This is a genomic window from Pseudomonas sp. S04 (assembly GCF_009834545.1).
Classification (GTDB): Bacteria; Pseudomonadota; Gammaproteobacteria; order Pseudomonadales; family Pseudomonadaceae; genus Aquipseudomonas.
Genome location: NZ_CP019427.1, coordinates 822,672 through 1,284,044 on the forward strand (window position 1 = coordinate 822,672; position 461,373 = coordinate 1,284,044).

Genomic DNA, 461,373 nt, shown 5'->3' on the forward strand with positions numbered 1-461,373 from the left:
GCCTTGGCATGGGCGCGGGCCAGCGCTCGACCACAGGTGCGCGCGTAGGCGGCGAAGGTTTCGTCATCGAAGGTTTCCAGCTCCGCCGAGACCTTCATGTCCCGTAGCTGGCGCACGTAAAAATGCCGGCCATGGGGGCCAGTGGTCCAACCCAGGAACAGGTCGCTGGCCGACTGCATCAGGCGTTGTCCCTCCACTACGCGCTGGCCGTTGTGGCGGGCGCGGGATCTGCTTTTGACGTAGTCGGCGAGCACTGAACGCCGGGCTTCCTTGATCTGCAGGAACAGCGGACGCTCCTGATTATCGGTCATCAGCGCGACCATGCAGCGGGTGCCGACGCTGCCCACGCCAACGACCTTGAAGGCCAGGTCCTGCACCTGGAAACGCGCCAGCAACTCCCGGCGGTCACCGGCCAGAGTGCTGCGATAATCGCGCATCAGGGTGTCATACAGCGGCCGCCAATCGGCCAGGCGCAACCAGGCGTCGTCGGCGTCGAGCAACGTGGTGGTGTTGTGCAAGTGGAAGATTTCCGGCAGGTCATCGCGAATCAGCAACCGGCCCTGGTTATCCCGCTCACAGATTTTCGGCAGCAACTCGGCATGGGTACGGCGCTCGGCTTTTTCCATGGCTCGCTGCACGTGTTCCAGGGTGTTGTCCGAGCGCGCCTGTCGCAGCAGATCGTCGTAGGTAATCGAGTCGTACCAGATTTCCAGGGCGCTCTGCTCGGCACACACCGCCATGCTCTGCTGGTAGGCGCCGATCAACTGACGACAGACATTCTCCTCCACCGTCGCCCCATGGCGCAGGTCCCGCGCAGCAATCAGAAAACTCGCCACCAAGCGCTTGAGATCCCACTCCCAAGGGCCCGGATGGACCTCGTCGAAGTCATTGACGCTGAACAACAGATTGCGCTCCGGGGTGGCAAAACCGCCGAAGTTCATCAAGTGACAATCGCCACAGATCGTTGAACGCAAGCCCATGTCCGGCGTGCGGGACAGGTCGTGGGCCTGCAGCAAGGCGTTGCCCCGGTAGAAAGTGAACGGCGACACCAGCATGCGCCCGTAACGCAAAGCCACCAACGACTGCACCCGGCCCTCACTGGAAGCCCTGATCAACGGAATCGGATCGCGCTCGCTCTGCTGGTGCTGCGCCTGGGAACTGCGCGGGCAGTGCTTGCGCGCATCCTTGCCTTGTTTGAGACGGTCTTTGACGGTGGTCATGGAGTCCCTTGCGAAATGGTTTGTGCCGGCGAGCGCTGGTTCAAACGCTAGCAGGAATCCAGGGCTTGGCCAGCCGCCAGGGTTGCTGCGCGGCGGCAAATCTTTTTGTCCTGCGCCGTCGATTTGCACAGCGGCCGTTCGACTACTTGTCAGGTCACCCAATCCAAAGGAGCAACCGCCATGCGATTCATGATCATCATCAAAGCCAGCCAGGATTCCGAAGCCGGCAAAATGCCCAGCGAAGCACTGTTGACCGAGATGGGCAATTACAACGAAGAACTGCTCAAAGCCGGCATCCTCCTCGCCGGCGAAGGCCTGCACCCCAGCAGCAAAGGCGCACGGGTGCGCTTTAGGGGGGACACGCACACAGTTATCGATGGGCCGTTTGCCGAGACCAAGGAGCTGATTGCCGGGTATTGGCTGTGGCAGGTGAAGTCGAAAGAGGAGGCGGTTGAGTGGGTTAAGCGTTGCCCGAATCCGATGCCGGGGACTGAGGCTGAGATAGAGATTCGGCAGGTGTTTGAGATGGAGGATTTTGGGGAGGAGTTGACGCAGGAGTTGCGGGAGCAGGAGGAGCGGGTGTTTGGGGATGGGCGGGAGGGGGGGAGGAAGTGTTGAGGTATTCACGCGGTAAACGCCGCGCTTAGGGGCTTGGCCGCAAGTTTGAGAAAAGTACTGATGCATCAGCCAAATGGCCACGATCGAGCATCAGCCCCCAAAGATAATGGTTGTTCGCCCTGTTACGTGTTGAAACCCTGGTGCACTTTGGCGACGATAGGAGTTTTCCTACAACCTACGGCGACAAAGGGCGTGACTCGTGGCGATAAAAGCGGTTTCGAAGGAACGAATAGGCAAAGCTTTGCTGGAATTTGACCGTGAATACCGAAGTAAGAGCGAGTGGCAGGGCTGGGAAAATAATCTGGCCCACCGTTATGCCGTTAACGTCGGCGGTGAGCTGTATCCTGCGAAGAAAATAGTCTCCCTGGCTACCGGCATTGCTGTAGGAGAGTTCTCCGGTGGTCGTCCGACCAACAGCTTCCTAGAGAAGCGAGGCTTCACGATTGTGGAGCTACCGCGAGGGGAGGGTGAGCCAGAGTTACAGTTCACGCCGGAAGCTGTATACGACCGCAAAACTGAGATCAACGGACTGTTCGGCGGAAGCCAGCAGAGCGGCATTGCGGCGTCCGCTACCCACCCCGCGATTTTTTTGTTTACAGGTGAAAGCGGCGAGCAATATGGGTATGCCGACCACTGGGAAGGGGGCGCTTACTTTTACACGGGGGAGGGGCAACGCGGGCCGATGACCTTGACCCGCGGCAATCGGGCCATTGCTGAGCATGCTGTGGACGGCCGCGCGCTGTACTTGTTCAAGTCTCTCGGTAAAGGGAATGGCTACGCCTACATGGGCGAGTTTTCATGCGCCGACATGTTTACGAGAACCCAGCCGGATGTGGACGGACAGGATCGTGCTGCGCTTGTTTTTCGGTTGGTGCCTTCGGGTATTTCTAGTGGGACCATGCAGGCCGAAGTGGAGGATGAGGCTGACCTTCCCGACTCTCTGGCCGCCGCTCGATTGGCTGCGCTGGCTGCATGTAAGCCCGGTAGTGATGAAGTAGGCCAGTCCGCGCCACGTAAGATTTACCAACGAAGCCGAAAGGTCGCCCACTATGTTCTGATGCGCGCCCAAGGGGAGTGCGAAAGCTGTGAGAAGCCGGCGCCATTCATAAAAAAGGACGGCACACCCTACTTAGAGCCACATCATGTAAACCGGCTCTCGGATGGCGGGTTAGATCACCCACGTTATGTGGGGGCTGTGTGCCCGAGTTGTCATCGTGAGATCCACTCTGGGGTGCACGGGGCATCTGTGAATGAGCGGCTGAAGCAGCGGTTGGAAGTAATTGAAGGCTGACTGACTCGTAGTGCCAAGCGAATTTGGCGACTGACGCCGCAACTGTCGTCGCCCTAGCCAAGACCCTCCGTGCTTATGGAATTCCAGGCACAAAAAAAGACGTCCGTGGACGTCTTTTTTCGTTGAGTTGGTGGGCCGGGGTAATCTGAATTCGCTCAGCAAGCTATTGATTTATAATATAAATATAAAATTTTATTTTTGGTTGGAATACCATCTGGAATACAGGTCTCCACTTGACCCCTGTTCTGCATTCGATGATCCGTATGTTTCGTAACTATTCTTGGCAGTGAACTTCCCATAGCTGGCGTCAGCGACAGGCCGAAATCGGCTGACTCTGTTGAAAAGTCAGCGTCGATTTCACGATAGAAACGTACGCGTCTGAGACTGAAAAGTGTATTTCGCGCAGCATGCTCGAGGCTCAAATTTGGCTTTTGTACCGCTCGTGGGATGGGTAGTCAGGCCAGTCTAGTGCTCTCTACAGAATTCCCCTAAAGCAGCCTGTCATATGTGTTTAGAATACTACGAAAACTTCAAGTAATGTCGAACAGCACTGTGCCTTACGCGAACTCTAATAGCATGCCCATTTCGGTTAATGCGCTCTATCAAAGTTGGCCATCCCCTGCTGACGTATTTGCTCAATCCAATTGTCTGCCATCTCCTTCGAGTGGCCATGGTCAATCGCTGCTTCATGTATCAGGTGATGCTCCATCCGCAGGGTGGTCGGAATTAGGCCCGGGTCGTCCGTATTGATCGTCACCGGCATCGAGCGCTTACGAAGGCTGAACTGATTGTACTGCCCACCTGGTTCCAAATCTGCTGGGTTTAGAGGATTCCAACGATAGATCGGGTGGTCACTATGAGTTTCCAACTGACCAATATAGACGTTAGAGCTGGGATTGGTCTCGATTGACAATCCTAAGCGTGAATAGCGCTCGAGGCAGATGTCTTGCATGGCAAGCATGAAACGCAGATCGTTGGGATCATCATGATCGTAAAGGTATATGACCGACCTGCGTTGACTCCCATGAGGCGACTCAAGCGGCTGTGACTCCATCAACGCCTGCCTGCGTGTGAGATGGCCGTGCGGAAGCACGGTCAGGCGCACTTGAGCTGCCTTCTTCCTCGGAGCTGTTGGCGAGTTTGCTTCGAGATGAGCTCGCAGGGCATAAAGTCCTTCCGATGTATGAATCGATGGTTTCTTGAGATACTCGCGAAGTTTCGATAGCTCAGGTGCAGCAACGATCAGCTCAGGTTCAGCAATCCCTGTGTTACTAATCTCCGACAGTGCCTTGTACGCACAATTCCTACGAAGTTTCCACGCCATATATAAGCGCATGATGTCTTCCTTCGTTGGCTCGGGCATTCCCTCTTTCCATGGATACCACGACACATACCGCAGCATCCGGGCGATTCGCTTTTCAAGCCTGGGCTGTGCGCATTGCGCCTCTTTCAGCGCTTTTAGCTTTCCCGCCTCTCGCCATGCCCAAACAAGGTTGTCAAAGTGCTCGTCAACTGACAGCAACACCTCACCATGTTTTTTCAGCCATTCGTCCGGTGCAATTCCCAAGGCTAGCGCGTGGCCTAGTCGGTCCCCCCTTCGCATATGGCAAAACCGAACAGTTTCGTCAACATGACGTAAACCAGACAACGGATGCGCATAGTCTTCTCCGGCATGAATACTGAGATGGAGTTTCGTTGTGGGCACTACGAAGTTGTCGATCCCACCTCGCAGTCTGGACGATTGCGTTCGCGCACGGAGCCAACGTAGCATCGGTGCGAATCGCTCAGTTGACCATTGAGTTTCATCTCCGACAACATCAAGGCCACGGATGATCTCTGTCGGATGTACAGTATGTTCGGGCTGACCTTTCAAAAAATCTTCGGGTGGTGCTAGGTTCCAGCGAGGCACCGAGTGCAGCACCGCGTTTAGCGCTTTGGCTTCACGCCAGAGCGTACTTCGAGAAGATTTTTTCGCCCGATTAAAGTTCGCACAGATATGCCAATGACTGCGCGGATCAGCATGGTTCATTCGAGCATCAACCACGGAGGCTTGAGACTTACTACGGGCGAGCATCTCCATGTGCGCACTCACGTTTTGTGCGAAGGCTGCCATGGTATCGCCTTTACTCAGCCTATCCATATGAAGCTTAATTTCAGCCTTGTCACCGTGTCGGGCGAAGAGCCTCCTAGCTGCCTCATGCTGCGCTGTTTTTTCCCACGGACCATGTGATGCAGCATCAATGCGCAACGCAGAAAAAAACTGGTCAGTGAATCGCCTTAAGCCACTTCCGTTCATGATCATTTGACGGCGAAGCACCATGATGTCAGCGACTACAAGCAGGACGGCAATACGTGTTGAGGGTTTGATCGACTTACGTTGATAAGTTCGCCACAGAAGGAAGAACAGCCAGATCCACGCTTGTTGAAGGTTATGTTTATCTGCTTCGGCGGCCAATTGTATGAGCAGCCATCTGTCGGTGGCCGACTCGCTAGCCTCATCAACCGAAGGTGATCTTGCGTGATCAACCTCACCATCTTTAGACAGTCCACGCAAAAGAAAGCCCCAGTCTATGGCCGGATTACGGGGTACCAGTTGAGCATCGTCGGAAACTGCACTCAATAGCACAATCTCTTGCTGGGTGGTTTCTCTGCGCTGACTTCCCCAGTTGTCGGTTAACGCCATAAGCATACGGCGGATACGCCGTAGGCGGCCAACGTGCAGTTCAGACACCTGAAACTTTGCTGGCCATTGATGGCCCAGAACGAGTTGCGCCAGGACAAGCTCCTCTCCAGCGATGCCGCCCAAGTGCACATGCCCTTCTGCAAAGGCCTCTGAAAAAAATTTCGGCCCAACGAACAATGTCTTTAATCGAATGACAATTTCCTGAAGATCTTGCTTCGACCAATTCGCCTGTGTCGCCCGATTTGCCAGATATCGCGTCACAAGGACCGTAGGGTCGAGTTCCGATAGTGTCTGCGCATAGCGCTGAACCTGCTCTTCCCGAAAATGCAGGGTTTTTGCATCTCTATCCCATACCAGTAACGCATCAATCGACTCATCAATGATTGGACTTTCCCCTCTATCGAGGAATAGCGATTCGCAAAGGTCCTGACTAACGCGTTGAACCTCGTTCAAACGGTGGCGGTTTCCGGTTCGCGCATTGATATCTGCCTCTATCGCGTCCTGCAGCGTTTTGCGCAGGGAATCCAGATTGATTGGCGTAGGGCCCACACAGACTTGTGTCTGCCACCAGTCAACCAGGTGTTTATAAAGTACGTTGGCAGTCCCTTCACTGCCGAGCAGCGCACCAAGTGCTCGCTCTTGCATGGAGCGAACAAGCATCAGGAGTCTCCTGCCTCCGACTTCTCCTCGCCCAGTTCGTCGATGGCTCGACGCAACGTCTTTAGAGGACTAATGTCTCGATAGAGATCGTATACTCGGCGCAAAATAGCCTCACCAAATTGCTTGGGAGTGACACCCGCAGGGACGTTGCGTGTCAGCGCCTTTTTGATAGATTGAACAGTCAATCGGCGCTGATTGGTCGGGAGGCCCAGCGCTTGCAATAGATAAACACGACTGTCTACAGCTTCGACCTCGTTCACCGTCGAATCTTCACGCTCTTTTGCGAAGCCGAAGAGTTCCTGCAGTCGCAAACGCAGTGGGTGCTTATCCAGTGCCCAGGTAACCGAGATTACATTTTCTCCAGATACCGAAGCATCCCCCATCTCGACCAGCGGCTTGATGTTCTGCGTGAACAAGTCATTGCGTGTGAAATCGCCCCGGCGATTCAGCAGGTTCACGTTTGAGACTTCAGAGCCAAGGTCAAATAACGGTCCTTTCTCAAAACTGGCCAGCGCGGCCCAGAATGAATTGAACGCAGAAAGTCCAGACGCAGCGACATCGCTTAGCAACTCTGCCCTTGGCTGTTCATTCACTGACAAGGGGCGAGTGAACATTGGCGACTGATTGAATGCTTTGTTCAACGCGCAATAAATCAGCCATGGCGAACTTGCCAGACGGTTAGCCTGAACGCTACTCCTCCAGTCATTTATAGCGCTCGCAATCTCCTGGATCGCGGCATTTCTGCTTCGTGTGCCAAGGTCACCTGCACCATGTCGTGTGGACAAGATGGACTCCTCATCAGTGTCGAAATCGGATGACTCAATCTCATACAGCGAGAACTGCACGGCTTTAGTCGCCGCAACACGTACAGCGCTGTGAAAGGGAGCGTCAGCTAGGATGCGATTGACATCAACGCTCGATACATCTCGGATAAGACTTGTCACAACCAACTCGAGCACACGTCCACTGCAGATCAAAATAGCGCGCTTGCTCGTACTATAGAAATTACGATGCGTGATTAGATCAATCAGAACCCGCCTGCTTGCAGCAGATTGAGAGTCAGTCGCCTCATTTTTGAATTCCCAGGATGCGGCTACCACTGCGCGGCCAGCTTCGGGGGTAGCGAACGGAAGAATAGCTTGGTCTTTCAGTGTGCTCACCCACGATTCGGGAAGCCGTCCATCCAAGTCCGCTTGCCAGTTGAGATTCGCTCTCGTCGCGATATACCTCAGTTCAGGGCGAGCGGTCTGTTGCAACGGTTGAAACAGCGGCGTATCGAATATCGATCCCTCCTTCTCTTCATGCCAGTGCTGCCTCGCCAGCAAGACGAGACAAACTGCACCAGCGGTAGGTTCGAACATGAAGTGATTAAGCAGCGCCGACTGCCATTGTTCCAACGACACTTGGTTTGACTCTGTTGGGGAAGCGGGGGGCGCGGAGGGCTCTAACTTATCGCTATAGCGGCGCGCAGGGATTCGACCACGCCTTGTAAATGAAATACGCCGCATAAGATCGGTCTCTGGCAGCGGAGTCGTCTCATTGAAAAACGCCTTTTCAAGAGCAGGAATGTTAGTTCGTACTCTGGACAGCAGCTGCGACAATGCCCTGACTGTCAAGATGGGAATGCGGAGTCGACTGTTTTCGTTGTTATTGACAGCCCCCTCCAATAGAGCCCTCAACCATGAATCCAATTCGGGCAATGCTAGGCGAGGTATGCCTTCAGAACGGTTCTCAGAGCCCAACAAAACGTTGTAGTTGCCGAGGAACTCTCCCACCTGTGGCATGCTCAATCGTCTATGCAGCGGGAGGATCTTACGCAGATATTCATGTGCCAAGTTCTCAGCAAGCGGCTTCGCCTGTTCATGATAGTGGACGACGTCCACAGTCAGTCGTCGGAACGTATCGCGCCACGTTACCTCCTGATAAAGGCTGAGATCTCCGCAAACGATGGGCAACAGCACTGGACTGACTAGGTAACGCCGTACCACTTCCAAATTCTCGAAAGCACGATGTAATGTCGTATCAACGTCATCGATTGGAAGCACTAGTAAGCGCTTGCCGAGTAATTGCGCAGCTTTGAGGAAGAAGTCGTGAACGGCGCCCACCAGATCTTGTGTGCCCATGAACGCTCGCAATCGGTCGAGGCCTACGCCGTCGCTCTGCGTCTCCTTCCCCTGCAGAGCGCTCCCAAGCTCCAGAAGGCTCTCGTGCAGAGCTTGCCAAAGATCGGGTTTTTCATCCCTCTGCGCCTTGATTTGTTCATCCCCAAGCACAGCTGCTACGACGACGTTAAGGAACAAGTCGTCGCCATCTTCAAGCTGTGAAGGATCGATAGGCTTTAGGACATGCACCGCCTCGGCTAAGCCTTCATAGCGCTCGCGCACGCCGGCGGCTTCTAGATACTGTGGCAGGTTGACGATGACGGTTGTCTTTCCTGTACCACGGTCGCCATCTAGAAAGATTGTCATATGGCCGCGGTCACGGACAAAGCGCTCTTTGTCGTCGTGATCCATTACGCTCCCCAGATCAGGCAACGATTCTTTCAGCATCTGCGCCAAGTTCTCGTACACAGTGCGAGGCAACAGTTGGCTCACCGTCATATGGCTCGCTCTTTCGCCTTGGTCGAGAGGAAAAAATATGAAGTTGTTACTCTTTTGCCTTGGCACTGACGACACGACACTTCCTTATGATCATAATGTTATTGGTATCGACGCTCCTGCAAAGAGCATAAAATCGATTTACATGATGTGAAATCAGCTGGTAAGGAAATCTGCATCACACACCATTTTCAAACTTCGCAGCTGTGATTGTGCGAGCTAAGTCTTAACATCTGCAGTCTATATTGTTGACGAAGCCGTAGCCTAGATTTTACAAGACGGGATCGATTCACGCGCTGATCACGTCATTCAATCTAAGTCGTGGTTCTTGAAAAAGTGTGAAAACGCCTTCTTCTGATGCTGCCACGTCAAATCTTCGGCCTTTAACCCTGCGTGAAAGACATATTTCAGTCTCAGACGCGTACGTTTCTATCGTGAAATCGACCCTGACTTTTTTCACTAAAGTCGACGTTTTTTTTGCCATTTCGGCAGTGTTCGTCGAACAGTTTCAGCAACGAGATGATGTCCACGCTGAGTCTGGAGTCCTACCTGCGACTGCTCAAGCGACCCATCAGCATTTCCCGGTCATCTTCCCAATCGTTTCCAGATCAACTGGGCGGTGAGTCGATAGTAATACCGGGTGGCGTCGGAGTGATCTTTCAGGTGCTGGTTCAGAAACCAGCGCAAATGCTTAGGCTGCCAGGACCAGGGATTGTCCCGCTGCCATCGCTGTTGAATGGCCGCTTGCATGGTTCGGGCTTGCCGTAGGTGGCGTTGCTGGGCGGCCTTCGAGCCGGTCAGTACACCACTCAGGAACAGGGCTATGTCGAAGGGCTTGTTCATGCTCGACCTCCAATGTAGGCCGACACCACATCGATCCGGTTATGCCCGAGTTCAACGCTGATCTGTTGGCGCGACTGTTGATCAAGGTCGCGGTCAAGGCGATAGCAGTGACCACCATTGACCGGTGCGGTGTGGCCAGTGAGCTGTTCGTAACGCTCGCAGGCGTAGGCCGCTCGCAGTTCATGAAAGCCCTTCAGCCCCTGTTCGTGCAGGATTTCGCGGACGGGGCGCACGGTCTGTTGCAAGAATGCGGCATAGCTTTCGTCTCGGGCAAGCAAGTTGCGGCTACCGGGCGGCGACGCATCTCTAGCCAATTGCAGCGCTGTTTTCACCTCTTGAGTGGCCACTATCCATCGCGGTGCTGAAGCCCCTGAGCGACCGCCTTTGGTGCCGTCCTGGATGTTGATGCGGCCTAAGTGTTCGGCTTCGTGTTGCAAGCGTCGCAGGTCAGCCAGGATTGCTTCGCGCAGGCGCATGCCGGTTGCTCGAGCTAACAGGACTATCGCTGCCACTCGGTCGTGTTGCTGTTCGCCCAGCCTCTCAAGCACTCGCTGCAGCTGCTGGCGGTCTTGGCCATCCGGCGCGCGGGTGCGTACGCTCGAGCGCTGCTGACCTAACGCCTGGCTCGGGCTGGCGATCCTCACGTCCTGATCACCGCGTAGCGCAGCGAGGGTACGGTTGACGCTGCTCAGGCGGTTCTGCGCGGTAGCGATGCAGAGTTCACCTTGCTGGATCTGCTGGCGCAGATACGCGGCGTAGTCTTGTAGCGTCCGTCGATCGATCTGGCGCGCATCGTTGTAACCGGGGCCATTCTCTGACCGACACCAACGCACGAACGCTTGCCAGCGATCGCTATGCGCTTTGACCGTGGCGAAGTGGCCACCGGCAAACAGATCCTTTAGCGCTTGTGGGCCGGCGTAGCTCAGCTGGCGGCCATAGCCAAAGTTGCGACCCTCACGCCGACCGACCAGTGCCATCGTCATCACCGTTTTCGTTTGTTTGCAGAAAGAGCAGCAGGGCTTTCCAGTGGAGGCTGAGCCGGTCCAGCTGCTGCCAGTGTGTCGGGCGGATCAAGAGGGCATTTTTGTAGTGCAGCAGCAGTGCCCCTTCCTCACGCAGTTGTTCCATCAGCAGGACGAGGTAGGCAGGATCAAGTGGTGGTGTGGCGACAGCGGCGACAGTGGCGACAACCCGCGTCGTTTCTGGCCTGGGGCGTGGCGACAGGGTGGCGACAGAAGCGGCGACACGTCGTGATTCTGGCGGCGGTTGATGTTGCGCTTGGTAGCGGCGCACCGCGTCATTGAGGCGGAACATGACGGACCTCGAAGGTTCTTCCATCGCGGCTGCTCAGCCAGCGATGAGTAATCAACTCGACGAATAAAGAGGCGGTATGGTCAGCACTTTTTCGGGCAAAACGAGGACCGTTACGATTGACGTCGCGGACGGTGAAGTGGGTCCAGCCTTTCTGCACCAGCCAGCGCAGCAGCCGATCCGATTCCTCGCGTCGGCTATTGACCGGCTCCTGTTCGGTCAGGCGCTGAATCTCGGCCAGGTAGTAATCCATCAGCGTGGAGGCACGCTGGATGTGTGCTTCCTCCAACATACTGGCCTCTTCAACCATGGCCAACACGCCCGCGATACGCAGTACATTCGCCGCGGCCTTGCTCGCGACAGGCTGGACGCCGGCAAGCTCGCCGAACTCGCCAGACTGGCACTCGATGGTGTCGTGAATATCAATCCAGGCACGACGGGCACGGGGAGTCAGCTCCAGCGTGGCGGGATTGAGTGATCCATCCTGGTGAAGCGACCAGGGCTTTTGCAGCATGGCGGTGATCCGCTGTTGGTAGCGCTGGACTTTGGCATCTCGGGTCAGGTCGATTGCCTTGTAGAGTCGCTGGCCGGCCAGGCGCTCGGGCCAACTGATCAGGCAGCGGCCGAGGATGCCTTGGCCATTGATCACCGGGTCTTTGAACAGCTGGTTGGCTAGGTAGGGTTGCAGCATCAGGTGCAGGCAGAGGCGACGGTCATAGGCTCGCAGGCTTTCTCAGGCCATGGAGCGCGCCCGGTCAATCGGGCTGCCATCCCACAGTGTCGACAAGGTGGTGATCGCCTTAAGCAGGTTCTCTTTGCTCATGGTGCTGCTGCCCAAGAACTGGCCACCTTCATCATTGAACAAGCCCATGCTGGGCAAACCATGGCACAGGCTTTTGACCAGAGCCTCAATGGTGGGTTCGGCAATGATCAGTCTTGGCGGTACCGGCTCGGATAGCTCACCGTCTTCCGCCTCCGCGTGTTTCTTTGAGGTTTTGGGTTTGGCCATGATGCTGGTAGCGGCGCGATAGGCTTTGAGCTTTTCCGCATACAGGGTCCACTGCTGTCGTTCCCAGTCACGCGCAGCCTTCAGTGCCAGATGGTCCACCGCGCTTTTGCGATCACCTGAGGACGCCACCGTCAGTAGGTAGAGGGACAGCGGATAGGTTCGGCCATCCAATTGGACATTGGCATGACCCTGACTCACCAGAGCAGCGCTGGCCAACACTGATTGTGCAGCCATGGCGCAGGGCACGCCGATCACCTCGGCCAGTCGTTCGACCGCAGGGCCCAACAGTTCCCCGAGTGCATCGACCGGGTAGGGCAGTGGCGCCTGTTGGTATTCCAGCAATGGTTGTGGTGGCTCGAACGCTTCGCACAGTTGCATCGCTATTCTCCTGAGATTATCGACGTCGTCCTCACTCATCCCGCCACGGTTGTTGAGTGTTATCAGGGATCAAGGCCCCTGCGACCTGTGAGGTTTGTCCACTCACGCGGGACTGACGGCTCCTTACGGCCGGGAGCTTGGGCATCTCATGATCAGGCCTCCTGAACACCGATAGCGGTGGGCGGGTGGAGGCTGCGCTGGCTGACGAGACCGGCGCCGCGAGATCCTGAGTCGGGAGAAGGCAGTGAGGCGATGACCAGGGCGTGCCTGACTGTCAGTCAGGTGCAGTCCATTCTTTGGGCTGCGGCACCATCATCGGCATCGCTGTGGCGAGTGAGCATTCGGTGTTTGTCACGCCAATTGTCACGAGGGGGAAAGCCGCAAAGGCCCATGCGAGCAGGGCTGCAGCAGTGGTAGGAGCGCCCGTCTCTTTAGGGGGCAAAGAGACGGGCAAAAGGTTGGCGCAAGAAATGGCCAAGCGGATAAGTTGCTGCAGAGCAGCCAGGAGGGGGCATGAGTTGCCGCAGTGGGCATTCTGGAAAAGTGGGCATCCATCACATCGCTGTGACCGTGCGAGCCGCCGGACGCTAATCGCACTTCGGGGAGAACCACCACGATGTGGCGTAGCCTCAAAGGTTCTGGCTACCTGGGTGCTGTCGAGGACAGCGTTTGTACGGTTCTGGTTTAGCGCTCGTTCTGCTAGCGGTCAACAGTATTTTGGGGGTGACTCTTGCGCCAATCGGTAGCGCTGGAAGACTTTGGTGGTCGGTGGTTTTCCATGGCCGGATGGTCGTTCGTCGGTCTTTAATGTGAGCCTGCGTAATTGCATGGACCTGACCATTTGCATTGTCACTGACCAGTCAATTGCATTCGTACTGATCAACCGTTTGCATTCGACTTGACCAGCACACGCTGTAGTGACGACCGGCGTAGAACGGCCACAAGCGGACATGTCACTGCCCTAGAGAGCAAGCGGCCCCCGGTGATCGAAGTAGCGCCTAATCAGACAGCAAATCACGGCGACTAAGGCATCGGTGCCGATCTGGTTCGTAAGTGGACGGTGGTTACTGCCTGCACAGATCCGTAAGTGCAGCAAGTTATCTAATGCGCCGAGGCATACACGCCCGAATCTCGCTCCGGGTAGCTCTCATACACATGCTCAAATACTGCTGAGCACTTCAGGTTGTAGAGTTCTGGCGTATAAGCGCGAGGTAGGCCGATGTCCAGTGCGTCTTCAATGGCTAGCTTTAGTTGCGAGCGAGCCGTGGACTTCTGTCGCCAGTTAATGACGAGCAACTCCTTGAGGCGGGCCAGCAGTTCTCGGGCGGCTTTCTTGACCGCAGTAAGCTCCTCTGGGCTGAGGTCTGGGGCAGGACGAGTGAGGATGTCGAAGATGACCAGCTCCTCTTCGGTTACGTTTTCGCGGACATGCCGTTCCTGCTCCTGATTCAAGTTGTTGGTTAGGTCTAACAGCTCCTGATAAAGCTCTTCAATGCTGCGGCTACCGGCGTTGTAGCTCTCAATCAGCGCTTCAAATTTCTCGGCAAAGTCGGCGCGAGTGCGGTTCAGCTGGATCATTTTTTCAAGCTTGGCGCGAATCGCTGACTTGAGTTGCTCAAGGTCGGTGTTCTTATGTTTGGCTTCCTTGAAACGCTTGGCCAATGCTTCGAAGTTGATCTTTGATAGATCCAGCGCCGGCGGCCCTTGCTCGCGGATGGCATGCCCGGTGATTGAGCGATCTAGCAAACCGGTGATGTTATTCATTACCTGCGAAATATCGGGCGGGTTCGGGTTCAGACTGGTGCGGATACACTCAGCCAGCGTCGATATACAGGCAACACGACTAACAAACTCCAGTGCAAACGGATCAGGTTTGACTGCCTGGTACAGCGTGCTAACCAGCCTTTCATGCGCAAAGAAGTCACGACGCAATGAATCAGGTGAGATCAGTTCGTTCATTGCGTCAGCGATGCACTGCAAGCGCTCTAGGCTACCGACGGGTGTTGCCTCGATCTCACCCAATATCACGCCATGAGCGGCGCAGAATGTGGTCGCTTCAGCCACAGTCTTACGCAAGTCTTCAACCAACTGCTGCTTGTCTTTGACCGGCTTCTTCCCATTTTTGCCCGCGCCATAGATGGCCAGCGCCTTTTCCAGGGAGGCAAACACGTTGGCGTAATCGACGATAACGCCGCTGTGTTTACCAGGGAAAACACGGTTGGCACGCGCAATGGTTTGCATCAACGAATGGTTACGCATCGGTTTGTCGAGGTAGATCGTCGAGCAGCTTGGTGCGTCGAAGCCGGTCAGCCACATGGCGCAAACGAAGGCGATGCGCAGCGGGTCTTCCGTATCCTTGAACTTCTCATCCAATCCCGGATTCGACTCGAACATCCTTTTGCGATGCGGTTCGATATCCAATCCTAGGCTCTGCATTTGCTGAATTTCGTTTTGCCCTGGTGAAACAATCAGCGCCATGTCGGTGCTGGTCAGCACCTCTAGGCGCTGTTTTAGTTCGACTGCGCGCACATCGCGTCTTGCCTGGTCTGGGGTCATTCCGCCCCTATGTCCTTGGTACGCGAGTTCACCCAGTTCTTTTCGAACCTGCTCGGTTTCAGTAGCCCAATGCTGTTTAACCTTGTCGTGCATGCGCAGCGCGGTGGCCTTGTCGATGCACACCACCATTGCTTTGCCGACGAAACCACGGCCCAAGAAGTGCAGCACGATGTCGGCTGCCACAGTGTCCAGTCGGTCATCACGGGTGATCAGATGATATTGCCGGCCCAGCTCGCGCTCCAGCTTGGCCTCTTGGTCTGGGTCGAGTTCGGCATCTTCGATCAGTTGATAGATGTCCTCGTTCAAGTCCGGGTTAATAAGCTGCAATTCTGGCGTGCGGTTCTCGTAGAACAGCGGCACGGTGGCGCCGTCTTCGATGGACTGCTGGAAGTCATAGATCGAAACGTAGTCGCCGAAGATTTCTTTGGTGCGTTCTTCGCCGGCAATGAGCGGCGTGCCGGTAAAGGCCAGGAACATCGCCTTGGGCAATGCCGCACGCATGTTCAGCGCCAACGTGTCGTATTGGCTGCGGTGCGCCTCGTCGGTCAGCACGATCACATCTGAGCGGTCACAGAGCAGCTCCGGCGTCTGGAATTTATGCACCAGGGTAAACACGTAGCGGTGGTTTCCACGCAGCAACTCGCGCAAATGTGCGCCGCTGGCGGCATGGCACTCATCGCCTTCTGCCTCACTGACTGCACCCGTAGTTTTGAAGGTCTTGGCGATTTGCTCGTCCAACTCCACCCGATCAGTCACGACCACGAAGGTCCAGTTGCCGACCAGTTTGCGCAGCACCTTCTGGGCGAAGAACACCATCGAGAAGCTCTTGCCGCTGCCTTGGGTCTGCCAAAACACCCCGCCGCGCCCATGGCCCAGCTTGCGCGCTTCCAGCATCGAGGCGATGGCATTGTTCACGCCGAGAAACTGGTGGTTCTGCCCGATGATTTTGACCAGCCCGGCCTTGTGTTCGGAAAACAGGGTGAAGTTCTCGACCAGATCCAGCAGGCGACGAGGGTCGCATGTCCCCCGCAGCATCACTTCCAGCGACACCCGGCGCGGCTCATCTTCGCGTTCGATACGCTTCCATCTGACCCAGCGCTCCCAGTCGGCGGTCAGCGAGCCAACCAGGCTGTCCGTGCCGTTGGACGCGATCATCAATGCGTTAAACCAGAACAGCCCAGGAATCTGCTGTTTGTAGTGCGTCAGGTTCTCGTCAAATGCCGCGCGTGCAGGTACGCCGGGCTTCTTCAGCTCGATCACCACCCAGGGTAATCCATTGACGAAGCCCACTAAGTCGGGTCGGCAGGTATAGAGCGCGCCGGTCACGCTGAATTGGCTGACCAGTAGGAAGTCGTTGTTCTGCGGCTGCTCCCAGTCCACTACACGCAGGCGCTCAATCTTCTGGCCGCCGTGTACATGGTCAGGCACGGACACCGTGATGCCTTCCTTGAGCAGTTGATAGGTCTCGCGATTGGCGGCTTCCGCAAGCATGGCGGAGCGGTCGCGAGCCAGTTCGTCGATGGCGGCGGAGATGGCTTCAGCGGGGAGCGTTGGGTTGAGCTTGCACAGTGCTGCGCGCAAGCGGGCGGCCAGAACAACCTCGCTCTTGGTTTCGCGTCCCAGAGTGCCGCTGGCACCGAAGGTTTCTTCCATCGCCGACAGCGTCTGCCAGCCGAGATCAGCAAACAATCCGATGGCAGGTTGCTCGACGAGTTGGTCTTCACTGTAGGCGTAAGCGCTCATTTCTCGGTCGTCCTTGAGGTCAATCTAGCCAGAGGGCTAGCGCGGTAGCAGTGGGTCGTGGGGGTGAGAAGGCCTTGTCACAGTAGGCTTTGACAATAGCGGCACGCGCTCCAGCTTACTCAGGCTCTTTTTCATGCTCATGCGGAGGGATCTACGTTGATCTGGCCGGAGAGCAGGCGCGGTAGTAGCAGGTCCCGAGTGCGGCGGAGGCTGATGGTTTGAAAGACCAGCGCTTGCATTTGTCGAATCGACGGCTCAATTACTGCCGAAAATTGACGGGCAATTTCCAGCGTAGGTATGACGACTGGGTACTCTTCAAGTACGTGCCAATTTGCGCGCGGCATCTTCGAGCCATTTGAGGTTGCTGTTGCATGAGCGACAAACTCGTCACTTGAAACGCAGCTAACGACGATTGCGTAATATTCGGGTTGCCGTGAACGGATGACGATGGTGTCTGCTGAGCACAGTCCGTCGAACGGAGCGATGCTTACTTTATGAAAGTACGGTCGGATTTTCCCGAAGAGAATCTCACCTTTCTTGAACTCAAGTTTGTTTGAGCCGAGTTCATTTGTTTTTTTCCATGCATCCAGTGCAAGCGATCGACGTGGTATGTGTTCAAGACCAACATACGGCTGCTCTTCTTTAAGCCCGCCTTTGCGTATGTTGCGTCGCATTTCCTCAGCAAGGCGGCCCAGCTTTTTTACCTCCCACCCCATCGGAATCTCACCTAGGGAGGACGCTATGTGTGGGACGTTCTCGTGGCCGGGGAAGCGGAAGTGGACGAACCATTCGCGGTAAAGACTGCGGGCCATCGACTCTAGTATCTTGATACGCCGCTGGCTGTTCTCGATCAGTTCATCGTAGGCCGACAGAATGTCTGCGATGCGTTGCTGGGTTGGAAGTCCGGGCAGAGCTATCTTTATTTGTTTGAGAGCTGAAATTGTGTACGCCTGCTGGGACGATCCGATTACGCATTTATTCAACTCAGCTTTCCCCATTGGGGACATAAAGAAAAAACGCAGGTAGCGGCTATCTAAGCCATTAAACCTCCTGAACCAGGTTAAATTTCCATCCGCAAAGTGAAAACGATCTGAGGACTTCACGACGTATGGGATCCCCAGGGTGCCTCTGGAAGTTAGAAGAACATCTCCAGCCTCTATCGACCCTGTTTGTTGGGCAATCTCCTGAAAACGCTGCTCCGAAATGTATAAAAGACTGGTGTTTTCTTGTCCGTTTACCTTCTCAATAATTTCCTTACTCTTGAGAAATGGAACACCAATAGCAACTAGTTCGGTCGCGTAAATCCGTTTGCTCGACGTGACCTCGCAAATGTCCTGCATTCGTTTGATTGTCCAGGTCGCCATCCTCAAGCCCCCAGAATCTCAGCCACATTTTCGGCGATGGTCTGCTCCAGTTCCCGTGACTGAGCGTTCAGCATTACCAACTCCTCGTTTAGCGTTTCCAACTGCTCCTTGAAGTCCTCGTCGCTGACATCCTCGCCTTGCGCAACGCCGACATAGCGGCCGGGATTGAGCGACCAGCCCTGTGCTTCGATTTCCTCAAGCGTGGCGGCTTTGCAAAGACCTAACACGTCGGCAAAGGTAGGTTGCTGGCCGAACACTTCTTTGAGCTTGGCCGCAGCTTCTTCGCCGCCATGGGTGAGGTCGAGTGCTTCGCCGCGATACAGGCGCACAAGGTTGGCGATAAAGCCGATCTGCGCAGCTGTCCAATCACGGTGGGCGCGGTCGATCTGGCGGTAGATATGGCGTGCGTCGATAAACAGTACCGTATCGGCACGCGAGGTATAGGCCTTGCCTTTGTCTAGGAACCACAGGGTCACCGGCAAGGTGACGGTGTAAAACATATTGGTGCCAACGGCGACTATTATATCTACGGCTCGCGCTTCAATCAGTTGCTGCCGCATTTCTTGCTCGGAGGAGCGTGCATCTGAGGCCGAGTTGGCCATTACGAAGCCGGCGCGGCCCTTTGCATTCAGAGACGAGTAGAACAGCTGAATCCAAAGATAGTTGCCGTTGTCAGTGCGCGGCAAGCCGAAGGGGAAGCGGCGACCAGGACCAACCATGTCACCTAGGCGTTCTTTGTCTACGGCATTAACGTTGAACGGCGGATTGGCCAGCACGAAGTCGAACTGGCCCACGGCATGGTGCGGGTCGTCGTAGTAACTGTTGACGTTACCGCCGTGGCTTATCTGGCCTTCCAACCCGTGTACCGCGAGGTTGAGGCGGCACAGGCGGCCAGTTTCATCGGTTTTTTCGACGCCGCAGATGGAGAGTTCGGCGGCGGGGTTTTTCTGATGCTCGGCCACAAAGCGCGCCGACTGAACGAACATGCCACCAGAGCCGCAAGCGGGGTCAAGAATGCGACCGTGGAAGGGTTCAATCACCTCGGTGAGCAGGCGCACGATGCTGCTGGGGGTATAGAACTCGCCACCACCCTGGCCCTCGCTCATTGCGAAGGCACCGAGGAAGTATTCGTAAATGCGGCCAAAGGCGTCGTAGTCGAGGGTGGCCGGTATCTCGGAGACCTTCTTCAACAGCTCCTTGAGCAGGGTGCTGGTGAATAGGTTATAGGTCTTGGGCAGCACGCCAGCGAGCTTGGGATTATGCTTCTCGATCTCACGCATAGCGGTGTTGACAGCACCGCCGATGTCCGATGCCTCGGGCAGTGTAAGCAGCTGATCAAAGCGCGCTTCTTGGCTTAAGTACAGCGTGCTTTCTGCATGGTAGGCCTCTGGTACATCTACCCGGCTACCCCTGCGCGTTGAAGCACCTTCCGCTTCAAGCTTGGTGCGCAACAAGGCAAAGCGCACCTCTGCAAAGCGCAGGAAGATCAAGCCGAGGATAGGGCCAGAGTACTCCTGTGATTTCAAACCCGAGTTGGCGCGGAACTGGTCAGCAGCATCCCACAGCCGTTTTTCAAGCGAGTTGGCGGTAGCGTCTCTTTCGGATGGGGCGATCCAATGCATGGTCGGTCATTCTCAATCTGGTACAGCGTGTTGAGTGGTGCTCGGGGTTTGCTGGGGCTGAAAGTGATTGTCCTAATTTAGGACGTTCAGTTCTTATCGCCCTGTGCGATTACTTGCCGAGTTTTCGAGGCTTAGACGCCATCGTGGTGTGTGGCGCATTGTCCGCTAAATTCAGGAGGTAGGTAAGTTCTTCGACACTTGTGCTTCCGTGTACCCATCAACTGCAAACGGCTGGTCAGCGCGAATGCAAATGACTGGTCAAGTCGGATGCAAACAACTCGTCAGTGGCAATGCAATTAGGTGGTCAAGTGAGATGCAATTACGCAGAGCCCATGCGAGTGGGAATGCGGAGCCTTCCCGCTCGCGTGGGCTTGGCCGAGAAAGCCCCAAGAGCGAGGCCTGCAGCATGGCGACAGTCGCCACTTCTGTCGCCATGCTGCAAACCAGGTATTACGCGGGTTGTCGCCGTTGTCGCCGCTGTCGCCAAATCAACCATCACTCTATCTGGAGAGTCATCCTCGGTTACCAGCGGCGTCCGGTGAGCGCTCACCGTATTGGCACGACGTTGTGGTCCCTGGTTTGATTTATCGCAGATGCCGACAGGTTGCCAGTGGCCGCTTTTTGGATGTGCTCACTCCACCAAGCCATCATCGGACGCCGGCGCTCGATGTAGTCAGCTCGGTTGTAGGCACTTCGGACTTCGTCCTTGTCGACATGCGCCAGCGCGACTTCGATCAGCTCCGGATCCCACCCGTGCTCGTTCAGGATGGTGCTGGCCATGGAGCGCATGCCGTGGCTGACCAAGCGGTCCTGGAAGCCCATGCGTTTCAACGCCATGTTGGCGGTCTGGCTGTTGGCGTGGGTGCGCGGATTTCTATCTGCCGGGAACACGTATTCCCGGTGGCCGCTGTGGGGCTTGAGCGCCTCCAGTAACGCGAGTGCCTGTTCGGTCAGCGGGATGGTGTGCGGGCGACGCTTTTTCATGCGCTCCGGCGGGATGGTCCAGATTCGTTTGTCGAAGTTGATGTCTGCCCATCGGGTGGTCGCCGCTTCGGCAGGACGGGTCATGGTGTGCAGTTGCCATTCGATCAGGCAGCGGGTAATCCGCTTGATGCTGGCGTTCGCGATTTCGATCATGAGCTCGGAAAGCTCATCGGGTCGTAGCGCGGCCATGTTCTCTTTCTTGGGCTTCTTGAAGACCGCCCGAATGCCACTGAGAGGGTTAGCGAAAATCAGCCCGGAGTTTACGCCGTAGGTCATGATCTCGTTGAGCCGTTGGCTCAGTCGCTTCACTGTCTCGAGGCTGCCTTTGGCCTCGATTGGGCGAAGCAGTTCGATGACCATCGGTGCGGTAATTTTCGAGAGCGGCGTTGTTTTCAAGTCAGGAAATACATGCAGTGTGAGCGACCGCCAAATGTCTTCGGCGTACGCCGGCGTGACGGAGTCCTTCTTCAGCTCGAACCAGGCGGTGGCTATGTTCTCGAACGTATGTTCCGTCTCCGCTCGTTTGGCTTCGTCCTGTGCATTGCGTTGCACTTTGGGATCAATGCCTTGTGCAAGCAGCTCGCGTGCTTCCACCACTTTCTTCCTGGCGTTCGCTAGCGAGAGCTCTGGGTACGTGCCCAGCCCCATATTGATACGGTTTTTTGTTACCGGCTCGCGGTAATTGAAGTTCCACAGCATCGAGCCATTGCTCCTGACCCGGAGCTGAAGGCCGTCACCATCGCTGAGGACGTAATCCTTGTCTTTTGCCTTGACTGCCTTGAGCTGGCGGTCAGAGAGGCGGAGGGCTGGAGCAGGCATGAGAGCTACCTCTGACACCGTTTTGGTATTCCAAAAAATAGCACCGGAGCGCTTGGAATACCATTTGGAATACCCAAACGGCTGGAACTCAAAAAACCTTCGAGGAGCCCAGTAGCGCTGAAACCCTTGATTTCACTGGATTTCAGGCACAAAAAAAGACGTCCGTGGACGTCTTTAGATGATGAAGTGGTGGAGCCGGGGGGATTTGAACCCCCGTCCGCCAGTACTCCGCTGTCGGTACTACATGCGTAGCCGTTTCTATTAAGTTAACCCTCAGCGACCCGAAGGGCAGGGTGCTTTGGGCGAGTTGTGTGAGTTTTAGCCGATTCGTCCACAACGTACTGCACGGCGATTCTGTTCTATATGACAATCACTTTGGGTTTACAGACATCCCCTGGTGATTGCTGGACCCGAAGGTACCAGAAGCTCAGGGCTAAGGCTGCTTACGCAGCGAGAGCGAATTCCTGGCCGTAGTTTTCGTCATTGGCAACTATAAGTAGTTGCAACAGTGGATTTACGAGTTCTGTTACCAACTCGGCATGCACCTAAAGTTTCGCAACCGGCGTCGAATCCTAAACGGCCCCGAGCCCACTGCTCTGTGGATCAATTTGAGCAGCAAGCCTGTGCAGTGTACGCCAACGCGTTCGATAAGGCCAACCCGAAGGTTGGCCTTGAGCGCGCATCAGCCCTTGTCGGGGGTACGGGTCTGGATTTTGGTCAGGGTCCCGGTGGTGATGTCGATGCAATCTTTGGTGTTACCGGCAGCCTTGGCTTCCTGTGCTTTCTTCAGCGCCGCCTTGGCGTTGTCCATGGCGTTTTCCGAGGTGGCGGGCGCGGTGGCGATGGCATCCTGGAGTTTCTGGATATTGCCATCGCACAGGTCTTCATCCGCTGCAAACACCGGCGAGGCCAACAGTGCAGCGGTGATGAACAATCCAGCAATTGCAGAGTGCTTCATGGGTATCTCCTTGTGCATGAGGGCTCGGTGCTGCCGGTCGATGGGGCTGCTGGCCGAGGGGGTTAAGCTCTTTTGCAGGGCTTAGCTAGATGACTATAGACGCACGCAGGAATTCGGTTTTTTTTTGCGGTTTTGCCGAGACGGTAGGGGCGGGCGCCCGCTGGCGGCTTGCTCGCGATGAACTCGGGGGCGGCGGGTTGAATCAGTCAGCACCGGTTTTTTGTTGAGTTCATCGCGAGCAAGCTCGCTCCTACATACACCCACCCCAGGTGCGCCCTATGCCGGGCGGGCCTGGGTCACGCGGTCTACCAGGTAGACCAGGCCGTGGTAGTCGATCCCGCCGTGCTGGCTGAGGCCGATTTCACAGGTGCGGCTGGTGGAGATGCCTTCGCTGCAATGCTGCACGGCGTCCTTGAGGGTGCGCAGTGAGTGGGCGTTCAGCTCGGGGGTGGTGAAGCCTTTGTCGCCGGCAAACCCGCAGCAGTGGATGCCTTCGGGGATCACCACGTTGTTGCTGCAGCGCCGGACCAGGTCGATCAGCGCCTGGCTTTCGCCCAGGTGTTGGGTGCTGCAGGTCACGTGCACGGCAATCGGGGCGTCTTGCGGGGTGAAGTCGAGGCGCTCCAGCAGGTGGCTGCGGATGAAACGCACCGGGTCGTAGAGGTCCAGGCGTGTGTCGCCCAGGTCCTGCATCAGGCGCAGGGTGCAGGGGCTAGTGTCGCAGTAGATTGGATCGAGCCCGCCGCGGCTGGCGTGGAGGAGGGCGCCGAGCAGTTCCTGGCGTTTGTGTTCGGCTTGTTCGGCGTAGCCTTTGGAGGCGAACGGCTGGCCGCAGCAGAGGTTGTCGAGGTTGTCCGGGAACACCACTTGGTAGCCGGCTTTTTCCAGCAGGCCGCGGGTTTTGTCGTACAGCGAGGTCTGCTCCTTATCGCCCGCTGCCGGGCCCATGGCGCGTGAGACGCAGGCCGCCAGGTAGACCACTCGCGGGCGCTCATCGCTGACCGTCGGGCTGAAGCGGATCGCCCGTTCCGGCTGGGGCATGGCGTTGCTCCACTGCGGAATCTGCCCTTTCGACAGTTGGCTGAGGCGGGCCGAGAGTTTGCTCAGGCGTGGCGCGCCGAGCAGCATCCGCGCGCCGTTGGCCACGTGCAGGGTGAAGCGCGCGCCTTGCAGGGCCGTGGCGAAATGTCCTTCCAGCCAACTAGCGGTTTTCACATGGGTGGCGCTGCGGCTGCGCAGTTTTTTCACCAGCTCGCCGGTGTTGATGCCCACTGGGCAGCGTTGCGCGCACAGGCCGGTTGCCGCGCAGGTGTCGAGGCCCTGGTATTGGTAGGCTTCTTCCAGTTCACGGGTGTCGATGCCGGCGCGTTTTTTCGCCTGGATGTCGCGCCAAATGACGATGCGCTGGCGCGGGCTCAGGGTCAGTCCTTTGGACGGGCAGACCGGCTCGCAGAAGCCGCACTCGATGCATTTGTCGACGATCTCGTCTGCAGCCGGCAAGGGCTTGAGGTGCTTGAGGTGGATCTGCGGGTCTTCGCTGAGGACCACGTCCGGGTTGAGGATGGCGTTGGGGTCGAGCAGGCGTTTGAGCTGCCACATCAACTGGTAGGCATCGCTGCCCCATTCCAGTTCGACGAAGGGTGCCATGTTGCGCCCGGTGCCGTGTTCGGCCTTGAGCGAGCCACCGAATTCCACGGCCACCAGTTGCGCCACGTCGTCCATGAACGCCTGGTAGCGAGCGACTTCTTGCGGGCTGTTGAAGCCCTGGGTGAAGACGAAGTGCAGGTTGCCTTCCAGCGCGTGGCCGAACAGGATCGCTTCGTCGTAGTGGTGTTTGTCGAACAGTTCGATCAGGCGGTTGACGCCGATTGCCAGTTGCTCCACCGGGAAGGTGACGTCTTCGATGATTACCGTGGTCCCGGTTTTGCGCACCGCGCCGACGGCGGGGAAGGTGTCTTTGCGGATCGCCCAGAGCTTGGCGTTTTCCGCGGGGTCCTGAGTGAAGTCGACCTGTTTTTCCACCGGGAAGGGCGCCAGCGAGCTCGTGATCTGCGCCAGCTGTTCCTCCAGCAGCGCCGACGTGGCGGCGCGGGACTCGATCAGCAAGGCGCAGGCCTGGCTCGACAGTTGCTGGACGAACGCCGGCATCCCGGGTTTGTCCTGCACCGAGCGCAGGCTGCGGCGGTCCAGCAGTTCCACCGCCGAGACCGGCTGGCTTTTCAGCACGGTGACGGCGGTGCAGCAGGTTTCCACGTCGGGGAAGACGATCAGCGCCGAGGCTTTGTGTGGATGGTCGATCACCGTGTCGTAGGTCACCGCGCTGATGAAGCCCAGGGTGCCTTCGGAGCCCACCAGCAGGTGGCTCAAGATATCCACAGGCTCGTCGTAGTCCACCAGGGCATTGAGTGACAGGCCGGTGGTGTTTTTCAGACGGTATTTATGGCGAATTTTTGCCGCCAGGCTGGCATTGGCCCGGGTCTCGCGACCCAGGGTCGCCAGGCGCTCCAGCAGGTCGGCGTGACTGACACGAAAGGCCGCGACGCTGGCGGGGTCCTCGCTGTCCAGGCGACTGCCGTCGGCCAGCACCAGGCGAATCCCGGCCAGGGTGTGGTAGGTGTTCTGGGCGGTGCCGCAGCACATGCCGCTGGCGTTGTTGGCGACGATGCCGCCGATCTTGCAGGCGTTGATCGAGGCCGGGTCCGGGCCGATCTTGCGCCCGAAAGGAGCCAGCCAGGCGTTGGCCTGAGCGCCGATGACGCCCGGCTGCAGGCGGATCTGGGTACCCTGGCCGCGAATCTCGCGGCCGTTCCAGTTGTCCCCCAGCACGATCAGTACCGAGTCGCTGATGGCCTGGCCGGACAGGCTGGTGCCGGCCGCGCGGAAGGTCACCGGGACGCGGTCGCGCTGGGCCAGTTGCAGCAGGCTGACCACTTCGTCTTCGGACTCGACGCGGATCACCAGTTGCGGGATCAGCCGGTAGAAGCTGGCGTCGGTGCCAAAGGCCAGGGTCGACAGCGGGTCGTCGAAACGCCGCTCGCGGGGAATCAGTTGCTGCACGTCGCGCAGGAAAGCCGTCGGTAGGGTCATTGGTCCTCCAGGATCAGTACCACCAGGTCTTTCGGACCGTGGGCGCCGTACGCCAGGACTTGCTCGATATCGGCGGTCTTCGATGGGCCGGACACCAGCAGCGCGTTGGTCGGCATGCCTTGGGCCCAGTTGAATTCGCGTTGTACCTGATAGAAGTTGTCGCGGATTTCGCTGGCCTTGAGCAGGGCGAAATGCACCGGCGGCACCAGGCTCATCAAGCGCGGTTCTTCGCGGGTCGGCCAGAGGATCAGGCTACCGGTGGCAGCGATGGCGCCGAGGGTGGCGGTCAGGCTGGCCGGGGTGTCGTTGAACAACTCGGATTTCCACTGTTCTACCGGCCGGTCGTAGGCTTTCAGCGTCGGCAGCCCGGGATGTTGCGCCCAGTGCTGGGTGACGCGTTGCCCGTGGGCGGTGGTCGGGGCGATCAACAGGCTGGGTAACTGGCGCTCGGCCAACAGCTGCGCGAGCAATGCCGGCCAGCCGTCAGCCGAGGTCAGGTGGATTTCGGTGTGCACCGCTTCCATCAGCTTGCGCAGTTGTGGGATGCGTTGTTCGGCGGTGTAGGTGTAGGGCTCGGTCACCAGCGCTTCATCGAAGTTGTCGGGCACGGGTGTGGTACCCGTCAGGCTGTGGCGCAGCTTGGCGAGAATGTTCTGTTTGGCACTCATCAGCGATCCCCCTGTTTGCCCAGATGCTCGCGGGCCATGTCGTGCAGTGAGCGGGCGGCCGGTTTTGGCGCGCTGTGGTTTTGCGTCCAGGGGCCGAGGTTGTTCGGCGTGAGCGCGCGCAGGCGAGTGGCGAAGAAGCCGAACAACCGATACAGGGTCGGCGAGCTGTTGAGCCTGGCCCAGGCGTTCCAGATGAAACGCTCTTTGCGCGAGTACTTGCTGCCCTGGCCGCGCATGACTTGGTGCGGGGTGTCGGGTGCCTTGACGTTCTCTTCGCGCAGGCGGCGCAGCAGGGCCGGGATCGGGATTTTCACCGGGCACACTTCACCGCAGGCACCGCACAGGGAGGACGCGCTCGGGTGGTCGGGGACTTTCGCCAGGCCGACCATGTGCGGGGTGATGATCTTGCCGATCGGCCCAGGGTAGACCTCGCCATAGGCGTGGCCGCCGATGCGGGTGTAGACCGGGCAGTGGTTCATGCAGGCACCGCAGCGGATGCAGTTGAGGGTCTGGCGCAGTTCGCTGTCGGCGAAGGCCTGGCTGCGGCCGTTGTCCAGCAGCACCAGGTGCACTTGCTGCGGGCCGTCGAGCTCGTGGGCCTGGCGCGGACCGGAGATCATGTTGACGTAGGTGGTGATCGGCTGGCCGAGGGCCGAGCGGGTCAGCAGCGACAGCAGCGGGACCACGTCGCGCAGGTTCTCGACGACTTTCTCGATCCCGGTGACGGCGATATGCACCGGCGGTACGGTGGTCGACATGCGGCCGTTGCCTTCGTTTTCCACCAGCAGCAGGGTGCCGGTTTCAGCCACGGCGAAATTGACGCCGGAGACGCCGATGTCGGCTTCGAAGAATTTCTGGCGCAAGACTTTGCGCCCGATCTGAATGAGTTGGTCAACGTCCTTGGTGTACTCCACGCCAAGTTTGTCGTGGAACAAGGACGCGACCTGACCGGCATTCTTGTGGATCGCCGGCATAATAATGTGTGAAGGCTTCTCGTGGTCGAGCTGGACGATGAACTCGCCCATGTCCGATTCCAGGCATTCAATGCCCTGTTCAGCGAGGACATGGTTCATCTCCATCTCTTCGCTGACCATCGATTTGCCCTTGATCACTTGCCGTGCCTCGTGAGCGCGGATGATCTTGAGGACGATGCCATTGGCCTCGTCCACCGTTTCCGCCCAGTGCACTGTCACACCGTTGCGGGTCAGGTTCTGTTCAAGTTGCTCGAGCAGGTCGGGCAGCTTGGATAACGCGCGGGCGCGGACAGCATTGCCCAGCGCGCGCAAATGTTCTCTTTCGTGGGCATCGCTGAAGGACGCTGCCCGTTTTGTCATCAGTGAATCCATCGCAGTGCGAAAGTTGTTTCGCAGTTGCTGGTCGTCCAAAGCCTTGTGAGCCCGGGCGCGAAAATCTTCGTCGACACTGACCGTCGGAATAATCGTGGAAGTGCTCATCGGGCACCTCCGGTTCGCTGCCAGAGGAAGCTGGCCAAGTGTTGGCCGCGCAACGCTGCCTGCTGTTTCTCGAGCGAGCCGTTGATGTTCATCAAGCAACCGCAGTCGGCACTGAGTACCTGGTGGGCGCCGGATTCCTTCAACGACCGGGTCTTGTCCGCCACCATCGCGCCGGAAATGTCTGGCATACGGACGCTGAACGTCCCGCCAAAGCCACAACATTCACTCTCGTGATCGTGGTTGACCCGTTCCACGTTGCTCAGTTGCGCCAACAACTCGCGACCGTGCAGGTGGGTATTCATCTCGCGGCGTGCCGAGCACGACGTGTGCAGGGCCACTTTGACCGGTGTGCCGCTGTCCTTGAGCTGCACCTTGCAGACAAACAGCAGGAACTCGGCCAATTCATACGTGCGGGCGGCGAGCGCCTGGACTTGCAGCAAAGTGTCCGGCTCGTCCTTGAACAAGTCGGCGTAGTGTTCGCGCAGCATGCCGGCGCAGGAACCCGACGGCACCACCACCGGATAATCCCCGGCAAACAACGCCAGTTGCGAGCGCGCCACGGTCCGTGCCTGCTCGGTGTAACCCGAGGTGTAGGCCGGTTGTCCGCAGCAGCTTTGGCCTTGCGGGTACTCCACGCGAATGCCTTCGCGCTCCAGCAGGTGAATCGCGTCCATCCCGGCTTCGGGATAGAACAGGTCGACCACGCACGTGCCGAACAGGTAGACCCGCGGCGGTTTTACGCTGGGGTACTGGCGCGGTTCAGGCAGTGGCGGGGCAACCCGCGTCGCGTTCGGCACGGCGTTGTAGAAAAGCTCGCTCATCAGGCGTGTCTCCGGGTGGTCCCGGTTATCCGTCCGCTGCGGTTGCTGACTGTAAAGCGACAAGCTTTCAGCAACCTTGCAGACCGGGTTGTGAGTTGCAGACGCCGCAGGCGGGCCACGGCGTCGGTTCTTTCGCTGTTGTTTAGTGCACCAGCATGCCAGTGAACCAATAGGCCTGGGCCAGTGTGATCAGGCCGACAATGGTTGCAAAGAATAGGCTGTGCTTGAGGGTGAAGCGGAACAGATCCGATTCCTTGCCCACCAGGCCGGTCGCGGCGCAGGCCACGGCGATCGATTGTGGCGAGATCATTTTGCCGGTTACGCCGCCGCTGGTGTTGGCGGCCACGAGCAAGGTGTCGCTGACGCCGATCTGGTGCGCGGTGGTCGCTTGCAGCGAACTGAACAGGGCATTGGAGGAGGTGTCCGAGCCGGTCAGGAACACGCCCAGCCAGCCGAGGAACGGCGAGAAGAACGGGAACGCCGCGCCGGTGCCTGCCAGGACCAGGGCCATGGTCGACGACATGCCCGAGTAGTTGGTGACGAAGGCAAACGCCAGCACCATGCCGATCGAAAGAATCGGCCAGCGCAGTTCGTAGAAGGTCTCTTTCAAAGTGGTCAGACCAGTTTTGAAATTGATCTTAAGCACCCACATCGAGATCAGTGCGGAGAAGAAAATCGCCGTGCCGGTCGCCGAAATCGGGTCCAGCTTGAACACCGCAGGAATGGCCGTCGGGTTGGTGACGATCGGGGCGACCTTGACCACCATCTGGTCCAGGTGCGGGATGGCGAAGTTGAACACCCAGCTGTACATCGAGCCGCCAGCGGCAAACATCGCCTTGAAGGGCTTGAGGGTCCAGATGGTCACCAGCACGGTGAGGATCAGGAACGGCGACCAGGCCTTGATGATTTCACCCAGGCTGTAGGGCGAAGCCACGCTGCTGCGTTTGAGCCCGAAACCACCGACGCTGGCGGTGACTACGGCGTCCGAAGTGACACCGGCGATCTGCGCGCCAGCGGTACGTTTAGGCTGCCAGACCTTGAGGAACAGGGTCAGGGAAATCAGGCTGGCCAGGGCCGAGGTGATGTCCGGCAGTTCCGGGCCGATGAAGTTGGAGGTGAAGTACTGGGTGATGGCGAAGCTCAGGCCGGCCACCAGGGCGGCTGGCCAGGTTTCCCGCACGCCGCGCATGCCGTCCATCATGAACACCAGCCAGAACGGCACGAACAGCGACAGCAGCGGCAGCTGGCGGCCGGTCATGGCGCCGATCTTGAAGGCGTCGATGCCCGTCACCTGGCCGGCGACGATGATCGGGATGCCCAGCGCGCCAAACGCGACGGGTGCGGTGTTGGCAATCAGGCACAGGCCGGCGGCGTACAGCGGGTTGAAGCCAAGGCCTACCAGCAGGGCGGCGGTAATGGCCACCGGTGCACCGAAGCCCGCCGCGCCTTCGAGGAAAGCGCCGAAGCAGAAGCCGATCAGCAGCACTTGCAGGCGCTGGTCATCGGTAATCGACAGCACGGAGCTGCGGATCACTTCGAACTGGCCACTCTTGACCGTCAGTTTGTAGAGGAACACGGCGGCCACGATGATCCAGGCAATCGGCCACAGTCCGTAGGCAAAGCCATAACCGGCGGCGGCGAAGGCCATGTCGACCGGCATCTGGAAGGCGAAGATTGCCACCAGGATCGACAACGCCAGAGTGATGCTGCCGGCGACGTGTCCTTTGAGGCGGAACACGGCCAGGGCCAGGAAGAAAAATACGATGGGGATAACGGCCGCGAGCGCGGACAAGCCGAGACTGCCGAGCGGGCTGTAGAGCTGTTGCCAGGTTTGCATATGGGGTGGCCCCTAATTGTTGTTGGTCAGGCACTGAACGCGTACTTGGATAATTGGTAAGACCAATTTACAATCGCTGTGGGCTAGGTTAAAAGCCTTGTGGGTGGTGTGTCAATTTGCCGCCCTAAAACTTTTGTCGAATGAGCGGTGCAGGGGCCATCTGATCCGCTCGATCAAATGTGCTCTGGTAGGTGCTGGCGCGGCGTCAATAGGCCAGAATAGAGAGCCCGGCGAGCCGTCGGGATGGTGGAGAATGAGTTATGGGGTTTGATCAGGTTCGTCAGCGCCGTTTGTCTGACGATATTGTCGAGCAGCTCGAAGGGATGATTCTCGAGGGCACGCTGAAGTCCGGGGAGCGGCTGCCGGCAGAGCGCGCTCTGGCTGAACAGTTTGGGGTGTCGCGGCCTTCGCTGCGCGAGGCGATCCAGAAATTGACAGCCAAGGGCTTGCTGGTCAGTCGCCAGGGTGGCGGCAATTATGTGGTCGAATCCCTGGGCTCGACCTTCAGCGATCCCCTGCTGCACCTGCTGGAGAGCAACCCCGAAGCCCAGCGTGACTTGCTGGAATTTCGTCACACCCTGGAAGCTTCATGCGCCTACTACGCGGCGTTGCGGGCGACTGAGGTCGACCGTCAGCGATTGACGGCGGCGTTCGATGAGTTGCAGGACTGCTACACCCGTCACGATGAAGTGAGCCGGGCGGAGGAGGGGGCTGCGGACGCCAGGTTTCACCTGGCGATTGCCGAGGCCAGCCACAACGCGGTGTTGCTGCACACCATTCGTGGGCTGTTCGATCTGCTCAAGCGCAACGTGGTGACCAACATCGGCGGTATGTACCAGCAACGCACGGAAACCCGCGACATGCTGATCACTCAGCACCGGGAGTTGTACCTGGCGATTATCGAAGGGCGCGCCGAACAGGCAAGAGAGGTCTCCAGTCGCCATATCCTGTATGTGCAGGAGGTGCTGGAAGAGGTGCGGCAGCAAGTGCAGCGCGAGGCCCGGGCGGAGCGGCGCAAGGGGATGTAGCCAGAAGGGTTGGTGCGGCCTGCATCATCGCGAGCAGGCTCGCTCCCACATTGACTTTGTGAACAACACAAGACAAATGTGGGAGCGAGCTTGAACTGGCCTAATGATTCTGGACACTTCAATCGGGCGCTATGATGGCGCCCAAATCTGAGGCGTCTATGGAAATGCGTAACTCCTACTCCAACGAGTTCAAACTCAAAGCTGTGCTTATGGTGCTTGATGAGGGGCTAGCTGTCCCAGATGTCTGCGCCAGCCTGAACATCGGACCTACCGCATTACGTCGTTGGGTCGATCAAGTCCGCAAGGAGCGTCTGGGTTCAACACCGGTGGGGGCGAAAGCTATTACGCCTGAGCAAAAAGAAATCCAGGCGCTTAAAGCTCTGCTCAAGCAAAAAGATCGGGATATCGAAATCCTAAAAAAGGCCAGTGCTCTCCTGCTTATGGACTCCAAAGATCATTTCCGCTGATCAGCGAGCTAGGCGAGCAGTACGGCATTAGTGATTGTTGTCGTGTATTTGAAGTTAATCGAAGCAGTTTTTACGTCTGGCGTCAGCGTCAGGGCCGATCGAATCCTGAACGCGAGAAGCTCATCGTTGTTTTGATCAAGCAACACAAGGAGTCGAGGGGCTCTGCCGGTGCTCGGACTCTTTCCAAAGAACTGCAAGCAAAGGGGCATCGCGTGGGGCGCTACATGGCTCGCAGCCTAATGAAAGAGGCCGGTATCGTCAGTCGTCAGCGGCGGCGCCACAAATACAAATCTTCGGGCGTAGAGGCCTTGGTGGCGCCTCACGAGCTCAAGCGCAAGTTTGATGTCTCGGCGATCAATCAAGTCTGGTGCGGGGACGTCACCTACATTCAGATCGGTAAGCGTTGGCTGTATTTCGCGGCGGTTCTGGATTTATTTGCACGCCGCCTCGTGGGGTGGTCATTTTCACTGATATCCGATGCCACGTTGACGTGCGAAGCGTTACGCATGGCGGTTGAGCTGCGAGGACGACCCAAAGAGGTGTTGTTTCATTCCGACCAGGGATGCCAGTACACCAGTCACAAGTTCAGGAATGAGTTGGTGGCACACAGGATCAACCAGAGCATGAGTCGCAAGGGGCAATGTTGGGACAACGCCCCAATGGAGCGCTTCTTTGGCAGCCTGAAATCAGAATGGATGCCTGAAGGCGGATACAGCTCGGAGCAGGAAGCCCGAGCTGATTTGCAGCAATACGTGATGCGCTACAACAACTCCAGGCTCCACAGCTACAACGACTATCGCTCGCCGGTAGCCATGGAAAAAATGGTCGCGTAGAAAACCTAAACATGTGTCCAGAATTACTTGACCAGTTCAGCCTGCTCGCGATAGGGGGCACAAGCGTAAAGAAAATTAGTCTTCCTTGCCCTTGTTGCGCACCGCACGCTGCAGCTCGCGGCCGGCATCACGTTCGCGCTCGGTATCGCGCTTGTCGTATTCCTTCTTGCCCTTGCCCAGAGCGATCTCGCACTTGACCATGTGCTTGCTCCAGTACCAGGACAGGCATACGCACGCATAGCCTTTTTGCTGCACGGCAGCTGCCAGCTTTTCCAGCTCGCGCCGGTTGAGCAGCAATTTGCGAGTGCGCACCGGGTCGGCAATGACATGGGTGCTGGCGGTCATCAGGGGCGTGATGTGGCTGCCGAGCAGCCAGGCCTCGCCATCCTTGAGCAGCACATAACTGTCGACCAGTTGCAGCTTGCTCGCCCGCAGACTTTTTACTTCCCAGCCGGCCAGGACCAGACCAGCCTCGAACCGATGTTCGATGAAGTAATCGTGTCGCGCCTTTTTATTCTGCGCGATGGTCCCTGTTGGGTGTTTCTTCTGTTTAGCCATAGGGGCGGCATTATAGGCAGTTGCGCGCGAGTCGGCTACGGGGATCCTGCGTGCTTGAGCGCATTGAGTGAATCCCGGACAATGCGCCCTCTTTTTTAGTGGTTGGGCGTAGTGTCGATGTCGTCAGACAAGGTTTCAGTCCACGGTAGTTGGGCGAGCCGTTGGGTATTCATACTCGCTGCAACCGGCTCGGCCGTGGGCCTGGGAAGCATCTGGAAATTCCCCTACATGGTCGGCGTCTATGGCGGCGGTGCGTTTGTCCTGGTGTTCCTGGCGTGTATCGCGTTGATCGGCCTGCCGGTGATGCTGGCGGAAACCCTGATTGGCCGCCGAGCCCGGCAAAGTCCGGCGAACGCCTTGAAGGTGCTGGCGTTGGAGGCGGGGCATTCGGCGAAATGGTCCTGGGGGGCATTTGCCGGGATGATCACGGCGTTGCTGATCCTGTCTTTTTATAGCGTGGTCGGTGGCTGGTCCCTGGATTACATCATCAGCATGGGCCGGGGGGATTTCCAGGGTGTGGCGGCCGATCAGGTCGGCGCCTACTTTGAGGGGGTGATCGCCAACCCGTGGCGCCTGACACTCTGGCATAGCCTGTTCATGCTGCTGTCGGCGGCGGTCATTGCCAAGGGGGTGGTGGCGGGGCTGGAGCGCAGCCTGCGGATCATGATGCCGCTGCTGTTCGTGATGCTCCTGGTGTTGCTGGGCTACAGCATGACCACCGGGCATTTCATGGAGGGCGTGCATTTCATGTTCGACTTCGATTCGGCGAAAGTCCTTGGCGGCCTGTTGCCCGCCATGGGACATGCGTTCTTTTCCCTGAGCGTGGGCGTGGGCTCGATCATGATCTACGGTGCGTATATGCCCAAGGATTCGTCGATCTCCGGCACCGTGGTCGGGGTTGCCCTGCTGGACACCTTTGTTTCGCTGCTGGCCGGCCTGGCGTTGTTTCCGATTGTGTTTGCCGGCGGTTTGAACCCGAGTGAGGGGCCTGGGCTGATGTTTGTCAGCCTGCCTTTTGCCTTTGGTAATGTGGCGTTCGGCCAGGTGATGGGGGTGGTGTTTTTTGTCCTGGTGGCCATTGCCGCCTGGAGTTCGGCGATCTCGCTGCTTGAACCGATGGTCGCGTACCTGGTTGAGCGGACGAAAATTCGCCGGGGCTGGGTGACGTTCTGGCTGGCCTTCAGTTGCTGGTTTGTTGGCCTGGGGACGGTGTTTTCCTTCAATATCTGGAAGCAGGCCAAGTTTTTTGTGAACGACGGCGCCGGGTTTCACCTCTACCAATGGGGTGCGCACAGCGGCCTGGACTTCTTTGGCGTGATCGATTTCTTCACCTCGCGGATCATGTTGCCGCTCGGTGGATTGTGTTTTGTGGTGTTTGCGGGTTGGGTCATGAATCGGGGAGCGGTGCGCGACGAATTGTCGATCCGCAATCCGGCGCTGTTTGCCCTGACCTTGTTTTTGATGCGCTATGTGGCGCCCATCGGCATTCTTGTAGTGTTTGCCGCCCAGCTGTGGAAGTGACGCTGACATGACGACCCATATTCAACGTTCGGCCCTGTTGCCGTATCCGGCGCAAGCGCTTTATGACCTGGTCAATGACGTGGCGCGTTATCCGGAGTTCCTGCCCTGGTGTTCCGAGGCCAAGGTGATGGAAAGCTCCGCCGAGCATATGCGTGCCAGCGTCGGGGTGGCCAAGGGTGGGCTCAGCCAGCATTTTGTTACGCGTAACACGCTGGTGCCTGGGCATTCGATCGAGATGAACCTTGAGGAAGGGCCTTTCACCCAGCTGCATGGTCTCTGGGTGTTCAAGCCCTTGGGCGAGAAGGCCTGCAAGATCAGCCTGGACCTGACGTTCGACTACGCCGGGCCGATTGTGCGGGCGACACTGGGGCCGCTGTTCAATCAGGCTGCCAATACCCTGGTGGATGCGTTCTGTCAGCGGGCCAAGCAACTGCATGGTTGAGTCGATGATGGACGTCGAGGTGGTGTATGCCGCCGTTGATCGTCAGGTGTTGCTGGCGGTTCAGGTGCCTGCGGGGTGTAGTGTGCGTTCGGCACTGCAGTTGTCGGGGATAGCCGGGGAGTTTGCGGAGCTGGATCTGGCGAGTTGTGTTGTGGGTATTTTTGGCAGGGTGGTGGTTGATCCTGAGCACTGCCTGGTTCGGGCGGGGGATCGGATTGAGATTTATCGGCCGTTGTTGGCTGATCCCAAGGAGGTTCGTCGGTTGCGGGCGGCTAAGGCGGCGCGGGCTAGGGGGGATTGAGGTTTTTTTGGGGGGTATATTCGTTGTTGCGGTAACGGCCACCTAGGGCTTCGCCCTTACGGCGAGGCACTTTTGACACGCAATAAAAAAGCCCGGCATGCCGGGCTTTTTCTTATGTCGCATAATGTTACTGCGTGGTGTCCAACGGCTCAGGTGTTGGTACCGGTACGGTTTCTACGCCGTCGACGTCTTTCTGGATCTGGTCCAGTAGCGAGCCTGGCTTGACCGGCTTTTCTGGTTTTGGCTGTTCGACGTTTTCCACTGGGGCGGACACGCTGGTGCCGCTGTCCTTGCCCATCAGGGCTTCATCACGGCTTACGCCAGGCATGAAGTCGCCCGACAAGCTGACGAGTTGGTCGTCTGGATTGAAGATAACGCTGATGCGTTCCTGTTGGCGTTCACCGCCGCCAGGCTGCAGGCTGTACAGGTAATCCCAGCGATTGGCATGGAACGTGTCGGTCAGCAGAGGGTTGCCCATGATAAACCGTACTTGCCGACGGGTCATTCCCGGGCGTAACTGGTCTATCATGTCCTGCGTGACGACATTGCCCTGCTGGATGTCGATTTTGTAAACCCCGGGGAATGAACAACCGGCGAGTGCGAGCAGTCCCACGAAGGTGAAACTGGTTAGCAAGAGCTTGGTGTTTTGCATCGGTGGGCGACTTCCACTATCTTGGCTGGGACAACGTAAACGCCGATCATACCCGCATTAAGAGAAGCTGCGAAGCAGCATCGCGAGAAAGCTGACCATGGTTGAAAATAGCGAACTACGCAAAGCCGGCCTTAAAGTGACCCTGCCACGGGTCAAAATTCTGCAAATGCTCGATTCCGCCGAGCAGCGTCACATGAGTGCCGAGGATGTCTACAAGGCACTGATGGAAGCTGGCGAGGATGTCGGTCTGGCCACGGTTTACCGTGTACTGACTCAATTCGAAGCCGCTGGTCTTGTGGTCCGTCATAACTTCGACGGCGGCCACGCGGTCTTCGAACTGGCTGACGGCGGTCACCACGACCATATGGTCAACGTGGATTCCGGTGAAGTGATCGAATTCTTCGACGAAGAAATCGAAAAGCTTCAGAAGGCGATCGTCGAGAAGCACGGTTTCGAGTTGGTGGATCACAACTTGGTGCTGTACGTACGTACTAAAAAGTAAGCATGTCGCGCGGACTCAGGTCCGTGAAACGAACGAAGGCGACCCAAGGGTCGCCTTCGTGCTGTCTGGCCGATTCAACTTTTGGCCGTTACCACCATTTTTTTCGCGTGAGCCAGGGATTCCTTGGTCAGGTCGATACCCCCCAGCATTCGTGCCACTTCTTCTATTCGCTCGTTCTTGCTCAGTTTGGATACCGCAGTGCGCGTGGCTTGGTCGCCGCGGACCTTGTGCACAAACAGGTGTTGATGCCCCTGGGAGGCCACCTGCGGCAGGTGCGTGACCGTCAGGACCTGGCCGCGCTCGCCAAGGCGGCGCAGCAGTTGGCCGACAATTTCCGCGGTCGGGCCGCCGATGCCCACGTCCACTTCGTCGAACACCAGGGTCGGTATGCGCGAGGTTTGCGCGGTGATCACCTGAATGGCCAGGCTGATGCGCGACAGCTCGCCACCGGAGGCGACTTTCGCCAGCGCCTTGAGCGGTTGCCCGGGGTTGGCGCTGACCAACAGTTCCACCTGCTCCAGGCCATTGGGCAGCAGCTCGGCGCTGGTGTTGGCGCGTAGTTCGATGCTGAAACGCCCGCCCGGCATGCCCAGGCGCTGGATTTCCTGTTCGACGGCGTGGGCCAGGCTGGAGGAAGCCTGGTGGCGCAAGTCACTCAGTTCCCGGGCTTTCTCTTGGTAGTGGCGGGCGAAAGCCCCCAGTTCTTCGCTGAGGCGCTCGATGGACTCATCGTTGGCATTCAGGGTTTCGAGCTCGTCCAGCAGGCGTTGCTGGAGGTCGGCTACCTCGGTCGGCTGGATCCGGTGTTTGCGTGCCAGGGTATAGATGGTGTCCAGGCGCTCTTCGAGTTGTTGCAGGCGTGCCGGATCGGCGTCGAAGTTGTCGAGGAATCGGTTCAGTTCGCCGACTGCTTCTTCGACCTGGATCTGCGCACTGGTGAGCAAGTTGGTGGCTTCACCCAGGGCGTTGACCGAGTTGTTGACGCTGGACAGGCGATTGAGGCTGGCAGTCAGGGCGTTCAGCACATTACCGGAATCACTTTCGCTGCACTGCTCGACCACCTGTCGGCAAATGCCCAGCAGGGTTTCTGCGTTGGTCAGGTTTTTATGCTCTTGCTCAAGCTGCTCCAGCTCGTTGTCGCCGAGGCCGAGGTTTTCCAGCTCTTCGAGTTGATAGCTGAGCAACTGGTGGCGAGCGCGCTGTTCGTCGCCGGAGTTGGACAGGCGTTCGAGTTCCTGGCGGGTCTGGCGCCAGCGCTGGGCGGCGAGCTGGACCTGGCGGGCCAGGTCGGTGGCGCCGGCATATTCGTCCAGCAGGCGGCGATGGGTATCGGTCTTGAGCAGTGACTGGTGCTCGTGCTGGCTGTGGATGTCGATCAGCAGTTCGCCGAGGGCCTTGAGGTCGCCAAGGGGGCAGGGCGTGCCGTTGATGTAGCCGCGCGAGCGACCCTCGGCGGTGATGACCCGGCGCAGGATGCACGGGCCGTCGTTGTCCAGGTCGCGCTCGGCGAGCCAGGTGCGGGCTTCGGGGATATCAACCAGGTCGAAGGTGGCGAGGATGTCGGCCTTTTCCGCGCCCGGGCGTACCACGCCGCTGTCGGCGCGATCGCCCAGGGTCAGACCCAGGGCGTCGAGCATGATCGACTTGCCGGCGCCGGTTTCCCCTGTGATCACGCTCATCCCGCGATCCAGTTCGAGATCGAGATGTTCAACGATGGCGTAGTTGTGTACGGACAGGTGCACCAGCATAAAGGCCGCTCCCAGGCTTAAGGTCTGGTTATTTATACAGTAGTTTATTTGCCTCTGACAATGCCCTCGTTTAGCTCGATTTGCTTGGTGTCGGTGTTTTTTTAAAACCTGGCGCCAGGCCAATTCAGCGGTTTTTGTGTGGGTAATGCGCTTCTGCACACGGCAGGCCCTTGAACCTGCAAATTGCGACCCCATATACCGGAACAGAAGCGCGAGTCGAGTTCGCGCACGATTTTGAAAGGAGAAATCTATGGCTGACGAACAGACGCTGGATACGCAAAATCTAGACGCCAATCAGGCTCCCCAAGCATCGGGTGAAGACCTGGTGGCTCGTGTACAAGTGCTCGAAGAGCAACTGGCTGGCGCTCAGGATCAGGCTTTGCGTGTTGCAGCTGATCTGCAGAACGTCCGCCGTCGCGCCGAGCAGGATGTAGAAAAGGCTCACAAGTTCGCGCTGGAAAAATTCGCTGGCGACCTGCTGCCGATCATCGACAGCCTGGAGCGCGGCCTGGAGTTGTCCAATCCGGACGACGAAAGCATTCGTCCGATGCGTGAAGGGATTGAACTGACCCTGAAAATGTTCCAGGACACCCTCAAGCGTTATCAGCTGGAAGCGATCGATCCGGAAGGTGAGCCGTTCAACGCCGAGCACCATCAGGCGATGGCGATGCAGGAAAGCGCCGACATGGAACCCAACAGCGTACTGAAGGTGTTCCAGAAGGGCTACGTGCTCAATGGTCGCCTGCTGCGCCCGGCCATGGTTGTGGTCAGCAAGGCCCCGGCGCCGGTTTCGCCCTCGATTGACGAGCAGGCTTGAAATCCGCCGCAAGGCCCCCATTTATAAGTCAAGCGTTTAAGTGCTACCGCAGTTAGCCACCACTGCTGCGGCAACCAAATCCAAAGTTTCGGGAGAGTTAACATGGGCAAAATTATCGGTATCGACCTGGGGACTACCAACTCCTGCGTCTCCATCCTTGAAAACGGCAACGTAAAAGTTATCGAGAACGCCGAAGGCGCGCGTACCACTCCGTCGATCGTGGCCTACGCCAACGATGGCGAAATCCTGGTTGGCCAGTCGGCCAAGCGTCAGGCAGTGACCAATCCGCATAACACCCTGTACGCGGTGAAGCGTTTGATCGGTCGTCGCTTCGAAGAAGAAGTGGTTCAGAAAGACATCCAGATGGTCCCTTACAAGATCGTCAAGGCAGACAATGCCGACGCTTGGGTTGAAGTGAACGGCCAGAAAATGTCGCCGCCACAGATCTCGGCTGAAATCCTCAAGAAAATGAAGAAAACCGCCGAAGATTACCTCGGCGAAGCAGTGACTGAAGCGGTGATCACCGTTCCAGCCTACTTCAACGACAGCCAGCGTCAGGCGACCAAAGACGCCGGTCGTATTGCTGGTCTGGACGTAAAACGCATCATCAACGAACCAACCGCAGCTGCACTGGCTTACGGTATGGACAAGGCCAAGGGCGATCACACCGTGATCGTTTATGACCTGGGCGGCGGTACTTTCGACGTTTCGGTGATCGAAATCGCTGAAGTCGATGGCGAGCACCAATTCGAAGTACTGGCCACCAACGGTGACACGTTCCTGGGCGGTGAAGACTTTGACATTCGTCTGATCGACTACCTCGTCGACGAATTCAAGAAAGAAAGCGGCATGAACCTCAAGGGTGACCCGCTGGCCATGCAGCGCCTGAAAGAAGCCGCTGAAAAAGCCAAGATCGAGCTGTCTTCGAGCCTGCAGACTGACGTCAACCTGCCGTACATCACTGCAGACGCGACCGGTCCTAAGCACTTGAACGTGAAAATCTCCCGCGCCAAGCTGGAAGCGCTGGTAGAAGACCTGGTTCAACGCACCATCGAGCCTTGCCGCATTGCGCTGAAAGACTCGGGTATCGACGTTGGCGCGATCAACGACGTGATCCTGGTCGGCGGTCAGACCCGTATGCCTCTGGTGCAGAAGGCTGTTACCGATTTCTTCGGTAAAGAAGCCCGTAAAGACGTGAACCCGGACGAAGCGGTTGCCATGGGTGCTGCTATCCAGGGCGCGGTACTGGCCGGTGACGTGAAAGACGTGCTGCTGCTCGACGTCAGCCCGCTGACCCTGGGTATCGAAACCATGGGTGGCGTGATGACCGCGCTGATCGAGAAAAACACCACGATTCCTACCAAGAAATCGCAAGTGTTCTCGACTGCCGACGACAACCAGGGCGCTGTGACCATTCACGTGCTGCAAGGCGAGCGTAAGCAAGCCGCCCAGAACAAGTCCCTGGGCAAGTTCGACCTGGCTGAGATTCCACCAGCACCACGTGGCGTGCCACAAATTGAAGTGACCTTCGACATCGACGCCAACGGCATCCTGCACGTAGGCGCCAAGGACAAGGCCACCGGCAAGACCCAGTCGATCGTGATCAAGGCCAACTCCGGTCTGTCCGAGGAAGAAATTCAGCAGATGATTCGTGATGCTGAAACCAACGCCGACGAAGACCGCAAGTTCGAAGAGCTGGCGTCCGCCCGCAACCAGGGTGATGCGCTGGTGCACTCGACTCGCAAGATGGTCGCAGATGCTGGCGACAAAGTGACTGCTGAAGAGAAGGCTGCCATCGAAGCTGCAGTGGTTGCCCTGGAAGCCGCCGTCAAAGGCGACGACAAGGCTGCCATCGACGCCAAGGTCGAGGAGCTGTCGAAAGTCTCCGCGCCAGTGGCGCAGAAGATGTACGCCGAACAGGCTCAGCCAGCTGAAGGCGCAGCACCACAAGGTGAATCGGCGCAAAAGGCTGACGACGTTGTCGATGCTGAGTTTGAAGAAGTTAAAGACCACAAGTAAGTTGTTGGTCGGCCGGTTGACTGCCTTTGTGCGGTGACTGGTAGGATGTCGCCGCGCGGGAGCTTGCTCCCGCGTTGGCGTGTCTGGAGTACACGAATTTTTACCGCGTGCGACAACGTTCGCCTGCGGATGGTATGGCCGGGAATGCTCCTGCTTTTCGAGCCGCAAGTACCGTATCGAATCAAAGACCAGGATCGTTGAATTGACGTGAGTTGGGTCCGGGCCTGTATTGGGGCTCAACGAGTTTGGCAAGGCTCAGGAGGGGTTTGCCGGACGTCCTTAAGAGTGCAAAGACTTATGGCAAAGCGTGACTATTACGAAGTGTTGGGTGTCGAGCGTGGCACGAGCGAAGCAGACCTGAAGAAGGCCTACCGTCGCTTGGCGATGAAGCATCACCCGGACCGTAATCCTGACGACAAAGCGTCGGAAGAAATGTTCAAGGAGGCCAACGAGGCCTACGAAGTACTGTCCGATTCCAGCAAGCGCGCGGCGTACGACCAGTATGGTCATGCCGGTGTCGACCCAAGCATGGGTGGCGGCGGTGCCGGTTTCGGCGGGCAGAACTTCTCTGACATCTTTGGTGATGTGTTCAGTGATTTCTTTGGTGGTGGTCGTGGCGGTTCCCGTGGCGGCGCGCAGCGCGGCAGCGACCTGCGCTACACCCTGGAGCTGAACCTGGAAGAAGCGGTGCGCGGCACGACCGTGAATATCCGGGTTCCGACGCTGGTCAACTGCCAGCCGTGCGACGGTTCGGGCGCCAAGAAGGGCTCCTCGCCCGTGACGTGCCCAACCTGCGGCGGTATCGGCCAGGTGCGCATGCAGCAAGGGTTCTTCTCGGTGCAGCAAACCTGCCCGCGCTGCCACGGCCAGGGCAAGATCATTTCCGACCCGTGCAACTCCTGCAACGGCGAAGGGCGTGTCGAAGAGTACAAGACCCTGTCGGTGAAAGTGCCGGCGGGCGTTGATACTGGTGATCGCATCCGCCTGTCGGGTGAGGGTGAGGCGGGGACCCAGGGTGGGCCGACCGGCGACCTGTACGTGGTGATCAACGTGCGCGAGCACTCGATCTTCCAGCGCGACGGCAAGCACTTGTTCTGTGAAGTGCCAATCAGCTTTGTCGATGCTGCCTTGGGCGGCGAGCTGGAGATTCCGACTCTCGATGGTCGGGTCAAGCTGAAGATCCCTGAGGGTACGCAAACCGGCAAGCAGTTCCGCGTGCGTGGCAAAGGCGTTGCGCCGGTGCGTGGCGGTGGTGCTGGCGACCTGATGTGCCGTGTGGCGGTCGAGACTCCGGTCAACCTGAGTCGTCGTCAGCGTGAATTGCTGGAAGAGTTCCGCAGCTCCCTGGCGGATGACAACAGCCACTCGCCGAAAACCACGGGTTGGTTCGAAGGCGTGAAGCGTTTCTTCGGCGACCTGTAAGGAATCTGGTATGCGACGTATAGCTGTGATGGGCGCTGCTGGGCGCATGGGCAAGATTCTGGTGGAGGCGGTGCAGCAGCGCGCACCGCTCACTGGCCTGACGGCGGCCATCGTGCGCCCTGGCAGCACGCTGATCGGCGTGGATGCCGGTGAGCTGGCGTCGCTGGGGCGGATCGGGGTGTCCCTGGTGGGCAACCTGGAGGTCGTGGCGCAGGAGTTCGATGTGTTGATCGACTTCACGCTGCCGGAAGTCATGCTCAAGAACCTGGCGTTCTGCCGCAAGGCAGGCAAGGCCATGGTCATCGGCACGACGGGCCTGGACGCCGCGCAGAAGCAGGTGCTGGCCGAGGCGGGCAAGGATATTCCGATCGTGTTTGCGGCCAACTTCAGCGTCGGGGTCAACCTGTCGCTCAAGCTGCTGGATATGGCAGCGCGGGTGTTGGGTGATGATGCCGATATCGAGATCATCGAGGCTCATCACCGGCACAAGATCGATGCGCCATCCGGCACGGCGCTGCGCATGGGCGAGGTGATTGCCGATGCGCTGGGGCGTGACCTGCAGAAAGTCGCGGTCTACGGTCGTGAAGGCCATACCGGCGCTCGTGAGCGCGAGACCATCGGCTTTGCCACCGTGCGCGGTGGTGATGTGGTAGGTGATCACACAGTGCTGTTCGCCTGCGAGGGTGAGCGCCTGGAGGTGACTCACAAGGCTTCCAGTCGCATGACCTTCGCCAAGGGCGCGGTGCGTGCTGCGCTATGGCTCGATGGTCGCGAGCCGGGCCTGTATGACATGCAAGACGTGCTCGATTTGCGTTAAGATGTGCCCGAAATCGGGTTCGAACCCTGCGTTCGAGCCCGTTTTTCCCCGCCAAGCGACGCCCTGTCGCATTCTCTAGCCTTTCAGGCTCATTGGCGGTAGACCAAAAATGCCTTTTTCTGTAAGCTACAGCTTTAGTGTGTCCACTAAAAGCGCGCAGAATAATTCAGTGAAGAAGCGGGGTGACGTGTCCATACGTCACTCCGCTTTTTTACAACCTGCGATCGCCCCTTCAGGCTTTATTTACGGGAGGTCTTCTTGACTAAGCCAGCCATACTCGCCCTTGCTGATGGCAGCATTTTTCGCGGCGAAGCCATTGGAGCCGACGGTCAAACCGTTGGAGAGGTGGTGTTTAACACCGCCATGACCGGCTATCAGGAAATCCTTACCGATCCTTCCTACGCCCAACAGATCGTTACCCTGACTTACCCGCATATTGGCAACACTGGCACCACGCCAGAAGATGCCGAGTCCGACCGCGTATGGTCTGCCGGCCTGGTCATCCGTGACCTGCCTCTGGTTGCGAGCAACTGGCGTAACACCATGTCCCTGTCCGACTACCTGAAAGCCAACAATGTGGTGGCTATTGCTGGTATCGACACCCGCCGCCTGACACGCATCCTGCGTGAGAAAGGCGCGCAGAACGGCTGCATCATGGCTGGTGACAATATCTCTGAAGAAGCCGCTCTGGCAGCAGCGCGCGGTTTCCCAGGCCTGAAGGGCATGGACCTGGCGAAAGTCGTCAGCACCAAAGAGCAATATGAATGGCGCTCGACTGTCTGGGACTTGAAAACCGACAGCCACGCGACCATCGAAGCCAGTGAGTTGCCCCATCACGTGGTGGCTTACGACTACGGCGTCAAGCTGAACATCTTGCGCATGCTGGTCGAGCGCGGCTGCCGCGTCACCGTGGTGCCGGCGCAAACCCCGGCGGCCGACGTCCTGGCCCTCAAGCCAGACGGCGTGTTCCTGTCCAACGGCCCGGGTGACCCGGAGCCTTGCGACTACGCGATCCAGGCGATCAAGGAAGTCCTTGAAACCGAGATCCCGGTGTTCGGTATCTGCCTCGGTCACCAACTGCTGGCCCTGGCCTCCGGTGCCAAGACCCTGAAAATGGGCCACGGCCACCACGGTGCCAACCACCCGGTCCAGGACCTGGACAGCGGTGTGGTGATGATCACCAGCCAGAACCACGGTTTTGCCGTGGACGAAGCGACCCTGCCAGCCAACGTGCGTGCGATCCACAAATCGCTGTTCGACGGCACCCTGCAAGGTATCGAGCGTACCGACAAGAGCGCCTTCAGCTTCCAGGGTCACCCTGAAGCCAGCCCTGGCCCGAACGACGTAGCGCCACTGTTCGATCGCTTCATCAACGAGATGGCCAAGCGTCGCTGAGCGCGGGCCTAGATGTAGCAAAGCCTGGGGGTGGCCACCGCTGCGGTGACCCCCTCAAGGCTTCACAGATTGAACAAGACGGCTTGCCGACTGACCTGCGGATTTGAGTGACAAACCCATGCCAAAACGTACAGACATTAAAAGCATCCTGATTCTCGGCGCTGGCCCGATCGTTATCGGCCAGGCCTGCGAATTCGACTACTCCGGCGCTCAGGCCTGCAAAGCCCTGCGCGAAGAGGGTTACCGCGTCATCCTGGTGAACTCCAACCCAGCCACCATCATGACCGACCCGGCCATGGCTGACGCCACCTACATCGAACCGATCAAGTGGCAGACCGTTGCCAAGATCATCGAGAAAGAGCGTCCAGATGCACTGCTGCCAACCATGGGCGGCCAGACCGCGCTGAACTGCGCCCTGGACCTGGAGCGCGAAGGCGTTCTGGAAAAATTCGGTGTGGAAATGATCGGCGCCAACGCCGACACCATCGATAAGGCTGAAGATCGTTCGCGTTTCGACAAGGCGATGAAATCCATCGGCCTGGACTGCCCGCGCTCCGGTATCGCCCACAGCATGGAAGAGGCCAATGCGGTCCTCGAGAAGCTGGGCTTCCCGTGCATCATCCGTCCGTCCTTCACCATGGGCGGCACCGGTGGCGGTATCGCTTACAACCGTGAAGAGTTCGAAGAAATCTGTGCCCGTGGCCTGGACCTGTCGCCGACCAAGGAACTGCTGATCGACGAATCCCTGATCGGCTGGAAAGAGTACGAAATGGAGGTTGTCCGCGATAAGAAGGACAACTGCATCATCGTCTGCTCGATCGAAAACTTCGACCCGATGGGCGTGCACACCGGTGACTCGATCACTGTTGCGCCAGCACAGACCCTGACGGACAAGGAATACCAGATCCTGCGTAACGCCTCCCTGGCGGTACTGCGCGAGATCGGCGTGGAAACCGGTGGTTCCAACGTACAGTTCGGTATCTGCCCGGACACAGGCCGCATGGTTGTCATCGAGATGAACCCGCGTGTGTCCCGTTCCTCGGCACTCGCTTCCAAGGCTACCGGCTTCCCGATCGCCAAGGTCGCGGCCAAGCTGGCGGTCGGCTACACCCTCGACGAGCTGTCGAACGACATCACCGGCGGCAAGACCCCGGCGTCCTTCGAGCCGTCCATCGACTACGTCGTGACCAAGCTGCCGCGTTTCGCCTTCGAGAAATTCGCCAAGGCTGACGCGCGCCTGACCACGCAGATGAAGTCGGTTGGTGAAGTCATGGCCATCGGCCGGACCTTCCAGGAATCCCTGCAGAAAGCCCTGCGCGGCCTGGAAGTCGGCGTCTGCGGCCTGGACGAGAAAGTTGACCTGAGCAACCCGGAAAGCATGAGCGTGCTCAAGCGCGAGCTGACCGTGCCGGGTGCCGAGCGTATCTGGTACGTGGCGGACGCAATGCGCTCCGGCATGAGTGTTGACGACATCTTCAGCATGACCATGATCGATCGTTGGTTCCTGGTGCAGATGGAAGATCTGATCAAGGACGAAGAGAAGGTCAAGACCCTGGGTCTGACCAGCATCGACCGCGACCTGATGTTCCGTCTCAAGCGCAAAGGCTTCTCCGACATGCGCCTGGCCAAGCTGCTGGGTGTGACCGAGAAGGCCCTGCGCCGTCACCGCCACAAGCTCGAGGTGTACCCGGTCTACAAGCGCGTTGATACCTGCGCGGCCGAGTTCGCCACCGACACCGCCTACCTGTACTCGACCTACGAGGAGGAGTGCGAGGCTGCGCCATCGGGTCGCGACAAGATCATGATCCTGGGCGGCGGTCCAAACCGTATCGGCCAGGGCATCGAGTTCGACTACTGCTGCGTTCACGCGGCACTGGCGCTGCGCGACGACGGGTACGAGACCATCATGGTCAACTGCAACCCGGAAACTGTTTCCACTGACTACGACACTTCCGATCGCCTGTACTTCGAACCGGTGACCCTGGAAGACGTGCTGGAAATCGTCCGCGTCGAGAAGCCTAAAGGTGTGATCGTCCAGTACGGCGGCCAGACCCCGCTGAAACTGGCGCGTGCCCTTGAAGAGGCTGGCGTACCGATCATCGGCACCAGCCCTGACGCCATCGACCGCGCTGAAGACCGTGAGCGCTTCCAGCAGATGGTCGAGCGCCTGAATCTGCGTCAGCCGCCTAACGCTACCGTGCGCAGCGAAGACGAAGCCATTCGCGCCGCCGGCAAGATCGGTTACCCGCTGGTGGTGCGTCCGTCCTACGTACTGGGCGGCCGTGCGATGGAAATCGTCTACGAAGAAGAAGAGCTCAAGCGCTACCTGCGTGACGCGGTGAAAGTGTCCAACGACAGCCCAGTGCTGCTCGACCACTTCCTCAACTGCGCCATCGAAATGGACGTGGATGCGGTCTGTGACGGCACCGACGTGGTGATCGGCGCGATCATGCAGCACATCGAGCAGGCCGGCGTTCACTCCGGTGACTCCGCGTGCTCGCTGCCGCCGTACTCGCTGCCGGCGCACATTCAGGACGAGATGCGCGAACAGGTCAAGAAAATGGCCCTGGAACTGGGCGTGGTCGGCTTGATGAACGTACAGTTGGCGCTGCAAGGCGACGACATCTACGTGATCGAAGTCAACCCGCGTGCTTCGCGTACCGTGCCGTTCGTGTCCAAGTGCATCGGTGTTTCCCTGGCCATGATCGCGGCTCGCGTGATGGCCGGTAAGACCCTGAAGGAAATCGGCTTCACCAAGGAAATCATTCCTAACTTCTACAGCGTGAAAGAGGCGGTGTTCCCATTCGCCAAATTCCCTGGCGTTGACCCGATCCTGGGCCCAGAGATGAAGTCCACCGGTGAAGTGATGGGCGTGGGTGACACCTTCGGTGAAGCGTTCGCCAAGGCCCAGATGGGCGCCAGCGAAGTGCTGCCGACCGGCGGTACCGCGTTCATCAGCGTGCGTGACGACGACAAGCCACTGGTTGCCGGCGTAGCGCGTGATCTGATCAGCCTGGGCTTTGAAGTGGTTGCCACTGCCGGGACAGCCAAGCTGATCGAAGCTGCTGGCCTGAAAGTGCGTCGTGTGAACAAGGTGACCGAAGGTCGTCCGCACGTGGTCGACATGATCAAGAATGACGAAGTCACGCTGATCATCAACACCACCGAAGGCCGTCAGTCGATCGCTGATTCCTATTCCATTCGTCGTAATGCCTTGCAGCACAAGATCTACTGCACCACTACCATTGCTGCTGGCGAAGCCATCTGCGAAGCGTTGAAGTTCGGTCCCGAGAAGACCGTGCGCCGCTTGCAGGATCTACACGCAGGATTGAAGGCATGATCAAATACCCAATGACCGTCCAGGGCGCGCGCGCCCTGGAAGAAGAGCACACTCACCTGACCAAGGTCGTACGTCCAAAGCTTAGCCAGGACATCGGTACGGCCCGCGAGCTGGGTGACTTGAAGGAAAACGCCGAGTACCACGCTGCCCGCGAGCAGCAGGGTATGGTCGAGGCGCGGATTCGTGACATTGAAGGCCGGATTCAGAACCAGGTCATCATCGATGTCACGAGCATCCCGCACACTGGCAAAGTGATTTTCGGCACTACCGTGGAAATCGCCAACGTCGAGACGGATGAGCGCGTTACTTACCACATCGTGGGTGAGGACGAGGCTGACTTCAAACTCGGCAAGATTTCCGTCGGTTCGCCCTTGGCCCGCGCCTTGATTGCCAAGGAGGAGGGTGATGTGGTGGCGGTCAAGACGCCTGGTGGCGTGATCGAGTATGAGATTGTCGAAGTCCGCCATATCTGAAGGCTGGCGCCCGCTGCGTGCGGGCGCCATGCTCTGGCAGCTGACCCAGATGTTGTGGGTTGGCGGCCTGTGGCTGCTGCATTTGGGTTTGCTGCCGGTGCTGGGCCAGATTGGCCTGGCGCCGCTGCTGATCAATGAAATTTCAAGCATGCTGAATACGCTGCTGGTGGGTTTTTCAGCGGCGTGCGTGGTTTCTCAGGTTTTGGTGCTGGTTCAGGCCAAGGGCCTTGTCAGTCTATGGCGCGATATTCGCGGGCAACTGCTGTTGATGGCGTTGTATGCAAGCACGATGTACCTGGTGGTACGCATGCAATGGCCGGAGGCGGAGCATTGGCTGTTGTTCAGTTACCTGGTGCTGGGGTTTTCCGGTTTGCTGCTGGTGCTGCAGCCGGTGCCAGGATGGGGTGGCAGGGTGCGCGAAGCACACCCTTGACCCGTTTCATCACTTGAAGCGGTGGACGTTCGACAGTTGCTTGTTTACGCTGAAGTTCTTGCGGTAAATCAGCGCCATCTTGCCGATGACCTGTACCAGGTCCGCCTTGCCGACCTTGCACAGTTCGGCAATGGCAGCCAGGCGCGATTCGCGATCGAGGATGTTGAGCTTGATCTTGATCAGTTCGTGATCGCCCAATGCGCGTTCCAGCTCGGCTAACACACCTTCAGTCAAACCGTTGTCAGCCACCGTCAAAACTGGTTTCAGATGGTGGCCAATGGATTTGTACTGTTTCTTCTGCTCTTGAGTGAGCGGCATAATCTGACCCTTTAGTCTGGATTCTGTAAAATGGCGGCCATTTTACCCGAGGGTGCGTGGATCCGCCCAATTAATCACGACCCTTATCATCGAGGTGCCCAATGGCGCGTTCCAAGACAAGCCTTGGTTGGCTGAAAAGACATGTCAATGATCCCTATGTGAAGCAGGCGCAGAAGGATGGCTACCGTTCGCGTGCCAGTTACAAGCTTCTGGAGGTCCAGGAGAAATACAAGCTGATCCGTCCGGGCATGAGCGTTGTCGACCTGGGTGCAGCGCCCGGTGGCTGGTCGCAGGTCACCAGTCGGCTGATTGGTGGTCAGGGGCGCTTGATCGCCTCGGACATCCTGGAAATGGACAGCATTCCGGACGTGACCTTCATCCAGGGTGACTTCACCCAGGACGCAGTGCTCGCGCAGATCCTTGAGGCCGTGGGTAATTCGCAGGTGGACCTTGTGATTTCCGATATGGCCCCCAATATGAGTGGTACGCCTGAGGTAGACATGCCAAAAGCCATGTTCCTTTGTGAGCTGGCGCTTGATTTGGCCGCCCGGATACTCAAGCCCGGTGGCAATTTTGTGATCAAGGTTTTTCAGGGTGAAGGGTTTGACGCTTACGTGAAGGACGCTCGTCAGAAGTTCGACAAGGTCCAGATGATCAAGCCGGACTCTTCCCGTGGCAGTTCCCGCGAGCAATATATGCTGGCTTGGGGCTACCGCGGCCGTAGTGAGTAAAACGAGGTTTTTTTGCGGGGCGATAGGTTTTTAGTATTTCGCCCCACAAGCAATAGCGAATATTGTGTAGTCAATGTTTCACAAAGGGTTACAGACGGCGCCTGCCAGAGCTGTAGGTAATGTAGTAAGTTAGGCCGGTGAATATCATGCGAAGCGCGCGCCAGTTGCGGAGCTTGCTTCAGAGGGTAGTTAATTGAACGATATGGCAAAGAATCTTATCCTGTGGTTGATCATCGCGGCTGTCCTGGTGACGGTGATGAACAACTTCTCCAGCCCTAACGAGCCACAGACCCTCAACTATTCCGACTTCATCCAGCAGGTCAAGGATGGCAAGGTCGAGCGCGTAGCCGTGGACGGTTATGTCATCACTGGCAAGCGCAATGATGGCGACAGCTTCAAGACCATTCGTCCGGCCATTCAGGACAACGGTCTGATCGGCGACCTCGTGGATAACCACGTGGTAGTCGAAGGCAAGCAGCCTGAGCAGCAAAGTATCTGGACCCAACTGTTGGTTGCCAGCTTCCCGATCCTGGTGATCATTGCCGTGTTCATGTTCTTCATGCGCCAGATGCAAGGCGGTGCAGGTGGCAAGGGCGGGCCGATGAGCTTCGGCAAGAGCAAGGCGCGCCTGCTCTCCGAAGATCAAGTGAAAACCACCTTGGCTGACGTTGCTGGTTGCGACGAAGCCAAGGAAGAAGTCGGCGAGTTGGTCGAGTTCCTGCGAGATCCGGGCAAGTTCCAGCGCCTGGGTGGCCGCATTCCCCGTGGTGTGCTGATGGTTGGCCCGCCAGGTACCGGTAAAACCCTGCTGGCCAAGGCCATTGCCGGCGAAGCCAAGGTGCCGTTCTTCACCATCTCTGGTTCCGACTTCGTCGAAATGTTCGTGGGTGTGGGTGCCAGCCGTGTTCGTGACATGTTTGAACAGGCGAAAAAGCACGCACCTTGCATCATCTTCATCGATGAGATCGACGCTGTCGGTCGCCATCGTGGTGCTGGCATGGGCGGTGGTCACGACGAGCGTGAGCAGACTCTCAACCAGTTGCTGGTGGAGATGGACGGCTTCGAAATGAATGACGGCATCATCGTCATTGCCGCGACCAACCGTCCGGACGTACTCGACCCGGCGCTGCTGCGTCCGGGCCGTTTCGACCGCCAGGTGGTGGTCGGCCTGCCAGATATCCGTGGTCGCGAGCAGATCCTCAAGGTTCACATGCGTAAAGTGCCAATGGGTGACGACGTCGCTCCAGCGGTGATCGCCCGTGGTACCCCGGGTTTCTCCGGTGCCGACCTGGCCAACCTGGTGAACGAGGCATCGCTGTTCGCTGCCCGTACTGGCAAGCGCATCGTCGAGATGAAGGAATTCGAACTGGCCAAGGACAAGATCATGATGGGCGCCGAGCGCAAATCCATGGTCATGTCCGAGAAAGAAAAGCGCAACACTGCTTATCACGAAGCGGGTCACGCAATTGTCGGTCGTGTCGTGCCTGAACACGATCCGGTCTACAAGGTTTCGATCATTCCCCGTGGTCGTGCGCTGGGCGTGACCATGTTCCTGCCGGAAGAAGATCGCTACAGCCTGTCCAAGCGTGCGCTGATCAGCCAGATCTGCTCGTTGTATGGTGGCCGTATCGCCGAGGAAATGACCCTGGGCTTCGACGGTGTTACCACTGGTGCCTCGAACGACATCATGCGTGCCAGCCAGATTGCACGGAACATGGTGACCAAGTGGGGTCTGTCGGAAAAACTCGGTCCTCTGATGTACGCCGAAGAAGAGGGTGAGGTATTCCTCGGTCGTGGTGGCGGTGGTCAGCACGCCAGTTTCTCGGGTGAGACGGCGAAGCTGATCGACTCGGAAGTGCGCAGCATCATTGACCAGTGCTATGGCACCGCCAAGCAGATCCTGACGGACAACCGCGACAAGCTCGACGCGATGGCCGACGCACTAATGAAGTACGAAACCATCGATGCCGATCAAATCGACGACATCATGGCGGGCCGCACGCCGCGTGAACCGCGTGACTGGTCTGGTGGCACGGGCACTTCCGGTACGCCTCCTGTAGTCCAGGATGAGCGTCCGCAAACCCCTATCGGCGGCCCGGCTGCTGACGTTTAAGGTTTGAAATGACTCTTGTACAGTCCTCAACCCGGTTGCCTTGCGGCAACCGGGTTCTTGATTTGGCCCATACGCATGTCATGGGCATTCTCAATGTCACTCCTGATTCTTTCTCCGACGGCGGTCGTTTCAGTCAGCTCGATGCTGCCCTGAAGCACGCCGAGGCGATGGTGTCCGCGGGCGCTACCTTGATCGACGTCGGCGGTGAGTCGACTCGACCAGGTGCGCGGGCGGTCTCGCCGCTGGAGGAACTGGAGCGTGTAGCGCCGATTGTCGAGCGCCTGCACCGTGAACTAGATGTGATTATCTCGGTCGATACCTCCACGCCTGCGGTCATGCGTGAAACTGCGCGCCTGGGTGCGGGGTTGATCAATGATGTTCGCTCGCTGCGGCGCGACGGTGCGCTGGACGCTGCAGCAGCTACCGGCCTGCCGGTATGCCTGATGCATATGCTCGGCGAGCCGGGAGATATGCAGGACAACCCCCACTATGCTGATGTAACGCGCGAAGTCGCAGGATTTCTCGCCGAGCGCATGGCGCAGTGTGTTGCAGTCGGTATCCCGGTCGAGCGGATTGTTCTGGATCCCGGCTTCGGATTCGCCAAGAACCTGCAGCACAACTTGAGTCTGTTCAAGCATATGGAGGCCCTGCATGCATTGGGGCGCCCGCTGCTGGTTGGGGTGTCTCGCAAAAGCATGATAGGGCAGGCGCTTAATCGCCCGGTGGGCGAGCGACTGCATGGCGGCCTCGCGCTCGCAGCGCTGGCGATGGTCAAGGGTGCGCGAATCCTGCGTGTGCATGACGTCGCCGAAACTGTGGACGTAGTGCGAATGATCGCAGCGGTAGAATCAGCCGAATAAGAATGTTGGAGTACTTATGACTAAAAAATATTTTGGCACCGACGGTATCCGTGGTCGGGTCGGTACCTACCCGATTACTCCTGACTTCATGCTCAAGCTCGGCTGGGCTGCTGGCATGGCGTTCCGGAAAATGGGCGCCTGCAAAGTCCTGGTGGGCAAGGACACGCGTATCTCGGGATACATGTTCGAGTCGGCGCTCGAGGCCGGACTGACGTCCGCCGGGGCGGATGTGATGCTGCTGGGGCCGATGCCTACGCCCGCCATCGCCTACCTGACGCGTACCTTTCATGCTGAAGCCGGCATCGTGATCAGTGCTTCGCACAATCCTCATGACGATAACGGCATCAAGTTTTTCTCCGGACAGGGCACCAAGCTGCCGGACGACATCGAGCTGATGATCGAAGAACTGCTCGACACCCCGATGGTGGTAGTCGAGTCCAGCAAGATCGGCAAAGTGTCGCGCATCAACGATGCGTCCGGCCGCTACATTGAGTTCTGCAAAAGCAGTGTGCCGACCGGTACCAGTTTTTCCGGGCTGAAGATTGTCATCGATTGCGCCCATGGCGCGGTGTACAAGGTCGCGCCGAGTGTCTTTCGCGAGCTGGGCGCCGAAGTGGTGGTGCTCTCTGCACAACCCAATGGCCTGAACATCAATGACAACTGCGGCTCGACCCATATGGGGCAGTTGCAGGCTGCGGTCCTGGCCGAGCAAGCCGACCTGGGTATCGCCTTCGACGGTGATGGCGATCGGGTGCTGATGGTTGATCACACGGGTGCGATCGTCGACGGCGATGAGCTGTTGTTCATCATTGCCCGTGATCTGCACGAGCGTGGAATCCTGCAGGGCGGGGTAGTGGGCACGCTGATGAGTAACCTGGGGCTGGAGCTGGCCCTGGAAGAGCTGAAGATCCCGTTTGTGCGGGCCAATGTCGGTGACCGCTACGTGATTGCCGACCTGTTGGAGCGCGGCTGGAAGGTCGGGGGTGAAAACTCCGGGCATATCGTTTGCTTCAATCACACCACCACCGGTGATGCGATCATTGCTGCGTTGCAGGTGTTGATGGCCTTGAAAGATCGCGACGAAGGTCTCGCCCAGGCGCGCCAGGCGCTGCGCAAATGCCCTCAAGTATTGATCAATGTGCGCTTTGCGGGCGGGGTAAATCCTGTCGAGCACGCGGCCGTCAAGGAGGCGAGCGCCCGTGTTACCAAGGCAATGGCAGGGCGTGGTCGGGTCTTGCTGCGCAAGTCCGGTACCGAGCCGCTGGTGCGTGTGATGGTCGAAGGCGAGGATGAAACTCTGGTTCGTGGATACGCTGAAGAGCTGGCAAAACTGGTTGGTGAAGTTTCTGCCTGAATTCGGCTTGCCAGCAATGATGTGGTTGGGTAACATCTGCGCCCACTTTGACCGACGAGGTAAAGCATGCGTCGCCCTATGGTAGCTGGTAACTGGAAGATGCACGGTACCCGCGCCAGCGTCGCTGAGCTGATCGAAGGTCTCGGTGGTCTGGCCTTGCCGAGCGGTGTTGATGTCGCGGTATTCCCACCTTGCTTGTTTATCAACCAAGTGGTTGATGGCCTGGAAGGCAAGTCGATTTCGGTCGGCGCGCAGAATTCTGCGGTGGAAGCCATGCAAGGTGCACTGACGGGTGAAGTTGCGCCGAGTCAGTTGGTGGATGCAGGGTGTTCCCTGGTGCTTGTAGGGCACTCCGAACGCCGCCAGATAATGGGCGAGCGCGACGAGATGCTGATTCGCAAGTTCGCAGCGGCACAGGCATGTGGCTTGACTCCGGTGTTGTGTGTAGGGGAAACCCTCGAGCAGCGTGAAGCCGGACAAACTCTTGAAGTTGTCGGGCGTCAGCTGGACAGCATCATCGAGGAGCTGGGTGTTGGTGTCTTTGCCAAGGCAGTCATTGCTTACGAGCCGGTCTGGGCCATTGGCACCGGGCTGACTGCTTCGCCGCAACAAGCGCAGGATGTGCATGCAGCCATTCGCGCGCAGTTGGCGGCAAAGAATTCTGAAGTCGCACAAGGTGTGCGGCTTCTATACGGCGGCAGCGTGAAGGCGGCCAATGCGGTCGAACTGTTCGGCATGCCGGATATCGATGGGGGGCTCATTGGTGGGGCTTCCCTGAATGCAGATGAGTTCGGTGCGATTATTCGTGCCGCGGGAAACTGAGAAAATGCTGGAAACAGTCGTAGTCGTTTTTCATCTGCTGGGTGCATTGGGCGTAGTTGCTCTGGTATTGCTGCAGCAGGGTAAGGGTGCGGACGCTGGCGCGTCTTTCGGAGCAGGTGCTTCAAATACTGTGTTCGGAAGCCAAGGTTCCTCTACCTTTCTTAGTAAGTTTACTGCTATACTTGCCGCAGGTTTCTTCATAACCAGCTTAGGGTTAGGTTACTTTGCTAAAGAGAAAGCTCAACAGCTGACTCAAGTAGGTTTGCCAAACCCAGCGGTTCTTGAAGTACCAGTGCAAAAACCGGCTTCTGATGATGTACCGGTGCTTGAAGAGCAAAAGTCGGCAACTAATGCGACTGACGTACCTCCAGCTCAAGAGCAAAAGTAAGAAGGGTTTCAAACGTAGTATTGCCGAGGTGGTGGAATTGGTAGACACGCAACCTTGAGGTGGTTGTGCCCATAGGGTGTAGGGGTTCGAGTCCCCTTCTCGGTACCAATTATCAGGAGAGCCCGCTGTTGCGGGCTTTCTTGTAGGTGGAAGGTTACATTGACCCTGTCAGGGATCGGTCGTATACTTCCGCCCCAGCTTTGTCGCGGGGTGGAGCAGTCTGGTAGCTCGTCGGGCTCATAACCCGAAGGTCGTCGGTTCAAATCCGGCCCCCGCAACCAGTTTCAGGAGCCCCTTTTAAGGGGCTTTTTGTTAGCTGGACACTTTCAACGCCGCTATTCGACGGCGTTTCAGGGATGGGCTTTTCGCCCATTTTTTTATTTTGCAAAGCATGCACATACATGCACGAGGGGGTTCAGGTGTCGAGCAAGCTAGAACAGTTGCAGGCCTTGCTGGCCCCGGTGGTCGTGGCCCTAGGCTATGAATGCTGGGGTATTGAGTTTTCGGCTCAAGGTCGTCACTCCATGTTGCGCGTTTATATCGATAAAGAGGGCGGCGTGCTGGTGGACGATTGCGCCATCGTCAGCCGGCAGATCAGCGGTGTGCTGGATGTTGAAGATCCAATCGCCGTTGAGTACACCCTTGAAGTTTCCTCGCCTGGCATGGAACGCCCGCTGTTCACTATTGAGCAGTTTGCAAAATTTGCCGGTGAACAAGTGAAGATCAAGCTGCGCTCGCCTTTTGAAGGTCGACGCAACTTTCAGGGCCTTCTGCGCGGCGTAGAAGAGCAGGACGTCGTGGTGCAGGTTGAAGACCATGAGTTCCTGTTGCCGATCGATATGATCGACAAGGCCAACATTATTCCCAGTTTTGACTGAGACGTGCCAGAAACTGCGGATCCCGCGGATCCAATGGCTTGCGAAAGGCGAGGCGTACGATGAGCAAAGAAGTACTGCTGGTTGTTGAGTCGGTATCCAATGAAAAGGGCGTACCGGCTAACGTAATTTTTGAAGCGCTGGAGCTGGCCCTGGCCACTGCTACCAAGAAGCGGTTCGAGGACGAAGTCGATCTGCGTGTGGAAATCAATCGCCACACCGGTGCTTACGAGACTTTCCGTCGCTGGACGGTCGTCGAAGAAGCAGACCTGGACGACCCGGCCATCGAAACCTGGCCGAGCAAGGTTGCGCAAACGCATCCGGGCGCCCAGGTAGGCGATGTCGTCGAAGAGAAGATCGAGTCGATCGAGTTCGGCCGTATCGCGGCACAGACTGCCAAGCAAGTCATTGTGCAGAAAGTTCGCGAAGCAGAACGTGCACAAGTGGTTGATGCCTATCGCGAGCGCCTGGGGGAAATCATCTCCGGGACCGTGAAGAAAGTCACCCGCGACAACGTGATCGTCGATCTGGGCAACAACGCCGAGGCGTTGCTGGCCCGTGAAGACATCATTTCTCGCGAAACCTTCCGGGTGGGCGTGCGTCTGCGTGCGCTGCTCAAGGAAATCCGCACTGAAAACCGCGGCCCGCAGTTGATCCTGTCGCGTACCGCGCCGGAAATGCTGATCGAGTTGTTCCGCATTGAAGTGCCGGAAATCGCTGAAGGCCTGATCGAAGTAATGGCAGCCTCCCGTGACCCGGGTTCGCGTGCCAAGATCGCGGTCCGCTCGAAAGACAAACGCATCGACCCGCAGGGCGCTTGCATTGGTATGCGCGGTTCGCGTGTCCAGGCAGTGTCCGGTGAGTTGGGCGGTGAGCGTGTGGATATCGTCCTGTGGGACGACAACCCAGCGCAGTTCGTGATCAACGCCATGTCCCCGGCTGAGGTTGCGGCAATTATCGTTGACGAAGATGCCCATGCAATGGACATCGCCGTTGGCGCAGACAATCTGGCTCAGGCCATCGGTCGTGGTGGTCAGAACGTGCGTCTGGCTAGCCAGCTGACTGGCTGGACCCTGAACGTGATGACCGAATCGGACATCCAGGCTAAGCAGCAAGCAGAAACCGGCGATATCCTGCGCAACTTCATCGACGAGCTGGAAGTCGACGAAGACCTGGCACAGGTGCTGGTAGATGAGGGCTTCACTAGCCTGGAAGAGATTGCCTACGTACCGTTGGAAGAAATGCTCAACATCGACGGCTTTGACGAAGACACCGTCAACGAGCTTCGCGCTCGGGCCAAGGATCGTTTGTTGACTAAAGCCATCGCTACTGAGGAAAAGCTGGCAGACGCCCATCCGGCCGAAGACCTGCTCTCGCTTGAGGGTATGGACAAGGATTTGGCGATGGAACTGGCGGTGCGCGGCGTAATTACCCGCGAAGACCTGGCCGAGCAGTCTATTGACGACCTGCTCGACATCGACGGCATTGACGATGATCGTGCCGGCAAGTTGATCATGGCCGCCCGAGCCCATTGGTTCGAGTAATAGGCGCGGCCTGAGGAGAGAAGTGCATGACGCAAGTCACGGTGAAACAACTGGCCGATGAGGTCAAAACACCGGTAGAGCGCCTGCTGCAGCAGATGCGTGAGGCAGGTCTGCCGCACACCGCCGCCGAGGAACATGTGACCGACAGTGAGAAGCAATCTTTGCTGACTCACTTGAAAAGCAGCCACAAGGCGAAAGTGGAAGAACCGCGCAAGATCACGTTGCAGCGTAAAACCACCAGCACCCTGCGTGTTGCTGGCAGCAAAAGCATCAGCGTTGAAGTACGCAAGAAGAAAGTCTTCGTACAGCGCAGCCCGGAAGAAATCGAAGCCGAGCGCAAACGCGAACTGGAAGAACGTCGCGCAGTAGAAAATGCTGCACGTCAGAAGGCTGAAGAAGAAGCCAAGCGTCGCGCCGAAGAAGAAGCGCGTCGCCAGCCTGCTGCTGCGCAAACCGCTACTTCCGGCGCTGTTGCAGCGCCTGCTGCGGCTGCCGAGCCAGTGCGTGAGAGCGCACCGGTGGCTGCTGCTCCAGCACCGTCTGCTGACGTTCGCAACAAGCAGAACGAACAGCGCCGTCCGGACAAACCACGTGCAGACGACAACAGTCGTCGTGGCAGTGGCGATGGTGAGCGCAAAAACGCTCCGCATCGTGCTTCGGTCAAGGAAAAAGCGCCTGCTCCACGTGTTGCGCCACGTACTACCGACGAAGAAAGCGACAGCTTCCGTCGTGGTGGTCGCGGCAAGGCCAAGCTGAAAAAACGCAACGCCCACGGTTTCCAGAGCCCAACCGGCCCTGTCGTGCGTGAAGTGAAGATCGGCGAGACCATCACTGTGGGCGATCTCGCCCAGCAGATGTCGGTCAAGGCTGCTGAAATCATCAAGTTCATGTTCAAACTGGGTACTCCAGCGACCATCAACCAAGTGCTTGATCAGGAAACTGCTCAACTGGTTGCTGAAGAGCTGGGCCACAAAGTGACCCTGGTCAGCGACACCGCCCTGGAAGATTCCCTGGCTGAGTCCCTGAAGTTTGAAGGCGAGACCTTCTCCCGTGCGCCAGTCGTGACCGTAATGGGCCACGTTGACCATGGTAAGACCTCGCTGCTCGACTACATCCGTCGTGCCAAGGTAGCTGCGGGCGAAGCCGGCGGTATCACCCAGCACATCGGTGCCTACCACGTTGAAACCGAACGCGGCATGGTCACCTTCCTTGACACCCCAGGTCACGCCGCGTTTACCGCCATGCGTGCCCGTGGTGCCAAGGCGACCGACATCGTGATCCTGGTAGTTGCAGCGGACGACGGCGTGATGCCGCAGACCATTGAAGCTGTCCAGCACGCCAAGGCCGCTGGTGTTCCTCTGGTCGTTGCAGTGAACAAAATCGACAAGCCGGGCGCCGATCTCGATCGCATCCGTAGCGAACTGTCGGTTCATGGCGTGACGTCGGAAGAGTGGGGCGGTGATACGCCATTCGTTTCGGTTTCGGCGAAAGTCGGTACCGGTGTAGACGAACTGCTCGAAGCCGTCCTGCTGCAAGCCGAAGTTCTCGAACTGAAAGCAACTCCATCGGCCCCTGGTCGCGGTGTTGTGGTTGAATCGCGTCTCGACAAAGGTCGTGGCCCGGTTGCAACCGTTCTGGTTCAAGACGGTACCCTGCGCCAAGGCGACATGGTCCTGGTCGGTTCGAACTATGGCCGTGTACGTGCCATGCTCGACGAGAACGGCAAGCCAATCAAGGAAGCCGGTCCTTCCATCCCTGTCGAGATCCTCGGCCTGGACGGTACCCCGGACGCTGGCGACGAGATGAGCGTGGTTGCCGACGAGAAGAAAGCCCGTGAAGTGGCTCTGTTCCGTCAAGGCAAGTTCCGTGAAGTCAAACTGGCTCGTGCTCACGCAGGCAAGCTGGAAAACATCTTCGAGAACATGGGCCAGGAAGAGAAGAAGACGCTTAACATCGTCCTCAAATCTGACGTTCGTGGTTCGTTGGAAGCGTTGAACGGCGCCTTGAACGGCCTGGGTAACGACGAAGTGCAAGTGCGTGTAGTGGGTGGCGGTGTCGGTGGTATCACCGAGTCCGACGCCAACCTGGCACTGGCCTCCAACGCTGTACTGTTCGGCTTCAACGTGCGTGCCGATGCTGGCGCGCGCAAGATCGTCGAGCAGGAAGGCCTGGATATGCGTTACTACAACGTGATCTACGACATCATCGAAGACGTCAAGAAGGCCCTGACCGGCATGCTTGGCAGCGACGTCCGGGAGAACATCCTGGGTATTGCTGAAGTCCGCGACGTGTTCCGTTCGCCGAAGTTTGGCGCGATCGCCGGTTGCATGGTTGTTGAAGGTATCGTGCACCGTAACCGTCCAATCCGTGTACTGCGTGAAGACATCGTTATCTTCGAAGGCGAGCTGGAATCCCTGCGCCGCTTCAAGGATGACGCTTCCGAAGTACGTGCTGGCATGGAATGCGGTATCGGCGTGAAGAGCTACAACGACGTCAAAGTCGGTGACAAGATCGAAGTCTTCGAGAAGGTTCAGGTTGCTCGCAGCCTCTAACTCGCGCACTTCAAGAGCCGTGATGGGCAGCCGCATGCAAATGCACGGCGCATCGCCCGGACTCTAAACGCAACGCCCGGTCTGGCTTCTGTCAGGCCGGGCGTTTGCCGCTTTCAGACCACACGGGTTTCACCGTGAGGCAGTAACAGGTAACAAGACATGGCAAAAGAATACAGCCGTACCCAACGTATCGGCGATCAGATGCAGCGTGAGCTGGCACAACTGATCCGTCGTGAAGTCAAAGACCCGCGTGTTGGTCTGGTCACCATTACCGCTGTTGAAGTCAGCCGTGACGTCGGTCACGCCAAGATCTTCATCACCGTGATGGGCCAGGACAGTGCCGAGGACATCGCACAAAGCATCAAGGTGCTGAACTCGGCTGCAGGCTTCCTGCGCATGCAGCTGGCTCGCGAGATGAAGCTGCGTAGCGTTCCGCAACTGCACTTCCACTATGACGAAAGTGTCGTACGTGGTGCTCATCTGTCGGCATTGATCGAGCGCGCCGTGGCTGAAGACAATCAGCACCCGGTCGCGGCAGAAACCGAAGACACCAAGGAGTAATCGGTGGCTCAGGTCAAACGTATCCGTCGTAACGTCAGCGGCATCATCCTGCTCGACAAGCCGTTGGGGTTCACCTCCAACGCTGCCTTGCAGAAGGTGCGCTGGTTGCTCAATGCCGAAAAGGCTGGCCACACCGGCAGTCTCGACCCGTTGGCCACCGGCGTGTTGCCGCTGTGCTTCGGTGAGGCGACCAAGTTCTCGCAATACCTGCTCGATTCCGACAAGGGTTATGAAACCCTGGCGCAATTGGGCAAGACCACCACCACGGCGGATGCCGAGGGTGACGTTTTGCAGGAACGCCCGGTGACCGTTGGTCGCACCGATATCGAAGCTGTATTGCCCAGTTTTCGCGGGAAAATCAGTCAGATACCGCCGATGTACTCGGCACTCAAACGCGATGGCCAGCCGTTGTACAAGCTGGCACGAGCAGGCGAAGTGGTGGAGCGCGAACCGCGATCTGTTACTATTGCGCGCTTGGAATTGCTGGCCTTTGAAGGTGACACTGCGCGCTTTGCCGTAGATTGCAGCAAAGGCACCTATATCCGTACCCTGGTGGAGGATATTGGTGAACAGCTCGGCTGTGGTGCTTACGTGGCAGAACTGCGACGTACCCAGGCCGGTCCATTCAGCCTGGCCCAGACGGTCACGCTGGAAGAGTTGGAAGCGGTACATGCCGAAGGCGGCAACGAAGCGGTTGACCGTTTCCTGATGCCATCGGACAGCGGCTTGCTGGATTGGCCGCTGCTGCAGTTCTCGGAGCACAGCTCGTTCTACTGGCTCAACGGCCAGCCGGTTCGCGCCCCGGATGCACCGAAGTTCGGCATGGTACGGGTACAGGATCACAATGGTCGCTTCATCGGTATCGGTGAAGTGAGCGAAGACGGGCGCATCGCGCCACGTCGACTGATTCGGTCAGAATGACCGGACGAGGGTGGCTGTTAACAGGCACGGTCACTACTCATTTTTAGATACAGGGATTTGTCCCTGGCCTGTTGAAACTGCCCTTTGGGTGGTTTCCTGATAAAAGGATTGCCTCATGGCTCTCGACGTTCAAGAAAAAGCACAAATCGTAGCTGACTACCAGCAAGCTGTTGGTGACACTGGTTCGCCAGAAGTGCAAGTTGCACTGCTGACCCACAACATCAACAAGCTGCAAGGTCACTTCAAGGCCAACGGTAAAGATCACCACTCCCGTCGTGGTCTGATCCGCATGGTAAACCAGCGTCGTAAGCTGCTGGACTACCTGAAAGGCAAGGATCTGGGTCGTTATCAGACTCTGATCGGTCGCCTGGGTCTGCGTCGCTAATAAGCGATTGCGCTAGAGGTTGGTTGTCTGTCGTACGTCAGTGGGATTCCCGCTGGCGCATGGCAGGCTCCCAGCCTCAAGTTTTATCTGGATACACGTTTTACCCTGGACAGGCGTTGGGCCGATTCCCGACATTGCCCAAGAATTTCGCAAGAAGACAAGTTCCCCAAGAGCCACAAAGAAGGTAGGACACCGTGAACCCGGTAATCAAAAAATTCCAGTTCGGTCAGTCGACCGTTACCCTCGAGACTGGCCGTATCGCCCGTCAGGCCTCCGGCGCAGTATTGGTCACCGTTGACGACGACGTCAGCGTGTTGGTGACTGTAGTCGGTGCCAAGCAAGCCGATCCAGGCAAAGGCTTCTTCCCTCTGTCCGTCCACTACCAGGAAAAGACTTACGCTGCCGGTAAGATCCCTGGCGGTTTCTTCAAGCGTGAAGGCCGTCCTTCCGAGAAAGAAACCCTGACTTCCCGACTGATCGACCGTCCGATCCGTCCGCTGTTCCCAGAAGGCTTCATGAACGAAGTGCAGGTTGTCTGCACCGTCGTTTCCACCAGCAAGAAGACCGATCCGGACATCGCTGCGATGATCGGTACCTCGGCTGCCCTGGCCATCTCCGGCATTCCTTTCGATGGCCCGATCGGCGCTGCCCGCGTTGCGTTCCACGAAAGCACCGGCTACCTGCTGAACCCGACTTACGAACAACAGAAAGCTTCGAGCCTGGACATGGTCGTTGCCGGTACTTCGGAAGCCGTGTTGATGGTTGAATCGGAAGCCAAAGAGCTGACCGAAGACCAGATGCTGGGCGCGGTACTGTTTGCTCACGACGAGTTCCAGGTGGTGATCAACGCTGTTAAAGAACTGGCTGCCGAAGCTGCCAAGCCAACCTGGACCTGGGCTCCTGCGCCTGAAGCCACTGCACTGCTGGGCGCTATCCGTGCCGAGTTCGGCGACGCTATCTCCCAGGCTTACGCCATCACCGTCAAGGCCGACCGTTACGCTCGCCTGGGCGAGTTGAAGGATCAGGTTGTAGCCAAGCTGTCCGGTGAAGAAGGCCAGCCTTCTTCCAGCGAAGTGAAAGCGGCCTTCGGCGAAATCGAATACCGCACCGTTCGCGAAAACATCGTCAACGGCAAGCCACGTATCGATGGTCGCGACACCAAGACCGTACGCCCGCTGAACATCGAAGTCGGTGTTCTGCCCAAGACCCACGGTTCGGCTCTGTTCACCCGTGGCGAAACCCAGGCCCTGGTAGTCGCGACTCTGGGCACTGCCCGTGACGCACAACTGCTGGACACCCTGGAAGGCGAGAAAAAAGACCCGTTCATGCTGCACTACAACTTCCCTCCGTTCTCGGTAGGTGAGTGTGGTCGCATGGGTGGCGCTGGTCGTCGCGAAATCGGTCACGGCCGTCTGGCTCGTCGTTCGATCGCTGCCATGCTGCCTGCTGCCGATGTGTTCCCGTACACCATCCGCGTGGTATCGGAAATCACCGAATCCAACGGTTCGAGCTCCATGGCTTCCGTTTGCGGCGCTTCCCTGGCCCTGATGGACGCTGGTGTACCGATGAAGGCACCGGTTGCCGGTATCGCCATGGGTCTGGTTAAAGAAGGCGAGAAGTTCGCCGTCCTGACCGACATCCTGGGCGACGAAGACCACCTCGGCGACATGGACTTCAAGGTAGCCGGTACCGCCAAAGGTGTTACCGCGCTGCAGATGGACATCAAGATCAAGGGCATCACCGAAGAAATCATGGAAATCGCTCTGGGCCAAGCCCTGGAAGCGCGCCTGAACATCCTCGGTCAGATGAACCAGATCATTGGTCAGTCCCGCACTGAGCTGTCGGAAAATGCTCCGACCATGATCGCGATGAAAATCGACACCGACAAAATCCGTGATGTCATCGGTAAAGGCGGCGCGACCATCCGTGCGATCTGTGAAGAAACCAAGGCTTCGATCGACATCGAAGACGACGGTTCGATCAAGATCTTCGGCGAAACCAAGGAAGCTGCTGAAGCTGCTCGTCAGCGCGTCCTGGGCATCACCGCAGAAGCCGAGATCGGCAAGATCTACGTCGGTAAGGTTGAGCGCATCGTCGACTTCGGCGCATTCGTCAACATCCTGCCGGGCAAGGACGGTCTGGTTCACATCTCGATGCTGAGCGACGCTCGCGTAGAGAAAGTGACCGACATCCTCAAAGAAGGCCAGGAAGTGGAAGTACTGGTACTGGACGTGGACAACCGCGGCCGTATCAAGCTGTCCATCAAAGACGTAGCAGCAGCCAAGGCTTCGGGCGTTTAATCACGCCCTGCGCCTGACCGCTTCAACGTTCCGAGAAATGCCCCGCAGTGAAAGCTGCGGGGCATTTTTTTGCCTGCAAGAAATTGACACCACCGGGGAAGTTGCCTGACCCCAAAGTCAGTGCTAGGTTTAGCCCACCGCCCGTGTAGCTCAGTCGGTAGAGCAGCGCACTCGTAACGCGAAGGTCGCAGGTTCGATTCCTGTCTCGGGCACCAGGCAGTACCTGTTTTCCAATGATCCCGAATGGTTCTGAAGGCCAGATACACCAGGCAACACGCGGTTTATTTGCGTCAGAGAGATCCTTGATGATCCAGATCCATCTTCCATTCCCCAGATCAAAGAGAACGCCATGACCGTTAACGCATTGACCCAAGAAGCCAGGCACGAACAAGCGCTGCAGTCCTATCTGCAGGAGTCGCCCCAGTTGGCTGAAGAGATCAAGGACTTGAGTGCCGACGATCAAAAAGACCAGATCCAGTGGGCTTTCGAAGACGAGGCAGAATCCCAGGGCTTGCAGCCGTGGGAATTGACGCTCAAGTACACCTCAACCCCTGAAGAGTTCGAGGCTGCACGCCTGGTGCTGCACAAGGAGGCTGCCGAAGTGCTGGGTGTCGAGTGGCAGGAGTACTGCGAGATGAACAATCTGGTGGTCTGACCCTCAATGTAGGAGCGAGCTTGCTCGCGATGGTCGTTAACGATTACGCGAGCTTATTGATTAAACGTGGCGCTCTCGGGTACATCGCGAGCAGGCCGCAAGTGGGCGCTCGCTCCTACAATTTGTACCTGTGTTCAGAGGCTCAAGCGCATCGACAGGTCGATCGCCTTCACATCCTTGGTCAGCGCACCAATCGAAATGTAGTCAACGCCGGTCGCGGCGATGGGCAGCAGCGTACTTTCGTTGATCCCGCCGCTGGCTTCCAGTTTCGCCTTGCCGCCGTTCAGGCGTACCGCTTCGCGCATATCATCCAGGCTCAGCTCATCAAGCATGATGATGTCGGCACCGGCCGCCAGCGCTTCCTTGAGCTCCGCCAGGCTTTCCACCTCCACCTCCACCGGTTTGCCCGGGGCGATCTTGTGTGCGGCGGCAATGGCCTGGGCGATGCCGCCACTGGCAGCGATATGGTTTTCCTTGATCAGGAAGGCGTCGTACAGGCCGATACGGTGGTTATGGCAACCACCACAGGTCACCGCATACTTTTGCGCCAGGCGTAGCCCAGGCAGCGTCTTGCGGGTGTCCAGCAGCTTGACCTGGGTCTGGGCGACAAAGTCGGCCAGGTACTGGGCGCGGGTGGCGACCCCCGACAGCAACTGCAGGAAGTTCAGCGCACTGCGTTCACCGGTCAGTAGCGAACGGGCCGGGCCTTCGAGATGAAACAACGGTTGATTGGGGTTCACCCGCTCACCGTCGCGCACCTGCCAGTGCACCGCGACGCGCGGGTCCAGTTGCCGAAACACGGCATCGACCCATGCGGTGCCACTGATGACGGCCGCGTCACGGGTAATGATGGTGGCTTTGGCCAGGCGCTCGGCCGGGATCAGTTGTGCAGTGATGTCGCCGCTACCGATGTCTTCCAGCAGCGCACGGCGCACATTGGCTTCGATTTCGGCAGTCAGGTCGGCGAGGCGTAGATTCGGCATAACGGGCTCCACAAACAAAGTGTCACGATTATAGGGCCATGCCGGGAGTGAACCCAAGATCACAAATGCCTGGCCGGGGCATTACGCCGCAGACAGCGCCTCAATCGCGGCAAGTGATCGCACCCGTGGGGTGATCGCGGCATACTGGAGCCTGTCAAAGCCGTTGTTGAAGGAACCTGTATGCAGCTGGACCCCGCGAGTGGTTGGTTTGAAGGTGTGCGTCATTGCCCGTCACCCAACTTCAATGCGCGCCCCTCGGGCGAAATTTCCCTGCTGGTGATCCACAACATCAGCCTGCCGCCGGCGCAGTTTGCCACGGGCAAGGTGCAGGAGTTTTTCCAGAACCGCCTGGATGTCACCGAACATCCCTATTTTGCAGGGATCGCCCACCTGCGCGTGTCTGCGCATTTCCTGATCGAACGTGACGGCAGCGTCACCCAGTTTGTCTCTTGTCTTGAGCGGGCCTGGCACGCGGGTGTTTCGCTGTTCGAGGGGCGCGAAGGTTGTAATGATTTTTCCCTGGGCATCGAGCTGGAGGGCACCGATGATCTGCCGTTCACCGACACCCAGTACCAGGCGCTGACAGCCTTGACCCTGCAGTTGCAGGGCGCGTTTGCGGCGATCTCCACTGAACGTATCCAGGGCCACAGCGATATCGCGCCTGGACGCAAGACTGATCCGGGGCCGGCGTTCGACTGGACGCGTTACCGCGACGCCCTGGCACAAGGGGAAGGACAATGAGTTTTGTGGTGTTACTGCTGGCCGTATGGATCGAGAAGTTTTCGGCACTGCGCCACCGGGTACAACGCGACAGCGGTTGGCTGCGCGAGTTGGCCAAGCTTGAAAGCCATCCCCGGCTGAGCCGCCAACCCTGGCTGGTGCTGGCCCTGCTGGTGTTGTTGCCGGTGGCCTTGCTTGGCTTGCTGTTGCTGGTGCTGGAGCCGGTCGCCTATGGCCTGTTGGCCTTGCCGGTGCATTTGCTGGTGGTGATCTACAGCCTGGGCCGGGGCGACATTCTGGGCGAGCTGGGGCCGTTTCGCGATGCCTGGCGCCGCGAAGACCTGCAAGCAGCCGCCCATGTCGCCCAGCGTGACCTGGGGATTTGTGCCGACAGCGGTGAGCAGTTGCTGCAACTGGTGCAAGCCCGCTTGTTGTGGCAGGCCTACCAGAGCTTTTTTGCGGTGATTTTCTGGTATTTCCTGCTCGGTCCGGTCGCGGCCTTGAGTTATCGCTTGCTGGCCCTGGCGGCCGAGCACAGCAAGCAGCCGGCACTGGCCGAGCGTGCGGCGCAGTTGCGCCATGCCTTCGACTGGTTGCCGGTGCGCCTGCTGGCAGCGAGTTTTGCCCTGGTGGGCAACTTTGTCGCGGTCAGCCGGGTGATGCTGCATGAATTGCTCAACTGGAACATCAGCGCCGCGCAGTTGATCGAGAAAACCGGCAAGGTCGCGGGTGAAATCCCGGCACCCGTAGCGGGCCCCGAAGGCATCAACAGCCTGGACCAATTGTGGGAATTGCTGCTGCGCGCAGCCGTGGTCTGGTACGCCGGGTTCGCCCTCTGGACCGTCCTGCTCTAATTCGATCCCGCAGGCTGCGTCCGATCGCAAAGCGGTCGCCAACCCAGTCTGCGGCTCGTTAACCTTAAGTTACAAAAACTCCTGCCGATTTAAGCTATACAGAAGCAGCGCGCCGTAGTGGCTATCTGCTTTCTTTGCGTGCCTGCCGATAAAAATAAGAAATGAAAAGGGGGACTTCTTGTGAAGAGTTTGCTCTATCCCGCCGTGGCACTGATGAATCGCCTGAGCTTCGGCATGAAGTTCAGCCTGATCAGTGTGCTGTTCCTGCTGCCGATGCTGGTGACCAACTTCTACCTGGTGCGCGACTCCTATCGCGAATTCCAGGGCACCCGCATTGAATTGCAGAGTCTCGACCTGCTGGGCAGTGGCCTGGCTCTGCGGCGCGACCTGGAGACCCTGAACAACCTGGTGCAGATCAACTCGACCCTGGGGCAGTCCGGCAAGGCTGGCGATATCGAAACGAAAATCAGCGCCCTGGAGCAACAGGTGCTGGCCCGCCTGCAGGGCCTGAGCGCCATGAGCGACAACCCGGAGCGCGTCAGCGTGTTCGAGGCCAAGCGCGATGAAATGCTTGCCGCGTTCAAGGCCCAGCAGACGGAAAAGTCCCTGCAGAGCAAAAGCGCGATGATCGCCAAGCTGCTGGGCAACGCGCAGATCTTTGGTCAGATCATCAGCAGCCAGGCGGGCCTTAGCCGCGACAACCAGAGCGATATCCGCCAACTGAGTGAACTGCTGACCACCGTCACCCCACGCATTACCCAGATCCTCGGCGACGGTCGGGCCATGGGCGCATTTTCCCTGGGGCAGGGGTTCCTCAATTCGGCATCCTCCACCCGCTTCGATGAGCTGCTGGCGCAGATGGAAAAGCTCCAGGCCGAGTACGCCCTCAAGCTGCAGGATGCGCTGGGCGCCAGCAATGCCGCGCGTGAGGTGCTGGAGCCGGCAGCTACTGCCAGCCAGGCCACGCTCAAGCAAGCCAGCGAGCTGTTCGAAGAGCAAGTGGTGATGGCCGATACCCTCGATGCGCCCTGGCAGGGATTCTACGACCAGGTCAGCGCCCTGATGCAACAGACCTATCAACTCAACGACGCGACCCTGAGCTTTCTCGGCGTGCAGTTGCAGCAACGCCTGGAACAGAACCGCACGCACATGATCCTGCAGGCCGTGGCCCTGTCGGTGGTGTTCGTGCTGATTTTCTACCTCTACGGCGGTTTCTACGTTTCCACGCGCACCACCCTCAAGCGCCTCGGGGCGGTGATGGACAAAGTCGCCGCAGGCGACATGACGGTCACCTTCACCGCGCACAGCCGCGACGAGTTGGGGGAGCTGGGCAAGGTGTTCAACGCCACCGTGGCAAAAATTCACGACCTGATCCAGCTGGTGGGGCAAACCGTCAACGAAGTCGAGCGTCAGGCCGGCCAAGTGGAGACGGTCTCGGCCCGCAGCAATCAGGCAGTGGCCGGGCAGCGCTCGCAGATCGAGCAGGTGGCCACGGCGATGAACCAGATGTCAGCCACCGCCCAGGAAGTCGCCCGCAGTGCCGCGACAGCGGTGAACAGCGCGCAAAGTGTCAACGACGAAACCATCAGTGGCCGTGGGCTGGTGGAGTCCCAGCAGGGCAGCATTGCGCAACTGGCCCATGAGATCGACGCGTCGGTGCTGGTGATCAACCAGTTGGCGAGTGACAGCCAATCCATCAGTCGGGTGCTGGAAGTGATCAAGAGCATCGCCGAGCAGACCAACCTGCTGGCCCTCAATGCGGCCATCGAGGCCGCTCGTGCCGGGGAGCAGGGGCGTGGGTTCGCGGTGGTGGCCGATGAGGTGCGCACCCTGGCCAAGCGTACCCAGCAATCGACCGAAGAAATCGAGCAGATGATCGCCAGGTTGCACAGTGGCGTGGGCGCGGCGGTCAAGGCCATGGGGATCAGTCACCAGATGGCCAGTGGCACGGTGGGGCAGTCGGACAAGGTGCAGAAGGCCCTGGCCAACATCCTCGGGGCGGTGGGCATGATTGTCGATCAGAACCAGCAGATTGCCGCGGCGGTCGAGCAGCAGACGGCGGTGGCCCACGATATCGACCGCAACATCGTCGAGATCAACCGCGCCGGCGAGCGCACCGCCGAAGGAGCGCACCAGACCGAGGACGCCAGCCGTGCGTTGTCGGCCCAGGTGGTGCAGTTGAAACATCTGATCAGTGCCTTTCGCGTGTGATGCTCAGCGTCAGGCCGACTGGGGCGGCCTGACTTCGAATGCTCTGTAGTACAAGTTCCTTCCGCCTGTGGCTTCGGTCCGAAACCAATGTGCGCCTGCGGTTTTCGTCTTCAATAAACAGAGGTTCGCGCGCCTACTGGCACCCGCGAATGTGCCACTGCCTCGAGGATCAAACTCATGACGGCCACCTCCCAGGGAATCACCGGGCAATGCGTTCATTGCCAGGTCACCCTGATGCTCAAGCCCTGGCAACTGAATGCCATGGCGATCAACGAGACGTTTACCTGTCATCACTGCCAGAAAAGCCTGCAGCTCAGCGGTCCTGCCGAGCTCAAGCGCCTCAAGGCCCTGGATTCCCTGACCATGCTGCGCGCGAGTCTACGGGTGATGATCGCCAGCGCCTTGTTGGTGGCCCTGGTGATGGAATGGCTGGGGCTGTTGACGGGAATCGAGCAACTGAATGTGTCGCTACTGGCGCTGTTCATCTACTTCGTGGCGATGCGTTATGCGCGGCAACGGCAACACCTGAAGTTGGTGCTGCAGGCCGCCAGGGCACACGCTTAGCCGGTTACCAGTTGAAAAGTTGGCAGACATTGGCGGTGCTGGCCGCGGCCAGTTGTTCGGGGCTGATGGCCATGATTGCGGCCAGCGCCGCGCAAATCGCAGGCAAGTGAGCCGGGCTATTGCGTTGGCCGGGGTACATGGCGGGCGCCATGTCCGGCGAATCGGTTTCCAGTACCACCGAATCCAGCGGCAACCCGGCGATCACCTTGTGCATGCGCAGGGCTTGTGGCCAGGTGGCGGCCCCGCCCAGGCCGAGCTTGAAGCCGAGCTTCAGGTATTCGCGGGCCTCTTCCCGGCTGCCGGCAAAGGCATGGATGATCCCGCCGCGGGGTAACTTGAAGCGCTTCAAGGTGGCGATGACCGCAGCGTGACTACGGCGCACGTGCAGCAGCGCCGGTAGCGCAAAATCCCTGGCCAGTTGCAGTTGTGCTTCAAACAGCACTTGCTGGCGCTGGCGATCCAGGCTTGGGAGAAAAAAATCCAGGCCAATCTCGCCCACTGCGCACAGTTGCCGATGACCGGCGAGGCGGGTCAGCCAGTCCGCCAGTTCGTTGAGGTCGGTGGGACGATGCTGATCGAGATAGACCGGGTGCAGGCCGAATGCGGCGTGCAGGTCCGGGTCACTTTGCACCAGGTCCCAGACGCGCTGCCAATTAGCCTGGTACACCCCCAGCACCACCATGCGCTTGACCCCCAGCGCACGGCTTTGCGTGAGCAGCGCCTGGCGGTCGGCGTCGAAGTCGGCAAAGTCCAGATGGGTGTGGCTGTCGATCAGCTCCACGGCTCAGTCCTGATGAATACGCTGCTTGAAAGTTCGCGCGATGGCCTGGACGCCGGGTTGGTAGTGGGCTTCCTCGATGGCCGCGAGGGCCAGTTGCAGGGCCTTTTCGGCAATCAGTTGATGCTGCTGCGCCATGGCGTTGACCGGCAGGGGCAGGAAGTCCAGCAACTGGGTGTCACCAAAGGTGCCCAGGCGCAGCGGGCGGCTTTTCAGCGGGAAGTCATGCAGGGCATCAAACACGCCTTGCAGCAGGACGTAGGAGGTGGTCACCAGTGCATCCGGCAAATGCCCGAGGCGTTGCAGCAACTCTTCCATCAACTGCCGGCCGCCATCACGGCTGAACGACTCGCTGTGCTCGATCAGCACCTGGCCCTGGAAGTCGACCAGCGCCTGTTTGAATCCGGCGGCACGCTCCTGGCTGATGCTCAGTTCGGGCCGTGCGCCGATCAGCACGATCTGCCGGGGCGCCGGTGTCAGCAGGCTGCGGGTGAGCTGCAGACTGGCTTCGCGATCATCGCTGATCACCGAGCAGAAATGCTCTGGCTCCATGACCCGGTCGATGGCAATGATCGGTAAACCCTTGGCCTGCAACTGGCGATAGCTGTCGTCGCTGGCCGGCAGGCAACTGGCGACAAACAGCGCATCACAGCGGCGTGCGCGAAACAGCTGGAGCAACTGGCGCTCGCTGTCCGGGGCGTCGTCGGAGCTGGCAATCAGCAACTGGTAGCCACGGGCCCGCGCGCCTTGCTCCAGGAGCTTGGCGATGCGTGCATAACTGGGGTTTTCCAGGTCCGGCAGAATGAAACCCAGGGTGCGGGTATGCCGACTGCGCAACCCGGCCGCTTGCGGATTGGGGGTGAAGCCGTGCTGTTCGACCACCGCGCGCACGCGCTCGACGGTGGCACTGCTGATGCGCTGCTGTTCGGCCTTGCCATTGATGACGTAGCTGGCGGTGGTCACGGACACACCGGCGAGCTGGGCGATATCACTGAGTTTCAACTCGGGAGTTCCTTGTTTTTTCGAGCGTGCCCCGACATTTTCGCCAATCCTACCTGAATAAGGCAGCCGACCAATGTCGCACGCAACCGACCGGTTGGACTTCAAGCCTGAGAGATTATCGAGTAACGTGCCATCTAATCTAGATTAAACGTTTCAGCAGGCGTATTTTCTGCACTATTGACTCTTTTGTCCGGTCTGCCGCGTAACTGCCAAACAATGCCCTGAAAAAGTGCACGGATAAAAGCCTAAGCTGATTCATTCAAAACAATACCTGGTGCCCCAAGGCGCCAAAAAGGAGAACCGATGCTCGAGCTCACCATAGAGCAGATATCCATGGCCCAGAGCGCTGTGGATAAAGCCGCTGCATTGCACCTGCTGGCCGACAAACTGGTCGCCGATGGCCTGGTAGCCGAGGGTTACCTCAGCGGGTTGCAGGCGCGAGAAGCCCAGGGCTCGACCTTTCTCGGTCAAGGTATTGCCATCCCCCACGGCACCCCGGATACCCGCGAGCTGGTGCACACCACCGGCGTGCGCCTGTTGCAGTTCCCTGAAGGCGTGGACTGGGGCGATGGGCAGATCGTGTACCTGGCGATCGGTATTGCGGCCAAGTCCGATGAGCACCTGCGCCTGCTGCAATTGCTCACCCGCGCCCTCGGCGAAACCGACCTGGGCCAGGCCCTGCGCCGCGCCAGTAGCGCCGAAGCGTTGCTCAAACTGCTGCAGGGGGCGCCGCAGGAACTGGCGCTGGATGCGCAGATGATCGGCCTGGGCGTGTCCGCCGACGACTTTGAAGAACTGGTATGGCGCGGCGCGCGCTTGTTGCGCCAGGCCGACTGCGTGAGCAACGGCTTCTCGGCGGTCTTGCAACAGGTCGAGGCGTTGCCGCTGGGCGACGGGCTGTGGTGGTTGCACAGTGAGCAAACGGTCAAGCGTCCGGGCCTGGCGTTTGTCACCCCGGACAAGCCGATTCGTTACCTGGGCCAACCGCTGAGCGGGCTGTTTTGCCTGGCCAGCCTCGGCGAGGCCCACCAGGCCTTGCTGGAACGCTTGTGCGCGTTGCTGATTGAAGGTCGTGGCCACGAGTTGGGCCGCGCTACCAGCCGGCGCGCGGTGCTGGAAGTGCTGGGCGGCGAGCTGCCGGCCGATTGGCCGAGCGCCCGGATCGCCCTGGCCAACGCCCACGGCCTGCATGCCCGCCCGGCGAAGATCCTGGCGCAGTTGGCGAAAAGTTTTGAGGGTGAGATTCGCGTGCGCATCGTCGATGGCCAGGACAGTGCCGTCTCGGTGAAAAGCCTGAGCAAGTTGCTGAGCCTGGGTGCCCGTCGTGGCCAGGTGCTGGAACTGATCGCCGAGCCGAGCATTGCCAGCGACGCGCTGCCGGCCTTGTTGGCGGCGATCGAAGAGGGCCTGGGTGAAGAGGTTGAACCTTTGCCCGCCATCAGCGCACAGCCGCCAGTCATCGCCGATATCACCACGGTGCTGGTCGCACCGGCTTCCGGCAGCCTGATCCAGGCGATCGCCGCCGCCCCCGGAATCGCCATCGGTCCTGCCCATATCCAGGTCCAGCAAACCATCGAATACCCGTTGCGCGGCGAGTCCACGGCGACAGAGCGCGAGCGTCTGCACGCCGCCCTGGCCGAGGTGCGCCGCGACATCGAAGGCCTGATCCAGCGCAGCAAGGCCAAGGCCATTCGCGAGATTTTCATTACCCATCAGGAAATGCTCGACGACCCGGAGCTGACGGACGAAGTCGATACGCGTCTGAAGCAGGGCGAAAGCGCCGAAGCGGCCTGGATGGCCGTGATCGAGGCTGCGGCCCGGCAGCAGGAGTCGTTGCAGGATGCCTTGCTCGCCGAGCGGGCCGCGGACTTGCGCGACATCGGGCGCCGGGTGCTGGCGCAACTGTGTGGCATCCCGACCCCAAGCGAGCCAGAGCAACCCTACATCCTGGTAATGGATGAAGTCGGTCCCTCGGATGTGGCCCGCCTGGACCCTGCCCGCGTGGCCGGCATTCTCACCGCCCGTGGTGGCGCCACCGCCCACAGCGCCATTGTCGCCCGTGCACTGGGAATCCCGGCGCTGGTCGGTGCCGGCGCGGCGGTGTTGCTGCTGGCCCCGGGCACACCGTTGCTGCTCGATGGCCAGCGTGGGCGATTGCATGTCGACGCCGATGCCGCAACCTTGCAGCGCGCCAGCCAGGAGCGCGATACCCGCGAGCAACGCCTCAAGGCTGCCGCCGAACAACGCCATCAACCGGCACTGACCCGCGACGGGCATGCCGTGGAAGTGTTCGCCAACATTGGCGAAAGCTCCGGAGTGGCCAGTGCGGTGGAGCAGGGCGCCGAAGGTATCGGCTTGCTGCGCACCGAACTGATTTTCATGGCCCACCCGCAAGCCCCTGATGAAGCCACCCAGGAAGCCGAATACCGGCGGGTGCTCGATGGTTTGGGCGCACGTCCGCTGGTGGTACGAACCCTCGATGTCGGCGGTGACAAGCCGCTGCCTTACTGGCCGATCGCCAAGGAAGAAAACCCCTTCCTCGGCGTGCGCGGCATTCGCCTGACTCTGCAGCGTCCGCAAATCATGGAGGGGCAGTTGCGCGCCTTGTTGCGCGCCGCCGACAACCGCCCGCTGCGGATCATGTTCCCCATGGTCGGCAGCGTCGACGAGTGGCGGCAGGCGCGGGACATGACGGAGCGCCTGCGCCTGGAAATCCCGGTAGCCGACCTGCAACTGGGGATCATGATCGAGGTGCCGTCGGCTGCGTTGCTGGCGCCGGTCCTGGCCCGCGAAGTCGACTTCTTCAGCATCGGCACCAACGACCTGACCCAATACACCCTGGCCATCGACCGCGGTCACCCGACCTTGTCGGCTCAGGCTGATGGCCTGCACCCGGCGGTCCTGCAACTGATCGACATCACCGTGCGTGCCGCCCATGCCCATGGCAAATGGGTGGGGGTGTGCGGCGAGCTGGCGGCGGATCCCCTGGCGGTACCGGTGCTGGTCGGCCTGGGGGTGGACGAATTGAGCGTCGGCGCGCGCAGCATCGCCGAGGTCAAGGCGCGGGTGCGTGAACTGAGCCTGGCGCAGGTACAACAATTGGCCCAACAGGCATTGGCCGTGGGCAGCGCACAGCAAGTGCGCGAATTAGTGGAGACGCTGTAATGGCCCGCATCTTAACCCTGACCCTCAATCCGGCCCTGGACCTCACGGTGCAGTTGCCGCTGCTGGCGCCCGGTCAGGTCAATCGCAGCACCGTCATGCACACTCACGCTGCTGGTAAAGGCGTGAACGTGGCGCAGGTGCTGGCCGACCTGGGGCACCAAGTGACCGTCAGCGGCTTTCTGGGCGAGGACAATCTGCAGGCGTTCGAGGCGTTGTTCGCCCGTCGTGGTTTTGTCGACGCCTTTGTCCGCGTTCCAGGGGAAACCCGCAGCAATATCAAGGTGGCCGAAGACGACGGACGCATCACCGACCTCAATGGTCCAGGCCCGGTGATCAGTGCGGTGGCGCAGCAAGCGTTGCTTGATCGGCTGGAGCAGATTGCCCCGGGGCATGCTGCGGTGGTGATCGCAGGCAGCCTGCCTCGTGGTGTCAGCGCCCAGTGGTTGCAGGCACTGTTGCGCCGGCTCAAGGCCAAGGGCTTGAAAGTCGCCCTGGACACCAGCGGTGAAGCGCTGCGCGCAGGGCTGGCAGCCGGACCATGGTTGATCAAGCCCAACAGCGAAGAGCTGGCTGAGGTGCTCGATTGCGCGGTGGTGTCGCTGGCGGCCCAGGCCGAGGCGGCGAGCCGCTTGCACGCGCAAGGTATTGAGCACGTGGTGATTTCCCACGGCGCCGATGGGGTCAACTGGTTCAGTGTCGGCTCGGCGCTGCATGCCACACCGCCCAGGGTCAGCGTGGCCAGCACGGTGGGGGCCGGCGATTCCTTGCTGGCGGGCATGTTGCACGGCCTGCTCAGTGCCGACACCCCGGAGCAGACACTGCGAACCGCCACCGCGATTGCCGCGCAGGCAGTGACCCAGATCGGTTTTGGCATCCACGACACGGCGCAGTTGGCGCAGCTTGAACAGGCGGTGCGTGTTCGCCCCCTGACAGAACAATAAGAGGGTTGGTCATGAAGTTAGCCATTGTTACTGCCTGCCCCAATGGCATGGTCACCAGTGTGCTGTGCGCCCGGCTGCTGGACGCTGCGGCGCAGCGCCAGGGCTGGAGCACCAGTGTCGAAGTGCACGATGGGGCGCACCCCGAGCGTCAGCTGTCGGCTGCCGTCATCGATGATGCCGAATGGGTGTTGCTGGTCAGCACCGGGGCGGTAGACCTGTCGCGGTTCGTCGGCAAGCGCCTGTTCCAGAGCACGCCGTCCCAGGCCCTGCAGGATGTCGATGGGGTGCTGCGTCGGGGCGCCGAGGAGGCTCAGGTCTACAGCGCGCCGCTCGCCATTGTCGAGCCAGTCAGCGCCAGTCAGTCAGCGCCGCGCCTGGTGGCCGTCACGGCCTGCCCGACGGGCGTGGCCCACACGTTCATGGCGGCCGAGGCCTTGCAGCAAGCGGCCAAGCGCCTGGGCTACGAGTTGCAAGTGGAAACCCAGGGCTCGGTGGGAGCGCGCAATCCGTTGAGCGCCCAGGCGATCAGTGAGGCCGACGTGGTGCTGCTGGCGGCAGATATTGAAGTGCCAACCGAGCGTTTTGCCGGTAAGAAAATCTACCGTTGTGGCACCAGCATCGCCCTCAAGCAAGCCGAGGCGACCCTGAACAAGGCGCTGGCCGAAGGCAAGCTGGAAAGTGCAGCGGCCGTGGCGGGTAGCCCGGTCAAGACGCAGAAGACCGGCGTCTACAAACACCTGCTGACTGGCGTCTCGTTCATGCTGCCGATGGTGGTGGCGGGTGGCCTGATGATCGCCTTGTCCTTCGTGTTCGGCATCGAGGCGTTCAAGGAGCAGGGCAGCCTGGCGGCGGCCTTGATGCAGATCGGCGGCGAAACCGCGTTCAAGTTGATGGTGCCTTTGCTGGCGGGTTACATCGCCTATTCGATTGCCGACCGTCCGGGCCTGGCGCCGGGGATGATCGGCGGCTTACTGGCGAGCACTCTGGGCGCCGGTTTCATCGGCGGGATCATTGCCGGCTTTATCGCCGGGTACGCCGCGCAGGCGATCAATCGTTATGCACGTTTGCCGCAAAGCCTGGAAGCGCTCAAACCGATCCTGATCATTCCACTGCTGGCGAGCCTGTTCACCGGGTTGGTGATGATCTACGTGGTGGGCAAGCCGGTGGCCGGGATGCTCACCGGACTCACCCACTTCCTCGATAGCATGGGTACCACCAATGCGATCCTGCTGGGGGTACTACTGGGTGGGATGATGTGTGTTGACCTCGGTGGGCCGATCAACAAAGCGGCCTATGCGTTCTCGGTGGGGCTGTTGGCCTCGCAGAGTTATGCGCCGATGGCCGCCACCATGGCCGCCGGCATGGTGCCGCCAATCGGCTTGGGTATCGCCACCTTCATCGCCCGGCGCAAGTTCGCCCAGGCTGAGCGCGAGGCAGGTAAAGCGGCTTTGGTGCTGGGGCTGTGTTTCATTTCCGAAGGGGCGATCCCGTTCGCCGCCAAGGACCCGCTGCGGGTGATCCCGGCCAGCATCGCCGGGGGCGCCCTGACCGGTGCGCTGTCGATGTACTTCGGCTGCAAACTGATGGCGCCCCACGGCGGGCTGTTCGTGATGCTGATCCCCAACGCGATCAACCATGCCCTGTTGTACTTGCTGGCAATTGTCGCGGGTAGCCTGTTGACGGCAGTGGTGTATGCGCTGCTCAAGCGTCCAGAGGCGACCGAACTGGTGCTGGAGCCGGCCAGCGTATAAGGACAAGCAGTAGGCTCGACTCGACCTGAGCTAGCCAGGTTGTTGTCCAGCCTACTGTATTCCACTTATGTCGGTTTAAGTTGGTGTGAATATTAAGATCTTGTTTGTGCTGGCGCTTCTGGAATATGTGCATACAAAGCGCTTTTTTTCTGGCTTGCTTAGTGTCGCGTTGACTGTCTAATCTTTTGAATATGGTGTCTGCTAAGTGGAGTTGTTACTTCGCTTTATGGACATAATTAAGCCAGTGATTGGTTTTTCATATCAAAAGGAGTTGTTATGGACGTGCAGTTGTGGGAAGCCTCGTTAAAAGATAAAACCACGGAAGAAATTGCCAGTTTTGCCGCGGCGGTTCCCAAGGGCATGCTGTCCTTGTCGAGCGGCTCGTCGAGTGAGATTATTCGCCCGGCAGGATTGTTGCTCACCAAAAAACAGATCATTGATCTTAGAAAGTATGAAGCAGCCGGATTGGCACTCCCGCAAACCAGTGGCGATGTTTACCGTTATTTGAGTTTCGGCGATCTGCACGACGGAGGGGACGGATTTCGGGCTGCGGATTTTTTAGCAACATTCAATAAAGTATTCAACCATGCCATCAGATGGCAACCATTGCGTGCACGCATCATGCTGACCGGTACTCACTTGAGACTGTTTGGTTTGAACATGGCCGTTTACAGTCGGACGGTAGAGGAAATCTACAGTGATGTGCGGGCCGTCAACAGGTTGGAAACCCACAATATCTCGACCTATGAGCAATTGCGAGAGTGGGAGCTTAAGGCAGAGCATGAATTTCCTGGGTTGTTACTGGATAACGAAATCGTAACTGATCTAGGTGATGTGCTGGACTTGATTGCCAGCCAAATACGGGAATACCTGGATGATGTCCTCAGCATAAAAAATGATCTGGACAGTTTTGCAGTAGAACTGCGTGAAGAAATAACGCCTCGCATAAAGTTGTTGACCGCCTTTATCTCGAATAATACCTACGCTTCCGATATTGAAGTTCTGAATAATGGAATTGAGCGGCGTGCGACCCGTATCGATGAATTAAACGCTCAATATAAGGCGTTGGTCAATCAATCGTTGACGGCAGTCTCGAACTTTTCTCTCATTGGGTTGGGTGTTGCGATTTATTACGGCGTTGAAGCTGAAAATACCCGTGCCGAGCGCAATAACCTGAGCGAAGAGCAGGATGACGCAATCAAGCAGCTTTCCAGCATGAATAAAACTCTGGGTTCACTTCAACGGGTCAGATCAGATATGCAGAATCTGACTGTCGTTGCGGTCGAGGCCGACGTGGCGACAAAAAATCTGATTCATGTCTGGAACGTGATTCATAACTATACGAGTCAGTCCGCCAAGGAGATCTCGAAAATGGAGGACGCTGTCAAACTGAGGCAGTTCATGACCCAGTTCAGATTGGTGGCGGCACCGTGGGCCGAAATTCATCAGAACGCTGATGCACTGGTGGAACTGTTCAAGGAGGCCGACGAAGAGTTCAAGGCTGGGTATGGTATTCAAGGAGCGAAGAGCATGAAAACGCTGGTGCAAACTCAAACCTATCCAGAGTTGAGGATTGATGTCCTGCGTAATTGCAGTGGGCAGTTGCGCGATGAGGCTGTCAAAGCCAGGATGTATTTCCTCAAGAGCAACTATTTACCAACAGTGAGTGAAGTGTTTGAGGGCGTGCAGGGCGAGGTCAGCGGCAGCTTACGTGATCTGGCAGAGTCAGCCTTGACGACAAAACTTGATCTTAAATCCCGAATCGCCCAGTTGGCTGCGCTCAATCAAGAATTGGCCGATGGATCCGATGAGGTTGAAGATATCCACAGCGAGCAGGTTGAGTTATTGGCGCAAGCGCATGAAGCGGCCTCTCGCATGTCAAACAAAGTGATTGAGCGCAGGGTCGCGATCAGCGTGCCGTTTGATCAAGGTATGACCGCGGGCTTCATGGCCGCGCTCCAGACGGATTTAGTTGATCATGCAGCTGTACTTGTGCGTCTGAACGGAAAGTTGGTTGAGCCTGAAAAGAAGTTGAATACTATTTCAGATGCGGTGGATGAGCTCAATAAAATTGGGCTTTCAGAGGCCTTTAAGTCTGTGGAGCTCACTCTGGATAAAGTAAAGGAGCTAGGCGCAACTCCGCCTCAGGTGCAATTGGTGATGGCCGCGGTCGAGAAGCTGAAACAGGATTTGGAAGGACTGGTCAAAAGTATTTCGTTTGTATCGATGATTAAGGAAAGTCACACGCTGCGGGTGACTGTCGAGGAGATTTATCAAGAAATAGCCGTTGAAAATCGAAAGGGGCGAAACATCAACGATAAAGTGGAGTTGATCAAAGCCTTTCATGCGATGGATGATCAGCGAAAACTGTATGTCGAGGAGTATGCGGTTGCGGCTGCCGCAGTCAGCCGATTCCTGGTGAGCCTGGCGGACTATAAGGCCATTGGCCTACAGGATCAGGTTGCTGGATTCATGCAAGAGGCGAGCACCTTTGTCAGGTTTCTTGATCCGGTAACCTATCTGTAACTGCAGTTAACTAAACACCCCGAAAAGTCGCGTGCCAGGGTTAATGGCACGCGATTTTTTCTTGCGTTCATTTACTGGGGTATCAGCCATGGATGTGCTTTTATTTAGCGGCGAGGATTACATTTCTGTTAGAAAATACTATAAGTTTTTATTGCAGATAGGGTATCGGGATGTTGTAACCCATCGACCGCAGTTCGTGCCGGTGTTGGCGCTGTACGCCAAAGAGCTCAGTGATGTAGCGAAAACGAATCTGGAACGGTTTAATTATTTGACGCGTCAGACGCAAACTTTAAGTGAAGAAATTATAGGATGTGTCAATAGGGGGGAAGTGTTGCATGCGGCCTGTCGTCGAGCCTTGCTTCACGCTCCGAATGACCGGCGCTTACTGTTGAACACGATGTTTTGCGACTCGTTCAATTTTACCGAAGCTGACAATGGCACTTGCCGAAAGTACCAGGTCGCCGGCGTCATAGATCAGGTGTTGAGAGAGTACGCCAATACCTTGTCATTTGTGGAGGAGTTCTCATCTAAAGTCAGTTCGCTTGGGCAGGATATCCACAAGCTGTTTGCCCCGGTCTTTAGGACGAAAGCGTCTGAACCTTATCCTCCTTCCACACAAGCGCCACAGAGCATATGTGAAAACTGGTTCTTCTGTGGGGAGCGGACGACTTTCGTTACCGAGTTGTGGGAAAGCATCATTGAGGATGACTTGAATAGGAAAGTCGAGCTGGACCGGTTGGTACGAATCTACGCTTCTACGTCCTCGGCGTTATTGAACCTTGGGGACTTCCTGTATCGGATTCAGTATTTTTTTCGCACGATGATAAAGCGACTCTCGACGATCACACCCGTGTCGAGGTTCTCTGCGCTGTTGCTGGCGTGTGAATTGCTCGCCGAGGTGCTTGTTGGTCTTCGAGTAAGGGCTGAACACCTTGGAGAGTGGTCGGAGTTCGAGAGTACTCGCACCTCTTATGGTGCGGATGAAGAATGAATTTCTAGGGGGCCGGACGCGCCTTAGGCGACGTCCGGCCAAGGTCAGTAAACGTCGCGGCGATAACGCCCTTGCTCGATCAACTGCAACACTACCTCGGCGCCCAATACCTCGTTGAGCACCTGGTCCACCCCTGAAGCCATCCCTTGCAGACTGCCGCAGATGTAGATCACGGCGCCGTCGGCCAGCCATTGCTTGAGCACGCTGGCGTGTTCGCGCAGGCGATCCTGAACGTAGATTTTCTCGGCCTGGTCCCGTGAGAACGCCAGGTCCAGGCGTTCCAGGTCGCCCTCGATCAAGCAACTTTCCAGCTCGTCGCGGCATAGGTAGTCATGCGCGCGATTACGTTCGCCAAACAGCAACCAGTTGCGGGTCTGGCCGTCGGCGATGCGGGCCTTGAGCAGACTGCGCAGGCCGGCCAGGCCGGTGCCGTTGCCGAGCAGGATCATTGGTGCCGGGGCGGCCGGCAGATGGAAGCCGCTGTTGCGCCGCACCCGCAGGCTGATCGCCGAACCGACGGTCGCGTGTTCGGTCAGCCAGCCAGAGCCGATACCCAGGCTGCCGTCGGGGCGACGCTCCTGGCGCACGATCAACTCGAGCACGCCGTCGGCGGCAATCGAGGCAATCGAGTATTCACGCATCGCCAGGGGTACCAAGGCGTCCACCAGGGCCTGGGCATGCAAGCCGACCAGGTGTGTGCGATTGTCCGGCAACTGGCGGCTGGCCAAGGCCTGCTCGAGGGTCTCGAGCAAACCATCGAGCTGTACCGCCGTCTCGCCCGGGATAGCCAGCCCCTCAAGGAAGTGCTCGACCGCCCACGGGCAGTTGCGTGGCAGCACTTCCACCAGGTCGCCGGCCAGCCAACTGCTGGTGTCGGGGGCGGTCAGGCCGAGTAAATACACTTCGCCACCGCTGCTGTCCGGGTTCAACAGCTCACGTTTGCTCAAGGTCCAATGGTTGTAGCTTGGGGCTTGCCAGGTGGTGACCGGGGTGTGGCCGGTCAGTTGGCCGAGTTGCTGCTGCCAATGACTCAAGGCGTAGGGGTCGGCACTGTCGACTTCCACCGGGGCAAACAGGGTGGTGCCACCGTGCTCGGCCAGCCAGCCATGCAAGCGTCGGGCGAAGCCACAGAAGTGCTGGTATTGCCGGTCGCCCAACCCCAGCACCGCATAGTTGAGGCTGGACAGGCTCGCCGCCCGGCCCAGCACCTTGCGCTCGAAACCACGGGCACTGTCCGGTGCTTCCCCGTCGCCAAAGGTACTGACCACAAACAGCGCGTTGCTTGAGTCGCGCAGGTCCTGTTCGCTCAGGTCGGCCAACGGCTGGACCTTGACCGGCAAGCCGGCGGCCTGCAGTTGGCTGGCGGTCTGCCAGGCCAGTTGCTCGGCAAAACCGCTCTGGCTGGCAAACCCGATCAGCCAGGCCGGGGCATCGCCGGTGGCTGGCGCGAGGTCTTTGCGAGCTTGCTGGACCTGGCGTTTCTTGCGTCGTCGATCGAGGTACAGCAACCAGCCGGTGATGAAAAACAGCGGCATCAGCAGGGATGTGACCATCAGCACGATGCGCCCGGCGAGCCCGAAGTAACTGCCCACGTGCAGCGCGTAGATGCTGGTGAGCAATTGCGCATTGAGGCTCTTGTCGCTGTAGCGGTCATGACGCTTGATGATCCCGGTGGCCGGGTCGAGGCTGATCTGGTTCAGCGCGCGGTCATGGGGCGAGGTCTTCAACAGGTAGTAGACCGTGGCCTGCTGGCCGGCCACCGGCGGCAGGCGCACGTTGTACGCGCTCAGGTCCGGGCCTGCAACGCTGTAGATGCTGCTCCAGACTGCGTTGTAGTCGACCACCAGCGCCGGACCGGTCGGGGGCGGCCCACCGCGCGGCTGGCGTACACGCTCCATTTGCGGTCCGTCGGAGAGTAGTTTGGTCACGCCCTTGCTATACCACTCGTAGGACCAGGTCAGCCCGGTCAGCGCGGCCAGCAGGTACGCCAGCAGGCACCAGGTGCCGGCCACCGAGTGCAGGTCCCAGTTGAAGGCCCGGCCTTTTTTGCGCCAGTCCAGGGTCAGCCAGGCGCGCCAGCTGCGCCACTGGCGTGGCCAGCGCAGGTACAGGCCGGAGAGACAGAAGAACACCAGGATCAGGGTACAGGCACCGGTGATTTGTCGACCGAGATCACCCATCGCCAGAAAACGGTGCAGTTGCAGCATCAGGCCAAAAAAGTCCTGGCCAACCACCTCGCCCATGAGCTCGCCGGTGTAGGGATTGACGTAGCGCATCTGCCCGCGTCGTTCGCCCGGCGGCGGGGTGAAGAACAGGCGCGCGGCATAACCGTTGTCGATGTCGACCCAGAGCATCGAGACTTTTTTGCCCTCGCTGGTTTCGACCCTGGCCACCAGGTCGGCGGGTGGCAACACCCCGGCAGGAAGTTTTTCCACCTGCAGCACCTGGGGGTTGAGTGCGCGCAGGATCTCGTCCTGAAACGACACGGTGGCCCCGGTAAAGCCCATCAGCGCCAGGACCAGCCCCGCGCTGATACCGAAGAACCAGTGCAGCTGGAACAGGGTTTTCTTCAACACGTCGACCGCCTTGTTCGTTCAAATGTATTTCACGGCGCGCATTATGCCGTGTGTTATCGGTAAGCCTGTTTCTTTACGCACAAAAGCCCCGCTCATCGAGATGAACGGGGCCTTGGGCTGCACGCTTCCTTTAGAAGTGGAAGTTAGCGTTCAGCAGTGCGGTGCGACCCGCCGCCACATGGGCGTAGTGCGTCTGGAAGACCTGGTCGAAATAACGCTTGTCAGCCAGGTTCTGGACGTTGAGTTGCAGGTCAATGTTTTTCGTCAGGCGATAGCTGGCCATCGCGTCATAGCGCCAGTAGGACGGGATCTCTACCGAGTTGGCGACGTTGCCGAACTGCGAATCAACGAAGGTGGCACCCGCGCCGACGGTCAACTTGTCGGGCACCAGGTCATAAGTCGACCACAGGGTAAAGTTGTTACGTGGAGTGCTCGGCATGTGGTTGCCTTCATCGGCGGCGAGGGTGGTTTTGACCACTTCGCTTTCCATGTAGGTGTATCCGCCGAATACTTTCCAGTTACGCGTCAGCTTGCCGCTGTAGCCCAGCTCCAGACCGTTGACCCGCTGCTCGCCGTCCAGCACTTGAGTGGTGGCGCCATCCGGATCGTCAATGCGCGCATTGGTTTTCTCGGTACGGAACAGTGCGGCAGTCAACGACAGGTCGTCACCAAAGAAGTCCCATTTGGTGCCGATTTCATAGTTGCGGTTCTTTTCCGGATCCAGGTCGCTGTTGGCCGCAGTCAGTTCCAGGCCGCCATTGCCGCTGGTTTCGCCAGCCGGGTTGCTGGACGTGGAGTAGGCGGCGTAGATGCTACCGTTGGGCAGCGGGTTGTAGACCACGCCGATCTGGTAGTTCAACAGGTCGCTGGTGTTCTCGCGAGAGAAGGCGCCGGCGGGTGTGTTGCGACCAGCGTTGGCGTAGCCACTGGATTCTGTCTGGTAGTTGTCGTAACGCAAGCCCAGGTTCAGGGACCATTGCTCGTTGAATTTCAACGTATCGAACACATAGGCCGCTGCGGTTTTGGTGTCTGTATCGGTAAAGGCGGCGCTGTCGGTGATCGTGCCGATCCAGTTATCCCCAGGCGTTGGCTTGTACAGGCTGGTGCAGTCGCCAGAGTTGAACAGGGCAGGGTTACATTTAGTACCGCTGGCGCTCGAGGTCAGCGCGTAAGGGCGGTTATGGGTGTCTTGATAGGAAAACTCAAGGCCGGTAACCAGGCTGTGCTCGATGCTGCCGGTATTGAACTTGGCGTTCAGATCCGTTTGGTTGATCCAGCCACTGGACGTCGAGTTACGGCTCTTGGTGCCACGGTACACGCTGCCGTTGACCACGTTGCCCTTGCTGTCGTCAGGGTTGGTAACGATGTAGTCCAGGGTCGAGCGCGACATGCGGAAACTGTTCGACACAGTCAGGTCGTCATTCAGATCGTGCTCGATCTTGATGGTGCCGCTGTCGTTGCTGGTCTGGCGATAGTCACGACCGGTGAGGCCGTAGAAGTTATCGCGATCGACATGCACCGGTTTATCGACGTTGTACTTGCTGCGGTTGGGGCTCGAGGCCAACGGAATGCCGTAGTCGGGCATATCGTCGGTTTCAACGTGGTAGTAGCCGACGGTCAACCGTGTATCAGTGCCCAGGCCGAAGGCGAAGGATGGCGCTACACCCCAGCGGCTCACGTCCACCGCATCGCGGCCGGCGACGTTCGCTTCATGCTTCATCAGGTTCAGGCGAAACGCCGAGCTGTCTGTCATTTGCTGGTTCAGATCGAGGGTGGTGCGCTTGGTCTGGTCCGACCCCCACGTGAAGCCACCATTGTAGGCGTTACCCAGTTTGGCGGTCTTGCTCACCAGGTTCAGGCTACCACCGGTGGAGCCGGCGCCAGTGAAGGCCGACCCCGGCCCTTTGCTGACCTCGATCGATTCAACGTTGAAAATTTCGCGGCTCTGGGAAGCCGGGTCGCGCATGCCGTCGACGAACACGTCGCTTTCGGCGTTGAAGCCACGAATGATCGGGCGGTCACCGGCGGGGTTACCGCCTTCGCCTGCGCCAAAAGTGATACCGGGCGTGGTGCGCAGTGCGTCCACAAGGCTGGTGGCAGCCGTGTCGCGAATCACTTGTTGTGGAATCACGGTGACGCTTTTTGGCGTCTCGCGCAGGGGCGCCGTGTATTTCTTGGAGGCCGAAGTGTCGGTCTTGTAGGAGGTGTCATCTTGTTCACCGGTCACGCTGGTAGCGTCCAGTGCGATCGCATTGCCGGAGGTTTTCGTGTCAGTCTTTTCGGCGGCGAAAACCATGTGGCCGGCGGAGCTGGCGGTAATCGCCACGCCAATTGCAGAAGCGAGCAAACGTGGTGAGCTGACCGGTGATTGTTGTGGCTGGCGTGACATGGTGAATTCCCCTCCCCAAGGATTTGAGGCCGCGGAATATAGGGTAAACACGTATTTGTATCAATTGCGAAATATTGCCATTTGCATTTAATTTACATTCTTTACAATTTATCCTTACGGTTTTTACGTTCTCGTTCGTCACGCCGGTTTTACATAGTCAATAAGAATCAATACCATTGCGATCCTTTGACTTTCAGGTGTCGCCCCCATGCTGCTGCATATTCCCGGCTTGTTCTCCCGTGAAGAGGTGCAGCGCATCCGCGAGGCGCTGCAGCAGGCTGATTGGGCCGATGGCAAGATCACCGCCGGGTTCCAATCGGCCAAGGCCAAGCACAACCTGCAACTGCCAGAAGGCCACCCGCTGGCCCAGGAAATCGGCGCAGCGATGCTCGACCGACTGTGGAAGCACCCACGCTTCATGTCCGCCGCGTTGCCGCACAAGGTTTTCCCACCCTTGCTCAACTGCTACACCGCCGGTGGCAGTTTCGACTTTCATATCGACAACGCCGTGCGCCAGCCCAAGGGCAGCGTCGAGCGCGTGCGCACCGACCTGTCGTCGACCCTGTTCTTCAGTGACCCGGACGAATACGACGGTGGCGAGCTGGAAATCCAGGACACCTTCGGCACCCAACGCGTGAAGTTACCGGCCGGCGATCTGGTGTTGTACCCGGGCACCAGCCTGCACAAGGTCAATGCGGTCACGCGCGGCACGCGGTACGCGTCGTTCTTCTGGACCCAAAGCCTGGTGCGCGAGGACAGCCAGCGCGCCTTGCTGTTCGAGATGGATGAAGCGATCCAGCAACTGACCCAGGACATGCCAGATCACCCGTCGCTGATCCGCCTGACCGGCACCTACCACAACCTGCTGCGTCGCTGGGTCGAGGTCTGAGCCGTGGACTTTCGATTGCGCCGTGAAGAAGTCCTGAACGGCGAGCAACTGCGGGCCATGCTCGGCGAAAGCCCGGCCCGCGCGGCCCAGGCGATTGTGCTGGCGGCCAAGGCCGGGAGCATCGACGGCCAGGCGCTGCTGGGGCAGATCCTGCTGGAAGGGCGGGGCATCGCCAAGGATCAGGCACTGGCCGTGCGTTGGTTCGAAATCGCAGCCCGGGGCGGACACCTGATGGCGCGCAATATGCTCGGACGTTGTCATGAGCATGGCTGGGGTTGTGTGGCGGATGCTTCGGTTGCCGCACGGCACTATGCAATCGCCGCCGATGCGGGCCTGGACTGGGCGCTGTACAACTATGCCAATTTGCTGGCAACCGGGCGCGGAGTGGCTGAGGATCAGGTCCAGGCGTTGAACCTGTATCGGCGCGCTGCTGACGCCGGCCACGCCAAATCAATGAACCTGCTGGGGCGCTATCTGGAAGAAGGACTGGCCTGCACGGCCGATCCGTCAGCGGCGCGCGTCTGGTATCGGCGGTCAGCCGAAGGTGGCGATTTTCGCGGGCAATTCAGCCATGCAACGTTGCTGGCGCAGGACGGACATGTCGATGAAGCGCTTGTGTGGCTCAGGAAAGCCTTGGTCGGTGGCAATGTGAACTTCCTGCGGGTCAGCAGTGCATCGTTACTCGGCGCAGATCATCCAAAAATCCGCGAGATGGCGGACGCCTATCAAATACGCTTAGCTCAACTAATCGAGTTGTAAGTGTTCAAATTTATCGCCTGATCTCTGGGGGTAAGATTTTTATTGTATAAGACGGCGCCACCAAACTAAGTTTGAGGGTGGTGTTTCTGTGCGCGAAAAACAAGTGTTGCCTAGGGTGTTGTGTTTTGTGTGCTGAACTAACAATTGTTGAGTTTATTTTTAACATTTGGCCAGTGGAAGTTTTGTTGGTTGGATACTAATGTTGGTTGGCACCCTGTGTAAATCTTTATTGGGTTTATGGCGGATTAGTGGTGCCAACAATAGAATATTTGATTCTGCCCGTAGGGGCACTGAAATGGAGTTCAGTGATGGATAATGAAATACTTGATGCGGCAGTCTTGGCGCCAAAGCTATTTGTGGATGCTTCAGTTGGTGATGGCGAAGAATACAATCGAGAACCGGGATTTCAGCTGACTAAAGAGCAAATAGTCAGTTTGCGAAAGTATGAAGTCCTTGGCTTGTCGCTTCCCGTGGAAATTGACGATGTCATTGTGTATCTGGACTATGGCCAAGGGGATACTGGCAGTCCGGGGTTGACCGCCGGTGACTTCCAGGTGACGTTCAGGAAAACCTATGATCATGCCAGGAGTTGGTCGCCACTGCGGGAAAAAATAATGATGACGGGCACTGATCTGAAGATCTTTGCCGGCAGCATCCTGCGGATTGGCAATGGAATCGTCGAGATCTACGAGGACCAAAAAATATCGAGCTACCTGGAAGAGCACGGTATCGATACCCCGGAGAAGTATCTCCAGCAGAAATTCCTGAATCCAGGGCTTCCTACCCTCGATTTGTCTGCGGGCGATCTACATGAGTTAAGAAGCTATCTTGATGAAATGCTAAGCAAAGTACAGAGTGCCCATGCCAAGGCGACGTCGGTGAGGTATGAAATCGACAAGTTTGGATCCGTGATGCGCGAAGAGGTGTTGCCGCATATCAAACTGCGATTGAAAGCCGTGTCGGAGAATACTTATCAAAGCGATATCAAGGAACTTCAACTGAAAATTGATGAGCGCTCGGAGGAGATTGAGCAGGTCAGCCAGCAGTATGACAAGATGGTCAAGGACGCAATCATGGCGGCGGCGAGTCTCAATATCGCGGGGCTGGTTCTCGGTATTTACACTGGCGTCAAAGCCGAAGAAATTCGCAAGCAACGAAATGCCTTGAAAGAAGCTCAGCAGCACGACAATCTGCAAATGCTCAGTAAAAACAAGACGCTGAGTTCATTGAACCGAATACGCACTGATCTTCAGGAACTCAGGGACGTGACCATTGAGGCTGAAGTTGCGACGCAAAATCTTATGTTGGTATGGAATTCGCTGGCGCTTTATATCAAGGCTTCGAAAGAGGATGCTGATTTACTCGATAATGCGTTGTCGCTAAGGCAATTTAAAAATCAAGTGTTGAGTATCGTCGAACCTTGGAGTCAAATAAAAAACAGTGCGGATCAACTGCTTGGTGTATTTGCAGAGGCGGATAAAGAGTATGAGTCCGGCCAGTTGCTGGGTATAGAGGGTATGAGAATGTTCAGGTCGTTTGCTGAGTCGGATATTTCAATATTCAATGTTGTTAAGTTACGTGCCGCTAACGCTCAAATCCAGGATGCCAATATTACCGCGCAGATGCTTTTCGAGCGCTGGAATTATCAACCGGGCAGAGTTGAAAAAGTCCAAGGGCTGGCGCTCGCTGCGAGCCAGGCTACGGTCAACTTGCGGGTGATCAGTGATGCGACGATTATTCATCTGAAACAATCACAAAAGAAGTTGGAGGGGTTGCAGAAGGAGGTTGAATCGCCCATCGATGCGGACGAGGTTCGTACCGATATGCAAAAGGAGTTGAAGAAATTATCTGGCCAGCTCACTGGGTCATTCGACGAACTGAAGAACTTCAATAAAAAGCTGCTGGTGTCCTACAGTCGGGATGATTCGGCGCAGTTGGCGAAGGACGTGCGCGTTGAACGCGATTATGCCGAAGAGCGTAAGGCTGTCTTGGAAAAGCAGCGGAATGAGTTGGAACCGAAGATTAAGGCGGTGTCTGATGGCATCGACTTGCTCGCCAAGGCAGGCATCGAAAAACTTGGCGAGCAAATGGAGGTGTCGAAGGATAAGGTGATGGAGCTGGGAATGACTCCCCCGCAAGTTCAAGTTGTCATGTTTGCCATCGATACGTTGAAAAACTTAATCGAGAATATCGGGACGACCGTCTCCTATCTAAATATGGTCGCGGAGCTGAACAGGCACAAAGTGAGATTGGCCGACCTGAAGGATCAAGCGAGAAAATGTAGCAGTGATGTTGAGCGTGCTAATGGACAAATCGAGTTGTTGCAAGCGCTGGATAAAGTCGATGAGGAACGCTCGGGCTATGTGGCTGAATTCTCCGCTTTGCTCGTTTACTTTGAGAGCCTGTCCCGCAAGTTTACCGAGAATGAGGCGGAACCTGTCGAGGCTCGGGTCGAGGTTGCGATTGCCGAGATTAAACAGGACATCAACTATTTGAAGTCACTGACGCTGTAAATACACAGCCGGAGGGTGGGTCAGACATCCTCCGCTTCAAGGGGGTATGCATATGGCTGTCTACACGTTTGTCAGTGGTCAGCGTCGCACACTGGATCGTTATACCTTTTTCCTCTCTACGGTCGTTTCGACACATGACAAAGTCAATCTGCTCTTTGTTCGGCGAGCAAAAAGCGGTCATCAGCGGACAGGTTTACCCTACGACTCGCGTCTGAATCATGTCACTTGGGATGAGCGAAATCTGCGAGGGTTGTGGAAGTGCATTGCAGACCTGAGGGATGGCGCCGCTGCTTATATAGGGGCACTGGTGACATTCAGGGAAGAGGTTTTAGCGTTCACTGCTCGGACGTCTCGACGCGAGCCGATCCACGGGGTGGATCTCAGCAATTTCAGCCTGGCTCGCTCACCAATCTGGAACTCCTCTGCTCCTCGGACCATCCAGGGCTTGGTTTACGGTTTGGGTAACCTGTTTTTTGCGGGTAAGGGGGACATGATTCCAGTCGAGAAGATCGTTCAAGACGTATGCGAGCATTCCTTTGGGCTGAAATCGATATTCACCAGGGCAATGGGTTATCGCACCTGTGAATGTCATGCACAACCGAGCGTGGCCCCAGAGCTGTTCAGGGAAGATGACACGACCCCTCTCTGGGATATCGAGTATTCCAACGCTGATCCTCTGATCAAGGCAAGGGAGTATGAGGCCGACGTAATGGCTCTCTTCAGGCGGATGGAATTACTGGGTGTCTGGATGGGAGGTTTTTTTGAGGAGCTCAGCCTGCGTTTTGACAGCGCACGAGTCGAGCTCACGCAAACAGATGACATGACGACCGTGGGAAGACTGAATGTGAAGCTGGCTGCTGCTCAGGAGAATGCTGAAGAACTCATGAGCATGTTGAATCACATTGAATTATGGTTGAGGAAATAAAAAAAGGTCCATTGATATGGACCTTTTTCATCACTGCAGATACTTACACGTAGAACGACTTCAACGGTGGGAAGCCATTGAACTCGACGGCGCTGTAGCTGGTGGTGTACGCGCCGGTGGACAGCCAGTACAGGCGGTCACCGATGGCCAGGTTCAGCGGCAGGCCGTACTTATAGTTTTCGTACATGATGTCGGCGCTGTCGCAGGTTGGGCCAGCGATCACCACTTCTTCCATCTCACCTTTCTTCTCGGTCCAGATCGGGAACTTGATGGCTTCGTCCATGGTTTCGATCAGACCGGAGAACTTGCCCACGTCCGTGTACACCCAGCGCTCTACTGCGGTACGGGATTTACGCGCGACCAGTACGACTTCACTGACCAGGATGCCGGCGTTGGCGATCAACGAACGGCCCGGCTCCAGGATGATTTCCGGCAAGTCATCACCGAAGTCTTCCTTGAGGAAGCGGATGATTTCCTCGGCGTAGGTTTCCAGGCTGTTGGTGCGGGTGATGTAGTTGGCCGGGAAGCCACCGCCCATGTTGATCAGCTTGAGCTCGATACCGTCTTCTTCTTTCAGGCGCTCGAAGATCACTTTGACCTTGGCGATCGCTGCGTCCCAGACGCTGATGTCGCGTTGCTGCGAACCGACGTGGAACGAAATACCGTACGGCACCAGGCCCAGGTCACGAGCCAGGATCAGCAGGTCCATGGCCATGTCGGTCTGGCAGCCGAACTTGCGCGACAAAGGCCAGTCAGCCGTGGTCGAGCCTTCGGTGAGAATCCGCACATAGACTTTTGAACCCGGTGCCGCCTTGGCGATGTTGCGCAGGTCGGCTTCGGAGTCGGTGGAGAACAGGCGCACACCCCTCTCGTAGAAGTAGCGGATGTCCTTGGATTTCTTGATGGTGTTGCCGTAGCTGATACGGTCGGCGCTGACGCCACGGTCCATCACCTTGTCCAGCTCGTAGATCGACGCGATGTCAAAGCTCGAACCTTTGGACTTGAGCAGGTCGATGATCTCGACGGCCGGGTTGGCCTTGACCGCGTAATAGACTTTGGCGAATTCGAAACCGGCGCGCAGGTCATCGTAGGCCTGGCTGATCATCGCGGTGTCGATCACCACGAACGGGGTTTCTTGTTTGTCGGCGAACGCCTTCATTTTGTCAAAAGTGGCGCGCGCGAAATAGTCTTCGACGTTGATCGACATGCTGGGAACTCCTACTGGCAAACTGAAATTAACAATGGGTGCAAATGAACGTCCTCCGTATCCCCACTTTGGTTCGCCTACTTCCCAAGGCATGTCGCCGAAAGCAAAAAGGCCATGGGATCACCTGCGTCCCTTGGCCTTGCTGTCTCGTCGTCAGTACTTGAGCCGGATGGATCGTTTCCAGCATGGACGTTCGGCGCGAACTTTAGGGCGTGAGGGGCTTGAGATCAACAAAAAATGTCGCGTTTTTGCACGCTTCCGTCGTGCGGTCCCGGACAGCTACTGATGTAACCGACCTGCATGACAGTGTGATGTTCCTCCAAGAGGGAGATTTGAATACTTGTAGGAGCGAGCTTGCTCGCGATGGACGTCAACGATAACGCGTGGAGCCTGGTACCCTGTGGTGCCATCGAGTGCATCGCGAGCAAGCTCGCTCCTACAGTTATTTTTTGTCAGGCCAACGCAGTCTCGGCCGGCGACACAATGCTGGTCTTGCCGCCACGGGACTTGCCGGAGCTCAGGTACTCGGCAATCGATTCCTGGGTCACTTCGCCGAGGAACACCCGCTCCGCATCCAGCACCGGCAGCCACGAGCGGTTGAACTCGTACATGCGCGACAGCAGGATGCGCAGGTGTTCGTCGTAGGCTGCAGTGGCGTTGAACTCGCGCAGATACTGGCCACATGAGCCGCCCTGGCGGTGCAGGTCGCGGCGACGTACGTAGCCCAGGGCCTTGTTTTCGGCACAGGTGACGACCACATAGCGGCGGTCGTGTTCGTCCATCAACTCCAGCGCATCGGCCACCGGGGTCTCCGGGCTCACGGACGGGGCGTTGTCCGCGGCGTCTTCGGCCTTGACCAGCAGCAGGCGCTTGAGGGTGCTGTCCTGGCCCACGAAGTTGCTGACAAAGTCGTCCGCCGGGTGGGCGAGCAAGGTGTCCGGGTGGTCGATCTGCAACAACTTGCCGGCGCGGAAGATGGCGATCTTGTCCCCCAGCTTGATCGCTTCGTCGATGTCATGGCTGACCATGATCACCGTCTTGTTCAGCGCCCGCTGCATCTCGAAGAATTCGTTCTGGATCATCTCGCGGTTGATCGGGTCGACTGCGCCGAAGGGTTCGTCCATCAGCAGCAACGGGGCATCGGCGGCCAGCGCGCGGATCACGCCGATGCGCTGCTGCTGGCCACCGGACAGTTCACGCGGATAGCGGTGCAGGTACTGCTTGGGTTCGAGCTTGATCATGCTCATCAACTCGCGGGCGCGGTCGTGGCACTTCTGTTTGTCCCAGCCGAGCAGGCGCGGGACCACGGTGATGTTCTCCTCGATGGTCATGTTGGGGAACAGGCCGATCTGCTGGATCACATAGCCGATGTTGCGGCGCAGGGTCACTGCGTCGAGGTCGGTGGTGTCTTCGCCGTTGATCAGGATCTTGCCCGAGGTCGGTTTGATCAGGCGGTTGATCATCTTCAGCGTGGTGCTTTTGCCGCAGCCCGATGGCCCGAGGAACACGCAGATTTCGCCTTCATTGACGGTCAGGCTTACCGAGTCCACGGCTTTGACGTCTTTGCCGTTGCTGCGGAAGGTTTTGCTGAGGTTTTGAAGTTCGATCATTTCAGGAGTCCTTTTGGAGTCAGCGAGCGTTGCAGCCATTGCAAGAGCAGGTCGGCGAAGATGGCCAGCACACTGACCAGGACCGCGCCGACAATCAGCATCGACATGTCGCTGCGGCTGATGGAGGCGAGAATGAGTACGCCCAGGCCGCCGGCGCCGATGGTCGCGGCGATGGTCATCACCCCGATGTTCATCACCACGGCGGTGCGCACACCGGCGAGAATCACCGGCACCGCGATCGGCAGTTCGACCATGCGCAGGCGCTGGCCGAATGTCATGCCAATGCCCCGGGCGGCTTCGCGAATACCCGGTTCGACGCCGGTCAGCGCCAGGTAGGTGTTACGCATGATCGGCAGCAGGGAGTACAGGAACACCGCGGTAATCGCCGGCATCGGCCCCAGGCCCTGGCCGAACTTCGAATAGAACGGCAGCAGCAGGCCGAACAGGGCAATCGAGGGCACGGTCAGCAGCACGGTGGCGCTGGCCTGTAGCGGGCCGGCCAGTGCCGGAAAGCGAGTCATCACAATGCCCAGGGGCACGCCGACGACAATCGCCAGGGTCACGGCGATCCCGACCAGGGTGATGTGTTGCCAGGTCAGGTGCAGGACAAGTGGCCAGTCCAGATGGGAAAAGGCGTTCAGGAAATCCATGGCTTTTCCTCCGGTTCAGTTGTTCGAAAGCTGTGGGTGCTGGCGCAGGAAGTCTGCGGCCACGGCCGACGGGCTTTCATGATTGACGTCGACCCGGGCATTGAGCTGGCGCATGGTCTCGTCATCGAACAGATCGGCCAGCGGCTTGAGTTGGCCAGCCAGTTGCGGATGGGCGTCGAGGTACACCTGGCGCACCACGGGGGCGGCGGTGTAGTCGGGGAAGTAATGCTTGTCGTCTTTGAGCAACTTGAGTTTGAACGCACTCAGGCGCCCGTCGGTGGTGTACACCAGGCCGGCAAACACCTGGCCATTGCGCAGTGCGGTGTAGACCAGGCCCGCGTCCATCTGGCGGATGTTGCGTCGGGTCAGGTCCATGTCGTAGCGCTCGACCATGCCTGCCAGGCCGTCGGAACGGTTGGCGAACTCGGTGTCCAGGGCCACCAGCGGGTTGTCCTCGGCCTGATTGCGCAGCGCCGTGTTCAGCTCGCTGATGCTGTTGACCTCGGGGAATTGCTCGGCGATTTTCTCGGGCAGTGCCAGGGCGTAGGTGTTGCTGAATTTCGACGGCGAGAGCCAGGTAAGGCCCTTCTTCGCATCCAGTTCAGTGACCCGGGCCAGGGACTGCTGGCTGTCGAGCTTTTCCGTGACGTGGTTGTAGGACACCAGGGAGACCCCGGTGTACTCCCAGACCATGTCCAGTTGCCCGGTTTCCTGGGCGCTGCGGGCCAGGTTGCTGCCCAGGCCGCCGGTGACCTGGGCGTTGTAGCCTTTGGCGCGCAGGTATTGGGCGGTGATTTCGGCGAGCAGGGTCTGCTCGGTGAAGACCCGGGCGCCGATGCGGATCAGGGGTTTTTCGGCGGCCTGGGCAAATCCTGCGCACAGCAGGACGCAGCCCAGTAACAAGCTTGGTAATTTCATCGTGATTCCTTCGCTCAGCCGGGTTAGGACTGGGGTAACCCGCGTTCCAGCCAGAGGCGGCTGCTCAGTGTCACCAGACCGTCCAGCAGCAATGCCAGCAGGGCGGTACACGCCGCGCCGAGGATCAGTTGCGGCTGGTTGTTCAGGGCAATGCCGGGGAAAATCAGGCTGCCCAGACTGTTGGCGCCGATCAGGAACGCCAGGGGCGCGGTACCGACGTTGATCGCCAGCGCTACTCGCACGCCACCGATGATGATCGGCACGGCGTTCGGCAGTTCGACCCGCCAGAGCACTTGGCGCGGGGTCATGCCGATGCCGACGGCGGCTTCCTTGAGTGAACCCTGGACGTTTTTCAGGCCCTCGTAGGTATTGCGCACGATGGGCAGGAGGGAGGCGAGGAAGAGGGCGAAGATGGCAGGGCCGCTGCCGATCCCGAGGATCCCCAGGGCGATGGCCAGTACGGCCAGGGGTGGGACGGTGTTGCCGATGTTGAAGATTTGCATGAAGCGTTCGGCGCGTCCGACCAGGGTCGGGCGGCTGAGCAGGATGCCGGCAGGGATGCCCACGACAAGGGCGGCCAGCATGGAAGCGAGGACGAGGATCAGGTGAGCTTGCAGGTAAAACAACAAATCGTCGCGGTACAGTTCGATCGTGTTGATGCCGATCCAGTGGATCAGCAGGGCCAGGAGGGCGACGACAACCGCTCCCCCTATCAGCCCTTTGCCATAGCGAATAGCCACAGGCGGACTCCTTTATTTCAGTCGGCGCACACTTCCCGTGTGGCAACGCCATGCCTGGCTGCCGGGAAGGTGTTCGCGAAAAGCAGCTCGCCAATGCCGGCAAAACGGCATGAGGTCGAGCCATGAGCACAGCCTCGTCAGGCTGACTTGCAGATATTTTCAGCCCCTGACGAAAGGTCGTAACAGGGGAGTGGACGTCTCTACGCTTTAAAAGGTTCCCATCTTAGGCAGCATTTGGCCACCCTTAATGTGCTCAACGGTTCGGTTCTGGGTTCAACTTGGGCTATAATCGCCGCCCTTTTTTGAATCACCTGCCAGGCGATTTCCCATGACCAAACAGGCCGCCGAAGTCGCGAAACGCCGCACTTTCGCCATTATTTCCCACCCCGATGCGGGTAAGACCACCATCACCGAGAAGCTCTTGCTGATGGGCAAGGCGATTGCGGTTGCCGGCACGGTGAAATCTCGCAAATCCGACCGCCATGCCACCTCCGACTGGATGGAAATGGAAAAGCAGCGGGGTATTTCGATTACCACGTCGGTCATGCAGTTTCCGTATCGCGATCACATGATCAACCTGCTCGACACCCCGGGCCACGAAGACTTCTCCGAAGATACCTACCGTACCCTGACGGCAGTCGACTCGGCCTTGATGGTCCTCGACGGCGGTAAGGGTGTAGAGCCACGGACCATCGCCCTGATGGACGTCTGCCGGCTGCGTGACACGCCGATCGTCAGCTTCATCAACAAACTCGACCGTGACATCCGCGACCCGATCGAACTGCTCGACGAAATCGAGGCGGTCCTGAAAATCAAGGCTGCGCCGATCACCTGGCCGATCGGTTGCTACCGCGACTTCAAAGGCGTGTATCACCTCGCCGACGACTACATCATCGTCTACACCGCGGGCCACGGCCACGAGCGGACCGAAGTCAAGATCATCGAGAAGCTCGACTCCGATGAGGCTCGCGATCACCTGGGTGACGAGTACGACCGCTTCGTCGAACAGCTCGAACTGGTGCAGGGCGCCTGCCACGAGTTCAACCAGCAGGAGTTCCTGGACGGCCAGCTGACGCCGGTGTTTTTCGGTACTGCGCTGGGCAACTTCGGTGTCGATCACGTGCTCGACGCCGTGGTCAACTGGGCGCCAAAACCGCTGGCCCGGGTTGCCAACGAGCGGACCGTGGAACCGGTGGAAGAGAAATTCACCGGCTTCGTGTTCAAGATCCAGGCGAACATGGACCCCAAGCACCGCGACCGAATTGCCTTCATGCGCATCTGCTCCGGCAAGTACGAAAAAGGCATGAAGATGCGCCACGTGCGCACCGGCAAGGACGTGCGGATCGGCGATGCGCTGACCTTCTTCTCCTCCGAGCGCGAGCAACTGGAAGAAGCGTTTGCCGGCGACATCATCGGCCTGCACAACCACGGCACCATCCAGATCGGCGACACCTTCACCGAAGGCGAAGCCCTGGGGTTCACCGGTATCCCGCACTTCGCCCCGGAACTGTTCCGCCGCGTACGCCTGAAGGACCCGCTGAAATCCAAGCAACTGCGCCAGGGCCTGCAGCAACTGGCCGAAGAGGGCGCCACCCAGGTGTTCTTCCCGGAGCGCAGCAACGACATCATCCTTGGCGCCGTGGGTGTCCTGCAGTTCGATGTGGTCGCCAGCCGCCTGAAAGAGGAATACAAGGTCGAGTGCGCCTACGAGCCGATCACCGTGTGGTCCGCGCGCTGGATCGATTGCAGCGATAAGAAGAAGCTTGAAGAGTTCAGCGTCAAGGCCGTGGAAAACCTCGCGGTCGACGGCGGTGGTCACCTGACCTACCTGGCCCCGACCCGGGTCAATCTGGCGCTGATGGAAGAGCGCTGGCCAGACGTGAAATTCCGCGCGACCCGTGAACACCACTAAGCGCTGAACCGTCACACCCAAAACCCCGTTGCGAAAGCCGCGGGGTTTTTTGTTGCTGCGCGAGCTTAGCTGGATTGGCTCTAACTGTTATTCACAACCAATCTGGAAGGATGTGGCATTTCCTGGCTTTAGTCAGCGTCCTATCTGGAGAACCCGACCGATCACAACTAGATTGCAGCCAACGCCATGGCGATTGGGTTCGTCGCCGCCAGGCTCTCCTCGAAAGGATGGAATCAGCTATGAGCATTTTTCAACGCAGTGTGCTGTTGCTTAAGGTGTTGCTGTTGCTGTCGGTGGGTATGTCTTCGGCGTGGGCTGAGTGCCCTCGCCATGGTGAGCAGGTGTCGAGCGATCAGGTGGGAGACGGCGGATTGATGCTGGCCAAGTCCGAATCCGAGCCGGGGGACAAGGGTCAGGGAGGTAGCGCGGGCGACGATGACTCAACCACCGACGAGCCGGACAGCGATGATGCGGATGAGGGTGATAGCCAGACGTAGCTCGTCATTGCTCCAATCTTTTGTGGGAGCTGCTGAAGGCTGCGATTTGGGGGTATATCCGTTGCTGCGGTGATGGCGGCTTAGGGTTTCGCCCTTACGGCGAGGCACTTTTGTCAAACGACACAAAAGTACCCAAAAAGTCTTGCCCCAGCGTTCGGCCCCTCGCTAAGGCTCGGGGTACCTTCGCTGCGGTGCCCATCAGGGGGCATCGCCTACGGTTTGCTTCGCTGCACCTCCTCTCGATGCATGCGGCTTCGCCGCACGGCGCTACGCGCCTACCCCCTGATGGACACCTTCGCTCAGCCTGCCGAAGGGGCAGGTGGATCAAGATCAAAAGCCAGAGCACGGCGACCTGACAGTCGGCCTGAGTGGTAAAGGCGGGCGAGGCGGCCTACCGGCCGGCCTGTTTTTCCTGGTTGGGTTGAAATTACTCTGTAGGAGCGAGCAAGCCGCAAGCGGGCACTCGCTCCTACATCTACAGCGGTTTTGTCAGGCCGCCCCCTCGAGAAATTGCTCGGCGTAATGACACGCTACCTGGCGGCTGTCGAGCAAACGCAAGGCCGGCTCTTCGGTACTACAACGCTCGGTGGCGTACGGGCAGCGCTTGTGGAAGGCGCAGCCGGACGGTGGGTTCAGCGGGTTGGGCAGTTCGCCGACGATCTTGATTTTCGGTTTGTCCGGGTCCGGGTGGATGGTCGGTGTGGCCGACAGCAGGGCCTGGGTGTAGGGGTGCAGCGGGCGGGTGTAGATGTCCTCTTTGGGGCCCATTTCCACCGGACGGCCGAGGTACATGACCATCACGTGGTCGGCCACATGGCGCACCACCGCCAGGTTGTGGGAGATGAACACGTAGGCGGTGTTGAATTCCTGCTGCAGGTCCATGAACAGGTTCAGCACCTGGGCCTGGATCGACACGTCCAGCGCCGAGGTCGGTTCGTCCGCCACCAGCACTTTCGGTTGCAGCATCATTGCCCGGGCGAGGGCGATCCGCTGGCGCTGGCCACCGGAAAACATGTGCGGATAACGCTGGTAATGCTCGGGACGCAGGCCGACCTGCTTCATCATCGCCTGGACTTTGTCGCGCCGTTCGGCAGCGCTTAAGTTGGTGTTGATCAGCAGCGGCTCGGCCAATTGGTCACCGATTTTCTGCCGCGGGTTGAGCGACGCGTACGGGCTCTGGAACACCATCTGCACGTCTTTGCGCAACTGCTTGCGCTCGGCCTTGTTGGCCCCGGTGACTTCCTGCCCGGCGATTTTCAAGGAGCCGGAGGACGGCTCTTCGATCAGCGTCAGGGCGCGGGCCAGGGTCGACTTGCCGCAACCGGATTCGCCGACCACGGCCAGGGTCTTGCCGGCTTCCAGTTCGAACGACACGCCGTTGAGCGCACGCACGGTGGCGTGGCCCTTGAACAGGCCGCGGGAGACTTCGTAGTGACGGGTCAGGTCACGGGCTGTGAGAACGACGGCCATTACGCCACCTCCTGATTCAAAGGATAGAAGCAGCGAGCGAGGCTGTTGCTTTTCGGATCGAGGGCCGGGCGCTGGGCGCGGCAGTTGTCCTGCACGTAGGGGCAGCGTGGCGACAGCAGGCAACCCTGCGGGCGGTCGTAACGGCCGGGAACGATACCCGGCAGCGTGGCCAGGCGCGATTCGCCCAGGCTGTGTTCCGGAATCGCCTTGAGCAGGGCTTCGCTGTACGGGTGCGCGGGAATGTCGAACAGCTGCGGCACCTGGCCGACTTCCACCGCTTGGCCGGCGTACATCACGCACACGCGCTGGGCGGTTTCGGCGACCACGGCAAGGTCGTGGGTGATCAGCACCAGGCCCATGTTCTGCTCTTTCTGCAGGGCCAGCAGCAGGTCCATGATCTGCGCCTGAATGGTCACGTCGAGGGCGGTGGTCGGTTCGTCGGCGATCAGCAGCTTGGGTTCGCCGGCAATTGCCATGGCAATCGCCACGCGCTGGCTCATGCCGCCGGAGAGCTGGTGCGGGTAGGCGTCCATGCGGCTGGCGGCCCCGGGGATCTCGACTTTTTCCAGCAGTTCGATGGCACGCTTGCGCGCCGCGCGGCCGGACATTTTCAGGTGCAGGCGCAGCACTTCTTCAATCTGGAAACCGACGGTGTAGCTCGGGTTCAGCGCGGTCATCGGGTCCTGGAAGACCATGGCCAGGTCTTTGCCGACGATCTGCCGCCGCTGGCGGTTGCTCAGCTTGAGCATGTTCTTGCCGTCGAAGTTCAGGGCGTCGGCGGTGACGATTCCGGGGTGCTCGATCAGGCCCATCAGCGCCATCATGGTCACCGATTTACCCGACCCCGACTCGCCAACGATGGCCAGGACTTCGCCCTTGTCCACGCTAATGTCGAGGCCGTCGACCACCGGAACGGCGGTCTTGTCGCCGAAACGCACGTTGAGATTGTTGATTTCTAACAGTGACATGGGAATCTCCTCAGGCGGCGTTCTTGAGTTTCGGGTCCAGCGCATCGCGCAGGCCGTCGCCCATCAAGTTGATTGCCAGCACGCTGAGCAAAATGGTCAAGCCAGGCAGGCTTACCACCCACCAGGCGCGTTCGATGTAGTCGCGGGCCGAGGCCAGCATGGTGCCCCACTCCGGGGTTGGCGGTTGCACGCCGAGGCCGAGGAAGCCCAGGGCGGCGGCATCGAGAATCGCCGAGGAAAAACTCAGGGTTGCCTGGACGATCAGCGGAGCCATGCAGTTGGGTAGCACGGTGATGAACATCAGGCGGGGCAGGCCGGCACCGGCCAGGCGCGCGGCCGTCACGTAGTCACGGTTCAGCTCGCCCATCACCGCGGCGCGGGTCAGGCGCACGTAGGACGGCAGGGACACGATGGCGATGGCGATCACGGTGTTGATTAGGCCAGGGCCGAGGATGGCGACAATCGCCACGGCCAGCAGCAAGGAGGGCAGGGCCAGCATGATGTCCATCAGGCGCATGATGGTCGGGCCTAGTAGACGCGGGAAGAACCCGGCGAACAGGCCCAGCAGGATCCCCGGGATCAACGACATCACCACCGACGACAAGCCGATCATCAGCGACAGGCGCGAACCCTGGATCAAGCGCGACAGCAGGTCGCGACCCAGTTCATCGGTGCCGAGCAGGAACTGCAGTTGCCCGCCTTCGAGCCAGGCCGGCGGGGTCAGCAGGAAGTCGCGGTACTGCTCGCTGGGGTTATGCGGGGCAACCCAGGGCGCGAAGATCGCGCAGAAGATCACCAGCAACATGAACATCAGGCCGGCAACGGCGCCTTTGTTTTTGGAGAACGCTTGCCAGAATTCTTTGTACGGGGACGGATACAGCAGGCTTTGATCGACTGCTACCGAGGGTGTTGGAGTACTCATGGGTAATGATCTCAGCGCTGATGACGGATGCGTGGGTTGGCAAAGCCGTAGAGGATGTCCACCACGAAGTTGACCAGGATCACCAGGCAGGCGATTAGCAGGATGCCGTTTTGTACGACGGGGTAGTCCCGGGCGCCGATGGCTTCGATCAGCCATTTACCGATGCCGGGCCAGGAGAAGATGGTCTCGGTCAGGACTGCACCGGCCAGCAGCGTGCCGACCTGCAGGCCGACCACGGTCAGTACCGGAATCAGCGCGTTGCGCAGGCCGTGGACGAACACCACGCGCGACGGCGACAGGCCTTTGGCCCGTGCGGTGCGGATGTAGTCTTCGCGCAGCACTTCGAGCATCGAGGAGCGGGTCATCCGCGCAATCACCGCCAGCGGGATGGTGCCGAGCACGATGGCCGGCAGGATCAGGTGGTGCAGGGCGTCGAGGAATGCGCCCGTGTCATCGGCCAGCAGGGTGTCGATCAGCATGAAACCGGTGACCGGCTCGATGTCGTAGAGCAGGTCGATCCGCCCGGAAACCGGGGTCCAGCCCAGAGACACCGAGAAGAACATGATGAGGATCAGGCCCCACCAGAAGATCGGCATCGAATACCCGGCCAGGGAGATGCCCATCACCCCATGGTCGAACAGCGATCCGCGCTTGAGGGCCGCGATCACCCCGGCCAGCAAACCGAGGATCCCGGCGAACAGCAGGGCAGCCATGGACAGTTCGAGGGTCGCGGGGAATAGCGAAGTGAACTCGCTCCAGACACTTTCACGGGTGCGCAGCGATTCACCGAGGTCGCCCTGGGCCAGTTTGCCGATGTAGTCCAGGTACTGGGCATACAGCGGCTTGTTCAGGCCAAGGCGTTCCATTGCCTGAGCGTGCATTTCGGGGTCGACCCGGCGTTCGCCCATCATGACTTCCACAGGGTCGCCAGGAATCATGCGAATCAACGCGAAAGTCAGCAGGGTGATGCCGAAAAAGGTGGGGATCAACAACCCCAGTCGGCGGGCAATAAAACTAAACATCTTCTGGTGTACCTCATCAGCCGGTTAGGCGTACCGGTCAGCCCAGGATCGGGCTGTGGCCGGCGTTTTTTCTACTTCACCTGGGTGGTGGCGAAGTTATTGGTGGTCAGCGGGTTCATGTAGTAACCGTCGACGTTCTTGCGCAGGGCGGTAAACATCTTGGGATGAGCCTGATCGACCCACACCACTTCGTCGTGCAGGATAACCAGGGCTTTTTCATAGAGAGCGGCGCGTTCGGCAGTATCGATCGTGGCCCGAGCCTGGGTGATCAGCGCCTGGAATTGCGGGTTGCACCAGCGGCTGTAGTTTTCGCCGTTTTTGGCGGCTTCGCAACTCAGCAGCGGACCGAGAAAGTTATCCGGGTCACCGTTGTCGCCGCTCCAGCCGGCAGACACCATGTCGTGTTCGCCTTTCTTCGCACGCTTGAGCATCTCCGCCCACTCCATGACACGGATGTCGATGGTGATACCGACCTTGGCCAGGTCTGCCTGGATCAACTGGGCGCCCAGTTGCGGGTTCGGGTTGGTCGGGCCACCGGCGTTGCGGGTGTACAGGGTGAACACCGTGCCTGGCGGAACACCGGCTTCCTTGAGCAGCGCACGCGCCTGGTCGAGGTCCTGGGGCGGGTTCTTCAGCGTGGTGTTATAGCCCAGCAGCGCGGGTGGGTAAGGGTTGACCGCGGCAATCGCGTTGCCCTTGCCGTACAGGGTGTCGACATAGGTCTGTTTGTCCAGGGCCAACTCGATGGCACGGCGCACCCGCACATCGCTCAGGTATTTGTGACTGGTGTTGATCGCGGTATAGCCGGTGGACATCGCCGCGATGGTGGCGATTTGCAGGGCCGGGTCGGCCTGGATGCTCGGGACATCGTCGGGTTTAGGGTAGAGCGCTACCTGGCACTCATTGGCCTTGAGTTTTTGCAGGCGGGTGTTGTTGTCCGGGGTGATGGCAAAAATCAACGGATCAGCCGGCGGCTTGCCACGGAAGTACTGCGGGTTGGCCTTGTAGCGGACCTGGGCATCCTTGGCGTAGCGCTGGAAGATGAACGGACCGGTGCCGATCGGCTTGCTGTTGAGGTCGGCCATTTTGTCGGCCTTTTGCAATAACGCCGCGTACTCGGCCGAGTGAATAGAGGTGAACGCCATGCCCAGGTCCAGCAGGAACGGAGCTTCAGGGCGGTTCAGGGTGAACCTGACAGTCATCTCGTCGACTCTTTCGACAGCCTTGAGCAGGTTCTGGAAATCCATGCTTTCAAAGTATGGAAAGCCGACGGCAGATTGCTTGTGCCAAGGGTGGTTGGGGTCCAGTTGACGCTGGAAGCTCCAGACCACGTCGTCGGCATTGAGTGTGCGCGTCGGTTTGAAATAGTCGGTCGTGTGGAACGCGACGCCGGGGCGCAGGTGGAAAGTGTATTGCAGGCCGTCCGGGCTGATCTCCCAGCTTTCGGCCAGGGCCGGCTGGATCTGCGCGGTGCCGGGCTTGAAATCCACCAGCCGATTGAACAGGGTTTCCGCCGCTGCGTCGGACGTTACGGCGGTGGTGTAGAGCACCGGGTCGAAACCTTCCGGGCTGGCTTCGGTGCAGACCACCAAGGGTTTGGCCGAGGCACCGATGGCTGTCATCAGCACGGTGGCTGCGACAACCGCACGCAAGGGAAGCATCTTCATATAAACCCTCCGTATTCCATGAGCCAGATTAGTCGTTGGGGCCGATTCGTCGAATCGGCCCCGCGGTTGTCACGCCTTAGAGGACGTTGAACGGAATGGTGGTAACCAGGCGGAACTCGTTGATGCTGCCGTCAGCCTGGTTTTCGCTCGCCCGGTGCGCGGTGTAGGTGGCGCGAACGGTGGTGGCTTTCAGCGGACCGCTTTGAATGGCGTAAGTGCTGCCAATCCCATATTCATAGTGGTGTTCGCCGTCTTGCGACTGGATGCCGTCGTAGCCGGTGCCGGTGTAGTGGGTGCCGTCGATGCCCCAGCCGCGTGCCTGGTAGATGTTGAACTTGAGACCCGGTACGCCGTACTCGGCCATGTTCAGGCCATAGGAAACCTGGAAGGATTTCTCGTTCGGGCCGTTGAAGTCCGACAGCAGGGAGTTGGCCAGGTAGATGCCGTTGGTTTCGTGCAGGTAGTCGAAGTACTCGTTACCGTTCACTTCCTGGTAGGAGAAGGTCAGGGTGTGAGCCTGGTGGGTCAGGCCGAACGACAGGGAGTAGGTGTCGTTGTCGATGTTGCCCAGCTTGGCTTTGCCTTCTTCCTGGGTCTTGTAGTAGTTCAGGCCGGTGGTCAGGCTCAGCACCGAGCTGTCGCCCAGCACGTGGGTGGCGCCGAAGTAGTACTGGTTCCAGATATCTTCGGCCTGGGTGGCCCAGAGGCTGGTGGTCAGGCTGGCGAACGGCGAGTAGCTGATGCCTGCGGTGTTGACGTGATCGGCTTCGGCATCAATGGCGCCGTACTCGGAGCGGAATTTGCTCAGGCTTTCTTCGGTACGCGGCGAGTTGCGATCGAAGGTGGCCACGTCGAAGGCCAGGTTGCTCAGCTCTTCACTGTGCAAGGCCACGCCCTGGAAGCTCGAAGGCAGGGCACGGTTGCTGATGACGTCGACTTGCGGGCTGCTGAAGTTCATGCGCCCGGCAGTCAGAGTGGTGTTGGAGATACGGGCCTTGACGTTGGCCAGGCCCAGTTTGCTCCATTGCCCCTGGGCGTCGCCGCCTTCTTTGGTCAGGGTCCGGTTGTTGCCGGCGCCAGGACGAGTGCCGGGAGCGCCGCCGTTGTTGGAGGCCAGGTTTTCCCGATCACGTTCCAGCGCGACTGCGTTGTAGGCCGCCAGCTCGGTGCTGAAACCGACGGTGCCCTGGGTGAAGCCGGAGTTGTACTTGAGGATGGTGCCCTGGACCCAGTTGATCCGGCGATCGGTGGGGGTCGATACGCCGTCTTTTTTGTAGGCGAACTTGCCGCCACGCTTGAGTTGTTCGTTGGAGTACCAGTTACGGGTACTGCCGCTAATCGTCTGGCCTTCGATGAAGCCGGTGGCCTCGGATTGAGCATTGCTGGTATTGACCGTCACCGGGTTGAACGCCTGGCTCTGGGGTTCGGCATACGCGGTTGCGGTGATGCTGCTGATGGCCAGGGCCAACAGGGCGGAGTTGCTCAGTTTCATCAGTGAAGCTCCTTTTTTTCTCTTGTTATTGCCGGTCTCCTGTACTGAGCCGGCTATTGAGGGTGGAACTCATACAAGGCATCGCAAACGTTTGCATGGGGCGAAATCGCCGAATTCAGGCAACAGTCTGCTGTGAGGGCGAAAATCGCCCCCAAGGTTCTGCTAATCAGTTATTGCTCGATACCGACACCCGAGAACACGTTACGACCGAAGGGGCTGACCTTGAATCCTTCGACTTTGGCGCTTAATGGCTGGTTGACCGTGGAGTGGGCGACAGGAGTGATCGGCACTTGCTGCTTGAGCAACTGCTGGGCTTGTTTGTAGAGCACCGTGCGCTGTTCGCGGTCGGTAACGATCTTGGCCTGCTTGATCAGCTTGTCGTATTGCGGGTCGCACCACATGGAGTAGTTGTTGCCGCCAATCGCGTCGCAGCTGTACAGGGTGCCGAGCCAGTTGTCCGGGTCGCCATTGTCCCCGGTCCAGCCGATCAGGCTGACGTCGTGTTCGCCGTTCTTGGTGCGCTTGATGTACTCGCCCCATTCGTAGCTGACGATCTTCACTTTCAGGCCGATTTTCGCCCAGTCCGACTGCAGCATTTCTGCCATCAGCTTGGCGTTCGGGTTGTACGGGCGCTGCACCGGCATGGCCCACAGGGTGATTTCGGTGCCTTCCTTGACGCCGGCAGCCTTGAGCAGTGCCTTGGCTTTTTCCGGGTCATAGGCGGCATCCTTGATGCTGTCGTCGTAGGACCACTGGGTCGGTGGCATGGCGTTCACCGCCAGTTGCCCGGCGCCCTGGTACACGGCGTTGAGGATGCCTTGCTTGTTCACCGCCATGTCCAGCGCCTGGCGCACTTGGAGTTGGTCGAAGGGTTTGTGCTGGACGTTGTAGGCGATGTAGCCGAGGTTGAACCCGGGTTTTTCGATCAGTTGCAGCTTCGGGTCTTTTTTCAGCGCCTCGACATCGGCCGGGCGCGGATGCAGCGTGACCTGGCACTCGCCAGCCTTGAGTTTCTGCACCCGTACCGAGGCATCGGTGTTGATCGCAAAAATCAGTTGGTCGAGTTTGACTCGGCTCGGGTCCCAGTACTGTTTGTTGCCCGCATAGCGAATCTGCGAGTCCTTCTGGTAACGCTGGAACACGAAAGGCCCGGTGCCCACCGGCTTCTGGTTGATGTCGCTGGGTTTGCCCGAGGCCAGCAACTGGTCGGCGTACTCGGCCGAGAGAATCGAGGCGAAACTCATGGCGAGGTTCTGGATGAACGCAGCGTCGACTGAGTTCAGGGTCATGACCACGGTCAGGGGCGCGGTTTTTTCGACCTTGGCGATGTTCTTGTTCAGGCTCATCCCGTTGAAGTACGGGAACTCGGTGGGGTAGGCCTTACGGAAAGGGTGGTCGGTGTGAAGCATGCGGTTGAAGGTGAACAGCACGTCGTCGGCGTTGAAATCCCGGCTCGGGGTGAAGTACTTGGTGGTGTGGAATTTCACCCCTTCGCGCAGGTGGAAGGTGTAGGTCAGGCCGTCTGCGGAAATATCCCAGCGGGTCGCCAGGCCCGGAACGACGCTGGTGGCGCCTTTCTCGAACTCGGCCAGCCGATTGTACAGTGGCTCGGCGGCATCGTTGTCGGTGGCGGTGGTGTATTGCGCAGTGTCGAAGCCCGCCGGGCTGCCTTCGGAGCAGAAAACCAGGCTGTTGCTGGCGGCCTGGCTGATGGAGGTGGCGGCCAACAGGCCGCTGCCCAGTAGGGCGGATAAAACCAAGGTATGGCGCATGACACTCCCTCTCTTATTGGAAATAAACCATGAGCCCTCGTCCCGTCCGGGGACGTGCGGGCACAGAACCACGGGTTTCAGCGATTGCCATTCCAGGCGCAGTACGGTCGGACCCTCGACGTTAGTGAGTCGAGTGTCGGGCGGTAAATGCGAAAGGCCTTAAATACAGGTAAGAAAAGGCGACACGTCCTAAACCCGTGGCAGTAGGCCGCAGTGATTTGGGATGTAGGTCAATTCCGCTGTATTGGCAGATAGCGCCGCGACGACCTCAGCAAGGTCGCCGCGGCAATACCTTATTTGCTGACGCTGACGCCGTAGAAGGAGTTCAAGCCAAACGGGCTGATCTTGAAGTCCTGCACGGTGTTGCGCATGGGTTGATACACCGTCGAGTGCGCGATAGGTGTCATCGGGACTGCATCTTTGAGGAGGTGTTGCGCCTGCTTGTACAGCTCGGTGCGTTTGGCGACGTCGGTGGTGGCCTTGGCTTCCTTGATGATGGTGTCGTACGGCTTGTCGCACCATTTCGAGAAGTTGTTGCCGCTCAGGGAGTCGCAGCCAAACAGTACGTTCAGCCAGTTGTCCGGGTCACCATTGTCACCGCTCCAGCCAATGATCATGGCCTGGTTCTCGCCACCTTTGGAACGCTTGATGTACTCGCCCCATTCGTAGCTGACGATGTTGACCTTGAGGCCGATTTTCGCCCAGTCCGACTGCAGCATTTCTGCCATCAGCTTGGCGTTCGGGTTGTACGGACGCTGGACTGGCATGGCCCACAGGGTGATTTCGGTACCCGGCTTGATGTCAGCCTTTTTCAGCAGTTCCTTGGCCTTTTCAGGGTCGTACTTGGCGTCCTTGATGGTGTCGTCATAGGACCACTGGGTTGGCGGCATGGCGTTGACGGCCAGTTGGCCAGCGCCCTGGTAGACCGAGTCGATGATCTGCTGCTTGTTCACCGCCATGTCCAGCGCCTGGCGCACTTCCAGCTTGGCCAGTGGGTTGGCGTCGGTACGGCCCTTGAGGACCGGCATCACGTTGTAGGCAATGTAGCCGAGGTTGAAACCCGCCTGATGCGGCAGTTTCAGGTCCTTGTCTTCACCCAGGGCCTTGAGGTCGGCCGGACGTGGGAACAGGGTGACCTGGCATTCGTTTTTCTTCAGCTTCTGGATACGCACCGACGGGTCGGTGGTGATGGCGAAGATCAGGTTGTCGATCTTGACGTCTTCAGGCTTCCAGTAGTCCTTGTTGCCGGTGTAACGGATGTTGGAGTCTTTCTGGTAGCTCTTGAACACGAACGGGCCAGTGCCGATCGGCTTCTGGTTGATGTCGCCCGGCTTGCCTTCCTTCAACAGTTTGTCGGCGTACTCGGCAGACTGGATCGAGGCAAAGCTCATGGCCAGGTTCTGGATGAACGCGGCGTCGACCGTGCCCAAGGTGAACTTGACGGTCTTGTCGTCGATTTTTTCGATGTTCTTGATGTTGGTGTCCATCCCCATGTCCGTGAAGTACGGGAACTCGGTGGGGTAGGCTTTGCGGAACGGCATGTCTTTGTCGATCATGCGGTTGAAGGTAAACAGCACGTCGTCGGCGTTGAATTCACGGGTCGGCTTGAAGTAGGGCGTGGTGTGGAACTTGACCCCTTCGCGCAGGTGGAAGGTGTAGGTCAGGCCATCCGGGGACACGTCCCAGCTGGTGGCCAGGCCTGGAACAACAGCGGTGCCGCCACGTTCGAACTGGCTCAGGCGGTTGAACATGGTCTCTGCCGAGGCGTCGAAGTCGGTTCCGGTGGTGTACTGGCCAGGATCAAAACCGGCCGGGCTCCCTTCGGAGCAAAACACCAGGTTAGTCGCCGCGGAGGCGAAGGGTGCGCTAGCAAGCAAGCTGGCGCCGACTAAAAACGGAATGACCGCGTGTTTGAGCATGGTGGCCTCATGATTGTTGTCATTTTTGGAATTAGAGGACGACCTCGTGAGTCGACCTGCGGATACTTATGCAGGGCCTATACCCAATGCAAGATCCAGAGCGGCTACAAGTCTTAAACAGTGGTACGAACGTACCTTAATGTCGCATTCCTATAAACTTTGACGCATTTGATCGTTTGCGCAGGGTTATTTCGGTGCGATAGGCGCACCAAATGTGTGCTGATAGCACAGTTGGCGCACCTTGCCGGAGCGCGATGTTACCCAGCCATAGGTACAGCCTAGACGGGTTTTTCGCGATGGCGAGGGGGGATTGGCGGGTGCAAATCTGTAGGAGCAAGGCTTGCCCGCGAACGGCGTTGATGCGGTCTCACGTAAACCGCATCAATGCCGCCCGACCAGCTCCCACAAGCGTTACGGCATCAATACTTCAATAGAACCGTCGGCCGACATGCTGACCTGGCTGGTGCCGGCTTCCACTTGCGGGGTCACCGGGGCGGAATCCATTGCGGCCGCTTTCATCATCATCGGCGCGCGCAGGTAAGGCTGTGGATAACCGTTGCTGTTGAGGTTCAGGTTGACGATTTTGTAACCCTTGCCACCCAGGGCTTCGGTGGTCAGTTGGGCGCGGGCCTTGAAGGCGTTGACCGCTTCCTTGAGCAGCGCATCCTCGCTGGCCTTGCGGGTCGGGGTGGCGATAGCGAAGTCCATGCCGGCCATCTTCAGGTCGCCGAGCAGTTCACCGGTGAGTTTGGACAGGGCGGCGAAGTCCGAGCTTTCCAGGCGCAGTTCGGCGCGCTCACGCCAGCCGGTGATCTTCTGGCCCTTGTCGTCGTAGATCGGGTAGCTGTTGCGGCTGCCCTGGCGCAGGGTCACGTCCTTGACCTGCCGCGCTTGGCCCAGTGCCTTGTTCATCGCGGTGCTCACCACGGCCGCCAGCTTGGCCGGGTCGGCATTCTGCTCTTCGGTGTAGAGGGTCACGATCATCAGGTCGCGGGCCACTTCCTGGCTGACTTCGGCGCGCAGGGAAATCTGGTTGTAGTGCAGCTCGTCCGCGGCCAGGGCCGGGAGGCTGGCCAGGGTGCCGGCACTGAGGGCGAGAAGGGCGGCACTGCGGCGAAATGTGTTCATCAAAGCTCCTTGGGTGGTGCGCAGGGGTAAGGTTGCGAGCCTGCGTAAAACCATCAGACTCTAGCTGCTATTGTCCGGTTCAGCCGGTTACAACTTCTATACAGTTCGCGCCAGGTGGTCGCAGCGCGGTCAATTGCCCTGTGTCGCTTTGCCGCACTTTTGCCTGTCAGGCCCCCTGCTTGGTTATACTCGACGCGATCCGCCTGGAGCGCTCATCAGGAGAGCTCATGCTCGCCCCCGTACAACTACTTTCCGCGACTCGCCAAAACCTCTGGCGACTGACGTTCATCCGCACCCTGGTGCTGGCCGCCCAGGCCGGTTCGGTGGGGCTCGCCTATTGGTTCGACCTGCTGCCGCTGCCCTGGCTGGAGCTGGCCGCGACCCTCGGTTGCTCGATGCTGCTGTGCGCCTTTACCGCCATCCGGCTGCGCACCTCGTGGCCGGTGACTGAACTCGAGTACGCCGTGCAACTGGCCTGCGACCTGTTTATCCACAGTGCGCTGCTGTATTTCTCGGGCGGTTCGACCAACCCGTTCGTCTCTTATTACCTGGTGCCGCTGACCATCGCTGCCGTGACCTTGCCGTGGCGCTATTCGGTGATTCTGTCGGGCATTGCGCTGACCATGTACACCTTGCTGCTGGCGCAGTTCTACCCCCTGGAAACCTTCCCGATGTACCGGGAAAAGATGCAGATCTATGGGATGTGGCTGAGTTTCGCCCTGGCGGCGGCGGTCATCACCTTCTTTGCCGCGCGCATGGCCGAAGAGCTGCGCCGCCAGGAAGAGCTGCGGGCGATCCGCCGGGAAGAGGGGCTGCGCGATCAACAGTTGCTGGCCGTGGCCACCCAGGCTGCTGGCGCCGCCCATGAATTGGGCACCCCGCTGGCGACCATGAGCGTGTTGATCAACGAGATGCTGCAAGACCATCATGACCCGCTGCTGCGCGAGGACTTGAGCGTGCTGCAGGACCAGGTGAAGCTCTGCAAGCAGACCCTGCAGCAACTGGTGCGCGCCGCCGAGAACAATCGCCGCCTGGCGGTGGACATGCAGGACGTCAGCGTCTGGCTCAACGAAGCGCTCGACCGCTGGCACCTGATGCGTCCGGAAGCCACTTACCGCCTGCAGCGGAAGGGGGAAGGCAGCGAACCGCGCCTGGCACCGCCGCCGGACCTGACCCAGGCCTTGCTCAACCTGCTGAACAATGCCGCCGACGCCTGCCCGGAAGGACTGGAAGTGACGCTGGACTGGGACGCCGTGGAGCTGACCATCAGTATTCGCGACCACGGTGCCGGTGTGCCGCTGGCCATTGCCGAGCAGATCGGCAAGCCATTTTTTACCACCAAGGGCAAAGGTTTCGGCCTGGGCCTGTTTTTGAGCAAGGCCAGCGTGACACGCGCCGGCGGCTCAGTGAAACTCTATAGTCATGAGGAAGGCGGTACGCTCACCGAGCTGCGCCTGCCCCGTGCCGCACGAGGAGACGACCATGAGTGACGAGATCCAAGTCGAAGGCGAAGACCTGCCGCATTTATTGCTGGTAGACGACGACGCTACTTTCACCCGCGTCATGGCTCGCGCCATGAGCCGCCGCGGTTTTCGCGTCAGCACCGCCGGTTCCGCCGAGGAAGGCCTGGTCATCGCTCAGCAGGACCTGCCGGACTACGCCGCACTGGACCTGAAAATGGATGGCGATTCGGGACTGGTGCTGCTGCCCAAGCTGCTGGAGCTCGACCCGGAAATGCGCGTGGTAATCCTCACCGGTTACTCGAGCATTGCCACTGCCGTCGAGGCGATCAAGCGCGGCGCCTGCAATTACCTGTGCAAACCGGCCGATGCCGATGATGTGCTGGCCGCCTTGCTGTCCGAGCACGCCGACCTCGATACCCTGGTGCCGGAAAACCCGATGTCGGTGGACCGCCTGCAGTGGGAACACATCCAGCGCGTCCTCACCGAGCACGAAGGCAACATCTCCGCCACCGCCCGCGCCCTGGGCATGCATCGGCGCACCCTGCAGCGCAAACTGCAGAAGCGTCCGGTTCGCCGCTGAACCGTCGCTGAACGAAAATCGCCAGCCACCCGGACAAAATGAACCGATCATCTATGATCGGTTCGTACTCCCTGTGTTTCCTACCGAGCCTGAACCATGAATCAGAACGCTGAATATTGCGCGGTCAACGATGCGGTGCGCGGTCAGTTTTTCCGCCGTGTCTGGCAGATGATCACGCCTTATTGGCGCAGTGAAGAGAAGGGCAAGGCCTGGTTGCTGTTGATTGCGGTGATCGGCCTGTCGCTGTTCAGCGTGGCGATCTCCGTGTGGATCAACAGTTGGTACAAGGACTTCTACAACGCCCTGCAAAAGAAGGACGATGCCGCGTTCTGGAGCCTGATCCTGTATTTCTGCGGGATCGCCGCGGTGGCGATCCTGGGGGCGGTCTACCGTTTGTACCTGACCCAGATGCTGACCATCCGCTGGCGTGCCTGGCTCACCGAGAAACACTTCGCCCGCTGGCTCGGGCACAAGAACTACTACCAGCTGGAGCAGGGCGGTTACACCGACAACCCGGACCAGCGAATCTCCGAAGACCTCAACAGTTTCACCAGCAACACCCTGAGCCTGGGCCTGGGGCTGATTCGTACCGTGGTCAGCCTGGTGTCGTTCTCGATCATCCTGTGGGGCGTTTCCGGCAGTATCGAAGTATTTGGCTACACCATTCCCGGCTATATGTTCTGGTGCGCCCTGGTCTACGCGCTGGTGGGCAGCTGGATCACCCACCTGATCGGTCGCCGCCTGATCGGCCTGAACAACCAGCAACAACGCTTTGAAGCCGACCTGCGGTTCTCCATGGTGCGGGTCCGCGAGAATGCCGAGAGCATTGCGCTGTACAACGGCGAGGCGAATGAAAACCAGCGCTTGAGTACGCGGTTCGGCATGGTCTGGCACAACTTCTGGGACATCATGAAAGTGTCCAAGCGCCTGACTTTCTTCACCGCGGGTTACGGTCAGATCGCGATCATCTTCCCGTTCATCGTCGCGGCGCCACGGTATTTCTCCGGCAAGATCGAGCTGGGGGAACTGATGCAGATCAACTCGGCTTTTGGCAACGTGCAGGAGAACTTCAGCTGGTTCATCAGCGCCTACGCCGACCTGGCAGCCTGGCGTGCCACCTGTGACCGGTTGTTGAGTTTCCGCCAGGCCATGAGCGAAAACGAAGAGCGGGCGCCGGCCATCGATGTACGCCAGGAGGGCGCTGAGCTGCAAGTGCAGCAGGTGGGCCTGGACCTGGCGGATGGTCGTCATCTGCTGACCAGCGCCGACATGACCGTGGAGCAGGGCGACAGGCTGATGCTCAGCGGTCGCTCGGGTAGCGGCAAAAGTACCCTGTTGCGGGCCATGGGCGGTTTATGGCCGGCCGGGCATGGGGCCATTCGCCTGCCGAGTGCGCGCTACCTGTTCCTGCCGCAGAAACCCTACCTGCCGATTGGCACGCTGCGTGAAGCCTTGAGTTACCCACAGTCCGGCGATACCTATCCGCATGAGCGCTACGTGCAGGTGCTGGAGACCTGTCGCCTGCCCCATCTGGTGCCGCGCCTGGATGAAGCCAACCACTGGCAGCGCATGCTGTCGCCGGGTGAACAGCAACGCCTGGCGTTCGCCCGTGCGCTGCTTTATGCACCGCAATGGCTGTACATGGACGAAGCCACTTCGGCGATGGACGAGGAAGACGAGGCCACGCTGTACCAGGCGCTGATCGATCAACTGCCGGGCTTGAGCATCGTCAGCGTCGGCCACCGCAGCAGCCTGAAACGGTTCCATCCGCGCCATGTGCGGATCGACAACGGCCATCTGCAGGAGCAGACCGTGACGGCCTGATCCCACTGCAAATGTAGGTCAACAGTGATCGTACAACCGCCCTGCGCTATGATGTGCGTATCACTGCTTGCCTGAGATTGATCTTGACCATGGAAAACCCGATCGACGTCCCTCGTCTGCCCCGCAAGCGCCGTAGCCTCGCGCAGGAACTGGTGACGGTGCTGTCCGAGCAGATTCGCGACGGCTTGCTCAAGCGTGGCGACAAGTTACCCACTGAGTCGGCGATCATGGAGGCCCACGGCGTCAGCCGTACGGTGGTCCGTGAAGCGATCTCGCGCTTGCAGGCTGCGGGGCAGGTGGAAACCCGCCACGGGATCGGCACCTTTGTGCTCGACACCCCAAGCCCTAGCGGATTTCGCATCGATCCGGCCACCGTGGTCACCCTGCGTGACGTGCTGGCAGTACTGGAGTTGCGCATCAGCCTGGAAGTCGAATCTGCCGGGCTGGCCGCGCAACGCCGCAGCCCCGAGCAACTGGCCTTGATGCGGGCGGCGCTGGATGCGCTGAATGAAAGCGCTGCGCATGCCGGGGACGCGGTGGCTTCGGACTTCCAGTTCCACCTGCAGATTGCCCTGGCCACCGGCAACCGCTACTTCACCGACATCATGACCCACCTGGGTACCAGCATCATCCCGCGTACCCGTCTCAACTCGGCACGCCTGGCCCATGATGACCACCAGCACTACATGAGCCGGCTGGCCCGTGAGCACGATGAAATCTACGACGCCATCGCGCGCCAGGATTCGGATGCAGCCCGCGCCGCCATGCGCCTGCACCTGACCAACAGCCGTGAGCGCCTGCGCCATGCCCATGAAGAGGCCCAGGCCCAGCGCGGCTAAACAGCTCGTCGCAACCCACAGTGGGCGCAATGCCCACTGTTGTGAGGTTCGCATCGCAATTGCCGGTGTTTGCCGTAGGACATCCCATAACAGAAAGAGCAGAAGCGTTGATTAGCTGCTTCAGGGATGTTTTTTGTTTTCGCATTTATCAGATTTAAATCAATCACTTAGACATCGTTCGTGGTCTCGCGAAGGGCTGGCTTGGCCTGTGGATGATGAAATGCAGTTGACGGTTGTATTTTAAGTTGTACGATGACATACAACATCAGCATGACGCTGAGCGGCTTTCATCACAACGTGCTACTTAGGGTGTTCGAATAATGAATCCACAAGAACTGAAGTCCATCCTCTCTTCCGGCCTGCTGTCTTTCCCGGTGACTGACTTTAATGCCCAGGGCGACTTCAACCGCGCTGGCTACATCAAGCGCCTGGAATGGCTGGCCCCGTATGGTGCCTCGGCACTGTTCGCCGCCGGTGGCACCGGCGAGTTTTTCTCCCTGGCCGCCAGCGAATACTCGGAAATCATCAAGACCGCCGTCGACACCTGTGAAACCAGCGTGCCGATCCTGGCCGGCGTGGGTGGTTCCACCCGCCAGGCCATCGAATATGCACAAGAAGCCGAGCGTCTGGGCGCCAAGGGCCTGTTGCTGCTGCCGCACTACCTGACTGAAGCCAGCCAGGATGGCGTTGCCGCCCACGTTGAAGCCGTGTGCAAATCGGTGAAGATCGGTGTGGTGGTCTACAACCGTAACGTTTGCCGCCTGACCGCGCCGCTGCTCGAGCGTCTGGCCGAACGCTGCCCGAACCTGATCGGCTACAAGGACGGCCTGGGCGATATCGAGTTGATGGTGTCGATCCGTCGCCGCCTCGGTGATCGCTTCAGCTACCTCGGCGGCCTGCCAACCGCAGAAGTCTACGCCGCGGCCTACAAGGCCCTGGGTGTACCGGTTTATTCGTCGGCGGTGTTCAACTTCATCCCGAAAACCGCGATGGACTTCTACCGCGCCATTGCCCGTGAAGACCACGCCACCGTCGGCAAGATCATCGATGACTTCTTCCTGCCGTACCTGGATATCCGCAACCGCAAGGCCGGTTACGCAGTGAGCATCGTCAAGGCTGGCGCGAAAATCTCCGGTTACGACGCAGGTCCTGTACGTGCCCCGCTGACCGATCTGCTGCCTGAAGAATACGAAGCACTGGCTGCCTTGATCGACAAGCAAGGTGCGCAGTAACAAACCGATTAAACAAGGCCGCTGAGTAATCAGCGGCCTTTTGCGTAAGGAGATTGCCGTGGCAGACGTAAAAAGATTCGACAACTACATCGCTGGCCAATGGGTTGCCGGTACGGACTATTCGGCCAACATCAACCCCTCGGACCTGTCCGATGTGGTGGGCGAATACGCCAAGGCCGACCTGGCCCAGGTGCACGCCGCCATCGATGCTGCACGCGCTGCATTCCCGGCCTGGTCGACTTCAGGTATCCAGGCCCGCAGCGATGCGCTGGACAAAGTCGGTAGCGAAATCCTCGCGCGTCGCGAAGAACTGGGCACCCTGCTGGCGCGCGAAGAGGGCAAGACTCTGCCCGAAGCCATTGGCGAGGTGTCCCGCGCGGGCAACATCTTCAAGTTTTTCGCCGGTGAATGCCTGCGTCTGTCCGGCGACTACCTGCCGTCCGTGCGCCCGGGGGTCAACGTTGAAGTCACCCGTGAAGCCCTCGGCGTGGTTGGCCTGATTACTCCGTGGAACTTCCCGATCGCGATCCCCGCGTGGAAAATCGCCCCGGCCCTGGCTTATGGCAACTGTGTGGTGCTCAAGCCGGCTGACCTGGTACCGGGTTGCGCCTGGGCGCTGGCGGAAATCATCTCCCGTGCCGGTTTCCCGGCCGGGGTGTTCAACCTGGTGATGGGCAGCGGTCGTGTGGTCGGCGAGGCGCTGGTCAACAGCCCGAAAGTCGATGGCATCAGCTTTACCGGCTCGGTGGGTGTGGGCCGGCAGATTGCGGTCAACTGTGTTTCGCGCCAAGCCAAGGTGCAGCTGGAAATGGGGGGCAAGAACCCGCAGATCATTCTCGACGACGCCGACCTGCAGCAGGCGGTCGAGTTGTCGGTACAGAGCGCGTTTTACTCCACTGGCCAGCGTTGCACGGCCTCGAGCCGGTTGATTGTCACCGCCGGGATTCACGACCGGTTCGTCGCGGCCATGGCGCAAAGAATGAAGTCGATCAAGGTCGGCCATGCGCTGCAGTCCGGCACCGACATTGGTCCGGTGGTGTCCCAGGCCCAGCTTGAACAGGACCTGAAATACATCGACATCGGCCAGTCCGAAGGTGCGCGCCTGGTCAGTGGCGGGTCGCTGGTGACTTGCGACACCGAAGGCTATTTCCTTGCCCCGACGTTGTTTGCCGACAGCGAAGCAGGCATGCGCATCAGCCGTGAAGAAATCTTCGGTCCGGTGGCCAATATCGTCAGGGTCGCCGACTACGAGGCGGCGCTGGCCATGGCCAATGACACCGAGTTCGGCTTGTCGGCAGGTATCTGCACCACCTCGCTGAAACACGCCAACCACTTCAAACGCCACTCCCAGGCTGGGATGGTGATGGTCAACTTGCCGACCGCCGGCGTGGATTACCACGTTCCGTTTGGTGGGCGAAAAGGTTCATCCTATGGATCTCGTGAGCAAGGTCGCTATGCACAAGAGTTTTACACGGTCGTAAAAACTTCTTACATCGGATCGTAACCCGCTGCACCGCGGTATCCGGGTCCACCGGATACCGCACTGACAGATTCACCCGCGCATAAAAATAATCAGTGGGAGTACACGTACATGCAAGCGACCAAGCCGACCCACGTCCGCTATTTGATCCTGCTCATGCTGTTTTTGGTGACCACGATCAACTACGCCGACCGTGCCACTATCGCCATCGCAGGTTCCAGCCTGCAGAAAGACCTCGGTATCGACGCGGTCACCCTCGGTTACATCTTTTCCGCATTCGGTTGGGCCTACGTGGCCGGGCAAATTCCCGGTGGCTGGCTGCTGGACCGATTCGGTTCGAAAAAAATCTACGCCCTGAGCATCTTTACCTGGTCGTTGTTCACCGTGCTGCAAGGCTATGTCGGTGAATTTGGCATGTCGACCGCGGTCGTCGCCCTGTTCATGCTGCGCTTTCTGGTGGGCTTGGCCGAAGCGCCATCCTTTCCGGGTAACGCCCGCATCGTTGCGGCCTGGTTCCCGACTGCGGAACGTGGCACGGCCTCGGCGATCTTCAACTCCGCGCAATACTTCGCCACGGTGCTGTTTGCACCGCTGATGGGCTGGATCGTCTACAGCTTCGGCTGGCAGCACGTGTTCATCGTCATGGGCGTAATCGGCATCATTTTCTCCGGTATCTGGCTCAAGGTGATCTACAGCCCACGCCAGCATCCGCTGATCAATGAGGCCGAGTTCAAGCACATTGCCGACAACGGCGGCATGGTCGACATGGACCACGACAAGGGCCAGGGCAAGAAAGCCGACGGACCGAAGTGGGACTACATTCGCCAGTTGCTGACCAACCGCATGATGCTCGGCGTCTACCTGGGCCAGTACTGCATCAACGGCATCACTTACTTCTTCCTGACCTGGTTCCCGGTGTACCTGGTCCAAGAGCGTGGCATGACCATTCTCAAGGCCGGTTTCATTGCCTCGTTGCCGGCGATCTGCGGCTTCATCGGTGGCGTGCTCGGCGGGGTGATTTCCGATTACCTGCTGCGCAAAGGCCATTCCCTGACCTTCGCCCGCAAGGCGCCGATCATTGCCGGCCTGCTGGTCTCCAGCAGTATCGTGGCCTGCAACTATGTGGACGTGGAATGGATGGTGGTGGGTTTCATGGCCCTGGCGTTCTTCGGCAAAGGCGTGGGCGCCCTGGGTTGGGCGGTGGTATCCGACACTTCGCCGAAACAGATTGCCGGTCTCAGTGGCGGTCTGTTCAACACCTTTGGCAACATTGCCTCGATCACCACACCGATTGTCATCGGCTACATCATCAGCTCCACCGGCTCGTTCAAGTGGGCGCTGGTGTTTGTCGGCTGCAACGCGCTGGTCGCGGTGTTCAGCTATCTGGTGATCGTTGGTCCGATCAAGCGCGTAGTGCTCAAGGAGCCGCCGGTCAACGGGCCTGAAGCCTCCGGCAAATTATCCCAAGCGCATTCCTGAGGAGCGGCGTCATGCAGTTGATTGAACATTCCGACTCGCCGCGCTACATCCGCCTGCACGAGCGGGATAACGTAGTGATCGTGGTCAACGATCAGGGCGTACCGGCCGGTACCGAATTTGCGGACGGTCTGGTCACCGTGGACTTCGTGCCACAGAGCCACAAGGTCACCCTGGAGGACATTCCAGAAGGTGGTCAGGTGATTCGTTACGGCCAGACTATTGGCTACGCCTTGCAGCCGATTCCCCGAGGTAGCTGGGTCAAGGAAGATCAACTGCGCATGCCGACCGCGCCGCCGCTGGACAGCCTGCCGCTGTCCACCGAGGTGCCGGCAGCCCAGGCACCACTGGAAGGCTACACCTTCGAGGGTTATCGCAACGCCGACGGTACCGTCGGCACGCGCAACATTCTCGGGATCACTACCACCGTGCAATGCGTCACCGGGGTACTCGATCACGCGGTCAAGCGGATCAAGGACGAGTTGCTGCCCAAGTACCCGCATGTCGATGACGTGGTGGCGTTGACCCATAGCTACGGCTGCGGCGTGGCCATCACGGCCACCGACGCATACATTCCGATTCGCACGGTGCGCAATCTGGCGCGCAACCCGAACCTCGGTGGTGAAGCGCTGGTGATCAGTCTCGGCTGCGAGAAATTGCAGGCCGGGCAGGTGATGCACGAGAACGACAGCTCGGTGGATTTGAGCGAGCCATGGCTCTACCGCTTGCAGGATTCCAGTCACGGCTTCACCGAAATGATCGAGCAGATCATGGAGTTGGCCGAGACGCGCTTGAAGAAGCTCGATCGCAGGCGTCGGGATACCGTGCCGGCGTCGGAGTTGATCCTCGGCATGCAGTGTGGCGGCAGCGATGCGTTTTCCGGGATCACCGCCAACCCGGCGCTCGGATATGCCTCGGACCTGCTGCTGCGGGCCGGTGCCACGGTGATGTTTTCCGAAGTCACCGAAGTGCGCGATGCCATTTACCTGCTGACCTCGCGCGCGGAAAACCAGGACGTGGCCCAGGAACTGGTGCGGGAAATGGACTGGTACGACCGTTACCTGGCCAAGGGCGAGGCGGATCGTAGCGCCAACACCACGCCGGGCAACAAGAAGGGCGGGTTGTCGAACATTGTCGAGAAGTCCCTGGGCTCGATCGTCAAGTCCGGTAGCAGTGCGATCAATGGCGTGCTCGGTCCGGGCGAGCGGTTCAAGCGCAAAGGGCTGATCTTCTGCGCGACCCCGGCCAGCGACTTTGTCTGTGGGACGCTGCAACTGGCGGCGGGGATGAACCTGCATGTATTCACCACCGGCCGGGGTACGCCCTACGGGTTGGCCATGGCACCGGTGGTGAAGGTTTCGACCCGCACCGAACTGGCGCAACGCTGGCCAGACCTGATCGACATCGATGCCGGGCGCATCGCCACCGGGCGGGCGTCCATCGAGGAGCTGGGCTGGGAGCTGTTCCACTACTACCTGGACGTGGCCAGCGGCAAACAGCAGACGTGGGCTGAAAAGCACAAGCTGCATAATGACATCACCTTGTTCAATCCGGCGCCCATAACCTAAGACCGCGTTATCGTTCATCGCTGGCAAGCCGCAAGCGGGCGCCAGCTCCCACAGTGATTTTTTGCGTTGCATAAAACGCGTGAACACCGAGGATCCTGTGGGAGCGAGCTTGCTCGCGATGGCGAGCTCGCAGACGCCGATGTCCTTGGTGGCTTATCATTAGCCCCCTAACGACGCCCTCAAGGTTCACCCGGCATGCTGGCCATCTTTCTTGAAACCCTGAACATCACCGCGCCCGTCTTTGCCATGCTGTTTCTGGGTGTACTGCTCAAGCGCATCGACTGGATCAACGACAACTTCATCCACACGGCGTCGGCACTGGTGTTCAACGTCACCATGCCGGCGTTGCTGTTTCTGGGCATCCTGCATGCCGACCTGCATGCGGCGTTGCAACCGGCGCTGCTGATCTACTTCTCCCTCGCGACCCTGGTGTGCTTTGCCATTGCCTGGGGCTGGGCGATTTTCAAGTGCCCGCGCGAAGACCGCGGGATCTATACCCAGGGAGCGTTTCGTGGCAACAACGGGGTCATCGGCCTGGCGCTGGCGGCGAGCATGTATGGCGACTACGGAATTTCCCTGGGGGCGATTCTCGCGGCGCTGGTGATCCTGTTCTACAACACCCTGTCGACCATCGTGCTGGCGGTGTACAGCCCAGTGATCAAGTCCGATCCGTGGAGCATCTGCAAAAGCGTGTTCAGCAACCCGCTGATTATCAGCGTGATTGCGGCCGCACCGTTCGCCTATTTCAAGATCGGCTTGCCGGGATGGCTGGAAACTTCCGGGCAGTACCTGGCCCAAACCACCTTGCCGCTGGCGCTGATCTGTATCGGCGGCACGCTCTCCATGGCGGCACTGCGCAAAAGCGGCAACATGGCCTTGAGCTCGAGCCTGGTGAAGATGATCGGCTTGCCGATACTGGCCACGCTGGGTGCCTGGCTATGGGGCTTTCGTGGGGCGGAGCTGGGGATTCTGTTCCTGTACTTCGGCAGCCCGACCGCCGCTGCAAGTTTTGTCATGGCCCGGGCGGCCAATGGCAATCATGAGCTGGCGGCGGCGATCATTGTCATCACCACCTTGATGGCGGCGGTGACGACTAACGTCGGGATCTTCCTGCTGCAGTGGGGCGGCTGGATCTGAAGGGCCTGTCCACTTCAACGCAACAGGGTCACTCCGGCTTCTGGTAGCTGTCGATCACTTCCTGCGCTGCGCGGAACGCCTCCATCACCGCCGGAACCCCGGCGTAGACCGCGCAATGCATCAGGGTTTCGCGAATCTCGTCCACCGTGCAGCCGTTGTTCAGCGCCCCGCGCACGTGCCCCTTGAGTTCCTGGGGGCACTTGAGCGAAGTAAGGGCGGCGAGGGTGATCAGGCTGCGGGTCTTCAGTTCCAGGCCACCACGATTCCATACCGCTCCCCAGGCGTGTTCGTTGACGAACTCCTGGAACGGTCGGGTCAGGTCGGTGGCATTGCCCATGGAGCGGTCGACAAAGGCGTCGCCCATGACCTGGCGGCGGACTTCGATACCGGTGGGTTTGCTGGAGCTTGCGGAGTCGGTCATGGCGATTCTCTTTTGTTGTGTTGGCGGCGCCAGGCGCGCACTGAGGTGAACAGTAAAAATGCCAGCAGGGCCGGCAACACGCACAGCAGCATCAGTTGTTCCAGCTTGCCGGCCAACGGCATGCCAGTGGTGAACGACACCACATGCAGCCCGTATGCCAGGTACAGGGCGAGGAACAGCAGGCCTTCGGCGCGGGTGATGCGGTAGCCGGAATAGAACACGGGCAAGCACAGCAAGGTGACACCGAGCATCACCGGCAAATCGAAATCCAGGGCATTGGGGGAGACCGACAGCGGCACCGGTGCCAGCAGGGCGGTGATCCCCAGGACGCCCAGCAGGTTGAACAGGTTGCCGCCGATCACGTTGCCCACGGCAATGTCACGCTGTCCGCGCAGCGCGGCAATCAGCGAGGTGGCGAGCTGGGGCAGGGAGGTGCTGACGGCGACGACGGTCAGGCCGATGATGCGCTCGGACAGGCCCAGCTTGCTGGCCAGTGCTACCGTCGCATTGAGCAGCAAGTGCCCGGCGAACACCAGCAAGCCCAGCCCGGCAAGCATCAGCAGGGCACTGCTCAACCAGGGCGAGCGCGGCGCGTCGGATGCCGGCCGAGACGGACGCGCAGTGGGCCGCGACTGGCGCCACAGCAGGCCCAGGTACAGCGCCAACGCAGCCAGCAGCACACCACCATCGAGGGCGCTCAGTTGTTCGTTCCAGGCCAGGGCGAACACCAGCAGGCTGGCGCCGATCAGCAGCGGGATGTCGAGGCGCACCAGTTGCCGGGCAACCCGCAAGGGGATGATCAGTGCCGACAGGCCAAGGGTTACCAGGATGTTGAAGATGTTGCTGCCGATCACGCTGCCGACGGCGATGTCGCTGCTCTGCCCGAGGGCGGCTTGCAGGCTCACGGCCATTTGTGGCGCGCTGCTGCCGAAGGCGACCATGCTCAGGCCGATGACCAGCGGCCGGACCCTGAGGTGAGCGGCCAGGCGCACGGCGGCACGCACCAGCAACTCGGCGCCGGCGACCAGCAGGAGCAGGGCGCAGAGCAGTTGCAGCACGTTGGGCAGGGGTAATTGGGCTAATCCGGAAATGGTCGTGGCTCCCGGTCAGTTGTTCAGGGCTTGTACGCGAACCCGCGCGGTGCCACTGCGCAGCATGCCCAACTTGTCGGCGGCCCCGCGTGACAAGTCGATCAGGCGGCCACGGGTATGCGGGCCGCGGTCGTTGATGCGGACCACCACACTCTTGTCGTTTTTCAGGTTGGTGACCTTCACCCGTGTGCCGAAGGGCAGCTGGCGGTGGGCGGCGGTCATGGCGTACTGGTCAAACGGCTCGCCGCTGGCGGTGCGTTTGCCATGGTGTTTGGCGCCGTAATAGGAGGCGGTTCCGGTTTCGTCGTAGCCCCGGGGGTCGACGTCGTGGCTGGCACAGCCGGCCAGCAGGGAGAGCAGGGCGCAGGCGCTAAGCAGACGTTTCATCAAAAGGGACTCTGCAACAAGCGTGGGAGCTTCGTCTGCTCGCGATAGCGGTTCGGCAGTCAACGCAAAGTTGAATGCCGAACCGCTATCGCGAGCCGGCTCGCTCCCACGGGGAGTGGAGCCAGTGTTGACTGCTGGCTCCATTGTTATCAGCCTTCGAGCTTGCTTTTCAGCAGTTCGTTGACCTGTTGCGGGTTGGCCTTGCCTTTGGAGGCTTTCATGGCCTGGCCGACGAAGAAGCCGAACATCTTGCCGCGTTTGGCTTCGTCTGCCGCGCGGTACTGTTCAACCTGCTCGGCGTTGGCCGCGAGCATTTCATCGAGCACCGCCGAGATCGCGCCGCTGTCGGTGACTTGCTTGAGGCCACGCTTGTCGATGATCTCGTCAGCAGTGCCTTCGCCGTTGGCCATGGCTTCGAACACGGTCTTGGCGATCTTGCCGGAGATGGTGTTGTCCTTGATCCGCAACAGCATGCCGCCCAGTTGCTCGGCAGTTACCGGGGCTGCGTCGATTTCCAGGCCCTGCTTGTTCAACAGGCTGCCCAGTTCAACCATGACCCAGTTGGCCGCCAGCTTGGCGTCGCCGGCAATGCTCACCACTTTTTCGAAATAGTCGGCTTGCTCGCGGCTCGAAGCCAAGACGCTGGCATCGTAGACCGACAGGCCGAACTGCTCCTGGAAGCGCTCGCGTTTTTGCGGCGGCAGTTCTGGCAAGGTGGCGCGGATGTCGTTGAGGAAGGAGTCCTCAAGCACCACTGGCAACAAGTCCGGATCGGGGAAGTAACGGTAGTCGTTGGCTTCCTCTTTGCTGCGCATGGCGCGGGTTTCGTCTTTGTTCGGATCGTACAGGCGTGTCTGCTGGATCACCTTGCCGCCGTCTTCGATCAGTTCGATCTGGCGACGCACTTCGGTGTTGATCGCCTTCTCGATGAAGCGGAACGAGTTGACGTTCTTGATCTCGCAGCGGGTGCCGTACTCGACCTGGCCTTTTGGCCGCACCGAGACGTTGCAGTCGCAACGCAGCGAGCCTTCGGCCATGTTGCCATCGCAGATGCCCAGGTAACGTACCAGCGCATGGATCGTCTTGACGTAGGCCACGGCTTCCTTGGCGCTGCGCATGTCCGGCTCGGAAACGATCTCCAGCAGCGGGGTGCCGGCACGGTTCAGGTCGATGCCGGTGGCGCCGTTGAACTCTTCATGCAGGCTCTTGCCAGCATCTTCTTCCAGGTGCGCGCGGGTCACGCCGACACGTTTGATGGTGCCGTCTTCCAGGGGGATATCCAGGTAGCCCTTGCCGACGATCGGCAGTTCCATCTGGCTGATCTGGTAGCCCTTGGGCAGGTCCGGGTAGAAGTAGTTCTTGCGGGCGAACACGTTGTGCTGGCCGATCTCGGCGTCAATCGCCAGGCCGAACATCACCGCCATGCGCACCGCTTCCTGGTTCAGCACCGGCAGTACACCCGGCATGCCCAGGTCTACCAGGCTGGCCTGGGTGTTCGGTTCGGAACCGAAGGTGGTGGCGCTGCCGGAGAAAATCTTCGATTGGGTGGCGAGCTGGGTATGAATCTCCAGCCCGATCACAACTTCCCATTGCATGTGTTTCTCCTCAGAAGCCTGTCGGGGTGCGGGTGTGCCAGTCAGTGTGCAACTGATACTGGTGCGCAACGTTGAGCAAGCGGCCTTCCTGGAAGTACGGGGCGAGCAGTTGCACGCCGACCGGCAAGCCATCGACAAAACCGGCTGGCATCGACAGGCCTGGCAGGCCCGCGAGGTTGGCGGTGATGGTGTAGACGTCTTCCAGGTACGCAGCGACCGGGTCGCTGTTCTTGGCGCCGAGTTTCCAGGCCGGGTTCGGCGTGGTTGGGCCGAGGATGATGTCGACCTCATTGAACGCAGCCATGAAGTCGTTCTTGACCAGGCGGCGGATCTTTTGCGCCTTCAGGTAGTAGGCGTCGTAGTAACCGGCCGACAGGGCGTAGGCACCGACCATGATCCGGCGCTGGACTTCTGGACCGAAACCTTCACCGCGCGAACGCTTGTACAGGTCGGTCAGGTCTTTCGGGTCTTCACAACGATAGCCAAAGCGCACGCCGTCGAACCGCGACAGGTTGGAAGAGGCTTCGGCGGGCGCGATCACGTAGTACGCAGGGATCGCGTGCTGCATGTTCGGCAGGCTGATTTCCTTGACCACGGCACCGAGCTTCTGCAGCTCCTTGACGCTGTTATGGATCAGTTCGGCGATACGCGGGTCGAGACCTTCGCTGAAGTACTCTTTCGGCACGCCGATGCGCAGGCCTTGCAGCGAGCCGTTGAGGCTGGCGCTGTAGTCCGGCACGGGTTCGTCGATGCTGGTGGAGTCGTTCGCATCGAAGCCAGCCATACCTTGCAACAAAATTGCGCAGTCTTCGGCGGTGCGGGCCAACGGGCCACCCTGATCGAGGCTGGATGCGTAGGCGATCATGCCCCAGCGCGAAACACGACCGTACGTCGGTTTCAGCCCGGTGAGGTTGGTGAAGGCTGCCGGCTGTCGGATAGATCCACCGGTGTCGGTGGCGGTGGCCGCTGGCAGCAGGCGCGCGGCAACGGCGGCGGCCGAACCACCGGACGAGCCGCCTGGCACGTGCTCCAGGTTCCACGGGTTCTTCACGGCGCCGTAGTAGCTCGACTCGTTGGCCGAGCCCATGGCGAATTCGTCCATGTTGGTCTTGCCCAGGGTCACGGCGCCGGCGGCGGCCAGCTTGGCGACCACGGTGGCGTCGTACGGGGCCTTGAAGTTGTCGAGCATCTTCGAGCCGCAGCTGGTGCGGATACCCTGGGTGCAGAACAGGTCCTTGTGGGCGATCGGCGCGCCCAGCAAGGCCCCGGTCTCACCCTTGGCGCGGCGTGCGTCGGCGGCTTGCGCCTGCTGCAGCGCCAGCTCTTCGGTGAGGCTGATGAAGCTGTTGAGCTGCGGGTCCAGCTGGGCGATACGCGCCAGCAGAACCTTGGTCAGCTCTTCGGAGGAAAACTTCTTGTCGGCGAGTCCGCGGGCGATCTCGGCCAGAGTCAATTGATGCATTGCAGGCTCTTTCCCTTTAGTCGATGACTTTCGGAACCAGGTACAGGCCGTTTTCGACCGCTGGTGCGATGGACTGATAGGCCTCGCGGTGATTGGACTCGGTCACAACGTCTGCACGCAGGCGCTGGCTGGCTTCCAGGGGGTGGGCCAGCGGTTCGATACCGTCGGTATCGACCGCCTGCATTTCGTCGACCAGCCCGAGAATGCTGTTCAGGGCCGAAGTGATTTGTGGAAGATCGGCTTCATTGAGGCCAAGACAGGCCAAATGAGCGATTTTTTCCACGTCGGAGCGTTCAAGCGCCATGGGATTCTCCAGTGGAAAACAAAACGGAGGTCGTCCGTGTGTTAGATTGTCGGAACACTACCGCATTTCTACGGTCATAAGGCCGCGATTGTGGGGGTTGGTGCACGGAAAAGCTGCCAATTTAACATATTGGCGCCTTGCCCAAAATCCCTGTCGTTGTTAGAGTTTGCCGCACTTTTTTACCCACGCGTTGCCTAGGGTCCCTTTCCCATGTTCAAGAAACTGCGTGGCATGTTTTCCAGCGATCTTTCCATTGACCTGGGCACTGCCAACACCCTTATTTACGTGCGTGAGCGCGGTATCGTCCTGAATGAGCCATCGGTTGTGGCCATTCGGACGCACGGTAACCAGAAAAGTGTTGTTGCTGTCGGCACGGAAGCCAAGCGCATGCTGGGCCGTACACCGGGCAACATTGCTGCCATTCGTCCGATGAAGGACGGCGTGATCGCCGACTTCAGCGTTTGCGAAAAGATGCTTCAGTATTTCATCAACAAGGTTCACGAAAACAGCTTCCTGCAGCCTAGCCCTCGCGTGTTGATCTGCGTTCCTTGCAAATCCACCCAGGTTGAGCGCCGCGCCATCCGTGAGTCGGCCCTGGGGGCTGGTGCCCGTGAAGTATTCCTGATCGAAGAGCCAATGGCCGCGGCCATCGGTGCCGGCCTGCCGGTTGAAGAAGCTCGCGGTTCGATGGTGGTCGATATCGGTGGCGGTACCACTGAAATTGCGCTGATCTCCCTCAATGGTGTGGTCTACGCCGAATCCGTACGGGTTGGCGGCGACCGTTTCGACGAAGCGATCATCACCTACGTGCGCCGCAACTACGGCAGCCTGATCGGTGAGTCCACCGCCGAGCGCATCAAGCAGGAAATCGGTACTGCCTACCCAGGCGGTGAAGTACGCGAAGTCGATGTTCGCGGCCGTAACCTGGCGGAAGGCGTTCCACGTGCCTTTACCCTGAACTCCAATGAAGTGCTCGAAGCCCTGCAAGAGTCGCTGGCGACTATCGTCCAGGCGGTAAAAAGCGCGCTGGAGCAATCGCCGCCGGAACTGGCGTCCGATATCGCCGAGCGTGGCCTGGTACTGACCGGTGGTGGCGCCTTGCTGCGTGACCTCGACAAGCTGCTGGCCCAGGAAACCGGGCTGCCGGTGATCGTCGCCGAAGATCCGCTGACGTGTGTTGCTCGCGGCGGTGGCCGTGCATTGGAAATGATGGATAAGCACACCATGGATCTGCTCTCCAGCGAGTAAGTTCGCCGGACGCCTCTATGCTGTTCACGCACAGGCAGCACTTTGCAGTGCTGCCTGTTGGCGTTTATCTTCTGTCAGTCTGCATCCAGGCCGGTTTGATGCCGTATGAATAAACAGAACATTTGCCTGGGAGGAGCGGCTTATTAAACCGCTTTTCACCAAGGGCCCCTCATTGGGCGTGCGCTTTCTGGTGCTGGCTGTGCTATCGGTCGCCTTGATGGTGGTCGATGCCCGTTTTGACGTTCTCAAGCCTGCGCGCAGTCAGATGTCGCTGGTCTTGATGGACGCCTATTGGGTCACCGACCTGCCTGAGCGTTTGTGGCAAGGCGTGAGCAGCCAGTTTGGCAGCCGCACCGAGCTGGTCGCCGAAAACGAAAAACTCAAAACCGAAAACCTGCTGTTGCAGGGACGCATGCAGAAGCTGGCGGCCCTGACCGAGCAGAACGTTCGGCTGCGCGAGTTGCTCAACTCCTCCGCACTGGTCAATGAAAAGGTCGAAGTGGCCGAGTTGATCGGCGTCGATCCCAACCCGTTCACCCATCGCATCATCATCAACAAGGGTGAGCGCGACGGCGTGGTGCTGGGACAGCCGGTGCTCGATGCCCGGGGCCTGATGGGCCAGGTGGTCGAGCTGATGCCCTACACCTCGCGGGTGTTGCTGCTGACCGACACCACCCACAGCATTCCGGTGCAGGTCAACCGTAACGGCTTGCGCGCCATCGCCAGCGGCACCGGCAATCCGGAGCGCCTGGAGTTGCGCCATGTGGCGGACACCGCCGACATCAAGGAAGGCGACCTGTTGGTCAGCTCCGGCCTGGGCCAGCGTTTCCCGGCAGGGTATCCGGTGGCCACGGTCAAGGAAGTGATCCATGACTCGGGCCAGCCGTTCGCCATTGTGCGGGCGGTGCCGACGGCGGCGCTCAACCGCAGCCGCTACATGCTGCTGGTCTTCAGCGACAGCCGTACCCCGGAAGAGCGCGCCAACGAAGCCGCCCAAGCTCAGGACGTGCAGGATCAGCACGTCGGCAGCGCTGTCGTCGTGCCGGCGCCAGCACCTGCTGCTGCCCCGGCGGCAGCGCCTGCAGCACCGGTAGCGGCGCCCGCAACTGCGCCCAAGCCGGTGACGCCGGCCAAGCCAGCAAAACCGCCGGTCCAGGCAGCGCCAGTCAAGCCAGTAGTCCCCAAGCCGCCCGCGACGACACCCGCAGCCACGACCCAGGGTAGAGAATAATGGCCAGTACCCGTTCCCGTAATGGCTGGATGATCTGGCTGACATTCGCCATTGGCTTGCTGCTCAGCGTCGTGCCCTTTCCCCATGTCGAGATCTTGCGCCCGATGTTCCTCGCCTTGCCGCTGGCCTACTGGGCGCTGGAGATGCCGCAGAAAGTCGGGATGCTCACCGCCTTTTGCCTGGGGATTGCCCAGGACGTGCTGTTTGGCACGTTGCTGGGACACAACGCGTTGATCCTGACCCTGATCACCTTTCTGATCCTGACCCTGCAACAGCGGGTGCGGATGTTCCCGATGTGGCAGCAAAGCCTGGTGATCATGGTGATCCTGGGGCTCGCGCAGTTGCTGCAGCTGTGGCTCAGCGCCTTGACCGGAAACCGCCAGACCCTGGCTGTGCTTTTGCCTGCGCTGATCAGCGCGTTGCTCTGGCCCTGGGTCAGCTTCGGATTGCGTGGGTTGAGCCGCCGCTACAAAATCAACTAATTCGGTCAGGCATTTGCCCGCACCTCGACAGGGAGATGTCTTGATGATTGCGCTCTACCTCGCCTCAGGTTCGCCACGCCGGCGTGAGCTGCTGACGCAGATCGGCGTGCCATTCACCGCCATCAGCGCGGACATCGATGAAACCCCTCTGACAGACGAATCCCCTGCGGCCTATGTCGAGCGCCTGGCGCGCGGCAAGGCCCAGGCGGGTTACGCCGCGCTGAGCAGCGAACAATCCGCCGCCCCGGCGTGCGTGCTGGGCGCCGACACCGCCGTGGTGCTCGACGGGCGGATTCTCGGCAAACCGCGGGATCAAGCCGAGGCGCAGGTGATGTTGCTGGGCCTGGCCGGGCGCGAACATGAAGTGTTAACTGCGGTTGCCGTGCTTGATGGCCAGCGTTGCGAGTCGCGCGTGGTGCGCAGCCTGGTACGTTTTCGCTCCATCGACCAGGCCGAGGCCAGCGCCTACTGGGCCAGCGGCGAGCCCCATGACAAGGCTGGCGGCTATGGTATTCAAGGGCTCGGGGCGGTATTCGTCAGCGGGCTCAATGGCAGCTACTCGGCCGTGGTTGGCCTGCCCCTGTGCGAAACCTGCGAGCTGCTCGGCCATTTCGGCATACCCTGTTGGCAAACCCTTATCGCGCGCTCTGCGCCGTACTGACTTGATGCGGCCATAATCGTGAACATGCCTGAACGAGATCCTGCCATGAGTGAAGAGATTCTGATCAACATCACGCCGATGGAATCACGCGTGGCGGTGGTCGAAAACGGTGTCCTGCAAGAGGTGCATGTCGAGCGTACCCAGAAGCGCGGCATCGTCGGCAACATCTACAAAGGCAAGGTGGTCAGAGTGTTGCCGGGGATGCAGGCAGCGTTCGTCGATATCGGCCTGGATCGCGCGGCGTTCATCCACGCCTCGGAAATCTCCCTGCGCGAGGGGCCGGCGGTCGAGAGCATCAGCGCTCTGGTGCATGAAGGCCAGAGCCTGGTGGTGCAGGTCACCAAGGACCCGATCGGCTCCAAAGGTGCACGCCTGACCACCCAGCTGTCGATTCCTTCGCGCTACCTGGTGTACATGCCGCGCACCGCCCATGTCGGTATTTCGCTGAAGATCGAGGACGAAGCCGAGCGCGAGCGCCTCAAGCAGGTGGTCACCGATTGCGTGGCCAAGGAAGGTATCAAGGAAGCGGGCGGCTTCATCCTGCGCACCGCCGCCGAAGGCGCGGGGGGCGATGAGATCCTGATGGACATCCGCTACCTGCGGCGCCTGTGGGACCAGATCGGCGCACAGATCAAGACCGTCGGTGCACCCAACGTGATTTACGAGGATCTCGGCCTGGCCCTGCGTACCCTGCGCGACCTGGTCAGCCCGAAGATCGAGAAGATCCGCATCGACTCGCGAGAGACCTTCCAGAAAACCACACAGTTCGTCGCCGAATTGATGCCGGAAATTGCCGACCGCCTGGAGCACTACCCCGGCGAGCGGCCGATCTTCGACCTGTATGGCGTCGAAGACGAAATCCAGAAAGCCCTGGAGCGCAAGGTGCCGCTCAAGTCCGGCGGCTATCTGGTGGTCGACCCGGCAGAGGCCATGAGCACCATCGATGTCAACACCGGTGCATTCGTCGGGCACCGCAACCTCGAAGAGACTATCTTCAAGACTAACCTGGAAGCGGCGACTGCAATTGCCCGGCAACTGCGCCTGCGCAACCTGGGCGGGATCATCATCATCGACTTCATCGACATGGAAGATGAGGAGCACCAGCGCCAGGTGTTGCGCACGCTGGAGAAACAACTGGAGCGTGATCACGCCAAGACCAACATCATCGGGATCACCGAGTTGGGCCTGGTGCAGATGACGCGCAAGCGCACCCGTGAAAGCCTCGAGCAGGTCCTGTGCGAGCCTTGCAGCAGTTGCCAGGGCCGGGGCAAGCTGAAGACGCCGGAAACCGTGTGCTATGAAATTTTCCGCGAGATCCTGCGGGAAGCGCGGGCCTATCAGGCCGAAGGTTATCGGGTGCTGGCCAACCAGAAAGTGGTCGACCGGCTGCTCGACGAAGAGTCGGGCAACGTCGCCGAGCTGGAAGGTTTTATCGGCCGTACCATCCGGTTCCAGGTGGAGACCATGTACTCCCAGGAACAATACGACGTGGTGTTGCTCTGAATCGCTGCGTTGTGCGACTGATGGCGGGCCTGTACTCGCGAAACCTGTTTTCCATGGGGACCCACTGACATGGAACGTCTGATCCGCATTCTGGGCACGCTGACCCGCTGGGGGCTGGGGCTTTGCGCGTTGCTGCTGGTGCTGGTCGCGCTTTACGTCAACCTGGGGCGGGAGTTGTTTCCGCTGGTGGCCGAGTATCGGAGCGAGGTCGAGACCAAGGCCCGTGAAGCGCTTGGCATGCCCCTGCAAATCGGCAGCCTGGAAGGGCGCTGGAGCGGTATGTCGCCGGTCCTGTTGGCCCACGACGTAACGGTCGGGGAGGGCGTCAATGCCTTGCACCTGGATCAGGTGCGGGTGGTGCCCAATGTCTGGGACAGTCTGCTGTCGCGCGCGGTTCGCGTCCAGCACCTGGAGCTCAATGGCCTGAAGATCAGCCTCAAGGAAGGTGCCGACGGTCAATGGTCGCTCGAAGGCCTGCCGGTGCAGCAGGACAAGCCGTTGGACCCCGAGCAACTGCTGAACCAGATGCAGATGGTCTCCCAGCTGTCAGTGCTCGACAGCCAGATCACCCTGCAACCTTTGGATCAGCCGCCGCTGACCCTGACTTACGTGGGCCTGAGCCTCAAGACAGGCAGTAGCCGACAGCGCCTCGATGCGCGGCTGACCCTGCCCGACGGCCAGCCGCTGGCCATGAGCCTGCGCAGCCGGATTCGCGCCAGCCAGTGGCAAGACGCCGAAGTCGACGCCTATCTGAGCCTGCCGCAAAGTGACTGGGCGCGCTGGTTGCCGGCGAGAATCACCCAGCAATGGCAGTTTTCCCAGATCAGGGCCGGCGGCGAGTTGTGGGCGAGTTGGGGCAAGGGCGCCTTGCAGAGCGCCGCGATTCGCCTCAATGCCCCGCAATTCAAGGGCGCCTACGCCGAGCGCAAGCCGGTGCAGATCAACAATCTGGCGCTCAACGGTTATTTCCAGCGCAGCGCCGAAGGCTTCAAGTTGAGCCTGGATTCGCTGGCCCTGAACCTGGGTGAGACTCGCTGGGAAACCCGCCTGCAATTGCAACAGACGGCCACCACGGAAAAAACCCAGGAGCTCTGGCACCTGCAGGCCGATCGCCTCGACCTGACCCCCATCACCCCGATCCTCAATGCCTTGGGGCCATTGCCCGAAGGCTTTGCCACGGTGGTGGAGCGACTCAAGGTTACCGGTACCTTGCGCAACGTGTTGCTCGATATCCGACCCGAAGCCACCGACGACAGCAAGTTCAGCTTCGCCGCCAATCTGCAGCAGGTCGGTTTTGACGCCTATCACGGTGCGCCCGCGGCTCGTAACGTGTCCGGGAGCATCAGCGGCGACCTCGGGCAGGGCGAGTTGCGCATGGACAGCAAGGACTTCTCCCTGCACCTGGACCCGATCTTCGCCAAGCCATGGCAGTACATCCAGGCCAATGCGCGGTTGACCTGGAAGCTCGACAAGCAAGCCTTCACGCTGATTGCACCGTACCTGAAAGTGCTGGGGGAGGAGGGCAAGATTGCTGGTGACTTCCTGATTCGCCTGCACTTCGATCCCACCCAGGAAGACTACATGGACCTGCGGGTCGGCCTGCTGGAGGGTGATGGGCGCTACACCGCCAAGTACTTGCCCACGGTCCTCAGTCCCGGCTTGGACGAATGGCTGCGTACCGCCATTCTCAAGGGCGCGGTCGATGAGGGCTTCTTCCAGTACCAGGGCTCGCTGAATCATGATGCGGTCGAGGCTGCACGCAGCATCAGCTTATTCTTCAAGGTGCACGACGCGCAGCTGGCATTCCAGCCGGGCTGGCCGCACCTGAGCAAGATCAGCGGCGATGTGTTCGTCGAGGACAGTGGCGTGCGCATCCTGGCAAGCCAAGGGCAACTGCTCGATACCCAGGTGCGCGATGTCTTCGTCAACATTCCCCATGTGCCAGCGGGCAAGAACAGCCACATGTACATCGACGGCGCCTTTGCCGGTGGTCTGGGCGATGGCGTGAAGATTCTGCAGGAGGCGCCGATCGGCACCGGTCCGACCTTTGCCGGTTGGCAGGGCGAGGGTGACCTGCAAGGCAAGCTGAAGCTCGATATCCCCCTGGAAAAGGGTGAGGAGCCGAAGATCCTGGTGGACTTCAAGACTGCCAAGGCACGCCTCAAGCTCAGCGAGCCGGAACTGGAATTGACTCAGCTCAAGGGCGACTTCCGCTTTGACAGCAGCAAGGGCCTGAGTGGCCAGGGCATTACCGCGCGGGCTTTCGACCGGCCGGTGAGCGCGCAGATCTTCGCCGATGGCAAGGGTGGCAAGATCAATACCCGGGTCGTCGCGTCCGGCCAGGTCACGGTGAAAAAGCTCACTGATTGGCTCAAAGTCAGCCAGTCGCTGCCGGTTTCCGGCGACATCCCCTATCAGTTGCAGCTCAACCTCGACGGCGCCGACAGCCAGTTGATGGTCAGCTCCAGCCTCAAGGGCGTCGCGGTTGATTTACCAGCACCCTTTGGCATGCCGGCGGCACAAGGCCGCGACACGGTGTTTCGCATGACCCTGCAGGGCGCCGAGCGGCGCTATTGGCTCGACTACGGCGACCTTGCGGACTTCACCTTCGCCGCGCCGGCGACCAATTTTGCCGAGGGTCGTGGTGAGTTGTTCCTCGGCAGCGGCAACGCGGTACTGCCGGGCGCCAAGGGCCTGCGTATTCGTGGTGTGCTCTCGGAATTGGATGTGGAACCCTGGAAGGCCCTGGTCGATCGTTATGCCGGGCAGGATCCGGGGGGCAGCGCCAAACAGTTGCTCAGCGGTGCTGACTTCCGGGTCGGCAAGCTCACGGGATTCGGCACCACCCTGGACCAGGCGCGGGTACAACTGGATCGCAAGCCAGCGGCCTGGGGACTGCAACTCGATAGCCAGCAGGTCAAGGGCACGGTCGGGCTACCGGATGCCAAGGGCGCACCGATTGCCGTGAACCTGCAGTACGTGCGCCTGCCAGCACCGGACCCAGCGGTGCAGGCCGACGAAAACGCCCCGGATCCGCTGGCCTCGGTCGACCCGACCAAAGTGCCGGCGCTGGATATCAACATCGCTCAGCTGTTCCAGGGCAAGGACCTGGTCGGCGCCTGGTCCTTGAAAGTGCGGCCGACTGCCAAGGGGCTGGCGTTCAACAGCATGAACCTGGGGCTCAAGGGCATGCAGTTGCAGGGTGCGGGCGGCTGGGAAGGCGTACCGGGCACCACTAGCAGTTGGTACAAAGGCCGACTCGAGGGCAAGAACCTCGCGGATGTGCTCAAGGGCTGGGGGTTCGCGCCGACGGTGACCAGTGACAACTTCCACCTGGATATCGATGGGCGGTGGCCCGGTTCGCCGGCCTGGGTCGGGCTGAAACGTTACTCCGGCAGCCTGGATGCCACGCTGAACAAGGGGCAGATGGTCGAAGTCGAAGGCGGTGCGCAGGCGCTGCGGGTGTTCGGCCTGCTCAACTTCAACTCGATTGGCCGACGCTTGCGCCTGGACTTCTCCGACCTGTTCGACAAGGGCTTGAGCTACGACCGGGTCAAGGGCCTGCTGGTCGCCAGCAACGGGGTGTTTGTCACCCGCGAGCCGATTACCTTGACCGGGCCCTCGAGCAACCTGGAGCTCAACGGCACCCTGGACATGGTCGCTGACCGTATCGATGCCAAGGTGCTGGTGACCCTGCCGCTGACCAATAACCTGCCAATCGCCGCGCTGATCGTCGGCGCGCCGGCGGTGGGTGGTGCGTTGTTCCTGATCGACAAACTGATCGGTGATCGTGTGGCGCGATTTGCCAGCGTCAAATACACCGTCAAAGGTCCGGTGAAAGAGCCGAAGATCACCTTTGAAAAACCTTTTTGAGGCGCTTTTTCCCCCCGCACGCAAAGGGCCTATGGAGTAGCATGGCCGCATACCTGAAACGGAGTGCGCCATGTCTCTTGCGGTGATTCAAATGGTCAGCCAGAGCGATGTGCTGGCCAATCTTGCCCAGGCCCGCAAGTTGCTCGAGCAGGCCGCCGAGGGTGGTGCGCGCCTGGCCGTGCTGCCGGAAAACTTCGCCGCCATGGGGCGGCGCGACGTCGCTGACCTTGGCCGCGCCGAGGCGTTGGGCGATGGTCCGATCCTGCCGTGGTTGAAACAGACCGCCCGCGACCTCAAGTTATGGATAGTAGCGGGCACCCTGCCGTTGCCGCCGCGGGATCAACCCCATGCGAAGGCCAATGCCTGCTCGTTGCTGGTCGACGAGCATGGCGAAACCGTAGCGCGATACGACAAGCTGCATCTGTTTGATGTCGATGTGGCGGACAATCGGGGGCGCTACCGTGAATCCGATGACTATGCTCATGGCAGTGCGGTGGTGGTTGCCCAGACACCGGTAGGCCGGGTTGGCCTGACGGTGTGCTACGACTTGCGCTTCCCCGAGTTGTACAGCGAATTGCGCGCCGCCGGGGCTGAGCTGATTACCGCCCCTGCGGCGTTTACCGCGGTGACCGGTGCGGCCCATTGGGAGGTGCTGATCCGGGCACGCGCCATCGAGACCCAGTGTTATGTGCTGGCGGCCGCACAGGGCGGCACGCACCCGGGGCCGCGCGAGACCTTTGGTCACGCCGCGATTGTCGACCCCTGGGGGCGCGTGCTGGCCCAGCAGGACCAAGGCGAGGCCGTGCTGCTGGCCACACGTGATAGCAGCGAACAGGCGTCCATCAGGACGCGGATGCCGGTGTCCAGTCACCGGCGCTTTTTCTCGCAGGGCGCACAGCGACCTGCCTCAGAACGTTGAATTAAGGCGTAAACCTATGAGCGAGTTGTTGTCCTCAGTCAGTGAACATCTGCTAGCGCCAGGCGGCGTGACCATCGAGAACCTGCAAAGCGTGCTGGGTGACCTGGCGGGGCCGGGCATCGATGCCGCCGACCTGTATTTCCAGGGCCAGATCTCCGAGTCCTGGGCGCTGGAAGACGGCATCGTCAAGGAAGGCAGCTTCAATCTGGACCAGGGTGTGGGTGTGCGGGCGCAATCGGGGGAGAAGACCGGGTTTGCCTACAGCAATGCCATCACCCTGGAAGCCCTGGGCCTGGCCGCTCGTGCGGCCCGTTCGATCTCCCGCGCCGGACAGAACGGCACGGTGCAGGCCTTTACCACCCAGGACGTCGACCAGCTGTACGCGCCGGATAACCCGCTGGAAGTGTTGAGCCGTGCGGAAAAAGTCGAGCTGCTCAAGCGCATCGACGTGGCCACGCGCGCGCTCGATCCACGCATCCAGCAAGTCACCGTGAGCATGGCCGGGGTCTGGGAGCGGATCCTGGTGGCCTCCACCGACGGTGGCCTGGCGGCGGATGTGCGGCCCCTGGTGCGCTTCAACGTCAGCGTAATCGTCGAGCAGAACGGCCGTCGTGAGCGCGGTGGTCACGGTGGTGGCGGGCGTACCGACTACCGCTACTTCCTGGCCGAAGACCGTGCCATGGGTTACGCCCGCGAGGCCCTGCGCCAGGCGCTGGTGAACCTGGAAGCGATTCCGGCGCCGGCTGGCACCTTGCCCGTCGTGCTGGGCTCGGGCTGGTCCGGGGTGTTGCTGCACGAAGCGGTGGGCCACGGCCTGGAAGGCGACTTCAACCGCAAGGGCAGTTCGGCCTACAGCGGCCGCATGGGCGAGATGGTCGCCTCGAAGCTGTGCACCATTGTCGACGACGGTACCCTGGCCGGTCGCCGTGGCTCGTTGAGCGTCGATGACGAAGGCACACCGACCGAGTGCACCACGCTGATCGAAAACGGCGTGCTCAAGGGCTACATGCAGGACAAGCTCAACGCGCGCCTGATGGGCGTGGCACGCACCGGCAACGGTCGTCGCGAATCCTATGCGCACCTGCCGATGCCCCGCATGACCAATACCTACATGCTCGGTGGCGAAAGCGACCCGGCAGAAATCATCGCCTCGGTGAAGAAGGGCATCTATTGCGCCAACCTCGGCGGTGGCCAGGTCGACATCACCAGTGGCAAGTTCGTGTTTTCCACCAGCGAAGCGTACTTGATCGAAGACGGCAAGATTACCGCACCGGTCAAGGGCGCAACCCTGATCGGCAACGGGCCGGAAGCCATGAGTCGGGTGTCGATGGTCGGTAACGACCTGTCGCTGGACAGTGGGGTAGGGACATGTGGCAAGGATGGGCAGTCGGTGCCGGTGGGTGTCGGCCAGCCAACCTTGAAAATCGACGCGATCACCGTGGGTGGCACGGGCGCGTAAGGGATGGAGCTGCGGATGGGTTGCCAGGCAACCCATCCGCGACGAGGTTCAACGCAGGCCGCGTTGTGTCTCGTCCAGCTCGCGGATGTACTTGAAGATTTTACGGCTGGAAGCAGGAGGTTTGTTTTGCGCAACCTCGTGCTGAGCCTGACGGATCAAGGAGCGCAATTGCTGGCGGTCCGCGTCCGGGTACTCGATGACGAATTTTTCCAGGACAGCGTCGTCGCCGGCGATCAAGCGATCACGCCAGCGTTCCAGACCGTGGAAACGTTCGTTGTATTGGCGAGTGGAGGCGTCGAGTTGGTCCAGCAGTACCAGAATGGCACTGGTGTCCTGATCGCGCATCAGCTTGCCAATGAACTGCAGGTGCCGTTTACGCGCGATATTCGCGGTGTGCTTGGGCGCATCGGCCAGTGCCCGGCGCAAGGCGTCGGTCAAAGGCAGTTTTGCCAGCAAGTCAGGCTTGAGTGTTGTAAGGCGCTCGCCAAGGTCAACCAGAGCATGCAGCTCACGTTTGACCTGGGATTTGCTTTTTTCTCCCGTATCGAGGGAGTCGTCGTAAGAATCAACCATGGTGGCCGTCCGCAAAGAAACGCCGCCATGATAACCAGTCGGGGGCCGCTTGTCCGGCCCGGTCGCTCGATGGCCTTAACCGAAAGCAGAATTTGAGTGGAGAACAGCATGAGTGCAGTTGAAAGCGTCGGCCCACAAGCGTTGCCGGCACTGCAAGAGCAAGTCGAGCAGATCATCGCCGAAGCCAAGCGCCAGGGTGCCAGTGCCTGCGAAGTGGCTGTGTCTCTGGAGCAGGGCCTGTCGACATCGGTACGCCAGCGGGAAGTCGAAACGGTTGAGTTCAACCGCGACCAGGGCTTTGGCATCACCTTGTATGTTGGCCAGCGCAAAGGCTCGGCCAGCACCTCGGCCAGTGGCGCCGAGGCAATTCGTGAAACCGTTGCCGCGGCACTGGCGATCGCCAAGCACACCTCCGAAGACGAACACTCGGGCCTGGCCGATGCCGCGCTGATGGCCAGGGACCTGACGGACTTCGACCTGTTTCACGCCTGGGACATCACGCCTGAGCAGGCGATCGAAAAGGCCCTGGCTTGCGAAGCCGCCGCCTTTGCCGCCGACAGCCGGATCAAGAATGCCGATGGCACCACCCTCAGCACCCATCAGGGCTGCCGGGTGTATGGCAACAGTCATGGTTTCATCGGTGGTTATGCGTCTACCCGCCACAGCCTCAGTTGCGTGATGATCGCCGAGGCGGATGGTCAGATGCAGCGCGACTACTGGTATGACGTCAATCGCCAGGGCAACTTGCTGGCCGATCCGTTGAGCATTGGCCAACGCGCCGCGCAGCGTGCCGCCAGCCGCCTGGGCGCACGGCCGGTACCGACCTGTGAAGTGCCAGTGCTGTTTTCCGCCGAACTGGCGGGTGGCCTGTTTGGCAGTTTTCTGGGGGCGATCTCCGGCGGCAATCTGTACCGCAAGTCGTCGTTTCTCGAGGGTGCATTGGGGCAGAAATTGTTTCCTGAGTGGCTGACCATCGATGAGCGCCCGCACTTGATGCGCGCCATGGGCAGTTCGGCGTTCGACGGTGATGGCCTGGCCACCTACGCCAAGCCGTTCGTCGAAAACGGCGAGTTGGTATCGTACGTGCTGGGTACCTATTCCGGCCGCAAGCTCGGTATGCCGAGCACCGCCAACTCAGGCGGCGTGCACAACCTGTTCGTCACCCATGGTGATGAAGACCAGGCAGCGCTGTTGCGGCGCATGGGTCGCGGCCTGCTGGTGACCGAGTTGATGGGCCATGGGCTGAACATGGTGACCGGCGACTACTCCCGGGGTGCGGCGGGGTTCTGGGTCGAGAACGGCGAAATCCAGTTCGCGGTCCAGGAGGTGACGATTGCCGGCAACATGCGCGACATGTTCAAGCAGATCGTGGCCGTCGGTAATGACCTGGAACTGCGCAGCAACATTCGCACCGGCTCGGTACTGATCGAGCGGATGACGGTGGCGGGTAGCTAAACCATACCGTTGCCAAAAAGGCGCGCCATCCCATCGGATGGCGCGCCTTTTTTATGGGCCTTGCTCGGGCTCGCACAATGAGTTCTATATTGATGGCGGGGTTGTTTTGGTTCTCATTATCATCTAATAATAAATCTCATTATCGAGTGAGCCTGGGTCATGAGTTCTGCCTTGCACGAGCAGCCTTACCTCGAAAGCTGGCGCTGGATGAGTCGTCAGATCCGCTGTGCGCTGGATCCTGACGAACCGCGCCTGATCGAACATTACCTGGCCGAAGGCCGGTATCTGTCCTGTTGTACGGCCACTTCGGCCTGGACCGTCGCTGAAACCTCATTTCGATTGCTCCTGGACACCGCTGCCGATGTCGCGTTGCCCTGGCATTGGCGCAGCCTCTGCCTGGACCAGGCCTGGCGACCGCTGCGCGATCTGGAGCGCCTGTCTTTGTGCAAATGCCGGCTCAAGCGCTGGCAAAGCTACACCTGGCAACTGGCGACCTGCGAGTTGCTGCCCTCCATTCCCCTCATTGAACTGGTGCAAGGATTTCCCGATGAGTAATACCCGTATCGAACGTGACAGCATGGGTGAGTTGCAAGTCCCGGTAGACGCCTTGTACGGCGCACAGACCCAGCGTGCCGTGGACAACTTCCCCATCAGTGGCCAGCGCATGCCGGCGCAATTCATTCGCGCGCTGATCCTCGCCAAGGCGGCGGCAGCCAAGGCCAACGTGGAACTCCAGCAACTGAGCGAAGCCCAGGGCAAGGCCATTGTCGATGCGGCCCAGGGTCTGCTCGAAGGGGATTTCATGCCGCACTTCCCGGTGGATATTTTCCAGACCGGCTCCGGCACCAGTTCCAACATGAACGCCAACGAAGTGTTGGCCACCCTGGCCAGTCGCCTGTTGGGCGAGCCGATCAATCCCAACGACCACGTCAATTGCGGCCAGAGCAGCAACGACATCATTCCCACCACCATCCACGTCAGCGCCGCGCTGGCGCTGCACGAACAACTGCTGCCGGCGCTCGAGCACCTGGTGCAGGTGATCGAGCGCAAGGCCGAGCAGGTTCACCCGTTCATCAAGACCGGGCGTACCCATCTGATGGACGCCATGCCCGTGCGCATGAGCCAGGTACTCAACGGTTGGGCGCAGCAGCTCAAGGCCAACATCGGCCATTTGCACAACCTGTTGCCGGCCCTGCAATCCCTGGCCCAGGGCGGCACGGCGGTGGGCACCGGGATCAATGCGCACCCGCAGTTCGCGGCACGTTTCAGCCAGCAACTGAGCAGCCTGACCAAGGTGGCGTTCACCCCGGGCAAGGATCTGTTTGCCTTGATCGGCTCCCAGGATACCGCCGTGGCGGTGTCCGGGCAGCTCAAGGCGACTGCCGTATCGCTGATGAAGATCGCCAACGACCTGCGTTGGATGAACTCGGGCCCCTTGGCCGGCCTCGGTGAAATCGAGCTCGAAGGGCTGCAGCCTGGCTCATCGATCATGCCGGGCAAAGTCAATCCGGTGATTCCAGAAGCGACCGCGATGGTGGCCGCGCAAGTGATCGGCAATGACAGCGTGATCACCGTCGCCGGGCAGTCGGGCAACTTCGAGCTGAACGTGATGTTGCCGATCATTGCCCAGAATCTGCTGAGCAGCATCGAGTTGCTGGCCAACTCCAGTCGCCTGCTGGCGGACAAGGCCATTGCCAGCTTCAAGGTTAACGAGGCCAAGCTCAAGGAAGCACTGTCGCGCAACCCGATCCTGGTTACTGCGCTCAACCCGATCATTGGTTACCAGAAGGCCGCCGAAATCGCCAAGACCGCCTATCAGCAAGGTCGCCCGGTGATCGACGTGGCCCTCGAATACACCGACCTGTCGCGAAGCCAACTGGAAGAGCTGCTTAATCCGGAAAAGCTCACCGCAGGCGGTGTGTAATCACTGTCACCGCATAGGAGGCTCACCATGGAGCACTGGAAACGCACGATCGAAAGGGCCAACCGCTGCTTCATGCTGGGCGAGTTGGTCGATGCTCGCGAGGCCTACCTGCAGGCCCTGGCACTGGCGCAGGTGCTGTTCGCTCGCTGGGCGGACGCGGACGAGGCGGTCGCCGCCTGTGTGATCTCCCATCACAACCTCGCCGACCTGCATCTGCGCCTGAACCAGCCGGAGGAGAGCGCCGAATACCTGTGCGCCATCCATCAATTGCTGTTGCAGACCCTGCAGGACCCGCGCCAGGCACCGGCCTTGCGCGAGGCGGCACTGCGTCAAAGCAGCAAGACTTATGTCGAGCTGCTCACTTTCATCAGCGAGTACGGCGAGTACCCGCGTACCCACCGTCTGCTGCACATCGATACCGCAGCGCAGCCTAATGCTGCGCGCGCTTTTTATGGAGCTCATTAAAATGGCTTTTACCCTGCCGGCCCTGCCTTACGCCTACGATGCCCTGGAACCGCATATCGATGCGCAGACCATGGAGATCCACTACACCAAGCACCACCAGACTTACATCAACAACCTCAATGCCGCAGTGGAGGGCACCGAGTTTGCCGAGTGGCCAGTGGAGCGCTTGGTGGCCAGTGTCCAGCAATTGCCGGAAAAGCTGCGCGCAGCGGTGATCAACCAGGGTGGCGGGCATGCCAACCATTCGTTGTTCTGGGCGGTCATGGTGCCCAACGGTGGTGGTCTGCCAGCAGGCGAGTTGGCCAAGGCGATCGATGCCCAATTGGGTGGTTTCGACAGCTTCAAGGAGGCCTTCACCAAGGCCGCGTTGAGCCGTTTCGGCAGTGGCTGGGCGTGGTTGAGCGTTACCCCGGAAAAGACCCTGGTGGTGGAAAGCAGTGGCAACCAGGATAGCCCGTTGATGAATGGCAATACGCCAATCCTCGGTCTGGATGTCTGGGAGCACGCGTATTACCTGCGCTACCAGAACCGCCGCCCGGAATACATCAATGCGTTTTACAACGTGATCCATTGGCCGCAAGTTGCGCAGCGTTATCAGGCTGCGCTGGCTTGAGCCTTCACTATAAAAAGACCTAAGGCCACTTATGGGCACTGAAACACTGACGATCAGCAGTGGGCGAATGTTTCGTTATGCGCTGGGTTCGCTCCTGCTGCTGGTAGGTACTACCTTGCTGGTTGCCCATGGCCTGGCGTGGCTCGACCTTGAGCCAAAGTTGATGCGGGCCCTGCAGGGCGGGACGATCTGTGCGCTGGGCACAGCCCTGGGGGCGGTGCCGGTGCTGGTGATCCGGCGGATGCCAGTGGCGCTCAGCGATACCTTGCTGGGTTTTGGCGCCGGGGTAATGCTGGCGGCGACGGCCTTTTCGCTGATTGTGCCGGGAATCGCCGCTGCTGAAAGTCTGGGGCTGTCATCCTGGGCTGCCAGCGGCCTGATGTGCTGCGGCATCATGCTGGGGGCGCTCGGGCTGTTTGTGGTGGATCGGCAGATGTCCGGTGCGACCCCCGAGATGCTGGTGGGCACCCAGGAGCGCCCGGTCATCCCGCCACGCATCTGGCTGTTCGTGTTCGCCATCATTGCCCACAACATTCCTGAAGGCATGGCGGTGGGAGTCTCGGCCGGTGGCGGCATGGCGGACGCAGATAGCCTGGCCATGGGCATTGCCTTGCAGGATGTGCCGGAAGGGCTGGTAATCGCGCTGGTACTGGCGGGAGCCGGGATGTCGCGGGTCAAGGCCTTCCTGATCGGCGCCGCATCAGGGTTGGTCGAGCCGGTGTTTGCATTGCTGTGTGCCTGGCTGGTAAGCCTGGCCGAGGTGATCCTGCCGTTGGGCCTGGCCCTTGCTGCGGGGGCGATGCTGCTGGTGGTGACTCATGAGGTGATCCCCGAATCGCGCCGCAATGGCCACGAGAAACTTGCCAGTCTCGGCTTGCTGATCGGGTTTTGCCTGATGATGGTGATGGATACGGCGCTGGGGTAGGGGGCTGTGGCGTGTTGTCGCTGTCTCGCTGTAGCAGCTGCTACGGGCTATTACGGCTTTATTCGCCTTCGTCGAAGTAGTTGTTGATCAGTGCTACCAGCGCATCCAGCGCTTCTTGTTCCTGCTCGCCTTCGGTGCTCAGGTGGATGCGGGTGCCTTTGCCTGCGGCCAGCATCATCATAGCCATGATGCTCTTGCCGTCGACCATCGACTCTGGAGTGCGTCCTGCACGGATCTGGCACGGGTACTGGCCTGCAACGCCGACGAACTTGGCTGAAGCGCGGGCGTGCAGGCCCAGTTTGTTGATGATTTCAATTTCCAGAGCAGGCATCGCGGTGTGAATCCTTTAGCTAAGGTCGCGGTGGCGAACCTGGACGTTCTTCAGGGTTTTTTGCAGGACCTGGCCCAGGCGTTCGGTCAGGTAGACGGAGCGGTGATGCCCGCCTGTGCAGCCAATGGCAATGGTCACGTAGGCCCGATTGCTGGCGGCAAAACGTGGCAGCCATTTGAGCAGGTAGCTGGAGATGTCTTCAAACATTTCTTCGACATCCGGCTGAGCGGCCAGGTATTCGGCAACCGGCTGGTCCAGCCCGGATTGCGCGCGCAGTTCCGGTTTCCAGTAGGGGTTGGGCAGGCAGCGTACGTCGAACACCAGGTCTGCATCCACCGGCATGCCGCGCTTGAACCCGAACGACTCGACCAGGAATGCGGTGCCCGGCTCGGGTTGATTGAGCAGGCGCAACTTGATGGTGTCACGCAGTTGGTAGAGGTTCAGGTTGGTGGTGTTGAGCTTGAGGTCGGCGAGGTCGGAGATCGGCCCCAGCAAGGTGGTCTCGTCCTTGATAGCCTCGGCGAGCGAGCGCTGCGAGTTGCTCAGTGGGTGGCGCCGACGGGTTTCCGAGAAGCGCTTGAGCAGGGTTTCTTCATCGGCGTCGAGGTACAGCACATCACATTGGATATGCCGGCTACGCACTTCTTCGAGCAGATCAGGGAAGCGTGACAGATGGCTCGGCAGGTTGCGCGCATCGATCGACACGGCCACCAGTGGCTGGGCCATGTCGTTGTGAATCAACGCGCGTTCGGCCAATTCAGGGAGCAACCCGGCGGGCAGGTTGTCGATGCAGTAGTAGCCGTTGTCCTCCAGTACATTGAGGGCCGTGCTTTTACCGGAGCCGGAGCGGCCGCTGACGATGATCAAGCGCATGATTAGTGACCGTTTTGCTCGTCCAGGACAACCTGGTACAGGGCTTCACTGGTGCTGGCGCTGCGCAGGCGATCGCGCACTTCCTTGCGGTCCAGCATGCTGGCGATCTGGCGCAAGAGCTCCAGGTGGGCATCGGTGGCGGCTTGCGGGACCAGCAGAACAAACAGCAGGTCGACCGGAGCGCCATCGATGGCATCGAAATCAATAGGTGCGTCCAGGTGCATCAAGGCGCTGATGGGCGCCTCGCAGCCTTTGAGGCGGCAGTGAGGAATGGCGATGCCGTTGCCAAAACCGGTCGAGCCGAGTTTTTCACGGGCGATCAGGCTCTCGAAGACATCTTGCATCTCCAGATCCGGGACTTCCCGGGCGATCAGGTTGGCAATTTGTTCGAGGGCGCGTTTTTTACTGCCGCCCGGCACGTTCACCAAAGAACGGCCGGGGGTCAGGATGCTTTCAAGTCGGATCATGGGATGGGGGTGTTAACGACCGGTTGCGCCCTGAAGGAGGCTCTGGGTCTTTTCCTTATGCTTTTTAAGTTGACGGTCCAGCTTGTCGGTCAGCAGGTCAATGGCGGCATACATGTCCGTATGCTCGGCATTGGCGACTACTTCTCCGCCGGGGATATGCAGCGTGGCTTCGATTTTCTGCAACAGCTTCTCGACGTTCATCGTGACTTGCACGTTGGTGATCTTGTCGAAATGCCTCTCCAGCCGGTCGAGTTTTTCGCCGATGTAGGTGCGCAGAGGTTCGGTAACTTCCAGTTGGTGTCCACTGATGTTGACTTGCATACAGCTTCTCCTTCGTTGCCAGTGCATAAGGCGGCAGGCCGAGTTGCCTGCCACTAGGGTGTCTGCGAAAGATTTCGAAAACACCCTGGAACGCTGTGGCGTGGCCCGTTACATCAATCGCTTGCGTTCACTCGAAGGCGCGATCCCGAGGGATTCGCGGTACTTGGCGACGGTACGACGGGCTACCTGAATACCTTGTGCCTCCAGTAAACCAGCGATCTTGCTGTCACTCAACGGCTTTTTCTGATTTTCCGCGGCAACCAGTTTTTTGATGATCGCGCGGATCGCCGTGGACGAGCATTCGCCGCCTTCGGAGGTGCTGACGTGGCTTGAGAAAAAGTATTTCAGCTCATAGATACCGCGCGGGGTATGCATGAATTTTTGCGTGGTGACCCGGGAAATCGTCGACTCGTGCATGCCTACCGCTTCGGCAATGTCATGCAGGACCAACGGCTTCATCGCCTCGTCGCCATATTCGAGAAAGCCGCGCTGGTGCTCGACGATCTGGGTGGCCACTTTCATCAGGGTTTCGTTGCGGCTTTGCAGGCTCTTGATGAACCAGCGCGCCTCCTGCAACTGATTGCGCATGAAGGTGTTGTCGGCGCTGGTGTCAGCGCGACGGACGAATCCGGCGTACTGGGGATTGACCCGCAAGCGCGGTACCGACTCCTGGTTCAGTTCCACCAGCCAGCGCTCGTTGTCCTTGCGCACGATCACATCCGGCACCACGTACTCGGCTTCGCTGGACTCGATCTGCGAGCCAGGTCGCGGGTTGAGGCTCTGGACCAGTTCGATGACCTGGCGCAGTTCGTCTTCCTTGAGCTTCATGCGCCGCATCAGTTGGCTGTAGTCGCGGCTGCCGAGCAGGTCGATGTAATCGCTGACCAGGCGCTTGGCTTCTGCCAGCCAAGGGGTCTTGGCGGCCAGCTGGCGCAATTGCAGCAACAGGCACTCGCCCAGGTTGCGGGCGCCGATGCCGGCGGGTTCGAATTGCTGGATGCGGTGCAGGACGGCTTCGATTTCGTCCAGCTCGATGTCCAGTTCCGGGTCGAATGCCTCGAGAATCTCCTCAAGGGTTTCGTCCAGGTAACCCTGGTTGTTGATGCAGTCGATCAGGGTCACGCCGATCAGGCGATCGGTGTCGGACATCGGGGACAGGTTCAATTGCCAGAGCAAGTGGCTCTGCAGGCTTTCCCCGGCGGAGGTGCGGGTGGTGAAGTCCCACTCGTCGTCATCGTTGCTGGGCAAGCTGCTGGCACTGGTCTGGTAGACGTCTTCCCAGGCGGTGTCGACCGGTAGTTCATTGGGAATGCGCTCGTTCCATTCTCCTTCCTCGAGGTTATCCACCGTGGGGGCGGTTTCCTGGTAGGAGGGTTCCTGGACGTCGGTGTTGGGTTTGTGCTCGATGTTGTCCGCCATCGGGTCGGCGTTATCGAAGTCGTCGCCTTCTTCCTGGCGTTCGAGCATTGGATTTGACTCCAAGGCTTCCTGGATTTCCTGTTGCAGGTCCAGGGTCGACAATTGGAGCAGGCGGATGGCCTGTTGCAGCTGCGGTGTCATCGTCAGCTGCTGGCCCATTCTCAAGACTAGCGATGGTTTCATGGCTGGGGCTTAACACCTTATTCGCCGGCGCACGTGCGCCATCCACTACAGGGCGCCGGAGCGCCAAACTTAAGCAAATTATATGCCTGAAACTGAAGTGTTTGCCTAGAGCGTCATGACAATAAAAATATTAAGGCTTTCATTGACAATCCGCTCTGCCGGCAGACCAGACGCCTCGCAGCTTAAAGGCGGAACTCATGGCCCAGGTACACTTCCTTGACCAGTTCGTTGGCCAGGATGGTTTCAGCGTCACCTTCTGCGATCAGTTGACCATCGTTGACGATGTAGGCGGTTTCGCAGATGTCCAGGGTTTCACGCACGTTGTGGTCCGTGATCAGCACGCCAATGCCCTTGGCCTTGAGGTGATGGATGATCTGCTTGATGTCGCCGACCGAAATCGGGTCCACGCCGGCGAAAGGTTCGTCGAGCAGGATGAATTTCGGCGCGGTGGCGAGGGCGCGGGCAATTTCCACGCGGCGTCGTTCGCCACCGGAAAGGCTCATGCCCAGGTTGTCGCGGATGTGGTTGATGTGGAACTCCTGCAACAGGCTTTCGAGTTCCTTGCGCCGACCGGCCTTGTCGAGTTCCTTGCGGGTTTCGAGAATGGCCATGATGTTGTCGGCAACCGACAGTTTGCGGAAGATCGACGCTTCCTGTGGAAGATAGCCGATACCTGCCCGCGCGCGACCGTGCATGGGCTGGTGGCTGACGTCCAGGTCATCGATCAGTACGCGACCCTGATCGGCCTGCACCAGGCCGACGATCATATAGAAGCAGGTAGTCTTGCCGGCACCGTTAGGGCCAAGCAGGCCGACGATCTGGCCGCTGTCGATGGACAGGCTGACGTCACGCACGACCTGACGGCTCTTGTAGCTCTTGGCCAAGTGCTGGGCTTTGAGAGTTGCCATTACTGGGCCTTTTGCTCGTCAGTTTTCTTTTTCGGCTGGATGACCATGTCGATCCGCGGACGTTGCTCAGTGACTTTGCTGCCCGTGGCGCGACCGGCGCTGGCGAGCTTTTTGTTGGTGTCGTAGACGATTTTCTCGCCCTGGGTAATGTTGCCGTCCTTGTCGACGACTTTGGCCCGATCGATCAGCACGACGCGGTCTTGCGAGGCGTGGTACTGGATGGTCACCCCGTAGCCCTGCACGGGCTTGGAGTCGCCCGCAGTCTGCATCTGCTCGAAGTAGGCCAGGTTGCCGACCGAGGTCACGACGTCGATATCACCAGCCGCGGTGCGGGTGATGGTCACGGTGTTGCCGGTGACCTTCATCGAGCCCTGGGTGATGATCACGTCGCCCTTGTAGGTGGCGATACCGTTCTTGTCGTCCAGTTGGGCGTCGTCGGCCTGGATGCGGATAGGTTGATCTCTATCGGTCGGCAGGGCCCAGGCGCTCACGCTTCCCAGTGCTGCGCCCAGACTGAGCAAAATAGGGAGGGTTTTAACGAGCCTCATACTGTCCTCTTACGTTCGATAGCAGGTGTATCCTGCTGTCTTTCAAATACGCCTTCATTCCGGTACCAGTCGATACACCGCCAGCGCCGTCGATTCTAACGGCTTGCTGGGTCTGCGCATATTGTTGCTTGGGGAATACCGTCATGCGTGTGGTGGTGATGACCATTGGGCGATTCTTGGCATCGGTGCGTGCAATGCGCACCGAGTCGATCAGCTCGACCTCGGTGCCGTCAGGATTGACCTCGCCACGTTCGCTCTGCACGTGCCAGGGGAATTCGCTGCCGCGATACATCTGCAGGTCCGGTTTGGTCAGCAAGGTCACTTCGCTGGCCTTGACGTGCTCGACCTTGTCGGACGTCATGTCGTACTGCAACTTGCCATCTGGCAGGAACTGCACGCTGTGGGCGTTGATGGCGTAGTAGTCGATCTCGCTCTCGTTGACTGCGGCTACCGGCTTGTCGAGAAAGCGCTCGGGGCTGATGTTCCAGTAGCCGACAGCCGCAAACAGCGCGGCGATGGCTGCGAAGAACACGATGTTGCGAAACTTTTTACTCAGCATAAATGACTCACAGGTACGCGACGTTGGCGTCTTGCAGATTGCCTTGGGCGCGTAATATCAATTCACAGAATTCTCGAGCAGCACCTTCGCCACCACGGGCCTCGGTGATGCCGTGGGCGTGTTCGCGGACAAAACTCGCGGCATTGGCAACGGCCATGCCCAGGCCGACCCGTACAATCACCGGCAGGTCGGGCAGGTCGTCGCCCAGATAGGCGACTTGTTCATAGCTTAGGCCCAGTTGCGCGAGAAGCTCGTCGAGCACCACAAGTTTGTCCTCGCGGCCTTGATACAGGTGGGTAATCCCCAGGTTTTTGGCGCGATGCTGGACTGCCGGGCTAGTTCGACCACTGATAATGGCCATTGTCACACCGCTGGCTCGCAACATTTTCATGCCCTGGCCGTCGAGGGTGCTGAAACTCTTGAACTCGCTGCCATCCTCGAGGAAATGCAGGCGTCCGTCCGTGAGTACGCCGTCGACGTCGAAGACCGCCAGCTTGACGGGCCTGGCGCGTTCGAGCAGGTCGTCAGCCATTACATCACCCCTGCGCGCAACAAGTCGTGCATGTTCAGGGCACCTACCGGGCGGTCGTTGTCGTCGACCACCACCAAGGCGTTGATCTTGTTGTCTTCCATGATCTTCAGGGCTTGTGCGGCGAGCATGTCGGCCCGGGCGGTCTTGCCGTGAAGGGTCATCACGTGCTCGATTTTGGCCTGCTGGAAGTCGATCGCACGGTCCAGGGAGCGGCGCAGGTCACCGTCCGTGAAAATTCCGGCCAGGGTGCCATCGGCTTCCAGGACCACGGTCATGCCCAGGCCCTTGCGGGTCATTTCCAGCAAGGCGTCCTTGAGCGGCGTGCCGCGCGCCACCTGCGGCAAGTCGGCACCGATGTGCATGACGTCTTCGACCTTCAGCAGCAGGCGGCGACCCAGCGCGCCACCCGGGTGGGAAAAGGCGAAGTCTTCGGCGGTAAAGCCCCGGGCTTCCAGCAGGGCCACTGCCAGGGCGTCGCCCATCACCAGCGCGGCGGTGGTCGATGAGGTGGGTGCCAGGTTCAGCGGGCAGGCTTCATGCTCGACATGCACATTGAGATTGACATCGGCGGCCTTGGCCAGCGCTGAGTCAGGATTGCCGGTCAGGCTGATCAACTGGATCCCCATGCGCTTGATCAGCGGCAGCAGGGTGATGATTTCGTGGGTCGAGCCGGAATTGGACAGGGCAAGGATGATGTCATCTCGGGTAATCATGCCCATGTCGCCGTGGCTGGCTTCGGCGGGGTGCACGAAAAAGGCCGTGGTGCCGGTGCTGGCCAGGGTCGCGGCAATCTTGTTGCCGATGTGCCCGGACTTGCCCATGCCGACTACCACCACTCGGCCTTTGCTGGACAGAATCAACTCGCAAGCGCGTACGAAGTCTGCGTCGATATGGGCCAGCAAGCCTTTGACGGCTTCCAGCTCGAGGCGGATCGTACGTTGTGCCGATTTGATCGGGTCGCTGGACTGGCTCATGTCTGAAGTCGAATAGCCTGGGAAAAGGTGGCGATTATAACGGTAATGATCAATTCCCTCACGTTAGTTCGTCACGCTTTGTGCGGGCTGCGTCACGGGAACCCTGCGATTAACCGGCTTTAACCTTAATTGAAGCTGAATGCGGCGGTCTTCGGCCTTGGGCGCCGTGGCTGGGCAGTGATATAGTTCGTCGCCTGTCCGGCCTGCCAAGGATGATATGTGCTCTCGTCGGAGGGTGCGGCGTCCGAGTGAGAGGCTTGCATCGCAAGGAGTTTAGATGAGTGCCGATAACGCCTACGCGGTCGAGCTTAAGGGAGTGTCCTTCAAGCGCGGCGCGCGCAGCATTTTCAACAATGTCGATATTCGCATACCACGCGGTAAGGTCACCGGCATCATGGGGCCTTCCGGTTGCGGGAAAACCACGCTGCTACGCCTGATGGGCGCGCAGTTGCGTCCTTCCAGTGGCGAAGTGTGGGTCAACGGCCAGAATTTGCCCAAGCTGTCGCGCAGCGATCTGTTCGATGCGCGCAAGCATATGGGCGTGCTGTTCCAGAGCGGAGCGCTGTTCACCGACCTCGATGTATTCGAGAACGTCGCGTTTCCGCTGCGCGTGCATACCCAGCTGCCCGAAGAAATGATCCGCGACATCGTCCTGATGAAACTGCAGGCGGTGGGTTTGCGCGGGGCTACCGAGTTGATGCCTGACGAACTGTCCGGCGGCATGAAGCGTCGTGTCGCGCTGGCCCGGGCGATTGCCCTGGACCCGGGCATCCTCATGTACGACGAGCCCTTCGTCGGCCAGGACCCCATCGCCATGGGGGTGCTGGTTCGCCTGATTCGCCTGCTCAACGATGCCCTGGGGATCACCAGCATCGTGGTTTCCCATGACCTGGCCGAAACCGCGAGCATCGCTGATTACCTGTATGTAGTCGGTGATGGCCAGGTACTGGGGCAGGGCACGCCCGCCGAACTGATGGATTCCGATAATCCGCGGATCCGCCAATTCATGAAAGGTGATCCGGACGGTCCGGTACCCTTCCATTTTCCCGCGACGGATTACCGCGCAGATCTTCTGGGGAAGCGCTGATGCGCAAGACTTCACTGATAGAGAGAGTGCGTCGATTCGGCCAGGCCGCCATCGACAGCGTCGCGGTGCTTGGCCGTTCGTCATTGTTCCTGTTTCACGCCTTGCTCGGGCGCGGCAGCGTCGGCGGCGGGTTCAACCTGCTGATCAAACAGCTGCACTCGGTTGGCGTGATGTCCCTGGTGATCATTGTGGTCTCGGGGATCTTCATCGGCATGGTGCTGGCGCTGCAAGGCTTCAACATCCTCTCCAGCTACGGTTCGGAGCAGGCGGTTGGGCAGATGGTGGCGCTGACCCTGTTGCGCGAGCTGGGGCCGGTGGTGACTGCGCTGCTGTTTGCCGGGCGCGCCGGTTCGGCGCTGACCGCGGAAATCGGCAACATGAAGTCCACCGAGCAGTTGTCCAGCCTGGAAATGATTGGCGTCGACCCGCTCAAGTACATCATTGCCCCAAGACTATGGGCCGGCTTCATTTCCCTGCCGCTGCTGGCGATGATTTTCAGCGTGGTTGGTATCTGGGGTGGTTCCTGGGTGGCTGTCGACTGGCTGGGCGTGTATGAAGGCTCTTACTGGTCGAACATGCAAAACAGCGTGACGTTCAATGGCGACGTGCTCAATGGTGTCATTAAAAGCATGGTCTTTGCCTTTGTCGTGACCTGGATCGCCGTATTCCAAGGCTATGACTGTGAGCCCACTTCAGAGGGGATCAGTCGTGCCACCACCAAGACCGTGGTGTATGCCTCATTGGCCATTCTCGGCCTGGACTTTATTCTGACCGCCTTGATGTTTGGAGATTTCTGATGCAAAACCGCACCCTGGAAATCGGTGTCGGCCTTTTCTTGCTGGCTGGCATCCTGGCTTTACTGTTGCTTGCTCTGCGGGTCAGTGGACTGTCCCCGGTGTCGAGCACCGACAGCTATAAACTTTATGCGTATTTCGACAATATCGCCGGTTTGACTGTCAGATCGAAAGTGACCATGGCCGGTGTGACCATCGGCAAGGTCACGGCAATCGATCTGGATCGCGACAGTTTCACCGGACGTGTGACGCTGCAGCTGGAAAAACGGGTAGATAACCTGCCGTCCGACTCCACTGCATCTATCCTCACCGCTGGCCTGTTGGGCGAGAAATACATCGGTATCAGCGTGGGCGGCGAAGAATCCTTGCTCAAGGATGGCGGGACCATCCATGACACGCAGTCCTCGCTGGTGCTCGAAGACCTGATCGGTAAATTCCTGCTCAATACTGTTAGTAAAGAAGCTAAATGAGGAGTTTTTCCATGATCTCTACCTTGCGACGTGGCCTGTTGGTACTGCTCGCGGCCTTGCCGCTGGTGGCTAACGCCGTGGCTGCGCCCTCTGCGCATGATCTGGTGCAGGATACGACCAGCCGGTTGCTCGCCGATCTGGCGGCCAACAAGGAAAAGTACAAGCAGGACCCGAAAGACTTCTACGCCGCGCTGAACAGCATTGTCGGGCCCGTGGTGGATGCCGAAGGCATCTCCAAGAGCATCATGACCGTCAAGTATTCGCGCAAAGCCACGCCGGCGCAGATGAAGACCTTCGAAGAGAACTTCAAGACTGGCCTGTTCCAGTTCTATGGCAATGCGCTGCTTGAGTACAACAACCAGGGCATCACCGTGGACCCGGCCAAGGACGAGTCGGGCGACCGCACCAGCGTCGGCATGACCGTCAAGGGCAGCAACGGCGCGATCTATCCAGTGTCCTACACCCTGGAAAAGATCAATGGCGAGTGGAAACTGCGCAACGTGATCATCAATGGCATCAACATTGGCAAGCTGTTCCGTGACCAGTTCGCCGACGCCATGCAACGCAACGGCAACGACCTGGACAAGACCATCAATGGTTGGGCCGGTGAAGTGGCCAAGGCCAAGGAAAACACCGAGAAGCAAAGCCAATGAGTGACTCGGCCGTGCGTTTGGGGGAGGCCGGTGAGCTGCTGCTCAGCGGAGTCCTCGATTACCGCTCCGGGCCAGTCCTGCGCAAGCAGGGCCAGGCCTTGATCAAATCGAGCACGGCACCTGCCGTGGTGCTCGATTGCGCCGGTGTGGAGAAATCCAGCAGCGTTGGCTTGTCCTTGCTGCTGGCGTTCATTCGTGATGCGGCAGCGGCCGGCAAGGCGGTGAGCATCCGTGCCCTGCCTGACGATATGCGTGAAATTGCTCAGGTCTCGGGTTTGACCGAGCTTTTGGCGCACCCTTAACTACCATCTATAAAGAAGCCCCCCGTCAGAGTCCTGCTATGCGGGGTTCGCAGGCGCGGGGCTTTTTTGTATGATGTCCGACCCGCGCGCACAGGGCGCCGATTGAGGTTTAGCATGCAGGCCGTAGAAGTGAAGAGCTTCCTTGAGGGAAAGCTTCCCGGAACTCAGGTAGAAGTTGAAGGCGAAGGCTGCAACTTTCAGCTGAACGTGATTAGCGATGAACTGGTGGCTTTGAGCCCGGTCAAGCGTCAGCAGAGCATCTATGCCCATTTGAACCCATGGATCGCCGATGGCAGCATCCACGCGGTCACTATGAAATTTTTCAGCAGCGCGGCCTGGGCCGAGCGCACCTGAGCCCAAGGGCGTCGAGATTCTTATGGATAAATTGATTATTACCGGCGGCGTTCGTCTTGATGGCGAAATCCGTATCTCCGGGGCAAAGAACTCTGCCCTGCCGATCCTGGCGGCAACGCTGCTGTGCGATGGCCCGGTGACGGTTGCCAACCTGCCGCACTTGCACGACATCACCACCATGATCGAGCTGTTCGGTCGAATGGGCATTGAGCCTGTGATCGACGAAAAACTCAGCGTCGAAATCGACCCACGTACCATCAAGACCCTGATCGCGCCGTACGAACTGGTGAAAACCATGCGTGCCTCGATCCTGGTGCTGGGGCCGATGGTTGCCCGTTTTGGCGAGGCCGAAGTGGCGCTGCCTGGCGGTTGCGCCATCGGTTCGCGTCCGGTCGACCTGCACATCCGTGGCCTTGAAGCCATGGGCGCGACCATCGACGTGGAAGGCGGCTACATCAAGGCCAAGGCGCCAGAAGGCGGCTTGCGCGGGGCCAACTTCTTCTTCGATACCGTCAGTGTGACCGGTACCGAGAACATCATGATGGCCGCAGCCCTGGCCAACGGCCGCAGCGTGCTGCAGAACGCCGCTCGTGAGCCGGAAGTCGTCGACCTGGCGAACTTCCTCAACGCCATGGGCGCCAACGTCCAGGGCGCTGGCACCGACACCATCACCATCGAAGGCGTGAAGCGCCTGGGCACTGCCACCTACCGCGTGATGCCGGACCGTATCGAAACCGGTACCTACCTGGTCGCGGCAGCCGTGACCGGCGGCCGGGTGAAGGTCAAGGACACCGATCCGACCATCCTCGAAGCGGTGCTGGAAAAACTTCGCGAAGCCGGTGCTGAAATCACCACGGGCGAAGACTGGATCGAGCTGAACATGCACGGCAAGCGACCGAAAGCGGTCAACGTGCGTACTGCTCCGTACCCGGCGTTTCCGACCGACATGCAGGCGCAGTTCATCTCCCTCAACGCTATTGCCGAAGGCACGGGCGCTGTGATCGAGACGATCTTCGAAAACCGCTTCATGCACGTCTACGAGCTGCACCGCATGGGCGCTCATATCCAGGTCGAAGGCAACACTGCCATCGTTACCGGCATCGACAAGCTCAAGGGCGCGCCAGTCATGGCCACCGACCTGCGTGCTTCGGCCAGTCTGGTGATTTCGGCGCTGGTAGCCGAAGGCGATACGCTGATCGATCGCATCTACCACATAGACCGTGGTTACGAGTGCATCGAAGAGAAGCTGCAGATGCTCGGCGCGAAGATCCGCCGCGTACCGGGCTAGTCGTTGCGTCAAGGGCACAGGGAGGTGCCCACAGATTTGTTGAAGTCGAGCCTGTTACGGGCTCGATCTGTGTCCGGCGCCGTTTGCGACCGGGCATCGTTGCCTGATAAGGACTGACGTTTCCCATGCTGACCATCGCACTGTCCAAGGGCCGCATCCTCGACGACACCCTGCCGCTTCTGGCTGAAGCGGGCATCGTGCCAACCGAGAATCCGGACAAGAGCCGCAAGCTGATCATCCCCACGACCCAGGCCGATGTGCGCTTGCTCATCGTGCGCGCCACTGATGTGCCGACCTACGTCGAGCATGGTGCCGCTGACCTGGGCGTCGCCGGTAAAGATGTGTTGATGGAATACGGCGGCCAGGGCCTCTACGAGCCGCTGGACCTGCAGATCGCCCAATGCAAGCTGATGACCGCCGGCAAAGTCGGTGCCATCGAGCCCAAGGGCCGCCTGCGGATCGCCACCAAGTTCGTCAACGTTGCCAAGCGTTACTACGCCGAGCAAGGCCGCCAGGTCGACATCATCAAGCTGTATGGCTCGATGGAACTGGCACCGCTGATCGGCCTGGCGGACAAGATCATCGACGTGGTCGATACCGGCAACACGCTGCGGGCCAACGGCCTGGAGCCACAGGAGTTCATTGCGGCGATCAGCTCCCGGCTGATCGTCAACAAGGCTTCGATGAAAATGCAACACGCCAGGATCCAGGCGTTGATCGACACCCTGCGCCAGGCAGTGGAGTCGCGACACCGCGGCTGATTCACTTGCGCGACGTTAAGTCGCGCCCGTCTATCCGCCTCATAGCCAGAATTCTCAGGTGCCCAAGCGGAACGACTGCTAGTTTAGGGCGCCTGAGTTTTTGCCATTCCTATGAGGCTCTCGCTATGACCGCACCGACTGCAATTCGCCGACTCAACGCTGCTGACCCGGATTTCGCGCATCATCTGGATCATCTGCTGAGCTGGGAAAGTGTGTCTGACGACTCGGTCAATCAGCGGGTGCTGGACATCATCAAGGCCGTGCGTGAGCGTGGCGATGCGGCACTGGTGGACTTTACCCGCCAGTTCGACGGCCTGGACGTGAAGTCCATGGCCGACCTGATCCTGCCGCGCGAGCGTCTGGAGCTGGCGCTCACCCGCATCTCCGTGCCTCAGCGCGAAGCGCTGGAAGTCGCCGCCGCCCGTGTGCGCAGCTACCACGAAAAGCAGAAGCAGGACTCCTGGAGCTACACCGAGGCCGATGGCACGGTGCTGGGCCAGAAAGTCACGCCGCTGGATCGCGCGGGCCTGTACGTGCCAGGCGGCAAGGCTTCCTACCCGTCTTCGGTGCTGATGAACGCGATTCCAGCCAAGGTCGCGGGTGTGCCCGAGGTGGTCATGGTGGTGCCGACGCCACGGGGCGAAATCAATGAGCTGGTGCTGGCCGCGGCCTGCATCGCCGGCGTCGACCGCGTGTTCACCATCGGTGGCGCTCAAGCCGTTGCCGCATTGGCTTACGGCACCGAAAGCGTGCCGCGGGTCGACAAGGTGGTCGGCCCGGGCAACATCTACGTTGCCACCGCCAAGCGCCACGTGTTTGGTCAGGTCGGTATCGACATGATTGCCGGGCCTTCGGAGATCCTCGTGGTGTGCGACGGCCAGACCGATCCGGACTGGATTGCCATGGACCTGTTTTCCCAGGCCGAGCACGACGAAGACGCCCAGGCTATCCTGGTCAGTCCCGACGCCGAATTCCTCGACCGGGTGGCGGCGAGCATCAGCAAGCTGCTGCCGACCATGGAACGTGCCGAGATCATCCAGACGTCGATCAACGGTCGTGGCGCACTGATCCAGGTGCGTGACATGCAACAAGCCATCGACGTAGCCAACCGCATCGCCCCGGAGCACCTGGAGTTGTCGGTGGCCGACCCGCAAGCCTGGCTGCCGCAGATTCGTCACGCTGGCGCGATCTTCATGGGGCGCCACACCTCTGAGGCCCTGGGCGATTATTGCGCCGGCCCCAACCACGTGCTGCCGACCTCCGGCACCGCGCGATTTTCCTCGCCGCTGGGGGTCTACGACTTCCAGAAGCGCTCGTCGATCATCTTCTGCTCCGAAGCGGGTGCCTCCGAGCTGGGTAAGACCGCCTCGGTGCTGGCTCGCGGCGAGTCGTTGACTGCCCACGCCCGTAGCGCCGAATACCGCATCGTTGCCGATCAGGAAGGGAACTGAACATGAGTAAATTCTGGAGTGCGTTCGTCAAGGACCTGGTGCCCTACGTCCCGGGCGAGCAGCCGAAGCTGACCAAGCTGGTCAAGCTCAATACCAACGAAAACCCCTACGGTCCATCGCCCAAGGCGCTGGCCGCCATGCAGGTCGAGTTGAACGACAACCTGCGCCTGTACCCGGACCCCAACAGCGACCTGCTCAAGCAAGCAGTGGCCAGCTACTACGGCGTGCAGGGTAACCAGGTGTTCCTCGGTAACGGTTCCGACGAAGTCCTGGCCCACATCTTTCACGGCCTGCTGCAGCACGACAAGCCGCTGCTGTTCCCGGATATCAGCTACAGCTTCTATCCGGTGTACTGCGGGCTGTACGGCATCACCTTTGACGCGGTGCCTCTGGACGAGCAGTTCCAGATCGACCCGGCGCACTACGCGCGGCCGAACGGCGGGATCATCTTCCCCAACCCGAACGCGCCGACCGGCTGCCTGTTGGCCCTGGACGCCGTCGAGCAGATCCTCAAGGCCAGCCCGGATTCCGTGGTGGTGGTGGATGAGGCCTACATCGACTTTGGCGGTGAGACGGCGATCAGCCTGGTGGACCGTTATCCGAACCTGCTGGTAACCCAGACCCTGTCCAAGTCGCGCTCGTTGGCCGGCTTGCGGGTTGGCCTGGCCGTTGGTCATCCGGACCTGATCGAGGCGTTGGAGCGGATCAAGAACAGCTTCAACTCCTACCCGTTGGATCGCCTGGCGATTGTCGGGGCGGCAGCGGCGTTCGAGGATCGCGAGTATTTCACCAAGACCTGCCAGTTGGTCATCGACAGTCGTGAGCAAGTGGTCGCGCAGTTGCAGGAAAAAGGCTTTGAGGTCCTGCCGTCGGCAGCCAACTTCATCTTCGCCCGTCACCCGCAGCACGATGCGGCAGCGCTGGCGGCGAAGTTGCGTGAGCAAGGGGTGATTGTCCGGCACTTCAAGCAGGAGCGGATTGCCCAGTTCCTGCGTATCTCCATCGGCACACCGGAGCAGAACCAGGCGTTGATCGACGGCTTGGGCGACCTCTAAAGCACCGTTGCCCCCTGTAGGAGCAAGCCGCCAACGGGCGCTCGCTCCTACAAGGGTTTATATCAGGCGTTACTCTTGTTCCTTGACCATGGGTGCAGGAGGTGGGCGCAGGCCGATTTCTGCGGTCAGCTTGAGCTCCTTGCCATTGCGGATCACCTGGATGCTGACCTTGTCGGTGGGCTTGATGCGCGCCACCTGGTTCATCGAGCGCCGACCGTCGCCAGCCGGCTCACCGTCGATGCTCAGGATCACATCCCCCAGTTGCAGGCCGGCTTTCTGCGCCGGGCCGTCACGGAAAATCCCCGCCACTACAATGCCCGGACGCCCGGACAGGCCAAACGACTCTGCCAGTTCCTGGCTCAAGGGTTGCACTTCAATGCCCAGCCAGCCACGAATCACCTGGCCGTGCTCGATGATCGACTTCATCACTTCCATGGCCAGCTTGATCGGAATCGCGAAGCCGATGCCCTGGGAGCCGCCGGACTTGGAGAAGATCGCCGTGTTGATGCCAGTCAGGTTGCCGTTGGCGTCCACCAGCGCGCCACCGGAGTTGCCGGGGTTGATTGCCGCATCGGTCTGGATGAAGTCTTCGTAGTTGTTCAGGCCCAACTGGTTGCGTCCGGTGGCACTGATGATGCCCATGGTCACGGTCTGGCCGACACCGAACGGGTTGCCGATGGCCAGTGCCACATCACCCACACGAATGCTTTCCGAGCGGCCGACGGTAATCGACGGCAGGTTCTTCAAGTCGATCTTGAGTACCGCCAGGTCGGTTTCCGGGTCACTGCCAATAACCCGGGCCAGGGTTTCGCGACCGTCCTTGAGCGCGACCACGATCTGGTCGGCACCGGAGGTGACGTGGTTGTTGGTCAGCAAATAGCCTTGCGAACTCATGATCACGCCCGAGCCGAGGCTCGATTCCATGCGCTTCTGCTTGGGCGCGTTATCGCCGAAGAAACGTCGGAACTGCGGGTCTTCGAACAGCGGGTGGCTGGTCTTGTTGACCACTTTGGTGGTGTAGAGGTTGACCACCGCGGGTGCGGCGATGACTACCGCGTCCGCGTAGGACACCGGGCCCTGCTGCGTCAGAGTGGTTTGCGGGGCCTGCTGCAGGTTCACATCCAGGTTCGGAAGCCCGACCCACTGTGGGTAACGCTGGATAATCAGCAACGCAATCAGCACGCCGGCCAATAGCGGCCAGCCAAAAAAACGCAGACCCTTGAGCATTGAACAAATCCTGGGAGGTTACGAGGGGCCAACGACGGCCCATAATGTCGCGCATTATACGAGGCCGCGCGTGCCTCTGAACGGGATATTTAGGAGTCTTTTATGGCCGTTGCCCTGAGCACCCTGGTAGCAGAAGCGGATCGTTACCTTGGCAGTTCGCGGATTGCCGATTATTGCCCCAATGGCCTGCAGGTCGAGGGGCGGCCGCAAGTCATGCGTATCGTCAGCGGCGTCACGGCCAGCCAGGCCTTGCTCGATGCCGCCGTCGAAGCCAGCGCCGACCTGATCCTGGTCCACCATGGCTACTTCTGGAAGGGCGAAAGCCCGTGCATCACCGGCATGAAGCAGCGCCGGCTCAAGACCCTGCTCAAACACGACATCAGCCTGCTGGCCTACCACCTGCCGCTGGACCTGCATCCGGAAGTGGGCAACAACGTGCAACTGGCCCGGCAACTGGAGATTACCGTGGAAGGCCCGCTGGACCCAGACAATGCCAAGGTGGTCGGGCTGGTCGGCTCCCTTGCCGAACCGATGACCGCCCGCGACTTTGCCCGCCACGTGCAGCAGGTCATGGGCCGCGAGCCGCTGTTGATCGAAGGCGAGCAGATGATCCGGCGAGTCGGCTGGTGCACCGGCGGCGGGCAGGGCTATATCGACCAGGCAGTGCAGGCCGGCGTCGACCTGTACCTGAGCGGTGAAGCGTCGGAGCAGACCTTCCACAGCGCCCGGGAAAACGGCATCAGTTTCGTCGCCGCCGGTCACCACGCCACCGAACGCTACGGCGTGCAGGCGCTGGGAGAATACCTGGCGCGTCGGTTTGCCCTGGAGCACATCTTCATCGACTGCCCAAACCCGATCTGACGAATCGCTTTCTTTGTAGGAGCGAGCCTGCTCGCGATGGTCGTCAACGATAACGCAGGAAGCCTGACATCCCGCAGTGTTCTCAGGTTCATCGCGAGCAAGCTGAACTGGTCAAGTAATTCTGGACACATGTTTAGGTTTTCTACGCGACCATTTTTTCCATGGCTACCGGCGAGCGATAGTCGTTGTAGCTGTGGAGCCTGGAGTTGTTGTAGCGCATCACGTATTGCTGCAAATCAGCTCGGGCTTCCTGCTCCGAGCTGTATCCGCCTTCAGGCATCCATTCTGATTTCAGGCTGCCAAAGAAGCGCTCCATTGGGGCGTTGTCCCAACATTGCCCCTTGCGACTCATGCTCTGGTTGATCCTGTGTGCCACCAACTCATTCCTGAACTTGTGACTGGTGTACTGGCATCCCTGGTCGGAATGAAACAACACCTCTTTGGGGCGTCCTCGCAGCTCAACCGCCATGCGTAACGCTTCGCACGTCAATGTGGCATCGGATATCAGTGAAAATGACCACCCCACGAGGCGGCGTGCAAATAAATCCAGAACCGCCGCGAAATACAGCCAACGCTTACCGATCTGAATGTAGGTAACGTCCCCGCACCAGACTTGATTGATCGCCGAGACATCAAACTTGCGCTTGAGCTCGTGAGGCGCCACCAAGGCCTCTACGCCCGAAGATTTGTATTTGTGGCGGCGCCGCTGACGACTGACGATACCGGCCTCTTTCATTAGGCTGCGAGCCATGTAGCGCCCCACGCGATGTCCCTTTGCTTGCAGTTCTTTGGAAAGAGTCCGAGCACCGGCAGAGCCCCTCGACTCCTTGTGTTGCTTGATCAAAACAACGATGAGCTTCTCGCGTTCAGGATTCGATCGGCCCTGACGCTGACGCCAGACGTAAAAACTGCTTCGATTAACTTCAAATACACGACAACAATCACTAATGCCGTACTGCTCGCCTAGCTCGCTGATCAGCGGAAATGATCTTTGGAGTCCATAAGCAGGAGAGCACTGGCCTTTTTTAGGATTTCGATATCCCGATCTTTTTGCTTGAGCAGGGCTTTAAGCGCCTGAATCTCTTTTTGCTCAGGCGTAATAGCTTTCGCCCCCACCGGTGTTGAACCCAGACGCTCCTTGCGGACTTGATCGACCCAACGACGTAATGCGGTAGGTCCGATGTTCAGGCTGGCGCAGACATCTGGGACAGCTAGCCCCTCATCAAGCACCATAAGCACAGCTTTGAGTTTGAACTCGTTGGAGTAGGAGTTACGCATTTCCATAGACGCCTCAGATTTGGGCGCCATCATAGCGCCCGATTGAAGTGTCCAGAATCATTAGGCCAGTTCAAGCTCGCTCCTACAGGGGGCGCGGATCACCCGAACGCGACGGTATATTGATATACCCTTTCGATCTAGTTGGCGTCCTGATTAGAAGGGGTCGCTGTGCTAGGATTCCCCGCTCGAACACGGCCCGGTGGCCGTTCATAAGAAAGTTTTCGTGAGTAGCCATGGTCGACAAACTGACGCATCTGAAACAGCTGGAGGCGGAAAGCATCCACATCATCCGCGAGGTGGCCGCCGAGTTCGATAACCCGGTGATGCTGTACTCCATCGGTAAAGACTCCGCCGTGATGCTGCACCTGGCACGCAAGGCGTTCTTCCCGGGCAAGCTGCCGTTTCCGGTGATGCACGTCGACACCCAGTGGAAATTCCAGGAGATGTACAGCTTCCGTGACAAAATGGTCGCCGAGCTGGGCCTGGACCTGATCACCCACGTCAACCCGGACGGTGTTGCGCAGGGCATCAACCCATTCACCCACGGCAGTGCCAAACACACCGACATCATGAAGACCGAAGGCCTGAAACAGGCTTTGGACAAGCATGGTTTCGACGCCGCCTTCGGTGGTGCGCGCCGCGATGAAGAGAAATCCCGCGCCAAGGAGCGCGTGTACTCGTTCCGCGACAGCAAGCACCGCTGGGACCCGAAAAACCAGCGCCCCGAGCTGTGGAACGTGTACAACGGCAAGGTCAACAAGGGCGAGTCGATCCGCGTCTTCCCACTGTCGAACTGGACCGAGCTGGATATCTGGCAGTACATCTACCTGGAAGGCATCCCGATCGTGCCGCTGTACTTCGCCGCTGAACGCGAGGTCATCGAGAAAAATGGCACGCTGATCATGATCGACGACGAGCGCATCCTCGAACACCTGAGCGATGAAGACAAAGCCCGCATCGTCAAAAAGAAAGTGCGTTTCCGTACCCTTGGTTGCTACCCGTTGACGGGCGCGGTGGAGTCCGAGGCTGAAAGCCTCACGGACATCATTCAGGAAATGCTCCTGACGCGAACTTCCGAGCGCCAGGGCCGTGTCATCGACCACGATGGCGCCGGCTCGATGGAAGACAAAAAACGTCAAGGTTATTTCTAAGGGGCTGTCATGTCGCATCAATCTGATTTGATCAGCGAGGACATCCTCGCCTACCTGGGCCAGCACGAACGTAAAGAACTGCTGCGTTTCCTGACCTGCGGTAACGTCGATGACGGCAAGAGCACCCTGATCGGGCGCCTGCTGCACGACTCCAAGATGATCTACGAAGACCATCTGGAAGCCATTACCCGCGACTCGAAGAAAGTCGGCACCACCGGTGACGATATCGACCTGGCATTGCTGGTCGACGGCCTGCAGGCTGAGCGCGAGCAAGGCATCACCATCGATGTCGCGTACCGCTACTTCTCCACCGCCAAACGCAAATTCATCATTGCCGATACCCCGGGCCATGAGCAGTACACCCGCAACATGGCCACCGGCGCGTCGACCTGTGACCTGGCGATCATCCTGGTGGACGCCCGCTACGGCGTGCAGACCCAGACCCGTCGCCACAGCTTCATCGCATCCCTGCTGGGCATCAAGCACATCGTCGTGGCCATCAACAAGATGGACCTCAAGGACTTCGACCAGGGCGTGTTCGAGTCGATCAAGGCCGACTACCTGCAGTTCGCCGAAGGCTTGAAGCTCAAGCCCACCAGCATGCACTTTGTGCCGATGTCAGCCCTCAAGGGCGACAACGTGGTGAACAAGTCCGAGCGTTCGCCGTGGTACACCGGCCAGTCGCTGATGGAAATCCTCGAGACCGTTGAAGTGGCGGGCGACCGTAACTTCACCGACCTGCGTTTCCCGGTGCAGTACGTCAACCGTCCCAACCTGAACTTCCGCGGTTTCGCCGGCACCCTGGCCAGCGGTATCGTCAAGAAAGGCGACGAAATCGTGGTCCTGCCTTCGGGCAAGAGCAGCCGCGTCAAATCCATCGTCACCTTCGAAGGTGAGCTGGAGCACGCCGGTCCTGGCCAGGCGGTCACCCTGACCATGGAAGACGAGATCGACATCTCCCGTGGCGACCTGCTGGTACATGCCGACAACGTGCCGCCGGTGACCGACAGCTTCGAAGCCATGCTGGTGTGGATGGCTGAAGAACCGATGCTGCCGGGCAAGAAGTACGACATCAAGCGCGCCACCAGCTACGTGCCGGGCTCCATTGCCAGCATCGTCAACAAGGTCGACGTCAACACCCTGGAAGAAGGCCCGGCCAGTGCGTTGCAACTGAACGAAATCGGCAAGGTCAGGATCGCGCTCGATGCGCCGATCGCCCTCGACGGTTACGAAAGCAACCGCACCACCGGCGCGTTCATCATCATCGACCGCTTGACCAACGGCACCGTGGGCGCCGGCATGATCGTCGCCCAACCGGTGGCGCACGGCAGTGCTACCCACCACGGCAAACTGGCGCACGTGGCCACAGAAGAACGTGCCCAGCGCTTCGGCCAGCAGCCGGCCACCGTGCTGTTCAGCGGCCTGTCGGGCGCGGGCAAGAGCACCCTGGCCTATGCGGTCGAGCGCAAGCTGTTCGACATGGGCCGTGCGGTGTTCGTGCTCGATGGCCAGAACCTGCGTCACGACCTCAACAAAGGCCTGCCGCAGGATCGCGCCGGGCGCACCGAGAACTGGCGTCGTGCGGCGCATGTTGCCCGGCAGTTCAACGAAGCCGGCCTGCTGACCCTGGCGGCCTTCGTGGCGCCGAGTTCCGAAGGTCGTGAGCAGGCCAAGGACCTGATCGGCAAGGACCGTCTGCTGACGGTCTACGTCCAGGCTTCGCCGGCGGTCTGCGCCGAACGTGATCCACAGGGCCTGTATGCGGCGGCCGGGGATAACATCCCGGGCGAGTCCTTCCCGTACGACGTGCCGTTGGACGCCGACCTGGTAGTCGACACCCAGGCGCTGTCGCTGGAAGACAGCGTCAAACAGGTGCTGGATCTGCTGCGTAGCCGCGGCGCGATCTAAGACAGGAGCAGCGGCAAGTTTCTAGCTTCAAGCTGCAAGGAAAAGCCCCCAGACAAGTGATTGTCTGGGGGCTTTTTTGTGTCTGTTCTGACCCCATCGCGGGCAAGCCCGCTCCCACAAGGTATGTGGTGTACGCGAAACCTGTGGGAGCGGGCTTGCCCGCGATGAGGTCAGAACAGGCACCCGATTAGTTTGCCGGATATTCCCGATGCATCTGCGCGAGCAGCGCATCCTTGTCTTCCCACAACTGGTTGATCCAGCCCTGGAACTGCAGGCGGTAGGCGCCATCCTGCTCGTAGTTCTTGCCAATGAACTGCGCCGGGATCGACAGCTCCTGGAAATGCACCACCACCTCCTTCACGTTGCCACACAGCAGGTCCCAGAAACCCGGGCGCCCGGCGGGGTAGTGAATGGTCACATTGACCACTGATTCAAGCTGCTCGCCCATGGCGTCCAGCACAAAGGCAATCCCGCCGGCCTTGGGCTTGAGCAGGTAGCGGAACGGTGATTGCTGCTGTTTGTGCTTGGCCTCGGTGAAGCGCGTGCCCTCGGCAAAGTTGAACATGCCCACCGGATTGTTGCGAAATTTCGCACAGGTCTTGCGGGTGGTTTCCAGGTCCTTGCCTTTCTTCTCCGGGTGTTTTTCCAGGTAGGCCTTGGAGTAGCGCTTCATGAACGGAAAGCCCAGGGCCCACCAGGCCAGGCCAATTACCGGGACCCAGATCAACTCCTGCTTGAGGAAAAATTTCAGCGGGCGGATTTTCCGGTTCAACAGGTACTGCAGCACCATGATGTCGACCCAGCTCTGGTGGTTGCTGGTGATCAGGTACGAGTGCTGGTAGTCCAGGCCTTCAAGGCCGCTGAGGTGCCAGCGGGTGCGGCAGACCAGCCGCATCCAGGCTTTGTTGTTGCTGATCCAGGCCTCATGGGTGTGGTTCATCAGCCAGGCGGTGAACCGCTGGGTGAGGGCGAACGGCAGGACCTTGAAGATCGCCACACAGAACAGGAACGAACACAACAGCAGGGTGTTGAGTGCCAGTAGCAGCGCAGCGATCACGCCACGCACGGCGCCAGGGAGAAAATCCAGCATTTAGAGATCCATAGGTCGGTTGGCGGCCTGAATCGCGGTCAGGGCGATGGTGTAGACGATGTCGTCGACCTGCGCGCCGCGCGGCAAGTCGTTCACTGGTTTGCGCAGGCCTTGCAGCATCGGTCCGAGGCTGACGCAATCGGCACTGCGCTGCACGGCCTTGTGGGTGGTGTTGCCACTGTTGAGGTCGGGGAAAATGAACACCGTGGCGCGCCCGGCTACCTGGCTGTTGGGGGCCAGTTGTCGCGCGACGTCTGCGTTGGCGGCGGCGTCGTACTGCAGCGGCCCGTCGATCAGCAGCGAATTTTGCGCTTCGTGGGCCAATAGCGTGGCCTCGCGTACTTTCTCCACTTCTTCGCCGCTGGCCGAGTCGCCACTGGAGTAGCTGAGCATCGCCACCCGTGGCGTGATGCCGAAGGCGGCGGCGGAGTCGGCGCTTTGCAGGGCGATTTCCGCCAGCTCGTTGGCGCTGGGGTGCGGGTTCATGATGCAGTCGCCGTAGACCAGCACTTCCTCTGGAAACAGCATGAAGAACACCGAGGACACCAAGGTGCAGCCCGGTGCGGTTTTAATCAGTTGCAGGGCAGGGCGGATGGTATTGGCGGTGGAGTGAATGACCCCGGACACCAGCCCGTCGACCTCGTCCAGCGCCAGCATCATGGTGCCGATCACCACGGTGTCTTCCAGTTGCTGCTCGGCCATCGGCGCGTTGAGGCTCTTGGTCTTGCGCAGAGCAACCATTGGTTCGACATACCGGTCGCGGATCAGGTCCGGGTCGAGAATCTCCAGGCCAGGCGGCAACTCGATGCCCTGGGCGCGCGCCACAGCCTCGACGTCCGCCGGTTTGGCCAGCAACACGCATCGGGCAATGCCGCGGGCCTGACAGATGGCTGCCGCCTGCACGGTCAGAGGCTCGCTGCCCTCGGGCAGGACGATGCGCTTGTTGGCTGCCTGGGCGCGCTGGATCAACTGGTAGCGGAACACCGCGGGCGACAGGCGCATTTCTCGCGGCGTACCACAGCGCTGGTGCAGCCAGTTGGCGTCGAGGTGACTGGCGACGAAGTCGGTGATGATTTCCGCGCGCTCGCGGTCATCGATCGGGATTTCCTTGTTCAGGCCGTTCAACTGGTTGGCGGTGTCGTAGGAGCCGCTGCTCACCGACAGCACCGGCAAGCCGGCCTGCAATGCACCGCGGCACAGGTCCATGATGCGCGGGTCGGGCAGGGTGTCACTGGTCAGCAGCAGGCCGGCCAGCGGCACGCCGTTCATCGCCGCCAGGCTGACTGCCAGGATGATGTCGTCGCGATCCCCCGGGGTCACCACCAGCACGCCGGGCTTGAGCAGCTCCACGGTGTTGCGCATGGTCCGCGCACAAATGATGATCTTGGTCATGCGCCGGGTTTCGAAGTCGCCGGCATTGAGCACTTGCGCGCCCATCAGGTCGGCCACATCGCGGGTACGCGGGGCATTGAGCTCCGGTTGGAACGGGATACAGCCGAGCAGCCGGAAGTCACCGCTGCGCAGCAACGGCGAGTGTTCTTTCAGGCGCGCGGCGAAGGCCTCCATGCTTTCCTCGGTCTTGACCTTGTTGAGGATCACGCCGAGGACTTTCGGGTCTTTCGGGCCGCCGAACAGTTGCGCCTGCAACTCGACGCGCCCGGACAGTTCGGTGAGCACTTCGTTTTCCGGCGCCGAGACCAGGATCACCTCGGCATCCAGGCTTTTGGCCAGGTGCAGGTTGACCCGGGCGGCATAGCTGGCGCTGCGGGTCGGCACCATGCCTTCGACGATCAGCACGTCTTTGCCGACGGCGGCTTGCTGGTACAGGGTGATGATTTCTTCCAGCAGTTCGTCCAGTTGGCCGTCGCCGAGCATCCGCTCGACATGCGCCAGGCCCAACGGTTGAGGCGGCTTCAGGCCATGGGTACGGGCCACCAGTTCGGTGGAGCGTTCAGGCCCGGTGTCGCCGGGGTGCGGCTGGGCAATCGGTTTGAAGAAGCCGACTTTCAACCCAGCACGTTCCAGGGTACGCACCAGCCCGAGGCTGATGGAAGTCAGGCCCACACCAAAATCGGTGGGTGCGATAAAAAAAGTTTGCATGCGGATTCTCTAGAGGTGCATGGCAAGGTGAAGGCCTATGACTGGCCTCCTACCGAAATTTCAGACGCCAAGGTTATCGCTAACCGGGCCTTGAGCGCACCAACCGCAATCAAAGGCCTGGCCTATTTTTTCCTGGCGCTGCAACGGGTCCAGGACCCAGGCCCGGGATTGCCAGGGAGGCTGGTGGCGCAGGTGCTGGGTATGACCACAGGACAGCTCGGCCACCCAGTGCCCATCCTCGTCCAGATGGAAACCGGTAATGATCGAAGCTTTCGAAGCGGGCCGTTGGTCAGGGTTCCGTTCGCTTTCGGGCGTTTGCTTCGCTAAACTTGTCCATTCTTTATTCTTCTGCAAAAGGTCTCGCCCCATGCTGATCGCCGCCAATAAGGCTGTCTCCATCGACTATACCCTGACCAACGACGCTGGTGAGGTCATCGACAGCTCCGCCGGCGGCGCGCCGCTGGTCTACCTGCAAGGCGCAGGTAACATCATTCCAGGCCTGGAAAAAGCCCTGGAAGGTAAAGCTGTCGGCGACGAACTGACCGTAGCTGTTGAACCTGAAGACGCTTACGGCGAATACGCCGCCGAGCTGGTCAGCACCCTGAGCCGCAGCATGTTCGAAGGCGTCGACGAACTGGAAGTGGGCATGCAGTTCCACGCTTCCGCGCCAGACGGCCAAATGCAGATCGTCACCATCCGTGACCTGGACGGCGACGACGTGACCGTTGACGGCAACCACCCGTTGGCCGGCCAGCGCCTGAACTTCCAAGTGAAGATCATCGACATCCGTGACGCCAGCGAAGAAGAAGTCGCCCATGGTCACGTCCATGGCGAAGGTGGTCATCACCACTGATTTCTGCGCTAAGCTCAGGTATCTGGAGAGGCGCCTTTGGGCGCCTTTTTAGTCGGCGCCGGTTAAAGGGCGCCGGGCGAGAGTGCGGTTGAAGGGCGTTTCGAGAAAAACACGGGATATCTGGAGTTCATCATGAGTGCTTTTCACGACCTTACTTTAAAAGCGTTGGACGGCCAGGCGTTACCGCTGGCGCCCTTCAAAGGGCATGTCGTATTGGTGGTCAACGTGGCCTCCAAGTGTGGTTTGACCCCACAATATGCCGCCCTGGAAAGCCTCTACCAGCAGTACAAAGGCCAAGGCTTCAGCGTGCTGGGCTTGCCTTGCAACCAGTTCGCCGGCCAGGAGCCGGGCACTGAAGACGAGATCAAGGATTTCTGCAGCCTCAACTACGGCGTGAGCTTTCCGTTGTCCAGCAAGCTGGAAGTCAACGGCCATGAGCGCCATCAGTTGTACCGTCTGCTGGCGGGCGAGGGTGCGGAGTTTCCTGGCGACATCACCTGGAATTTCGAAAAATTCCTGCTGGGCAAGGACGGCCGGGTGCTGGCGCGTTTTTCGCCGCGTACGGCACCGGATGATCCTGCGGTCGTTCAGGCGATTGAAAAAGCGCTGAGCTGATATCTCCCCCCTGTAGGAGCGAGCCGCAAGCGGGCACTCGCTCCTACAATATTTCCTATCTTTTGGTCCTTAATCACTGCAATCAATAGTGCTATTCAAGCGCGCGCTCACTCCATATTATCCCCGTCATAAACCTTGGATCCCTGTGGAGTGCCGCATGCCTGTACAAGCCCTGTTTAAGCCGTTTTCCCTGGGTACCCTGCAATTGCCGACCCGTGTGGTCATGGCACCCATGACCCGTTCATTTTCCCCGGGCGGCGTGCCGAACTCGAAAGTCATCGAGTACTACCGTCGTCGCGCGGCGGCTGGCGTGGGCCTGGTCATCACCGAGGGCACCACGGTCGGCCACAAGGCGGCCAACGGTTACCCGAACGTTCCGCAGTTCTATGGTGAAGCGGCCTTGGCCGGCTGGAAAAAGGTCGTGGACGCGGTGCATGCCGAAGGTGGCAAGATCGTTCCGCAACTCTGGCACGTCGGTAGCGTGCGGCGCATCGGCACCGAGCCGGACGCCAGTGTTCCGGGCTATGGTCCGTCGGAAAAGCTCAAGGACGGCCAGGTCGTGGTGCACGGCATGACCGAACAGGATATCCAGGAAGTAATCGCTGCCTTCGCCCAGGCCGCCAAGGATGCGCAGAGCATCGGCATGGACGGCGTGGAAATCCACGGCGCCCACGGCTACCTGCTGGACCAGTTCTTCTGGGAGACCAGTAACCAGCGTACCGATCAGTACGGCGGTAGCCTGGCCAACCGCTCGCGCTTTGCCATCGAATTGATCCAGGCGGTGCGGGCAGCGGTCGGCGAAGGATTCCCGATCATTTTCCGTTTCTCCCAGTGGAAGCAGCAGGACTACACCGCGCGCCTGGTGCAGACGCCCGAGGCGCTGGGTGAGTTCCTCAAGCCGTTGTCCGACGCTGGTGTGGACATTTTCCATTGCTCGACACGGCGTTTCTGGGAGCCGGAGTTTGACGGTTCCGACCTCAACCTGGCCGGCTGGACTCGCGTGCTGACCGGCAAGCCGACCATCACCGTGGGCAGCGTGGGCCTGGACGGCGAATTCCTGCAGTTCATGGTCAACACTGACAAGGTGGCGCAGCCGGCCAGCCTGGAAAACCTGCTGGAGCGCCTGAACAACGATGAGTTCGATCTGGTGGCGGTAGGGCGGGCGCTGCTGGTTGACCCGGACTGGGCGCAGAAAGTCCGCGATGGCCGTGAAGGCGAGATTCTGCCGTTCAGTCGCGAAGCGTTGATGACGCTGGTTTAAGCGCCACCGCAACCTTCTCTGGCGCGGGGACCTGACAGGCCCCGCGCAATTGGTCTTCGAACTGCTCGATGATCGCCGCCCAACCCTGGCGGCTCGCGTGCTGTCGCGCATTCAGGCGCACGCAGCGCAGGGTTTCATCCTCCTCCAGCAACCACGCTGCCGCATCGCAGAACGCCTCTTCATCACCCGGCATCGCCAACACGCCGTTGTAGCCATGGCGAATATGCTGCGCCGCCGCGGCCTGATCATAAGCCACCACGCCCAGACCGGAGGCCAGCGCCTCCAGCACCACATTACCGAAGGTTTCGGTCAGGCTCGGAAACACAAACACATCCCCGCACGCATAGTGCGCCGCCAAGGCCTCACCGCGCTGTGAGCCACAGAAGATCGCCTGCGGCAGCTCCTTTTCCAGTGCCGCGCGTTGCGGCCCGTCGCCGACCACGATCAATTTCAGATTGCGCTGTGGATAAGTACTGCACAGCTTTTCGAAACAACGTTTGAGCAGGCCAAGGTTTTTTTCGGGGGCGAGCCGACCGACGTGCATGACCGCGATGTCTCCCTCAGCCAGGCCCCATTGCTCACGCAAGGCGTTCAGCCGTTTGGTCGGATGAAACAACTGGCTGTCGACGCCCCGGGACAACAGCGCCAGGCGCTCGAAATGCCGGCGCTCCAGTTCCAGTCGCTGACTGATGCTCGGCACCAATGTCAGCGTCGAACGGTTATGAAACCAGCGCAAGTAATGCGTCAGCATCCGGGTCAGCAAACCGAGACCGTACTGACTGGTGTATTGCTGGAAATTGGTGTGGAAACCGCTCACCACCGAGATCCCCAGGCGCCGCGCTGCCCGCAGGGCCGACAGGCCCAGCGGGCCTTCGGTGGCGATGTACAGCACGTCCGGGCGCTGGCGTTTCCAGCGCCTGAGCAGTTTGTGCATCGACGACTGACCCCACTGCAACCCCGGATATCCCGGCAGCGGCCAGCCGCGGCAGAGCAGCAGGGCGTCGTCGCTGGCCAGGGCCTGATCGCCGTCCTGGCGCGGGCGCACCAGTTCGACCTGGTGCCCACGGGCGCGCAGGCCATCACACAAGCGGCCCAGAGTATTGGCCACGCCGTTGATTTCCGGAGGGAAGGTTTCGGTGATCAGGGTGATATGCAGAGTTGTCGTCATGACCCCAGTGTCAGTTGGGGTCATGTCGTCATTGTGTCAGGGTGATGATGAATTGATGACCGGCTCAGCCCTGGCTGGTTACCAGGTTTTCCGCACCGCGCTCACGCACCCAGAACAGGGTCGCCCCCGCCACTGCGGCCGGCATCATCAGAATGTTCACCACCGGAATCAGCAGCACTAGATAGACGATCCCGCCAAAGCTCATGCTCTGCCAGCGTTTTTCCCGCAGCCAGGCGAGCATCTCGTTCCAGCCCAGCTTGTGGTTGTCTGCCGGGTAGTCGATGTACTGGATCGCCATCATCCACACCCCGAAGATCAACCACAGCGGTGCGGCGATCAGGTTGACCACCGGAATGAACGACAAAATGAACAGCGCCAACGCCCGGGGCAGGAAGTACCCCAGCTTGCGCATTTCCCGGGCCAGGGTGCGTGGGACCATGGCCATCAGTTCGCCCCAGCTGAAGGCCGGGAAGTCATCGGTGCCGCGGACCACCACTTCGACTTTCTCGGCAAGAAAGCCGTTGAAGGGCGCAGCGATCACGTTGGCCAGCAGGGTGAAGGTGAAAAACACCATCAGCGCCACCAACACCACGAACATTGGCCAGAGAACATAACTGAGGAAGCTCAGCCAGTCGGGCAGCGACGGCATCAGGGTGTCGACCCACAGGCTGAACTGGTGGCCGGCCAGGTAGATCAAGCCGACGAACAGCACCAGGTTGATGGCCAGCGGCAGCAGCACGAACAAGCGCAGGCCGGGACTCAGGACCAGCTTGAGGCCTTCGCGCAGGTATTGCGGGCCGGACAGAACGGGGGCGGGCATAAGGTGCTCCGAGCAAGGGGAAAACGCGCCGACCTTACCGGCTTTGCCCCACAGGCGAAAGCGTGGCAAGCGGATCGACATTAACTGTAACAAAGGCGCCGTTAAATCGGCCGCTTGGAGATAGAGACCGCCTATGAGCTGGATTGTTAAACGGTATTTCCTTAATCTTCGCCTCCTCGATACGCTGCACCCATTATTTTTCAGGACTGTCGCGCGATGCACTTCCCCAAGTGCTGTCACGGTCCTTTTTTATTCCAGCCGGCAATCCGGCACCCGCGCCAGGTAATACCGGCCGGTCGATAGGAGTGAGTCATGTCTGATGTACGTCATTCGCGAGTGATTATTCTCGGTTCCGGCCCTGCCGGTTACAGCGCCGCGGTCTATGCCGCCCGTGCCAACCTCAAGCCGCTGCTGATCACCGGCATGCAGGCTGGCGGTCAACTGACCACCACCACCGAAGTCGACAACTGGCCTGGCGACGTCCATGGCCTGACCGGCCCGGCGCTGATGGAGCGGATGAAAGAGCACGCCGAGCGCTTCGAGACCGAAATCGTGTTCGACCACATCAATGCCGTCGACTTCGCAGCCAAGCCTTACACCCTGACTGGCGACAGCGGCACTTACACCTGTGACGCGCTGATCATCGCCACCGGCGCCAGTGCGCGTTACCTGGGCCTGCCGTCGGAAGAAGCGTTCATGGGCAAGGGCGTTTCGGCCTGCGCTACCTGCGATGGTTTCTTCTATCGCAACAAGCCGGTCGCTGTGGTTGGTGGCGGTAACACCGCCGTGGAAGAAGCCCTGTACCTGGCCAACATCGCCAGCACCGTGACCCTGGTGCACCGCCGCGAGACCTTCCGCGCCGAGAAGATCCTGATCGACAAGCTGAACGCCCGTGTGGCCGAAGGCAAGATCATCCTCAAGCTCAACTCCAACCTGGACGAAGTGCTGGGTGACAACATGGGCGTGACCGGTGCGCGCCTGAAGAACAACGACGGCAGCTTCGACGAGTTGAAAGTCGACGGCGTGTTCATCGCCATCGGCCACACCCCGAACACCTCGCTGTTCGAAGGCCAGTTGACCCTCAAGGACGGCTACATGGTTGTGCAGGGCGGCCGTGACGGCAACGCCACTGCCACCAGCATCGAAGGTATCTTTGCCGCCGGCGACGTGGCTGACCACGTCTACCGCCAGGCCATCACCTCCGCCGGTGCTGGCTGCATGGCCGCACTGGACGCAGAGCGTTACCTGGATAACCTGAAGAACGCTTGATTCTTTGGGCATGAAAAAACCGGCTTCGGCCTAATGCCGATCAGTTAAGCGACGCTGTCAATTGTAGGAGCGAGCTTGCTCGCGAAAAACGTCAACGATAACGCGTGTATTCAGTATAAACGCGGCGCCGTTGAGTTCTTCGCGAGCAAGCCGCAAGCGGGCACCCGCTCCTACAAAAGGGCTTAACTGATCGGCATTAGGCTTCGGCCGGTTTTTTTGTAGCGCTGAAAAAGCTCCAGCGGTGCAGTCAGCGCCGTGCCAGCGGTTGTGCCGAGAGCTTGACCCCCGCCAACCCATGGATCATCAGCGCACGGATATTGCCGTGGTCACTGCCCTCTGGGGTGGCCAGCACAGCACGGTAGTGCTCACCGAATGCCAGCAGGGTTTCTTCATCGCTCAAGCCTTCCAGCACAGCCAGGCCCAGGGTCTTGCACGAACCTTCGTTCTGTCCGGCGGCGTTTTCCACGCCACCGTTATTGAAGGCTTGCGGCTGGTAGTCGTAGTTCGCGCCGATGAAGGCCAGGGTCTGGGCAAATGCATGTTCACCGGTCTTGAGGCTGGCGCGCAGGGTGTTCAGGTCAGTCATGGGTCTTTCCTTTGGCGAACGCGGCTTGCTGCTCGGCGCTGGCTTCTTGCTGGTATTGGGCTTTCCACTCGGCGTACGGCATGCCGTAGACCACTTCGCGGGCGTCATCGAGGCTGACGTCGATCTGGCGATCGTCGGCCGCAGCCTTGTACCACTTGGACAGGCAGTTGCGGCAGAAACCCGAGAGGTTCATCAGGTCGATGTTCTGCACGTCCTTGCGGCTGTCCAGGTGGGCAACCAGCCGGCGAAAGGCGGCGGCTTCGAGTTCCAGGCGTTGTTGTTCGGTCATGGCGGTCTCTGCGAGACAGCTTCAAGCGGCAAGCTTCAAGCTGCAAGTTGGATGGCGGTGGCGGCAAGTTTAGCGCTTGCAGCTTGCCGCTTGAAGCTAGCGGCTTGCTGCGAGGGTAATCGACACCGACTCGGCGAAACGCAGGGCGTGGGGTTTGTCGACTTCGACCTCGGCGTACAGCACGCTTTGGTTGGCCATCACCAGGTCCAGCAATTCCTGGGTCATGCGTTCGAGCAGGGCAAAACGATTGCCTTCCACGTGCGCGATGATCGCCTTGGTAATGGTGCGATAGTTTAGCGCGTGGTCGATGTCGTTATCGCGCACCGCTTCCTGTGCCGCATAGAGGATCGTCAGGTTGATCAGCACGTCCTGCTTGTTGAGGATCTCGTCTTCATTGATGCCGATGAAGGTGCGCAGGCACAGGTCCTTGACCCGGATGCGGGCCATTCCTGGTTGAAGTTGTGGCATTGCTACTTGCTCCGTCCAATCAATTGCAGGAACTCCTGGCGGGTGTTGCTCGAGTCGCGGAAGGCGCCGAGCATCACCGAGGTGTTCATGGTCGAATTCTGTTTTTCCACGCCGCGCATCATCATGCACATGTGCCGGGCCTCGATCACCACCGCAACGCCGGCGGCCCCCGTCACGCGCTGCACGGCGTCGGCAATCTGCCGGGTGAGGTTCTCCTGGATCTGCAGGCGCCGGGCAAACATGTCGACGATCCTGGCGATCTTCGACAGGCCCAGTACCTTGCCGGTAGGAATATAAGCCACATGGGCCTTGCCGATGAAGGGCAGCAAGTGATGTTCGCAGAGTGAGTACAACTCGATGTTGTCGACGATCACCATTTCATCGTTGTCAGAGGCAAACAAGGCACCGTTGACGATCTCATCGACGCTTTGCGCGTAACCATGACACAGATACTGCATGGCCTTGGCCGCGCGGGCCGGGGTATCGAGCAGGCCTTCGCGGTCTGGGTCTTCGCCAAGACCGATGAGGATCTCGCGGTAATTCTGGGGCAGGGACAATGGCATGGAACATCCTCGCGGGGGCGGCCTATTTGACGTGCCGTCCGCCGTTGACGGTCAGGGTCGTGCCGGTGACATAGGGGTTGTCCAGCAAATAGCGCAGGCTCTGGTAGACCACTTCGCTGCCGGGTTCGATGCCCAGCGCCGACTTGGCCAAGGCCTTGGCGCGGTACGCCGCGTCGTCGTCGGGGTTGAACAGTAGCAGGGCGGGAGCGATGCCGTTGACCTTGATGTGCGGCGCGTACTTGGCGGCGAACGACAGGGTCAGGCTATCGAGCCCGGCTTTGCTGGCGCAATAGGCGATGTGCTGGCTGCTGCCCTTGCGCGTGACGTCGTCGCTGATGTGCACGATATCGGCGGGGCTCGAGCGCCGCAGCATCTCGGCACACTGCAGGTTGATCAGATAAGGCGCAAGCATGTGCACATTGACCATCTGGGTGAAGGCAGCGACTTCGTTATCGGCAGTCTCCGCAGTCCATGCCGAGGCGTTGTGCACGATGGCCCGCAGTTGCTGGGTGTGAGTCTTGAGCTCGGCGATGAAGGCGAGGATTCCGGCTTGCGTGGAAAAGTCACCAAACAGCGCGGTTGCCCCCAGGTCGCGCAGGGTTTGTACGCCCGGGCGCTCGCTGCGGTAGCTGATGATCACCGGCTGCCCGGCCTCCAGCAACCGCAGCGCGCAATGCAGGCCGACGCGTTGGCTGGCGCCGGTGATGAGGATCGGGGCGGGGGAGGAGGTCATGAATGGCTCGCATCGCGGGTATGGCAAAACTATACCAGCGACTGCACGAGCCATGCCCCTTTTAGCGGTTTTGCGCAGTCGCCTCGGCCGGCAACGACGGTGCGGGCGTGCTGCTCAGCCAACTGGCCAGCAGGCGAGTCGACAGCGGGATGAAGAAATAGACCATCAAGGGGGTCAGGGCCAGGGTGCTGATGAACACCCGGGGCAGCATGTCGAGGTCGCTGAGCAATGGGCCCAGGACAAAGTTGAACAGTAGCGAGACCGGAAAGAATGCCAGCCAGATGGCGACAGCCTGTTTCCAGCGCGGCGGGCGCTGGCCGGCGGCGCCGAACCAGCCATCGATGCCGCTGACTCGATGTTCCGAAGGATGGGCAAACAGTTCGCTGCCACGCCCTAGCCAGGCCGTGCGCGAGGCGGAGTGCTCCCAGGCGTGCAGGGTCGGTTCGTCGGCGAAACGGAAAATGATCTGGAATTCGTCATCACCAGGCGGCGGAGCGAGTACGCCGGAGCCCAGGTAGCCGGGAAAGTCAGTGGCCAGTTGTTCGCCTTCGCGCAACCAGGCGATCAGTTCCTGATAGCGTCCGCTGGCAACGCGGCGCGCCACCATCAAGGTGACAGGTGAGGTAGACATTATGTATCTCCATAAAACGGGGGCGCGATTCCGGGTAGGAGGCGCGCCAAACTCAGCCCGGGGTGGAGGGCTGGGTTACAACAAGCAAGGATTATTCCTGATTTTGCGAAATACGCCAGTGACCTTCGTCGATCAGGCAGTACTTGAACATCGTCCATGCTTGCGCGATAAAATGGATCCAACTTGAAATGGATGTCTACGCACCGATGCCCGTCATCACTGAGTCTCCCGAGCCGTTGCAGGCTGTTGATGCCACCAGCCAAGCGCAAATGTTCCCCATTCGTGAAGTGGCACGCCTGACCGGCGTGAACCCAGTGACGTTGCGTGCCTGGGAGCGACGCTACGGTTTGATCCAGCCAGTGCGCACCGAAAGCGGGCATCGACTGTATTCCCTGACCGATATCGAGCAGATTCGCAGCATTCTGAGCTGGATCGCTCGGGGGGTGGCGGTCAGCAAGATCGCCCGGCTTCTGGCCAGGAGCCAGGCCGCGCAGGCGTTGTCGAGCATTGTTCCGGACCCGTTGGTCCAGGCTGACTATGTCCAGTGGCAGGTCCAGATTCGCACGGCATTGAGCAATTATGATGATCTGGAACTGGCGCGGATCTACGGCCAAGTGTTCTCCACTTATTCATTGGATGTGGTGTTCCAGGACATTTTTATGCCGCTGTGGACTCAGGCGCTGCAACAAAAGGAGACCTTCGGGCAAACCAGTGAATGGGTGATGCTCGACGCCTTCCTGCGGTCACGGGTGCTGCAACGACTGATTATGTTGCGCGGCTCACAGCCGGTTCGGGCTGCGGTGGCGGCAATCGAAGGCCATTGCCATGAGCTGGAGTTGCTACTGGCGGCATTGTTCCTGAGCGGTGGCGCGGTGGGCGTCCGGGTACTGGCGCTGGGCAAGCCTTTCGAGGAGCTGTCCCTGGTCTGTGAGAAAATCCGGCCCGAGGTGCTGGTGCTGGTTTCCAATCGGGCGCCGGCCGCTGACTTTGCCCGGCGTCTGAATCGGCTGGCGATGAGCCTGCAGTGTCGTCTGTTGTTGTGCGGCGATGCGTCGGAGCTGGCGCAGGACAGCCTGGCCGGTTCGTCTATCGGTTGCCTGGGCAATGAAGGTGGCTTGATGCGCCAGCGCCTGCAGCATTTTCTTGGCGGAACGCTGGATACCTGAAATTCAGACGTGCATGGCGGGGTGGGTCAGGCGATGTTGCTGAAGGATGTACTGGCGTAGGCGCTCGGTTTCGACCGAGTTGCCTTGGTTGAGTTGGTAGGCGTAATAACCCTGCTCGGTCTGCCGCTCGAAAGTGCCGCGCAAGGCAATGCGCTCATAACCAGAAGGGCTGAACCACAGTGCGAAACTCTTCGGCGGTTTGGTCCGGTTGCGCACCTCGAGCAAGATGCCCTTGAACGACACTTCGTGGACCCACAGTGTACCCGCCTGGCCTTTGGCGTTTTCCAGGGCAACCGGCTCTTCCAGGGGCAGGCGCCAAGGTCGCACCTTCGGCCCGCTTTCATAAATGCTCGGTACGCCCAGGCGCAGATGCAGCGCATGGAACTCATCTTCCACCAGGTGCAGCGGGAAGGTCATCTGCTGGTTTTCGAACTGTGCCTGGATAGTCACCTGTTCGTTGGCCGCCAGGCGTGTCAGCAGGTCACGGATTTGCGAACCCCCATTAACCAGCAGGCTCGACGTCGCATCACGCACGTTGAGCTGCGGGTTATGTTGCATGGTCTGGATAAAATCCAGCTCATCCTGGGTGAGGAGGGCATCGTGCTGCATGGCTAGCTCGAAAGATATAGTTACAAAGTCACTGGTGATTGTAGTTAGTGACCGCTAATTCGCTTACAGGTTCTGACCGTTGGTCGTTTTCATTGCCTGTAACTCAGCCTGAGCGGCTGCCAACTGCGCCTCCAGTTGCGCCACGCGCTGCAACGCCTTGACCTGGGTGGTGACATCTTTTTGTACACCGACAAAATAGGTCTGCTTGTCATTCTCATTGTAGACCGTTGAAAGTGACAGCTCATTCCAGAATGGAGTGCCATCCTTACGATAGTTTCGCAGGATCTCTCGACAGGATCCGCCATTTTGAAGGGCTTCGCGAATCGGTGCCAAGCCGGCCTGGTCTCGATCGCCAGACTGGAGAAAACGACAGTCCTGATAGAGGATTTCGTCAGCGCTGTAACCGGTGAGCTTTTCGAAGGCCGGGTTCACGTAAATCAGGATGTTATCTTCGCCTTCCTTTTCTGCGATCACGATGCCGTCGTTTGACGCGTTGATCACCAGTTGCAGCAATTGCGCATTGATCATCGGGCGAGTCCTTTCTGTGTTGTGTAATGCGTTGCATTCTAAGACAGGTTGCTCGGCTGTCCACTTGCCCTCGGTGTCGATGAGAGTCAATCGCGGTTTTTTGTCGTCTGCTGTTAAGATCTCGGTCTTTGACTCAGGTGCAGGATCAGTTTGATGAAAGTCGCCATCATTTCCGGCTCGGTGTACGGCACGGCAGAAGAAGTTGCCCGGCACGCGTCGAAACTTCTCGACGCGGCAGGTTTTCAGACCTTGTATAGCCCGCGTGCCACCCTCGACGAACTTCAGGCATTTGCCCCCGAAGCCTTTCTGGCGGTGACCTCCACCACTGGCATGGGCGAGTTGCCGGATAACCTGCAACCGCTGTATTCGATGATTCGTGATCAACTGCCAGGCGCCTGGCGTGGCTTGCCCGGGGCGGTGATCGGCTTGGGCGATGCCAGCTACGGCGATACTTTTTGTGGCGGCGGTGAACAACTGCGTGAATTGTTCGGCGAACTGGGCGTGCGCGAAGTGCTGCCAATGCTGCGCCTGGACGCCAGTGAAAGCGTGACCCCGGAAAGTGATGCCGAGCCTTGGTTGGAGCAGTTGATCACGGCTCTGCGCGGCTGACCGGAAACTCGCGCAACAACGCGAGCCAAGCCTGGGCGGCTTTCGACAGATAGGCGCCCTGACGCCAGATAAACGCAATATCCCAGCGCAGTTCACGGGGCGCCTGCAATCCCAGGCGCACCACGCCCGGGCGGACCAGCCCACGGGCGACCACCCGTGGCAATAGCACCACGCCTTGTCCCGCGGCCACCAGGGCCACGAGAAAATCCGCCTGCCCGCTACGCCCGCCCTCCTTGGGGGTAAAGCCCACTTGCTGGCACGCCTGCAGCAAGCGTTCATTGAGCACAAAACTGCGCTGGTACAGCAGGAACGGAGTGTCGGCCAGTTCTTCCAGGCGCAGGCTGGTCTTGCCGGCCAATGGATGGTCCGCCGCCAACAGCGCATCCAGGGGTTCGTCGCAGAACGGTTGCCAGGCGAACTGCGGGTCCTGGGGCAGCAGGCTGCCGCCCAGTTCCAGTTCACCGCTGAGCACTGCCTGCTCAATGTTCAGGCTGCCGCCTTCCAGCAACTGCACGCTGATGTTCGGATAACGCCGCCGGTACTCGGCGAACAAACCAGCGAACAGCGCATCGCTGCCCAGCAGCGGCAGGCCCAGGCGCAGTTCGCCACGGCGCAGGTCGCTCAGGTCGTCGAGTTCGCTGAGCAGTTCATTGCGCAAGCGCAGCATACCCTCGGCGCGTTGCAGGACCACCGTGCCGGCCGCCGTCAACCGCACCTGTGACCCCAGTCGCTCCAACAGCAGCGTGCCCAGGCTGTGCTCCAGCTGTGCCACTTGTTTGCTGACCGCCGATTGGCTGATGTGCAAGGTCTTGGCGGCCTGGGTGAAGCCGCCCTGATGAACGACTTCAATGAAGCTGCGCAGTTGTTTGAATTCCATGATCTGATTCCATTTTGGAATAGTCTTGAGTCTAACAATTCGCTTCGGTGATGACAGCCCGCTCTTTAAAATGGCTTCCTGTGAGGAGCCAACCGATGAACGTAACACGCGCTAAAAAACTCGCCCGCCTGCTCGCTGAACTGCTGGTGTTGTCGGCTATTTATCTACTCGGATGTCAGTTGGCCATATGGTTGGCCTGGCCGATCCCGGGCGGGGTGATGGGCCTGGCATTGTTGCTGCTGGTATTTGCCCTGGGGTGGGTCAAGCCGGCGGCGTTGCAAATGGGGGCCGGGCTGTTGATGGCCGAGATGCTGCTGTTTTTCATTCCAGCCTTGATGAGTTTGCTCGACTATGGCGGCCTATTGCGCGATGAAGGTTGGCGGATCCTCGTGGTGATCGCGCTCAGTACCCTGCTGGTCATGCTGGTGACGGCATTCACGGTCGAATGGGTCTGCCGCTGGAGGCTGGCTCATGAGAAGTGAGTGGATGCCGCTGTTCTGGTTGGTCTTTACCCTGGCCGCCTATGTATTGAGTCGCTGGCTGTATCGACGCAGCGGACGTTACCTGGTGTCGCCGCTGATCCTGGTGCCCGTGCTGTTGCTGCTGGTGGCGGTACCGCTGCACACGGCCTATAGCGAGTATGCGCAAAATACCCATTGGTTGATGGCGTTGCTGGGGCCAGTCACCGTGGCGTTCGCGGTGCCGATCTGGCAGCAGCGTCAGTTGCTGGCGCGGCATTGGTCGGCGTTGCTGGTGGGGATGCTGGCCGGGAGCGCCGCGTCGATGGGTAGCTCGTTTGGCCTGGCTCGGCTCCTGGCGCTGGACAGTTCGGTGACCCTGTCGCTGCTGCCGCGTTCGATCACCACGCCATTCGCCATGCCGCTGGCCCACGACCTGGGGGGCGTACCGGAGCTGACGGCGGTGTTCGTCATGTTCACTGGAGTGTTTGGCGCCATGCTCGGCGGGATCCTGCTCAAGTGGTTGCCACTGCGCAGCGCCTTGGCCCGCGGCGCGTTGTTCGGGGTCGGGGCCCATGGCGCCGGGGTCAGTCGCGCCCATGAGGTGGGCGGCGAAGAAGGTTCGGTGGCGGGGTTGGTGATGGTCCTGACGGGCTTGATGAACCTGTTCGCGGCGCCATTGTTGACGCACATACTGTGACTCACTGCACTGTGGATTTTGCTTGAAAGCCAACTGACTCGTTGGGTCAGTAAGCTGGCTGCCAATGCAACTACCCGAATCCCGGCAGCTGACTAGACTGCTTTGACACCCCCAAAAGAATAAAAACCAGAGGTCCTTGCCGTGAGCGTAGCCCCCGTCCAGTCAAGCCAGAGCGTGAAAGACCAGGTCAGTGCCACCGAGTGGCAGGCCCGAGTGGACCTGGCCGCCTGTTATCGCCTGGTAGCCGCACATGGCTGGGATGATTTGATCTTCACGCATATCTCGGCCAAGGTCCCCGGCACCGAAGATTTCCTGATCAATCCGTTTGGCATGATGTTTCACGAAATCACCGCCTCGAGCCTGGTCAAGGTTGACCAGGCCGGCAACAAGCTGATGGACAGTCCCTACGAGATCAACCCCGCCGGCTACACCATTCACAGCGCCGTGCACGAAGTGCGTCACGATGTGGTCTGTGTCCTGCATACCCACACCGCAGCTGGCGTGGCCGTTTCGGCGCAAAAACAAGGCGTGCTGCCGATCAGCCAGCAATCCTTGTTTGTCCTTTCCAGCCTGGGTTATCACGCCTACGAAGGGGTGGCGCTCAATCACGAGGAAAAGGCGCGGTTGCAGGCCGACCTCGGTGACAAGAATTTCCTGATGCTGCACAACCATGGGTTGTTGACCTGTGGCGGCACCATCGCCGATACGTTTCTGATGATGTTTACCTTCCAGCGGGCCTGCGATATCCAGGTGCTGGCGCAGAACGGTGGCGCCGAGCTGATCAGCATCGAGCCGCAGATCCTCGCGGGGGCCAAGGCGATGATTGCCGGCGTGACCAAAAGTGCACAAGGAATGGGAGGCGCGCTGGCCTGGCCGGCGCTGCTGCGTAAACTCGATAAACAAGACCCGGGTTATAAACTCTAATGCCACTCGCCGAGATTCCACTGTGCGTCTGGCGCAAACGCGGCCAGAGCTTTGTATTCCGGGGTCAGACCATTCGCTACTGGGTGGCCGGACAGGGTGAGCCCTTACTGCTTATCCATGGCTTTCCTACCGCCAGTTGGGATTGGCACTACCTGTGGCAGCCCCTGGCCCAGCGTTATCGAGTAATTGCCTGCGACATGCTGGGCTTCGGCGATTCGGCCAAACCCGTGGGCCATGAATACTGCCTGCTGGAGCAGGCCGACTTGCAGCAGGCGTTGCTGGCACACCTGGGCATCGATCAACCGGTGCACCTGCTGGCCCATGACTATGGCGACAGCGTCGCCCAGGAGTTGCTCGCCAGGCACCCTGAGGCGCGCAGCAACATCGCCAGCTGTGTGTTCCTCAATGGCGGCCTGTTTCCCGAGACGCACCGTCCGGTACTGATGCAGAAGCTGTTGCTCAGCCCCTTGGGCTGGATGATCGGTCGTGCCTTTACCCGGGATGCCCTGGTCAAGAGCTTCCGGCAGATCTTCGGCCCGCAGACCCGGCCCAGCGAAAGCGAGCTGGACGATTTCTGGAGCCTGATCGACAACAACCGCGGGACGCGGATCATGCACAAGCTGATCCAGTACGTGCCCCAGCGCCGCGTACAGCGCGATCGCTGGCTCAAAGCCATGCAATCGGGCGAAGTACCGTTGCGGGTGATCGACGGCGAAGTCGACCCGGTTTCCGGTGCCCACATGGTCGAGCGTTATCGGCAACTGATCGCAGATGCCGATACCGTGCTCTTGCCCGGGATTGGTCATTACCCACAGATCGAAGCCCCGGTGCAGGTGCTCAAGCACTACTTGGCGTTTCGTGACCAGCAGGACTCCCCGGCGTTGAAAATTGCCTGTTCCTGAGGTGACTTCCAGTTAACCAAGCCTTGCGGTTCGATGAGCGCCTGCCGTGCAATCATCCCCGTGCCTTATCGCGCACCATTCAGCCCCAGCCCAGTTGATTGTGAGCCCAGGCCTCGTGCCTGACACTCGGCCTCACTGTCCTTGGCCTGCTGGAGTTGGGTAATGAATGAGTCTGTGCGCTTCGAAGATAAAGTCGTGATCGTCACTGGTGCGGGCGGCGGCCTGGGACGGGCCCATGCACTGTTGTTCGCCAGGCAGGGTGCCCGGGTGGTAGTCAACGACCTGGGTGGTTCCGCGCAGGGTGAAGGCGCCAACGCCTCGGCCGCTGACCGCGTGGTGGCAGAGATTCGTGAGGCCGGCGGCACTGCCGTGGCCAACCATGACTCGGTGACCGATGGCGAAAAAATCGTCCAGCACGCCCTCGATGCCTTTGGCCGGATCGACGTGGTAGTCAACAACGCCGGAATCCTGCGGGACAAGACCTTCCATAAAATGGACGACAGCGACTGGGACCTGGTTTACCGGGTGCATGTCGAAGGTGCCTACAAAGTCACCCGCGCCGCCTGGCCGCACATGCGCGAGCAAAACTACGGGCGGGTGATCTTCACCGCATCCACCTCGGGTATCTACGGCAACTTCGGCCAGTCCAACTACGGCATGGCCAAGCTCGGGCTCTATGGCCTGACCCGGACCCTGGCCATCGAAGGGCGCAAGAACAACATCCTGGTCAACGCCATCGCCCCCACCGGCGGCACGCGCATGACCGAAGGCCTGATCCCGCCGCAAGTGTTCGAACAACTTAAGCCGGAGTTGGTCAGCCCGCTGGTGGTGTACCTGGCCAGCGAAAACTGCCAGGAAACCTCGGGGCTGTTTGAAGTCGGCGGCGGCTGGATGGGCAAAGTGCGATGGGAGCGCAGCCTGGGGGCGGGGTTTGATCCGCGGGAGGGTTTCTCGCCTGAGGATGTGGCGGCGCATTGGCAGCAGATTTGCGACTTCGAAGGCGCGGCGCACCCCAAAGACAACATTGAAGCGCTGAAGGAAATGATGGGCAATTTGCAGAAGTATTCGTTGTAAGCGGGCAAGAATCGAGCGCAAGGCTGGCGGCTTGCGCTCTGTCTCAACTACGGGAGGGATTGCTCAGGGCGCGTATTTACGCAGCAGCGCCGCCAGATTCGCTGCGGTCTGTGCATCCATCACGCCGTCATACTTCTCGGCACGAAAGTGCAACTGAAACGCCCGCACCAGTTGCTGGAAGCCCGACTCGTTAGTGGCTTGCGAAGTGTTGTAGCCATACTTCTTGAACTGGTCCAGCAACGTCGCACGGTTCGGCACTCCTGAATCCTTGTATTGGCGCAGGAAGGCGTCGCGCTGTCGCTCATCGAACCAGGCCCCCACACCTTTCAAGTACAACGCATGCCAGGGGAATGCCGCGCCGGGGTCGCTTTTGCGGCCGATGGAAATGTCGGAGTGGCCCACGACGTTACGCGGAGTGATGTCCGGGTAGCGCTTGAGGATGTCTTTTGCCAGTTGCTCAATGGCGGCTATTTGCTGGGGGTGATACGGCGGGAAGGTGAACTTGCCCTGGTTGTCGGTGGCCTGGTTGACCACTTCGATGCCGATGGCGGTGTCGTTCAGGTTACTGCGATCAGCCCACTGGCTGACCCCGGCATGCCAGGCCCGTTGGTTTTCATCGACCAGGCCGAAGATCTGCTGGTCGCTGAAGCCGGCCTTGATATAGGTAATGTCGCTGATATCCGGAACGAGGTAGTGGGCACTGACATTGGGCCCGGTCAGTGCGCCAATCGAACTGGCAAAGTTGGCGGCGGTGTAATGCAGGACCAAGAAGCGAATGCGGCTGTTATAAGCCTTTGCGCGATAGTTGTTGTTGGTTGGGAACATGATTTAACTACCTTGTTGTGTGAATCGTAATCGTCCATTCACAGCAAGGTAGCAGCGCCTGTAAGCGAGTTTTGTAGTGGCTTTCTTGTTGTTTTGTAGGAAGCCTTCGCTACCTGCCATGTAAAAAAATTCCAATAAAAAAGGCCGCTGCAAACGCAGCGGCCAAAGTAAGACGTTAGATCAAGGAGCTACAAATCAACGTCAGTGAACCCAGGGTGATGAACTGAATGATGGGCATTCGGTGCATCTGAACAGTTCGCCGCTCAAGTGGGCAATTCACACTCGGCTGGCGGGGCTTCGAGGCTTGTTGCCGTGGAAGCCCGATTAGAATAAGTCCTTCTTGGCAAAGGAAAAATAGCGTTTCAAGACATGCACTGTTACGCCATCGGCAACAGTTGCCCGGATCATCGGTTTGATTGATAACCCCTCATCCAGCCGGCCCATGCCCGGCGCAAAGCCTTGCCCCGTGCGGGCATTCATCCTTTGGAGCGACACCACGAATACCTCCTTGGTGCGCTTATCGCTCCCGGCGGGCAGCAGTAGGGTGGGGCCTTCAAGTCACTCACCGGGGAAGACGCATGACAAAAACAACAATGCGCGCCATCTTCACGCCGCAGACGCTGGCCGTCGCGGTTGCCTTGGGCTGCTGTGCCCAGGCGCAGGCAGTTGAATTCAACATTGGCGAAATCGAGGGGACATTCGATTCGTCGCTGTCGATTGGTGCGAGCTGGGGCATGCGCGATGCCGACAAATCCCTGGTAGGGATCGTCAACGGCGGCACCGGCCAGGCGTCGACCGGTGACGACGGGCGACTGAACTTCAAGAAGGGCGAAACCTTCTCGAAGATCTTCAAGGGCATTCACGATCTCGAATTGAAGTACGGCGACACCGGCGTGTTCGTCCGTGGCAAGTACTGGTACGACTTCGAGTTGCAGGACGAAGACCGCTCTTTCAAACAGATCAGTGACCATGGCCGCCAGGAAGGCGCCAAGTCTTCCGGTGCGCAGATCCTCGACGCCTTCGTCTATCACAACTATTCCATCGCCGATCTGCCGGGCACGGTACGCGCCGGCAAGCAGGTGGTCAGCTGGGGCGAAAGTACCTTCATCGGCAACTCGATCAACAGCATCAACCCAGTCGACGTTTCAGCGTTCCGCCGTCCTGGCGCGGAGATCAAGGAAGGCCTGATTCCGGTGAACATGCTGTTCGCCTCCCAGGGGCTGACCGACAAGCTCACGGTGGAAGGGTTCTATCAACTGGAATGGGACCAGACCGTTCTCGACAACTGCGGCACGTTCTTTGGCAGCGACGTGGCGGCGGACGGTTGCAATAAGGGCTACACCGTTGGGAGCCCGGCCATTGCGCCGCTGCAACCGATCGCTGCTGCGTTTGGCCAGGGCTTTGAGGTCGGCAAGGAAGGCGTGATCGTTCCCCGTGGCGGGGACCGCGATGCCCGTGACTCCGGGCAATGGGGGACGGCGTTGCGCTGGCTCGGTGACGACACCGAGTACGGCCTGTATTTCATGAACTACCACAGCCGTACGCCAACGGTCGGCACCACCACTGCCGGACCGGGCACGCTGGCGAGTATTCCGGGGATCGTCGCCACCGCCAACGGTGTTGCGCCCGGCACCGGCTCGGCCCTCGCACAGAGTGTGATGCTCGGCCGCGGCCAGTATTACCTCGAATACCCGGAAGACATTCGCCTCTATGGCGCAAGCTTCTCCACCACGTTGCCCACCGGCACCGCGTGGACCGGTGAGATCAGCTATCGGCCCAACGCGCCAGTGCAAATCAACAGCACCGACCTGACCCTGGCGATGCTCAACCCGATCGCGGGCGGTGCGGCGTCACCTATCGCGACAACCCCCGGTGCCGACAACAAAGGCTACCGCCGCAAGGAAATCACGCAGGTCCAGAGCACCCTGACGCACTTCATCGATCAGGTGGCGGGCGCCGACCGCCTGACACTCGTGGGCGAGGCGGCGGTTGTCCGGGTCGGTGGGCTGGAGTCCCGCAGCAAGCTGCGCTACGGTCGGGATTCGGTGTATGGCCAATACGGTTTTGGCGGTGACACCGACGGTTTCGTCACGTCGACCTCCTGGGGTTACCGTGCCCGCGCCATCCTCGACTACAACAACGTCATCGCCGGAATCAACTTCAAACCCAACCTGTCCTGGTCGCACGACGTGTCCGGTTACGGCCCCAACGGATTGTTCAACGAAGGCGCCAAGGCCATCAGCGTCGGCGTCGATGCCGACTACCGCAACACCTATACCGCGAGTTTGAGTTACACCGATTTCTTCGGCGGTGACTACAACACCCTGGTAGATCGCGACTTCCTGGCGCTGAGTTTTGGCGTGAACTTCTGACCTGGCTGAGAAGGATGATTTCAATGCGCAAGATGATTCTGCAATGCAGCGTTTTGGCCCTGAGTCTGTTGGCCGCCGACGTGATGGCGGCGGTGTCGCCGGAAGAAGCGAACACGCTCGGCACCAGCCTGACGCCGTTGGGCGCCGAGAAGGCCGGAAACGCCGACGGCTCAATCCCGGCCTGGACCGGCGGTCTCCCTAAAAATGCCGGCGCGGTGGACAGCAAAGGTTTCCTGGCTGATCCGTTCGCCAATGAAAAACCGCTGTTTACCATCACGGCGGCGACGGTGGACAAGTACAAGGACAAGCTCTCCGACGGCCAGATAGCGATGTTCAAGCGCTACCCCGAGACCTACAGGATCCCGGTCTATCCGACTCATCGTACCGTGGCCGTACCACCGCAGATCAACGAATCGGCCAAGCGCAGCGCGCTGAACGTGACGCCGATCAACGACGGCAACGGCTTGGCCAATTTCACCGGTAATCGCTACTACGCCTTCCCGATTCCGAAGAACGGCGTCGAAGTAATCTGGAACCACGTCACCCGTTATCACGGTGGAAATTTGCGTCGCACCATCACCCAAGCCACGCCGCAGTCCAACGGCGATTTCACCGTTATCCGCTTCAAGGACGAGGTCGCGGTGCCTTCGCTGCTAGGGGATTTGAAGCCGGGCAGTGATGAAAACGTCCTCAACTATTTCAAGCAGGAAGTGACCGCGCCGGCGCGGCTCGCGGGTAACGTGTTGCTGGTGCATGAGACCCTCGATCAGGTCAAGGAGCCGCGCAAGGCCTGGATTTACAACGCCGGCCAGCGCCGCGTACGGCGAGCGCCGCAAGTGGCCTATGACGGGGTGGGCTCTTCGTCCGACGGGCTGCGCACCACCGACAACTTCGACATGTTTTCCGGCGCCCCGGATCGCTACGACTGGAAGCTGATTGGGAAGAAGGAAATGTATATCCCGTACAACAGCTACAAACTCGACTCGCCCGACCTCAAGTACACCGATGTGATCAAGGCCGGGCACATCAATCAGGACTTGACCCGCTATGAGTTGCATCGGGTCTGGGAGGTCGTCGCCACGGTCAAGCCCAACGAACGGCACGTGTATGCCAAGCGGCACATGTATATCGACGAAGACAGTTGGCAAGTGGCGCTGGCCGATCACTACGACGGTCGCGGTCAACTCTGGCGTGTCGCCGAAGGGCACGCGCAGTTCTACTATGATCACCAGGTTCCGGCCTACACCGTTGAAGCGTTGTATGACCTGATCGCCGGTCGCTACATTGCACTGGGAATGAAGAACGAGGAGAAGCGCAGCTTCGAGTTTGGTATCGATGCCAAAGCAGGGGACTACACGCCGGCAGCCTTGCGGAGTACAGGTGTGAGGTAGCCATTCCTACAGGCTCCTACACAAAAAGGTGACTTCGCGGTCACCTTTTTTATGGCTGCAAATCAGTCTGCTGAATACTTCTTCAACAAGCGCTCGGGAGGGGGCTAGGGTGGCGCCACAACTATAAAAAGGCGCATCACTATGACTGCCATGACGACGTGTCTGGACCGTCCTGGACTTCTGCCTCGCTTGTCTTCCCATCATCAACCTCGCGAGCGACTGGTCGCGCCTTTGCTGGCCTCGACGGCCCGGGTGAGGTTGCTCTGCGCGCCGGCAGGCAGCGGCAAGAGCGCGTTGTTCGCCGAGTGCCTGTTGCAGGCCCCGGCGACTTGTACGGTGCACTGGCTGGCGTTGAATGGGGTCGCCTCGAGTCCTGAGGAGTTTTCTCGGGCGGTGGCCCAGGCACTCGGGTTGGTGGTCGACAACGAGGCGCAGTTGCTGGCCTGCCTGGCTCGTTGGCAGACACCCACCTGGTTGTTTCTGGATGACTACTGCCGTGTGCCCGCCCCGCAGCTCGATGCCCTGCTCGATCGCCTGTTGACCCATAGCAGCCCGGCCCTGACCTGGTGGCTGGGTGGGCGTAGGCGGCCGCACTGCAACTGGCCACGCTTATTGCTCAACGATGACCTGTACGAGGGCGCCGGCCCCGAGCTGGCGTTCAGTCGTGGCGAAATCCAGCAATTGATCGTCCAGCTTCCCCATTCGTTGTGCGCCAATGCCAGCGAACGGATCTTCCAGCGCAGCGGTGGCTGGTGTGCCAGCGTGCGCGTGGCTTTGCAAGATGGTAACGGCCGCAGTGCCAGCGAGCTCAAGGAGGGGCGCTCGGCGATCATGCTCGATTACCTGCAGCATGAGCTGTTCAGCGGCTTGGCACCGGAGTTGGTCGAAGCCTGGCGAGTGCTGGCCCATCTGCCGCGATTTAACCTGGGGTTGTGCGAGCATTTGTTCGGCGCGGGCGAGGGTGGGCACTTGATGCGAACCCTGCAGGAGTTGGGGTGTTTCATCGAACCCTGGGAAGACTCCGCCGAGTGGCTGCAGGTCTTTGCTCCGGTGGCGCAACTGGTGCGCGATGAGGCCTGGGAAGCCGGTCGCTCATGGCATCGGCGGGCCTGCCAGTGGTTCGTCGCTGGGCAAGACTGGCAGGCGGCGTTCGAACAGGCGTTGTTGGCCGACGAATACGAAATGGCTATCAGTCTGTTGCAACACTTTGGCTTCGAACATTTGTTCCAGCAGCACAACGTGGTGTTGCTGCTGCGCCTATATGAGCAGCAAGGCGCGGATTTGCTGCTGTGCAGTGCGCAACTGGTCGGGTTGATCACGGCTGCCTTGCTGTTTGCCGGGCGCTTCGAAGAGGCTGGCCTGTGCATCGAGCACATGGCGCGTTTTGCGCCGCAGCCGTCCGCCGCACAGCAGCGCGAACTGGTGGCGCGGTGGCAGGCGCAACAGGGTTGGCTGCTGCACTTGCAGGGGCGGATGGCGCCGGCCCGCGGGCATTTTCTCGAAGCCCTGGAGGACCTGCCGGTCAGCGCCTGGCCCGCTCGCTTGCTGTGTTTATCCGGCCTGACCCAACAGGCCTTGCTGCGTGGCGAGCTGGATGTCGCGCAGGCGCTCAATCGCGAGGCGCTGTGCCTGGCGCGAGCCCAGGGGGCGTTGCTGTTCGAGGGCCTGCTGGAGCTCGATCACGCTCAGTTGCTCGAGCAGCGCGGTGCGCCCCATCGCGCGGAAAGCCTGTTGAGCGGCATTCACCAGTTGCTGTGCCAGCACGCCAGGTCCGCCACCCCGTTGCTGGGGCGAATTGCCCTGCGGCGCGGTCGGTTGGCGTTGTGCCAGGGGCAGGAGGCACGGGCCATCGAGTTTTTCGAAAGCGGGCTCGAGGCCTGTTTGCGCAGTCACGACAAGCGTGTGCTGTATGGCTACCTGGGCCTGGCGCACGTGGCCGCCAACCAGGGGGATTTCGCCCAGGCTTTTATCCATTTGCGCGACGCCGAACGCATGATGCAGCGCCGGCATATTCCCGACACGGTGTATCGCGGGGTACTGCTGCAAGTCAGCAGTCACTTCTGGTTGCAACAGGGGCGCCCGGAACTGGCTCACGAAGCCCTGACCCGGGTGCTGCGCCATTACCACGGCCCGCAGGCCCGACAGGCCCCGCCGGCGAGCCTGGAACTGATTCCGCGCCTGGAATACCTGTTGGTCGTCGCCCAGGTGTATCTGCACCAGGCCTCACAGCCGTTGGCGCAGCTCAATGCCCAACTGCTGCAGGCGCGTCAATGCGGGATGCTGGGGCTGGAAACCGTGCTGCAACTGAGCGTGGCGCAGGTGGCGTGGCTGTTGGGCCAGCCCGTCGAGGCCAGGGCGGCGCTGCAGGCTGCGCAGGTGCTGGTCGAACGCTGCAACCTGCATCAGGCACTGGCAGAGTTGCAACGCAGCCTGCCGTGCTTGTTTGTTGCGCCGCAGACCCAGGCGACAACACCGGAGCCGGCGCCGGCGTGCGTTCGCGACAATCCCCTGAGTCAGCGCGAAATAGAAGTGCTGAGCCTGATCGCCCAAGGCAACTCCAACCTGCAAATCGCCGAGCAGTTGTTCATTTCCCTGCACACGGTCAAGACCCACGCCCGGCGGATCAACGGCAAGTTGGCGGTCGAGCGGCGCACCCAGGCCGTGGCAAAGGCCAAGGCGCTGGGCTTTTTCGCCTGAGCTCAGGCCGGGTGGGTGCCGCCGTCATGCCCCATGCGCCAGCTTACGGCCCGAGTCGCGGCCAGCAGGCGCTGGGCGGCCGGGCCGTTTTCGTCGGCATGGAACAATGAGGTCGGACCGACGATGGTCAGCACTGCGGCGACCTGCCCGACGGCGTTGAACACCGGTGCCGAAAGCGCATCCACCCCCGGCATCAGCAAACCGTGCACATGGTGCAGGCCGCGTCCGCGAATCTGTTCGCACAAACTGGCGTAGGCCTGTTCACTGGCCAGTGGATGGGACTGGGCTGCGCCGACTTCCTGCTCACGCAACTCGGCGGTTTCGCGGTGGGGCAGGTAGGCGCTGAATACCAGTCCTGTGGACGAACTCAACAGCGGCAGGACCGAGCCGAGTTGGGTCACCACCGTGACTGCCCGCACCGCCGGCTCGATATGCACCACGGTCGCGCCCTGGTTGCCCCAGACCGCGAGGAAGCAGGTCTCGTTCAGTTCGTCGCGCAGCTCCGAGAGGGGCAGGGCGGCGACTTTCAGCACGTCCATACTGTTCAGTGCGGCCAGGCCGACACGCAGGGCCTCGCGTCCCAGGCCGTAGTGATTGGTGGCGGCGTTCTGCTCGGCGAAACCGCTGGCAATCAGCGCCTGCAGGTAGCGGTGCACCTTGCTCGCCGGCATCTGCACATGTTCGGCCAGGCGCGACAACGAGGTCGAGGGCGACAGCTCGGCGAGGGCCTTGAGGATGTCGGTGCCCACCTCAGCCGAGCGGACTTTCTGTTTACCGTTGCTGTCGCTGGTGGCGCGCGGCTTTTCCATGGTGGGGTCGTATCTAGAGATGAATGGGCGTCTTTATAGCTTGACGGTCAATACCAATCAAATTACGTTATGCGTAATCGAATTACGATAAAAATAACCTGGACGTGCCAAAACTCTGAAGCGGAGCCATGGCCACGGCCTACTCCCTGTTCAGGAGGCTCCATGAACCTCGATTCAACGGCGCCAGCGCTGGCTTACCAGTCAGGCTTTGGCAACGAATTTTCCAGCGAGGCCCTGCCCGGCGCCTTGCCCGTCGGCCAGAACTCGCCACAAAAAGCCCCTTACGGCCTCTACACCGAACTGTTCTCCGGCACCGCGTTCACCATGGTGCGCAGCGAAGCGCGGCGGACCTGGATGTACCGCATCCAGCCCTCGGCCAATCACCCGGCATTCGTCAAGCTGGAACGGCAGTTGGCCGGTGGCCCGCTGGGCGAGGTCACGCCCAACCGCCTGCGTTGGAACCCCTTGGCCATTCCTGCCGAGCCGACCGACTTCATTGACGGCCTGGTGAGCATGGCGGCCAACTCGGGGTCGGAGAAACCGGCCGGCATCAGCATCTATCACTACGGCGCCAATCGCTCGATGGAGCGGGTGTTCTTCAACGCCGATGGCGAGTGGTTGCTGGTACCGCAGGCGGGGCGTTTGCGCATCGCCACCGAGCTCGGAGTGCTGGAGCTTGCGCCGCTGGAAATCGCCGTGCTGCCACGTGGCCTGAAATTTCGTATCGAGCTGCTCGATCCGCAGGCTCGTGGCTACCTGGCGGAGAACCATGGCGCGCCTCTGCGCCTGCCGGACCTGGGGCCGATTGGCAGCAATGGCCTGGCCAACCCGCGAGACTTCCTGACCCCGGTCGCGCACTACGAAGACCTCCAGCAACCGACCACCCTGGTGCAGAAATTCCTCGGTGAGTTGTGGGCCTGCGAGCTCGATCATTCGCCATTGAACGTGGTGGCCTGGCACGGCAATAACGTGCCGTACAAGTACGACCTGCGACGGTTCAACACCATCGGCACGGTGAGCTTCGATCACCCGGACCCGTCGATCTTCACCGTGTTGACCTCGCCGACCAGTGTCCACGGCCTGGCCAACCTCGACTTTGTGATCTTCCCTCCGCGCTGGATGGTGGCCGAGAACACCTTCCGTCCACCTTGGTTCCACCGCAACCTGATGAACGAGTTCATGGGCCTGATCCAGGGTGAATACGACGCCAAGGCCGAAGGCTTCCTGCCCGGCGGTGCGTCCTTGCACAGCTGCATGAGCGCCCATGGCCCGGACGGCGAAACCTGTACCAAGGCGATCAACGCCGAGCTGGCGCCGAGCAAGATCGACAACACCATGGCCTTTATGTTCGAGACCAGCCAGGTGCTGCGCCCAAGCCGCTTCGCCCTCGATTGCCCGCAACTGCAAAACACTTACGATGCTTGCTGGGCCTCGCTGCCCGCCACTTTCAACCCGAACCGGAGATAACCCATGACCCAGACCACCCCCACTCGTAGCTGGGTTGCCTGTGCCAACGGCCACGCGGATTTCCCATTGCAGAACCTGCCGCTGGGCGTGTTCAGCACCCAGGGTTCGGCGCCGCGCAGCGGTGTGGCGATCGGCGAGCAGATTTTCGACCTCGAGGCAGCGCTCGACGCCGGCCTGTTTGACGGCGCGGCCCGCACGGCGGTGCAAGCCACCCGTGGCGGTCAGTTGAACGCCTTCTTCGAGCTCGGTCGGGGCCCCCGTGTTGCCCTGCGCGAGCGCTTGCTCGAACTGTTGGCCGAAGGCAGCACCCTGCGCGGCAAGATCGAAGCCCAGGGCGCCAAACTGCTGCACCTGGCCGCCGACTGCCAGATGCACCTGCCGGCCCGAATCAACGACTACACCGACTTCTACGTGGGCATCGAGCACGCGCAGAACGTCGGCAAACTGTTCCGTCCAGATAACCCGCTGCTGCCGAACTACAAGTACGTGCCTATTGGCTACCACGGCCGCGCGTCGACCATTCGCCCGTCCGGCACCGAGGTCCGTCGCCCGAAAGGCCAGACCCTGCCAGCCGGTCAGAGCGAGCCGACTTTCGGTCCGTGCGCGCGCCTGGACTATGAGCTGGAGCTGGGGATCTGGATCGGCCAGGGCAATGCCATGGGCGACTCGATTGCCATCGGCGACGCCGCTGAGCACATCGCCGGTTTCTGCCTGCTCAACGACTGGTCGGCACGCGATATCCAGGCCTGGGAGTACCAGCCACTGGGGCCGTTCCTGTCCAAAAGCTTCATCACCAGCATCTCGCCCTGGGTCGTCACCGCCGAGGCCCTGGAGCCTTTCCGTCTTGCCCAGCCGGCGCGTCCGCAGGGCGATCCGCAACCGCTGCCGTATCTGCTCGACAACCGCGACCAGGCCGCAGGCGCCTTTGATATCGAACTGGAAGTGTTGTTGCTGACCGAAGCCATGCGTGAGCAGAATCTGCCGGCGCACCGTCTGACCCTGAGCAACACCCAGCACATGTACTGGACCGTGGCGCAGATGGTCGCGCACCACAGCGTCAACGGCTGCCAGTTGCAGGCCGGCGACCTGTTCGGTTCGGGTACCTTGTCGGGGCCTGAGAGCGGTCAGTTCGGCAGCCTGCTGGAAATCACCGAGGGCGGTAAAAAGCCGATCGAGCTGGCGTCCGGCGAAGTGCGCAAGTTCCTTGAGGACGGCGACGAAATCATCCTGCGCGCGCGTTGCAGCCGTGACGGTTTTGCGTCCATCGGCTTCGGCGAATGCCGGGGCAAGATCCTGCCAGCGCGCTGAGAGGATCGGCCAATGGAGCTCTTTACCTACTACCGCTCGACCTCGTCGTTCCGGGTGCGCATTGCCCTGGCACTCAAGGGCCTGGATTACCAGGCGCTGGCGGTCAACCTGATCGGCCCACAAGGTGGTGAACACCGTCAGCCGGCCTACTTGCAGATCAACCCGCAAGGCCGGGTGCCGGCCTTGCGCACCGATCAAGGCGAGTTGCTGATCCAGTCACCGGCGATCATCGAGTACCTGGAAGAAGCTTATCCACAGGTGCCGCTACTGTCCGGCGACCTCGCCCAGCGTGCGCACGAGCGTGCGGTGGCGGCGTTGATTGGCTGCGACATTCATCCACTGCACAACGTCAGCGTGCTCAACAAGCTGCGTCAGCTGGGCCACGACGAGCCGCAGGTGGTGGAGTGGATCGGCCACTGGATCAGCCAGGGGCTGGCGGCCGTCGAGCAGTTGATCGGCGACGCGGGCTACTGCTTTGGCAGCGCACCGGGGCTGGCGGATGTGTACCTGATCCCTCAGCTGTATGCAGCCGAGCGTTTCAACTTAAGCCTTGAAGCCTATCCACGGATTCGCCGGGTCGCCGCGCTGGCAGCCCTACACCCGGCGTTCATCCAGGCCCATCCGGCCAATCAGCCGGATACTCCGTAACGGCGGTTCCCAGCATTCAATACTGGCGGGGGTGTGCCTGGATCAGGCGCAACCCCCAGCCGGTCGCGAAGGTGCCGTCGGTGTGTGGCAGGTGATCGATTGCGGTTTTGAATCGCTCCTGCAATTGCACGCGGGCGGCGGGTGTCAGCCGGTCGACGTCGTAGGTGGCGCTGAGTGATTGCCAGAGCTCGGCGAAGTCGGGCTGCCAAGCCACATCGATGTCTTGCACCGTCACCTGCTCGAAGTCGACGCTGAACAGCGCTCGCCAACCCTCCTCGGTACGCATGCGCGGATCACCCATCGGTAAATGCGCCAAGGCGTCCTGCTGCGCCACCTGGCGAAATACCTGCAGATACGCCTCGCCCACCGCACCCAACAGAAACCCCCGGCCAACGATCGTCGCAACCTTGCCATCCTTGCGCAGCACGCGGCGTATTTCACTGAGCACTTGCTCAATGTCGTCCATCAACATCAGTGCCAGATGCGACACCACCACGTCGACACTTGCCGTGCCGAGCGACAGCGCCTGTGCCCGCTCCTTGATCAGGCTGACACTGGCGGGCAAACGCGCGCGGGCTTCGTCCAATTCAGCCTGGCTGAGGTCGACGCCGGTCAACTGCAGTCGTTGCGGATAAAGTTGCTCGAGCAGTTCCAGCAGATAGCCGTTGCCGCACGCCAGGTCCAGTACGCTCAGGCTGGCGGACGAGCTCGGTAGGGTGGCTGCCAGCGCGGCGTAAGACGATGCATGCTGTTCGCTGCACAAGTGGGCAAACGCGACGCTGGTGGTGCCAGGTCGGCGCTGGTGGAAATCTTCCAGGAAACGTTCCGCAGGTGAAGGTAAGTGCATGACAGCCTCGTCCGTGGTGGCGCAAAAAATCCAGGGCGCCAGTGGACCATCCATCGCTTCAATGCACAATCGAGTTGGGTGGCAGATGCCCCAGGCGTTCAGTCAGGCGCAGGCGCTGGATCGGGTCGTCGCTGAGCAGCAGGGCGTGCTCCAGGTCGAAACGTTCGGCGTTGGGGCAGTCCAGGCGCTGGTAGAGGCTGGCGCGGGCCAGGTAGTCGCTGGCGTTGGCATTGCCCAGTTCCAGCACCCGCTCGGCATCGATCAGCGCGCCGATGCAGTCGTCGTTGGCCAGGTACAACTGGCGCAGGTTGCGTGACAGGCGCTGGAGCATCTGCAGCGGCTCGCTGGTCAGCAGGTGCTCGGCGTTGAGGGGCATGTTCGGGCCATATTGGCGTTGCAGCAGCTCCCGGCAATCGTTGGGATACAAGCGTCGACCGCCGCAGGGGTCGAGCAGATGATCGGCGCCGGGTACCCGTAGCAGGAAGTGTCCGGGGAAGTTGACCCCGACCATGGGGATCTCCAGGCGGCGAGCCAGTTCCAGGGCGATCAGGCCCAGCGCCAGCGGCTGCCCGCGGCGCCGCTCCAGGACCTTGTTGAGCAAGGCCGCCTGTGGACGCAACGGGGTGGCTTCGTCCTGCTGGTAACCCAGGTCGTTGAGCAGGCGCAGCAGCGGTTGCGCCAATTCGCTGACCGGCAACATCGGCAGGCCACTGCTGACCCGCTGCAGCAGATCCTTGAACTGTTCCAGCAATACCGGCGGTTGCACCTGCGCATCGTGTTCGGCCGCGATCCACAGCGCCGCTTCAAAAAGCGCCGGGGGCGAGCGTTGCAGGCAGGCGAAAAAAGCGTGGCGCGGGTTCATTGAAATCTCCGGCGAATGCCCCGTTTTAGCCCCGTCGCAAGCATTCGTCCAGTGCCGCGCGCGAGGGCGTGCAAGTTATGCCGGAAAGCCTTGGCGTGGGGCTTTGCTTATTCCGGTGCGCTCCAGCAATTTTTGCCCGCGCGCCTATACTGGCGACTACTGGAAGTGATTCGGGAGCCCCACGATGTTCGCTCTCATGCAAAGCACTCGCCTTGAATCTCTACACCTGAGCGTCGACCCGACCACCGGGTTGAAGGCCGTGATTGCCATTCATTGCAGCCGCCTGGGACCTGCCCTGGGTGGGTGCCGTTACCTTGCCTACCCCGACGATGAAAGCGCCGTGACGGATGCTGTGCGCCTGGCCCAGGGCATGAGCTATAAAGCGGCCCTGGCGGGCTTGCCCCAGGGTGGCGGAGTGGCGGTGATCATCCGCCCGCCGCATGTGGAAAACCGCGCGGCGCTGTTCGAGGCTTTCGGGCGCTGTGTCGAGCAACTCGATGGCCGCTACATCACCGCCATCGACAGCGGCACCTCGGTGGCTGACATGGACTGCATCGCCCAGCAAACCCAGCATGTCACCAGCACCACCGCCTCGGGCGACCCATCGCCACATGCAGCGATGGGGGTGTTCACCGGTATTCGAGCGACCGCCATGGCGCGCCTGGGCAGCGATAACCTGGAAGGCTTGCGCGTTGCGATCCAGGGCCTGGGCAATGTCGGTTTCGCCCTGGCTGAGCAACTGCATGCCGCGGGGGCCGAGTTGCTGGTCAGCGATATCGACCCGGGCAAGGTGCAACTGGCAATGGAGCAGTTGGGCGCCCATCCGATTGCCAACGAGGCACTGCTCAGCACCCCCTGCGACATCCTTGCGCCCTGCGGCCTGGGCGGGGTACTCAACAGCCACAGCGTGGCGCAGTTACGCTGTGCGGCGGTGGCCGGTTCGGCCAACAACCAGTTGACCAACCTCAGCGTCGCCGACCAACTGGAGGGGCGTGGCATCCTCTATGCGCCGGACTATGTGATCAACTCCGGTGGGCTGATCTACGTGGTGCTCAAGCACCGCGGCGATGAGTTGTCGAGCATCACCGGGCATCTGTCGCAAATCAGATCGCGCCTGACTGAAGTCTTCGCCCATGCCCAGGCGGAAAAACGCTCGCCAGCGCGGGTGGCGGACGAACTGGCGGAACGCCTGCTTTATCGCTGAGCTCCCATACCCCAGGCCTGCCCGTGTTCAAGGCGGGCCAGTATTGTTCGCGCTATTTTCAGCAAGAGCCGCTCGGTGAGCATTTTTTGTCACGCCGGGCTTGCGGCCGTCCGCGGTTTTTTCGGCAAGGTAGAGGCTGGCTAAATTTTGCCGATGGACGGGAGGGTCGTAGATGAGCTTTCAAGCACCTTTGCGGGACATGCGCTTTGTCCTGCATGAACTATTCGATGTAAGTGCCCATTGTGAGTTGCTGGGTAACGGCCTTGATCGGCAACTGATCGATGGCGTGTTGGACGAAGCGGCGCGTTACACCGCGCAGGTGGTGGCGCCGCTCAACCGCAACAGCGACGAACAAGGCGCCACCCTGGCCAACGGTGAGGTCAGCACCCCCGACGGTTTCCCCCAGGCCTATCGACAGTACGTCGACAACGGCTGGGCCAGCATGACCGGGCCGAGCGAATACGGCGGACAGGGTTTTCCACAGATGGTGGCGGCGAGTTTTCATGAAATGCTGATGGCCGCCAGCCTGTCGTTTCGGGTGTATTCCGGGTTGACCGAAGGCGCGGTGCTGGCCCTGTACAAACACGGTGACCAGGCGCTGAAAAACCTCTACCTGGAAAAAATGGTCAGCGGCACCTGGACCGGCACCATGTGCCTGACCGAACCCCAGGCCGGGACCGACCTGTCACTGCTACGCACCCGCGCCGTACCCCAGGCGGACGGCAGTTACGCGGTGAGCGGCAGCAAGATCTTCATCAGTGGTGGCGAGCAGGATCTTTCCGAGAACATTGTGCACCTGGTGCTGGCCCGATTGCCGGACGCCCCGGCGGGGGTCAAGGGTATCAGCCTGCTGCTGGTGCCCAAGTTCATCGCCGGTGCCGACGGCGGCCTGGGGCGGCGCAACAACCTGAGTTGTGGGGCCATCGAGCACAAGATGGGGATCAAGGGCACCTCGACCTGCGTGATGAACTTTGACGGTGCCAGCGGCTGGATTATCGGCGCGGCCAACCAGGGACTGGCGTGCATGTTCACCATGATGAACGACGCGCGTTTCCAGGTTGGCCTGCAAGGCCTGGGGATTGCCGAGCGGGCGTTCCAGGGATCCTTGAGCTACGCCCGCGAACGCTTGCAGTCGCGAGCGCTGGAAGGCTCTGCCGCGCCGGACAAAGCCGCCGACCCGATCATCGTCCACCCCGATGTGCGGCGGATGTTGCTGACCCAGAAAACCCTGCTCGAAGGCTGCCGCATGGTGGCGGCCTACACCGCGCAGCAACTGGACCTGGAGCATGCGCACCCGGATGCCCAGGCGCGCAAGCAAGCGAGCCAGCGCGCGGCGTTGCTGATACCCATCGTCAAAGCGTTTTTCACCGACATGGGCCAGGAAGTCGCCAGCCTCGGAGTGCAGATTTACGGTGGCCACGGTTTTATCCGCGAGTGGGGCATGGAGCAGTTGATGCGCGACAGTCGCATCACCCAGATCTACGAAGGCACCAACGGCATCCAGGCGCTGGATTTCATCCGTCGAAAACTGCTCGCCGATGGCGGCCAACAGCTCACCGCGCTGCAGGACGAACTGGATCAATGGTGCGCCCGTCACGCCTTGTCGAGCGAGTTGAACACGCTGGTCCTGGCGCTTGAGACACGGGTGCTGGAATGGCGAACGCTGACGACTCACGTGATCGCCATCAGTGCGGTCAATGTGCAGGAGATTGGTGCCTGCTCCGTGGACTTCCTGCAGTACTCGGCCTATGTGCTGTTGGCCGGCTTCTGGTTGCAGGCGGCAGCCCGTGCCGAAGCGGCCCTGGCCGCCGGCACCGAGGAAGTCGAGTTCTACCGGGCCAAGTTGAACAGTGCGCGGTTCTACAGCGACCGGATTTTGCCTCGGGCCAGTGCCCATCGCGAGGCAGTCCTGGCGGGAGCGGAGTCGCTGATGGCGATGCCCGAAACCAGTTTCGCCTTCTAATCGCTACAGGCATGAAAAAGGCCCTGGATCAGTGATTCAGGGCCTGTTCAATTCTGCCGGTAATTACTTCGCGGCTTTGACCGCCTTGGCCGGTTTGGCAGCCTTGGCGGGTTCGCCTGGCTCGACGTCTGCGGCGGGTTCAGCAGGCTCGACCGCTGCTTCAGCCGGGGCAGGGCTGCTGAGCAGTTCGGTCAGGGCGTCCGGCTGGCTCTTGAATGCCTTGGCGAACACATCGCGATTCTTCGCCATGTAGATACCGGCTTCTTCCACTTGCTGTTCGGTCAGGGACGGAACGGCTTTTTGCAGCACTTGTGCCAGAAACTCGGCGAGTTCGAGCATTTTGTCATGACGGTCAGCTTCGGCTTTATCCATGAACAAGCGCTCCAGATCTCGGCTGCTGCGGTATACCACTTCGACGGCCATTTACCACCTCACATGCCTTCACATTAGTTGTCTATTACGACTACTGTATTTATATACAGCGAAAGGATAAGCCAATCCCGGTCCTTTGGGTAGTCGCTTTTTAATCTAGACCGGTTTCACGGTTTGTCAGGTGGCGCCATGCCATGCTTCGCGCAGTGCTCAGACACACAAAGTGTCCAATCCCGGTCCACCGTCATCTCACATCACAGCCGCTGGCCTTTTTTCTGCATGCAGAACAACAGTCATATCGAACCCGCATCATCCGGTCGAACCGACCTAAGGAACAATTACCGTGAAAATCCATTGGGCGGAGCGAATTCGCCAGAACGTGCATGAGCTGGCGGAAACCCTGGGCAACCTGTTCGTCGAAACCTTCCATTACCTGGCCCTGTTCGCCATTGGCGCGGTCACGGCCTGGGCGGCGGTCATGGAATTTCTTGGCATGATCGAAGAGGGACACATCAAGATCGACGACATCTTGCTGTTGTTCATCTACCTGGAACTGGGGGCGATGGTCGGGATTTATTTCAAGACCAACCACATGCCCGTGCGGTTTCTGATCTACGTCGCGATCACCGCCTTGACCCGCCTGCTGATCTCCAACGTGTCGCACCACAACCCGCCGGACGTGGGCATCATCTACCTGTGCGGCGGGATTCTGCTGTTGGCGTTTGCCATCCTGGTGGTGCGTTATGCCTCTTCGCAGTTCCCCTCGGTGAAGATCGAGCACCCGCAACGCAAGGTGGGTGCCGGCTCCAGTGAGCACCCGGAAGTCGAGAAGGGCGAGCTTTAAGGGCGGGCTGACAGGGGCAGGGCGGCCTTGGCCAGCGGCGGCGGCAACTTGAGGTTGTCGCTGTCGGTCATGGCTTCGAGAATAGCCATGGCGCTATGCCCTTGCTCGATGGCGATGCCGAACTGAATGCTTTGCACCAGCCGTTTCAAACGCTGCGGATCGTTGCGCTGGGCGACGCTGATCATCCGCTTGGCGACGATGCGCCCGGCGTTGGACAGGGTCAGCATGATGCCGCCGTCCAGCCCCTGAATGCTCAGGTTGATCTGATAATCGGCGGCAAAGGTGTCGGTAATCAGTTGGAAGGGGTTGTCCATAATGCGTCACCGCTTGATTGGATCGTGCAGTCATTGACCGACTGCGCCCGCAATTGTTCGCAGTTCCGGACCGTCGGCAGATAGCAGTGACGTAGCAAGGGGCATGCCCGCGGGGGTGATCACCTGAAGATCAGCGAGCCTGACCCCATCCTGTGGGAGCGGGCTCGCCCGCGATAGGGCCGGCACAGCCAGCATCGGCGGCGCCTGACACTGCGCTATCGCTGGCAAGCCGCAAGCGGGCGCCGCAAGCGGGAGCCGCAAGCGGGCGCCAGCTCCCACATGGAGCAGATGAGCGGCATCAGCCGCTCAGCCTCCAACGGTCCGTTTCAGGGCAGAACGGAGTAGATGATCGCAGACAGTGCAATCAGGCCGATCACAACCACGAACACGTTTGACACTTGGCCCGAATACTTGCGCAGAGATGGCACGCGACGAATCGCATACATTGGCATCAGGAACAGCAAGCACGCGATGACCGGCCCACCGAGGGTTTCGATCATGCCCAGGATGCTTGGGTTGAAAGTCGCCACGGTCCAGCAGCTGAGGATCATGAACAGTGCGGTGGCACGGTTCAGCCAGTTGGCCGACATCACCCGGCCACGGCCGCGCAGGCTCTTGACGATCAGGCCCTGGAAACCTTCACTGGCGCCGATGTAGTGGCCCAGGAAGGATTTAGTGATCGCCACCAGCGCAATCAACGGCGCGGCGTAGGCGATGACCGGGGTCTGGAAGTGGTTGGCCAGGTACGACAGGATCGAGATGTTCTGCGCCTTGGCAGCCGCCAGGTCAGCGGGGGACAGGGCCAGCACGCAACTGAAGCAGAAGAACATCACCGTCAGCACCATCATGCTGTGGGCGACGGCGAGGATGCCGCTGCTTTTCGCTTCGGCCTGGGCACCGTAGCGGCGCTTCTGGTCGACGGCGAAAGCCGAGATGATCGGCGAGTGGTTGAACGAGAACACCATCACCGGGATCGCCAGCCACAGGGTCTTGAAGAATACGGGCAGCGGCATGCCCTCACTGGCGGAAGCGAAGAATGCGCCGTTCCAGTTCGGGATCAGGCTCAGGGCCAGCAACAGCAAGGCCGCGACAAATGGGTACACCAGCACGCTCATGGCCTTGACGATCACGCCCTGGCCGCAACGTACGATCGCCATCAGGCCGAGGATCAGCACCAGCGACAGCACCGCCCGCGGCGGCGGGGTGATGTGCAGCTGGTGTTCCATGAAGCTGCCCAGGGTGTTGGTCAACGCCACGCTGTAGACCAGCAGGATCGGGAAGATAGCGAAGAAGTACAGCAAGGTGATCAGCTTGCCGGCACCCACGCCGAAGTGCTCTTCCACCACCTCGGTGATATCGCCGGAGCGCCCGGACAGGACAAAACGGGTCAGGCCGCGGTGAGCGAAGAAGGTCATCGGGAAGGCCAGCACCGCCAGTACCAGCAACGGCCAGAAGCCGCCGACGCCGGCATTGATCGGCAGGAACAGGGTGCCCGCACCGATGGCCGTGCCGTAAAGGCCGAGCATCCAGGTGCTGTCGTGTTTGCTCCAGCCCTTGTGGGCTGTTTGCGTAGCGTGGGTCAGATCTACAGCGGGGTTTTCGGCAGCAGGTGTACGTACATCGGTCATCGTTTTGGCCTCGTTATTATTTTTGCTCGGGCTCACGTGTTACGGGCGGCAGGGAATGCTCCTCAGCATTCCACCCAGCTGACAGCCAGGCCGCCCCGTGAAGTCTCTTTGTATTTGTCATGCATGTCGGCGCCGGTATCGCGCATGGTGCGGATCACCCGGTCGAGGGAGATGAAATGCTTGCCGTCGCCGCGCAGGGCCATCTGGGTGGCGTTGATCGCCTTCACCGCAGCAATGGCGTTGCGCTCGATGCACGGCACCTGGACCAGGCCGCCGACTGGGTCGCAGGTCAGGCCCAGGTTGTGTTCCAGGCCGATCTCGGCGGCGTTTTCCAGTTGCTCGGGCGTGGCACCCAGCACATCGGCCAGGCCGGCCGCGGCCATGGCGCAGGCGGAGCCGACTTCACCCTGGCAGCCGACTTCGGCGCCGGAGATCGAGGCGTTCTTCTTGCACAGGATGCCTACGGACGCGGCGGCGAGGAAAAACGCCACCACATCGTCATCCGACGCCTCGGGGTTGAACTTCATGTAGTAATGCAGCACCGCCGGAATGATCCCGGCCGCGCCGTTGGTTGGTGCCGTGACCATGCGCCCGCCGGCGGCGTTCTCTTCGTTGACGGCGAGGGCAAACAGGTTCACCCATTCCATCGCCGAAAGGGTCGAACTGATGACGTTCGGCTTGCCGATTTCCAACAGGCTGCGGTGCAATTTCGCCGCGCGTCGTGGCACATCCAGGCCACCGGGCAAGATGCCTTCGTGGCGCAAACCCTGCTCGACACACTCACGCATCACCGACCAGATATGCAGCAGGCCCTGGCGGATTTCCGCGTCGCTGCGCCAGGCCCGTTCATTGGCCATCATCAATTCGGAAACCCGCAGGCCGTGCTGGTTGCACAACGACAACAGTTCGGCGGCACTGGAAAAGTCGTACGGCAACTGCACGTCATCGCCTGCTGCTGTGCCGGACTCGACCTCGGCCGCCTCGACGATAAAACCACCGCCCACCGAGTAGTAGATCTGCTCGAACAGCAGGCCATTTTCGCTAAAGGCGCTCAGCGCCATGGCGTTGGGATGGTAGGGCAGGCTCTCATCGAGCAGCAGCAGGTCGCGTTGCCAGTCGAAGGCAATGTTCAGGCGGCCGCCAAGTTGCAATTCGCCACTGTCGCGTAGCTGTTGGATACGTGGGCCGATGCTGTTGGGGTCAATGCTGTCCGGCCATTCGCCCATCAGGCCCATGACGCAGGCGCGGTCGGTGGCGTGGCCGACGCCGGTGGCAGACAGCGAGCCATACAGGCGGACTTCGACGCGCCAGACCTGGCTCAGCAGGCCTTGGTCGAACAGCGCCTGGGCGAAGGTGGCGGCGGCGCGCATCGGGCCGACTGTGTGGGAACTGGACGGGCCGATGCCGACCTTGAAGAGATCAAAAACACTGATAGCCATGCTAAAGCCTTACAAGCAATGGAGTAGGAATCGCTGCCATTTTTTGTAGGACGAGCGCAATGTCGGCGATACTGCCTACCTCGGTCCACGGTGACCAACGAAACTTCCTAAGACAGGCTTTAGCAGGACTAAACGATGAGTCGTCAATTTCACGCCCAGACTTACGTCTGGCTGCATGTGTTTTCCTGTGCGGCGCGGCACCTGTCGTTCACCCGTTGTGCCGAAGAGCTGCACATCACCCCCGGGGCGGTCAGCCAGCAGATCCGTCAGTTGGAAGAGCGCCTGGGTTTCCGCCTGTTCCATCGGCGCGCCCGTGGCGTCGAGTTGAGTGCCGAAGGCCAGCGCCTGGCGATCACCGTCGGCGAAGCCTATGGCAGCATCGACGCAGAGTTGCGCCGACTGGACGCCGGCATGATCAGCGGCATCCTGCGCCTGCGTTCGATCCCATCCTTCCTCGGCAAATGGCTGACCCCGCGCCTGCCACGCTTGCAACAGCGCTACCCGGATATCCAGTTGCGCCTGGTGGCCGAGGACAGCAGCGTGGCCCTGCACGAGGGCGACTTCGACCTGGCGATCGACCTGAACGATGGCAGCTACCCGGGGCTGTTATCCACAGCCTTGCTCGATGAACAGATTTTTCCGGTCTGCGCCCCCAGCCTGCTGCGTGGGCGCCCCCCGCTGCACGGCCCGGCGGACCTGGTGCATTTTCCGTTGTTGCACGACATCACCGCCTGGCGGGGCAGCTACGAATACGCGGAATGGGAGTTCTATCTCAACGCCATCGGCTTCGACGGTGCCGATGTGCGGCGTGGGCATACGTTCAATCGCAACCACCTGACCATCGAGGCGGCAATTGCCGGTATGGGCGTGGCCATTGCCCGGCGCACGCTGCTCAATGATGAACTGGAGCGCGGCACCCTGATCGTGCCCTTTGGTGTTGCGGTGCCCAACTACAAACGTTACGTGCTGCTGTATGCACCGGGTGCGCTGAGCCATCCGGGCGTACGCGCGGTGCACGACTGGCTGGTGGAAGAGGCGCAGATCTTTCGCGGAATGCACCCTTTGGGTGAGGGGCAGATGTGAGTAATTGTTGCAGTGTTACCAGGCGACCCAACTCCCGACCTTAACAGCGCTTTTGTCCGTTGTCCGACTTTTTCAGCAATGAAAATTTATCTTTTTTTAGGGGTTGAATTGTTTCACCGTCTGCCCAACTCTGTAAGTAAGAGGTCACGGTCACTGAAGATTCAACGCTACACCGGACCTCTCGCGAGCTAGCTGAAATAAGGGATGAACTATGCAAATCCAAGTCAACAGCGATAACCATATTGAAAGCAGCATCCGACTGGAGGAGTGGGTACGTACTACCATTGAGAGCACGCTCGAACGTTATGAAGAAGACCTGACCCGCGTTGAGGTCTACCTGCGGGATGAGAACGGCGACAAGCCCGGTCCCCACGATTTAAGTTGCCGCCTGGAAGCACGGCCAAAAGGCCATCAACCACTGTCGGTGTCCGCCAAGGGCGATACCCTGGAACAGGCGATCGACAGCGCAGCCACCAAACTGGAACACGCGCTGGAACATCTGTTTGGTCGACTGCAAGGCAAGCCACGCGCTGCCGGGAAAAACCAGCCAATCAACAAAGTGAATGAAGACGCACTGGAACAGGAATTCCTGGAAAACGAAAATGCTGTGATCAACGGCTGACCGGTTCTTCATCCTCCACAAGCGGGCCTGCATTTGCAGGCCCGATTTCATTTAGCTGCGTCGGAAAAAATACCGACTCAGCAGCGCCAGCCCACACGCCCCCAACCCTGCAAACAACATGGCCCAACCGGCGCCATGGCGCAGTGCTGCCTGGGCATCGTTGAGTGCCAGCCCCGGCGAATCCAACTTACCCGCTGCAATGTTTTGGCTGATGGCCGGCCAGTCCAGTGCAGTGCTCGCAGGCAACACCTCAGCCAGTTGATGGCTGATGCCCAGCAACAGCACCAGGCCCATCAGCGCGATGTTGATTGCCAAGGTAATTAATCGTGCGCTCAGGTCGATGCCCGACGCCATGCCCGCGCGGTCGGCGGACACCGAGCCCGTGGTGGTGTTGGTAGTGGGCGAGTTGGTCAGCGCCAGGCCCACGCCCGTCAGCACGCAGCTAGCCAGTATCAGCCCGATATCCGGGTGTTCGGCCATGTTGATGGCGGCCATGGTCAGAAACCCTATAGCCATCAGTCCCAGGCCCAAGGGGATGACGCCTTCGGCGCCGTAGCGCAGGGCGAGGCGCTCGGCCAGCGGCGGAACCAGCAGGGTCGGCAAGGTGTAGGCGAGCAGGGCCGCACCAGTGGTCAGGGTGTCGTAACCCAGGCCAGCCTGGAAGTACAACGGCAGGTAGATCATGAAAGGCCAGAAGCTGAAGTTCATGCCGATCGAGCCCATCAACGCACCGTTGAAACGGTGGATGCGAAATACCGCGAAGTCGAACATCGGGTGCGCGCTGCGGCGCTCAATCACGATAAACAACAGCAGCGCAGCCAGCGCCAGGCCCGCCCAGCCCGGTACAAAGCCATTTTCGCTGCCTTGGGTGATGAAGTAGACCAGGGCAAACACCGACAGCGTCAACGTCAGCATGCCGGCGATATCGAGGCGATGAGCGCTCGGGTCGCGGGATTCTTCCACGCTGACGCGCAGCAGTACCAAGGTGAACAATGTCAGTGGCACATGCACCAGGAACACCCAGCGCCAATCCGCCACGGCCAGGATCAATGCGCCGACCATCGGCCCGAAGCCGAGGCCCACGCCGGCAATCACACCCCATATGGCAAATGCCCGCGCCCGCGCTGCCGGGTCGCGGAACAGGTGCGAGAGGATGGCGAACTGACAAATCATCATCGCCCCACCGCCAATGCCCTGGACAAACCGCGCGACAATCAGTGTGGAGGCGCTGCCGGCCAGCCCACACACCAGCGAAGCCACGGCAAATACCCACAGGCACAGCACCAGCATGCGTCGACGGCCAAAGCGGTCAGCCAATGTGCCTGCCGCCATCAGCACGCTGGTGCAGGCCAGGGTGTAGGCGTTCATGATCCATTGGGCGTCCTGGAAACCGGTGCCCAGTTGCTGTTCCAAGGTGGGCAGGATGATCGGCACGCTGGAAATTTCCAGGCCGAACATCAGTGCCACCAGGCACACGGCGGTGAGGGCCAGGTTGTTTCTGGCGGTGCTGGGTGTGCTGGCGGCCGATAAGCTGGCGGCGGGTGGCATGGGATTCTCCTGTGGATAAATGATGGGAGTTATTCTCGCGGGAACTTGGTTCTTTATTCGTGATAAATTTTCTTTTGATAGGGGACTCAAGGGCGACAATTGCACCATGGCCACACCACGTTTTGATGGCGTTGAACTCTTTCTGCAGATCGTCGAAAGCGGCAACCTGACCGAGGCCGCCGAACGGCTCAATCTCACGCGTTCGGCGGTGGGCAAGGGTTTGGCGCGGCTGGAGGCGCGGCTTGGCACGTGTCTGTTGCAGCGTTCGACCCGTCGCCAACGGCTCACCGAAGATGGCCAGGCCTACTACGAACATTGCCTGCGCGCACTGGCGGAACTGGAGGCAGCCGAATCGGTGTTGGAAAGTGGCCGCCAACAGCCACGCGGACGCTTGAGGGTGAGTTTGCCGCTGGCGTTCGGACATCACTACGCGGCGCCCGCACTGTGGGGCTTGATGGCGCGTTATGCAGAACTGGAAATCGAGATTTGCTTCGCCGACCGGCTGGTGGATCTGGCCCAGGAAGGCTTCGACGTGGCCGTGCGAATCGGCCCGCTGCCCGACACCGACCGCCTCAGCGCGCGCCGCCTGGGTGAACAGTCCGTGTGCCTGGCGGCTGCACCGGCTTACTTGCAGCGTGTGGGGCCAATTGAATCGATCGACGACCTCGCCGGCCACCGCGGCATCGCCTATCGCTGCAATACCCCACACCGTTCCCGGGTGGTTTCGCCGCTGCTGATGGACGACCTCCAGGCCGTGGCCGACGCCGCTGTCGCGGGCGTGGGCCTGGCCTGGTTGCCGAGTTGGCTGGTGGCGCACTATGTGCTGCGTGGACAACTGGAAGCCGTGTTGCCCAGCTACCGTGAGCAGCCTTCACCGATCCATGTGATCTGGCCCACGGCGGTTCATATGCCGGCCAAGACGCGCTGTGCCATCGACGCGTTGGTGGCCGGCACGCCGTCGTGCCTGGCGGGCAGTTGATCAGAACGCAGCGCTGACCAGCGGAGCCAGGCTTTTTCATCGGAGTCTTTTGCACATGAGAATATTTATCATTACTATTGGCCTCCGTTGACCCTGCGCTGGCATGGACCGCGCGCAGATTTCCTTTCGTTTCAAGGTCGAAACATGAAAAGCCTCCCCGTTTCCTATCGCCTGGCCGTCACCTCGCGGGTGCTGGCCGCGCTGTTTGGCGGTTACCTCCTCGCGGCACTGGCCAGTATCTGCATGAGCCTGTGGCTGCCCATGGCCCGCGCTGAAGCCGTGGTCAGCGGCATGATGACGTCCTTCCTGGTGTACCTGGTGGCCGTGCTCTGGTGTTTTGCCAGTCGCAGTGCCTGGCAGGCGTGGTTCGGCCTGTTGCTGCCCGGCGTGGTGCTGGCGGCGTTCGGTGGCCTGGGTTACTGGTTGGGGCAATCATGAAAGAGGGCTTCCGTCAGGCCATGGCCTGGTTGCACACCTGGACCGGATTGATCTTCGGCTGGATTCTGTTCGCGATCTTCCTCACCGGTACCTTGTCGTACTTCAACGACGAGATCAGCCACTGGATGCAGCCGGAAATCCCGGTGCGCCAGGTCAGCAGCGAAGCCAGCCTGACGCTGGCGCAGCACTACCTGCAGCAGCACGCCGGCGGTGCCGGGCGTTGGGTGATCAGCCTGCCGAGCGCGCGCGACCCGGGCCTGTCGGTGTCCTGGCAGATGCCGGGCAATGAGGGCCGACGCGGCCCTCGTGAGCAACGCCAGCTCGACCCACTCAGCGGTGAGGTGCTGCAGGTGCGCGATACCCGCGGCGGCGACTTCTTCTATCGCTTCCACTACCAGTTGCAGATGCCCCATCCGTGGGGCCGCTGGTTATCCACCAGCGCGGCAATGCTGATGCTGGTGGCGTTGATCAGCGGGATCATCACCCACAAGAAAATCTTCAAGGACTTCTTCACCTTCCGCCCGCGCAAGGGCCAGCGCTCCTGGCTCGACGGGCACAATGCGGTGGGGGTGCTGGTGCTGCCGTTTCACCTGATGATCACCTACAGCAGCCTGGTGATCTTCATGTACATGGTGATGCCAGCGAGCATTCTGGTGGCTTACCAGGGCGATACCGACAGCTTCTTCAGCGAGCTGTTCCCGGCGTCCGAGTCACCCAAGGCCGAGGGTCAGCCCGGGCAGTTGCTGGCGCTGGCACCCTTTGTCGAGCGGGCGCGTGAGCAGTGGGGCGGTGGCCAGGTGCGCCTGGTGACGGTCAGCCATCCAGGCGACGTCAAGGCGACGGTGAATGTCATGCGCAGCAGCGCCGACCGGGTGATGTATGAGTTCGGCAGTGCCGTGGCGTTCGACGGGGTCAGCGGCGCGTTTCTCACGGCTGATCCGGCACGTCCGGCGCCCATGGCCATTGCGGGCAGTTTCTACGGTTTGCACCTGGGGCATTTTGCCGGTCCGACCCTGCGCTGGCTGTACTTTATCTGTGGCTTGGCCGGCACCGCGATGATCGGCACCGGGCTGGTGATCTGGCTGGGCAAGCGCCAGTTGAAACATGCCAAGAGCGCGGTGATGCCGTTCGAGTTGCGGCTGGTGGAGGTGCTCAATATCGCCAGCATGTCGGGGCTGCTGATCGCAGTGGCGGTGTTCTTCTGCGCCAACCGCCTGTTGCCGGTGAACCTGGCCGAGCGTGGCGAGTGGGAGGTCAACAGCTTTTTCATCGCCTGGGGCTTGAGCCTGCTGCATGCCTTGGTGCGTCGTGGTCGCGTCGCCTGGGTTGAGCAACTGGCACTGGCCGCCGGGTTGTTCTGTGCGGTGCCGCTGTTGGACGCCTTGAGCAGCGAGCAGTCGTTACGCATGTTGCTGGCGCAAGGCGACTGGGCCCGCCTGGGCTTTGACCTGACGTGCCTGGGCAGTGGTGTGTTTCTCGCCTGGGCGGCATGGAAGATGATGCGTTCCGCGCAGCTCGGCGGCAAAGCCCCGGCCCGTGCGGTGCGTGCGCCGAGTGTCAGATCCAAAGTCGAGGTGAACTGAATGCTGCTGCCCGTGTTGCTGAGCTACAGCGGATTTACCGCGTTGTGCCTGTCGATGGACCGCCATCATCGCGACCTGCTCGCCCGTACGCCGACGACGCGTGTGCGGCGGCTGCTGCAGTTGTGTGGCTGGTCGCTGTTGGGCCTGTCTTTGGCGGCGGCCGTTCTGGCCACCGGCTGGAGCCTGGGCCTGGTCGAGTGGTGCGCGGCCCTGATGGCCAGCGCCATGCTGCTGGTGTGGTTGCTGCCATATCGGCCGCGCCTGGTGATGCTCATGGCGGCCCTCGGGCTGCTATTCAGCCCACTGGTCGCGCTGGCGCTGGGGTAGGCGAGGCGAGCCGAATGATCAGCATGCCCCCTGAACCGCAGAAGGCCGACGGCAGCGACAGCCCGAGCGGCCGTGCGCATTTTCTCCAGGTGTTTTTGTCCCAGCGCTCGCAGATGGAAGCCTTGGTCAGTCGGCGGGTGGGGTGTCGGGCGACGGCGGCCGACCTGGTGCAAGACCTGTTCCTGCGGTTCTGGCGGCGGCCGTTGGTGCAGGTCGAGGAACTCAGCACGTATTTGCTGCGTTGCGCCGGCAACATCGCCATCGATCACCTGCGCAGCGAAGGCGCCCGCGGCCGGTTGAGCGAAGGCTGGCTGCCGGAGCAGCAGGACAATCTTGGGGTGGAGCCGCAAGCGGCCCTCGAAGCCGGCAATGACTTGCGCCATGTTGAAGCTGCGCTGCGCAGTTTGCCCGAGCGCACCCGACAGATTTTTTTGCTCAACCGCATCCACGGCCGCAAATACGCGCAGATTGCCAAGGTCATGGGCGTGTCCCAGAGTGCCGTGGAAAAACATATGATGCGCGCGCTCGAAGCCTGCAAGGCCAGTCTGCGGGACCCCGAATCACGTACGCCAGGGAAAGCCCCGTGAACCACGACACTCGCGTCCTGCCGACGCCCGCGCAGGAACAGGCCGCACTGGCCTGGCTGAGCCTGTTGCACGATCAGCCAAGCAGTGGCGATCAAGCGACCTTCAGTCATTGGCTGCAGGCCGATCCTGCCCACGCCGAGGCGTATGCCCAGGCCCAGGTGATCTGGGAGCTCAGCGAAGTGCCCGCCCGGACCCTGGCCGATGAAGATGCCTTGGCCTTGCAGGGCTACTTGAATGCGATGAACCGCTCGCGGCGTTCCAGTGTGCGGCGCTGGTCGGGTGGGCTGGCGTTGGCCGCCAGCCTGCTGCTGATGGTGTCGATGGGGGCGGGCTGGCAGCCGTCGCGCTGGTTCGATGACCTGGGCGCCGACTATGTCTCGGCGCCGGGGCAGGTGCGCAGCGTGACCCTGGCCGATCAGTCAGTGATCACCCTGGATGCCGACAGCGCCATCGCCGTGGATTTCAGCCGCGGTGAACGGCACGTCGAGGTGCGACGGGGGGCTGCGTTTTTCAGCGTCAGCCACACGGGTGAACCCTTTGTGGTCGATGCCAACCAAGGCGAGGCGCGAGTCCTCGGCACCCAGTTCGAAGTGCGCCTGCAACCCATGGGCGCGCAGGTCAGCGTGCTCTCGGGACGGGTCGGCGTCACCCCGGGCAAAGGTGCCGAGCAGCAGGTGCTGGGCGCCGACCAGCAAGTGGCCTACAGCGCCGGCCAGGCCCGTGCCCTGCAAGCTATCGATGCGCAGGCGCAACTGGCCTGGCGCCAGGGCTGGCTGAATTACTACAAGGCACCCCTGGCCGACGTGGTGCAGGACCTGCGGCGTTATTACCCGGGGCGAATTGTCCTGCTCAACGATGAACTGGGCACGCGCCGTATCAGCGGCAGCTTCCCCAGCCACGACCCGCAAGCAGTCCTGGCATCGTTGCAAGGGCTGCTGGGCTTCGAGCAGAACCACCTGGGCAGCCTGATCATCCTGCGCTAAAGACCCCAGCAATACCCGCGTAGCAGCTACAGATCGCGGGTGTGCAATTATTTTTGCGGATCAGATGAGGTAAAACCGAGCGCCATCCGTGTAGTGGTGAAAGTGCGAATTGTTCGCATCGGTTGCGTTACTACACATGGGTCCAAGCAATGAAGTCCAGGGCAAGTTCGGTGGCAGGCGGTTCGGTCAAACAATGGTTCGGGGGCTCGGTCCTGGTGGTGGCGTTGTCAGCGCTGAACATGGCCCAGGCCGCGCAGCCCAGTGAGCAGCACAGCGCCCAATTTCGCTTCGATATCGCCGCCAAACCCTTGCCCCAGGCCCTGAGCGATTTCAGTCGGGTGACCGGGATCAGCGTGGTCTACACCGATGAAGCCCCGTATGGCGTGACAGCGCCAGCTATCAGTGGGCAGATGAGCGCCGAGCAAGCCATGCAGCGGCTGTTGAGTGGGTCGGCAATGACGTTCCGCCAGACCGACGGTCATACCCTGGTCCTGGAACCAGTGCCCAGCGCTGGCGTCCTGAACCTGGGGGCGACCACCATCACCTCAGTGCAGGACGCGTCGCTGAGCTACCAGCCGCCGGCAACCACCTCGATTGCGCGCTCCTCGGCCACGCTGCAGGAAATCCCCCAGACCATCAACGTGGTCGCGGCCCAGGTCTTGCGTGATCAGGCGCCGCGTAACCTCGACGATGCCCTGGCCAACGTCAGCGGCATCACCCAGGGCAATACGCTGGGCAGCACCCAGGACTCGGTGATGACTCGCGGTTTTGGTGACAACCGCAACGGTTCGATCATGCGCGACGGCATGCCGATCGTGCAGGGCCGTGGACTGAATGCCTCGGTGGATCGGGTCGAGGTGCTGAAGGGGCCGGCCTCCCTGCTCTACGGGATCCAGGACCCGGGCGGGGTGGTGAACATGGTCAGCAAGAAACCCCAGATGCAGGCTTACAACGCCCTGACCGCACGCGGCTCGAGCTACGGCGACGGCAAGAACGGCAGCGGCGGCAGCCTGGACAGCACCGGCGCACTGGGGGAATCCGGACTGGCCTATCGGTTGGTGCTGGACCACGAAGACGAAGATTACTGGCGCAATTTCGGCACCCACCGCGAGAGCCTGGTCGCACCGTCCCTCGCCTGGTACGGCGACAGCACCACGCTGCAATTTGCCTACGAACATCGTGAATTCCTCTCGCCATTCGACCGTGGCACCGCCATCGATCCGCTGACCAATCACCCGTTGGACATTCCGGCGCAGCGACGTCTCGACGAGCCGTTCAATAACATGCAAGGTCGCTCGGACCTCTACCACTTCGAGGCCGACCACGAACTCAACGACAACTGGAGCGCGCACTTCGGCTACAGCTGGAACCGCGAAACCTACGACGCTAGCCAGGTCCGCATCACCGCGATCGATCCGGCGAAGGGCACGCTGACCCGCAACATGGACGGCACCCAGGGCGCTCTCAGCACCGACCGCTTCACCACCGTCAGCCTGCAGGGCCAGGTCGAGACGGCCGGCATGCAACACGACCTGGTGCTGGGGGTGGATGACGAGTACCGCAAGATCTACCGTGCCGACCTGATCCGCCAGAAAAGCCGGGCGCCGTCGTTCAGCTACCTTGACCCGGTCTATGGCACAGAGGTGGCGGGCACCACCGTCAGCGCCGCGGACAGCGCGCAGACCGACCTGCTGCGCAGCGACTCGGTGTTCCTGCAGGACTCTATTCACCTGAACGAGCAGTGGATCCTCGTCGCCGGGGGGCGTTTCCAGGAGTACGACCAGTACGCCGGCAAGGGCCGTCCGTTCAAGGCCAACACCGACACCAACGGCCAGAAGTGGGTGCCCCGCGCCGGCCTGGTGTATCGCTACAGCGATGCGTTGTCGTTCTACGGCAGCTACACCGAATCTTTCAAGCCCAACTCCACCATTGCCCCGCTGAGCGGCAGCAGCACGGTGCTCGATGGCAGCGTCGCGCCGGAACAGGCCAAGTCCTGGGAACTGGGAGCCAAGCTCGATCTGCCGGGGCGCATGACCGGCAATATCGCGCTGTTCGACATCAAGAAGCGCAACGTGCTGGTGGCCAACTCCGAGGGGCCGGTGACGATCTACAGTGCGGCGGGCGAGGTCCGCTCGCGGGGGTTGGAAATCGACCTGAGCGGGCAGTTGAGCGAGCGCTGGAGCATGATCGGCAGCTACGCCTACACCGACGCCGAGGTCACTGAAGACCCGACCTACCAGGGCAAGAAATTGCAAAACGTCGCCCGCAACAGTGGGTCACTGTCGGCGGTCTACGACTTCGGCAGCCTGATCGGTGGCGATCAACTGCGCGTCGGGGCTGGCGCGCGGTATGTCGGCGAACGGGCCGGTAACGCAGTCAACGACTTTGACCTGCCGGGCTACACCGTGGCGGATGCCTTCGCCACCTATGACACTCGGCTCGACGGGCAGAAGGTCAAGTTCCAGCTCAACGTGAAGAACCTTTTCGACCGCACCTACTACACCTCGGCCGCCAGCCGCTTTTTTGTCTCGATGGGCGATTCGCGGCAGGTGTCGTTGTCCAGTACCTTGGCGTTTTGAGAGCGGGTCGAGGGAACCCAAGCAACGAAATGCTTGCTAAAAAGTAGCGGGTTGACGGTGAGTGCCGGCTTAGCGTCTTGTCGGCACTGGAGCATGACTCATGATGAGTCATCCAGTTGCCCGTCCGCTGAGTCGGGGGCTATGCATAAAAGGACTTTTATGATTACCCGAAAATGTTTTTACAGAGGGGGGCTAGCCATTGCCCTGGCCCTGTTACTGAGTGCTTGTGCCTCGGTACCCAAGAGCGAATCGGTCAATACCCTCGATCAACTGCTCAATGATCCAGTCCTGGAGGGCTCCCTGGTCTCTCTGACTGTTCGCGATGCCGATACAGGAGCCTCGCTCTATCAGCGCAATGGCATGACGCGGTTGCTGCCAGCCTCCGGCCTGAAGCTCCTGACCACGGCAGCCGCCATGGAGGTGCTGGGAGCCGAATTTGGTTTTTCGACTCAGGTGTTGACTGCTGGACAGTTGAAAGGCGATCGACTGGACGGCGACCTATACCTTCGAGGTAGCGGCGACCCGAGCATTCAGGCCGAGGATTACCAGCGGTTGGCCGCTGACCTGGCCGCACTTGGCATAAAGCGTGTCAGGGGTAATGTGCTCATCGACGACACCGCGTTCGATTCCGTCAGGCTGGGAGCCGATTGGGCCAATGATGATGAAAGTGCCGCCTATGCGGCGCAGATTTCGGCTCTGAGCCTGTCTCCCGACAGTGATTTTGATGCCGGCACGGTTATCGTCACCGCCCGCGCCACCGTTGAGGGCGACCCGGTCGTCGTCAATATCCACCCGGCAAACACGATTATGACGGTTACCAATAGTGTGACCATCGGTGCTGCCAATACCCTCAGGGTCAGTCGTGAACATGGCAGCAATCGACTGTTGGTCAGCGGGACATTGCCAGCCGGCACCGCTGCTCGCAAATGGGTCAGTGTCTGGGAACCGACCCGTCTGGTGGCGGATGTTTTCCATCGGGCCCTGATAGCCCAGGGTATAAAGGTCGATGGGCGCACGGTGATCGGAGTGACCACTCCCTCAGGCGCAAGGCCGTTGGCCGCTCATGACTCGTTGCCTTTGGCGCAGTTGCTGACACCCCTGCTCAAGCTATCGAACAACAACATGACAGAAGTTTTACTTAAAACGATGGGGCGTAGCACCGGCAATGTGGGGACTGCCGAGTCTGGCATCGCCGTGGTCAACAGCTTCTTGCAGCGGCACGGGCTTCAGGGCAGCGCGATTGTTCAGGTCGACGGATCGGGCTTGTCCCGACGCAACCTGATTTCGACGCAAAGCCTGACGGATCTGTTGTTACGTGTGCGTCATCAACCCTGGTTCGACTACTGGTATGCGGCACTGCCGATTGCAGGCAACCCTGAGCGGATGCTCGGCGGTACCTTGCGTAATCGTCTGCGTGGAACCTTTGCGCAGGATAACTTGCACGCCAAGACCGGAACGATGACTGCGGTTTCGTCGTTATCCGGATACCTGCGCAGCGTAGAGGGACGTGCGCTGGTATTTGCCATGATTTCCAACAACTACCTGGCCGAAGGTGCTGCAGTTAAAAGTCTGGAAGACAAGGTCGCCGTGGCCCTGACCCAATGGAGTGACTGAGCTCAGCTGCGCGACAACGCCTGGCGATAGTCGCCGGGCGTGCCGTGCATGGCCTGGCGGAAGCGGTTGGTGAAGTGGCTGGCGCTGGCAAAACCGCAGGCCAGGGCAATCTCGCCCAAGGGTTGTCGAGTACTGCGCAGCAGATACCGGGCCTGGGCCAGGCGGCGGGCCAGCAGGTATTGATGGGGCGGCAGGCCGAAGCTTTCACGGAACATCCGCGCAAAGTGGTACTCCGACAGCGCGCACAGGGCCGCCAGTTGGCCAAGGCTGATGGACTGCTCCAGATGACTGTCGATGTACTCCACCAGCAGCCGTCGTTGATGGGCGGCCAGGCCACCCTTGAGTCGCAGCCCCTGACGCAGGCCAACCTGATTGAGCAGGGTGTGGCTGAGCATTTCGTGGGCCAGGCTGCTGGTCAGCAGGCGCTCGCCGGGTTCATCCCAGTTCAAGGCGATCAGTTGGTGAAAGCGTCGGGCCTGCAACGGGTCGTCGAGAAAGGTGCCTTCGCGCAGGTGCAGCGCACGGGGTTCGCGATCGAGCAGGGTGACGCAGCCGAGGGCGAACTGTTCCTGGCTGAAGTACAGGTGGGCCAGGCGGATTTCACCGTTGATCACCCAGGCCGACTGATGTTCGGCGGGCAACACGCAGAGCTTGTTCGGGCCGCCCGTGGTACCAGGCTGTTCGCGGCGGAAGGTCCCGGTGCCACCGGCCAGGTAGCAGGACAGGGTGTGATGCCCCGGGGCTTGGTAATCCTGGGCGTCGTGATAGTTGCTCCACAGGGCTGCAGCCATGCCGTCACCGAGCTCGGCGCTGTGCTCGAGACGAGCATGGGGCGAGCGGTTGAGGGCTTGAAACACTTGCAGGGTTTCCAGTGCGGGCATGATCGTTTCTCCAACGTCTTGCATCCTACTCCGTCGGCCTTTCGGTGCCAGCCCGACAACGGACAAAAGCGCAAGTTTATGCAAGCGCGCCACACGCCTGCGGCACAGACTGAAGGCCATCTTCAGGAGTTGCCGCCATGAACCTCTCGTTATACCTGCTGACTGTGCTGATCTGGGGCACCACCTGGATCGCCTTGAAACTGCAATTGGGGGTCGTGGCCATACCGGTGTCGATTGTCTATCGCTTTGGCCTGGCCGCCCTGGTGTTGTTCGTGATTCTGCTGCTCAGCCGCAAGCTACAGGTTATGAACCGTCGTGGGCACCTGATCTGCGTGGCCCAGGGGCTGTGCCTGTTCTGCATCAACTTCATGTGTTTCCTCTATGCCAGCCAGTGGATCCCCAGCGGCCTGGTCGCCGTGGTGTTCTCCACCGCGACGCTATGGAATGCGTTGAATGCGCGGGTGTTCTTCGGCCAGAAAATCGCCCGTAACGTGCTGATGGGCGGGGCACTGGGCCTGGGCGGGTTGGGGTTGTTGTTCTGGCCGGAGCTGGCGGGGCACACTGCCAGCCCGCAGACGCTGTTGGGCTTGGGTCTGGCGTTGCTCGGTACGCTATGTTTCTCGGCGGGCAACATGCTCTCCAGCCTGCAACAGAAAGCCGGCCTCAAGCCCCTGACCACCAACGCCTGGGGCATGGCCTATGGGGCGGCGATGCTGTCGCTGTACTGCCTGGTCAAGGGCATTCCCTTCGACATGGAATGGAACAGCCGTTACATCGGTTCGCTGTTGTACCTGGTGATTCCGGGGTCGGTAATCGGTTTTACCGCTTACCTGACGCTAGTTGGGCGCATGGGCCCGGAGCGTGCGGCCTATTGCACGGTGCTGTTTCCGGTGGTGGCGTTGAATGTCTCGGCGTTCGTCGAGGGTTATCAATGGACTGCGCCGGCACTGGCCGGCCTGGTGCTGGTGATGCTGGGCAACCTGCTGGTGTTTCGCAAACCCGCTGTGCGGATCAACCCGGTCAAAGCCGGTCTGGCATGAGCAGGGCCGTGTGTTAGTTGTCGTTATCCAGCGACAGATAGATTAACGCGGGAAACATATATTCGAGATTACTGCGGGCCCAATCGAAGGCGTTGCGGTTGGTCGAGTATTCCATGTCAAACCATTCGTTGAGAATGATGATGTACATGACGTAGTAAACAGTGATGGCAGTGGTCAAACCGACGATTGCCATTTTTTTTGCGCTGCGAAACTCCTTATGGGTGGCATTGATGTTTCGATAAAGCTGATAGGTGCCAACCAGGCAACATAACGTAAAGATGGTTTCCAGGGTGATGATCGTCCAATAGAAACGATGATGGAACAACTTCGATGTTACGGCCCTGTAGCGTCGTGATTCGTTGCCTTCGGTGTTCGTCATGCTGAGGATGTCACCGACATATACGTAGTAGGCCGTATAGTCGGTGTAGTTATTGATAAGAGTAAACATTCCGAACACTGCGGCCATTAATACAATGAGTGTCTTGCTGCGCCGTATCGCGCAAGCGGTGGTGAATTTTATCATGCGCGTTATCTCCGGATGTTAGCCGCATTTAATGAGCTTTTTTGTGCTAGTCGAAGTTATAACGCGCGCACGAAAGTTTGTCGCGAGGCGAGTAGCGACTTTTGTCGCTTGATGTTGTGCGGTAGTCAGTTAGTTAGTCGCGGCAAGCCTAAGTGCTCCGCGTATTGGCCCATGAAGTTGGCGGCACGTATGCAACAACGTGCCGCCGGCCCCTCATCCTTGCCACACCTGCGGGTTGACCAGGTCTTGCGGCCGTTCGCCCAGTAAGGCGCTGCGCAAATTGGCCAGGGCGCGGTTCGCCATGGCGTCGCGGGTTTCGTGAGTGGCGGAGCCGATGTGCGGCAAGGTCACGGCGTTTTTCAGGGCAAACAGCGGCGACTGTGCCAGCGGTTCCTTTTCATAGACGTCCAGCCCCGCACCGCGGATCCGGTTGTCTTGCAGGGCCTGGATCAATGCCGCTTCATCGACCACCGGGCCACGGGAAATGTTCACCAGAATTGCGCTGGATTTCATCAGGCCCAGTTCACGATGGCTGATCAAATGGCGAGTCTTGTCGCTGAGCGGCACCACCAGGCAGACGAAGTCGGCTTCGGCCAGCAATTGCTCGAGGCTACGAAATTGCGCGCCCAGTTCCTGTTCCAGTGCGCTCTTGCGGCTGTTGCCGCTGTACAGGAGCGGCATGTTGAAGCCCAGGCGGCCACGTCGGGCAATGGCCGCGCCGATATTGCCCATGCCGACAATGCCCAGGGTCTTGCCGTGCACATCACAACCGAACAGCGGCGCGCCGACACTGGCTTGCCATTGCCCGGCCTTGGTCCAGGCGTCCAGTTCGGCGACTCGCCGAGCGCTGCTCATCAGCAGGGCGAAGGCCAGGTCGGCGGTGCTTTCGGTCAGCACGTCCGGGGTGTTGGTGAGCATGATCCCGCGTTCGTTGAAGTAGTCCAGGTCATAGTTGTCGTAGCCCACCGACACACTGGAGACCACTTGCAGTTGCCCGGCGTTTTCCAGTTGCGCCCGGCCCAGCTTGCGTCCGACGCCGATCAGGCCGTGGACGTGGGGCAGGGCTTCGTTGAACTGGGCGTTGATATCACCCTGCTTGGGGTTGGGCACGATCACGTTGAAGTCTTGTTGCAGGGACTCGACCATGGCAGGCGAGACACGGCTGAAGGCAAGGACAGTCTTTTTCATCGCAGGAAGGCTCGTCATGCGGGGGAGAATGCCAAGCAAGCTATCATTCTTGCTGGGGTTTGCGCGAGTCCCGAGCAGCGCTGCGCCTGCTCGCGCAATCAGTTGCTGAGCCGCGCCCCACTCAAACTGCCACTGAGCTCATACGCCGTCAGTTCCGCCTGATGGGCTGCGAGGATTTCCGGAAGCGAGCCCCGCAGGTATTCCACCCAGGTCTTGATCTTGGCATCCAGGTACTGGCGCGACGGGTAGATGGCGTACAGGTTCAGCTCCTGGGAGCGGTAGTTGGGCATCACCCGCACCAGCGTGCCGTTGCGCAATCCTTCAATCGCCGCGTACACCGGTAGCACGCCTACCCCCATGCCGCTGGTGATCGCGGTTTTCATCGCATCGGCGGAGTTCACCAGGAACGGCGAGCTGTTGATGGTGACCATTTCCTGGCCTTCGGGGCCGTCGAACAGCCATTTTTCCAGGGGGATCACCGGGCTCACCAGGCGCAGGCAGGCGTGGTTCAGCAAGTCGCTGGGCTTGTGTGCGCAGCCATTGGCTTTGACGTAGGCCGGTGAGGCACAGACGATGCTGTAGGTGATGCCCAGGCGCTGGGAGACGAAGCCTGAGTCCGGCAGTTCGCTGGCGAGCACGATGGACACGTCGTAGCCCTCGTCCAGCAGGTCCGGCACGCGGTTGGCCAGGGTCAGGTCGAAGGTCACGTCGGGGTGGGTCTTGCGGTAACGCGCAATCGCGTCGATGACGAAGTGCTGGCCGATCCCGGTCATGGTGTGCACTTTCAACTGCCCGGCCGGACGCGCATGGGCGTCGCTGGCTTCGGCCTCGGCTTCTTCGACATAGGCCAGGATCTGTTCGCAGCGCAGCAAATAGCGTTTGCCGGCTTCGGTCAGGGCAATGCGCCGGGTGGTGCGGTTGAGCAGGCGGGTTTGCAGATGGGCCTCAAGGTTGGAGACCGCGCGCGAGACATTGGCTGTAGTGGTATCAAGCTGCACGGCGGCGGCGGTAAAACTGCCGGCCTCGGCGACACAGCTGAAGGCGCGCATGTTTTGCAAAGTGTCCATGGGGAGCTCTCAAGGGAGATGGCAAATTGTGACACGAAGTTACAAGGTTCAGGCATTCAACCAAGGGATTATCTCGCTAACGGTAACAAAGATTCACAAGATTCCCAGCTTATCGCCGCGCAGGCCCAGCCCTAGAATCGTGTCGATTGGAAATCTCCCCCTCCTCAGGAATTTGCAGCAGTGCCGCGTCGCATCAACAGAGAGTTGAAGACTCTCAGTGTCTGGGCTTTATCGTTAGCAATCAGCGGCTGCATCGGAACCGGAGGTATTGCCCCACAAGGCAAGGCACTCGATGCCAATACATTGGCCACAGATGTCGCCATCCAGAGCGCGATCCAGGATGCTCACTGGCCCAGCGCCCAGTGGTGGCAGGCCTATGGCGATCCGCAGCTCAATGCCTGGGTCGACCTGGCTTTGCAGGGTAGCCCAAGCATGGCCATGGCCGCGGCGCGAGTGCGCCAGGCCCGGGCCATGGCCGGGGTGGTGGAATCCGCCGAGTCGTTGCAGGTCAACGCCGACAGCTCCCTCAAGCGCCACAACTGGCCCACCGATCAGTTCTACGGCCCGGGCGAGTTGGCCAATTCCACCACCTGGGATAACAACGCCGCACTGGGTTTCAGCTACGCGCTGGATCTCTGGGGGCGCGAAAGCAATGCCAGCGAGCGAGCCGTCGACCTGGCCCACATGAGCGCCGCCGAAGCGCGCATGGCCCAGCTCGAACTGCAGAACAACGTGGTGCGGGCCTACATTCAGCTTTCCCTGCATTACGCCCAGCGCGACATCATCGCGGCGACCCTGGCCCAGCAACAACAGATACTCGATCTGGCGCAAAAGCGCCTGGACGGCGGCATCGGCACCCATTTTGAAGTCAGCCAGGCGCAGACCCCGTTGCCGGAAACCCATCGCCAACTGGACGCGCTGGACGAAAGCATCGCCCTGAGTCGCAACCAGCTCGCTGCTTTGGCCGGCAAGGGGCCTGGGGAGGGCGCGCGTCTGCAGCGTCCAACCCTGGCCCTGGGGGCGCCATTGAAGCTGCCTTCGGCACTACCGGCGCAATTGCTCGGGCAACGTCCAGACGTGGTTGCCAGCCGCTGGCAGGTGGCGGCCCAGGCGCGCAGTATCGAGGTGGCGCACGCCGGCTTCTACCCCAACGTCGACCTGGTCGGCAGCCTCGGCTACATGGCCACCGGCGGTGGGGCGCTGGAGTTCCTGACCGGCAAGAAACTCAACTACAGCGTGGGCCCGGCGATCTCCCTGCCGATCTTCGACGGTGGGCGCCTGCGTGCGGAACTGGGTGAGGCCGCGGGCGGTTATGACCTGGCCGTGGCCAAGTACAACCAGACCCTGGTCAATGCCCTCAAGGGCATCTCCGATCAGTTGATCCGCCGTGAGTCGATGGACAAGCAGCAAGATTTCGCCGCCGAGTCGGTGGCTGCCGCGCAGAAAACCTATGACATCGCGATGATCGCCTACCAGCGCGGCCTGACCGACTACCTCAATGTGCTCAATGCGCAAACCCTGCTGTTGCGCCAGCAACAGGTGCAGCAGCAGGTCCAGGCCGCACGCTTGAGTGCCCACGCCGAACTGGTCACAGCCCTGGGTGGTGGCCTCGGAACCGGCGCCGATGCGCCCGCCGAGGGCCAACTGCAGGCGCCGCCCACCCCAGCCATTCTTTCTGCCCTCGACCACTGACAGGACACCATGACTCCCTTGCCTGCACCACTGCGCTGGCTGTACGCCCTTGACTGGCGCCGTGGTTTTTTCGACTGGGCACGCAGCGACGGCGTGACCTGGGTCTACATCTTCAAGGTGCTGATAGCCGCATTCCTGACCCTGTGGCTGGCCATGCGCCTGGAGTTGCCGCAACCGCGTACGGCGATGATCACGGTGTTCATTGTCATGCAACCGCAGAGCGGCCAAGTGTTTGCCAAGAGTTTTTACCGCTTCCTCGGGACCCTGGCGGGTTCGGCGGTAATGGTCGGGTTGATCGCCTTGTTCGCGCAGAACACCGAGCTGTTCCTTGGCGCCCTGGCGATCTGGGTCGGGATCTGTTCGGCGGGCGCGGCGCGTTATCGCAACTTCCGCGCCTACGGTTTTGTGCTCGCCGGCTACACCGCCGCGATGGTCGGCCTGCCGGCCCTGGCGCACCCGGAAGGGGCGTTCATGGCGGCGGTATGGCGGGTACTGGAAATCTCCCTGGGGATCCTCTGCGCGACCCTGGTCAGCGCCGCGATCCTGCCGCAAACCGCCAGCGCTGCGATGCGCAATGCCTTGTACCAACGCTTCGGGGTGTTCGCCCTGTTCGTCACCGACGGCCTGCGCGGGCGCAGTCAGGCCGACAGCTTTGAACGGCGCAACGTCGGTTTCATCGCCGAAGCCGTGGGCCTGGAAGGGCTGCGCAGCGTCACGGTGTTCGAAGACCCGCACATGCGGCGGCGCAACGGTCGGCTCAGTCGTCTGAACAGCGAGTTCATGGGCATCACCACCCGTTTCAATGCCTTGCACCAGTTGCTTGAGCGCCTGCGTGGCAGCGGCGCCGACCAGGTGATCGCGGCGATCAAGCCAGGCTTGCAGGACCTTGCCGAATTGCTCGACGGCTTTTCTGGCCGGGCCCTGACCCATGCCGATGCGGCGCGCCTGGCGATGCAACTGGCTGACTACAAGGATGGGCTGAGGGCGCGAGTGCGTAGCCTGCGCGCGAGCTTCCAGGAGAGCGCGCCAAGCGACGCCGATCAACTGGATTTTCATACCGCCTATGAGCTGCTCTATCGGTTTGTCGACGAGCTGCACAGCTATGCCCAGACCCACGCCTCGCTGGCCGAGCACAGCCACGAACGCGAGCAGTGGGATGAGCCCTACACCCCGAAAACCAACTGGCTGGCCTCGGCCGCCTCGGGGATTCGGGCCGCGTTCATCCTGTTGGTGCTGGGCAGCTACTGGGTCGCCACGGCCTGGCCGAGCGGTGCCACCATGACCTTGATCGCGGCGGCCACGGTGGGCCTTTCTGCCGCCACGCCGAACCCCAAGCGCATGGCCTTCCAGATGGCCTGCGGCACATTGCTGGGCGCGTTGATCGGCTTCGTCGAGATGTTTTTCATCTTCCCCTGGATCGATGGTTTCCCGCTGCTGTGCGTGATGCTGGCGCCGGTGATCGTGCTCGGCTCGTTCCTCTCGTCACGGCCGCAATATGCCGGGGTTGGCCTGGGCTTGCTGATCTTCTTCAGCACCGGCTCGGTGCCGGACAACCTGACGATCTACAACCCCTACACCTTCATCAACGATTACATCGCCATGGTCATGGGCATGCTGGTGTGCGCGGCAGCCGGGGCAATCATTCTGCCGCCCAACAGCCGCTGGTTGTGGCGCCGCCTGGAGCAGGACCTGCGCGGGCAAGTGGTGTATGCCATCAGCGGCAAGCTCAAAGGCCTGGCATCGAGTTTCGAAAGCAGCACCCGCGATTTGCTGCACCAGGCCTATGGCCTCGCGGTCGGGCAGCCCCAGGTGCAACGGGATCTGCTGCGCTGGATGTTCGTGGTGCTGGAAGTCGGCCACGCGATCATCGAGTTGCGCAAGGAGCAGGCGATCCTGCCGGTGCATCCGGCCTATGCCGAATCGCAACCCTGGCGGCAGGCGATCCGGGTCATGGGCCGCGCCTTGGTGCGGCTATTCCTGCAACCGGGGCAGAGCAACCTGGAGCGCGCACTGGTAGCCGTCGATCATGCCATCAGCCGAGTCCAGGCCGCCGACGAACCCTTCGCCCCGCACTTCGACACCTCGCCGCTGCGCCGGGTGAAGAGCTACCTGCATTTCATCCGCACTTCGCTGCTCGACCCGCAATCGCCGCTGGCCGCCCTGCAAGGACCTGACCATGCCCCGTGAAATCGCTTTCCATGGCGTCTACATGCCAACCATGACCCTGATGTTTTTCATCGCCGCGGCACTGGCCTGGGCGCTGGATCGGTTCTTGTCCGGGTTCGACCTGTACCGTTTTTTCTGGCACCCGGCGCTGTTGCGCCTGAGCCTGTTCATTTGTTTGTTCGGCGCCCTGGCGCTGACTGTCTACCAGTGAGACCGCTTCGATGAAAAAGCTTTTCAGCCTGCTCGCTACCCTGTTGGTGCTGGCCCTTGCGATGTGGATCGGCCGGACCCTCTGGGTGCATTACATGAACACCCCCTGGACCCGCGATGGCCGGGTACGTGCCGACATCATCAATGTCGCCGCCGACGTCAGCGGTGAAGTGGTGGACGTACCGGTGCGCGATAACCAGTTGGTGAAACGCGGTGAGCTGCTGATGCAGATCGACCCCGAGCACTACCTGATCGCGGTCAAGCAGGCGCAGTCGCTGGTGGCCTCGCGCAAGGCCACCTGGGAGATGCGCAAGGTCAACGCCCACCGGCGCGCCGACCTCGACAACCTGGTGATCTCGCGCGAGAACCGTGACGACGCCAGCAACATCGCCGACTCGGCGCTGGCGGACTACCAGCACGCCCAGGCGCAGCTGGAAGCAGCGCAACTGAACCTCAAGCGCACCAAGGTGCTGGCTGCGGTGGACGGCTATGTCACCAACCTCAACGTGCATCGCGGCGACTACGCGCGCATCGGCGAGCCGAAAATGGCGGTGGTCGACATGAACTCGTTCTGGGTCTACGGCTTCTTCGAAGAAACCAAACTGCCCCGGGTGCGCGTCGGCGATCAGGCCGACATGCAGTTGATGAGCGGAGAAGTCCTCAAGGGCCATGTGGAAAGCATTTCCCGCGGCATCTACGACCGTGACAACCCCGAAAGCCGCGAACTGATCGCCGACGTCAACCCGACCTTCAACTGGGTGCGCCTGGCGCAACGGGTGCCGGTACGGATCCACATCGACGAGGTCCCGGAGGGGGTGCTGCTGGCAGCGGGGATTACCTGCACAGTGGTGGTCAAGCAGACGCCGTGAGGTTTCTAGCTTGCGATATCGCGGCATAGGTATCTACACAACTGTGGTGCGACGTTGCACCTGTGGGCCTCTGGGGTGTTGGATTAGGCGGAGTACACATCCATTTCTTCGGTAACGGCCACTTATGGTTCCGCTCTGACAGCGGCTCACTTTTGAGAGCGCAAAAGTAAGCAAAACGCTCTTGCCCCACCACTCGGTGCCTCGCTTAGGCTCGGCATGCCCGTACTCCGACATTGATTTGGGGGGCCGCCGCAATGGGCCCTCCCTGGCCCAGTGCGGCTAAACCGGCGTCCTGCCGGTTTACCCCCCAAATCAATATCGGACTCCGGCCAGCGTGGTTAACGGGCGCCCAGGATCAAAAACAAAGCGAGGCGGCCTTAAAGCCGACCTGATCGCTAGGGCATGCGCGGTGTAGCTTCTACTTCCTAAGACGCTGACGAAGTCAGCAATCTTTTGATCTGGCTCTGGCTCTGGCTCTGGCTCTGGCTCTGGCTCTGGCTTTTGATCCTGGGCGCCCCGTTAACCACGCTGGCCGAACGCAGGCTTGAATCCGTGGGTAACCCGGCAGGACGCCGGGTTAGCCGCCCCGCGCCATGGATGGCGCGTGGCGGCGGCCCACGGATTCAAGCCGGAGTGAGGGCACACCGAGCCCAAGCGAGGTGCCAAGTGGTGGGGTAAGAGCCTTTTGCTTACTTTTGGGCTGTTCAAAAGTGAGCCGCCGTTGAACTGCCCCCCGAATGTTGGACACCTGACCCCTCGGGAGGGTGTTCCATGACGAAATACAACCTAGCACTCAAGCAATCACTGATTGAAGAGTGTTTGTCTGCCAGTAGCGTTCATGAGGTGGCCCTCAAGCATGGCTTGAGTCCATCGCTGCTGCGGCGCTGGATCAAGGGTTTTGAAAAACACGGTGCCTCTGGCTTGATTGCCAAGTACAGCCATTACGATGCCCAGTTTAAATTGAAGGTTTTGCAGTGCATCGAACAAGATGGACTGTCGGACCAACAGGCCTGTATACGGTTTGATATCCGTGGTCCAAGTAGTATCAGGCAGTGGCGAAAGCTGTACGATGAAGGCGGTGTAGAAGCACTACAACCGCATCGTCTTAAAGAGTCCAGCATGCCCCGCAAACCTTCTAGGCAACCCAAAGCAAGTCCTGTTCTTCCTGCGGACGCAGAGCTGACCTCTGAACAAATGCTCGCAGAACTGGCCTATCTGCGCGCGGAGAATGCCTATCTAAAAAAGCTCGATGCCTTAATCCAAGCGGATCCCCGTACTGCGCAGCCAAAAAAACGCAGTCCGTCCAAGGATTGAGGCATGAGTATCCACTTGCTCTGTTGCTACGTGCTGCGGGACTTGCACGCAGTACCTTCTATTATCAAAGCAAAACACTGCTAACCGACAAGCATGCCGACCTTAAAGATCGCATCCGCAGCGTCTATCACGGGCATAAGGGGCGTTACGGCTACCGCCGTATCACCGCAACCCTTGGAAACAGTGGTGAGTTGATCAATCACAAGAAGGTGCATCGGCTGATGCAGATGATGGGCCTCAAGTCGTTGGTCAAAGTGAAGAAATATCGCTCTTACCGAGGTGCTGAAGGGCTTGTTGCGCCTGATCTACTAAAGCGCGAATTTAAGGCAGAAGCCCCTAACCAGAAATGGGCAACCGACGTGACGGAGTTCAAGGTGAAGGGGCAGAAACTGTTTCTTTCGCCTCTCATGGATTTGTACAACGGCGAGATCCTGGCTTACCAGATCAACCGACGTCCCGAGTTCAGGATGGTTTCGACGATGCTGGAAAAGGCCTTCGGGCGACTGAATCAAGGGGACAAACCGATACTGCACTCTGACCAGGGTTGGCAGTACAGGCAGCCTACCTACCGACACATGCTGGCCGAAAAGAGCATCGAGCAGAGCATGTCGCGCAAGGGTAATTGCTTGGACAATGCCGCCATGGAAAGCTTTTTCGGCACGCTCAAGAGCGAGTTTTTCTATCTGGAATCATTTGAGAGTGTGGAGCAGCTGGCATCAGGCATAGAGGATTACATCGCCTACTACAACCAAGACCGCATAAGCCTCAGACTGAATGGCTTGAGCCCGGTACAATTTCGGACCCAGGCATTAAATCAATAGCGTCCCCTGTCCAACTTTCGGGGGGCAGTTCACGTCAGGCGGAACCATAGGTGGCCGTTACCGCAGAAATGGATATGTACCCCGCCTAATCCAACACGCCAGAAGCCCAGAGGCCGCCACGGTAGCAAGCTCCTCCCTCGCCACAGGCCGCTACAAAGTTGGGTAGATACCTATGGATATCGCAGGCTCGACAGCTGCTACAGGCACCTCGTCATTGGCAGAAGGTTTCGTGCAAATGCCGCCACAGCAATTTGCCTGACGGCAGTTTCTCGATCACCACCGTGGCCCGGCGATCGTTGAGGACGCCGCTGGCATCCGACTGCAACTCGCGGTAGCTGAGGGTCGCGCCTTGGGCATGCTGGTCGAGCCCGCGCATGTCGCTCAAGTCGATGCGCAGCCCCGGACGCGCACCGCCCAGGGTTTCGAACAGTTGCTGCAAGGCGGCAATGTCCAGGCTGTTGCCATTGGGGGCAATCATCGAGAACTGCGGGGAGAAGCGCGCCAGCAAGCGCTCCAGTACCCCCCGATCGGGCGTGCCGGCGAACCATTGTTCGATGTTGGCGAGGGTCTGGGTGACTTCAGTAAAATAATCGCGATAGTCGTTCATCAGGTTTTTTCCAGGAGTGGGTGGGCGGTGACGAGCGCTTTCACGCCCGATGAATCAAAGCGCAATACGGCCCACAGCGGTACCAGCGAGAGCAGTGCGGCAGCCAGGAAACAGCGTTCGAAGGCATACGCCGAGTGCGGGCCGAGGACGCTGAGCAAGCCACTTAGCACGGCGCCGCCGAGGCAGAAACTCAGTTGCCGATTGATGTTCCACAGGGCGCTGGCGTGGTTCATGCGCGCGGGAAGAATGTCGATAAAGGCCAGGGTCTGCGCGCAACTGCTGCACAGGCTGCCACCCAGGCCCATCAAGGCATAGGCCAGCACCGGCAGCCAGCCTTGCGGTTGCTCGATCAGCACCAGCAGGCCAATGCCCAGGCTTTGCAGGAGTGCGCCGACCACCAGCAATGGCTTGGGACCCCAGCGGTTGAAACCCCGTTTGCCGACGGCAATCGCCAGTGCCGAGCCCAGCGCCCAAGGCAGCATCAGGGCGCCGATCTGCGCGTTACCCCAACCCTGTTGGTGCAGGTACAACACGGCAATCAGACTGGTGCCGATGAACACGCCGGGGATCAACAGGTAGACCCACATGGCCAGCCGCAAGGACGGGCTGTGCAACAACTGCAGGTCAAGCAAGGCCGAGAGTGTGCCCGCGCCATCCTCGGCGCGCTGCACGACGCGCGGCGGATCGGCCTGCAACCAGCAAGTCGCGAGTACCAGGGCCAGCAGGGTCAGTGGCAGATTGAGGTAGAACACCCAGCGCCACGACAGCGCTTGCACGATCAGCCCACCCGCGGCCGGTGACAACGCGGGGACCAGCAACGCTACCGACATTACCCAGGTGGTCAGTTGGGCCCGTTGTTGCGCCGGGAATTGGCGAAACGCCAAGGCCTGGCCGAGGGGGATCAACAGGCCTCCGCTGAGCCCTTGCAGCAGTCGCCAGCCGATCAGCGCTTCAATCGAGTCGGCACCGGCCACCAGCAGTGAGGCGCCGCCGAACAGCAGCAGTGAAGCGAGGATCAACCGCCGCTCGCCGAACCGCGCCGCCAGCCACACACTCAATGGAATGATCAAGGTCAGGCCGAGCATGTAGGCGTTGCTGATCCACGCCAGTTGGGTCACCGAGGCGTGCAATTGCTGCGCGATGTCGGGGTAGGCAATGCTGGCGACGAACATGTTCATCAGGTCGAGGGCAAACCCCAGCAGATACACCAATGCGACTTTCCAGCGATAGGCCATGACGACTTCCCGGTCAAAGAGACGGGCAGGGTAGTGCGCTGCAAGTGCTAGAGAAACACTGGTTTGCCTGCTAGTTTGTCAAAATTATTTTGACAAGGAATGCCCTCACCATGGTCAGCCTGGACCGTTTTGATACCTTCAAGGCCGTCGTCGAGGCCGGCTCATTGACCGCAGCGGCCGATCTGCTGGGGCAGACCCGGGCGGTGGTCAGCTTCAATCTCAAGCGTCTGGAAGCCGAGTTGGGGGTAACTCTACTGACCCGCAGCACCCGGCAACTGGCGCTGACCGATGCCGGTGAGCGTTTTTATCTGCGCTGCCTGCGCACCCTGGATGAAGCGCGCCTGGCGATCGAGGAGGCGCGCTCCGAGCACACCCAGCTCAAGGGCACGCTGCGAATCACCACCACCCTGGAATTTGCCCTGGCCCAGGTGGTGGGCGCGCTGGAGGTGTTTCGCCAGGAGCATCCGCAGTTGAACATTCACTTGTCGACGTCCTCGACCCATGCCGACCTGATTTCCGAACGGTTTGACGTGGCGATTCGCCTGGGGCGTATGCACGACTCCAACCTGCGCGCCGTGCAGTTGTCGACCTTCGAGATTTACCCGGTGGCGACGCGCACGCTGCTCGATCGCCACGGGCCAGTGACCCGCCTGGCCGAGCTGGAGGCACTGCCGACCCTGGGGCATGGCCGGGTGCCCGAGTTGACGGTCACCGACCCCGCGGGCACTGAGCATGTCTATCAACCGCTGCCTGGGAAAACCGCGATCATCGCCGACAACTCGGCCACCCTGCGGGCATTTGCCCTGACCGGACAGGGGGTGGCGATTTTGCCTGAATGGCTGGTTGCCGAGGATCTGCAGCAGGGTCGATTGCAACGCTTGTTGCCCGATCACCGGTTTGCCCTGCAGGGGGTGTATGCCTTGTACCCGGACACCCGGCACCTGCCGCTGAAAGTGCGGGCGTTTATTGATTTCATGAAGGATTGGAGTTGAGGTTGGCGGGTACCTGTTCGGAGGCCATCGCGGGCAAGCCCTAAACCTCTCCTGTGGGAGCGGGCTTGCCCGCGATGCTTTTCGAGCTTCAGAGCTGCCCGCGCAAGCCAAACCGCTTCATCAACACCGACTCCAGCAAGCCCTTGGGCAGCAACCCCGCCAGCAGTGGCAGGGCGCGGCTGCCGTTGCCCAGGCGCAGCAGGCGCGGTGGTCGGTCTTGCTGCACGGCCTTGAGCAGGTCGGCGGCGAACTCGCTGGCGGCGGTCGGCTTGTCCTGGGACGCCTTGGCCCGCGCCCGTATGCCTTCGCGCAGCGGCCACCAGGGTGACTGTTGGTTGAGCAACTGTTCGGCCTCAGCCCCGGCATTTTTCGCAAAGCTGGAAGCAATCGCCCCCGGCTGCACTTCCAGCACCCGAATGCCGAACGGTGCCAGCTCCATGCGCAGCGCGTCGCTCAAGGCATGTACCGCGGCCTTGGAGGCGCAGTAGGCGCCGGCAAACGGGGTGACCAGCACCCCGGACACGCTGCCGATATTCACCACCAGGCCCTTGTTGTGGCGCAACAGCGGGAACAGCGCACGGGTGACGCCGACCAGGGCGAACACGTTGGTTTCGAACTGGCGCTGCATGGCCGGCACCCCGCCATCGAGCAACGGCCCCATGGCGCCATAGCCGGCATTGTTGATCAATACATCCAGGCCGCCATGCTGCTGGTTGATCTGTTCGCTCAGTTGCTCGAGTGCCGGGCCATCGTTGACGTCCAACTGCACGGCGGTGAAACCGGCGGCGGCGAGGGTCGTCACATCCTCAGCCTTGCGCGCAGTGGCCCAGACTTGGTAACCGGCCTGTTTGAACACATCGGCCAGGGCGCGGCCGATGCCACTGGAACAACCGGTGATTAACGCGATGGGCATGGCGCGATCCTTGTGCAATCAGCAGAGAAGGGGATTCAGTCGGAGAAGCTACCTTGTAAACGCTCGGCACGAAACTCCAGCGTTTGTGGACGATAGCCAGGGCGCAGCGGCGGCATCGGCAGGCAGTCTTGCCAGTTGGCCCCGGCCTGCAATTCACCTGGGCCACGGTAGCGCGGTGCGGCGTATTGATTGTCCGCCAGGTTGACCGTATCGCCCGGTGCATAGGCGCCGATCCGCCACCGCAATTCGGTCAGGGGCACAGCGTTGCCGTTGTTCATTTTCAGCAGCAACGGACGGTCTGCCGGGCACTGCTCGGGGGCGTAGCTGATGCGCAACTCCAGGCGTGCCAGTTGCTTGACCTCGCGGTTGTCCAGCCATACCACCCAGATAGCCACCAAGCCCAATCCAAGCGCCGCCGCCAATGACACCGGCAAGGCCTTGGCCGGATAACGCAACAACAGAATCAACCAGGTGATGACCAACAGAACGCCGATGAACATGGAGCAAACCTCGCAAGCGGGAAACAGCATCCTACCTAAGCGTAGGGGAGGTTGGCGACCAGGCTGGCTGGGGATGCAAAAAAGCCCCCGCCCAACCCACTGCGGATAGGGGACGCAGTCGGCTGGACGGAGGCTGGTTTGTTGCCCGTGATTACTGCGCGATAGTTTTCACCGACACCCCACGCTCAAGCGGCGTTGAGCGTCCGTAGATATCCTCGAACCGCTCGATATCGTCCTCGCCCAGGTAGCTGCCCGATTGCACCTCGATGATCTCCAGCGCGATCTTGCCCGGGTTGCGCAGGCGATGCACCGAGGCGATCGGAATGTAGGTCGACTGGTTCTCGGTCAGCAGGAACACGTTTTCATCACAGGTCACTTCGGCGGTGCCGCTGACCACGATCCAGTGTTCGGCGCGGTGATGGTGCATCTGCAGCGACAGGCAGGCGCCCGGCTTGACCGAGATGTGCTTGACCTGGAAACGCCCGCCCATGTCCACCGAATCGTAGGAGCCCCAGGGCCGGTAGACCTCGCAGTGGTTCTGGGTTTCGCTGCGGCCCTGTTCGTTGAGGGTGTTGACCATCTGCTTGACGCCTTGGACCTTGTCCTTGTGGGCGATCATCATGGCGTCCTTGGTCTCGACCACGACGATGTTGTCCAGGCCTATCACCGACACCAGTTTGCCGTTGCCGTGGATCATGCAGTTGCGGCTGTCCTGGATCACCACGTCGCCCTTGCTGACGTTGCCGTTGCTGTCTTTCTCGTGCACGTCCCACAACGACGACCAGCACCCGACATCGCTCCAGCCGGCGGTCAGCGGCACCACGCAGGCGCGCTGGGTTTTTTCCATCACCGCGTAGTCGATGGAGTTGTCCGGGCAGCAGGCGAAGGTGGCTTCGTCGAGGGTCAGGGTGTCGGCATCCTGCTCACTGCGTTCAAGGGTCAGCAGGCAGGTGTCGTAGATGTCCGGGTCGTGCTTTTTCAGCTCTTCGAGGAAACGACTGGCGCGGAACAGGAACATGCCGCTGTTCCAGAAGTAGCCCCCGGCCTGGACGAACTCGGTGGCGCGCTTGACGTCGGGTTTTTCGACGAAGTGCGAAACCCGGCTGACGCCTTCGGGCAGCAGCGCATCGTTGCAGGACTTGATGTAGCCATAGCCGGTTTCAGGTTTAGTGGCCGGCACGCCGAACAGCACCATCTCACCGCGCTCGGCGGCCACGGTGGCCAGGGCCAGGGCGCGTTGCAGGGCTTTCTGGTCCTCGAGCACGTGGTCGGCCGGCAGCACCAGCATCAACTCGTCGCGACCTTCGTTGAGCAGCATCATCGCGGTCAGCGCCACGGCCGGTGCGGTGTTGCGCCCGAAGGGCTCCATGAGGATGCGCTGGGCCTCCAGCTTGCGGTTGCTCAGTTGCTCGTTGACGATGAAACGGTGGTCCTTGTTGCAGACCACGATCGGTGTGTCCATGCCGTCGAACACCAGGCGCTCGAGGGTCTGCTGGAACAGCGTGTGTTCACCGGTCAGGGCGAGGAACTGCTTGGGGAACTGTTTACGCGAAAGCGGCCAGAGACGTGAACCGCTACCACCTGACAAGATCACTGGAATCATGGTGTTACTCCTCGAAAATCGTTTGGATAGAGCTACGAACGCTGTGTCGTTTCACTCTTGTTCTTGTTCCGTGTCCCAACTGACACCTCGGTACCTGTGGGAGCTGGCTTGCCAGCGATGGCATCAACCCGGTGCATCTGCTTCACCGAGTCGTCTGCATCGCGGGCAAGCCCGCTCCCACAGGGAAATGGGTCAATCGGACGAATTCATCAGCGCGTCGACACCGGGCGTTTCACCCAGACGGGCGACAGGCTGCTGCCGTTGCCAGTGACGTACAGCACCGCGGCTTCACCGCGTTCCAGGGCGACGGGCTTGAGGTCGCCGACTTTTTTCTCGCCGTCGTACAGCGCCAGGCTGACTTTCACCGGATTGATCTCGCGCTCGCCACGACCCTTGGCGGCGACGGTCTTGACCACTTCGGTCTTGCCATCGGCAGTCTTCAGGGTCAGGGGCTTGTCGGTGAGGTTCTGCACCCGCACCAGGGACTTCTGCTTGTTCTTGAACGGCGGTTCTTCGATCAGTTGCGGCTGGCCACTGGCGTTGTTGACCAGGGTGTAATAGTGATCGGCGGCCAGCTTCACCGGCAGGGTCTGGCTGCCGACCTTGGCGCTGTAGTCGCCGCCGGGCATGAAGCTGAAGTCACTGCTGGCCAACGGCGCGACTTCGCTCAGGTTGGTGCTGCCGACCGTCGCGCTGACTTCGGCGTTGCTGGCGTTGTAGATGCGCACGAAGCTCGAGCCCTTTGGTGCGACGGGACCGTAGAGGGCGGCATCGCCGGCGAACGCCGACATCGACAGCATGCTCATGCCGGCAACGAGGGCGAAGGTCTTGGCGAGACGACGAGGATTGGAAGTGCAAGTCATGGGAGTTACCTCTTTCAGTTTTGCGCCCGGTCGGGCGTCTCGGATTGAGTGTTTGCGGCTACGTTCTGTTGGCGCGCACCGGCTTGTTTGAGTTCTGCGACCCACTGCGGGTCGGCGTCGCCGATTTCGTTGTTCACGGGCAGATAACGTTCAGGAAACTCCCAGATCAGCACCTGGGGCGGGCTGTTCTTGAAGTCGTCACTTTTCAGGTAGCTGAGCATCGGCAGGATCGGCCCGTGGCCGTCCTCGGCGTAACTCACCACGTCGCTGTTCAGCGCTTGCTTGAGCGCACCGACAAAATTCCAGCTGGGGTTGGCGCTGTAGCTGGTGCCGATCAGGGCCACCGGCACTTCGTTGTTGGCGAACAGCGCGTCGTCACCGGCAGGCTGGTCGACAGCTGCCACGGTGTTGCGCTTTTGCAGCGACTCTTGCGCCGGCATCAGGTTTTCGAACAGCGGGTCCAGCGGCAGGAACAGGCGCAGGTCGCCCTTGTGGGAGATTTTCTCCGCAGGTTCAGTGACGAAGCGCTGTGGCTCGCCACTCAACGGGTACTTGTCGGCAATGGTGTTAGCCAGACGGTTGGCGGCGATCTCGGCGCCTTCCGGGGTCCAGTGGGTGTCGGTGCGCAGGAACACTTGCTGGCCCTTCTGCTTGGCCGCTTGCAGCGGGCCGAGCAGGTCCGGGGCCGGGATTCGGTCGGCGGCCAGGCGCTGGTGGAAGTCCTGGTAGAGGTTGGCGTGGATGCTCGCCGGCTTGACCTCGCCCAGGTGTTCCGGGTACAGGCGCACCTTGGCTGGCACCACCGCCATCACCAGTTGCACGCCGCGCGCCTTGAGGGTCTGGCGCACGCCTTCGACCAGCGCGTAGTTACCTTGCAGGTTCAGCTCTTCGTTGACGATCGGGTTGAACTCTTCATCGCTGTACAGCCACTGATCGCGGCCGAGCACCACGCCCGGACGGCCTTCGTTGAACAGCTTGAAGTCCAGCGCGGCCCACAGGTTGGTGCCCAGGCGCTTGATCGGGAACTGCTCGTCGTAGTGGGTTTCCACGGCCTTGCTCCAGCGACCGTTGAGCACGGTCGCCTCGGCGTTGGTGCTGAAGCCGAAGAAGCTGCGTACCGACCACAGGCCCAGGACCATCAGGGTCACCAGGAACAGGGCGATGTAGAACACGCGTAATGAGCGGGTCATGGTCAGATCCCTCAGAACTGGAAGTAAAGGAACGGCGAGAAGCTTTGCGCCGAGAGTTTCAGGATGGAGGCGAGGAACAGCAGCAGGACCAGGGCGCGCATGGCGTAGCGTGGCCATACCGCCACCGTGCCACCCGCCAGCACCAGGGCATCGGCGCCGGGTGCCATGTTGGCCGTTGTGCCGTGAGGGGCTGCCGGGCGGTTGCGGTAGAAATCCCGCAGGCCAAAGAACGCCAGGGTCGCGTAGGCCACCACCAGGGTTGCCACTTGCAGGCCGGTGAGGCTGGCGCGGTTGAGCTCCGACAGCGACCAGTCGCTGAAGCTGAACATGGCGCCGTACATCCGCCCGGCGACATGCAGGTTTTCTGCGCGGAAGATCACCCAGCCCATCACCACCAGCAGGAAAGTCAGGGCCCAGCGGATCGGGTTGAAGCTGTGCGGCGAGGTGTTGAGACCGATGGCTTTCTCGATCGCCAGCCACATGCCGTGCCAGGCCCCCCAGACGATGTAGGTGATGTTGGCGCCATGCCACAGGCCACCGAGCAACATGGTCAGGAACAGGTTGCGGTAGGTGGTCAGGGTGCCTTTGCGATTGCCGCCCAGGGTGATGTACAGGTAGTCGCGCAGCCAGGTCGACAGGCTGATGTGCCAGCGCCGCCAGAACTCGGTGATCGACTGGCTGATGTACGGTTGCTTGAAGTTTTCCATGAAGCGGAAACCCATCATCAAGCCCAGGCCGATGGCCATGTCGCTGTAGCCGGAGAAGTCGAAGTACAGCTGCGCGGTGTACGCCAGGGCCCCGAGCCAGGCGTCGCCGGTGGTTGGGTTCTGCAGGGCGAAACAATGGTCGGCGACCACCGCCAGGGTGTCGGCGATGAACACTTTCTTGATGAAACCCTGCATGAACCGCGTGCAGCCCTCGGAGAACTTATCGAGGGTGTGGGTGCGGTGATTGAACTGGTCGGCGAGGTCGCGAAAACGCAGCACGGGACCGGCGATCAGGTGCGGGAAGATCGCCACGAACGCCGCGAAGTCGATCAGGTTGCGGGTCGCCGGAGTGTCGCCACGGTAGACGTCGATGATGTAGCTGATGGACTCGAAGATGTAGAACGAGATCCCGATCGGCAACAGCACGTGGGTCAGGATGAATGGCTCAAGCCCTACCGAGGTCATCATGGCGTTGATGCTGTCGACGCCGAAGTTGGCGTACTTGAAGTAGCCGAGGATGCACAGGTCCACGCCCACGCCCAGCAGCAGCCAGCGTTGGGCCGGCTTGGTGCGCACGCCGGCGGCACCGACCTTGAGGCCGATCCAGTAGTTCCACAGCGTGACGGCGGCGAACAGCGCGAGGAAGTCCACTCGCCACCAGGCATAGAACACGTAGCTGGCGATCAACAGCAGCAGGTTGCGATAGCGTTGCCCGCTCAGGTAGTACAAGCCGAGGAAGATCGGCAAGAACAAAAACAGGAACACGTTGGATGAAAATACCATCCCGATCTCTCCTAGTTGAACTCACATTCAAGGGCCAACGGCCCCCCCAAACCCCCCATGAGAATCTGGAGGGCGACACCTTCACTGTGGGAGCGGGCTTGCCCGCGATTCGGTCTGACATTCACCAAAGATGTCGACTGATACACCGCTATCGCGGGCAAGCCCGCTCCCACAAGGTTTCGTGTTGGTCTTAAGAGCCTTTGCCCTTCTCATGGCTCGGGTCGTAGACCCTGGTCAGGTCACCCCCCAGGCGGAAGGTCTTGAACGGTTGCATCTCGCGCTTCTTCTCCAGCACATCCGGCGTGCAGGTGTAGAGCGAGCAGTAGGGTTCGAGCCAGGCGAATTTCGAGTCGACTTTCAGGTCGGTCATGTCCTGCTCCTGGCCGTTCTTGTCCTCGAACTCGTCCGGGTCCTTGACCCCGGCGAGTACCCGGTCGCCCAGGCGCTTGAGCGCGCCCTGGTTTTCCTGGCGCAGGTCGACACCGTTGACCTGGGCGAAGCTGGCGATCATCGCCAGCGGCGGCAAGGCGTAGTTGTGGTAGGCCAGTGCCCGCTGTTGGCGCTTGAGTTCGTTGGGCAGGAAACCTTCGGCGTCGACCTGGTTGGCAGCGACCTTGAATTCCTTGACGGACCAGTCGAACAGATCGCGGCGGTTGGTCGCGACGGCAGTGGCCATCACCGACCAGGCGGCCCAGTACGAGTGGTTGTTGGTTTTTTCCAGCGGCAGGTTGTCCCAGTCGCTGACGACCTGGTCGGCCATTCGGCTGAACCAGGCCTCGATCTGTTGCGCTTGCTGTTGGTGAGTCGCCAGCGGCTGGGAGCTGGAGAACTTCAGGCGGATGTAGGCCGAGGCCATGCTGCCCAGCGCCCATTTGCGCATCGACTTGCCGGTGTGGTTGAAGTCCTTGGACATCAAGGCATCGGCGCTGGCCCAGGCGCTCAACTGGTTGAGCGTGCATTCGAGCTGTTGCGCACGACCGTCACGCATGAACTGCATCACCTGTTTGCTGGTGCCCCGTTCGATGCGAGTGATGTCGGCGGTGGCGTCGCGAAAGGCTTTTTCCGATTGCACGTTGAGGGTCGAGCGAGCCTTGTCGGAGCCTTCGTATTTGCTGCGAAATTGCAGCGCGCCGGTGTAGGGCGTTGGCGTGGCGTCGCAATTGCTCTTGCTGTCGCCAGTCTTGAATTTCTCCACCGGGGCCAGATAGCCCTGGGGCGGACGCAGCGGCGCGGCGGCCTGCGTGGCGCCGGCGAACAGCGCCAGGCTGAGCAGGGCGGGCGCCAAACGGCTGTGCAGTTTTCGGTTGTGCATGGCAGACCTCATTGCCCGACCTGGGCGGTACGTTGCCCAGCGCTCGGGAATACGTTGCGTTTGCAGATTTTCGCTTCGACTTTCTGTGGCGCAGCACCCGCTTGCGGGCCCTGGACTTCAACGGCCAGCAGGTTCTGCGTGGCCCAGTCTTCGTCGGTGCGCAGTTCAAAGGCGAAACGACCGTCGGTGTCGGAGGTTTCCGGTTTGTCGATCTTGATGTCCTCGTGGCGACCGTTCATGTACCAGAGGGTGGCTTGCAGGGTTTTCACCGAAGGGTCGGCGAAGCGGATGTCGATCTGATGGCTGCTGTTGCGCAGGTCCATGTTCTTGCTGTTGACCATCAACTCGTTCTTGCCCGGCTTGAGGGTCGAGTTGCTGCTCAGGAGCGCGTCCTTGCCTTCGCAGCCGTTATCGAGCAGGGCCATCATCTGGCGGTAGATGGTTTCCTGGTCCAGGCGATACAGCGGCGAGAACTCCCAGATGAGGATCTTCGGCGGGGTTTTCTGGAACTCCTCGCTGCCCAGGTACTGCAGCATCGAACCTTCCAGGCCACCGCCGGGGAAGGCAACGTTGAGGATGTCGGCGCCGATGGCCTCTTCCAGGAAACCGGCGAAGTTGTAGTTCTTGCCGCTGTGGCTGGTGCCGACCAGGGTGATCTGTGGGTTGCCGGCATCGCTGAACAGGTCACCGTCCGCCGCCTCGCCCTTGGGCTCGGTGGTGAACTGGTCCATGTACTGGATGGCGTAGCTGGTGCCGCACAGTTGCCCGGCCATGTTATGCAGGGTACCGGTCTTGCCCATGCGCCCAGACTTCTTGGTCTCGAATTCACGCTTGGGAATGTCGGCGAATTCGGGCAGGTGCTTGACCTTCTCGGCGACGATTTTCGCCGTGCGCTGGGCGCCATAAGGGGTCCAGTGCTGGTCACCGCGGAAGTAGAAATCATGCGCGGGCAGGGTCTCGGGCAGCGCTTCGTTGGTCAGCGGCGAAAGGTCCGGCACCACGTAGCCCATCTCGGCAAAACGCGCGAGCATGCCCTGGTAGTTTTTCAGCGCCTTGTCGTAATCGAACGCGGCCTTCTCTTGTGGGTTGAGCTTGTTGCGGTTCACCAGGCCACGGGTCGGCTGGTAGACCACCACCAGTTCAATGCCCTTGCTCTTGAAGGCTTCGCGCAGTTGCTTGAGGCGACGAAAGCCTGCCGGCGTGGTAGTGAATTCGGTGCGCAGGTCTTCCTGGGTACGGAACAGCCAATCGCCCTGGGCTTGCACCAGGGTGGTGAAGTTCTGTTGGTAACGCGTGGTGTAGTTTTTCGCGTCATGGGCTTCGGGGCACAGGTTGCAGCACGGCTCGGCACTGAAGTTCGGTGCCTTGGCCGCATCGGCGCTGGCCGCGTCACTGACGCTGAACAGGGCGGCGGCCAGGCCGGTGAGGCTGAGCAGTTTGATCAAGTGGGGTTTCATGAATGTCATCCTCAGTCGCGCATTTCGGTCTGGCGTTCGACGGGGTCGATCAGCACGGCTTTTTGCTGGCGCACCAGCAGGTCGAGGATTTCGTCCTGGCGTTCGCCGAGGATCCCCGAGAAGCTGATGCCACTGGATTTGGTCGGGGCAAGCATCGACACCCGGTACAGCTCGACGCTCAGCGGCGAGTCGATGGACAGCGGTCCGCTGCCGTTGGCGGCCAGCTCACCGCCGACCACGATCAGCGACACCTGGGCGTCGAACGGGTCGAGCTTGATGTCGCGGTCGGTGTCGGAAAGGTCCTTGATGTGGCCGTAGACCCCGGTCAGGCCGTTGGCCATGGCGATGTTTTCGTAGAGGCGGATGTTCACGCTGTTACGAATGCGAATGCCGTGGCGCCGGTTGCTGATCACCTTGTTGCCCCACAGCAGGTTGTCGCCACTCTCGTAGAGGGTGATGCCGTCGGTGTGGTTGCGGTAGATCTCGTTGTAGGCCACCAGGTTGTTGACGCTGTTACGGTCGATCACCAGCCCCGACAGTTTGTTGTCGTAGCTGCGGTTGTTGAAGATGAAGCTGTCGTTGACTTCCCGGGAAATGATGATGCCGTGCTTCTTCTTGGTGCCATGCACGGTGTTGTCGGCAATGATCAGCCCGTGGGAGCGGTCATGGGGGTCGATGCCGTAGACGATGTTGTCTTTGTAGGTGTTGCCCTTGACCACGAAGTCGCGGGTTTCATAGCAGTAGAAGCCGTACCACATGTCCGAGAATTCGGAGTCGATGATCCAGCCGCTCGGTTCCGAACGCTTGAGCACCTTGGCCATGTTCGGCGTGTACTGGGAAATACTCACCCCGTAGGACTTGCTGTTGGCGTAGCCGAAGCTGGCCATCTGGCTGTTGACGATGTAGGTCTGGGTGCCGCCCCAGGCCAGCAGGAACGGGCGGAATTCCTTGGGCGAGCGGAAGGTCGCCGGGCCGTTGGTTGATTCGCGCCAGCCGGTGATTTTGCTGTCGCGCACAAACAGCTGGCCGTCGTTGACCAGGAACGAACCGGCCTCCTCGGACAAACGCAACTCTTGGGTCTGCTTGTCGATATCGAGGATGCCCTTGGCGCCGACCACGATCGGCAAGCGGGCCAGGAACACCCCGGGCGAGGTTTCGCTGAAGTACTGTTTGGGCAGTTTTTTACTCAGGTCCTTGAGGTTGAGGTAACCGTCGTCAATGAAGATCGCCTGGGGGATGCCGTGTTGGCGCACCACCCATTCGGCCATCTTGTTGTCGCCGCCGATGAAGTCCTTCAATGCGTTTTCCTGCATCATCCGCCGCACGCTGACCTTGCCGGCCTTGCTGCGCACGATCTTGGCTTCCACCGCTTGCGCGGTGTAGCCGGACAGGTCGGGCAGCGTCGGTGCCGCCAGTTCCAGGGGCGCCGTCGGCGCACTGCTGACGGTGTAGGTCTTGGCCTGTTGCAGCTCCTTGGCCACGGTCACCGGCTGGCTTTTGCCCACCGGCGAGCCAGGCTCGACGCTGGCGAACGCAGCGTTGCCCGCCAGCAGCAGGGCGGCGGCCAACAGGTTGATCGCAGGGTTGTTCATCCGGGGCACTCCCTTGGCGGCTCGCATCAGAAGCGCCAGATCACGTCGACGAACGCGCGGTGCATGTACGAGTCGACCTGGTTGCCGTAGGCATCGCCGGGCTTGAACACACCGCCACGAAAGCGCACCAGCGCCGCCGGTTCGTCGATCGACTTGCTCAGGCTGGCCGGCAGCAAGCCTTGCTTGAAGTACTTGGTGACCACCAGGTCGACTTCCTGGCCGAGGTCCTTGTTACCGTCTTCCAGCGGCAGCGAGGTGCTCGACAGCAGCGCGCCGGTGACGTCGTCGTAGTTGTTGTCCACGGCATTGATGCCGTTGCTGCCGACCGGCTTGTTGCCGTCGACGCGCCAGAACTTGTGGTAGACCAGGCTGGCGTCGTAGTCGTCCTGGAGCATCCAGGAACCGAACAGGGTGGCGCTCTGCATGTTGTTCATTTCGCCACGGAAAGCCTCGCCAAAACGGTGGACTCGGGCGCGGGTGCCGGTGTAGTTGGAACGGTTGCTCTGCAGGCCGTTCTGCTCGTAGTCGGCGCTGGAACGGGCGTAGGCGGCACCGACCTGCCACTTCGGATCGAGGCGCAGGCGCACCCCCAGGTCGGTGGCCCAGCCATCGACATCGCCGCTGCGTTTGGCCTCGGCCGGGTGGCTGCCATCGGCGTTGAGCGGGTTGACCGTGTCGCGCTCGCCGGACATGCCGGTGACGCTGGCCCAGTAATTGACCGTATTGGTATTGCGCCAGTTGTAAGCGTCGCTGTTGGCTTCCAGGCCGACCCAGCTCAGGTCGCCATTCTGTTTTTTGTCGCTGGCGTCGCTCGCCTCGCCCGGTGTCGGGTAATCGAGCTTGCCGTCATCATGGGTGTGATGGGCGCGCAGGCCGACCCATTGCCCCGGTGTCCATTGCGTTGCGACATCGCCGAACACATGCAGGCGGTCCTTGTCCTGGGGGGCCAGTTCGGTGAGGTCGGTGCGGTATTCACTGAAGCGTTCGGCGATCCCGACGTTGGCTTTCAACAGGGTGGTGTCGAAGGCCCAGTTCAACGCTTCGATGTTGGTGTCGCGCCATTGCCCGTCGTCGTTGCGCAGGCGTTGGCGACCGAACTTGAGAACCTCGCCGGGGTAAGGAGTGAGGCCGCCGTAGGCGACCCAGAACTCGCGCATGGCCAGGTAGTTCTTCTTGCTCTTGCGACCGTCGTCGTTGCTGCCCTGGGTGCCTTCGGTGTCGGACTGCTGCAGGGTGTCGGTCTCGATGATGTCGGTGGAGGTCACGGCCTGGCCCATGGCGTAGGCGCTCCAGTTGCCGCTTTCGCCATAGACCCACGGACGCAGGTCCAGGCCCACGCCGTTGACGTCGCCGCCAGGCGCGGTGCCCAGATCGCGGTCGTCTTCGGATTGACCGGTGATCTTCACGTCCAGGCCCATGTGCTTGGTATCAGTCATCGCGGCCAGGGTCGGGCAGGACCACAGCAGGGCGAAGCTCAGGCCGATGCCAGCCTTTACAAAGGGATTCAACTTCATAGGGATTCCTCACCATCTTCTTGCAGGGCCTGCACGTTCAAGGGGGTCTGGCTTACGGCGCCACGGATTGCCTGTTCCTGTTGCAACAGGCGTTGCGCCTCGGCCAGTTGCGCGGGCGGCAATTGGGCTTCGAGTGTCTGTGCCAGCTCAGTGGCTTGCGGGGTGTTCTGGGCCTTGGCCAGTTGGCTGAAAACATAGGCGTTGAGCAGGTTGGGCCGGGTGCCCTTGCCTTGGGAGAACAGTTGGGCGATGGCGAAGTCGGCACTGTTCTGGCCATTGCGCGCAGCGGTCAGCAGGTGCTCCAGGGCTTTTTGCGAATAGACCTGGCCCAGGTAGCCCCGGCGGTAGATCTGGCCGAGGTAGTAGTCGGCGGCGACTTCTCGGCCCACGGCTTTCTGGAAGTGGGATTGCGCCTGCTTGGCGTCGGCCGGCACCCACTTGCCGTCGTAGTAGAGTTTGCCCAGCAGCAGTTCGGCCCGTGGCTGGTCGGCCGCGCGGCCGTTTTCCAGGTACTCCATCAGCTTGTCGACATCCCCCAGTTCAGGGAAGTCGTAGAGCAACTGGGCCAGGCTGACCCAGGCGGCGGGGTAGGCGGGGGCGATCTGCTCCAGCATGGTCTGGGCGGTTTTTTCGTCCGGGGTGCCGAGGCTGGCATCCGCCAGGACCCGTGCCACGCTGTCCATGCGCTGGGCCGACACGGTGCCGCGGCTGAAGCCGGCCTGCAGTTGCTTGAGCAGTTCAGCTTGTTGCTCGGGTTGGGCACGTTTCTGATAGACCGTGGCCAATTCGACGTAGCAGATGTCGGTGCTGCTCAGCGCCACTTTGCAGATTTTCTCGATGTCATCCAGGTGCTGGTCGTAGGTGCCCTGGGTGCGATACAGCAGCACCTGGGCCAGGCCGGCTTCCGGGTAACCGGCGCTGCGCCATTGGCTGATCTGCTGCTGCGCGTTCACGTTGGGAAAACTGTGGGGATACTGCAGGTACAGCATCGCCAGGGGGATCAGGGTATTGCCCTCGCCATTGGCGAAGGCCTTTTTCAGCAGGCCTTCGGCTTCGTGCTGCTCGGCTTCGCTGGAACCCGGCTTGGCCACCAGCAGGCGGCCCAGACGGGCCTGAGCTCGTGGCGAGATTTCGGCGGCAGCCCGGTAAGTGGCTTCGGCGGCCTTGATCTGCGCCGGGTCACGGGTTTCCACCTGCAGGTCGGCCAGGCCAACCTGGGCTTCGCTGTAACCCAGCTCGGCCAGTTGTTGATAGTTCTGCTGCGCCAGCGCGGTGTCGCCACGCTTCAAGGCTTCATTGGCCAGGCGCTGGTCGGGCAGGCCGGCGCAGCCACTGAGGCCGATGGCCAGGGCCAGTGCGCAGAACGCATAACCCTTGTGCAAATAGGCTTTTGTGGGAGCCGGGCTTGCCCGCGATGGGCATGGTTGGGTGTGCCTGGCGGACCGAGGCGTTGCTTTCGCGGGCAAGCCCGCTCCCACAATGGCTCGCTCCCACAGAGGCTGCGGTGTTCTTTGGAATGGGGGCGTGATCACAGGCATGTCCTCCGCTTAAAGACCTTTGGCCATGGCTTTGTCGATCAGCCAGTTGAGGGACGGACCACGGTCGCTGCTGACTTCCACCGGGCGGCCGGCGAAGGTGCTGTCCAGGGGGGCGTCAGGCTTGATCTGCACGCGGATGTCGGACGACAGGTCGGCGCTGTTGAGGCTGGTGCTGCTGACGATCTTGCCGCTGCGCAGTTCGTCGTCGCCGGCCACCTGGAAGTTCACTGCGGTGCCTGGGCGCACGTCGGCGAACTGGCGATAGGTGAAGCGCGCCTCGACGTTGGCCTGGCTGTTGCGCGGCACCAACTGGAAGATCACGTCGCCCTTGCTGGCGTACTGGCCGTCGGCAACCATCTGCTGGGCCACGGTGCAGTCGCAGGGGGAGGTGAGGGTGCCGGTCATCTGCTTGCCGAACAGTTCCTCAACCTTGGCCGGCTGCAACTGGTCTTCGTCCAGATGGCCCTTGAGTACGTCGAGCATGCTGGTGCTGAAGGTCGCCAGGGGCGCGCCCTTGGCGGCCACGCCGTCGGTTTGCACCAGGCTCTGCACCGTGCCATCGCGGGGCATGGTGACGTTCATTCCCGGCACGCTGACCAGGCCCGCCTGGGCATGGCTGACGAAGTACATGCCGTACACCGACTTGAGGATGAAGCCGAACGCCGCCAGGCCAATGACGAAGATCCCGGCGCTGAAGGTCACCGCCCGCAGGCGACCGAAGGCGGTCATGCCGCTGCCACCGTCCTTGAGCTTGCGCGCCTTGGTGAAGTTGTCCCGTTGCAGGGTCGCCAGCACGTCGCCCATGGTCACGATATCGCCAGACAGGTGCGAGGTGATCAGGTGGCGCAAGGTCGAGATGTCCTGGGGTTCCAGGTTCTGGAACTGGCAGCCGACGCGACCGGTCTGGCGGTCGAACGAACGGACCATCAGCTCGACGTCCATGGCCAGGCCAAGGTTGTCGATCAGAAACTGCAGCCGCCCCTTTTTCACCTCACCGACCTTGAACGGGATCTGCCCACCATTGAAGCTCAGGCCACCGGCCGACAGGTCGATCAGGCGCGCCTCCACGGGCGTGCGGTCCGGGCCGAAGAAGCGCAGCTTGGCCGGGATCTTGACTCGGGCGTGTTGGCGTTGGGCTTCGGATTCATGCACTACGTTGACGTTCACGGCGGTATTCATAGGGGCGATTTCCTAGTTAATTCAGGCAAGGCGGGTCAGACCATCAGCAACAGCGCGGCGACAAAAATGCTGCCGGCGGAGAAGGTCATGGTCCGAGACGACCAGGTGTTGAACCAACGTTGAAAGCTGGCCAGGTCACGGGTCAGGGAAGTGGGCTGGCGAGTCCAGGACTGTTGATCGAGGCGGAAGAACACGTAGATCTTCACCAGCGCGCCAACGATCTGGTTGTAATAGAGAATCACCGGGTAGGCCGGGCCGATCCGGTGTCCGGAGCAGGACAGCAGCAGGGTCAGGAGCAGCCGGGTGATGCCGATCCACAGCAGGTACACCAGGATGAAGGCGGTGCCGTACTTGAAGCTGGCGATGATCGCCACGGTCAGGCCCAGCAGTGAGGTCCACATCGACACGCGCTGGTCGAACAGCACCACTGAGGTGAACAGACCCAGGCGTTTCATCCCCAGGCCCAGGGCCCGGGAGTTCTGCCGCAGGTTGTTGCCGTACCAGCGGAACATCAGCTTGCGACTGGCCTTGATGAAGCTCTTCTCCGGCGGGTGCTCCACGGTGTTGATCGCGGCATCCGGCACGTAGAAAGTGTCGTAGCCCAGGCGCATCAGGCTGAACCAGCTGGATTTGTCGTCACCGGTGAGGAACTTGAAGCGGCCCAGGCGCCAGTGCTGCAGCGAGTCGCTTTCGACATCGGCGATGAAGTCCGGGTTGGTGACCACGGTGGCGCGGAACACCGACATGCGCCCGGTCATGGTCAGCACGCGTTTGGACAGGGCCATCGAGCACATGTTGATGTGGCGCTGGGCGAAACGCAGCTTGTGCCATTCGCTCATGATGTAGCCGCCGCGCACTTCGCAGAATTCGTTGGTGGTCAGGCCGCCGACGTTCTCGAACAGTTGGAACCACGGCACGGTCTTGCGCACGACACCTTCGGCGAGCACGGTGTCGCCATCGATCACGGCGACCACGGCGCGGTTGTCCGGCAGGTGGCGGGAGATGGCGCGAAAACCGTAGGCCAGGCCGTCACGCTTGCCGGTGCCAGGGATGCGCACGAAGTCGAGTTTGACGTGAGCCGGCGGGTTCATTTTTGCCCACAGGCTTTTCACCAGCAGCTCATCGGACATTTCCACGATCGAGCAGACCAGGGTGGTCGGGAAGCCGCACTCGATGGCTTCGCGGATCACCGAGCTGTACACCTGGGCGGTGGTCAACGCGTCGATACGAAAACTGGTGACCATCAGAAATACATGGGACGGGTCCGCCGCGCTGCCCAGTTTGCGCACTTTGCGCCGCAGGTGCGGGTAGACCACGTAGAGAAACAGCATGCCGCGCAGAAAGTGCGTGGCACCCATCGAATAGCGCCAGATACCCACGGCGCCAATCAGGAAAATAAAGTCCTTGGACTCGGCGTCAAAGGTGGACGTGGGCAACAGCAAGGCCAGGCCCATCAACAAACATAAAAACAACAGCCAACCGGCGGCCTGGAGTAGGCCGTGTTTTAGCCTGTGCATAATCGCAATCCTAAAGTCAGTTACGAGCTTCGAGCTTCAAGCTGCAAGTGAAGAGCTTTTGAACTTGCCGCTTGAAACTCGAAGCTCGAAGCTCGCGGCTGTCTTACCAGCAGATGCCTTCGGTGCGGCCGCTGACGCTGGTGGCCTTGGACATGAAGCCCACCAGGTCGATGACCTGTTTGCCGTGGGGCGCGTCCTGGGCCAGGGCGCGGAACTTCTCGTCACGGTTGCCGAGGATGATCACGTCGCAGTTGTCGATCACCGAGTCGAAGTCCGAGTTGAGCAGGGACGAGACGTGGGGGATCTTCGACTCGATGTAGTCGCGGTTGGCGCCGTGAACCCGGGCGTACTCGACATTGCTGTCGTAGATGCTCAGGTCGTAGCCCTTGCCGATGAGCATTTCTGCCAGGTCTACCAGCGGGCTTTCGCGCAGGTCGTCGGTGCCCGCCTTGAAGCTCAGGCCGAGCAGGGCGATCTTGCGTTTGTCGTGGCTTTCGACGATGTCGAAGGCGTTCTGCACCTGTGACTCGTTACTGCGCATCAACGAGTTGAGCAGCGGCGCCTCGACATCCAGGGAGCTGGCGCGGTAGGTCAGGGCGCGCACGTCCTTGGGCAGGCAGGAACCGCCGAAGGCGAAGCCCGGGCGCATGTAGTACTGGGACAGGTTGAGGGTCTTGTCCTGGCAGACCACGTCCATCACATCGCGGCCATCGACGCCGACGGCCTTGGCGATGTTGCCGATTTCGTTGGCGAAGGTCACTTTGGTGGCGTGCCAGACGTTGCAGGTGTACTTGATCATCTCGGCCACGGCGATGTCCTTGCGGATGATCGGCGCGTCGAGTTCTTCGTACAGCGATTGCAGAACGTCGCCCGAGGCGGTGTCGAATTCGCCGATCACGGTCATCGGCGGCTGGTCGTAGTCCTTGATCGCCGTGCTTTCACGCAGGAACTCAGGATTGACCGCAACGCCGAAGTCGATCCCGGCCTTCTTGCCCGAGCAGTCTTCGAGGATCGGGATCACCACGTTGGCCACGGTGCCCGGCAATACGGTGCTGCGCACCACGATGGTGTGGCGGGTGGTCTTGTCACGCAGGACAAAACCAATCTCGCGGCATACCGCCTCGATGTAGTTGAGTTCCAGGTCGCCGTTTTTCTTGCTGGGCGTACCGACGCAGATCATCGACAGGTCGGTGTCGCGAATGGCCTCGGCGAAGTTGGTGGTACCCCGCAGGCGACCGGTCTGGATGCCTTGTGCGAGTAGCTCGCCCAGGCCCGGTTCAACGATCGGCGAACGACCGGCATTGATCATATCGATCTTGTCTTTGGCGACATCGACGCCGACGACGTCATGGCCTCGTGCAGACAGGCAACCGGCACAGACTGCACCGACGTAACCCAAACCAAATATGCTGATGCGCATCGCATTTACCTCTGTGTTTATCACGCCATTAAATGGCCGAAGTTAATAGTGTTCAGCGGTCGTAATTAACGCGGAAGTTCGGCAGGCGAACACCGCACTTCCTTCTACTGGCATGCTCAGTGGCGAGTGTCTAAATAAGTGCACTCAAGTTGTGCGTAACTTGGCCTGATTGTGTTGGCTCGCCCTGATATGCAGCCGGGCGTCCTTTGGGGCGCCGTGGTGCAACTGTCGGGTGATCCTGAGGTTCGGCAAAATGCCAGTAACCTCAACCACTTAGGTGCCCGCATTGAGCACGCTTATGGGGGGCGCAGCCTTGGCCTTTGGGCAATAGTGAGGTGAGGGGTCTCCTGTCGTTCACTGTTATCCCGGTTTAATGGTGCAGCCTGCCAAGTTCAATGTGACAACTTGGTGAGTGGCTTGGCACTTGGCGTAAGTTATCTCCTACAGCGACATGGAGAATCGTTACCGGTGGTATGAGCGGCGTATTTTCAGATAGTTCATGGCCGTTCATCCCCCACTCTGAAATTTCTTGAAATATTGGCAAAGATGGCACTGCTCTCATATTGATAGCACTTGCCATTTGGCCCTTTATTAATGGGGAGTTAATTGGCGGGGATAGTTTTATGCCACTACCGGGTTAAAAAAATGGTGCCACTAGTGAAAAAAATCACCCTTGTCGAGTGAAATTAAAGTTAGCGCATTGGGGTGGTGGTTTTTTGGCGCCATAAGAATGGCGTAATGGCGTGCAGAGAGGAGAAAGGGGAGCGGGGCGCACGTACCGCTGGTCGGGCCGTGCGCCAGGAGGGTGCGTCAGTCCTCGGCGTGGTCGCGCAGGAACACCAGGCTGTCGGGTTTCGACTGCTCGGCGCTGTAGCGGTAACCCTGCTGGTCGAACTGCTTGAGGTCGGCGGGGTCGTTGATGCGTTCCTGGATGACGAAGCGGCTCATCATGCCGCGGGCCTTTTTCGCGTAGAAACTGATGATCTTGTACTGGCCGTTCTTCAGGTCCTTGAACTCGGTATTGATGATCCGGGCATTCAGGGCGCAGCGCTTGACCGCCGAGAAGTACTCGTTGGAGGCCAGGTTGAGCAGCACATCGTCGCCTTGCTCGGCCAGCGCCTCATTCAACCATTCACTGATCTGCGTGCCCCAGAACGCGTAGAGGTCCTTGCCCCGGGCGTTGGCCAGCTTGGTGCCCATCTCCAGGCGGTAGGGCTGCATCAAGTCCAGCGGGCGCAACAGGCCGTACAGGCCCGAGAGCATGCGCAGGTGTTGCTGGGCATAGTCGAAATCGGCTTCGCTGAAAGTCTGGGCATTCATCCCGGTGTAGACGTCGCCCTTGAAGGCCAGCAGCGCCTGCTTGGCGTTCTGCGGGGTGAACGCCGGGGTCCAGCTGCCAAAGCGCGCGGCATTGAGGCCGCCGATCTTGTCGGAAACGTGCATCAGTTCGCTGATCTGCGCCGGGCTCAACTCGCGCAACTGCTGGATCAGTTCCTGGGAATGATCGAGGTATTGCGGCTGGGTGAAGCGCTGGGTGGCCGGCGGTGTTTGGTAATCGAGGGTCTTGGCGGGGGAAATCACCATCAGCATGAAGTCGTCTCCTTTAATCGTGCGGGGATTCTAGGGGGTTGGGCGGTTTGACTCCAGCTATCAGGACGATAGGTGCCGGGCGGTGTGCGTGTGGTAGGAGCAAAGCTTGCTCGTGATGAACGATAAGCGGATTTTGCGCACATACCGCGTCGCGCCAATCTCGCCAATCGCGGCATAGGTATCTACACAACTGTGGTGCGACGTTGTACCTCTGGGCCTCTGGGGTGTTGGATTAGACCGAGTACATATCCATTTCTTCGGTAACGGCCTCCTATGGTTCCGCCTGACGGCGGCTCACTTTTGAACAGCGCAAAAGTAAGCAAAACGCTTTTACCCCACCACTTGGCACCTCGCTTAGGCTCGGTGTGCCCTCACTCCGGCTTGAATCCGTGGGCCGCCGCCACGCGCCATCCATGGCGCGGGGCGGCTAACCCGGCGTCCTGCCGGGTTACCCACGGCTTCAAGCCTGCGTTCGGCCAGCGTGGTTAACGGGGCGCCCAGGATCAAAAGCAAAGCGAGGCGGCCTAAAAGCCGACCTGATCGCTAGGGCACGCGCGGTGTAGCTTCTACTTCCCAAGACGCTGACGAAGTCAGCCATCTTTTGATCTGGCTCTGGCTCTGGCTCTGGCTCTGGCTCTGGCTTTTGATCCTGGGCGCCCCGTTAACCACGCTGGCCGGAGTCCGATATTGATTTGGGGGGTAAACCGGCAGGACGCCGGTTTAGCCGCACTGGGCCAGGGAGGGCCCATTGCGGCGGCCCCCCAAATCAATGTCGGAGTACGGGCATGCCGAGCCTAAGCGAGGCACCGAGTGGTGGGGTAAAAGCGTTTTGCTTACTTTTGCGCTGTTCAAAAGTGAGCCGCCGTCAGGCGGAACCATAGGAGGCCATTACCGCAAAAATGGATATGTACTCTGCCTAATCCAATACCCCAGAGGCCGCCACGCAAACAAGCTCCCTCGCCACAGGCCGCTACAACGTTGTGTCGATACCTATGCCAATCGCGGGCAAGCCTTGCTCCCACAGAAGGAGGGGAGGCAAGGTGCGGATGGGCTATAGTGCCGCGGGGTTTTGCAACGGAGACGTCCCTTTGCGTATCGCTTTACTGTTTGGCGCCTGGCTGTTCAGTGCGGGCGTGCTTGCCGCGCCCAACGAACCGGCCACCCTCGATCGCAGCACCTGGCCAGAGCAACTGACCAGCCCGACCCTGTTCGATGTCGCCTCACGGGCGGAGATCCTCGCGTTCTCTCGGGCCCTGCTCGACAGTGAAGGGCTCGACGAGCCGGCCCTGAAGCAGCGCCTGGGCTTGCGCATGATCAATCTCGAGGCGATCAATGCCCTGCGCGAGCGGATGTGGGTGCGCTTGCTGGCCAACTACGGGTTCGCCGAGCAAAGCTGCGACCAGGACGCCTCCTTCTGTTTCCTGGTCGAGGACCGCGAGACATTGCGCCAGCAGGCCGCCAAGTTCGAACTCGGGCCGGACTCCTTTTATACCCGTTGGGCCGAGCCGAGCCGGGAGTTTCACCAGCACTACCTGGACGAACAATTGCGCAAGGCCGCGTTGCTGCCCCAGACGAGCAGTGAGGTCGAGCTGTTTGGCGACTACGAGCGCAATGGCGAGCCCCTGCATGACCGGCTGTTTGTCCTGAGTTTCGACAGCGGCGCCAATCGGGTGCCGGATCACACTGCCTGGCTGACCGAGTACCTGCGCAAGGCCAATCTGTCCGGGCTGTTCTTTGTCCTGGGCAGTGATATCCAGGGTCGCCTGGCGCAACAGTCGGTCGCCCAGCTGCAAAAGCTTTACGCGGGCCAGTGCGTCGGGGTCCAGGGGTGGCAGTTCCGTTCCCACAGTCATTGGCAGGACTGGCAGTACTCGGTGACACGCAGCATCGAACTGGTGAAGAAGCGGCTGCCGGAAAACTTCGTGCCGCTGTTCCGCCCACCCAATGGTCAACGGCGCGCCGATGGCGCGGGGTTTTTCCAGGCCCAGGGGCTGCAGGTGGCGCTGTGGGACATCGATCCGGCCGACAGCACCCGGCAACTGACGGGGGAGCAGAGTGCACAGCGGGTCTTGACCCTGATGCTGCTATGGCGCCATGGGGTGATCAATTTCAACACCCGGCAGGATGGGGTGAAAACGGCGCTGCCTTGGCTGTTGGCGCGAACGGCGCAAAGCGGGATTGGCTGGGAGGAGTGTCGGCAGGCATTTCGTTGAAAAGGTAAAAGCCCGGAATCATTGGCTTTCGGCCGATTTTCAGGGGCAATTCGATGCAGGCGGACTTCCGACTTTAACGGTGCCGGTGCCATGCGCCAAGCGGTATTTATCGGGTAAAAAAATAAACTTCAAAAAAGCATCAAAGTGCTTTTTTCTGTCATGGGTTTTGGAGTATTACGAAGACAGACCGCCGAAACCTGCAACACAGGTGGCGTCTTCCAAGACCCCTTGTGTGCAGTTCACTTGAGTCGTGCCGTAGGCGCACGTCAAGTGGACTCGGTGGCCACTTCGAGGCGCAGAACTGTCACGGTATTGCGTCGACTGGCTCCCACAAAGGTGACCGAGTATGGATGATCACGGACGTAGTTCTTCTTCCAACCAGCCAATCCTTTATGTACTCGATACCAACGTATTGATCCACGATCCCAACGCGCTGCTGAACTTTGAAGAGCACCACGTTGCCATCCCGATGACCGTCCTTGAAGAGCTGGACAAGCTCAAGAGTGGCCATCACAGCGTTGCCGCCGAATGCCGCCAGGCCATTCGCCTGATCGACAAGACCCTGGGCGACGCATCCCCTGAAGACGTTGAACTGGGCGTGCCGATCCAGCGTGGAAAAAGCGGGCCCAAGGGGCTGCTGTCGATTCTGATGAGCAAGCGTACCGAACCGAACATCGTCCTGCCCGAGCACCTGAACGACAACATCATCATCAACCAGTTGATCGACCTGCACGCGCGCGAACCGGAGTTGCCGGTGGTGCTGGTCACCAAAGACATCAACATGCGCCTCAAGGCCCGGGCCTGCGGGATCGCGGCAGAGGACTACAGCACCGACCAACTGGTTGATGACGTGTCGTTGCTGCCCAACGGTTATCACAACATGACCGGCTCCTTCTGGGACCGCGTGAGCAAGGTCGAAACCCGTCAGGACCACGGCCGCACCTGGCACCAGGTGCAGTTGATCGACAACCTGCCGGCGGTGCACATCAACGAATTCATCATCGACGAGCAAGGGTTTGTCGGCTGGATCAAGGAAATCCAGGTCGACAAGCTGCTGATCCTCGACCTGCATCAGGAACCCCTGTTGCACCAGGAAGCCTGGGGCCTGAAACCTCGCGACATCTACCAGAGCCTGGCGCTGTACGCCTTGCTGGACCCGGACATCCACCTGGTCAACCTGTCGGGCGCTGCCGGTTCCGGTAAAACCATCCTGGCCCTGGCCGCGGCTATCGAGCAGACCATGGTCAGCAAGCGCTACCGGCGCATTATCGCCACCCGCAGCGTGCAGGGGCTGGACCAGGAGATCGGCTTCCTGCCGGGTACCGAAGCGGAAAAAATGGAGCCTTGGCTTGGCGCCATCACCGATAACCTCGAAGCCTTGCACATGGATGACGAAAGCACCCATGGCAGCGTCGACTACATCCTCAGCAAAGTGCCTTTGCAGTTCAAATCCCTCAACTACATCCGCGGTCGCAGCTTCCAGCAGAGCCTGATCCTGATCGACGAATGCCAGAACCTCACGCCGCACCAGATGAAAACCATCATCACCCGTGCCGGTGCCGGTTCCAAAGTGGTGTGCCTGGGTAACCTGGCGCAGATCGATACCCCTTACCTGTCCGCGACCAGCTCCGGGCTGACGTACCTGACCGAACGCTTCAAGGACTTCCCCAACGGTGTGCACATCACCCTGCAAGGGGTGCCACGTTCGATTCTGGCCGAATACGCCGAATCCCATCTGTAACATCCTCGGTAAACACGGGCGGCCCAACAGCCGCCCGTTTTTTATGGCCCGCTGCGTCCCTGATATTCAAGCGTGCGGAAAATTGACCCGCGGGTTTACAATCGGCGCTCCTGATCAGGAGTAACCCCGTGCTGACTCATCTCGATTCCCAAGGTCGCGCCAATATGGTCGACGTCACCGAAAAAGCCGTGACGTCCCGTGAGGCCACGGCCGAAGCGCTGGTGCGCATGCTTCCCGAAACCCTGCAAATGATTGTCAGCGGCGGCCATCCCAAGGGCGATGTGTTCGCCGTGGCCCGTATTGCCGGAATCCAGGCAGCGAAAAAAACCTCCGACCTGATCCCGCTGTGCCATCCGCTGATGCTGACCGGGGTCAAGGTCGAGCTCAGTGCCGAAGGGGTCGATGCCGTGCGCATCACCGCGCGTTGCAAGTTGGCCGGGCAGACCGGGGTGGAAATGGAAGCCCTGACCGCCGCCAGCATCGCGGCGCTGACCATCTATGACATGTGCAAGGCCGTGGACCGGGGCATGGTCATCGAGAGTGTGCGCCTGCTGGAGAAACTGGGCGGCAAGAGCGGGCACTATCAGGTGGCCGGGCAATGAACCTCACCGTGAAGTTTTTTGCCCGCTACCGCGAAGCCCTGGGCGTGGATTCGGTACAGGTGGAAGGCGATTTCGCCACGGTCGACGATGTCCGGGCGCTGCTGGCGCAACGTGACGGCGCCGAGGTGCTGAGCGAGCAGAACCTGATGTGTGCGCGTAACGAAGAGCTGTGCCAACTGGATGAACCGGTGGGCGACGGCGATGAACTGGCGTTTTTTCCCACTGTGACCGGAGGCTGAGTCATGGCGATTCGCGTGCAGGCGTCGCCCTTCGATCCGGGCGCTGAAGTCAACGCGATGCATGCCGCCAATGTCGGCGTGGGTGCGGTGGTGAGTTTTGTCGGCTACGTGCGTGACTTCAACGACGGCCTCGATGTGGCCGGGATGTTCCTGGAACACTACCCGGGCATGACGCAGAAGGCGCTGGGCAAGATTGCCGAGGAGGCCGAGCAGCGTTGGCCGTTGCTCAAGCTGGAGGTGCTGCACCGCATCGGAGCGTTGCAGCCGGGCGAGCCGATCGTGTTTGTCGGCGCCGCCAGCGCCCACCGCCAGGCGGCGTTCGACGCCTGCGCCTTTGTCATGGACTACCTGAAGACCCGCGCGCCGTTCTGGAAAAAAGAACTGACCAGTGACGGCCCGCGCTGGGTGGACGGGCGTGACAGCGATCACGCGGCGGCGGATCGCTGGAAACCGTAACCTCCAACGCTTGATATCCCCCACTCGACCAATGGCCGAGATACCTCTGTACGCCTGATTGACGACTAATACATAAAAGTCCAGTATGGAATTATAAGTATAAAAAACCGCTTGAGGCTTCAAGCCTTGAGCGTGCAATTGCTTCTCTTCCTCTTGCCAAACCAACAACAACTCGCGAGAAAATCAACATGAAGAAGCTTCCCCTCATCAGTGGTCTGGCCCTCAGTCTGTTGGCGTGCAGCCCGTTGTTCGCGGCTGAGAAAACCCTGCGCCTGGGCATTGAAGCGGCATACCCGCCGTTCGCCTCGAAAACCTCCGAAGGCACGATCACCGGTTTTGACTATGAAATTGGCAATGCGCTGTGCGCGCAGATGAAGGTCAAGTGCGAGTGGGTCGAGGGTGAATTCGATGGGCTGATTCCTTCCCTCAAGGTGAAGAAAATCGACGCGGCCCTGTCGTCCATGACCATCAACGAAGACCGCAAGAAGTCGGTGGATTTCAGCCACAAGTACTACTTCACTTCGTCGCGGTTTGTGATGAAGGACGGTGCCGTGGTGGATGACCAGTACGCCAGCCTCAAGGGCAAGACCCTGGGGGTTCAGCGCGCCACCACCACTGATCGTTTTGCCACTGAAGTGCTGGAGCCCAAGGGCGTGCTGGTCAAGCGCTACAGCAACAACGAAGAAATCTACATGGACCTGGCCGCCGGTCGTCTGGACGGTATTTTCGCCGACACCATTCCGTTGAGCGATTTCCTGTCGATGCCGCGTGGCAAGGGTTATGCGTTCGTCGGGCCAGAACTCAAGGATCCGAAATACGTCGGTGAGGGCGCCGGGATTGCGGTGCGCAAGGGCAACAGCGAACTGGTCGCCGAGTTGAACAAGGCCATCGACGGCATTCGCGCCAATGGCGAATACCAGCAGATTTCCCAGAAGTACTTCAAGTCGGACATCTACGGCGATTGATTAACTGCTATCGCGAGCAAGCGGAGCGCCGCCCGGCTCGCTCCCACAGGTTTGATCGGTGCATGCGGGGGTGTTTGTAGGAGCGAGCTTGCTCGCGATGGTCGTCAACGACGACGCGCCAAGCCTGATTCAACACGGCATCCTCGCGTGCTTCGCTGGCAAGCCGCCAGTGCCTGTCCGCGGGTCAGCCGTGCACGGCCTTCAATTCCTTCAGGTGCTTGTACACCGTCGCCCGTCCCATGTTCAGCACATTGGCCACATAGTTGGAGGCGCTTTTGCCCTTGAAGGCGCCTTCGGCATGCAGGGCCAGCACCAGTTCGCGCTTGTGCTCGCGGGTCAACACGCTCAGGCCCAGTTGTCGTTCCCGCAGCCAGTTGTGCAGGAAGGTGTTGATGCGCTCCTGCCAGTCATCGCGAAACAGTGAATCCGGCTGTGGGATCAGTTTGCTCGGTGACAGGAACAGGTCCAGCGCTGCCTTGGCGTTCTCGAACAGCGAAATGTTCAGGTTGATGCACAGCACGGCCATCGGGTGGCCGTTGCTGTCGCGCAGGACACTGCTCAGGCTGCGGATTTTCTGGCCATCCCAATTGAGCTTCTCGTAGGGGCCGATGTTGCGTTCGCTGATGTCCTCGCTGAGCATGTCTTCGAGCGCCGCATCGCCGCCGATTTCACGCTTGGACAGGTTGTTGGCGATGTAGTCGATTTTCTGTGTGCGCAGGTCGTGCAGCACCACCTCGGCGTGGGGGAAAAACAGCGTGGCAATGGCGTCGGCGATTGCCCGGAAGTTATCCAGTGCAGGGTCTTGTAGAGGTGGGGTCATCGGTGCTGCTCCAGGCAATCGGCGCCCCGTGAGCCGGGGCGCTGGAAGTTTGCCGCAATCGAGTTCGAACGTCACCCCGGCGCCGGCTCAACCAAGGCGCGAAGGGGAGAGCATGCTGGCGCTGAGGCCAAAGTGTTGCAGTGCCGGCGGCAGCTCTTCACCGCGGACCAGCGCCGCGCTGGCCTGGCCCATGGCGGGCGAAGTCTGGATACCGTAGCCGCCCTGGGCGGCAACCCAGAACAGCCCGGGTACTTGCGGGTCGAAGCCGCTGACCAGGTCGCCATCGCTGACAAAGCTGCGCAGGCCGGCCCAGGTGCGGGTCGGGCGGCGGATGGTCAGGGTGGTGGCCTCTTCGATCTGGTAGATGCCCATGGCGATGTCCAGTTCTTCCGGCTGCACGTCATGGGGCTCTACCGGGTCGGCGTTGGCCGGCGAGCCGAGGAACATCCCGGCATCGGGTTTCATGTAGAAGGATTCGTCGAGGCTCACCAGCATCGGCCAGGCGTGGCAATCAAGGTCCTTGGGGCCTTCGAAGATAAACGCCGCGCGCCGCTTGGGAATCAGCCCCAGCGGCTGGGCGCCGGCCATTGCACCGAGATGGTCGGCCCAGGCGCCGGCGGCATTGATGATGATCGGCGCGCTGAACGTCTGGCCGGCGGTCTGCACGTGCCACAGCCCCTGGGGATCACGGCTCAGGCCCAGCACTTCGCAATCGGTGTGCAGCTGTCCCTGATTGCGGCGGATGCCCCGCAGATAACCCTGGTGCAGGGCATCGGTGTCGATGTCGGTGGCGGTCGGGTCGTAGATTGCGCCAAAGACCTTGTCCCGGCGCAGGATCGGCAGGCGTGCCAGGGCCTCGTTGGCGCTGAGCAACTGCATCTGCGGCACGGTGGCCTTGGCACTGAGGTATTGATTGCGCAGCTCATCCGGGTCGCCGGTGAAGTCCACGGTCATCTCGCCTCGAGGGGTGAGCAGCGGGTGTTCGCAGAAGCCCGCTGGCGGGGCATCGAAGAATTCCCGGCTGGCCTGGGTCAGCGCGCGTACTTGCGGGGTGCCATACGCGGCGGTGTACAGCGCCGCGGAACGCCCGGTGGAATGGTAGGCCGGGTGGGATTCGCGCTCGAGCACGATGACCCGGCCGTGGGGCGACAGCCAGAAACCGGTGGAAGCCCCGGCAATACCGCCGCCGATGATGATGAAGTCTGCCTGGGTCATGAACGTGTCCTTAAAGGCGTAAACACCTGTCCCTTGTAGGAGCGAGCAAGCTCGCTCCTACAGGGATTTGGGTCAGTTGAGCAGGTGGTAGATGGCATTGGCCAGCGCGATGTCTTCCAGGCCCAGGCCGATGGAGCGGAAGAACACGTGGCGCTCGTACGTCGGGCGTGGTATCTGGCCGCTGAGCAGTTGCGCCAGGTCGCCGACGATCGCCGCCGGGTTCCAGTCGTGTTGTTCGCGGGCGATCAACATTTCCCCGGCAGCGTCTGGAGTGGTCCGACGGTAGTCGCAATACACCTGCATCTGGCCGAGGCTGTGCGGCGGGACTTCGTGGGCGCGCACCGCGTTGGTACTGATGGAGGTGATCAAGGCGGGCTTGCGCAAGCTCAGTGGGTCGATCACCGGGCCGGCGGAGGAGGTGCAGAGCATGATCACATCGGCCTCCTCGAGCGCCGCCTCCAGGCTGTCCTGGATCTGCAGGCGCGAGTCCATGGCCATCCATTGCGCCAGCGCCGCTGGATCACGCGTCGCCAGGCTTGGCGAATAGAGGCTGATGCTGTGCCACTCGCGCAGTTGCCGGGCGTAGTGCAGATGCGCTTGGGCTACGGGGCCGCTGCCTATGATCACCAGGCGAGTGGCATCCGGCCGGGCCAGGGCGTCCACTGCTACGGCCGTGGTGGCGGCGGTGCGCGCGGTGGTCAGTTCGCCGGCATCGCACAGCAGCAGAGGCTGGCCGGTGCGCATCGACATCAGCAGGGTCCAGGCGGTCACCAGCGCGCCGCCTTGCGCACGCACGATGTAGGGCGAGGTTTTCACCCCATAGACAGCATCTTCGGCCAACACCCCTAGGTAATTGATGAAGTCCCCGGCACCCTGGGGGAACTCCACCAGTTGCTGGGCCGGTTGCACGGCCTGGCCGGCTGCCAGGTCACGGAACAATTTGCGCAGGATCTGCGACACGTCAACCTGCGCCAGCAGTTCGCGAGCCTGGGCTTGGTCGATCACAAAAGGGGAAGGGGGCATGCGCAGGCTCCGTGGATTTGCGTGTGAACTAATTTGTCCATTGTGGACTTATTGTTCTTGTTGGCAATATCCAGGCGTAAAAAAAGCGCAGTCCGTGATCGGCTGCGCTTGGGGTGTGGCGACCCGAACTTACGGGCGCTTACGCTCTACCGGGCGCAGCAGATGGGTCGACGGGGTTTCGCAACTGATCTTGCGGCCCAGCAGCGCCTCGATGGACGGTAGCTGGTAGGAGTCATCTTCACCGGCAAAGCTGATGGAGACGCCCTCGGCGCCTGCACGACCGGTCCGGCCAATGCGGTGCACGTAATCGTCCGGCACTTCCGGCAGGGTGAAGTTGATCACGTGGCTGATGCCGTCGATGTGAATCCCGCGGCCGGCGACATCGGTGGCCACCAGGACGCGGATCTTGCCCTCGCGAAAACCTTCCAGGGTCTTGATGCGCTTGTGCTGCGGCACGTCGCCCGACAGTTGGGCAGCGTTGACGCCGTCGCGGACCAGGCGTTCTTCGATGCGCCGCACTTCGTCCTTGCGGTTGGCGAAGACCATCACCCGCTCCCAGCCGTTGTCGGTCACCAGGTTGTAGAGCAGCTTGTACTTATCGGCACCGGCAACGGCGTAGATGTGCTGTTCGACGTTTTCGCTGGCAACGTTCTCGGCTTCGATCTCGACGATGGACGGGTCGGTGGTCCATTGCTTGGCCAGGTTCATCACGTCTTCGGTGAAGGTGGCCGAGAACAGCAGGGTTTGGCGTTCGCTTTTCGGTGGGGTCTGGCGAATGATCTGGCGCACTTGTGGGATGAAACCCATGTCGAGCATCCGGTCCGCTTCGTCCAGCACCATTACTTCGACCATGTCCAGGTGCACGTCGCCGCGCTGGTTGAAGTCCAGCAGGCGGCCTGGGGTGGCTACCAGGATGTCGCAGTGCCGGGCTTCGAGGTGCTTGAGCTGCTTGTCGAAGTCCATGCCGCCGACAAAGGTCATGACGTTGAGGCCGGTGTACTTGGTCAGGTCGGCTGCGTCCTTGGCGATCTGCACCACCAGTTCACGGGTCGGCGCGATGATCAGTGCCCGTGGCTCACCCATGTAGCGCTCTTTGGGCGGTGGGGTCTGCAGCAACTGGGTGATGATCGAGACCAGGAACGCGGCGGTCTTGCCGGTGCCGGTTTGTGCGCGGCCGATGGCGTCTTTGCCGGCCAGGGTGAAGCCCAATACCTGCGCCTGGATTGGCGTGCAGTACGGGAAGCCCAGGTCCTGGATGGCGTGCATCAGCTCCGGGGCTAGCTTGAAGTCGTGGAAGCGGGTCTTGCCTTCCTGCGGTTCGACGACGAAATCTTCGAGTTTCCAGGCCACGACCGGCGGTTTTGGCGCGCGTTCGCGACGCGGCTTCGGGGTTTCGCTGCGCGCTTTTGGCGGGGCAACGTCGGTGGCCGGTGTGTTCACTGGCTCGTTCTGCGGTGCCGCGACAGCTGCGGTCCGACCAGGCTGATGACCGTCGGTGCGGTGGCTGGTGGTTGGGGAGGGTGCGCTGGAGCTGGGCGCGAGCTGCTCAGCCTCGCTTTTACCGAACATTTTCTTGAGTGCTTTGAGCACGGTCATCTCATCAATTGGTTAAGGAATGTACGCCGGCCAGTGTAATGCAAGAATCGGGCGCGGCGTAGTGCGTTGGTCACACTGCTACATAGATGTGGGTGGATTAGCGCAAACGCTCGGCGAGCCAGGCGCCAATATCACGAATTTCTTCGGGTAACACTTCATGCCCCATTGGGTATTCCTGCCATGTCACGGTGACACCACGGGTCTTCAAGTACTCGTAGGCGCTGCGGCCCATGGCGTTTTGCACCACCTCATCGTACTGGCCGTGCAGGCACAGCACCGGAATACGTTGCTGGCTGGCGGATAGCTCGAGTTCGTCAGTGAAGGTGGGGGCATAAGTGGAGAGGGCAAGTACGCCACCCAGTGGACCCTGCCACTTGAGGAAGGTGCTGTGCAGGACCACCGCGCCACCCTGGGAAAAACCCGCGAGGAAAATCCGCGAAGGGTCTATTCCGCCCGCGCGCTGCTCTTCGATCAAATCGATGATGCGTTGCGCCGACGCTTCCAGTTGCTCGCGGTCGATTGCCCGGGCCGGACTCATGGCCAGAATGTCGTACCAGCTGGGCATCTCGTAACCACCGTTGATGGTCACTGCGCGGGTCGGCGCCTGGGGCAGGACGAAGCGCGTGGTCTGCAGGGTTTCCTGCAGGGCTTCGGCCACGGGCAGGAAGTCGTAGCGGTCGGCGCCCAGGCCGTGGAGCCAGATGACACAAGCATCTGCGGTCTTGACGGGTTCAAGAATCAAGGGATGGTTCATGGCTGCTCCAATGTTGTGCGTTCGCCCGCTTTGAGTGCGAGCTCAAAGTGCACGGCGGGTCGATCAGTTAAGAAGTTGTCGCAAGGTTGCAAGTTTTGCTCTTGACCTGCGGCTGAATCGCTTTAGCGCCCGGTGTGGTACGGGCCTTGCTATGGGAAAACCTGTGCACGCGATCCTGCGCCTGGCGGTAACACTATCAGGCAACCGCCCGGCGCGGGAGAGCAAAAAATCCGCTGATGGACGTTCGCCATAGGCCGCTACGGGCTTGGCAGACAAGAAAGGGCTACAGCCCGTTCGGCCGATTGGTGAGCAGTGAGTTTTCCATGATGTGGATTTTCTCCTACTAGACTCATAGCTAAGGTCTTACGCCGCTTGACCCTAAAACAAGCCAACACGGGTCAACAGCGCCTCATAAGGGTGCGGCAGGACTCAAGCTCCGACACAACAAGAGCAAAACTGGAGGTTTGAATGAAGATGTTGAAATCCACCCTGGCAATGGTGACTGCGGCCGCAGTACTCGGTGTCAGCGGGTTCGCTCAGGCGGGGGCAACCCTGGATGCAGTGCAGAAGAAGGGTTTCGTACAGTGCGGCGTCAGTGACGGTCTGCCGGGTTTCTCGGTACCGGATTCCACCGGCAAGATCCTCGGTATTGATGCCGACTTCTGTCGCGCGGTGGCCGCCGCGGTATTCGGCGACGCAACCAAAGTGAAGTTCAGTCAGTTGAACGCCAAGGAACGCTTCACCGCGCTGCAGTCCGGTGAAATTGACATCCTGTCGCGCAACACCACCATGACCAGCTCCCGCGACGCGGGCATGGGCCTGAAGTTTCCTGGCTTCATCACCTACTACGACGGCATCGGCTTCCTGGTAAACAACAAGCTGGGCGTCAAGAGTGCCAAGGAACTGGACGGCGCGACCATCTGCATTCAAGCCGGTACCACGACCGAGCTGAACGTTTCCGATTACTTCCGCGGCAACGGCCTGAAATACACGCCGATCACCTTCGACACCTCCGACGAAAGCGCCAAGTCGCTGGAATCCGGTCGTTGCGACGTGCTGACCTCGGACAAGTCCCAGCTGTTCGCCCAGCGCAGCAAGCTGGCCGCACCGAAGGACTACGTGGTTCTGCCGGAAACCATTTCCAAGGAGCCACTGGGCCCTGTCGTGCGTAATGGCGATGACGAGTGGCTGGCCGTGATCCGCTGGACAGGCTACGCCATGCTCAACGCTGAAGAGGCCGGCATTACTTCGAAAAACGTCGAAGCCGAAGCCAAGTCCACCAAGAACCCGGATGTCGCTCGTATGCTCGGGGCGGACGGTGAATACGGTAAGGACCTGAAGCTGCCGAAAGACTGGGTCGTGCAGATCGTCAAGCAAGTCGGCAACTACGGTGAAGTGTTCGAGAAAAACCTCGGCAAGGGCACTCCGCTGGAAATCGACCGCGGGCTGAACGCTCTGTGGAACAACGGCGGCATTCAATACGCACCACCAGTGCGCTGATGGTTCTATCACCCGGTGGGCCAACCACCGGGTGATGTTCTGTACCATTATTTCTGGGGCACTCCATGCAAAATTCTATCGGCGCACCAAAGCAGAGGCTCAGCCTCAGCGATCCAAAAGTGCGTGCGTGGCTATTCCAGATCATCACCATTGTGGCGGTGGTCTCGATGGGCTGGTATCTGTTCGACAACACGCAGACCAACCTGCAACACCGGGGTATTACCTCCGGCTTCGATTTTCTTGAGCGCAGTGCCGGTTTCGGTATCGCGCAAACCCTGATCGACTACACCGAATCGGACAGCTATGCCCGAGTGTTTGTCATCGGCCTGCTCAACACCTTGTTGGTGACCTTCATTGGCGTGATCCTGGCGACGATCCTGGGGTTTATCGTCGGCGTATCACGGCTTTCGAAGAACTGGATCATTGCCAAGCTGGCGACCGTGTACGTGGAAGTCTTCCGCAACATTCCGCCGCTGCTGCAGATCCTGTTCTGGTACTTCGCGGTGTTCCTGACCATGCCGGGGCCACGCAACAGCCATAACTTCGGCGACACCTTCTTCGTCAGCAGCCGCGGCTTGAACATGCCGGCCGCGTTGACGGCGGACGGTTTCTGGCCGTTTGTCGCCAGCATCGGCGTAGCCATTGTGGCGATTGTGCTGATGAACCGCTGGGCGACCAAACGCTTCGAGGCGACCGGTGTACCTTTTCATAAATTCTGGGTGGGCCTGGCGCTGTTCCTGCTGATCCCGGCGCTCTGTGCGGTGATCTTCGGCACACCGCTGCACTGGGAGTTGCCCAAGCTGCAAGGCTTCAACTTTGTCGGCGGCTGGGTGCTGATCCCGGAACTGCTGGCACTGACCCTGGCCCTGACCGTGTACACCGCGGCGTTCATCGCCGAGATCGTGCGTTCGGGCATCAAGTCGGTCAGCCACGGCCAGACCGAGGCGGCGCACTCCCTCGGTTTGCGCAACGGCCCGACCCTGCGCAAGGTGATCATTCCCCAGGCGTTGCGGGTGATCATTCCGCCGCTGACCAGCCAATACCTCAACCTGGCGAAGAACTCCTCGCTGGCGGCCGGTATCGGTTACCCGGAAATGGTCTCGCTGTTTGCCGGCACGGTGCTGAACCAGACCGGACAGGCGATCGAGGTGATTGCTATCACCATGAGCGTGTACCTGGCGATCAGCATCAGCATTTCCTTGCTGATGAACTGGTACAACAAGCGCATTGCGCTGATCGAGCGGTAAGGAATAGCGCATGAGTACTCATACTTTCAAACCGGACATGCCACCGCCGAGCAGCAGCATCGGCGTGGTGGCGTGGATGCGCGCCAACATGTTCTCCAGCTGGCTCAACACCCTGCTGACGCTGTTCGCGTTCTACCTGATCTACCTGGTGGTGCCGCCGATCCTGCAGTGGGCGATCATCGACGCCAACTGGGTCGGTACCAGCCAGGCCGACTGCACCAAGGACGGCGCCTGCTGGGTGTTCATCCAGCAGCGCTTTGGCCAGTTCATGTATGGCTACTACCCGGTGGACATGCGCTGGCGCGTGGACCTGACCGTGTGGCTGGCGGTCATCGGCGTGGCACCGCTGTTCATCTCGCGCTTCCCGCGCAAAGCAGTGTATGGGCTGAGCTTCCTGGTGCTGTACCCGATCATTGCCTGGTGCCTGTTGCATGGCGGCGTTTTCGGCTTGAGCCAAGTGGCGACGAGCCAATGGGGCGGCCTGATGCTGACCCTGGTGATCGCCACGGTCGGGATTGCCGGAGCGCTGCCGCTGGGCATCATCCTGGCCCTGGGACGGCGCTCGAACATGCCGGCGATTCGGGTGGTCTGCGTGACCTTCATCGAGTTCTGGCGCGGCGTGCCATTGATCACGGTGCTGTTCATGTCCTCGGTGATGTTGCCGTTGTTCCTGCCCGAGGGCATGAACTTCGACAAGCTGCTGCGGGCGCTGATCGGGGTGATCCTGTTCCAGTCAGCCTACGTCGCCGAAGTGGTGCGTGGCGGCCTGCAAGCGATTCCCAAGGGGCAGTACGAAGCGGCTGCCGCGATGGGCCTGGGGTACTGGCGCAGCATGGGCCTGGTGATCCTGCCGCAAGCCTTGAAGCTGGTGATCCCCGGTATCGTCAACACTTTCATTGCGCTGTTCAAGGACACCAGCCTGGTGATCATCATCGGCCTGTTCGACTTGCTCAACAGCGTCAAGCAAGCCGCCGCCGACCCGAAATGGTTGGGCATGGCCACTGAGGGCTACGTGTTCGCGGCTCTGGTGTTCTGGATTTTCTGTTTTGGTATGTCGCGCTATTCCATGCACCTGGAACGCAAGCTCGACACTGGCCACAAGCGTTAGGAGTTCTGTAATGAGCGAAGCAAGCAAACAGCCGGTGAGCCCTGAAGGCATTATTCAGATGCAGGGCGTGAACAAGTGGTACGGCCAGTTCCATGTGTTGAAAGACATCAACCTCAACGTCAAGCAGGGCGAGCGGATTGTCCTGTGCGGGCCTTCGGGTTCCGGCAAGTCGACCACCATTCGCTGTCTCAACCGCCTGGAAGAGCATCAGCAAGGGCGGATCGTGGTCGATGGCGTGGAGTTGACCAATGACCTCAAGCAGATTGAAACGGTGCGCCGTGAAGTCGGCATGGTGTTCCAGCACTTCAATCTGTTTCCACACCTGACGATTTTACAGAACTGCACCCTGGCGCCGATGTGGGTGCGCAAGATGCCCAAGCGCAAGGCTGAGGAGATTGCCATGCACTATCTGGAGCGCGTACGCATTCCGGAGCAGGCGCACAAGTATCCAGGGCAACTGTCGGGTGGCCAGCAGCAGCGGGTAGCGATTGCCCGGGCGCTGTGCATGAAGCCGAAGATCATGCTGTTCGACGAACCGACGTCGGCGCTCGATCCGGAGATGGTCAAGGAAGTGCTCGATACCATGATCGGTTTGGCTGAAGACGGCATGACCATGCTCTGTGTGACCCATGAGATGGGTTTTGCGCGGACGGTGGCGAATCGGGTGATCTTTATGGACAAGGGGGAGATTGTTGAGCAGGCGGCGCCGAATGACTTTTTCGACAATCCGCAGAATGAGCGGACCAAGTTGTTCTTGAGTCAGATTTTGCATTGATTGGGGTTGCTGAGTGAGATGAACCCGGACTTGTTCCGGGTTTTTTTTCGCCCGAACGCCGCCCGACCCCAAGCAACCAAAGGCTTTACCTCTGACGTCCGGCCCCCCGCAACCAACATCCTCATTGCTCTACCCAGTCAAGCTGACTAACATGTCAAAAAAATTCATCCTATGATTGGATGAAAGGGCGAATTTAATGACAGACACTTCTCCACTGATCAAGCGTTCCCTGGTCGACCAGGCCTTGGAGCAACTGCGCCTGCGCATTAACACCGGCAGTTGGACGGTTGGCCAGCGCCTGCCCACCGAGCCTGAGTTGGCGGCTGAGTTGGGGATTAGTCGTAATACGGTGCGTGAGGCCATGCGGGTGCTGGCGTTTTCCGGGTTGATTGAGATTCGCCAGGGTGACGGCAGTTACCTGCGGGCGGTGGTCGATCCGTTGGATACGATGAAGGCCTTGTCCCGTTGCTCTCATGAACAGGCCCGGGAGACCCGGCATATTCTTGAAGTGGAGGCGATTGGCCTGGCGGCGTTGCGTCGGACCGATGAGGACCTGGTGGCCCTGCGTGAGGCGCTGACAATCAGTGGTACCCACTATCACGGCGACCTTGATAGCTACATCGCCTGCGACATGGTGTTTCACCGCCGCTTGGTGGATGCCGCGCACAACCCGACCCTCAGTGAGCTGTACCGCTACTTCTCCAGCATTGTCGGCGCGCAGTTGCGCGAGACTTTGAACATCGTCCCCAGACGTCAAGCCGTGTTCGACTTGCATGTCGATTTGCTCGACGCCGTCGAACAGCGCGATCCAGAGCGGGCCAAGGCCCTTTGCCGGCAGTTGATCAATGAGCCTTGAAACCGAGAATTCCATGTCCAGCCAACCGGCCAACACCCGCGATACCGTCTCCCCCAAACGCTCGGCAGAGCTTGAAGAGCTGCTGATCGATGCCGAGGCCGATGATGAGCAAGTCCAGCAGAGCCAGCCGCTGTTGCTTCGTCCCTGGCTGTTGTTGCTGGGGCTGATCCTGGTGGCGTTGAACCTGCGTCCGGCGCTGTCGAGCATGGCGCCGCTGCTCAGCGACGTGTCGAAGAGTCTTGGCTTGTCGGCGGCCCAGGCGGGGTTGCTGACTACCTTGCCCGTGTTGTGCCTGGGGCTGTTCGCGCCCTTGGCGCCGATCCTGGCACGGCGTTTTGGTGCCGAGCGCGTGGTGCTGGGGATTCTCCTGACCCTGGCGGGCGGGATCATCCTGCGCAGTTCTTTCGGCGAGATCGGCCTGTTTGCCGGGAGCATCCTGGCCGGCGCCAGCATTGGGGTGATCGGCGTATTGCTGCCGGGGATCGTCAAGCGTGATTTTGCCAAGCACGCCGGCACCATGACGGGCGTCTACACCATGGCCTTGTGCCTGGGCGCCGCCATGGCCGCCGGCGCGTCAGTGCCTTTGAGCGAGCATTTTGGGCAGAACTGGACCGTGGGCCTGGGGTTCTGGGTGATTCCGGCACTGCTTGCTGCGGTTTTCTGGCTGCCGCAGGTGGGGCAAAAACACGGCGCCCACAATGTCGCGTATCGGGTACGCGGGCTGCTGCGTGACCCGCTGGCCTGGCAAGTGACCTTTTACATGGGCCTGCAGTCGTCGCTGGCCTATATCGTCTTTGGCTGGTTGCCGTCGATCCTGATCGGCCGTGGCCTGACGCCGACCCAGGCCGGGTTGGTGCTGTCGGGTTCGGTAATTGTGCAATTGGCCAGTTCCCTGGCCGCCCCCTGGCTGGCTACGCGGGGCAAGGACCAGCGCCTGGCGATCGTGGTGGTGATGCTGATGACCCTGGGCGGGCTGTTCGGTTGCCTGTACGCGCCGATTGACGGCTTGTGGGGCTGGGCGATCCTGCTGGGCCTGGGGCAGGGCGCAACCTTCGCCCTGGCGCTGACCCTGATTGTATTGCGCTCGCGTGATGCCCATGTGGCAGCCAACCTGTCGAGCATGGCCCAGGGGTTCGGCTACACCCTGGCGTCCATGGGCCCGTTTGCGGTGGGCCTGGTGCACGACTGGACCGGAGGCTGGACCGCGTTGGGCTGGATTTTCGGGGTGATTGGCCTGGGCGCGATCATCGCGGGGCTGGGGGCCGGGCGCGCCCGGTACGTGCAGGTCGAAAGCGAACGGGTGTGACGGCGTCGCACTGGCGGTATTTGTGCTGCGAATGGCGGTAGTGTTGCCAAGGTTTGCAGACTATCGTGCAGGTATCTTTCGCAGCCATTTTTGACCATGCAGGGAGCCTGCCCATGAGTGACGCCAATCGCGCCGTGATCACTGAGTTCTATCGAGCCTTTCAGCGCCTGGATGCCGAAGCCATGAGCGCCTGCTACAGCGAGGATGTGCTGTTCAGTGATCCGGCTTTTGGCGAGCTGCGCGGGCGCGATGCCGCTGACATGTGGCGGATGCTCACCACCCGGGCCAAGGACTTTTCCCTGACCTTCGACAACGTGCAAGCCGATGAGCGCAGCGGCAGTGCGCACTGGGTTGCCCGCTACCTGTTCAGCCAGACCGGCAACACCGTGGTCAACGACATCCAGGCACGCTTCGTCCTGCGTGACGGCAAGATCTGCGAGCACCACGACACCTTTGATCTGTGGCGCTGGTCGCGCCAGGCCCTCGGTGTCAAAGGCCTGCTCCTGGGCTGGACGCCGCTGGTGGGCAACGCCGTGCGCAAACAGGCGCTCAAAGGCTTGAGGGCGTTCCAGGCCAGTCGCTGATAAGATCTGCAGCTGTTTTCCTTCAAGCCCTGAACGTCACGTGAACAGCCCCAGCCAATCCTCCGTCATACCCGTCGAGCCCGTGGTGCCTGCCAGCAAGCCCTGGTTCGTCTACCTCGTTCGTGCGGCCAATGGCGCGTTGTATTGCGGCATCAGCGACGACCCGCAAAAGCGTTTCGCCAAGCACCAGAGCGGCAAGGGCGCGCGGTTTTTTCTCTCGAGCCCGGCGATGGCGCTGGTCTATACCGAGGCCTGCCTCGACAAGAGCGAAGCGTTGCGCCAGGAACGCCTGATCAAGAAGCTGCGCAAGAGCGCCAAGGAATGCCTGGTGGCGACTTATCACCCTGAGTGATCAGTTGTCATCAGGCAGATGGGTAGGCTGCTATTCGATTGCGCGCTAAGCTGCTGGCTTCTTACATCAGCGGCGGATTGTGTATGTCAGAGTTGATTCTTCACCATTACCCGACTTCTCCTTTCGCAGAAAAGGCGCGGCTGTTGCTGGGCTTCAAAGGGTTGTCCTGGCGCTCGGTGAACATCTCGCCGATGATGCCCAAGCCCGACCTCACGGCCTTGACTGGTGGCTACCGTCGTACGCCGGTGCTGCAGATCGGTGCCGATATCTATTGCGACACCGCGCTGATTGCCCGCCGACTGGAGCAGCAAAAAGCCCTGCCGGCGTTCTTCCCCGAAGGGCAGGAAATGGTCAGCGCCACGGTCGCCGCCTGGGCCGACTCGGTGGTGTTCCAGCATGCGGTCAGTCTGGTGTTCCAGCCCGAATCGATAGCGGTACGTTTTGCCAGGTTATCACCGGAGGCGGTGAAGGCCTTTGTCGCCGACCGCGCCGGACTGTTCAGTGGTGGTAGCGCCACCCGACTGTCGGCGGACCAGGCCCGTCATCAATGGCCGACGATCATGGCGCGCCTTGAGCAGCAACTGCAGCGTGATGGCGACTACCTGTTCGGCGAGCCTTCGATTGCCGACTTCGCCTTGGCCCATCCGCTGTGGTTCTTGAAGGGCACGCCCGTCACTGCGCCCCTGGTGGATGCCTATCCGACAGTCTCGGCCTGGCTGACCCGGGTACTGGGTTTCGGTCATGGTGCATTCAGTGAGATGAGCGCAGAAGAAGCCTTGCAGGTGGCGCGGGACTCAACCCCGGCGGCCCTGCCGGATGAACCGTTCAACGAACCGAATGGTTTTACCGCAGGCCAGCAGGTGGTGATCGCGGCAACCGATTACGGGGTTGATCCGGTGGCCGGCGAGTTGCTGTTTGCCGGCAGTGAAGAGCTGATCCTGCGCCGCGAAGACCCGCGTGGTGGGGTGGTGCATGTGCACTTTCCGCGGTTTGGTTTTCGTATCGAGGCTTGCTAGCAGCGGTCAAGATCGCAGCCTGAGGTGAGCTGCTGCGATCTTTTGACCTGGTCTATTTCAAGGCAGCCAGAATCGCCTCGGGCTCATAGCCGCGAATCAGCGTGCCGTTCACGTCCAGCACCGGGATGCCACGACCGCCCAGGGCCTCATAGACCTTGCGCGCCTCGGCATCCTTCTCGATGTCGTATTCCTTGAACGGTATGCCCTTCTGATCAAGGAAGCGCCGGGTCAGTTTGCAGTAGCCGCACCAGTCGGTGGCGTAGAGCACCACCCGGGCGTTGGCCCGGACCTGTTCGGCGACCACCTGCGAAGGATTGAACAGCCGTTCGATCTTGCCCCAGTTCTGATAGACCACCAGCACCAGCACAATCAGCAGGACCTTCCTCAGTGCGCCTGCGAGCATCAGTTGCGACGCTTGAGCTGGTCGGTGAGGGAGGTCGGCAGGCCCTTGATGACCAGGGTGCCGGCTTCTTCGTCGTACTCGATCTTCGAGCCCAGCAGGTGCGCTTCGAAGCTGATGGACAGGCCCTCGGCGCGGCCGGTGAAACGGCGGAACTGGTTGAGGGTGCGTTTGTCGGCGGGGATTTCCGGCGACAGGCCATAGTCCTTGTTGCGGATATGATCGTAGAAGGCTTTTGGGCGTTCTTCGTCGATCAGTTCCGACAGCTCCTCCAGGCCCATGGGTTCACCCAGCTTGGCCTGGCTGCTGGCGTAGTCGACCAGGGTCTTGGTCTTCTCGCGGGCGGAGTCTTCCGGCAGGTCTTCGCTTTCGACGAAGTCGCTGAAGGCCTTGAGCAGGGTGCGGGTTTCACCCGGGCCGTCGACACCTTCCTGGCAGCCGATGAAGTCGCGGAAGTACTCCGAGACCTTTTTCCCGTTCTTGCCTTTGATGAACGAAATGTACTGCTTGGACTGCTTGTTGTTCTGCCACTCGGAGATGTTGATCCGTGCGGCCAGGTGCAACTGGCCCAGGTCCAGGTGCCGGGACGGGGTCACGTCGAGCTGGTCGGTCACGGCCACGCCTTCACTGTGGTGCAGCAGGGCAATGGCCAGGTAGTCGGTCATGCCTTGCTGGTAGTGGGCGAACAGGACGTGACCGCCGGTCGACAGGTTGGACTCCTCCATCAACTTTTGCAGGTGCTCCACGGCAATTCGGCTGAACGCGGTGAAGTCCTTGCCGCCGTCGAGGTACTCCTTCAGCCAGCCGCTGAACGGATGTGCACCGGACTCGGCGTGGAACAAACCCCAGGCTTTGCCTTGCTTGGCGTTGTAGCTTTCGTTGAGGTCGGCGAGCATGTTCTCGATGGCGGCGGATTCGGCCAGTTCCGAGTCGCGGGCGTGCAGGACTGCGGGTGTGCCGTCGGGTTTTTTGTCGATCAGGTGGACGATGCAATGACGGATCGGCATGGGCTTCTCGGCTGTATGAATGGAGGAGGGCGTGCTCCCCCGAAAAAGTGCCCAGTGTACCGCACCTGTTGGTTTTGGCGGTGCTCGACGGGGTTGGGAGGCGGGTCATGCCGGGCTTATGCGTTTTTTTGCGGATTTAGAGCAATAAAGCTGACCAAATGGGTAGGTAGAGGCGGATATTTCCCCGTCTCTGTGCTAGTTTTGCCCGGTCTTACGCGAAGTCACTGCGTTAAGCGTGCATTCAGCATTTGTCAGGTCGAACCAAACCCTGATTTCGGTATCTATAACCCCGACCCGTCGGTGTTGTAGCCGAGGGTGCCAGATCCAGAAGATCGGGCTCGATGGCTGACACTGCACTCTGCAATCCATATGAATTTGATAGGGAAGGAACACTACATGGCTCTTACTAAAGACCAACTGATCGCCGATATCGCTGAAGCTATCGACGCGCCTAAAACCACCGCGCGTAACGCACTGGACCAACTGGGCCAAATCGTTGCTGATCAACTGGAAAACGGCGGTGAAATCACCCTGCCAGGTATCGGTAAGCTGAAAGTGACCGAGCGTCCTGCCCGTACCGGCCGCAACCCTTCGACTGGCGCTGCCATCGAAATCGCTGCCAAGAAAGTTATCAAGCTGGTTGTGGCTAAAGGCCTGACCGACGCTGTTAACAAGTAAGACGCATAAAAAAGAGCCGCGCCCCGGAGCAATCCGGGCGCGGCTTTTTTGTGCCTGGCGTTATGTGCCAGGCGAGACTCAGCTTTTGCGAACCCAGCGCTCGCGCCAGACTTGCTGCTCGGATTTGGTCTGGAAGGTCCAGGCGACAAAGCGGCTTTGCTTTTGTCCCTGGGACATCTCCACTACCTGGCTCTCCAGCACGCCGGCCTTTTTCAGCGCGGTCTGGATGACTGGCAGGTTTGACGCTTTCGAGACCAGGGTACTGAACCACAGCACCTTGTGTTGAAAGTGCGCGCTTTCGGCAATCAGTTGCGTCACGAACCGCGCTTCACCACCTTCACACCACAACTCGGCGGACTGTCCGCCAAAGTTCAGTACCGGCAGTTTGCGTTTCGGGTCGGCACGGCCCAGGGCGCGCCATTTACGTTCGCTGCCCTTGGTCGCCTCGTCCATGGAGGCATGGAACGGCGGGTTGCACATGGTCAGGTCAAAACGTTCGCCCGGCTCCAGCAAGCCCAGCAGGATGTGCTTGGGATTGCTTTGCTGACGCAGCTGGATGGCTTTGTTGAGGCCGTTGGATTGCACAATGGCTTTGGCGGCGGCCACGGCGGTCGGATCGATTTCCGAGCCGAGGAAGTGCCAGCGGTAGTCGCTGTAGCCGATCAATGGATAAACGCAGTTGGCGCCCATGCCGATGTCGAGCACCTTGACCGGTGCGCCGCGAGGGATCTCACCGTCGTTGACGCTGGCCAGCAGGTCGGCAAGAAAGTGCACGTAATCGGCACGTCCCGGCACCGGTGGGCAGAGATAGTCGGCCGGGATGTCCCAATGGGCGATGCCATAGAACGACTTGAGCAATGCCCGGTTGAACACCCGCACCGCATCCGGGCTGGCGAAGTCGATGCTCTCTTTGCCATAGGGGTTGATGATCACGAACTGCGCCAGTTCCGGCGTGGTCTTGATCAGCGCCGGGAAGTCGTAACGGCCCTGGTGGCGGTTGCGCGGGTGCAGGCTGGCCTTTTCGCGGGGCTCCACGGCTTTGGCCGGGGTCGCGGAATCAGGCTTCTTGCGCGCAGGGCGGGGTGTGCGGGGGGTGGTCATGGGCGTAGTCGATTCGGGTGTGGCTGAAAGAGACGGGCATTGTCCCACATCCAGGCGTTGTGAATGCAATTGTGAAGATCAGCACGAATCCCTGTGGGAGCGGGCTTGCCCGCGATGGCGATCTGTCAGTCACATCAATGTTGAATATGAGGGCCTCATCGCGGGCAAGCCCGCTCCCACAGGGTGTTGTGGTGTTTGTGGGGAAGGGGCGGGCACAAAAAAGGGAGGCCGTTGCGGGCCTCCCTGTTTTATAGCGGTATGCCGTTACAGGCTGGCAATCCGCGCGTGTTGCTCGGCCAGTTTGCCCAGAGCCTGTTCGGCTTCGGCCAGTTTGGCGCGTTCTTTCTCGATGACTTCGGCCGGGGCCTTGTCGACGAAACCGGCGTTGGACAGCTTGCCGCCGACACGCTGCACTTCACCTTGCAGGCGCTGGATTTCCTTGTCCAGACGGGCGAGTTCCGCACCCTTGTCGATCAGGCCGGCCATCGGCACCAGCACTTCCATCTCGCCAACCAGCGCGGTGGCCGACAATGGCGCTTCTTCGCCGGCTGCCAGCACAGTGATGGATTCCAGCTTGGCCAGCTTTTTCAGCAGGACTTCGTTCTCGCTGAGGCGACGCTGGTCTTCGGCGCTGACGTTCTTCAGGAAGATCGGCAGGGGTTTGCCCGGGCCGATGTTCATCTCGCCGCGAATGTTGCGCGTGCCCAGCATCAGGCCCTTGAGCCATTCGATGTCGTCTTCGGCCGCCTGGTCGATGCGTGCTTCATTGGCCACTGGCCAAGGTTGCAGCATGATGGTCTTGCCGTCGATGCCGGCCAGCGGCGCGATGCGCTGCCAGATTTCTTCGGTGATGAACGGCATGAACGGGTGCGCCAGGCGCAGCGCCACTTCCAGCACGCGCACCAGGGTGCGACGGGTGCCGCGCTGGCGTTCGATCGGGCCGTTTTCGTCCCACAGCACTGGCTTGGACAGTTCCAGGTACCAGTCGCAATACTGGTTCCAGATGAACTCGTACAGGGCCTGTGCAGCCAGGTCGAAGCGGAACTGCTCGAGTTGGCGGGTTACTTCTGCTTCGGTGCGTTGCAACTGGGAGATGATCCAGCGATCGGCCAGCGACAGCTCGTAGGCTTCGCCGTTCTGGCCGCAGTCCTCGCCCTTGTCCAGCACGTAGCGCGCAGCGTTCCAGATCTTGTTGCAGAAGTTGCGATAGCCTTCGACGCGGCCCATATCGAACTTGATGTCGCGACCGGTGGACGCCAGCGAGCAGAAGGTGAAGCGCAGGGCGTCGGTGCCGTAGCTGGCGATGCCGTCGGCGAACTCGTCGCGGGTCTGCTTCTCGATCTTTTTCGCCAGTTTTGGCTGCATCAGGCCGCTGGTGCGTTTTTGCACCAGGGTTTCCAGGTCGATGCCGTCGATGATGTCCAGCGGATCAAGGACGTTGCCCTTGGACTTGGACATCTTCTGGCCCTGGCCGTCGCGCACCAGGCCATGTACGTACACGGTCTTGAACGGCACCTGCGGCGTGCCATCCTCGTTCTTCACCAAGTGCATGGTGAGCATGATCATCCGGGCAACCCAGAAGAAAATGATGTCGAAGCCAGTCACCAGTACGTCGGTGGAGTGGAACTTCTTGAGGAACTCGGTCTGTTGCGGCCAGCCGAGGGTGGAGAAGGTCCACAGGCCCGAGCTGAACCAGGTGTCGAGGACGTCGTTGTCCTGCTGCAGGGCAACATCTGGCCCCAGGTTGTGCTTGGCGCGCACTTCGGCTTCGTCGCGACCGACGTAGACCTTGCCCGACTCGTCGTACCAGGCCGGAATCCGGTGGCCCCACCACAGCTGACGGCTGATGCACCAGTCCTGGATGTCGCGCATCCACGAGAAGTACATGTTTTCGTACTGTTTCGGTACGAACTGGATGCGGCCGTCTTCCACGGCGGCAATCGCAGGCTCGGCCAGTGGCTTGGTGGAAACGTACCACTGGTCGGTCAGCCACGGTTCGATGATGGTGCCGGAGCGGTCGCCCTTGGGCACTTTCAGGGCGTGATCGTCAACGCTGACCAGCAGGCCGGCGGCGTCGAACGCAGCGACGATCTGCTTGCGCGCTTCAAAACGGTCGAGGCCGGCGTATTCGGCCGGGATCTTGCCGTCGATGCTGTCGTTGAGCGTACCGTCGAGGTTGAACACCTGGCAGGCAGGCAGCACCGCGGCGTTCTTGTCGAAGATGTTGAGCAGCGGCAGGTTGTGGCGCTTGCCGACTTCGTAGTCGTTGAAATCGTGGGCCGGGGTGATTTTCACGCAGCCGGTGCCGAACTCAGGATCACAGTAATCGTCAGCAATGATCGGGATGCGGCGGCCAACCAGCGGCAGCTCGACGAATTGGCCGATCAGGGCCTTGTAGCGTTCATCGTTCGGGTTCACGGCCACGGCGGAGTCGCCGAGCATGGTTTCCGGGCGAGTGGTCGCGACGATCAGGTAATCGTTGCCTTCAGCGGTCTTGGCGCCGTTGGCCAGCGGGTACTTGAGGTTCCACAGGAAACCTTTCTCGTCGTGGTTTTCCACTTCGAGGTCGGAAATCGCCGTGTGCAGCTTGGTGTCCCAGTTGACCAGGCGCTTGCCGCGGTAGATCAGGCCGTCTTCGTGCAGGCGCACGAACGCTTCCTTGACCGCTTCCGAGAGACCGTCGTCCATGGTGAAGCGCTCGCGGCTCCAATCCACCGACGAGCCGAGGCGACGGATCTGCCGGCTGATATTGCCGCCGGACTCATCTTTCCATTCCCAGATTTTTTCCAGGAATTTCTCACGGCCCAGGTCGTGGCGGCTCTGGCCCTTGGCTTCGAGCTGACGCTCCACCAGCATCTGGGTGGCGATACCGGCGTGGTCGGTACCCGGTTGCCACAGGGTGTTGCGACCCTGCATGCGGCGGAAACGGATCAGGGCGTCCATGATCGCGTTATTGAAACCGTGACCCATGTGCAGGCTGCCGGTGACGTTCGGCGGCGGGATCATGATGGTGTAGGAATCGCCCGCGCCTTGCGGGGCGAAGTAGTTCTCGGACTCCCAGGTGTTGTACCAGGAAGTTTCAATTGCGTGCGGCTGGTAGGTCTTATCCATGCGCGGCGGGACCCTATTGGCATTTATTCAGGAAAAGCCGGCAAGTATAGCGGGGATGTCGCCTGGGGCGTAGAGCGAGCTGATGGCAGGAGGGAGAAATCTGCTGTTTTTTCCAGGAGCGGCGGTCGCGGTGCTCCAGGCTCGTGTGGGAATTGCATTGGGCTGATGGGGGGAGGGGCAGGTGGGGAGCTAATTAGCGCGATAGTTTCCTTGGCATATAAGGAATTTGCCTACAAGTTTGCTTGTTTGAGTAAGTGCTGTGTGTGCGTAGTATTCAAGGAGGTGTGTGCAAGTTGAATGTGCTGCACAGTGTCTGTAGGGAAATATAGTGTTATTAAATAATGGCATGGAGCATTTATGTATATCAAACAAATTGCGTTGTTGATTCCTTTCCTGATGTCGGCGAATGCCTGGGCAGGAACCGTGGAGTATTGCCCGAAAGTTGCGGATATCAAGGAAGTCGGTACCACCGGCAGTTATGTCGCAGCTACCGTCAGCGGCCAGGGTGAGTGGAATGGCACTTCGCAGGTTGGGCGCGGCCCGGTAGGTGGGTTCGATGAGGCAATATTCAAGGCCCATGGCGATGCAGTCGAAGGTGTGGTGATCGGTGAAATCCTGCACTGCGGGTACAGTCTGCGTGACGGTGGTAAGTTGGACATGCGCTTCAAGCGCGAAGGCACTGTTGTCAGTATTCAGGCGGGGGGAGCCTGGGAACCGTGGTATAGCCAGTATTATTGCGAAGATAAAGCCGAGGGTGCCTGCACCTTCAAGGAATTACCTCGTCCAGGTAAGGGCTAGTTGATGTTGTGCACTATTCAGTTAAGTATTAGTTGCTGAATGTAATGCCATTGAATAGTGGGTTGGTATTTGAAGTGTAAGGTCGCCAATTTCACTGGCGACCTATCCCTCGTACAAGGGGGGGGCTTCAAAAGCACAGGGTCAGTTGTCGTACTGGCTCAATAACCGTTCCATTCGTGCATCGAGGCGACGCTTGATTTCCGTCTCGATGTGCGGGGCAAAGTCATCGATCACGTCTTGCATGATCAACTGCGCGGCCGCGCGCAACTCACCATCCAGATGCAGCATGACGTCGGCAGCTTGCTGAGCGGTGGTCGTGGCGGCTGGTGCTGGTGCTGGAGCAGGTTGTTCGACGGCTTCGGCCAGTGGTTTGCCGCTGACTTGGTCGAACAGCAGGGGAATCTGGCCTTCATCACTTGCGGTCTCGACGGTGTCGGTCAGCAGTGGTGGTTGCAGGTTGTCATCGCCGAGCAACTGGCGGATCGACTCGAGGTCATCCAGCAGGTGAGCGGCCTTTTGCAGTGGTTTTGGCGTGTCCATCTTGTACTCAGAGTCGCTGTAGACGGTGATCTTGCAGAGGATAGCCCTGTTCGCGGTAGAAGCGGAAACTCTCCCGCGCGGCCTGACGAATAGCGGGATCTTCGACTACTACTTCTGCCACTCGGGCAAACCGTTGGGCAAATGGTGGGACCTTGAGGTCGAGGTTGACCAGCAGGTCCTGGTGCTCGCCCGGATCATCGCCCAGGCCCAGCACAATCAAGCCGTCCGGTTCGCTCTCGGCTGGGCCGTGGGGTACGAAGCTTTCGCCCTTGAACGCCCACAGGCGAGCATCCAGGTCGTCGCGTTGGGCGGCATCGCTGCAGTGCAGGTAGATGCGGTGCCCCATGCGCCAGGCCTTTTCGCTGAGTTTGCAGGCGAAATCCAGCCGCGCCTGGGGATCGGCGCTGGGCAGGATGTAAAAGTCGACTTTGGTCATTGCGGTTCCTGAGCCTGAAGTAGCGCCCCCGAGGGTGACGCCGCTTCAGGTCATCGGTTTCAGGCCTTGGCGCGATCCAGCAGGTATTGGGTCAGCAACGGTACTGGGCGGCCAGTGGCGCCCTTGTCCTTGCCACCGCTGGTCCAGGCGGTGCCCGCGATGTCCAGGTGCGCCCAGTTGAGGTTCTTGGTGAAGCGCGACAGGAAGCACGCTGCCGTGATGGTGCCGGCTTTCGGCCCACCAATGTTGGCGATGTCGGCGAACGGGCTGTCCAGTTGTTCTTGGTACTCATCGAACAGCGGCAGTTGCCAGGCACGGTCGTCGGCAGCCTTGCCGGCGCTCAGCAATTGTTCGATCAATTCGTCGTTGTTGCCCAGCAGGCCGGAGGTGTGGGAGCCCAGGGCGACGATGCAGGCGCCGGTCAGGGTGGCGATATCGATCACTGCCTGTGGCTTGAAGCGCTCGGCGTAGGTCAGGGCGTCACACAGCACCAGGCGGCCTTCGGCGTCGGTGTTGAGGATTTCCACGGTCTGGCCGCTCATGGTGGTGACGATATCGCCTGGGCGGGCAGCGCCGCCGCTCGGCATGTTCTCGGCACAGGCCAGGATGCACACCAGGTTGATCGGCAGCTTCAGCTCGAGCACCGCGCGCAGGGTACCAAACACGCTGGCGGCGCCGCCCATGTCGTACTTCATTTCATCCATGCCGGCGCCCGGCTTGAGGCTGATACCGCCGGTGTCGAAGGTGATGCCCTTGCCCACCAGGGCGTACGGCTTCTCGGACTTCTTGCCGCCGTTGTATTGCATGACGATCAGGCGTGGCGGCTGGTCGCTGCCCTGACCCACGGCGTAGAACGAGCCCATGCCCAGTTCCTTGATCTTTTTCTCGTCCAGCACTTCGACTTTCAGGCTCTTGAACTCTTTACCCAGTGCCTTGGCTTGCTCGCCCAGGAAGGTTGGGTGACAGATGTTCGGCGGCAGGTTACCCAGGTCGCGGGTGAACGCCATGCCGTTGGCAATCGCGCTGGCGTGGGTCACGGCACGTTGCACTTCGGCCTGTGCAGCCTTGATGGTCAACAGGGTGATTTTCTTCAGGGCGCGTGGTTCGGCCTTCTGGCTCTTGAACTGGTCGAAGCTGTATTCGCCGTCCAGCAGGGTTTCGGCCAGCAGGCGGGTCTTGCCATAGCTGTCACGACCCTTGACCACCACTTCGTCCAGCGCGAGTGCGGCATCGCTGCCACCCAGGCCCTTGAGGGTGTTGAGGATGCCAGCGACGATTTTGCGCAATGGACGATCGCCCAATTCTGCGTCCTTGCCCACACCTACCAGCAGCACACGTTCGGCCTTGAGGTTCGGTAGGCTGTGCAGCAACAGGCTCTGGCCAACTTTGCCGGCCAGGTCGCCACGCTTGAGGATGGCGCTGATGGCGCCGCCGCTGAGCTCATCGACCTGTTTGGCGACGTTGCCGAGTGTCCGGCCTTCGCCGACTGCGATGACCAGCGTGGCGGTTTTCAAGGTTTCTGGGCTAACGCTTTTTACAACCAGTTCCATGTCCGGGTCCCTGAATAAATGGTCAAAGTGCAGCGTGCCGCAGCCTGTGCGCACACGTTTGCCTTCTATATAGAAAGGTGCGGGTAAGGCCCGCGACAAAGGCCGCAGTTTGAACCTCGCTGACTGCGCCTGACAACCCTTGCGCAAGTGATCTTTAATGCATTGCATGCCGGCGTGAGCGTGCGCAGTGACAGGCGCGGTCAATCACAGGATAATGCCGCATCTTTTGCGGTGGCTCATGGTTTCACGAGCCGCCCGACCTGTTTGCTTGTTTGGCCGCCTTAGCCTGACAACCCTGGAGTGTCTGGTTTGATTGTCTTCCGTTATCTTTCCCGTGAAGTCCTGGTGACCCTGAGCGCCGTCAGTGCCGTGCTGCTGGTCATCATCATGAGTGGGCGCTTCATCAAGTACCTCGCCCAAGCCGCTGCCGGCCTGCTGGATCCGGGTTCCCTGTTCCTGATCATGGGCTTTCGCCTGCCGGGCTTCTTGCAGTTGATCCTGCCACTGGGGTTGTTCCTGGGGATTCTGCTGGCTTATGGCCGGCTGTATCTCGAGAGCGAAATGACCGTGCTGTCGGCCACCGGCATGAGCCAGCAACGCCTGTTCGCCTACACCTTGTTCCCGGCCACGCTGATTGCATTGCTGGTGGCCTGGTTGAGCCTGGGCCTGGCCCCGCAAGGTGCCAACCAGTTCCAGTTGCTGCTGAACAAGCAGGATGCCCTGACCGAGTTCGATACCCTGGAGCCAGGACGCTTCCAGTCGTTGCGCGACGGCACGCGGGTGACCTATACCGAAAAACTCTCGGACGATCGCGTCAACCTGGCAGGCGTGTTCATCTCGCAGAAGAACGAAGCCTCAGGCAACAAGGATCGCGGCATCTCTGTACTGGTGGCCGAGAAGGGCCGTCAGGAGATCAAGCCGGACGGCAACCGCTACCTGATTCTGGACAACGGCTATCGTTATGACGGCAATCCGGGGCAGGCCAATTACCGGATCATCAAGTACGACACCTATGGCGTACTGTTGCCCAAGCCTGACGTCAGCGACGAAGTAACCGACCGCGACGCCATCAGTACCGCCAACCTGCTGGGCAGCGATGACGTGCGCTCCCATGCCGAATTGCAATGGCGCCTGTCCCTGCCGTTGCTGGTGTTCATCGTGACCCTGATGGCCGTGCCACTGTCGCGGGTCAACCCGCGTCAGGGCCGTTTCCTCAAGCTGTTGCCAGCGATCCTGCTGTACATGGCCTACCTGACCATCCTGATCGCTGCCCGCGGCGCATTGGAGAAGGGCAAATTACCGCCGGCGCTGGGGTTGTGGTGGGTCCACGGGATTTTCCTGGTCATTGGCCTGGGGTTGCTCTACTGGGAGCCGTTGCGCTTGAAGATGGCGAGTCGCCGCTATGCGTTGGAGGTGACCCGTGGTTAAGCTCGATCGCTACATTGGTAGCAGTGTATTCATGGCGATCCTGGCCGTGCTGGGGATCATCCTCGGTCTGGCGACCCTGTTCGCCTTCATTGATGAAATGGGCGATGCCAGCGATACCTACACGGTGATGGACGTTCTGGGCTACGTGCTCCTGACCGCGCCGCGCCGGCTGTACGACATGTTGCCCATGGCTGCCCTGATCGGTTGCCTGATCGGCCTTGGCAGCCTGGCCAGTAACAGCGAATTGACCATCATGCGTGCGGCCGGCGTATCCATTGGGCGGATCGTCTGGGCAGTGATGAAGCCGATGCTGTTCCTGATGGTGGCCGGCGTGTTGATCGGCGAGTATGTGGCGCCCGCCACGGAAAACATCGCCCAGGCCAACCGTTCGCTGGCCCAGGGCAGTGGCGATTCGCAAAGCGCCAAGCACGGTTTGTGGCACCGCCAGGGGGACGAGTTCATTCACGTCAACTCGGTGCAGCCCAATGGCCGCCTGTATGGCGTGACCCGTTATCGTTTCGATAATGACCACCACCTGCTGTCCGCAAGCTTCGCTAAACGCGCCGAGTTCGACACCGATCACTGGCAGTTGAGTGACGTCACCACCACCCTGTTCCACGGCAAGAGCACTGAAGTGGTGAGCGCTGCGGTCGAGCGTTGGGATGTGGCCCTCAGCCCGCAACTGCTGAGCACCGTGGTGATGGCCCCGGAATCGCTGTCGATCAGCGGCCTGTGGGGTTATATCCATTACCTGGCTGACCAGGGCCTGAACAACGGCCGCTACTGGCTGGCATTTTGGGTCAAGGTGTTGCAGCCGCTGGTCACCGCAGCCCTGGTGCTGATGGCGATCTCCTTCATCTTTGGTCCACTGCGTTCGGTAACCCTCGGTCAGCGGGTCTTCACCGGTGTGCTGGTGGGCTTCACCTTCCGCATCGTCCAGGATTTGCTCGGCCCGTCGAGCCTGGTGTTCGGTTTCTCGCCGCTGTTTGCGGTGTTGATCCCAGCTGCGGTGTGTGCGCTGGCAGGCCTCTGGCTGATGCGTCGAGCCGGCTGATCAGCGGTATTTGAACCGAAGTTTGTCTGCAAAAACGCCCCGTTCGCCAGAGCGGGGCGTTTTTGCAAGTGATGCCTTCACCTGCAAACGTGACGCTTGCCTGGTGTTTCAGGTACAATTCCCGGCTATTTTTCGGCGGGCTATGCCTGCAGCCTTTTTGAGTGTTGATCCGTGAGTGATTTGAGTCATATCCGCAATTTCTCCATCATCGCCCACATTGACCATGGCAAGTCGACGCTGGCCGATCGCTTCATCCAGATGTGCGGCGGCCTGGCCGAGCGTGAAATGGAAGCCCAGGTTCTGGACTCCATGGACCTTGAGCGCGAACGCGGGATCACCATCAAGGCCCACAGCGTTACCTTGTATTACACCGCCAAAGACGGCATCAAGTACCAGCTGAACTTCATCGACACCCCCGGCCACGTTGACTTCACCTATGAAGTCAGCCGCTCGTTGGCGGCCTGTGAAGGTGCGTTGCTGGTGGTCGATGCTGGCCAGGGCGTGGAAGCGCAGTCGGTTGCCAACTGCTACACGGCAATCGAGCAGGGCCTGGAAGTCATGCCGGTGCTGAACAAGATCGACCTGCCACAGGCCGATCCGGACCGGGTGAAAGAAGAAATCGAAAAAATCATCGGCATCGACGCCACCGATGCCGTCGAGTGCAGTGCCAAGACTGGCCTGGGCGTCGATGAGGTGCTCGAGCGCCTGGTCAAGACCATTCCCGCGCCTACCGGCAACATCGAAGATCCGCTGCAAGCGTTGATCATCGACTCCTGGTTCGACAACTACCTGGGCGTTGTTTCCTTGGTTCGCGTACGCCACGGCCGCGTGAAGAAGGGCGACAAGATCCTGGTCAAATCCACCGGCAAGATCCACCTGGTGGACAGCGTCGGTGTGTTCAACCCGAAACACACTGCCACCGTCGACCTGAAAGCCGGTGAAGTAGGCTTCATCATCGCCGGTATCAAGGACATTCACGGTGCGCCAGTGGGCGATACCCTGACCTTGAGTTCGACCCCTGACGTCGACGTGCTGCCAGGCTTCAAGCGCATCCAGCCGCAGGTGTACGCCGGTCTGTTTCCGGTCAGCTCCGACGACTTCGAAGACTTCCGTGAAGCCCTGCAAAAGCTCACCCTCAACGACTCGTCCCTGCAGTACACCCCGGAAAGCTCCGACGCCCTGGGCTTCGGCTTCCGTTGCGGGTTCCTTGGCATGCTGCACATGGAAATCATCCAGGAGCGCCTGGAGCGCGAGTACGACCTGGACCTGATCACCACGGCGCCAACGGTAATTTTCGAGCTGTTGCTGAAAACCGGTGAAACGATTTACGTCGATAACCCGTCCAAGCTCCCAGACCTGTCTTCGATCGAAGACATGCGTGAGCCGATCGTGCGGGCCAATATTCTTGTGCCGCAAGAGCACCTGGGCAACGTCATTACCCTGTGTATCGAAAAACGTGGCGTGCAGCACGACATGTTGTTCCTGGGTACCCAGGTCCAGGTGACCTACGATTTGCCGATGAACGAAGTGGTCCTGGACTTCTTCGATCGCCTGAAGTCCACCAGTCGCGGCTATGCTTCGCTGGATTACCACTTCGATCGCTACCAGTCGGCTAATCTGGTCAAGCTGGACGTGCTGATCAATGGCGACAAGGTCGATGCCCTGGCGCTGATCGTGCACAAGGACAACGCGCACTACAAAGGTCGCCAGTTGACCGAGAAGATGAAGGAACTGATTCCGCGCCAGATGTTCGACGTTGCGATCCAGGCCGCCATTGGCGGGCAGATCATCGCGCGGACCTCCGTCAAGGCACTCAGAAAGAACGTATTGGCCAAATGCTACGGTGGTGACGTTAGCCGTAAGCGCAAGCTGTTGGAAAAGCAGAAGGCCGGTAAAAAACGCATGAAGCAGGTCGGTAACGTGGAAATTCCACAAGAAGCCTTCCTTGCTGTGCTCAGGTTGGATAGTTAGGTCCTATGTCACTAAATTTCCCGCTGTTGCTGGTCATCGCTGTCTTCGTCTGCGGTTTGCTGGCGTTGCTCGATCTGGTGTTTCTGGCGCCGCGTCGGCGTGCTGCCATTGCCTCGTATCAGGGCACTGTCAGCCAACCCGACATGGTCGTCGTGGAGAAACTGAACAAAGAACCGTTGCTGGTGGAATACGGCAAATCGTTCTTTCCGGTGCTGTTCATCGTACTGGTGCTGCGTTCGTTTCTGGTGGAGCCGTTCCAGATTCCGTCTGGTTCGATGAAACCGACCCTGGACGTCGGCGATTTCATTCTGGTGAACAAGTTTTCCTACGGGATCCGCTTGCCAGTACTCGACAAGAAAGTCATCGAGGTGGGTGATCCGCAGCGCGGCGATGTGATGGTGTTCCGCTACCCAAGCGACCCGAACGTCAACTACATCAAGCGTGTGGTTGGCCTGCCGGGCGACCAGATTCGCTACACCGCCGACAAGCGCCTGTTCGTCAACGGTGAGTCGATTGCCGAGCAACTGGTGGGCACCGAGCCGGGCACCTTGGGCAGCGCCGAGCTGTACAAGGAAAAACTCGGTGTCGCCGAGCACATGATCCGCAAGGAAATGAGCCGCTACCGGGCCACTCCGGACCGTCAATGGACGGTGCCCGCGGGGCACTATTTCATGATGGGCGACAACCGCGACAACTCCAACGACAGTCGCTACTGGGATGACCCAAGCATTCCCAAGAACCTGCTGGGCATGGTTCCCGACCAGAACATCGTCGGCAAGGCCTTTGCGGTCTGGATGAGCTGGCCTGAACCGAAACTCAGCCACCTGCCGAATTTCTCGCGGGTTGGCCTGATCAAGTAATCCCACACGGCGCTGTTGAACACAGCGCCGAATGCTTTTCTGGAACCTGCAGAAGGTTGCCGCACTGCATTGAAGCCAACGATATTCAGGAAGTAATTTTTGAACACAGCGTTATTTGTCCCAGGCCTTCGCAGCGATGCTGCGGGGGAAGTCGACCACGAACTCAGCGTGGGTAAACCGTGAGCGTCTCCTTAAGCCGTCTCGAGCGTCAGCTCGGCTACACCTTCAAGGATCAGGAACTGATGGTCCTGGCCCTGACTCACCGCAGCTTTGCCGGGCGCAACAACGAACGCCTGGAATTCCTCGGTGATGCCATCCTCAACTTCGTGGCCGGTGAAGCGCTGTTCGACCGCTTTCCGCTGGCCCGCGAAGGCCAGCTGTCGCGTTTGCGCGCGCGCTTGGTCAAAGGCGAGACACTGGCAGTGCTGGCCCGTGGCTTTGATCTGGGTGACTACCTGCGCCTGGGCTCCGGTGAGTTGAAGAGCGGCGGTTTCCGGCGCGAGTCGATCCTGGCCGATGCCCTGGAAGCGCTGATCGGCGCGATCTACCTGGATGCCGGCATGGACATGGCGCGCGAACGCGTGCTGGCCTGGCTGGCTTCCGAGTTCGAGAGCCTGACGCTGGTCGATACCAATAAAGATCCAAAGACCCGCCTGCAGGAATTCCTGCAGTCGCGTGCCTGTGAGCTGCCGCGTTACGAAGTGGTGGATATCCAGGGTGAGCCTCATTGCCGAACGTTCTTCGTCGAATGTGAAATCACCTTATTGAATGAAAAAAGCCGAGGTCAGGGTGTGAGTCGTCGTATTGCCGAACAGGTAGCGGCCGCCGCAGCACTGATAGCCCTGGGCGTGGAGAATGGCCATGACTGATTCAACTGCAACTCGCTGTGGCTATGTCGCCATCGTCGGCCGCCCGAACGTGGGCAAATCCACGTTGCTGAACCACATCCTGGGTCAGAAGCTGGCAATTACCTCGCGTAAACCGCAGACCACCCGCCACAACATGCTCGGGATCAAGACCGAGGGCGCGGTGCAAGCGATCTACGTCGACACCCCCGGCATGCACAAGGGTGGCGAGAAGGCCCTGAACCGCTACATGAACAAGACCGCCTCGGCGGCGTTGAAAGACGTCGACGTGGTGATCTTCGTGGTCGATCGCACCAAGTGGACCGACGAAGACCAGATGGTCCTCGAGCGTGTGCAGTACGTGACCGGTCCTTTGATCGTGGCGCTGAACAAGACCGACCGCATCGAAGACAAAGCCGAGCTGATGCCGCACCTGACCTGGCTGCAAGAGCAACTGCCGAACGCGCAGATCATGCCGATCTCGGCCCAGCATGGGCATAACCTCGAAGCGCTGGAGCGGGTGATCGCCGGTTACCTGCCGGAAAACGATCACTTCTTCCCGGAAGATCAGATCACCGACCGCAGCAGCCGCTTCCTCGCCGCTGAGCTGGTGCGCGAGAAAATCATGCGCCAGATGGGTGCGGAGCTGCCGTACCAGATCACCGTGGAAATCGAAGAGTTCAAGCAGCAGGGCAAGACCCTGCACATCCACGCCCTGATCCTCGTCGAGCGTGACGGTCAGAAGAAGATCATCATTGGCGACAAGGGCGAGCGGATCAAACGTATCGGCACCGAGGCGCGCAAGGATATGGAGCTGCTGTTCGACTCCAAGATCATGCTCAACCTGTGGGTGAAGGTCAAAGGTGGCTGGTCCGACGACGAGCGCGCCCTGCGTTCGCTGGGTTACGGCGATCTGTAGACCCGGTTAGCGCTGTACCGTAGAACCCTGTGGGAGCGGGCTTGCCCGCGATGAGGATGGAGCATTCAGCAGCGATGTTGACTGTAAGTCCGCCATCGCGGGCAAGCCCGCTCCCACTTTTGGTTTGTGTTGATTTCAAAACAGCACTCCTTCAGTGAGACACCCATGTCCTCTCCGCCACCCAGCCAACCCGCCTACGTCCTGCATTCGCGCGCCTACCGCGAGAACAGTGCATTGGTCGACTTCCTCACGCCGCAAGGGCGGCTGCGGGCGGTGTTGCGCAGCGCGCGGGGCAAGGCCGGGACTCTGGCGCGGCCATTCGTGCCCCTGGAAGTGGAGTTTCGCGGGCGCGGCGAGCTGAAAAACGTCGGGCGCATGGAAAGTGCCGGCGTCTCGACCTGGCTCAGCGGCGAGGCGCTGTTCAGTGGCCTGTACCTCAATGAGTTGCTGATCCGCCTGTTGCCTGCCGAAGATCCCCATCCCGCGGTGTTCGAGCACTATGCCGCGACCTTGCTGGCCCTCGCTGAAGGTCGCGCGTTGGAACCGTTGTTGCGCTCCTTCGAATGGCGCTTGCTCGATGACCTGGGCTATGGCTTTGCACTGACCCAGGATGTCCACGCCGAGCCGATTGCCGCCGACGGTCTGTACCGCCTGCAGGTGGATGCCGGGTTGGAGCGGGTGTACCTGTTGCAGCCGGGGCTGTTCAATGGCTGTGAACTGTTGGCCATGGCCGAAGCGGACTGGAGCGCTCCCGGTGCGCTGTCGGCTGCCAAGCGCCTGATGCGCCAGGCATTGGCGGTTCACCTGGGCGGTCGTCCCCTGGTCAGTCGCGAGCTGTTTCGCAAGCCCTGATCACCCCGTATGCTGTGCACCGAACTTTCTCTTCTTCTGGAGCGCTTTCCGTGACCACCAGCACCCGCATTCTTCTTGGCGTGAACATCGACCACGTAGCCACCCTGCGTCAGGCCCGGGGCACCCGATACCCTGACCCCGTCAAGGCTGCGCTCGACGCTGAAGAGGCGGGCGCCGATGGCATCACCGTGCATCTGCGCGAAGATCGCCGGCACATCCAGGAGCGCGACGTACTGATTCTCAAGGACGTGCTGCAGACCCGGATGAATTTCGAGATGGGCGTGACCGAGGAAATGATGGCGTTCGCCGAACGCATTCGCCCGGCGCACATCTGCCTGGTTCCGGAAACCCGTCAGGAGCTGACCACCGAAGGCGGTCTGGATGTTGCGGGGCAGGAGGCACGGATCAAGGCCGCAGTAGAGCGCTTGGCCAAAATCGGCTGTGAAGTGTCGTTATTTATCGATGCCGATGAGCGGCAGATCGAGGCTTCCAAGCGCGTGGGTGCCCCGGCCATCGAATTGCACACCGGCCGTTATGCCGATGCCCAGACTCCCACCGAAGTCGCCGAAGAGCTGCAGCGCGTGGCCGACGGTGTGGCCTGCGGCCTGGCTCAGGGGCTGATCGTCAATGCCGGTCATGGCCTGCATTACCACAACGTCGAAGCCGTTGCGGCGATCAAGGGCATCAACGAACTGAACATCGGCCACGCACTGGTCGCGCATGCCTTGTTTGTCGGCTTCAAGTCGGCGGTGTCGGAGATGAAGGCACTGATCCTGGCGGCTGCGGCGAAGGCCTAAGCAACCATACAAAACCAGCGTGGGAGCCAGCAGGCTGGCTCCCACATGTGGTTCAAGGCGTTTGTCAGAGCGGGGCTGGCTCTTGGGCCGGTTTTGATTTGTCGATGCCGGGTACATGCAAGTTACCCTCGGCCACCTGGTCGCCTTCCAGTTGTGGCTGCGTGACCCAGGTCAGGATGTCGTAGTAACGACGGATGTTCGCCACGAAGTGCACGGGCTCGCCACCACGGGCGTAGCCGTAGCGGGTCTTGCTGTACCACTGTTTCTGCGACAGGCGGGGCAGGATCTTCTTCACATCCAGCCACTTGTCCGGATTCAGTCCTTCCTTGGCCGCCAGCTTGCGGGCGTCATCCAGGTGACCGCTGCCGACGTTGTAGGCGGCGAGGGCGAACCAGGTGCGATCCGGCTCCTGGATCGAACTGTCCAGTTGGTCCTTCATGTACGCCAGGTACTTGGCGCCGCCCATGATGCTCTGGCGGGCATCCAGGCGGTTGGACACACCCATGGCCTGGGCGGTGTTCTGGGTCAGCATCATCAGCCCGCGGACACCGGTCTTGGAGGTGACCGTCGGCTGCCACAGTGACTCTTGATAGCCGATCGCCGCCAGCAGGCGCCAATCGACTTTTTCTTTCTTGGCGTAGGTCTTGAAGTGCGGTTCGTATTTGGGCAGGCGCTGCTGCAGGTGCTGGGCAAAGGTGTAGGCGCCGACATAGCCGAGCACGTCGACGTGCCCGTAGTAGCGGTCCTTGAGGCGCTGCAAGGTGCCGTTTTTCTCGACCTTGTCGAGGAAGTCATTGATCTCGTTGAGCAGGCTGTTGTCTTCACCGGCGGCCACCGCCCAGCTCTGGTTGCTGGCGTCACCGAGGTCGAAGGCCACCCGGACGTTGGGGAAGTACACCTGGTTCATGGCGACTTCATTGGAGTCGACCAGGGTCAGGTCAATTTGCCCTTCGTCGACCATGCGCAGCAGGTCGACCACCTCTACCGCGTCAGACTCTTCGTATTCGATACGCGGATTTTTCTGTTTCAGGACGGCCAATTGCTCGGCATGGGTGCTGCCCTTGAGCACCATGATCTTCTTGCCCACCAGATCCGCCGCGTTGGTTGGGCGCGACTGGCCATTGCGGTAGATGATTTGCGGGGTGACTTCCAGGTAGGAGTGGGAGAACCGGACCTGCGCCTTGCGTTTCTCGCTGCTGACCAGACCGGCAGCAGCCAGCACGGGGCCGTTGGGCTTGCCCACCTGTTCAAAGAGGTCGTCGAGGTTGTCCGCGGTTTCGATCTTCAGTTCCACCCCCAGATCGTCGGCAAAGCGCTTCACCAGCTCGTATTCGAAGCCGGTTTCACCGTTGCGATCCTGGAAGTAGGTGGCTGGGCTGTTACGCGTGACCACGCGCAGCACGCCATCCTCCTTTACGCGCTCCAGGGTGTTGGGTTTATCAACACAGCCGCTGAGCACCAGGAAGAGTCCGGTGGCGAGAAGCCATTTGGCCACTCGCGGACGCAATACCATTGGGGAAAACATCTGCGCAGTATACGCAAAGGACCACGACCGCCATATCTCGACAGTGAAGGGCTTGTCTGCTAGATGTTTGAAAATTGACGCCAAGCCCTTAGGAATAGGCGTTTGGTGGCGTTTATCCGGCGCAAAATAACCGCCGGCACTTACCTTGATGAGCATTGGTTATAGGCCCGCCAGCCCTGGCCGACGTTCGGGTGATACCGGGTGTAGCGTTTCGGGTGCTGTCGCGGGCGGTTTAGGCTAGAATGCACGGCCTCAAAGCACACCCCCTTCCGAGGCTGTCCCGAAGATGTTGATCCTGCGCGGCGCTCCTGCCCTTTCTGCCTTTCGCCACAGCAAACTCCTTGAGCAACTGAGCCAGAAGGTTCCAGCTGTCACTGGCCTGTATGCTGAATTCGCTCACTTCGCCGAAGTCACCGGCGTCCTGACCGGCGACGAACAGCAGGTGCTTGCGCGCCTTCTGAAGTACGGTCCTAGCGTTCCGGTACAGGAGCCGACCGGTCGTCTGTTCCTGGTGTTGCCGCGGTTTGGCACCATTTCGCCCTGGTCGAGCAAGGCCAGCGACATTGCCCGTAACTGCGGCCTGGCGAAAATCCAGCGCCTGGAGCGCGGTATTGCGTTCTATGTCGCCGGTGAGTTCACCGACGCCCAGGCCCAGCTGATTGCCGACGGCCTGCACGACCGCATGACCCAGATCGTCCTGGAGAACCTTGAACAGGCTGGCGGTCTGTTCAGTCACTCCGAGCCTAAGCCGCTGACGGCAATCGACGTTCTGGGTGGCGGTCGCGCCGCGCTGGAAACCGCCAACGTCGAGCTGGGCCTGGCCCTGGCCGAAGACGAGATCGACTACCTGGTCAACGCCTTCATCGGCCTCAAGCGCAACCCGCACGACATCGAACTGATGATGTTCGCCCAGGCGAACTCCGAGCACTGCCGCCACAAGATCTTCAACGCCAGTTGGGATATTGATGGTGAAAGCCAGGAAAAAAGCCTGTTCGGCATGATCAAGAACACCTACGTGATGCACAGCGAAGGTGTCCTGTCGGCCTACAAGGACAACGCCTCGGTGATCGTCGGCTCCGTTGCCGGGCGTTTTTTCCCGGACCCTGAAACCCGCCAGTACGGTGCGGTGCAGGAGCCGGTGCACATCCTGATGAAAGTCGAGACGCACAACCACCCGACGGCGATTGCCCCGTTCCCGGGCGCGTCCACCGGCTCCGGTGGCGAGATCCGCGACGAAGGCGCAACCGGTCGCGGCGCCAAGCCGAAGGCTGGCCTGACGGGCTTCACCGTATCCAACCTGCAGATCCCGGGCTTCGAACAGCCGTGGGAAGTGCCATACGGCAAGCCTGAGCGCATCGTCACCGCCCTCGACATCATGATCGAAGGCCCATTGGGCGGCGCAGCGTTCAACAACGAATTCGGTCGTCCGGCACTGACCGGTTACTTCCGTACCTTCGAACAATCCATCACCACGCCGCACGGTGATGAAGTGCGCGGGTACCACAAGCCGATCATGTTGGCCGGCGGCATGGGCAACATTCGTGAAGAGCACGTGCAAAAAGGCGAGATCCTCGTCGGCTCCAAGCTGATCGTGCTGGGTGGCCCGGCGATGCTGATCGGCCTGGGTGGCGGCGCCGCTTCCTCGATGGCCACCGGCACCAGCTCGGCAGACCTGGACTTCGCTTCGGTACAACGCGAAAACCCGGAAATGGAACGCCGTTGCCAGGAAGTCATCGACCGTTGCTGGCAGTTGGGTGAACACAACCCGATCAGCTTCATCCACGACGTGGGTGCGGGCGGCCTGTCCAACGCCTTCCCGGAACTGGTCAACGACGGCGACCGCGGTGGCCGTTTCGAATTGCGCAATATTCCAAACGACGAGCCGGGCATGGCCCCGCACGAAATCTGGAGCAACGAATCCCAGGAGCGTTACGTCCTGGCAGTCGGCCCGGCCGACTTCGAGCGCTTCAAGGCTATCTGCGAACGTGAGCGCTGCCCGTTTGCCGTGGTCGGCGAAGCCACTGCCGAACCACAGCTGACCGTGACTGACAGCCACTTCGGCAACAGCCCGGTGGACATGCCATTGGAAGTGCTGCTGGGCAAGGCTCCGCGCATGCACCGTTCGGTGGTTCGGGAAAACGAACTGGGTGATGATTTCGATCCGTCGACCCTGAACATCGCCGACTGTGTCGAGCGCGTCCTGCATCACCCGGCCGTGGCCAGCAAGAGCTTCCTGATCACCATTGGCGACCGCACCATCACCGGGCTCGTGGCCCGTGACCAAATGGTTGGCCCATGGCAGGTACCCGTGGCTGACGTGGCCGTGACCGCCACCAGCTTCGACGTCTACACCGGTGAAGCCATGGCGATGGGCGAGCGTACTCCGCTGGCCCTGCTGGACGCTCCGGCGTCGGGCCGCATGGCCATCGGCGAAACCCTGACCAACATCGCCGCTTCGCGCATCGCTAAGCTCTCCGACATCAAGTTGTCGGCGAACTGGATGTCGGCTGCCGGCCACCCGGGCGAAGACGCGCGTCTGTACGACACCGTGAAAGCGGTCGGTATGGAGCTGTGCCCAGAGCTGGGCATCACCATCCCAGTGGGCAAGGACTCGATGTCCATGGCCACTCGCTGGAACGACGAGGGCGTCGACAAGACCGTGACCTCGCCGATGTCGCTGATCGTCACCGGCTTTGCCCCAGTGACCGACATCCGCCAGACCCTGACCCCGCAACTGCGCATGGACAAGGGCACCACCGACCTGATCCTGATCGACCTGGGCCGTGGCCAGAACCGCATGGGCGCCTCGATCCTGGCCCAGGTTCACGGCAAGCTCGGCAGCCAGGCTCCGGACGTCGACGACGCCGAAGACCTGAAAGCCTTCTTCGCGGTGATCCAGGGCCTCAACGCCGACGGTCACTTGCTGGCTTACCACGACCGTTCCGACGGTGGCCTGTTGACCAGCACCGTGGAAATGGCGTTTGCCGGCCACTGCGGCCTGAGCCTCAACCTCGACGGTTTGGCGGAAACCTCGGCCGACATCGCCGCGATCCTGTTCAACGAAGAGCTGGGCGCGGTGATCCAGGTACGCCAGGACGCTACCCCGGACATCCTCGCGCAGTTCAGCGCTGCGGGCCTGGGCGACTGCGTGTCGGTGATCGGCCAGCCAATGAACAACGGCGAGATCAACATCACCTTCAACGGTGACACCGTGTTCGAAGGCCAGCGTCGCCTGCTGCAACGCCAGTGGGCCGAGACCAGCTATCAGATCCAGCGCCTGCGTGACAACGCCGACTGCGCCGAACAAGAGTTCGACGTGCTGCTGGAGGAAGACAACCCGGGCCTGAGCGTCAAGCTCAGCTTCGACGTCAACCAGGACATCGCCGCGCCTTACATCAAGAAAGGCATTCGCCCACAAGTTGCCGTACTGCGTGAGCAGGGCGTCAACGGCCAGGTGGAAATGGCGGCAGCGTTCGATCGTGCCGGTTTCAGCGCGATCGACGTGCACATGAGCGACATTCTGGCCGGCCGTGTCGACCTGAACGAGTTCAAGGGCCTGGTGGCCTGTGGCGGTTTCTCCTACGGCGACGTTCTCGGTGCCGGTGAAGGCTGGGCCAAGTCCGCGCTGTTCAACAGCCGTGCACGTGATGCGTTCCAGGGCTTCTTCGAGCGTAACGACAGCTTCACCCTCGGGGTGTGCAACGGTTGCCAGATGATGTCCAACCTGCACGAACTGATCCCGGGCAGCGAGTTCTGGCCGCACTTTGTGCGTAACCGTTCCGAGCAGTTCGAAGCCCGTGTGGCCATGGTCCAGGTCCAGGAGTCGAACTCGATCTTCCTGCAAGGCATGGCCGGTTCGCGCATGCCGATCGCCATTGCCCACGGCGAAGGTCATGCCGAGTTCTCCAGCGAAGAGGCGTTGCTGGAAGCTGATCTGTCGGGTTGCGTGGCGATGCGTTTCGTCGACAACCACGGCAAGGTTACCGAGAGCTACCCGGCCAACCCGAACGGTTCGCCGCGTGGGATCACCGGTTTGACCAGTCGTGACGGTCGCGTGACCATCATGATGCCGCACCCGGAGCGGGTATTCCGCGCTGTGCAGAACTCGTGGCGCTCGGAAGAGTGGAACGAAGATGCACCGTGGATGCGCATGTTCCGTAATGCTCGCGTGTGGGTGAACTAAGTCGGTGTACAAGCTCAGCTTCTTTGTGCCCGACAGCCATGTAGAGACGGTGAAAACCGCCGTCTTTGCAGCCGGTGGCGGGCGCATCGGCCTCTACGACAGTTGTGCCTGGCAGGTGTTGGGCCAGGGCCAGTTCCGGGCGATGGACGGCAGTCAGCCGTTTATCGGCCAGGTCGGTCAGGTCGAAGTGGTCGAGGAATGGAAGGTTGAGCTGGTGGTGGCCGATGAGCTGATCGTCGCGGTAGTGGCTGCGTTGAAGCTCAACCATCCCTATGAGACACCGGCTTATGAGGTGTGGCAGCTAGCGGATTTCTGATGCGCACCCTGCCCGAACAAAAGACCCGCTGTGCCGATCTGGCCAGCGGGTTTTTTTGTACATGCCTTTTAAACGTGTCGATCAGGTGACGGGTTGCAGCAGGCTGGGCTTACGGTGCGGGCCTCAGGTGTACATCCGCTTTAAGCATTTCGATCAAGGTGAACTGGTGCAGGAAGCGTTGATCGCGCTTGCCCCAACGATCAATAAAAAACAGACCTTTGTCGTCCACCTGGATCGGGGTGGAGATAATTTCCCCGGTACTGGAGCGGTGCACCAGGTTGGTTTCAAGGCGGGAGGGGCGCTCGATCAGGAAGTACCCGGCCTCGCTCAATTTCGAACGGTCGACGGGGGTAAAGGGGGCTGGTATTTTCATGCCCGCCACCCCTTCATCCAGGTCGAAGTCGCACCGTAGCGCGGGCCAGCCAGGTTTAGTGGTGATGGTCTCCCAGGCACTGTGGTGAATCCTTTTGCTCAGCGTGGGCGCGGCGTCCCTGATATTCAAACTGACTGTGCCCAGTGTTTCCGCCAACCCAGGCACCCCCATGTAACGATTGGCGTGGCTATTGCCGACGAAGGCAATCCATTTGTGTGGCCCACGTGCAGCCTGGTCGGCCTGAATGACCTGGGTGGCGAAGTAGTTGAACATGCTGGCGCGGGTTTCATCGCCGTCGGAGATGCCCTTGAGGTTATAGCTGGCGGCGCAGTCCAGGGCCTTGATGCGAATCTTGTACTTGGCGGCGGCCTGGTAGACCTCCGAGTAGGTATTGGGTCCCGTGTAGAACGGCATGTGGCCGGCATCCTGGCTTTTCAGGAAGGCCTTGAGCTGGCCGGTCAGGTGCTGAGACTCAAAGAACGCATCCAACTGTGCCTGGTGCAGATCCGTCCACAGGTGTTCCACGTAGAGGGTCTCGAATTTCAGCTCACTGAGCTTTTTCATCTGGGTTCGTAGGAACGCCTTGCACGATTGCTGGCCGTGAGCCTCACCCAGTATCAGCCCTGGATAGGGGCCATCGACGATTTGTTTGAGGAACGATTCGGGCGTGGTGGCCGCCGTTATCTCGGGAAGTGTTGGCTTTGCGGGCGCCACGTACTCGGTGAAATAGCGCTCGGCTTCACTCTTCAAGCGCTTTCGCAGTGCGACAAACATGTCGAATGCTTTGCCGCTTTCTTGTCCCTGTGGGCGGTAACGAGAGTCCAGGCCATATCGGTTCTGGGACTGGTGATCAATCTCGTCCCTCATCGCGCCGGGAATATCAAAATTATCGAAATGTTGAGCGCCGGGGGCAGCAACAGCCTGGAGGGGGGCAGGGGCTTTATAGGGGGTTTGCAGGCTCATGCGATAGTCGCCTTTGGCTAGCGCGTCACCGGTTATCGAGCCAGGGGTGTCCACCCAGATGCCCACCGGTTGATCCAACCCGACATCGTCGATGCGCAGGGCGACGGCGTTTTGCAGGTCGGCCAGGCCAGGTGTTTCATTGAAGGTCCTCAAGCGCGACTGATCCACCAGCGCGATCCAACGCTCATCCGGGGCATCGGCCACATCGGCCTGGATGACTTTATGGGAGTAGAAGTTTCTCAGGCTGTTGTCCCGTGGTGTGGTGGAGGGCGAGGTACCCAGCATCGTCATGGAGTCATCCAGTTGATAGGAGGTGGTCGCGTCCAGGGCCTTGATCTGGATTTTCTTCTCTTGGGCCGTGCGCACGAGGGCGACATAAGAGAAGTCCGCGTCCTCGGCGAAGCCGAAGGCTGTGTCGATGGTCTGCAGATGCTTCTTGATGTTCAGCCAGGACTTGCCTTTGTTGAGCTTTTCAAGCTTCGGCCTGAAGACATCCCCCGGCAGGTATTCCAGGTACAAGCGCTTGAAGCCTTTCGCGACCAACGCGTCCATCTGTTCGATCAACACCTGTTTGCTGGCGATGGAGCCTGGCACTGCACCGATAATCAGATTTTTGTTGCCGGCAAAGGCGTCGCTGTCGATCAGCTGCGCCAATGAAGTACTGGCCTCAACGGGCGGGACGGCAGCAGGTGGGGGGAGCGGATCGAGGAAGGTGAAAAAATTCCGCGCGTCCGTGGTCAGGCGTTCGACTTGTTGCACGTAAATACCGTGCAGCGATTTCATACTGTCTGCGGCAGAGCCCAATATGGAGCCGGGGGGCATATCATACTCGGTGTTCAAGCGGAGCAAAGTGCTCCGTACCTGTGGGTCCAGGACAGGCACAAGGTCACGCCATTTTTTCTCGGGCATCTCATAGACACTAAGCGGCTTGGGCGTTTCAGGCAGTGCTTCGTACTCCGGAGCCCCACCGGAAACCCCTGTACGTTTCCAGACGCCTTCGGCGTTCGGTGCGGCCACACGCGTGGTCGAGACCAATTTCCCGCTGGCAGGGTCGAGGCGATACAGCAAGTAGCGGCCAATGACATCCGGCGTGTTGGGGGCCCAAAGGTGTTGCCCCTCGAAGATCACCGATTGCATGCCCACTGGCGTCGGCTGCGCAGGCTCCAGCGCTTTGATCAACTTCATTGCCCGTACCGGCTCTGCCTTGGCAGCGGGCAGGCGTGCCAGTTTGCCGAGGGGTTTGAGTGAGCGTAATGCCGGACGCAGGTCTGTCAGTACGGCTCCGGCACTGTTGAGCAAGTAGCCCGCGAAGTGCTCAAGGGCTGCGGCGGTATCGCCCTGATGGTAGGCGTGCAGCGCGAGCATGGCGTCTTTGAAGGCCAGCAGCAGGCCGGTACTCAAGCTCAGGAGCGGGAATGGTGCGGTGGCAATGGCCACGCCCCATTCCACGCAGGTCCAGAGAATACCGGTAATCATCTGTGTGCGATTGACGGTGGTGGCGTACACATCATCGATCTTGCGTTGCAGCTTCATGTTGTACAGCGCCTGGCGCAGGTCGGATATCGGCGGCACTGTGCGCGTTGAGTCGTAACGCGCCGGGCTGGTACTGCTGCTGTCCAGGTCTTCGGGCAGCCCTTGGCGGGCCTCTTCCAGAAACTGGCGGACCCGCACTTGAGAGGACACGCCGACCCGATTTGTGAAGTAGGCAATCATGCCGGGCGTTTTCTTGAGCAGGTAATTGAACTGCCTGGCCTCGCGAAAACTGACCCCGTCGGGTGCCTGCGGCGTGTAAAGCAGCACGGGGTTTGTGCCGTGGCTGAACAGGTAGTTATCGATGACCCAGTCACCGTCCACCAGCAAGCGATGGATGGCGTAGGTCCCTCGGGTTGCCTGCGAAGTGTCGGCCATGCTGGAGATGCTTTGCTCAAGCCATTGCAGGTCGACGTTGGCGATGTCCCCCTTGAGCCTGGACTCCAGGGCGGCGCTGAGCAGTTGTTGCTGGATGATGGCCAGTACTGCATCACGTCGGAAGGCATAGGCGGAGTCGTCCGGCTTCAACAGCTCGCTCCTGACCTTGTCGATGTAGCGCTCGCCAATCCAGGCACCGGTTACCGAGCGTGCGACCTTTTCGGCTGTCAGGGCGCGCAGATCGATACCTTCTGGCCCTTTGAAGGTTGCCGAACGGGAAAACTTTTCATCGAGAAAACCCACGCCGTCGGCATAGCCATCACGATAGAGCCGGGTGTACGTCATGGGCGGGGAATCGGGAGTGCCGACCAGCGATGCTGGCGAGTAAACCCAGACCGTGTCCGGGTCCACATCGTTTCGAGGGCGACCGAGCATTTCGTTCAATCGCCGTTTGGCGTTTTCATGCAAAAAGGCGTTGAAGTCGGGGAATTGGGTTTCAGACAAGGGATGTGCGCTGTAGGCATCCAGGGCGCCCTCGGCATTTTCAGCCCGTGTCGCGAGTATTCTTCTGCTCTCGTGGGTGGTCGAGCGATACCAGCCCGGTGTGCTGAACGCGTAGTCGTCTATACGCGTGACCAGTACATGACGCGCCATCGATTTGAGGCATTCGGCGTGGGTACCGGTGTTGATGAAGGCGACCTCTTTGTACTCCTGGGCGTGAAACTTGAAGGTCAGCCCGCTCAGTACGTTTTTCATGCTGTTGCGAAAGCGCAAGGGCAGGCGGGTGATCAAGTAGTCGGTCAGGCTGCCGGGAGGGGGATTGAGGCCATTGCCCAGCGTCCAGCCGAGGATGTGCTGCTGGCACGCCAGCTCCGTGTCGAAGGCATGAAACTGCTGCTCACGCGGTGCTTCGGGTGTGCACAGCAGGATACGGTCGACTGTGCCGCTGGCATTTGTGCGGCGCAGCACCCAGAGATCCAGAAGTTGCGCATCGTGCAGCGCAAGCGAGCTGGCGCCGAGAGTGTCGGCGTTGAGTCGAGGGTCGGTGCCTTGGCGCAGGTGCTGGATCAACTGGAAGTCGTCTTCGCTTATGTGGCCTTGCAGGACGGCGGTGTAGGCCAGCGCGTTAATGCGTCGGTCGAGCATCTGTTCGATGGCGGTACTGACTTCGGCTCGGGCATGCAGTGCCCGTTGCACATTGGCAAAGTCGATGCGCGGTTGCAGACTGGTCATCTGCTGCGCGAGCCAGGTGGGTGTCACGTCCTGGTAGGCCTCGGGCAATGGCGCGTCGTTGTAGGTGAGGGTGGTTTGGGTCCGGAAGGGGGAACCCCTGCTTTCGTCACCGCTATGCAGGCCGCGCAGGGCCAGTTCGATCAGGTTCCGCTGGTGATCGTAGTGGCCGACGTTAGCCACGAAACGACGGGTGCTGAGCTGTAAGTGCTCCGGTTCCAGGTCATGGATATCCAGCTCGTCGCTCAGGCGCTCAAGCCATTGATGGCGAGCCAGGCTCTGGGGGGTTGTGGCGGGAGCCAGCAGGTTCAGCAGGGTCTGTCGGGCCTGGTTATAGCCATTGAGATGTTCCGCCAGCGTGGCCCGGGCGGCTTCGCTGGCGCTGCGATACCAGTCGGGTGCGCTGTAGCGCAAGCAGCGCTCAAGCAGGGTCTGCGCTCGGAGCTCCAGGCGGGCCGTGAGGTCGGGCATGGCGGCGGTGATGGCCTGGTCCAGGGCATTGATCACGTGCGCCGGGTCTTGGGCCGGGTTATCCACAAGGCTCAAGGCGTGGTCGATATCCTGGGTACGCCTGTCGATCAGCGCGCCGTCGGTGTGCTCGAACAACGGTTTGTCGACGATGGGCGACAATTGCAGTGGCCAGATACCGGCGGCGCTCAGTGCGTGATAGCGCACCGGCAGCAACGCTTTGAATTCACGCTGGCCGCTGGGGTGATCCAGGCTCTGCAACAGGTGGTTGTCGAGCAGGGCCAGGGAGTCAAAGGATTCGATGCCGCGTGCCGGGGTGAACAGTAGAACCTGGCCCACGTCTTGCGCCGTGCTCAAGTCGCTTGCCTGCGGGCTGTTTTTTTCCGTGACGACAAAGGCGCCAGCCAACTCAACGCTGTTTTCCTGATAACTGAACTGCAAGGCATACAGGCCCGGGCGCAGGGTCGGGAACAGCGGTGCCCGCTCCACTATGGCGGCTTCCTGCGGGTGGAGCAGACGGTCTTGAACGCCGAGCCTGGCTTCGTGCTCCAGCGCGGTGAACCCGGCATCGTAGGTCATGAAGGACTTGCGTGGCTTAGCGTCAATCTGGTGGCGCAGATCGAGTTCCAGCAGATGGTCATTGAGCGTGGACTTGAGGGTGGTGAGCAGTTGCTGCCCTTCCTCGCTGTGCAGGTTGCTGTCTTTCAATGGCTGATAGTGGGCACGGGCCTTGTCGAGATATTGCTGGCGGCTCGTCTGGATCAGGCCGTTCAAGCGATTGAGGTAGCGTTGTTCGGCCGACGGTTGGCTTTCGGGGATCCAGGGAGTTTCAACCTGAAACAGGTACTGGCCGATCTGGTTGAGATAGCCTTTGATTTCGTCAAATGACGTGGAGGTACGGGGGCTGGCAGTATTCATGGGCACGCTCTCCATGCTGATAAGTGAAGTCATCAGCATGCAGGGCGGTGCCTGTAGGCAGGCGGTAAATAGATATCGGGATCAGGCCTTGGCGCGTTCGGTGTTGTGCTTGATCAGTGACTCGAGCGCCTCGCTCAGGCCCGAGGCCCTGTCCCCCAAAAGCAAGTGCCAGACACCATCGCCACCATCATCGAGCAGGCTGGCGCCCTGGCATCCCAGCGCCTTGAGCGCGGTTTGCGAGAGCGCCTTGTTGTCCGCCAGTTGCAGACGAATACGGGTCATGGCCACGCAGTCCAGTTGCCGCACATTGTCATGGCCGCCCAGCGCATCGAGCCATTGTTGAGCCTGAGGCGTTGCGACAGGGGGCGCCTGAGGCGGCATGGCTGTGCCTGGCAACGGTGCCTTGCCCGACATTGGCATGGCCAAGCGGATTTCGTCGGCGATGCTGTCGGCCATCGGCCCGACCACTACCTGCAAGCTGCCACCGTTGCCTGGCCGAACCACAGCCATCGCACCCAGCGCTTTCAGATCGGCGTCCACGGCCTTGTTGCGATCCACCATGTCCAGGCGCAGACGCGTGGTGCAGGCTCCGACACTCAGCAGGTTGGCGGCGCCGCCCAAGGCCCGGATGTAGGCGCCGGCACGCTGATGGTCGCTCATGACTTCGGCCGGTGCGACTTGAGTGTCTTCGCGCCCCGGCGTCTTCAGGTTGAAGCGCCGGATGCAGTAGCTGAACACGCTGTAGTAGACCACGGCGTAGGCCAGGCCCACGGGCATCACCAACCAGCCATTGGTGGATTTTCCCCAGCCCAGGACCATGTCGATAAAACCACCGGAGAACGTAAAACCCAGATGGATGTTCAGCAAGTTGGTAATGGCCATCGACAAACCGGTCAGTAGCGCATGCAGCAAATACAGGAAGGGCGCGAGGAACATGAAGGCGAATTCGATCGGTTCGGTCACGCCGGTGAGGAACGAGGTCAGGGCCATCGACAAGAAGATCCCGCCCATGATCTTGCGCCGCTCCGGCAGGGCATTACGGTACATCGCCAGGCAGGCGGCGGGTAAGCCGAACAGCATCACCGGGAACATGCCGGTCATGAACTGGCCGCCTTTCGGATCACCGGCAAAGTAGCGGGTCAGGTCGCCCGTCACCACGGCACCGGTCATCGGGTCGGTGAAACTGCCGAACACGAACCAGGCCATGTTGTTGAGGATGTGGTGCAAGCCGGTGACGATCAGCAAGCGATTGAACACGCCGAAGATAAATGCACCGAAGCTGCCGCTTTCCAGCAGTAACACGCCGAAGCTGTTGATGCCGTGCTGGATCGGTGGCCAGATCAGCCCGAAGATCACCCCCAGGCCAACGGCCGAGAACCCGGTGGCAATCGGCACAAACCGTCGTCCGCCAAAAAACGCCAGGTACTCCGGCAGTTTGATGTCCTTGAAACGGTTATACAGCGCGCCGGCCATCAGGCCGCTGACGATCCCGGCGAGCATGCCCATGTTGATGGTCGAGTCCAGCACCTTGAGTGTGGAGATCATCACCAGGTAGCCAATCGCCCCTGCAAGCCCCGCCGTACCGTTGTTGTCTCGGGCAAACCCCACGGCAATGCCGATGGCAAAGATCAGCGCCAGGTTGGCGAAGATCGCTTGCCCGGCGTCGTGCATCACCGCGATGTTCAGCAGGTCGGTGTCGCCCAGGCGCAGCAACAGGCCGGCGATGGGCAGGATCGCGATCGGCAGCATCAGTGCGCGGCCCAGGCGTTGCAGGCCTTCGATAAAGTGTTGGTACATGGCGAGTCTCCATTTTTCTTGTTGTTGTCAGCTCAGCGGCCAGTGGTGTTGACAGGCTTGGCGAACGGCCTTGGCGCTGCCCAGGTTGAGCAGGCCCTGGCTCAGTTGCCGGCATTGCGCCGCGTCCAGGTGACGGACGCGGTCCTTGATTTCAGCGATTTGCGGCGGGCTGACGGACAGCTCGCTCACGCCCAGGCCGACCAGTACCGGGGTGGCCGTTGGGTCGGACGCCAATGCGCCGCACACGCCGACCCAACGGCCATGTTTTGCCGCACCGGCGCAGGTCTGGGCGATCAGCCGCAACAGCGCCGGGTGCAGGGCATCGACCCGTGCGGCAAGGCCGGCGTGGTCGCGGTCCATGGCCAGGGTGTACTGGGACAGGTCATTGGTGCCGATGGACAGGAAGTCGGCATGTTCGGCCAACTGCTCGGCCATCAACGCGGCGGCGGGCACTTCGATCATCACCCCCAGCTCCGGGCGCTGGGTCAGCGCCAGTTCGGCGCACAGCTCATCCAGGCGTTGGCGGATGTGCAGTAACTCGTCGACTTCGCTGACCATCGGCAGCAGGATCCGGCAGCGTGCCAACGGGCTGACTTGCAGCAGGGCGCGCAGTTGCTGGTCCAGCAGTTCCGGACGCACCTGGGCCAGGCGAATGCCCCGCAGGCCGAGTACCGGGTTGGCTTCCGCCGGCAGCGGCAGGTAGTCCAGTTGCTTGTCGCCACCGACGTCGATGGTGCGGATGATCACTGGCTTGTCGCCCATGGCATCCAGCACGGCTTGATAGGCCAAGCGTTGCTCTTGTTCATCAGGCGCGGTGCGACGATCAACGAAGAGGAATTCGGTACGCAATAGGCCAATGCCGTCAGCGCCGTTTTCAAAGGCGACTTGCGCCTCGCGGCTGGAAGCGACATTGGCCGCTACTTCAATGCCAACGCCATCGCGGGTCTGCGCCGGCGCTTGTGCCTGGGTTTGTTGCTGTTGGCGTCGCAGCTTTTGCGCATCGCGGATCTGGTGGACTTCGGCGTGGCGTGCTTCGTTGGGAGTCAGCTCCAGGCGACCGTTGGCGGCGTCCAGCACCACCCGCTGGCCTTGAGGCACCTCCAGCACCTCGCCGCCCAGCGCAACCACACACGGCAAGCCTTTGCCCCGGGCGAGAATCGCCACATGGGAGGTTGCGCCACCTTCGGCCATGCAGATGCCAGCGGCGTTTTGTTCGCTCAATTGCAGCAGGTCCGAGGGGGTTAATTCATGGGCGACGACGATCGCGCCGGCCGGCAACTCGAAATGCCAGGCCTCGCCCAGCAGCGCGCGCAATACCCGCTGCTGCAAGTCCCGCAGATCGTTGGCGCGCTCGGCAAACAACGGTTTGCCCAACCCCAGCAACACCGCGCATTGGGCCTGGATCGCATCACGCCAAGCGTGGGTGGCGGCGCTGCCCTGTTCGATGTCACGGGTGGCGCTTTCGAGCAAGGTCGGGTCTTCCAGCAGCGCCAGGTGGGCGGCAAAGATTTCTTCTTCCTCCAGCTCCTTGCGCTGACGAGCGTGGTCCAGGGTGTGGCGAATTTCGCCGCGAACCTGCTCCAGGGCACCATCCAGTTGTTGCAGTTGCTCGTCAGCCGAGTGATTGCGCGGGTCCGCTGGCAACTCAATCCCGTTCAACCGGAACAATGGCCCGCAGACCAGCCCGGGGGCGGCGCAGACACCTTGCAACACTCCGGCTTCGGCGGGCGCGCGACGCGGGGGAACGGCTACCGGGGCGGGGGCGTCCTCGTGGCTAACCACCGATAGTGCGGCGAGCAAGGCTTGCAGCGCCGCCTCGCAATCCTTGCCGCGACAGGTGACTTGCACCTCATCCTGTTCGCCAATCCCCAGGCCCATCAGGCCGATCAGGCTGTCGCAGGCCGCCGACTTGCCGGCAACGTGCAACTCGATCCGGCTGCTGAAGCCCTGTGCGGTCTTGCGAATCAGAGCGGCGGGGCGCGCATGCAGGCCGCCGCGGTGGGTCACGCGGACACTGGCGCTGGCTTCGCGATGGGCATCTTCGACGGGTGCCGGCGGAAGGGTTAATACCTGGCGCGCCACGATGCGCAGCAGCGGCTCTCCCAGGGTGACCGAGTGCTGCGCCAGCGGTTGCAGTTCGAACTGATCGCTGTTGGTGAGAATGATCAGGCTGACCAGGCTTTTGCATTGGCGGGCGATGCGGTCCAGGTCAAAGCGCACCAACGCTTGGCCGTTGTTGACCCGTGCGCCCTCTTTGACCAGCAGGGCAAAGCCTTCGCCCTTCAACTCGACCGTATCGATGCCCACGTGCAGCAGGATTTCAGCACCGTTGTCGGCCCGCAGAGTCAGTGCATGCCCGGTGCGGGCCACCTGAATGATCACGCCATCGCAGGGCGCATGCAGGCAATCGCTGAGTGGGTCGATGGCAATCCCGTCGCCCATGGCGCCGCTGGCGAACACCGGGTCCGGGACCTTGGCCAGCGTGAGCACCGGACCGCTGAGCGGGGCACTGAGGGTCAGTTCTTTATTGTTGTTGTGCATGGCTCGCTACTCGACTCAGGCGTGTTAGTGGGTGCGGGTCACTTTGCTCAAGTGACGTGGCTGGTCAGGGTCCATGCCACGGGCTTGCGCGAGGCCGGCGGCCATCACGTAGAAACTCTGGATCGCCAGGATCGGGTCCAGCGCCGGGTGTTCGGCGCGGCTCAGCGTCAGGTCGCGTTCGCCGATGTCATCGGGGGCGGCCAGCAACACATGGGCACCACGCTGGCGCATCTCGGCGGCCAGGCTCAACAGGCCAGCCTGTTCGGCACCCCGGGGGGCGAACACCAGCAGCGGATAGTGGTCGTCGATCAGGGCCATGGGGCCGTGCTTCACTTCGGCACTGCTGAAGGCTTCGGCCTGGATCGCCGAGGTTTCCTTGAGTTTCAGGGCGGCTTCCTGGGCGATGGCAAAGCCGGCGCCACGGCCGATCACCATCAGCCGCTGGCAATCGCGCAGGACATCGACGGCCAGGCTCCAGTCCTGGGTTGCGGCTTCGCGCAGCCCCTGGGGTAGGGCGAGGCCGGCTTCCAGCAACTCGGCGTCCTGCTTCCAGTGGGCAATCAAGCGTGCACTGGCAGTGAGGGTGGCGATGAAGCTTTTGGTCGCGGCCACGCTGCTTTCAGTGCCGGCACACAGAGGCAGGCTGAACTCGCACGCGGCCTCCAGTGGCGAGTTCTCGGCGTTGACCATGGCAATGCTCAAGGCGCCGCGCTTGCGCAACAGGCGCAGGCTGTTGACCAGGTCAGGACTCTGCCCGGACTGCGAGAAAGCGAATACCGCCTGGCCGCTGACCTTCAGCGGCGCCTGCTGCAGGGTGACCACCGACATCGGCAACGATGCCACCGGTACGCCTACATGCTGCATGGCCAGATAGGCGAAGTAGCTTGCGGCATGATCGGAACTGCCACGGGCGACGGTCATCGCCACTTGCGGTGGCTGACGGTTCAGGCGCCCGGCGATCTCGATCATCTGTGGATCGAGTTGCTGCAACTGGCGTTCGACAGCCTTGTACGAGGACAGGGCCTCTTCAAGCATTTTTGAAGTCAATGTCTTCTCCTTCGACCATCACGGCGGTCAGTGTGAGTGAGCGATCCAGGCGTACGCAGTCGGCCCAGGCGCCGGGTTGCAGGCGGCCGCGCTCAGGGAGGCCGAGGTAGTCGGCGGGAAATTGCGAAAGGCGTTGCGAGGCCTCGCACAGTGGCAGGCCGATCTTCACCAGGTTGCGCAGGGCCTGATCCATGGTCAGGGTGCTGCCGGCCAGGGTGCCGTCGGGCAAGCGCACGCCACCCAGGCATTTGGTCACGGTGTGGCTGCCCAGCTTGTACTCGCCATCCGGCATGCCGGCGGCGGCGCTGGAGTCGGTGACGCAATACAGGCACGGGATCGAGCGCAGGGCCACGCGGATCGCCCCGGGATGCACATGAAGCAGGTCCGGAATCAATTCGGCGTATTGGGCGTGGGCCAGTGCCGCGCCGACGATCCCCGGTTCGCGGTGATGCAACGGGCTCATGGCGTTGTAGAGGTGGGTGAAGCTGGTGGCACCGGCTTCAAGTGCCGCGACGCCTTCCTCGTAACTGCCCAGGGTGTGGCCGATCTGCATGCGTACGCCACGGTCGCTCAAGGCACGGATCAGTTTGTCGTGACCGGCGATTTCCGGGGCAATGGTGATCACCCGGATTGGCGCCAGTGCCAGATAGGCCTCGACCTCGGCCAGCAACGCGGTGTGAGCGAAGTTCGGTTGGGCGCCCAGTTTTCCGGGGTTGATGTACGGCCCTTCGAGGTGCACGCCCAGGACCCGGGCACAGCCTTCCAGACGCTGTTCGCAGAATTCACCGACCTGCCCCAGAACGCGAGTGATCTCTTCGGTCGGCGCGGTCATGGTCGTGGCCAGCAGCGACGTGGTGCCAAAGCGAACATGGGTGCGGGTAATGGTTTCGAAGGCGGGCGTACCTTCCATGAGGTCCCGGCCCCCACCGCCATGTACGTGCAGGTCGATAAAGCCCGGCAGCAGGTATGGCAAGTCGTTGTCCGCCGGGTCGCAGGGCTGGCCTTCGATGCGCACGATCCGGCCGTGCTCATGGATCAGCCGGCCGCGAATCCAGCCTTGGGCGGTGAGGATGTTGTCTTCGGACATAGGGCAGCTCTCAGGCGCTGACGGCGCGTTTTTTAGCGACGCAGTTCGGCTACAAAGTCGTAGTAGTCGTTGCGGCAATAGGTGTCGGTGACTTCGATCGGGGTGTTGTCTTCCAGGTAGCCGACCCGGGTCATCAGCAGCATGGCGGTGCCAGGTGCGATGCCCACCAGGGCGGCGAACTCGTCCGAGGCATTGATCGCCTGAATGTGTTGCAGGGCGCGCACCACCGGCTTGCCGATACTGTCGAGGTATTGATACAGCGAATCGCCGATGGCTTGCGGCTGGGCAATGATCGAGGCGGGCAGGGTGCTCATCTCGATGGCCATCACGGTGTCGTCGGCTTTGCGCAAGCGCTTGAGGCGCGCCACTTTGTCGTAGGGCGACAGGGCGAGGCGGATCAGTTCTTCGTGGGTCGGCTGGGTGATTTCCCGCTCCAGCCATTGCGAGCTGGGCACGAACCCCTTGAGGCGGAGCATTTCGCTGAAGCCGGACAGCCGCGACAGCGGTTGTTCCAGGCGTGGCGTGATGAAGGTGCCTGAGCCTTGGCTGCGCCGGATCAGGCCTTGTTCGAACAGCACTTCCAGGGCTTTGCGGGCGGTCACGCGGGAGATGTTCAGTGTCTCACTGAGGTTGCGCTCCGACGGCAGCGCCTGTTCGGCTTTCCATAGGCCGGCATGAATCGCGGCTTCCAGGTTGCGTGCCAGTTGCAGGTACAGCGGGGTGGGCTGGGTGTCGTCAGGGCGCAGGGTCAGGATGTGATTCATGTGCGGTTTCCGATGCGGATATTGGAGTGTTGTCGCCCGGTGATGGCGAAAAACTAATACCACTTAAATACCATGTCAACGCTGGTGGTTCGCTCCGGACGAGCCAAGGCTCGCTCCGCTGGAGGGCGTGGTGGCGTTGGGTTTGAAGTGGTATTAGAGGTGCCGCTGACAACGGATCAGATCAGGGTCTGCACCGGTGTTTTTAGAAAGGAGGTGGTATTGCAGGTGGGCTGTTGGTTCGGACTGAATTTTTTTTGAATTATTTTTGATAAATGATGACGGGGGAGATCGTTTCCACGCTCCTGCGTGGGGGAATGCAGTCCGCGACGCTCTGCGCCACATCAACAGCCGAACGCGGAGCGTCCGTAGAGGCATTCCCACGCGGAGCATGGGAATGATCAGGGGGAAGAGGGGGTTACGGGCGGATTTCGATCATCGTGCCGTCCGGCACCAGGCCCCAGACTTCGCGCATGTCGACGTTACGCATGGCGACGCAGCCGTCGGTCCAGTCCAGGGTGTGGAACAGGTCTTCGGGGTTTTCTTCGGTGTCCGGGGTGCCGTGAATCATGATCATGCCGCCTGGGGCCACGCCCTCGCGGCGTGAGCGCGCAGCGTCGCTGATATTCGGGTAGGAGATGTGCATGGCCAGGTTGAAGCGCTCGCTGACTTTGCGCCAGTCCAGCCAGTACAGGCCTTCGGGGGTGCGTCGGTCGCCTTCCATGAGCTTTTGGCCCTTGGGGTTGCGGCCCAATGAGATGCGGTAGGTCTTGATGGGCTTACCGTCATTGATCAGTTGCAACTGACGGGCGGATTTGAGCACCAGGACTTTTTCGACGATTTTGCCGTCCAGGGTTTCCACGCTGGAAGCCTGGGAAACGACAGCGAACGACAGGCAGAGGAACGCGAGCAACCAGCGCATTAAAACGATATCCCTGAGAGTACGGCGTACTTTTTGTTGTTTAAGTGATCGCAGGCTGAGCAAGCGGAGGAATGGACTCGCTGCGCACCGGGTAATCCCCTCGCAAGCGGTCAGCGAAGTAGCATTCTAGGGTACGGCCCACCGTGCGGAAAGCCAGCTCTGACCAAGGGATGTCCGCTTCCTCGAAAAGCTGCACTTCCAGGCTTTCCTGGCCTGCGGAAAAGTCCAGGTCGACCAGTTCGGCGCGGAAGAATACGTGGACCTGGCTGATGTGCGGTACATCGATCAGCGTGTAGATGTTCAGGTTGCGCACCCTTGCGCAGGCTTCCTCGGCAGTTTCGCGCACGGCCGCCTGTTCGACGGTCTCGCCGTTCTCCATGAAACCGGCCGGCAGGGTCCAGTAACCCCGGCGTGGTTCGATGGCGCGACGGCACAGCAGTACCTGGGTGCCCCAGGTTGGCAGGCAGCCGGCGACGATGTTGGGGTTCTGGTAGTGAATGGTCTGACAGCTGTCGCAGACAAAACGCAGGCGCGAATCGCCTTCGGGGATACGTTGCGTTACTGGGTTGCCGCACTGGCTGCAGAATTTCATGCTGGGTCTTCCGAATAGGCCGCGCCTATCTTGGCGTGCCACAGTGTCTGTCGGCAAGTTGTCGTTTAGCGACATGCTGCAGCCCGGGGGTTGGGCGGCCTGTAGGTTTGGTGCATGATGCAAGGTAGCCAACAGATCGAGAGCACTCATGCTGGACGAGCTACTGCACCGGGTAAGCAATCACACGCCACGTACGCTGGAAACCGACCGACGTTTCCCTGAAGCCGCGGTGCTCGTGCCCATAACCCGCAGTGACGAACCGGAACTGGTTCTGACCCTGCGCGCCAGCGGGCTCTCGACCCATGGCGGTGAAGTGGCCTTCCCTGGCGGGCGGCGCGATCCCGAAGACCCGGACCTGGTGTTCACCGCCCTGCGTGAAGCCGAAGAGGAAATCGGCCTGCCGCCGGGGCTGGTGGAAGTGATCGGGCCCCTGAGTCCGCTGATCTCGCTGCACGGAATCAAGGTCACGCCATATGTGGCGGTGATTCCGGACTTCGTCGAGTACCGCGCCAACGATGCGGAGATTGCCGCAGTGTTCAGTGTGCCGCTGGAGTTCTTTCGCACGGACCCACGTGAACACACGCACCGCATTGATTATCAGGGGCGCAGTTGGTATGTGCCGAGTTACCGTTATGGCGAATACAAGATCTGGGGCCTGACCGCGATCATGATTGTCGAGTTGATCAATCTGCTCTATGACGCGAAGATCAGCCTGCATCAACCTCCCAAGAGCTTTATCAATACCTGACGCCATCCGGCATTTACCCGCGGCTGCCTGAGCCATGAGGATAACAACGATGAAATACCGCCTGGGCGACGCCCGTGTCGAGACCCACCCGCAGAGCTGGGTTGCACCGAACGCCGTGCTGATTGGCAAGGTCAAGTTGGAAGAGGGTGCCAGTGTCTGGTTCAACGCGGTCTTGCGCGGGGACAATGAGCTGATCCTGATCGGCAAGAACAGCAATGTGCAGGACGGTACCGTGATGCACACCGACATGGGCTACCCGCTGACCCTCGGTACCGGGGTTACCATCGGCCACAACGCCATGCTCCACGGCTGCACGGTGGGCGACAACAGCCTGATCGGGATTAACGCGGTGATCCTCAATGGGGCGAAGATCGGCAAGAACTGCATCATCGGCGCCAACTCGCTGATCGGCGAAAACAAGCAGATCCCTGATGGTTCTCTGGTCATGGGCTCGCCTGGCAAAGTGGTGCGCGAGCTGACCGAGTCGCAGATAAAGATGCTCCAAGCCTCTGCCGCACACTATGTGCATCGCTCCCAGCGGTACGCCGTGGACTTGGTCGAGCAGGAACCATGACTACCCCTGAAAGACCCGTGATGTCGCCCTGCGTGAATATTTGCGCGCTGGACGAGCAGGACATCTGCACCGGTTGCCAGCGTACTGTCGGCGAAATTACCCGCTGGAGCCGGATGGACAACGACGAGCGCCGCCAGGTGCTGGGGTTGTGCCATGAACGCGCCAAGGCCAGCGGGCTGCTGTGGATGCTGGGCAAAACCCCGGCGCCTTGAGCGACACTTTTCGGTAGGAGCAAGGCTTGCCCGCGATGGGCCTAGGCCTAGGTGTCTACGCAACTTTGTAGTGGCCTGTGGCGAGGGAGCTTGCTCGCGTGGCGGCTCCTGAGTCGACCGGGGTTTTGGATTAGACCGAGTACCTATCCATTCTTGCGGTAACGGCCTCCTATGGTTCCGCCTGACGGCGGCTCACTTTTGAACAGCGCAAAAGTAAGCAAAACGCTCTTACCCCACCACTCGGTGCCTCGCTTAGGCTCGGCATGCCCGTACTCCGACATTGATTTGGGGGGTCGCCGCAATGGGCCCTCCCTGGCCCAGTGCGGCTAAACCGGCGTCCTGCCGGTTTACCCCCCAAATCAATATCGAAGTACGGCCAGCGTGGTTAACGGGGCGCCCAGGATCAAAAACAAAGCGAGGCGGCCTGAAAGCCGACCTGATCGCTAGGGCATGCGCGGTGTAGCTTCTACTTCCTCAGACGCTGACGAAGTCAGCCATCTTTTGATCTGGCTCTGGCTCTGGCTCTGGCTCTGGCTCTGGCTCTGGCTCTGGCTCTGGCTTTTGATCCTGGGCACCCCGTTAACCACGCTGGCCGAACGCAGGCTTGAAGCCGTGGGCAACCCGGCAGGACGCCGGGTTAGCCGCCCCGCGCCATGGATGGCGCGTGGCGGCGGCCCACGGATTCAAGCCGGAGTGAGGGCACACCGAGCCCAAGCGAGGTGCCAAGTGGTGGGGTAAGAGCCTTTTGCTTACTTTTGGGCTGTTCAAAAGTGAGCCGCCGTCAGGCGGAACCATAGGAAGCCGTTACCGCAGAAATGGATATGTACTCGGCCCAATCCAACACCCCGGTCGGCCCACAGGCGCAACGTCGCACCACAGTCGTGTAGATACCTATGCCCATCGCGGGCAAACCTTGCTCCTACCGATAGCAGACAGCAGACAGCAGACAGCCGCATTGGGATTTGGCGGCTTCGCGCCGCTGCAGTACCCTATGCGCCAATCTGCCAGGTATCCCCGCGCCCCATGCTCTTCCTGATCGCCTACATCAGCAGCGTCGTGCTGATCAACTACGCCTTTTCCACTGCACCACACCTGGACATCATCTGGTCGGCCTGGGGTGGGCTGGTGTTCGTGCTGCGCGACATGGTGCAGATCCGCTTCGGCCATGGCGCGATCATTGCCATGCTGGCGGCGCTGGTGTTGTCGTACCTGACATCCGACCCTTCCATTGCCCTGGCCAGCGCCACTGCGTTTGCAGTGTCGGAGTGCATCGATTGGCTGGTGTTCAGCATCACCAAGCGGCCCTTGCACGACCGGCTGTGGATCAGTTCGGCGCTGAGCATTCCCCTGGATACCTTCATTTTCTTCGGCATGATCGACGCCCTGACTCCCGGCGTGCTGCTCACCGCCCTGGGCTCTAAGTTCGCCGGCGTGACGGCCGTGTGGCTGATCATGGCCTGGCGCCTGCGCAAACAGGCGATCGTCAGCTAAGGCCAAAGCCGCTGGTTCATGTAAAATGCCGCGCTTTCTCCCCATGGGAAGTGCGCGCTGCGCCATATCCCTCGATGATCCGCTCCTTTGAGGAACTTCAGATGACTCGTATCGGAACTCCATTGTCGCCAACCGCGACCCGCGTATTGCTGTGTGGCTGTGGTGAGTTGGGCAAGGAGGTGGTGATCGAGCTGCAACGCCTGGGCGTTGAAGTGATTGCCGTGGATCGTTACGCCGACGCGCCAGCGATGCAGGTGGCGCACCGCAGCCACGTGATCAACATGCTCGACGGTGCCGCGCTGCGGGCAGTGATCGAAGCCGAGAAGCCGCACTTCATCGTGCCGGAAATCGAAGCCATCGCCACCGCTACCCTGGTGGAGCTGGAGGCCGAAGGCTTCACCGTGATCCCTACCGCCCGTGCCGCGCAACTGACCATGAACCGCGAAGGCATCCGTCGCCTGGCCGCCGAAGAGCTCGACCTGCCAACTTCCCCGTACCACTTCGCCGATACCGTCGAAGACTATCGCAAGGCGGTCGAGGACCTGGGCTTCCCTTGTGTGGTCAAGCCGGTGATGAGTTCCTCGGGCAAGGGCCAGAGCCTGCTGCGCAACGCCGATGACGTGCAGAGCGCCTGGGACTACGCGCAGGAAGGCGGGCGTGCCGGTAAAGGCCGGGTGATCGTCGAGGGCTTCATCGACTTCGACTACGAAATCACCCTGCTGACCGTGCGCCACGTTGGCGGCACCACTTTCTGTGCCCCCGTCGGTCACCGTCAGGAGAAGGGCGATTACCAGGAGTCCTGGCAGCCACAAGCCATGAGCCCGATTGCCCTGGCAGAATCCGAGCGGGTAGCCAAGGCTGTGACCGAGGCCCTGGGTGGGCGTGGTCTGTTTGGCGTCGAGCTGTTCATCAAGGGTGATCAGGTGTGGTTCAGCGAAGTCTCGCCGCGTCCCCATGACACCGGCCTGGTGACTCTGATTTCCCAGGACCTGTCGCAGTTCGCGCTGCACGCCCGGGCAATTCTCGGCCTGCCGATCCCATTGATCCGTCAGTTCGGTCCTTCGGCTTCGGCGGTGATTCTGGTGGAAGGGCAGTCGACCCAGACTGCCTTTGCCAACCTGGGGGCTGCCTTGAGCGAGCCGGATACCGCGTTGCGCTTGTTCGGCAAGCCAGAGGTGAACGGTCAGCGTCGCATGGGTGTGGCGCTGGCGCGTGATGCGTCGATTGAATTGGCTCGGGCTAAAGCAACCCGCGCTTCTCAGGCTGTAGTGGTAGAGCTCTAAACTGCAGCGCGGCTATCGCGGGCAAGCCCGCTCCCACAGGATGTTCGGCTGATCACAAATTTTGTGTACACCAGAAACCCTGTGGGAGCGGGCTTGCCCGCGATGGCGTCTTATCAGGCCACCCGATTCAAATCGTTGTTACGCGTCTCCTTCAGGCACAGCACGGCAATCAAGCTGAGCACCGCTGCCCCCGACACATACCCGCCGACATAACTCAAACCGCCCATCGCCACCAGTTTCTGCGCAAAGAACGGCGCCGCCGAGGCTCCGACAATGCCGCCCAGGTTGTAGGCTGCCGATGCGCCGGTGTAGCGCACGTGTGTCGGAAACAGTTCCGGCAACAGCGCGCCCATCGGCGCAAACGTCACGCCCATCAGGAACAGTTCGATGCACAGGAACAGCGCCACGCTCCAGGTCGAACCCTGGGTCAGCAGCGGCTCCATCAGGAACCCCGACAGAATCGCCAGCACGCCACCGACGATCAGCACCGGCTTGCGTCCGTAACGGTCGCTGGCCCAGGCCGACAGTGGGGTGGCGGCGGCCATGAACAGCACCGCGAAGCACAGCAGGCCGAGGAAGGTTTCGCGGCTGTAGCCCAGGGTCGAAACCCCGTAGCTCAGGGAGAACACGGTGGAAATGTAGAACAGTGCGTAGCACACCACCATCGAGCCTGCGCCCAGCAACATCGGTGCCCAATATTGGCTGAACAGCTCGACCAGTGGGATCTTCACCCGTTCCTGGCGTGCCACGGCGTTGGCGAACACCGGGGTTTCGTGCAGCTTGAGGCGCACATACAGGCCCACCATCACCAGTGCGGCGCTGAGCAGGAACGGAATGCGCCAGCCCCAGGAACGGAACTGTTCGTCGTCCAGGGTCATGGCCAGGGTCAGGAACAGGCCATTGGCGGCCAGGAAGCCGATCGAAGGACCCAGTTGCGGGAACATGCCGAACCAGGCGCGTTTGCCCGGTGGCGCGTTTTCCGTGGCCAGCAAGGCAGCGCCACCCCATTCCCCGCCCAGCCCCAGGCCCTGGCCGAAGCGCAGCACGCACAGGAGGATCGGCGCCCAGGCGCCAATGCTGTCGTAACCCGGGAGTACGCCGATCAAGGTGGTGCAGACGCCCATCAGCAGCAGCGAGGCGACCAGGGTCGATTTGCGCCCGATACGATCACCGAAGTGGCCGAATAGCGCCGAACCCAACGGCCGGGCCAGAAAGGCGATGCCGAAGGTCAGGAAGGCCGACAGCATTTGCGCGGTGCCGGAAGTCTGGGGGAAAAATACCGGGCCGATCACCAGTGCCGCGGCAGTGGCGTAGACATAAAAGTCGTAGAACTCGATGGCCGTGCCGATAAAACTCGCGGTGGCCACTCGGGTGGCGGAGTTAGTCGGTTGGGCAGGTGTGGCTTCGCCGTAAGTGGTGCTCGTCGTCATGCGGTTATCCCTGACAGTCATGTGCTCGCGAGGAGCGAATTATTATGGTTGAAGCACCCAGGGATGTTGGGGTGGGACGCGGCGAACGCTCCAGGTAGGAGCGTTCGCTGCAGAGTCGTGCAACTGGCCGCAAGACGCTGGGTGCGGGTAGCACGGTCTGCGGCGGGGCTTGGGTAAGCGTCGTGATTATAGGAAGGGGGCTAACGATTCAACAAGAGGCGGTGCAGTGCTCTTTCAGCCAATTGCAGGCACGGACGTGGTGTGCCAGATCAGCACCTGGCTGACGCGGTTTTCCTCGGTTTCGAGGATCTCCAACCGATAGCGGCCGATTTTCAGGCACACCGGGCAGTCCGGAATGGTTTCCAGCGCCTCGGTCACCAGGCCGTTGAGGGTTTTCGGGCCGTCGCTGGGCAGGTGCCAGCCCAGGGTCTTGTTCAGCTCGCGGATGGACGCTGCGCCGTCGATCACCAGCCGTCCATCGGCTTGCGGGTGAATGTGCGGGTTGTCGAGGCTGTGCTGGCTTTCGAACTCGCCGACAATTTCCTCGAGGATGTCTTCCAGGGTCACGATGCCCTGCACTTCGCCGTATTCGTCGACCACCATGCCCAGGCGCCGCTGCTGTTTGTGGAAATTCAGCAGCTGCAGTTGCAGTGGGGTGCTTTCCGGCACGAAGTACGGTTCGTGGCAGGCCGCCAGCAAGGCCTCTTTGGTCAGGCTGGCATTGGGCAGCAAGTGGCGGATCTGCCGGGTGTTGAGTACTGCCTCGACCTGGTTGATATCGCTGTGGAACACCGGCAGGCGCGTGCGTTTGTTGGCGCGCAGCTGTTCGATGATGTCTTCGAGCGGATCGTCGAGGTTGATCCCATCCACTTCGCTGCGTGGCACCAGGATGTCGTTGACGGTGATGTTGTCCAGCGCATGAATGCCGGCCAGGGCATGGGGGCGACAGGCGGCATGTTCGTGCTCGTTGTCGTTTATCGGAGTGGGCTGTGGCTCGTCTTCGCTCTGTTGCACCACCTTGGGTTTACGTGCCAGGGGCTTGAGCAGCAGCAGGCTGATGCTGCTGAGCAGCCAGGCGAGCGGGTAGAGGATCTTCAGCGGCACGCCGAGCAAGGTGTTGCCCAGCGCCAGGATGGTATCCGGATAACGACTGGCGAGGGTGCGCGGCAGGTAATCGGCGAATATCAGCAAGGCCGCCGTGGCGCTCAGGCAGGCGAGCCAGGGGCCGTTGTCGGCCCAACCGAATACCGCCAGCAGGGTGCTGATGACCACCACCAGTGCCCGGCACAAGGTATTGCACAGAATCAGGCTGCTGAGCGGGAAGTTGAGCCTGGCCACCGGCTTGTCGTTCGCCCGTGAGGCGGTGCGTTGAGCCAGCAGTTGCTGTTGCGCCGCTTCGATGGCGGTAAACAGGCCAGACCAGAGGATCAGCAGGGCCAGCACGGCGAGCAATGGCCCGATGGGCAGGTTATCCATAACGAATGCCCGTCAGATGTGCAGGATGAATTCGCGGACCAGCTTGCTGCCGAAATAGGCCAGCATCAGCAGGCAGAAGCCGGCCAGGGTCCAGCGAATGGCCTTGTGTCCGCGCCAGCCGAGGCGATTGCGGCCCCACAGCAACACGCTGAAGACGATCCAGGCCAGGCACGCCAGCAGGGTCTTGTGCACCAGGTGCTGGGCAAACAGGTTCTCGACGAACAACCAGCCGGAGATCAGTGACAGCGACAGCAGGGTCCAGCCGGCCCAGAGGAAACCGAACAGCAGGCTCTCCATGGTTTGCAGCGGCGGGAAGTTCTTGATCAGCCCTGAGGGGTGCTTGTGCTTGAGTTGATAGTCTTGCACCAGCACCAGCAGCGCCTGGAACACGGCGATGGTGAACATGCCGTAGGCCAGGATCGACAGCAGGATATGGGCGAGAATCCCCGGCTCCTCGTCGATCACCTGCACCGTGCCCGACGGCGCGAACTGCGCCAGCAGCACCGTGGCCAGTCCCAGCGGGAACAACAGCAGCAGCAGGTTTTCCACCGGGATGCGTGAGCACGCCAGCAGGGTCAGGGCAATTACTGCGGCGGCAATCAGGCTGGCGGCGCTGAAAAAATCCAGGCCCAGGCCGATCGGCGTCACCAAGTGGGTGAACAGGCTCGCGCTGTGGGCCAGGACGGCGAGGATGCCGAGCATGACCAGCAGGCGTTTGTTCACCTTGGCGCCTGTGGCCAGGCGAGAGCCTTGGTAGAAAGTCGCAGCGGCGTATAAGCAGGCGGCGGCGAGTGTCGTGAGCAAACTGGGTGACAAGGGGAGCATAAATCCTGTTAGGCAAGCCCGAAAGAGAATGAGTTTGGCATACAACCCTTGTCGCATGAAAGACCGCACAACCAGACGGCGGGTGTGCGCCAGACGCAGTCTTCGCTATAATCCGCGACCTGCCCACGCCGCAGGCTCGCCGAGCACATGTTTTTCACGGTCTGGGCCGCCATTACCTCGGTCTCCATAGGGCCTGAAAGGATCGCGCATGTTTGAAAACTTAACCGACCGTCTCTCGCAGACGCTGCGCCATGTCACCGGCAAAGCCAAGCTGACTGAAGACAATATCAAAGACACCCTGCGTGAAGTGCGCATGGCGTTGCTCGAAGCCGACGTCGCCCTGCCGGTGGTCAAGGACTTCGTCAATTCGGTCAAGGAGCGCGCTGTCGGCACCGAGGTGTCGCGCAGCCTGACGCCGGGCCAGGCGTTCGTGAAGATCGTCCAGGCCGAACTTGAAAGCCTGATGGGCGAGGCCAACGAAGATCTGAACCTGAGTGCCGTGCCGCCAGCCGTGATCCTGATGGCCGGTCTGCAGGGTGCCGGTAAAACCACCACTGCTGGCAAGCTGGCGCGCTTCCTCAAGGAGCGCAAGAAGAAGTCGGTGATGGTGGTGTCCGCGGACGTCTACCGTCCGGCGGCGATTAAACAGCTGGAAACCCTGGCCAACGACATTGGCGTGACGTTCTTCCCGTCCGACCTGAGCCAGAAGCCGGTCGATATCGCCGAAGCCGCCATTAAAGAAGCACGCCTGAAATTCATCGACGTAGTCATCGTCGATACCGCCGGTCGCCTGCACATCGACGAAGAGATGATGGGCGAGATCAAGGCCCTGCATGCCGCGATCAAGCCGGTCGAGACCCTGTTCGTGGTCGACGCCATGACCGGCCAGGACGCCGCCAACACGGCCAAGGCCTTTGGCGATGCGCTGCCGCTGACCGGGGTGATCCTGACCAAGGTCGACGGTGATGCCCGTGGCGGTGCCGCGTTGTCGGTTCGCTCCATCACCGGCAAGCCGATCAAGTTCATCGGTATGGGCGAGAAGACTGAAGCCCTGGAGCCGTTCCATCCCGAGCGTATCGCTTCGCGCATCCTCGGCATGGGTGACGTGCTCAGTCTGATCGAGCAGGCTGAACAGACCCTCGACAAGGACAAGGCCGACAAGCTGGCGAAAAAGCTGAAGAAGGGCAAAGGCTTCGACCTCGAAGACTTCCGCGATCAGCTGCAACAGATGAAAAACATGGGCGGCCTCGGCGGCTTGATGGACAAGCTGCCGAACATCGGCGGTGTCAACCTGGCGCAAATGGGCAATGCCCAGGGCGCGGCAGAGAAACAGTTCAAGCAGATGGAAGCCATCATCAACTCCATGACCCCGGCCGAGCGCCGCGACCCTGAGCTGATCAGCGGTTCGCGCAAGCGTCGGATTGCCATGGGTTCCGGCACCCAGGTGCAGGACATCGGCCGCTTGATCAAGCAACACAAGCAGATGCAGAAGATGATGAAGAAATTCTCCGCCAAAGGCGGTATGGCCAAAATGATGCGCGGCATGGGCGGTATGTTGCCCGGCGGCGGCATGCCAAAAATGTAAAGAATTCGCGCCGACAGTCTTGTCGGCGCGGCCCCCACATGGACGTGGGGCCAGCAGTAGCCCGCCTTGGCGGGCGCTGACTCGCCGTTGGAGACAACGGCTCTACCGCAAATCTGGATGGCACGCCGATAGGCGCCAGAAAAAGACATTTGCAAAAGTCCGGATATTCCTTAGAATATGCGGCCTTTCGGGCACCTATGCCCGCTGTGCATTTAGATTTGCAGCACCGACTACAGGAACTATGTTCACATGCTAACAATCCGTCTTGCCCTTGGCGGCTCCAAAAAGCGCCCGTTCTACCACTTGACCGTAACCGACAGCCGCAACCCGCGCGACGGTTCGCACAAAGAACAGGTTGGTTTCTTCAACCCTGTTGCTCGTGGTCAAGAAGTCCGTCTGTCCGTGAACCAAGAGCGCGTAGCCTACTGGCTGAGCGTTGGTGCACAACCTTCTGAGCGCGTTGCTCAGTTGCTGAAGGAATCTGCTAAGGCTGCGGCCTGAGCAATATGAACGCGACGCCAGCCAATGCTGATGATTTGATCGTTATCGGCAAAATTTATTCTGTTCATGGCGTTCGCGGCGAAGTGAAGGTGTATTCCTTTACTGATCCGACTGAAAACCTCTTGCAGTACAAAACCTGGACGCTCAAGCGCGAAGGCAGCGTAAAGCAGGTTGAGCTGGTCAGCGGACGTGGGAACGACAAGTTCCTGGTCGCAAAGCTCAAGGGTCTTGATGATCGTGAAGAAGCGCGTCTTCTGGCCGGTTACGAGATCTGCGTGCCGCGCAACCTGTTCCCTGAACTGACCGACGGCGAGTACTACTGGTACCAGCTCGAAGGTCTGAAGGTCATTGACCAACTCGGGCAATTGCTCGGGAAGATCGATCATCTTCTGGAAACCGGCGCCAATGATGTAATGGTGGTCAAGCCTTGCGCTGGCAGCCTGGATGATCGCGAGCGCCTGTTGCCCTATACGGAGCAATGTGTGTTGGCAGTCGACCTGGCAGCAGGCGAGATGAAGGTGGAATGGGATGCGGACTTCTAAGCGTGGCTAACTTGCGCGTAGAAGTGATCAGTTTGTTTCCCGAGATGTTCTCCGCCATCAGCGAGTACGGCATCACCAGTCGGGCGGTGAAACAGGGGCTCTTGCAGCTGACCTGTTGGAATCCGCGAGACTACACGACGGATCGACATCACACTGTGGACGATCGCCCATTTGGCGGTGGCCCGGGCATGGTGATGAAGATCAAGCCCCTGGAAGATGCTCTGGTTCAGGCCAAGGCAGCAGCCGGGGAGGCGGCGAAGGTCATTTACCTGTCGCCCCAAGGCCGTCAACTGACTCAGTCGGCGGTACGCGAGTTGGCGAATGAGGAAGCATTAATCCTGATTGCCGGTCGCTATGAAGGCATTGACGAGCGATTTATTGAAGCTCATGTCGATGAAGAGTGGTCGATTGGTGACTATGTACTGTCTGGCGGCGAGCTGCCGGCGATGGTCCTGATTGACGCGGTTACACGACTGCTGCCTGGAGCTTTAGGGCATGCGGACTCCGCCGAGGAAGATTCCTTTACGGATGGTCTGCTGGATTGCCCGCACTACACCCGACCGGAGGTGTATGCGGATCAGCGTGTTCCCGACGTGTTGCTAAGTGGCAATCACGCGCATATCCGGCGTTGGCGTTTACAGCAGTCCCTTGGTAGGACCTTTGAACGACGCGCCGATCTTCTGGAAAGCCGCTCGCTTTCTGGAGAAGAGAAGAAGCTGCTCGAGGAATACATCCGCGAGCGGGACGATAGTTAACAACGTATCGATGGTAGGTCCGATGACTTACCTTAGGAGCACAGCATGACTAACAAAATCATCCTTGCACTCGAAGCAGAGCAGATGACCAAAGAGATCCCTACCTTTGCCCCGGGCGACACCATTGTCGTTCAGGTGAAAGTGAAGGAAGGCGACCGTTCGCGTCTGCAAGCGTTCGAAGGTGTTGTAATCGCCAAGCGTAACCGCGGCGTAAACAGTGCTTTCACCGTACGTAAGATCTCCAACGGTGTTGGCGTAGAGCGTACTTTCCAGACCTACAGCCCGCAAATCGACAGCATGGCTGTCAAGCGTCGCGGTGACGTACGTAAAGCCAAGCTGTACTACCTGCGTGACCTGTCGGGTAAAGCAGCTCGCATCAAGGAAAAACTGGCTTAAGTCCAGCTTCCGATGCAGAAAAAAGCAGCCTACGGGCTGCTTTTTTGTGCCTGGAATTTACCTCTGGCGCTGGTCAGGCGCCATTGGCCTCTGGCTGGATCAGCGCCACCAGGGTCCAGCCGGCGGCGGGTTTGATCACGCTGCCGGGTGTCAGCACATAGACCCAGCCGCTGGGGTCCTGGGCAAACAACAGGGTCGCACGATCGCCGTGCAGGGCCTGATAGTCCTCCCAGGCAAAACCGTCGGTCAGGTGGGTGGTATAGAGTTCGGCGCCCTGGCTGAGCAGGCTGGCCAGCTTGGTGTAGGTCAGGACCTGGCTGCCCAGCAGTTGCCCACGGTGCTCGTGGCTGGCGCGGTGCTTGTCGGTGCGCCGGCTTTCCTGGCCGCTGGCCAGGGCGAACATGCGCTGCTGCCCGAACTCATGGCGAAAGCGCATGGTTGCCAGGGTATTGAGTTCTCCCGAAGGGGAGAGCGCCAGCAGGTGGCCGAGGCCGACCAGGTCCAGGTGCGCATCCGCGTGCTGCGAGGCCGGGTTGCCGAAGTAGGTGGGCAGCCCCTCCATGCGGGCTGCACGAATGTTTTCCCAGCTCGAGTCGGTCAGCAGCACGCGGCTTCCCAGTTGCTGCAGGGCCTTGCCCAGCGCCCGAGAAGGGCCATTGGCGCCAACGATGAGAAACCCGCTGGGGGCGGGTTCGGCAACTTTCAGCAGGCGCGCCAGGGGGCGGGCAGTGGCGCTTTGCAACACCACCGTGCCGATGATCACCGCAAACGTCAGGGGTACCAGCAGCAGCGCACCTTGATGACCGGCCTCATGCAGGCGGATCGCAAAGATTGCCGACACTGCCGCCGCGACGATGCCCCGTGGCGCGATCCAGGCCAGCAGGGCGCGCTCGCGCCAGTTGAGGGTGGAGCCCAAGGTCGAGAGCACCACGTTCAGCGGCCGCGCGATGAACTGGATTACCAGTAATAGCAGCAGGACCAGCGGCCCGAGGGCGATCATCGCGTTCAAGTCCAGTCGGGCCGCCAGCAGAATGAACAGGCCGGAGATCAGCAGCACGCTGAGGTTTTCCTTGAAGTGCAGGATGTGCCGCACATCCACGCCCTTCATGTTGGCCAGCCACATCCCCATCAGGGTCACCGCCAGCAGTCCGGACTCGTGCATCACCTCGTTGGCGGCGATGAAGATCGCCAGTACGGCGGCCAGCGACGCCAGGTTGTGCAGGTATTCCGGCAGCCATTGGCGCCGAATCAGGGTGCCGAGGGCCCAGCCACCGCCGATGCCGAACAAGCTGCCGCACAGGATCACCCCAGCGAATGTCAGCAAGCTGTGCTTGATGCCGTGGCCTTCGGCGCTGGCGATGATGAAGCTATAGACCACCACTGCGAGCAACGCGCCAATTGGGTCAATGACGATACCTTCCCAGCGCAGGATGTTGGCGATCGAGGCCTTCGGGCGCACCACCCGCAGCATCGGCACAATGACCGTAGGGCCCGTAACCAGGGTCAGGCTGCCAAACAGGATCGCCAGCAGCCAGTCGAAACCCAGCAGCCAGTGGGTGGCCACCGCGATCACCACCCAGGTTGCCAAGGCGCCGATGGTCACCAGCCGATGCACTACGCTGCCGATCTCGCGCCATTCGGACAGGTGCAAGGTCAGGCTGCCTTCAAACAGGATCAGCGCCACGGCCAGCGACACCAGGGGCATCAGCAGCGGGCCGAACATTTCCTGTGGGTCGAGCCAGCCCAATACCGGTCCCACCACAATCCCGGTCAACAGCAGAAACAGAATCGCCGGTAGTTTCAGGCGCCAGGCCAGCCATTGGCAGCCTAACGCCGCTGCACCAATGCCACCGAAGGCCAAAAGAATTTGCTGCTCGTTCATTGATGCTCCCTGTTCCTTGAAATAGCTGGCTATGAAAGACTAGCGGGCATCCTTACCGTTCCCTGTTTTTTTACGCGCAGCGCCCGGCCTGCGTGTCTTGAGTATCCATGCCTGCTATCGAACATCCCCTGATCGACCAGTTTCTCGACGCCTTGTGGTTGGAAAAAGGCCTCGCGGACAATACACGCGACGCCTACCGCAGTGATCTGGCGCTGTTCAACGGCTGGCTTGCGGAGCAGGGGCTGGAGTTGCTCAACGCCGGTCGCGAGTTGATCCTCGACCACCTGGCCTGGCGCCTGGAACAGAATTACAAGCCACGCTCCACCGCACGATTTCTCTCGGGTGTGCGTGGGTTTTATCGTTATTTGCTGCGCGAAAAGCTGATCAGCGTCGACCCAACGCTGCGGGTCGACATGCCGCAATTGGGTCGGCCGTTGCCTAAATCCTTGTCGGAAGCTGACGTCGAGGCCTTGCTGGCGGCACCGGATCTCAGTGAGGCGATCGGCCAGCGGGATCGGGCGATGCTCGAGGTGCTGTACGCCTGCGGTCTGCGGGTCACCGAACTGATCAGCCTGACCCTGGAGCAGGTCAACCTGCGCCAGGGTGTGCTGCGGGTCATGGGCAAGGGCAGCAAGGAGCGCTTGGTGCCGATGGGGGAGGAAGCGATCGTCTGGATCGAACGCTATATGCGTGATGCCCGTGGCGAGCTATTGGGCGGGCGGCCCAGTGATGTGCTGTTCCCCAGCCTGCGCGGCGAGCAGATGACCCGCCAGACGTTCTGGCACCGGATCAAGCACCAGGCCAAGGTCGCCGGTATCGGCAAGTCCCTGTCGCCCCATACGTTGCGCCACGCCTTCGCCACCCATTTGCTCAACCATGGCGCCGACCTGCGGGTGGTGCAGATGTTGCTCGGCCATAGCGACCTGTCGACCACCCAGATCTACACCCACGTGGCCCGCGCTCGCCTGCAGGACCTGCATGCCAAGCACCATCCAAGAGGTTGAATCGAACTGTTACGGGGTTGCGGTGCATTCATCAGCCACAGTCGGCCGTAGGGGCCTTATGTGATAGGCTTTGCCGGTTTGCACGATGGACGGTTATGACCCGGTGTTCCGGCACGGGCGTTCTAGTCGATCCATTTGTCCGCCTTCAGGAGTTCTCATGCGTCTGACCCAGATTTTCACCGCCGCAGCCATTGCGTTGGTCAGCACTTTCGCCGTCGCCGATGATGCGGCTGACAAAGCCATCCGCAAGAGCCTGGAAACCCTCCAGCTCGACACGCCGATCGAAACCATCAGCGCCAGTCCGCTGGCCGGTCTTTACGAAGTCAAGCTCAAGGGCAGCCGCGTGCTGTACGCCAGCGCCGACGGCCAGTACATCGTCCAGGGCTATCTGTTTCAGCTCAAGGACGGCAAGCCGGTCAACCTGACCGAGAAAACCGAGCGCCTGGGCGTTGCCAAGCTGGTCAACGGCATCCCGGTCGCTGAGACCGTGGTCTACCCGGCCATTGGCGAAACCAAGACCCACATCACCGTATTCACCGACACCACCTGCCCGTATTGCCACAAATTGCACGCCGAAGTGCCGGCCTTGAACAAAATGGGGGTCGAAGTGCGGTATGTTGCTTTCCCACGCCAGGGCCTCGGCTCGCCGGGTGATGAGCAACTGCAGAACGTGTGGTGCTCCACCGACAAGAAAGCGGCCATGGACAAGATGGTCGATGGTAAGGAAATCAAGGCCGCCAAGTGCGCCAACCCGGTTTCCAAGCAGTTCGCCCTTGGTCAATCGATCGGGGTGAACGGCACGCCGGCCATCGTTTTGGCTGATGGTCAGGTGATTCCGGGCTACCAGCCGGCGCCACAAGTCGCCAAACTGGCGTTGGGTGCGAAATAATCCTGTGTCGTCACGGTAAGCCTTTGACGATCATGGAGCGACGACAGCGGTCGGCGCTCCATTAATAGAGAGCCACACAGGTTGTGGCTGTTTTTCACGGCCGACCTTGTGTCGGCCGTTTTATGGGGAGTTCAAAGTGAATCCGGTCAAAGTAGGCATCTGTGGGTTAGGTACCGTCGGTGGCGGCACCCTCAACGTACTTCAGCGCAACGCCGAGGAAATTGCTCGGCGTGCCGGGCGTGGAATCGAAGTGGCACAAATTGCCACGCGCACGCCAAAGCCTCAGTTCCAGACGACCGGCATTACGATTACCAACGATGTCTTCGAAGTGGCCACGAACCCTGAGATCGACATCGTCATAGAGCTGATGGGCGGCTATACCGTTGCCCGCGAGCTGGTACTCAAAGCGATCGAAAACGGAAAACATGTAGTCACCGCGAACAAGGCGCTGATCGCCGTTCACGGTAACGAGATCTTCGCCAAGGCGCGCGAGAAAGGCGTGATCGTGGCATTTGAAGCGGCGGTAGCCGGTGGCATCCCGGTGATCAAGGCGATTCGCGAAGGCCTGTCGGCCAACCGGATCAACTGGGTCGCGGGGATCATCAACGGCACCGGCAACTTCATCCTCACCGAAATGCGCGAGAAGGGCCGTACTTTCGACGACGTGCTCGTTGAGGCCCAGGCCCTGGGTTACGCCGAAGCCGATCCGACGTTCGACGTCGAAGGCATCGATGCGGCGCACAAGCTGACCATCCTGGCGTCCATTGCGTTCGGCATCCCGCTGCAATTCGACAAGGCCTACACCGAGGGCATCACCCAACTGACCACCGCTGACGTGAACTACGCCGAAGCCCTGGGCTACCGGATCAAGCACCTGGGTGTGGCTCGCAGCACCTCCCGCGGCATCGAGCTGCGCGTGCACCCGACCCTGATCCCGGCGGACCGCCTGCTGGCCAACGTCAACGGGGTGATGAACGCAGTGATGGTCAACGGCGATGCTGCCGGTTCGACCCTGTTCTACGGCGCTGGCGCCGGCATGGAGCCAACCGCTTCGTCGGTGATCGCCGACCTGGTGGATGTGGTTCGCGCCATGACCAGCGACCCGGAGAACCGCGTCCCGCACCTGGCCTTCCAGCCGGACTCGCTGTCGGCCCACCCGATCCTGCCGATCGAAGCCTGCGAGAGCGCCTACTACCTGCGCATCCAGGCCAAGGACCATCCGGGCGTGCTGGCCCAGGTGGCGAGCATTCTGTCGGAGCGGGGCATCAACATCGAATCGATCATGCAAAAGGAAGTCGAAGAACACGACGGCCTGGTGCCCATGATCCTGCTGACGCACCGTGTGCTGGAACAGCACATGAACGACGCCATCACGGCCCTCGAAGCGTTGCAAGGTGTGGACGGTCCGGTGGTACGGATCCGTGTCGAACATTTGAATTAATTCAGCGGCAAGCGGCGTAGCGTGGTGCTTGCCGCTTGAAGCCCAAACCGAAGGTTTGCCCCTATGCGTTATATCAGTACTCGCGGCCAGGCACCGGCCCTGAATTTCGAAGACGTGCTGCTGGCGGGCCTGGCCAGCGACGGCGGCCTGTATGTGCCGGAAAACCTGCCGCGTTTCACCCAGGAAGAAATAGCTTCCTGGGCCGGCCTGCCGTACCACGAACTGGCGTTCCGGGTGATGCGCCCGTTTGTCGCCGGCAGCATTCCGGATGCCGATTTCAAGAAGATTCTTGAAGCCACTTATGGCGCGTTTTCCCACAGTGCAGTAGCACCTTTGCGTCAGCTCAACGGCAACGAATGGGTGCTGGAGCTGTTCCACGGCCCGACCCTGGCGTTCAAGGACTTTGCCCTGCAACTGCTCGGCCGCCTGCTTGACTACGTGCTGCAAAAGCGTGGCGAGCGTGTGGTCATCGTCGGTGCTACATCGGGCGATACCGGTTCGGCGGCGATCGAAGGCTGCAAACACTGCGAAAACGTCGACATCTTTATCCTGCACCCGCACAACCGGGTCTCGGAAGTCCAGCGTCGGCAGATGACCACGCTGTTTGGCGACAACATCCATAACATCGCCATCGAAGGCAACTTCGATGACTGCCAGGAAATGGTCAAGGCCAGCTTCGCCGACCAGAGCTTCCTCAAGGGCACGCGCCTGGTTGCGGTGAACTCGATCAACTGGGCGCGGATCATGGCCCAGATCGTCTACTACTTCCACGCTGCCCTGCAGTTGGGCGGCCCGGCGCGTTCGGTGTCGTTCTCGGTGCCGACCGGCAACTTCGGCGATATTTTCGCTGGTTACCTGGCACGCAACATGGGGCTGCCGATCAACCAGTTGATCGTCGCCACCAACCGCAACGACATCCTGCACCGCTTCATGAGCGGCAATCAGTACGTCAAGGAAACCCTGCACGCGACCCTGTCGCCGTCGATGGACATCATGGTTTCCTCGAACTTCGAACGCCTGCTGTTCGACCTGCACGGTCGCAACGGCGCGGCAATCGCCGGCTTGATGGACAACTTCAAGCAGGGCGGCGGTTTCAGCGTCGAACAGGAGCGTTGGAGCGAAGCGCGCAAGCTCTTCGATTCCCTGGCCGTGGACGATGTGCAGACCTGCGAGACCATCGCCGAAGTGTTTGCCCAGACCGGCGAACTGCTCGATCCGCACACCGCCATCGGCGTCAAGGCGGCCCGTGAGTGCCGTCGCAGCCTGGATATCCCGATGGTGATTCTTGGCACGGCGCACCCGGTCAAGTTCCCCGAGGCCGTTGAAAAAGCCGGCGTAGGAAAAGCGCTTGAACTGCCTACCCATCTTTCCGACTTGTTTGAGCGAGATGAGCGTTGCACCGTTTTGCCAAATGACCTGAAAGCGGTACAGGCCTTTGTCAGTCAGCATGGCAACCGCGGCAAGCCACTCTGATCGGTAAAAACCTGACACATTTGAAGCCCGTCTCCTGACGGGCTTTCTTATTTCTGCATGTCACACTGCGGCCCCTCAAGGATGGGTGAGTGGATGTGAAGGACATGGGCATGCAGCTTTTGAGACGGGTGACGCCAGCCTTGCGCTGGCTGGTTTTTTTCAGCGTGCTGATACTGGGCCGGGAAGGCCTGGCGATGGCGCCGAACGCCTCGCCAGCGCAGCGCGTGGCGACGACCAGGCCGCTGGTGCTGAGCCCGCAGGAGCGGGAGTGGATCGCCCGCCACCCGCAGGTGATCGTCGCTTCGGTGCAGTATCCGTTGTACCTGTTCAAGGATGAGCAGGGGCAGTGGACTGGCCTGAGCAACGATATCCTGCTGCGACTCTCGCGGATGACGGGCTTGCAGTTTGTCCATCAGGAGTCGTTCTCCACCGAGCATCTGCTGGGCCTGCTGGAAAGCGGGCAGGCGGACATGAGCAGCACGCTGGTGGTGAACGATGAGCGCAAGGGCTTCCTCGACTTCAGCCACGCCTTTGGCGGGTCGGGCTGGGTCTTCGTCGAGCTGGCCGCAGGCGAACCTGTGCAGTCGCTGGAGGCGCTCTCAGGCAAGGTCCTGGCACTACCGGCCCGGCATGCCCTGGAAGCCGGTATCCGGCGCGACTACCCACAGATCCAGTTGCGCACGGTGAAAACCTACGCCGAGGCGCGTGCCCTGGTGGAGAGCGGCGAAGCCCACGCCACCATCGAGAACGAAAATGGCGCCTATCAGTTTCCGGCGGGGCGACTGGCCATCGGTATGAGCGTCGAGGGCCACTGGGTCACCGACCATCTGGCCGTGCGCAAGGGCCAGCCGCAACTGTTGAGCATCCTCAACAAGGCTCTCGAGGCATTTCCTCCTGCCGAATTGCGCGCGATCCGCGTCAAGTGGCTCAATGGCGTGGTGCCCATGCAGCCGCCATCACCGTGGCAACGGTTGATTGAATGGGCGTGCTGGGGGGGAGTGCTCGCGGGTGTGTTCGGCCTGATCTCGGTGTTGTGGAATCGCCGGCTCAATTGCCAGGTCGAGCGCCGAGTCAGGGCCGAAGAGGCGCTGGACGATCAACTGGCGTTTGAACAATGCCTGATCAACGCCATGCCCGATCCGGTGTTCGTCAGGGATCTGGAGGGGCGCTTGATCCAGTGCAACAAGAGCTATGAAGAGTACCTGTCGACGCGCTTTGACCGAGTCCAGGGCAAACGCCTGACCGAGGTCGATACGCTGCCGGCCGCCACGGGCCAGTTGCTGCACGCTGAGTTCATGGCGCAACTGGGCAGCCGCAAAGGCCGTTTTATCGAACGTCAGCTGACGTTCAACAACGGCACGCGGGAGATTTACCAGTGGACGGTGCCGTTCTATAGCGCCAAGGGCGTGCTGCGTGGCGTGCTTGGCGGCTGGACCGCGCCCCGTGGGCCGCGCCACCAGGAGCCGCGCTGAGGTTTGGCGGGGTGTTTTTATCCTGTCATCTTTTCCCGGCATGCTCTGCCAACTAGGGTGTTGCGATATGCCTTCAGTCGAGATCTAGAACTTTCTTCTCGGGCCAGTGGTCATTTACAGTGAACGCGCCTTGGCACTTTGTTTCGGACTATTGAGTGGTGATCGAGATGGAAAGTATCAGCCTATTGTTGGGTGAAGCACTGAGCCCGTACCAGGTAACGCTGACCCCGTCGGGTGTTTCTGGAGAGTGCCTGGTGACCTTGAAGAATGCCGTGGGCGCGATTGTGGTCGAGCGTGAGTTCAGTCAGGCGCAACTGCGCGACAAGCGCCAGCTCACCGACGTGGTCGACGGCTTGCATCGTGATGTGCTGATTGCTGAAGGGCGGCTGCAGCCCTGTGTAATTGCGGCCTTGCGCAATGCCGCGCAAGACAAGCCGACAACGCTGGGCCACTGATTGAGTTTTTTCGGGAACCTTCCCGATATCCCGTAAGTCAGACCCTGTACCAACAAGAGCAAGCATTGTGCTCCGGTGCTTGTCGCTTGTGGTACGGGTCCTTGTTGACCACGTTTAACCCCGAGTCGTCTCCCCACTTCTCGGGGTTTCTTTTGTCTGGCGTTTGATCAGGGGGTCTGGTCCTGGAAAAAACGTCGGGCGTCCTCCAGGTATTCGTCGCGCATCTGCGGGTCGAGCCATTGCGCGTAAAACTCGATCAAGCGATTGTCCCGCAGCTTGAGCACCGTGGCGTTGATCGCCTTGATGGCTTGGCGCCCCTGGGCTGTATCCGAACAGGCGATATGGATCGACTGATACTTGTCCGCGCCACGAATCCCATAGAACTCCAGCTCCTCGGGCGCGATGCCCTGTTGCTGTGCCTGATAGCGAATTTCTGGCCAGTAGCCCAGCAACGCCATCAGGCGCCCCGCACGTTGCATCTGCAGGAGGCTGCCCAGGGCGTCGTTGCCGTAGTGGGCCGACAGGCTGTTGCCGGGAGCCTGCTGCAGGATGCGATCGACCATCTGCCCGTAACTGCGTTCGGCGACCACGCCAAGCTTGCTGTTGTCGCGCGCCAGCAGTAACTCCAGGTCAACCTGGTTGTCGATGATGTAGGGCGCCAGCGCGCCACGGTCCTTGTGGCGGATGGTGATGCCGTTACTGCGGATGCGAAACGCCGGGATCGAATAGGCGAGGCGTTTTGCCCGCTGCGGGTTCCACACCAGCGATGGGTCGCAGGTGAAGCTTGGTTCCAGGAGCATTTGCATGGCGCGCGCGCGATTGACCCGCATCAGGCTGTGCTGGTACTCGGGCATGCTGGCGATCAACAGCGGCATGAACTGGTCGACCGCTCCCTGGTTTTTCTGCGCTCCCTCGAAAATCGTCAGCGGCGGCAAATCGCGCAGCAGCCAGACCAGGGTGTCCTTGTCATTGGCGGCGGCCGGCATCACCGCAAGGCCAGCCAGGGCCGCAGCAACCAGCGCCAGACGCTGTTGTCGGCCGAACAGCCGGCCCAGTGCGGACAGCCTGTTCAGCTTAGATCGCCCCATCTTCACGCAGGCGCGTGATCTGTGCCGCGTCATAGCCCAGCGCACCCAGCACCTGGGCGTTGTGTTCGCCCAGTTCAGCCCCCACCCACTCGCAACTGCCGGGTGTTTGCGAGAGTTTTGGCACGATGCCCGGCATCTTGAACTCCTTGCCGTCGGGCAGCTTGGCCTGGAGGAACATCTCCCGGGCGAGGAATTGCGGGTCGCTGAACATGTCTTCGGCGCTGAAGATACGACTGGCAGGCACCTCGGCGGCGTTCAGGCGCTCGATCACGGTATCCAGCGGTAGTGAGCTGACCCACCGATCAATCACTCCGTACAGCTCGTCACGTCGGCTGTCGCGCCCATCGTTGCTGGCCAGGATCGGGTCGCAGGCCAGGTCGTCGCGGCCGATGGTCTGCATGAAGCGCTTGAAGATTGCGTCGCCATTAGCGCCGATCTGCACATGTTTGCCGTCGGCGCTGGTGTGGATGGAGGAGGGTGTGATGCCGGGCATGATGTTGCCGGTGCGCTCGCGGATGAAGCCGAACACATCGAACTCCGGCACCATGCTTTCCATCATGGCGAAGATCGCTTCATACAGCGCCACGTCCACCACTTGCCCCTGGCCCCCATTGACTTCGCGATGGCGCAGAGCCATGAGCGCGCCGATCACCCCCCACAACGCGGCAATCGAGTCACCGATGGAAATCCCGGTGCGTACCGGTGGACGGTCCTCGAAGCCGGTGATGTAGCGCAAGCCACCCATGGACTCACCTACCGCACCAAAGCCGGGCTGGTCTTTCATCGGGCCGGTCTGGCCGAAGCCGGACAAACGCACCATCACCAGTTTTGGGTTCAGGGCATGCAGCACATCCCAACCCAGGCCGAGCTTCTCCAGCACCCCGGGGCGGAAGTTTTCGATGAGGATGTCGGCTTCACCCAGCAGCTTTTTCAGAATGGCCAGGCCATCGGGGTGCTTGAGGTTGAGGGTCAGGGACTTCTTGTTGCGTGCCTGGACAAACCACCACAGCGAGGTGCCCTCGTAGAGTTTGCGCCACTTGCGTAACGGGTCACCGCCATCCGGAGATTCGATCTTGGTCACATCGGCGCCGAATTCGGCACAGATGCGTGAGGCAAATGGCCCGGCAATCAAGGTGCCGAGCTCGATGACTTTCAGGCCGGAAAGCGGTTTGGCGGTAAGCGGCATGGGCGATCCTGTAGGACAAAAGCGGAGTCAATGCAGCCTTTTATCATAGCCAGGCGCTCATCGCCCAAGCTTGATGGTCGTGATGATTCGTTGAATAGCCCTGGCATCGGTTAGACTTGCCGCCTTTCCTCGTATCAAGAAGCCCGTTCATGGCCCAGCCGTCCACGACCTACAAGTTTGAACTGAACCTTACCGACCTCGACCGCAGCGTGTACGAGAACGTCAAGCAGACCATCGCCCGTCACCCTTCGGAAACCGAAGAGCGCATGACCGTGCGGCTGCTGGCCTATGCATTCTGGTACAACGAGCAATTGTCTTTTGGTCGCGGGTTGTCGGACGTGGACGAACCGGCGCTGTGGGAAAAGAGCCTGGACGATCGCGTTCTGCACTGGATCGAAGTCGGCCAGCCAGACGCTGACCGCCTGACCTGGTGCTCGCGTCGCACCGAACGCACCAGCCTGCTGGCCTACGGCAGCCTGCGAGTCTGGGAAGGCAAAGTGATCCCGGCGATCAGGAACCTGAAAAACGTCAACATCGCGGCGGTGCCCCAGGAAGTCCTGGAAACCCTGGCCAAGGACATGCCCCGCGTCATCAAGTGGGACGTGATGATCAGCGAGGGCACGATCTTCGTCACCGACGACCGTGGCCAGCATGAAGTCCAGCTGCAATGGCTGGCGGGCGAGCGCGGCTAAGGCCTGTTGCCAATCTGGGAGCAGTAGCCTGTAGTCCCGCCGCATTTAACCTGTGAATTTAAGAGAAACCACTGTCATCCCATGCGCATAGAACCTCGCCAGCTTCCCGCCACCCTGCCATTTCTCGGTGATCTGCCGCCGCTGCTGACCCGCTTGTACGCGGCGCGTGGGGTGCAGTCGGAAGCTGAGCTGGACAAGAGTCTGGCGCGCTTGATCCCGTTTCAGCAGCTCAAGGGGATCGAGGCCGCGGTGGACCTGCTGGTGGTGGCGCTGGAGCAGCGCCAGCGGATCCTGATCGTCGGTGATTTCGATGCCGACGGCGCGACGGCGAGTACGGTCGGGGTGCTGGGGTTGCGCCTGCTGGGGGCGGCCCATGTCGATTACCTGGTGCCGAACCGTTTTGAGTACGGCTACGGCCTGACCCCGGAAATCGTCGAGGTGGCGTTGACCCGCACCCCGCAATTACTGATCACCGTGGACAACGGTATTTCCAGCGTCGAAGGCGTGGCAGCGGCCAAAAAGGCCGGGCTCCAGGTACTGGTCACCGACCACCACTTGCCGGGTGATGAACTGCCGCTGGCCGATGCCATCGTCAATCCGAACCAGCCGGGCTGCGACTTTCCGAGCAAGGCGCTGGCCGGTGTCGGAGTGATTTTCTACGTGCTGATGGCGTTGCGTGCACGCTTGCGCAGCCTGGGCTGGTACGCCAGCACGGCGCAACCGAACATCGGCGAGTTGCTGGATCTGGTGGCGCTAGGCAGTGTGGCCGACGTGGTACCCCTGGATGCCAACAACCGGATCCTGGTGCACCAGGGCCTGGAACGTATTCGTGCCGGGCGCGCGCGGCCGGGGATCAAGGCAATCCTCGAAGTGGCCAAGCGTGACCACGCGCGGATTACCTCCACCGACCTGGGCTTCATCCTCGGCCCGCGCCTGAACGCGGCGGGGCGCCTGGACGACATGAGCCTGGGCATCGAGTGCCTGCTCACCGACAACGTCGAGCTGGCGCGGGAAATGGCCGCGCAACTGGACGGCATGAACCAGGACCGTAAATCCATCGAGCAGGGCATGCAGCGTGAAGCGCTGGCCCAGCTCAAGGACCTGCCCGTGGAGTCGATGCCGTTCGGCTTGTGCCTGTTTGATCCGGAGTGGCACCAAGGGGTGATCGGCATCCTCGCGTCGCGGATGAAAGAACGTTATTTCCGTCCCACCATCGCGTTTGCCGATGCGGGCGACGGCATGCTCAAAGGGTCCGGGCGGTCGGTGCAGGGATTCCACATTCGCGACGCCTTGAGCGTGGTGGCGGCGCAGCACCCGGACCTGATCAGCAAGTACGGTGGTCACGCCATGGCCGCGGGCCTGACTTTGCCGCAAGCGAACTTTGCGCTGTTCGCCGAGGCGTTCGACGCCGAAGTGCGTCGTCAGTTGCGTGAAGAAGACCTGACCGGCCGTCTGCTGTCGGACGGCACTCTGGCTGTTGAAGAGTTTCACCTGGAACTGGCCCGCGCCTTGCGCCACGCCGGCCCATGGGGGCAGCACTTCCCGGAGCCGCTGTTTCATGGCGTGTTCCAGTTGGTCGAGCAGCGGGTGGTGGGTGAACGGCACCTCAAAGTGGTCCTGAAAAGCGAATGCGGTTCGGTCAAGCTCGACGGCATCGCCTTTGGTATCGATCGCGAAGTGTGGCCGAACCCGACCATCCGTTGGGTCGAACTGGCCTACAAGCTCGATGTGAACGAGTTCCGTGGCCAGGAAACCGTGCAGTTGATGATTGCCCATATCGAACCGCGTTAAACCCTGCTGGCTGCGCCGATGTCGACTAGGCTCTAAGCACTGCTTGATTGGCCTTGTGACGTATCGTCCATTTTTTGCCCGCGGGGGCGGGTGCTGCATCCTTTCCTGTCACTCGTCGACTATTCAAACAGAACCCTGGAGCCTGCCCACTGATTCGAGAGGTGCCCCATGAGTCTGCTGCTTGAACCCTATACCCTTCGTCAATTGACCCTGCTCAACCGCATCGCCGTGTCGCCGATGTGCCAATACTCCAGCGTCGATGGACTGGCCAATGACTGGCACCTCGTGCACCTCGGCAGTCGCGCCGTGGGCGGGGCTGGCCTGGTGTTCACCGAAGCCACCGCCGTGACTGCCGATGGTCGCATCACCGCCCAGGACCTGGGCCTGTGGAACGACGCGCAGATCGAACCGCTGCAACGCATCACCCGTTTCATTACCGCCCAAGGGGCGGTGGCCGGCATCCAGTTGGCGCACGCCGGACGCAAGGCCAGCACTCATCGGCCATGGTTGGGCAAGCACGGCAGCGTCAAGCCGGCCGATGGTGGCTGGACGCCGGTAGGCCCTTCGCCGATAGCCTTCGATCCGGAACACAGCCAGCCCACCCAACTGAGCGAATCGCAGATCAGCGAGGTCATCCAGGCCTTTGTCGAGGCCGCCAAACGCGCCCTGGAGGCAGGTTTCAAGGTGGTCGAGGTGCACGCAGCCCACGGTTACCTGCTGCATCAGTTTCTTTCGCCCCTGAGTAACCAGCGGCGTGACCAGTATGGGGGCTCGTTCGAAAACCGCATTCGCCTGGTGCTGCAAGTGACCGAAGCCGTGCGTGCCGTGTGGCCAGAGGAGTTGCCGTTGTTCGTGCGGGTATCGGCCACGGATTGGGTCGAGGACGGCTGGAATCCGGACGAAACCGTGGAGCTGGCGCGTCGCCTGAAAGCCTTGGGGGTCGACCTGATCGATGTGTCCTCGGGTGGGACGGCGGCGAATGCCGAGATTCCGACCGGGCCGGGTTATCAGACGCGATTTGCCGAACGGGTACGCAAGGAGTCCGGGATCGCCACCGGCACGGTAGGCCTGATTACCGAACCGGCCCAGGCCGAGCACATTTTGCGTACCTGCCAGGCCGACATCATCCTGCTGGCCCGTGAACTGCTGCGTGACCCTTACTGGCCGCTGCACGCTGACGACGACCTGGGCGGACGCAAGGCGATATGGCCGTCACAGTACCAACGGGCAACCCACCGCGATCAGCCGATCCATGAGTCGGATCTACGCGATTGATCGATTTGTAGGGGGGGAGGGGCAGGCTTGCCAACCTGCCCCTTGTAGGATCGTTCAAACGTTATTGCATGGCCTTTTACGCAGCAGGCCAATCCGGATAGTTGCGCTTGTCCGGCGCCGGCGGGAAGTACTGGTACAGCCAGGTCTCGCTCAGTGTCCGGTCCTGGGTGCGGATGAACAGACGCAGCTCTACCGGCTCCACGCTGTCGTTGGTGGGGAACCAGTCGAAGGTGATCCGGTAGCCCTTGATGTCATCGAGCACCAGCACGTTGAAATCCTTGACCTCACCGTTCGACGCGGTCACCACCGGCTCGATGCCAGTGCCCGGTGGCAGGCGATCCAGACCGCCGCCGTTGAAGTCGACGGCAAAGCGCCGCGCCCAGACCTTCGGATAATGCTCACCCGGGGCCCAGCCTTCGGTGAACCCGCCCATGCCCGATCGGGTGGCGTTAACCCGTGCCAGTGGCGTACCGACGGGCGGCAGGGCGCTCCAGTAGAGCTTGTAGCCATAGTTCAGGGAGTCGCCAGCCGCCACCGGCTTTTTCGGCGTCCAGAAGGCCACGATGTTGTCCAGGGTTTCGCCCGTGGTAGGGATCTCCAGCAGGTCGATGGAGCCTTCGCCCCAAGCGGTGGTTGGTTCGACCCACAGACTTGGACGCTTGCTGTACCAGTCGACGGTGTCTTGATAGCTGGCAAATTCGTGGTCGGTCTGGACCAGGCCGAAACCTTTCGGGTCCTTGTCGGCGAAGGCGTTGAACTGCAGGGTCGCCGGATTGTTCAGCGGACGGCAGATCCACTCGCCGTTGCCGCGCCACATGGCGAGGCGGTCCGAGTCGTGGATTTGCGGGTGAATGGTGTCGCACATGCGCCGCTCATGGGTGCCGCAACTGAACATGCTGGTCATCGGCGCAATGCCCAATTGTTCAATGGCGGTGCGGGCGTTGACGTGGGCATCGACGGCCATCACTACCTGATTGGCCTGGCAATCGATGTCGAAGCGGTAGGCCCCGGTGGCGCTCGGTGAATCGAGCAGGGCATAGACCACAAACCGAGTGCTGTCCTTGTCCGGGGTTTCGAACCAGAACTTGGTGAAGTCGGGGAATTCTTCGCGTTTTTTCGCGTAGGTGTCGATAGCCAGGCCGCGGGCCGACAAGCCGTACTGGCCGGTGTTGTCCACCGCGCGGAAGTAGCTGGCGCCGAGGAACGACACCACGTCGTGCCGGTCCAGTTCCGGGGCCTTGAACAGCTTGAACCCGGAGAACCCCAGGTCACCCTTGAGTTGTGCTGTATCGACTTTGGAGTTCTGGTAGTTGAACAGTGCCGGGCGGAAGTGCACTTCCCGCGCCTGCCGGGTTTTCGGGTCGACGCTGTACATGCGCACCGGCTGCTTGAAGCCCATGCCGACATGGAAGAACTGCACGTCGAGCTGGCCATTCAGTTCATTCCACAGGGAATGTTTGGCGTCGTATTGAATGGCATTGAAGTTCTGCGGCGTCATGCTGGCCAATGTCGGCGGCAGCACCTGCTTGGTGTCGGCGTAGCGGGTGCTGGCCAGTTGTTTGGCCTGCACCTTCAGCGCCTCGAAATCGAAGGCTTGCGCCTCACCATCAGCCGTGCCGGCCCAGGCACGGGCGGCCAGCAGTCCGGTGGCCGAGAGGCCGGTGTAGGCGGCGATGGCCATGGAGGCCTTGAGCAAATTCCTGCGGTGCATAGGACAACCTGTCTTGGACGATCCCGCGGCGTTCCTGGCTGCGTTACGGATCAGAAATAGAGGTTCGGACAAACCTTCGGCCAAACGCATGGGAGTTTAAACAGATGCCAAACAAGTTAAAGGGTTCGAAATAACTCGCAAACTGATTGCCTTGCACTTTGCGCAAAACTGCGGCGGGTCAGGTCGTGGACGGGGTTCAACGTCTGTCCGATGCAGTGTTTAAAATAAGCGTTTTTATTTTTTTGACTAATTACTCTAAAAATACCTCGCAACGGATTTTTTGTTTCTATTCTTAGGTTCATGACCGGCCCTTGCCCAGGGGTTGGCGCAGGTTGGAGCAACAGCAGGGCGATGGAGTAATCAGGGTTTCATCACACGCAGAGGGACATCGTCCATGGCTAAAGCGCAAGGCATCATCGGTTGGCTGGGTTTGTTTGCAGGCATGAACTTTTCGCGGCGGTCACGCCGGTTGAGTTCAGAGGAAATAAAACTGCTGGAGCGTTATCGCGAGCTCTCGGAGAGTGACCGGATTGCCATGCGCTATCTGGTGGATGCAATGCGCAGTGTGTCGCGGTTCTGAAGAAGGGGGTAGGACTCTCCCCTGGTAGTTGCAGGGGAGAGCATCGTCACCACTGCTGGTGACGCTCGGTTCGCTGATGCAGGATCCGCAGAACCTGGACCTGGCCCAGGGCCAGGCGATAGGGCACGACGAAGGGTATTTGATTCAGCACCAGTTCGCGCACATCCGGTACCTGTGACGGACGGCCCGAGCCGGGAAAACGTTGCAGTTGTTCAAGCCTGTCGAAGATGTCGGCCACTACATCGTCGGCGCCGGCTACTCCGACCAGGCCACTGTAATGTTCATGAATGGCCTGCAGATCACTTTCAGCTTTTTCGGTCAGTGCGACTCTCGGCACGGTTCGCCCACTTAGCCTTGACGGCGTCCAGTTCGGTCAGTTTGCCAGCGTCGGCATCGGCAATGCCTTCGCTGATGGCTTGCAGATGCCAGGACTCGGCTTCCACATAACGAACCAGTGCACGCTTGAGATGGTACTGCCTGTCACGATCGGTCGCGGCAGCCAGTTGATCCAGCTGCTGGGCCAGGACCTCTTCGACTCGAAAAGACAAAACGGGCGAAGCCATGGGGCTCTCCTGTAGAGGTTGTATACGCTGTAAACAAGGTATACACCCTAGGCTTCGCTCGTGCCTCAGTCAACCGTCGGTGCGTGCGCCGGTCGTCGTTAACCTTAGCGGGGCAGGTGCCAGGGGGCTGCCGGTAAGTATGACCAGATGTCTTGCCCGTCCAGTGCTTGTTGGACCTTAGCCCACTTCTCCTACCGCCCTGTACGCCTCATCGATGGCGGCATGGGCATAAGCACTCCAGGCTGCGTCGGAATTGGCGATGCTGACCTTGCCCACTGGCTGACGCGCCAGGTTCATCAGTTTTTCACTCTCGTCGGAATCGTCGTACAGGCTATTGGAGAAGTACGCGTAGCCATGTGACCAGCGGTTGACGGTGATGGCCAGGATGTCGGTCTGGTGGTTGAAGCCACCCGGGCCGAGCATGCGTTGCAGCTGATCGCGCAGTTGGGCTTCGAGGACCTCGAAGGTCTGTCCGTACAGTCGACCTCGACCGGCACGGGCCTGGTCGCGGGCGTTCATGCCGCTGTTGGGGCTGGTGGGCACATAGACCATGTGCAGGCCAATTGGCTGTGTCGGGTCCTTGGGGTGATCGTAGCCGCCCATGCTCACCGGGTAGTCGAGCTTGATCCGGCTGTAGGGCTGGGTCGCGGCATAGATTTCGTGGACCCCCAGTTTCTGGAACGATTGCCAGTTGCGGATCACCACTTTGGTGTACACCAGCGGGAATTTCACGTTCTGGCTCAGGGCGTGGGATTGTTCGGCCGAGAGGTCGCGCAGCAAGTAGGGAATCATCATGTTGTAGCAGGCCATGATGCAGTGTTTGCCACGCACCTGGCTCAGTTGTCCGCCACGGCTGTAACCGATGTTCACCCCGTTGCCGATGTTGCGCACGCTGACTGCAGTGCTGTTGAGGCGAATGCGCACCGGGGTTTTCGCCTGGTCGAGTTTGCTGTAGTCGAACGGTGCCAGGACGATATCGTCCATGGTGTGACCGGGGGCCACTGCCGGGATCAGGCTGCGCACCAGCAGGCGGGCCAGCGAGGCGTTGCCGTCGGGGAAGTGGTAGATGTAGGGCTCTTCCATTTCCGCCTGGGCTTCTTCGCTGATCGGCTCCAGGTTCATCGCCGAGAAGCCTGGGAAACCGACGTTGTAGGCGTCATACGCTGCCACGGCATCGATGCTCAGGGCCATGAAGTCGTTGGTGCGGCTCTGGAAATACTTCACCGCCTGTTCCGAAAGGCCGACGTCCTTGAGCAGGAAGTCGCGATAGCTGGTGCGCTCCAGGTGGGCGGTTTTGTCTTCGGTGGATTGGCCTGCCAGGTAGTCCGTGGGGGCGCTGTGCACCGCGATCAGTGCTTCACGGTCGGCCTGTGGCAGTGGGAAGTCGTTGATGAAGTCTTCAATGCTGCGGGCGTGCAACTGGTCCGGGGCGATATCGTCGGCCACCATCGGGGTTGGGTCGCCGGTCACCAGTTTGTCTTCGCCGAAGTTTTCCTTGTCGAAGAACACCGCGCGTGACAGGCCCAAGCCAGGATAGAACTGGCGATCGAAAGCACTTTCAAAGCGCTTGATGTCGACCCCGAGTTTCTTCAGCAGGCCATTCACTTCCTTGCTGTAGAGGTGGCTGGGCGACTGGAAGGCTTCACTGCCGCCATAGCCGAGGATCATCCGTCCGCCGGCGGAGAACTCGTTGCGCTTGGCGTGGCCTCCGAAGTCGTCGTGGTTTTCCAGGATCAGGATGCGTGCCTTGGGATGTTTTTCGCGGTAGAACCAGGCGGCGGACAACCCGCTCAGGCCTGCGCCGACGACTATCAGGTCGTACTCTTCGCTGATCGGCAGTGGGTCGGTGTCGAAGACTTTTTTCTCCCAGCCCATCTGGTGCGCCAGTTCGAACGAGCCGACGTGGCTGCCGCGCAGGCCGGTGAGGGCGGGTGGATAGTAGCGGCCATCAGGGGCGGCCTGGAGCAGTTGCAGCGGGGTCATTCCGGCGGCAATGCTGATGGCGACACCGTTGAGGAAGTCGCGGCGGGTGATATCCATGTTCAATCCTTGGTGGTTTTTTAGTCGCCCCGACCCGCGTGCAGGGGGCAGGGCGTTGTCGTTACCGGCTGACTTTCCAGGCATCGCCTGCTGGGGCGGTGCCATGGTCATAGGGTTTGCCGAGCCACATGTAGAGCAGGCCCAGGCCAATGACGATGGCCGTGCTCAGCACCATCGCGTAGTTGACGTACCACGGCGCATCCGGCGTGCGTGGCCAAGCCATGTTGATGATTGCCCCGACACCATAGACCAGCGCGCCGATGTTCACGGGCAGGCCCCAGGCCCCGAGGGTGAACTTGCCGCTGGGTTTCCAGCCGCGAGCGCGGGCGTAGAGCGCCGCGAGCACGATCATCTGGAATGCCAGGTAGATCCCGATGGCAGCGAAGCTGACGATGGTGGCGACGGCGTCCTGTAGGAAAAAGCCCAGGGCGATGATCAACGCCGGCAGGATACCGGAGACGAACAAGGCGGCAACCGGAACCTGGGTGTTCGGCGAAATCCGCTTGAGTAGGCCGCTGCCGATGACCATTTCGTCACGCGCGTAGGAGTACAGCAGACGGCTGGCCGCCGCTTGTAGGCTGATCACGCAGGAGATGAAGGAAATCATCACCACGCCCATCACCACCTTTGAGCCTACCGGGCCGAATGCGTTGTTGAGGATGGTGGTGACCGGGTCTTTATCGGTGCCATTGATCACCGCTTGCATGTCCGGCACCGCCAGGATCAGGGCCAGGCAGGCAAACATCGCGGCAATGCCGCCGATGTAGATGGTCATGCGCATGGCCACCGGAATCTTCTTGCTCGGGTTGGGGGTTTCTTCGGCCACATCGCCACAGGCTTCGAAGCCGTAGTACAGGAACATCCCGGCCAGGGAGGCGGTCAGGAACGCCGGCAGGTAGGAGCCATCGACGCTGATGTCGAAGGTGTTGAACAGCACGCTGAGGGGTTGATGACGCTCGAACAGCAACAGATAGACACCGACGATGACCGCGCCGATCAGTTCACAGAGGAAACCGAACATGGCAATGCGCGCCAGCACCTTGGTGCCGCTGAGGTTGACCAGGGTGGCGAACAGCGTCAGTACCAGGGCAATGATGATGTTGGTGTTGTTGTTCGGTTCAAAACCGAGCATGGCCGCCAGGTACGGGCCGGCGCCGACCGCGACGGCAGCGATGGTCACGCACAGGGCAATGGAGTAGATCCAGCCCACCATCCACGCCCAGCGCTTGCCCACCAGGCGTCGGGCCCACGGGTAGACGCCGCCGGAGATCGGGAACTGCGAGACCACTTCGCCGAAGATCAGGCACACCAGCATCTGGCCGCAGCCCACCAGCAGGTAGGCCCAGAACATCGGTGGGCCACCGGCGGCCAGGCACAGGCCGAAGAGGGTATAGACCCCGACGACCGGAGACAGGTAGGTGAAGCCCAGGGCGAAGTTTTCCCACAGGCTCATGCTGCGATTGAAATTGGAGGTGTATCCCAGTTTACGTAGCTGCTCGGCATCGCTGTCAGCGACGGCGGGAGAGTGTTCGGGTAATGCACTCATGGCGTGGATGCTCCGGAAAATCGGCAGATTTCGGATGGCCGAAACCGTGGCGGGGCCTTGGGGCGCCGCCAGGATCGGTGGTTATTGTTTTGTCTTCTTGGGTTTGGAGCCTGCTGGTGAGGCGTTTAGTGCTTGAACATCACATGCCGCACGGTGGTGTAGTCCTCGAGCCCATACATGGACATGTCCTTGCCATACCCGGACAGTTTCTGACCGCCATGGGGCATTTCGCTGACCAGCATGAAGTGGGTATTCACCCAGGTGCAGCCATATTGCAAACGCGCGGCGAGACGGTGGGCGCGGCCTACGTCAGCGGTCCACAGCGACGACGCCAGGCCGTAGTCCGAATCGTTGGCCCAGCCCAGTACCTGAGCCTCATCGTTGAAACGAGTCACCGAGACCACTGGACCGAACACTTCACGTCGGACGATTTCATCGTCCTGCTGGGCGTCGGCCAGTACCGTTGGCTCGAAGAAGAAACCCTCGCCTTCCACGGCCTTGCCGCCGGTGATCAAGCGAATGTGCGGTTGCGCCACGGCGCGCTCGACAAAACCGGCGACGCGGTCGCGATGCTGGGCGGTGATCAGCGGGCCCAGTTCGGTGGCGGGATCATCCTGCAGGCCGTATTTGATGCTGCTGACCGCGGCCCCCAGTTTCTCCACGAACTGCTCGTAGATACCGGCCTGGGCATAGATGCGGCAGGCAGCGGTGCAGTCTTGGCCGGCGTTGTAGAAACCGAAGGTGCGGATGCCTTCCACGGCCGCGTCGATGTCGGCGTCGTCGAAGATGATCACCGGCGCCTTGCCGCCCAGTTCCATGTGCATGCGTTTGACGCTGTCAGCGGTGCTGGAAATGATGTTCGAGCCGGTGGCGATCGAGCCGGTCAGCGACACCATGCGCACTTTCGGATGAGTGACCAGCGGACTACCCACCGTCGGCCCACGACCGAACACCAGGTTGAGCACGCCAGCCGGAAAAATCTCCGACGCCAGCTCGGCCAGGCGCAAGGCGGTCAGCGGGGTCTGTTCCGACGGCTTGAGCACCACGGTATTGCCGGCCGCCAGGGCTGGAGCGATTTTCCAGGCGACCATCATCAGCGGGTAGTTCCACGGCGCGATCGAGGCAATCACGCCGACTGGATCGCGGCGGATCATCGAGGTGTGGCCCGGCAGGTATTCACCCCCGGCCATGCCGCTCATGCAACGGCTGGCGCCGGCGAAGAAGCGGAACACATCGGCAATCGCCGGGATCTCGTCGTTCAACGCCGCACTCAGCGGTTTGCCGCAGTTATCCGATTCCAGCTTGGCCAGTTCTTCGCCGTGGGCTTCGATGGCGTCGGCCAGCTTGAGCAGCAGCAGCGAGCGGTCCTTGGGCGGGGTCTGCGACCAACTGTCGAAGGCCGCATCGGCGGCGCGTACGGCGGCGTCGACCTGGGCTTCGCTGGCTTCGTTGATCTGCACCAGCACACGGCCCAGCGACGGGTTGAAGACGGCCTGGGCCGGGCCTTCGCCCTCCACCAGTTGGCCGTTGATCAGCAGTTTGGTTTGCATGTTCATGTCCTCTTTGGCGCTTTTATTTTTCTGCTGAAACCGGAACCCAGGTGGGAGCGGGCTTGCCCGCGATGAGGTCATCGCATCCAACATTGATGATGATTGACCCAACGCAATCGCGGGCAAGCCCGCTCCCACAGTGGCCCTGTTCCTCCAGTTATCCGTTTATTTACCGCCGCTACCGGCCACGCTTTCACCGCCGCGTGTCAGGTAGTAGGCACCGAGAATCGGCAGCATGGTCACGATCATCACCAGCATCGCCACCACGTTGGTCACAGGCACGTCCCGTGGGCGGCTCAGTTGATTGAGCAGCCACAGCGGCAAGGTGCGTTCATGGCCGGCGGTGAAGGTGGTGACGATGATTTCGTCGAACGACAGGGCAAACGCCAGCATGCCGCCGGCCAGCAACGCCGAGCCGAGGTTCGGCAGGATGATGTAGCGGAAGGTCTGCCAGCCATCGGCGCCCAGGTCCATCGAGGCCTCGATCAGGCTGTGGGAGGTGCGGCGCAGGCGGGCGATGACGTTGTTGTAGACGATCACCACACAGAAGGTCGCGTGACCGACGATGATGGTGAACATACCTGGCTCGATGCCCAGGGATTTGAAAGTCGCCAACAAGGCAATCCCGGTGATGATCCCCGGCAGGGCAATCGGCAGGATCAGCATCAACGAGATGCCTTGCTTGCCGAAGAAGTCGCGCCGGTACAGCGCCGCCGAGGCGAGGGTGCCGAGGACCATGGCAATCAGGGTCGCGATGGCGGCGATCTGGGCCGACAGCTTGATGGCTTCCAGGACGTCAGGTCGCGAGAACGCAACGCCGATCCACTTCAGGGTGAAACCCTTGGGCGGAAAACTGAACGCTGCGTCTTCGGTGTTGAAGGCGTACAGGAAGATGATCAGGATCGGGAAGTGCAGGAACACCAACCCGCCCCAGGCCGCGATGCGCAGACCTAAAGAAGCTTTCTCAGAGTGCATCGAAGGCCCCCAGGCGTTTGACGATGGATAGGTAGATGGCGATCAGCACGATCGGCACCAGGGTGAAAGCCGCGGCCATCGGCATGTTGCCGATCGCGCCTTGCTGGGCGTAGACCATGCTGCCGACGAAGTAGCCCGGCGGGCCCACCAGTTGCGGCACGATGAAATCGCCCAGGGTCAGGGAGAAAGTGAAGATCGAACCGGCGGCGATGCCCGGGATCGACAGCGGCAGGATCACCTGCATGAAGGTCTGGCGTGGCTTGGCCCCGAGGTCGGCGGAGGCTTGCAGCAGGGACGGTGGCAGGCGCTCCAGCGAAGCCTGGATCGGCAGGATCATGAACGGCAGCCAGATGTACACGAACACCATGAAGCGGCCCAGGTGCGAGGTGGACAGGGTGCTGCCACCGATCCCGGGAATCCCCAGCACGAATTGCAGCACCGGCTCCAGCCCCAGGTGCTGGACGAACCACTGTGCGACGCCGCCTTTGGCCAGCAGCAAGGTCCAGGCGTAGGCCTTGACGATGTAGCTGGCCCACATCGGCATCATCACCGCAATGTAGAAGAACGCCTTGGTCTTGCCGGTGGTGTAGCGCGCCATGTAGTAGGCAATCGGAAACGCCACGATGGCGCTGGCGATCGAGACCACGATGGCCATGCTCAGGGTGCGCAGGATGATGTCGAAGTTCGACGGCTGGAACAGCGCGGCGAAGTTGCCCAGGGTCAGGTCGGGGGTGACCGCCATGGTGAAGTCGTCAAAGGTGTAGAAGCCCTGCCACAACAGGGTCAGGAGCGAGCCGAGATAGATCGCGCCGAACCAGATCAGCGGCGGCACCAGCAACATCGACAGGTACAGATTGGGGCGGCGATACAGCAGGTTGGAGAACCGGCGCAGCGGCGAGCCCCCCGAAGGCGTTTGTGTCATGGCCACGGTGTTCATCTCACACCCCGCTCGTGACGGTGTCGTGCAGCGGGGTCATCGCCTCGCGGGCCCAGCGCGCGCTGATGCGTTGTCCGGTCTGGTGCTGGGCGCTGGTGTCCAGCCACTGGTTGTTGGCCTTGCTGATGTTCAGGGTCTGGCCATTTTCCAGCTTCAACTCGTAACGGGTGGCGCTGCCCTGGTACTGGATGTCGTGCAGCAGGCCGCTGACTTCGATCTCATGGCTGGCCAGCGGGCCTTCGGCGAAACGCACGTGTTCCGGACGAATCGAGAAGGGCTGCGGGTTGCCGCTCAGTTGTTGCGCCAGGTCGCCACGGATCACGTTGGAGGTGCCGACGAATTCGGCGACGAAGGTGGTGGCCGGTTTCATGTACAGGTTGCGCGGGGTGTCGACCTGCTCGATGCGGCCCTTGTTGAACACCGCCACGCGGTCGGACATCGACAGGGCTTCGGTCTGGTCGTGGGTGACGAAAATGAAGGTGATGCCGAGCTGGCGCTGCAGTTTCTTCAGCTCGCTCTGCATTTGCTCACGCAGCTTCAGGTCCAGCGCCCCCAGGGGTTCGTCGAGCAACAGCACCCGTGGGCGATTGACCAGAGCGCGAGCCAGGGCCACACGCTGGCGCTGGCCGCCGGACAATTGCACCGGCTTGCGCTCGCCGTAGCCGCCCAGGGCCACCATGGCGAGGGATTCTTCGGCACGCTCCAGGCGTTCCTTCTTGCCCACGCCCTTGACCTTCAGGCCGTAGGCGACGTTGTCGCGGACATTCATGTGGGGGAACAGGGCGTAATCCTGGAAGACGGTGTTGACGTCACGCTGATAGGGCGGCAGGCCGGCGGCTTCTTCGCCGTGGATGCGGATCGACCCCGCGCTCGGCTGTTCGAAGCCGGCGATCAGCCGCAGGCAGGTGGTTTTGCCCGAGCCGGAAGGGCCGAGCATGGAAAAGAACTCGCCGTCCTGGATGTCGATGGAAACCCGGTCTACGGCTTTCACTTCGCCGAATAGACGGGAAACGTTGGTGAACTGGACTGCAAGCGTCATGGTGCGGTGCTCCAAAAAGGCGCGGGCCGTCGCAGCGGCCCTGCCTGGACTTCTGAAAAATCTATCAATCGAAAATCAATTCTGCTTTTGGCAAAGCGATGGAGCTGGAAAAGTCGTTCAGGGAGCGTCGCGAGCAGCGATTAGTCGTGTCCGGCCAGCGCACAGCCCCCGCAGCGTACGTCAGTACGTGAGGAGGCGAGCACTGCCCGGGCGCGGATAATCGACGCGCAGCAGCTCCCGGAATGACTTTTAGCGGCCGCCCATGATCGCGATGTAGTCCTGGGTCCAGCGGCTGTACGGCACGAACTTGCCGCCTTCAGCCTGCGGGGTTTTCCAGAAGGCGATCTTCTCGAACTGGTCGAAACCGTTGGTCTTGCAGCCTTCGGCGCCCAGCAGTTCGCTGCCCTGGCAAGCCGCCGGGACCGCTGGCAAGGAGCCGAACCAGGCCGCGACATCGCCCTGGACCTTGGGTTGCAGCGACCAGTCCATCCACTTGTAGGCGCAGTTCGGGTGCTTGGCCTCGGCGTGCAGCATGGTGGTGTCGGCCCAGCCGGTGGCGCCTTCTTTCGGGATAGTCGAGGCGATGGGCTGTTTCTCGTTCATCAGGCCGTTGACCTGATAGGGCCAGGCGCTGGAGGCCACTACCCCTTCGTTCTTGAAGTCACTCATTTGCACGGTGGTGTCGTGCCAGTAGCGGTGGATCAGCGGCTGCTGGGCGCGCAGCAGGTCGAGCACGGCCTTGTACTGTGCTTCGGTCAGCTCGTAGGGGCTCTGGATGCCCAGTTCCGGCTTGGTGCTTTTCAGGTACAGCGCCGCGTCGGCGATGTAGATCGGGCCGTCATAGGCCTGCACGCGGCCTTTGTTGGGCTTGCCGTCTGGCAGGTTCTGCGCATCGAACACCACGTTCCAGCTGGTGGGGGCCGTCTTGAACACGTTGGTGTTGTACATCAGCACGTTCGGGCCCCATTGATAGGGGGTGCCGTATGTCTGCTGGTTGACCACGTACCAAGGGGCATCCTTGAGGCGCGGGTCGAGGTTTTTCCAGTTAGGGATCAGCGCGGTATTGATCGGCTGCACACGCTTGCCGACGATCAACCGCAGCGAGGCGTCGCCAGAGGCAGTCACCAGGTCGTAGCCGCCTTTGGCCATCAGGCTGACCATCTCATCGGAAGTGGCGGCGGTCTTGACGTTGACCTTGCAGCCGGTCTCCTTCTCGAAACCGGTCACCCAGTCGTAGGCCTTGTCGCTTTCACCCCGTTCGATGTAGCCAGGCCAGGCCACGATGTCCAGTTGGCCCTCGCCGGCACCAACGGCTTTCAGCGGTTCGGCGGCCTGGAGGCTGGCACTGGCCAGCAGCGCGGTGGTGATTGCACTGAGCAATGCGGTCTTGTGCACGAACATGGGGTTTCCCTCTTCTTTAAATTATGGTCGGGGCAGTGTTGAACGTGATGCAGCTGGCCTTTTCGGCTTGTTATTAGCTTAGTAGCGTTATTTCAGGTCATTGCCGTGACGGGCCATGATGTGCCGCACCACGCTGTAGTCCTGCAGCGAGTCGCTGGACAGGTCCTTGCCGTAGCCGGAGCGTTTCAAACCGCCGTGGGGCATTTCACTGACCAGCATGAAGTGGCTGTTGATCCAGGTGCAGCCGTACTGCAAGCGCGCCGCGACCTGCATCGCCTTGTCCAGGTTTTGCGTCCAGACCGACGACGCCAGGCCATATTCCGAGTCGTTGGCCCAATCCACCGCTTGCTCCAGCTCGTCGAAGCGGGTCACGGTGACCACCGGGCCGAACACTTCGCGCTGGACGATTTCATCGCTTTGCTTGCAACCGGCGAGCAGGGTTGGCTGGTAATAGAAACCGGCGCCGGAATGCACTGCCGCGCCGGTCACCCGTTCGATGTGCGGCTGGCCGAGGGCGCGTTCGACAAAGCTGGCCACGCGGTCGCGCTGGCGGGTGCTGATCAGAGGGCCGATCTCGTTGTCGGCGTCACGCTTGCCGGCAAACCGCAGGCTGCTGACCGCTGCGCCCAGTTCCGCCACCAGCTTGTCGTGTATCCCCGCCTGGGCATAGATGCGGCAGGCCGCGGTGCAGTCCTGCCCGGCGTTGTAGTAACCGTAGCTGCGCACGCCGGCGACTACGGCTTGCAGGTCGGCATCGTTGCAGACGATCACCGGTGCCTTGCCGCCCAGTTCCAGGTGGGTGCGCTTGAGGGTCTTGGCGGCGGCCTGGAGGATTTTCTGCCCGGTGACGATGTCGCCAGTGAGCGAGACCATGCGTACTTTGGGATGGCTGACCAGGTGGCTGCCGACCCCTTCACCGCCCCCGCAGATGATGTTGATCACCCCGCGCGGCAGAATCTCGGCCAGCGCTGGCGCCAGGGCCAGGATCGACAGCGGGGTATGTTCGGAGGGCTTGAACACCAGGGTATTGCCGGCGGCGAGGGCCGGGGCGATTTTCCAGGCGGCCATCATGATCGGGTAGTTCCACGGCGCAATCGAGGCCACCACGCCAATCGGGTCGCGGCGCACCATGCTGGTGTAGCCCGGCAGGTATTCACCGCTGAGCTGGCCGGTCTGGCAGCGCACGGCGCCAGCGAAGAAGCGGAACACATCGACCGTCGCACTGAGGTCATCCTGGCGCGCCAGGTGCAATGGCTTGCCGCAGTTCAACGATTCCAGGCGGGCCAGCAGGTCAGCGTACTTTTCGATGGCGTTGGCGATTTCCAGCAGGATGTTCGAGCGCTGTTGCGGGGTGGTCCGCGACCAACCGGCAAAGGCCCGGTGGGCGGCGAGGATCGCGGCTTCGACCTGTTCGGTGCTGGCTTCGGCAATGTGGGTCAGCACTTCGCCGGTGGCCGGGTTGAGAATCGGCTCGACAAAGCCCTGGCCGGCTACCAATTCACCATCGATCAGCAATGCGGTGAACAAAGGGGTCTGCGCGGCGGGCATTTTTCGGGTTCTCTTTTGTTGTGTGGCCATGGTGCTCCCTGTGACTGGGGCCCCGACCGTCTTATAGATGTACAAAGACTAGTGGCGGGGCTTGAGGACGACAAATACTAAATACTGAATGCAGCGTTCGATTAAATAGATGGCTTGCGCCCGCCGGGTGGCTGTTCGCGGGCCACCGTCAGGAAGGGGTCGACCAGTGCCGGGCGGGCGGTGCCGCGGCGCCAGGCCAGGCCGACATCGAGGGTCTGGCTGAGGTCGGCGATGGGCCGGGCTTCGATGATGTCGCCTTCCAGGGACCATGGGCGGTAAGTCATGTCGGGCTGGATCGACACCCCCAGGCCCGCTGCCACCAGGCTGCGCACGGCCTCGGTGGAGGCGGTGCGCAGGGTGATGCGTGGCTGCAGCGAGGCGGCTCGCCACATGCGCTGGGCGTTGCGGTCCATCTCGTCGACGTTGAGTTGGATCAGTGGCTCGCGGGCGACATCCGCCAGGTTGATGCTGTCGTGCTCCAGCAGCGGGTGCTGGGCCGGTAGCCACAAGCGGTGGGGCGAGTGAGTCAGTACCTCGGTTTGCAGGGCGTGACGATCCTCGAGGTTGGACAGGATCAGCACCCCGACATCGATTTCGCCACTGACCAGCAAGTGCTCGATGTACGGGCGCTCATCTTCCATGACCCGGAGTTCGACATTGGGGTAGGCCCGTTGAAAGCGGGTCAGCAGGTCGGCCAGGTAGTAGCCCGCGACCAGGCTGGTGACTCCAATGGTCAACTGCCCGGCCACCTGGTCGGTGCTCTGCTGCAGGCTGCGTTTGGCATTGTCCACAGTGGCCAGGATCAAATGCGCCTGGCGCAGGAACTGGTGTCCCTGATGGGTCAGGGTCATGCCCTTGGCGTGGCGGTTGAACAGGTTGACCCCAATCTCCTGCTCCAGTTGCTGGATGGCCAGGGTCAAGGTGGACTGGGAGATATACACCGCTTGTGCGGCGGCCGAGATCGAGCCGGTTTCGGCGACGGCGATGAAGTGACGGATCTGACGCAGGGTCATCATGGGAAAAGTACCCGGTGGGCGGTTTTTATAGATTTTTCCCAGTGTATATCTTTTTTATCGATGCCCTAGCCCAGCTAGCAAGGCGGCCGCAAGGGCTGGGCAACATCTGGAAGCACTCTCGCTGACGGGCCTCGGGCACTTTAGATCTAGGCTGGTGGCCTTATTTATGGGTTAAACGTGATTTTCTGGAGGCGATACATGATTACCCGTGGTTTGCTCGATCAGTTACTCAAGTCCGGCCAGGACCTGTTGCAGAACAAGGCCGGTGGAACCCAGAACAAAGCAGCTGGCGGCGGGCTGGGCAGCCTGCTCTCCGGTGCTGGCGGCGGGGCCTTGGCCGCCGGCGCGATGGGTCTGCTGCTGGGTAACAAGAAGGCGCGCAAAGTCGGCGGCAAGGTGGCGGTCTATGGCGGCCTCGCGGCACTCGGCGTGATTGCCTACAAGGCCTACGGCAACTGGCAGGCCCAGCAGGGCACGGCGCCGCAGACCGAGCCGCAAACCCTCGATCGCCTGCCGCCGGCGCAGGTCGAGCAGCACAGCCAGGCCATCCTCAAGGCCCTGGTGGCTGCTGCCAAGGCCGATGGGCATGTCGACGCGCGCGAGCGTGAGCTGATCGAGGGCGAGTTCCGCAAGCTGGACAACGACCAGGAACTGCAGCACTGGCTGCACGCCGAACTCAACAAACCACTGGACCCGACCGACGTCGCCCGCGCCGCCAGCACCCCGGAAATGGCCGCCGAGATGTACATCGCCAGCGTGATGTTGGTGGACGAGGAGAACTTCATGGAGAAGTCCTACCTCGACGAACTGGCCCGCCAGCTCAAGTTGGAGCCAGGATTGAAGGCCGAGCTGGAGCGGCAGGTGCGTCTCTGAGTGTCGCAGGTGAGCCATCGCCAAGTGAAACACGGCGAGGACTGCGTCCTCGAACGCAGCCTCGCCGGCTCGCCCGCAATGGCCAATCCACCGTCTGTTTCTACACAAATATCACTGGCGGCCCCCAACCTATCTGACGGAAAGTAGCCGTCCCAGAGCGGATCCAGACTTTTCGCTCGGGATGAGACGCAGTGCGCAACCGCTGCTTAAACCCAGCGCGCCCTCGGCTATACTCCCCACCATTTGAATGGCCCCGAGGACTGACTGTGAAGAACTGGACGTTGCGCCAACGCATTTTGGCGAGCTTTGCGGTGATTATCGCCATCATGCTGTTGATGGTGGTCGTCTCTTATTCACGTCTGCTGAAGATCGAAGCCAGCGAGAACAGCGTTCGCGACGATGCCGTGCCTGGGGTCTACTACAGCTCGATGATTCGCAGTGCCTGGGTCGACAGCTACCTCAAGATCCAGAAAATGCTCGGCCTGGAGGAAGGGCAGGGGGTCAATGAGCAAGACCTCGCCGATTTCAAGGCCTTCGAGCAGCGTCTCGAAGAACAAATGGCCAACTACGCCGCGACTATTCATGGTGTCGAGGACCGCACCGAGTTCGATGCCTTCGAGAAAGCGCATCAGGATTTCAAGCGGATTCTGGCCACCGTCCTTGAGCTGCATAAGAACCACCAGGAGCAAGAGGCAATCAAGCTGTTCAACGAGCAGTTGACGCCAGCCTGGGTTGCCGGCCGCCTGAAGCTCAATGATGTCATCCGCGAGAACAAGGCGGTTGCCGACCACGCGACCACCGCCATCGACGACGCCGTCGTCGCGGCGAAAATCAGCATGGGCGTGTCGTTGTTGGTGGCGGTGCTGGCGGCGGCGCTCTGCGGCCTGCTGCTGATGCGCGCGATCATGGCGCCGATGAACCGCATCGTGAAGATCCTCGAAATCATGCGCACCGGGGACTTGAGCAATCGCCTCAACCTCGACCGCAAGGATGAGTTCGGCGCCGTGGAAAGCGGCTTCAACGACATGATGACCGAGCTCACCGCGCTGGTGTCCCAGGCCCAGCGTTCTTCGGTACAGGTCACCACCTCGGTGACCGAGATCGCCGCCACCTCCAAGCAACAGCAGGCCACGGCCACCGAAACTGCGGCGACCACCACGGAAATCGGGGCGACCTCGCGGGAAATCGCGGCGACCTCCCGCGACCTGGTACGCACCATGACCGAGGTTTCCACCGCTGCCGATCAGGCTTCGGTACTGGCCGGCTCCGGTCAACAGGGCCTGGCACGCATGGAAGACACCATGCACTCGGTGATGGGCGCGGCCGACCTGGTCAATGCCAAGCTGGCGATCCTCAATGAGAAGGCCGGCAACATCAACCAGGTGGTGGTGACCATCGTCAAGGTCGCCGACCAGACCAACCTGCTGTCGCTGAACGCCGCCATCGAGGCGGAAAAGGCCGGTGAGTACGGTCGCGGTTTTGCCGTGGTCGCCACCGAAGTGCGGCGCCTGGCCGACCAGACGGCCGTTGCCACCTATGACATCGAGCAGATGGTCCGTGAGATCCAGTCGGCGGTCTCGGCCGGTGTGATGGGCATGGACAAGTTCTCCGAAGAAGTGCGCCGCGGCATGTCCGAGGTGCAGCAGGTCGGCGAACAACTGTCGCAGATCATCCATCAGGTCCAGGCGCTGGCGCCGCGGGTGCTGATGGTCAACGAAGGCATGCAGGCCCAGGCCACCGGCGCCGAACAGATCAACCACGCGCTGGTGCAGTTGGGCGATGCCAGCAGCCAGACCGTCGAGTCGCTGCGCCAGGCCAGTTTCGCCATCGACGAATTGAGCCAGGTGGCCGTCGGGCTGCGCAGCGGCGTCTCGCGATTCAAAGTCTGATGAGCGAGCTCGTGGTCAAGCGGGGCGCGGGTGTGGCCCCGAAACAAGCGCTGTTCCTGGTGTTTCGCATCGGTGGCGAGCGTTATGCCTTGCAGGCCGTCGAGGTGGCGGAGGTGCTGCCACGCCTGCCGCTCAAGCCGATTGCCCAGGCGCCGCATTGGGTCGCCGGGGTGTTCGGCTACCGCGGGACGGTGGTGCCGGTGATCGATGTCGGCGCGCTGACCTTCGGCCTGGCTGCCGAAGCACGCACCAGCACCCGCCTGGTGCTGGTGCACTATCGACCCGATGCCACGCTGCCAGCGCAGTTGCTGGGATTGATTCTCGAGCAGGCCACCGACACCTTGCGCTGCAATCCGACGGAGTTTCAACCCTACGGCCTGGACAATCGCCAGGCGCCGTACCTGGGGCCCGTGCGCGAAGATGCCCAGGGACTGCTGCAATGGGTGCGGGTCGCGGACCTGCTGGATGCCCAGGTGCAGGCCCTGCTGTTTCCGTCGCCACCCTTGGACCTGTCAATGCTTGAGGATCGAGCATGAGCAGCGACCAGCGCTTTTTCGACTTCCTCAAAGAACGCATCGGCCTGGACGTGACCTCCGTCGGGCCGGCGATCATCGAGCGCGCGGTACGCCAGCGCACGACCGCGCAGCAGGTGCAAACGGCCGATCAATACTGGCAACGCTTGCTGGGTTCGCGAGACGAACAGCAAGCGCTGATCGAAGCGGTGATCGTGCCCGAGACCTGGTTTTTCCGGTATCCGGAATCCTTTGCCACCCTGGCCAGGCTGGCCAGCAAGCGCCTGGGCGAGCTCAATAACATGCGGGCTCTGCGCATCCTCAGCCTGCCGTGCTCCACCGGCGAGGAGCCCTATTCGATTGCCATGGCCTTGCTCGATGCCGGGTTGGCACCTCATCAGTTCAAGGTCGACGGCCTGGACGTCAGCCCGTTGTCGGTGGAGCGGGCCAAGCGGGCGTGCTATGGCAAGAACTCCTTTCGCGGAGAGCAGGGCGATTTTCGCGAGCGGCATTTCAGCGCTGAAGACGACGGTTATCGCCTCAGCGAGCGGGTTCGCGAACAAGTGCGTTTGCAGGTCGGCAACCTACTGGACCCAAGCTTGCTGGCCAATGAACCGGCCTATGACTTCGTGTTTTGCCGCAACTTGCTGATCTACTTTGACCTGCCGACACAGACCCAGGTCTTTGAAGTGCTCAAGCGCCTGACCCACGTCGATGGCGTGCTGTTCATCGGCCCGGCCGAAGGCAGTCTGCTGGGGCGCCTGGGCATGCGCTCGATCGGCATTCCCCAGTCGTTCGCCTTCAGCCGCCACAGCGAGCCTGAACCCCAGCCACTGCCGGCCTACATTGCGCCAGCGCTGCCAGTGAGCTTGCCGGTGCGCCGCGCGCCTGCGCCGCCAGTGCGCAGTCGACCCTTTGCAAGCGTAGCCCGCCCAGTGTCGCCGCGGGCCGAGCAGCCAGACGCTGGCGATGCGGCGGTGCTGCTGGCACACATTGCGACCCTGGCCAACGAAGGCAAAAGCCCGCAAGCGCGTGCCGCCTGTGAGGCGTACCTGCGCAGCCACGGCCCGGTGGCGCAAGTGTTCTACTGGTTAGGCCTGCTCAGTGATGTGGCTGGCAGCGTGCTGGAAGCCCAGGGGTTTTATCGCAAGGCGTTGTACCTGGAGCCGCAACACCCCGAAGCCCTGATGCACCTGGCCGCGTTGCTCGCGTCCCAGGGCGATGTGGCTGGGAGCCGACGCTTGCAGGAGCGCGCGGCGCGCAACGAACGTACCGCTGACAGTGAGCGCAAACGATGACCGGTTCAGTTTCGTTGAACGTAACCCACGCCGATGCCCAGGCCATCGACGACTGCTGGAACCGCATCGGCGTCCACGGTGACAAGTCCTGTGGGTTGCTGGCCGAGCATATTCATTGCCGCAACTGCGCGGTCTACTCGGCCGCGGCTACCCGCTTGCTGGACCGCTATGCGCTGCAGCAGGACGACCAGGCCCATGGCTCGGCGACGGTCGAGGTACAGGTCGCCACCCGTTCATTGCTGATGTTTCGCCTGGGCGAAGAGTGGCTGGCGCTGAGCACCCGCAGCCTGGTGGAAGTGGCGCCTTTGCAGCCGGTGCATTCCTTGCCCCACCAGCGCTCGCGGGCGCTGATGGGGGTGGCCAATGTGCGCGGCGCACTGGTGGCCTGCCTGTCGCTGGTGGAGTTGCTGGGGCTGGAGGCCTCGACGGCGACCGCGTCCGGTGCGCGGGTCATGCCGCGCATGTTGATCATTGCCGCCCACGGCGGTCCGGTGGTGGTACCGGTGGACGAGGTCGATGGGATCCATGCGATTGATCAACGGCTGCTCGACGCAGCCTCGCGCTCGGGCCAGCAGGCCAGCGCGAAGTACACCCGAGGCGTATTGCCATTTAACGGTCGCAGTTTGCGTTGGCTGGATGAAGAGCAGTTGCTGTCCGCCGTGACCCGGAGCCTCACATGACCCCCGAGCAAATGCGCGACGCGTCGCTGCTGGAGTTGTTCAGCCTGGAGGCCGAGGCCCAGACCCAAGTACTCAGCGCCGGGTTGCTGGCGCTGGAGCGTGATCCGACCCAGGCCGATCACCTGGAAGCCTGCATGCGCGCCGCCCACTCGCTCAAGGGCGCGGCGCGGATTGTTGGCGTCGATGCCGGGGTCGAAGTGTCCCATGTGATGGAGGATTGCCTGGTCAGTGCCCAGGAAGGCCGGCTTCTGCTGCGCCCCGAGCACATTGACGCGTTGCTGCAAGGCACCGACCTGCTGATGCGCATCGCCACGCCTGGCAACGAGGTCGGGCCCAGTGATATCTACGCCTATGTGGCGTTGATGGGGCAGTTGCTCGATCCCGCGTCGGCACCGACACCGGTGAGCCTGCCACCGCTGGCGCCGGAGCTGCCGATGGCCGAATTGCAACTCGAACCGCCGGCCGTGCGCTTCGAACTGTCGGAGCCGGAGCCTCTGCTGGCGGAACTCGCCAAGCCTGCCAAACGGGTCACCGAGGGCGGCGAGCGGGTGCTACGGGTGACTGCCGAGCGCCTGAACAGCCTGCTCGACCTGTCGAGTAAATCGCTGGTCGAGACCCAGCGTTTGAAACCCTATCTGGCGACCCTGCAGCGCCTCAAGCGTATGCAGAGTAACGGCCTGCGTGCCCTGGAAAACCTCAATGCCCAGCTCAAGGAGCAGAGCCTGAGCCTGGAAGTCGAGGAGGCCCTGGAGGATGCGCGGCGGCTGCTGGCCGAGTCTCAGCAATTGCTGGCGGAGCAAACGGCAGAGCTGGACGAGTTTGCCTGGCAAGCCAGCCAGCGTGCCCAGGTGCTGTATGACACTGCGCTGGCCTGCCGCATGCGCCCGTTTGCCGACGTGCTGACCGGCCAGGCGCGGATGGTCCGCGACCTGGGCCGCAGCCTCGGCAAACAGGTGCGCCTGGAGATCGAGGGCGAAAAGACCCAGGTCGACCGCGACGTGCTGGAAAAACTCGAAGCACCGCTGACGCACCTGTTGCGCAATGCGGTGGACCACGGCATCGAGTCGCCGGAGCAGCGCTTGCTGGCCGGCAAACCGGCCGAAGGGCTGATCCGCCTGCGGGCGTCCCATCAGGCTGGCCTGCTGGTGCTGGAACTGAGCGACGACGGCAACGGCGTGGACCTGGAGCGGGTCCGGCGCAGCATCGTCCAGCGTCAACTGTCGCCGGCCGAGACCGCGGCGCAATTGAGTGAAGAGGAACTGCTGACGTTCCTGTTCCTGCCCGGCTTCAGCCTGCGCGACAAAGTTACTGAAGTCTCCGGCCGTGGCGTCGGCCTCGACGCCGTCCAGCACATGGTGCGCCAGTTGCGCGGCGCGGTGGTGCTGGAGCAGAAGGCGGGCGAGGGCAGTCGTTTCCACCTTGAAGTGCCGCTGACCCTGTCGGTGGTGCGTAGCCTGGTGGTGGAAGTCGGCGAGGAGGCCTACGCCTTCCCGCTGGCGCACATCGAGCGCATGTGCGACCTGGCGCCAGAGGATATCGTGCAGGTGGAGGGGCGCCAGCACTTCTGGCACGAGGGCCGGCATGTCGGGCTGGTGGCTGCCACCCAGTTGCTGCAACGGCCGGTGAGCCAGAACAGCGCCGCCACCCTCAAGGTGGTGGTGATTCGTGAGCGCGATGCGGTGTACGGTGTGGCCGTCGAGCGTTTTATCGGCGAGCGCACCCTGGTGGTGCTGCCGCTGGATGAGCGTCTGGGCAAGATCCAGGATATTTCCGCCGGGGCCTTGCTGGATGACGGTTCGGTGGTGCTGATCGTCGACGTCGAGGACATGCTGCGCTCGGTGGATAAACTGCTCAATACCGGGCGCCTGGAGCGGATCGCCCGGCACAGCCAGCAAGCCGCGCAGGTGGCCCGCAAGCGGATCCTGGTGGTCGATGACTCGCTGACGGTGCGTGAGTTGCAACGCAAGCTGCTGCTCAACCGAGGTTATGACGTGGCCGTCGCCGTTGACGGCATGGACGGCTGGAACGCCCTGCGCGCCGAGGACTTCGACCTGTTGATTACTGATATCGATATGCCGCGCATGGACGGGATCGAGCTGGTCTCGCTGTTGCGCCGCGACAATCGCCTGCAGTCACTGCCAGTGATGGTGGTGTCCTACAAGGACCGCGAAGAGGACCGGCGCCGTGGACTGGACGCTGGAGCCGACTATTATCTAGCCAAAGCCAGCTTTCATGACGATGCGCTGCTCGACGCAGTGGTAGAGCTCATAGGAGGAGCGCGGGCATGAAGATCGCAATCGTCAACGATATGCCGATGGCTGTGGAAGCGCTGCGCCGGGCCCTGGCGTTCGAGCCGGCGCACCAGGTGGTGTGGGTGGCCAGCAATGGCAAGGAGGCGGTGCAGCGTTGCGCCGAACTGACGCCGGACCTGATCCTCATGGACCTGATCATGCCGGTCATGGACGGGGTCGAGGCGACCCGCCGGATCATGGCGGATACGCCGTGCGCCATCGTCATCGTCACGGTCGATCGCCAGCAGAATGTGCATCGGGTGTTCGAGGCCATGGGGTACGGCGCGCTGGATGTAGTCGACACGCCGGCCCTGGGGGCCGGCAATGCCCAGGAAGCCGCCGCACCGCTGCTGCGTAAAATCATCAACATTGGCTGGCTGATCGGCGAGAAGGGCAACCGCGAACGCCCGGCACCCAGCCCGCTGCGCAGTTCGGCCTCGCGCCAGCGCTTGGTCGCCATTGGCTCCTCGGCTGGCGGTCCGGCGGCGCTGGAAGTGCTGCTCAAGGGCTTGCCGCGGGATTTCCCGGCGGCCATCGTGCTGGTGCAACACGTGGACCAGGTGTTCGCCGCCGGCATGGCGCAATGGCTCAGCAGTGTCAGTGGCCTGAACGTACGCCTGGCCCAGGAGGGCGAGCCGCCGCAAAGCGGCACGGTGTTGCTGGCTGGCACCAACCACCATATTCGCTTGTTGAAAAACGGCACGCTGGCCTACACCGCCGAGCCGGTCAACGAAATCTACCGGCCCTCGATCGATGTGTTCTTCGAAAGTGTGGCCAGTTACTGGAACGGTGATGCAGTGGGTGTGCTGCTCACCGGAATGGGCCGCGATGGAGCCCAGGGACTCAAATTGATGCGCCAGCAGGGCTACCTGACCATCGCTCAGGATCAGCACAGCAGCGCGGTGTACGGTATGCCCAAGGCCGCCGCCGCCATCGACGCCGCGGTGGAAATTCGCCCGCTGGAAAAAATAGCGCCACGATTGCTGGAGATCTTTGCAAAATGAATGACATCCGCAGCGGTACGGGCCAAGTAGTATTTCAGGTGAACCCCCATGGATGAGTTACAGCTCGACGATTTCAAGAACGATGAAAATGCCGCGATGGTGCTGCTGGTCGACGACCAGGCGATGATCGGCGAAGCCGTGCGGCGGGGTCTGGCGAACGAAGACAACATCGACTTCCATTTCTGCGCCGACCCGCACCAGGCCATCGCCCAGGCCATTCGCATCAAGCCGACGGTGATCCTGCAGGACTTGGTGATGCCTGGCCTGGACGGCCTGACGCTGGTGCGCGACTACCGCAACCACCCGGCGACCAAGGACATCCCGATCATTGTGCTGTCGACCAAGGAAGATCCCTTGATCAAGAGCGCGGCGTTTGCCGCCGGGGCCAACGATTACCTGGTGAAACTGCCGGACAATATCGAGCTGGTGGCGCGCATTCGCTATCACTCGCGCTCCTACACCACGCTGATCCAGCGCGATGCAGCCTATCGGGCATTGCGGGTCAGCCAGCAGCAGTTGCTCGACACCAACCTGGTGCTGCAACGGTTGATGAACTCCGACGGCCTGACCGGCCTGTCGAACCGCCGGCACTTCGACGAGTACCTGGAGCTGGAATGGCGGCGCTCGTTGCGCGACCAGACCCAATTGTCGCTGTTGATGATCGATGTCGACTACTTCAAGTCCTATAACGACAGCTTCGGTCATCTTGAGGGCGATGAAGCCCTGCGCAAGGTAGCGACCGCGATCCGCGATGCCAGTAGCCGGCCCTCGGACCTGCCCGCGCGTTATGGCGGTGAAGAGTTCGCCCTGGTGCTGCCCAACACCTCGCCGGGTGGCGCACGACTGGTGGCGGAAAAACTCCGTCAGACCGTCGCCGCCCTGAAAATTCCACACATCGCCCCGGCCGAAGGTGCGAGCCTGACCATCAGCATCGGCCTGTCGACCATCACCCCACAGCAGGGCAGCGACTGCCGGCAATTGATTTTGGCGGCAGACAAGGGTTTGTACCTGGCCAAGCACAATGGGCGCAATCAGGTGGGGATTGAGTAACTCGCCGAAACACGATGCCCGGAACGCGGCTCGGCAGCTGCAAGTGTTCCGTCTGATTGATAGCTGTCTCTTCCAACAGTCAATCTCGAAACGCCGCGCCACGCCAACGCTCCCGACTTCTAGAGGCGGACTCGGATGATTGCGTAGTCGTTGGTGCTTGCGGGCACCTGCGGATTATCAGTGAGCAGTGCGGCGCTATCGGATGGTGGCTGATTAATCGACATACGTCACGTATCTGGCCATCAAGTTCGGCCGCTCAAACGTGTCGATGGCGTCGACGCGCTGGTGCATTTCCTTGATCACCTGCTTGAACGTCGCATCGTCCATGTCGATCCAGTAACGCGGGTTGCGACCGGTGAGGCGGTCGTGTTCGGCGGTGGTCGGGTCGAGGTGGCGGTATTCCTCGTATTGCGGCAGGTCCGGCAGTGGGCGGCTGACGTCCATGTAGTTCTGGATGAAATCCCACAGGGCGCAGGCCTGTTGCGTATCGGGGCCGGGGCAGAGCAGCGCGCCGAAGTTGATCATGATGTTGCGGTAGCGATGGGCGAGGTAGAGCACGTTTATCGGCATGCCCTGACTGTCCGGGGACGTGGCGATATAGGCGTCGAACTCGTAGAACGGCGCGGTGAGTTCGCCGATGGTGCCGTTCTTTTTACATTCACCGTTGTTTTTGTAGTCGAAGACCGTGACCAGGCCGGTACGGCGGTTGAGTTCCCAGATGGGGCCTCGCGAGGCTTTTATCCAGAGGTTGGGGAAGAGCTTAATTACTACAGTGCCAACCAACCAACACCCTAAAGGGACTCCCAGAAAGATAAAGAGCGTCGCGGAGTAGTCGGATATGACGTTGAGTAATGTTTTTTCGGTATCTAGAAGTTCCGCCATGAAAATAAAAAATGTGATGATAAAGAAAAGGAAGAACAAAAAGCGTCCCCCTCCTAGCATATACATCCAGAAGTGGGAGCTTGCGGGGAGAAGGGCATACCTAAAACGTTCATGGTCATCCCTGATGTGAAAATCAATAATTTCGTATGGGCTCGGGGCGTAGGTATTCGTGGTTGTTTGCTCTTCGCGTTCGCTCTTGAGTTGTTCTTGGCTTCTAAGATCTCTCGGAGAGCAATCCTCCACAAAACTTACGGGAGTTACTTCTTCAGTATTGCCCCAAGGCAGTCTGACCTTGGCGAAACGCATGATCCACGACCGTTCAGTTGAAGGTTCTTGCCGAGGTACCTCACTCGCCCCATAGGCAGTTTCGGCGTACCACGATTCATTGTTCATCAGTTACTGTTCCGTGATTTATTTGACACTTCGTCTGCCCAGTAAAGTTCACCATCGTTGCCGAAGTTGGGTTTGTTGTGAGTTATATCAAATGGCGTGCCATCCTTGGGCGGTGGTGCAGGGAAGACCCAACGTTGGTTTTGTTGTTTCAGTACACACTGCGCTCTCACTTGCCATTGTTGTGCAATGCCAGATGAACCTGTGACCGAATCGAAGGCGTAACTTGGAGGGGTTTCGAAAAACAGTTCCACACCTTGCGGTAGCAGCCGTTGTGCTTTGGGCGAGACGAGTTGGCTATTGATCAGTTTTTTGAGCGGCACGGTTTCACTTTTAATGCGCCCGCCTTTGAGTTCGAACGTATTGAGTCGGCATTGAGCATTGATATTGATCGCGCCCATCTGAGTAACCAGACCCGGCAAGTTACTTTCTATGCGAATGCAGGTATTGGCCGAAATTACCTGAAAAGGCGTCTTGGCGTGAATATCATGTTTGGCGTTGGGCACGAACTCAGGATTGCTGCCGATATTAATGCGAATGTCGGCAAACAAACTGATCAGGTAGTAGAAGCCGCGTTGTGGATCCAGCAGGTGCGCATTGTCGGCGTGAATTTGAGTGCCGAAAGGGCCATTGACCAGCCATTCCTCAATGGGCTTGTCGGTGAGCCACCAGGCCAGACCGGCACCGATTACGACCAATATCAGCGCTGCCCAGCCACCGGGACCCAGTCCCAGAAAGGTGACGGTAGGAATAATCAGATTGCTGAGCGCGCTGATAGCGCCACCCATGGCCATCATCAGATACGCCCAGCCGGCGTCATCGCCCCATTTCCACGCGTACCAGGCATCTGTCAGGCCAATGGCCGTAAGAGCTAACCCAGAACCAATTTGTGCAAGGATTCGACCGGTAAATTTTTCTACCAAACGCTTGGCGAAAGAATGGAAGATTTTTCTCGCTGACTCCTCTGAAATAGTGAACAGCACCTTGCGACCAACTGCCAAAACGGATTGGGTACCGGCAAGTTTTACCGCCAGCATCTCCAAAGCTATAGCTAGATCTAGTCCTGCGGCAATTACAGCTAGCTGAGATCTGTATTGTCCTTTTTCTCTGCGGACTTGCTCCCTACCTGCCCACTCCATCCGCACATTCCAAACCTCCAACATCAAAACCCCCGCCGCAATCGGCAGCGAGCCCAACACCCGATAAACCCGGCTATTCGCCAACCCCGCATGCTCATCCACACCCTGCTGCAACGCACCTGTCACTCTCGCGTTATCCGTCCCCCGAGCCTCCACATCCGCTTTATAAACCGCATTAATCCGCTGATTCAGCGCACTAAGATTGCGCACCGTCGGATGCTCCACCGGCATCGCCAGCAGTCTGTGGTCACTACCGCGAGCGCGGGAAGGCGTGTCGAACGCATCAACATTTCCCGCCTTCATCGGCTGACCCCGAGCACTCAAATACTCCCCCATCACCCGCCGTGGCCGTTGCTCGCCGGACGGCACATCGGACAAACCAAAGATGTAGTACCGCTGCGGGTCAGCATCGCGGCGGTTGATGAACTGCGCCTCGCCAAAAGTCTTGGGCATTAAGCTGCGCAACTGCCCCACACCAAGCTCATGCAGATAGACGCTGGTGGGCGCGACATTCGCGCTCTGCGCCCCAGACGGTTTTTTCACCGCGCTATTGGCGGTTTCGAGGGCGCCCGCGAGGTTTTCGTAGATGCTGACCAGCGTGCCGACTGCCGCTTTCGATTGGCCGGTAAGTGTGCTGTTCAGCGCGCCGCTGGCCAGCAGGCCTTCGAGCAAATGGCCGTCGAGGTGTTCGACCTGCGGGTAATAAGGCCCTGGGTCGCTTTCGAAGACGGCGAGGTGATCGGCGCGCAACCGTCCATCACCCTCGTTAACCGTTTTCTCGCTGGGCGGCACATAAGGCGCAGCCAGCGCGGCTTCATTGACGGCGGGCCAGAGCATCACGTGCAGCGGGTGCGCCGGGTCGTGGGCGATGTCGTTGAGCAATGTCTGGCCGACGCTGGCCTGCGGGCTGTAGAGGCTCAAACCGGTCACGGCGTTGGTGGCATCGCCGTTGCTGGCCAGCGGATCGAGTTGCGCGGGCACGGTGGCGAGGGCCGCAAAGGTCTGGCTGACGGCAAACAACGCGGCGAGGTAGTCAAAACTGTCCAGGCTCAAATGATCGGCCAGGGTTTGCTGGGTCACCGGTTGTTGCAGGCACTCGGCTAGCAGCGCCTGTGCCATGGTCAGTTGTTGCCAGAGCAGGGCGCGTTCAACGGCAGCGGTGAAGCGGTTGATGTCGCGGCGACCCGCCTCTTTCACTTTGTCGAAGCAGGCGTGCAGCGGGTTTTTCTGACCGCCAATGTTCGCCGGCACGATTAGTTGCTGGACCAATACTGCGCTGGCGTGGTGTTCGTGAAGGCTGGCGCGTTCGGCATACAACGTCAGCAATTGCTGCTGCAGGTGGATCTGTGAAAGCAGATGACGCAAGCGGTAACGAGGGTCTTCAAGTAACACGCCGCACAAACGGCGTTTTCGAGCGGCTTCCAGCACATCGACGACGGTGGGCTGGGGTTGCCAGAGATCCGCTTCATCGGCGATCAGCGTTTCACCACGTAATTGGCTCAACAGCGTGGCGAGACCATCGGCCCAGGCACTGCTTTCGAACGTGGCAGGTAAGGACGGCGTGATGCCTTGCTCCCACAGATCAAGACACGCCTTGGCTTCGGTTTTACGCTGTGCCGCGAATTGTCCCGAGAGGTCGCACACGTAACGCCCCGGATGGTCGAGCAGGTATTCGAAACCGCTTTGGCGTGCTCGTTGTGGGGCGATCAGGCTGACCGGAAAGGCCCGCTCGGCGAGGTTGCGCCAGGTGACGGTGGCTTTCGTCGCGCTATCGGACGCTTGTGCGTCCCACGCGTTGATGCCGCTGAAGGCCTCTAGCATCGCCTGTCCATCGGGTTTCTCGTCGAAAATCCGTTTGAATGCGTGGCTCTCGCATTGCAGCGCCGGGCTTTGACAACGCTGGGCGCGTAACGCCGGGTCTTCCTCCAGGCGTTTGAGGCGGGCAGCGCTGAGCTGGATGTCGCTGAAACACAGTTGCACCGTTTCGGCGGCTTGATTATTCCAGGTGGCGGGCAGCCAGATGTCGCTGAGATCGACACCGCTCGGTTGTCGGTAATCGCCGCTGAATCCGTCTTTCTGGCGATACGTCTGTAGGTCGACGTCGCGGTAAGTTGTGAGCTCCCCATCCTGTTGTACTTCCAGTTCACGCCAGAGGCGATCGCGGTAAAACACATAGACATAACCGCTGCGGCACAAAACCGGCGTGCCCTGGTCGTAGCGGCTGCGAGTGCCGGGCAGCGCGGCGAAAGGCAGGATCGGCACGATCTGATTCCATTGCACTTCCAGTTGACGTGGGGTTACGCGCACGTCATCCAGCAATGGCAGACGAATGGGCGGTCCTTGAGTGGTGTCGATTTCCAGCCACAGTTGATGCTTGAGTTGTGCCGACCATTCCCACACAAACAGCTCGCTGTGGACGCTGGTCGAACGCTCAGTTTCGAGCACGACCTCATCAGTCAGGGCCTGGAGTGGTTCGAGGCCCGACTGATCGACGATCAGCAGTCGTTGGTTTTTCGCATGGGCAGTGCCAATGACCTGAACGATCAGCTTGTCGGACTCGCAGCAGGGGCCGTCACTCAGCCTCCCGAGGCGCTTCATGATTGGGCCTGCGTGCAGTGGACGTTCAGAAAGTCGCTGATGGCGTCACTGTTGTCGATGCCTTGGCTCAACGCTTCTTCCATCAATTCATTGGCGTGCACAAATGAGCGCCCAGGATGTTGCTGCCACCAGTCATAAAGAAACTGTTCGGTGCGCTGGCGAATCAAAGCGTCTTCCTGGGTGACGCTCAGGGACAAATCCCTGTGTGTGCGTTCAATGGTCCAGTCTGTCGCATGGGGGTTGGTGAGCTGGTTCCAACCGGTTTCCCCTGCGGCCTGGGCGGCCCACGTCGCACCGAACCAGCGCAGGCGTGTGATCGGTCCCAGCCATAGGCTGAGGTCCTGCGCCGTACAGGCGACAAAAAAATAGCTGGCGACGGTTGGATTGCTGTAGCGCAGGATACCTTTGCGTTGTTGATCGAATTTAACGAACAAAATCTGTCGCAAGTGAGCAAGTACGGAGGGTGTGTCACAGGCGCTTTCGATCAGCAGCCCGGGCCATTCCAACGGGGTTTGCTCGATCGCTTGGGTGAGCGTTGGCTGATTGTTCAGCCTGACCAGCAGCGGGCTTTGCTCGGCGAAACTGTTTAGCGAGGTGCTGGCGAACAGCTTCTGGGTATCAGGATGGGTCGCCAGGCTGTACAGGGTTTTGAGCTGAGCGGCAGGGCGTTCAAGCAGAATCCAGGTATTCATGATCGAGCTCCATAGCCCAAGGCTTTGCGGCATTGGCAATCGTTCAGCGGGCAGTCCATCGGTGTTCCACCGCTGGGCATCTGGCAGAGTTCAATCAATGCTTCGCTGCCAATTAGTTGTTTGAGGAGTGCGGTTGAAACCAATTCGGGTAGCGGCGCCTCGGTAGCGTCGAGGCTGATCGGTGCGGCGTTCATCAGGGGCATCGGTGCTCCACCGACCTGAATCGGCACGCTACTGAACAGCCCTGCGGAATTGATCGTGATCCAGGCGCCACTGACCTGAAGGGTGACGCTGGCGCCGCCATCGATGACGACGTGTTGCCCAGCACTAATGTGCACTTGCTGCTGGGCGCTCAAGCGCTGGTTGCTGACGCGAACATGGCGGTCGCCATGAACCGTCAGGTGATCGTCCTGTCTGATTTCCGTCAGCCGGTTACCGTGGGAGAGGTGCTGTTCTTCTGCGCGCAGTTCATGACTGGCGCTGCTGCCAACCACGATGCTGCGCTGGTTGTCGACTTGCACCCGCTCGTCGTTCAGCACGTGTTGTACGTAATCGCGCTGGGCGCGGATGGATATTTCCTCGGCTCCCTTGCGATCTTCGATGCGCAGCTCGTTGAAGCCTGCACCGCCGGGGCTGCTGTGGGTCTTGAAGGTGCTTCGGGTTTTCTCGGCGGGGAGGTCGAGCGGGGGAAGATTGGCACCGTTAGGCAGGCAGCCGACGATCAACGGTTTGTCCGGATCGCCCTGATTGAAGCCGACGATCACTTCCATGCCGACCCGAGGAATCAACACACTGCCATAACGATCATGGGCCCAGCCGCTGGCTACCCGGACCCAACAACTGGAGTGATCGTTGTGGTCGCCGTCGCGGTCCCAGGGAAACTGAATACGGACACGCCCGTATTCGTCGCAATGGATTTCTTCGCCGGGCGGGCCGCAGACCACTGCATGTTGATAGCCATTGATCGTGGCTTTGGGATGGTCGAGCGCAGGTCTGAAGGGCGCCTCCCACGGTGTGGCGAGAAAAGTGTTGCGGTAACCCTGGGAAAACTCTCCGCTTGAGGCAATGGTGATCGACTCTTGCAGCACTTGCGGTTGTTTGCCGGTGTGGATGACTTCAGTCAGTAACCACAAATCATTCCATTCCTGGCGCGGGTGGCCGGTCAGGGGCAGGAAATGACCACTGAGTAGCATCGGCTGATCACTGCGTCCAGTGGCTTGTCGATAGTCGTTGCGGTGCCGTTCAAGGGCTCGTCGAGCGCGGTGTTTTCCGTGTTCGCGGTCGGTGAAATGACCGGGAAATCCGTAGTCTTCGAGTCTCGGCTGCGAAGAGTCTTTCGCTGCGCTCTCCAGTTGCAGCAAGGGCTTTTCGAAGTCGTAATCGCGGCGGGTCACGCCAGTGGGGCGGGTCTCCAATGCGAGCGTGAAGGCGTTGATCACCGGGTCATCGGCGACCAGTCCGGTGTCATGCAGGTAGGCGGTGGGGCGGTGGAGTCTGGGGAACACCGTTTGATCGTCCCCGAACACCAGTACATGCCCCTCGCGGCTGTGCTCGAAGTGGTAATGCAGGCCTTCTTCTTCGCAGAGTCGTTGCAGAAAATGCAGGCAGCTCTCGCCGTACTGGACGCAATAGTCCCGTGGGCGGTAATCCGTGCCGAGGGCAAAACGGTAGCCATTGCGCAGGATGCCGTGGCTTTCCAGTACCTGGGCGATGATCTTCGGCACGCTCAGTTTCTGGAATATTTTCTGATCGAAACGGTGGCCCAGGTAGGCAAGGCTGGGCATCAGGCTGAGCTGGTAGTGGGTCAGGCGCTTGCCTGAATCGCCCTGGCCGACGCTATAAACCTGACCGTGAACTCCGGCGCCGTGGCGATCAAAGCCGAGGAATGCCGGGCGATGCAGAAGGCTTTCCAGGTCCAGGTCGGGACGCTCGCTGACCAGTTCCAGATCAAAGCGGAAGGGTTGGCTGATGGCTTCCTTTCCGGTGAACTCAAGAACTTGCAGGTCGTGGGTGAAACCCTCGATGTCCAAGAGGAAAGAGGCTTGGTTGGCAGGGCTGAACATCACACATCCCTTGTGCTGATTTAGAAGGGCGGGACTGTGAATGAGTGAATTTGGAATTGATGCAGGGCAATTCTGCTTCTTGTATGGGAATAGTGTTTTTACTTGGTAGGATTTTTCTTTGAGAAGTTTTCCTCTCTTTGATGCTGTCAAAACGGAATTGGACGGCATTCAGTCCGCCAGGCGGGCTGCCGTGGCGGCCTGATTACGTTATACTCGCCGGCTTTCAAAAGTTCGCCAACGAGTGCTGCCCGCCATGGAAATCAACCCGATCCTTAACAGTATCAAGGACCTGTCCGAGCGCTCCGAAACTATTCGGGGGTATCTTTGACTACGATCAAAAGCATGAGCGTCTGACCGAAGTCAATCGCGAGCTTGAAGATCCGGCTGTCTGGAACAACCCTGAGTACGCTCAGAACCTGGGTCGCGAGCGTTCGCTGCTGGCCCAGATCGTAGAAACCCTCGATGAGATGTCCAGCGGTCTGGCTGATGCCAAGGACCTGCTGTTGATGTCTGCCGAGGAAGAAGACCAAGCTGCCGTCGACGACGTTGCAGCCGAAGTCGAACGCCTGCGCGAGGCCCTCGAGAAGCTCGAGTTCCGCCGCATGTTCAGCGGTGAGATGGACGCCAACAACGCCTACCTGGACATCCAGGCCGGTTCTGGCGGCACCGAGGCCCAGGACTGGGCCAACATCCTGCTGCGCATGTACCTGCGCTGGGCGGACAAACGCGGTTTCGACGCGACCATCATGGAACTGTCGGCCGGTGAAGTCGCCGGGATCAAGGGCGCCACCGTGCACATCAAGGGCGAATACGCCTTTGGCTGGTTGCGTACCGAAATCGGCGTGCACCGCCTGGTGCGCAAGAGCCCGTACGACTCCGGCAACCGTCGCCATACCTCGTTCTCGGCCGTGTTCGTGTCGCCGGAAATCGATGACAACATCGAAATCGACATCAACCCCTCGGACCTGCGTATCGACACCTACCGCTCCTCGGGGGCCGGTGGTCAGCACGTCAACACCACCGACTCGGCCGTACGTATCACCCACGTACCGTCCAACACCGTGGTCAGCTGCCAGAACGAACGCTCCCAGCACGCCAACAAAGACACCGCGATGAAAATGTTGCGGGCGCGCTTGTACGAGCAGGAAGTGCAGAAACGCAACGCCGCTTCGCAGGCCCTGGAAGACACCAAGTCGGACATCGGCTGGGGTCACCAGATCCGCTCGTACGTGCTCGATGCCTCGCGGATCAAGGATCTGCGCACTAACATCGAACGCAGCGACTGCGACAAGGTGCTCGACGGCGACATCGACGAATACCTGGTAGCCAGCCTGAAGCAAGGCTTGTAAGACATGCAACACGGGATCGCCTGACTCACCGCGATCCTCTGTAGGAGCCGGCTTGCCGGCGATCCCCAGGCCGCTGGCCTGGGGGCAACGAACCCGTGATGGAATTTTTGAAGACATGAGCGACCTAGAACTCGACCCGCAAGCCCTGCAACAGGAAGAAAACACCCTGATCGCCCTGCGCAAGGAAAAGCTTGCTGCCGAGCGCGCCAAGGGCAACGCCTTCCCGAACGACTTCCGCCGTGACAACTACTGCGATGCCCTGCAGAAGCAGTACGCGGACAAGACCAAGGAAGAGCTCGCAGAGGCTGCAATCCCGGTCAAGGTTGCCGGTCGCATCATGCTCAACCGTGGCTCGTTCATGGTGATCCAGGACATGTCCGGGCGCATCCAGGTCTACGTCAACCGCAAGACCCTGTCCGAAGAAACCCTGGCCGCGGTGAAAACCTGGGACCTGGGCGACATCATTGCCGCCGAAGGCACCCTGGCCCGTTCCGGCAAGGGCGACCTGTACGTGGAAATGACCAGCGTGCGCCTGCTGACCAAGTCGCTGCGCCCACTGCCAGACAAACACCACGGCCTGACCGACACCGAACAGCGTTATCGCCAGCGCTACGTCGACCTGATCGTCAATGACGAAGTGCGTCAGACGTTCCGCGTGCGTTCGCAAGTCATCGCCCATATCCGTAGCTTCCTGATGCAGCGCGACTTCCTTGAAGTCGAGACGCCGATGCTGCAAACCATCCCTGGTGGTGCTGCGGCCAAGCCGTTCGAAACGCACCACAATGCCCTGGACATGGAAATGTTCCTGCGCATCGCGCCTGAGCTGTACCTCAAGCGCCTGGTTGTCGGTGGCTTCGAGAAAGTCTTCGAGATCAACCGCAACTTCCGTAACGAGGGCGTTTCGACTCGTCACAACCCTGAATTCACCATGTTGGAGTTCTACCAGGCGTACGCCGACTACGAAGACAACATGGACCTGACCGAAGAACTGTTCCGCGAGTTGGCACAGCTGGTCCTGGGCAGCACCGACGTGCCGTACGGCGACAAGGTGTTCCACTTCGGCGAGCCGTTCGTGCGCCTGTCGGTCTTCGACTCGATCCTCAAGTACAACCCTGAGCTGACCGCCGACGACCTGACCGACATCGACAAGGCACGTGCCATCGCCAAGAAAGCCGGGGCCAAGGTGCTGGGTTTCGAAGGCCTGGGCAAGCTGCAAGTGATGATTTTCGAAGAGCTGGTCGAGCACAAGCTGGAGCAGCCGCACTTCATCACCCAGTACCCGTTCGAAGTGTCGCCGCTGGCTCGTCGCAACGATGACAACCCGAACGTCACCGACCGCTTCGAGCTGTTCATCGGTGGTCGCGAAATCGCCAACGCCTACTCCGAGTTGAACGACGCGGAAGACCAGGCCGAGCGTTTCATGGCCCAGGTGGCCGACAAGGACGCCGGTGACGACGAAGCCATGCACTACGACGCCGACTTCGTACGTGCGCTGGAATACGGTATGCCGCCGACGGCGGGTGAGGGCATCGGTATCGATCGCCTGGTGATGTTGTTGACCAACTCACCGTCGATCCGCGATGTGATCCTGTTCCCGCACATGCGACCGCAAGCGTAAATGCCGCAGTGAAAAAGCCGCCTATATCAGGCGGCTTTTTATTGCCTGTATGGAACAAACGTATCAACTTGTTGCTTCCAACTGCGAGGTAAGACCGGTGAATCGTGCAAATGCTCAAGAAGGAGCAGCGGGGGTCGCTACGGCGGTCGCTGAAAGTGTTCAGTACCAGGGCCGCAAGGCCAGCCGACAGGGCAGTGAACAGCGTCGACAGGACATCCTCGACGCCGCGATGCGCATTGTCGTGCGCGACGGTGTGCGGGCGGTGCGGCACCGCGCCGTAGCCGCCGAGGCCAGTGTGCCATTGTCGGCGACCACCTACTATTTCAAGGATATCGATGACCTGCTCACCGATACCTTTGCCCAGTACGTGGAGCGCAGCGCGGCCTATATGGCCAAGCTGTGGGCCAATCATGAAGGACTGCTGCGCGAGATGGTCGACAGCGGGGATGGCAGCCCCGAGGCACGTTCGCGGCTGGCCGACGACATCGCCCGGTTCACCGCCGACTATGTGCACCGGCAACTGCTCAACCGCCGCGAGCACCTGATGGCGGAACAGGCGTTCCGCCAGGAGGCCTTGCTCAACCCGCGCCTGGCGTTGCTGGTGCGTTCCCATCAGCAGATTCTCCTGCAGGGTACCTGCCAGCTATTCCAGGTGCTGGGCTCGCCGGAACCGCAACAGGATGCCAAAGTGTTGACGGCGATAATCGGACGGATGGAATATCAAGGCCTGCTCAACGAGGCGCAGCCGCTGGCGGAGGATGAAATGCTCGGAATCCTCACGCGGTATATGCACTTGGTGCTGGCCTCGGTGTAACCCTTGGGGGAGGGCAGATTGCGCTGTCGGTGTGTGCTGACTAGGAGTCTTGAATGAAGTACTGGCGTGTCGTGGTGATCACCCTGTCGTTCCTGCTGCTCAGCGGCTGCCTGGTGTCATTCAAGCAGGCCATGCCGGGCAGCGAGGCTGCGCCGGCGGGGTTGCTCGGTAAATGGACCAGCAAGAATGCCTGGGGTGAAGCACAGAACCTGGACCTGACCCGTGTCGGCCCGGACCGCTACCAGGCGGTCAGCTACTTCAAGGCCAAGCCCAAGGAGCGCGAGGCCTATCCGTTCACGGTGGCGCGCCACGGCAATCGCTGGTACCTCTCGGCCAAGGTGCCGGCCCAGTACGGCGGCAACTTCACTATCGCCGGGTTTGAACTGAACGATAAACAGGAACTGGTGATCTACAACCTCGATCTCGAGCAGATCCGCCAGGCGCTTGGGCAACAACTCAAGGGTGAGCCGTTCAGCACCGACGATGGTGACGGCGTACTGATCAACAGCAGCATGGACCAGGTGTTCGCCTACCTCGACGATCCGGCCAATTCCGACGTGTTCGTCGAGGCCGCGCGGTATCAACGACCGCACACCACTCAATCAGCGCAGTAGGCAACGGTTAACCAAGGGAGCAACCGGTGGACGATTACCAGCAGACGATACGCACCTTGTCTGATCGCATAGTGCTGGCGCAAACGCCGATCCGGGTCCTTGATGCGGTGAAGTGGGACGACAGCATCCGCAAGGGGTTTCTCAAGGCCAAGGGCAAGGAAATGCCGGCGGTGGACCGGGACTATTACCTCAATCGGCCACTGGCTTTCGATTCGAGCAAAGTCAAGCTGGAGTTCCAGAACATTGAGCGCGACATCACTCGCCAGCTCGGCCAGTTCAACCCGGTCGGGCAGATCATGCGGCGCATGTGCAAGGAGTACCGCATGGTGGTGCGGATGCTCGAGGCCCGTGGCACCGAGGACTTCGGGCTGATTTCCCAGGAGCTGTATGGCGCGGCCTCCGATGCGTTCCATGCCGGTGACCCGACCCTGGCCGATCTGGGCCTGATGATGTCCGACTACTTGAACAACATCGATGGCCGCGGCGACCTCAAGGACGAGCCGAAGATCCTCACCGCCAAAGAGGCGGTACACCTGCTGCAGACCCGCTTGAACAAGGTGTTCGGCGAGGCCGAGGAAACCATCCGGGTGTTCGAGTCAGACGGGATCGTCGCCGACGCGGCGGCTGGCGCCGACTACATCAAGATCCGCACCGATGCGATGTTCAACGAGCGTGACGTGCGAGCGCTGGAGGTGCATGAGGGTCTGGTGCACGTTGGCACCACGCTCAACGGGCTGAACCAGCCAATCTGCACCTTCCTGTCCAAGGGCCCGCCGTCTTCGACCGTGACTCAGGAAGGCCTGGCGATCCTGATGGAGATCATCACCTTCGCCTCCTACCCGAGCCGCCTGCGCAAGCTGACCAACCGTACCCGGGCGATCCATATGGTCGAGGAGGGCGCGGACTTCCTGCAGATTTTCGAGTTCTTCCGTGAGCAGGGCTTCGAAATGGCCGAGAGTTATGGCAATGCCAGCCGGGTATTCCGTGGATCGGTGCCAAACGGCCTGCCATTTACCAAAGACTTGTCCTATCTCAAGGGCTTTATCATGGTTTACAACTACATTCAGTTGGCCGTGCGCAAAGGCAAGCTTGAGCAGATCCCGTTGCTGTTTTGCGGCAAGACCACCCTGGAAGACATGCGAACCCTGCGCCAGTTGGTGGATGAAGGCCTGGTGGAGCCGCCCAAGTACCTGCCTGCGCAGTTCCGTGACATGAACGCGCTGTCGGCCTGGATGTGCTTCTCCAACTTCCTCAACCACCTGAGCCTGGACCGGATCGAAGCGGACTACTCGAACATTCTGTAACCCCGGGGTGGTACCACCCTGAACCCATCGCGAGGCTTCAAACGGATGAGAATCCTCGGCATCCTGTGCCTGTTCCTGACCCTCAATGGCTGCAGCTCACTGCTGTTCTACCCTGAGCCCGGCCTGCCGTTCACCCCGGATAAAGCCGGGCTGCAGTACCGCGACGTAAGCCTGACCACGGCCGACGGGGTCAAGCTGCACGCTTGGTGGCTGCCGGCAAAAGAGGGTGTCGCGGTCAAGGGCACAGTCCTGCATCTGCACGGCAACGGCGGCAACCTGGCGGCACACCTGGGGGGCAGTTGGTGGTTGCCCAAGCAGGGTTATCAAGTGCTGCTGCTGGACTATCGCGGGTATGGCCTGTCGGCAGGCGAGCCAGGTTTGCCGCAGGTCTATCAAGATATCGATGCGGCCTTCAAATGGCTGGACCAGGCGCCGCAGGTACAGGGCGCGCCGCTGATTGTGCTCGGCCAGAGCCTGGGCGGCGCCATGGCGCTGCACTATCTGGCCGAACACCCGCAGCGCCAGGTTCAACTCAAGGCGTTGGTGCTCGACGGCGTGCCGGCCAGTTACCGCGAAGTGGGCCAGTTTGCCCTCAGTACTTCCTGGCTGACCTGGCCGTTCCAGGTGCCGTTGTCGTGGCTGGTGCCGGACGCTGACAGCGCAATCCGCGCCATGCCCCAAGTCAACGCTGTACCGAAATTGATCTACCACAGCATCGACGATCCCATCGTGCCTCTTTCCAACGGCATCCGACTGTATCAAGCTGCGCCCCCGCCAAAGGTGCTGCAATTGACCCGCGGTGGCCATGTGCAGACATTCGCCGACCCGGTCTGGCGAACCGTCATGCTGCGCTATCTGGACGATCCGCAGCACTTCAATGGTGTGCGCCGCCTGGGAGAGATCCCCAATTACCCGGCCCCCAGCCATTCACCCGATCAACCGCAAGAGAGCCCGCAATGAGTGAAGAACGTAACGCCATCCCGCTGATCATCACCGGTATCTGCAGCATCCTGGGCACGGTCGCTGCCCTGTGGTGGTACGGCTACCTGCACTTTGCCAAGCCGGAAGACGCCTTGCTGCTCAACGAGTTCACCATGCTCAAGACCGTGCCGGGCGAAGACTACAAAGTCTCCCTGGAGCCGGCGGCCCAGGTCGCGCAGTGCATCGACGGCGTGCTGGTATTGTTCGACACCGAACAGAAAGGCCTGACCGGCGTGCTGATCAACGCCAAGAAAAAGGCCGTGCGCTGCATGGGCGAGGAAACCCCGCAGCAGCTCGAACCCTGAGTCCATGAATTCGCTGCCAACCCTGTGGGAGCGAGCCTGCTCGCGATGAGGCCATCTGGCCAGACCCAATCCATGGGTGCACCGCTCCAACAATGTCCTGCAAAAAAGCCCCGCCTGATCGAATCAGGCGGGGCTTTTGCGTTACCGCGCTAAATCCTTAGTTGGCGCTCACTGCCGAACGTGGGATCACCGGCTGGTTGTCGTTGGAAATGGTCACTTCCACCCGACGGTTCATCGCCCGGCCCGAGACGCTGCTGTTCTCGGCCACTGGGTACTCTTTGCCGTAACCCTGGGCAACCACGCGCGCTGGGTCGACGCCCATTTTCACCAGGGCCATGCGCACTGAGTTGGCGCGGCGCTCGGACAGGCTCTGGTTGTAATTGGCTGCGCCGGTGCTGTCGGTGTAGCCCTCGACAATCACCTTGCGGTCCGGATTCTCGGCGAGGAAATGCGCCAGTTTGTTGATGTTCACCAAGCCGCTGGATTTCAGTTCAGCCTTGTTGGTCGCAAACAGCACATCGCCGAAGGTCACCAGGGTGCCGCGATCGGTCTGCTTGGCGTTGAGGCTGTCCTGCAGTTGCTTGATCTGCGAGTCACGGGCATCAAGACGGGCCTGGGCCCGATGCGCCGAAGCATTTTTCAGGTCGGCTTCAGCGGTACGCAGGGCGATGGTCTGCTTGGCGACTTCAACACGTTGGTTGGTCAGGTACGCCAGTTGATCGACCTGTTCAGTCTTCTCGCGCTCCTGGAAGGCTTTGTCGGCCTTGTCCAGGTAGTCACTGGCTTCCTTGGTTTCCAGGGCCGCGACTTTGCTCGCTTGTGGATTGGCCTGCAGGGCCGAGTAGTTGGTCCGGGCCTGTTCCAGGTTGGCATTGGGTGGCGTCGAGCAAGCGGCCAGGGCAACGCTGGCGGCCAGGAGAGCTGGGATCATCAATTGCTTACGCATAGTGGTTCGTCCTTTCTATCGATTCGCGGGTGCACAGGGGCGTGAGGGCAGGGCTTATTGCGCGCTGCGCTGGCTTTCCTGGCGCAGTTCCTGAACGCCTTGCTGAGAGTCCTTGAGCGACTGTTCGGCTTTCATCGCCTGGGCTTTGCGTTCGGCGACGCGGGCATCCCACTCAGCCTGTTCGGCCAGCAGTCGAGCCTGGTCGTATTGCTTGTCGTGCATGGCCAGTTCGGCTTGTTTGAGCTTGTCCTGGGCGGCCTTCATCTCCACGGCGGCAAACTCGGTACCGCCGGCGCTGACAGCGCTGTTGACTGCCGATTGGGTGACGGCGTATTGCTCGGTCGGCGGGTTGCCGGCGCATCCGGCCAGGACGAAGCTGCAACCGAGTGCCAGGGCGGCCAACTTGAGACCGCGCGGGAATGTGGACGTGGTTGTGGCGGTGCTGGTTTTCATGGTCTTCAACTCCATTGGATAACTCCTGAAAATCGTCAAATCCATCCTGGTCGTGGAGCCGTGAGAGCGATGAGACGAGGCCTGTGACAGCGGGTTGTGGTACGGCTGTTCCAGTGATGGTTACTGGCTGTGACCCGAGGCTTTTTTTCAAAGTTCAGAAAAGATGGCGTATCGCCCGAAAAAACCTCGAGGACTTTTGCGAGGCTCTAAACCGGGAACTTTTGCCCCGCGCAGGAGTATTCCCAAGCCACCAAGGGCTCGGGAATACGCGGTTTCAGGAGTGTCGAACGGGGTGTCGCCTAGTGTTTCTGCTTGCCGGCTGCAGCCGAAAGATCATGCAGATGTTGCCGTGACAGGGCGAGGAAACGCGGGGTAGGGCCGACGTCCTCGTAGAGCGGATCGCCCTCTTCGTCGGTGGCGATCACCTGCTGGCCCTTGATGTAGGGAAAGCTTGCCTCGAGCTCTTCCAGGGCGGCGCCAATCAGTTCCCCGAGCAACTCTTCGGGGTGGCGCTTGGGGTACATTTCGCTGAGTGCCGCCAGGCGTGCAGCGGCTTCGACGTCCAGGTGAATGCTGTAGCCGGTCTTGGTCAAACGGCCTTTGGCGGTTTCTTCCCAATGCAGGGCCAGTTCACGAATTTTCATAATGACCTCAATAATCACCTGCTCGTGACAGGTTGTGATGAGTCTTCGGCGGTGGCCGATAGCAAGCCTGGGTACGGCTTACTCATGAGACTAGCCGCAACCGCGAAGGTTTAAAGTCGATTCGTCGCCTGCTTGTAAGAACCGGCTGTGAGCGGCACTCTTGAGCCTCAAGGACTGCGCCTGATAGCTGACCGCCACTCGCTGGAGAACTGCTGATGACCGATATCGATGCACGCTTGCGCGAAGATGTTCACCTCTTGGGTGAGCTGTTGGGCAACACCATCCGCGCACAGTACGGGGATGGTTTTCTCGACAAGATCGAGCAGATTCGCAAGGGTGCCAAGGCTGACCGTCGTGGCTCCATGGATGCCGAACTGAGCGCCAGCCTCAACCAGCTGAGTGAGGACGAACTGCTGCCGGTAGCGCGGGCGTTCAACCAGTTCCTCAACCTGGCGAACATCGCCGAGCAGTACCAGTTGATCCATCGCCGCGAAGAGTCGCAGCCGGCGCCGTTCGAGGCGCGGGTCCTGCCGCAACTGCTGGCCCGGCTGCGGGCCGAGGGTCACAGTGGCGAATCACTGGCGCGGCAATTGGGCCGGCTGGAGATTGAGTTGGTGCTCACCGCGCACCCCACCGAAGTAGCGCGCCGGACCCTGATCCAGAAGTACGACGCAATTGCCGCGCAACTGGCCGCGCAGGACCATCGCGACCTCACCAGCGCCGAGCGCGAGCAGATCCACCAACGCTTGCAGCGCTTGATCGCCGAGGCCTGGCACACCGAAGAAATCCGCCGCACCCGACCCACCCCGGTCGACGAAGCCAAGTGGGGGTTCGCGGTGATCGAACATTCGCTGTGGCAGGCGATTCCCAATTACCTACGCAAGGCCGACCTGGCCCTGCAGACCGCCACCGGCCTGCGTTTGCCACTGGAAGCCGCGCCGATCCGCTTCGCCTCCTGGATGGGCGGCGACCGCGACGGCAATCCCAATGTGACGGCGGCGGTGACCCGTGAGGTGTTGCTGCTGGCACGCTGGATGGCGGCAGACTTGTACCTGCGTGACGTCGATCAACTGGCAGCCGACCTGTCGATGCAACAGGCCAGCGCGGCGCTGCAGGCCAAGGCCGGCGACAGTGCCGAGCCTTACCGGGCGGTGCTCAAGCAATTGCGCGAACGCCTGCGGGCGACCCGCAACTGGGCCCAGGCTTCGTTGGCCGCGAATACCCCGGCCGGGGCCGATGTGCTGCACAACAACCGCGACCTGCTGGACCCGCTGGAGCTGTGCTACCAGTCGCTGCACGAATGTGGCATGGGCGTGATTGCCGATGGCCCGCTGCTCGACTGTGTGCGCCGGGCCGTGACTTTCGGCCTGTTCCTGGTGCGCCTGGACGTGCGGCAGGACTCCATCCGGCATTGCTCGGCGATGACCGAGATCACCGATTACCTCGGCCTGGGGCGGTATGAGGATTGGGACGAGGAGGCGCGCATCGCGTTCCTCATGACTGAGCTGCACAATCGCCGGCCGCTGCTGCCCAGCCACTTCAAGCCTTCGGCCGACACTGCAGAGGTCCTCGCGACTTGCCGCGAAGTCGCCGCCGCACCGGCGGCTTCGCTGGGCTCCTATGTGATCTCCATGGCCGGTGCTGCCTCCGACGTGCTCGCCGTGCAACTGCTGCTCAAGGAAGCCGGGGTGCTACGGCCGATGCGCGTGGTGCCGCTGTTCGAAACCCTGGCGGACCTGGACAACGCCGGGCCGGTGATTGAAAAGCTGTTGCTGCTGCCCGGCTATCGCGCGCGTTTGCAAGGCCCCCAGGAAGTGATGATCGGTTACTCCGACTCGGCCAAGGACGCCGGCACCACCGCGGCGGCCTGGGCGCAATACCGGGCGCAGGAGCGGCTGGTGGATATTTGCCGTGAGCAGCAAGTCGAACTGCTGCTGTTCCATGGTCGCGGTGGGACCGTGGGCCGTGGCGGTGGTCCGGCGCATGCGGCGATTCTGTCGCAGCCGCCGGGTTCGGTGGCTGGGCGTTTCCGTACCACCGAGCAGGGCGAGATGATTCGCTTCAAGTTCGGCTTGCCGGACATCGCCGAGCAGAACCTGAACCTCTATCTGGCCGCTGTGCTGGAGGCGACATTGCTCCCGCCACCGCCGCCGGAACCCGCGTGGCGGGGCTTGATGGATGAACTGGCCGCCGATGGCGTGAGCGCTTATCGCGCGGTGGTACGGGAGAATCCGCAGTTCGTCGAATACTTCCGCCAATCCACCCCCGAGCAGGAACTGGGGCGGCTACCCCTGGGCAGTCGCCCGGCCAAGCGCCGGGCCGGAGGCATTGAAAGCCTGCGGGCGATCCCGTGGATCTTCGGCTGGACCCAGACCCGCCTGATGCTACCGGCCTGGCTGGGTTGGGAAGCGGCGCTGAGCAAGGCGCTGGCCCGTGGCGAGGGTGAACTGCTGGCGCAGATGCGCGAGCAATGGCCGTTCTTCCGCACCCGGATCGACATGTTGGAAATGGTCCTGGCCAAGGCCGACGCGGACATCGCAAGGTCCTACGACGAGCGTCTGGTGGAGGCCGATTTGCTGCCTTTGGGGGCGCATTTACGCGACCTATTGTCGCAGGCCTGCGCCGTGGTCCTGGGCCTGACTGGCCAGTCGCAGTTGCTTGCCCATAGCCCTGACACTCTGGAATTCATTCGCCTGCGCAACACCTACCTCGATCCGCTGCATCTATTGCAGGCCGAGCTGCTGGCCCGCTCGCGACAGCAGGACGTGGCGCAGGGCAGCCCGGTGGAACAGGCGTTGCTGGTGTCTGTAGCGGGGATTGCCGCCGGTTTGCGCAACACCGGCTAAGGGCCGATGGGCAACCTCGGCAGTCCGTTCTGCCTCGCCAACCGGCAGGTGAGGAGGGCTGCCGGGGCCTGGCAGGCGACACTTTGTTATGGGGTTGCGACTTGGAATACCTCGTCGCAACGGCAGGACCGGCGCGGGTTCCTCCGACTTTCGGCGGCTTGTGTGGGCCGTGCCTGCTGTGTATCTTGATCAGCCTTTGGCCGTTTGGGCGGCCCACGACCCTATTCTGAGATTGGCCCCAAGCGGCGAATCCGATCGTTTATAAATAAGAAATTGAGGAGCACATCGATGCGCGTCATTCTGCTGGGAGCTCCCGGGGCCGGTAAAGGTACTCAGGCTAAGTTCATCACCGAAAAATTCTCCATTCCGCAGATCTCCACCGGCGACATGCTGCGTGCGGCGGTCAAGGCTGGCACCGAGCTGGGCATCAAGGCCAAGGGCATCATGGATGCCGGTGGCCTGGTCTCCGACGACCTGATCATCGCCTTGGTCAAGGACCGTATCGCGCAGCCAGATTGCGCCAACGGTTTCCTGTTCGACGGTTTCCCGCGCACCATCCCGCAGGCTGAAGCACTGGTCAGCGAAGGCGTCGAGCTGGATCACGTGGTGGAAATCGCCGTCGACGACGAAGAAATCGTCCAGCGTATCGCCGGTCGTCGTGTCCACGAAGCCAGCGGCCGCGTTTACCACACCGTCTACAACCCGCCAAAACTGGCTGGCAAGGACGACATCACTGGCGAAGAGCTGGTGCAGCGCAAAGACGATACCGAAGAAACCGTGCGTCATCGCCTGTCGGTCTACCACGACCAGACCAAGCCTTTGGTGGCGTTCTACCAGAATCTCGCGGCTGCCCAGGGCAAGCCGAAGTACAGCCACATTGCAGGCGTTGGTTCGGTTGAAGCCATCACCGGCAAGGTGCTTGAAGCACTGAGCTGATAAAGCTCACTGGCTTTACGTTCAACGGCCCGCTTGCGGGCCGTTGTTGTTTATACTGACGGACTTTTTTCTACCACGTTGACGGAAACATCGATGAGTACCTTGCTGGCCCTGGACACCGCGACTGAAGCTTGCTCCGTTGCCTTGCTGCATAACGGCAAGGTAACCAGCCATTACGAGGTGATCCCGCGGCTGCATGCGCAGAAGCTGCTGCCGATGATCCAGCAATTGCTGGCCGAGGCCGGCACCACCTTGCAGGCGGTCGATGCGATTGCCTTTGGCCGTGGGCCGGGGGCGTTTACCGGGGTACGGATTGCCATCGGCGTGGTCCAGGGCCTGGCGTTTGCCCTGGATCGTCCGGTGTTGCCGGTGTCCAACCTGGCGGTGCTGGCGCAGCGCGCGTTGCGCGAGCACGGCGCGACCCAGGTGGCGGCCGCCATCGATGCCCGCATGGATGAAGTCTATTGGGGTTGCTACCGCGAAACCGCCGGTGAAATGCGCCTGGTCGGCGCTGAGGCGGTGCTGCCACCGGAAGTCGCGGCTCTGCCTGCTGATGCGGCGGGCGACTGGTTTGGTGCCGGCACCGGTTGGGGTTATGCCGAGCGCATCGCCGTCAGCCTGAGTGGCCAGGACGCCGGCATGCTGCCCCACGCCCAGGACTTGCTGAGCCTGGCGCAGTTCGCCTGGGAGCGTGGTGAAGCGATTGTCGCCGACAACGCCCAGCCGGTTTACCTGCGCGACAAAGTGGCGACGCCCAAGGCCCGCTAAGCCCTCGTCAGGGTCAGTACGTGACGTCAATCGTCAGTTTTCAGCCCGGGCTTTTAAACCTTTTGCCTTTTATGTGTTCTAGTTATCACTTGGCAATTTGCGCGTCGCAGTAAGTGCCGCTAAATTGCCATCATTGATAACGAGTTTATCTCTATGCGCGTAGACGGTTTTTCCTCGCAGTCCTATCCCATCCCCCGCAAGCCTCGCAAGGGCAGTGCGACGGTGGACGACTCCGTCCTGGACCACGACGACGAACCGCAAGTGCCCTCTGAAGAGCAACTGGCCGCCCGCGCCGCCCAGCGCCAGAGCAATCTGCCCGCGCGCCCGCAAGACCTGCTCTACCACCGTGCGATGAGCCGGCATGTCTCGCTGGCCCTGGCCAGTTACCTGAGTACCGCCGCTTTCGTCGATTGGGACATGGAAGTGCTGGGTCTCGACCTGCACATCTGATGTCGCTACCGTATTTCCTCGGGTGCCCATCCTGGAGCGAAAACGCCTGGCGCCAGTATCTGTATCCGCAAGACGCACGTCCCAACCAGTTCCTGGAGTTGTACTCACAGGTGTTCAACGCCGTTGAAGGCAACACCACCTTCTATGCGCGCCCAGCACCGGCGACGGTGGAGCGCTGGGCGCAAACCATGCCCAGACACTTTCGTTTTACCGCCAAGTTCCCCAGCGATATCAGCCACGGCGGTGACCTGCGTGAGCAACTGACGGGCGCCGAGTCTTTCGTGCAATTGCTCAGCCCGCTGGGTGAGCGGGTGGCGCCGTTCTGGCTGCAGCTGTCGAAGGCCTTTACCCCGCAACGCTTGCCGGAACTCGCCGGGTTTATCGACGGTTTGCAGCGGCCCTTGGCGGTGGAGGTGCGGCATCCGGATTTTTTTGCCAAGGGCGATGCCGAGCGCCAGCTCAATCGCCTGTTGCTTGCGCGTGGCGTTGAGCGGATCTGCCTGGATCCGCGAGCGCTGTTCAGTTGCACCTCGAGTGACCCTGGGGTCCTGCATGCGCAGTCGAAGAAACCTAACGTGCCGACTCGCCCGGCAGCGTTCACCCAGTGCCCGCAGGTGCGCTTCATCGGTCATCCGCTGCTGCTGGCCAATGATCCGTTCCTGACGCCCTGGGTCGAGAAAATCGCCCAGTGGATCGAAGAGGGACGCACGCCGTACATCTTCCTGCACACTGCCGACAACCTGCAGGCAGCCGCGTTGGCACAGCACTTTCATGCTCGGTTGATGACGCGTTTGCCTGGCTTGCCGGCGCTGCCTGAGCTATATAGAGAACCCGCCGCCGAGCAGCTCGGTTTGCTCTGACGACGGGCCACCCCCCCGCGACAGGAGCGAGCCAATGGCCACGCAAATCTTCAAAGCCCAAGCGTTCAAAGCCTTGCATGAAGGTCCCGGGACCTTTGTGATTCCCAATCCCTGGGATGCCGGTTCGGCAAGGATGCTCGCCAGCCTGGGTTACCAGGCGCTGGCAACCACCAGTGCCGGCTACGCGTTTTCCATGGCTCGCCCCGACGGCGCACTGAAGCTTGAGGACACCCTGGCCAACGTCCGGGCGATTGTCGCGGCCAGCGACTTGCCGGTCGCCGTCGACCTCGAAAACGGCTTTGCCGATGATCCCACGCAGTGCGCCGAAAGCCTGCTGCGTGCCGCCAGTGCCGGGGCCGTCGGCGGCTCGATCGAAGATGCCACGGGCCGCGAAGACGCTCCCATCTACTGCTTCGAGCATGCCGTGGCGCGCATCGAGGCGGCGGTGGCGGCCGCGCGCAGCCTGCCATTTCCCTTCACCTTGACCGCGCGCGCGGAGAATTACCTGCACGGTAATCCAGACCTGGCCGATACCATCCGCCGCCTGCAAGCGTTCGCCGAGGCGGGCGCCGATGTGCTGTATGCCCCCGGCCTGCGTACGGCTGAAGAAGTGCTGGCGGTCGTGCGGGCGGTGGCGCCCAAACCGGTCAACGTGTTGATGTCCGGGGGGCTCAAGCTTAACGTGGCGCAACTCAACGAGATGGGGGTCAAGCGTATCAGCGTCGGTTCGGCCATGGCCTTGGCGGCCTATGGCGAGTTCTTCCGCGCCGCCCGGGAGATTCAGGAACACGGCACCTTTGGCTTCACCGAGCGCTCGATGCCGTATGCGCAGGCCAATCAACTGTTCAAAGGCTGACTGACGGGGCGTGATGGTGAAGTGGCTGAAAGTCCTGGTGCTGCTGTTATTGCTGGTGGGGGCTGGGTTGTTCGGTGTGTGGCGGGGCTGGTTGCCTGTGTCCTCGGCGTGGAATCCCTGGGCGCCGCTGGAGGTGCAGGCGGCGCCGAACCTGCTGACGCGCTACAAGCTGATGCGCCTGCGTGATAACCCGGCACTCTGTGACCAGGTACTCGCTACCTCCGGCCTGAAGTTCAGCCGCCAGGCGGACAGCCCGACCGATGCCACCTGCCCGTTGCACAACACCTTGCGGGTGTCAGGTGGCGAGGTGGCGCTGAGCAGCAGCTTTCTCGCCAGCTGCCCCCTGGCTGTGGCCTTTGCCCTGTTTCAGCGCCACGCGCTGCAGCCTGCGGCTCAGGCGGTCTACGGCCAGGCGGTGGCGCGGGTCGATCACCTGGGCAGCTTTGCCTGCCGCAATATGTACAACCGGGAAAAAGCTGCACGCAGCCAGCACGCCACGGCCAATGCCCTGGACATTGCCGGTTTTCGCCTGGCCGATGGGCGCACAGTCAACGTGCTGCGGGACTGGCCACAGGACAACGCCGACGCGCGGTTTTTGCGCCAGGTGCGCGATGACGCCTGTGAGGTGTTCAACGTGGTGCTGAGCCCGGACTACAACGCCGCCCATCGCAATCATTTTCACCTGGATACGGGGCCCTGGTGGGTCTGCCGCTGAGACTCAGGCGGCGATGCGCAGATTGTGCAGGACGATCGGCCGCGCCCAGCGGGTGTCGAAGTCCAGTTGTTTCTGTTGTTCGACCTGTTCTTCCGGCGGATAGGGCGGGGCAGGCGGCGGCAGCAGTTGCAGTTCGAACTCGGCGATCGGCAGGAACAGCGCCCGCGGTTGCGGAGCCGGGCCTGGGGGTGGCAGGGGTTGGCCGGCCGTGAGCACCAGCGGACGCAGCCACTCGTGGTCGAAGTCCTGTTGCGCTTGCTGGGCGACGATCTCATCAGCCGGGAAGGGCGGGGCTGGCGGGTCCAGCAGTTGCATCTCGAATTCGGCGATCGGCAGGAACAACGGTTCGGGCGGGCGGATCTCGGTATCGACGATGTTGCACGCACGCTGGCTGACGATCTCGCTCAGCAACTCGGAGCCGCCAGCGGGCTCAACCGAGCTATCGATGGCAACGGGCGTGTAGTCACCTGCCGCCGGTACCCGGTCACCCAACTGATCGGCCAGGGCCTGGGCAAAAAAATCCTGCCACAGGTGACTGACGCCGCTCAGTGTTTGGGTGTTGTGCCGGCTGTATTCGCGGTAAGGCGAAATAAACCCGGCGGGTACGTGTTGAATGTCTGACATTTTTCTCGGTCGACGCTCAGCTCTGGCAAAATGCTCGATAGTTTGGTTATCGGCCGTTTTTGCCGATCATTAATTTTTTGAGTGTGTTTTCTGATGAGTGAGCAACCTGCGGCCAGCCGCATCAAAGTCCAGGCCCTGGCGGATGGCTTTCAGGCGCAAGCCTTGCATTGGGCCGAGCGCCTGGGCCTGCCGCTGCAACTGGACGATGCCGAGTTCGCCCTGCAAGTGGGTGAACAGGGTTTGCAGTTGCAGCAACTGGGGCCGGATGCGCCCGGTCCGGTGCGGGTGGATTTCGTCGAGGGTGGCGCGGCCCATCGGCGGTTGTACGGTGGCGGCAGCGGGCAGATGATCGCCAAGGCGGTAGGCGTCGCCCAGGGCGTGCGCCCCAGGGTGCTGGATGCCACGGCGGGACTGGGCAAGGACGGTTTTGTGTTGGCCAGCCTGGGCTGTGAAATCAGCCTGATCGAACGCCAGCCGTTGATTGGCGCCTTGCTCGAGGATGGTCTGGCGCGGGCGGCAGAGGATTTCGAGGTAGCGCCGATTGTCGCGAGGATGCGCTTGCTCAAGGGCAATTCAATCGAGCTGATGCGCAACTGGGAAGGCGAACCGCCGCAGGTGATCTACCTCGACCCGATGTTCCCGCACCGTGAGAAAACCGCACTGGTGAAAAAGGAAATGCGCCTGTTTCGCCCGTTAGTGGGGGACGACGCGGATGCCCCGGCCCTGCTGGAAGCTGCCCTGGCCCTGGCCAGCCACCGGGTCGTGGTCAAGCGCCCACGCAAGGCCCCGTGCATTGCCGGGCCCAAGCCGAGTCATGCGTTGGATGGCAAGTCCAGCCGGTATGACATCTATCCGAAAAAAGCCCTCAAGTCGTAAGCTACAAGCCACATGGCTTGTAGCTTGCAGCTTGCAGCTGCCTATGGCCGATAGGCCCGCATAAACAACCCCACCACTTCCTGCACATGGGCTTCGGCCGCCTCGCCGATGGGCGGCTCACCGCAGCCATAGAGCAGGCGGAAATTCCCCGCGCCCTTGAGCAGGCAAAAGAAGTGCTCGGCGGCATTGCGCGGCTTGTCGATGCGCAAGGCCCCCAGTTGGTCGATCTTGCCGAGCAAGCGTTCCATACCGTTGAGCATCCGTTGCGGGCCGGCGTCGAAGAAGATCAGCGAGAGCTTCGGGTCCTGGCTGCCCAGGGCCATGATCAGGCGGTGCAGGTTGACCGACTCATCGCTGTTGATCAGTTGATGAAAGCCCCGGGCAATGTTCAGCAACACATTTTCTACCGGCATGCCTTCGGGCAATTCGAAGAACAGGGTGGGCAATTGTTCTTCGCACTTGGCCATGACCGCGGCACTGAACAGCGTCTCCTTGTCATTGAAGTGGCTGTAGACGGTCAGTTTTGATACGCCGGCCTCAGCCGCCACCGCGTCCATGCTGGTGCTCGCATAACCGTTGCTCAGGAACAGGCGCTTGGCTGCCTCGAGGATCGCTTCGCGCTTGGCGAGATCTTTGGGGCGGCCGGGGCCGTTGGAAGGAGAAAGATTGTCGGACATTTTTCGCTTTTAATACTGGACTGGTGAGTTTGCTATTAATAACATACTGCCCAGTATAATTATTCCTCGCACCATTAGCGAAAGGTCGTTCACCATGTTCCGCTATGCCTTGCCCCTCGCGTTGCCAGTCAGCCTGGCGCTGTTATTAACGGCATGCGGTCACGAAGAGCCGGTGCAGGCCACCGTGCGCCCGGCCATGGTGGTCCAGCCAGAGCCTTCGGCGCAGGCGCTGGACAGCTACCCCGGTGAAGTCCGAGCGCGTTATGAGCCGGACCTGGCATTTCGCATCGGTGGCAAAGTCAGCCGACGACTGGTAGATGAAGGGCAGCGGGTCAAGGCCAACCAGGCACTGGCCGAACTCGACCCCGAGGACGTGCGCCTGCAACTGGACGCGAGCCGGGCTCAGGTCGCGGCGGCAGCGGCCAACCTCAACCTGGTACGCGCCGAACGCGACCGGTACAAGACCCTGATGGAGCGGCAGATGGTCAGCCGCTCGCAGTACGACAACGCCGAGAACCTCTACCGCGCGGGTGAAGCACGCCTCAAGCAAATCAAGGCGGAGTTCGATGTGGCCAGCAATCAGGCCAGCTACGCGGTATTGCGCGCGCCCCAGGATGGGGTGGTGGCCAAGCGCGCAGTGGAAGTCGGGCAAGTGGTGGGTGCCGGGCAAACGGTCTTTACCCTGGCAACCGACGGCGAGCGTGAGGTGCTGATCAGCCTGCCGGAGCAGCATTTCGGCCGGTTCAAGGTCGGCCAGCCGGTCACGGTCGAACTCTGGACCCAGCAGGGCCAGCGTTTCGCCGGGACGATTCGCGAGCTGTCGCCCGCCGCCGATCCCAAGTCGCGGACCTTCGCGGCGCGTATCACCTTTACCGCCGGCAAGGTCCCGGCCGAACTTGGGCAAAGCGCCCGGGTGTTCATTCAGAGCGCCGATGCGGTCGCGCTCACCGTGCCGTTGTCGGCGCTCACGGCTGAGAACGGTGCTACTTACGTCTGGGTCGTGGGCGCCAACAACAAGCTGAAAAAAGTCCCGGTGCGGGTCGGCGCGTTCGGTGAAAAAACCGTGCCAGTGCTCGAGGGCTTGAACCCCGACGACTGGGTCGTGGCGGCCGGTGTGCATGTGCTCCTCGACGGCCAGCAGGTGCGGCCGGTGGATCGCTCCAACCGCGTGGTCAATCTGGCGGGCAAGGAGTAATACCCAATGGGTTTCAATCTTTCCGCATGGGCGTTGCGCAATCGCCAGATCGTACTGTTCCTGATGATCCTGCTGGCCGTCGTTGGCACCCTGTCCTACACCAAGTTGGGGCAGAGCGAGGACCCGCCCTTCACGTTCAAGGCCATGGTGATCAAGACCAATTGGCCCGGGGCAACCGCCCAGGAGGTCTCGCGCCAGGTCACTGAACGCATCGAAAAGAAGCTGATGGAAACCGGCGAGTACGAGCGCATTGTCTCGTTTTCGCGCCCCGGCGAATCCCAGGTGACGTTCATTGCCCGCGACTCGATGCACTCGCAGCAGATTCCCGAGCTGTGGTACCAGGTGCGCAAGAAGGTCAGCGACATTCGCCAGACCCTGCCACCAGGAATCCAGGGACCCTTCTTCAACGATGAATTCGGCACCACCTTCGGCAACATCTATGCGCTGACCGGCGAGGGGTTTGATTACGCGGTGCTCAAGGATTATGCCGACCGGATCCAGATCCAGCTGCAGCGGGTCAAGGATGTCGGCAAGGTCGAGCTGCTCGGGCTGCAGGACGAGAAGATCTGGATCGAGTTGTCCAACGTCAAGCTCGCCACCCTGGGCTTGCCCCTGGCTGCTGTGCAGCAGGCGCTGGAGGAGCAGAACGCGCTGTCCAATGCCGGCTTCTTTGAAACCGGCAGCGAGCGCCTGCAACTGCGGGTCACGGGCAACTTCGAGACGGTGGAGCAGATCCAGCGGTTTCCAATCCGGGTCGGCGACCGGACGTTGCGGATTGCCGACGTGGCCGATGTGCGTCGCGGTTTCAACGATCCACCGGCGCCGCGCATGCGCTTCATGGGCGAAGATGCGATCGGCCTGGCAGTGGCGATGAAGGACGGCGGCGACATCCTGGTACTGGGCAAGGCCCTGGAACTGGAGTTCGAGCGCATCCAGAACAACTTGCCGGCCGGCATGCAGCTGCGCAAGGTTTCGGATCAGCCGGCGGCGGTGAAAACCAGTGTCGGTGAGTTCGTGCAAGTGTTGGCCGAAGCGCTGGCGATTGTCCTGCTGGTGAGTTTTTTCTCGCTCGGCGTGCGCACCGGCATGGTGGTTGCCCTGGCGATCCCCCTGGTGCTGGCGATGACCTTTGCCTGCATGTATTACCTGGGCATCGGCCTGCACAAGATTTCCCTGGGGGCGCTGGTGCTGGCCCTGGGGCTGCTGGTGGACGACGCGATCATTGCCGTGGAAATGATGGCGATCAAAATGGAGCAGGGCTACGACCGCTTCAAGGCCGCCAGCTATGCCTGGACCAGTACCGCCTTCCCAATGCTCACCGGCACCTTGATCACTGCCGCCGGCTTCCTGCCGATTGCCACGGCGCAATCGGGTACCGGCGAATACACCCGCTCGATCTTCCAGGTGGTGACCATCGCGTTGCTGGCGTCCTGGGTGGCGGCGGTGGTGTTCGTGCCGTACCTGGGCGAGAAGCTGCTGCCGGACCTGGCGAAGATTCACGCCGCCAAGCACGGCGCTGGTCAGCCCGATCCTTACGGCACACCGTTCTATCAACGGGTCCGACGGTTGGTGGAGTGGTGCGTGCGCCGGCGTAAAACGGTGATTGCACTGACCGTCGTGCTGTTCGTGGCCTCGGTGGTGCTGTTCCGGTTTGTCCCGCAGCAGTTCTTTCCCGCCTCTGGCCGCCTGGAGTTGATGGTCGACCTGAAGCTGGCCGAAGGTGCCTCCCTGAGCAATACCACCGCCGAGGTCAAGCGCCTGGAGGCATTGGTCAAGGAACACGCCGGCATCGAAAACTACGTGGCCTACATCGGCACCGGTTCGCCGCGTTTCTACCTGCCGCTGGACCAGCAATTGCCGGCGGCGAGCTTTGCCCAGTTCGTGGTGCTGGCCAATACCATCGAGGAGCGGGAGAACCTGCGGACCTGGCTGATCGAAACCCTCAATGAGCAGTTTCCGGCATTGCGCTCACGGGTGACGCGCCTGGAAAACGGCCCGCCGGTGGGTTACCCGGTGCAGTTCCGGGTGACCGGCGAGCACATCGAGGAGGTGCGTGCCCTGGCCCGCAAAGTGGCGGCCAAGGTGCGTGAGAACCCCCATGTGGTCAATGTGCACCTGGATTGGGAAGAGCCGAGCAAGGTGGTGTACCTCAATGTCGATCAGGACCGGGCCCGGGCACTGGGCGTGAGTACGGCCAACCTGTCGAAGTTTTTGCAAAGCTCGCTGACCGGTTCCAGCGTCAGCCAGTACCGCGAAGACAACGAGTTGATCGAAATCCTCTTGCGCGGCACCTTGCACGAACGCAGCGAACTGTCGCTGCTGTCGAGCCTGGCGGTGCCGACCGATAACGGCAAGAGCGTGGCGCTGTCCCAGGTCGCGACCCTGGAATACGGCTTTGAGGAGGGCATCATCTGGCACCGCGACCGCTTGCCCAACGTGACGGTGCGCGCCGATATCTACGGCAAGGAACAACCGGCCACCCTGGTCCAGCAGATCTTGCCGACCCTGGCGCCGATTCGCGCTGAACTGCCCGACGGCTACCTGCTGGATGTTGGCGGCACGGTGGAAGACTCGGCCCGCGGCCAGAACTCGGTGAAGGCCGGTGTGCCGCTGTTCATTGTGGTGGTGCTGACCTTGCTGATGCTGCAATTGCGCAGCTTCTCGCGCACCGCGATGGTGTTCCTGACGGCGCCGCTGGGGCTGATCGGCGTCACCCTGTTCCTGATCGTGTTTCGCCAGCCGTTCGGTTTTGTGGCGATGCTGGGCACCATCGCCTTGTCGGGGATGATCATGCGTAACTCGGTGATCCTGGTGGACCAGATCGAACAGGACATTCGGGCCGGTCTCAAGCCTTGGCAGGCGATCATCGAAGCCACGGTGCGACGCTTCCGGCCCATCGTGCTGACGGCGCTGGCGGCCGTGCTGGCGATGATCCCGCTGTCGCGCAGCGTGTTCTTCGGCCCGATGGCCGTGGCCATCATGGGCGGCCTGATCGTCGCCACGGCCCTGACCCTGTTGTTCCTGCCGGCACTGTATGCGGCGTGGTTCAGGGTGAAGAGAGAGTGAGGATTTGACTGGCAGTTGATCGGCGTTCCTTGTCTCAATATTTAAGAATGTTGAGACAAGGTCGTTGGTGTGTTGTACTTCTGTCTCAGTTTTATTATTTTTTGAGACAGAGATGATCAAGGGTCCGCCCACCGTAGATCCCGACGTTCTAGAAAAACTTGGGATCTCACCCTACAAAGAAAAGCTCGTGCAGTATTTGGCCCTGCTCAAGCCACTGGATAGTCAGGGTCGTTATTTGCCATTCGATGAGCTGCGTTATCGCTGGCCGCCAGGCCTGGATACGACGCTGTGTTGGGCCTTGGTGAAAAAGGCGCGCATGGCCCAGTACAGCCAACTGCTGCCATTGGGGGAGCCCAACCAATGGACTCACTTCATCCTCACCCCACTGGCGCAGAAAACCCTGTCGGTGGTCGACCGTCAGGCAACCACTGCCGCGCTGGAGTACATGACTCATCACATCGGTGAGACGGCGCATTTCAGCTACTTGCTCAATGACTTGATCGAAGACGAAGCCATCAGCAGTAGCCAGCTGGAAGGCGCTGCGACCACCACGCAGGTGGCCAAGGACATGCTCAAGCGCAATCGCCTGCCTCGCTCTGCGGATGAGCGGATGGTCATTGGCAACTACAAGATGATGACGTTTGCCTGGGAGAGACGTTATGAGCCGTTGAGCCTCGAACTCATCAGCCAGCTGCATCGCGTGGGGGTCGAAGGTATCGACGATGCGCAGTATTCGCCGGGGCTTTTTCGCAGCAATGATGACGTCGTGGTGCAGGACGGTGAGGGCAATACCGTCCATACGCCACCTCCGGCATCAGGCATCGGCGCTCGCCTCAGCGGTTTGGCACATTGGATCAACCAGTCGCAAAACGACCCGTTGCAGGCCGACTATGTGCACCCGATGATCAAGGCTATCGCCCTGCATTTTGCGATGGGTTATGAGCATCCATTTCGCGATGGCAACGGTCGGGTGGCGCGGGCGCTGTTTTACTGGTTCATGTTCAAGAATGATTTTTCCGCGTTTCGCTACATTGCTATCAGCATTCTGTTGCGCAATGCACCTGTGAAGTACGGTCGCTCCTACCTGGCTACCGAAAGTGATGGGCTGGACCTGACGTATTTCATCGACCATCAGTGCTCGGTCATATTGCGCGCAGTCACCGAGTTTTCGGCGGTGTATCGCAAGAGTCTGGTCTATGCCCAAGGATTTGATCGTTGGCTTGAGGAGTCGGGACTGTTCAAGCAATTGACGGACAAGCAACGAACGGTATTTCAGGTAGCCAAGAGTGGCATGGCCAAAGAGTTCACCGCCGTCAATGTGAAGGAGAACCTGAACTGCTCTTACAACACCGCTGCCAGCACACTGAACGGTCTGGTCGAACTCAAGGTGTTCGAGAAGAAAAAGATGGGGCGCGAGTGGGTGTTCTTTCTGCGTGACGCATTGCACATTCAAGCAGACCGAAGCAGCTCGTAACAGCTGCTACAGAGTTCCTTAGCGTACGGCGTCGACGCGCACTTGCAGCGGCTGGGGATCCTTGCCGTCCAGTTGCACGGCGTGATGTTCGGTGGTGATGAACAGCAGCTTGCCGTCGTTTTCGATCCGCGCGCTCACCGAGTAGCGGTGGCCAGGTTCAACTTGCAGGGGATCGTAGCTGAGGTGGAACTTCAGGGGGACCTGGCCTTGAACCGGGCCTTTGTGTTCATCAATCACCCGGGCCGGTGCATCGGCGAGGGACACGTCCTGCAGGCTGACACTCAAGGTCGCAGTCGGCGGCAAAGCGATGCGTTGCAGGTAGAAGACTTCCCCGTCCAGGGAGGCCTTGGGCTCGGAGGAGGGTGTCTGGCAAGCGGTAAGCAGGGCGGCGGCGGCGAGCAGGGTGAGTTTTTTCATCACGGATCTCCGTAGCGAGGGCTCCAGTATCAGACTGGCGCCCTGATTCATTTAGACAGTCGGTGGCGTTTCAGGTTGATCGGCGGCATCTTCACTGCGATGCAGCGCGACCTGGCGGATCGACAGGCGAATTTCCGCCGGTAATACACGTTTGGCCACGCCTTCGGCCAACTCCCCCAGCAACTCGTGATGGCTGAGCTTGCCGGCTTCGTCGCGCCGCAGCACGTCGAGGTCGAGCAGGGTCTGGATGAAGTGGCGAAACAGGCTCTTGTCGAAGAACTCGGGAGCGTTGAGGCCGTGCAGGATCGACAGGCGCTGGGCCATGACTGTGCACAGGTCCTCCAGTTCTTCGGCGCTGAGGGTGTTCTGGCCGCTGTTGAGCAGCAGCGAGATGGCCATGTAGAAACGCTGCAGGGTCTGGGCGATGCTCTTGGACAGCAGGGTCAGCAACACGAAATGTCGCGAGCTGGGGGCCGGCCGCAGGTACACATCGTTTTCCAGGCGCAGCAGGCCTTGCTCGACAAAGGCTTCCAGCCATTGGTCGATTACCGCGTCCAGTTCGTCCAGCGACCAGCGAATGAACAACTCCGATTGCAGGTACGGGTACAGCGCGCGGGTATAGCGCAGGATCTGTTCGCGGTTCATCCGCGAGGCGCTCTGGAAGAAGCTGGCGAGCAATGCCGGCAGGGCGAAGATGTGCAGCACGTTGTTGCGGTAGTAGGTCATCAGGACGGCGTTTTGCTCATCCAGATAGAGAATCTTGCCCAGTGCATCGCTTTGTTCGGACAGCAGGTCCATGTCCTTGACGTGTTCGATCAGCGCGCGGCCGTCGCCTTCGGGCAAGGTGGTGTGCGGTGAGTAAGGTACACGGCGCAGCAGCGCCAAATAGAGGTCGAGCACCCGCGCCATGGCCCGGTCGTCCAGCGCCAGGCGGCTGGTGGAGAGTAATGCCAGGGCCACCAGGTTGACCGGGTTGATCGCCGCCGCCTCGTTGAGGTGACGTGCTACACGCTCGCCCAGGCGGTTGGTGGTTTCGTTGAGCCAGGCGGGCTTGAACTGCGGGCCCAGGTCCTGGCTGCGCCAGTCCGGTTGCTCGCTGTCGAGAAACTCGGCCAGTTTGATCGGTTCGCCGAAGTTCACCGCGACCTGGCCGAAGCGCTGCTTGAGTGCGCCGATGACTTTGAAGATATCGAAGATCGACTCTTTCTTCTTGCTCGCACCGCGCAATTCACCCAGGTAGGTACGGCCTTCCAGCACCCGTTCGTAGCCGATATAGACCGGCACGAAGACGATGGGCATGCGCGACGAGCGCAGGAAGCTGCGCAGGGTGATGGCCAGCATCCCGGTCTTGGGTTGCAGCATGCGCCCGGTGCGCGAGCGGCCGCCCTCGACGAAGTACTCCACCGGGAAGCCCTTGGTGAACAGGGTGTGCAGGTATTCGTTGAACACCGAGGTGTAGAGCGGGTTGCCCTTGAAGGTGCGACGCATGAAAAACGCCCCGCCACGGCGCAGCAGGCCACCGATCACCGGCATGTTGAGGTTGATCCCGGCGGCGATGTGCGGCGGGGTCAGGCCGTTGCGAAACAACAGGTAGGACAGCAGCAGGTAGTCGATGTGGCTGCGGTGGCACGGCACGTAGATCACTTCGTGACCCTGGGCGACCTTCTGCACGCCCTCGATGTGGTTGACCTTGATGCCGTCGTAGATCTTGTTCCAGAACCAGCTCAGCACCACTTCCAGAAAACGGATCGCGGTGTAGGTGTAGTCCGAGGCGATCTCGTTGCCGTACCGCAGGGCCTGGGCCTTGGCTTTTTCCGGCGAAATGTTCTCGCGCTCGGCTTCGTCGAGGATCGCCTGTTTGACCAGCGGCTGGTTGAGCAGGCCCTTGACCAGGTTGCGGCGGTGGGAAATGTCCGGGCCGATCACCGCGGCCTTGAGGTTGCGAAAGTGCACCCGCAGGATGCGCTGGGCCATGCGCACGGTGCGTTCGTGGCCCTTGTTGTGGTCGATCAATTCGCGCAAGTGAATCGGTGCGGAGAACTGCACCCGGGTCTTGCGTCCCAGGATCATGATACTCAGCAGGCGACGCAGGCGGCCGGTGACGGCCCAGCTGTCGGCGAACAGCAGCTTCCATGGGCTCGATTCGCTGTCTGGCGACTGGCCCCAGAACACGCTGACCGGAATGATCTGCGCGTCTTCGACGGCGTTCTGGCTCAGGGCGCTGACCAGGCGGGTCAGGGTCGGCGGTGCGCCGCGCTTGTCCTGGCGGCCGAGCCAGTCCGGCTCCGGTGTCAGGTAGAAGAACGCGGCCGGCTCCAGCAGGCTGCCTACCGACACCGGCAGCACCGGACGCGGCAGACCGGCCTTGGTGCACTCGGTGTCGAGCACGGCGAGGTCGGTCAGTGAGGGGTTTTGCAGGACGTAGAACACCGGGCGACTGCGGTCGAGGTTGAGGGTAAAGGACGACTGGTTAATCGTCTCCGAGCGGACCCAGAGGTACAACAGTCGGCGCAAGGTGCCAAACACTAGACGGCGGAGCGGGGAGCGGGTCATACGGCTTCTGCTTTGAGTTGGATAAACCGAGCAAGCGCTCGGGGCCGCTAGTGTGCCGTATTCGTCGAAAATCGGCAAAAAGGTGGCGAAGTATTGTTGAGTTGAGAGTTTTTGCGGCTGGCATATACTCGGCCAGCCGTTTGCCACTATCGACCCGGATGTTTACCGATCATCGAGTCCTGGCAAACGTACTACAGGCTTGTCCATGAACAAGCCGACTTAATAATAAAAATGGGAGTACTGATTGATGGCAACGCGCGAGACCGGCAACGTGAAGTGGTTCAACGACGCCAAGGGTTATGGCTTCATCCAGCGTGAGGGGGGAGCCGATGTGTTCGTGCACTACCGTGCGATCCGTGGCGAAGGCCACCGCTCGCTGGTCGAGGGCCAGCAGGTGGAATACGCCGTGGTGGACGGGCAGAAGGGGTTGCAGGCTGAGGATGTGGTCGGTCTGTAATCCCCGCGCAAAAACCACTGTAGGAGCGAGCTTGCTCGCGAAGAACTCAAGGACACCGCGCTTTTGCTGAATTGACGCGTTATCGTTGACGACCATCGCGAGCAAGCTCGCTCCTACAGGGGCGGTGTCCAGGCTTTTATGCGGTTTTCCAGGTGATCTCTTCTTCACCGTCAGCGCTGATGCGCATCCAGCGATCAGCCGACTCCTCACCTTCTTCCTCGACCCAGGTCCCCGGCGCGCAGCGTACTTCGACGTTCAGCGCGGCAAACGCGGCGCGGGCGCAGGCGATGTCGTCGTCCCATGGGGTCTGGTCGCTTTCCAGGTACAGGCTGTTCCACTTGCCCACGGCTTTTGGCAGCCAGGTAACGGGCACGTTGCCGGCCTTGCACTTATAGGTCTGGCCTTTCTGCACCCAGTCGGTGCAAGGGCCCAGCGCAGCGCCGAGCCAGGCAGCGATGGCCTTGTAGTCGACGTCGGCGTCTTTGAGGTAAATCTCGATATCGGGTTGGCGCATGGATGTTCCTCACGGCAAGTTTCGAAAAATCCATTCGCGGATTTAGCCGGCCCACGCCATTGGCGGGGGCCAAAAGTTAGTTAAAGGGTTATTGCAGTACGAAGTAATCGTAGCGCATCGACACACTGACCTCGAACGGCTCGGCCTGTTCGATCACGGCCGCCCGGCGTTCGGCGCTGGCGCGCCAGCCGTGGGGGGTCATGGCCAGCAGGTTGGCACGATCCTGGGGGTGTACCAGGTTCAATTTGAAGTCCAGGGTCTCGCTGTGTTGCAGGGTCATGCCTTGCGGCACCAGCGCCAGGTGCTTGTCATCGGTGTACTCACGGACTTCGTCGTACAGGCGCTCACGCAATTCCATCAGGTGACCGCTGGTCGGGCCGACTTTCATCAGGCCGCCGCCAGGGCTGAGCAGGCGCTTGGCCTCCTGCCAGTCGAGCGGGCTGAAGACGCTGGCCAGGAACTGGCAGCTGGCGTCGGCCAACGGCACCCGGGCCATGCTGGCGATCAACCAGGTCAGCTGTGGATTGCGCTTGCAGGCGCGCTTCACCGCTTCGCGGGAGATATCCAGGGCATAGCCATCGGCGGTGGGCAGGGCTGCGGCGATCTGCGCGGTGTAGTAACCCTCGCCACAGCCGATATCCAGCCAGCGTTGCGGCGCGCGTTCGGCGGCCAGTTCAGCCAGGCGCTTGGCCACCGGGGCGTAATGCCCGGCGTTGAGGAAGTCGCGTCGGGCTTCGACCATGGCCTGGTTATCACCCGGGTCACGGCTGTTCTTGTGCTGTACCGGCAGCAAGTTCAGGTAACCCTGGCGGGCGCGGTCGAAACGGTGCCCGGCCGGGCACGTCACACCGTTGTCGAGCGCGCTCAGCGGCGCGCTGCAGATAGGGCAGGCGAGCATCAGGCGAGCAACTTGATCAGGGTCTGGTAGTAGATTTCGGTCAGCACGTCGAGATCGCTGGCGAGGACCCGCTCGTTGACCTGGTGGATCGTCGCGTTGACCGGGCCGAGCTCGACCACCTGGGTGCCCATGGTGGCGATAAAACGCCCGTCCGACGTGCCGCCGCTGGTGGACGCGTGGGTGTCGCGACCGGTGATGTCCTTGATGCTCGAGGCAACGGCATCCAGCAAAGCGCCGGGTTCGGTGAGGAACGGCAGGCCGGACAGGGCCCAGTCGATGTGCCAGTCCAGGCCGTGCTTGTCGAGGATCACGGCGACCCGCTGTTGCAGGCCTTCAACGGTGGACTCAGTGGAGAAGCGGAAGTTGAACACCGCCACCAGGTCGCCGGGGATCACGTTGGTCGCGCCGGTGCCGGAATTGACGTTGGAAATCTGGAAGCTGGTCGGCGGGAAAAAGTCGTTGCCGTGATCCCAGTGCTCAGCGGCCAGTTCGGCCAGGGCCGGGGCGGCGAGGTGGATCGGGTTCTTCGCCAGGTGCGGATAGGCCACGTGACCTTGCACGCCGCGCACGGTCAGCTTGGCGCCCAGGGAGCCACGGCGACCGTTCTTGACCACGTCACCCACCAGGGTGGTGCTCGATGGCTCGCCAACGATGCACCAGTCCAGACGCTCCTGGCGCGCAGCCAGGCGCTCGACCACCGCCTTGGTGCCGTGGTGTGCCGGGCCTTCTTCGTCGCTGGTGATCAGGAAGGCAACCTTGCCCTTGTGGTTCGGGTAATCGGCGACAAACCGTTCGGCCGCCACGGTCATTGCCGCCAGGCTGCCCTTCATGTCGGCTGCGCCACGCCCGCAGAGCATGCCGTGTTCGTCGATCAACGCGTCGAACGGGTCGATCTGCCAGGCCGCCACCGGACCGGTTGGCACCACGTCGGTGTGACCGGCGAAGCACAGCACCGGACCTTCCTGCTGGCCGTGGGTGGCCCAGAAGTTATCCACATCTTCGATGCGCATCGGCTCCAGTAGAAAACCGGCATCGCCCAGACGCTGCATCATCTGCTTCTGGCAATCGGCATCGATCGGCGTCACCGATGGACGACGAATCAGGTCGATGGCGAGTTGGAGGGTCGGCGAAAGGTCGGCGTGGGCCGTCATGTAGGACTCCGGAAGATCTAAATGTGTAGGAGCGAGCTTGCTCGCGATAGCGCAACCAGCCTCAACATAGAGGTTGAATGTGACGGACTCATCGCGAGCAAGCTCGCTCCTACAGGTATTGGGTTTGGCTCTTGGGCCAGGGCGCGCAAAATGGCGGATATCTTAAAGCAAAACGGCGACCATTGGCCGCCGTTTAGTGCATCGCTACAGATTTAGACCGCTGGTTGGGTTTGCACCTCGGCCGAAGGTTTTGGCAGCGACGACAGGAAGGCCATGATCAGCGCCGCCAGGTACGGCAGCGACTGCACCAGCAGCATGGTCACCCAGAAGCGCATGTCGTTGCTTGGCAAGCCTTGCACCAGGCAGATGCCCAGCGCCGCGCCCCACAACAGAAACATGATGAACATCTCTTCACGGGCTTCCGAAATGGCCAGCCAGAAGCCGTGGCTGTCGGCATTTTTCGGCGTGCGGATGAACGGAATGCTGCTGGTGAAGAAACCGTACAGCACCGCCTTGGCGATGGTGTGGGACAACGCCAGGCCGGCCAGCGCCGCGCAGAATGCATCCTTGAGGTTGACCCCCACCGCACGACGGTAGAGGAAGATGATCTTGCCGACCTTGAACACGAACAACGCCAGGGGCGGGATCGCGAAAATCAACAGCGGCGGGTCGACCCGGTGCGGCACGATGATCATCGCCGCCGACCACAACAGGGCGCCCACGGTAAAGAAGATGTTCATGCCGTCGGCCACCCACGGCAACCAGCCCGCGAGGAAGTGGTAGCGCTGGCCACGGGTCAGTTCGGTGTCCTTGCCGCGGATCAGGCTGGCGGTGTGGCGCTTGATGATCTGGATCGCGCCGTAGGCCCAGCGGAAACGCTGCTTCTTGAAGTCGATGAAGGTATCGGGCATCAGGCCCTTGCCGTAGCTGTCGTGGTAGTACGCCGCCGACAGGCCTTTCTCGAATACCCGCAAGCCCAGCTCGGCGTCTTCGCAGATGCACCAGTCGGCCCAGCCGAGCTCTTCGAGCACGGTACGGCGGGTCATGGTCATGGTGCCGTGCTGGATGATCGCATCGCGGTCGTTGCGCGTGACCATGCCGATATGGAAGAAGCCCTTGTATTCGGCGTAGCAGAGCTTCTTGAAGGTGCTTTCGTTCTGGTCGCGATAGTCCTGTGGCGACTGCACGATGGCGATTTTCGGATCGGCGAAGTGCGGCACCATGTGCTTGAGCCAGTTGGGGTGCACGCAGTAGTCGGAGTCGATCACCGCGATCACTTCGGCGTCCTTGGCGGTGTGCGGCAGCAGGTAATTCAGCGCGCCACCCTTGAAACCGGCCAGGGGCGCGACGTGGAAGAACTTGAAGCGCGGGCCGAGGGTTGCGCAGTAGTCGCGCACTGGTTCCCAGACCGCCGGGTCCTTGGTGTTGTTGTCGATGATCAGGACTTCAAAGTCCGGGTAATCGAGGTTGGCCAGGGCGTCGAGGGTCTGTTTGACCATTTCCGGCGGCTCGTTGTAGCAGGGCACGTGAATCGACACTTTGGGGCGGTAGTTCGAATCACCCAGGACCGGCAGGAACTCGCGCCGGCGCTTGTGAATCCACACCGCCTCGGCCAGTTCATGGGCCTCGGTGAGCAACACGATAAACACCCCCAGGGCACCGAGCGCGAGCAGGAAGCCCACCGTCAGGCTGAACCAGGTGCTGTATTGCTGGCTGTAGTCGTAGCCGATCCACACCAGCACCGAACCGCAAAGGAACGCGATGAAGGTCAGGAAGGTCCGGCCACGCTGGCGCAGGGCCGAGCCGTCGATCATCAACAGGGTCAGGGACAGCAGCGCCAGGACCACGGAGCCGATGGCGAGTACCCGCCATTGGGGGATCGCGACGACCGGGCCTTCAAAGTTGAACTTCTGCTGGCGCGCAGCGTTGAACACGCCCCAATAGGCGCCTACCGAGCCTTCATCGCTGGCTTTCCACGGCTGGTCAAAAGCTTCAATCACGAAGTAGTTGAAGCCCTGGCGGTTGAGCTTGTTGACCAGGGTGCGCAGGTAAATCGCCTGGTCAGCGGGAGTGGCATCGGCACCGCCGCGCATGCGACCGTTGCTCGGCCAACCCACTTCGGAGAGCAGCAGGGGTTTTTTCGGGAACATCTTCTTCAGGTCGCGGGCGCGGTCCAGGACGAACTGGCCTGCCTGGTCCACCGGGACGAACTCCCAGTAGGGCAGGACGTGGGCGGCGATCAGGTCGACGTGCTTGGCCAGCATCGGGTTTTCTTCCCAGACGTGCCATTGCTCGGAGGTGGTTACCGGGACTTTGACCGCGGCGCGCACCCGATCGAGGATCACGCTGAGCTGCTCGGCGGTGATTTCCTTGCGGAAAATCGCTTCGTTACCGACCACTACCCGCACCACGCTGCGCGAGGTGTTGGCAATCTCGATGGCGCGCAGGATCTCCCGTTCGTTGCGTTCCAGGTCCGGGCTGATCCAGATGCCGAGGGTCACGCGCAGGCCGAACTCTTCCGCCAGCTTGGGAATGTCGCCCAGGGTGCCGTCGACGGAGTAGGTGCGGATGTTATCGGTCAGCTTGCTCATGATTTCCAGGTCACGACGCATTTCTTCGTCGGACGGAAACTGGTTTTTCTGCGGGAACTGGCCTTGCTGGAACGGCGAGTAGGAAAAACCGGAGATCTGCTCTGGCCAGTTGGGGGTCGTGACCGGGCGGTTGATCAGCGCCCAGAAACCAGTGAACAGCGCGGCGATTGCCAGCACTACCACCAGGTTGAGTCCAAATTTACGCGATGACATGGCTATTTCGGGTTCCAAAAGGTGCGGAACGAGGGGGGTGGTCGGCTTACCGCCAAAGGGCGCGCATCCTACACTGGGCCTTCACTGACCGTATAGCAGACAGGGAAATGCCGGACATTGGGCAACCTACTTTCACATTAGTTCTTACACTTGTAGCCAGAAGGTGAAAACTTGTCGGCCCGTGGCCCTATAATGCGCGCCGGTTTTTAGGGTAGTGGTCATGAGTACAGAAGATCCGCGGTTTGCTGGCATCGCCCGCTTGTATGGCATTGAAGGCCTGGCCCGCTTGCGCGCGGCCCACGTGGCGATTGTCGGCGTCGGTGGCGTAGGTTCCTGGGCGGCGGAAGCCATAGCCCGTTGCGGGGTGGGTGAGATTTCCCTGTTCGACCTCGACGACGTCTGTGTGAGCAACGCCAATCGGCAATTGCACGCCCTGGACAGCACGGTGGGCAAACCCAAGGTCGAGGTCATGGCGGAGCGCCTGCGCGGGATCAATCCCGAGAGCACCGTGCACGCGGTGGCAGACTTCGTCACCCGCGAGACCATGGCCGAGTACATCACGCCGAATATCGACTGCGTGATCGATTGCATCGACAGCGTCAACGCCAAGGCCGCCCTGATCGCCTGGTGCAAGCGCCGCAAGATCCAGATCATTACCACTGGCGGCGCTGGCGGGCAGATCGACCCGACGCTGATCCAGGTCTGCGACCTGAACCGCACCTTCAATGACCCACTGGCCTCAAAAGTGCGTTCGACCCTGCGTCGCGACTACAACTTTTCCCGCACCGTGACCCGCCACTACAGCGTGCCGTGCGTGTTCTCCACGGAACAACTGCGCTACCCGAAACCCGATGGCAGCATCTGCCTGCAGAAGAGTTTTGTCGGCGACGGCGTCAAGCTCGACTGCGCCGGTGGTTTTGGCGCGGTGATGATGGTGACCGCGACCTTCGGCATGGTCGCGGCGACCAAGGCTGTGGACAAGATCGTCGCGGGAGTGCGACGGCCGGCGGACAAGGTCAAGCCTCAGGCTTAAATGGTCGACTCTGATGGCCTTATCGCGAGCAGACGGAGCACCGGCCGGTTCTTTCCCGCAGTGGATCTGTGGCGAGTACAAATCCCCTTGTGGGAGCGAGCCTGCTCGCGATGGCGATTAACCCGCCAACTCATTCATCCGCTGCAACACCGCGTTCAAGCCATTGCTGCGGGACGGTGAGAGCTGGCGGCTGAGGCCCAGTTGGTTGAACCAGTCTGGTAAGTCCACCTGTTGCAACTCTTGCGCGGACAAGCCATTGACCCGCGCCAGCAGCAATGCCACCAGCCCGCGAATCAACCGTGCATCGCTGCTCGCGGCAAACTGCCAGTGACCGTCGTGCAGTTCACCCACCAGCCACACCTGGCTTTCACAGCCGTGCACGCGGTTGGTTTCGGATTTGTCGGCTTCATTCAAGGGCGGCAGGCGGTCGCCCCATTGCATCAACAGGCGCGCCCTTTGTTCCCAGCCGGCGGCGGCCTGGAAGGTGTGCAGGGCGTTGACGGCCTCGGCGGGCAGGTTCATCGCAACAGCTCCAGGGCCTGGTCCAGGGCTTCGAAGAAGCGCTCAAGGTCTTCGGAGTCGTTGTACAGCGCCAGCGACACACGAATGGCCCCGGCCAGCTCGAAGCTCTTGAGCAATGGCATGGCGCAGTGATGACCGGCGCGCACGGCAATTCCCTGTTCTGTGAGCAGGTGGGCCAGGTCGGCGTTGTGCACGCCCTCGACGACAAAGCTGACCAGTGCCAGTTGGGGTTTGCCGAGTAGCCGGATGCCATTGCGCGCCTGGAGGCCCTTCAACAAGTACTCATGCAGCGCCGCTTCGTGGGCCGACACCGCGTCCTGATCCAGCCCTGCCAGGTAGTCGAGGGTTGCGCCCAGGCCGATCACGCTGGCAATCGGCGGGGTCCCGGCTTCAAAGCCCAGGGGCGCCGGGCGGAACCGTGCGTCGTGGTAGTTGGCGTCCAGCACCATCTCGCCGCCGAACTGCCAGGGGCGCAATTGCTCCAGGGCGGCGTTGCGGCCAAATACCACCCCCAGACCATCGGGCCCGTAGAGTTTGTGGCTGGAAAACACATAGAAGTCGCAGCCCAGCGCCTGCACGTCGTGCCGGCCATGAACCACGCCCTGGGCACCGTCGATCACGGTCAAGGCGTTGTGGGCCTGTGCCAGGGCCAGCAGGGGCGCCAGTGGCTGCCAGGCCCCCAGTACGTTGGACAATTGGCTGACTGCCAGCAACCGGGTGCGGGGCCCGATCAGTGTGCTGGCGGCCTGCAGGTCGATTACGCCGTCGGCGTCCAGTGGCAATACCACCAGCTTCAGCTCGCGACGTTTGGCCAGTTGTTGCCAGGGCAGCAGGTTGGCGTGGTGTTCCAGGGCGCTGATGACAATTTCATCGCCCGCTTGGAAAAGGTGTTCCAGGCCATAGGCCAGGAGGTTCAGCGCAGAGGTCGCGCCGTGGGTGAAGATGATTTGCCCGCTGGTTTGCGCATTGAGCCAATGCGCGACTTTGTTGCGGCTGTCTTCGAACGCTTGCGTGGCATGGGCGCCGGGCAGGTGTTGCGCCCGATGGACGTTGGCCGCGCCGTTGGCGTAGTAGTGCGCCAGCGCGTCGAGCAGGGCTTGGGGTTTCTGGGTGGTGGCGGCGTTGTCCAGATAGGTCTGGTCTTGCCGTTGCAGGGCGGCGATGGCCGGGAAATCGGCGCGCCAGGGTGAGGGAATCATCATGCTATCGGGCCCTGCAGGAGGTACGCCGAACCCCTGTAGGAGCGAGCATGCTCGCGAAAAACGCATGGATGATGCGGGCTGTCTGCTTTCCCGCGTTATCGTTGACGTCCATCGCGAGCATGCTCGCTCCTACACAGGTATTCGAGTGACGCTTAGTTGTGAGCGTGCAGCGCTTCGTTCAGTTCGATGGCCGACTTGTGGGTCTTGCATTCCACGGCGCCGGTCTGCGAATTGCGGCGGAACAGCAGGTCGGACTGACCGGCCAGCTCACGAGCCTTGACCACTTTGACCAGTTGGTTGTTTTCATCCAGCAGGGCCACTTTGGTCCCAGCGGTGACGTACAGGCCCGACTCGACAGTGTTGCGGTCGCCCAACGGAATGCCGATACCAGCGTTGGCGCCGATCAGGCAGCCTTCGCCGACCTTGATCACGATGTTGCCGCCGCCCGACAGGGTGCCCATGGTGGAGCAGCCGCCGCCCAGGTCCGAACCCTTGCCGACGAACACGCCGGCCGACACGCGGCCTTCGATCATGCCCGGGCCTTCGGTACCGGCGTTGAAGTTGACGAAACCTTCGTGCATCACGGTGGTGCCTTCGCCCACGTAGGCACCCAGGCGGATCCGCGAGGCGTCAGCGATACGCACGCCAGCCGGCACTACGTAGTCGGTCATTTTCGGGAACTTGTCCACCGAGAACACTTCCAGCAACTCGCCACGCAGGCGCGCTTCGAGTTGATGTTCAGCCAGTTCGCCGAGGTCGATGGCGCCCTGGCTGGTCCAGGCTACGTTAGGCAACAGCGGGAAGATCCCGGCCAGGTTCAGGCCGTGCGGCTTGACCAGGCGGTGGGACAGCAGGTGCAGTTTGAGGTAGGCCTCAGGGGTGGAGCTCAGTTGTGCGTCTTCGGCCAGCAGGGTGGCGACCAGCGGCTTGTGGCTTTCCGCCAGGCGGGTCAGCAGGGCGGCCTGGGTGGCATCGATGGCTTTCACGGCTTCGGCCAGTTGCGCGGCCTGGGCGGTAGTGAACGCGATGGCCTGGTTGCCTTCGGTGTAGCCGAGGATCGGGGCAACGGCGGCGATCAATTCGGCCGACGGGTTGAGCAGGGGTTGGGCGTAAAACACTTCCAGCCATGTGCCTTGACGATTCTGGGTACCAACACCAAAGGCCACGCTGAACAGGGTAGTGGACATGCAATTACCTCTAACAAAATTGAACGGGCTGCCTTACTTGAGTGCGGCCGCGTAGATATCTGGCTTGAAGCCAATCAGGGTTCGGTCACCGAGATCGAGCACCGGGCGCTTGATCATCGAGGGTTGTGCGAGCATCAGTTCGATAGCTTTCGCCTGGTCGAGATCGGCTTTGCGTTCGTCGTCGAGTTTGCGAAAGGTCGTGCCTGCACGGTTGAGCACCACTTGCCAGCCGTGCTCGTTGCACCACTGGGTCAGGTGTTCACGGTCGATTCCGGCCGTCTTGTAATCGTGGAAATCAAAGCTGACAGCGTTTTCATCGAGCCAGGTGCGCGCCTTTTTCATGGTGTCGCAGGCTTTGATGCCGAAAAGGTGCAACGTTTTGCTTGAAGCGGTCAAGGAATTGCCCCCCTTTGGAGGTGCTGGAACTAAAAGGTGAAGGATTATGCCATGACCGAGGGGGTTCGGCGTCGGCGACGACGGCCATAAAACGATTGTGCGACAGGTTACCGGGTCAGGTGCGACCTTTGTGCAAAGGTCGAAGGCTAGCTTAAGCGTCTAATATGGCACTTCAACGGCAACTTGTTGCCTGATGTGTGCTGTTGCACATCGAATGTCCGGGAACTGTTGTTTTATGCAAACCGCTTATACCGTCCTCATCCTGCTGATGCTGGTCAGTGTCTCGCGTCTGGTGGGCCGGGTGATTCCACTGCCGTTGCCGCTTGTGCAGATTGCCGCCGGGGCACTGCTCGCGTGGCCGACACTGGGGCTGCATGTGGCGCTCGACCCCGAACTGTTCCTGTTTCTGTTCCTGCCGCCGCTGCTGTTCTCCGATGGCTGGCGCATGCCCAAGCGGGCGCTGTGGAAGTTGCGTGGACCGATCTTGACCCTGGCGGTGGGGCTGGTGTTGTTCACCGTGGTCGGGGCGGGGTACTTCATTCACTGGCTGGTGCCGAGCATTCCATTGCCGGTGGCCTTCGCCCTGGCGGCGGTGTTGTCGCCGACCGATGCCGTGGCAGTCTCGGCAATCTCCCAGAACCGCTTGCCTACGCCCTTGATGCACATGCTGCAGGGCGAGGCCCTGATGAATGATGCCTCGGGCCTGGTGACCTTCAAGTTTGCCCTGGCGGCCGCCATTACCGGAGCGTTCTCCCTGGCCAATGCCAGTCTGACCTTTGTCCTGGTGGCGATTGGCGGGCTGTTGGTGGGCGTGGCCCTGAGTTGGCTGGTCGGCCGTCTGCGGGCCTGGATGATCGCCCGTGGCTGGGACGACCCGGCGACCCACGTGGTGTTCATGTTACTACTGCCGTTTGCCGCCTATGTGCTGGCCGAGCGCCTGGGTGTCTCGGGCATTCTGTCGGCGGTGGCGGCGGGGATGATGCAGAGCTGGCTTGACCTGCTGCCGCGCCAGACCAGTACCCGGCTGCTCAATCGCAGTGTCTGGTCGCTGCTGGAGTTCGCTTTCAATGGCCTGATTTTCCTGCTATTGGGCCTGCAACTGCCGGACATCATCAAGGCCGTGGTCAGTCACGAAAGCACGCTGTGGCCGACCCTGTTTTATCGTTGCCTGGAAGTGCTGGCGATTTTCCTCGCTTTGCTGATGCTGCGCTTTATCTGGGTGCAGAGCATCTGGCGCTTGTCGGTGTTGTTGCGGCGCTGGCGTGGCAAGGGCGAGCTGACCGAGGTGCCGACCGCTCGTTCCTGCTGGCTGTTGACGGTGGGTGGCGTGCGCGGGGCAGTGACGCTGGCGGGTGTGATGTCGGTGCCGATGCTGATGGGCGCCGAGGCATTTCCAGAACGCGACCTGCTGATCTTCATTGCTGCCGGGGTGATCCTGTTGTCCCTGGTGACGGCCTGCATCGCCTTGCCGCTGCTGTTGCGCGGCCTGCCGAAGAGTCCGGACGACAAGCGCCGGCAAGAGGTGCGCGACGCCTGGCGCAAGACCGCCGAGGCGGCGATTCATGCCTTGGAGGCCGAGGAGGCCAATCCGCAGGATGCGGCGCAGGCTGCACTGGCTGCCGAGCTCAAGGCGCGGATCATGTCCGAGTACCGGCATCAACTGGAGGTGTTCAACGATTCCGCCGAAGCCCAGGCCCTGGCGTTTCAGATGGACTTGCTGGAGCGGCGCCTGCGCTTGAATGCGCTGCGGGCCCAGCGTCTGGAGTTGTACCGGCTCAGTCGTCATCACCAGATCGGTGATGACGTGCTGCGCGAGGTGCTGGCCGACCTCGATTTGAGCGAGGCCAACCTGGGGCCGGTGAAGTGACGCCGGCTTACGGGTGGCGCTGGATAAAGGCGCGAATCCGCTCGGCGGCTTCCACGCATTCGGCCAGGGGCGCAACCAGGGCCAGGCGTACGCGCCCGGCACCCGGGTTGAAGCCGTCGACTTCGCGAGACAGATAAGAGCCCGGCACTACCGTCACGTGCTCCTCGACATACAGGTCGCGGCAGAAGGCGGCGTCGTCGCCGCCGACGTTCGGCCACAGGTAGAAGCTGCCGTCAGGGCGCTGGACGTCGAGCACCGGGCTGAGGATCGCCAGCACTGCGTCGAACTTCTCGCGGTACAGGGTGCGGTTGGCGCGCACGTGCTCTTCATCGTTCCAGGCGGCAACGCTGGCCAGTTGGGTTTGGACCGGCATGGCGCAGCCGTGGTAGGTGCGATACAGCAAGAAGCCCTTGAGGATCTCGGCATCTCCGGCCACGAAGCCCGAGCGCAGGCCCGGCAGGTTGGAGCGCTTGGACAGGCTGTGGAATACCACGCAGCGCTTGAAGTCCTGGCGGCCCAGTTCCACGCAGGCACTCAGCAGGCCAGGTGGTGGGGTTTGTTCGTCGAAGTACAGTTCGCTGTAGCACTCGTCGGCGGCAATCACGAAGTCATATTCGTCAGCCAGGGCGATCAGCTTTTTCAGGATGTCCACCGGGATCAATGCACCGGTCGGGTTGCCTGGCGAGCACAGGAACAGGATCTGGCAGCGTTTCCAGATGTCCGGCGAAACAGCGTCGAAATCCGGGTTGAAGCCGTTCTCGTCCAGGCACGGCAGGTAGTGCGGCTTGGCCCCGGCCAGGAACGCGGCGCCTTCGTAGATCTGGTAGAACGGGTTCGGGCTGACCACCAGCGCGTCATCGCCACGGTTGACCACGGTCTGGGTGAAAGCAAACAGTGCCTCACGGGTGCCATTGACCGGCAATACGTTGCGCGCCGGGTCGAGCCAACCGGCGGGTACGTTGAAGCGCCGCTCGCACCAGCCGGCGATGGCTTCACGCAGCTGCGGGATGCCGAGGGTAGTCGGGTATACCGCCATTTTTTCCAGATTGCTGGCCAGGGCTTCGGCGACGAAGCTTGGCGAGCGGTGTTTCGGCTCGCCGATGGACAGGGCGATCGGGCGCTTGTCAGGGTTGGGCGTGACAGCACCGAGCAGGGCGCGCAGCTTTTCGAACGGGTAGGGCTGGAGCTGGTTCAGAGCGTTGTTCATCGGTGAGTCTCGATGGCGTCATTAAATGAATGCAATCTGTGTAATGCAGCAGATCCAGCGTGGGAGCGGGCTTGCCCGCGATAGCGGTGGATCAGCCACTGTGGGTCTTGAATGTGCTGGCGCCATCGCGGGCAAGCCCGCTCCCACAGGGGGAAGCTGGGAGTCAAATGCTCAGGCGCGACAGCTTGATATCCGGTTCCTGGTTGACGCTCAACTGCTCGACGATTGCATCCTGCAGTCGGCGGCACAGCTCTGGGTCCGAGAGCGGTTGATTGTGGGCGTCGGTAATGAAAAACACGTCTTCCACGCGCTCGCCGAGGGTGGCGATCTTGGCGTTCTGCAGCGACAGGTCGAACTCCAGGAATATCCCGCCGATCCGCGCGAGCAGGCCCGGGCGGTCCGGGGCGCTGAGCTCGAGCACGGTCACGGGGCGGTGGGCGTCGTTGTGGATCGTCACCTGAGGCGCGAAGGCGAAATGCTTGAGCTGGCGCGGCACCCGACGCTGGATGATAGTCGGGTAGTCGTCCGGGTTGCGTAGCGCGTCGGTCAGGCCGTCGCGGATCTGCTTGACCCGGGCCGGGTTGTCGCCAATCGAGTCGCCATCGGTGTCGAGCACGATATAGGTGTCGAGGGTGAACTGGCTGGTGGAGGTGATGACCCGGGCGTCGTGAATGTTCAGGTTGAGCTGGTCCATCGCGGCCACGGTCACGGCGAAGAAGTCGTGTTGGTCCGGTGCATAGATGAAGATCTGCGTGCCGCCTTCGAACTCGCGCTGGGTGGTCTCCTTGATCAGGACCAGCGGGCCGCCGTCGGCTGGTTGCTGGAGGATCGCGTCACTGTGCCAGGCGACATCGCCGGCGGTGTGGCGCAGGAAGTAGTCGTCGCCCAGTTGCGACCAGAGCTGCTCGACGTCGTCCGGATCGGTGCCGCCGCGAACCAGGATGTCCAGGGCCGCGCTTTGGGTCTGGCGAATCTGCTCCTCGCGGTCTACCGGGTTTTCCAGGCCACGGCGCAAGGCGCGCTTGGTCTCGGTGTAGAGCTGGCGCAACAGGCTGGCGCGCCAGGAGTTCCATAGGGTCGGGTTGGTGGCGTTGATGTCCGCGACGGTCAGTACATACAGGTAGTCGAGGCGGGTCTCGTCGCTGACCGCCTGGGCGAAGTCGTGGATCACCTGCGGGTCGGACAGGTCCTTGCGCTGGGCGGTGGTCGACATTACCAGGTGGTTTTGCACCAGCCAGACGATCAGGCGGCTGTCCCAGGCAGGGAGCTGATGGCGCTGGCAGAAGGCTTCCGCGTCCACCGCGCCGATGTCGGAATGGTCGCCATGCCGGCCTTTGCCGATATCGTGGTACAGCCCGGCCAGGTAGATCAGCTCCGGCTTGGGCAGCTTGGCCATGAGCTTGCTGGCCAGCGGGAATTTTTCGGACACCTGGGTGTACTGCAGCTTACGCAGGTGTTTGATCAGGTTCAGGGTATGGGCATCGACCGTATAGATGTGGAACAGGTCATGCTGCATCTGCCCGACAATAAAACCGAACTCCGGCAAGTAGCGGCCGAGGATGCCGTAGCGGTTCATCCGCCGCAGGTTGCGGTGGATACCGATCTTGCACTTGAACAGTTCGATAAACAGGCTGGTGTTGCGGATGTCGTTGCGGAAGGTGTCGTCGATCAGGTGCCGGTGTTCGCGCAGCAAGCGAATGGTATCGGCGCGTACGCCCTTGATTTCCGGCTGCTGAGCCATCAGCACGAAGATTTCCAGCATGGCAAACGGCGTGCGCTTGAACACGTTGGTGTTGATGGCCTCGATGTAGCCGTCATGCAGCTGGAAGCGCGAGTTGATCGGCTGCGGCGGCGCTTCGTCGGCCGGGGCGAGGATGATTTCCTCGAAGTGCTGGATGATCAGGTCGCTGAGCTGGGCAATGCTCATGACGACCCGATAGTACTGCTGCATGAAGTTTTCGATGGCGTGCTTGGCGTCTTCACCTTGAAAACCCAGCAGGCCGGCGATCGAACGCTGGTGGTCGAACAGCAGGCGGTCTTCCGAGCGTCCGGCGAGCATGTGCAGGGCGTAGCGGACTTTCCACAGGAACTCCTGGGAGGAGGCCAGCAGGGCGTTCTCGCTCTCCACCAGGAAACCCTCGCCGGCCAGGGCGCGCAGGTTCAGGGTGCCGTACTGGCGGCGGGCTACCCACAAGATCGTCTGGATATCCCGCAGGCCGCCGGGCGAGCCTTTGACGTTGGGTTCCAGGTTGTATTCGGTGTCGTTGTACTTGTGGTGGCGGGCCTTCTGTTCGGCGCGCTTGGCCAGGAAGAACTCCTTGGCCGGCCACATGTGTGCGGTGCTGGTGACCTCGAGCATGCGCTGGCGCAAGTGCTCGGGGCCGGCAATGGTGCGGCTTTCCATGAGGTTGGTGACAACCGTCAGGTCGGCGCGGGCTTCCACTGCGCATTCGTCCACCGAGCGCACGCTCTGGCCTACTTCCAGGCCGATGTCCCACAGCAGGGTCAGGAAGCGTTCGATGGAGTCGCGGAAAACTTCGTGATCGGCGCTGTCCAGCAGGATCAGCAGGTCGATATCGGAATAGGGGTGCAACTCGCCCCGGCCGTAGCCGCCGACCGCGACCAGCGCGATGTCGGCGTCTTCGCTCCAGTCGAACTGGTCCCAGGCCTTTTGCAGGATGTTGTCGACGAACCAGGCACGATCCTCGATCAGCCGGCGAATGTCCCGGCCACTGCGAAAGCGCGTATCCAGCACCTCGCGAGCCTGGCGGATGGCCTTCTTGAAAGCCGCAATCGGGCTTGCCTTCAGGGCCAGTTCAGCCTGGAACTGGCCGCGGTCGAAGAGTTCGGGATCCACCTGCGGCATCGATTGGCTTTCCTTTCTATAAGGCTGGGAACGGCAGGTCAGGCGGAAACGCGAGGGATGGTGTCATCGCTGCGCAAGGTGAAGATTTCGTAGCCGGTCTCGGTCACCAGCAGGGTGTGTTCCCACTGGGCCGAGAGCTTGCGGTCCTTGGTGATGGCGGTCCAGCCATCGCCCAGGACCTTGGTGTCGGCCTTGCCCTGGTTGATCATCGGCTCGATGGTGAAGGTCATGCCGGCTTGCAGTTCCATGCCGGTACCGGCACGGCCGTAGTGCAGGATTTGTGGCTCTTCGTGGAACACCTTGCCGATGCCGTGGCCGCAGAACTCGCGCACGACCGAGAAACCGTTCTTTTCAGCGTGCTTCTGGATCACTTCGCCGATATCGCCCAGGCGGCAGCCGGGTTTGACGATCTCGATGGCTTTGTACATGCATTCCTGGGTGACCTGGGACAGGCGCTCGGCCCAGACCGGCACGCTGCCGACGTGGAACATGCGGCTGGTGTCGCCGTGGTAGCCGTCCTTGATCACCGTGACGTCGATGTTCAGGGTGTCGCCGTCTTTCAGGGCTTTCTCGTTCGGGATGCCGTGGCAGACCACATGGTTGATCGAGGTGCAGATCGACTTCGGGAAGCCTTTGTAGTTGAGCGGGGCAGGGATGGCCTGCTGCTCGTTGACGATGTAGTCGTGGCAGATGCGGTCGAGCTCTTCGGTGGTGATCCCGGGCTTGACGTGTTCGGCAATCATTTCCAGCACATCGGCGGCGAGTTTGCCGGCGATACGCATTTTGGCGATGTCCTCTGGGGTTTTGAGGGTGACGGTCATACAGGCTCTCTCTACGCTCAGTGGCGCTTGCTATACGGAATGGGCTCTGCGTGATGCGGTGCGCAGGCCTGAAAAAGGCGATTCTAACAGACGATCACGGCAAATCCGTGGCGGCATGCATCGCTTCTCTCTATAGAATGGCGCATTCTGGAGCGATTCCAAGGGCTGGAACACCTGCGCTGGCCCGGTTTTGAGAAACCGGGTTCCGTTTTCAGCCTTGCTGTGGTATAAAATGCGCCGCTTTCCGGGGATGCCCCGAAAGGCTTAAATCCACACACGTGTCGACACGATGACCTGGGTGCCTTCAGCTGAAGCTGCTGGTTGGTCATTGGGATACGTGGAGGCCAAACCCGACTTATTAAGGAACTATCATGTCCCAAGTCAACATGCGCGATATGCTGAAGGCCGGTGTGCACTTCGGTCACCAGACCCGTTACTGGAACCCGAAAATGGGTAAATACATTTTCGGCGCGCGTAACAAGATCCACATCATCAACCTTGAAAAAACCCTGCCAATGTTCAACGAAGCTCTGACTTTCGTAGAGCGTCTGGCCCAGGGCAAAAACAAGATTCTGTTCGTCGGCACCAAGCGTTCCGCTGGCAAGATCGTTGCTGAAGAAGCAGCACGTTGCGGTTCGCCGTACGTCGATCACCGCTGGTTGGGCGGCATGCTGACCAACTTCAAAACCATCCGTGCTTCCATCAAGCGTCTGCGTGACCTTGAAGTGCAAGCCGAAGACGGTACTTTCGCCAAGCTGACCAAGAAAGAAGCGCTGATGCGCACTCGTGACCTGGAAAAGCTCGATCGTTCCCTGGGTGGTATCAAGGACATGGGCGGTCTGCCTGACGCACTGTTCGTTATCGACGTTGATCACGAGCGCATCGCGATCACCGAAGCCAACAAGCTGGGCATCCCGGTTATCGGCGTAGTCGATACCAACAGCAGCCCGGAAGGCGTTGACTACATCATCCCAGGCAACGATGACGCAATCCGCGCTATCCAGCTGTACATGGGTTCGATGGCTGACGCTGTAATCCGCGGTCGCAACCACGTTGCTGGCGGCACCGAGCAGTTCGTAGAAGAAGCTCCGGTAGCAGCAGCTGAGTAATTGACGCCTTGGCGTTGACTCAGTAAGCAAAAAGGGGGCTTGGCCCCCTTTTTGCCACCTCGAAAACCATTTGTCGGCGCCCACTGCCTTTTTGTAACGTGCGGCAGCTAACAAAGGGTGGATCGAGAAGAATTGAACGCCCGTTCGATCGGGTGGAATGGTTGAAAACCTATCCAAGAGGAATTTGAAAATGGCAGAGATTACTGCAGCGTTGGTCAAAGAACTGCGCGAGCGTACTGGCGAAGGCATGATGGACTGCAAAAAGGCCTTGACCAAGGCTGGCGGCGACATCGAGAAAGCCATTGATGACATGCGTGCTTCGGGCGCCATCAAGGCTGCCAAAAAAGCAGGCAACGTTGCTGCTGAAGGCGCTATCGCCCTGAAGGAAGACGGTAAATCCGCAGTCCTGCTGGAAGTGAACTCGCAGACTGACTTCCTGGCTCTGCAGGACGACTTCAAGGCATTTGTTGCTGCAAGCGTTGAAAAAGCGTTCGCCGACAAGCTGACTGACGTCGCTCCGCTGATCGAAGCTCAAGAAGCTGCTCGCCTGGTCCTGGTCGGCAAGGTTGGCGAAAACGTCAACATCCGTCGCCTGGCTCGCGTTGAAGGTGATGTGGTTGGTGGTTACCTGCACGGCAACAAGATCGGTGTAGCTGTTGTTCTGAAAGGCGGCAACGTTGAGCTGGCCAAGGACATCGCTATGCACGTAGCTGCTAGCAACCCTGAGTTCCTGCTGCCATCGGAAGTTTCCGCTGAAGCGATCGAGCGCGAAAAAGCCGTGTTCCTGCAGCTGAACGAAGAAAAAATCAAAGGCAAGCCAGAAAACATTGTTGAGAACATGGTCAAAGGCCGTATCAGCAAGTTCCTGGCTGAAGCAAGCCTGGTTGAGCAGGCGTTCGTCAAGAACCCTGAAATCAAGGTTGGCGAACTGGCCAAGAAAGCCGGTGCTGAAATCGTTTCCTTCACTTACTTCAAAGTAGGCGAAGGCATCGAGAAGCCGGTCGACAACTTCGCTGAAGAAGTTGCTGCCCAGCTGGCTGCTGCCAAGCAATAAGACAGTTTTCAACTGTCGCCCGAAAGAGGCTGCCCGCTCACGCGCGCAGCCTCTTTTCAAATGGGAGGTCGATTTTATTTGGCTTCCCTTCGGAACTGGCTTACAAAGCCGTGTTCTGATGGCGCTGTGATAGCGTCAAGCTAGAGTAAACGCAGGCTGCAAACAGCCAGCACAGAATTTTTTAAAATACGCCGCAGGAGAGATTCGCAATGGCTCAGCAGGGCAGTGGTTATCAGGCTCGCTATAAACGCATTCTACTCAAGCTTAGCGGCGAGGCCTTGATGGGCTCCGAAGAGTTCGGGATCGACCCAAAGGTCCTGGATCGCATGGCGCTGGAAGTCGGCCAACTGGTCGGTATCGGCGTCCAGGTCGGTCTGGTGATTGGTGGCGGCAACCTGTTCCGCGGCGCGGCACTGAGTGCGGCCGGCATGGATCGGGTCACTGGCGACCACATGGGCATGCTGGCCACTGTGATGAACGCCCTGGCCATGCGCGATGCGCTGGAACGTGCCAATATCTCGGCCATCGTGATGTCGGCCATCTCCATGGTTGGCGTGACCGATCACTACGATCGCCGCAAAGCCATGCGTCACCTCAACTCCAAGGAAGTGGTGATCTTCGCGGCCGGTACCGGCAACCCGTTCTTCACCACCGATTCGGCCGCCTGCCTGCGCGCGATCGAAATCGATGCCGACGTCGTGCTCAAGGCGACCAAGGTTGACGGTGTGTACACCGCAGACCCATTCAAAGACCCGCATGCCGAGAAGTTCGATCATCTGACCTACGATGAAGTACTGGATCGCAAGCTGGGTGTCATGGACCTGACGGCTATCTGCCTGTGCCGCGACCACAAGATGCCGCTGCGCGTATTTAACATGAACAAGCCCGGCGCCCTGCTGAACATCGTACATGGCGGCGCTGAAGGGACTCTGATCGAGGAAGGCGAACAATGATCAACGAAATCAAGAAAGACGCTCAAGAGCGCATGCAGAAATCGCTGGACTCTCTGAACCATGCATTTGGTCAGATTCGTACCGGCAAGGCTCACCCAAGCATCCTGGGTAGCGTGATGGTGCCGTACTACGGCACGGACACTTCCATCACCCAAGTGGCCAACATCACGGTAAAAGACTCCCGGACCCTTCAGGTCGTGGCGTTTGAGCGCAATATGCTCGCGGCAGTCGACAAGGCGATCCAAAGTGCAGGTTTGAACCTCAACCCGACGAACCTGGGCGAGCTGCTGTTGATCTCCATGCCTGCTCTGACTGAAGAAACCCGCAAGGGCTTCACCAAGCAGGCGCGTAGCGCAGCTGAAGATGCTCGTGTTGCCGTGCGCAACATTCGTCGTGATGCACTGGGCGACCTGAAGAAACTGGTCAAGGACAAGGAAATCAGCGAAGACGAAGAGCGTCGTGCCGCTGCTGATATCCAGAAGCTGACCGACAAGGCTGAGGCCGAAATCGACGCAGCGACCAAGCAAAAAGAAGCGGATTTGATGGCCGTATAAGGGTCGCGCTTTCATGGAAAAGACCAAGCAGCCTGCGCTGTCCACGGTGCCGCGACATGTCGCGATCATCATGGACGGCAATAATCGCTGGGCAAAAAAACGTTTCTTGCCCGGCGTTGCCGGGCACAAGGCGGGCGTCGATGCTGTGCGCGCCGTAATCGAGGTGTGCGCGGAATCGGGGGTGGAAGTCCTGACCCTGTTCGCGTTTTCCAGTGAAAACTGGCAGCGCCCGGCCGATGAAGTCAGTGCCTTGATGGACCTGTTCTTCAAGGCGTTGCGTCGTGAGGCCAAGCGCCTCAACGACAACAACATTTCCTTGCGCATCATTGGCGATCGCTCGCGTTTTCATCCGGAGCTTCAGGCAGCCATGCGTGAAGCCGAGGCGATGACGGCCGGGGCCAATCGTTTTGTCCTGCAAATCGCCGCCAACTATGGCGGTCAGTGGGACATTGCCCAGGCTGCGCAGCGTCTGGCGCGAGAAGTTCAGGCCGGCCACCTGCGGCCGGACGACATCACCCCGGATTTGCTGCAGACCTGCCTGTCCACAGGCGACCTGCCGTTGCCGGACCTGTGTATTCGCACCGGTGGCGAGCATCGCATCAGCAACTTCCTGTTGTGGCAGATGGCCTATTCCGAGTTGTACTTCTCCGACCTGTTCTGGCCGGACTTCAAACACGAAGCCATGCGTACTGCACTGGCCGATTTCGCTTCTCGCCAACGTCGCTTCGGTAAAACGAGCGAACAGGTCGAAGCTGGAGCCCGGGTTTAATGCTTAAACAACGAATCATCACGGCACTGATCCTGCTGCCAATCGCCCTGTGCGGGTTTTTCCTGCTCGAAGGTTCCGCTTTTGCACTGTTCATCGGCCTGGTGGTAACCCTGGGCGCCTGGGAATGGGCGCGCCTGGCGGGCTTCGAGGCGCAGTCGATGCGTGTCGCCTACGGGGCCGTGGTAGCCGCGATGCTGCTGGTCCTGCATTTGGTGCCCGGGCTTGCGCCTTGGGTGTTGGGCGCAGCCGTGCTGTGGTGGGGCGTGGCGACCTTCCTGGTGCTGACCTACCCCAAGACCAGCGAGCATTGGGCGAGTGCCGCCTGCAAGCTGGTGATCGGCCTGCTGATCCTGTTGCCGGCCTGGCAAGGCCTGGTGCTGATCAAACAATACCCGCTGGGCAACTGGCTGATCATGGCGGTCATGGTGCTGGTCTGGGGCGCGGACATCGGCGCTTACTTCTCCGGCCGGGCCTTCGGCAAGCGCAAGCTGGCGCCGCTGGTCAGTCCTGGCAAGAGCTGGGAAGGGGTGTATGGCGGCCTGCTGCTGAGCCTGGTGATTACCCTGGTTGTCGGCCTGGTGCGCGACTGGAGTATGGGCCAACTGTTCATGGGGCTGATCGGCGCGGCTATCATCGTGTTCATCTCGGTGGTCGGTGACCTGACCGAAAGCATGTTCAAGCGTCAGGCCGGGATCAAGGACAGCAGTAACCTGCTGCCGGGTCACGGCGGTGTGCTGGATCGAATCGACAGCCTGACCGCTGCAATCCCCTTGTTTGCCGTGCTGTTGTGGATGGCGGCACCGTGAGCCGGCCACAACAGATCACCGTCCTCGGTGCGACCGGCTCCATAGGCCTGAGCACCCTGGACGTCATCGCTCGCCACCCGGAGCGTTACCAGGTTTTTGCCTTGAGCGGCTTCTCGCGCCTTAGTGAGTTGCTGGCCTTGTGCATCCGTCACGTGCCGCGTTTTGCCGTGGTCCCGCAACCTGAAGCGGCGCGGCGTCTGCAGGACGATCTACGGGCTGCTGGCCTGCCGACCCGTGTGCTGGTGGGGGAGGAGGGGTTGTGCCAGGTGGCTGCCGATCCCGAAGTGGATGCGGTGATGGCGGCGATAGTCGGTGCGGCAGGACTGCGCCCGACCCTGGCGGCAGTGGAAGCTGGCAAGAAGATCCTGCTGGCCAACAAGGAGGCGCTGGTGATGTCCGGCGCCTTGTTCATGCAGGCGGTGCACAAGAGCGGTTCGGTATTGTTGCCGATCGACAGTGAGCACAATGCGATCTTCCAGTGCATGCCTACGGATTTTTCCCGCGGGCTGGGCAATGTCGGGGTGCGGCGGATTCTGCTGACTGCATCGGGTGGCCCGTTCCGCCAGACCGCCCTGGCCGAGCTGGCACATGTCACGCCGGATCAAGCCTGCGCCCATCCCAACTGGTCGATGGGGCGCAAGATTTCGGTCGATTCGGCGAGCATGATGAACAAGGGCCTGGAGTTGATCGAGGCCTGCTGGCTGTTCGATGCCAAGCCCTCACAGGTCGAAGTGGTGATCCACCCGCAGAGCGTGATTCACTCGCTGGTCGACTACGTGGACGGTTCAGTGCTGGCCCAGTTGGGCAACCCGGACATGCGCACACCCATCGCCAATGCGCTGGCCTGGCCTGAGCGGATTGACTCCGGTGTGGCGCCGCTTGATCTGTTTGCTATCGCGCGCCTGGACTTCCAGGCACCCGACGAAGAGCGTTTCCCGTGCCTGCGCCTGGCACGCCAGGCGGCCGAGGCGGGTAACAGCGCGCCGGCCATGTTGAATGCGGCCAACGAAGTGGCGGTTGCCGCCTTTCTGGATGGGCGTGTCCGCTACCTGGAGATCGCGAGTATCATCGAGGAAGTATTGAACCTTGAGCCGGTGGTGGCTGTGGCGGATCTCGAGGCAGTGTTTACGGCGGACGCGAAAGCGCGTGTACTGGCGCAGCGTTGGTTGAGCCGCCACGGGCGATAGGTGTTGCGGCAGGTTTGCCGGCGCCAGCGCTGAATAGGATTGCGGAGAAAGTAGATGAGCGCGCTCTATATGATTGTCGGCACCCTGGTAGCCCTGGGTGTGCTGGTCACCTTCCATGAATTCGGCCACTTCTGGGTCGCGCGTCGTTGTGGCGTCAAGGTCCTGCGTTTTTCCGTAGGCTTCGGCATGCCGTTGATACGCTGGCACGATCGCCAGGGCACTGAATTTGTGATTGCCGCCATCCCGCTGGGTGGCTACGTGAAAATGCTCGATGAGCGTGAAGGCGACGTGCCGGCTGATCAATTGGAGCAATCCTTCAATCGCAAGTCGGTTCGCCAACGTATCGCTATCGTTGCTGCCGGCCCTATTGCCAACTTCCTGCTGGCCCTGGTGTTCTTCTGGGTCCTGGCCATGCTCGGTACCGAGCAGGTGCGCCCGGTGATTGGCGCAGTTGAAATCGGCAGTATCGCCGCCAAGGCCGGCTTGAGCCCGGGCCAGGAAATCGTCGCCGTCGATGGTGAGGCCACTTCCGGTTGGGCCGCCGTCAATCTGCAACTGGTGCGCCGCCTGGGTGAGAGTGGTGCGGTGCAGTTGTTGGTGCGCGAGGAGGGTTCCACTGCCGATACCCCCCGTGAACTGATTCTGGACAAGTGGCTCAAGGGCGCCGATGAGCCTGATCCGATTCGCTCCCTCGGCATTCGTCCATGGCGTCCGGCCTTGCCGCCGGTCCTGGCTGAGCTCGATCCCAAGGGGCCGGCCCAGGCGGCAGGCCTGAAAACCGGCGACCGGCTGTTGAAGCTCGATGGCCAGGCGCTGACGGATTGGCAGCAAGTGGTCGATTGGGTGCGTGTACGTCCTGAAACCAAAATTGTGCTGCAGGTCGAGCGCGACGGTGCTCAAATCGACGTCCCTGTGACCCTGGCGGTCCGAGGTGACGGCAAGGCCGCCACCGGTTACCTGGGGGCGGGGGTGAAAGCTGTCGATTGGCCACCAACGATGATTCGTGAGGTCAGCTTCGGTCCTGTAGCGGCCATTGGCGAAGGGGCGCGGCGCACCTGGACCATGAGTGTGCTGACCCTCGATTCGCTGAAGAAAATGTTGTTCGGCGAGCTCTCGGTAAAAAACTTGAGTGGACCGATAACCATTGCTAAAGTGGCGGGCGCTTCTGCCCAGTCGGGCGTCGCTGATTTCCTGAATTTCCTTGCTTATCTGAGTATTAGCCTGGGGGTTCTGAATTTGTTGCCCATTCCTGTACTGGATGGGGGGCATTTGTTGTTTTATCTGATCGAGTGGGCGCGTGGTCGTCCCTTGTCGGATCGGGTGCAAGGTTGGGGGATACAGATCGGTATCAGTTTGGTGGTCGGGGTGATGTTGCTTGCCTTGGTCAACGATCTGGGTCGACTGTAACGCTTCGCTGAATTGCGAATCTGCCGCATTTTGCGGCAGTTTTTATTGCCAGTTGGAATAAGAAAGGACTTCATGAAACGTCTGCTGCTAACTGCGGTTCTCACCGTATTGATGATCGCCGAAGTTCACGCCGAGTCCTTCACTATCTCCGATATTCGCGTCAACGGCCTCCAGCGGGTTTCCGCCGGTAGCGTCTTTGGTGCCTTGCCGTTGAACGTCGGTGAGCAGGCGGATGATCGTCGCCTGGTCGAATCCACTCGTGCGCTGTTCAAAACCGGTTTCTTCCAGGACATCCAGTTGGGTCGCGACGGCAACGTCCTGGTCATCACGGTGGTCGAGCGTCCTTCCGTCGCCAGTATCGAGATCGAAGGCAACAAGGCGATCTCCACTGAAGACCTGATGAAGGGCCTCAAGCAATCCGGTCTGGCTGAAGGCGAAATCTTCCAGCGCGCAACCCTCGAAGGCGTGCGTAACGAACTGCAGCGCCAGTACGTGGCTCAAGGCCGCTACTCGGCCACCGTTGATACCGAAGTGGTCCCCCAGCCGCGCAACCGCGTAGGCCTGAAGGTCAACATCAACGAAGGCACCGTTGCCGCTATCCAGCACATCAACGTGGTGGGCAACACGGTTTTCCCCGACGACGACCTGATCGACCTGTTCGAACTCAAGACCACCAACTGGTTGTCGTTCTTCAAGAACGATGACAAGTACGCCCGTGAAAAACTCTCCGGTGACCTCGAGCGCCTGCGCTCCTACTACCTGGACCGCGGCTATATCAACATGGATATCGCTTCGACCCAGGTGTCCATCACCCCGGACAAGAAGCACGTCTACATTACCGTCAACGTCAACGAAGGCCAGAAGTACAACGTTCGTGACGTGAAGCTCAGCGGCGACCTGAAAGTGCCTGAAGACCAGGTCAAGGCGCTGTTGCTGGTGCAGAAAGGCCAAGTGTTCTCGCGCAAGCTGATGACCACCACCTCCGAACTGATCACCCGTCGCCTGGGTAACGAGGGCTACACCTTCGCCAACGTCAACGGCGTGCCTCAGCCGCACGACGAAGACCACACGGTCGATATCACCTTCGTGGTCGATCCGGGCAAACGTGCCTACGTGAACCGTATCAACTTCCGTGGCAACACCAAGTCCGAAGACGAAGTGCTGCGTCGTGAAATGCGCCAGATGGAAGGTGGCTGGGCTTCGACCTACTTGATCGACCAGTCCAAGACCCGTCTGGAGCGCCTGGGCTTCTTCAAGGAAGTCAACGTCGAGACGCCGGCCGTGCCGGGTGTCGATGACCAGGTAGACGTCAACTACAGCGTTGAAGAGCAAGCATCCGGTTCCATCACTGCCAGCGTCGGTTTTGCCCAGAGCGCCGGCCTGATCCTCGGTGGTTCGATTACCCAGAACAACTTCCTGGGTACCGGTAACAAGGTCAGCATCGGTTTGACCCGCAGTGAATACCAGAGCCGCTACAACTTCGGTTACGTGGACCCCTACTGGACAGCCGATGGCGTGAGCCTGGGTTACAACGCTTTCTACCGCACCACTGACTACGATGAGCTCGATACCGACGTTTCCAGCTATGCCGTGGACAGCCTGGGTGCCGGTGTCAGCGTGGGTTACCCGATCAGCGAGACCTCGCGCCTGACCTTTGGTCTGAACGCACAGCAAGACAAGATCAAGACCGGCCAGTACACCGTCGACGAGATCTTCGACTTCGTTAACCGTGAAGGCGACCAGTACCTGAACTTCAAGGCTTCGGCCGGTTGGTCCGAGTCGACCCTGAACAAAGGCGTATTGGCCACCCGTGGTCACTCCCAGAGCGTGACCCTGGAAACCACGGTGCCGGGCAGCGACCTGTCGTTCTTCAAGCTCGACTACCGTGGCCAGTTGTTCCAGCCATTGACCGATAACTACACCCTGCGCCTGCACACCGAGCTGGGCTACGGTGACGGCTACGGCTCGACGGATGGCTTGCCATTCTACGAAAACTACTATGCTGGTGGTTTCAACTCGGTTCGTGGCTTCAAGGACAGTACCTTGGGTCCTCGCAGTACTCCGAGTCGTGGTGTAGGCAAGACGGGTAACCAAGGCACAGTTGCCGATCCGGACGACGATCCGTTGCCGTTTGGTGGTAACGTCCTGATTCAGGGTGGTGCCGAGCTGTTGTTCCCGCTGCCATTCGTCAAGGATCAACGTTCACTGCGTACTTCCGTGTTCTGGGATGTCGGTAACGTGTTTGACTCCAAGTGCGAGCAGACCAAGAACACCGCGCCTGATTCGTACTCGAACACACAGTGCAACGACGTCAGCCTCAGCAACCTGGCCAGTTCCGTGGGTATTGGTGTGACCTGGGTTACCGCATTGGGTCCTTTGAGCTTTGCTCTGGCCATGCCGGTGAAAGAACCGGATAACGCTGAAACCCAAGTGTTCCAATTTTCCCTCGGTCAGACGTTCTAAGCGTCTGCCCCAAGACAACGACAATGGATTTTGTAGGAGTGCATCGTGCGTAAGTTGACTCAATTGGTTCTCCTGGCAACTGTCCTGGTAGCGACCCCGGCATTTGCCGACATGAAAATCGCGGTACTGAACTACCAGATGGCGCTGCTGGAATCCGACGCGGCGAAGAAGTACGCAGTGGACGCCGAGAAGAAGTTCGGCCCACAACTGAGCAAGCTCAAGACCCTGGAAAGCAGTGCCAAAGGCATCCAGGATCGTCTGGTCAGCGGTGGCGACAAAATGGCCCAGGGCGAGCGTGAGCGTCTGGAGCTTGAATTCAAGCAAAAGGCCCGCGACTTCCAGTTCCAGTCCAAGGAATTGAACGAAGCCAAGGCCGTTGCCGACCGTGAAATGCTCAAGCAGCTCAAGCCGAAACTGGACAGCGCTGTGGAAGAAGTCATCAAGAAAGGTGCTTTTGACCTGGTCTTCGAGCGTGGCGCAGTGATTGATGTCAAGCCGCAATACGACATCACCCGCCAGGTTATCGAGCGCATGAATCAGCTGAAGTAATCCATGACAGCGACTAAAACCCTCGGCCAATTGGCCGAGTTCCTGGGCGCCACATTGTGTGGTGACCCAGAGAAGACAATTACTGGGCTAGCCACTTTACAAGAGGCTGGCCCAGCTCAGTTGAGCTTTCTGGCAAACCCCCAATACCGTAAATACCTGGCCGACAGCCATGCCGCAGCCGTGTTGCTGAAGGCCGCTGACGCCGAAGGTTTTGCCGGTGATGCGCTGGTGGTGCCGGATCCTTACGCGGCGTACGCGCGGGTGTCCCACCTGTTCGATCCCAAGCCCAAGGCGGCTGCCGGTATCCATCCGACGGCAGTCATCGCGGCGGACGCGGTGGTTGACCCGGCGGCGAGCATCGGTGCGTTTGCGGTGATCGAGAGCGGTGCCCGGATTGCTGCCGGTGTCACGGTCGGCGCCCATTGCTTCATCGGTGCCCGTAGCGAGATCGGTGAAGGTGGCTGGTTGGCCCCGCGAGTGACGCTGTACCACGACGTGCGCATTGGCAAGCGGGTGGTCATTCAGTCCGGTGCGGTGCTCGGCGGTGAAGGGTTTGGTTTCGCCAACGAAAAGGGCATCTGGCAGAAAATTGCCCAGGTCGGTGGGGTGCTGGTCGGTGATGACGTGGAGATTGGCGTGAATACCGCTATCGACCGTGGCGCCTTGGCTGACACCATCCTCGGCAATGGGGTGAAGCTGGACAACCAGATTCAGATCGCGCACAACGTGCAGGTCGGTGATCACACCGCCATGGCTGCGTGCGTAGGCATTTCCGGCAGCACCAAGATCGGCAAGCATTGCATGCTGGCCGGCGGTGTCGGGCTGGTGGGGCACATCGAGATCTGCGACAACGTATTCCTGACCGGAATGACCATGGTCACCCACTCGATTACCGAGCCGGGCGCCTATTCTTCCGGTACGGCCATGCAGCCGGCCGCCGAGTGGCGCAAAAGTGCGGCACGCATCCGTCAGCTCGATGACATCGCGCGACGCCTGCGCCAGCTGGAAAAGCAGGTAGGTGAAGTGACCCCTGGTGGTAATGCTTCATCAGATGGCTGATACCATTTCCATATCAAGCGTGCACAGCCGTTAGACTGCCTCCTTGATTTGCTAGAGGAGCGTGCATTAGTCGCGCGTTCCCAATCTTTACATAGGCTTCCCCCCGAAATGATGGACATCAACGAGATTCGCGAATACCTGCCTCACCGTTACCCGTTCCTGCTCGTGGACCGCGTAGTGGACCTCAATGTTGAGGAAAAGCGCATTCGTGCCTACAAGAATGTCAGCATCAACGAGCCGTTCTTCAACGGTCACTTCCCCGCGCATCCAATCATGCCGGGCGTATTGATCATCGAAGCGATGGCCCAGGCTGCCGGAATCCTTGGTTTCAAAATGCTCGACGTCAAGCCTGCCGATGGCACGCTTTACTACTTTGTCGGCTCCGACAAGCTACGCTTCCGTCAGCCGGTCAAGCCGGGCGACCAGTTGATCCTCGAAGCCACCTTCATCAGCTGCAAGCGCAAGATCTGGAAGTTTGAATGCCAGGCTTCGGTGGATGGCAAGCCCGTGTGCTCGGCCGAGATCATCTGTGCGGAACAAAAAGTATGAGTTTGATTGACCCTCGCGCAATCATCGATCCGACAGCCGTACTGGCTGAGGGCGTTGAGGTCGGCCCTTGGTCGATCGTCGGCGCAGGTGTGGAAATCGGCGAGGGAACAGTGATCGGCCCGCACGTTGTGCTCAAGGGGCCGACCCGGATTGGCAAGCACAACCGCATCTACCAGTTCTCCTCGATCGGTGAGGACACCCCTGACCTGAAGTACAAGGGGGAAGAGACGCGGCTGGTGATCGGTGACCACAACGTTATCCGTGAAGGGGTGACGATTCACCGTGGGACCATCCAGGATCGTTCGGAAACCACCCTGGGCGATCACAACCTGATCATGGCCTATGCCCACATCGGCCACGACAGCGTCATCGGCAACCACTGCATCCTGGTCAACAACACGGCGTTGGCCGGGCATGTACACGTGGCCGACTGGGCGATCCTCTCCGGATTCACCCTGGTTCATCAGTATTGCCACATTGGTGCCCACAGCTTCTCCGGCATGGGCACGGCCATCGGCAAGGATGTGCCGGCCTATGTCACGGTGTTCGGCAACCCGGCCGAAGCGCGTAGCATGAACTTCGAGGGCATGCGCCGTCGTGGGTTCAGCGAAGAAGCTATCCATGCCCTGCGTCGCGCCTACAAAGTGGTCTACCGCCAGGGCTTGACCGTGGAGCAGGCATTGGCTGAGCTGGTCGAGCCTTCGGCGCAGTTTCCGGAAGTTGCAGTGTTCCGTGACTCGATCCAGTCTTCGACCCGCGGCATCACCCGCTAACCATGGCTAATCTGCGTATAGCGCTGGTGGCGGGCGAAGCTTCCGGCGACATCCTGGGCGCGGGCTTGATGCGTGCGCTCAAGGCTCGCCACCCAGCGGTCGAGTTCATCGGTGTCGGTGGCCCGCTCATGCAGGCTGAAGGCCTGACGTCCTATTTTCCCATGGAGCGCTTGTCGGTCATGGGGTTGGTGGAAGTCCTGGGGCGCTTGCGTGAACTGTTGGCTCGGCGCAAGAAGTTGATCAAGACCTTGATCGCCGAAAAGCCGGACGTGTTTATCGGTATCGATGCGCCAGATTTCACCCTCAATATCGAACTCAAGCTGCGCCAGGCCGGGATCAAGACCGTGCACTACGTCAGCCCTTCGGTCTGGGCCTGGCGGCAGAAGCGTGTGCTGAAGATCCGCGAAGGCTGCGACTTGATGCTCACGCTGCTGCCGTTCGAAGCCCGGTTCTACGAAGAGAAAGGCGTGCCGGTGCGGTTTGTCGGCCACACCCTGGCCGATGCCATTCCGCTGGAAGCCGACCGCGCCGCAGCGCGCGCCGAGCTGGGCCTGCCGGACGGCCCTCTGGTCGCCCTGATGCCGGGCAGCCGGGGCGGTGAAGTCGGGCGCCTGGGCGGCTTGTTCCTCGATGCCGCCCAGCGGTTGCGGGCCATGCGCCCCGGGGTGCGGTTTGTCATCCCGTGTGCCAACCCTGAGCGGCGGGTGCAGCTCGAAGAGCTGCTGGCTGGCCGTGATTTGCCGGTCACCCTGCTGGACGGGCGCTCGCACCTGGCGCTGGCCGCCTGCGACGCGGTCCTGATCGCCTCGGGTACTGCGACGCTGGAGGCTTTGTTGTACAAGCGGCCGATGGTCGTGGCCTATCGCCTGGCGCCACTGACCTACTGGATTCTCAAGCGCATGGTGAAAAGCCCCTACATCTCCTTGCCGAACTTGCTGGCCCAGCGTCTGCTGGTGCCCGAGTTGCTGCAGGACGATGCGACGCCCGAGGCGTTGGCGCTGACCCTGTCGCCGCTGATCGATGGCGGCGAAGAGCAAACCATCGGTTTTGACCAGATCCACCGGACCCTGCGCCGCGATGCCTCGAACCAGGCTGCTGACGCGGTCCTCAATTTGATCGGCGCACCACAATGAGTACGGTAAAGATGCAAATGGGCCTGGATTTCAACCTTGTCGCGGATGCTGAAGAGCTGGTCGCCGGAGTCGATGAAGTAGGGCGCGGTCCACTCTGTGGCGCGGTGGTGACGGCGGCGGTGATCCTCGATCCGCTGCGCCCGATCCTCGGCCTCAATGACTCGAAGAAGCTCACTGAGGCCCGTCGCGAAAAGCTCTACGACGAAATCTGTGAGAAAGCCCTGAGCTGGTGTATCGCTCGCGCTGAAATCGAAGAAATCGACGAGTTGAACATTCTCCATGCCACCATGCTGGCGATGCAGCGCGCCGTCGAAGGCCTGCACATCCAGCCAAAACTGGCGATGATCGACGGTAACCGCTGCCCCAAGCTGGCCATGCCGGCGGAAGCGGTGGTCAAGGGCGATAGCAAGGTCCCGGCGATTGCCGCCGCGTCGATCCTGGCCAAAGTCAGCCGCGACCGCGAAATGGCCGCCTTTGAATTGATTTACCCGGGGTATGGCATCGGCGGCCACAAAGGTTATCCGACTCCCGTGCACCTGGAAGCCCTGGCGCGCCTGGGCCCGACCCCGATTCACCGGCGTTCGTTCGCGCCGGTGCGGCAGGCTTACGAGGCTCGCGAAGGGCTGCTTGAGCGCTAGTCCAAGCTGATGTTTTTGCCAAGGCCCGGTACAATCCGGGCCTTGTTGTCTCCACGTTATTAGCAGGATCACTATGCCGGCTTCATTCGTTCACCTACGCCTGCACACTGAATACTCCCTGGTCGACGGTCTGGTGCGGATCAAGCCGCTGGTCAAGACCCTGGTCGGCATGAACATGCCGGCCGTAGCGGTCACCGACCAGAACAACATGTGTTCCCTGGTCAAGTTCTACAAAACCTCCATGGGTGCGGGGATCAAGCCGATCTGCGGCGCCGACCTGTGGCTGTCGAACAAGGACCCGGACAACGCGTTGAGCCGGATCAGCTTCCTGGCGATGAATGCGGTCGGTTATCGCAATCTCACCGAGCTGATTTCCCGCGGCTTCATTGATGGCCAGCGCAATGGCCAGGTCATCATCGAGCGCGAATGGGTGGCAGAGGCCAACGAAGGCTTGATCATGCTCTCGGCAGCCAAGGAGGGCGAGATCGGCATGGCCCTGCTCGGCGGCAACCCGGACGAAGCCGAAACCCTGGCTCGCGAGTGGATGGCGGTGTTCCCGGACCGTTTTTACCTGGAAATTCAGCGTACCAACCGTCCCAACGATGAAGAGCAACTGCACGCAGCCGTGGCCCTGGCCGACAAGATCGGCGCGCCGCTGGTGGCTACCAACGACGTGCGATTCATCAAGCAGGAAGACTTCGCCGCCCACGAAACCCGGGTGTGCATCGGTGAAGGCCGGGCGCTCGACGATCCCCGGCGCTCGAAGAACTACAGCGACCAGCAATACCTCAAAAGTGCCGAGGAAATGCTCGAGCTGTTCAGCGACTTGCCCGATGCCGTGCAGAACACGGTCGAGATCGCCAAGCGCTGCAATATCGATGTAAAACTGGGCAAGCACTTCCTGCCCAACTTCCCGATTCCCGATGGCATGACCATCGACGAGTATTTCCGCAAGGTGTCCTTCGACGGGCTTGAAGAGCGCTTGAGCGTGCTGCTGCCCAAGGACACCACCGAGGACTACGAGGCCAAGCGCCAGGTCTACGTTGACCGGCTGAATTTCGAGCTGGATATCATTATCCAGATGGGGTTCCCCGGTTACTTCCTGATCGTGATGGACTTTATCCAGTGGGCCAAGAGCAACGGGGTTCCGGTGGGGCCGGGCCGGGGGTCGGGTGCCGGCTCGCTGGTGGCCTATGTACAGAAAATCACCGACCTCGACCCGCTGGAATACGACCTGCTGTTCGAACGTTTCCTCAACCCGGAACGGGTCTCCATGCCCGACTTCGACGTCGACTTCTGCATGGACGGTCGTGACCGGGTCATCGAGTACGTGGCCGAGAAATACGGGCGCAACGCGGTTAGCCAGATCATCACCTTCGGCTCCATGGCCGCCAAGGCGGTGGTGCGCGACGTGGCGCGGGTCCAGGGCAAGTCCTACGGCCTGGCGGATCGCCTGTCGAAGATGATTCCCTTCGAAGTCGGCATGACCCTGGAAAAAGCCTACGAGCAGGAAGAGATCCTGCGCGACTTCATCAAGGTCGATGAAGAGGCGGCGGAAATCTGGGAGATGGCGCGCAAACTCGAAGGTGTTGTGCGTAACGTCGGCAAGCACGCCGGTGGTGTGGTGATCGCACCCACCAAGCTGACCGACTTCTCGCCGATCTATTGCGATGAAGAGGGTGGCGGCCTGGTCACCCAGTTCGACAAGGATGACGTCGAGGCGGCCGGCCTGGTGAAGTTCGACTTCCTCGGTCTGCGGACCCTGACGATCATCGACTGGGCGCTGAAAACCATCAACCGCGACCGTGCCAAGGTCGATGAGCCGCCGCTGGATATCGCCTTTATCCCGCTGGACGACAAGCCGACCTACAGCTTGCTGCAAAAGGCCGAGACCACCGCGGTGTTCCAGCTCGAGTCGCGCGGCATGAAGGAGCTGATCAAAAAGCTCAAGCCCGACTGCCTGGAAGACTTGATCGCACTGGTGGCCCTGTTCCGTCCCGGCCCGTTGCAATCGGGCATGGTGGACGACTTTATCAACCGTAAGCACGGTCGCGCCGAGCTGGCGTACCCGCACTCCGACTACCAGTACGAGGGCCTCAAGCCCGTACTGGCACCGACCTACGGCATCATCCTGTATCAAGAACAGGTGATGCAGATCGCCCAGGTCATGGCCGGCTACACCCTCGGCGGTGCGGACATGCTGCGTCGGGCCATGGGTAAGAAAAAACCCGAAGAGATGGCCAAGCAACGTGGCGGTTTCATCGAAGGTTGCGCGACCAACAATATCGACGCTGACCTTGCGGGTAACATCTTCGATCTGGTGGAGAAATTCGCCGGTTACGGCTTCAACAAATCCCACTCCGCCGCCTACGGCCTGGTGTCTTACCAGACGGCCTGGCTGAAAGCCCACTACCCGGCGCCGTTCATGGCCGCGGTACTCTCGGCAGATATGCACAACACCGACAAGGTCGTGACCTTGATCGAGGAAGTGCGGACCATGAAGCTGCGTCTCGACGCGCCGGACGTGAACACTTCGGAGTTCAAGTTCACGGTGAACGAGGAGGGCCGGATCATCTACGGCCTGGGCGCGATCAAGGGCGTGGGCGAGGGGCCGGTCGAGGCGATTACCGAGGCGCGTCAGGATGGGCCGTTCCAGGACCTGTTCGATTTCTGCGCGCGGGTCGACCTCAAGCGAATCAACAAGCGCACCCTCGACGGCCTGATCCGCAGCGGCGCGCTGGACCGCCTGGGTCCGTACTTCTTTGATGAGACCAAAGCCTACCAAGCCAACATCGACCGTAACCGCGCGGTGCTGCTGACGGCCATGGAAGAGGCGATCAAGGCGGCCGAGCAGACGGCGCGGACCCACGACAGCGGGCACGCCGACCTCTTCGGCGGGCTGTTTGTCGAAGAAGACGCCGACGTCTACGCCAATCACCGCAAAGCCAAAGAGCTGACGCTCAAGGAACGCCTGAAGGGTGAAAAAGACACCCTGGGGCTGTACCTGACCGGTCACCCGATTGACGAATATGAAGGTGAAATCCGCCGTTTTGCCCGCCAGCGCATCATCGACCTGAAGCCGGCTCGCGACACCCAGACTGTCGCCGGCATGATCATCGCCCTGCGAGTGATGAAGAACAAAAAGGGCGACAAGATGGGCTTTATCACCCTCGACGACCGTTCGGGTCGGATCGAGGCGTCGCTGTTCGCCGAGGCGTTCCATTCCGCGCAGTCGCTGCTGCAAACCGACGCGATGGTGGTGGTCGAGGGCGAAGTCAGCAATGACGACTTCTCCGGTGGCCTGCGGCTACGGGTCAAGCGGGTGATGAGCATGGAAGATGCGCGCACCAACCTGGCCGAAAGCCTGCGCCTGAAGGTGCAGACCCAGGACCTCAAGGGCGATCAGTTGCGCTGGCTGGGGGAGTTGTTCAAGCGTCATCGTGGCGCCTGCCCCATCACCATGGAGTACACCAGCCACGATGCGAAGGCCTTGCTGCAATTTGGCGAGACCTGGCGAATCGATCCGGCAGACAGCTTGATTCAAGCCCTGCGTGACCAGTTCGGGCGAGACAACGTCTTCCTCCAATACCGTTGACGGTCAGGGGCCCTTGAAGCGCCCTGGCCATGACCCGAATTTTTAATCTCGACCTGAACGCGCCTGTCCCTTAAGGTAGGGCGCGAATAGACAACCGGCCGACCCAAGCTCACTTGGACGTCGACCCAAGACGGACGCCTATGAACCCGAATTTTCTAGATTTCGAACAGCCGATCGCCGACCTGCAAGCCAAGATCGAAGAGTTGCGCTTGGTCGGTAATGACAATTCGCTGAATATCGGCGATGAGATCTCGCGCCTGCAGGACAAGAGCAGCACGCTGACCGAAGACATCTTCGGCAAGCTGACCAGCTGGCAGATCGCTCGTCTGGCGCGTCATCCGCGTCGTCCCTACACCCTGGACTACATCCAGCACATCTTCACCGAGTTCGATGAGCTGCACGGCGACCGTCACTTTTCCGATGACGCGGCGATTGTCGGCGGTGTAGCCCGTCTGGACGACCAGCCAGTAATGGTGATCGGTCACCAGAAAGGCCGTGAAGTGCGCGAGAAGGTTCGCCGCAACTTCGGCATGCCGCGCCCGGAAGGCTACCGCAAGGCGTGCCGCCTGATGGAAATGGCTGAACGCTTCAAGATGCCGATCCTGACCTTCATCGACACGCCGGGCGCGTACCCGGGGATCGACGCCGAAGAGCGCAACCAGAGCGAAGCCATTGCCTGGAACCTGCGCGTCATGTCCCGCCTGAAAACCCCAATCATCGCCACCGTGATCGGTGAGGGTGGTTCCGGTGGTGCACTGGCCATTGGTGTCTGCGATCAGTTGAACATGCTGCAGTATTCGACCTACGCGGTGATCTCGCCGGAAGGGTGTGCCTCGATCCTGTGGAAAACCGCGGAAAAGGCCCCGGATGCTGCCGAAGCGATGGGCATCACCGCCGAGCGCCTCAAGGGCCTGGGTATCGTCGATAAAGTGATCGGCGAACCATTGGGCGGCGCCCACCGTGATCCAGCCGCTGCGGCTGCCTCGATCCGTGGCGAACTGGTCGCGCAACTGCAGATGCTCAAGAAATTCGACAACGATGCGCTGCTGGCCCGCCGTTACGAGCGCCTGATGAGCTACGGTCTGTGATCTGACGCGAGATCATTGTAGGAGCGAGCCTGCTCGCGATGACGGAGCTACAGTCAACCTCAGTGTTGGCTGGCTTTTTTCGCGAGCAGGCTCGCTCCCACCTTTGATGTGTGCGAAGTGATCGTTATGCGCCAGCTCACGGATCTATCTGCAAGACTGCTGTTGAACCTGACCCCCTGGCGCAACGCGCCGACCTGGCGTATCGCCTTCTCCGGTGGCCTTGACTCCACCGTGCTGCTGCACCTCCTGGCGCAACTGGCTCAAAGCCAGGACCTGCCAAAACTCCAAGCTGTCCACGTGCATCACGGCCTGCAGGCTGCGGCTGATGCATGGCCGCAGCATTGTCAGGCCGTGTGTGACGAGTTGGGCGTGCCGCTGGCGGTGATTCGGGTGCAGGTCCAGGCGGGTGCCAGCCTGGAGCGAGCCGCCCGCGAGGCGCGTTATGCCGCCTTTATCCAGGTGACTGAGGCCGGTGAGCTGTTGCTGACTGCCCAGCACCGCGACGATCAGGCTGAGACCCTGATGTTTCGTCTGTTAAGGGGGGCGGGGGTCAGGGGCTTGTCGGCAATGCCGGGCCATCGTGCCTTGGGACGCGGGAGTCTGGTGCGGCCATTGTTGGATGTGCCACGGGCCGAGCTTGAGGCGTACGCCCGGGCGCATCAGTTGCGCTGGGTCGAGGACCCCTCGAACGGCGACCAGCAGTTTTCCCGCAATTACCTGCGCCAGCAGGTTTTCCCCGTGCTCAGTTGCCGCTGGCCCCAGGCTGCCGCCACCCTGGCCCGCAGTGCCGGCCATCTGCGCGAGGCTCAGGGCTTGCTTGATGAGTTGGCCCAGATGGACCTGGCCCGGGCTGCCACTGCCCATGAATTTGCCTGGCTGGGGCAACCGTCGCTGGACCTGGCGGTGCTGGCCGGGCTGTCCGCGGCTCGCCAGCGCAACGCCTTGGGGCATTGGTTGGCAACGCTGACTCGGCTGCCAGACACTGACCATTGGTCGGGTTGGGACAGCCTGCGGGATGCCGCGGCGGATGCCCGGCCGATCTGGCGCCTGGCAGATGGCGAGCTGCATCGGGCCAATGGGCGGGTCTGGTGGTTGTCCGGCGCGGGGCTGCCCGCGCTCACGGGTACTGTGCCCTGGGCTGATCCATCAGTTGAACTGGCACTGCCCGGCAATGGCCGGCTCAGCCTGGCGGGTGAGGCCCCGCAAGGCCTGCTCAGTGTGCGCTACCGCCAGGGCGGGGAAATCATGCAGTTGCCCGGTCGTGGCCACCGTGACCTCAAGCGCTTGCTCAATGAGCGTCAGGTGCCGTTGTTTGCCCGTGGCAGATTGCCGCTGCTGTACTGCGATGAGCAACTGATCGCCGTGGCCAACCTGCCCGGGCTGGACGTCAGTGCGGGGGCAAACCTGGTTTTACGATGGCAGCCAGTAATCAACGATCAAGGTTTGAGCTGAAAGGGGCTTTCCGGTAGACTACGCTCCCTTCTTGATACAACTTCTGTGGATTCGCCTGAATTGCAGGAGTTGCCGATTACCAAGCAGTCTTTGCTGGGCGATTCCAAAAAATGTGTAGCGAGCAACCTACTGGTGATTCATCTACCGGTCTGTCCCAACGCGGCGGTTTTTTTGAAAGATGCACTGTAATTAATGCAGGTGATCGGGGGCTTCGGCCTTCCTTCGCTTTCCCCGGCGGCACTGACCGCTTTAACGCAGACTTCTAGGGTTTTTCATGACGCGCTACATATTCGTCACGGGCGGTGTTGTTTCTTCATTGGGGAAAGGCATTGCATCGGCATCATTGGCGGCCATCCTGGAGGCGCGGGGACTTAAGGTCACCATGCTCAAGCTGGACCCGTACATCAACGTCGACCCGGGCACCATGAGCCCGTTCCAGCACGGTGAAGTGTTCGTCACTCACGACGGCGCCGAGACCGACCTGGACCTGGGCCACTACGAGCGGTTCATCCGCACGACCATGACCCAGAACAACAACTTCACCACTGGCCGTGTCTACGAGCACGTGCTGCGCAAAGAGCGCCGTGGTGATTACCTGGGTGCAACCATCCAGGTGATCCCGCACATCACCGACGAAATCAAGCGCCGCATCATCAAGGGTGCTGGCGACGCTGACGTGGCGATGGTCGAGATCGGTGGCACCGTGGGTGACATCGAGTCGCAACCGTTCCTGGAAGCCATCCGTCAACTGCGTTTCGAAGTCGGCGCCAAGCGCGCGATGCTGATGCACCTGACGCTGGTACCGTACATCGCCACCGCAGGCGAAACCAAGACCAAGCCAACCCAGCATTCGGTCAAGGAACTGCGTTCCATCGGCCTGCAGCCGGACGTGCTGGTCTGCCGTTCCGATCACCCGATCGACCTGTCTTCGCGTCGCAAGATCGCGCAGTTCACCAACGTTGAAGAACGTGCGGTGATTGCCCTGGAAGACGCCGACACCATCTACAAGATCCCGGGCATCCTGCACTCCCAGGGCCTGGATGATTTTGTCGTCGAGCGTTTTGGCCTGCAATGCGATAGCGCCGACCTGTCCGAGTGGGAAGCGGTGGTCGATGCCAAGCTGAACCCGGAACACGAAGTCACCATCGCCATGGTCGGCAAGTACATGGAGTTGCTGGACGCGTACAAGTCGCTGATCGAAGCGATGAGCCACGCCGGCATCAGCAACCGGACCAAGGTCAACTTGCGCTACATCGACTCCGAAGACATCGAGAACCAGGGCACTGCGCTGCTCGAAGGTGTCGATGCGATCCTGGTACCAGGCGGTTTTGGCCTGCGTGGCGTGGAAGGCAAGATCACCGCCGTGCAGTACGCTCGCGAAAACAAAGTGCCGTACCTGGGTATCTGCCTGGGCATGCAAGTGGCGGTCATCGAGTTCGCCCGTAACGTGCTGGGCTGGAAAGACGCCAACTCCACCGAGTTCGATCGCGCCAGCGGTCACCCGGTCGTGGGCCTGATCACCGAGTGGGAAGATGCCACCGGCGCTGTTGAAACCCGCACCGAGTCCTCCGATCTGGGCGGCACCATGCGTCTGGGTGCCCAGGACTGCCTGCTGGAAGCCGGCTCGCTGGTTCACGATTGCTATGCCAAGGACGTGATCGTCGAGCGTCATCGTCATCGCTATGAAGTGAACAACAATCTGCTGCCACAGCTGATCGAAGCCGGCCTGAAAATCTCCGGTCGTTCCGGCGATGGCGCCCTGGTTGAAGTGGTTGAAGCACCGGATCATCCATGGTTCGTCGCTTGCCAGTTCCACCCGGAGTTCACCTCGACTCCGCGTGACGGCCACCCGCTGTTCAGCGGTTTCGTCAAGGCAGCATTGACTCAGCACCAGAAAAAAGCCTGACGCGCCAAGGCGTGAATTCGCGATGTGACCCATGGGCTGCCAAGGCCCGTGGGTTGCCGCGATTACGCCGCTGGCCGTTGCTGGATGATTGGCTGAAAGTTTTCCAACGCAGAAGCCGCGTTACCTGGGTTTCTGCGTCTTGTTGGCGCTGGATTGTCAGCGTCGACAAACAGTAATGTGACCCACAAGTTATAAATCGATCGGTATACAGCGTTTTCGTCAACTTTGGAGTGTTTACAACAATGGCAAAAATCGTCGACATCAAAGGTCGTGAAGTTCTCGACTCCCGTGGCAACCCCACCGTCGAAGCGGACGTGCTTCTCGATAACGGCATCATCGGCAGCGCTTGCGCGCCGTCCGGTGCTTCCACTGGCTCGCGTGAAGCGCTCGAGCTGCGTGATGGCGACAAGAGCCGTTACCTGGGCAAAGGTGTGCTCAAGGCCGTAGCCAACATCAATGGCCCGATTCGCACCGCGCTGCTGGGTAAAGACCCGGTTGACCAGAAAGCCCTCGACCGCATCATGATCGAGCTCGACGGTACCGAGAACAAAGGCAGCCTGGGCGCCAACGCGATCCTCGCCGTCTCCCTGGCTGCGGCCAAGGCAGCAGCCCACGATCAGGACCTGCCGCTGTACGCCCACATCGCTAACCTGAACGGTACCCCGGGTGTCTACTCGATGCCGGTGCCGATGATGAACATCATCAACGGTGGCGAGCACGCTGATAACAACGTCGACATCCAGGAATTCATGGTGCAGCCGGTTGGCGCCAAGTCTTTCTCGGAAGGCCTGCGCATGGGCACCGAGATTTTCCATCACCTCAAGGCTGTACTGAAGGCCCGTGGCCTGAGCACTGCAGTGGGTGACGAAGGTGGTTTCGCACCAAACCTGGCTTCCAACGAAGACGCTTTGAAAGTCATCTCCGAAGCCGTAGCCAACGCCGGTTACACCCTGGGCACCGACGTGACCCTGGCACTGGACTGCGCGGCGAGCGAATTCTACGAAGACGGCAAGTACAACCTGTCCGGCGAAGGCCAGGTGTTCACCGCTGAAGGTTTCGCTGACTACCTCAAAGGCCTGACCGAGCGTTATCCGATCATCTCGATCGAAGACGGCCTGGACGAGTCCGACTGGGCTGGCTGGAAGATCCTCACCGACAAGATCGGCGAGAAGACCCAACTGGTGGGCGACGACCTGTTCGTGACCAACACCAAGATCCTGAAAGAAGGCATCGATAAAAAGATCGCCAACTCGATCCTGATCAAGTTCAACCAGATCGGCACCCTGACCGAGACCCTGGAAGCGATCCAGATGGCCAAGGCCGCTGGCTACACTGCCGTGATCTCGCACCGCTCCGGCGAAACCGAAGATTCGACCATTGCCGACCTGGCTGTGGGCACTTCGGCAGGCCAGATCAAGACCGGTTCGCTGTGCCGTTCCGACCGCGTTTCCAAGTACAACCAACTGCTGCGTATCGAAGAGCAATTGGGTGGCAAAGCCAAGTACAACGGCCGCAGCGAATTCCGCGGCTAAGCTTGGTGGAGTAAAAAGACACCGGATTGTGTCGAAAAAATCGCATTAGCGGGTTTTTTGCCACTAGTCTGATGCCTTAGAGTACGAGCCTGGTTCTTCCAGGCTTCGTGCTATCAGACGCTTCAAAGTGTTGGCATGGCTGTTTTTTTTCAGTGGATACCTGATATTCGATGCGCAGTCCCTATTGGTTGTTTCTTGTCTTGCTCTTGCTCCTGGGGGGGTTGCAGTACCGCCTGTGGGTGGGAAACGGCAGCCTGGCACAGGTGGCCGACCTGACTCAGCAAATTGCCGATCAGCAGGCTGAAAACCAGACGCTGCTGGAGCGCAACCGGGTGATGGACGCCGAAGTGATGGAGCTGAAAAAAGGCATGGAGACCGTTGAAGAGCGGGCTCGCCATGAGTTGGGCATGGTCAAGGACGGTGAAACCCTTTACCAGCTGGCTCAATGATGAATAGCTTGCCGGCCTTCTGGGCCGTGATTCCTGCCGCGGGTGTCGGTGCCCGTATGGCAGCCGACCGTCCCAAGCAGTATCTGCAATTGGGCGGACGCACAATTCTTGAACACAGCCTTGGCTGTTTCCTTGATCACCCGGCCTTGAAGGGGTTGGTGGTCAGTCTGGCGATCGATGATCCTTATTGGCCGAACCTGGCCTGCGCTGCCGACCCGCGCATTCAGCGGGTGGACGGTGGCGAAGAGCGTTCGGGGTCGGTACTCAATGCCTTGTTGCACCTGCATGCGCAGGGGGCTGGCGATGAGGATTGGGTGTTGGTCCATGATGCGGCACGGCCGAACCTGACTCGTGATGATCTCGACAAGCTGCTGTCCCAGCTGGCGGATGATCCGGTGGGTGGGCTGCTGGCCGTGCCGGCGCGTGACACCCTCAAGCGGGCGGACAAACACGGCCGGGTGCTTGAGACCGTTGACCGGAGTTTGATCTGGCAGGCGTATACGCCGCAGATGTTTCGCCTGGGGGCCCTGCATCGGGCGTTGGCCGATAGTCTGGTGGCGGATGTCACGATCACTGACGAGGCTTCGGCGATGGAGTGGTCGGGGCAGGCGCCGCGCTTGATCGAGGGGCGGGCGGATAACCTCAAGGTGACGCGGCCTGAGGATCTTGAGTGGTTGCGGTTGCGTTGGGGGCAGCGCGGGGGGCTGTAGGTGTCGGGGCTGCCGGAGGCAGCGCTCGAAGATTCAGTCCTCATCCCGTTGAGTAATGGGTATCGGCAGCAGGCTAGCTGCTGTACTCCGGCCGTTTTGCCAACCCTTCCTTAAGAAAATCGACCAATTTGCGCACCTTCGGCGACAGATGTCGTTGCTGTGGGTACAACGCCCAGACCGCGGTGTTCGGTGGCTGGTGGGCGTCGAGAAGCGAGACCAGGGCGCCACTGGTCAGGTGTTCCAGCACGTAGTAGTCCGGGAGTTGGCACAGGCCAACGCCCTGGAGCGCGGCATCCAGGACGGCTTGCCCGCTGTTGCAGCGCCAGTTGCCTTGGACTCGCTGGGAAAACTCGCGGCCGTTTTGTTCCAGTTGCCAAAGGTCCGAACTGCCGATGAGGCAGTTGTGCCGGCTCAGTTCCGACAGGCTATGGGGGCGTCCATAACGCTCGAGGTAGGAGGGGGAGGCGCACAGGTACATGCGCCGTGGTGCCAGGCGGGTGGCCACCAGGCGCGAGTCCTGCAGGCGGCCAAGGCGAATGGCCAGGTCGAGGCCTTCGTGGACCAGGTCCAAGGGGCGGTTACTCAGTTCGATGTCGACCCGCAGCTGCGGGTAAAGCCCCATGAAGCCGGTCACCAGCGGCACGATGAAGCGCTCGCCGTACGCCACGGCACAGGTCATGCGCAGCATGCCCTTGGGTTCGCTGGTCAGGTCGCCGACGGCGCGCAAGGCCTCTTCGCGTCCGTCCTGCAGCCGTTGGCAATGTTGCAGGAAGGTTTGTCCAGCCTCGGTGAGGGTCACCCGGCGCGTGCTGCGGTAGAGCAGGCGGGTTTGCAGGCGTTCTTCCAGGCGTACGATTTGTCGACTGACGTGCGAGGAAGAGACTCCCAGGCGTTCAGCGGCGGCGGTGAACTGGCTGCATTCGGCGACGGCGACGAACTCGTCGATGCCTTCCCAGCGGTTCTCGGACATTCTGATTATCCCTGTATGGCAATAATATTTTGCATTTGTCTCGATTATTCATCGGATGGCCGTGTATTACACTCCCGGTCTCGTTTTAATTCGCTGGAGAGTCAGGATGATCAAGTCGCGCGCTGCCGTTGCCTTCGAGGCCAAGAAACCCCTGGAGATCGTTGAGGTCGATGTCGCCATGCCCAAGGCCGGTGAAGTGCTGTTGCGCGTGGTCGCCTCCGGCGTTTGCCACACCGACGCCTACACCTTGTCGGGTGCCGATCCGGAAGGCATCTTCCCGTCGATCCTCGGTCACGAAGGTGGCGCGGTTGTCGAAGCCATTGGCGAGGGCGTGACCTCGGTGGCCGTGGGCGATCATGTGATTCCGCTCTACACCCCGGAATGCGGCCAGTGCAAATTCTGCAAGTCGGGCAAGACCAACCTCTGCCAGGCGATCCGAGCGACCCAGGGCAAGGGCCTGATGCCGGACGGCACTACTCGCTTTTCCTACAAAGGCCAGCCGATTTTCCACTACATGGGGACCTCGACTTTCTCCGAGTACACCGTGCTGCCGGAAATTTCCGTGGCCAAGATTCCTAAAGAGGCGCCGCTGGAAAAGGTCTGCCTGCTGGGCTGCGGCGTGACCACCGGGATTGGTGCGGTGATCAACACTGCCAAGGTCAAGCCGGGCGATACCGTGGCCATCTTTGGCCTGGGCGGCATCGGCCTGTCGGCCGTGATCGGTGCGGTCAAGGCCAAGGCCGCGCGCATCATTGCGATCGACATCAACCCGGGCAAGTTCGAGATCGCCAAGCAGTTGGGCGCCACCGATTGTGTGAATCCGAAAGATTTCGACCGTCCGATCCAGGAGGTCATTGTCGACATGACCGATGGCGGCGTGGACTTTTCCTTTGAGTGCATCGGCAATGTCCAATTGATGCGTGCGGCACTGGAATGCTGCCACAAAGGCTGGGGCGAGTCGGTGATCATCGGCGTGGCCGGTGCTGGCCAGGAAATCGCCACCCGTCCGTTCCAGTTGGTCACCGGGCGCGTATGGCGCGGGTCGGCCTTTGGTGGGGTGCGCGGTCGCAGCGAATTGCCAAGCTATGTGGAAATGGCCCAGACCGGCGAGATTCCACTGGACACTTTCATCACCCACACCATGGGCCTGGAAGACATCAACAAGGCTTTTGACCTGATGCATGAAGGCAAGAGCATTCGCACCGTCATCCACTTTTAAGCGCAGCGCCAAGCTACAAGCTGTAAGCGGCAAGCGGGTGTCCCTCTCTTGCGGTTCGCAGCTTGCGGCTTGAAGCTGGGAGTACTCCCATGAGCCTGGAAAACATCTCATGCCAGAAGAGCTTCGGTGGCTGGCACAAACGCTACAGACATCACTCCCAAGTGCTGGGGTGCGACATGGTGTTTGCCGTGTACCTGCCACCCCAGGCGGAGCAGGGTGGCAAGTTGCCGGTGCTGTATTGGTTGTCGGGTCTGACCTGCACCGATGAGAACTTCATGCACAAGGCTGGTGCCATGCGCCTGGCGGCCGAGCTTGGCTTGATCATCGTGGCGCCGGACACCAGTCCGCGTGGTGCCGATGTGCCGGGGGACCCTGAGGGCGCCTGGGACTTTGGCCTGGGGGCCGGGTTTTACGTGAATGCCACCCAGCAACCCTGGGCCAAACACTATCGGATGCACGACTACGTGGTGCAGGAATTACCGGCATTGGTCGAGGCGCATTTCCCGGCCTCGGACAAACGCGGCGTCAGCGGTCACTCCATGGGGGGCCACGGTGCGCTGGTATGCGCACTGCGTAACCCGGGGCGTTACCAGTCGGTCTCGGCGTTCGCGCCGATCAACAACCCAATGGATTGCCCGTGGGGTCAGAAGGCGTTTTCGCGCTATCTGGGTGAAGAGCGTTCGAAGTGGCGAGAGTGGGATGCTACGGTGCTGATCAGCGAAGCCAGCGAACAGCTGCCACTGCTGGTCGACCAGGGTGATCGGGACGACTTCCTCGCCACCCAACTCAAACCTGAAGCCTTGCAGCAGGCAGCCAAACTCGCCGGCCATCCGCTGACCTTGCGCCTGCAACCGGGCTACGACCACAGCTATTTCTTCATCGCCAGCTTCATCGATGACCACTTACGGCATCACGCGCACGCCCTAGGCGCCTAAAGCAGGTAGAATCACGCCCTGACTCAATCAGGGCGTTTTTTTATGCGTATTGGCCACGGCTACGATGTGCACCGTTTTGCTGAAGGCGATTTCATCACTCTGGGCGGCGTGCGGATTGCACACAGCTTCGGGCTGCTCGCCCACTCCGACGGCGACGTATTGTTGCACGCGTTGAGCGATGCCTTGCTGGGTGCTGCGGCACTGGGCGATATCGGTAAACACTTCCCCGATACCGACCCCCAGTTCAAGGGTGCTGACAGCCGTGTGCTGTTGCGTCATGTCGTTGCGCTGATTCACGCCAAGGGCTGGAAAGTCGGCAACGTCGACAACACCATCGTCGCCCAGGCGCCGAAAATGGCTCCCCATATCGAAGCGATGCGCGCGCTGATTGCCGCCGATCTTCAAGTTGAACTGGATCAAGTGAACGTGAAAGCTACCACCACCGAAAAACTCGGCTTTGTCGGTCGCGAAGAAGGCATTGCCGTGCATTCCGTTGCCTTGTTGCTGCGCCCATGAACGAAGCGCAATTGCTCGGCCCGCGTGCCTACGGCGAACCCCTCGGCAGCGCCGTACTGAAAGCCATCGCGGAAGATTTCCAGGTCGATGAAGTGCTCGATATTCCGCTGACTGGCGATGGTGAGCACCTGTGGATCTGGGTGGAAAAGCGCGGCCTGAACACCGAGGAAGCGGCACGACGCATCGCCAAGGCCGCCGGCGTGCCCTTGCGCACCGTCAGCTATGCCGGCCTGAAGGATCGTCAAGCGCTGACCCGACAGTGGTTCAGCGTGCAATTACCGGGCAAGGCCGATCCGGATTTGTCGGCGGCTGAAAACGACACCCTGAAAATTCTCAAGACCGCCCGGCACAAGCGCAAGCTGCAACGGGGCGCGCATTCGGCCAACGGTTTTACCTTGCGCCTGACCCAGTTCGCCGGTGACAAAGAGGCGCTCGAAGCGCGTCTGCAACTGATCGCCAAGCAGGGCATTCCCAATTACTTCGGTGCACAACGTTTCGGCCATGACGGTGGCAACGTGATGGACGCGCGTGCCTGGGCGGCACGCAAGGCCTTGCCGGAGCAGCGCAATGTGCGTTCGCGGTTGCTGTCCACCGCCCGTAGCTTTCTGTTCAATCAGGTGCTGGCGGCGCGTGTTGCCGACGGTAGTTGGCAGCGCGCTCAGGTTGGCGACTTACTGGCCTTCACCGACAGCCGCAGCTTTTTCCCGGCTGGCGAAGCGGAGTGCAGTGACCCGCGCCTGGCGATCCTCGACCTGCATCCGACCGGGCCGCAATGGGGCGAGGGCGATTCACCTGCCGCTGGTGCGACTCATGAGCTGGAGCAACGGATCGCCACGAACGAAGCGGACCTGCGCGATTGGCTGGTAAACGCCGGAATGAGCCATGAACGACGCATCCTGCGGCTGCCCATTGGCGGGTTGACGTGGCATTATCCTTCGCTGGACATTCTGCAACTGGAATTCGTCCTGCCGGCCGGATGCTTCGCCACCGTATTGGTGCGTGAACTCGTTGATCTGGTGCCGGTGGGGCAGACGGACAGCCCATGCGTATTCTGATTTCTAACGACGACGGGGTAACCGCACCCGGTCTCGCCGCGCTTTATGCTGCGCTGGCGGATTACACCGAGTGCGTGGTTATCGCCCCGGACCAGGACAAGAGCGGCGCCAGCAGTTCGCTGACGCTGGACCGTCCGCTGCACCCGCAAACCCTGGCCAACGGCTTTATCAGCCTGAATGGCACGCCGACCGATTGTGTGCACCTGGGCCTCAACGGCTTGCTCGAGCGCGAGCCGGACATGGTGGTTTCCGGGATCAACCTGGGTGCCAACCTGGGGGACGACGTGCTGTATTCCGGTACGGTGGCGGCGGCACTCGAAGGGCGCTTCCTCGCCAAGCCGTCCTTTGCGTTTTCCCTGGTCTCGCGGCAGGTGGATAATTTGCCGACAGCCGCCTACTTTGCGCGCAAACTGGTGGAAGCTCATGCCGAGCTGAATCTGCCGCCGCGCACGGTGTTGAACGTGAACATTCCGAACCTGCCGCTGGACCACATCCGGGGCATTCAACTGACCCGCCTGGGACACCGGGCACGCGCTGCGGCACCGACCAAGGTGGTCGACCCACGCGGCAAGTCCGGCTACTGGATTGCTGCGGCCGGCGATGCGGAAGATGGTGGGCCGGGTACGGATTTCCATGCCGTCATGCAGGGGTATGTCTCCATCACCCCGCTGCAGCTCGATCGCACCTTCAATGATGCCTTTGCCAGTCTCGATGGCTGGCTGGAGGGGCTGCGCTGATGGCTCGCGAGCAAGACGATATGCTGCGCCGCGGGATCGGGATGACTTCCCAGCGGACCCGTGAACGCTTGATCCAGCGACTTTATGAAGAAGGCGTGAGCAACGCCCAGGTCCTGGAAGTGATCCGCCGTACACCGCGCCATCTGTTTGTCGATGAAGCGCTGGCCCACCGAGCCTACGAAGACACGGCCTTGCCGATTGGCCACAACCAGACCATTTCCCAGCCTTATATGGTGGCACGCATGAGCGAGCTGCTTTTAGAGGCGGGGCCGTTGGACAAGGTCATGGAGATCGGTACCGGTTCCGGCTATCAGACGGCCGTGTTGTCGCAACTGGTGGAGCGGGTGTTTTCGGTCGAGCGGATCAAGGTCCTGCAGGATCGGGCCAAAGAGCGCCTGGTGGAATTGAACCTGCGCAACGTGGTGTTTCGCTGGGGCGATGGTTGGGAAGGCTGGCCGGCACTGGCACCTTACAACGGCATTATCGTCACGGCGGTGGCGACCGATGTGCCCCAGGCATTGCTGGATCAGTTGGCGCCAGGAGGGCGTCTGGTGATTCCGGTTGGGTCAGGCGAGGTTCAACAATTGTTGCTGATCATCCGCGAGGAACAGGGGTTTTCCAGGCGTGTCCTGGGCTCGGTGCGCTTCGTCCCGTTGCTTAACGGGCCATTGGCCTGAGCATTTGTTCAACGGCGCTGAATTCTCTTCGATTACCTTGGTCTTACAGCGGCAAGGATGGCTTCAACGTCGTTGTACTACAGCCGGTAAACGCAGGCTTGTATCGATTTCGTTTTGCCGACGGTAATGCGCCAGCGGCCAGTTATACTTGCGACACTTCATGCCTGAACCAGGCATCTACTATTTTCAGCCACCAGAAAGGGAGCGGCGGGTGAGTCTCAAAGTCATTGCGCAGCGTATTGGTACAAAAAGCTTTCAGTGCCTGGTGACTGGCCTTGTCTTGAGCTCATTGCTGGTCGGTTGCTCCAGCACCAAGTCGAGTGACGTGCGGGTTGTCGATCGCAACAGCACGGCCGCCCAGCGTCCTGCCGTTACCACCGGCCAGTACGTAGTCCGTCGCGGCGATACCTTGTTTTCAATCGCTTTCCGCTACGGCTGGGACTACAAAGCCCTCGCCGCGCGCAACAACATTCCTACGCCTTATACGATACATCCGGGTCAGACGATTCGCTTCGATGGGCGCTCGGGTTCAACGCCGACCCCGGTCGTAACGTCCTCCACCACCAACTCTTCGTCTTCCGGAAAATTCACGGTTACTCGCCGTCCGGCTTCGGCGACCGGCACCAGTACGGCCACTGCTGCACCGTCTACTGCCAGCAAGCCCGCGCCGGCGCCATTGCCTCCAGCGGGGCCCGCTCCCACAGGATGGGGTTGGCCATCTAATGGCATTCTTATTGGAAAATTCTCTTCAAACGGTAGTTTGAATAAAGGAATTGATATCGCAGGAGATTTGGGACAGCCTGTTTTAGCTGCGTCTGATGGGACTGTCGTTTACGCCGGGAGTGGCTTGCGGGGCTACGGTGAATTGGTCATTATCAAACACAGCGATACCTACGTCAGTGCCTACGGTCACAACCGCAGGCTGTTGGTTCGGGAGGGGCAGCAGGTCAAGGTTGGGCAGACAATTGCCGAAATGGGGTCAACGGGTACGGACCGGGTGAAACTGCATTTTGAGATTCGCCGACAAGGTAAGCCAGTAGATCCGCTGCAATTCCTGCCACGTCGTTGATTTGTTACCAGCCTGTTCCTTCACGTAGAGGAACAGGCTCCAGCGTTGCCAAGGATAAAGGCGCCGCTTGAGCTTGAGGTCGAACTCACCAAAGGACTATAACAATGGCTCTCAGTAAAGAAGTGCCGGAGTTTGACATCGACGATGAGGTTCTCCTGATGGAGACCGACGTCGCATCGGATCAGACGTCGAATGAGGGGTCTGCTACACCTTCAGTTCGCGCAAAATCCAAACACTCCGCCTCACTCAAGCAACACAAGTACATTGATTACACACGGGCGCTAGATGCTACCCAGTTGTATCTCAATGAAATCGGCTTTTCCCCCCTGTTGTCCCCGGAAGAAGAAGTTCATTTTGCGCGCCTGTCGCAAAGTGGCGATCCGGCCGGGCGTAAACGCATGATTGAAAGCAACTTGCGACTGGTGGTGAAAATCGCCCGACGCTACGTCAATCGTGGGCTGTCATTGCTCGACCTGATCGAAGAGGGCAACCTTGGGCTGATCCGGGCAGTGGAAAAGTTTGATCCGGAGCGTGGCTTCCGCTTTTCGACCTACGCAACCTGGTGGATTCGTCAGACCATCGAGCGCGCGATCATGAATCAAACCCGGACCATCCGGTTGCCGATTCATGTGGTCAAAGAGCTGAATGTCTACTTGCGGGCCGCCCGAGAGCTGACACAAAAGCTCGATCATGAACCCTCACCCGAAGAAATCGCCAACCTGCTGGAAAAACCGGTGGGAGAGGTCAAGCGCATGCTCGGCCTGAACGAGCGGGTTTCTTCGGTCGACGTCTCGTTGGGTCCGGATTCGGATAAAACCCTGCTGGACACCCTGACTGACGACCGCCCTACCGATCCCTGTGAGCTGCTTCAGGATGATGACCTGTCACAGAGTATCGATCAGTGGCTGTGCGAATTGACCGACAAGCAACGAGAGGTGGTGATTCGCCGCTTCGGCTTGCGCGGCCATGAGAGCAGCACGCTGGAAGACGTTGGCCTGGAAATCGGACTGACCCGCGAACGGGTCCGGCAGATCCAGGTTGAAGGACTGAAACGTCTGCGTGAAATTCTCGAGAAAAATGGATTGTCGAGCGAGTCTTTGTTCCAGTAGCAGGAACCCCGGTACTCGATCAGCAAAAACCCCGGCATCTCGGGGTTTTTTGTGCCCGCGATTTCACCACGTGTTTAGCAGGGAGAGTATCCCGGGTGCTTTCCCGGGTTGCTGTAAGCCGTGGCTTACTCTTTCGTAAGTGTTCGGTTTTTATGCTTGCTGGATGAATGCTGTTGCTCAGTAATACATTTTTTAACATCTTGTTTTATAAGTAATTAATTATTAGCGCAGGCACTTCTACACCTACTGTTTAAGCCTAAGCGGTGATTGTGATTGCTGGCGAAGCCTTTAATATCAGCCCTGTGTCGACGGATAGACACAGCCATCAAGGATGATGGTCAAGGAACATCGCAAGGACGTGATTCATCAGGACGATGAAAAGGAACACAGGGACTAGGGAAAAAATGTGGGCGGGTCATACCGCCCCTTTTTTTTGCCAGCTGAAAAGTACCGCGCTCCAAAATGCAAAAAGGCCCGCGAAGGGCCTTTTTTGAGCGTGCAGCGAAGATCAGCGAACCAGGTCTTTGATCTTGCCTTTGACGCCATCAAATTCCGCTGCGTCTGGCAGCGAATCTTTCTTCTCAGTGATGTTGGGCCAGATTTCGGCCAGTTCAACGTTCAGCTGAATGAATTCTTGCATCTCGTCCGGAACTTCGTCCTCGGAGAAGATGGCCACAGCAGGGCATTCCGGCTCGCACAGGGCGCAGTCGATGCACTCATCCGGGTGAATCACCAGGAAGTTCGGGCCTTCGTAAAAGCAGTCCACCGGACAGACTTCTACGCAGTCGGTGTACTTGCACTTGATGCAGTTGTCGGTGACGACGAAGGTCATTTCTAATTCTCTCCTCAGGCGGCGTGCTGCGCCCCTTCACGGTGGGGTCGCCAGGTTTGGGAGCGCTTGCCTGCAGACCAGGCTAATAGCCTGCAGCACCCCAAACCGCGCGAGATTCTAACAGCTTGCAGGCAACAGCGTTAGATCCGTGTCTTCAGTGTATAGAGCATTTCGAGTGCACGACGTGGTGTCAGGTCATCCAGATCGAGTTTTGCCAGTTCATCCAGCACCGGGTGGGGCAGGCTGGCGAACATGTCGCTCTGCTGCGGCGCTGCCGGTTTGCCTTTGGCCGGAGCCGGGACTTCATGGGGCAGGCTGGTGGTTTCCAGGCGGCTCAAGTGCTCTCGGGCGCGCAGGATGACCTCTGTGGGCACACCCGCCAGTTGTGCCACCGCCAGGCCGTAGCTCTGGCTGGCGGGGCCAGGCAGCACGTGGTGGAGGAAAACGATGCGCTCGTTGTGTTCGGTGGCGTTGAGATGCACGTTGGCCACCAATGGCTGGGCTTCCGGCAGCACCGTCAACTCGAAGTAGTGGGTAGCGAACAGCGTGTAGGCGCGCAGTTGGGCCAGGCGCTCGGCCGCCGCCCAGGCCAGGGACAAGCCGTCGAAGGTGCTGGTGCCACGGCCCACTTCGTCCATCAGCACCAGGCTGCGTTCGGTGGCATTGTGCAGAATGTTCGCGGTTTCGCTCATTTCCACCATAAAGGTCGAGCGCCCGCCTGCAAGGTCGTCACTGGAGCCGATCCGGGTGAAGATCCGGTCCACCAGCGACAACTCACAGCTGGCCGCCGGCACGAAGCTGCCGATGTGCGCCAGCAACACGATCAGTGCAGTCTGGCGCATATAGGTGGATTTACCGCCCATGTTCGGCCCGGTGATCACCAGCATCCGGGTGTTGTCGTCCAGGCTCAGGTCGTTGGCCACGAACGGGGTGCTCAGCACTTGCTCGACCACTGGGTGGCGGCCCTGACTGATGCGCATGCACGGCTCGCTGACGAAGCGCGGGCAGTTCAGATCAAGGTTCAACGCGCGTTCGGCCAGGTTGCTCAGCACATCCAGCTCGGCCAGTGCCGCTGCAGTGTCCTGCAAGGGTGGCAATTGGCTGATCAAGTCCTCGAGCAGGGCTTCATAAAGCATTTTCTCGCGAGCCAGCGCTCGGCTCTTGGCCGACAGTGCCTTGTCTTCGAATGCCTTGAGTTCCGGCGTAATGAAACGCTCGGCGCCCTTGAGCGTCTGCCGCCGAATGTAGTCGGCGGGGGCCTGTTCGGCCTGCTTGCTCGGCAGTTCGATGAAGTAGCCGTGAATCCGGTTGTAACCGACCTTCAGGTGGGACAGGCCGGTGCGCGCCTTTTCCCGGGCTTCCAGGTCGATGAGGAACTGGCCGGCGTTCTCGCTCAGCGATTGCAGCTCGTCGAGCTCGGTGTCGTACCCGGTTTTCAACACCCCACCGTCGCGGATCACTGCGGGCGGGTTGTCAATGATGGCTTTTTCCAGCAGCGCCGCCAGTTCGGGATAGGTGCTGGTGGTCACGGCCAGTTGGTTCAGGTGCGGCGCTTCCAGTTCGCTCATCGCCACTTGCAGTTGCGGCAGGGCGCCGAGGGCGTCACGCAGGCGTGCCAGGTCGCGCGGGCGAGCGTTGCGCAGGCCGATCCGCGCCAGGATTCGCTCTATGTCGCCGATCTCCTTGAGCTGCGGTTGCAGTTTCTCGAAGCGATAGCCATCCAGCAGGCAGGTGATCGAACTCTGCCGCGCCTGTAGCACCTGCAGGTCGCGCAACGGGCGGTTCAGCCAGCGGGTCAGCAGGCGGCTGCCCATGGCAGTCTGGCAACGATCGACCACCGATTGCAGGGTGTTATCGCGGCCACCGGCCAGGTTGGTGTCCAGTTCCAGGTTGCGTCGGCTCGCGCCGTCCAGCACCACGGTGTCGTCCAGGCGTTCATGCCGCAGGCTGCGCAAGTGCGGCAGGGCGGTACGCTGGGTTTCCTTGGCATAGCTCAGGAGGCAACCGGCAGCGCCGATAGCCAGGCTCAGGTTCTCGCAGCCAAAACCCTTGAGGTCCTGGGTGGAAAATTGCTGGCACAGGCTCTTGAACGCCGAATCTCGCTCAAAATCCCACGGCGCGCGACGACGAACGCCACGCCGTTTTTCCGCCGGCAGGTCTTTTGGCCAGTCATCCGGGATCATCAGTTCCACCGGGTTGACCCGTTCCAGCTCGGCCAGCAGGTTTTCCCAGCCTTTGATTTCCAGCACCGTGAAGTTGCCGCTGGTGATGTCCAGTACGGCCAGGCCGAACAGGCGCTCGTCACCCAGCACAGCAGCGATCAGGTTGTCGCGCCGTTCGTCCAGCAACGCCTCGTCGCTGACGGTGCCGGGGGTGATGATGCGCACCACCTGGCGATCCACCGGCCCTTTGCTGGTCGCCGGATCACCCACCTGCTCACAGATCACTACTGATTCGCCCAGCTTGACCAGCTTGGCGAGGTAACCTTCGGCGGCATGGTAAGGAATCCCACACATCGGAATCGCCTGGCCGGCCGACTGCCCACGCGCCGTCAGGGTGATGTCCAGCAGCTTGGCGGCTTTCTTCGCGTCTTCGTAGAAGATCTCGTAGAAGTCCCCCATGCGATAGAACATCAACTGGTCTGGGTGCTGGTTCTTCAGGCGCCAGTACTGCTGCATCATCGGGGTGTGGGAGGACAGGTCGGAAAGTGCTTTATTCATCGGGTAATCAGGCGGATTCATTCAAAGGGGTGGGTAAAGGAGGGCGTTGCCCAGGCCTTTGCGCGATGGGCGCAAGGTTACCATGGGCGGCTCCGCACGACCCAGGGATGAACGCCAAGTGGGGGTGTTTTGCGAATCTGAAGGGCAATTTATGCGAAACAGCATTTGTCATCCCGAAAAAGAATCCGCATTATGCAAGGTATGCAAAAACGCAATGTTTCTACCGTCCTCAGGGCGCTGCTCGATCAACACGGGATCTCCCCTACGGAGCTTCACCGGCGTACCGGCGTGCCGCAATCCACCCTCTCGCGGATACTCGGCGGCAAGATCGCCGATCCGGCGGATAAACACATCTCGAAGATCGCCGAGTATTTTCGTGTGAGCACCGACCAGTTGCGTGGCCGTGTCGATGTCGCGCCGGGTTACCCGCCTCCACGAGCTCCCGCGCACTCGGAGCTCAAGGACATCAGCCTGTGGGATGACGACACTCCCATCGAAGACGACGAGGTCTCGGTACCCTTTCTGCGCGAGGTTGAATTGGCTGCTGGATCAGGAAGATTCGTGATCGAAGAAAGCGAGCGCGCCAGCCTGCGTTTTGGCAAGCGCAGCCTGCGCCACAACGGCGTGCAATTCGATCAGGCCAAATGCGTGACCGTGCGCGGCAACAGCATGTTGCCGGTGCTGCGTGATGGCGCCACGGTAGGGGTGAATGCCGGCAAATGCGGGATCGGCGATATCGTCGACGGCGATCTCTACGCGATCAACCACAACGGCCAGTTGCGCGTGAAACAGCTGTATCGACTGCCCACCGGGATTCGCCTGCGCAGCTTCAATCGCGATGAGCATCCGGATGAGGACTATGGCTTCCAGGATATCCAGACCGGGCAGATCGTAATCCTGGGGCATGTGTTCTGGTGGGGTATGTACGCTCGCTGATTGTCTCTTGTGCCAATCTCAACCCGTCCTCTGGCGGGTTTTTTTGCGCCTGGAGTTTTTTTTGGGGGGAGGTGAATTGTTTTGATGCATTTATGCATGAATATTCGCTGAGTGTGATGGGTTTCCGATTGACTATATATGCATCAGTGCATAATGTTTTGACTCGTCACTCAGGAGCAATCAAATGACAATCGAACAGCAAGTCTTGCTGGAGATCCCTGTCTGGCTGGTCATTGCACTCACGCTGCTGGGTGGCTTGTCTGGTGAAATGTGGCGTGCGGACAAGGAGGGTGAGCGCGGCTGGTCATTGGTCCGGCGCCTGAGCCTGCGCTCTGGGTCGAGCATGATCTGCGGTGTCTCGGTGGTGATGCTGTTATATGCCGCCAACATCTCGGCCTGGACAGCTGCCGCATTCGGCTGCCTGACGGCGATGGCCGGTGCGGATTTCGCCATTGGCTTGTATCAGCGCTGGGCGGCCAGGCGCATCGGCGTAGTGGAAGACCAGGCCCCAGAGGATCAGCGGTAGTGCGCGGGCACGGCGCCACTCATATTTTGATTTCCCCAGCGCCTTGCAAGCGCAACCTGCTCATGTAGGGTAGTGCTCACGCCCGTCTGATAAGGAGAGAGTCGTGAATGAAATCACTCAGCTGGCCGCGGAACTGGGCCGGCGTCTACAGGTTCTCAATGCCCACGTCAGCACGGCCGAATCCTGCACCGGGGGCGGTATCGCCGAGGCGATCACCCGGATTGCCGGCAGTTCGGCCTGGTTCGAGGCGGGGTATGTCACGTACTCCAATCGCCAGAAAACCCAGCAATTGAAGGTGCCGGGCGAGTTGTTCGAGCAGGTCGGGGCGGTGAGTCGCGAGGTCGTGGAGGCCATGGTTCGCGGCGCGCAGCGCAACAGCCATGCGCGGTTTGCCGTGGCGGTCAGCGGGATCGCCGGGCCTGACGGCGGCTCGCCGGCCAAGCCGGTGGGGACTGTCTGGCTGGCCTGGGGGGTGGGCGAGGCCGTGTTTAGCGAGTGCCGGCACTTCCCCGGTAACCGCGATGAGGTCCGCCGACAAACGGTGAAGGCCGCGCTAGAGGGCTTGCTGCAACATGCCGCCGGAGAAATCTCAAATCAGGGGTAGGCGATCCACAATCGCTGTGGAATAATACTGTCTACTTATACAGGTGTTGGCCGTCAGGCCTTATTGATTACGTGAGGACTTTAATGGACGACAACAAGAAGAAAGCCTTGGCTGCGGCCCTGGGTCAGATCGAACGTCAATTCGGCAAGGGTGCCGTAATGCGTATGGGCGATCAGGACCGTCAGGCGATCCCGGCTATCTCCACTGGCTCTCTGGGTCTGGACATCGCACTCGGCATTGGCGGCCTGCCAAAAGGCCGTATCGTTGAAATCTACGGTCCTGAATCTTCCGGTAAAACCACCCTGACCCTGTCGGTCATCGCCCAAGCGCAAAAAGCCGGTGCGACCTGCGCGTTCGTCGATGCCGAGCACGCCCTGGACCCGGAATACGCCGGCAAACTGGGGGTCAACGTCGACGACCTGCTGGTTTCCCAGCCGGACACCGGCGAGCAAGCCCTGGAAATCACCGACATGCTGGTGCGTTCCAACGCGGTTGACGTGATCATCGTCGACTCCGTGGCTGCACTGGTACCCAAGGCGGAAATCGAAGGCGAGATGGGCGACATGCATGTGGGCCTGCAAGCCCGCCTGATGTCCCAGGCGCTGCGTAAAATCACCGGTAACATCAAGAACGCCAACTGCTTGGTGATCTTCATCAACCAGATCCGGATGAAAATCGGCGTGATGTTCGGCAGCCCGGAAACCACCACCGGTGGTAACGCGCTGAAGTTCTACGCCTCGGTTCGCCTGGACATCCGCCGTACTGGCGCGGTGAAAGAAGGCGACGAAGTGGTCGGCAGCGAAACCCGCGTCAAAGTCGTCAAGAACAAGGTGGCAGCACCGTTCCGTCAGGCCGAGTTCCAGATTCTTTACGGCAAGGGCATCTACCTCAATGGCGAGATGATCGACCTGGGTGTGTTGCACGGTTTTGTTGAGAAGTCCGGTGCCTGGTATGCCTACAACGGCAGCAAGATCGGTCAGGGCAAGGCCAACTCGGCCAAGTTCCTGCAGGACAACCCGGACATTGCAGCCAAGCTCGAGAAGCAGATTCGCGACAAGCTGCTGACGCCGGTGGACCTCAACGCCGTGCCGGTCAAAGAGACTGAAGATGACCTGGCCGACGCTGATATCTGATTGATCCCATGACCGCCGTACTCGATACCCTCGTCGCGGTGCGGCGAACCGCAATGGACCTGCTCGCGCGACGCGAGCACGGTCGAGTCGAGCTGACGCGTAAACTGCGTCAGCGCGGCGCCCCCGATGAAATGATCGACACTGCCCTCGACCGTCTGACGGAAGAGGGGTTGCTGTCCGAATCCCGTTACCTCGAAAGTTTCGTTTCCTACCGGTCCCGTTCAGGCTACGGCCCTTTGCGCATTCGTGAAGAGTTGAGCCAGCGCGGATTGCAGCGCGCTGATATCGAACTCGCCTTGCGCGAGTGTGGAATCAGCTGGCAGGCACAACTGGAAGACACCTGGCGCCGTAAATTTGCCGGGCATTTACCAATCGATGCCCGCGAGCGTGCCAAGCAAGGGCGCTTCCTCGCTTATCGCGGTTACTCCATGGAGATGATCGGCCGGTTGTTCAGCGGCCGAGCAATGGACGACTAAAAAAGCCCGACTAGAAATAGTCGGGCTTTTTTATTCACGTCACTTTGATGGGGTCCCGTTGGCGCTGGGCAGTTGCGGGCTGGGAGGTGACCCAGTTTTCCGGCAGGTTGAGGTAGTCCACCAACTCACGCAGGCGCCCATGATCCCGGGCATTGAAGGTGAACGCCAGACGCGCCAAGTGGCTGAACTGCGCTTCGTCATGCTCCTCGCCACTGTAGGCATGCTGGTGAAAGTGATCGCTCAGGCACAGATCGGCGAACGCCACTTGCAGGTGTGCCAGCGCCTGCTCGGTGAGCGCGTGATTCATGCGGATCACAAACTGGTTTTTTAGCCAGCGGCTGGAGTGGAAGTTGCTGTAGAACTGATTGATTTGCGCCACGGCTTCCTCGGCGTTATCCACCAGACGCACCAGCTTCAGGTCGTTGGGCAGGATGTAGCGATTGGCCTCCAATTGATTGCGGATAAACTCCAATGCGCTTTCCCAGAACTTGCCGTCCGGTGCATCCAGCAGCACCACGGGTACCAGTGGGCTTTTGCCGGTCTGGATCAGGGTCAGTACTTCCAGGGCTTCGTCCAGTGTGCCGAAGCCGCCCGGGCACAGCACCAGCGCGTCGGCTTCCTTGACGAAGAACAGTTTGCGGGTGAAGAAAAAGTGGAAGGGCAGCAAGTTGGCAGTGCCACCGACGGTGGGGTTGGCATGCTGTTCGAAGGGCAGGGTGATGTTGAACCCAAGGCTGTGATCACGGCCGGCGCCTTCGTGAGCGGCGGCCATGATCCCGCCACCGGCTCCGGTGATCACCATCAGGTCCGATTGCGCGAGTTTTTCCCCCAGTTCACGGGCCAGTGCATACAGCGGGTGCTCCACCGGAGTACGCGCTGAGCCGAACACGGTGACCTTGCGGCGTCCCTTGAACTGTTCCAGCACACGGAAAGCGTGCTCCAGTTCGCGCAAGGCTTGTAGGGTGATCTTGGCATTCCAGCGGTTGTGGTCGTCCTGGGCCATGCGCAGGACAGTCAGCATCATGTCGCGGTAGATCGGAATATTCGGGCTGTTGGGGGAAACCAGGTTGAGTTGTTCTTCGATCTTGCTCGTGAGATCGACACCGTTGTTTTGAAAATGACGTATCAGAAGGTCATTCGGTTGGTAAGGCATTCAACTTCTCCTTCTACACAGAACCTTCGGCCCGACCGAAAGATTCGTCGGGGCCGCGACACACCTTGTGTCGCCTGGGCATTGCAGCCAACCCGACCCGCCGCGGACGGCCGTCGAGTCATCCAGACGGGTTCTGTTTATCCCTTGGATGAAAGAAATGTTCGCAAGGCACCGCTCTGGATGGCAGCCCCTTTTCTGCCGTGAGCATTGAACATCGACAGGTTAAATCTAGACGCTCGGCGTCAGTTGCGCTGACTTGATCATGGTCCTGAAAAGTCTGTGCTGGCAATAGCTTGTTGGCGATAGGTGATCGACTTTCACCGCTTGTCTGAAGCTCCACCTTAGGCGCTACGCTCTGATTTACTGAAATACAGACACGCAACACATTTGTCGTGCGTCCAGGGCAAGACGCAAGGCACCAGGAGCTGTGGGGAGTCATCGCGCAAGTAGTGGCGATTCTTAGGCACGGAGGCGGGTTATGACTCTGGTGATACTGGAGATCGATACGCAGCTGTATCAGATGCTCAAGTCGGCAGCCGAGGACCATCAGGTAAGCCTGGAGGAGGAGTGTCGACGGCGGCTGGAGGGCAGGGAACAGCGCTCGCCTTATTTGCAGGCGCTGGTGGCGGAATTGCGCGCCG

General features: G+C 60.6%; 399 protein-coding genes, 3 tRNA genes, 1 other RNA gene and 2 pseudogenes (2 of these 405 running past the window's edge). 234 read left to right on the forward strand and 171 right to left on the reverse strand.

What is annotated here, in order from left to right:
- Positions 1–1,220: the 5' portion of a DUF2252 domain-containing protein gene (locus tag PspS04_RS03505; protein ID WP_159993672.1), read on the reverse strand. Its footprint begins 190 nt before the window's first position; 1,220 of the gene's 1,410 nt are visible here — the first part of the coding sequence; it begins with the start codon at positions 1,218–1,220; its stop codon lies beyond the left edge, outside the window.
- 180 nt (positions 1,221–1,400) lie between these two features.
- On the opposite strand from PspS04_RS03505, the gene PspS04_RS03510 reads away from it, so the two are divergent.
- Both PspS04_RS03510 and PspS04_RS03515 read left to right on the forward strand, forming a co-directional pair.
- Positions 1,401–1,838 (forward strand): YciI family protein, encoded by a 438-nt coding sequence (locus PspS04_RS03510; protein ID WP_159993674.1) that lies wholly within the window; start codon positions 1,401–1,403, stop codon positions 1,836–1,838.
- Positions 1,839–2,037: 199 nt separating this feature from the next.
- Positions 2,038–3,129, forward strand: a complete 1,092-nt coding sequence (locus PspS04_RS03515; RefSeq protein WP_159993676.1) for an HNH endonuclease — start codon at positions 2,038–2,040, stop codon at positions 3,127–3,129.
- Positions 3,130–3,718: 589 nt separating this feature from the next.
- Here the strand turns inward: PspS04_RS03515 and rdrB are convergent.
- From rdrB to PspS04_RS03600, 17 genes and pseudogenes are all read right to left on the reverse strand, one after another.
- On the reverse strand, positions 3,719–6,472 hold the full coding sequence (rdrB, locus tag PspS04_RS03520; protein WP_159993678.1) for an antiviral RADAR system adenosine deaminase RdrB: 2,754 nt from the start codon (positions 6,470–6,472) through the stop codon (positions 3,719–3,721).
- Positions 6,472–9,147 (reverse strand): antiviral RADAR system adenosine triphosphatase RdrA, encoded by a 2,676-nt coding sequence (rdrA, locus tag PspS04_RS03525; RefSeq protein WP_335929829.1) that lies wholly within the window; start codon positions 9,145–9,147, stop codon positions 6,472–6,474. Before rdrA ends, rdrB begins: the two co-directional genes overlap by 1 nt.
- Before the next feature lie 507 nt (positions 9,148–9,654).
- A complete protein-coding gene (locus tag PspS04_RS03530) occupies positions 9,655–9,912 on the reverse strand; it encodes a hypothetical protein (RefSeq protein WP_109521557.1) in 258 nt (85 codons plus the stop codon).
- A complete protein-coding gene (locus PspS04_RS03535; RefSeq protein WP_159998730.1) occupies positions 9,909–10,889 on the reverse strand; it encodes an integrase domain-containing protein in 981 nt (326 codons plus the stop codon). Before PspS04_RS03535 ends, PspS04_RS03530 begins: the two co-directional genes overlap by 4 nt.
- Positions 10,867–11,226: a hypothetical protein gene (locus tag PspS04_RS03540; RefSeq protein WP_070413333.1), complete on the reverse strand. Its 360-nt coding sequence runs from the start codon at positions 11,224–11,226 to the stop codon at positions 10,867–10,869. The genes PspS04_RS03535 and PspS04_RS03540 overlap by 23 nt, the downstream gene beginning before the upstream one ends.
- Positions 11,210–12,610, reverse strand: a pseudogene (locus PspS04_RS03545) (YfjI family protein). Before PspS04_RS03545 ends, PspS04_RS03540 begins: the two are co-directional and overlap by 17 nt.
- A gap of 1,101 nt (positions 12,611–13,711) precedes the next feature.
- Positions 13,712–16,909, reverse strand: a complete 3,198-nt coding sequence (locus PspS04_RS03550) for a type I restriction endonuclease subunit R (RefSeq protein WP_159993682.1) — start codon at positions 16,907–16,909, stop codon at positions 13,712–13,714.
- A 137-nt stretch (positions 16,910–17,046) separates the two neighbouring features.
- The gene (locus PspS04_RS03555; protein ID WP_159993684.1) at positions 17,047–18,273 is read right to left on the reverse strand and encodes a restriction endonuclease subunit S; all 1,227 of its coding nucleotides are present in this window, start codon (positions 18,271–18,273) and stop codon (positions 17,047–17,049) included.
- A 2-nt stretch (positions 18,274–18,275) separates the two neighbouring features.
- The gene (locus tag PspS04_RS03560) at positions 18,276–19,895 is read right to left on the reverse strand and encodes a type I restriction-modification system subunit M (RefSeq protein ID WP_159993686.1); all 1,620 of its coding nucleotides are present in this window, start codon (positions 19,893–19,895) and stop codon (positions 18,276–18,278) included.
- A 546-nt stretch (positions 19,896–20,441) separates the two neighbouring features.
- Complete coding sequence (locus tag PspS04_RS03565) at positions 20,442–21,698, reverse strand: integrase domain-containing protein (protein WP_159993688.1); 1,257 nt, start codon at positions 21,696–21,698, stop codon at positions 20,442–20,444.
- Positions 21,699–21,885: 187 nt separating this feature from the next.
- Positions 21,886–22,282: a transfer-messenger RNA gene (gene ssrA, locus PspS04_RS03570) on the reverse strand.
- Between the two features lie 98 nt (positions 22,283–22,380).
- The gene (locus tag PspS04_RS03575; RefSeq protein WP_095169490.1) at positions 22,381–22,656 is read right to left on the reverse strand and encodes a hypothetical protein; all 276 of its coding nucleotides are present in this window, start codon (positions 22,654–22,656) and stop codon (positions 22,381–22,383) included.
- A gap of 276 nt (positions 22,657–22,932) precedes the next feature.
- Positions 22,933–25,743, reverse strand: coding sequence for an FAD-binding and (Fe-S)-binding domain-containing protein (locus tag PspS04_RS03580; RefSeq protein ID WP_159993690.1), 2,811 nt, complete (start codon positions 25,741–25,743; stop codon positions 22,933–22,935).
- The gene (locus PspS04_RS03585) at positions 25,740–26,411 is read right to left on the reverse strand and encodes a LutC/YkgG family protein (protein WP_159993692.1); all 672 of its coding nucleotides are present in this window, start codon (positions 26,409–26,411) and stop codon (positions 25,740–25,742) included. Before PspS04_RS03585 ends, PspS04_RS03580 begins: the two co-directional genes overlap by 4 nt.
- Entirely contained in the window at positions 26,411–27,865 is a 1,455-nt protein-coding gene (locus tag PspS04_RS03590) for a LutB/LldF family L-lactate oxidation iron-sulfur protein (protein WP_095169487.1), read from the reverse strand. Before PspS04_RS03590 ends, PspS04_RS03585 begins: the two co-directional genes overlap by 1 nt.
- Complete coding sequence (locus PspS04_RS03595; RefSeq protein ID WP_159993694.1) at positions 27,862–28,686, reverse strand: (Fe-S)-binding protein; 825 nt, start codon at positions 28,684–28,686, stop codon at positions 27,862–27,864. The genes PspS04_RS03590 and PspS04_RS03595 overlap by 4 nt, the downstream gene beginning before the upstream one ends.
- Positions 28,687–28,828: 142 nt before the next feature.
- Positions 28,829–30,523, reverse strand: coding sequence for a lactate permease LctP family transporter (locus tag PspS04_RS03600; protein WP_159993696.1), 1,695 nt, complete (start codon positions 30,521–30,523; stop codon positions 28,829–28,831).
- A gap of 260 nt (positions 30,524–30,783) precedes the next feature.
- Here PspS04_RS03600 and PspS04_RS03605 point away from each other — a divergent pair, with 260 nt between their 5' ends.
- The 3 genes from PspS04_RS03605 (at position 30,784) to PspS04_RS03610 (ending at position 32,851) form a co-directional block, all read left to right on the forward strand.
- Positions 30,784–31,551 carry an FCD domain-containing protein gene (locus PspS04_RS03605; RefSeq protein ID WP_095169484.1) on the forward strand — a complete coding sequence of 256 codons (768 nt, stop codon included), beginning with the start codon at positions 30,784–30,786 and terminating at the stop codon, positions 31,549–31,551.
- 164 nt (positions 31,552–31,715) lie between these two features.
- On the forward strand, positions 31,716–32,018 hold the full coding sequence (locus tag PspS04_RS27615; RefSeq protein WP_237234924.1) for a transposase: 303 nt from the start codon (positions 31,716–31,718) through the stop codon (positions 32,016–32,018).
- 26 nt (positions 32,019–32,044) lie between these two features.
- Complete coding sequence (locus PspS04_RS03610; RefSeq protein ID WP_237235002.1) at positions 32,045–32,851, forward strand: IS3 family transposase; 807 nt, start codon at positions 32,045–32,047, stop codon at positions 32,849–32,851.
- A 75-nt stretch (positions 32,852–32,926) separates the two neighbouring features.
- Here PspS04_RS03610 and smpB read toward each other — a convergent pair whose 3' ends face one another.
- Positions 32,927–33,409: an SsrA-binding protein SmpB gene (gene smpB / locus PspS04_RS03615; RefSeq protein WP_095169483.1), complete on the reverse strand. Its 483-nt coding sequence runs from the start codon at positions 33,407–33,409 to the stop codon at positions 32,927–32,929.
- Between the two features lie 117 nt (positions 33,410–33,526).
- Here smpB and PspS04_RS03620 point away from each other — a divergent pair, with 117 nt between their 5' ends.
- Genes PspS04_RS03620 through PspS04_RS03630 form a run of 3 tightly spaced genes read left to right on the forward strand, consistent with a single transcriptional unit; the run spans position 33,527 to position 35,673 of the window.
- Positions 33,527–34,930 carry a sodium-dependent transporter gene (locus PspS04_RS03620; RefSeq protein WP_095169482.1) on the forward strand — a complete coding sequence of 468 codons (1,404 nt, stop codon included), beginning with the start codon at positions 33,527–33,529 and terminating at the stop codon, positions 34,928–34,930.
- A gap of 7 nt (positions 34,931–34,937) precedes the next feature.
- Positions 34,938–35,372 (forward strand): type II toxin-antitoxin system RatA family toxin, encoded by a 435-nt coding sequence (locus PspS04_RS03625; protein ID WP_095169481.1) that lies wholly within the window; start codon positions 34,938–34,940, stop codon positions 35,370–35,372.
- Positions 35,365–35,673, forward strand: coding sequence for an RnfH family protein (locus PspS04_RS03630; protein WP_159993698.1), 309 nt, complete (start codon positions 35,365–35,367; stop codon positions 35,671–35,673). Before PspS04_RS03625 ends, PspS04_RS03630 begins: the two co-directional genes overlap by 8 nt.
- A 127-nt stretch (positions 35,674–35,800) precedes the next feature.
- Here the strand turns inward: PspS04_RS03630 and PspS04_RS03635 are convergent, their stop codons facing one another.
- On the reverse strand, positions 35,801–36,325 hold the full coding sequence (locus PspS04_RS03635; protein ID WP_095169479.1) for an outer membrane protein assembly factor BamE: 525 nt from the start codon (positions 36,323–36,325) through the stop codon (positions 35,801–35,803).
- 97 nt (positions 36,326–36,422) lie between these two features.
- Between PspS04_RS03635 and fur the strand changes: the two genes are divergently transcribed.
- On the forward strand, positions 36,423–36,827 hold the full coding sequence (fur, locus tag PspS04_RS03640; RefSeq protein WP_007920840.1) for a ferric iron uptake transcriptional regulator: 405 nt from the start codon (positions 36,423–36,425) through the stop codon (positions 36,825–36,827).
- Positions 36,828–36,901: 74 nt separating this feature from the next.
- Here the strand turns inward: fur and recN are convergent, their stop codons facing one another.
- Positions 36,902–38,575, reverse strand: a complete 1,674-nt coding sequence (gene recN / locus PspS04_RS03645) for a DNA repair protein RecN (RefSeq protein WP_095169478.1) — start codon at positions 38,573–38,575, stop codon at positions 36,902–36,904.
- Positions 38,576–38,825: 250 nt separating this feature from the next.
- Between recN and grpE the strand changes: the two genes are divergently transcribed.
- The 8 genes from grpE to PspS04_RS03685 all read left to right on the forward strand — a co-directional run bounded on the left by grpE (position 38,826) and on the right by PspS04_RS03685 (position 49,291).
- Complete coding sequence (grpE, locus tag PspS04_RS03650) at positions 38,826–39,392, forward strand: nucleotide exchange factor GrpE (RefSeq protein WP_095169477.1); 567 nt, start codon at positions 38,826–38,828, stop codon at positions 39,390–39,392.
- A gap of 102 nt (positions 39,393–39,494) precedes the next feature.
- A complete protein-coding gene (gene dnaK / locus PspS04_RS03655; RefSeq protein WP_095169476.1) occupies positions 39,495–41,411 on the forward strand; it encodes a molecular chaperone DnaK in 1,917 nt (638 codons plus the stop codon).
- A 297-nt stretch (positions 41,412–41,708) separates the two neighbouring features.
- Positions 41,709–42,833: a molecular chaperone DnaJ gene (gene dnaJ, locus PspS04_RS03660; protein WP_095169475.1), complete on the forward strand. Its 1,125-nt coding sequence runs from the start codon at positions 41,709–41,711 to the stop codon at positions 42,831–42,833.
- A gap of 10 nt (positions 42,834–42,843) precedes the next feature.
- Positions 42,844–43,650, forward strand: a complete 807-nt coding sequence (dapB, locus tag PspS04_RS03665) for a 4-hydroxy-tetrahydrodipicolinate reductase (protein WP_095169474.1) — start codon at positions 42,844–42,846, stop codon at positions 43,648–43,650.
- Positions 43,651–43,908: 258 nt separating this feature from the next.
- Complete coding sequence (gene carA, locus PspS04_RS03670; RefSeq protein ID WP_095169473.1) at positions 43,909–45,045, forward strand: glutamine-hydrolyzing carbamoyl-phosphate synthase small subunit; 1,137 nt, start codon at positions 43,909–43,911, stop codon at positions 45,043–45,045.
- Between the two features lie 118 nt (positions 45,046–45,163).
- Positions 45,164–48,385 carry a carbamoyl-phosphate synthase large subunit gene (gene carB / locus PspS04_RS03675; protein ID WP_095169472.1) on the forward strand — a complete coding sequence of 1,074 codons (3,222 nt, stop codon included), beginning with the start codon at positions 45,164–45,166 and terminating at the stop codon, positions 48,383–48,385.
- Entirely contained in the window at positions 48,382–48,858 is a 477-nt protein-coding gene (gene greA / locus PspS04_RS03680; protein WP_095169471.1) for a transcription elongation factor GreA, read from the forward strand. The genes carB and greA overlap by 4 nt, the downstream gene beginning before the upstream one ends.
- 28 nt (positions 48,859–48,886) lie before the next feature.
- Positions 48,887–49,291, forward strand: a complete 405-nt coding sequence (locus PspS04_RS03685) for an MFS transporter (RefSeq protein ID WP_095169470.1) — start codon at positions 48,887–48,889, stop codon at positions 49,289–49,291.
- A gap of 9 nt (positions 49,292–49,300) precedes the next feature.
- Here PspS04_RS03685 and PspS04_RS03690 read toward each other — a convergent pair whose 3' ends face one another.
- Positions 49,301–49,609, reverse strand: coding sequence for a YhbY family RNA-binding protein (locus PspS04_RS03690; RefSeq protein WP_095169469.1), 309 nt, complete (start codon positions 49,607–49,609; stop codon positions 49,301–49,303).
- Positions 49,610–49,710: 101 nt separating this feature from the next.
- On the opposite strand from PspS04_RS03690, the gene rlmE reads away from it, so the two are divergent.
- From rlmE to PspS04_RS03775, 17 genes are all read left to right on the forward strand, one after another.
- Positions 49,711–50,340, forward strand: a complete 630-nt coding sequence (gene rlmE, locus PspS04_RS03695) for a 23S rRNA (uridine(2552)-2'-O)-methyltransferase RlmE (RefSeq protein WP_095169468.1) — start codon at positions 49,711–49,713, stop codon at positions 50,338–50,340.
- 202 nt (positions 50,341–50,542) lie between these two features.
- Positions 50,543–52,453: an ATP-dependent zinc metalloprotease FtsH gene (ftsH, locus tag PspS04_RS03700; RefSeq protein WP_159993700.1), complete on the forward strand. Its 1,911-nt coding sequence runs from the start codon at positions 50,543–50,545 to the stop codon at positions 52,451–52,453.
- 8 nt (positions 52,454–52,461) lie between these two features.
- Positions 52,462–53,313 (forward strand): dihydropteroate synthase, encoded by an 852-nt coding sequence (gene folP, locus PspS04_RS03705; protein WP_159993702.1) that lies wholly within the window; start codon positions 52,462–52,464, stop codon positions 53,311–53,313.
- Between the two features lie 16 nt (positions 53,314–53,329).
- Positions 53,330–54,667, forward strand: coding sequence for a phosphoglucosamine mutase (glmM, locus tag PspS04_RS03710; RefSeq protein ID WP_159993704.1), 1,338 nt, complete (start codon positions 53,330–53,332; stop codon positions 54,665–54,667).
- Positions 54,668–54,733: 66 nt separating this feature from the next.
- The gene (tpiA, locus tag PspS04_RS03715; protein ID WP_095169464.1) at positions 54,734–55,489 is read left to right on the forward strand and encodes a triose-phosphate isomerase; all 756 of its coding nucleotides are present in this window, start codon (positions 54,734–54,736) and stop codon (positions 55,487–55,489) included.
- A gap of 4 nt (positions 55,490–55,493) precedes the next feature.
- A complete protein-coding gene (secG, locus tag PspS04_RS03720) occupies positions 55,494–55,877 on the forward strand; it encodes a preprotein translocase subunit SecG (RefSeq protein ID WP_095081642.1) in 384 nt (127 codons plus the stop codon).
- Between the two features lie 22 nt (positions 55,878–55,899).
- A tRNA-Leu gene (locus tag PspS04_RS03725) sits at positions 55,900–55,985 on the forward strand.
- A gap of 96 nt (positions 55,986–56,081) precedes the next feature.
- A tRNA-Met gene (locus tag PspS04_RS03730) sits at positions 56,082–56,158 on the forward strand.
- Positions 56,159–56,296: 138 nt separating this feature from the next.
- Positions 56,297–56,755, forward strand: a complete 459-nt coding sequence (gene rimP, locus PspS04_RS03735) for a ribosome maturation factor RimP (RefSeq protein ID WP_159987310.1) — start codon at positions 56,297–56,299, stop codon at positions 56,753–56,755.
- Positions 56,756–56,814: 59 nt separating this feature from the next.
- Positions 56,815–58,296, forward strand: a complete 1,482-nt coding sequence (nusA, locus tag PspS04_RS03740; protein WP_071485563.1) for a transcription termination factor NusA — start codon at positions 56,815–56,817, stop codon at positions 58,294–58,296.
- A gap of 26 nt (positions 58,297–58,322) precedes the next feature.
- Positions 58,323–60,848, forward strand: coding sequence for a translation initiation factor IF-2 (infB, locus tag PspS04_RS03745; RefSeq protein WP_095169462.1), 2,526 nt, complete (start codon positions 58,323–58,325; stop codon positions 60,846–60,848).
- Between the two features lie 159 nt (positions 60,849–61,007).
- The gene (rbfA, locus tag PspS04_RS03750) at positions 61,008–61,409 is read left to right on the forward strand and encodes a 30S ribosome-binding factor RbfA (RefSeq protein ID WP_095169461.1); all 402 of its coding nucleotides are present in this window, start codon (positions 61,008–61,010) and stop codon (positions 61,407–61,409) included.
- Between the two features lie 3 nt (positions 61,410–61,412).
- Positions 61,413–62,330: a tRNA pseudouridine(55) synthase TruB gene (truB, locus tag PspS04_RS03755; RefSeq protein ID WP_095169460.1), complete on the forward strand. Its 918-nt coding sequence runs from the start codon at positions 61,413–61,415 to the stop codon at positions 62,328–62,330.
- 115 nt (positions 62,331–62,445) lie between these two features.
- The gene (gene rpsO, locus PspS04_RS03760; protein WP_003177875.1) at positions 62,446–62,715 is read left to right on the forward strand and encodes a 30S ribosomal protein S15; all 270 of its coding nucleotides are present in this window, start codon (positions 62,446–62,448) and stop codon (positions 62,713–62,715) included.
- Between the two features lie 194 nt (positions 62,716–62,909).
- The gene (gene pnp / locus PspS04_RS03765) at positions 62,910–65,015 is read left to right on the forward strand and encodes a polyribonucleotide nucleotidyltransferase (RefSeq protein ID WP_159993706.1); all 2,106 of its coding nucleotides are present in this window, start codon (positions 62,910–62,912) and stop codon (positions 65,013–65,015) included.
- 139 nt (positions 65,016–65,154) lie between these two features.
- A tRNA-Thr gene (locus PspS04_RS03770) sits at positions 65,155–65,230 on the forward strand.
- Between the two features lie 134 nt (positions 65,231–65,364).
- Positions 65,365–65,670, forward strand: a complete 306-nt coding sequence (locus tag PspS04_RS03775; RefSeq protein WP_095169458.1) for a DUF6388 family protein — start codon at positions 65,365–65,367, stop codon at positions 65,668–65,670.
- Between the two features lie 134 nt (positions 65,671–65,804).
- Here the strand turns inward: PspS04_RS03775 and nadC are convergent, their stop codons facing one another.
- Positions 65,805–66,653 (reverse strand): carboxylating nicotinate-nucleotide diphosphorylase, encoded by an 849-nt coding sequence (gene nadC, locus PspS04_RS03780; protein WP_095169457.1) that lies wholly within the window; start codon positions 66,651–66,653, stop codon positions 65,805–65,807.
- A gap of 180 nt (positions 66,654–66,833) precedes the next feature.
- Between nadC and ampD the strand changes: the two genes are divergently transcribed.
- The 4 genes from ampD (at position 66,834) to PspS04_RS03800 (ending at position 71,002) form a co-directional block, all read left to right on the forward strand.
- The gene (ampD, locus tag PspS04_RS03785) at positions 66,834–67,394 is read left to right on the forward strand and encodes a 1,6-anhydro-N-acetylmuramyl-L-alanine amidase AmpD (protein WP_159993708.1); all 561 of its coding nucleotides are present in this window, start codon (positions 66,834–66,836) and stop codon (positions 67,392–67,394) included.
- A complete protein-coding gene (ampE, locus tag PspS04_RS03790; protein WP_095169455.1) occupies positions 67,391–68,227 on the forward strand; it encodes a regulatory signaling modulator protein AmpE in 837 nt (278 codons plus the stop codon). The genes ampD and ampE overlap by 4 nt, the downstream gene beginning before the upstream one ends.
- 180 nt (positions 68,228–68,407) lie before the next feature.
- Positions 68,408–70,438, forward strand: coding sequence for a methyl-accepting chemotaxis protein (locus PspS04_RS03795; RefSeq protein WP_159993710.1), 2,031 nt, complete (start codon positions 68,408–68,410; stop codon positions 70,436–70,438).
- Positions 70,439–70,615: 177 nt separating this feature from the next.
- Complete coding sequence (locus PspS04_RS03800; RefSeq protein WP_095169453.1) at positions 70,616–71,002, forward strand: hypothetical protein; 387 nt, start codon at positions 70,616–70,618, stop codon at positions 71,000–71,002.
- Positions 71,003–71,006: 4 nt separating this feature from the next.
- On the opposite strand, the gene PspS04_RS03805 is transcribed toward PspS04_RS03800, so the two are convergent.
- Positions 71,007–71,783, reverse strand: coding sequence for a TatD family hydrolase (locus tag PspS04_RS03805; protein ID WP_159993712.1), 777 nt, complete (start codon positions 71,781–71,783; stop codon positions 71,007–71,009).
- Between the two features lie 3 nt (positions 71,784–71,786).
- Positions 71,787–72,782, reverse strand: a complete 996-nt coding sequence (gene cra, locus PspS04_RS03810) for a catabolite repressor/activator (RefSeq protein ID WP_095169451.1) — start codon at positions 72,780–72,782, stop codon at positions 71,787–71,789.
- A gap of 303 nt (positions 72,783–73,085) precedes the next feature.
- On the opposite strand from cra, the gene ptsP (PspS04_RS03815) reads away from it, so the two are divergent.
- From ptsP (PspS04_RS03815) to PspS04_RS03835, 5 genes are all read left to right on the forward strand, one after another.
- Positions 73,086–75,947: a phosphoenolpyruvate--protein phosphotransferase gene (gene ptsP, locus PspS04_RS03815; protein WP_159993714.1), complete on the forward strand. Its 2,862-nt coding sequence runs from the start codon at positions 73,086–73,088 to the stop codon at positions 75,945–75,947.
- On the forward strand, positions 75,947–76,888 hold the full coding sequence (gene pfkB / locus PspS04_RS03820; protein WP_159993716.1) for a 1-phosphofructokinase: 942 nt from the start codon (positions 75,947–75,949) through the stop codon (positions 76,886–76,888). The genes ptsP (PspS04_RS03815) and pfkB overlap by 1 nt, the downstream gene beginning before the upstream one ends.
- An 11-nt stretch (positions 76,889–76,899) precedes the next feature.
- Complete coding sequence (locus PspS04_RS03825) at positions 76,900–78,639, forward strand: PTS fructose-like transporter subunit IIB (RefSeq protein ID WP_159993718.1); 1,740 nt, start codon at positions 76,900–76,902, stop codon at positions 78,637–78,639.
- 276 nt (positions 78,640–78,915) lie between these two features.
- Positions 78,916–81,165 carry an alpha-xenorhabdolysin family binary toxin subunit A gene (locus PspS04_RS03830; protein WP_159993720.1) on the forward strand — a complete coding sequence of 750 codons (2,250 nt, stop codon included), beginning with the start codon at positions 78,916–78,918 and terminating at the stop codon, positions 81,163–81,165.
- Positions 81,166–81,253: 88 nt separating this feature from the next.
- Positions 81,254–82,156 carry a hypothetical protein gene (locus PspS04_RS03835; protein ID WP_159993722.1) on the forward strand — a complete coding sequence of 301 codons (903 nt, stop codon included), beginning with the start codon at positions 81,254–81,256 and terminating at the stop codon, positions 82,154–82,156.
- 44 nt (positions 82,157–82,200) lie between these two features.
- Here the strand turns inward: PspS04_RS03835 and PspS04_RS03840 are convergent, their stop codons facing one another.
- Together PspS04_RS03840 and PspS04_RS03845 are read right to left on the reverse strand one after the other, a co-directional pair.
- Positions 82,201–84,732 (reverse strand): PepSY domain-containing protein, encoded by a 2,532-nt coding sequence (locus PspS04_RS03840; protein ID WP_159993724.1) that lies wholly within the window; start codon positions 84,730–84,732, stop codon positions 82,201–82,203.
- Positions 84,733–84,862: 130 nt separating this feature from the next.
- Positions 84,863–87,121, reverse strand: a complete 2,259-nt coding sequence (locus tag PspS04_RS03845; RefSeq protein WP_159993726.1) for a TonB-dependent receptor — start codon at positions 87,119–87,121, stop codon at positions 84,863–84,865.
- A gap of 208 nt (positions 87,122–87,329) precedes the next feature.
- On the opposite strand from PspS04_RS03845, the gene PspS04_RS03850 reads away from it, so the two are divergent.
- The 4 genes from PspS04_RS03850 to PspS04_RS03865 all read left to right on the forward strand — a co-directional run bounded on the left by PspS04_RS03850 (position 87,330) and on the right by PspS04_RS03865 (position 92,207).
- The gene (locus PspS04_RS03850; protein ID WP_095169443.1) at positions 87,330–88,010 is read left to right on the forward strand and encodes a Fe2+-dependent dioxygenase; all 681 of its coding nucleotides are present in this window, start codon (positions 87,330–87,332) and stop codon (positions 88,008–88,010) included.
- Between the two features lie 3 nt (positions 88,011–88,013).
- A complete protein-coding gene (locus PspS04_RS03855; protein WP_159993728.1) occupies positions 88,014–88,769 on the forward strand; it encodes a tetratricopeptide repeat protein in 756 nt (251 codons plus the stop codon).
- A gap of 308 nt (positions 88,770–89,077) precedes the next feature.
- Complete coding sequence (locus PspS04_RS03860; RefSeq protein WP_159993730.1) at positions 89,078–91,282, forward strand: alpha-xenorhabdolysin family binary toxin subunit A; 2,205 nt, start codon at positions 89,078–89,080, stop codon at positions 91,280–91,282.
- A gap of 52 nt (positions 91,283–91,334) precedes the next feature.
- Positions 91,335–92,207, forward strand: coding sequence for a hypothetical protein (locus PspS04_RS03865; RefSeq protein ID WP_159993732.1), 873 nt, complete (start codon positions 91,335–91,337; stop codon positions 92,205–92,207).
- 43 nt (positions 92,208–92,250) lie between these two features.
- Here the strand turns inward: PspS04_RS03865 and PspS04_RS03870 are convergent, their stop codons facing one another.
- The 5 genes from PspS04_RS03870 to PspS04_RS03890 form a co-directional block, all read right to left on the reverse strand.
- On the reverse strand, positions 92,251–93,414 hold the full coding sequence (locus tag PspS04_RS03870) for a type III PLP-dependent enzyme (RefSeq protein WP_159993734.1): 1,164 nt from the start codon (positions 93,412–93,414) through the stop codon (positions 92,251–92,253).
- Between the two features lie 452 nt (positions 93,415–93,866).
- Positions 93,867–95,024 (reverse strand): osmoprotectant ABC transporter ATP-binding protein OsmV, encoded by a 1,158-nt coding sequence (locus tag PspS04_RS03875; RefSeq protein WP_095169438.1) that lies wholly within the window; start codon positions 95,022–95,024, stop codon positions 93,867–93,869.
- Positions 95,021–95,674: an ABC transporter permease gene (locus PspS04_RS03880; RefSeq protein ID WP_095169437.1), complete on the reverse strand. Its 654-nt coding sequence runs from the start codon at positions 95,672–95,674 to the stop codon at positions 95,021–95,023. Before PspS04_RS03880 ends, PspS04_RS03875 begins: the two co-directional genes overlap by 4 nt.
- Positions 95,675–95,689: 15 nt before the next feature.
- Entirely contained in the window at positions 95,690–96,592 is a 903-nt protein-coding gene (locus PspS04_RS03885; protein WP_095169436.1) for a glycine betaine ABC transporter substrate-binding protein, read from the reverse strand.
- Between the two features lie 23 nt (positions 96,593–96,615).
- On the reverse strand, positions 96,616–97,332 hold the full coding sequence (locus PspS04_RS03890) for an ABC transporter permease (RefSeq protein ID WP_095169435.1): 717 nt from the start codon (positions 97,330–97,332) through the stop codon (positions 96,616–96,618).
- A 328-nt stretch (positions 97,333–97,660) separates the two neighbouring features.
- Between PspS04_RS03890 and PspS04_RS03895 the strand changes: the two genes are divergently transcribed.
- Positions 97,661–99,244 carry a peptide chain release factor 3 gene (locus PspS04_RS03895; protein WP_095169434.1) on the forward strand — a complete coding sequence of 528 codons (1,584 nt, stop codon included), beginning with the start codon at positions 97,661–97,663 and terminating at the stop codon, positions 99,242–99,244.
- 239 nt (positions 99,245–99,483) lie between these two features.
- Positions 99,484–99,741 carry a hypothetical protein gene (locus PspS04_RS03900; RefSeq protein ID WP_159993736.1) on the forward strand — a complete coding sequence of 86 codons (258 nt, stop codon included), beginning with the start codon at positions 99,484–99,486 and terminating at the stop codon, positions 99,739–99,741.
- Positions 99,742–100,230: 489 nt separating this feature from the next.
- Here PspS04_RS03900 and PspS04_RS03905 read toward each other — a convergent pair whose 3' ends face one another.
- The 9 genes from PspS04_RS03905 to PspS04_RS03945 form a co-directional block, all read right to left on the reverse strand.
- Positions 100,231–101,211 (reverse strand): peptide ABC transporter ATP-binding protein, encoded by a 981-nt coding sequence (locus PspS04_RS03905; protein ID WP_159993738.1) that lies wholly within the window; start codon positions 101,209–101,211, stop codon positions 100,231–100,233.
- Positions 101,211–102,179, reverse strand: coding sequence for an ABC transporter ATP-binding protein (locus PspS04_RS03910; protein WP_159993740.1), 969 nt, complete (start codon positions 102,177–102,179; stop codon positions 101,211–101,213). Before PspS04_RS03910 ends, PspS04_RS03905 begins: the two co-directional genes overlap by 1 nt.
- 10 nt (positions 102,180–102,189) lie before the next feature.
- Entirely contained in the window at positions 102,190–103,101 is a 912-nt protein-coding gene (locus tag PspS04_RS03915) for an ABC transporter permease subunit (RefSeq protein ID WP_159993742.1), read from the reverse strand.
- 11 nt (positions 103,102–103,112) lie between these two features.
- The gene (locus tag PspS04_RS03920; protein ID WP_159993744.1) at positions 103,113–104,123 is read right to left on the reverse strand and encodes an ABC transporter permease subunit; all 1,011 of its coding nucleotides are present in this window, start codon (positions 104,121–104,123) and stop codon (positions 103,113–103,115) included.
- 71 nt (positions 104,124–104,194) lie between these two features.
- Positions 104,195–105,790: an ABC transporter substrate-binding protein gene (locus PspS04_RS03925; RefSeq protein ID WP_095169314.1), complete on the reverse strand. Its 1,596-nt coding sequence runs from the start codon at positions 105,788–105,790 to the stop codon at positions 104,195–104,197.
- 76 nt (positions 105,791–105,866) lie between these two features.
- Positions 105,867–107,282, reverse strand: coding sequence for an OprD family porin (locus PspS04_RS03930; protein WP_159993746.1), 1,416 nt, complete (start codon positions 107,280–107,282; stop codon positions 105,867–105,869).
- A gap of 170 nt (positions 107,283–107,452) precedes the next feature.
- The gene (locus PspS04_RS03935) at positions 107,453–109,054 is read right to left on the reverse strand and encodes an ABC transporter substrate-binding protein (RefSeq protein ID WP_159993748.1); all 1,602 of its coding nucleotides are present in this window, start codon (positions 109,052–109,054) and stop codon (positions 107,453–107,455) included.
- A 293-nt stretch (positions 109,055–109,347) separates the two neighbouring features.
- Complete coding sequence (locus PspS04_RS03940; protein ID WP_095169317.1) at positions 109,348–110,973, reverse strand: ABC transporter substrate-binding protein; 1,626 nt, start codon at positions 110,971–110,973, stop codon at positions 109,348–109,350.
- Positions 110,974–111,384: 411 nt separating this feature from the next.
- Positions 111,385–112,101, reverse strand: a complete 717-nt coding sequence (locus PspS04_RS03945; protein ID WP_095169318.1) for an SIMPL domain-containing protein — start codon at positions 112,099–112,101, stop codon at positions 111,385–111,387.
- A gap of 227 nt (positions 112,102–112,328) precedes the next feature.
- On the opposite strand from PspS04_RS03945, the gene PspS04_RS03950 reads away from it, so the two are divergent.
- The 9 genes from PspS04_RS03950 (at position 112,329) to PspS04_RS03990 (ending at position 123,700) form a co-directional block, all read left to right on the forward strand.
- On the forward strand, positions 112,329–113,591 hold the full coding sequence (locus tag PspS04_RS03950) for an ATP-binding protein (RefSeq protein WP_095169319.1): 1,263 nt from the start codon (positions 112,329–112,331) through the stop codon (positions 113,589–113,591).
- Complete coding sequence (locus PspS04_RS03955; RefSeq protein ID WP_095169320.1) at positions 113,584–114,144, forward strand: response regulator transcription factor; 561 nt, start codon at positions 113,584–113,586, stop codon at positions 114,142–114,144. Before PspS04_RS03950 ends, PspS04_RS03955 begins: the two co-directional genes overlap by 8 nt.
- Positions 114,145–114,240: 96 nt before the next feature.
- On the forward strand, positions 114,241–115,968 hold the full coding sequence (locus PspS04_RS03960) for an ABC transporter ATP-binding protein/permease (RefSeq protein ID WP_159993750.1): 1,728 nt from the start codon (positions 114,241–114,243) through the stop codon (positions 115,966–115,968).
- A gap of 89 nt (positions 115,969–116,057) precedes the next feature.
- Positions 116,058–116,807: a FadR/GntR family transcriptional regulator gene (locus PspS04_RS03965; protein WP_095169322.1), complete on the forward strand. Its 750-nt coding sequence runs from the start codon at positions 116,058–116,060 to the stop codon at positions 116,805–116,807.
- A gap of 320 nt (positions 116,808–117,127) precedes the next feature.
- On the forward strand, positions 117,128–118,039 hold the full coding sequence (gene kdgD, locus PspS04_RS03970; RefSeq protein ID WP_095169323.1) for a 5-dehydro-4-deoxyglucarate dehydratase: 912 nt from the start codon (positions 117,128–117,130) through the stop codon (positions 118,037–118,039).
- Positions 118,040–118,097: 58 nt separating this feature from the next.
- Positions 118,098–119,543 carry an aldehyde dehydrogenase family protein gene (locus PspS04_RS03975; RefSeq protein WP_159993752.1) on the forward strand — a complete coding sequence of 482 codons (1,446 nt, stop codon included), beginning with the start codon at positions 118,098–118,100 and terminating at the stop codon, positions 119,541–119,543.
- Positions 119,544–119,630: 87 nt separating this feature from the next.
- A complete protein-coding gene (locus tag PspS04_RS03980; protein ID WP_159993754.1) occupies positions 119,631–120,998 on the forward strand; it encodes an MFS transporter in 1,368 nt (455 codons plus the stop codon).
- 11 nt (positions 120,999–121,009) lie between these two features.
- Positions 121,010–122,563: a galactarate dehydratase gene (gene garD, locus PspS04_RS03985; protein WP_159993756.1), complete on the forward strand. Its 1,554-nt coding sequence runs from the start codon at positions 121,010–121,012 to the stop codon at positions 122,561–122,563.
- Between the two features lie 195 nt (positions 122,564–122,758).
- Complete coding sequence (locus PspS04_RS03990) at positions 122,759–123,700, forward strand: AEC family transporter (protein ID WP_095169327.1); 942 nt, start codon at positions 122,759–122,761, stop codon at positions 123,698–123,700.
- A gap of 28 nt (positions 123,701–123,728) precedes the next feature.
- Here the strand turns inward: PspS04_RS03990 and PspS04_RS03995 are convergent, their stop codons facing one another.
- The 6 genes from PspS04_RS03995 to gatC form a co-directional block, all read right to left on the reverse strand.
- Entirely contained in the window at positions 123,729–124,121 is a 393-nt protein-coding gene (locus PspS04_RS03995; RefSeq protein ID WP_095169328.1) for a carboxymuconolactone decarboxylase family protein, read from the reverse strand.
- The gene (locus PspS04_RS04000; RefSeq protein WP_159993758.1) at positions 124,118–125,179 is read right to left on the reverse strand and encodes a calcium/sodium antiporter; all 1,062 of its coding nucleotides are present in this window, start codon (positions 125,177–125,179) and stop codon (positions 124,118–124,120) included. The genes PspS04_RS03995 and PspS04_RS04000 overlap by 4 nt, the downstream gene beginning before the upstream one ends.
- Before the next feature lie 48 nt (positions 125,180–125,227).
- A complete protein-coding gene (locus PspS04_RS04005) occupies positions 125,228–125,599 on the reverse strand; it encodes a septal ring lytic transglycosylase RlpA family protein (RefSeq protein WP_095169330.1) in 372 nt (123 codons plus the stop codon).
- A gap of 149 nt (positions 125,600–125,748) precedes the next feature.
- The gene (gatB, locus tag PspS04_RS04010) at positions 125,749–127,194 is read right to left on the reverse strand and encodes an Asp-tRNA(Asn)/Glu-tRNA(Gln) amidotransferase subunit GatB (protein ID WP_159993760.1); all 1,446 of its coding nucleotides are present in this window, start codon (positions 127,192–127,194) and stop codon (positions 125,749–125,751) included.
- A 10-nt stretch (positions 127,195–127,204) separates the two neighbouring features.
- Entirely contained in the window at positions 127,205–128,656 is a 1,452-nt protein-coding gene (gene gatA / locus PspS04_RS04015; RefSeq protein WP_095169332.1) for an Asp-tRNA(Asn)/Glu-tRNA(Gln) amidotransferase subunit GatA, read from the reverse strand.
- A 16-nt stretch (positions 128,657–128,672) separates the two neighbouring features.
- Positions 128,673–128,960 (reverse strand): Asp-tRNA(Asn)/Glu-tRNA(Gln) amidotransferase subunit GatC, encoded by a 288-nt coding sequence (gatC, locus tag PspS04_RS04020; protein ID WP_095169333.1) that lies wholly within the window; start codon positions 128,958–128,960, stop codon positions 128,673–128,675.
- A gap of 210 nt (positions 128,961–129,170) precedes the next feature.
- Here gatC and mreB point away from each other — a divergent pair, with 210 nt between their 5' ends.
- The 8 genes from mreB to tldD all read left to right on the forward strand — a co-directional run bounded on the left by mreB (position 129,171) and on the right by tldD (position 140,336).
- Positions 129,171–130,208, forward strand: a complete 1,038-nt coding sequence (mreB, locus tag PspS04_RS04025; RefSeq protein ID WP_002555108.1) for a rod shape-determining protein MreB — start codon at positions 129,171–129,173, stop codon at positions 130,206–130,208.
- A gap of 142 nt (positions 130,209–130,350) precedes the next feature.
- On the forward strand, positions 130,351–131,439 hold the full coding sequence (gene mreC / locus PspS04_RS04030) for a rod shape-determining protein MreC (RefSeq protein ID WP_159998732.1): 1,089 nt from the start codon (positions 130,351–130,353) through the stop codon (positions 131,437–131,439).
- On the forward strand, positions 131,439–131,921 hold the full coding sequence (gene mreD / locus PspS04_RS04035) for a rod shape-determining protein MreD (RefSeq protein WP_095169335.1): 483 nt from the start codon (positions 131,439–131,441) through the stop codon (positions 131,919–131,921). The genes mreC and mreD overlap by 1 nt, the downstream gene beginning before the upstream one ends.
- Before the next feature lie 43 nt (positions 131,922–131,964).
- Entirely contained in the window at positions 131,965–132,582 is a 618-nt protein-coding gene (locus PspS04_RS04040; RefSeq protein WP_159993762.1) for a Maf family protein, read from the forward strand.
- A gap of 45 nt (positions 132,583–132,627) precedes the next feature.
- Positions 132,628–134,085 (forward strand): ribonuclease G, encoded by a 1,458-nt coding sequence (rng, locus tag PspS04_RS04045; protein ID WP_095169337.1) that lies wholly within the window; start codon positions 132,628–132,630, stop codon positions 134,083–134,085.
- 69 nt (positions 134,086–134,154) lie between these two features.
- The gene (locus PspS04_RS04050; RefSeq protein WP_159993764.1) at positions 134,155–137,958 is read left to right on the forward strand and encodes a YhdP family protein; all 3,804 of its coding nucleotides are present in this window, start codon (positions 134,155–134,157) and stop codon (positions 137,956–137,958) included.
- 70 nt (positions 137,959–138,028) lie between these two features.
- The gene (locus PspS04_RS04055) at positions 138,029–138,877 is read left to right on the forward strand and encodes a carbon-nitrogen hydrolase family protein (RefSeq protein ID WP_159993766.1); all 849 of its coding nucleotides are present in this window, start codon (positions 138,029–138,031) and stop codon (positions 138,875–138,877) included.
- Positions 138,878–138,893: 16 nt separating this feature from the next.
- Positions 138,894–140,336 (forward strand): metalloprotease TldD, encoded by a 1,443-nt coding sequence (tldD, locus tag PspS04_RS04060; protein WP_159993768.1) that lies wholly within the window; start codon positions 138,894–138,896, stop codon positions 140,334–140,336.
- 48 nt (positions 140,337–140,384) lie between these two features.
- On the opposite strand, the gene yjgA is transcribed toward tldD, so the two are convergent.
- Positions 140,385–140,909, reverse strand: coding sequence for a ribosome biogenesis factor YjgA (gene yjgA, locus PspS04_RS04065; RefSeq protein WP_095169341.1), 525 nt, complete (start codon positions 140,907–140,909; stop codon positions 140,385–140,387).
- A 108-nt stretch (positions 140,910–141,017) separates the two neighbouring features.
- Here yjgA and pmbA point away from each other — a divergent pair, with 108 nt between their 5' ends.
- The 6 genes from pmbA to PspS04_RS04095 all read left to right on the forward strand — a co-directional run bounded on the left by pmbA (position 141,018) and on the right by PspS04_RS04095 (position 146,291).
- A complete protein-coding gene (gene pmbA, locus PspS04_RS04070) occupies positions 141,018–142,364 on the forward strand; it encodes a metalloprotease PmbA (RefSeq protein WP_095169342.1) in 1,347 nt (448 codons plus the stop codon).
- A gap of 159 nt (positions 142,365–142,523) precedes the next feature.
- Positions 142,524–142,919 (forward strand): FagA protein, encoded by a 396-nt coding sequence (locus PspS04_RS04075; RefSeq protein WP_095169343.1) that lies wholly within the window; start codon positions 142,524–142,526, stop codon positions 142,917–142,919.
- Positions 142,912–144,288: a class II fumarate hydratase gene (locus PspS04_RS04080; protein WP_159993770.1), complete on the forward strand. Its 1,377-nt coding sequence runs from the start codon at positions 142,912–142,914 to the stop codon at positions 144,286–144,288. The genes PspS04_RS04075 and PspS04_RS04080 overlap by 8 nt, the downstream gene beginning before the upstream one ends.
- A 27-nt stretch (positions 144,289–144,315) precedes the next feature.
- The gene (locus PspS04_RS04085) at positions 144,316–144,753 is read left to right on the forward strand and encodes a hypothetical protein (RefSeq protein ID WP_095169345.1); all 438 of its coding nucleotides are present in this window, start codon (positions 144,316–144,318) and stop codon (positions 144,751–144,753) included.
- Position 144,754: 1 nt separating this feature from the next.
- A complete protein-coding gene (locus PspS04_RS04090; protein WP_159993772.1) occupies positions 144,755–145,366 on the forward strand; it encodes a superoxide dismutase in 612 nt (203 codons plus the stop codon).
- Positions 145,367–145,397: 31 nt separating this feature from the next.
- Complete coding sequence (locus PspS04_RS04095; RefSeq protein ID WP_159993774.1) at positions 145,398–146,291, forward strand: ZIP family metal transporter; 894 nt, start codon at positions 145,398–145,400, stop codon at positions 146,289–146,291.
- 58 nt (positions 146,292–146,349) lie between these two features.
- Here the strand turns inward: PspS04_RS04095 and PspS04_RS04100 are convergent, their stop codons facing one another.
- The 10 genes from PspS04_RS04100 to PspS04_RS04145 form a co-directional block, all read right to left on the reverse strand.
- Positions 146,350–146,622 (reverse strand): HPr family phosphocarrier protein, encoded by a 273-nt coding sequence (locus tag PspS04_RS04100; protein ID WP_095169348.1) that lies wholly within the window; start codon positions 146,620–146,622, stop codon positions 146,350–146,352.
- Positions 146,623–146,637: 15 nt separating this feature from the next.
- Entirely contained in the window at positions 146,638–147,495 is an 858-nt protein-coding gene (gene rapZ / locus PspS04_RS04105) for an RNase adapter RapZ (RefSeq protein WP_159993776.1), read from the reverse strand.
- Positions 147,496–147,497: 2 nt separating this feature from the next.
- Complete coding sequence (gene ptsN, locus PspS04_RS04110; RefSeq protein WP_095169350.1) at positions 147,498–147,962, reverse strand: PTS IIA-like nitrogen regulatory protein PtsN; 465 nt, start codon at positions 147,960–147,962, stop codon at positions 147,498–147,500.
- Between the two features lie 12 nt (positions 147,963–147,974).
- Positions 147,975–148,283: a ribosome hibernation-promoting factor, HPF/YfiA family gene (hpf, locus tag PspS04_RS04115; RefSeq protein WP_003178005.1), complete on the reverse strand. Its 309-nt coding sequence runs from the start codon at positions 148,281–148,283 to the stop codon at positions 147,975–147,977.
- 108 nt (positions 148,284–148,391) lie between these two features.
- Entirely contained in the window at positions 148,392–149,885 is a 1,494-nt protein-coding gene (locus PspS04_RS04120) for an RNA polymerase factor sigma-54 (RefSeq protein ID WP_095169351.1), read from the reverse strand.
- A 182-nt stretch (positions 149,886–150,067) separates the two neighbouring features.
- Positions 150,068–150,793 (reverse strand): LPS export ABC transporter ATP-binding protein, encoded by a 726-nt coding sequence (gene lptB / locus PspS04_RS04125; protein WP_095169352.1) that lies wholly within the window; start codon positions 150,791–150,793, stop codon positions 150,068–150,070.
- Positions 150,793–151,341: a lipopolysaccharide transport periplasmic protein LptA gene (gene lptA, locus PspS04_RS04130; protein ID WP_095169353.1), complete on the reverse strand. Its 549-nt coding sequence runs from the start codon at positions 151,339–151,341 to the stop codon at positions 150,793–150,795. The genes lptB and lptA overlap by 1 nt, the downstream gene beginning before the upstream one ends.
- Complete coding sequence (lptC, locus tag PspS04_RS04135) at positions 151,328–151,900, reverse strand: LPS export ABC transporter periplasmic protein LptC (RefSeq protein WP_095169354.1); 573 nt, start codon at positions 151,898–151,900, stop codon at positions 151,328–151,330. Before lptC ends, lptA begins: the two co-directional genes overlap by 14 nt.
- A gap of 7 nt (positions 151,901–151,907) precedes the next feature.
- A complete protein-coding gene (locus PspS04_RS04140; protein ID WP_159993778.1) occupies positions 151,908–152,432 on the reverse strand; it encodes a KdsC family phosphatase in 525 nt (174 codons plus the stop codon).
- A complete protein-coding gene (locus tag PspS04_RS04145; RefSeq protein ID WP_159993780.1) occupies positions 152,432–153,406 on the reverse strand; it encodes a KpsF/GutQ family sugar-phosphate isomerase in 975 nt (324 codons plus the stop codon). Before PspS04_RS04145 ends, PspS04_RS04140 begins: the two co-directional genes overlap by 1 nt.
- Positions 153,407–153,683: 277 nt before the next feature.
- Between PspS04_RS04145 and PspS04_RS04150 the strand changes: the two genes are divergently transcribed.
- The 10 genes from PspS04_RS04150 to hisC all read left to right on the forward strand — a co-directional run bounded on the left by PspS04_RS04150 (position 153,684) and on the right by hisC (position 161,621).
- The gene (locus PspS04_RS04150; RefSeq protein WP_095169357.1) at positions 153,684–154,493 is read left to right on the forward strand and encodes an ATP-binding cassette domain-containing protein; all 810 of its coding nucleotides are present in this window, start codon (positions 153,684–153,686) and stop codon (positions 154,491–154,493) included.
- Entirely contained in the window at positions 154,493–155,290 is a 798-nt protein-coding gene (mlaE, locus tag PspS04_RS04155; RefSeq protein WP_159993782.1) for a lipid asymmetry maintenance ABC transporter permease subunit MlaE, read from the forward strand. The genes PspS04_RS04150 and mlaE overlap by 1 nt, the downstream gene beginning before the upstream one ends.
- Positions 155,290–155,757 carry an outer membrane lipid asymmetry maintenance protein MlaD gene (gene mlaD, locus PspS04_RS04160; RefSeq protein WP_027618532.1) on the forward strand — a complete coding sequence of 156 codons (468 nt, stop codon included), beginning with the start codon at positions 155,290–155,292 and terminating at the stop codon, positions 155,755–155,757. Before mlaE ends, mlaD begins: the two co-directional genes overlap by 1 nt.
- An 11-nt stretch (positions 155,758–155,768) precedes the next feature.
- On the forward strand, positions 155,769–156,410 hold the full coding sequence (locus PspS04_RS04165; protein WP_159993784.1) for an MlaC/ttg2D family ABC transporter substrate-binding protein: 642 nt from the start codon (positions 155,769–155,771) through the stop codon (positions 156,408–156,410).
- Positions 156,407–156,712: an STAS domain-containing protein gene (locus PspS04_RS04170; protein WP_095169360.1), complete on the forward strand. Its 306-nt coding sequence runs from the start codon at positions 156,407–156,409 to the stop codon at positions 156,710–156,712. The genes PspS04_RS04165 and PspS04_RS04170 overlap by 4 nt, the downstream gene beginning before the upstream one ends.
- A gap of 114 nt (positions 156,713–156,826) precedes the next feature.
- Positions 156,827–157,066 (forward strand): BolA family protein, encoded by a 240-nt coding sequence (locus PspS04_RS04175; protein ID WP_003439919.1) that lies wholly within the window; start codon positions 156,827–156,829, stop codon positions 157,064–157,066.
- A 22-nt stretch (positions 157,067–157,088) separates the two neighbouring features.
- Positions 157,089–158,354, forward strand: a complete 1,266-nt coding sequence (gene murA, locus PspS04_RS04180; protein ID WP_095169361.1) for a UDP-N-acetylglucosamine 1-carboxyvinyltransferase — start codon at positions 157,089–157,091, stop codon at positions 158,352–158,354.
- A gap of 125 nt (positions 158,355–158,479) precedes the next feature.
- Positions 158,480–159,115, forward strand: a complete 636-nt coding sequence (hisG, locus tag PspS04_RS04185; protein ID WP_095169362.1) for an ATP phosphoribosyltransferase — start codon at positions 158,480–158,482, stop codon at positions 159,113–159,115.
- 125 nt (positions 159,116–159,240) lie between these two features.
- Positions 159,241–160,566, forward strand: coding sequence for a histidinol dehydrogenase (gene hisD / locus PspS04_RS04190; protein WP_159993786.1), 1,326 nt, complete (start codon positions 159,241–159,243; stop codon positions 160,564–160,566).
- A gap of 2 nt (positions 160,567–160,568) precedes the next feature.
- Positions 160,569–161,621, forward strand: a complete 1,053-nt coding sequence (gene hisC, locus PspS04_RS04195) for a histidinol-phosphate transaminase (RefSeq protein WP_095169364.1) — start codon at positions 160,569–160,571, stop codon at positions 161,619–161,621.
- Between the two features lie 69 nt (positions 161,622–161,690).
- Here hisC and algW read toward each other — a convergent pair whose 3' ends face one another.
- Complete coding sequence (gene algW / locus PspS04_RS04200) at positions 161,691–162,848, reverse strand: Do family serine endopeptidase AlgW (protein ID WP_095169365.1); 1,158 nt, start codon at positions 162,846–162,848, stop codon at positions 161,691–161,693.
- 102 nt (positions 162,849–162,950) lie between these two features.
- On the opposite strand from algW, the gene PspS04_RS04205 reads away from it, so the two are divergent.
- Positions 162,951–163,709: a Nif3-like dinuclear metal center hexameric protein gene (locus tag PspS04_RS04205; protein WP_159993788.1), complete on the forward strand. Its 759-nt coding sequence runs from the start codon at positions 162,951–162,953 to the stop codon at positions 163,707–163,709.
- A gap of 142 nt (positions 163,710–163,851) precedes the next feature.
- Here PspS04_RS04205 and PspS04_RS04210 read toward each other — a convergent pair whose 3' ends face one another.
- Positions 163,852–164,688: an IS3 family transposase gene (locus PspS04_RS04210; protein ID WP_335929848.1), complete on the reverse strand. Its 837-nt coding sequence runs from the start codon at positions 164,686–164,688 to the stop codon at positions 163,852–163,854.
- Entirely contained in the window at positions 164,685–164,987 is a 303-nt protein-coding gene (locus PspS04_RS27625) for a transposase (protein WP_237234924.1), read from the reverse strand. Before PspS04_RS27625 ends, PspS04_RS04210 begins: the two co-directional genes overlap by 4 nt.
- Before the next feature lie 233 nt (positions 164,988–165,220).
- Between PspS04_RS27625 and cysD the strand changes: the two genes are divergently transcribed.
- The gene (gene cysD, locus PspS04_RS04215; protein ID WP_060542996.1) at positions 165,221–166,138 is read left to right on the forward strand and encodes a sulfate adenylyltransferase subunit CysD; all 918 of its coding nucleotides are present in this window, start codon (positions 165,221–165,223) and stop codon (positions 166,136–166,138) included.
- Positions 166,139–166,147: 9 nt separating this feature from the next.
- Entirely contained in the window at positions 166,148–168,046 is a 1,899-nt protein-coding gene (cysN, locus tag PspS04_RS04220; protein ID WP_159993790.1) for a sulfate adenylyltransferase subunit CysN, read from the forward strand.
- Between the two features lie 187 nt (positions 168,047–168,233).
- Here the strand turns inward: cysN and PspS04_RS04225 are convergent, their stop codons facing one another.
- From PspS04_RS04225 to PspS04_RS04235, 3 genes are read right to left on the reverse strand one after another with little or no spacing between them, the layout of a single operon-like run.
- The gene (locus PspS04_RS04225) at positions 168,234–169,136 is read right to left on the reverse strand and encodes an acyltransferase (RefSeq protein WP_159993792.1); all 903 of its coding nucleotides are present in this window, start codon (positions 169,134–169,136) and stop codon (positions 168,234–168,236) included.
- A complete protein-coding gene (gene pta, locus PspS04_RS04230) occupies positions 169,137–171,236 on the reverse strand; it encodes a phosphate acetyltransferase (RefSeq protein ID WP_159993794.1) in 2,100 nt (699 codons plus the stop codon).
- A 60-nt stretch (positions 171,237–171,296) separates the two neighbouring features.
- Positions 171,297–171,635, reverse strand: coding sequence for a DUF3565 domain-containing protein (locus PspS04_RS04235; RefSeq protein ID WP_095169370.1), 339 nt, complete (start codon positions 171,633–171,635; stop codon positions 171,297–171,299).
- On the opposite strand from PspS04_RS04235, the gene PspS04_RS04240 reads away from it, so the two are divergent.
- From PspS04_RS04240 to PspS04_RS04250, 3 genes are all read left to right on the forward strand, one after another.
- Positions 171,604–172,089, forward strand: coding sequence for an FKBP-type peptidyl-prolyl cis-trans isomerase (locus tag PspS04_RS04240; RefSeq protein WP_095169371.1), 486 nt, complete (start codon positions 171,604–171,606; stop codon positions 172,087–172,089). The genes PspS04_RS04235 and PspS04_RS04240 overlap by 32 nt on opposite strands.
- Positions 172,090–172,221: 132 nt before the next feature.
- A complete protein-coding gene (locus PspS04_RS04245) occupies positions 172,222–172,704 on the forward strand; it encodes a glutathione peroxidase (protein WP_095169372.1) in 483 nt (160 codons plus the stop codon).
- A gap of 157 nt (positions 172,705–172,861) precedes the next feature.
- Positions 172,862–173,965: an NADH:flavin oxidoreductase gene (locus PspS04_RS04250; protein WP_159993796.1), complete on the forward strand. Its 1,104-nt coding sequence runs from the start codon at positions 172,862–172,864 to the stop codon at positions 173,963–173,965.
- Here the strand turns inward: PspS04_RS04250 and PspS04_RS04255 are convergent.
- Both PspS04_RS04255 and cysZ read right to left on the reverse strand, forming a co-directional pair.
- Positions 173,934–175,157 (reverse strand): glycosyltransferase family 4 protein, encoded by a 1,224-nt coding sequence (locus PspS04_RS04255; protein WP_159993798.1) that lies wholly within the window; start codon positions 175,155–175,157, stop codon positions 173,934–173,936. The two genes, PspS04_RS04250 and PspS04_RS04255, sit on opposite strands and share 32 nt — an antisense overlap.
- A 40-nt stretch (positions 175,158–175,197) precedes the next feature.
- The gene (gene cysZ, locus PspS04_RS04260; RefSeq protein ID WP_095169375.1) at positions 175,198–175,953 is read right to left on the reverse strand and encodes a sulfate transporter CysZ; all 756 of its coding nucleotides are present in this window, start codon (positions 175,951–175,953) and stop codon (positions 175,198–175,200) included.
- 312 nt (positions 175,954–176,265) lie between these two features.
- Between cysZ and trxB the strand changes: the two genes are divergently transcribed.
- A complete protein-coding gene (gene trxB, locus PspS04_RS04265; protein WP_095169376.1) occupies positions 176,266–177,222 on the forward strand; it encodes a thioredoxin-disulfide reductase in 957 nt (318 codons plus the stop codon).
- Positions 177,223–177,469: 247 nt separating this feature from the next.
- Here the strand turns inward: trxB and PspS04_RS04270 are convergent, their stop codons facing one another.
- The 6 genes from PspS04_RS04270 to PspS04_RS04295 all read right to left on the reverse strand — a co-directional run bounded on the left by PspS04_RS04270 (position 177,470) and on the right by PspS04_RS04295 (position 180,492).
- Positions 177,470–177,808 carry a HopJ type III effector protein gene (locus PspS04_RS04270; RefSeq protein WP_095169377.1) on the reverse strand — a complete coding sequence of 113 codons (339 nt, stop codon included), beginning with the start codon at positions 177,806–177,808 and terminating at the stop codon, positions 177,470–177,472.
- Positions 177,801–178,097, reverse strand: coding sequence for a DUF1244 domain-containing protein (locus PspS04_RS04275; RefSeq protein WP_095169378.1), 297 nt, complete (start codon positions 178,095–178,097; stop codon positions 177,801–177,803). Before PspS04_RS04275 ends, PspS04_RS04270 begins: the two co-directional genes overlap by 8 nt.
- A gap of 96 nt (positions 178,098–178,193) precedes the next feature.
- On the reverse strand, positions 178,194–178,565 hold the full coding sequence (folX, locus tag PspS04_RS04280) for a dihydroneopterin triphosphate 2'-epimerase (RefSeq protein WP_027618555.1): 372 nt from the start codon (positions 178,563–178,565) through the stop codon (positions 178,194–178,196).
- Positions 178,566–178,567: 2 nt separating this feature from the next.
- The gene (gene folE, locus PspS04_RS04285; protein ID WP_159993800.1) at positions 178,568–179,128 is read right to left on the reverse strand and encodes a GTP cyclohydrolase I FolE; all 561 of its coding nucleotides are present in this window, start codon (positions 179,126–179,128) and stop codon (positions 178,568–178,570) included.
- 22 nt (positions 179,129–179,150) lie between these two features.
- On the reverse strand, positions 179,151–179,861 hold the full coding sequence (folM, locus tag PspS04_RS04290; protein WP_159993802.1) for a dihydromonapterin reductase: 711 nt from the start codon (positions 179,859–179,861) through the stop codon (positions 179,151–179,153).
- A gap of 61 nt (positions 179,862–179,922) precedes the next feature.
- Positions 179,923–180,492 carry an antibiotic biosynthesis monooxygenase gene (locus tag PspS04_RS04295; RefSeq protein ID WP_159993804.1) on the reverse strand — a complete coding sequence of 190 codons (570 nt, stop codon included), beginning with the start codon at positions 180,490–180,492 and terminating at the stop codon, positions 179,923–179,925.
- 206 nt (positions 180,493–180,698) lie between these two features.
- Here PspS04_RS04295 and PspS04_RS04300 point away from each other — a divergent pair, with 206 nt between their 5' ends.
- Positions 180,699–181,658: a MerR family transcriptional regulator gene (locus tag PspS04_RS04300; RefSeq protein WP_159998734.1), complete on the forward strand. Its 960-nt coding sequence runs from the start codon at positions 180,699–180,701 to the stop codon at positions 181,656–181,658.
- Positions 181,659–181,661: 3 nt separating this feature from the next.
- Here PspS04_RS04300 and PspS04_RS04305 read toward each other — a convergent pair whose 3' ends face one another.
- Positions 181,662–182,267, reverse strand: coding sequence for a hypothetical protein (locus tag PspS04_RS04305; RefSeq protein WP_095169382.1), 606 nt, complete (start codon positions 182,265–182,267; stop codon positions 181,662–181,664).
- Between the two features lie 63 nt (positions 182,268–182,330).
- Positions 182,331–182,795: a PAS domain-containing protein gene (locus PspS04_RS04310; protein ID WP_159993806.1), complete on the reverse strand. Its 465-nt coding sequence runs from the start codon at positions 182,793–182,795 to the stop codon at positions 182,331–182,333.
- Between the two features lie 153 nt (positions 182,796–182,948).
- Between PspS04_RS04310 and PspS04_RS04315 the strand changes: the two genes are divergently transcribed.
- Complete coding sequence (locus tag PspS04_RS04315) at positions 182,949–183,404, forward strand: flavodoxin (protein WP_159993808.1); 456 nt, start codon at positions 182,949–182,951, stop codon at positions 183,402–183,404.
- Here the strand turns inward: PspS04_RS04315 and PspS04_RS04320 are convergent.
- Positions 183,385–184,281, reverse strand: coding sequence for a LysR family transcriptional regulator (locus tag PspS04_RS04320; RefSeq protein ID WP_095169385.1), 897 nt, complete (start codon positions 184,279–184,281; stop codon positions 183,385–183,387). The genes PspS04_RS04315 and PspS04_RS04320 overlap by 20 nt on opposite strands.
- 95 nt (positions 184,282–184,376) lie before the next feature.
- On the opposite strand from PspS04_RS04320, the gene PspS04_RS04325 reads away from it, so the two are divergent.
- The 5 genes from PspS04_RS04325 (at position 184,377) to PspS04_RS04345 (ending at position 188,339) form a co-directional block, all read left to right on the forward strand.
- The gene (locus PspS04_RS04325) at positions 184,377–184,763 is read left to right on the forward strand and encodes a CidA/LrgA family protein (RefSeq protein WP_159993810.1); all 387 of its coding nucleotides are present in this window, start codon (positions 184,377–184,379) and stop codon (positions 184,761–184,763) included.
- Complete coding sequence (locus PspS04_RS04330; protein ID WP_095169387.1) at positions 184,753–185,439, forward strand: LrgB family protein; 687 nt, start codon at positions 184,753–184,755, stop codon at positions 185,437–185,439. The genes PspS04_RS04325 and PspS04_RS04330 overlap by 11 nt, the downstream gene beginning before the upstream one ends.
- 141 nt (positions 185,440–185,580) lie before the next feature.
- The gene (locus PspS04_RS04335; RefSeq protein ID WP_095169388.1) at positions 185,581–186,363 is read left to right on the forward strand and encodes a class II aldolase/adducin family protein; all 783 of its coding nucleotides are present in this window, start codon (positions 185,581–185,583) and stop codon (positions 186,361–186,363) included.
- Entirely contained in the window at positions 186,363–187,265 is a 903-nt protein-coding gene (locus PspS04_RS04340) for an alpha/beta fold hydrolase (RefSeq protein ID WP_159993812.1), read from the forward strand. The genes PspS04_RS04335 and PspS04_RS04340 overlap by 1 nt, the downstream gene beginning before the upstream one ends.
- A gap of 162 nt (positions 187,266–187,427) precedes the next feature.
- Positions 187,428–188,339: an SDR family oxidoreductase gene (locus PspS04_RS04345; RefSeq protein WP_095169390.1), complete on the forward strand. Its 912-nt coding sequence runs from the start codon at positions 187,428–187,430 to the stop codon at positions 188,337–188,339.
- A 63-nt stretch (positions 188,340–188,402) separates the two neighbouring features.
- Here PspS04_RS04345 and PspS04_RS04350 read toward each other — a convergent pair whose 3' ends face one another.
- Both PspS04_RS04350 and PspS04_RS04355 read right to left on the reverse strand, forming a co-directional pair.
- Positions 188,403–189,164 carry an N-acetylmuramoyl-L-alanine amidase gene (locus tag PspS04_RS04350; RefSeq protein ID WP_159993814.1) on the reverse strand — a complete coding sequence of 254 codons (762 nt, stop codon included), beginning with the start codon at positions 189,162–189,164 and terminating at the stop codon, positions 188,403–188,405.
- A 324-nt stretch (positions 189,165–189,488) separates the two neighbouring features.
- Positions 189,489–189,662: a hypothetical protein gene (locus tag PspS04_RS04355; protein ID WP_159993816.1), complete on the reverse strand. Its 174-nt coding sequence runs from the start codon at positions 189,660–189,662 to the stop codon at positions 189,489–189,491.
- A gap of 80 nt (positions 189,663–189,742) precedes the next feature.
- On the opposite strand from PspS04_RS04355, the gene PspS04_RS04360 reads away from it, so the two are divergent.
- The 3 genes from PspS04_RS04360 to PspS04_RS04370 all read left to right on the forward strand — a co-directional run bounded on the left by PspS04_RS04360 (position 189,743) and on the right by PspS04_RS04370 (position 195,624).
- Positions 189,743–191,536: a DUF1302 domain-containing protein gene (locus PspS04_RS04360; protein ID WP_159993818.1), complete on the forward strand. Its 1,794-nt coding sequence runs from the start codon at positions 189,743–189,745 to the stop codon at positions 191,534–191,536.
- Positions 191,537–191,559: 23 nt separating this feature from the next.
- Positions 191,560–192,927 (forward strand): DUF1329 domain-containing protein, encoded by a 1,368-nt coding sequence (locus PspS04_RS04365; RefSeq protein ID WP_159993820.1) that lies wholly within the window; start codon positions 191,560–191,562, stop codon positions 192,925–192,927.
- 141 nt (positions 192,928–193,068) lie between these two features.
- Positions 193,069–195,624 (forward strand): LuxR C-terminal-related transcriptional regulator, encoded by a 2,556-nt coding sequence (locus PspS04_RS04370; protein ID WP_159993822.1) that lies wholly within the window; start codon positions 193,069–193,071, stop codon positions 195,622–195,624.
- Between the two features lie 2 nt (positions 195,625–195,626).
- On the opposite strand, the gene PspS04_RS04375 is transcribed toward PspS04_RS04370, so the two are convergent.
- Positions 195,627–196,433 (reverse strand): IclR family transcriptional regulator, encoded by an 807-nt coding sequence (locus tag PspS04_RS04375; RefSeq protein ID WP_159993824.1) that lies wholly within the window; start codon positions 196,431–196,433, stop codon positions 195,627–195,629.
- A gap of 162 nt (positions 196,434–196,595) precedes the next feature.
- Here PspS04_RS04375 and hmgA point away from each other — a divergent pair, with 162 nt between their 5' ends.
- From hmgA to maiA, 3 genes are read left to right on the forward strand one after another with little or no spacing between them, the layout of a single operon-like run.
- On the forward strand, positions 196,596–197,900 hold the full coding sequence (gene hmgA / locus PspS04_RS04380) for a homogentisate 1,2-dioxygenase (RefSeq protein WP_159993826.1): 1,305 nt from the start codon (positions 196,596–196,598) through the stop codon (positions 197,898–197,900).
- Positions 197,901–197,903: 3 nt separating this feature from the next.
- A complete protein-coding gene (fahA, locus tag PspS04_RS04385) occupies positions 197,904–199,208 on the forward strand; it encodes a fumarylacetoacetase (protein ID WP_095169397.1) in 1,305 nt (434 codons plus the stop codon).
- A 12-nt stretch (positions 199,209–199,220) separates the two neighbouring features.
- A complete protein-coding gene (gene maiA / locus PspS04_RS04390; RefSeq protein ID WP_095169398.1) occupies positions 199,221–199,856 on the forward strand; it encodes a maleylacetoacetate isomerase in 636 nt (211 codons plus the stop codon).
- 16 nt (positions 199,857–199,872) lie between these two features.
- On the opposite strand, the gene PspS04_RS04395 is transcribed toward maiA, so the two are convergent.
- Positions 199,873–200,703, reverse strand: a complete 831-nt coding sequence (locus PspS04_RS04395) for a class I SAM-dependent methyltransferase (RefSeq protein WP_159993828.1) — start codon at positions 200,701–200,703, stop codon at positions 199,873–199,875.
- A 58-nt stretch (positions 200,704–200,761) separates the two neighbouring features.
- Positions 200,762–201,565, reverse strand: a complete 804-nt coding sequence (locus tag PspS04_RS04400; protein ID WP_159993841.1) for a SirB1 family protein — start codon at positions 201,563–201,565, stop codon at positions 200,762–200,764.
- A gap of 184 nt (positions 201,566–201,749) precedes the next feature.
- Here PspS04_RS04400 and PspS04_RS04405 point away from each other — a divergent pair, with 184 nt between their 5' ends.
- Positions 201,750–202,769, forward strand: coding sequence for a Leu/Phe/Val dehydrogenase (locus PspS04_RS04405; RefSeq protein ID WP_159993843.1), 1,020 nt, complete (start codon positions 201,750–201,752; stop codon positions 202,767–202,769).
- Positions 202,770–202,941: 172 nt separating this feature from the next.
- Entirely contained in the window at positions 202,942–204,732 is a 1,791-nt protein-coding gene (locus PspS04_RS04410; RefSeq protein WP_159993845.1) for an acyl-CoA dehydrogenase C-terminal domain-containing protein, read from the forward strand.
- A gap of 159 nt (positions 204,733–204,891) precedes the next feature.
- On the opposite strand, the pseudogene PspS04_RS04415 reads toward PspS04_RS04410, so the two are convergent.
- Positions 204,892–205,155: pseudogene (locus PspS04_RS04415) on the reverse strand (YebG family protein); the annotation flags it as partial.
- 292 nt (positions 205,156–205,447) lie between these two features.
- Between PspS04_RS04415 and PspS04_RS04420 the strand changes: the two are divergent.
- On the forward strand, positions 205,448–205,948 hold the full coding sequence (locus tag PspS04_RS04420) for a phosphate-starvation-inducible protein PsiE (protein WP_095169403.1): 501 nt from the start codon (positions 205,448–205,450) through the stop codon (positions 205,946–205,948).
- Here PspS04_RS04420 and PspS04_RS04425 read toward each other — a convergent pair.
- The 3 genes from PspS04_RS04425 to PspS04_RS04435 form a co-directional block, all read right to left on the reverse strand.
- Complete coding sequence (locus tag PspS04_RS04425; protein WP_095169404.1) at positions 205,945–206,262, reverse strand: DUF3509 domain-containing protein; 318 nt, start codon at positions 206,260–206,262, stop codon at positions 205,945–205,947. The genes PspS04_RS04420 and PspS04_RS04425 overlap by 4 nt on opposite strands.
- Before the next feature lie 326 nt (positions 206,263–206,588).
- Complete coding sequence (locus PspS04_RS04430; protein WP_159993849.1) at positions 206,589–207,890, reverse strand: serine/threonine transporter; 1,302 nt, start codon at positions 207,888–207,890, stop codon at positions 206,589–206,591.
- A 62-nt stretch (positions 207,891–207,952) separates the two neighbouring features.
- A complete protein-coding gene (locus PspS04_RS04435) occupies positions 207,953–209,329 on the reverse strand; it encodes an L-serine ammonia-lyase (RefSeq protein ID WP_159993851.1) in 1,377 nt (458 codons plus the stop codon).
- A gap of 135 nt (positions 209,330–209,464) precedes the next feature.
- Between PspS04_RS04435 and PspS04_RS04440 the strand changes: the two genes are divergently transcribed.
- Together PspS04_RS04440 and PspS04_RS04445 are read left to right on the forward strand one after the other, a co-directional pair.
- Positions 209,465–210,412, forward strand: coding sequence for a LysR substrate-binding domain-containing protein (locus PspS04_RS04440; RefSeq protein ID WP_095169407.1), 948 nt, complete (start codon positions 209,465–209,467; stop codon positions 210,410–210,412).
- Between the two features lie 211 nt (positions 210,413–210,623).
- Positions 210,624–211,034, forward strand: a complete 411-nt coding sequence (locus PspS04_RS04445) for an HPF/RaiA family ribosome-associated protein (protein WP_027618585.1) — start codon at positions 210,624–210,626, stop codon at positions 211,032–211,034.
- Between the two features lie 51 nt (positions 211,035–211,085).
- On the opposite strand, the gene PspS04_RS04450 is transcribed toward PspS04_RS04445, so the two are convergent.
- Positions 211,086–212,582, reverse strand: a complete 1,497-nt coding sequence (locus PspS04_RS04450) for an MFS transporter (RefSeq protein ID WP_159993853.1) — start codon at positions 212,580–212,582, stop codon at positions 211,086–211,088.
- 106 nt (positions 212,583–212,688) lie between these two features.
- Here PspS04_RS04450 and PspS04_RS04455 point away from each other — a divergent pair, with 106 nt between their 5' ends.
- The 8 genes from PspS04_RS04455 (at position 212,689) to dacB (ending at position 221,672) form a co-directional block, all read left to right on the forward strand.
- The gene (locus tag PspS04_RS04455; RefSeq protein ID WP_159993855.1) at positions 212,689–213,561 is read left to right on the forward strand and encodes a LysR family transcriptional regulator; all 873 of its coding nucleotides are present in this window, start codon (positions 212,689–212,691) and stop codon (positions 213,559–213,561) included.
- Between the two features lie 144 nt (positions 213,562–213,705).
- The gene (locus tag PspS04_RS04460; RefSeq protein ID WP_095169412.1) at positions 213,706–213,999 is read left to right on the forward strand and encodes a DUF3649 domain-containing protein; all 294 of its coding nucleotides are present in this window, start codon (positions 213,706–213,708) and stop codon (positions 213,997–213,999) included.
- Positions 213,996–215,582 (forward strand): PepSY-associated TM helix domain-containing protein, encoded by a 1,587-nt coding sequence (locus tag PspS04_RS04465; protein WP_159993857.1) that lies wholly within the window; start codon positions 213,996–213,998, stop codon positions 215,580–215,582. The genes PspS04_RS04460 and PspS04_RS04465 overlap by 4 nt, the downstream gene beginning before the upstream one ends.
- Positions 215,583–215,909: a DUF3325 domain-containing protein gene (locus PspS04_RS04470; protein ID WP_095169414.1), complete on the forward strand. Its 327-nt coding sequence runs from the start codon at positions 215,583–215,585 to the stop codon at positions 215,907–215,909.
- Between the two features lie 14 nt (positions 215,910–215,923).
- The gene (locus tag PspS04_RS04475; protein ID WP_095169415.1) at positions 215,924–216,496 is read left to right on the forward strand and encodes an RNA polymerase sigma factor; all 573 of its coding nucleotides are present in this window, start codon (positions 215,924–215,926) and stop codon (positions 216,494–216,496) included.
- On the forward strand, positions 216,493–217,479 hold the full coding sequence (locus tag PspS04_RS04480) for a FecR family protein (RefSeq protein ID WP_159993859.1): 987 nt from the start codon (positions 216,493–216,495) through the stop codon (positions 217,477–217,479). Before PspS04_RS04475 ends, PspS04_RS04480 begins: the two co-directional genes overlap by 4 nt.
- Positions 217,480–217,628: 149 nt before the next feature.
- A complete protein-coding gene (locus PspS04_RS04485; RefSeq protein WP_159993861.1) occupies positions 217,629–220,058 on the forward strand; it encodes a TonB-dependent siderophore receptor in 2,430 nt (809 codons plus the stop codon).
- 159 nt (positions 220,059–220,217) lie between these two features.
- Positions 220,218–221,672 (forward strand): D-alanyl-D-alanine carboxypeptidase/D-alanyl-D-alanine endopeptidase, encoded by a 1,455-nt coding sequence (gene dacB / locus PspS04_RS04490; protein ID WP_159993863.1) that lies wholly within the window; start codon positions 220,218–220,220, stop codon positions 221,670–221,672.
- A gap of 2 nt (positions 221,673–221,674) precedes the next feature.
- Here dacB and PspS04_RS04495 read toward each other — a convergent pair whose 3' ends face one another.
- A complete protein-coding gene (locus PspS04_RS04495) occupies positions 221,675–222,553 on the reverse strand; it encodes an AraC family transcriptional regulator (protein WP_159993865.1) in 879 nt (292 codons plus the stop codon).
- A gap of 137 nt (positions 222,554–222,690) precedes the next feature.
- On the opposite strand from PspS04_RS04495, the gene PspS04_RS04500 reads away from it, so the two are divergent.
- A complete protein-coding gene (locus PspS04_RS04500) occupies positions 222,691–223,593 on the forward strand; it encodes a DMT family transporter (RefSeq protein WP_095169420.1) in 903 nt (300 codons plus the stop codon).
- A 13-nt stretch (positions 223,594–223,606) separates the two neighbouring features.
- On the opposite strand, the gene PspS04_RS04505 is transcribed toward PspS04_RS04500, so the two are convergent.
- The 3 genes from PspS04_RS04505 to PspS04_RS04515 all read right to left on the reverse strand — a co-directional run bounded on the left by PspS04_RS04505 (position 223,607) and on the right by PspS04_RS04515 (position 226,371).
- A complete protein-coding gene (locus PspS04_RS04505; RefSeq protein ID WP_159993867.1) occupies positions 223,607–224,116 on the reverse strand; it encodes a DUF2165 domain-containing protein in 510 nt (169 codons plus the stop codon).
- A gap of 213 nt (positions 224,117–224,329) precedes the next feature.
- Positions 224,330–225,304, reverse strand: a complete 975-nt coding sequence (locus tag PspS04_RS04510) for a 2-hydroxyacid dehydrogenase (RefSeq protein ID WP_159993869.1) — start codon at positions 225,302–225,304, stop codon at positions 224,330–224,332.
- Between the two features lie 98 nt (positions 225,305–225,402).
- Complete coding sequence (locus tag PspS04_RS04515; protein ID WP_095169423.1) at positions 225,403–226,371, reverse strand: LysR family transcriptional regulator; 969 nt, start codon at positions 226,369–226,371, stop codon at positions 225,403–225,405.
- A gap of 180 nt (positions 226,372–226,551) precedes the next feature.
- Here PspS04_RS04515 and PspS04_RS04520 point away from each other — a divergent pair, with 180 nt between their 5' ends.
- The 5 genes from PspS04_RS04520 (at position 226,552) to PspS04_RS04540 (ending at position 233,443) form a co-directional block, all read left to right on the forward strand.
- The gene (locus PspS04_RS04520) at positions 226,552–228,063 is read left to right on the forward strand and encodes an efflux transporter outer membrane subunit (protein WP_159993871.1); all 1,512 of its coding nucleotides are present in this window, start codon (positions 226,552–226,554) and stop codon (positions 228,061–228,063) included.
- A gap of 9 nt (positions 228,064–228,072) precedes the next feature.
- Entirely contained in the window at positions 228,073–230,250 is a 2,178-nt protein-coding gene (locus PspS04_RS04525) for an FUSC family protein (RefSeq protein WP_159993873.1), read from the forward strand.
- Positions 230,240–230,440 carry a DUF1656 domain-containing protein gene (locus tag PspS04_RS04530; protein WP_095077709.1) on the forward strand — a complete coding sequence of 67 codons (201 nt, stop codon included), beginning with the start codon at positions 230,240–230,242 and terminating at the stop codon, positions 230,438–230,440. Before PspS04_RS04525 ends, PspS04_RS04530 begins: the two co-directional genes overlap by 11 nt.
- 10 nt (positions 230,441–230,450) lie before the next feature.
- A complete protein-coding gene (locus PspS04_RS04535) occupies positions 230,451–231,308 on the forward strand; it encodes an efflux RND transporter periplasmic adaptor subunit (protein WP_159993875.1) in 858 nt (285 codons plus the stop codon).
- A 771-nt stretch (positions 231,309–232,079) separates the two neighbouring features.
- Positions 232,080–233,443, forward strand: a protein-coding gene (locus tag PspS04_RS04540) for an IS3 family transposase (protein WP_159993877.1) whose coding sequence is annotated in 2 segments (ribosomal slippage) — positions 232,080–232,545 and positions 232,545–233,443 — 1,365 coding nt in all. Because the reading frame shifts where the segments join, the coding sequence is not laid out codon by codon here.
- A 211-nt stretch (positions 233,444–233,654) separates the two neighbouring features.
- On the opposite strand, the gene PspS04_RS04545 is transcribed toward PspS04_RS04540, so the two are convergent.
- Positions 233,655–234,050, reverse strand: a complete 396-nt coding sequence (locus PspS04_RS04545; RefSeq protein WP_159993879.1) for a DUF4440 domain-containing protein — start codon at positions 234,048–234,050, stop codon at positions 233,655–233,657.
- Entirely contained in the window at positions 234,050–235,285 is a 1,236-nt protein-coding gene (locus PspS04_RS04550) for an MFS transporter (RefSeq protein WP_159993881.1), read from the reverse strand. The genes PspS04_RS04545 and PspS04_RS04550 overlap by 1 nt, the downstream gene beginning before the upstream one ends.
- Positions 235,286–235,395: 110 nt before the next feature.
- Here PspS04_RS04550 and PspS04_RS04555 point away from each other — a divergent pair, with 110 nt between their 5' ends.
- Positions 235,396–236,277 (forward strand): LysR family transcriptional regulator, encoded by an 882-nt coding sequence (locus PspS04_RS04555; RefSeq protein WP_095171915.1) that lies wholly within the window; start codon positions 235,396–235,398, stop codon positions 236,275–236,277.
- An 88-nt stretch (positions 236,278–236,365) separates the two neighbouring features.
- Here PspS04_RS04555 and PspS04_RS04560 read toward each other — a convergent pair whose 3' ends face one another.
- From PspS04_RS04560 to yaaA, 15 genes are all read right to left on the reverse strand, one after another.
- The gene (locus PspS04_RS04560) at positions 236,366–237,190 is read right to left on the reverse strand and encodes an SDR family oxidoreductase (protein WP_159993883.1); all 825 of its coding nucleotides are present in this window, start codon (positions 237,188–237,190) and stop codon (positions 236,366–236,368) included.
- Positions 237,191–237,225: 35 nt separating this feature from the next.
- Positions 237,226–237,690: a multidrug transporter gene (locus PspS04_RS04565; RefSeq protein WP_159993885.1), complete on the reverse strand. Its 465-nt coding sequence runs from the start codon at positions 237,688–237,690 to the stop codon at positions 237,226–237,228.
- 151 nt (positions 237,691–237,841) lie between these two features.
- Positions 237,842–239,293 (reverse strand): mannose-1-phosphate guanylyltransferase/mannose-6-phosphate isomerase, encoded by a 1,452-nt coding sequence (locus tag PspS04_RS04570; RefSeq protein ID WP_095171920.1) that lies wholly within the window; start codon positions 239,291–239,293, stop codon positions 237,842–237,844.
- A 209-nt stretch (positions 239,294–239,502) separates the two neighbouring features.
- Positions 239,503–240,156 (reverse strand): alginate O-acetyltransferase AlgF, encoded by a 654-nt coding sequence (locus PspS04_RS04575; protein WP_095171922.1) that lies wholly within the window; start codon positions 240,154–240,156, stop codon positions 239,503–239,505.
- A 14-nt stretch (positions 240,157–240,170) separates the two neighbouring features.
- A complete protein-coding gene (locus tag PspS04_RS04580) occupies positions 240,171–241,346 on the reverse strand; it encodes an alginate O-acetyltransferase (protein WP_159993887.1) in 1,176 nt (391 codons plus the stop codon).
- An 11-nt stretch (positions 241,347–241,357) separates the two neighbouring features.
- Positions 241,358–242,836, reverse strand: a complete 1,479-nt coding sequence (locus tag PspS04_RS04585) for an MBOAT family O-acyltransferase (RefSeq protein ID WP_159993889.1) — start codon at positions 242,834–242,836, stop codon at positions 241,358–241,360.
- A 190-nt stretch (positions 242,837–243,026) separates the two neighbouring features.
- Complete coding sequence (locus PspS04_RS04590; protein WP_095171927.1) at positions 243,027–244,148, reverse strand: mannuronate-specific alginate lyase; 1,122 nt, start codon at positions 244,146–244,148, stop codon at positions 243,027–243,029.
- An 8-nt stretch (positions 244,149–244,156) separates the two neighbouring features.
- Positions 244,157–245,605 (reverse strand): alginate O-acetyltransferase, encoded by a 1,449-nt coding sequence (locus PspS04_RS04595; RefSeq protein WP_095171929.1) that lies wholly within the window; start codon positions 245,603–245,605, stop codon positions 244,157–244,159.
- 11 nt (positions 245,606–245,616) lie between these two features.
- Positions 245,617–247,197: a mannuronan 5-epimerase AlgG gene (algG, locus tag PspS04_RS04600; protein WP_159993890.1), complete on the reverse strand. Its 1,581-nt coding sequence runs from the start codon at positions 247,195–247,197 to the stop codon at positions 245,617–245,619.
- Positions 247,198–247,223: 26 nt separating this feature from the next.
- The gene (locus tag PspS04_RS04605; RefSeq protein WP_159993892.1) at positions 247,224–248,711 is read right to left on the reverse strand and encodes an alginate export family protein; all 1,488 of its coding nucleotides are present in this window, start codon (positions 248,709–248,711) and stop codon (positions 247,224–247,226) included.
- Entirely contained in the window at positions 248,708–250,093 is a 1,386-nt protein-coding gene (gene algK, locus PspS04_RS04610) for an alginate biosynthesis TPR repeat lipoprotein AlgK (protein WP_194240663.1), read from the reverse strand. Before algK ends, PspS04_RS04605 begins: the two co-directional genes overlap by 4 nt.
- Before the next feature lie 165 nt (positions 250,094–250,258).
- Positions 250,259–251,428 carry an alginate biosynthesis protein Alg44 gene (locus PspS04_RS04615; protein ID WP_159993896.1) on the reverse strand — a complete coding sequence of 390 codons (1,170 nt, stop codon included), beginning with the start codon at positions 251,426–251,428 and terminating at the stop codon, positions 250,259–250,261.
- A gap of 35 nt (positions 251,429–251,463) precedes the next feature.
- On the reverse strand, positions 251,464–252,945 hold the full coding sequence (gene alg8 / locus PspS04_RS04620; protein WP_095171938.1) for a mannuronan synthase: 1,482 nt from the start codon (positions 252,943–252,945) through the stop codon (positions 251,464–251,466).
- Positions 252,946–253,048: 103 nt separating this feature from the next.
- The gene (locus PspS04_RS04625; RefSeq protein WP_159993898.1) at positions 253,049–254,365 is read right to left on the reverse strand and encodes a nucleotide sugar dehydrogenase; all 1,317 of its coding nucleotides are present in this window, start codon (positions 254,363–254,365) and stop codon (positions 253,049–253,051) included.
- An 810-nt stretch (positions 254,366–255,175) separates the two neighbouring features.
- Positions 255,176–255,955: a peroxide stress protein YaaA gene (gene yaaA / locus PspS04_RS04630; RefSeq protein ID WP_159993900.1), complete on the reverse strand. Its 780-nt coding sequence runs from the start codon at positions 255,953–255,955 to the stop codon at positions 255,176–255,178.
- 1,088 nt (positions 255,956–257,043) lie between these two features.
- On the opposite strand from yaaA, the gene PspS04_RS04635 reads away from it, so the two are divergent.
- The 6 genes from PspS04_RS04635 (at position 257,044) to PspS04_RS04660 (ending at position 262,171) form a co-directional block, all read left to right on the forward strand.
- On the forward strand, positions 257,044–258,168 hold the full coding sequence (locus tag PspS04_RS04635; protein WP_159993902.1) for a polysaccharide deacetylase family protein: 1,125 nt from the start codon (positions 257,044–257,046) through the stop codon (positions 258,166–258,168).
- Between the two features lie 346 nt (positions 258,169–258,514).
- Positions 258,515–259,909, forward strand: a complete 1,395-nt coding sequence (locus PspS04_RS04640) for a PhoH family protein (RefSeq protein ID WP_095171240.1) — start codon at positions 258,515–258,517, stop codon at positions 259,907–259,909.
- Positions 259,910–260,037: 128 nt separating this feature from the next.
- Positions 260,038–260,511 carry a cyclic pyranopterin monophosphate synthase MoaC gene (gene moaC, locus PspS04_RS04645; RefSeq protein ID WP_095171238.1) on the forward strand — a complete coding sequence of 158 codons (474 nt, stop codon included), beginning with the start codon at positions 260,038–260,040 and terminating at the stop codon, positions 260,509–260,511.
- The gene (locus PspS04_RS04650) at positions 260,508–260,750 is read left to right on the forward strand and encodes a MoaD/ThiS family protein (protein ID WP_095171236.1); all 243 of its coding nucleotides are present in this window, start codon (positions 260,508–260,510) and stop codon (positions 260,748–260,750) included. The genes moaC and PspS04_RS04650 overlap by 4 nt, the downstream gene beginning before the upstream one ends.
- Before the next feature lie 3 nt (positions 260,751–260,753).
- Positions 260,754–261,206 carry a molybdopterin synthase catalytic subunit MoaE gene (moaE, locus tag PspS04_RS04655; RefSeq protein ID WP_095171234.1) on the forward strand — a complete coding sequence of 151 codons (453 nt, stop codon included), beginning with the start codon at positions 260,754–260,756 and terminating at the stop codon, positions 261,204–261,206.
- Between the two features lie 188 nt (positions 261,207–261,394).
- The gene (locus PspS04_RS04660) at positions 261,395–262,171 is read left to right on the forward strand and encodes an ABC transporter substrate-binding protein (RefSeq protein ID WP_159993904.1); all 777 of its coding nucleotides are present in this window, start codon (positions 261,395–261,397) and stop codon (positions 262,169–262,171) included.
- A 184-nt stretch (positions 262,172–262,355) separates the two neighbouring features.
- Here PspS04_RS04660 and PspS04_RS04665 read toward each other — a convergent pair whose 3' ends face one another.
- From PspS04_RS04665 to PspS04_RS04685, 5 genes are all read right to left on the reverse strand, one after another.
- Positions 262,356–262,991 carry a helix-turn-helix transcriptional regulator gene (locus tag PspS04_RS04665; RefSeq protein ID WP_095171231.1) on the reverse strand — a complete coding sequence of 212 codons (636 nt, stop codon included), beginning with the start codon at positions 262,989–262,991 and terminating at the stop codon, positions 262,356–262,358.
- 87 nt (positions 262,992–263,078) lie between these two features.
- Positions 263,079–264,206, reverse strand: a complete 1,128-nt coding sequence (locus PspS04_RS04670) for an NAD(P)/FAD-dependent oxidoreductase (RefSeq protein ID WP_159993906.1) — start codon at positions 264,204–264,206, stop codon at positions 263,079–263,081.
- Positions 264,207–264,278: 72 nt separating this feature from the next.
- Complete coding sequence (locus tag PspS04_RS04675) at positions 264,279–265,229, reverse strand: ornithine cyclodeaminase family protein (RefSeq protein WP_159993908.1); 951 nt, start codon at positions 265,227–265,229, stop codon at positions 264,279–264,281.
- A 129-nt stretch (positions 265,230–265,358) separates the two neighbouring features.
- A complete protein-coding gene (rhlB, locus tag PspS04_RS04680) occupies positions 265,359–266,825 on the reverse strand; it encodes an ATP-dependent RNA helicase RhlB (protein WP_095171225.1) in 1,467 nt (488 codons plus the stop codon).
- Positions 266,826–266,922: 97 nt separating this feature from the next.
- Positions 266,923–267,579, reverse strand: a complete 657-nt coding sequence (locus PspS04_RS04685; RefSeq protein ID WP_159993909.1) for an alpha/beta hydrolase — start codon at positions 267,577–267,579, stop codon at positions 266,923–266,925.
- Positions 267,580–268,047: 468 nt separating this feature from the next.
- Between PspS04_RS04685 and PspS04_RS04690 the strand changes: the two genes are divergently transcribed.
- From PspS04_RS04690 to PspS04_RS04730, 9 genes are all read left to right on the forward strand, one after another.
- Positions 268,048–269,079, forward strand: coding sequence for an amino acid ABC transporter substrate-binding protein (locus PspS04_RS04690; RefSeq protein ID WP_159993911.1), 1,032 nt, complete (start codon positions 268,048–268,050; stop codon positions 269,077–269,079).
- Positions 269,080–269,144: 65 nt separating this feature from the next.
- A complete protein-coding gene (locus tag PspS04_RS04695) occupies positions 269,145–270,326 on the forward strand; it encodes an amino acid ABC transporter permease (RefSeq protein ID WP_095171220.1) in 1,182 nt (393 codons plus the stop codon).
- Between the two features lie 10 nt (positions 270,327–270,336).
- Positions 270,337–271,434, forward strand: a complete 1,098-nt coding sequence (locus tag PspS04_RS04700; protein WP_095171219.1) for an amino acid ABC transporter permease — start codon at positions 270,337–270,339, stop codon at positions 271,432–271,434.
- Between the two features lie 10 nt (positions 271,435–271,444).
- A complete protein-coding gene (locus PspS04_RS04705) occupies positions 271,445–272,209 on the forward strand; it encodes an amino acid ABC transporter ATP-binding protein (RefSeq protein WP_095171217.1) in 765 nt (254 codons plus the stop codon).
- A 196-nt stretch (positions 272,210–272,405) separates the two neighbouring features.
- Positions 272,406–273,065, forward strand: a complete 660-nt coding sequence (locus tag PspS04_RS04710) for a FadR/GntR family transcriptional regulator (protein ID WP_159993913.1) — start codon at positions 272,406–272,408, stop codon at positions 273,063–273,065.
- The gene (locus PspS04_RS04715; protein WP_159993915.1) at positions 273,055–274,371 is read left to right on the forward strand and encodes a CynX/NimT family MFS transporter; all 1,317 of its coding nucleotides are present in this window, start codon (positions 273,055–273,057) and stop codon (positions 274,369–274,371) included. The genes PspS04_RS04710 and PspS04_RS04715 overlap by 11 nt, the downstream gene beginning before the upstream one ends.
- A gap of 113 nt (positions 274,372–274,484) precedes the next feature.
- Positions 274,485–274,955 (forward strand): nuclear transport factor 2 family protein, encoded by a 471-nt coding sequence (locus tag PspS04_RS04720; protein WP_159993917.1) that lies wholly within the window; start codon positions 274,485–274,487, stop codon positions 274,953–274,955.
- A gap of 40 nt (positions 274,956–274,995) precedes the next feature.
- A complete protein-coding gene (locus PspS04_RS04725; protein ID WP_159993919.1) occupies positions 274,996–275,307 on the forward strand; it encodes a GIY-YIG nuclease family protein in 312 nt (103 codons plus the stop codon).
- Positions 275,308–275,390: 83 nt separating this feature from the next.
- A complete protein-coding gene (locus PspS04_RS04730) occupies positions 275,391–276,323 on the forward strand; it encodes a glutathione S-transferase family protein (RefSeq protein ID WP_095171208.1) in 933 nt (310 codons plus the stop codon).
- A gap of 52 nt (positions 276,324–276,375) precedes the next feature.
- On the opposite strand, the gene PspS04_RS04735 is transcribed toward PspS04_RS04730, so the two are convergent.
- Together PspS04_RS04735 and yejK are read right to left on the reverse strand one after the other, a co-directional pair.
- Positions 276,376–276,726, reverse strand: a complete 351-nt coding sequence (locus PspS04_RS04735; protein ID WP_159993921.1) for a glutaredoxin family protein — start codon at positions 276,724–276,726, stop codon at positions 276,376–276,378.
- Positions 276,726–277,730 carry a nucleoid-associated protein YejK gene (gene yejK / locus PspS04_RS04740; RefSeq protein WP_095171205.1) on the reverse strand — a complete coding sequence of 335 codons (1,005 nt, stop codon included), beginning with the start codon at positions 277,728–277,730 and terminating at the stop codon, positions 276,726–276,728. Before yejK ends, PspS04_RS04735 begins: the two co-directional genes overlap by 1 nt.
- A gap of 396 nt (positions 277,731–278,126) precedes the next feature.
- Between yejK and PspS04_RS04745 the strand changes: the two genes are divergently transcribed.
- Complete coding sequence (locus tag PspS04_RS04745; protein WP_007905514.1) at positions 278,127–278,408, forward strand: HU family DNA-binding protein; 282 nt, start codon at positions 278,127–278,129, stop codon at positions 278,406–278,408.
- 78 nt (positions 278,409–278,486) lie between these two features.
- Here the strand turns inward: PspS04_RS04745 and rlmF are convergent, their stop codons facing one another.
- Both rlmF and PspS04_RS04755 read right to left on the reverse strand, forming a co-directional pair.
- A complete protein-coding gene (gene rlmF, locus PspS04_RS04750; RefSeq protein WP_095171203.1) occupies positions 278,487–279,509 on the reverse strand; it encodes a 23S rRNA (adenine(1618)-N(6))-methyltransferase RlmF in 1,023 nt (340 codons plus the stop codon).
- Between the two features lie 264 nt (positions 279,510–279,773).
- A complete protein-coding gene (locus PspS04_RS04755) occupies positions 279,774–282,620 on the reverse strand; it encodes a valine--tRNA ligase (RefSeq protein ID WP_159993923.1) in 2,847 nt (948 codons plus the stop codon).
- 357 nt (positions 282,621–282,977) lie between these two features.
- Between PspS04_RS04755 and PspS04_RS04760 the strand changes: the two genes are divergently transcribed.
- Positions 282,978–283,418: a DUF3757 domain-containing protein gene (locus tag PspS04_RS04760; RefSeq protein ID WP_159993925.1), complete on the forward strand. Its 441-nt coding sequence runs from the start codon at positions 282,978–282,980 to the stop codon at positions 283,416–283,418.
- Between the two features lie 141 nt (positions 283,419–283,559).
- Here the strand turns inward: PspS04_RS04760 and PspS04_RS04765 are convergent, their stop codons facing one another.
- The 3 genes from PspS04_RS04765 to PspS04_RS04775 are packed head-to-tail and all read right to left on the reverse strand — an operon-like array spanning position 283,560 to position 285,944.
- On the reverse strand, positions 283,560–283,958 hold the full coding sequence (locus tag PspS04_RS04765; protein ID WP_159993927.1) for a DNA polymerase III subunit chi: 399 nt from the start codon (positions 283,956–283,958) through the stop codon (positions 283,560–283,562).
- Positions 283,959–283,965: 7 nt separating this feature from the next.
- Positions 283,966–284,394, reverse strand: coding sequence for a DNA polymerase III subunit chi (locus tag PspS04_RS04770; protein WP_095171196.1), 429 nt, complete (start codon positions 284,392–284,394; stop codon positions 283,966–283,968).
- A gap of 59 nt (positions 284,395–284,453) precedes the next feature.
- Positions 284,454–285,944, reverse strand: a complete 1,491-nt coding sequence (locus PspS04_RS04775; protein WP_159993929.1) for a leucyl aminopeptidase — start codon at positions 285,942–285,944, stop codon at positions 284,454–284,456.
- A gap of 309 nt (positions 285,945–286,253) precedes the next feature.
- Here PspS04_RS04775 and lptF point away from each other — a divergent pair, with 309 nt between their 5' ends.
- The 8 genes from lptF to pdxJ all read left to right on the forward strand — a co-directional run bounded on the left by lptF (position 286,254) and on the right by pdxJ (position 294,670).
- Entirely contained in the window at positions 286,254–287,372 is a 1,119-nt protein-coding gene (gene lptF / locus PspS04_RS04780; protein ID WP_159993931.1) for an LPS export ABC transporter permease LptF, read from the forward strand.
- The gene (gene lptG, locus PspS04_RS04785; protein ID WP_095171191.1) at positions 287,365–288,426 is read left to right on the forward strand and encodes an LPS export ABC transporter permease LptG; all 1,062 of its coding nucleotides are present in this window, start codon (positions 287,365–287,367) and stop codon (positions 288,424–288,426) included. The genes lptF and lptG overlap by 8 nt, the downstream gene beginning before the upstream one ends.
- A 171-nt stretch (positions 288,427–288,597) precedes the next feature.
- Positions 288,598–290,397, forward strand: coding sequence for a translation elongation factor 4 (gene lepA, locus PspS04_RS04790; protein ID WP_095171189.1), 1,800 nt, complete (start codon positions 288,598–288,600; stop codon positions 290,395–290,397).
- 5 nt (positions 290,398–290,402) lie between these two features.
- Positions 290,403–291,257, forward strand: coding sequence for a signal peptidase I (gene lepB, locus PspS04_RS04795; RefSeq protein ID WP_095171187.1), 855 nt, complete (start codon positions 290,403–290,405; stop codon positions 291,255–291,257).
- A 179-nt stretch (positions 291,258–291,436) separates the two neighbouring features.
- The gene (gene rnc / locus PspS04_RS04800; RefSeq protein WP_095171185.1) at positions 291,437–292,126 is read left to right on the forward strand and encodes a ribonuclease III; all 690 of its coding nucleotides are present in this window, start codon (positions 291,437–291,439) and stop codon (positions 292,124–292,126) included.
- The gene (gene era / locus PspS04_RS04805; RefSeq protein WP_007944847.1) at positions 292,119–293,021 is read left to right on the forward strand and encodes a GTPase Era; all 903 of its coding nucleotides are present in this window, start codon (positions 292,119–292,121) and stop codon (positions 293,019–293,021) included. The genes rnc and era overlap by 8 nt, the downstream gene beginning before the upstream one ends.
- A gap of 165 nt (positions 293,022–293,186) precedes the next feature.
- Entirely contained in the window at positions 293,187–293,873 is a 687-nt protein-coding gene (gene recO, locus PspS04_RS04810; RefSeq protein ID WP_159993933.1) for a DNA repair protein RecO, read from the forward strand.
- A 50-nt stretch (positions 293,874–293,923) separates the two neighbouring features.
- A complete protein-coding gene (gene pdxJ / locus PspS04_RS04815; protein ID WP_095171182.1) occupies positions 293,924–294,670 on the forward strand; it encodes a pyridoxine 5'-phosphate synthase in 747 nt (248 codons plus the stop codon).
- A 64-nt stretch (positions 294,671–294,734) separates the two neighbouring features.
- On the opposite strand, the gene mltF is transcribed toward pdxJ, so the two are convergent.
- Complete coding sequence (gene mltF / locus PspS04_RS04820; protein ID WP_095171180.1) at positions 294,735–296,195, reverse strand: membrane-bound lytic murein transglycosylase MltF; 1,461 nt, start codon at positions 296,193–296,195, stop codon at positions 294,735–294,737.
- 286 nt (positions 296,196–296,481) lie between these two features.
- Here mltF and purL point away from each other — a divergent pair, with 286 nt between their 5' ends.
- Together purL and PspS04_RS04830 are read left to right on the forward strand one after the other, a co-directional pair.
- Complete coding sequence (gene purL, locus PspS04_RS04825) at positions 296,482–300,378, forward strand: phosphoribosylformylglycinamidine synthase (protein WP_159993935.1); 3,897 nt, start codon at positions 296,482–296,484, stop codon at positions 300,376–300,378.
- A gap of 4 nt (positions 300,379–300,382) precedes the next feature.
- Positions 300,383–300,694: an NGG1p interacting factor NIF3 gene (locus PspS04_RS04830; RefSeq protein ID WP_159993937.1), complete on the forward strand. Its 312-nt coding sequence runs from the start codon at positions 300,383–300,385 to the stop codon at positions 300,692–300,694.
- Positions 300,695–300,803: 109 nt separating this feature from the next.
- On the opposite strand, the gene PspS04_RS04835 is transcribed toward PspS04_RS04830, so the two are convergent.
- The 8 genes from PspS04_RS04835 to PspS04_RS04870 all read right to left on the reverse strand — a co-directional run bounded on the left by PspS04_RS04835 (position 300,804) and on the right by PspS04_RS04870 (position 315,301).
- Positions 300,804–306,554 (reverse strand): membrane-targeted effector domain-containing toxin, encoded by a 5,751-nt coding sequence (locus tag PspS04_RS04835; RefSeq protein WP_159993939.1) that lies wholly within the window; start codon positions 306,552–306,554, stop codon positions 300,804–300,806.
- Positions 306,555–306,635: 81 nt separating this feature from the next.
- A complete protein-coding gene (gene nagE, locus PspS04_RS04840; RefSeq protein ID WP_159993941.1) occupies positions 306,636–308,351 on the reverse strand; it encodes an N-acetylglucosamine-specific PTS transporter subunit IIBC in 1,716 nt (571 codons plus the stop codon).
- 27 nt (positions 308,352–308,378) lie between these two features.
- A complete protein-coding gene (gene ptsP / locus PspS04_RS04845; RefSeq protein ID WP_159993943.1) occupies positions 308,379–310,892 on the reverse strand; it encodes a phosphoenolpyruvate--protein phosphotransferase in 2,514 nt (837 codons plus the stop codon).
- Positions 310,893–310,916: 24 nt separating this feature from the next.
- Positions 310,917–311,939 carry an SIS domain-containing protein gene (locus PspS04_RS04850; RefSeq protein WP_159993945.1) on the reverse strand — a complete coding sequence of 341 codons (1,023 nt, stop codon included), beginning with the start codon at positions 311,937–311,939 and terminating at the stop codon, positions 310,917–310,919.
- Positions 311,920–313,026: an N-acetylglucosamine-6-phosphate deacetylase gene (gene nagA, locus PspS04_RS04855; protein WP_159993947.1), complete on the reverse strand. Its 1,107-nt coding sequence runs from the start codon at positions 313,024–313,026 to the stop codon at positions 311,920–311,922. Before nagA ends, PspS04_RS04850 begins: the two co-directional genes overlap by 20 nt.
- A gap of 32 nt (positions 313,027–313,058) precedes the next feature.
- Positions 313,059–313,790, reverse strand: coding sequence for a GntR family transcriptional regulator (locus PspS04_RS04860; RefSeq protein WP_159993949.1), 732 nt, complete (start codon positions 313,788–313,790; stop codon positions 313,059–313,061).
- 415 nt (positions 313,791–314,205) lie between these two features.
- Positions 314,206–314,709, reverse strand: coding sequence for a L,D-transpeptidase family protein (locus PspS04_RS04865; RefSeq protein ID WP_095171174.1), 504 nt, complete (start codon positions 314,707–314,709; stop codon positions 314,206–314,208).
- A 40-nt stretch (positions 314,710–314,749) separates the two neighbouring features.
- Positions 314,750–315,301, reverse strand: coding sequence for an NUDIX hydrolase (locus tag PspS04_RS04870; protein ID WP_159993951.1), 552 nt, complete (start codon positions 315,299–315,301; stop codon positions 314,750–314,752).
- A gap of 148 nt (positions 315,302–315,449) precedes the next feature.
- Here PspS04_RS04870 and PspS04_RS04875 point away from each other — a divergent pair, with 148 nt between their 5' ends.
- From PspS04_RS04875 to purT, 5 genes are all read left to right on the forward strand, one after another.
- A complete protein-coding gene (locus PspS04_RS04875) occupies positions 315,450–316,049 on the forward strand; it encodes a CoA pyrophosphatase (protein ID WP_095171171.1) in 600 nt (199 codons plus the stop codon).
- A 49-nt stretch (positions 316,050–316,098) separates the two neighbouring features.
- Positions 316,099–316,623: a gamma carbonic anhydrase family protein gene (locus PspS04_RS04880; RefSeq protein ID WP_159993953.1), complete on the forward strand. Its 525-nt coding sequence runs from the start codon at positions 316,099–316,101 to the stop codon at positions 316,621–316,623.
- Positions 316,620–316,835, forward strand: a complete 216-nt coding sequence (locus tag PspS04_RS04885; protein ID WP_159993955.1) for a DUF1289 domain-containing protein — start codon at positions 316,620–316,622, stop codon at positions 316,833–316,835. Before PspS04_RS04880 ends, PspS04_RS04885 begins: the two co-directional genes overlap by 4 nt.
- A 1,023-nt stretch (positions 316,836–317,858) precedes the next feature.
- A complete protein-coding gene (locus PspS04_RS04890; RefSeq protein ID WP_095166637.1) occupies positions 317,859–318,326 on the forward strand; it encodes a VUT family protein in 468 nt (155 codons plus the stop codon).
- Between the two features lie 101 nt (positions 318,327–318,427).
- The gene (purT, locus tag PspS04_RS04895; RefSeq protein WP_159993957.1) at positions 318,428–319,609 is read left to right on the forward strand and encodes a formate-dependent phosphoribosylglycinamide formyltransferase; all 1,182 of its coding nucleotides are present in this window, start codon (positions 318,428–318,430) and stop codon (positions 319,607–319,609) included.
- A 113-nt stretch (positions 319,610–319,722) separates the two neighbouring features.
- Here the strand turns inward: purT and PspS04_RS04900 are convergent, their stop codons facing one another.
- From PspS04_RS04900 to PspS04_RS04910, 3 genes are all read right to left on the reverse strand, one after another.
- A complete protein-coding gene (locus tag PspS04_RS04900; RefSeq protein WP_159993959.1) occupies positions 319,723–321,039 on the reverse strand; it encodes an MFS transporter in 1,317 nt (438 codons plus the stop codon).
- 234 nt (positions 321,040–321,273) lie between these two features.
- Positions 321,274–322,515 (reverse strand): transporter associated domain-containing protein, encoded by a 1,242-nt coding sequence (locus PspS04_RS04905; RefSeq protein ID WP_159993961.1) that lies wholly within the window; start codon positions 322,513–322,515, stop codon positions 321,274–321,276.
- Between the two features lie 12 nt (positions 322,516–322,527).
- On the reverse strand, positions 322,528–323,340 hold the full coding sequence (locus PspS04_RS04910) for a cytochrome C assembly family protein (RefSeq protein ID WP_095166642.1): 813 nt from the start codon (positions 323,338–323,340) through the stop codon (positions 322,528–322,530).
- A gap of 208 nt (positions 323,341–323,548) precedes the next feature.
- Between PspS04_RS04910 and ffh the strand changes: the two genes are divergently transcribed.
- The 5 genes from ffh (at position 323,549) to rplS (ending at position 327,119) form a co-directional block, all read left to right on the forward strand.
- Entirely contained in the window at positions 323,549–324,925 is a 1,377-nt protein-coding gene (gene ffh, locus PspS04_RS04915; protein WP_095166644.1) for a signal recognition particle protein, read from the forward strand.
- Positions 324,926–325,174: 249 nt separating this feature from the next.
- Positions 325,175–325,426: a 30S ribosomal protein S16 gene (gene rpsP, locus PspS04_RS04920; RefSeq protein ID WP_003198088.1), complete on the forward strand. Its 252-nt coding sequence runs from the start codon at positions 325,175–325,177 to the stop codon at positions 325,424–325,426.
- A 5-nt stretch (positions 325,427–325,431) separates the two neighbouring features.
- Positions 325,432–325,968 (forward strand): ribosome maturation factor RimM, encoded by a 537-nt coding sequence (rimM, locus tag PspS04_RS04925; RefSeq protein ID WP_095166646.1) that lies wholly within the window; start codon positions 325,432–325,434, stop codon positions 325,966–325,968.
- Positions 325,950–326,723 (forward strand): tRNA (guanosine(37)-N1)-methyltransferase TrmD, encoded by a 774-nt coding sequence (gene trmD / locus PspS04_RS04930; RefSeq protein WP_174244565.1) that lies wholly within the window; start codon positions 325,950–325,952, stop codon positions 326,721–326,723. Before rimM ends, trmD begins: the two co-directional genes overlap by 19 nt.
- A gap of 45 nt (positions 326,724–326,768) precedes the next feature.
- Complete coding sequence (gene rplS / locus PspS04_RS04935) at positions 326,769–327,119, forward strand: 50S ribosomal protein L19 (protein ID WP_003175895.1); 351 nt, start codon at positions 326,769–326,771, stop codon at positions 327,117–327,119.
- Between the two features lie 73 nt (positions 327,120–327,192).
- Here rplS and PspS04_RS04940 read toward each other — a convergent pair whose 3' ends face one another.
- Complete coding sequence (locus PspS04_RS04940; RefSeq protein ID WP_095166647.1) at positions 327,193–329,001, reverse strand: cation:proton antiporter; 1,809 nt, start codon at positions 328,999–329,001, stop codon at positions 327,193–327,195.
- Between the two features lie 107 nt (positions 329,002–329,108).
- Here PspS04_RS04940 and xerD point away from each other — a divergent pair, with 107 nt between their 5' ends.
- The 6 genes from xerD to PspS04_RS04970 all read left to right on the forward strand — a co-directional run bounded on the left by xerD (position 329,109) and on the right by PspS04_RS04970 (position 335,735).
- The gene (gene xerD, locus PspS04_RS04945; RefSeq protein ID WP_095166649.1) at positions 329,109–330,005 is read left to right on the forward strand and encodes a site-specific tyrosine recombinase XerD; all 897 of its coding nucleotides are present in this window, start codon (positions 329,109–329,111) and stop codon (positions 330,003–330,005) included.
- A gap of 157 nt (positions 330,006–330,162) precedes the next feature.
- Positions 330,163–330,894, forward strand: a complete 732-nt coding sequence (locus PspS04_RS04950) for a DsbC family protein (protein WP_095166651.1) — start codon at positions 330,163–330,165, stop codon at positions 330,892–330,894.
- A 136-nt stretch (positions 330,895–331,030) separates the two neighbouring features.
- Positions 331,031–332,335, forward strand: coding sequence for a homoserine dehydrogenase (locus PspS04_RS04955; RefSeq protein WP_159993963.1), 1,305 nt, complete (start codon positions 331,031–331,033; stop codon positions 332,333–332,335).
- Positions 332,336–332,398: 63 nt separating this feature from the next.
- A complete protein-coding gene (gene thrC / locus PspS04_RS04960; protein WP_159993965.1) occupies positions 332,399–333,808 on the forward strand; it encodes a threonine synthase in 1,410 nt (469 codons plus the stop codon).
- Positions 333,809–333,918: 110 nt separating this feature from the next.
- Positions 333,919–335,280 carry a transporter substrate-binding domain-containing protein gene (locus PspS04_RS04965; RefSeq protein WP_159993967.1) on the forward strand — a complete coding sequence of 454 codons (1,362 nt, stop codon included), beginning with the start codon at positions 333,919–333,921 and terminating at the stop codon, positions 335,278–335,280.
- Between the two features lie 167 nt (positions 335,281–335,447).
- The gene (locus tag PspS04_RS04970; RefSeq protein ID WP_095166656.1) at positions 335,448–335,735 is read left to right on the forward strand and encodes a DUF3509 domain-containing protein; all 288 of its coding nucleotides are present in this window, start codon (positions 335,448–335,450) and stop codon (positions 335,733–335,735) included.
- Between the two features lie 167 nt (positions 335,736–335,902).
- Here the strand turns inward: PspS04_RS04970 and PspS04_RS04975 are convergent, their stop codons facing one another.
- Together PspS04_RS04975 and PspS04_RS04980 are read right to left on the reverse strand one after the other, a co-directional pair.
- The gene (locus PspS04_RS04975) at positions 335,903–336,829 is read right to left on the reverse strand and encodes a TIGR02285 family protein (protein ID WP_442966616.1); all 927 of its coding nucleotides are present in this window, start codon (positions 336,827–336,829) and stop codon (positions 335,903–335,905) included.
- Positions 336,810–338,009, reverse strand: a complete 1,200-nt coding sequence (locus tag PspS04_RS04980; RefSeq protein ID WP_095166660.1) for a CaiB/BaiF CoA transferase family protein — start codon at positions 338,007–338,009, stop codon at positions 336,810–336,812. Before PspS04_RS04980 ends, PspS04_RS04975 begins: the two co-directional genes overlap by 20 nt.
- A gap of 149 nt (positions 338,010–338,158) precedes the next feature.
- Between PspS04_RS04980 and PspS04_RS04985 the strand changes: the two genes are divergently transcribed.
- From PspS04_RS04985 to PspS04_RS04995, 3 genes are all read left to right on the forward strand, one after another.
- A complete protein-coding gene (locus PspS04_RS04985; RefSeq protein ID WP_095166662.1) occupies positions 338,159–338,701 on the forward strand; it encodes a YaeQ family protein in 543 nt (180 codons plus the stop codon).
- 81 nt (positions 338,702–338,782) lie between these two features.
- Positions 338,783–340,492: a single-stranded-DNA-specific exonuclease RecJ gene (gene recJ / locus PspS04_RS04990; protein ID WP_159993971.1), complete on the forward strand. Its 1,710-nt coding sequence runs from the start codon at positions 338,783–338,785 to the stop codon at positions 340,490–340,492.
- 168 nt (positions 340,493–340,660) lie between these two features.
- A complete protein-coding gene (locus tag PspS04_RS04995) occupies positions 340,661–341,767 on the forward strand; it encodes an NADH:flavin oxidoreductase/NADH oxidase (protein ID WP_095166665.1) in 1,107 nt (368 codons plus the stop codon).
- A gap of 76 nt (positions 341,768–341,843) precedes the next feature.
- On the opposite strand, the gene PspS04_RS05000 is transcribed toward PspS04_RS04995, so the two are convergent.
- Positions 341,844–343,478 carry a glucan biosynthesis protein D gene (locus tag PspS04_RS05000; protein WP_095166667.1) on the reverse strand — a complete coding sequence of 545 codons (1,635 nt, stop codon included), beginning with the start codon at positions 343,476–343,478 and terminating at the stop codon, positions 341,844–341,846.
- Positions 343,479–343,872: 394 nt separating this feature from the next.
- Between PspS04_RS05000 and PspS04_RS05005 the strand changes: the two genes are divergently transcribed.
- Complete coding sequence (locus PspS04_RS05005; protein WP_159993973.1) at positions 343,873–344,058, forward strand: hypothetical protein; 186 nt, start codon at positions 343,873–343,875, stop codon at positions 344,056–344,058.
- 46 nt (positions 344,059–344,104) lie between these two features.
- Here PspS04_RS05005 and PspS04_RS05010 read toward each other — a convergent pair whose 3' ends face one another.
- From PspS04_RS05010 to PspS04_RS05060, 11 genes are all read right to left on the reverse strand, one after another.
- Positions 344,105–344,395, reverse strand: coding sequence for a type II toxin-antitoxin system RelE/ParE family toxin (locus PspS04_RS05010; RefSeq protein ID WP_095166671.1), 291 nt, complete (start codon positions 344,393–344,395; stop codon positions 344,105–344,107).
- On the reverse strand, positions 344,364–344,621 hold the full coding sequence (locus tag PspS04_RS05015; protein WP_095166673.1) for a CopG family ribbon-helix-helix protein: 258 nt from the start codon (positions 344,619–344,621) through the stop codon (positions 344,364–344,366). Before PspS04_RS05015 ends, PspS04_RS05010 begins: the two co-directional genes overlap by 32 nt.
- 177 nt (positions 344,622–344,798) lie before the next feature.
- Positions 344,799–346,661 (reverse strand): NAD(P)/FAD-dependent oxidoreductase, encoded by a 1,863-nt coding sequence (locus tag PspS04_RS05020; RefSeq protein ID WP_159993975.1) that lies wholly within the window; start codon positions 346,659–346,661, stop codon positions 344,799–344,801.
- Between the two features lie 61 nt (positions 346,662–346,722).
- On the reverse strand, positions 346,723–348,207 hold the full coding sequence (locus PspS04_RS05025; protein WP_159993977.1) for an APC family permease: 1,485 nt from the start codon (positions 348,205–348,207) through the stop codon (positions 346,723–346,725).
- Between the two features lie 125 nt (positions 348,208–348,332).
- On the reverse strand, positions 348,333–349,757 hold the full coding sequence (locus PspS04_RS05030; protein WP_095166679.1) for a gamma-aminobutyraldehyde dehydrogenase: 1,425 nt from the start codon (positions 349,755–349,757) through the stop codon (positions 348,333–348,335).
- Between the two features lie 165 nt (positions 349,758–349,922).
- Complete coding sequence (locus PspS04_RS05035; protein WP_095166681.1) at positions 349,923–350,732, reverse strand: ABC transporter permease; 810 nt, start codon at positions 350,730–350,732, stop codon at positions 349,923–349,925.
- Complete coding sequence (locus PspS04_RS05040; protein WP_159993979.1) at positions 350,722–351,669, reverse strand: ABC transporter permease; 948 nt, start codon at positions 351,667–351,669, stop codon at positions 350,722–350,724. The genes PspS04_RS05035 and PspS04_RS05040 overlap by 11 nt, the downstream gene beginning before the upstream one ends.
- Before the next feature lies 1 nt (position 351,670).
- A complete protein-coding gene (locus tag PspS04_RS05045) occupies positions 351,671–352,708 on the reverse strand; it encodes an ABC transporter ATP-binding protein (RefSeq protein WP_095166685.1) in 1,038 nt (345 codons plus the stop codon).
- A 249-nt stretch (positions 352,709–352,957) separates the two neighbouring features.
- Entirely contained in the window at positions 352,958–354,109 is a 1,152-nt protein-coding gene (gene ydcS, locus PspS04_RS05050; protein ID WP_095166687.1) for a putative ABC transporter substrate-binding protein YdcS, read from the reverse strand.
- 87 nt (positions 354,110–354,196) lie between these two features.
- A complete protein-coding gene (locus PspS04_RS05055; RefSeq protein ID WP_159993981.1) occupies positions 354,197–355,687 on the reverse strand; it encodes a gamma-aminobutyraldehyde dehydrogenase in 1,491 nt (496 codons plus the stop codon).
- A 101-nt stretch (positions 355,688–355,788) separates the two neighbouring features.
- Positions 355,789–356,703 (reverse strand): LysR family transcriptional regulator, encoded by a 915-nt coding sequence (locus PspS04_RS05060; protein ID WP_095166691.1) that lies wholly within the window; start codon positions 356,701–356,703, stop codon positions 355,789–355,791.
- A 198-nt stretch (positions 356,704–356,901) separates the two neighbouring features.
- Between PspS04_RS05060 and PspS04_RS05065 the strand changes: the two genes are divergently transcribed.
- The 8 genes from PspS04_RS05065 (at position 356,902) to PspS04_RS05100 (ending at position 366,300) form a co-directional block, all read left to right on the forward strand.
- The gene (locus PspS04_RS05065) at positions 356,902–357,576 is read left to right on the forward strand and encodes a tellurite resistance TerB family protein (protein ID WP_159993983.1); all 675 of its coding nucleotides are present in this window, start codon (positions 356,902–356,904) and stop codon (positions 357,574–357,576) included.
- 326 nt (positions 357,577–357,902) lie between these two features.
- Positions 357,903–359,465 (forward strand): methyl-accepting chemotaxis protein, encoded by a 1,563-nt coding sequence (locus tag PspS04_RS05070; RefSeq protein ID WP_413787325.1) that lies wholly within the window; start codon positions 357,903–357,905, stop codon positions 359,463–359,465.
- Positions 359,465–360,001, forward strand: a complete 537-nt coding sequence (locus PspS04_RS05075) for a chemotaxis protein CheW (RefSeq protein ID WP_159993987.1) — start codon at positions 359,465–359,467, stop codon at positions 359,999–360,001. Before PspS04_RS05070 ends, PspS04_RS05075 begins: the two co-directional genes overlap by 1 nt.
- Positions 359,998–361,275: a CheR family methyltransferase gene (locus tag PspS04_RS05080; protein ID WP_095166699.1), complete on the forward strand. Its 1,278-nt coding sequence runs from the start codon at positions 359,998–360,000 to the stop codon at positions 361,273–361,275. The genes PspS04_RS05075 and PspS04_RS05080 overlap by 4 nt, the downstream gene beginning before the upstream one ends.
- Positions 361,272–361,955, forward strand: a complete 684-nt coding sequence (locus PspS04_RS05085; protein WP_159993989.1) for a chemotaxis protein CheW — start codon at positions 361,272–361,274, stop codon at positions 361,953–361,955. The genes PspS04_RS05080 and PspS04_RS05085 overlap by 4 nt, the downstream gene beginning before the upstream one ends.
- Positions 361,952–364,243 (forward strand): hybrid sensor histidine kinase/response regulator, encoded by a 2,292-nt coding sequence (locus tag PspS04_RS05090; protein WP_159993991.1) that lies wholly within the window; start codon positions 361,952–361,954, stop codon positions 364,241–364,243. Before PspS04_RS05085 ends, PspS04_RS05090 begins: the two co-directional genes overlap by 4 nt.
- Positions 364,240–365,250: a chemotaxis response regulator protein-glutamate methylesterase gene (locus tag PspS04_RS05095; protein WP_095166705.1), complete on the forward strand. Its 1,011-nt coding sequence runs from the start codon at positions 364,240–364,242 to the stop codon at positions 365,248–365,250. Before PspS04_RS05090 ends, PspS04_RS05095 begins: the two co-directional genes overlap by 4 nt.
- Before the next feature lie 48 nt (positions 365,251–365,298).
- Positions 365,299–366,300, forward strand: a complete 1,002-nt coding sequence (locus PspS04_RS05100; RefSeq protein WP_095166707.1) for a response regulator — start codon at positions 365,299–365,301, stop codon at positions 366,298–366,300.
- Positions 366,301–366,513: 213 nt separating this feature from the next.
- On the opposite strand, the gene PspS04_RS05105 is transcribed toward PspS04_RS05100, so the two are convergent.
- From PspS04_RS05105 to PspS04_RS05120, 4 genes are read right to left on the reverse strand one after another with little or no spacing between them, the layout of a single operon-like run.
- Positions 366,514–367,575 (reverse strand): hypothetical protein, encoded by a 1,062-nt coding sequence (locus PspS04_RS05105; protein WP_178112605.1) that lies wholly within the window; start codon positions 367,573–367,575, stop codon positions 366,514–366,516.
- Positions 367,575–371,309 carry a toxin VasX gene (locus PspS04_RS05110; protein WP_159993993.1) on the reverse strand — a complete coding sequence of 1,245 codons (3,735 nt, stop codon included), beginning with the start codon at positions 371,307–371,309 and terminating at the stop codon, positions 367,575–367,577. The genes PspS04_RS05105 and PspS04_RS05110 overlap by 1 nt, the downstream gene beginning before the upstream one ends.
- Positions 371,306–372,001 carry a DUF4123 domain-containing protein gene (locus tag PspS04_RS05115; RefSeq protein WP_159993995.1) on the reverse strand — a complete coding sequence of 232 codons (696 nt, stop codon included), beginning with the start codon at positions 371,999–372,001 and terminating at the stop codon, positions 371,306–371,308. Before PspS04_RS05115 ends, PspS04_RS05110 begins: the two co-directional genes overlap by 4 nt.
- The gene (locus PspS04_RS05120) at positions 371,998–374,064 is read right to left on the reverse strand and encodes a type VI secretion system Vgr family protein (RefSeq protein ID WP_159998736.1); all 2,067 of its coding nucleotides are present in this window, start codon (positions 374,062–374,064) and stop codon (positions 371,998–372,000) included. The genes PspS04_RS05115 and PspS04_RS05120 overlap by 4 nt, the downstream gene beginning before the upstream one ends.
- 253 nt (positions 374,065–374,317) lie before the next feature.
- On the opposite strand from PspS04_RS05120, the gene prfB reads away from it, so the two are divergent.
- The 7 genes from prfB (at position 374,318) to PspS04_RS05155 (ending at position 381,049) form a co-directional block, all read left to right on the forward strand.
- A protein-coding gene (prfB, locus tag PspS04_RS05125) for a peptide chain release factor 2 (protein WP_143501160.1) occupies positions 374,318–375,413 on the forward strand; the annotation gives its coding sequence in 2 pieces (ribosomal slippage) (positions 374,318–374,389 and positions 374,391–375,413; 1,095 coding nt in all).
- Positions 375,414–375,528: 115 nt separating this feature from the next.
- Positions 375,529–377,031, forward strand: coding sequence for a lysine--tRNA ligase (gene lysS, locus PspS04_RS05130; protein ID WP_095166709.1), 1,503 nt, complete (start codon positions 375,529–375,531; stop codon positions 377,029–377,031).
- A 97-nt stretch (positions 377,032–377,128) separates the two neighbouring features.
- Positions 377,129–377,845, forward strand: a complete 717-nt coding sequence (locus PspS04_RS05135) for a TetR/AcrR family transcriptional regulator (RefSeq protein WP_159993997.1) — start codon at positions 377,129–377,131, stop codon at positions 377,843–377,845.
- 53 nt (positions 377,846–377,898) lie between these two features.
- Positions 377,899–378,459 carry a hypothetical protein gene (locus tag PspS04_RS05140; protein WP_095166713.1) on the forward strand — a complete coding sequence of 187 codons (561 nt, stop codon included), beginning with the start codon at positions 377,899–377,901 and terminating at the stop codon, positions 378,457–378,459.
- A 26-nt stretch (positions 378,460–378,485) separates the two neighbouring features.
- The gene (locus tag PspS04_RS05145) at positions 378,486–379,763 is read left to right on the forward strand and encodes a flavohemoglobin expression-modulating QEGLA motif protein (RefSeq protein WP_095166715.1); all 1,278 of its coding nucleotides are present in this window, start codon (positions 378,486–378,488) and stop codon (positions 379,761–379,763) included.
- Between the two features lie 45 nt (positions 379,764–379,808).
- Entirely contained in the window at positions 379,809–380,723 is a 915-nt protein-coding gene (locus PspS04_RS05150) for an alpha/beta hydrolase (RefSeq protein ID WP_159993999.1), read from the forward strand.
- Positions 380,720–381,049, forward strand: a complete 330-nt coding sequence (locus PspS04_RS05155) for a hypothetical protein (protein WP_095166731.1) — start codon at positions 380,720–380,722, stop codon at positions 381,047–381,049. Before PspS04_RS05150 ends, PspS04_RS05155 begins: the two co-directional genes overlap by 4 nt.
- Before the next feature lie 157 nt (positions 381,050–381,206).
- Here PspS04_RS05155 and PspS04_RS05160 read toward each other — a convergent pair whose 3' ends face one another.
- From PspS04_RS05160 to PspS04_RS05170, 3 genes are all read right to left on the reverse strand, one after another.
- Entirely contained in the window at positions 381,207–381,995 is a 789-nt protein-coding gene (locus PspS04_RS05160; protein ID WP_159994001.1) for an OmpA family protein, read from the reverse strand.
- A gap of 54 nt (positions 381,996–382,049) precedes the next feature.
- Positions 382,050–382,463, reverse strand: a complete 414-nt coding sequence (locus PspS04_RS05165; RefSeq protein ID WP_159994003.1) for a DUF4398 domain-containing protein — start codon at positions 382,461–382,463, stop codon at positions 382,050–382,052.
- A gap of 284 nt (positions 382,464–382,747) precedes the next feature.
- A complete protein-coding gene (locus tag PspS04_RS05170) occupies positions 382,748–383,092 on the reverse strand; it encodes a pilin assembly protein (protein ID WP_095166736.1) in 345 nt (114 codons plus the stop codon).
- 215 nt (positions 383,093–383,307) lie between these two features.
- Between PspS04_RS05170 and ppc the strand changes: the two genes are divergently transcribed.
- The 7 genes from ppc to PspS04_RS05205 all read left to right on the forward strand — a co-directional run bounded on the left by ppc (position 383,308) and on the right by PspS04_RS05205 (position 390,523).
- On the forward strand, positions 383,308–385,938 hold the full coding sequence (gene ppc / locus PspS04_RS05175) for a phosphoenolpyruvate carboxylase (RefSeq protein WP_159994005.1): 2,631 nt from the start codon (positions 383,308–383,310) through the stop codon (positions 385,936–385,938).
- Between the two features lie 288 nt (positions 385,939–386,226).
- Entirely contained in the window at positions 386,227–386,874 is a 648-nt protein-coding gene (gene adk, locus PspS04_RS05180; RefSeq protein ID WP_095166739.1) for an adenylate kinase, read from the forward strand.
- A gap of 93 nt (positions 386,875–386,967) precedes the next feature.
- Positions 386,968–387,642, forward strand: a complete 675-nt coding sequence (tsaB, locus tag PspS04_RS05185; RefSeq protein ID WP_095166741.1) for a tRNA (adenosine(37)-N6)-threonylcarbamoyltransferase complex dimerization subunit type 1 TsaB — start codon at positions 386,968–386,970, stop codon at positions 387,640–387,642.
- Between the two features lie 153 nt (positions 387,643–387,795).
- Positions 387,796–388,092, forward strand: coding sequence for a hypothetical protein (locus PspS04_RS05190; protein WP_095166743.1), 297 nt, complete (start codon positions 387,796–387,798; stop codon positions 388,090–388,092).
- Entirely contained in the window at positions 388,092–388,952 is an 861-nt protein-coding gene (locus PspS04_RS05195) for a DUF72 domain-containing protein (protein WP_159994007.1), read from the forward strand. Before PspS04_RS05190 ends, PspS04_RS05195 begins: the two co-directional genes overlap by 1 nt.
- Before the next feature lie 34 nt (positions 388,953–388,986).
- On the forward strand, positions 388,987–389,808 hold the full coding sequence (locus PspS04_RS05200; protein ID WP_159994009.1) for an isocitrate lyase/PEP mutase family protein: 822 nt from the start codon (positions 388,987–388,989) through the stop codon (positions 389,806–389,808).
- Positions 389,809–389,821: 13 nt separating this feature from the next.
- On the forward strand, positions 389,822–390,523 hold the full coding sequence (locus tag PspS04_RS05205; RefSeq protein ID WP_442966617.1) for an extensin-like domain-containing protein: 702 nt from the start codon (positions 389,822–389,824) through the stop codon (positions 390,521–390,523).
- Between the two features lie 3 nt (positions 390,524–390,526).
- On the opposite strand, the gene PspS04_RS05210 is transcribed toward PspS04_RS05205, so the two are convergent.
- Positions 390,527–391,147: an energy transducer TonB gene (locus PspS04_RS05210; RefSeq protein WP_159994012.1), complete on the reverse strand. Its 621-nt coding sequence runs from the start codon at positions 391,145–391,147 to the stop codon at positions 390,527–390,529.
- Between the two features lie 93 nt (positions 391,148–391,240).
- Here PspS04_RS05210 and PspS04_RS05215 point away from each other — a divergent pair, with 93 nt between their 5' ends.
- Entirely contained in the window at positions 391,241–392,023 is a 783-nt protein-coding gene (locus tag PspS04_RS05215; RefSeq protein ID WP_159994013.1) for a class I SAM-dependent methyltransferase, read from the forward strand.
- 41 nt (positions 392,024–392,064) lie between these two features.
- Here PspS04_RS05215 and PspS04_RS05220 read toward each other — a convergent pair whose 3' ends face one another.
- Positions 392,065–392,700, reverse strand: a complete 636-nt coding sequence (locus tag PspS04_RS05220) for a TetR/AcrR family transcriptional regulator (protein ID WP_159994015.1) — start codon at positions 392,698–392,700, stop codon at positions 392,065–392,067.
- A gap of 94 nt (positions 392,701–392,794) precedes the next feature.
- Between PspS04_RS05220 and PspS04_RS05225 the strand changes: the two genes are divergently transcribed.
- From PspS04_RS05225 to PspS04_RS05235, 3 genes are all read left to right on the forward strand, one after another.
- Positions 392,795–393,895, forward strand: coding sequence for an efflux RND transporter periplasmic adaptor subunit (locus PspS04_RS05225; protein ID WP_159994017.1), 1,101 nt, complete (start codon positions 392,795–392,797; stop codon positions 393,893–393,895).
- 6 nt (positions 393,896–393,901) lie between these two features.
- Entirely contained in the window at positions 393,902–396,961 is a 3,060-nt protein-coding gene (locus tag PspS04_RS05230; protein WP_095166755.1) for an efflux RND transporter permease subunit, read from the forward strand.
- A gap of 112 nt (positions 396,962–397,073) precedes the next feature.
- The gene (locus PspS04_RS05235) at positions 397,074–398,435 is read left to right on the forward strand and encodes a Fic family protein (protein WP_159994019.1); all 1,362 of its coding nucleotides are present in this window, start codon (positions 397,074–397,076) and stop codon (positions 398,433–398,435) included.
- 18 nt (positions 398,436–398,453) lie between these two features.
- Here PspS04_RS05235 and PspS04_RS05240 read toward each other — a convergent pair whose 3' ends face one another.
- Both PspS04_RS05240 and plsB read right to left on the reverse strand, forming a co-directional pair.
- Positions 398,454–398,852 (reverse strand): YbaY family lipoprotein, encoded by a 399-nt coding sequence (locus PspS04_RS05240; protein ID WP_159994021.1) that lies wholly within the window; start codon positions 398,850–398,852, stop codon positions 398,454–398,456.
- Positions 398,853–398,903: 51 nt separating this feature from the next.
- The gene (gene plsB / locus PspS04_RS05245) at positions 398,904–401,405 is read right to left on the reverse strand and encodes a glycerol-3-phosphate 1-O-acyltransferase PlsB (protein WP_159994023.1); all 2,502 of its coding nucleotides are present in this window, start codon (positions 401,403–401,405) and stop codon (positions 398,904–398,906) included.
- Positions 401,406–401,652: 247 nt separating this feature from the next.
- Between plsB and PspS04_RS05250 the strand changes: the two genes are divergently transcribed.
- Positions 401,653–401,862, forward strand: a complete 210-nt coding sequence (locus PspS04_RS05250) for a cold-shock protein (RefSeq protein WP_095166762.1) — start codon at positions 401,653–401,655, stop codon at positions 401,860–401,862.
- A 136-nt stretch (positions 401,863–401,998) separates the two neighbouring features.
- Here PspS04_RS05250 and PspS04_RS05255 read toward each other — a convergent pair whose 3' ends face one another.
- From PspS04_RS05255 to PspS04_RS05270, 4 genes are all read right to left on the reverse strand, one after another.
- Positions 401,999–402,376 (reverse strand): hypothetical protein, encoded by a 378-nt coding sequence (locus PspS04_RS05255; protein WP_065932867.1) that lies wholly within the window; start codon positions 402,374–402,376, stop codon positions 401,999–402,001.
- 88 nt (positions 402,377–402,464) lie between these two features.
- The gene (locus tag PspS04_RS05260) at positions 402,465–403,274 is read right to left on the reverse strand and encodes a putative RNA methyltransferase (RefSeq protein ID WP_159994025.1); all 810 of its coding nucleotides are present in this window, start codon (positions 403,272–403,274) and stop codon (positions 402,465–402,467) included.
- Positions 403,274–404,425 carry a succinyl-diaminopimelate desuccinylase gene (gene dapE / locus PspS04_RS05265; protein WP_095166765.1) on the reverse strand — a complete coding sequence of 384 codons (1,152 nt, stop codon included), beginning with the start codon at positions 404,423–404,425 and terminating at the stop codon, positions 403,274–403,276. Before dapE ends, PspS04_RS05260 begins: the two co-directional genes overlap by 1 nt.
- 212 nt (positions 404,426–404,637) lie before the next feature.
- Complete coding sequence (locus PspS04_RS05270; RefSeq protein ID WP_095166769.1) at positions 404,638–407,229, reverse strand: glycosyltransferase; 2,592 nt, start codon at positions 407,227–407,229, stop codon at positions 404,638–404,640.
- Between the two features lie 220 nt (positions 407,230–407,449).
- On the opposite strand from PspS04_RS05270, the gene tcdA reads away from it, so the two are divergent.
- Positions 407,450–408,262: a tRNA cyclic N6-threonylcarbamoyladenosine(37) synthase TcdA gene (gene tcdA, locus PspS04_RS05275; protein ID WP_442966618.1), complete on the forward strand. Its 813-nt coding sequence runs from the start codon at positions 407,450–407,452 to the stop codon at positions 408,260–408,262.
- 117 nt (positions 408,263–408,379) lie between these two features.
- Here the strand turns inward: tcdA and PspS04_RS05280 are convergent, their stop codons facing one another.
- From PspS04_RS05280 to PspS04_RS05295, 4 genes are all read right to left on the reverse strand, one after another.
- The gene (locus PspS04_RS05280; RefSeq protein ID WP_095166772.1) at positions 408,380–408,784 is read right to left on the reverse strand and encodes a SufE family protein; all 405 of its coding nucleotides are present in this window, start codon (positions 408,782–408,784) and stop codon (positions 408,380–408,382) included.
- Positions 408,781–409,986 (reverse strand): aminotransferase class V-fold PLP-dependent enzyme, encoded by a 1,206-nt coding sequence (locus PspS04_RS05285; protein WP_159994029.1) that lies wholly within the window; start codon positions 409,984–409,986, stop codon positions 408,781–408,783. The genes PspS04_RS05280 and PspS04_RS05285 overlap by 4 nt, the downstream gene beginning before the upstream one ends.
- Positions 409,987–410,138: 152 nt before the next feature.
- Positions 410,139–411,173 carry a 2,3,4,5-tetrahydropyridine-2,6-dicarboxylate N-succinyltransferase gene (gene dapD, locus PspS04_RS05290; RefSeq protein ID WP_095166776.1) on the reverse strand — a complete coding sequence of 345 codons (1,035 nt, stop codon included), beginning with the start codon at positions 411,171–411,173 and terminating at the stop codon, positions 410,139–410,141.
- Between the two features lie 33 nt (positions 411,174–411,206).
- Positions 411,207–411,515 carry an arsenate reductase gene (locus PspS04_RS05295; protein WP_232534623.1) on the reverse strand — a complete coding sequence of 103 codons (309 nt, stop codon included), beginning with the start codon at positions 411,513–411,515 and terminating at the stop codon, positions 411,207–411,209.
- Between the two features lie 289 nt (positions 411,516–411,804).
- Here PspS04_RS05295 and PspS04_RS05300 point away from each other — a divergent pair, with 289 nt between their 5' ends.
- Positions 411,805–413,436 (forward strand): Na+/H+ antiporter, encoded by a 1,632-nt coding sequence (locus PspS04_RS05300; RefSeq protein ID WP_095166779.1) that lies wholly within the window; start codon positions 411,805–411,807, stop codon positions 413,434–413,436.
- 7 nt (positions 413,437–413,443) lie between these two features.
- Here the strand turns inward: PspS04_RS05300 and dapC are convergent, their stop codons facing one another.
- From dapC to map, 3 genes are all read right to left on the reverse strand, one after another.
- On the reverse strand, positions 413,444–414,643 hold the full coding sequence (gene dapC / locus PspS04_RS05305) for a succinyldiaminopimelate transaminase (protein ID WP_159994031.1): 1,200 nt from the start codon (positions 414,641–414,643) through the stop codon (positions 413,444–413,446).
- 163 nt (positions 414,644–414,806) lie between these two features.
- A complete protein-coding gene (locus tag PspS04_RS05310) occupies positions 414,807–417,509 on the reverse strand; it encodes a [protein-PII] uridylyltransferase (RefSeq protein WP_095166783.1) in 2,703 nt (900 codons plus the stop codon).
- A gap of 38 nt (positions 417,510–417,547) precedes the next feature.
- Positions 417,548–418,330: a type I methionyl aminopeptidase gene (gene map / locus PspS04_RS05315; protein WP_095166785.1), complete on the reverse strand. Its 783-nt coding sequence runs from the start codon at positions 418,328–418,330 to the stop codon at positions 417,548–417,550.
- Between the two features lie 371 nt (positions 418,331–418,701).
- On the opposite strand from map, the gene rpsB reads away from it, so the two are divergent.
- From rpsB to ispD, 22 genes are all read left to right on the forward strand, one after another.
- Positions 418,702–419,439: a 30S ribosomal protein S2 gene (rpsB, locus tag PspS04_RS05320; protein WP_003219330.1), complete on the forward strand. Its 738-nt coding sequence runs from the start codon at positions 418,702–418,704 to the stop codon at positions 419,437–419,439.
- Positions 419,440–419,629: 190 nt separating this feature from the next.
- Positions 419,630–420,493, forward strand: coding sequence for a translation elongation factor Ts (gene tsf / locus PspS04_RS05325; RefSeq protein WP_095166787.1), 864 nt, complete (start codon positions 419,630–419,632; stop codon positions 420,491–420,493).
- A 209-nt stretch (positions 420,494–420,702) separates the two neighbouring features.
- Positions 420,703–421,446: a UMP kinase gene (gene pyrH / locus PspS04_RS05330; protein WP_011059526.1), complete on the forward strand. Its 744-nt coding sequence runs from the start codon at positions 420,703–420,705 to the stop codon at positions 421,444–421,446.
- The gene (gene frr / locus PspS04_RS05335; RefSeq protein ID WP_095166789.1) at positions 421,443–422,000 is read left to right on the forward strand and encodes a ribosome recycling factor; all 558 of its coding nucleotides are present in this window, start codon (positions 421,443–421,445) and stop codon (positions 421,998–422,000) included. Before pyrH ends, frr begins: the two co-directional genes overlap by 4 nt.
- Before the next feature lie 13 nt (positions 422,001–422,013).
- Positions 422,014–422,769 (forward strand): polyprenyl diphosphate synthase, encoded by a 756-nt coding sequence (gene uppS / locus PspS04_RS05340; RefSeq protein ID WP_095166791.1) that lies wholly within the window; start codon positions 422,014–422,016, stop codon positions 422,767–422,769.
- Positions 422,769–423,575 (forward strand): phosphatidate cytidylyltransferase, encoded by an 807-nt coding sequence (locus tag PspS04_RS05345; protein ID WP_159994033.1) that lies wholly within the window; start codon positions 422,769–422,771, stop codon positions 423,573–423,575. Before uppS ends, PspS04_RS05345 begins: the two co-directional genes overlap by 1 nt.
- Positions 423,572–424,762, forward strand: a complete 1,191-nt coding sequence (gene ispC / locus PspS04_RS05350; RefSeq protein WP_159994035.1) for a 1-deoxy-D-xylulose-5-phosphate reductoisomerase — start codon at positions 423,572–423,574, stop codon at positions 424,760–424,762. The genes PspS04_RS05345 and ispC overlap by 4 nt, the downstream gene beginning before the upstream one ends.
- A gap of 54 nt (positions 424,763–424,816) precedes the next feature.
- Entirely contained in the window at positions 424,817–426,169 is a 1,353-nt protein-coding gene (gene rseP / locus PspS04_RS05355) for a sigma E protease regulator RseP (RefSeq protein ID WP_095166797.1), read from the forward strand.
- Between the two features lie 72 nt (positions 426,170–426,241).
- Positions 426,242–428,632, forward strand: coding sequence for an outer membrane protein assembly factor BamA (bamA, locus tag PspS04_RS05360; RefSeq protein WP_159994037.1), 2,391 nt, complete (start codon positions 426,242–426,244; stop codon positions 428,630–428,632).
- Positions 428,633–428,677: 45 nt separating this feature from the next.
- Positions 428,678–429,181, forward strand: a complete 504-nt coding sequence (locus tag PspS04_RS05365) for an OmpH family outer membrane protein (protein WP_095166801.1) — start codon at positions 428,678–428,680, stop codon at positions 429,179–429,181.
- Positions 429,182–429,184: 3 nt separating this feature from the next.
- The gene (gene lpxD, locus PspS04_RS05370) at positions 429,185–430,240 is read left to right on the forward strand and encodes a UDP-3-O-(3-hydroxymyristoyl)glucosamine N-acyltransferase (protein ID WP_095166803.1); all 1,056 of its coding nucleotides are present in this window, start codon (positions 429,185–429,187) and stop codon (positions 430,238–430,240) included.
- Positions 430,241–430,348: 108 nt separating this feature from the next.
- Complete coding sequence (gene fabZ / locus PspS04_RS05375) at positions 430,349–430,789, forward strand: 3-hydroxyacyl-ACP dehydratase FabZ (protein ID WP_027619040.1); 441 nt, start codon at positions 430,349–430,351, stop codon at positions 430,787–430,789.
- Complete coding sequence (lpxA, locus tag PspS04_RS05380) at positions 430,786–431,562, forward strand: acyl-ACP--UDP-N-acetylglucosamine O-acyltransferase (protein WP_095166805.1); 777 nt, start codon at positions 430,786–430,788, stop codon at positions 431,560–431,562. Before fabZ ends, lpxA begins: the two co-directional genes overlap by 4 nt.
- A gap of 2 nt (positions 431,563–431,564) precedes the next feature.
- A complete protein-coding gene (lpxB, locus tag PspS04_RS05385; RefSeq protein ID WP_095166808.1) occupies positions 431,565–432,695 on the forward strand; it encodes a lipid-A-disaccharide synthase in 1,131 nt (376 codons plus the stop codon).
- A gap of 11 nt (positions 432,696–432,706) precedes the next feature.
- The gene (gene rnhB / locus PspS04_RS05390; protein WP_159998740.1) at positions 432,707–433,333 is read left to right on the forward strand and encodes a ribonuclease HII; all 627 of its coding nucleotides are present in this window, start codon (positions 432,707–432,709) and stop codon (positions 433,331–433,333) included.
- A 73-nt stretch (positions 433,334–433,406) separates the two neighbouring features.
- Positions 433,407–436,928, forward strand: a complete 3,522-nt coding sequence (gene dnaE, locus PspS04_RS05395) for a DNA polymerase III subunit alpha (RefSeq protein ID WP_159994039.1) — start codon at positions 433,407–433,409, stop codon at positions 436,926–436,928.
- A gap of 140 nt (positions 436,929–437,068) precedes the next feature.
- Entirely contained in the window at positions 437,069–438,016 is a 948-nt protein-coding gene (locus PspS04_RS05400; RefSeq protein WP_095166814.1) for an acetyl-CoA carboxylase carboxyltransferase subunit alpha, read from the forward strand.
- 126 nt (positions 438,017–438,142) lie between these two features.
- Positions 438,143–439,468 (forward strand): tRNA lysidine(34) synthetase TilS, encoded by a 1,326-nt coding sequence (gene tilS / locus PspS04_RS05405; RefSeq protein ID WP_159994041.1) that lies wholly within the window; start codon positions 438,143–438,145, stop codon positions 439,466–439,468.
- Positions 439,469–439,742: 274 nt separating this feature from the next.
- The gene (locus PspS04_RS05410; RefSeq protein ID WP_095166818.1) at positions 439,743–441,374 is read left to right on the forward strand and encodes a CTP synthase; all 1,632 of its coding nucleotides are present in this window, start codon (positions 439,743–439,745) and stop codon (positions 441,372–441,374) included.
- A gap of 242 nt (positions 441,375–441,616) precedes the next feature.
- Positions 441,617–442,906 carry a phosphopyruvate hydratase gene (eno, locus tag PspS04_RS05415; protein ID WP_095166820.1) on the forward strand — a complete coding sequence of 430 codons (1,290 nt, stop codon included), beginning with the start codon at positions 441,617–441,619 and terminating at the stop codon, positions 442,904–442,906.
- 170 nt (positions 442,907–443,076) lie between these two features.
- Complete coding sequence (ftsB, locus tag PspS04_RS05420; protein ID WP_027619031.1) at positions 443,077–443,355, forward strand: cell division protein FtsB; 279 nt, start codon at positions 443,077–443,079, stop codon at positions 443,353–443,355.
- The gene (gene ispD, locus PspS04_RS05425) at positions 443,352–444,065 is read left to right on the forward strand and encodes a 2-C-methyl-D-erythritol 4-phosphate cytidylyltransferase (protein WP_159994043.1); all 714 of its coding nucleotides are present in this window, start codon (positions 443,352–443,354) and stop codon (positions 444,063–444,065) included. Before ftsB ends, ispD begins: the two co-directional genes overlap by 4 nt.
- A 73-nt stretch (positions 444,066–444,138) precedes the next feature.
- Here the strand turns inward: ispD and PspS04_RS05430 are convergent, their stop codons facing one another.
- Positions 444,139–445,035, reverse strand: coding sequence for a LysR substrate-binding domain-containing protein (locus PspS04_RS05430; protein WP_095166824.1), 897 nt, complete (start codon positions 445,033–445,035; stop codon positions 444,139–444,141).
- A gap of 106 nt (positions 445,036–445,141) precedes the next feature.
- On the opposite strand from PspS04_RS05430, the gene PspS04_RS05435 reads away from it, so the two are divergent.
- The 8 genes from PspS04_RS05435 to rpoS all read left to right on the forward strand — a co-directional run bounded on the left by PspS04_RS05435 (position 445,142) and on the right by rpoS (position 452,352).
- Positions 445,142–446,254 carry an S-(hydroxymethyl)glutathione dehydrogenase/class III alcohol dehydrogenase gene (locus PspS04_RS05435; protein WP_159994045.1) on the forward strand — a complete coding sequence of 371 codons (1,113 nt, stop codon included), beginning with the start codon at positions 445,142–445,144 and terminating at the stop codon, positions 446,252–446,254.
- An 89-nt stretch (positions 446,255–446,343) separates the two neighbouring features.
- Entirely contained in the window at positions 446,344–447,189 is an 846-nt protein-coding gene (gene fghA, locus PspS04_RS05440; protein WP_095166828.1) for an S-formylglutathione hydrolase, read from the forward strand.
- 42 nt (positions 447,190–447,231) lie between these two features.
- Positions 447,232–447,705, forward strand: a complete 474-nt coding sequence (gene ispF / locus PspS04_RS05445) for a 2-C-methyl-D-erythritol 2,4-cyclodiphosphate synthase (RefSeq protein ID WP_095166830.1) — start codon at positions 447,232–447,234, stop codon at positions 447,703–447,705.
- A complete protein-coding gene (gene truD, locus PspS04_RS05450; RefSeq protein WP_159994047.1) occupies positions 447,702–448,760 on the forward strand; it encodes a tRNA pseudouridine(13) synthase TruD in 1,059 nt (352 codons plus the stop codon). The genes ispF and truD overlap by 4 nt, the downstream gene beginning before the upstream one ends.
- Positions 448,748–449,497 carry a 5'/3'-nucleotidase SurE gene (gene surE, locus PspS04_RS05455; protein WP_159994049.1) on the forward strand — a complete coding sequence of 250 codons (750 nt, stop codon included), beginning with the start codon at positions 448,748–448,750 and terminating at the stop codon, positions 449,495–449,497. Before truD ends, surE begins: the two co-directional genes overlap by 13 nt.
- Positions 449,498–449,538: 41 nt before the next feature.
- Positions 449,539–450,174, forward strand: coding sequence for a protein-L-isoaspartate(D-aspartate) O-methyltransferase (locus PspS04_RS05460; protein ID WP_174244610.1), 636 nt, complete (start codon positions 449,539–449,541; stop codon positions 450,172–450,174).
- A 211-nt stretch (positions 450,175–450,385) separates the two neighbouring features.
- Entirely contained in the window at positions 450,386–451,243 is an 858-nt protein-coding gene (locus tag PspS04_RS05465; RefSeq protein WP_095166837.1) for a peptidoglycan DD-metalloendopeptidase family protein, read from the forward strand.
- A gap of 104 nt (positions 451,244–451,347) precedes the next feature.
- A complete protein-coding gene (gene rpoS / locus PspS04_RS05470; RefSeq protein ID WP_095166839.1) occupies positions 451,348–452,352 on the forward strand; it encodes an RNA polymerase sigma factor RpoS in 1,005 nt (334 codons plus the stop codon).
- Between the two features lie 508 nt (positions 452,353–452,860).
- On the opposite strand, the gene fdxA is transcribed toward rpoS, so the two are convergent.
- Positions 452,861–453,184, reverse strand: a complete 324-nt coding sequence (fdxA, locus tag PspS04_RS05475; RefSeq protein WP_095166841.1) for a ferredoxin FdxA — start codon at positions 453,182–453,184, stop codon at positions 452,861–452,863.
- 140 nt (positions 453,185–453,324) lie between these two features.
- Complete coding sequence (gene mutS / locus PspS04_RS05480) at positions 453,325–455,904, reverse strand: DNA mismatch repair protein MutS (RefSeq protein ID WP_159994051.1); 2,580 nt, start codon at positions 455,902–455,904, stop codon at positions 453,325–453,327.
- A 192-nt stretch (positions 455,905–456,096) separates the two neighbouring features.
- Between mutS and PspS04_RS05485 the strand changes: the two genes are divergently transcribed.
- The 5 genes from PspS04_RS05485 to recX all read left to right on the forward strand — a co-directional run bounded on the left by PspS04_RS05485 (position 456,097) and on the right by recX (position 459,579).
- Positions 456,097–456,840 (forward strand): LexA family transcriptional regulator, encoded by a 744-nt coding sequence (locus PspS04_RS05485; protein ID WP_159994053.1) that lies wholly within the window; start codon positions 456,097–456,099, stop codon positions 456,838–456,840.
- Between the two features lie 184 nt (positions 456,841–457,024).
- Entirely contained in the window at positions 457,025–457,366 is a 342-nt protein-coding gene (locus PspS04_RS05490; protein WP_159994055.1) for a phage holin family protein, read from the forward strand.
- A gap of 103 nt (positions 457,367–457,469) precedes the next feature.
- Positions 457,470–457,970 (forward strand): CinA family protein, encoded by a 501-nt coding sequence (locus PspS04_RS05495; RefSeq protein ID WP_159994057.1) that lies wholly within the window; start codon positions 457,470–457,472, stop codon positions 457,968–457,970.
- Between the two features lie 83 nt (positions 457,971–458,053).
- Positions 458,054–459,103 carry a recombinase RecA gene (gene recA / locus PspS04_RS05500; protein WP_159994059.1) on the forward strand — a complete coding sequence of 350 codons (1,050 nt, stop codon included), beginning with the start codon at positions 458,054–458,056 and terminating at the stop codon, positions 459,101–459,103.
- Between the two features lie 8 nt (positions 459,104–459,111).
- Positions 459,112–459,579, forward strand: a complete 468-nt coding sequence (gene recX / locus PspS04_RS05505) for a recombination regulator RecX (protein ID WP_159994061.1) — start codon at positions 459,112–459,114, stop codon at positions 459,577–459,579.
- 34 nt (positions 459,580–459,613) lie between these two features.
- Here the strand turns inward: recX and PspS04_RS05510 are convergent, their stop codons facing one another.
- The gene (locus PspS04_RS05510; protein WP_159994063.1) at positions 459,614–460,732 is read right to left on the reverse strand and encodes a TIGR00730 family Rossman fold protein; all 1,119 of its coding nucleotides are present in this window, start codon (positions 460,730–460,732) and stop codon (positions 459,614–459,616) included.
- A gap of 478 nt (positions 460,733–461,210) precedes the next feature.
- Between PspS04_RS05510 and PspS04_RS05515 the strand changes: the two genes are divergently transcribed.
- Positions 461,211–461,373, forward strand: the 5' portion of a protein-coding gene (locus tag PspS04_RS05515) for a hypothetical protein (RefSeq protein ID WP_095166855.1). Its footprint extends 32 nt past the window's final position; the window shows 163 of its 195 coding nt (coding positions 1–163); its start codon is at positions 461,211–461,213; its stop codon lies beyond the right edge, outside the window.

Excerpts from the sequence above, each read along its gene's own strand:
- PspS04_RS03510 (WP_159993674.1), top strand. The coding sequence starts at position 1,401 with ATGCGATTCATGATCATCATCAAAGCCAGCCAGGATTCCGAAGCCGGC.
- rdrB (WP_159993678.1), bottom strand. The coding sequence starts at position 6,472 with ATGCTTGTTCGCTCCATGCAAGAGCGAGCACTTGGTGCGCTGCTCGGC.
- PspS04_RS03530 (WP_109521557.1), bottom strand. The coding sequence starts at position 9,912 with ATGAACAAGCCCTTCGACATAGCCCTGTTCCTGAGTGGTGTACTGACC.
- PspS04_RS03535 (WP_159998730.1), bottom strand. The coding sequence starts at position 10,889 with ATGGCACTGGTCGGTCGGCGTGAGGGTCGCAACTTTGGCTATGGCCGC.
- PspS04_RS03540 (WP_070413333.1), bottom strand. The coding sequence starts at position 11,226 with ATGTTCCGCCTCAATGACGCGGTGCGCCGCTACCAAGCGCAACATCAA.
- PspS04_RS03550 (WP_159993682.1), bottom strand. The coding sequence starts at position 16,909 with ATGAGCGCTTACGCCTACAGTGAAGACCAACTCGTCGAGCAACCTGCC.
- PspS04_RS03555 (WP_159993684.1), bottom strand. The coding sequence starts at position 18,273 with ATGGCGACCTGGACAATCAAACGAATGCAGGACATTTGCGAGGTCACG.
- PspS04_RS03560 (WP_159993686.1), bottom strand. The coding sequence starts at position 19,895 with ATGCATTGGATCGCCCCATCCGAAAGAGACGCTACCGCCAACTCGCTT.
- PspS04_RS03565 (WP_159993688.1), bottom strand. The coding sequence starts at position 21,698 with ATGCCTGCTCCAGCCCTCCGCCTCTCTGACCGCCAGCTCAAGGCAGTC.
- PspS04_RS03575 (WP_095169490.1), bottom strand. The coding sequence starts at position 22,656 with ATGAAGCACTCTGCAATTGCTGGATTGTTCATCACCGCTGCACTGTTG.
- PspS04_RS03580 (WP_159993690.1), bottom strand. The coding sequence starts at position 25,743 with ATGACCCTACCGACGGCTTTCCTGCGCGACGTGCAGCAACTGATTCCC.
- PspS04_RS03585 (WP_159993692.1), bottom strand. The coding sequence starts at position 26,411 with ATGAGTGCCAAACAGAACATTCTCGCCAAGCTGCGCCACAGCCTGACG.
- PspS04_RS03590 (WP_095169487.1), bottom strand. The coding sequence starts at position 27,865 with ATGAGCACTTCCACGATTATTCCGACGGTCAGTGTCGACGAAGATTTT.
- PspS04_RS03595 (WP_159993694.1), bottom strand. The coding sequence starts at position 28,686 with ATGAGCGAGCTTTTCTACAACGCCGTGCCGAACGCGACGCGGGTTGCC.
- PspS04_RS03600 (WP_159993696.1), bottom strand. The coding sequence starts at position 30,523 with ATGCAAACCTGGCAACAGCTCTACAGCCCGCTCGGCAGTCTCGGCTTG.
- PspS04_RS03605 (WP_095169484.1), top strand. The coding sequence starts at position 30,784 with ATGGGGTTTGATCAGGTTCGTCAGCGCCGTTTGTCTGACGATATTGTC.
- PspS04_RS27615 (WP_237234924.1), top strand. The coding sequence starts at position 31,716 with ATGCGTAACTCCTACTCCAACGAGTTCAAACTCAAAGCTGTGCTTATG.
- smpB (WP_095169483.1), bottom strand. The coding sequence starts at position 33,409 with ATGGCTAAACAGAAGAAACACCCAACAGGGACCATCGCGCAGAATAAA.
- PspS04_RS03620 (WP_095169482.1), top strand. The coding sequence starts at position 33,527 with ATGTCGTCAGACAAGGTTTCAGTCCACGGTAGTTGGGCGAGCCGTTGG.
- PspS04_RS03625 (WP_095169481.1), top strand. The coding sequence starts at position 34,938 with ATGACGACCCATATTCAACGTTCGGCCCTGTTGCCGTATCCGGCGCAA.
- PspS04_RS03630 (WP_159993698.1), top strand. The coding sequence starts at position 35,365 with ATGGTTGAGTCGATGATGGACGTCGAGGTGGTGTATGCCGCCGTTGAT.
- PspS04_RS03635 (WP_095169479.1), bottom strand. The coding sequence starts at position 36,325 with ATGCAAAACACCAAGCTCTTGCTAACCAGTTTCACCTTCGTGGGACTG.
- fur (WP_007920840.1), top strand. The coding sequence starts at position 36,423 with ATGGTTGAAAATAGCGAACTACGCAAAGCCGGCCTTAAAGTGACCCTG.
- recN (WP_095169478.1), bottom strand. The coding sequence starts at position 38,575 with ATGCTGGTGCACCTGTCCGTACACAACTACGCCATCGTTGAACATCTC.
- grpE (WP_095169477.1), top strand. The coding sequence starts at position 38,826 with ATGGCTGACGAACAGACGCTGGATACGCAAAATCTAGACGCCAATCAG.
- dnaK (WP_095169476.1), top strand. The coding sequence starts at position 39,495 with ATGGGCAAAATTATCGGTATCGACCTGGGGACTACCAACTCCTGCGTC.
- dnaJ (WP_095169475.1), top strand. The coding sequence starts at position 41,709 with ATGGCAAAGCGTGACTATTACGAAGTGTTGGGTGTCGAGCGTGGCACG.
- dapB (WP_095169474.1), top strand. The coding sequence starts at position 42,844 with ATGCGACGTATAGCTGTGATGGGCGCTGCTGGGCGCATGGGCAAGATT.
- carB (WP_095169472.1), top strand. The coding sequence starts at position 45,164 with ATGCCAAAACGTACAGACATTAAAAGCATCCTGATTCTCGGCGCTGGC.
- greA (WP_095169471.1), top strand. The coding sequence starts at position 48,382 with ATGATCAAATACCCAATGACCGTCCAGGGCGCGCGCGCCCTGGAAGAA.
- PspS04_RS03685 (WP_095169470.1), top strand. The coding sequence starts at position 48,887 with ATGCTCTGGCAGCTGACCCAGATGTTGTGGGTTGGCGGCCTGTGGCTG.
- PspS04_RS03690 (WP_095169469.1), bottom strand. The coding sequence starts at position 49,609 with ATGCCGCTCACTCAAGAGCAGAAGAAACAGTACAAATCCATTGGCCAC.
- rlmE (WP_095169468.1), top strand. The coding sequence starts at position 49,711 with ATGGCGCGTTCCAAGACAAGCCTTGGTTGGCTGAAAAGACATGTCAAT.
- ftsH (WP_159993700.1), top strand. The coding sequence starts at position 50,543 with ATGGCAAAGAATCTTATCCTGTGGTTGATCATCGCGGCTGTCCTGGTG.
- folP (WP_159993702.1), top strand. The coding sequence starts at position 52,462 with ATGACTCTTGTACAGTCCTCAACCCGGTTGCCTTGCGGCAACCGGGTT.
- glmM (WP_159993704.1), top strand. The coding sequence starts at position 53,330 with ATGACTAAAAAATATTTTGGCACCGACGGTATCCGTGGTCGGGTCGGT.
- tpiA (WP_095169464.1), top strand. The coding sequence starts at position 54,734 with ATGCGTCGCCCTATGGTAGCTGGTAACTGGAAGATGCACGGTACCCGC.
- secG (WP_095081642.1), top strand. The coding sequence starts at position 55,494 with ATGCTGGAAACAGTCGTAGTCGTTTTTCATCTGCTGGGTGCATTGGGC.
- nusA (WP_071485563.1), top strand. The coding sequence starts at position 56,815 with ATGAGCAAAGAAGTACTGCTGGTTGTTGAGTCGGTATCCAATGAAAAG.
- infB (WP_095169462.1), top strand. The coding sequence starts at position 58,323 with ATGACGCAAGTCACGGTGAAACAACTGGCCGATGAGGTCAAAACACCG.
- rbfA (WP_095169461.1), top strand. The coding sequence starts at position 61,008 with ATGGCAAAAGAATACAGCCGTACCCAACGTATCGGCGATCAGATGCAG.
- rpsO (WP_003177875.1), top strand. The coding sequence starts at position 62,446 with ATGGCTCTCGACGTTCAAGAAAAAGCACAAATCGTAGCTGACTACCAG.
- PspS04_RS03775 (WP_095169458.1), top strand. The coding sequence starts at position 65,365 with ATGACCGTTAACGCATTGACCCAAGAAGCCAGGCACGAACAAGCGCTG.
- nadC (WP_095169457.1), bottom strand. The coding sequence starts at position 66,653 with ATGCCGAATCTACGCCTCGCCGACCTGACTGCCGAAATCGAAGCCAAT.
- ampD (WP_159993708.1), top strand. The coding sequence starts at position 66,834 with ATGCAGCTGGACCCCGCGAGTGGTTGGTTTGAAGGTGTGCGTCATTGC.
- ampE (WP_095169455.1), top strand. The coding sequence starts at position 67,391 with ATGAGTTTTGTGGTGTTACTGCTGGCCGTATGGATCGAGAAGTTTTCG.
- PspS04_RS03800 (WP_095169453.1), top strand. The coding sequence starts at position 70,616 with ATGACGGCCACCTCCCAGGGAATCACCGGGCAATGCGTTCATTGCCAG.
- ptsP (WP_159993714.1), top strand. The coding sequence starts at position 73,086 with ATGCTCGAGCTCACCATAGAGCAGATATCCATGGCCCAGAGCGCTGTG.
- pfkB (WP_159993716.1), top strand. The coding sequence starts at position 75,947 with ATGGCCCGCATCTTAACCCTGACCCTCAATCCGGCCCTGGACCTCACG.
- PspS04_RS03825 (WP_159993718.1), top strand. The coding sequence starts at position 76,900 with ATGAAGTTAGCCATTGTTACTGCCTGCCCCAATGGCATGGTCACCAGT.
- PspS04_RS03830 (WP_159993720.1), top strand. The coding sequence starts at position 78,916 with ATGGACGTGCAGTTGTGGGAAGCCTCGTTAAAAGATAAAACCACGGAA.
- PspS04_RS03835 (WP_159993722.1), top strand. The coding sequence starts at position 81,254 with ATGGATGTGCTTTTATTTAGCGGCGAGGATTACATTTCTGTTAGAAAA.
- PspS04_RS03845 (WP_159993726.1), bottom strand. The coding sequence starts at position 87,121 with ATGTCACGCCAGCCACAACAATCACCGGTCAGCTCACCACGTTTGCTC.
- PspS04_RS03850 (WP_095169443.1), top strand. The coding sequence starts at position 87,330 with ATGCTGCTGCATATTCCCGGCTTGTTCTCCCGTGAAGAGGTGCAGCGC.
- PspS04_RS03860 (WP_159993730.1), top strand. The coding sequence starts at position 89,078 with ATGGATAATGAAATACTTGATGCGGCAGTCTTGGCGCCAAAGCTATTT.
- PspS04_RS03865 (WP_159993732.1), top strand. The coding sequence starts at position 91,335 with ATGGCTGTCTACACGTTTGTCAGTGGTCAGCGTCGCACACTGGATCGT.
- PspS04_RS03870 (WP_159993734.1), bottom strand. The coding sequence starts at position 93,414 with ATGTCGATCAACGTCGAAGACTATTTCGCGCGCGCCACTTTTGACAAA.
- PspS04_RS03875 (WP_095169438.1), bottom strand. The coding sequence starts at position 95,024 with ATGATCGAACTTCAAAACCTCAGCAAAACCTTCCGCAGCAACGGCAAA.
- PspS04_RS03880 (WP_095169437.1), bottom strand. The coding sequence starts at position 95,674 with ATGGATTTCCTGAACGCCTTTTCCCATCTGGACTGGCCACTTGTCCTG.
- PspS04_RS03885 (WP_095169436.1), bottom strand. The coding sequence starts at position 96,592 with ATGAAATTACCAAGCTTGTTACTGGGCTGCGTCCTGCTGTGCGCAGGA.
- PspS04_RS03895 (WP_095169434.1), top strand. The coding sequence starts at position 97,661 with ATGACCAAACAGGCCGCCGAAGTCGCGAAACGCCGCACTTTCGCCATT.
- PspS04_RS03900 (WP_159993736.1), top strand. The coding sequence starts at position 99,484 with ATGAGCATTTTTCAACGCAGTGTGCTGTTGCTTAAGGTGTTGCTGTTG.
- PspS04_RS03905 (WP_159993738.1), bottom strand. The coding sequence starts at position 101,211 with ATGGCCGTCGTTCTCACAGCCCGTGACCTGACCCGTCACTACGAAGTC.
- PspS04_RS03910 (WP_159993740.1), bottom strand. The coding sequence starts at position 102,179 with ATGTCACTGTTAGAAATCAACAATCTCAACGTGCGTTTCGGCGACAAG.
- PspS04_RS03915 (WP_159993742.1), bottom strand. The coding sequence starts at position 103,101 with ATGAGTACTCCAACACCCTCGGTAGCAGTCGATCAAAGCCTGCTGTAT.
- PspS04_RS03920 (WP_159993744.1), bottom strand. The coding sequence starts at position 104,123 with ATGTTTAGTTTTATTGCCCGCCGACTGGGGTTGTTGATCCCCACCTTT.
- PspS04_RS03925 (WP_095169314.1), bottom strand. The coding sequence starts at position 105,790 with ATGAAGATGCTTCCCTTGCGTGCGGTTGTCGCAGCCACCGTGCTGATG.
- PspS04_RS03930 (WP_159993746.1), bottom strand. The coding sequence starts at position 107,282 with ATGAAACTGAGCAACTCCGCCCTGTTGGCCCTGGCCATCAGCAGCATC.
- PspS04_RS03935 (WP_159993748.1), bottom strand. The coding sequence starts at position 109,054 with ATGCGCCATACCTTGGTTTTATCCGCCCTACTGGGCAGCGGCCTGTTG.
- PspS04_RS03940 (WP_095169317.1), bottom strand. The coding sequence starts at position 110,973 with ATGCTCAAACACGCGGTCATTCCGTTTTTAGTCGGCGCCAGCTTGCTT.
- PspS04_RS03945 (WP_095169318.1), bottom strand. The coding sequence starts at position 112,101 with ATGAACACATTTCGCCGCAGTGCCGCCCTTCTCGCCCTCAGTGCCGGC.
- PspS04_RS03950 (WP_095169319.1), top strand. The coding sequence starts at position 112,329 with ATGCTCGCCCCCGTACAACTACTTTCCGCGACTCGCCAAAACCTCTGG.
- PspS04_RS03955 (WP_095169320.1), top strand. The coding sequence starts at position 113,584 with ATGAGTGACGAGATCCAAGTCGAAGGCGAAGACCTGCCGCATTTATTG.
- PspS04_RS03960 (WP_159993750.1), top strand. The coding sequence starts at position 114,241 with ATGAATCAGAACGCTGAATATTGCGCGGTCAACGATGCGGTGCGCGGT.
- PspS04_RS03965 (WP_095169322.1), top strand. The coding sequence starts at position 116,058 with ATGGAAAACCCGATCGACGTCCCTCGTCTGCCCCGCAAGCGCCGTAGC.
- kdgD (WP_095169323.1), top strand. The coding sequence starts at position 117,128 with ATGAATCCACAAGAACTGAAGTCCATCCTCTCTTCCGGCCTGCTGTCT.
- PspS04_RS03980 (WP_159993754.1), top strand. The coding sequence starts at position 119,631 with ATGCAAGCGACCAAGCCGACCCACGTCCGCTATTTGATCCTGCTCATG.
- garD (WP_159993756.1), top strand. The coding sequence starts at position 121,010 with ATGCAGTTGATTGAACATTCCGACTCGCCGCGCTACATCCGCCTGCAC.
- PspS04_RS03990 (WP_095169327.1), top strand. The coding sequence starts at position 122,759 with ATGCTGGCCATCTTTCTTGAAACCCTGAACATCACCGCGCCCGTCTTT.
- PspS04_RS03995 (WP_095169328.1), bottom strand. The coding sequence starts at position 124,121 with ATGACCGACTCCGCAAGCTCCAGCAAACCCACCGGTATCGAAGTCCGC.
- PspS04_RS04005 (WP_095169330.1), bottom strand. The coding sequence starts at position 125,599 with ATGAAACGTCTGCTTAGCGCCTGCGCCCTGCTCTCCCTGCTGGCCGGC.
- gatB (WP_159993760.1), bottom strand. The coding sequence starts at position 127,194 with ATGCAATGGGAAGTTGTGATCGGGCTGGAGATTCATACCCAGCTCGCC.
- gatA (WP_095169332.1), bottom strand. The coding sequence starts at position 128,656 with ATGCATCAATTGACTCTGGCCGAGATCGCCCGCGGACTCGCCGACAAG.
- gatC (WP_095169333.1), bottom strand. The coding sequence starts at position 128,960 with ATGGCGCTTGAACGCTCCGACGTGGAAAAAATCGCTCATTTGGCCTGT.
- mreB (WP_002555108.1), top strand. The coding sequence starts at position 129,171 with ATGTTCAAGAAACTGCGTGGCATGTTTTCCAGCGATCTTTCCATTGAC.
- mreD (WP_095169335.1), top strand. The coding sequence starts at position 131,439 with ATGGCCAGTACCCGTTCCCGTAATGGCTGGATGATCTGGCTGACATTC.
- PspS04_RS04040 (WP_159993762.1), top strand. The coding sequence starts at position 131,965 with ATGATTGCGCTCTACCTCGCCTCAGGTTCGCCACGCCGGCGTGAGCTG.
- rng (WP_095169337.1), top strand. The coding sequence starts at position 132,628 with ATGAGTGAAGAGATTCTGATCAACATCACGCCGATGGAATCACGCGTG.
- PspS04_RS04050 (WP_159993764.1), top strand. The coding sequence starts at position 134,155 with ATGGAACGTCTGATCCGCATTCTGGGCACGCTGACCCGCTGGGGGCTG.
- PspS04_RS04055 (WP_159993766.1), top strand. The coding sequence starts at position 138,029 with ATGTCTCTTGCGGTGATTCAAATGGTCAGCCAGAGCGATGTGCTGGCC.
- tldD (WP_159993768.1), top strand. The coding sequence starts at position 138,894 with ATGAGCGAGTTGTTGTCCTCAGTCAGTGAACATCTGCTAGCGCCAGGC.
- yjgA (WP_095169341.1), bottom strand. The coding sequence starts at position 140,909 with ATGGTTGATTCTTACGACGACTCCCTCGATACGGGAGAAAAAAGCAAA.
- pmbA (WP_095169342.1), top strand. The coding sequence starts at position 141,018 with ATGAGTGCAGTTGAAAGCGTCGGCCCACAAGCGTTGCCGGCACTGCAA.
- PspS04_RS04075 (WP_095169343.1), top strand. The coding sequence starts at position 142,524 with ATGAGTTCTGCCTTGCACGAGCAGCCTTACCTCGAAAGCTGGCGCTGG.
- PspS04_RS04080 (WP_159993770.1), top strand. The coding sequence starts at position 142,912 with ATGAGTAATACCCGTATCGAACGTGACAGCATGGGTGAGTTGCAAGTC.
- PspS04_RS04085 (WP_095169345.1), top strand. The coding sequence starts at position 144,316 with ATGGAGCACTGGAAACGCACGATCGAAAGGGCCAACCGCTGCTTCATG.
- PspS04_RS04090 (WP_159993772.1), top strand. The coding sequence starts at position 144,755 with ATGGCTTTTACCCTGCCGGCCCTGCCTTACGCCTACGATGCCCTGGAA.
- PspS04_RS04095 (WP_159993774.1), top strand. The coding sequence starts at position 145,398 with ATGGGCACTGAAACACTGACGATCAGCAGTGGGCGAATGTTTCGTTAT.
- PspS04_RS04100 (WP_095169348.1), bottom strand. The coding sequence starts at position 146,622 with ATGCCTGCTCTGGAAATTGAAATCATCAACAAACTGGGCCTGCACGCC.
- rapZ (WP_159993776.1), bottom strand. The coding sequence starts at position 147,495 with ATGCGCTTGATCATCGTCAGCGGCCGCTCCGGCTCCGGTAAAAGCACG.
- ptsN (WP_095169350.1), bottom strand. The coding sequence starts at position 147,962 with ATGATCCGACTTGAAAGCATCCTGACCCCCGGCCGTTCTTTGGTGAAC.
- hpf (WP_003178005.1), bottom strand. The coding sequence starts at position 148,283 with ATGCAAGTCAACATCAGTGGACACCAACTGGAAGTTACCGAACCTCTG.
- PspS04_RS04120 (WP_095169351.1), bottom strand. The coding sequence starts at position 149,885 with ATGAAACCATCGCTAGTCTTGAGAATGGGCCAGCAGCTGACGATGACA.
- lptB (WP_095169352.1), bottom strand. The coding sequence starts at position 150,793 with ATGGCAACTCTCAAAGCCCAGCACTTGGCCAAGAGCTACAAGAGCCGT.
- lptA (WP_095169353.1), bottom strand. The coding sequence starts at position 151,341 with ATGAGGCTCGTTAAAACCCTCCCTATTTTGCTCAGTCTGGGCGCAGCA.
- lptC (WP_095169354.1), bottom strand. The coding sequence starts at position 151,900 with ATGCTGAGTAAAAAGTTTCGCAACATCGTGTTCTTCGCAGCCATCGCC.
- PspS04_RS04140 (WP_159993778.1), bottom strand. The coding sequence starts at position 152,432 with ATGGCTGACGACCTGCTCGAACGCGCCAGGCCCGTCAAGCTGGCGGTC.
- PspS04_RS04145 (WP_159993780.1), bottom strand. The coding sequence starts at position 153,406 with ATGAGCCAGTCCAGCGACCCGATCAAATCGGCACAACGTACGATCCGC.
- PspS04_RS04150 (WP_095169357.1), top strand. The coding sequence starts at position 153,684 with ATGAGTGCCGATAACGCCTACGCGGTCGAGCTTAAGGGAGTGTCCTTC.
- mlaE (WP_159993782.1), top strand. The coding sequence starts at position 154,493 with ATGCGCAAGACTTCACTGATAGAGAGAGTGCGTCGATTCGGCCAGGCC.
- mlaD (WP_027618532.1), top strand. The coding sequence starts at position 155,290 with ATGCAAAACCGCACCCTGGAAATCGGTGTCGGCCTTTTCTTGCTGGCT.
- PspS04_RS04165 (WP_159993784.1), top strand. The coding sequence starts at position 155,769 with ATGATCTCTACCTTGCGACGTGGCCTGTTGGTACTGCTCGCGGCCTTG.
- PspS04_RS04170 (WP_095169360.1), top strand. The coding sequence starts at position 156,407 with ATGAGTGACTCGGCCGTGCGTTTGGGGGAGGCCGGTGAGCTGCTGCTC.
- PspS04_RS04175 (WP_003439919.1), top strand. The coding sequence starts at position 156,827 with ATGCAGGCCGTAGAAGTGAAGAGCTTCCTTGAGGGAAAGCTTCCCGGA.
- murA (WP_095169361.1), top strand. The coding sequence starts at position 157,089 with ATGGATAAATTGATTATTACCGGCGGCGTTCGTCTTGATGGCGAAATC.
- hisG (WP_095169362.1), top strand. The coding sequence starts at position 158,480 with ATGCTGACCATCGCACTGTCCAAGGGCCGCATCCTCGACGACACCCTG.
- hisD (WP_159993786.1), top strand. The coding sequence starts at position 159,241 with ATGACCGCACCGACTGCAATTCGCCGACTCAACGCTGCTGACCCGGAT.
- hisC (WP_095169364.1), top strand. The coding sequence starts at position 160,569 with ATGAGTAAATTCTGGAGTGCGTTCGTCAAGGACCTGGTGCCCTACGTC.
- algW (WP_095169365.1), bottom strand. The coding sequence starts at position 162,848 with ATGCTCAAGGGTCTGCGTTTTTTTGGCTGGCCGCTATTGGCCGGCGTG.
- PspS04_RS04205 (WP_159993788.1), top strand. The coding sequence starts at position 162,951 with ATGGCCGTTGCCCTGAGCACCCTGGTAGCAGAAGCGGATCGTTACCTT.
- PspS04_RS27625 (WP_237234924.1), bottom strand. The coding sequence starts at position 164,987 with ATGCGTAACTCCTACTCCAACGAGTTCAAACTCAAAGCTGTGCTTATG.
- cysD (WP_060542996.1), top strand. The coding sequence starts at position 165,221 with ATGGTCGACAAACTGACGCATCTGAAACAGCTGGAGGCGGAAAGCATC.
- cysN (WP_159993790.1), top strand. The coding sequence starts at position 166,148 with ATGTCGCATCAATCTGATTTGATCAGCGAGGACATCCTCGCCTACCTG.
- PspS04_RS04225 (WP_159993792.1), bottom strand. The coding sequence starts at position 169,136 with ATGCTGGATTTTCTCCCTGGCGCCGTGCGTGGCGTGATCGCTGCGCTG.
- pta (WP_159993794.1), bottom strand. The coding sequence starts at position 171,236 with ATGCAAACTTTTTTTATCGCACCCACCGATTTTGGTGTGGGCCTGACT.
- PspS04_RS04240 (WP_095169371.1), top strand. The coding sequence starts at position 171,604 with ATGCTGATCGCCGCCAATAAGGCTGTCTCCATCGACTATACCCTGACC.
- PspS04_RS04235 (WP_095169370.1), bottom strand. The coding sequence starts at position 171,635 with ATGGAGACAGCCTTATTGGCGGCGATCAGCATGGGGCGAGACCTTTTG.
- PspS04_RS04245 (WP_095169372.1), top strand. The coding sequence starts at position 172,222 with ATGAGTGCTTTTCACGACCTTACTTTAAAAGCGTTGGACGGCCAGGCG.
- PspS04_RS04250 (WP_159993796.1), top strand. The coding sequence starts at position 172,862 with ATGCCTGTACAAGCCCTGTTTAAGCCGTTTTCCCTGGGTACCCTGCAA.
- PspS04_RS04255 (WP_159993798.1), bottom strand. The coding sequence starts at position 175,157 with ATGACCCCAACTGACACTGGGGTCATGACGACAACTCTGCATATCACC.
- cysZ (WP_095169375.1), bottom strand. The coding sequence starts at position 175,953 with ATGCCCGCCCCCGTTCTGTCCGGCCCGCAATACCTGCGCGAAGGCCTC.
- trxB (WP_095169376.1), top strand. The coding sequence starts at position 176,266 with ATGTCTGATGTACGTCATTCGCGAGTGATTATTCTCGGTTCCGGCCCT.
- PspS04_RS04270 (WP_095169377.1), bottom strand. The coding sequence starts at position 177,808 with ATGACTGACCTGAACACCCTGCGCGCCAGCCTCAAGACCGGTGAACAT.
- PspS04_RS04275 (WP_095169378.1), bottom strand. The coding sequence starts at position 178,097 with ATGACCGAACAACAACGCCTGGAACTCGAAGCCGCCGCCTTTCGCCGG.
- folX (WP_027618555.1), bottom strand. The coding sequence starts at position 178,565 with ATGCCACAACTTCAACCAGGAATGGCCCGCATCCGGGTCAAGGACCTG.
- folE (WP_159993800.1), bottom strand. The coding sequence starts at position 179,128 with ATGCCATTGTCCCTGCCCCAGAATTACCGCGAGATCCTCATCGGTCTT.
- folM (WP_159993802.1), bottom strand. The coding sequence starts at position 179,861 with ATGACCTCCTCCCCCGCCCCGATCCTCATCACCGGCGCCAGCCAACGC.
- PspS04_RS04295 (WP_159993804.1), bottom strand. The coding sequence starts at position 180,492 with ATGTCTACCTCACCTGTCACCTTGATGGTGGCGCGCCGCGTTGCCAGC.
- PspS04_RS04300 (WP_159998734.1), top strand. The coding sequence starts at position 180,699 with ATGCCCGTCATCACTGAGTCTCCCGAGCCGTTGCAGGCTGTTGATGCC.
- PspS04_RS04305 (WP_095169382.1), bottom strand. The coding sequence starts at position 182,267 with ATGCAGCACGATGCCCTCCTCACCCAGGATGAGCTGGATTTTATCCAG.
- PspS04_RS04310 (WP_159993806.1), bottom strand. The coding sequence starts at position 182,795 with ATGATCAATGCGCAATTGCTGCAACTGGTGATCAACGCGTCAAACGAC.
- PspS04_RS04315 (WP_159993808.1), top strand. The coding sequence starts at position 182,949 with ATGAAAGTCGCCATCATTTCCGGCTCGGTGTACGGCACGGCAGAAGAA.
- PspS04_RS04320 (WP_095169385.1), bottom strand. The coding sequence starts at position 184,281 with ATGGAATTCAAACAACTGCGCAGCTTCATTGAAGTCGTTCATCAGGGC.
- PspS04_RS04325 (WP_159993810.1), top strand. The coding sequence starts at position 184,377 with ATGAACGTAACACGCGCTAAAAAACTCGCCCGCCTGCTCGCTGAACTG.
- PspS04_RS04330 (WP_095169387.1), top strand. The coding sequence starts at position 184,753 with ATGAGAAGTGAGTGGATGCCGCTGTTCTGGTTGGTCTTTACCCTGGCC.
- PspS04_RS04340 (WP_159993812.1), top strand. The coding sequence starts at position 186,363 with ATGCCACTCGCCGAGATTCCACTGTGCGTCTGGCGCAAACGCGGCCAG.
- PspS04_RS04345 (WP_095169390.1), top strand. The coding sequence starts at position 187,428 with ATGAATGAGTCTGTGCGCTTCGAAGATAAAGTCGTGATCGTCACTGGT.
- PspS04_RS04350 (WP_159993814.1), bottom strand. The coding sequence starts at position 189,164 with ATGTTCCCAACCAACAACAACTATCGCGCAAAGGCTTATAACAGCCGC.
- PspS04_RS04360 (WP_159993818.1), top strand. The coding sequence starts at position 189,743 with ATGACAAAAACAACAATGCGCGCCATCTTCACGCCGCAGACGCTGGCC.
- PspS04_RS04365 (WP_159993820.1), top strand. The coding sequence starts at position 191,560 with ATGCGCAAGATGATTCTGCAATGCAGCGTTTTGGCCCTGAGTCTGTTG.
- PspS04_RS04370 (WP_159993822.1), top strand. The coding sequence starts at position 193,069 with ATGACTGCCATGACGACGTGTCTGGACCGTCCTGGACTTCTGCCTCGC.
- PspS04_RS04375 (WP_159993824.1), bottom strand. The coding sequence starts at position 196,433 with ATGGAAAAGCCGCGCGCCACCAGCGACAGCAACGGTAAACAGAAAGTC.
- hmgA (WP_159993826.1), top strand. The coding sequence starts at position 196,596 with ATGAACCTCGATTCAACGGCGCCAGCGCTGGCTTACCAGTCAGGCTTT.
- fahA (WP_095169397.1), top strand. The coding sequence starts at position 197,904 with ATGACCCAGACCACCCCCACTCGTAGCTGGGTTGCCTGTGCCAACGGC.
- maiA (WP_095169398.1), top strand. The coding sequence starts at position 199,221 with ATGGAGCTCTTTACCTACTACCGCTCGACCTCGTCGTTCCGGGTGCGC.
- PspS04_RS04395 (WP_159993828.1), bottom strand. The coding sequence starts at position 200,703 with ATGCACTTACCTTCACCTGCGGAACGTTTCCTGGAAGATTTCCACCAG.
- PspS04_RS04400 (WP_159993841.1), bottom strand. The coding sequence starts at position 201,565 with ATGAACCCGCGCCACGCTTTTTTCGCCTGCCTGCAACGCTCGCCCCCG.
- PspS04_RS04405 (WP_159993843.1), top strand. The coding sequence starts at position 201,750 with ATGTTCGCTCTCATGCAAAGCACTCGCCTTGAATCTCTACACCTGAGC.
- PspS04_RS04410 (WP_159993845.1), top strand. The coding sequence starts at position 202,942 with ATGAGCTTTCAAGCACCTTTGCGGGACATGCGCTTTGTCCTGCATGAA.
- PspS04_RS04425 (WP_095169404.1), bottom strand. The coding sequence starts at position 206,262 with ATGGACAACCCCTTCCAACTGATTACCGACACCTTTGCCGCCGATTAT.
- PspS04_RS04430 (WP_159993849.1), bottom strand. The coding sequence starts at position 207,890 with ATGACCGATGTACGTACACCTGCTGCCGAAAACCCCGCTGTAGATCTG.
- PspS04_RS04435 (WP_159993851.1), bottom strand. The coding sequence starts at position 209,329 with ATGGCTATCAGTGTTTTTGATCTCTTCAAGGTCGGCATCGGCCCGTCC.
- PspS04_RS04440 (WP_095169407.1), top strand. The coding sequence starts at position 209,465 with ATGAGTCGTCAATTTCACGCCCAGACTTACGTCTGGCTGCATGTGTTT.
- PspS04_RS04445 (WP_027618585.1), top strand. The coding sequence starts at position 210,624 with ATGCAAATCCAAGTCAACAGCGATAACCATATTGAAAGCAGCATCCGA.
- PspS04_RS04450 (WP_159993853.1), bottom strand. The coding sequence starts at position 212,582 with ATGCCACCCGCCGCCAGCTTATCGGCCGCCAGCACACCCAGCACCGCC.
- PspS04_RS04455 (WP_159993855.1), top strand. The coding sequence starts at position 212,689 with ATGGCCACACCACGTTTTGATGGCGTTGAACTCTTTCTGCAGATCGTC.
- PspS04_RS04460 (WP_095169412.1), top strand. The coding sequence starts at position 213,706 with ATGAAAAGCCTCCCCGTTTCCTATCGCCTGGCCGTCACCTCGCGGGTG.
- PspS04_RS04465 (WP_159993857.1), top strand. The coding sequence starts at position 213,996 with ATGAAAGAGGGCTTCCGTCAGGCCATGGCCTGGTTGCACACCTGGACC.
- PspS04_RS04470 (WP_095169414.1), top strand. The coding sequence starts at position 215,583 with ATGCTGCTGCCCGTGTTGCTGAGCTACAGCGGATTTACCGCGTTGTGC.
- PspS04_RS04475 (WP_095169415.1), top strand. The coding sequence starts at position 215,924 with ATGATCAGCATGCCCCCTGAACCGCAGAAGGCCGACGGCAGCGACAGC.
- PspS04_RS04485 (WP_159993861.1), top strand. The coding sequence starts at position 217,629 with ATGAAGTCCAGGGCAAGTTCGGTGGCAGGCGGTTCGGTCAAACAATGG.
- dacB (WP_159993863.1), top strand. The coding sequence starts at position 220,218 with ATGATTACCCGAAAATGTTTTTACAGAGGGGGGCTAGCCATTGCCCTG.
- PspS04_RS04495 (WP_159993865.1), bottom strand. The coding sequence starts at position 222,553 with ATGCCCGCACTGGAAACCCTGCAAGTGTTTCAAGCCCTCAACCGCTCG.
- PspS04_RS04500 (WP_095169420.1), top strand. The coding sequence starts at position 222,691 with ATGAACCTCTCGTTATACCTGCTGACTGTGCTGATCTGGGGCACCACC.
- PspS04_RS04505 (WP_159993867.1), bottom strand. The coding sequence starts at position 224,116 with ATGATAAAATTCACCACCGCTTGCGCGATACGGCGCAGCAAGACACTC.
- PspS04_RS04510 (WP_159993869.1), bottom strand. The coding sequence starts at position 225,304 with ATGAAAAAGACTGTCCTTGCCTTCAGCCGTGTCTCGCCTGCCATGGTC.
- PspS04_RS04515 (WP_095169423.1), bottom strand. The coding sequence starts at position 226,371 with ATGGACACTTTGCAAAACATGCGCGCCTTCAGCTGTGTCGCCGAGGCC.
- PspS04_RS04525 (WP_159993873.1), top strand. The coding sequence starts at position 228,073 with ATGACTCCCTTGCCTGCACCACTGCGCTGGCTGTACGCCCTTGACTGG.
- PspS04_RS04530 (WP_095077709.1), top strand. The coding sequence starts at position 230,240 with ATGCCCCGTGAAATCGCTTTCCATGGCGTCTACATGCCAACCATGACC.
- PspS04_RS04535 (WP_159993875.1), top strand. The coding sequence starts at position 230,451 with ATGAAAAAGCTTTTCAGCCTGCTCGCTACCCTGTTGGTGCTGGCCCTT.
- PspS04_RS04545 (WP_159993879.1), bottom strand. The coding sequence starts at position 234,050 with ATGAACGACTATCGCGATTATTTTACTGAAGTCACCCAGACCCTCGCC.
- PspS04_RS04550 (WP_159993881.1), bottom strand. The coding sequence starts at position 235,285 with ATGGCCTATCGCTGGAAAGTCGCATTGGTGTATCTGCTGGGGTTTGCC.
- PspS04_RS04555 (WP_095171915.1), top strand. The coding sequence starts at position 235,396 with ATGGTCAGCCTGGACCGTTTTGATACCTTCAAGGCCGTCGTCGAGGCC.
- PspS04_RS04560 (WP_159993883.1), bottom strand. The coding sequence starts at position 237,190 with ATGCCCATCGCGTTAATCACCGGTTGTTCCAGTGGCATCGGCCGCGCC.
- PspS04_RS04565 (WP_159993885.1), bottom strand. The coding sequence starts at position 237,690 with ATGTTCATCGGCGTTCTGTTGGTCATCACCTGGTTGATTCTGTTGTTG.
- PspS04_RS04570 (WP_095171920.1), bottom strand. The coding sequence starts at position 239,293 with ATGATTCCAGTGATCTTGTCAGGTGGTAGCGGTTCACGTCTCTGGCCG.
- PspS04_RS04575 (WP_095171922.1), bottom strand. The coding sequence starts at position 240,156 with ATGACTTGCACTTCCAATCCTCGTCGTCTCGCCAAGACCTTCGCCCTC.
- PspS04_RS04580 (WP_159993887.1), bottom strand. The coding sequence starts at position 241,346 with ATGACCCGCTCATTACGCGTGTTCTACATCGCCCTGTTCCTGGTGACC.
- PspS04_RS04585 (WP_159993889.1), bottom strand. The coding sequence starts at position 242,836 with ATGGTATTTTCATCCAACGTGTTCCTGTTTTTGTTCTTGCCGATCTTC.
- PspS04_RS04590 (WP_095171927.1), bottom strand. The coding sequence starts at position 244,148 with ATGCACAACCGAAAACTGCACAGCCGTTTGGCGCCCGCCCTGCTCAGC.
- PspS04_RS04595 (WP_095171929.1), bottom strand. The coding sequence starts at position 245,605 with ATGAAACCCCACTTGATCAAACTGCTCAGCCTCACCGGCCTGGCCGCC.
- algG (WP_159993890.1), bottom strand. The coding sequence starts at position 247,197 with ATGAACAACCCTGCGATCAACCTGTTGGCCGCCGCCCTGCTGCTGGCG.
- PspS04_RS04605 (WP_159993892.1), bottom strand. The coding sequence starts at position 248,711 with ATGAAGTTGAATCCCTTTGTAAAGGCTGGCATCGGCCTGAGCTTCGCC.
- PspS04_RS04615 (WP_159993896.1), bottom strand. The coding sequence starts at position 251,428 with ATGAATACCGCCGTGAACGTCAACGTAGTGCATGAATCCGAAGCCCAA.
- alg8 (WP_095171938.1), bottom strand. The coding sequence starts at position 252,945 with ATGCACAGGCTAAAACACGGCCTACTCCAGGCCGCCGGTTGGCTGTTG.
- PspS04_RS04625 (WP_159993898.1), bottom strand. The coding sequence starts at position 254,365 with ATGCGCATCAGCATATTTGGTTTGGGTTACGTCGGTGCAGTCTGTGCC.
- yaaA (WP_159993900.1), bottom strand. The coding sequence starts at position 255,955 with ATGCTGATGGTGATTTCCCCCGCCAAGACCCTCGATTACCAAACACCG.
- PspS04_RS04640 (WP_095171240.1), top strand. The coding sequence starts at position 258,515 with ATGGATGATCACGGACGTAGTTCTTCTTCCAACCAGCCAATCCTTTAT.
- PspS04_RS04650 (WP_095171236.1), top strand. The coding sequence starts at position 260,508 with ATGAACCTCACCGTGAAGTTTTTTGCCCGCTACCGCGAAGCCCTGGGC.
- moaE (WP_095171234.1), top strand. The coding sequence starts at position 260,754 with ATGGCGATTCGCGTGCAGGCGTCGCCCTTCGATCCGGGCGCTGAAGTC.
- PspS04_RS04660 (WP_159993904.1), top strand. The coding sequence starts at position 261,395 with ATGAAGAAGCTTCCCCTCATCAGTGGTCTGGCCCTCAGTCTGTTGGCG.
- PspS04_RS04665 (WP_095171231.1), bottom strand. The coding sequence starts at position 262,991 with ATGACCCCACCTCTACAAGACCCTGCACTGGATAACTTCCGGGCAATC.
- PspS04_RS04670 (WP_159993906.1), bottom strand. The coding sequence starts at position 264,206 with ATGACCCAGGCAGACTTCATCATCATCGGCGGCGGTATTGCCGGGGCT.
- PspS04_RS04675 (WP_159993908.1), bottom strand. The coding sequence starts at position 265,229 with ATGCCCCCTTCCCCTTTTGTGATCGACCAAGCCCAGGCTCGCGAACTG.
- rhlB (WP_095171225.1), bottom strand. The coding sequence starts at position 266,825 with ATGACCGTGCTCAAAGCACTCAAGAAAATGTTCGGTAAAAGCGAGGCT.
- PspS04_RS04685 (WP_159993909.1), bottom strand. The coding sequence starts at position 267,579 with ATGAACCATCCCTTGATTCTTGAACCCGTCAAGACCGCAGATGCTTGT.
- PspS04_RS04690 (WP_159993911.1), top strand. The coding sequence starts at position 268,048 with ATGAAGATGTTGAAATCCACCCTGGCAATGGTGACTGCGGCCGCAGTA.
- PspS04_RS04695 (WP_095171220.1), top strand. The coding sequence starts at position 269,145 with ATGCAAAATTCTATCGGCGCACCAAAGCAGAGGCTCAGCCTCAGCGAT.
- PspS04_RS04700 (WP_095171219.1), top strand. The coding sequence starts at position 270,337 with ATGAGTACTCATACTTTCAAACCGGACATGCCACCGCCGAGCAGCAGC.
- PspS04_RS04705 (WP_095171217.1), top strand. The coding sequence starts at position 271,445 with ATGAGCGAAGCAAGCAAACAGCCGGTGAGCCCTGAAGGCATTATTCAG.
- PspS04_RS04710 (WP_159993913.1), top strand. The coding sequence starts at position 272,406 with ATGACAGACACTTCTCCACTGATCAAGCGTTCCCTGGTCGACCAGGCC.
- PspS04_RS04715 (WP_159993915.1), top strand. The coding sequence starts at position 273,055 with ATGAGCCTTGAAACCGAGAATTCCATGTCCAGCCAACCGGCCAACACC.
- PspS04_RS04720 (WP_159993917.1), top strand. The coding sequence starts at position 274,485 with ATGAGTGACGCCAATCGCGCCGTGATCACTGAGTTCTATCGAGCCTTT.
- PspS04_RS04730 (WP_095171208.1), top strand. The coding sequence starts at position 275,391 with ATGTCAGAGTTGATTCTTCACCATTACCCGACTTCTCCTTTCGCAGAA.
- PspS04_RS04735 (WP_159993921.1), bottom strand. The coding sequence starts at position 276,726 with ATGCTCGCAGGCGCACTGAGGAAGGTCCTGCTGATTGTGCTGGTGCTG.
- yejK (WP_095171205.1), bottom strand. The coding sequence starts at position 277,730 with ATGCCGATCCGTCATTGCATCGTCCACCTGATCGACAAAAAACCCGAC.
- PspS04_RS04745 (WP_007905514.1), top strand. The coding sequence starts at position 278,127 with ATGGCTCTTACTAAAGACCAACTGATCGCCGATATCGCTGAAGCTATC.
- rlmF (WP_095171203.1), bottom strand. The coding sequence starts at position 279,509 with ATGACCACCCCCCGCACACCCCGCCCTGCGCGCAAGAAGCCTGATTCC.
- PspS04_RS04755 (WP_159993923.1), bottom strand. The coding sequence starts at position 282,620 with ATGGATAAGACCTACCAGCCGCACGCAATTGAAACTTCCTGGTACAAC.
- PspS04_RS04760 (WP_159993925.1), top strand. The coding sequence starts at position 282,978 with ATGTATATCAAACAAATTGCGTTGTTGATTCCTTTCCTGATGTCGGCG.
- PspS04_RS04765 (WP_159993927.1), bottom strand. The coding sequence starts at position 283,958 with ATGGACACGCCAAAACCACTGCAAAAGGCCGCTCACCTGCTGGATGAC.
- PspS04_RS04770 (WP_095171196.1), bottom strand. The coding sequence starts at position 284,394 with ATGACCAAAGTCGACTTTTACATCCTGCCCAGCGCCGATCCCCAGGCG.
- PspS04_RS04775 (WP_159993929.1), bottom strand. The coding sequence starts at position 285,944 with ATGGAACTGGTTGTAAAAAGCGTTAGCCCAGAAACCTTGAAAACCGCC.
- lepB (WP_095171187.1), top strand. The coding sequence starts at position 290,403 with ATGTCACTAAATTTCCCGCTGTTGCTGGTCATCGCTGTCTTCGTCTGC.
- era (WP_007944847.1), top strand. The coding sequence starts at position 292,119 with ATGACTGATTCAACTGCAACTCGCTGTGGCTATGTCGCCATCGTCGGC.
- recO (WP_159993933.1), top strand. The coding sequence starts at position 293,187 with ATGTCCTCTCCGCCACCCAGCCAACCCGCCTACGTCCTGCATTCGCGC.
- mltF (WP_095171180.1), bottom strand. The coding sequence starts at position 296,195 with ATGTTTTCCCCAATGGTATTGCGTCCGCGAGTGGCCAAATGGCTTCTC.
- purL (WP_159993935.1), top strand. The coding sequence starts at position 296,482 with ATGTTGATCCTGCGCGGCGCTCCTGCCCTTTCTGCCTTTCGCCACAGC.
- PspS04_RS04835 (WP_159993939.1), bottom strand. The coding sequence starts at position 306,554 with ATGAATACTGCCAGCCCCCGTACCTCCACGTCATTTGACGAAATCAAA.
- nagE (WP_159993941.1), bottom strand. The coding sequence starts at position 308,351 with ATGTACCAACACTTTATCGAAGGCCTGCAACGCCTGGGCCGCGCACTG.
- ptsP (WP_159993943.1), bottom strand. The coding sequence starts at position 310,892 with ATGCACAACAACAATAAAGAACTGACCCTCAGTGCCCCGCTCAGCGGT.
- nagA (WP_159993947.1), bottom strand. The coding sequence starts at position 313,026 with ATGTCCGAAGACAACATCCTCACCGCCCAAGGCTGGATTCGCGGCCGG.
- PspS04_RS04860 (WP_159993949.1), bottom strand. The coding sequence starts at position 313,790 with ATGAATCACATCCTGACCCTGCGCCCTGACGACACCCAGCCCACCCCG.
- PspS04_RS04865 (WP_095171174.1), bottom strand. The coding sequence starts at position 314,709 with ATGCGCTGGTTGCTCGCGTTCCTCTGCCTGTCGTTCGCTGTCGTTTCC.
- PspS04_RS04870 (WP_159993951.1), bottom strand. The coding sequence starts at position 315,301 with ATGAAATTCTGCAGCCAGTGCGGCAACCCAGTAACGCAACGTATCCCC.
- PspS04_RS04875 (WP_095171171.1), top strand. The coding sequence starts at position 315,450 with ATGCTGGACGAGCTACTGCACCGGGTAAGCAATCACACGCCACGTACG.
- PspS04_RS04880 (WP_159993953.1), top strand. The coding sequence starts at position 316,099 with ATGAAATACCGCCTGGGCGACGCCCGTGTCGAGACCCACCCGCAGAGC.
- PspS04_RS04885 (WP_159993955.1), top strand. The coding sequence starts at position 316,620 with ATGACTACCCCTGAAAGACCCGTGATGTCGCCCTGCGTGAATATTTGC.
- PspS04_RS04890 (WP_095166637.1), top strand. The coding sequence starts at position 317,859 with ATGCTCTTCCTGATCGCCTACATCAGCAGCGTCGTGCTGATCAACTAC.
- purT (WP_159993957.1), top strand. The coding sequence starts at position 318,428 with ATGACTCGTATCGGAACTCCATTGTCGCCAACCGCGACCCGCGTATTG.
- PspS04_RS04900 (WP_159993959.1), bottom strand. The coding sequence starts at position 321,039 with ATGACGACGAGCACCACTTACGGCGAAGCCACACCTGCCCAACCGACT.
- PspS04_RS04905 (WP_159993961.1), bottom strand. The coding sequence starts at position 322,515 with ATGGATAACCTGCCCATCGGGCCATTGCTCGCCGTGCTGGCCCTGCTG.
- PspS04_RS04910 (WP_095166642.1), bottom strand. The coding sequence starts at position 323,340 with ATGCTCCCCTTGTCACCCAGTTTGCTCACGACACTCGCCGCCGCCTGC.
- ffh (WP_095166644.1), top strand. The coding sequence starts at position 323,549 with ATGTTTGAAAACTTAACCGACCGTCTCTCGCAGACGCTGCGCCATGTC.
- rpsP (WP_003198088.1), top strand. The coding sequence starts at position 325,175 with ATGCTAACAATCCGTCTTGCCCTTGGCGGCTCCAAAAAGCGCCCGTTC.
- rimM (WP_095166646.1), top strand. The coding sequence starts at position 325,432 with ATGAACGCGACGCCAGCCAATGCTGATGATTTGATCGTTATCGGCAAA.
- trmD (WP_174244565.1), top strand. The coding sequence starts at position 325,950 with ATGGGATGCGGACTTCTAAGCGTGGCTAACTTGCGCGTAGAAGTGATC.
- rplS (WP_003175895.1), top strand. The coding sequence starts at position 326,769 with ATGACTAACAAAATCATCCTTGCACTCGAAGCAGAGCAGATGACCAAA.
- PspS04_RS04940 (WP_095166647.1), bottom strand. The coding sequence starts at position 329,001 with ATGAACGAGCAGCAAATTCTTTTGGCCTTCGGTGGCATTGGTGCAGCG.
- xerD (WP_095166649.1), top strand. The coding sequence starts at position 329,109 with ATGCCTGCTATCGAACATCCCCTGATCGACCAGTTTCTCGACGCCTTG.
- PspS04_RS04950 (WP_095166651.1), top strand. The coding sequence starts at position 330,163 with ATGCGTCTGACCCAGATTTTCACCGCCGCAGCCATTGCGTTGGTCAGC.
- thrC (WP_159993965.1), top strand. The coding sequence starts at position 332,399 with ATGCGTTATATCAGTACTCGCGGCCAGGCACCGGCCCTGAATTTCGAA.
- PspS04_RS04965 (WP_159993967.1), top strand. The coding sequence starts at position 333,919 with ATGCAGCTTTTGAGACGGGTGACGCCAGCCTTGCGCTGGCTGGTTTTT.
- PspS04_RS04970 (WP_095166656.1), top strand. The coding sequence starts at position 335,448 with ATGGAAAGTATCAGCCTATTGTTGGGTGAAGCACTGAGCCCGTACCAG.
- PspS04_RS04980 (WP_095166660.1), bottom strand. The coding sequence starts at position 338,009 with ATGCCGCTTACCGCCAAACCGCTTTCCGGCCTGAAAGTCATCGAGCTC.
- PspS04_RS04985 (WP_095166662.1), top strand. The coding sequence starts at position 338,159 with ATGGCCCAGCCGTCCACGACCTACAAGTTTGAACTGAACCTTACCGAC.
- recJ (WP_159993971.1), top strand. The coding sequence starts at position 338,783 with ATGCGCATAGAACCTCGCCAGCTTCCCGCCACCCTGCCATTTCTCGGT.
- PspS04_RS04995 (WP_095166665.1), top strand. The coding sequence starts at position 340,661 with ATGAGTCTGCTGCTTGAACCCTATACCCTTCGTCAATTGACCCTGCTC.
- PspS04_RS05000 (WP_095166667.1), bottom strand. The coding sequence starts at position 343,478 with ATGCACCGCAGGAATTTGCTCAAGGCCTCCATGGCCATCGCCGCCTAC.
- PspS04_RS05005 (WP_159993973.1), top strand. The coding sequence starts at position 343,873 with ATGGCTAAAGCGCAAGGCATCATCGGTTGGCTGGGTTTGTTTGCAGGC.
- PspS04_RS05015 (WP_095166673.1), bottom strand. The coding sequence starts at position 344,621 with ATGGCTTCGCCCGTTTTGTCTTTTCGAGTCGAAGAGGTCCTGGCCCAG.
- PspS04_RS05020 (WP_159993975.1), bottom strand. The coding sequence starts at position 346,661 with ATGGATATCACCCGCCGCGACTTCCTCAACGGTGTCGCCATCAGCATT.
- PspS04_RS05025 (WP_159993977.1), bottom strand. The coding sequence starts at position 348,207 with ATGAGTGCATTACCCGAACACTCTCCCGCCGTCGCTGACAGCGATGCC.
- PspS04_RS05030 (WP_095166679.1), bottom strand. The coding sequence starts at position 349,757 with ATGCAAACCAAACTGCTGATCAACGGCCAACTGGTGGAGGGCGAAGGC.
- PspS04_RS05035 (WP_095166681.1), bottom strand. The coding sequence starts at position 350,732 with ATGCACTCTGAGAAAGCTTCTTTAGGTCTGCGCATCGCGGCCTGGGGC.
- PspS04_RS05040 (WP_159993979.1), bottom strand. The coding sequence starts at position 351,669 with ATGAACACCGTGGCCATGACACAAACGCCTTCGGGGGGCTCGCCGCTG.
- PspS04_RS05045 (WP_095166685.1), bottom strand. The coding sequence starts at position 352,708 with ATGACGCTTGCAGTCCAGTTCACCAACGTTTCCCGTCTATTCGGCGAA.
- ydcS (WP_095166687.1), bottom strand. The coding sequence starts at position 354,109 with ATGTTCGTGCACAAGACCGCATTGCTCAGTGCAATCACCACCGCGCTG.
- PspS04_RS05055 (WP_159993981.1), bottom strand. The coding sequence starts at position 355,687 with ATGGCCACACAACAAAAGAGAACCCGAAAAATGCCCGCCGCGCAGACC.
- PspS04_RS05060 (WP_095166691.1), bottom strand. The coding sequence starts at position 356,703 with ATGATGACCCTGCGTCAGATCCGTCACTTCATCGCCGTCGCCGAAACC.
- PspS04_RS05065 (WP_159993983.1), top strand. The coding sequence starts at position 356,902 with ATGATTACCCGTGGTTTGCTCGATCAGTTACTCAAGTCCGGCCAGGAC.
- PspS04_RS05070 (WP_413787325.1), top strand. The coding sequence starts at position 357,903 with ATGCTGTTGATGGTGGTCGTCTCTTATTCACGTCTGCTGAAGATCGAA.
- PspS04_RS05075 (WP_159993987.1), top strand. The coding sequence starts at position 359,465 with ATGAGCGAGCTCGTGGTCAAGCGGGGCGCGGGTGTGGCCCCGAAACAA.
- PspS04_RS05080 (WP_095166699.1), top strand. The coding sequence starts at position 359,998 with ATGAGCAGCGACCAGCGCTTTTTCGACTTCCTCAAAGAACGCATCGGC.
- PspS04_RS05085 (WP_159993989.1), top strand. The coding sequence starts at position 361,272 with ATGACCGGTTCAGTTTCGTTGAACGTAACCCACGCCGATGCCCAGGCC.
- PspS04_RS05090 (WP_159993991.1), top strand. The coding sequence starts at position 361,952 with ATGACCCCCGAGCAAATGCGCGACGCGTCGCTGCTGGAGTTGTTCAGC.
- PspS04_RS05095 (WP_095166705.1), top strand. The coding sequence starts at position 364,240 with ATGAAGATCGCAATCGTCAACGATATGCCGATGGCTGTGGAAGCGCTG.
- PspS04_RS05100 (WP_095166707.1), top strand. The coding sequence starts at position 365,299 with ATGGATGAGTTACAGCTCGACGATTTCAAGAACGATGAAAATGCCGCG.
- PspS04_RS05105 (WP_178112605.1), bottom strand. The coding sequence starts at position 367,575 with ATGAACAATGAATCGTGGTACGCCGAAACTGCCTATGGGGCGAGTGAG.
- PspS04_RS05110 (WP_159993993.1), bottom strand. The coding sequence starts at position 371,309 with ATGAAGCGCCTCGGGAGGCTGAGTGACGGCCCCTGCTGCGAGTCCGAC.
- PspS04_RS05115 (WP_159993995.1), bottom strand. The coding sequence starts at position 372,001 with ATGAATACCTGGATTCTGCTTGAACGCCCTGCCGCTCAGCTCAAAACC.
- PspS04_RS05120 (WP_159998736.1), bottom strand. The coding sequence starts at position 374,064 with ATGTTCAGCCCTGCCAACCAAGCCTCTTTCCTCTTGGACATCGAGGGT.
- lysS (WP_095166709.1), top strand. The coding sequence starts at position 375,529 with ATGAGCGACCTAGAACTCGACCCGCAAGCCCTGCAACAGGAAGAAAAC.
- PspS04_RS05140 (WP_095166713.1), top strand. The coding sequence starts at position 377,899 with ATGAAGTACTGGCGTGTCGTGGTGATCACCCTGTCGTTCCTGCTGCTC.
- PspS04_RS05150 (WP_159993999.1), top strand. The coding sequence starts at position 379,809 with ATGAGAATCCTCGGCATCCTGTGCCTGTTCCTGACCCTCAATGGCTGC.
- PspS04_RS05155 (WP_095166731.1), top strand. The coding sequence starts at position 380,720 with ATGAGTGAAGAACGTAACGCCATCCCGCTGATCATCACCGGTATCTGC.
- PspS04_RS05160 (WP_159994001.1), bottom strand. The coding sequence starts at position 381,995 with ATGCGTAAGCAATTGATGATCCCAGCTCTCCTGGCCGCCAGCGTTGCC.
- PspS04_RS05165 (WP_159994003.1), bottom strand. The coding sequence starts at position 382,463 with ATGGAGTTGAAGACCATGAAAACCAGCACCGCCACAACCACGTCCACA.
- PspS04_RS05170 (WP_095166736.1), bottom strand. The coding sequence starts at position 383,092 with ATGAAAATTCGTGAACTGGCCCTGCATTGGGAAGAAACCGCCAAAGGC.
- ppc (WP_159994005.1), top strand. The coding sequence starts at position 383,308 with ATGACCGATATCGATGCACGCTTGCGCGAAGATGTTCACCTCTTGGGT.
- adk (WP_095166739.1), top strand. The coding sequence starts at position 386,227 with ATGCGCGTCATTCTGCTGGGAGCTCCCGGGGCCGGTAAAGGTACTCAG.
- tsaB (WP_095166741.1), top strand. The coding sequence starts at position 386,968 with ATGAGTACCTTGCTGGCCCTGGACACCGCGACTGAAGCTTGCTCCGTT.
- PspS04_RS05190 (WP_095166743.1), top strand. The coding sequence starts at position 387,796 with ATGCGCGTAGACGGTTTTTCCTCGCAGTCCTATCCCATCCCCCGCAAG.
- PspS04_RS05195 (WP_159994007.1), top strand. The coding sequence starts at position 388,092 with ATGTCGCTACCGTATTTCCTCGGGTGCCCATCCTGGAGCGAAAACGCC.
- PspS04_RS05200 (WP_159994009.1), top strand. The coding sequence starts at position 388,987 with ATGGCCACGCAAATCTTCAAAGCCCAAGCGTTCAAAGCCTTGCATGAA.
- PspS04_RS05205 (WP_442966617.1), top strand. The coding sequence starts at position 389,822 with ATGGTGAAGTGGCTGAAAGTCCTGGTGCTGCTGTTATTGCTGGTGGGG.
- PspS04_RS05210 (WP_159994012.1), bottom strand. The coding sequence starts at position 391,147 with ATGTCAGACATTCAACACGTACCCGCCGGGTTTATTTCGCCTTACCGC.
- PspS04_RS05215 (WP_159994013.1), top strand. The coding sequence starts at position 391,241 with ATGAGTGAGCAACCTGCGGCCAGCCGCATCAAAGTCCAGGCCCTGGCG.
- PspS04_RS05220 (WP_159994015.1), bottom strand. The coding sequence starts at position 392,700 with ATGTCCGACAATCTTTCTCCTTCCAACGGCCCCGGCCGCCCCAAAGAT.
- PspS04_RS05225 (WP_159994017.1), top strand. The coding sequence starts at position 392,795 with ATGTTCCGCTATGCCTTGCCCCTCGCGTTGCCAGTCAGCCTGGCGCTG.
- PspS04_RS05230 (WP_095166755.1), top strand. The coding sequence starts at position 393,902 with ATGGGTTTCAATCTTTCCGCATGGGCGTTGCGCAATCGCCAGATCGTA.
- PspS04_RS05235 (WP_159994019.1), top strand. The coding sequence starts at position 397,074 with ATGATCAAGGGTCCGCCCACCGTAGATCCCGACGTTCTAGAAAAACTT.
- PspS04_RS05240 (WP_159994021.1), bottom strand. The coding sequence starts at position 398,852 with ATGAAAAAACTCACCCTGCTCGCCGCCGCCGCCCTGCTTACCGCTTGC.
- plsB (WP_159994023.1), bottom strand. The coding sequence starts at position 401,405 with ATGACCCGCTCCCCGCTCCGCCGTCTAGTGTTTGGCACCTTGCGCCGA.
- PspS04_RS05250 (WP_095166762.1), top strand. The coding sequence starts at position 401,653 with ATGGCAACGCGCGAGACCGGCAACGTGAAGTGGTTCAACGACGCCAAG.
- PspS04_RS05255 (WP_065932867.1), bottom strand. The coding sequence starts at position 402,376 with ATGCGCCAACCCGATATCGAGATTTACCTCAAAGACGCCGACGTCGAC.
- PspS04_RS05260 (WP_159994025.1), bottom strand. The coding sequence starts at position 403,274 with ATGCTCGCCTGCCCTATCTGCAGCGCGCCGCTGAGCGCGCTCGACAAC.
- dapE (WP_095166765.1), bottom strand. The coding sequence starts at position 404,425 with ATGACGGCCCACGCCGACCTTTCGCCGACCCTCCAACTCGCCATCGAC.
- PspS04_RS05270 (WP_095166769.1), bottom strand. The coding sequence starts at position 407,229 with ATGTCATCGCGTAAATTTGGACTCAACCTGGTGGTAGTGCTGGCAATC.
- tcdA (WP_442966618.1), top strand. The coding sequence starts at position 407,450 with ATGAGTACAGAAGATCCGCGGTTTGCTGGCATCGCCCGCTTGTATGGC.
- PspS04_RS05280 (WP_095166772.1), bottom strand. The coding sequence starts at position 408,784 with ATGAACCTGCCCGCCGAGGCCGTCAACGCCCTGCACACCTTCCAGGCC.
- PspS04_RS05285 (WP_159994029.1), bottom strand. The coding sequence starts at position 409,986 with ATGATGATTCCCTCACCCTGGCGCGCCGATTTCCCGGCCATCGCCGCC.
- dapD (WP_095166776.1), bottom strand. The coding sequence starts at position 411,173 with ATGTCCACTACCCTGTTCAGCGTGGCCTTTGGTGTTGGTACCCAGAAT.
- PspS04_RS05295 (WP_232534623.1), bottom strand. The coding sequence starts at position 411,515 with ATGAAAAAGGCGCGCACCTGGCTCGATGAAAACGCTGTCAGCTTTGAT.
- PspS04_RS05300 (WP_095166779.1), top strand. The coding sequence starts at position 411,805 with ATGCAAACCGCTTATACCGTCCTCATCCTGCTGATGCTGGTCAGTGTC.
- dapC (WP_159994031.1), bottom strand. The coding sequence starts at position 414,643 with ATGAACAACGCTCTGAACCAGCTCCAGCCCTACCCGTTCGAAAAGCTG.
- PspS04_RS05310 (WP_095166783.1), bottom strand. The coding sequence starts at position 417,509 with ATGCCGCAGGTGGATCCCGAACTCTTCGACCGCGGCCAGTTCCAGGCT.
- map (WP_095166785.1), bottom strand. The coding sequence starts at position 418,330 with ATGACCGTCACCCTCAAAACCCCAGAGGACATCGCCAAAATGCGTATC.
- rpsB (WP_003219330.1), top strand. The coding sequence starts at position 418,702 with ATGTCCCAAGTCAACATGCGCGATATGCTGAAGGCCGGTGTGCACTTC.
- tsf (WP_095166787.1), top strand. The coding sequence starts at position 419,630 with ATGGCAGAGATTACTGCAGCGTTGGTCAAAGAACTGCGCGAGCGTACT.
- pyrH (WP_011059526.1), top strand. The coding sequence starts at position 420,703 with ATGGCTCAGCAGGGCAGTGGTTATCAGGCTCGCTATAAACGCATTCTA.
- frr (WP_095166789.1), top strand. The coding sequence starts at position 421,443 with ATGATCAACGAAATCAAGAAAGACGCTCAAGAGCGCATGCAGAAATCG.
- uppS (WP_095166791.1), top strand. The coding sequence starts at position 422,014 with ATGGAAAAGACCAAGCAGCCTGCGCTGTCCACGGTGCCGCGACATGTC.
- PspS04_RS05345 (WP_159994033.1), top strand. The coding sequence starts at position 422,769 with ATGCTTAAACAACGAATCATCACGGCACTGATCCTGCTGCCAATCGCC.
- rseP (WP_095166797.1), top strand. The coding sequence starts at position 424,817 with ATGAGCGCGCTCTATATGATTGTCGGCACCCTGGTAGCCCTGGGTGTG.
- bamA (WP_159994037.1), top strand. The coding sequence starts at position 426,242 with ATGAAACGTCTGCTGCTAACTGCGGTTCTCACCGTATTGATGATCGCC.
- lpxD (WP_095166803.1), top strand. The coding sequence starts at position 429,185 with ATGACAGCGACTAAAACCCTCGGCCAATTGGCCGAGTTCCTGGGCGCC.
- fabZ (WP_027619040.1), top strand. The coding sequence starts at position 430,349 with ATGATGGACATCAACGAGATTCGCGAATACCTGCCTCACCGTTACCCG.
- lpxA (WP_095166805.1), top strand. The coding sequence starts at position 430,786 with ATGAGTTTGATTGACCCTCGCGCAATCATCGATCCGACAGCCGTACTG.
- lpxB (WP_095166808.1), top strand. The coding sequence starts at position 431,565 with ATGGCTAATCTGCGTATAGCGCTGGTGGCGGGCGAAGCTTCCGGCGAC.
- rnhB (WP_159998740.1), top strand. The coding sequence starts at position 432,707 with ATGCAAATGGGCCTGGATTTCAACCTTGTCGCGGATGCTGAAGAGCTG.
- dnaE (WP_159994039.1), top strand. The coding sequence starts at position 433,407 with ATGCCGGCTTCATTCGTTCACCTACGCCTGCACACTGAATACTCCCTG.
- PspS04_RS05400 (WP_095166814.1), top strand. The coding sequence starts at position 437,069 with ATGAACCCGAATTTTCTAGATTTCGAACAGCCGATCGCCGACCTGCAA.
- tilS (WP_159994041.1), top strand. The coding sequence starts at position 438,143 with ATGCGCCAGCTCACGGATCTATCTGCAAGACTGCTGTTGAACCTGACC.
- PspS04_RS05410 (WP_095166818.1), top strand. The coding sequence starts at position 439,743 with ATGACGCGCTACATATTCGTCACGGGCGGTGTTGTTTCTTCATTGGGG.
- eno (WP_095166820.1), top strand. The coding sequence starts at position 441,617 with ATGGCAAAAATCGTCGACATCAAAGGTCGTGAAGTTCTCGACTCCCGT.
- ftsB (WP_027619031.1), top strand. The coding sequence starts at position 443,077 with ATGCGCAGTCCCTATTGGTTGTTTCTTGTCTTGCTCTTGCTCCTGGGG.
- ispD (WP_159994043.1), top strand. The coding sequence starts at position 443,352 with ATGATGAATAGCTTGCCGGCCTTCTGGGCCGTGATTCCTGCCGCGGGT.
- PspS04_RS05430 (WP_095166824.1), bottom strand. The coding sequence starts at position 445,035 with ATGTCCGAGAACCGCTGGGAAGGCATCGACGAGTTCGTCGCCGTCGCC.
- PspS04_RS05435 (WP_159994045.1), top strand. The coding sequence starts at position 445,142 with ATGATCAAGTCGCGCGCTGCCGTTGCCTTCGAGGCCAAGAAACCCCTG.
- fghA (WP_095166828.1), top strand. The coding sequence starts at position 446,344 with ATGAGCCTGGAAAACATCTCATGCCAGAAGAGCTTCGGTGGCTGGCAC.
- ispF (WP_095166830.1), top strand. The coding sequence starts at position 447,232 with ATGCGTATTGGCCACGGCTACGATGTGCACCGTTTTGCTGAAGGCGAT.
- truD (WP_159994047.1), top strand. The coding sequence starts at position 447,702 with ATGAACGAAGCGCAATTGCTCGGCCCGCGTGCCTACGGCGAACCCCTC.
- surE (WP_159994049.1), top strand. The coding sequence starts at position 448,748 with ATGCGTATTCTGATTTCTAACGACGACGGGGTAACCGCACCCGGTCTC.
- PspS04_RS05460 (WP_174244610.1), top strand. The coding sequence starts at position 449,539 with ATGACTTCCCAGCGGACCCGTGAACGCTTGATCCAGCGACTTTATGAA.
- rpoS (WP_095166839.1), top strand. The coding sequence starts at position 451,348 with ATGGCTCTCAGTAAAGAAGTGCCGGAGTTTGACATCGACGATGAGGTT.
- fdxA (WP_095166841.1), bottom strand. The coding sequence starts at position 453,184 with ATGACCTTCGTCGTCACCGACAACTGCATCAAGTGCAAGTACACCGAC.
- mutS (WP_159994051.1), bottom strand. The coding sequence starts at position 455,904 with ATGAATAAAGCACTTTCCGACCTGTCCTCCCACACCCCGATGATGCAG.
- PspS04_RS05485 (WP_159994053.1), top strand. The coding sequence starts at position 456,097 with ATGCAAGGTATGCAAAAACGCAATGTTTCTACCGTCCTCAGGGCGCTG.
- PspS04_RS05490 (WP_159994055.1), top strand. The coding sequence starts at position 457,025 with ATGACAATCGAACAGCAAGTCTTGCTGGAGATCCCTGTCTGGCTGGTC.
- recA (WP_159994059.1), top strand. The coding sequence starts at position 458,054 with ATGGACGACAACAAGAAGAAAGCCTTGGCTGCGGCCCTGGGTCAGATC.
- recX (WP_159994061.1), top strand. The coding sequence starts at position 459,112 with ATGACCGCCGTACTCGATACCCTCGTCGCGGTGCGGCGAACCGCAATG.
- PspS04_RS05510 (WP_159994063.1), bottom strand. The coding sequence starts at position 460,732 with ATGCCTTACCAACCGAATGACCTTCTGATACGTCATTTTCAAAACAAC.